The 461373-nt window shown below is 36.0% G+C and carries 441 protein-coding genes, 38 tRNA genes, 6 rRNA genes, 1 other RNA gene, 4 pseudogenes, 2 riboswitches and 2 other annotated features (2 of these 494 running past the window's edge); of the genes and pseudogenes, 381 read left to right on the top strand and 109 right to left on the bottom strand.

Annotation, left to right across the window (positions count from 1 at the left end; translation table 11 throughout):
- The 18 genes from mutL to trxA all read left to right on the top strand — a co-directional run.
- Positions 1 to 1921, top strand: partial view of a DNA mismatch repair endonuclease MutL gene (gene mutL, locus ABM34_RS04880; RefSeq protein ID WP_048703901.1) — the 3' portion only. Its footprint begins 8 nt before the window's first position; the window shows 1921 of its 1929 coding nt (coding positions 9–1929); its start codon lies beyond the left edge, outside the window; it ends in the stop codon at positions 1919 to 1921.
- Between the two features lie 2 nt (positions 1922 to 1923).
- Positions 1924 to 2520 (top strand): Holliday junction branch migration protein RuvA, encoded by a 597-nt coding sequence (gene ruvA, locus ABM34_RS04875; protein ID WP_048703900.1) that lies wholly within the window; start codon positions 1924 to 1926, stop codon positions 2518 to 2520.
- A gap of 12 nt (positions 2521 to 2532) precedes the next feature.
- Positions 2533 to 3549: a Holliday junction branch migration DNA helicase RuvB gene (gene ruvB / locus ABM34_RS04870; protein WP_048703897.1), complete on the top strand. Its 1017-nt coding sequence runs from the start codon at positions 2533 to 2535 to the stop codon at positions 3547 to 3549.
- Positions 3549 to 4583, top strand: coding sequence for a tRNA preQ1(34) S-adenosylmethionine ribosyltransferase-isomerase QueA (gene queA, locus ABM34_RS04865; RefSeq protein WP_048703891.1), 1035 nt, complete (start codon positions 3549 to 3551; stop codon positions 4581 to 4583). The genes ruvB and queA overlap by 1 nt, the downstream gene beginning before the upstream one ends.
- A 278-nt stretch (positions 4584 to 4861) precedes the next feature.
- Complete coding sequence (gene tgt, locus ABM34_RS04860; RefSeq protein ID WP_048703890.1) at positions 4862 to 6007, top strand: tRNA guanosine(34) transglycosylase Tgt; 1146 nt, start codon at positions 4862 to 4864, stop codon at positions 6005 to 6007.
- A 91-nt stretch (positions 6008 to 6098) separates the two neighbouring features.
- A complete protein-coding gene (gene yajC, locus ABM34_RS04855) occupies positions 6099 to 6563 on the top strand; it encodes a preprotein translocase subunit YajC (RefSeq protein WP_232298621.1) in 465 nt (154 codons plus the stop codon).
- A gap of 682 nt (positions 6564 to 7245) precedes the next feature.
- Entirely contained in the window at positions 7246 to 7734 is a 489-nt protein-coding gene (locus ABM34_RS04850; protein WP_048703888.1) for a hypothetical protein, read from the top strand.
- A gap of 151 nt (positions 7735 to 7885) precedes the next feature.
- A complete protein-coding gene (gene zwf / locus ABM34_RS04845; RefSeq protein WP_048703885.1) occupies positions 7886 to 9325 on the top strand; it encodes a glucose-6-phosphate dehydrogenase in 1440 nt (479 codons plus the stop codon).
- Between the two features lie 14 nt (positions 9326 to 9339).
- Positions 9340 to 10476 carry a DNA polymerase IV gene (gene dinB, locus ABM34_RS04840; protein ID WP_048703882.1) on the top strand — a complete coding sequence of 379 codons (1137 nt, stop codon included), beginning with the start codon at positions 9340 to 9342 and terminating at the stop codon, positions 10474 to 10476.
- Positions 10469 to 11425, top strand: coding sequence for a DHH family phosphoesterase (locus tag ABM34_RS04835; protein WP_048703879.1), 957 nt, complete (start codon positions 10469 to 10471; stop codon positions 11423 to 11425). The genes dinB and ABM34_RS04835 overlap by 8 nt, the downstream gene beginning before the upstream one ends.
- Positions 11426 to 12775 (top strand): DEAD/DEAH box helicase, encoded by a 1350-nt coding sequence (locus ABM34_RS04830; RefSeq protein WP_048703877.1) that lies wholly within the window; start codon positions 11426 to 11428, stop codon positions 12773 to 12775.
- Positions 12776 to 13021: 246 nt separating this feature from the next.
- A complete protein-coding gene (gene alaS, locus ABM34_RS04825; RefSeq protein ID WP_048703875.1) occupies positions 13022 to 15670 on the top strand; it encodes an alanine--tRNA ligase in 2649 nt (882 codons plus the stop codon).
- A gap of 62 nt (positions 15671 to 15732) precedes the next feature.
- Entirely contained in the window at positions 15733 to 15990 is a 258-nt protein-coding gene (locus tag ABM34_RS04820) for an IreB family regulatory phosphoprotein (RefSeq protein WP_048703872.1), read from the top strand.
- Positions 15990 to 16424: a Holliday junction resolvase RuvX gene (gene ruvX / locus ABM34_RS04815; RefSeq protein ID WP_048703870.1), complete on the top strand. Its 435-nt coding sequence runs from the start codon at positions 15990 to 15992 to the stop codon at positions 16422 to 16424. The genes ABM34_RS04820 and ruvX overlap by 1 nt, the downstream gene beginning before the upstream one ends.
- Before the next feature lie 9 nt (positions 16425 to 16433).
- On the top strand, positions 16434 to 16742 hold the full coding sequence (locus ABM34_RS04810; protein ID WP_048703867.1) for a DUF1292 domain-containing protein: 309 nt from the start codon (positions 16434 to 16436) through the stop codon (positions 16740 to 16742).
- A 142-nt stretch (positions 16743 to 16884) separates the two neighbouring features.
- Positions 16885 to 17427, top strand: a complete 543-nt coding sequence (locus tag ABM34_RS04805; RefSeq protein WP_048703864.1) for a CvpA family protein — start codon at positions 16885 to 16887, stop codon at positions 17425 to 17427.
- Positions 17428 to 17544: 117 nt separating this feature from the next.
- A complete protein-coding gene (locus ABM34_RS04800; protein ID WP_048703861.1) occupies positions 17545 to 19899 on the top strand; it encodes an endonuclease MutS2 in 2355 nt (784 codons plus the stop codon).
- 77 nt (positions 19900 to 19976) lie between these two features.
- Positions 19977 to 20288 (top strand): thioredoxin, encoded by a 312-nt coding sequence (gene trxA / locus ABM34_RS04795; RefSeq protein ID WP_048703858.1) that lies wholly within the window; start codon positions 19977 to 19979, stop codon positions 20286 to 20288.
- 56 nt (positions 20289 to 20344) lie between these two features.
- Here the strand turns inward: trxA and ABM34_RS04790 are convergent, their stop codons facing one another.
- Entirely contained in the window at positions 20345 to 20725 is a 381-nt protein-coding gene (locus ABM34_RS04790; protein WP_048703855.1) for a hypothetical protein, read from the bottom strand.
- 122 nt (positions 20726 to 20847) lie between these two features.
- Between ABM34_RS04790 and ABM34_RS04785 the strand changes: the two genes are divergently transcribed.
- Positions 20848 to 21657 (top strand): Cof-type HAD-IIB family hydrolase, encoded by an 810-nt coding sequence (locus ABM34_RS04785; RefSeq protein ID WP_048703849.1) that lies wholly within the window; start codon positions 20848 to 20850, stop codon positions 21655 to 21657.
- Between the two features lie 333 nt (positions 21658 to 21990).
- Here ABM34_RS04785 and ABM34_RS04780 read toward each other — a convergent pair whose 3' ends face one another.
- Positions 21991 to 22473 (bottom strand): DUF2507 domain-containing protein, encoded by a 483-nt coding sequence (locus tag ABM34_RS04780; RefSeq protein WP_048703847.1) that lies wholly within the window; start codon positions 22471 to 22473, stop codon positions 21991 to 21993.
- A gap of 105 nt (positions 22474 to 22578) precedes the next feature.
- Between ABM34_RS04780 and murI the strand changes: the two genes are divergently transcribed.
- The 4 genes from murI to ABM34_RS04760 all read left to right on the top strand — a co-directional run bounded on the left by murI (position 22579) and on the right by ABM34_RS04760 (position 24773).
- Entirely contained in the window at positions 22579 to 23385 is an 807-nt protein-coding gene (gene murI / locus ABM34_RS04775; RefSeq protein ID WP_048703844.1) for a glutamate racemase, read from the top strand.
- A gap of 1 nt (position 23386) precedes the next feature.
- Entirely contained in the window at positions 23387 to 23986 is a 600-nt protein-coding gene (locus ABM34_RS04770) for an XTP/dITP diphosphatase (RefSeq protein WP_048703842.1), read from the top strand.
- A 65-nt stretch (positions 23987 to 24051) separates the two neighbouring features.
- The gene (locus ABM34_RS04765) at positions 24052 to 24459 is read left to right on the top strand and encodes a DUF948 domain-containing protein (protein WP_048703840.1); all 408 of its coding nucleotides are present in this window, start codon (positions 24052 to 24054) and stop codon (positions 24457 to 24459) included.
- 2 nt (positions 24460 to 24461) lie between these two features.
- Positions 24462 to 24773 carry a hypothetical protein gene (locus ABM34_RS04760; RefSeq protein WP_048703838.1) on the top strand — a complete coding sequence of 104 codons (312 nt, stop codon included), beginning with the start codon at positions 24462 to 24464 and terminating at the stop codon, positions 24771 to 24773.
- A 260-nt stretch (positions 24774 to 25033) separates the two neighbouring features.
- On the opposite strand, the gene ABM34_RS04755 is transcribed toward ABM34_RS04760, so the two are convergent.
- A complete protein-coding gene (locus tag ABM34_RS04755) occupies positions 25034 to 26134 on the bottom strand; it encodes a M24 family metallopeptidase (RefSeq protein WP_048703835.1) in 1101 nt (366 codons plus the stop codon).
- Between the two features lie 144 nt (positions 26135 to 26278).
- Here ABM34_RS04755 and ccpA point away from each other — a divergent pair, with 144 nt between their 5' ends.
- Complete coding sequence (gene ccpA, locus ABM34_RS04750) at positions 26279 to 27298, top strand: catabolite control protein A (RefSeq protein ID WP_048703832.1); 1020 nt, start codon at positions 26279 to 26281, stop codon at positions 27296 to 27298.
- Positions 27299 to 27332: 34 nt separating this feature from the next.
- Here the strand turns inward: ccpA and ABM34_RS04745 are convergent, their stop codons facing one another.
- The 4 genes from ABM34_RS04745 to ABM34_RS04730 all read right to left on the bottom strand — a co-directional run bounded on the left by ABM34_RS04745 (position 27333) and on the right by ABM34_RS04730 (position 33467).
- Positions 27333 to 27629, bottom strand: a complete 297-nt coding sequence (locus ABM34_RS04745) for a hypothetical protein (protein WP_048703830.1) — start codon at positions 27627 to 27629, stop codon at positions 27333 to 27335.
- Between the two features lie 102 nt (positions 27630 to 27731).
- Complete coding sequence (locus ABM34_RS04740) at positions 27732 to 30470, bottom strand: transglycosylase domain-containing protein (RefSeq protein WP_048703827.1); 2739 nt, start codon at positions 30468 to 30470, stop codon at positions 27732 to 27734.
- Positions 30471 to 30583: 113 nt separating this feature from the next.
- Entirely contained in the window at positions 30584 to 31972 is a 1389-nt protein-coding gene (gene pepV / locus ABM34_RS04735; protein WP_048703825.1) for a dipeptidase PepV, read from the bottom strand.
- Between the two features lie 64 nt (positions 31973 to 32036).
- The gene (locus tag ABM34_RS04730; protein WP_048703823.1) at positions 32037 to 33467 is read right to left on the bottom strand and encodes a glycerophosphodiester phosphodiesterase; all 1431 of its coding nucleotides are present in this window, start codon (positions 33465 to 33467) and stop codon (positions 32037 to 32039) included.
- Between the two features lie 65 nt (positions 33468 to 33532).
- Between ABM34_RS04730 and ABM34_RS04725 the strand changes: the two genes are divergently transcribed.
- The 6 genes from ABM34_RS04725 to ABM34_RS04700 are packed head-to-tail and all read left to right on the top strand — an operon-like array spanning position 33533 to position 37879.
- Positions 33533 to 33856 carry a hypothetical protein gene (locus tag ABM34_RS04725; protein ID WP_048703820.1) on the top strand — a complete coding sequence of 108 codons (324 nt, stop codon included), beginning with the start codon at positions 33533 to 33535 and terminating at the stop codon, positions 33854 to 33856.
- A 9-nt stretch (positions 33857 to 33865) separates the two neighbouring features.
- A complete protein-coding gene (locus ABM34_RS04720) occupies positions 33866 to 34477 on the top strand; it encodes a metallophosphoesterase (RefSeq protein WP_048703819.1) in 612 nt (203 codons plus the stop codon).
- A 7-nt stretch (positions 34478 to 34484) separates the two neighbouring features.
- Positions 34485 to 35855, top strand: coding sequence for a bifunctional metallophosphatase/5'-nucleotidase (locus ABM34_RS04715; RefSeq protein ID WP_048703816.1), 1371 nt, complete (start codon positions 34485 to 34487; stop codon positions 35853 to 35855).
- 9 nt (positions 35856 to 35864) lie between these two features.
- The gene (locus ABM34_RS04710) at positions 35865 to 36500 is read left to right on the top strand and encodes a YutD family protein (protein WP_048703813.1); all 636 of its coding nucleotides are present in this window, start codon (positions 35865 to 35867) and stop codon (positions 36498 to 36500) included.
- 7 nt (positions 36501 to 36507) lie between these two features.
- The gene (locus tag ABM34_RS04705) at positions 36508 to 37287 is read left to right on the top strand and encodes a TIGR01457 family HAD-type hydrolase (RefSeq protein WP_048703811.1); all 780 of its coding nucleotides are present in this window, start codon (positions 36508 to 36510) and stop codon (positions 37285 to 37287) included.
- On the top strand, positions 37280 to 37879 hold the full coding sequence (locus ABM34_RS04700) for a TIGR01906 family membrane protein (protein WP_048703809.1): 600 nt from the start codon (positions 37280 to 37282) through the stop codon (positions 37877 to 37879). Before ABM34_RS04705 ends, ABM34_RS04700 begins: the two co-directional genes overlap by 8 nt.
- A gap of 40 nt (positions 37880 to 37919) precedes the next feature.
- On the opposite strand, the gene ABM34_RS04695 is transcribed toward ABM34_RS04700, so the two are convergent.
- On the bottom strand, positions 37920 to 38564 hold the full coding sequence (locus ABM34_RS04695; RefSeq protein ID WP_048706365.1) for a DedA family protein: 645 nt from the start codon (positions 38562 to 38564) through the stop codon (positions 37920 to 37922).
- Between the two features lie 99 nt (positions 38565 to 38663).
- Positions 38664 to 39653: an NAD(P)/FAD-dependent oxidoreductase gene (locus tag ABM34_RS04690; RefSeq protein ID WP_048703806.1), complete on the bottom strand. Its 990-nt coding sequence runs from the start codon at positions 39651 to 39653 to the stop codon at positions 38664 to 38666.
- Between the two features lie 79 nt (positions 39654 to 39732).
- Between ABM34_RS04690 and ABM34_RS04685 the strand changes: the two genes are divergently transcribed.
- The 33 genes from ABM34_RS04685 (at position 39733) to ABM34_RS04525 (ending at position 48163) form a co-directional block, all read left to right on the top strand.
- Positions 39733 to 40098 carry a CvfD/Ygs/GSP13 family RNA-binding post-transcriptional regulator gene (locus ABM34_RS04685; RefSeq protein WP_048703803.1) on the top strand — a complete coding sequence of 122 codons (366 nt, stop codon included), beginning with the start codon at positions 39733 to 39735 and terminating at the stop codon, positions 40096 to 40098.
- 451 nt (positions 40099 to 40549) lie between these two features.
- Positions 40550 to 42123 (top strand): 16S ribosomal RNA (locus ABM34_RS04680).
- 85 nt (positions 42124 to 42208) lie between these two features.
- Positions 42209 to 42283 (top strand) — tRNA-Ile (locus ABM34_RS04675).
- Between the two features lie 27 nt (positions 42284 to 42310).
- Positions 42311 to 42383 (top strand) — tRNA-Ala (locus tag ABM34_RS04670).
- A gap of 152 nt (positions 42384 to 42535) precedes the next feature.
- A 23S ribosomal RNA gene (locus ABM34_RS04665) occupies positions 42536 to 45454 on the top strand.
- A gap of 70 nt (positions 45455 to 45524) precedes the next feature.
- Positions 45525 to 45641 (top strand): 5S ribosomal RNA (gene rrf / locus ABM34_RS04660).
- The 16S, 23S and 5S rRNA genes sit together here with 29 tRNA genes alongside, the layout of an rRNA operon.
- A 15-nt stretch (positions 45642 to 45656) precedes the next feature.
- Positions 45657 to 45729: transfer RNA gene (locus ABM34_RS04655), tRNA-Val, on the top strand.
- An 8-nt stretch (positions 45730 to 45737) separates the two neighbouring features.
- Positions 45738 to 45810: transfer RNA gene (locus ABM34_RS04650), tRNA-Lys, on the top strand.
- 18 nt (positions 45811 to 45828) lie between these two features.
- Positions 45829 to 45911: transfer RNA gene (locus ABM34_RS04645), tRNA-Leu, on the top strand.
- 62 nt (positions 45912 to 45973) lie between these two features.
- A tRNA-Thr gene (locus ABM34_RS04640) sits at positions 45974 to 46046 on the top strand.
- 4 nt (positions 46047 to 46050) lie between these two features.
- Positions 46051 to 46122, top strand: a tRNA-Gly gene (locus tag ABM34_RS04635).
- A gap of 14 nt (positions 46123 to 46136) precedes the next feature.
- Positions 46137 to 46222: transfer RNA gene (locus ABM34_RS04630), tRNA-Leu, on the top strand.
- Between the two features lie 13 nt (positions 46223 to 46235).
- Positions 46236 to 46309 (top strand) — tRNA-Arg (locus ABM34_RS04625).
- Positions 46310 to 46320: 11 nt separating this feature from the next.
- Positions 46321 to 46394 (top strand) — tRNA-Pro (locus ABM34_RS04620).
- Positions 46395 to 46424: 30 nt separating this feature from the next.
- Positions 46425 to 46498, top strand: a tRNA-Met gene (locus tag ABM34_RS04615).
- A gap of 8 nt (positions 46499 to 46506) precedes the next feature.
- Positions 46507 to 46580 (top strand) — tRNA-Ile (locus ABM34_RS04610).
- 42 nt (positions 46581 to 46622) lie between these two features.
- A tRNA-Met gene (locus tag ABM34_RS04605) sits at positions 46623 to 46696 on the top strand.
- 19 nt (positions 46697 to 46715) lie between these two features.
- Positions 46716 to 46789 (top strand) — tRNA-Asp (locus ABM34_RS04600).
- A gap of 5 nt (positions 46790 to 46794) precedes the next feature.
- Positions 46795 to 46867 (top strand) — tRNA-Phe (locus ABM34_RS04595).
- Between the two features lie 11 nt (positions 46868 to 46878).
- Positions 46879 to 46949: transfer RNA gene (locus ABM34_RS04590), tRNA-Gly, on the top strand.
- Between the two features lie 14 nt (positions 46950 to 46963).
- Positions 46964 to 47038, top strand: a tRNA-Ile gene (locus ABM34_RS04585).
- An 8-nt stretch (positions 47039 to 47046) separates the two neighbouring features.
- Positions 47047 to 47134: transfer RNA gene (locus ABM34_RS04580), tRNA-Ser, on the top strand.
- A gap of 7 nt (positions 47135 to 47141) precedes the next feature.
- Positions 47142 to 47213 (top strand) — tRNA-Glu (locus ABM34_RS04575).
- A 50-nt stretch (positions 47214 to 47263) separates the two neighbouring features.
- Positions 47264 to 47353: transfer RNA gene (locus tag ABM34_RS04570), tRNA-Ser, on the top strand.
- Between the two features lie 25 nt (positions 47354 to 47378).
- Positions 47379 to 47452 (top strand) — tRNA-Met (locus tag ABM34_RS04565).
- Between the two features lie 16 nt (positions 47453 to 47468).
- Positions 47469 to 47542, top strand: a tRNA-Asp gene (locus ABM34_RS04560).
- Positions 47543 to 47547: 5 nt separating this feature from the next.
- Positions 47548 to 47620, top strand: a tRNA-Phe gene (locus tag ABM34_RS04555).
- A 5-nt stretch (positions 47621 to 47625) separates the two neighbouring features.
- A tRNA-Tyr gene (locus tag ABM34_RS04550) sits at positions 47626 to 47708 on the top strand.
- Positions 47709 to 47713: 5 nt separating this feature from the next.
- Positions 47714 to 47784 (top strand) — tRNA-Trp (locus ABM34_RS04545).
- A gap of 20 nt (positions 47785 to 47804) precedes the next feature.
- Positions 47805 to 47877 (top strand) — tRNA-His (locus ABM34_RS04540).
- A 6-nt stretch (positions 47878 to 47883) separates the two neighbouring features.
- Positions 47884 to 47955 (top strand) — tRNA-Gln (locus ABM34_RS04535).
- 19 nt (positions 47956 to 47974) lie between these two features.
- Positions 47975 to 48045 (top strand) — tRNA-Cys (locus ABM34_RS04530).
- Positions 48046 to 48078: 33 nt separating this feature from the next.
- Positions 48079 to 48163, top strand: a tRNA-Leu gene (locus ABM34_RS04525).
- Between the two features lie 175 nt (positions 48164 to 48338).
- Here ABM34_RS04525 and ABM34_RS04520 read toward each other — a convergent pair.
- From ABM34_RS04520 to ABM34_RS04505, 4 genes are all read right to left on the bottom strand, one after another.
- The gene (locus tag ABM34_RS04520; RefSeq protein ID WP_048703800.1) at positions 48339 to 49463 is read right to left on the bottom strand and encodes a tyrosine-type recombinase/integrase; all 1125 of its coding nucleotides are present in this window, start codon (positions 49461 to 49463) and stop codon (positions 48339 to 48341) included.
- Positions 49464 to 49532: 69 nt separating this feature from the next.
- On the bottom strand, positions 49533 to 50123 hold the full coding sequence (locus tag ABM34_RS04515) for a hypothetical protein (RefSeq protein WP_048703797.1): 591 nt from the start codon (positions 50121 to 50123) through the stop codon (positions 49533 to 49535).
- A 61-nt stretch (positions 50124 to 50184) separates the two neighbouring features.
- Complete coding sequence (locus ABM34_RS04510; RefSeq protein ID WP_048703794.1) at positions 50185 to 50583, bottom strand: M48 family metalloprotease; 399 nt, start codon at positions 50581 to 50583, stop codon at positions 50185 to 50187.
- Between the two features lie 3 nt (positions 50584 to 50586).
- Positions 50587 to 50922, bottom strand: a complete 336-nt coding sequence (locus tag ABM34_RS04505) for a helix-turn-helix domain-containing protein (protein WP_048702598.1) — start codon at positions 50920 to 50922, stop codon at positions 50587 to 50589.
- Between the two features lie 257 nt (positions 50923 to 51179).
- Between ABM34_RS04505 and ABM34_RS04500 the strand changes: the two genes are divergently transcribed.
- Positions 51180 to 51359 carry a hypothetical protein gene (locus ABM34_RS04500; RefSeq protein WP_048702599.1) on the top strand — a complete coding sequence of 60 codons (180 nt, stop codon included), beginning with the start codon at positions 51180 to 51182 and terminating at the stop codon, positions 51357 to 51359.
- Here the strand turns inward: ABM34_RS04500 and ABM34_RS04495 are convergent.
- Positions 51352 to 51792, bottom strand: a complete 441-nt coding sequence (locus ABM34_RS04495; RefSeq protein WP_048702600.1) for a hypothetical protein — start codon at positions 51790 to 51792, stop codon at positions 51352 to 51354. The genes ABM34_RS04500 and ABM34_RS04495 overlap by 8 nt on opposite strands.
- A 63-nt stretch (positions 51793 to 51855) precedes the next feature.
- Between ABM34_RS04495 and ABM34_RS04490 the strand changes: the two genes are divergently transcribed.
- The 48 genes from ABM34_RS04490 to ABM34_RS12910 all read left to right on the top strand — a co-directional run bounded on the left by ABM34_RS04490 (position 51856) and on the right by ABM34_RS12910 (position 87929).
- Positions 51856 to 52059: a helix-turn-helix domain-containing protein gene (locus tag ABM34_RS04490; protein ID WP_048702601.1), complete on the top strand. Its 204-nt coding sequence runs from the start codon at positions 51856 to 51858 to the stop codon at positions 52057 to 52059.
- A 33-nt stretch (positions 52060 to 52092) separates the two neighbouring features.
- Positions 52093 to 52824, top strand: a complete 732-nt coding sequence (locus ABM34_RS04485) for a phage antirepressor KilAC domain-containing protein (RefSeq protein ID WP_048702602.1) — start codon at positions 52093 to 52095, stop codon at positions 52822 to 52824.
- Between the two features lie 528 nt (positions 52825 to 53352).
- Positions 53353 to 53670: a DUF771 domain-containing protein gene (locus ABM34_RS04475; RefSeq protein WP_048703788.1), complete on the top strand. Its 318-nt coding sequence runs from the start codon at positions 53353 to 53355 to the stop codon at positions 53668 to 53670.
- A 139-nt stretch (positions 53671 to 53809) separates the two neighbouring features.
- Positions 53810 to 54115 carry a hypothetical protein gene (locus ABM34_RS04470; RefSeq protein WP_048703785.1) on the top strand — a complete coding sequence of 102 codons (306 nt, stop codon included), beginning with the start codon at positions 53810 to 53812 and terminating at the stop codon, positions 54113 to 54115.
- Positions 54099 to 54305, top strand: coding sequence for a helix-turn-helix transcriptional regulator (locus ABM34_RS04465; RefSeq protein WP_053084446.1), 207 nt, complete (start codon positions 54099 to 54101; stop codon positions 54303 to 54305). Before ABM34_RS04470 ends, ABM34_RS04465 begins: the two co-directional genes overlap by 17 nt.
- Complete coding sequence (locus tag ABM34_RS13165; RefSeq protein ID WP_157023219.1) at positions 54289 to 54465, top strand: hypothetical protein; 177 nt, start codon at positions 54289 to 54291, stop codon at positions 54463 to 54465. Before ABM34_RS04465 ends, ABM34_RS13165 begins: the two co-directional genes overlap by 17 nt.
- Positions 54450 to 54662 carry a hypothetical protein gene (locus tag ABM34_RS04460; RefSeq protein WP_048703782.1) on the top strand — a complete coding sequence of 71 codons (213 nt, stop codon included), beginning with the start codon at positions 54450 to 54452 and terminating at the stop codon, positions 54660 to 54662. Before ABM34_RS13165 ends, ABM34_RS04460 begins: the two co-directional genes overlap by 16 nt.
- Positions 54663 to 54664: 2 nt before the next feature.
- Complete coding sequence (locus ABM34_RS04455) at positions 54665 to 54859, top strand: hypothetical protein (RefSeq protein ID WP_048703779.1); 195 nt, start codon at positions 54665 to 54667, stop codon at positions 54857 to 54859.
- Complete coding sequence (locus ABM34_RS04450; RefSeq protein WP_048703775.1) at positions 54859 to 55338, top strand: siphovirus Gp157 family protein; 480 nt, start codon at positions 54859 to 54861, stop codon at positions 55336 to 55338. Before ABM34_RS04455 ends, ABM34_RS04450 begins: the two co-directional genes overlap by 1 nt.
- Entirely contained in the window at positions 55339 to 56079 is a 741-nt protein-coding gene (locus ABM34_RS04445) for an AAA family ATPase (RefSeq protein WP_048703773.1), read from the top strand.
- On the top strand, positions 56018 to 57337 hold the full coding sequence (locus tag ABM34_RS04440) for a DEAD/DEAH box helicase (protein ID WP_048703770.1): 1320 nt from the start codon (positions 56018 to 56020) through the stop codon (positions 57335 to 57337). Before ABM34_RS04445 ends, ABM34_RS04440 begins: the two co-directional genes overlap by 62 nt.
- A 2-nt stretch (positions 57338 to 57339) precedes the next feature.
- Positions 57340 to 57849 carry a DUF669 domain-containing protein gene (locus ABM34_RS04435; RefSeq protein WP_048703767.1) on the top strand — a complete coding sequence of 170 codons (510 nt, stop codon included), beginning with the start codon at positions 57340 to 57342 and terminating at the stop codon, positions 57847 to 57849.
- 3 nt (positions 57850 to 57852) lie between these two features.
- A complete protein-coding gene (locus ABM34_RS04430; RefSeq protein WP_048703764.1) occupies positions 57853 to 58647 on the top strand; it encodes a bifunctional DNA primase/polymerase in 795 nt (264 codons plus the stop codon).
- Positions 58631 to 59935 (top strand): virulence-associated E family protein, encoded by a 1305-nt coding sequence (locus ABM34_RS04425; RefSeq protein WP_064505399.1) that lies wholly within the window; start codon positions 58631 to 58633, stop codon positions 59933 to 59935. The genes ABM34_RS04430 and ABM34_RS04425 overlap by 17 nt, the downstream gene beginning before the upstream one ends.
- Positions 59936 to 60185: 250 nt before the next feature.
- Positions 60186 to 60524: a VRR-NUC domain-containing protein gene (locus tag ABM34_RS04420; protein ID WP_048703761.1), complete on the top strand. Its 339-nt coding sequence runs from the start codon at positions 60186 to 60188 to the stop codon at positions 60522 to 60524.
- The gene (locus tag ABM34_RS04415; RefSeq protein WP_048703758.1) at positions 60511 to 60741 is read left to right on the top strand and encodes a hypothetical protein; all 231 of its coding nucleotides are present in this window, start codon (positions 60511 to 60513) and stop codon (positions 60739 to 60741) included. The genes ABM34_RS04420 and ABM34_RS04415 overlap by 14 nt, the downstream gene beginning before the upstream one ends.
- A 183-nt stretch (positions 60742 to 60924) precedes the next feature.
- Complete coding sequence (locus ABM34_RS13540) at positions 60925 to 61101, top strand: DNA cytosine methyltransferase (RefSeq protein WP_157023217.1); 177 nt, start codon at positions 60925 to 60927, stop codon at positions 61099 to 61101.
- Positions 61102 to 61105: 4 nt separating this feature from the next.
- Positions 61106 to 61468, top strand: coding sequence for a hypothetical protein (locus ABM34_RS04405; protein ID WP_048703751.1), 363 nt, complete (start codon positions 61106 to 61108; stop codon positions 61466 to 61468).
- A gap of 70 nt (positions 61469 to 61538) precedes the next feature.
- A complete protein-coding gene (locus ABM34_RS04400) occupies positions 61539 to 61934 on the top strand; it encodes a hypothetical protein (protein ID WP_048703748.1) in 396 nt (131 codons plus the stop codon).
- A gap of 83 nt (positions 61935 to 62017) precedes the next feature.
- Positions 62018 to 62197 (top strand): hypothetical protein, encoded by a 180-nt coding sequence (locus tag ABM34_RS04395; RefSeq protein WP_048703746.1) that lies wholly within the window; start codon positions 62018 to 62020, stop codon positions 62195 to 62197.
- Positions 62197 to 62511 (top strand): MazG-like family protein, encoded by a 315-nt coding sequence (locus tag ABM34_RS04390; protein ID WP_048703744.1) that lies wholly within the window; start codon positions 62197 to 62199, stop codon positions 62509 to 62511. Before ABM34_RS04395 ends, ABM34_RS04390 begins: the two co-directional genes overlap by 1 nt.
- 26 nt (positions 62512 to 62537) lie before the next feature.
- Complete coding sequence (locus tag ABM34_RS04385; RefSeq protein WP_048703742.1) at positions 62538 to 62948, top strand: hypothetical protein; 411 nt, start codon at positions 62538 to 62540, stop codon at positions 62946 to 62948.
- 339 nt (positions 62949 to 63287) lie between these two features.
- The gene (locus tag ABM34_RS04380; protein ID WP_048706360.1) at positions 63288 to 64313 is read left to right on the top strand and encodes a DNA adenine methylase; all 1026 of its coding nucleotides are present in this window, start codon (positions 63288 to 63290) and stop codon (positions 64311 to 64313) included.
- Between the two features lie 266 nt (positions 64314 to 64579).
- Positions 64580 to 64649, top strand: a tRNA-OTHER gene (locus tag ABM34_RS13155).
- A gap of 42 nt (positions 64650 to 64691) precedes the next feature.
- The gene (locus ABM34_RS04375; protein WP_048703740.1) at positions 64692 to 65597 is read left to right on the top strand and encodes an HNH endonuclease; all 906 of its coding nucleotides are present in this window, start codon (positions 64692 to 64694) and stop codon (positions 65595 to 65597) included.
- A 268-nt stretch (positions 65598 to 65865) separates the two neighbouring features.
- Positions 65866 to 66318 carry a phage terminase small subunit P27 family gene (locus tag ABM34_RS04370; protein ID WP_048703738.1) on the top strand — a complete coding sequence of 151 codons (453 nt, stop codon included), beginning with the start codon at positions 65866 to 65868 and terminating at the stop codon, positions 66316 to 66318.
- A 12-nt stretch (positions 66319 to 66330) separates the two neighbouring features.
- A complete protein-coding gene (locus ABM34_RS04365; RefSeq protein WP_048703735.1) occupies positions 66331 to 68040 on the top strand; it encodes a terminase large subunit in 1710 nt (569 codons plus the stop codon).
- A 189-nt stretch (positions 68041 to 68229) separates the two neighbouring features.
- On the top strand, positions 68230 to 69480 hold the full coding sequence (locus ABM34_RS04360; RefSeq protein WP_048703732.1) for a phage portal protein: 1251 nt from the start codon (positions 68230 to 68232) through the stop codon (positions 69478 to 69480).
- A complete protein-coding gene (locus tag ABM34_RS04355) occupies positions 69443 to 70075 on the top strand; it encodes an HK97 family phage prohead protease (RefSeq protein WP_048703728.1) in 633 nt (210 codons plus the stop codon). Before ABM34_RS04360 ends, ABM34_RS04355 begins: the two co-directional genes overlap by 38 nt.
- Before the next feature lie 48 nt (positions 70076 to 70123).
- Entirely contained in the window at positions 70124 to 71284 is a 1161-nt protein-coding gene (locus ABM34_RS04350) for a phage major capsid protein (RefSeq protein ID WP_048703726.1), read from the top strand.
- A 148-nt stretch (positions 71285 to 71432) separates the two neighbouring features.
- On the top strand, positions 71433 to 71750 hold the full coding sequence (locus ABM34_RS04345) for a head-tail connector protein (RefSeq protein ID WP_048703724.1): 318 nt from the start codon (positions 71433 to 71435) through the stop codon (positions 71748 to 71750).
- Positions 71751 to 71761: 11 nt separating this feature from the next.
- Positions 71762 to 72079, top strand: a complete 318-nt coding sequence (locus ABM34_RS04340) for a phage head completion protein (protein WP_198141161.1) — start codon at positions 71762 to 71764, stop codon at positions 72077 to 72079.
- Positions 72079 to 72450: an HK97-gp10 family putative phage morphogenesis protein gene (locus tag ABM34_RS04335; protein ID WP_048703719.1), complete on the top strand. Its 372-nt coding sequence runs from the start codon at positions 72079 to 72081 to the stop codon at positions 72448 to 72450. The genes ABM34_RS04340 and ABM34_RS04335 overlap by 1 nt, the downstream gene beginning before the upstream one ends.
- A complete protein-coding gene (locus ABM34_RS12915) occupies positions 72447 to 72857 on the top strand; it encodes a hypothetical protein (RefSeq protein ID WP_053084445.1) in 411 nt (136 codons plus the stop codon). Before ABM34_RS04335 ends, ABM34_RS12915 begins: the two co-directional genes overlap by 4 nt.
- Before the next feature lie 53 nt (positions 72858 to 72910).
- Positions 72911 to 73504, top strand: a complete 594-nt coding sequence (locus tag ABM34_RS04325; RefSeq protein WP_083988263.1) for a major tail protein — start codon at positions 72911 to 72913, stop codon at positions 73502 to 73504.
- A 63-nt stretch (positions 73505 to 73567) separates the two neighbouring features.
- A complete protein-coding gene (locus ABM34_RS04320; protein WP_048703716.1) occupies positions 73568 to 75274 on the top strand; it encodes a CotH kinase family protein in 1707 nt (568 codons plus the stop codon).
- A gap of 95 nt (positions 75275 to 75369) precedes the next feature.
- Positions 75370 to 75705: a phage tail assembly chaperone G gene (gene gpG, locus ABM34_RS04315; RefSeq protein ID WP_048703714.1), complete on the top strand. Its 336-nt coding sequence runs from the start codon at positions 75370 to 75372 to the stop codon at positions 75703 to 75705.
- Between the two features lie 198 nt (positions 75706 to 75903).
- On the top strand, positions 75904 to 80856 hold the full coding sequence (locus ABM34_RS04310; protein ID WP_048703712.1) for a phage tail tape measure protein: 4953 nt from the start codon (positions 75904 to 75906) through the stop codon (positions 80854 to 80856).
- Positions 80853 to 81581, top strand: coding sequence for a phage tail domain-containing protein (locus tag ABM34_RS04305; RefSeq protein WP_048703711.1), 729 nt, complete (start codon positions 80853 to 80855; stop codon positions 81579 to 81581). Before ABM34_RS04310 ends, ABM34_RS04305 begins: the two co-directional genes overlap by 4 nt.
- Positions 81581 to 83389, top strand: coding sequence for a phage tail protein (locus tag ABM34_RS04300; RefSeq protein ID WP_048703709.1), 1809 nt, complete (start codon positions 81581 to 81583; stop codon positions 83387 to 83389). The genes ABM34_RS04305 and ABM34_RS04300 overlap by 1 nt, the downstream gene beginning before the upstream one ends.
- An 11-nt stretch (positions 83390 to 83400) precedes the next feature.
- Positions 83401 to 83628: a hypothetical protein gene (locus ABM34_RS04295; RefSeq protein WP_048703708.1), complete on the top strand. Its 228-nt coding sequence runs from the start codon at positions 83401 to 83403 to the stop codon at positions 83626 to 83628.
- Positions 83600 to 83824, top strand: a complete 225-nt coding sequence (locus tag ABM34_RS04290) for a hypothetical protein (protein WP_048703706.1) — start codon at positions 83600 to 83602, stop codon at positions 83822 to 83824. Before ABM34_RS04295 ends, ABM34_RS04290 begins: the two co-directional genes overlap by 29 nt.
- Positions 83814 to 85259: a BppU family phage baseplate upper protein gene (locus ABM34_RS04285; protein WP_048703704.1), complete on the top strand. Its 1446-nt coding sequence runs from the start codon at positions 83814 to 83816 to the stop codon at positions 85257 to 85259. Before ABM34_RS04290 ends, ABM34_RS04285 begins: the two co-directional genes overlap by 11 nt.
- Before the next feature lie 3 nt (positions 85260 to 85262).
- Positions 85263 to 85919 (top strand): hypothetical protein, encoded by a 657-nt coding sequence (locus ABM34_RS04280; RefSeq protein ID WP_048703703.1) that lies wholly within the window; start codon positions 85263 to 85265, stop codon positions 85917 to 85919.
- A gap of 14 nt (positions 85920 to 85933) precedes the next feature.
- Complete coding sequence (locus ABM34_RS04275) at positions 85934 to 86320, top strand: hypothetical protein (protein ID WP_048703701.1); 387 nt, start codon at positions 85934 to 85936, stop codon at positions 86318 to 86320.
- Positions 86317 to 86613, top strand: coding sequence for a hypothetical protein (locus tag ABM34_RS04270; protein WP_048703698.1), 297 nt, complete (start codon positions 86317 to 86319; stop codon positions 86611 to 86613). Before ABM34_RS04275 ends, ABM34_RS04270 begins: the two co-directional genes overlap by 4 nt.
- Positions 86613 to 86939, top strand: coding sequence for a hypothetical protein (locus ABM34_RS04265; RefSeq protein ID WP_048703696.1), 327 nt, complete (start codon positions 86613 to 86615; stop codon positions 86937 to 86939). Before ABM34_RS04270 ends, ABM34_RS04265 begins: the two co-directional genes overlap by 1 nt.
- Positions 86940 to 86942: 3 nt before the next feature.
- Positions 86943 to 87929, top strand: coding sequence for an N-acetylmuramoyl-L-alanine amidase (locus ABM34_RS12910; RefSeq protein ID WP_053084444.1), 987 nt, complete (start codon positions 86943 to 86945; stop codon positions 87927 to 87929).
- A gap of 46 nt (positions 87930 to 87975) precedes the next feature.
- Here the strand turns inward: ABM34_RS12910 and ABM34_RS13150 are convergent, their stop codons facing one another.
- The gene (locus ABM34_RS13150; RefSeq protein WP_157023215.1) at positions 87976 to 88128 is read right to left on the bottom strand and encodes a hypothetical protein; all 153 of its coding nucleotides are present in this window, start codon (positions 88126 to 88128) and stop codon (positions 87976 to 87978) included.
- Positions 88129 to 88482: 354 nt separating this feature from the next.
- Between ABM34_RS13150 and ABM34_RS04255 the strand changes: the two genes are divergently transcribed.
- The 12 genes from ABM34_RS04255 to ABM34_RS04200 all read left to right on the top strand — a co-directional run bounded on the left by ABM34_RS04255 (position 88483) and on the right by ABM34_RS04200 (position 103112).
- Positions 88483 to 90276 (top strand): DUF2207 domain-containing protein, encoded by a 1794-nt coding sequence (locus ABM34_RS04255; protein WP_048703694.1) that lies wholly within the window; start codon positions 88483 to 88485, stop codon positions 90274 to 90276.
- A gap of 331 nt (positions 90277 to 90607) precedes the next feature.
- Complete coding sequence (locus tag ABM34_RS04250) at positions 90608 to 91258, top strand: deoxynucleoside kinase (RefSeq protein WP_048706352.1); 651 nt, start codon at positions 90608 to 90610, stop codon at positions 91256 to 91258.
- Positions 91259 to 91424: 166 nt separating this feature from the next.
- Positions 91425 to 91919, top strand: coding sequence for a QueT transporter family protein (locus ABM34_RS04245; RefSeq protein ID WP_048703693.1), 495 nt, complete (start codon positions 91425 to 91427; stop codon positions 91917 to 91919).
- A 74-nt stretch (positions 91920 to 91993) separates the two neighbouring features.
- The gene (locus ABM34_RS04240) at positions 91994 to 93193 is read left to right on the top strand and encodes a glycosyltransferase family 4 protein (protein WP_048703691.1); all 1200 of its coding nucleotides are present in this window, start codon (positions 91994 to 91996) and stop codon (positions 93191 to 93193) included.
- Positions 93186 to 94220 carry a glycosyltransferase family 4 protein gene (locus ABM34_RS04235; protein ID WP_048703690.1) on the top strand — a complete coding sequence of 345 codons (1035 nt, stop codon included), beginning with the start codon at positions 93186 to 93188 and terminating at the stop codon, positions 94218 to 94220. Before ABM34_RS04240 ends, ABM34_RS04235 begins: the two co-directional genes overlap by 8 nt.
- Positions 94220 to 95242: a lysylphosphatidylglycerol synthase transmembrane domain-containing protein gene (locus ABM34_RS04230; protein ID WP_048703687.1), complete on the top strand. Its 1023-nt coding sequence runs from the start codon at positions 94220 to 94222 to the stop codon at positions 95240 to 95242. Before ABM34_RS04235 ends, ABM34_RS04230 begins: the two co-directional genes overlap by 1 nt.
- Positions 95243 to 95272: 30 nt before the next feature.
- On the top strand, positions 95273 to 97327 hold the full coding sequence (locus ABM34_RS04225) for an LTA synthase family protein (RefSeq protein ID WP_048703685.1): 2055 nt from the start codon (positions 95273 to 95275) through the stop codon (positions 97325 to 97327).
- Between the two features lie 733 nt (positions 97328 to 98060).
- Positions 98061 to 99634, top strand: a 16S ribosomal RNA gene (locus ABM34_RS04220).
- Between the two features lie 183 nt (positions 99635 to 99817).
- Positions 99818 to 102736, top strand: a 23S ribosomal RNA gene (locus tag ABM34_RS04215).
- Between the two features lie 70 nt (positions 102737 to 102806).
- Positions 102807 to 102923: ribosomal RNA gene (gene rrf / locus ABM34_RS04210) — 5S ribosomal RNA — on the top strand.
- 12 nt (positions 102924 to 102935) lie between these two features.
- Positions 102936 to 103008 (top strand) — tRNA-Asn (locus tag ABM34_RS04205).
- 14 nt (positions 103009 to 103022) lie between these two features.
- Positions 103023 to 103112: transfer RNA gene (locus ABM34_RS04200), tRNA-Ser, on the top strand.
- Between the two features lie 160 nt (positions 103113 to 103272).
- Here ABM34_RS04200 and dapF read toward each other — a convergent pair.
- Both dapF and ABM34_RS04190 read right to left on the bottom strand, forming a co-directional pair.
- Positions 103273 to 104253, bottom strand: a complete 981-nt coding sequence (dapF, locus tag ABM34_RS04195; protein WP_048703682.1) for a diaminopimelate epimerase — start codon at positions 104251 to 104253, stop codon at positions 103273 to 103275.
- Entirely contained in the window at positions 104254 to 105627 is a 1374-nt protein-coding gene (locus ABM34_RS04190; RefSeq protein WP_048703679.1) for an aspartate kinase, read from the bottom strand.
- Between the two features lie 162 nt (positions 105628 to 105789).
- A riboswitch (Lysine riboswitch) is annotated at positions 105790 to 105971 on the top strand.
- Between the two features lie 104 nt (positions 105972 to 106075).
- Between ABM34_RS04190 and lysA the strand changes: the two genes are divergently transcribed.
- The 11 genes and pseudogenes from lysA (at position 106076) to ABM34_RS04135 (ending at position 118725) form a co-directional block, all read left to right on the top strand.
- Positions 106076 to 107377, top strand: a complete 1302-nt coding sequence (gene lysA / locus ABM34_RS04185) for a diaminopimelate decarboxylase (protein ID WP_048703677.1) — start codon at positions 106076 to 106078, stop codon at positions 107375 to 107377.
- Positions 107378 to 107392: 15 nt separating this feature from the next.
- Positions 107393 to 108097, top strand: coding sequence for a 2,3,4,5-tetrahydropyridine-2,6-dicarboxylate N-acetyltransferase (dapD, locus tag ABM34_RS04180; protein WP_048703675.1), 705 nt, complete (start codon positions 107393 to 107395; stop codon positions 108095 to 108097).
- Positions 108097 to 109248 carry an N-acetyldiaminopimelate deacetylase gene (locus tag ABM34_RS04175; RefSeq protein WP_417924671.1) on the top strand — a complete coding sequence of 384 codons (1152 nt, stop codon included), beginning with the start codon at positions 108097 to 108099 and terminating at the stop codon, positions 109246 to 109248. The genes dapD and ABM34_RS04175 overlap by 1 nt, the downstream gene beginning before the upstream one ends.
- Before the next feature lie 11 nt (positions 109249 to 109259).
- The gene (gene dapA, locus ABM34_RS04170; RefSeq protein ID WP_048703671.1) at positions 109260 to 110147 is read left to right on the top strand and encodes a 4-hydroxy-tetrahydrodipicolinate synthase; all 888 of its coding nucleotides are present in this window, start codon (positions 109260 to 109262) and stop codon (positions 110145 to 110147) included.
- Entirely contained in the window at positions 110144 to 110920 is a 777-nt protein-coding gene (dapB, locus tag ABM34_RS04165; RefSeq protein ID WP_048703668.1) for a 4-hydroxy-tetrahydrodipicolinate reductase, read from the top strand. The genes dapA and dapB overlap by 4 nt, the downstream gene beginning before the upstream one ends.
- A 17-nt stretch (positions 110921 to 110937) precedes the next feature.
- A pseudogene (locus ABM34_RS04160) lies at positions 110938 to 112139 on the top strand (aminotransferase class I/II-fold pyridoxal phosphate-dependent enzyme).
- 17 nt (positions 112140 to 112156) lie between these two features.
- Positions 112157 to 113353, top strand: a complete 1197-nt coding sequence (locus tag ABM34_RS04155) for an aminotransferase class I/II-fold pyridoxal phosphate-dependent enzyme (RefSeq protein ID WP_048703666.1) — start codon at positions 112157 to 112159, stop codon at positions 113351 to 113353.
- Between the two features lie 31 nt (positions 113354 to 113384).
- A complete protein-coding gene (locus tag ABM34_RS04150; RefSeq protein WP_048703664.1) occupies positions 113385 to 114572 on the top strand; it encodes an aminotransferase class I/II-fold pyridoxal phosphate-dependent enzyme in 1188 nt (395 codons plus the stop codon).
- A gap of 47 nt (positions 114573 to 114619) precedes the next feature.
- Positions 114620 to 115684, top strand: coding sequence for an aspartate-semialdehyde dehydrogenase (locus tag ABM34_RS04145; RefSeq protein WP_048703661.1), 1065 nt, complete (start codon positions 114620 to 114622; stop codon positions 115682 to 115684).
- A gap of 440 nt (positions 115685 to 116124) precedes the next feature.
- A complete protein-coding gene (locus ABM34_RS04140; protein ID WP_048703659.1) occupies positions 116125 to 116835 on the top strand; it encodes a hypothetical protein in 711 nt (236 codons plus the stop codon).
- A gap of 90 nt (positions 116836 to 116925) precedes the next feature.
- The gene (locus tag ABM34_RS04135; protein ID WP_048703658.1) at positions 116926 to 118725 is read left to right on the top strand and encodes a heavy metal translocating P-type ATPase; all 1800 of its coding nucleotides are present in this window, start codon (positions 116926 to 116928) and stop codon (positions 118723 to 118725) included.
- On the opposite strand, the gene ABM34_RS04130 is transcribed toward ABM34_RS04135, so the two are convergent.
- On the bottom strand, positions 118726 to 119364 hold the full coding sequence (locus ABM34_RS04130; protein ID WP_083988262.1) for a DNA-3-methyladenine glycosylase: 639 nt from the start codon (positions 119362 to 119364) through the stop codon (positions 118726 to 118728).
- Between the two features lie 102 nt (positions 119365 to 119466).
- Between ABM34_RS04130 and ABM34_RS04125 the strand changes: the two genes are divergently transcribed.
- Positions 119467 to 119538 (top strand) — tRNA-Glu (locus tag ABM34_RS04125).
- 6 nt (positions 119539 to 119544) lie between these two features.
- Positions 119545 to 119617 (top strand) — tRNA-Val (locus ABM34_RS04120).
- A gap of 61 nt (positions 119618 to 119678) precedes the next feature.
- On the opposite strand, the gene ABM34_RS04115 is transcribed toward ABM34_RS04120, so the two are convergent.
- Entirely contained in the window at positions 119679 to 120353 is a 675-nt protein-coding gene (locus tag ABM34_RS04115; protein WP_048703656.1) for a hypothetical protein, read from the bottom strand.
- Positions 120354 to 120444: 91 nt separating this feature from the next.
- Positions 120445 to 120527: riboswitch (SMK box riboswitch) on the top strand.
- Between ABM34_RS04115 and metK the strand changes: the two genes are divergently transcribed.
- Both metK and ABM34_RS04105 read left to right on the top strand, forming a co-directional pair.
- Positions 120525 to 121730 carry a methionine adenosyltransferase gene (gene metK / locus ABM34_RS04110; RefSeq protein WP_048703654.1) on the top strand — a complete coding sequence of 402 codons (1206 nt, stop codon included), beginning with the start codon at positions 120525 to 120527 and terminating at the stop codon, positions 121728 to 121730. It overlaps the preceding riboswitch by 3 nt.
- Before the next feature lie 66 nt (positions 121731 to 121796).
- On the top strand, positions 121797 to 123275 hold the full coding sequence (locus tag ABM34_RS04105; RefSeq protein WP_048703651.1) for an MDR family MFS transporter: 1479 nt from the start codon (positions 121797 to 121799) through the stop codon (positions 123273 to 123275).
- Here the strand turns inward: ABM34_RS04105 and ABM34_RS04100 are convergent.
- Positions 123210 to 123875 carry a phosphatase PAP2 family protein gene (locus ABM34_RS04100; RefSeq protein ID WP_048703649.1) on the bottom strand — a complete coding sequence of 222 codons (666 nt, stop codon included), beginning with the start codon at positions 123873 to 123875 and terminating at the stop codon, positions 123210 to 123212. The genes ABM34_RS04105 and ABM34_RS04100 overlap by 66 nt on opposite strands.
- Positions 123876 to 123956: 81 nt before the next feature.
- Between ABM34_RS04100 and ABM34_RS04095 the strand changes: the two genes are divergently transcribed.
- The 5 genes and pseudogenes from ABM34_RS04095 (at position 123957) to ABM34_RS04075 (ending at position 130491) form a co-directional block, all read left to right on the top strand.
- Positions 123957 to 125294, top strand: a complete 1338-nt coding sequence (locus ABM34_RS04095) for a glucosaminidase domain-containing protein (protein WP_048703648.1) — start codon at positions 123957 to 123959, stop codon at positions 125292 to 125294.
- Positions 125295 to 125504: a binding site (T-box leader), on the top strand.
- Positions 125505 to 125545: 41 nt separating this feature from the next.
- Positions 125546 to 127969: a leucine--tRNA ligase gene (gene leuS / locus ABM34_RS04090; protein WP_048703646.1), complete on the top strand. Its 2424-nt coding sequence runs from the start codon at positions 125546 to 125548 to the stop codon at positions 127967 to 127969.
- 227 nt (positions 127970 to 128196) lie between these two features.
- Positions 128197 to 129792 (top strand): putative polysaccharide biosynthesis protein, encoded by a 1596-nt coding sequence (locus tag ABM34_RS04085; protein ID WP_048706348.1) that lies wholly within the window; start codon positions 128197 to 128199, stop codon positions 129790 to 129792.
- Between the two features lie 294 nt (positions 129793 to 130086).
- Positions 130087 to 130158 (top strand): annotated as a pseudogene (locus ABM34_RS13590) (hypothetical protein); the annotation flags it as partial.
- 48 nt (positions 130159 to 130206) lie between these two features.
- Positions 130207 to 130491, top strand: coding sequence for a pentapeptide repeat-containing protein (locus tag ABM34_RS04075; RefSeq protein WP_417924670.1), 285 nt, complete (start codon positions 130207 to 130209; stop codon positions 130489 to 130491).
- 41 nt (positions 130492 to 130532) lie between these two features.
- Here the strand turns inward: ABM34_RS04075 and ABM34_RS04070 are convergent, their stop codons facing one another.
- Positions 130533 to 131381, bottom strand: a complete 849-nt coding sequence (locus ABM34_RS04070) for an NAD(P)H-hydrate dehydratase (RefSeq protein WP_048703641.1) — start codon at positions 131379 to 131381, stop codon at positions 130533 to 130535.
- Positions 131382 to 131439: 58 nt separating this feature from the next.
- Between ABM34_RS04070 and ABM34_RS04065 the strand changes: the two genes are divergently transcribed.
- A tRNA-Leu gene (locus ABM34_RS04065) sits at positions 131440 to 131523 on the top strand.
- Between the two features lie 182 nt (positions 131524 to 131705).
- On the opposite strand, the gene ABM34_RS04060 is transcribed toward ABM34_RS04065, so the two are convergent.
- The 7 genes from ABM34_RS04060 to ABM34_RS04030 all read right to left on the bottom strand — a co-directional run bounded on the left by ABM34_RS04060 (position 131706) and on the right by ABM34_RS04030 (position 137818).
- Positions 131706 to 132257 (bottom strand): DUF5067 domain-containing protein, encoded by a 552-nt coding sequence (locus tag ABM34_RS04060; RefSeq protein ID WP_048703639.1) that lies wholly within the window; start codon positions 132255 to 132257, stop codon positions 131706 to 131708.
- Positions 132258 to 132324: 67 nt separating this feature from the next.
- On the bottom strand, positions 132325 to 133209 hold the full coding sequence (locus tag ABM34_RS12905) for an Ltp family lipoprotein (protein WP_083988260.1): 885 nt from the start codon (positions 133207 to 133209) through the stop codon (positions 132325 to 132327).
- Positions 133210 to 133224: 15 nt separating this feature from the next.
- Positions 133225 to 133656, bottom strand: coding sequence for a GNAT family N-acetyltransferase (locus ABM34_RS04050; RefSeq protein WP_048703638.1), 432 nt, complete (start codon positions 133654 to 133656; stop codon positions 133225 to 133227).
- Positions 133657 to 133953: 297 nt separating this feature from the next.
- Entirely contained in the window at positions 133954 to 135414 is a 1461-nt protein-coding gene (locus ABM34_RS04045) for a catalase (protein WP_048703636.1), read from the bottom strand.
- Between the two features lie 119 nt (positions 135415 to 135533).
- Positions 135534 to 136328: an SDR family NAD(P)-dependent oxidoreductase gene (locus ABM34_RS04040; RefSeq protein WP_048703635.1), complete on the bottom strand. Its 795-nt coding sequence runs from the start codon at positions 136326 to 136328 to the stop codon at positions 135534 to 135536.
- Positions 136329 to 136440: 112 nt separating this feature from the next.
- Complete coding sequence (locus tag ABM34_RS04035) at positions 136441 to 136749, bottom strand: hypothetical protein (RefSeq protein ID WP_048703634.1); 309 nt, start codon at positions 136747 to 136749, stop codon at positions 136441 to 136443.
- 139 nt (positions 136750 to 136888) lie between these two features.
- Positions 136889 to 137818 carry a DHH family phosphoesterase gene (locus tag ABM34_RS04030; protein ID WP_048703632.1) on the bottom strand — a complete coding sequence of 310 codons (930 nt, stop codon included), beginning with the start codon at positions 137816 to 137818 and terminating at the stop codon, positions 136889 to 136891.
- Between the two features lie 208 nt (positions 137819 to 138026).
- Here ABM34_RS04030 and ABM34_RS04025 point away from each other — a divergent pair, with 208 nt between their 5' ends.
- From ABM34_RS04025 to ABM34_RS04015, 3 genes are all read left to right on the top strand, one after another.
- Positions 138027 to 138251, top strand: a complete 225-nt coding sequence (locus tag ABM34_RS04025; RefSeq protein ID WP_048703631.1) for a P8 family protein — start codon at positions 138027 to 138029, stop codon at positions 138249 to 138251.
- A 183-nt stretch (positions 138252 to 138434) separates the two neighbouring features.
- Positions 138435 to 138938, top strand: coding sequence for a helix-turn-helix domain-containing protein (locus ABM34_RS12995; RefSeq protein ID WP_064505397.1), 504 nt, complete (start codon positions 138435 to 138437; stop codon positions 138936 to 138938).
- A gap of 74 nt (positions 138939 to 139012) precedes the next feature.
- Positions 139013 to 139942: an IS30 family transposase gene (locus ABM34_RS04015; RefSeq protein WP_048703591.1), complete on the top strand. Its 930-nt coding sequence runs from the start codon at positions 139013 to 139015 to the stop codon at positions 139940 to 139942.
- A gap of 165 nt (positions 139943 to 140107) precedes the next feature.
- On the opposite strand, the gene ABM34_RS04010 is transcribed toward ABM34_RS04015, so the two are convergent.
- Both ABM34_RS04010 and ABM34_RS13145 read right to left on the bottom strand, forming a co-directional pair.
- Positions 140108 to 140416 carry a hypothetical protein gene (locus ABM34_RS04010; protein ID WP_048703629.1) on the bottom strand — a complete coding sequence of 103 codons (309 nt, stop codon included), beginning with the start codon at positions 140414 to 140416 and terminating at the stop codon, positions 140108 to 140110.
- Positions 140417 to 140433: 17 nt separating this feature from the next.
- A complete protein-coding gene (locus ABM34_RS13145; RefSeq protein WP_157023213.1) occupies positions 140434 to 140607 on the bottom strand; it encodes a DUF6440 family protein in 174 nt (57 codons plus the stop codon).
- 262 nt (positions 140608 to 140869) lie between these two features.
- On the opposite strand from ABM34_RS13145, the gene ABM34_RS04005 reads away from it, so the two are divergent.
- From ABM34_RS04005 to ABM34_RS13335, 5 genes are all read left to right on the top strand, one after another.
- Positions 140870 to 141070: a cold-shock protein gene (locus ABM34_RS04005; protein WP_048703627.1), complete on the top strand. Its 201-nt coding sequence runs from the start codon at positions 140870 to 140872 to the stop codon at positions 141068 to 141070.
- Positions 141071 to 141273: 203 nt separating this feature from the next.
- Positions 141274 to 141666: a hypothetical protein gene (locus ABM34_RS04000; protein WP_048703626.1), complete on the top strand. Its 393-nt coding sequence runs from the start codon at positions 141274 to 141276 to the stop codon at positions 141664 to 141666.
- Positions 141650 to 142942 carry a Y-family DNA polymerase gene (locus ABM34_RS03995; RefSeq protein ID WP_048703624.1) on the top strand — a complete coding sequence of 431 codons (1293 nt, stop codon included), beginning with the start codon at positions 141650 to 141652 and terminating at the stop codon, positions 142940 to 142942. The genes ABM34_RS04000 and ABM34_RS03995 overlap by 17 nt, the downstream gene beginning before the upstream one ends.
- Positions 142943 to 142954: 12 nt before the next feature.
- Positions 142955 to 143308: a hypothetical protein gene (locus ABM34_RS03990; protein ID WP_048703622.1), complete on the top strand. Its 354-nt coding sequence runs from the start codon at positions 142955 to 142957 to the stop codon at positions 143306 to 143308.
- A gap of 265 nt (positions 143309 to 143573) precedes the next feature.
- Entirely contained in the window at positions 143574 to 143711 is a 138-nt protein-coding gene (locus ABM34_RS13335) for a hypothetical protein (RefSeq protein WP_198141160.1), read from the top strand.
- Positions 143712 to 143827: 116 nt separating this feature from the next.
- Here ABM34_RS13335 and ABM34_RS03985 read toward each other — a convergent pair whose 3' ends face one another.
- Positions 143828 to 144175 carry a hypothetical protein gene (locus ABM34_RS03985; RefSeq protein ID WP_048703620.1) on the bottom strand — a complete coding sequence of 116 codons (348 nt, stop codon included), beginning with the start codon at positions 144173 to 144175 and terminating at the stop codon, positions 143828 to 143830.
- A 211-nt stretch (positions 144176 to 144386) separates the two neighbouring features.
- Here ABM34_RS03985 and mscL point away from each other — a divergent pair, with 211 nt between their 5' ends.
- From mscL to pnuC, 5 genes are all read left to right on the top strand, one after another.
- Positions 144387 to 144782: a large-conductance mechanosensitive channel protein MscL gene (gene mscL / locus ABM34_RS03980; protein ID WP_048706343.1), complete on the top strand. Its 396-nt coding sequence runs from the start codon at positions 144387 to 144389 to the stop codon at positions 144780 to 144782.
- A gap of 160 nt (positions 144783 to 144942) precedes the next feature.
- Positions 144943 to 146169, top strand: coding sequence for an argininosuccinate synthase (locus tag ABM34_RS03975; RefSeq protein ID WP_048703618.1), 1227 nt, complete (start codon positions 144943 to 144945; stop codon positions 146167 to 146169).
- Positions 146169 to 147563 (top strand): argininosuccinate lyase, encoded by a 1395-nt coding sequence (gene argH / locus ABM34_RS03970; RefSeq protein ID WP_048703616.1) that lies wholly within the window; start codon positions 146169 to 146171, stop codon positions 147561 to 147563. Before ABM34_RS03975 ends, argH begins: the two co-directional genes overlap by 1 nt.
- A 145-nt stretch (positions 147564 to 147708) precedes the next feature.
- Complete coding sequence (locus tag ABM34_RS03965; protein ID WP_048703614.1) at positions 147709 to 148656, top strand: phosphatase PAP2 family protein; 948 nt, start codon at positions 147709 to 147711, stop codon at positions 148654 to 148656.
- Between the two features lie 125 nt (positions 148657 to 148781).
- Complete coding sequence (gene pnuC / locus ABM34_RS03960) at positions 148782 to 149504, top strand: nicotinamide riboside transporter PnuC (RefSeq protein ID WP_048703612.1); 723 nt, start codon at positions 148782 to 148784, stop codon at positions 149502 to 149504.
- Positions 149505 to 149545: 41 nt separating this feature from the next.
- Here pnuC and ABM34_RS03955 read toward each other — a convergent pair whose 3' ends face one another.
- The 4 genes from ABM34_RS03955 to ABM34_RS03940 all read right to left on the bottom strand — a co-directional run bounded on the left by ABM34_RS03955 (position 149546) and on the right by ABM34_RS03940 (position 157599).
- On the bottom strand, positions 149546 to 152323 hold the full coding sequence (locus tag ABM34_RS03955) for a hypothetical protein (protein WP_048703611.1): 2778 nt from the start codon (positions 152321 to 152323) through the stop codon (positions 149546 to 149548).
- A gap of 175 nt (positions 152324 to 152498) precedes the next feature.
- Entirely contained in the window at positions 152499 to 155417 is a 2919-nt protein-coding gene (locus tag ABM34_RS03950; RefSeq protein WP_048703609.1) for a hypothetical protein, read from the bottom strand.
- A 168-nt stretch (positions 155418 to 155585) separates the two neighbouring features.
- Positions 155586 to 156923, bottom strand: coding sequence for a sensor histidine kinase (locus tag ABM34_RS03945; protein WP_064505396.1), 1338 nt, complete (start codon positions 156921 to 156923; stop codon positions 155586 to 155588).
- Positions 156901 to 157599, bottom strand: coding sequence for a response regulator transcription factor (locus ABM34_RS03940; RefSeq protein WP_048703603.1), 699 nt, complete (start codon positions 157597 to 157599; stop codon positions 156901 to 156903). The genes ABM34_RS03945 and ABM34_RS03940 overlap by 23 nt, the downstream gene beginning before the upstream one ends.
- A 276-nt stretch (positions 157600 to 157875) precedes the next feature.
- Between ABM34_RS03940 and ABM34_RS03935 the strand changes: the two genes are divergently transcribed.
- The 3 genes from ABM34_RS03935 (at position 157876) to ABM34_RS03925 (ending at position 162322) form a co-directional block, all read left to right on the top strand.
- Positions 157876 to 160131 (top strand): glycosyltransferase family 39 protein, encoded by a 2256-nt coding sequence (locus tag ABM34_RS03935; protein ID WP_048703602.1) that lies wholly within the window; start codon positions 157876 to 157878, stop codon positions 160129 to 160131.
- A 39-nt stretch (positions 160132 to 160170) separates the two neighbouring features.
- Positions 160171 to 161205: a glycosyltransferase family 2 protein gene (locus tag ABM34_RS03930; protein ID WP_048703600.1), complete on the top strand. Its 1035-nt coding sequence runs from the start codon at positions 160171 to 160173 to the stop codon at positions 161203 to 161205.
- Between the two features lie 67 nt (positions 161206 to 161272).
- Entirely contained in the window at positions 161273 to 162322 is a 1050-nt protein-coding gene (locus ABM34_RS03925) for an IS30 family transposase (RefSeq protein ID WP_048703598.1), read from the top strand.
- Between the two features lie 951 nt (positions 162323 to 163273).
- Here the strand turns inward: ABM34_RS03925 and ABM34_RS03920 are convergent.
- Positions 163274 to 164245, bottom strand: coding sequence for a GMP reductase (locus ABM34_RS03920; RefSeq protein ID WP_048703596.1), 972 nt, complete (start codon positions 164243 to 164245; stop codon positions 163274 to 163276).
- A 298-nt stretch (positions 164246 to 164543) separates the two neighbouring features.
- Here ABM34_RS03920 and glnA point away from each other — a divergent pair, with 298 nt between their 5' ends.
- A complete protein-coding gene (gene glnA, locus ABM34_RS03915) occupies positions 164544 to 165872 on the top strand; it encodes a type I glutamate--ammonia ligase (RefSeq protein ID WP_157023357.1) in 1329 nt (442 codons plus the stop codon).
- A 119-nt stretch (positions 165873 to 165991) separates the two neighbouring features.
- Here glnA and ABM34_RS03910 read toward each other — a convergent pair whose 3' ends face one another.
- Positions 165992 to 166480, bottom strand: coding sequence for a hypothetical protein (locus ABM34_RS03910; RefSeq protein ID WP_048703592.1), 489 nt, complete (start codon positions 166478 to 166480; stop codon positions 165992 to 165994).
- Positions 166481 to 166649: 169 nt separating this feature from the next.
- On the opposite strand from ABM34_RS03910, the gene ABM34_RS03905 reads away from it, so the two are divergent.
- Positions 166650 to 166720 (top strand) — tRNA-Gly (locus ABM34_RS03905).
- Positions 166721 to 166998: 278 nt separating this feature from the next.
- Here the strand turns inward: ABM34_RS03905 and ABM34_RS03900 are convergent.
- The 6 genes from ABM34_RS03900 to ABM34_RS03880 all read right to left on the bottom strand — a co-directional run bounded on the left by ABM34_RS03900 (position 166999) and on the right by ABM34_RS03880 (position 170813).
- Positions 166999 to 167928 carry an IS30 family transposase gene (locus ABM34_RS03900; protein WP_048703591.1) on the bottom strand — a complete coding sequence of 310 codons (930 nt, stop codon included), beginning with the start codon at positions 167926 to 167928 and terminating at the stop codon, positions 166999 to 167001.
- Positions 167929 to 168201: 273 nt separating this feature from the next.
- A complete protein-coding gene (locus ABM34_RS03895) occupies positions 168202 to 168846 on the bottom strand; it encodes a DUF4190 domain-containing protein (RefSeq protein ID WP_048703588.1) in 645 nt (214 codons plus the stop codon).
- Positions 168847 to 168899: 53 nt separating this feature from the next.
- Positions 168900 to 169334: a hypothetical protein gene (locus tag ABM34_RS03890; protein WP_048703586.1), complete on the bottom strand. Its 435-nt coding sequence runs from the start codon at positions 169332 to 169334 to the stop codon at positions 168900 to 168902.
- Positions 169335 to 169412: 78 nt separating this feature from the next.
- Positions 169413 to 169682, bottom strand: a complete 270-nt coding sequence (locus tag ABM34_RS13585; RefSeq protein ID WP_417924662.1) for a S24 family peptidase — start codon at positions 169680 to 169682, stop codon at positions 169413 to 169415.
- Positions 169683 to 169830: 148 nt separating this feature from the next.
- Positions 169831 to 170340 (bottom strand): hypothetical protein, encoded by a 510-nt coding sequence (locus ABM34_RS03885; RefSeq protein WP_048703585.1) that lies wholly within the window; start codon positions 170338 to 170340, stop codon positions 169831 to 169833.
- Between the two features lie 158 nt (positions 170341 to 170498).
- Positions 170499 to 170813 carry a hypothetical protein gene (locus ABM34_RS03880; RefSeq protein WP_048703583.1) on the bottom strand — a complete coding sequence of 105 codons (315 nt, stop codon included), beginning with the start codon at positions 170811 to 170813 and terminating at the stop codon, positions 170499 to 170501.
- 453 nt (positions 170814 to 171266) lie between these two features.
- Between ABM34_RS03880 and argF the strand changes: the two genes are divergently transcribed.
- From argF to ABM34_RS03865, 3 genes are all read left to right on the top strand, one after another.
- On the top strand, positions 171267 to 172304 hold the full coding sequence (argF, locus tag ABM34_RS03875) for an ornithine carbamoyltransferase (RefSeq protein WP_048703581.1): 1038 nt from the start codon (positions 171267 to 171269) through the stop codon (positions 172302 to 172304).
- Positions 172305 to 172571: 267 nt separating this feature from the next.
- The gene (gene argS / locus ABM34_RS03870; protein ID WP_048703579.1) at positions 172572 to 174266 is read left to right on the top strand and encodes an arginine--tRNA ligase; all 1695 of its coding nucleotides are present in this window, start codon (positions 172572 to 172574) and stop codon (positions 174264 to 174266) included.
- 13 nt (positions 174267 to 174279) lie between these two features.
- Positions 174280 to 175200, top strand: coding sequence for a prenyltransferase (locus tag ABM34_RS03865; protein WP_048703576.1), 921 nt, complete (start codon positions 174280 to 174282; stop codon positions 175198 to 175200).
- Between the two features lie 284 nt (positions 175201 to 175484).
- Here ABM34_RS03865 and ABM34_RS03860 read toward each other — a convergent pair whose 3' ends face one another.
- Positions 175485 to 176387: an RluA family pseudouridine synthase gene (locus ABM34_RS03860; RefSeq protein ID WP_048703574.1), complete on the bottom strand. Its 903-nt coding sequence runs from the start codon at positions 176385 to 176387 to the stop codon at positions 175485 to 175487.
- Between the two features lie 90 nt (positions 176388 to 176477).
- Here ABM34_RS03860 and ABM34_RS03855 point away from each other — a divergent pair, with 90 nt between their 5' ends.
- The 5 genes from ABM34_RS03855 to ABM34_RS03835 all read left to right on the top strand — a co-directional run bounded on the left by ABM34_RS03855 (position 176478) and on the right by ABM34_RS03835 (position 183521).
- Positions 176478 to 178553, top strand: a complete 2076-nt coding sequence (locus ABM34_RS03855; protein ID WP_048703571.1) for a PBP1A family penicillin-binding protein — start codon at positions 176478 to 176480, stop codon at positions 178551 to 178553.
- Positions 178554 to 178562: 9 nt separating this feature from the next.
- A complete protein-coding gene (locus tag ABM34_RS03850; protein ID WP_048703568.1) occupies positions 178563 to 178901 on the top strand; it encodes a YlbF family regulator in 339 nt (112 codons plus the stop codon).
- Between the two features lie 63 nt (positions 178902 to 178964).
- Positions 178965 to 180137, top strand: a complete 1173-nt coding sequence (locus ABM34_RS03845; protein ID WP_048703565.1) for a metallophosphoesterase family protein — start codon at positions 178965 to 178967, stop codon at positions 180135 to 180137.
- On the top strand, positions 180134 to 182584 hold the full coding sequence (locus ABM34_RS03840) for an ATP-binding protein (RefSeq protein ID WP_048703564.1): 2451 nt from the start codon (positions 180134 to 180136) through the stop codon (positions 182582 to 182584). The genes ABM34_RS03845 and ABM34_RS03840 overlap by 4 nt, the downstream gene beginning before the upstream one ends.
- Complete coding sequence (locus tag ABM34_RS03835; protein ID WP_048703561.1) at positions 182577 to 183521, top strand: 3'-5' exoribonuclease YhaM family protein; 945 nt, start codon at positions 182577 to 182579, stop codon at positions 183519 to 183521. Before ABM34_RS03840 ends, ABM34_RS03835 begins: the two co-directional genes overlap by 8 nt.
- A 100-nt stretch (positions 183522 to 183621) precedes the next feature.
- Here the strand turns inward: ABM34_RS03835 and ABM34_RS03830 are convergent, their stop codons facing one another.
- The 5 genes from ABM34_RS03830 to ABM34_RS03810 all read right to left on the bottom strand — a co-directional run bounded on the left by ABM34_RS03830 (position 183622) and on the right by ABM34_RS03810 (position 186486).
- Positions 183622 to 184056, bottom strand: a complete 435-nt coding sequence (locus ABM34_RS03830) for a hypothetical protein (RefSeq protein ID WP_048703559.1) — start codon at positions 184054 to 184056, stop codon at positions 183622 to 183624.
- A gap of 10 nt (positions 184057 to 184066) precedes the next feature.
- Positions 184067 to 184288, bottom strand: coding sequence for a helix-turn-helix transcriptional regulator (locus tag ABM34_RS03825; protein ID WP_048703557.1), 222 nt, complete (start codon positions 184286 to 184288; stop codon positions 184067 to 184069).
- A gap of 449 nt (positions 184289 to 184737) precedes the next feature.
- A complete protein-coding gene (locus ABM34_RS03820) occupies positions 184738 to 185655 on the bottom strand; it encodes a peptidylprolyl isomerase (RefSeq protein WP_048703554.1) in 918 nt (305 codons plus the stop codon).
- 101 nt (positions 185656 to 185756) lie between these two features.
- Positions 185757 to 186056 carry a hypothetical protein gene (locus ABM34_RS03815; protein WP_048703551.1) on the bottom strand — a complete coding sequence of 100 codons (300 nt, stop codon included), beginning with the start codon at positions 186054 to 186056 and terminating at the stop codon, positions 185757 to 185759.
- Position 186057: 1 nt separating this feature from the next.
- A complete protein-coding gene (locus ABM34_RS03810) occupies positions 186058 to 186486 on the bottom strand; it encodes an HIT family protein (RefSeq protein WP_048703549.1) in 429 nt (142 codons plus the stop codon).
- An 85-nt stretch (positions 186487 to 186571) separates the two neighbouring features.
- Between ABM34_RS03810 and ABM34_RS03805 the strand changes: the two genes are divergently transcribed.
- Genes ABM34_RS03805 through trmB form a run of 3 tightly spaced genes read left to right on the top strand, consistent with a single transcriptional unit; the run spans position 186572 to position 189218 of the window.
- Positions 186572 to 187303 (top strand): ABC transporter ATP-binding protein, encoded by a 732-nt coding sequence (locus ABM34_RS03805; protein ID WP_048703547.1) that lies wholly within the window; start codon positions 186572 to 186574, stop codon positions 187301 to 187303.
- Positions 187303 to 188520 carry an ABC transporter permease gene (locus ABM34_RS03800; RefSeq protein WP_048703546.1) on the top strand — a complete coding sequence of 406 codons (1218 nt, stop codon included), beginning with the start codon at positions 187303 to 187305 and terminating at the stop codon, positions 188518 to 188520. Before ABM34_RS03805 ends, ABM34_RS03800 begins: the two co-directional genes overlap by 1 nt.
- Before the next feature lie 56 nt (positions 188521 to 188576).
- Positions 188577 to 189218 carry a tRNA (guanosine(46)-N7)-methyltransferase TrmB gene (gene trmB, locus ABM34_RS03795; RefSeq protein WP_048703544.1) on the top strand — a complete coding sequence of 214 codons (642 nt, stop codon included), beginning with the start codon at positions 188577 to 188579 and terminating at the stop codon, positions 189216 to 189218.
- Positions 189219 to 189227: 9 nt separating this feature from the next.
- Here trmB and ABM34_RS03790 read toward each other — a convergent pair whose 3' ends face one another.
- Positions 189228 to 189542 carry a hypothetical protein gene (locus ABM34_RS03790; protein ID WP_048703542.1) on the bottom strand — a complete coding sequence of 105 codons (315 nt, stop codon included), beginning with the start codon at positions 189540 to 189542 and terminating at the stop codon, positions 189228 to 189230.
- 131 nt (positions 189543 to 189673) lie between these two features.
- On the opposite strand from ABM34_RS03790, the gene ABM34_RS03785 reads away from it, so the two are divergent.
- From ABM34_RS03785 to ABM34_RS03660, 26 genes are all read left to right on the top strand, one after another.
- On the top strand, positions 189674 to 190000 hold the full coding sequence (locus tag ABM34_RS03785; protein ID WP_048703541.1) for a thioredoxin family protein: 327 nt from the start codon (positions 189674 to 189676) through the stop codon (positions 189998 to 190000).
- A gap of 20 nt (positions 190001 to 190020) precedes the next feature.
- Positions 190021 to 190653 carry a YtpR family tRNA-binding protein gene (gene ytpR / locus ABM34_RS03780; RefSeq protein WP_048703539.1) on the top strand — a complete coding sequence of 211 codons (633 nt, stop codon included), beginning with the start codon at positions 190021 to 190023 and terminating at the stop codon, positions 190651 to 190653.
- An 8-nt stretch (positions 190654 to 190661) separates the two neighbouring features.
- Entirely contained in the window at positions 190662 to 191993 is a 1332-nt protein-coding gene (murC, locus tag ABM34_RS03775) for a UDP-N-acetylmuramate--L-alanine ligase (RefSeq protein ID WP_048703537.1), read from the top strand.
- Positions 191994 to 192178: 185 nt separating this feature from the next.
- Positions 192179 to 194770 carry a DNA polymerase I gene (gene polA, locus ABM34_RS03770; protein WP_417924669.1) on the top strand — a complete coding sequence of 864 codons (2592 nt, stop codon included), beginning with the start codon at positions 192179 to 192181 and terminating at the stop codon, positions 194768 to 194770.
- A 13-nt stretch (positions 194771 to 194783) separates the two neighbouring features.
- The gene (mutM, locus tag ABM34_RS03765) at positions 194784 to 195611 is read left to right on the top strand and encodes a DNA-formamidopyrimidine glycosylase (protein ID WP_048703533.1); all 828 of its coding nucleotides are present in this window, start codon (positions 194784 to 194786) and stop codon (positions 195609 to 195611) included.
- Complete coding sequence (gene coaE / locus ABM34_RS03760) at positions 195608 to 196201, top strand: dephospho-CoA kinase (protein ID WP_048703531.1); 594 nt, start codon at positions 195608 to 195610, stop codon at positions 196199 to 196201. The genes mutM and coaE overlap by 4 nt, the downstream gene beginning before the upstream one ends.
- A gap of 20 nt (positions 196202 to 196221) precedes the next feature.
- The gene (nrdR, locus tag ABM34_RS03755) at positions 196222 to 196707 is read left to right on the top strand and encodes a transcriptional regulator NrdR (RefSeq protein ID WP_048703529.1); all 486 of its coding nucleotides are present in this window, start codon (positions 196222 to 196224) and stop codon (positions 196705 to 196707) included.
- Position 196708: 1 nt separating this feature from the next.
- A complete protein-coding gene (locus ABM34_RS03750) occupies positions 196709 to 198070 on the top strand; it encodes a DnaD domain protein (protein ID WP_048703528.1) in 1362 nt (453 codons plus the stop codon).
- A 2-nt stretch (positions 198071 to 198072) separates the two neighbouring features.
- Positions 198073 to 198984 (top strand): primosomal protein DnaI, encoded by a 912-nt coding sequence (gene dnaI, locus ABM34_RS03745; RefSeq protein ID WP_048703526.1) that lies wholly within the window; start codon positions 198073 to 198075, stop codon positions 198982 to 198984.
- 294 nt (positions 198985 to 199278) lie between these two features.
- Positions 199279 to 201228 (top strand): threonine--tRNA ligase, encoded by a 1950-nt coding sequence (gene thrS / locus ABM34_RS03740; RefSeq protein WP_048703523.1) that lies wholly within the window; start codon positions 199279 to 199281, stop codon positions 201226 to 201228.
- A 126-nt stretch (positions 201229 to 201354) separates the two neighbouring features.
- The gene (locus ABM34_RS03735; RefSeq protein WP_048703521.1) at positions 201355 to 202155 is read left to right on the top strand and encodes a Cof-type HAD-IIB family hydrolase; all 801 of its coding nucleotides are present in this window, start codon (positions 201355 to 201357) and stop codon (positions 202153 to 202155) included.
- Positions 202156 to 202362: 207 nt separating this feature from the next.
- Complete coding sequence (gene infC / locus ABM34_RS03730; RefSeq protein ID WP_048703520.1) at positions 202363 to 202896, top strand: translation initiation factor IF-3; 534 nt, start codon at positions 202363 to 202365, stop codon at positions 202894 to 202896.
- Between the two features lie 14 nt (positions 202897 to 202910).
- Positions 202911 to 203108: a 50S ribosomal protein L35 gene (rpmI, locus tag ABM34_RS03725; RefSeq protein ID WP_048703518.1), complete on the top strand. Its 198-nt coding sequence runs from the start codon at positions 202911 to 202913 to the stop codon at positions 203106 to 203108.
- A gap of 34 nt (positions 203109 to 203142) precedes the next feature.
- Positions 203143 to 203499, top strand: a complete 357-nt coding sequence (gene rplT / locus ABM34_RS03720; protein WP_048703517.1) for a 50S ribosomal protein L20 — start codon at positions 203143 to 203145, stop codon at positions 203497 to 203499.
- Positions 203500 to 203565: 66 nt separating this feature from the next.
- On the top strand, positions 203566 to 204093 hold the full coding sequence (locus ABM34_RS03715) for a YqeG family HAD IIIA-type phosphatase (protein ID WP_048703515.1): 528 nt from the start codon (positions 203566 to 203568) through the stop codon (positions 204091 to 204093).
- Complete coding sequence (gene yqeH, locus ABM34_RS03710) at positions 204080 to 205195, top strand: ribosome biogenesis GTPase YqeH (protein WP_048703514.1); 1116 nt, start codon at positions 204080 to 204082, stop codon at positions 205193 to 205195. Before ABM34_RS03715 ends, yqeH begins: the two co-directional genes overlap by 14 nt.
- A 9-nt stretch (positions 205196 to 205204) precedes the next feature.
- Positions 205205 to 205519, top strand: coding sequence for a YhbY family RNA-binding protein (locus ABM34_RS03705; RefSeq protein WP_048703512.1), 315 nt, complete (start codon positions 205205 to 205207; stop codon positions 205517 to 205519).
- Between the two features lie 19 nt (positions 205520 to 205538).
- The gene (locus tag ABM34_RS03700) at positions 205539 to 206171 is read left to right on the top strand and encodes a nicotinate-nucleotide adenylyltransferase (RefSeq protein ID WP_157023209.1); all 633 of its coding nucleotides are present in this window, start codon (positions 205539 to 205541) and stop codon (positions 206169 to 206171) included.
- The gene (gene yqeK / locus ABM34_RS03695) at positions 206168 to 206770 is read left to right on the top strand and encodes a bis(5'-nucleosyl)-tetraphosphatase (symmetrical) YqeK (protein ID WP_048703508.1); all 603 of its coding nucleotides are present in this window, start codon (positions 206168 to 206170) and stop codon (positions 206768 to 206770) included. The genes ABM34_RS03700 and yqeK overlap by 4 nt, the downstream gene beginning before the upstream one ends.
- 1 nt (position 206771) lies before the next feature.
- Entirely contained in the window at positions 206772 to 207137 is a 366-nt protein-coding gene (rsfS, locus tag ABM34_RS03690) for a ribosome silencing factor (protein ID WP_048703506.1), read from the top strand.
- Entirely contained in the window at positions 207127 to 207858 is a 732-nt protein-coding gene (locus ABM34_RS03685; protein ID WP_048703504.1) for a class I SAM-dependent DNA methyltransferase, read from the top strand. The genes rsfS and ABM34_RS03685 overlap by 11 nt, the downstream gene beginning before the upstream one ends.
- A gap of 8 nt (positions 207859 to 207866) precedes the next feature.
- The gene (locus tag ABM34_RS03680; RefSeq protein ID WP_048703502.1) at positions 207867 to 208976 is read left to right on the top strand and encodes a nucleotidyltransferase family protein; all 1110 of its coding nucleotides are present in this window, start codon (positions 207867 to 207869) and stop codon (positions 208974 to 208976) included.
- A complete protein-coding gene (locus tag ABM34_RS03675; protein WP_048703501.1) occupies positions 208976 to 209515 on the top strand; it encodes a YceD family protein in 540 nt (179 codons plus the stop codon). The genes ABM34_RS03680 and ABM34_RS03675 overlap by 1 nt, the downstream gene beginning before the upstream one ends.
- Positions 209516 to 209589: 74 nt before the next feature.
- Complete coding sequence (gene gndA / locus ABM34_RS03670; RefSeq protein WP_048703499.1) at positions 209590 to 211011, top strand: NADP-dependent phosphogluconate dehydrogenase; 1422 nt, start codon at positions 209590 to 209592, stop codon at positions 211009 to 211011.
- A 197-nt stretch (positions 211012 to 211208) separates the two neighbouring features.
- Complete coding sequence (locus tag ABM34_RS03665; protein WP_048703497.1) at positions 211209 to 211895, top strand: response regulator transcription factor; 687 nt, start codon at positions 211209 to 211211, stop codon at positions 211893 to 211895.
- Positions 211892 to 212971 carry a sensor histidine kinase gene (locus ABM34_RS03660; RefSeq protein WP_048703496.1) on the top strand — a complete coding sequence of 360 codons (1080 nt, stop codon included), beginning with the start codon at positions 211892 to 211894 and terminating at the stop codon, positions 212969 to 212971. The genes ABM34_RS03665 and ABM34_RS03660 overlap by 4 nt, the downstream gene beginning before the upstream one ends.
- Before the next feature lie 30 nt (positions 212972 to 213001).
- Here ABM34_RS03660 and yidC read toward each other — a convergent pair whose 3' ends face one another.
- Together yidC and ABM34_RS03650 are read right to left on the bottom strand one after the other, a co-directional pair.
- Positions 213002 to 213991 (bottom strand): membrane protein insertase YidC, encoded by a 990-nt coding sequence (gene yidC / locus ABM34_RS03655; protein WP_048703492.1) that lies wholly within the window; start codon positions 213989 to 213991, stop codon positions 213002 to 213004.
- Between the two features lie 57 nt (positions 213992 to 214048).
- The gene (locus tag ABM34_RS03650; protein ID WP_048703491.1) at positions 214049 to 214324 is read right to left on the bottom strand and encodes an acylphosphatase; all 276 of its coding nucleotides are present in this window, start codon (positions 214322 to 214324) and stop codon (positions 214049 to 214051) included.
- A gap of 63 nt (positions 214325 to 214387) precedes the next feature.
- Here ABM34_RS03650 and ABM34_RS03645 point away from each other — a divergent pair, with 63 nt between their 5' ends.
- The 14 genes from ABM34_RS03645 (at position 214388) to menC (ending at position 227508) form a co-directional block, all read left to right on the top strand.
- Entirely contained in the window at positions 214388 to 215149 is a 762-nt protein-coding gene (locus ABM34_RS03645; protein WP_048703489.1) for a TrmH family RNA methyltransferase, read from the top strand.
- A gap of 274 nt (positions 215150 to 215423) precedes the next feature.
- Positions 215424 to 216470 carry a phenylalanine--tRNA ligase subunit alpha gene (gene pheS / locus ABM34_RS03640; RefSeq protein WP_048703486.1) on the top strand — a complete coding sequence of 349 codons (1047 nt, stop codon included), beginning with the start codon at positions 215424 to 215426 and terminating at the stop codon, positions 216468 to 216470.
- Between the two features lies 1 nt (position 216471).
- Positions 216472 to 218880, top strand: coding sequence for a phenylalanine--tRNA ligase subunit beta (gene pheT, locus ABM34_RS03635; RefSeq protein WP_048703484.1), 2409 nt, complete (start codon positions 216472 to 216474; stop codon positions 218878 to 218880).
- 50 nt (positions 218881 to 218930) lie between these two features.
- Positions 218931 to 220094 carry an endolytic transglycosylase MltG gene (mltG, locus tag ABM34_RS03630; protein WP_083988255.1) on the top strand — a complete coding sequence of 388 codons (1164 nt, stop codon included), beginning with the start codon at positions 218931 to 218933 and terminating at the stop codon, positions 220092 to 220094.
- A 139-nt stretch (positions 220095 to 220233) separates the two neighbouring features.
- Complete coding sequence (greA, locus tag ABM34_RS03625) at positions 220234 to 220710, top strand: transcription elongation factor GreA (protein WP_048703479.1); 477 nt, start codon at positions 220234 to 220236, stop codon at positions 220708 to 220710.
- Between the two features lie 63 nt (positions 220711 to 220773).
- Entirely contained in the window at positions 220774 to 221070 is a 297-nt protein-coding gene (locus ABM34_RS03620) for a HesB/YadR/YfhF family protein (RefSeq protein ID WP_048703476.1), read from the top strand.
- Positions 221071 to 221108: 38 nt separating this feature from the next.
- Positions 221109 to 223208, top strand: a complete 2100-nt coding sequence (locus ABM34_RS03615) for a peptidoglycan D,D-transpeptidase FtsI family protein (RefSeq protein ID WP_083988330.1) — start codon at positions 221109 to 221111, stop codon at positions 223206 to 223208.
- 84 nt (positions 223209 to 223292) lie between these two features.
- Positions 223293 to 223442 (top strand): 50S ribosomal protein L33, encoded by a 150-nt coding sequence (gene rpmG / locus ABM34_RS13040; RefSeq protein ID WP_010623697.1) that lies wholly within the window; start codon positions 223293 to 223295, stop codon positions 223440 to 223442.
- Between the two features lie 46 nt (positions 223443 to 223488).
- Positions 223489 to 224046, top strand: coding sequence for a 5-formyltetrahydrofolate cyclo-ligase (locus ABM34_RS03610; RefSeq protein WP_048703473.1), 558 nt, complete (start codon positions 223489 to 223491; stop codon positions 224044 to 224046).
- A 1-nt stretch (position 224047) separates the two neighbouring features.
- Positions 224048 to 224719 carry a rhomboid family intramembrane serine protease gene (locus ABM34_RS03605; RefSeq protein WP_048703472.1) on the top strand — a complete coding sequence of 224 codons (672 nt, stop codon included), beginning with the start codon at positions 224048 to 224050 and terminating at the stop codon, positions 224717 to 224719.
- Positions 224712 to 224945 carry a YqgQ family protein gene (locus tag ABM34_RS03600; RefSeq protein ID WP_048703470.1) on the top strand — a complete coding sequence of 78 codons (234 nt, stop codon included), beginning with the start codon at positions 224712 to 224714 and terminating at the stop codon, positions 224943 to 224945. Before ABM34_RS03605 ends, ABM34_RS03600 begins: the two co-directional genes overlap by 8 nt.
- Complete coding sequence (locus tag ABM34_RS03595) at positions 224942 to 225904, top strand: ROK family glucokinase (RefSeq protein ID WP_048703469.1); 963 nt, start codon at positions 224942 to 224944, stop codon at positions 225902 to 225904. Before ABM34_RS03600 ends, ABM34_RS03595 begins: the two co-directional genes overlap by 4 nt.
- A gap of 13 nt (positions 225905 to 225917) precedes the next feature.
- The gene (locus tag ABM34_RS03590; protein ID WP_048703467.1) at positions 225918 to 226322 is read left to right on the top strand and encodes a rhodanese-like domain-containing protein; all 405 of its coding nucleotides are present in this window, start codon (positions 225918 to 225920) and stop codon (positions 226320 to 226322) included.
- A gap of 58 nt (positions 226323 to 226380) precedes the next feature.
- Positions 226381 to 227508, top strand: a complete 1128-nt coding sequence (gene menC, locus ABM34_RS03585; RefSeq protein ID WP_048703464.1) for an o-succinylbenzoate synthase — start codon at positions 226381 to 226383, stop codon at positions 227506 to 227508.
- A 55-nt stretch (positions 227509 to 227563) separates the two neighbouring features.
- Here menC and ABM34_RS03580 read toward each other — a convergent pair whose 3' ends face one another.
- Entirely contained in the window at positions 227564 to 227758 is a 195-nt protein-coding gene (locus ABM34_RS03580) for a DUF3042 family protein (protein WP_048703462.1), read from the bottom strand.
- A gap of 91 nt (positions 227759 to 227849) precedes the next feature.
- Here ABM34_RS03580 and miaA point away from each other — a divergent pair, with 91 nt between their 5' ends.
- The 3 genes from miaA to ABM34_RS03565 all read left to right on the top strand — a co-directional run bounded on the left by miaA (position 227850) and on the right by ABM34_RS03565 (position 229587).
- Positions 227850 to 228764, top strand: coding sequence for a tRNA (adenosine(37)-N6)-dimethylallyltransferase MiaA (gene miaA, locus ABM34_RS03575; protein WP_048703460.1), 915 nt, complete (start codon positions 227850 to 227852; stop codon positions 228762 to 228764).
- An 83-nt stretch (positions 228765 to 228847) separates the two neighbouring features.
- Positions 228848 to 228921 (top strand) — tRNA-Arg (locus tag ABM34_RS03570).
- A 75-nt stretch (positions 228922 to 228996) separates the two neighbouring features.
- The gene (locus ABM34_RS03565) at positions 228997 to 229587 is read left to right on the top strand and encodes a sugar O-acetyltransferase (protein ID WP_048703459.1); all 591 of its coding nucleotides are present in this window, start codon (positions 228997 to 228999) and stop codon (positions 229585 to 229587) included.
- Between the two features lie 66 nt (positions 229588 to 229653).
- On the opposite strand, the gene ABM34_RS03560 is transcribed toward ABM34_RS03565, so the two are convergent.
- The 3 genes from ABM34_RS03560 to ABM34_RS03550 form a co-directional block, all read right to left on the bottom strand.
- Positions 229654 to 230340 carry a hypothetical protein gene (locus tag ABM34_RS03560; RefSeq protein WP_048703456.1) on the bottom strand — a complete coding sequence of 229 codons (687 nt, stop codon included), beginning with the start codon at positions 230338 to 230340 and terminating at the stop codon, positions 229654 to 229656.
- A 15-nt stretch (positions 230341 to 230355) separates the two neighbouring features.
- Positions 230356 to 230736, bottom strand: a complete 381-nt coding sequence (locus ABM34_RS03555; protein WP_048703454.1) for a hypothetical protein — start codon at positions 230734 to 230736, stop codon at positions 230356 to 230358.
- Positions 230737 to 230860: 124 nt separating this feature from the next.
- Positions 230861 to 231043: a hypothetical protein gene (locus ABM34_RS03550; RefSeq protein ID WP_048703451.1), complete on the bottom strand. Its 183-nt coding sequence runs from the start codon at positions 231041 to 231043 to the stop codon at positions 230861 to 230863.
- Between the two features lie 295 nt (positions 231044 to 231338).
- On the opposite strand from ABM34_RS03550, the gene ABM34_RS03545 reads away from it, so the two are divergent.
- From ABM34_RS03545 to recN, 14 genes are all read left to right on the top strand, one after another.
- Positions 231339 to 231599 (top strand): hypothetical protein, encoded by a 261-nt coding sequence (locus ABM34_RS03545; protein ID WP_048703450.1) that lies wholly within the window; start codon positions 231339 to 231341, stop codon positions 231597 to 231599.
- An 89-nt stretch (positions 231600 to 231688) separates the two neighbouring features.
- Positions 231689 to 233377 carry a glycosyltransferase family protein gene (locus tag ABM34_RS03540; RefSeq protein WP_048703448.1) on the top strand — a complete coding sequence of 563 codons (1689 nt, stop codon included), beginning with the start codon at positions 231689 to 231691 and terminating at the stop codon, positions 233375 to 233377.
- A 44-nt stretch (positions 233378 to 233421) separates the two neighbouring features.
- Positions 233422 to 233490: a sequence feature (ribosomal protein L21 leader region), on the top strand.
- 9 nt (positions 233491 to 233499) lie between these two features.
- Positions 233500 to 233811, top strand: coding sequence for a 50S ribosomal protein L21 (gene rplU, locus ABM34_RS03535; RefSeq protein WP_048703446.1), 312 nt, complete (start codon positions 233500 to 233502; stop codon positions 233809 to 233811).
- A 5-nt stretch (positions 233812 to 233816) separates the two neighbouring features.
- Positions 233817 to 234158 (top strand): ribosomal-processing cysteine protease Prp, encoded by a 342-nt coding sequence (locus ABM34_RS03530; protein ID WP_048703444.1) that lies wholly within the window; start codon positions 233817 to 233819, stop codon positions 234156 to 234158.
- A gap of 16 nt (positions 234159 to 234174) precedes the next feature.
- Positions 234175 to 234447, top strand: coding sequence for a 50S ribosomal protein L27 (gene rpmA, locus ABM34_RS03525; protein WP_048703443.1), 273 nt, complete (start codon positions 234175 to 234177; stop codon positions 234445 to 234447).
- A 130-nt stretch (positions 234448 to 234577) separates the two neighbouring features.
- On the top strand, positions 234578 to 235141 hold the full coding sequence (gene efp / locus ABM34_RS03520) for an elongation factor P (protein ID WP_048703441.1): 564 nt from the start codon (positions 234578 to 234580) through the stop codon (positions 235139 to 235141).
- Between the two features lie 24 nt (positions 235142 to 235165).
- Positions 235166 to 235582, top strand: coding sequence for an Asp23/Gls24 family envelope stress response protein (locus ABM34_RS03515; protein WP_048703439.1), 417 nt, complete (start codon positions 235166 to 235168; stop codon positions 235580 to 235582).
- A 5-nt stretch (positions 235583 to 235587) separates the two neighbouring features.
- A complete protein-coding gene (gene nusB / locus ABM34_RS03510) occupies positions 235588 to 235995 on the top strand; it encodes a transcription antitermination factor NusB (RefSeq protein WP_064505395.1) in 408 nt (135 codons plus the stop codon).
- A gap of 36 nt (positions 235996 to 236031) precedes the next feature.
- A complete protein-coding gene (locus tag ABM34_RS03505; RefSeq protein ID WP_048706340.1) occupies positions 236032 to 236880 on the top strand; it encodes a bifunctional 5,10-methylenetetrahydrofolate dehydrogenase/5,10-methenyltetrahydrofolate cyclohydrolase in 849 nt (282 codons plus the stop codon).
- Complete coding sequence (gene xseA / locus ABM34_RS03500; RefSeq protein WP_048703435.1) at positions 236873 to 238225, top strand: exodeoxyribonuclease VII large subunit; 1353 nt, start codon at positions 236873 to 236875, stop codon at positions 238223 to 238225. The genes ABM34_RS03505 and xseA overlap by 8 nt, the downstream gene beginning before the upstream one ends.
- Complete coding sequence (locus ABM34_RS03495; protein WP_048703433.1) at positions 238218 to 238457, top strand: exodeoxyribonuclease VII small subunit; 240 nt, start codon at positions 238218 to 238220, stop codon at positions 238455 to 238457. The genes xseA and ABM34_RS03495 overlap by 8 nt, the downstream gene beginning before the upstream one ends.
- Positions 238458 to 238459: 2 nt before the next feature.
- Positions 238460 to 239308: a polyprenyl synthetase family protein gene (locus ABM34_RS03490; RefSeq protein ID WP_048703431.1), complete on the top strand. Its 849-nt coding sequence runs from the start codon at positions 238460 to 238462 to the stop codon at positions 239306 to 239308.
- Between the two features lie 9 nt (positions 239309 to 239317).
- Positions 239318 to 240145, top strand: coding sequence for a TlyA family RNA methyltransferase (locus ABM34_RS03485; protein ID WP_048703429.1), 828 nt, complete (start codon positions 239318 to 239320; stop codon positions 240143 to 240145).
- 11 nt (positions 240146 to 240156) lie between these two features.
- Entirely contained in the window at positions 240157 to 241854 is a 1698-nt protein-coding gene (recN, locus tag ABM34_RS03480) for a DNA repair protein RecN (RefSeq protein WP_048703427.1), read from the top strand.
- Here recN and ABM34_RS03475 read toward each other — a convergent pair.
- A complete protein-coding gene (locus ABM34_RS03475; protein ID WP_048703425.1) occupies positions 241846 to 242181 on the bottom strand; it encodes a hypothetical protein in 336 nt (111 codons plus the stop codon). The two genes, recN and ABM34_RS03475, sit on opposite strands and share 9 nt — an antisense overlap.
- A gap of 177 nt (positions 242182 to 242358) precedes the next feature.
- Between ABM34_RS03475 and gmk the strand changes: the two genes are divergently transcribed.
- The 10 genes from gmk (at position 242359) to ABM34_RS03425 (ending at position 252979) form a co-directional block, all read left to right on the top strand.
- Positions 242359 to 242973 (top strand): guanylate kinase, encoded by a 615-nt coding sequence (gmk, locus tag ABM34_RS03470; RefSeq protein ID WP_048703423.1) that lies wholly within the window; start codon positions 242359 to 242361, stop codon positions 242971 to 242973.
- Position 242974: 1 nt separating this feature from the next.
- A complete protein-coding gene (gene rpoZ / locus ABM34_RS03465) occupies positions 242975 to 243229 on the top strand; it encodes a DNA-directed RNA polymerase subunit omega (RefSeq protein WP_048703422.1) in 255 nt (84 codons plus the stop codon).
- A 71-nt stretch (positions 243230 to 243300) separates the two neighbouring features.
- Entirely contained in the window at positions 243301 to 245715 is a 2415-nt protein-coding gene (priA, locus tag ABM34_RS03460) for a primosomal protein N' (RefSeq protein ID WP_048703420.1), read from the top strand.
- 13 nt (positions 245716 to 245728) lie between these two features.
- Positions 245729 to 246682, top strand: coding sequence for a methionyl-tRNA formyltransferase (gene fmt / locus ABM34_RS03455; RefSeq protein WP_048703418.1), 954 nt, complete (start codon positions 245729 to 245731; stop codon positions 246680 to 246682).
- Positions 246675 to 248000, top strand: coding sequence for a 16S rRNA (cytosine(967)-C(5))-methyltransferase RsmB (gene rsmB, locus ABM34_RS03450; RefSeq protein WP_048703416.1), 1326 nt, complete (start codon positions 246675 to 246677; stop codon positions 247998 to 248000). The genes fmt and rsmB overlap by 8 nt, the downstream gene beginning before the upstream one ends.
- 19 nt (positions 248001 to 248019) lie before the next feature.
- Positions 248020 to 248763, top strand: a complete 744-nt coding sequence (locus ABM34_RS03445; protein WP_048703415.1) for a Stp1/IreP family PP2C-type Ser/Thr phosphatase — start codon at positions 248020 to 248022, stop codon at positions 248761 to 248763.
- The gene (gene pknB, locus ABM34_RS03440; protein WP_048703413.1) at positions 248764 to 250722 is read left to right on the top strand and encodes a Stk1 family PASTA domain-containing Ser/Thr kinase; all 1959 of its coding nucleotides are present in this window, start codon (positions 248764 to 248766) and stop codon (positions 250720 to 250722) included. It abuts the gene before it with no gap.
- A gap of 9 nt (positions 250723 to 250731) precedes the next feature.
- Positions 250732 to 251619, top strand: coding sequence for a ribosome small subunit-dependent GTPase A (rsgA, locus tag ABM34_RS03435; RefSeq protein WP_157023355.1), 888 nt, complete (start codon positions 250732 to 250734; stop codon positions 251617 to 251619).
- A 12-nt stretch (positions 251620 to 251631) separates the two neighbouring features.
- On the top strand, positions 251632 to 252303 hold the full coding sequence (gene rpe, locus ABM34_RS03430) for a ribulose-phosphate 3-epimerase (RefSeq protein ID WP_048703409.1): 672 nt from the start codon (positions 251632 to 251634) through the stop codon (positions 252301 to 252303).
- 1 nt (position 252304) lies between these two features.
- The gene (locus ABM34_RS03425; RefSeq protein WP_048703407.1) at positions 252305 to 252979 is read left to right on the top strand and encodes a thiamine diphosphokinase; all 675 of its coding nucleotides are present in this window, start codon (positions 252305 to 252307) and stop codon (positions 252977 to 252979) included.
- Positions 252980 to 253013: 34 nt separating this feature from the next.
- Here ABM34_RS03425 and rpmB read toward each other — a convergent pair whose 3' ends face one another.
- Positions 253014 to 253199, bottom strand: a complete 186-nt coding sequence (rpmB, locus tag ABM34_RS03420; protein WP_048703405.1) for a 50S ribosomal protein L28 — start codon at positions 253197 to 253199, stop codon at positions 253014 to 253016.
- Between the two features lie 173 nt (positions 253200 to 253372).
- Here rpmB and ABM34_RS03415 point away from each other — a divergent pair, with 173 nt between their 5' ends.
- From ABM34_RS03415 to rplS, 14 genes are all read left to right on the top strand, one after another.
- Positions 253373 to 253741, top strand: a complete 369-nt coding sequence (locus ABM34_RS03415) for an Asp23/Gls24 family envelope stress response protein (protein WP_048703404.1) — start codon at positions 253373 to 253375, stop codon at positions 253739 to 253741.
- 24 nt (positions 253742 to 253765) lie between these two features.
- Positions 253766 to 255460: a DAK2 domain-containing protein gene (locus ABM34_RS03410; protein ID WP_048703401.1), complete on the top strand. Its 1695-nt coding sequence runs from the start codon at positions 253766 to 253768 to the stop codon at positions 255458 to 255460.
- 70 nt (positions 255461 to 255530) lie between these two features.
- The gene (gene recG, locus ABM34_RS03405) at positions 255531 to 257570 is read left to right on the top strand and encodes an ATP-dependent DNA helicase RecG (RefSeq protein ID WP_048703398.1); all 2040 of its coding nucleotides are present in this window, start codon (positions 255531 to 255533) and stop codon (positions 257568 to 257570) included.
- A 12-nt stretch (positions 257571 to 257582) separates the two neighbouring features.
- On the top strand, positions 257583 to 258587 hold the full coding sequence (plsX, locus tag ABM34_RS03400) for a phosphate acyltransferase PlsX (protein ID WP_048703395.1): 1005 nt from the start codon (positions 257583 to 257585) through the stop codon (positions 258585 to 258587).
- Between the two features lie 20 nt (positions 258588 to 258607).
- Entirely contained in the window at positions 258608 to 258850 is a 243-nt protein-coding gene (gene acpP, locus ABM34_RS03395) for an acyl carrier protein (protein ID WP_048703393.1), read from the top strand.
- An 86-nt stretch (positions 258851 to 258936) separates the two neighbouring features.
- Positions 258937 to 259626 carry a ribonuclease III gene (gene rnc / locus ABM34_RS03390; protein ID WP_048703391.1) on the top strand — a complete coding sequence of 230 codons (690 nt, stop codon included), beginning with the start codon at positions 258937 to 258939 and terminating at the stop codon, positions 259624 to 259626.
- A gap of 10 nt (positions 259627 to 259636) precedes the next feature.
- Positions 259637 to 263182 (top strand): chromosome segregation protein SMC, encoded by a 3546-nt coding sequence (gene smc, locus ABM34_RS03385; protein WP_048703390.1) that lies wholly within the window; start codon positions 259637 to 259639, stop codon positions 263180 to 263182.
- 8 nt (positions 263183 to 263190) lie between these two features.
- Complete coding sequence (gene ftsY / locus ABM34_RS03380; RefSeq protein ID WP_048703388.1) at positions 263191 to 264618, top strand: signal recognition particle-docking protein FtsY; 1428 nt, start codon at positions 263191 to 263193, stop codon at positions 264616 to 264618.
- 1 nt (position 264619) lies between these two features.
- Positions 264620 to 264961, top strand: a complete 342-nt coding sequence (gene ylxM, locus ABM34_RS03375) for a YlxM family DNA-binding protein (protein ID WP_048703385.1) — start codon at positions 264620 to 264622, stop codon at positions 264959 to 264961.
- Positions 264962 to 264973: 12 nt separating this feature from the next.
- Positions 264974 to 266413, top strand: a complete 1440-nt coding sequence (gene ffh / locus ABM34_RS03370) for a signal recognition particle protein (RefSeq protein ID WP_048703382.1) — start codon at positions 264974 to 264976, stop codon at positions 266411 to 266413.
- A 90-nt stretch (positions 266414 to 266503) separates the two neighbouring features.
- Entirely contained in the window at positions 266504 to 266776 is a 273-nt protein-coding gene (gene rpsP / locus ABM34_RS03365) for a 30S ribosomal protein S16 (protein ID WP_048703379.1), read from the top strand.
- A gap of 69 nt (positions 266777 to 266845) precedes the next feature.
- Positions 266846 to 267361 carry a ribosome maturation factor RimM gene (rimM, locus tag ABM34_RS03360; protein ID WP_048703377.1) on the top strand — a complete coding sequence of 172 codons (516 nt, stop codon included), beginning with the start codon at positions 266846 to 266848 and terminating at the stop codon, positions 267359 to 267361.
- Positions 267361 to 268089, top strand: a complete 729-nt coding sequence (trmD, locus tag ABM34_RS03355) for a tRNA (guanosine(37)-N1)-methyltransferase TrmD (protein WP_048703376.1) — start codon at positions 267361 to 267363, stop codon at positions 268087 to 268089. The genes rimM and trmD overlap by 1 nt, the downstream gene beginning before the upstream one ends.
- 115 nt (positions 268090 to 268204) lie before the next feature.
- Positions 268205 to 268558 (top strand): 50S ribosomal protein L19, encoded by a 354-nt coding sequence (rplS, locus tag ABM34_RS03350; RefSeq protein WP_048703374.1) that lies wholly within the window; start codon positions 268205 to 268207, stop codon positions 268556 to 268558.
- 87 nt (positions 268559 to 268645) lie between these two features.
- Here the strand turns inward: rplS and lexA are convergent, their stop codons facing one another.
- Positions 268646 to 269269: a transcriptional repressor LexA gene (lexA, locus tag ABM34_RS03345; RefSeq protein WP_048703371.1), complete on the bottom strand. Its 624-nt coding sequence runs from the start codon at positions 269267 to 269269 to the stop codon at positions 268646 to 268648.
- Positions 269270 to 269357: 88 nt separating this feature from the next.
- Between lexA and ABM34_RS03340 the strand changes: the two genes are divergently transcribed.
- The 13 genes from ABM34_RS03340 to purD all read left to right on the top strand — a co-directional run bounded on the left by ABM34_RS03340 (position 269358) and on the right by purD (position 281450).
- Positions 269358 to 269600, top strand: a complete 243-nt coding sequence (locus tag ABM34_RS03340) for a DUF896 domain-containing protein (protein ID WP_048703368.1) — start codon at positions 269358 to 269360, stop codon at positions 269598 to 269600.
- Positions 269601 to 269660: 60 nt separating this feature from the next.
- A complete protein-coding gene (locus tag ABM34_RS03335) occupies positions 269661 to 269882 on the top strand; it encodes a YneF family protein (protein ID WP_048703366.1) in 222 nt (73 codons plus the stop codon).
- 232 nt (positions 269883 to 270114) lie between these two features.
- Positions 270115 to 270600: a 5-(carboxyamino)imidazole ribonucleotide mutase gene (gene purE, locus ABM34_RS03330; RefSeq protein ID WP_048703363.1), complete on the top strand. Its 486-nt coding sequence runs from the start codon at positions 270115 to 270117 to the stop codon at positions 270598 to 270600.
- Positions 270593 to 271720 carry a 5-(carboxyamino)imidazole ribonucleotide synthase gene (purK, locus tag ABM34_RS03325; RefSeq protein WP_048703360.1) on the top strand — a complete coding sequence of 376 codons (1128 nt, stop codon included), beginning with the start codon at positions 270593 to 270595 and terminating at the stop codon, positions 271718 to 271720. The genes purE and purK overlap by 8 nt, the downstream gene beginning before the upstream one ends.
- Positions 271721 to 271728: 8 nt before the next feature.
- The gene (gene purC / locus ABM34_RS03320; protein ID WP_048703357.1) at positions 271729 to 272436 is read left to right on the top strand and encodes a phosphoribosylaminoimidazolesuccinocarboxamide synthase; all 708 of its coding nucleotides are present in this window, start codon (positions 271729 to 271731) and stop codon (positions 272434 to 272436) included.
- Between the two features lie 2 nt (positions 272437 to 272438).
- Positions 272439 to 272693, top strand: coding sequence for a phosphoribosylformylglycinamidine synthase subunit PurS (gene purS / locus ABM34_RS03315; protein WP_048703354.1), 255 nt, complete (start codon positions 272439 to 272441; stop codon positions 272691 to 272693).
- Positions 272693 to 273370, top strand: a complete 678-nt coding sequence (gene purQ, locus ABM34_RS03310; RefSeq protein WP_048703350.1) for a phosphoribosylformylglycinamidine synthase subunit PurQ — start codon at positions 272693 to 272695, stop codon at positions 273368 to 273370. The genes purS and purQ overlap by 1 nt, the downstream gene beginning before the upstream one ends.
- Positions 273371 to 275584, top strand: coding sequence for a phosphoribosylformylglycinamidine synthase subunit PurL (gene purL, locus ABM34_RS03305; protein WP_048703348.1), 2214 nt, complete (start codon positions 273371 to 273373; stop codon positions 275582 to 275584). It begins immediately after the preceding gene.
- Positions 275569 to 276987 carry an amidophosphoribosyltransferase gene (gene purF, locus ABM34_RS03300; protein ID WP_048703344.1) on the top strand — a complete coding sequence of 473 codons (1419 nt, stop codon included), beginning with the start codon at positions 275569 to 275571 and terminating at the stop codon, positions 276985 to 276987. The genes purL and purF overlap by 16 nt, the downstream gene beginning before the upstream one ends.
- A gap of 23 nt (positions 276988 to 277010) precedes the next feature.
- Entirely contained in the window at positions 277011 to 278045 is a 1035-nt protein-coding gene (gene purM / locus ABM34_RS03295) for a phosphoribosylformylglycinamidine cyclo-ligase (protein WP_048703342.1), read from the top strand.
- Positions 278042 to 278605 (top strand): phosphoribosylglycinamide formyltransferase, encoded by a 564-nt coding sequence (gene purN, locus ABM34_RS03290; RefSeq protein ID WP_048703340.1) that lies wholly within the window; start codon positions 278042 to 278044, stop codon positions 278603 to 278605. Before purM ends, purN begins: the two co-directional genes overlap by 4 nt.
- An 18-nt stretch (positions 278606 to 278623) precedes the next feature.
- Complete coding sequence (gene purH, locus ABM34_RS03285; protein ID WP_048703338.1) at positions 278624 to 280171, top strand: bifunctional phosphoribosylaminoimidazolecarboxamide formyltransferase/IMP cyclohydrolase; 1548 nt, start codon at positions 278624 to 278626, stop codon at positions 280169 to 280171.
- 16 nt (positions 280172 to 280187) lie between these two features.
- The gene (gene purD / locus ABM34_RS03280; protein WP_048703335.1) at positions 280188 to 281450 is read left to right on the top strand and encodes a phosphoribosylamine--glycine ligase; all 1263 of its coding nucleotides are present in this window, start codon (positions 280188 to 280190) and stop codon (positions 281448 to 281450) included.
- Positions 281451 to 281467: 17 nt separating this feature from the next.
- On the opposite strand, the gene ABM34_RS03275 is transcribed toward purD, so the two are convergent.
- Positions 281468 to 282106: a lysophospholipid acyltransferase family protein gene (locus ABM34_RS03275; protein ID WP_048703332.1), complete on the bottom strand. Its 639-nt coding sequence runs from the start codon at positions 282104 to 282106 to the stop codon at positions 281468 to 281470.
- Between the two features lie 42 nt (positions 282107 to 282148).
- Here ABM34_RS03275 and ABM34_RS03270 point away from each other — a divergent pair, with 42 nt between their 5' ends.
- The 35 genes from ABM34_RS03270 (at position 282149) to ABM34_RS03100 (ending at position 322452) form a co-directional block, all read left to right on the top strand.
- Complete coding sequence (locus ABM34_RS03270; protein ID WP_048703330.1) at positions 282149 to 282871, top strand: tRNA1(Val) (adenine(37)-N6)-methyltransferase; 723 nt, start codon at positions 282149 to 282151, stop codon at positions 282869 to 282871.
- Positions 282864 to 283133: a GIY-YIG nuclease family protein gene (locus ABM34_RS03265; RefSeq protein ID WP_048703328.1), complete on the top strand. Its 270-nt coding sequence runs from the start codon at positions 282864 to 282866 to the stop codon at positions 283131 to 283133. Before ABM34_RS03270 ends, ABM34_RS03265 begins: the two co-directional genes overlap by 8 nt.
- A 141-nt stretch (positions 283134 to 283274) precedes the next feature.
- Positions 283275 to 284069, top strand: coding sequence for a 30S ribosomal protein S2 (gene rpsB / locus ABM34_RS03260; RefSeq protein ID WP_048703326.1), 795 nt, complete (start codon positions 283275 to 283277; stop codon positions 284067 to 284069).
- Between the two features lie 56 nt (positions 284070 to 284125).
- Positions 284126 to 285004 (top strand): translation elongation factor Ts, encoded by an 879-nt coding sequence (gene tsf / locus ABM34_RS03255; RefSeq protein ID WP_048703323.1) that lies wholly within the window; start codon positions 284126 to 284128, stop codon positions 285002 to 285004.
- A gap of 177 nt (positions 285005 to 285181) precedes the next feature.
- On the top strand, positions 285182 to 285910 hold the full coding sequence (gene pyrH, locus ABM34_RS03250; protein WP_048703321.1) for a UMP kinase: 729 nt from the start codon (positions 285182 to 285184) through the stop codon (positions 285908 to 285910).
- The gene (gene frr, locus ABM34_RS03245) at positions 285911 to 286471 is read left to right on the top strand and encodes a ribosome recycling factor (RefSeq protein ID WP_048703318.1); all 561 of its coding nucleotides are present in this window, start codon (positions 285911 to 285913) and stop codon (positions 286469 to 286471) included.
- A gap of 20 nt (positions 286472 to 286491) precedes the next feature.
- Positions 286492 to 287235, top strand: a complete 744-nt coding sequence (locus tag ABM34_RS03240) for an isoprenyl transferase (RefSeq protein WP_048703315.1) — start codon at positions 286492 to 286494, stop codon at positions 287233 to 287235.
- 17 nt (positions 287236 to 287252) lie between these two features.
- Positions 287253 to 288047: a phosphatidate cytidylyltransferase gene (locus ABM34_RS03235; RefSeq protein WP_048703313.1), complete on the top strand. Its 795-nt coding sequence runs from the start codon at positions 287253 to 287255 to the stop codon at positions 288045 to 288047.
- 19 nt (positions 288048 to 288066) lie between these two features.
- Positions 288067 to 289335 (top strand): RIP metalloprotease RseP, encoded by a 1269-nt coding sequence (rseP, locus tag ABM34_RS03230; protein WP_048703310.1) that lies wholly within the window; start codon positions 288067 to 288069, stop codon positions 289333 to 289335.
- Positions 289336 to 289351: 16 nt separating this feature from the next.
- Positions 289352 to 291064 (top strand): proline--tRNA ligase, encoded by a 1713-nt coding sequence (locus ABM34_RS03225; protein WP_048703309.1) that lies wholly within the window; start codon positions 289352 to 289354, stop codon positions 291062 to 291064.
- Between the two features lie 34 nt (positions 291065 to 291098).
- Complete coding sequence (locus ABM34_RS03220) at positions 291099 to 295400, top strand: PolC-type DNA polymerase III (protein ID WP_048703307.1); 4302 nt, start codon at positions 291099 to 291101, stop codon at positions 295398 to 295400.
- A 106-nt stretch (positions 295401 to 295506) separates the two neighbouring features.
- Positions 295507 to 295974: a ribosome maturation factor RimP gene (rimP, locus tag ABM34_RS03215; protein WP_048703305.1), complete on the top strand. Its 468-nt coding sequence runs from the start codon at positions 295507 to 295509 to the stop codon at positions 295972 to 295974.
- A gap of 10 nt (positions 295975 to 295984) precedes the next feature.
- The gene (gene nusA / locus ABM34_RS03210; RefSeq protein WP_048703304.1) at positions 295985 to 297133 is read left to right on the top strand and encodes a transcription termination factor NusA; all 1149 of its coding nucleotides are present in this window, start codon (positions 295985 to 295987) and stop codon (positions 297131 to 297133) included.
- 17 nt (positions 297134 to 297150) lie between these two features.
- A complete protein-coding gene (rnpM, locus tag ABM34_RS03205) occupies positions 297151 to 297459 on the top strand; it encodes an RNase P modulator RnpM (RefSeq protein WP_048703302.1) in 309 nt (102 codons plus the stop codon).
- Positions 297456 to 297755: a L7Ae/L30e/S12e/Gadd45 family ribosomal protein gene (locus ABM34_RS03200; RefSeq protein WP_048703301.1), complete on the top strand. Its 300-nt coding sequence runs from the start codon at positions 297456 to 297458 to the stop codon at positions 297753 to 297755. Before rnpM ends, ABM34_RS03200 begins: the two co-directional genes overlap by 4 nt.
- A 13-nt stretch (positions 297756 to 297768) precedes the next feature.
- Positions 297769 to 300609: a translation initiation factor IF-2 gene (gene infB / locus ABM34_RS03195; RefSeq protein ID WP_048703299.1), complete on the top strand. Its 2841-nt coding sequence runs from the start codon at positions 297769 to 297771 to the stop codon at positions 300607 to 300609.
- 11 nt (positions 300610 to 300620) lie between these two features.
- Positions 300621 to 300977, top strand: a complete 357-nt coding sequence (gene rbfA, locus ABM34_RS03190) for a 30S ribosome-binding factor RbfA (RefSeq protein WP_048703297.1) — start codon at positions 300621 to 300623, stop codon at positions 300975 to 300977.
- Positions 300978 to 301047: 70 nt separating this feature from the next.
- Positions 301048 to 301956, top strand: coding sequence for a tRNA pseudouridine(55) synthase TruB (gene truB / locus ABM34_RS03185; RefSeq protein ID WP_048703295.1), 909 nt, complete (start codon positions 301048 to 301050; stop codon positions 301954 to 301956).
- 12 nt (positions 301957 to 301968) lie between these two features.
- Complete coding sequence (ribF, locus tag ABM34_RS03180; protein WP_048706338.1) at positions 301969 to 302904, top strand: riboflavin biosynthesis protein RibF; 936 nt, start codon at positions 301969 to 301971, stop codon at positions 302902 to 302904.
- A gap of 177 nt (positions 302905 to 303081) precedes the next feature.
- On the top strand, positions 303082 to 304128 hold the full coding sequence (hrcA, locus tag ABM34_RS03175; protein ID WP_048703294.1) for a heat-inducible transcriptional repressor HrcA: 1047 nt from the start codon (positions 303082 to 303084) through the stop codon (positions 304126 to 304128).
- A gap of 18 nt (positions 304129 to 304146) precedes the next feature.
- The gene (gene grpE / locus ABM34_RS03170; protein ID WP_048703292.1) at positions 304147 to 304746 is read left to right on the top strand and encodes a nucleotide exchange factor GrpE; all 600 of its coding nucleotides are present in this window, start codon (positions 304147 to 304149) and stop codon (positions 304744 to 304746) included.
- A 38-nt stretch (positions 304747 to 304784) separates the two neighbouring features.
- Entirely contained in the window at positions 304785 to 306662 is a 1878-nt protein-coding gene (gene dnaK, locus ABM34_RS03165) for a molecular chaperone DnaK (protein ID WP_048703290.1), read from the top strand.
- Positions 306663 to 306772: 110 nt separating this feature from the next.
- Positions 306773 to 307909 (top strand): molecular chaperone DnaJ, encoded by a 1137-nt coding sequence (dnaJ, locus tag ABM34_RS03160; RefSeq protein WP_048703288.1) that lies wholly within the window; start codon positions 306773 to 306775, stop codon positions 307907 to 307909.
- Positions 307910 to 307976: 67 nt separating this feature from the next.
- Positions 307977 to 309824: a translation elongation factor 4 gene (gene lepA / locus ABM34_RS03155; RefSeq protein WP_048703286.1), complete on the top strand. Its 1848-nt coding sequence runs from the start codon at positions 307977 to 307979 to the stop codon at positions 309822 to 309824.
- A 70-nt stretch (positions 309825 to 309894) separates the two neighbouring features.
- The gene (locus tag ABM34_RS03150; protein ID WP_048703284.1) at positions 309895 to 310854 is read left to right on the top strand and encodes a quinone oxidoreductase family protein; all 960 of its coding nucleotides are present in this window, start codon (positions 309895 to 309897) and stop codon (positions 310852 to 310854) included.
- Positions 310855 to 311258: 404 nt separating this feature from the next.
- Positions 311259 to 312563 carry a RodZ family helix-turn-helix domain-containing protein gene (locus tag ABM34_RS03145; protein ID WP_048703282.1) on the top strand — a complete coding sequence of 435 codons (1305 nt, stop codon included), beginning with the start codon at positions 311259 to 311261 and terminating at the stop codon, positions 312561 to 312563.
- Between the two features lie 114 nt (positions 312564 to 312677).
- The gene (locus ABM34_RS03140) at positions 312678 to 314006 is read left to right on the top strand and encodes a dihydrolipoyl dehydrogenase family protein (RefSeq protein WP_048703280.1); all 1329 of its coding nucleotides are present in this window, start codon (positions 312678 to 312680) and stop codon (positions 314004 to 314006) included.
- Positions 314007 to 314185: 179 nt separating this feature from the next.
- Positions 314186 to 314848, top strand: coding sequence for a class A sortase (locus ABM34_RS03135; protein WP_048703278.1), 663 nt, complete (start codon positions 314186 to 314188; stop codon positions 314846 to 314848).
- Between the two features lie 64 nt (positions 314849 to 314912).
- Positions 314913 to 317225, top strand: coding sequence for a single-stranded-DNA-specific exonuclease RecJ (recJ, locus tag ABM34_RS03130; RefSeq protein WP_048703276.1), 2313 nt, complete (start codon positions 314913 to 314915; stop codon positions 317223 to 317225).
- A 19-nt stretch (positions 317226 to 317244) separates the two neighbouring features.
- On the top strand, positions 317245 to 317763 hold the full coding sequence (locus tag ABM34_RS03125) for an adenine phosphoribosyltransferase (protein WP_048703274.1): 519 nt from the start codon (positions 317245 to 317247) through the stop codon (positions 317761 to 317763).
- A gap of 43 nt (positions 317764 to 317806) precedes the next feature.
- A tRNA-Ser gene (locus tag ABM34_RS03120) sits at positions 317807 to 317894 on the top strand.
- A gap of 720 nt (positions 317895 to 318614) precedes the next feature.
- On the top strand, positions 318615 to 319133 hold the full coding sequence (locus ABM34_RS03115; RefSeq protein ID WP_048703271.1) for a hypothetical protein: 519 nt from the start codon (positions 318615 to 318617) through the stop codon (positions 319131 to 319133).
- Positions 319130 to 320428 carry a glycosyltransferase family 2 protein gene (locus tag ABM34_RS03110; RefSeq protein ID WP_048703269.1) on the top strand — a complete coding sequence of 433 codons (1299 nt, stop codon included), beginning with the start codon at positions 319130 to 319132 and terminating at the stop codon, positions 320426 to 320428. The genes ABM34_RS03115 and ABM34_RS03110 overlap by 4 nt, the downstream gene beginning before the upstream one ends.
- Before the next feature lie 171 nt (positions 320429 to 320599).
- Positions 320600 to 321115 (top strand): hypothetical protein, encoded by a 516-nt coding sequence (locus tag ABM34_RS03105; protein ID WP_048703266.1) that lies wholly within the window; start codon positions 320600 to 320602, stop codon positions 321113 to 321115.
- Positions 321115 to 322452 carry a glycosyltransferase family 2 protein gene (locus tag ABM34_RS03100; RefSeq protein WP_048703264.1) on the top strand — a complete coding sequence of 446 codons (1338 nt, stop codon included), beginning with the start codon at positions 321115 to 321117 and terminating at the stop codon, positions 322450 to 322452. The genes ABM34_RS03105 and ABM34_RS03100 overlap by 1 nt, the downstream gene beginning before the upstream one ends.
- An 81-nt stretch (positions 322453 to 322533) precedes the next feature.
- Here the strand turns inward: ABM34_RS03100 and ABM34_RS03095 are convergent, their stop codons facing one another.
- A complete protein-coding gene (locus tag ABM34_RS03095) occupies positions 322534 to 323637 on the bottom strand; it encodes a lactate oxidase (protein ID WP_048703261.1) in 1104 nt (367 codons plus the stop codon).
- Positions 323638 to 323786: 149 nt separating this feature from the next.
- Between ABM34_RS03095 and ABM34_RS03090 the strand changes: the two genes are divergently transcribed.
- From ABM34_RS03090 to ABM34_RS03050, 9 genes are all read left to right on the top strand, one after another.
- Positions 323787 to 324566 (top strand): hypothetical protein, encoded by a 780-nt coding sequence (locus tag ABM34_RS03090; protein ID WP_048703260.1) that lies wholly within the window; start codon positions 323787 to 323789, stop codon positions 324564 to 324566.
- Positions 324567 to 324654: 88 nt separating this feature from the next.
- Positions 324655 to 325152 (top strand): DoxX family protein, encoded by a 498-nt coding sequence (locus tag ABM34_RS03085; protein ID WP_048703259.1) that lies wholly within the window; start codon positions 324655 to 324657, stop codon positions 325150 to 325152.
- Between the two features lie 220 nt (positions 325153 to 325372).
- Positions 325373 to 326341: a LacI family DNA-binding transcriptional regulator gene (locus ABM34_RS03080; protein WP_048703257.1), complete on the top strand. Its 969-nt coding sequence runs from the start codon at positions 325373 to 325375 to the stop codon at positions 326339 to 326341.
- Between the two features lie 273 nt (positions 326342 to 326614).
- Positions 326615 to 327901: an SLC45 family MFS transporter gene (locus tag ABM34_RS03075; protein WP_157023353.1), complete on the top strand. Its 1287-nt coding sequence runs from the start codon at positions 326615 to 326617 to the stop codon at positions 327899 to 327901.
- 14 nt (positions 327902 to 327915) lie between these two features.
- Complete coding sequence (locus ABM34_RS03070) at positions 327916 to 330171, top strand: glycoside hydrolase family 65 protein (RefSeq protein ID WP_048703254.1); 2256 nt, start codon at positions 327916 to 327918, stop codon at positions 330169 to 330171.
- A gap of 58 nt (positions 330172 to 330229) precedes the next feature.
- Positions 330230 to 330919, top strand: coding sequence for a beta-phosphoglucomutase (gene pgmB / locus ABM34_RS03065; RefSeq protein WP_048703251.1), 690 nt, complete (start codon positions 330230 to 330232; stop codon positions 330917 to 330919).
- On the top strand, positions 330912 to 331913 hold the full coding sequence (locus tag ABM34_RS03060) for an aldose epimerase family protein (RefSeq protein ID WP_048703249.1): 1002 nt from the start codon (positions 330912 to 330914) through the stop codon (positions 331911 to 331913). Before pgmB ends, ABM34_RS03060 begins: the two co-directional genes overlap by 8 nt.
- Before the next feature lie 141 nt (positions 331914 to 332054).
- Complete coding sequence (locus ABM34_RS03055) at positions 332055 to 333983, top strand: elongation factor G (protein WP_048703247.1); 1929 nt, start codon at positions 332055 to 332057, stop codon at positions 333981 to 333983.
- A gap of 22 nt (positions 333984 to 334005) precedes the next feature.
- Complete coding sequence (locus ABM34_RS03050) at positions 334006 to 334827, top strand: Cof-type HAD-IIB family hydrolase (protein WP_048703245.1); 822 nt, start codon at positions 334006 to 334008, stop codon at positions 334825 to 334827.
- A gap of 88 nt (positions 334828 to 334915) precedes the next feature.
- On the opposite strand, the gene ABM34_RS03045 is transcribed toward ABM34_RS03050, so the two are convergent.
- Positions 334916 to 335911, bottom strand: a complete 996-nt coding sequence (locus ABM34_RS03045) for an aldo/keto reductase (protein WP_048703244.1) — start codon at positions 335909 to 335911, stop codon at positions 334916 to 334918.
- A gap of 150 nt (positions 335912 to 336061) precedes the next feature.
- Between ABM34_RS03045 and ABM34_RS13035 the strand changes: the two are divergent.
- Positions 336062 to 336361 (top strand): annotated as a pseudogene (locus ABM34_RS13035) (oxalate decarboxylase); the annotation flags it as partial.
- 63 nt (positions 336362 to 336424) lie between these two features.
- Here ABM34_RS13035 and ABM34_RS03040 read toward each other — a convergent pair.
- Together ABM34_RS03040 and ABM34_RS03035 are read right to left on the bottom strand one after the other, a co-directional pair.
- Positions 336425 to 337654, bottom strand: coding sequence for a M20/M25/M40 family metallo-hydrolase (locus tag ABM34_RS03040; RefSeq protein WP_048703242.1), 1230 nt, complete (start codon positions 337652 to 337654; stop codon positions 336425 to 336427).
- Between the two features lie 317 nt (positions 337655 to 337971).
- On the bottom strand, positions 337972 to 338166 hold the full coding sequence (locus ABM34_RS03035; protein ID WP_048703240.1) for a hypothetical protein: 195 nt from the start codon (positions 338164 to 338166) through the stop codon (positions 337972 to 337974).
- Between the two features lie 157 nt (positions 338167 to 338323).
- Here ABM34_RS03035 and ABM34_RS13475 point away from each other — a divergent pair, with 157 nt between their 5' ends.
- Entirely contained in the window at positions 338324 to 338455 is a 132-nt protein-coding gene (locus ABM34_RS13475) for a hypothetical protein (RefSeq protein WP_257719943.1), read from the top strand.
- A 41-nt stretch (positions 338456 to 338496) separates the two neighbouring features.
- On the opposite strand, the gene ABM34_RS03030 is transcribed toward ABM34_RS13475, so the two are convergent.
- Positions 338497 to 339009 carry an aminoacyl-tRNA deacylase gene (locus ABM34_RS03030; RefSeq protein ID WP_417924668.1) on the bottom strand — a complete coding sequence of 171 codons (513 nt, stop codon included), beginning with the start codon at positions 339007 to 339009 and terminating at the stop codon, positions 338497 to 338499.
- Between the two features lie 183 nt (positions 339010 to 339192).
- Between ABM34_RS03030 and ABM34_RS03025 the strand changes: the two genes are divergently transcribed.
- The 8 genes from ABM34_RS03025 to ABM34_RS02990 all read left to right on the top strand — a co-directional run bounded on the left by ABM34_RS03025 (position 339193) and on the right by ABM34_RS02990 (position 345359).
- Positions 339193 to 339372, top strand: a complete 180-nt coding sequence (locus ABM34_RS03025; RefSeq protein WP_048703234.1) for a hypothetical protein — start codon at positions 339193 to 339195, stop codon at positions 339370 to 339372.
- 81 nt (positions 339373 to 339453) lie between these two features.
- Positions 339454 to 339852, top strand: a complete 399-nt coding sequence (locus ABM34_RS03020; protein ID WP_048703231.1) for a hypothetical protein — start codon at positions 339454 to 339456, stop codon at positions 339850 to 339852.
- A gap of 70 nt (positions 339853 to 339922) precedes the next feature.
- Positions 339923 to 340882 carry a 50S ribosomal protein L11 methyltransferase gene (prmA, locus tag ABM34_RS03015; protein WP_048703229.1) on the top strand — a complete coding sequence of 320 codons (960 nt, stop codon included), beginning with the start codon at positions 339923 to 339925 and terminating at the stop codon, positions 340880 to 340882.
- Entirely contained in the window at positions 340863 to 341615 is a 753-nt protein-coding gene (locus ABM34_RS03010) for a 16S rRNA (uracil(1498)-N(3))-methyltransferase (protein ID WP_048703227.1), read from the top strand. Before prmA ends, ABM34_RS03010 begins: the two co-directional genes overlap by 20 nt.
- A gap of 3 nt (positions 341616 to 341618) precedes the next feature.
- Positions 341619 to 341951 carry a hypothetical protein gene (locus tag ABM34_RS03005; protein WP_232298619.1) on the top strand — a complete coding sequence of 111 codons (333 nt, stop codon included), beginning with the start codon at positions 341619 to 341621 and terminating at the stop codon, positions 341949 to 341951.
- A 95-nt stretch (positions 341952 to 342046) separates the two neighbouring features.
- Positions 342047 to 344284, top strand: coding sequence for a RelA/SpoT family protein (locus tag ABM34_RS03000; RefSeq protein WP_048703223.1), 2238 nt, complete (start codon positions 342047 to 342049; stop codon positions 344282 to 344284).
- A complete protein-coding gene (dtd, locus tag ABM34_RS02995) occupies positions 344284 to 344721 on the top strand; it encodes a D-aminoacyl-tRNA deacylase (protein WP_048703220.1) in 438 nt (145 codons plus the stop codon). The genes ABM34_RS03000 and dtd overlap by 1 nt, the downstream gene beginning before the upstream one ends.
- A 2-nt stretch (positions 344722 to 344723) precedes the next feature.
- Positions 344724 to 345359, top strand: coding sequence for an HAD hydrolase-like protein (locus tag ABM34_RS02990; protein WP_048703219.1), 636 nt, complete (start codon positions 344724 to 344726; stop codon positions 345357 to 345359).
- A gap of 76 nt (positions 345360 to 345435) precedes the next feature.
- Here ABM34_RS02990 and ABM34_RS02985 read toward each other — a convergent pair whose 3' ends face one another.
- The gene (locus ABM34_RS02985) at positions 345436 to 346749 is read right to left on the bottom strand and encodes an N-acetylmuramoyl-L-alanine amidase (RefSeq protein WP_048703217.1); all 1314 of its coding nucleotides are present in this window, start codon (positions 346747 to 346749) and stop codon (positions 345436 to 345438) included.
- A gap of 390 nt (positions 346750 to 347139) precedes the next feature.
- Between ABM34_RS02985 and hisS the strand changes: the two genes are divergently transcribed.
- The 6 genes from hisS (at position 347140) to ABM34_RS02955 (ending at position 353505) form a co-directional block, all read left to right on the top strand.
- Entirely contained in the window at positions 347140 to 348411 is a 1272-nt protein-coding gene (hisS, locus tag ABM34_RS02980; protein WP_048703215.1) for a histidine--tRNA ligase, read from the top strand.
- The gene (aspS, locus tag ABM34_RS02975; protein ID WP_048703214.1) at positions 348411 to 350180 is read left to right on the top strand and encodes an aspartate--tRNA ligase; all 1770 of its coding nucleotides are present in this window, start codon (positions 348411 to 348413) and stop codon (positions 350178 to 350180) included. The genes hisS and aspS overlap by 1 nt, the downstream gene beginning before the upstream one ends.
- 456 nt (positions 350181 to 350636) lie before the next feature.
- On the top strand, positions 350637 to 351077 hold the full coding sequence (gene msrB, locus ABM34_RS02970; protein ID WP_048703212.1) for a peptide-methionine (R)-S-oxide reductase MsrB: 441 nt from the start codon (positions 350637 to 350639) through the stop codon (positions 351075 to 351077).
- The gene (gene msrA / locus ABM34_RS02965) at positions 351077 to 351595 is read left to right on the top strand and encodes a peptide-methionine (S)-S-oxide reductase MsrA (protein ID WP_048703211.1); all 519 of its coding nucleotides are present in this window, start codon (positions 351077 to 351079) and stop codon (positions 351593 to 351595) included. Before msrB ends, msrA begins: the two co-directional genes overlap by 1 nt.
- 117 nt (positions 351596 to 351712) lie before the next feature.
- Positions 351713 to 352591: a YitT family protein gene (locus ABM34_RS02960; RefSeq protein ID WP_048703209.1), complete on the top strand. Its 879-nt coding sequence runs from the start codon at positions 351713 to 351715 to the stop codon at positions 352589 to 352591.
- Positions 352592 to 352608: 17 nt separating this feature from the next.
- Complete coding sequence (locus ABM34_RS02955) at positions 352609 to 353505, top strand: deoxyribonuclease IV (RefSeq protein WP_048703205.1); 897 nt, start codon at positions 352609 to 352611, stop codon at positions 353503 to 353505.
- A gap of 14 nt (positions 353506 to 353519) precedes the next feature.
- On the opposite strand, the gene ABM34_RS02950 is transcribed toward ABM34_RS02955, so the two are convergent.
- Positions 353520 to 354341, bottom strand: a complete 822-nt coding sequence (locus ABM34_RS02950; RefSeq protein ID WP_048703203.1) for a pyruvate, water dikinase regulatory protein — start codon at positions 354339 to 354341, stop codon at positions 353520 to 353522.
- 120 nt (positions 354342 to 354461) lie between these two features.
- Between ABM34_RS02950 and rpsU the strand changes: the two genes are divergently transcribed.
- From rpsU to ABM34_RS02875, 15 genes are all read left to right on the top strand, one after another.
- Complete coding sequence (gene rpsU, locus ABM34_RS02945; RefSeq protein WP_010623558.1) at positions 354462 to 354644, top strand: 30S ribosomal protein S21; 183 nt, start codon at positions 354462 to 354464, stop codon at positions 354642 to 354644.
- A 145-nt stretch (positions 354645 to 354789) separates the two neighbouring features.
- A complete protein-coding gene (locus ABM34_RS02940; RefSeq protein WP_048703198.1) occupies positions 354790 to 355770 on the top strand; it encodes a PhoH family protein in 981 nt (326 codons plus the stop codon).
- Positions 355771 to 355785: 15 nt separating this feature from the next.
- Positions 355786 to 356256, top strand: a complete 471-nt coding sequence (gene ybeY / locus ABM34_RS02935) for an rRNA maturation RNase YbeY (protein WP_048703195.1) — start codon at positions 355786 to 355788, stop codon at positions 356254 to 356256.
- A 12-nt stretch (positions 356257 to 356268) separates the two neighbouring features.
- On the top strand, positions 356269 to 356670 hold the full coding sequence (locus tag ABM34_RS02930; protein WP_157023203.1) for a cytidine deaminase: 402 nt from the start codon (positions 356269 to 356271) through the stop codon (positions 356668 to 356670).
- A 2-nt stretch (positions 356671 to 356672) separates the two neighbouring features.
- Entirely contained in the window at positions 356673 to 357581 is a 909-nt protein-coding gene (gene era, locus ABM34_RS02925; protein WP_048703193.1) for a GTPase Era, read from the top strand.
- Positions 357581 to 358339 (top strand): DNA repair protein RecO, encoded by a 759-nt coding sequence (gene recO / locus ABM34_RS02920; RefSeq protein ID WP_048703190.1) that lies wholly within the window; start codon positions 357581 to 357583, stop codon positions 358337 to 358339. The genes era and recO overlap by 1 nt, the downstream gene beginning before the upstream one ends.
- Before the next feature lie 230 nt (positions 358340 to 358569).
- Positions 358570 to 359481 carry a glycine--tRNA ligase subunit alpha gene (gene glyQ, locus ABM34_RS02915; RefSeq protein ID WP_048703187.1) on the top strand — a complete coding sequence of 304 codons (912 nt, stop codon included), beginning with the start codon at positions 358570 to 358572 and terminating at the stop codon, positions 359479 to 359481.
- Positions 359474 to 361543, top strand: coding sequence for a glycine--tRNA ligase subunit beta (gene glyS, locus ABM34_RS02910; RefSeq protein WP_048703184.1), 2070 nt, complete (start codon positions 359474 to 359476; stop codon positions 361541 to 361543). The genes glyQ and glyS overlap by 8 nt, the downstream gene beginning before the upstream one ends.
- Positions 361544 to 361625: 82 nt before the next feature.
- Complete coding sequence (gene dnaG, locus ABM34_RS02905; protein ID WP_048703182.1) at positions 361626 to 363455, top strand: DNA primase; 1830 nt, start codon at positions 361626 to 361628, stop codon at positions 363453 to 363455.
- Positions 363456 to 363477: 22 nt separating this feature from the next.
- Positions 363478 to 364626: an RNA polymerase sigma factor RpoD gene (gene rpoD / locus ABM34_RS02900; RefSeq protein ID WP_048703179.1), complete on the top strand. Its 1149-nt coding sequence runs from the start codon at positions 363478 to 363480 to the stop codon at positions 364624 to 364626.
- Positions 364627 to 364805: 179 nt separating this feature from the next.
- Positions 364806 to 366014, top strand: coding sequence for an SAM-dependent methyltransferase (locus ABM34_RS02895; protein ID WP_048703178.1), 1209 nt, complete (start codon positions 364806 to 364808; stop codon positions 366012 to 366014).
- Position 366015: 1 nt separating this feature from the next.
- Positions 366016 to 366705, top strand: coding sequence for a tRNA (adenine(22)-N(1))-methyltransferase (locus tag ABM34_RS02890; RefSeq protein WP_048703176.1), 690 nt, complete (start codon positions 366016 to 366018; stop codon positions 366703 to 366705).
- Entirely contained in the window at positions 366705 to 367508 is an 804-nt protein-coding gene (locus ABM34_RS02885; protein WP_048703173.1) for a Nif3-like dinuclear metal center hexameric protein, read from the top strand. The genes ABM34_RS02890 and ABM34_RS02885 overlap by 1 nt, the downstream gene beginning before the upstream one ends.
- A 14-nt stretch (positions 367509 to 367522) precedes the next feature.
- Positions 367523 to 368770: a peptidase T gene (gene pepT, locus ABM34_RS02880; protein ID WP_048703170.1), complete on the top strand. Its 1248-nt coding sequence runs from the start codon at positions 367523 to 367525 to the stop codon at positions 368768 to 368770.
- 15 nt (positions 368771 to 368785) lie between these two features.
- Positions 368786 to 368971 (top strand): 2-hydroxymuconate tautomerase, encoded by a 186-nt coding sequence (locus tag ABM34_RS02875; RefSeq protein WP_048703168.1) that lies wholly within the window; start codon positions 368786 to 368788, stop codon positions 368969 to 368971.
- 40 nt (positions 368972 to 369011) lie between these two features.
- On the opposite strand, the gene ABM34_RS02870 is transcribed toward ABM34_RS02875, so the two are convergent.
- From ABM34_RS02870 to lepB, 3 genes are all read right to left on the bottom strand, one after another.
- Positions 369012 to 369899, bottom strand: a complete 888-nt coding sequence (locus tag ABM34_RS02870) for a helix-turn-helix domain-containing protein (RefSeq protein WP_048703166.1) — start codon at positions 369897 to 369899, stop codon at positions 369012 to 369014.
- 164 nt (positions 369900 to 370063) lie between these two features.
- Positions 370064 to 370249: an LBP_cg2779 family protein gene (locus ABM34_RS02865; protein WP_048703164.1), complete on the bottom strand. Its 186-nt coding sequence runs from the start codon at positions 370247 to 370249 to the stop codon at positions 370064 to 370066.
- Between the two features lie 58 nt (positions 370250 to 370307).
- A complete protein-coding gene (gene lepB / locus ABM34_RS02860; RefSeq protein ID WP_048703161.1) occupies positions 370308 to 370967 on the bottom strand; it encodes a signal peptidase I in 660 nt (219 codons plus the stop codon).
- Between the two features lie 106 nt (positions 370968 to 371073).
- Here lepB and ABM34_RS02855 point away from each other — a divergent pair, with 106 nt between their 5' ends.
- The 3 genes from ABM34_RS02855 to ABM34_RS02845 are packed head-to-tail and all read left to right on the top strand — an operon-like array spanning position 371074 to position 374181.
- On the top strand, positions 371074 to 371835 hold the full coding sequence (locus ABM34_RS02855) for a hypothetical protein (RefSeq protein WP_048703157.1): 762 nt from the start codon (positions 371074 to 371076) through the stop codon (positions 371833 to 371835).
- A gap of 12 nt (positions 371836 to 371847) precedes the next feature.
- On the top strand, positions 371848 to 372825 hold the full coding sequence (locus ABM34_RS02850) for a hypothetical protein (RefSeq protein WP_048703155.1): 978 nt from the start codon (positions 371848 to 371850) through the stop codon (positions 372823 to 372825).
- Between the two features lie 3 nt (positions 372826 to 372828).
- Positions 372829 to 374181 carry an RsmF rRNA methyltransferase first C-terminal domain-containing protein gene (locus tag ABM34_RS02845; RefSeq protein ID WP_048703151.1) on the top strand — a complete coding sequence of 451 codons (1353 nt, stop codon included), beginning with the start codon at positions 372829 to 372831 and terminating at the stop codon, positions 374179 to 374181.
- Here the strand turns inward: ABM34_RS02845 and fni are convergent.
- The 4 genes from fni to mvk are packed head-to-tail and all read right to left on the bottom strand — an operon-like array spanning position 374170 to position 378224.
- On the bottom strand, positions 374170 to 375219 hold the full coding sequence (gene fni, locus ABM34_RS02840) for a type 2 isopentenyl-diphosphate Delta-isomerase (protein WP_048703150.1): 1050 nt from the start codon (positions 375217 to 375219) through the stop codon (positions 374170 to 374172). The two genes, ABM34_RS02845 and fni, sit on opposite strands and share 12 nt — an antisense overlap.
- Positions 375212 to 376291: a phosphomevalonate kinase gene (locus ABM34_RS02835; protein ID WP_048703147.1), complete on the bottom strand. Its 1080-nt coding sequence runs from the start codon at positions 376289 to 376291 to the stop codon at positions 375212 to 375214. The genes fni and ABM34_RS02835 overlap by 8 nt, the downstream gene beginning before the upstream one ends.
- 21 nt (positions 376292 to 376312) lie before the next feature.
- On the bottom strand, positions 376313 to 377278 hold the full coding sequence (gene mvaD, locus ABM34_RS02830; protein WP_048703144.1) for a diphosphomevalonate decarboxylase: 966 nt from the start codon (positions 377276 to 377278) through the stop codon (positions 376313 to 376315).
- Positions 377271 to 378224, bottom strand: a complete 954-nt coding sequence (mvk, locus tag ABM34_RS02825) for a mevalonate kinase (protein WP_157023351.1) — start codon at positions 378222 to 378224, stop codon at positions 377271 to 377273. Before mvk ends, mvaD begins: the two co-directional genes overlap by 8 nt.
- A 108-nt stretch (positions 378225 to 378332) precedes the next feature.
- On the opposite strand from mvk, the gene ABM34_RS02820 reads away from it, so the two are divergent.
- The 6 genes from ABM34_RS02820 to ABM34_RS02795 are packed head-to-tail and all read left to right on the top strand — an operon-like array spanning position 378333 to position 390194.
- Positions 378333 to 381860, top strand: a complete 3528-nt coding sequence (locus ABM34_RS02820) for a PD-(D/E)XK nuclease family protein (protein WP_048703141.1) — start codon at positions 378333 to 378335, stop codon at positions 381858 to 381860.
- Positions 381853 to 385533: a helicase-exonuclease AddAB subunit AddA gene (addA, locus tag ABM34_RS02815; RefSeq protein ID WP_048703139.1), complete on the top strand. Its 3681-nt coding sequence runs from the start codon at positions 381853 to 381855 to the stop codon at positions 385531 to 385533. Before ABM34_RS02820 ends, addA begins: the two co-directional genes overlap by 8 nt.
- Before the next feature lie 13 nt (positions 385534 to 385546).
- On the top strand, positions 385547 to 388351 hold the full coding sequence (locus ABM34_RS02810; protein ID WP_048703137.1) for a helicase C-terminal domain-containing protein: 2805 nt from the start codon (positions 385547 to 385549) through the stop codon (positions 388349 to 388351).
- 48 nt (positions 388352 to 388399) lie between these two features.
- Positions 388400 to 388879, top strand: a complete 480-nt coding sequence (locus ABM34_RS02805) for a hypothetical protein (RefSeq protein ID WP_048703135.1) — start codon at positions 388400 to 388402, stop codon at positions 388877 to 388879.
- Positions 388880 to 388923: 44 nt separating this feature from the next.
- Entirely contained in the window at positions 388924 to 389547 is a 624-nt protein-coding gene (locus tag ABM34_RS02800; RefSeq protein WP_048703132.1) for a DnaD domain protein, read from the top strand.
- Complete coding sequence (locus ABM34_RS02795) at positions 389547 to 390194, top strand: endonuclease III domain-containing protein (RefSeq protein ID WP_048703130.1); 648 nt, start codon at positions 389547 to 389549, stop codon at positions 390192 to 390194. The genes ABM34_RS02800 and ABM34_RS02795 overlap by 1 nt, the downstream gene beginning before the upstream one ends.
- A gap of 27 nt (positions 390195 to 390221) precedes the next feature.
- Here ABM34_RS02795 and ABM34_RS02790 read toward each other — a convergent pair whose 3' ends face one another.
- Both ABM34_RS02790 and recU read right to left on the bottom strand, forming a co-directional pair.
- Positions 390222 to 392663 carry a transglycosylase domain-containing protein gene (locus ABM34_RS02790; protein ID WP_048703127.1) on the bottom strand — a complete coding sequence of 814 codons (2442 nt, stop codon included), beginning with the start codon at positions 392661 to 392663 and terminating at the stop codon, positions 390222 to 390224.
- Positions 392663 to 393286: a Holliday junction resolvase RecU gene (gene recU / locus ABM34_RS02785; protein WP_048703124.1), complete on the bottom strand. Its 624-nt coding sequence runs from the start codon at positions 393284 to 393286 to the stop codon at positions 392663 to 392665. Before recU ends, ABM34_RS02790 begins: the two co-directional genes overlap by 1 nt.
- 65 nt (positions 393287 to 393351) lie before the next feature.
- Here recU and ABM34_RS02780 point away from each other — a divergent pair, with 65 nt between their 5' ends.
- The 4 genes and pseudogenes from ABM34_RS02780 (at position 393352) to ABM34_RS02770 (ending at position 396274) form a co-directional block, all read left to right on the top strand.
- Positions 393352 to 393903, top strand: a complete 552-nt coding sequence (locus ABM34_RS02780) for an SLOG family protein (protein ID WP_048703121.1) — start codon at positions 393352 to 393354, stop codon at positions 393901 to 393903.
- Between the two features lie 172 nt (positions 393904 to 394075).
- Positions 394076 to 394187, top strand: a pseudogene (locus ABM34_RS13580) (DivIVA domain-containing protein); the annotation flags it as partial.
- A 547-nt stretch (positions 394188 to 394734) separates the two neighbouring features.
- Positions 394735 to 395089, top strand: an RNA gene (gene rnpB, locus ABM34_RS12990) — RNase P RNA component class B.
- A 69-nt stretch (positions 395090 to 395158) separates the two neighbouring features.
- Complete coding sequence (locus ABM34_RS02770) at positions 395159 to 396274, top strand: THUMP domain-containing class I SAM-dependent RNA methyltransferase (RefSeq protein ID WP_048703115.1); 1116 nt, start codon at positions 395159 to 395161, stop codon at positions 396272 to 396274.
- On the opposite strand, the gene ABM34_RS02765 is transcribed toward ABM34_RS02770, so the two are convergent.
- The 4 genes from ABM34_RS02765 to ABM34_RS02750 form a co-directional block, all read right to left on the bottom strand.
- Positions 396275 to 397213, bottom strand: coding sequence for a magnesium transporter CorA family protein (locus ABM34_RS02765; RefSeq protein ID WP_048703112.1), 939 nt, complete (start codon positions 397211 to 397213; stop codon positions 396275 to 396277).
- A gap of 165 nt (positions 397214 to 397378) precedes the next feature.
- Positions 397379 to 398392 carry a lipoate--protein ligase gene (locus ABM34_RS02760; protein ID WP_048703109.1) on the bottom strand — a complete coding sequence of 338 codons (1014 nt, stop codon included), beginning with the start codon at positions 398390 to 398392 and terminating at the stop codon, positions 397379 to 397381.
- 68 nt (positions 398393 to 398460) lie between these two features.
- On the bottom strand, positions 398461 to 399474 hold the full coding sequence (locus ABM34_RS02755; RefSeq protein ID WP_048703107.1) for a lipoate--protein ligase: 1014 nt from the start codon (positions 399472 to 399474) through the stop codon (positions 398461 to 398463).
- Between the two features lie 87 nt (positions 399475 to 399561).
- Positions 399562 to 399957, bottom strand: coding sequence for an RNase H family protein (locus tag ABM34_RS02750; RefSeq protein ID WP_048703105.1), 396 nt, complete (start codon positions 399955 to 399957; stop codon positions 399562 to 399564).
- 28 nt (positions 399958 to 399985) lie between these two features.
- On the opposite strand from ABM34_RS02750, the gene ABM34_RS02745 reads away from it, so the two are divergent.
- The 7 genes from ABM34_RS02745 to ABM34_RS02715 all read left to right on the top strand — a co-directional run bounded on the left by ABM34_RS02745 (position 399986) and on the right by ABM34_RS02715 (position 407560).
- The gene (locus tag ABM34_RS02745; RefSeq protein WP_048703102.1) at positions 399986 to 400372 is read left to right on the top strand and encodes an EbsA family protein; all 387 of its coding nucleotides are present in this window, start codon (positions 399986 to 399988) and stop codon (positions 400370 to 400372) included.
- Positions 400372 to 402054: a formate--tetrahydrofolate ligase gene (locus ABM34_RS02740; RefSeq protein ID WP_048703100.1), complete on the top strand. Its 1683-nt coding sequence runs from the start codon at positions 400372 to 400374 to the stop codon at positions 402052 to 402054. Before ABM34_RS02745 ends, ABM34_RS02740 begins: the two co-directional genes overlap by 1 nt.
- A complete protein-coding gene (gene lspA / locus ABM34_RS02735; protein WP_048703097.1) occupies positions 402054 to 402518 on the top strand; it encodes a signal peptidase II in 465 nt (154 codons plus the stop codon). The genes ABM34_RS02740 and lspA overlap by 1 nt, the downstream gene beginning before the upstream one ends.
- Positions 402499 to 403413, top strand: a complete 915-nt coding sequence (locus ABM34_RS02730) for an RluA family pseudouridine synthase (RefSeq protein ID WP_157023202.1) — start codon at positions 402499 to 402501, stop codon at positions 403411 to 403413. The genes lspA and ABM34_RS02730 overlap by 20 nt, the downstream gene beginning before the upstream one ends.
- Positions 403414 to 403533: 120 nt before the next feature.
- Positions 403534 to 404061: a bifunctional pyr operon transcriptional regulator/uracil phosphoribosyltransferase PyrR gene (gene pyrR / locus ABM34_RS02725; protein ID WP_048703094.1), complete on the top strand. Its 528-nt coding sequence runs from the start codon at positions 403534 to 403536 to the stop codon at positions 404059 to 404061.
- 21 nt (positions 404062 to 404082) lie between these two features.
- Positions 404083 to 405159 (top strand): carbamoyl phosphate synthase small subunit, encoded by a 1077-nt coding sequence (locus tag ABM34_RS02720; protein ID WP_048703092.1) that lies wholly within the window; start codon positions 404083 to 404085, stop codon positions 405157 to 405159.
- Between the two features lies 1 nt (position 405160).
- Complete coding sequence (locus tag ABM34_RS02715) at positions 405161 to 407560, top strand: ATP-binding protein (RefSeq protein WP_048703090.1); 2400 nt, start codon at positions 405161 to 405163, stop codon at positions 407558 to 407560.
- Between the two features lie 35 nt (positions 407561 to 407595).
- On the opposite strand, the gene ABM34_RS02710 is transcribed toward ABM34_RS02715, so the two are convergent.
- Positions 407596 to 409272 (bottom strand): Rqc2 family fibronectin-binding protein, encoded by a 1677-nt coding sequence (locus ABM34_RS02710; RefSeq protein ID WP_048703088.1) that lies wholly within the window; start codon positions 409270 to 409272, stop codon positions 407596 to 407598.
- Positions 409273 to 409474: 202 nt separating this feature from the next.
- Between ABM34_RS02710 and ABM34_RS02705 the strand changes: the two genes are divergently transcribed.
- From ABM34_RS02705 to ABM34_RS02675, 6 genes are all read left to right on the top strand, one after another.
- Positions 409475 to 410341, top strand: a complete 867-nt coding sequence (locus tag ABM34_RS02705) for a DegV family protein (RefSeq protein ID WP_048703080.1) — start codon at positions 409475 to 409477, stop codon at positions 410339 to 410341.
- A gap of 51 nt (positions 410342 to 410392) precedes the next feature.
- The gene (locus tag ABM34_RS02700; protein WP_048703078.1) at positions 410393 to 411583 is read left to right on the top strand and encodes a CAP domain-containing protein; all 1191 of its coding nucleotides are present in this window, start codon (positions 410393 to 410395) and stop codon (positions 411581 to 411583) included.
- Positions 411584 to 413344: 1761 nt separating this feature from the next.
- A complete protein-coding gene (gene istA, locus ABM34_RS02695) occupies positions 413345 to 414586 on the top strand; it encodes an IS21 family transposase (RefSeq protein WP_048702647.1) in 1242 nt (413 codons plus the stop codon).
- Positions 414576 to 415325, top strand: coding sequence for an IS21-like element helper ATPase IstB (gene istB / locus ABM34_RS02690; protein WP_048702648.1), 750 nt, complete (start codon positions 414576 to 414578; stop codon positions 415323 to 415325). The genes istA and istB overlap by 11 nt, the downstream gene beginning before the upstream one ends.
- A 448-nt stretch (positions 415326 to 415773) precedes the next feature.
- Positions 415774 to 416325: a hypothetical protein gene (locus ABM34_RS02680; protein ID WP_048703071.1), complete on the top strand. Its 552-nt coding sequence runs from the start codon at positions 415774 to 415776 to the stop codon at positions 416323 to 416325.
- A gap of 437 nt (positions 416326 to 416762) precedes the next feature.
- Entirely contained in the window at positions 416763 to 418556 is a 1794-nt protein-coding gene (locus ABM34_RS02675; protein WP_048703068.1) for a DUF2207 domain-containing protein, read from the top strand.
- 48 nt (positions 418557 to 418604) lie between these two features.
- Here ABM34_RS02675 and ABM34_RS02670 read toward each other — a convergent pair whose 3' ends face one another.
- The 3 genes from ABM34_RS02670 to recQ form a co-directional block, all read right to left on the bottom strand.
- On the bottom strand, positions 418605 to 419786 hold the full coding sequence (locus ABM34_RS02670) for an amidohydrolase (protein WP_157023200.1): 1182 nt from the start codon (positions 419784 to 419786) through the stop codon (positions 418605 to 418607).
- Between the two features lie 773 nt (positions 419787 to 420559).
- On the bottom strand, positions 420560 to 421423 hold the full coding sequence (locus ABM34_RS02660; protein WP_048703063.1) for a metallophosphoesterase family protein: 864 nt from the start codon (positions 421421 to 421423) through the stop codon (positions 420560 to 420562).
- 81 nt (positions 421424 to 421504) lie between these two features.
- Positions 421505 to 423295, bottom strand: a complete 1791-nt coding sequence (recQ, locus tag ABM34_RS02655) for a DNA helicase RecQ (protein ID WP_048703062.1) — start codon at positions 423293 to 423295, stop codon at positions 421505 to 421507.
- A gap of 95 nt (positions 423296 to 423390) precedes the next feature.
- Between recQ and ABM34_RS02650 the strand changes: the two genes are divergently transcribed.
- Positions 423391 to 424485, top strand: coding sequence for an acyltransferase (locus ABM34_RS02650; RefSeq protein ID WP_048703060.1), 1095 nt, complete (start codon positions 423391 to 423393; stop codon positions 424483 to 424485).
- Here ABM34_RS02650 and ABM34_RS02645 read toward each other — a convergent pair.
- Positions 424471 to 425256 (bottom strand): HAD family hydrolase, encoded by a 786-nt coding sequence (locus ABM34_RS02645; protein WP_048703058.1) that lies wholly within the window; start codon positions 425254 to 425256, stop codon positions 424471 to 424473. The two genes, ABM34_RS02650 and ABM34_RS02645, sit on opposite strands and share 15 nt — an antisense overlap.
- Before the next feature lie 159 nt (positions 425257 to 425415).
- Between ABM34_RS02645 and ABM34_RS02640 the strand changes: the two genes are divergently transcribed.
- The 9 genes from ABM34_RS02640 to ABM34_RS02600 all read left to right on the top strand — a co-directional run bounded on the left by ABM34_RS02640 (position 425416) and on the right by ABM34_RS02600 (position 434197).
- Positions 425416 to 426321: an L-lactate dehydrogenase gene (locus tag ABM34_RS02640; RefSeq protein WP_048703057.1), complete on the top strand. Its 906-nt coding sequence runs from the start codon at positions 425416 to 425418 to the stop codon at positions 426319 to 426321.
- A 524-nt stretch (positions 426322 to 426845) separates the two neighbouring features.
- Positions 426846 to 427892, top strand: coding sequence for a MupG family TIM beta-alpha barrel fold protein (locus ABM34_RS02635; RefSeq protein ID WP_048703055.1), 1047 nt, complete (start codon positions 426846 to 426848; stop codon positions 427890 to 427892).
- The gene (gene murQ, locus ABM34_RS02630; protein WP_048703054.1) at positions 427892 to 428779 is read left to right on the top strand and encodes an N-acetylmuramic acid 6-phosphate etherase; all 888 of its coding nucleotides are present in this window, start codon (positions 427892 to 427894) and stop codon (positions 428777 to 428779) included. The genes ABM34_RS02635 and murQ overlap by 1 nt, the downstream gene beginning before the upstream one ends.
- A 12-nt stretch (positions 428780 to 428791) precedes the next feature.
- A complete protein-coding gene (locus tag ABM34_RS02625) occupies positions 428792 to 430270 on the top strand; it encodes a PTS transporter subunit EIIC (protein WP_048703052.1) in 1479 nt (492 codons plus the stop codon).
- A 14-nt stretch (positions 430271 to 430284) separates the two neighbouring features.
- On the top strand, positions 430285 to 431124 hold the full coding sequence (locus ABM34_RS02620; protein WP_232298618.1) for a MurR/RpiR family transcriptional regulator: 840 nt from the start codon (positions 430285 to 430287) through the stop codon (positions 431122 to 431124).
- Positions 431125 to 431127: 3 nt separating this feature from the next.
- Positions 431128 to 431613: a PTS sugar transporter subunit IIA gene (locus tag ABM34_RS02615; RefSeq protein ID WP_048703047.1), complete on the top strand. Its 486-nt coding sequence runs from the start codon at positions 431128 to 431130 to the stop codon at positions 431611 to 431613.
- A gap of 104 nt (positions 431614 to 431717) precedes the next feature.
- Complete coding sequence (locus ABM34_RS02610; protein ID WP_048703044.1) at positions 431718 to 432551, top strand: phage integrase N-terminal SAM-like domain-containing protein; 834 nt, start codon at positions 431718 to 431720, stop codon at positions 432549 to 432551.
- 103 nt (positions 432552 to 432654) lie between these two features.
- A complete protein-coding gene (locus tag ABM34_RS02605; RefSeq protein ID WP_048703042.1) occupies positions 432655 to 433533 on the top strand; it encodes a hypothetical protein in 879 nt (292 codons plus the stop codon).
- A gap of 91 nt (positions 433534 to 433624) precedes the next feature.
- A complete protein-coding gene (locus tag ABM34_RS02600; RefSeq protein WP_048703040.1) occupies positions 433625 to 434197 on the top strand; it encodes an LOG family protein in 573 nt (190 codons plus the stop codon).
- A 249-nt stretch (positions 434198 to 434446) separates the two neighbouring features.
- Here the strand turns inward: ABM34_RS02600 and rbsU are convergent, their stop codons facing one another.
- The 5 genes from rbsU to parE form a co-directional block, all read right to left on the bottom strand.
- A complete protein-coding gene (rbsU, locus tag ABM34_RS02595; RefSeq protein ID WP_048703039.1) occupies positions 434447 to 435337 on the bottom strand; it encodes a ribose/proton symporter RbsU in 891 nt (296 codons plus the stop codon).
- A 159-nt stretch (positions 435338 to 435496) separates the two neighbouring features.
- Positions 435497 to 436426 carry a manganese-dependent inorganic pyrophosphatase gene (locus ABM34_RS02590; RefSeq protein ID WP_048703037.1) on the bottom strand — a complete coding sequence of 310 codons (930 nt, stop codon included), beginning with the start codon at positions 436424 to 436426 and terminating at the stop codon, positions 435497 to 435499.
- A gap of 23 nt (positions 436427 to 436449) precedes the next feature.
- On the bottom strand, positions 436450 to 437403 hold the full coding sequence (locus ABM34_RS02585; protein WP_048703035.1) for a LysR family transcriptional regulator: 954 nt from the start codon (positions 437401 to 437403) through the stop codon (positions 436450 to 436452).
- A gap of 78 nt (positions 437404 to 437481) precedes the next feature.
- Positions 437482 to 439935, bottom strand: coding sequence for a DNA topoisomerase IV subunit A (gene parC / locus ABM34_RS02580; protein WP_083988251.1), 2454 nt, complete (start codon positions 439933 to 439935; stop codon positions 437482 to 437484).
- A gap of 10 nt (positions 439936 to 439945) precedes the next feature.
- Entirely contained in the window at positions 439946 to 441946 is a 2001-nt protein-coding gene (gene parE, locus ABM34_RS02575; RefSeq protein WP_048703034.1) for a DNA topoisomerase IV subunit B, read from the bottom strand.
- A gap of 222 nt (positions 441947 to 442168) precedes the next feature.
- Between parE and plsY the strand changes: the two genes are divergently transcribed.
- On the top strand, positions 442169 to 442813 hold the full coding sequence (plsY, locus tag ABM34_RS02570) for a glycerol-3-phosphate 1-O-acyltransferase PlsY (RefSeq protein ID WP_048703031.1): 645 nt from the start codon (positions 442169 to 442171) through the stop codon (positions 442811 to 442813).
- Between the two features lie 18 nt (positions 442814 to 442831).
- Here plsY and ABM34_RS02565 read toward each other — a convergent pair whose 3' ends face one another.
- From ABM34_RS02565 to ABM34_RS02510, 12 genes are all read right to left on the bottom strand, one after another.
- On the bottom strand, positions 442832 to 443707 hold the full coding sequence (locus ABM34_RS02565) for an aldose 1-epimerase family protein (RefSeq protein ID WP_048703028.1): 876 nt from the start codon (positions 443705 to 443707) through the stop codon (positions 442832 to 442834).
- An 11-nt stretch (positions 443708 to 443718) separates the two neighbouring features.
- The gene (gene hslU / locus ABM34_RS02560) at positions 443719 to 445158 is read right to left on the bottom strand and encodes an ATP-dependent protease ATPase subunit HslU (protein WP_048703026.1); all 1440 of its coding nucleotides are present in this window, start codon (positions 445156 to 445158) and stop codon (positions 443719 to 443721) included.
- A gap of 13 nt (positions 445159 to 445171) precedes the next feature.
- Entirely contained in the window at positions 445172 to 445696 is a 525-nt protein-coding gene (gene hslV / locus ABM34_RS02555; RefSeq protein ID WP_048703025.1) for an HslVU peptidase proteolytic subunit, read from the bottom strand.
- 15 nt (positions 445697 to 445711) lie between these two features.
- Entirely contained in the window at positions 445712 to 446611 is a 900-nt protein-coding gene (gene xerC / locus ABM34_RS02550; RefSeq protein WP_048703022.1) for a tyrosine recombinase XerC, read from the bottom strand.
- The gene (gene topA, locus ABM34_RS02545) at positions 446611 to 448692 is read right to left on the bottom strand and encodes a type I DNA topoisomerase (RefSeq protein ID WP_048703020.1); all 2082 of its coding nucleotides are present in this window, start codon (positions 448690 to 448692) and stop codon (positions 446611 to 446613) included. Before topA ends, xerC begins: the two co-directional genes overlap by 1 nt.
- Before the next feature lie 120 nt (positions 448693 to 448812).
- Positions 448813 to 449631 carry a DNA-processing protein DprA gene (gene dprA, locus ABM34_RS02540; RefSeq protein ID WP_048703017.1) on the bottom strand — a complete coding sequence of 273 codons (819 nt, stop codon included), beginning with the start codon at positions 449629 to 449631 and terminating at the stop codon, positions 448813 to 448815.
- A gap of 39 nt (positions 449632 to 449670) precedes the next feature.
- On the bottom strand, positions 449671 to 450441 hold the full coding sequence (locus tag ABM34_RS02535; protein ID WP_232298617.1) for a ribonuclease HII: 771 nt from the start codon (positions 450439 to 450441) through the stop codon (positions 449671 to 449673).
- Positions 450431 to 451282, bottom strand: a complete 852-nt coding sequence (gene ylqF / locus ABM34_RS02530; RefSeq protein ID WP_048703014.1) for a ribosome biogenesis GTPase YlqF — start codon at positions 451280 to 451282, stop codon at positions 450431 to 450433. Before ylqF ends, ABM34_RS02535 begins: the two co-directional genes overlap by 11 nt.
- A 9-nt stretch (positions 451283 to 451291) precedes the next feature.
- Positions 451292 to 451516 (bottom strand): YozE family protein, encoded by a 225-nt coding sequence (locus ABM34_RS02525; RefSeq protein ID WP_048703011.1) that lies wholly within the window; start codon positions 451514 to 451516, stop codon positions 451292 to 451294.
- A 9-nt stretch (positions 451517 to 451525) separates the two neighbouring features.
- Positions 451526 to 452128 carry a YpmS family protein gene (locus ABM34_RS02520; protein ID WP_048703010.1) on the bottom strand — a complete coding sequence of 201 codons (603 nt, stop codon included), beginning with the start codon at positions 452126 to 452128 and terminating at the stop codon, positions 451526 to 451528.
- Positions 452129 to 452131: 3 nt separating this feature from the next.
- Positions 452132 to 453004: a DUF459 domain-containing protein gene (locus ABM34_RS02515; RefSeq protein WP_048703008.1), complete on the bottom strand. Its 873-nt coding sequence runs from the start codon at positions 453002 to 453004 to the stop codon at positions 452132 to 452134.
- Between the two features lie 43 nt (positions 453005 to 453047).
- Entirely contained in the window at positions 453048 to 453890 is an 843-nt protein-coding gene (locus tag ABM34_RS02510; RefSeq protein ID WP_048703006.1) for a DegV family protein, read from the bottom strand.
- Between the two features lie 125 nt (positions 453891 to 454015).
- Between ABM34_RS02510 and trhA the strand changes: the two genes are divergently transcribed.
- Positions 454016 to 454693 (top strand): PAQR family membrane homeostasis protein TrhA, encoded by a 678-nt coding sequence (gene trhA / locus ABM34_RS02505; protein ID WP_048703003.1) that lies wholly within the window; start codon positions 454016 to 454018, stop codon positions 454691 to 454693.
- Here trhA and ABM34_RS02500 read toward each other — a convergent pair.
- From ABM34_RS02500 to ABM34_RS02470, 7 genes are all read right to left on the bottom strand, one after another.
- Positions 454679 to 455176, bottom strand: a complete 498-nt coding sequence (locus tag ABM34_RS02500; protein WP_048703001.1) for a dihydrofolate reductase — start codon at positions 455174 to 455176, stop codon at positions 454679 to 454681. The two genes, trhA and ABM34_RS02500, sit on opposite strands and share 15 nt — an antisense overlap.
- Positions 455177 to 455195: 19 nt before the next feature.
- Entirely contained in the window at positions 455196 to 456146 is a 951-nt protein-coding gene (locus tag ABM34_RS02495; protein WP_048702998.1) for a thymidylate synthase, read from the bottom strand.
- Positions 456147 to 456154: 8 nt separating this feature from the next.
- Complete coding sequence (locus ABM34_RS02490; protein WP_048702996.1) at positions 456155 to 458053, bottom strand: ABC-F family ATP-binding cassette domain-containing protein; 1899 nt, start codon at positions 458051 to 458053, stop codon at positions 456155 to 456157.
- A gap of 94 nt (positions 458054 to 458147) precedes the next feature.
- Positions 458148 to 458612: a hypothetical protein gene (locus ABM34_RS02485; protein ID WP_048702994.1), complete on the bottom strand. Its 465-nt coding sequence runs from the start codon at positions 458610 to 458612 to the stop codon at positions 458148 to 458150.
- 54 nt (positions 458613 to 458666) lie between these two features.
- On the bottom strand, positions 458667 to 459866 hold the full coding sequence (locus tag ABM34_RS02480) for a CCA tRNA nucleotidyltransferase (protein ID WP_048702993.1): 1200 nt from the start codon (positions 459864 to 459866) through the stop codon (positions 458667 to 458669).
- A 4-nt stretch (positions 459867 to 459870) separates the two neighbouring features.
- Positions 459871 to 461118 (bottom strand): tetratricopeptide repeat protein, encoded by a 1248-nt coding sequence (locus tag ABM34_RS02475; RefSeq protein ID WP_048702991.1) that lies wholly within the window; start codon positions 461116 to 461118, stop codon positions 459871 to 459873.
- A 70-nt stretch (positions 461119 to 461188) separates the two neighbouring features.
- Positions 461189 to 461373, bottom strand: partial view of an HU family DNA-binding protein gene (locus tag ABM34_RS02470; protein WP_048702990.1) — the 3' portion only. The gene runs 91 nt beyond the window's last position; only the last 185 of its 276 coding nucleotides appear in the window; its start codon lies off the right edge, out of view; the stop codon is at positions 461189 to 461191.

Genomic DNA, 461373 nt, shown 5'->3' with positions numbered 1-461373 from the left:
AATTCATGAATTACCAGTTGAACTAAGTAATCAGATTGCTGCTGGGGAAGTTATTGAACGTCCTGCTTCCGTTGTTAAGGAGTTGGTCGAAAATTCGATAGATGCCCATGCCAGCCAAGTTTTAATTCGTGTTGAACAATCCGGATTAAAATCAATCGAAGTAAATGATAATGGTGACGGAATTGCTGCAGAAGATGTTGAGGTCGCCTTTGCACCACATTCAACTAGTAAGATCGCCACCGATAGAGATCTATTCGCCATCAAAACTCTAGGTTTTCGTGGTGAAGCTTTGGCCAGTATTGCATCAGTGTCGAAACTGACCGTGTTAACTAGTACTGATGGGAAATCGGCAATTAAGGCTGATTTTGCTGGAAATACAATGTTAAGCAAGGAGACCTTTGCACGCTCAAAAGGAACCACTATGACCGTGCAAGATATCTTCTTCAACACGCCAGCACGTTTGAAATACGTCAAATCTCTTCACACAGAATTGAATCGAATTGTTGATATTGTAGACCGTTTAGCAATGGGCCATCCCGAGATTTCGTTTCGATTAATTCATGAAAAAAAGGATTTGGTCTGGACTTCTGGTAATGGCAACTTGCAACAAACAATTGCTGGTATTTATGGTCGGACGATTGCTAGTCACATGTTAAGTTTTGAAAACTCGGATACTGATTATGAGATTAAAGGTTACTTTTCAAAGCCAGACACAACGCGTTCGAATCGTTCATATATGTCGATGATTTTGAATGGTCGTTATATTAAGAACTATCAGCTATCGAGTGCTGTAGTCAGAGGGTATGGCAGTAAATTGATGATTGGTCGTTTTCCTGTAGCTGTGATTGATATTAAACTGGATCCAAATTTGGTTGATATTAATGTACATCCCACTAAGCAAGAAGTTAGGTTAGCCAACGAAAGTAGAATTGCTGACTTGATAAGCGAAGGAATAAGGAATCGATTATCAGATCAAAATTTGATTCCAAGTGCGGTTAAGAACTTGAATCGGAAGACGACGGTTGATGCTCCTGCATATAAACCTGAGCAAATTACCTTTGATGCGATTCCAACTTTGGATAAGATTGATGAAACGATTCATGAGCCTAAAGTTGCTAAGGATGAGTCGGCGGCAATTATTCCAGATGAGAATCCAATTTTGTCTGCGACTCCGATTTTTAAAGACCCGGTTCATTTGGAAAAATGGGATGAGCGTCTGAAAGAGGAATCTACCGAGAAAATTAATGTTGTCGATAATCATGAAAGCCAGACGTCGACTGATGAATTGATTCAACCTGAAGAGACTCGTCAAGAGTTTCCGGACTTGAGATATATTGGACAAATTCATGGGACTTATTTAGTTGCCGAGAGTCAGGATGGTTTTTATTTGATTGACCAGCACGCTGCTCAAGAACGTGTTAACTATGAGTATTATCGTGATGAGATTGGCAAGGTTTCGCGTGACCAACAGAGGTTGCTCGTACCAATCGTGTTAGATTACTCGAACACTGAAGCAATCATGATTAAGGATAAAAAGTACATACTGGAAGATATCGGACTACATGTCGAAGACTTTGGTCAGAACAGTTTTGTCATCAATACACATCCGACTTGGTTTGTGGAGGGGCAAGAAGAATCGACTATTCGTGAGATGATTGATTATGTTCTTAATGATTCGAAAATTAGTGTGGCAGCATTCCGTGAGAAGAATGCAATCATGATGAGTTGTAAACGAGCAATTAAAGCTAACCACCATTTGGATGATAGGGAAGCTATGCAGTTATTGCATAATTTGACCAAATGTGAGAATCCATACAACTGCCCACACGGTCGTCCTGTACTAGTTCAATTTAGTAATAAAGATCTAGAAAAAATGTTCAAGCGGATTCAAGATTCGCATGACACCAGAGAAAGTGAATAATTATGTTTGAATACTTAGATGGAAAAATTTCTTACATCGATCCTGCTTATATTGTGGTTGATGTAAATGGCGTTGGCTATAAGGTACAAGTTGCAAATCCGTACCGCTATGAACAAGATGAAAATACAAAAGTTTTCGTTGAACAAATCGTGCGTGATAACGAGCAATCCTTATACGGATTCTACGATTTAAACGAGAAAAAGATTTTCTTGAAACTTATTAGTGTTTCAGGCATCGGCCCAAAGAGTGCTTTGGCAATCTTAGCTGGACAAGATCATTCTGGATTAATTCACGCGATTGAAAATAATGATGTTAAATTCTTAACCAAGTTTCCAAAAATTGGTAAGAAGACCGCCCAACAAATTGTATTGGACTTGTCAGGTAAATTTACTGCAGAAGGTCAAATGATTTTAGGAGAGGCTCCAATTCCTTTGACAAACGGAACAGATTCTCCAGAATTACTAGATGGACTTGCAGCATTGCAATCATTAGGGTATTCTCCTAGAGAAATTGGCAAAATAAAAGATACACTAAAAGAACAAAATTTAGATTCAGCAGATGCTTATTTGCGTGCTGGTTTACAATTATTAACGAAGTAGAGGAGGTAGCTTTTGGATAATAATGACAGATTAACTGATGCTGATGCATTGAACGAAAAAGAAGATATGTCAGAAAAATCTTTACGTCCCCAAACGTTTGATGACTATTTAGGTCAAGAAAAAGCTAAGCATGAGTTGGATGTTTATATTCGTGCAGCCAAGCAACGTAAGCAAACTTTGGATCACGTCTTGTTATACGGACCACCAGGGTTAGGTAAAACAACTTTGGCGATGATTATTGCAAATGAAATGGGCGTTAACATTCACACGACAACTGGTCCCTCGATTGAAAAATCAGGTGACTTGGTAGCTGTTTTGGATGAACTTTCACCTGGTGACGTGTTATTCATTGATGAAATTCACCGTATGCCAAAAGCAGTTGAAGAAGTTCTCTATTCAGCGATGGAAGATTTCTACATCGATATCATTGTTGGACAAGGAACAGAATCGCGTTCACTTCACCATCAATTAGTTCCATATACATTGATTGGTGCAACTACAACTTCTGGTAAATTGTCAGCTCCATTGCGTGATCGTTTTGGAATTGTTGAACATATGGAATATTACAGTGAGGCAGAACTTTCAAAAATCGTCTTCCGTTCCGCTGACGTTTTGAATATTAAAATAGATGAAGACGGCGCACATGAATTAGCTAGACGGTCTCGTGGAACACCAAGAATTGCCAATAGACTATTAAAGCGAGTTCGTGATTTTGCGCAAGTTGGAAACAAAGACAAGATTGATTACGAAATTGCCAAATCTGCCTTAAATCAATTACAAGTTGATGACGCCGGATTAGATAGTTTAGATAGAAGAATTTTGAAAATGATGATTGACTTGTATGGTGGTGGACCACTTGGTATCAAAGTGATTGCTGCTAATATTGGTGAGGATCAAGAAACTATCGAATCTGTCTATGAACCATATTTAATGCAAATGGGATTTTTGAAGCGTACTGCTCGTGGTCGTATCGTGACGAAAAAGGGCTATGAACATTTAGGCTACCCATATCCCGAGGAGGAAAAATAATGACTTTAACGACTGAAGATTTTGATTACAATCTACCCGAAGAATTAATTGCACAAACTCCAATTAAAGATCGTGATCACTCGCGGCTATTAGTTTTGGACCACGAGTCTGGAAAATACGAAGACAAACATTTCTATGACATTTTGGATTATTTGAATCCTGGGGATGCGTTAGTTATGAACAATTCACGTGTTTTGCCAGCTAGATTGTATGGTACAAAAGAGGGTTCAGAAGGTCACGAAGAGGTATTGTTGTTGAATAATACAGAAGGTGACAAGTGGGAAGTATTAATGAAACCTGCTAAACGTGCACATCCAGGAACTGTTGTTACATTCGGTGATGGTCAATTAAAGGCAACAGTTCTAGAGGACTTGGAACATGGTGGAAAGATTATTGAATTCCATTATGATGGAATTTTCTTGGAAATTTTGGAAGCATTAGGTGAAATGCCATTACCTCCATACATCAAAGAGAAACTAGATGACCCAGATCGTTATCAAACCGTTTATGCAAAAGAAAATGGTTCAGCAGCAGCACCAACAGCAGGATTACACTGGACAAAGGATCTACTAGAAAAAGTTCAAGAAAAAGGCGTTAAATTAGTCTACTTAACACTTCATGTGGGACTAGGAACATTTAGACCAGTAACAGAATCAGACATCAGTAAACATGTCATGCATTCAGAATTTTACAGATTAGACGAAGACTCAGCCAAAACATTAAATGAAGTAAGAAAAAATGGTGGCAAAATAGTAGCCACCGGAACAACATCAATTAGAACCCTAGAAACAATCGGAACAAAGTTTAATGGAGAAATAAAACCAGACAGTGGTTGGACAGATATCTTCATCAAACCAGGATACCAATGGAAAGTAGTCGACGAATTCATCACAAACTTCCATTTACCAAAATCAACACTAGTCATGTTAGTCGCCGCATTTACAGGACGTGAGAATATTCTCAATGCTTATCAACACGCGATAGATGAGAAGTATCGGTTCTTTAGTTTCGGAGATGCAATGTTTATCAAGTAAGAGAGTGGAGGAGGTCGGTAGACTTCGAGCATTGCCTAGATAAGACGTTAATGCGCTTTTGGCATTCACGCCTTATCGTAGCAAGCGGAAAAGTCTGACCTCCGCAACTCGTTTCAGCAGTCAGAACCAGAACAGCATAAAAGTGTCTTGAACTGCAAGCACTTGACCCACCCGAAACTAACCAAAAATCAGAAAAAAGACATAGAGGGGAACCCCCCTCTATGTCTTTTAACCACAGCACTAAACCAAACTAAAATCCAAACCAGAAAGGCCCAAAAATGCCAAACCCAGCAGTAAAATACACACTACTAAAAAAAGAAAAGCATACCGGAGCCAGACTAGGCTTAATCGAAACTCCACATGGAACTTTCGAAACACCAATGTTCATGCCAGTAGGAACAGAAGCAACAGTTAAAAATATGGCCCCAGAAGATCTAGAAAAAATTGGTGCCACGATTATCCTTTCTAATACATATCATCTATGGTTAAGACCAGGTGAAGATATAGTTAAAGAAGCTGGTGGCCTGCACAAATTTATGAACTGGAACAAAGGTATTCTAACTGACTCAGGTGGTTTCCAAGTATTCTCATTGGCAAAAACAAGAGATATCACCGAAGCTGGTGTGCATTTCAGAAATCATTTGAACGGTAGAAGAGAGTTTCTCTCACCTGAAAAAGCCATTCAAATTGAAAATGATCTTGGTCCAGATATTATGATGAGTTTGGATGAATGCCCACCATTTTTCGAAAGTTATGATTACATCAAGGATTCAGTAGCCAGAACAAGTCGCTGGGCAGAGCGTGGATTACAAGCTCATAGAAATCCTGATTGGCAAGCACTGTTTGGAATTGTTCAAGGAGCTGGATATGAGGACTTACGTAAACAAAGTGCCCAAGATCTCGTCAGCATGGATTTCCCAGGATATTCAATTGGCGGATTATCTGTTGGAGAGTCTAAAGAGGAAATGAACCATGTCCTAGATTTCACTACACCAATGTTGCCAGAGAACAAACCTCGTTACTTAATGGGTGTTGGTTCAGCTGATGCATTGATAGATGGAGTAATTCGTGGAATCGACATGTTCGATTGCGTGCTACCAACCAGAATTGCCAGAAATGGTACATGTATGACAACTCATGGACGATTAGTCGTTAAAAATGCCAAGTACGCCCGTGATTTCAGACCAATTGATGAAGATTGTGACTGCTATGTATGTCGCAATTACACACGTGCATATATCAGACACTTAATTAATGCTAATGAATTATTTGGTACTCATCTAACTAGTTACCATAATTTATACTTCCTACTCAAGTTAATGGCAGATGTTCGTCAATCGATTAAAGATGATAATTTATTAGAATTCAGAGAACATGTCTTCGAACAATATGGCTTTAACAAGAAAAATGCAAAAAACTTCTAATAATATTAGATAAATGTTTTCGTTTTCTGGATAGAATGCATAATATTTGGTATTATTATGTTATGTGAAATAAATCAATGAGGTGAATAATTTGAATATATTAACACTAGGCGCTGCTGCTAATCCAATTGGAAGCTATGGAATGCTTATCTTCATCGTAATTTTATTTGTCGGTATGTACTTCATTTCAATTCGTCCACAAAAGAAGCAACAACAAAAACGTCAAGATATGCTTAAACAAATGGACAAGGGTGACAAAGTTGTTACTCTTGGTGGTATCAAAGGTACTGTTGAATCAATCGACCGTGAGGCTAAAGAAGTTGTAGTTGATTGTGATGGTATTTACTTAACATTTGATCTTAACTTTATTCGTTCAGCTAGTCCTGCAGATAACGTTAAAGATGCAACAAACAAAAATGCTAAAAAGGTTGAAGCATCAGATGACAAAGCTGATGAAAAACCAGCTGAAGAACCAAAAGAAGAAACTAAAGCAGAAGAAAAACCTGCTGAAGAAGCTAAATCAGACGATACAAAGTCAGACGACGCTGAAAAATAATCAAATTAAAAAGCTGAGATTAATTTCTCAGCTTTTTTTGTATATGTATTTATTTATGATGTTCCAGAAAATACAAAATAATTAAAATCACTGGAGATGTAACTAGAAAGATAATATTCCAGTTTAAGTTTCTTCGCTTATCATAATTCAAAAGTACAAGGGTAATTACCACTGCTACAATCAGCAAGGTGAATACTAGTAGCAACTCCAAAATATTTTTTCCCCCGGATTAAATTATATGGAACAGATGAAGAATAAGTGAAAATACATGTTGAAGTATAAAAAGGAATAGAAAAATGTCTGCAAATGAGAATCTACGAAGCAAGCTCCTTGTCTTAGGACTGAAGTTGTAAACAAGCCAAAAACATAATAGTAAAATACAACCAACTAGTAGGTAGCCAATCACTGTATGACTTGAAATCATCGTTTTTCTCCGAAGAATTAAGCTTATTTGATATATATCATATTATAGACTGATAGAACAATTAAAATAGGTTATTCGTGGATCATAACCAAATCTTGTCAAAATATTGTTTTATTTTATTTTTTTAAAATAAAAATGACGTTAGATATAATCTATATGATATTATAAATAAGTAGTAACAAACCTCATGTAATCGATAACTATTCAATGTTTTAAGCAAATAAATATGAGGTCACATAAGTAATAGAAAGGACAATTATGAAATTTAACCGAAAGTTTTACCGAACTTCGGATTTTTTCTTTGCCATTTTTGTTTTTATATTTGAACTGGCAATCTTAGGTAACCATAATTTTCATTATCTAAGAGTTGCCACAAACATGTCGAGTCTGCTGACTTGGTCAATTGTAGGACTGATGTTTTTACTTAAGTCATTATTTATTTCAAAAGATGGAGCGTCACAACGAAATCCAAAAATTAATAAACGTAACTATTTCATCACAATTATCTTAATGATAGTGTTAGATATTCTCATCTTTGGGTTGTGGACTGGGAACGTGATTACTTCAACTTCAGTGTTTATAGTTTCGATCATGGTCAATTTTTTTGGAATCTATTTTGCAAATTATTTTGGTGGTGGATTTCAAAAGCAAAACGATCCAACTATGAACAAATTTGTGATTATTGCCATAGTAGTTTTGATAGTTCTAATGGCAATTCCTGCAATATTGATGTTATTTATAAAATGATTGTAAAAAAAGTATTGCCTTCCAGTATACTCGAAGGTCTATCATGATTTTCATAATATTAATTACAATAATTAAGCGTAATCACAGATGTTTTTCAATGTAGTGATGTAAAATAAAAACGTATGATGCTTGGAGAAGGAGTAAGGGAAATATGGCAACTGAAAAATCAGCGGTGTTTATTATTTTTGGAGGTTCAGGGGACCTCGCCCACAGAAAACTTTATCCTGCCATGTACAGCCTATACAAGACAGGAGTATTAAAAGATCATTTTGCTGTAATCGGGACAGCAAGAAGACCTTGGAGTGACGATTATTACCGTTCAACAGTAATTGACTCATTGAAGGATTTTGACAATGATGAAAAAGCCATGGAAGACTTTTCAAAACACTTTTTCTATCAATCACATGATGTTAATGACTCCGACCATTACATAGCATTAAAGAAGTTAGCCAGCAAGTTGGATGACCAATTCGACACTGGTCACAATCGAGTTTATTACATGGCAATCGCACCAAGATTCTTTGGAACAGTTGCAGAGCATATTAATTCCGAAGGCTTGAAGACTGACGGCTATAATCGACTCGTTATCGAAAAACCTTTTGGCCGTTCATACGACAGTGCGCTTGAATTGAATAATTCATTAACAAAGACATTCTCAGAATCAGAAATTTATCGTATGGATCACTACTTAGGTAAATATATGGTTCAACAACTTACTCAAATTAGATTGAAGAACAAACAATTTGAGAAGTCTCTGAACAAAAAATATATTTCAAATATCCAGGTAACACTTTCCGAATCACTTGGTGTTGAAGACCGTGGTGGTTATTACGAAACAGCCGGCGTATTACGTGATATGGTTCAAAATCACATCATGCAAATTATCGGTGCTGTAGCAATGGATGAACCAGCAAAATTGGATTCAGAGTCAATCCACGAAGTTAAACGTGACGTTTTTGACAGTCTTCAAGACTTAACACCTGAGGAAGTTGATCAAAACTTTGTTCGTGGACAATACGATGAAGACATCACTGGTTCAAAAAAAGCTTATCGTGATGAGGATAATGTCGATCCTAAATCAAATATTGAGACATTTGTTGCTGGTAAAATTTTATTGGACAGTGAACGTTGGGAGAATGTTCCTTTCTATGTTCGTTCAGGTAAGAGAATGCCAGCTAAATCCTCTCGAATAGATATTGTCTACAATGACAGTGCGACTGAATTAGGATTGAATCCTAACACAACAGTGACATTTCTTATCGAACCAGAAAATGGTAGTTCAATTTTAGTTAATGGAATCGATTATCAAGAATCAAATCAATCCCTCATTAAGTTTCCAGAGAAGCCTAATTATTTCGATCATGAACGTGAAGCGTATGAAAGCCTTATGATTGATATTTTGGATGGCAACAAGATTCACTTTACACTTTGGGACGAGTTACAAAATGCTTGGAAATATGTTGATGTTATCCGCAATCAATGGGACAATGAAACTCCAGATTTTCCAAATTATATGAGTAATACTATGGGACCAGATGCAGCTTCTGAATTACTAGAAAGAGATGGTAATTCCTGGACCTGGGACGACTAAATTGGTGGTGCTAAATCATCGGATTTTTAAAAATTCCAATCATAGTTGAAGAAAACCGAAAAATCATCCATGTTGATATGGATGCTTTTTTTGCGTCTGTAGAAGAACGTGAACACCCGCAATATAAGAAAAAATGTTTGATAGTTGCACCTGATCCTCGTAAAAATAATCATCATGGTGTGGTCACCACAGCAAATTACAATGCTAGAAAATATGGTGCTCATTCTGCCATGCCAGCTCAACAAGCAATTGAATTAATTCCAAAAGAGAAATTAGTCATTGTTCCACCACATTTTGACTTGTACAAAAGTACTTCAGAATACATTCATAATATTTTTGGAGAGGTCACTGATACATATCAATCGGTTGCTTTGGATGAAGCGTATCTCGATGTCACAAAAAATAAACTTAATGAATCAAATATCATTAAAGTTGCAAATTATATTCAGCAAAGAATTGTCAAAGAAACTCATCTGACTTGTTCAGTGGGGATTTCGTATAACAAGTTTTTGGCGAAAATGGCATCTGATTATCGCAAGCCATTTGGTCGAACAATTATTTTAGGTGCATATGCTGAAGATTTTCTAAAACCAATTCCAATTGAAAAATTTAATGGGATAGGTAAGACCACTCAAAAGCGCCTTCATAACATGGATATTTATACCGGCCAAGATTTACAAAACTTGGAGCAGGATACTTTTATCGACACGTTTGGTAAAATGGGATATGTAATGTATAAAAGAGTGCATGGAATTGACGATTCTCCGGTTGAGAGCCAACGTGTCAGAAAATCGGTCGGCCGTGAACGAACTTATAATCGTAATATAGTGTATAGTGCAGATGTTCTGCAGGAACTAAAAAAATTAGCAAAAATGGTTAGTACTGATTTATCTAAACAACGCCAACACGGAAAAACAGTTGTCTTGAAACTCCGAGATTCAGATTTTGAAACAGTCACCAAGCGAATGACATTTCAGGATTACGTTCAAAATGAAGATCAGATTTACCAAATTGCTAGTGATATTTACACCAAGCTAAACATTAAAGATAAGAAGATTCGCTTGCTCGGAATTACCGTAACAAATCTTGATCCATTATCATATGAAGAGGTCAGATTAAATCTATTTTCAAATGAGGATAAATATGAATAAATTTTCTGAAATTATTGAAACAATTAAACAGTATGACAAAATTATTGTTCTGCGTCATACAAATCCAGATCCTGATGCATTAGGTTCTCAAAAGGGATTGGCAAATGCTATTGAAGAGGCATTTCCAAACAAGAAAGTCTTAATTGGTGGGAATAATACTGAGGGACTTAAATGGCTTTCGACAATGGACAAGCTAAGTGATGCCGACTTCAACGGTGCGTTAGTAATTGTCACTGACACTGCCAATACCGAACGAATTGACGATGAAAGATTTAATAGTGGAGATTTCTTGATTAAAATTGATCACCATCCAAATGATGATCCTTATGGAGATCAACTTTTTGTAAATACCGATGCTAGTTCATCCTCTGAAATTATTGCCGATATAATTGCTAGTTCTGATGAATTAAAATTAACTAAGACTGTTGCTTATTATTTATATGCTGGTATAGTTGGTGACACTGGTCGTTTCCTTTACCCAGCCACAACGCAACATACAATGAATGTTGCTGGTGAATTTATTGCACTTGGAATTGATGCTGCTGGCATTAATCAACATATGAACGAAGTTACTTTGGCACAAGCTAAACTCCAAGGTAAATTGTTTGATCGTTTGAAAATTGATGAATCTGGTGCTGCTGTTGCCGTGATTGATGATGCTTTGATGAATGAATTGGGCATTACACGCGAACAGGCAAACTCTGTTGTATCTGCTCCAGGACATCTAAAAGAGGTTCATTCATGGCTTGAAGCTACTGAAAAAGAAGACGGAACATTTAGAATGCATTTGCGTTCTCAAGGTCCTGTTATCAATGAACTTGCAAAGGAACACAATGGTGGTGGACATCCCCTAGCCAGTGGTGCGGACGCTAAGGACTTAGAAGAAGTAAATCAAATGTTCAACGAATTAATCGAGATAGTAAATAATTTTTACAAGAAAGGTGAATAGATGACAAAATTTTCGCAATACAACTTTAATGATGCAATTAACAAATCATTAGCTGAAATAAATTTTGAAGAGCCAACAGAAGTTCAAGAAGCTGTTATTCCGTTGGTTAATAAGAAAAAAGATGTAATTGTTCAATCTATGACTGGATCTGGTAAGACACATGCGTTCTTATTGCCAATCATGAATTCAATTACTAAGGAACCAACTGTTCAAGCATTAATTGCCACACCTAGTAGAGAGCTTGCCTACCAAATATATGAGGATACACAAGCTATTCTGAAAAACTATGATGAGGACTATAATGCCTTTATTTTCGTTGGTGGAACTGATAAGCAACGTCAACAGAGAAAACTGAATGCTCATCAACCTCAAATAGCTATCGGAACTCCTGGTAGACTTTGGGACTTAATCAAGGAAAATGATCTTCATGTTGAAAATGTTGAGCGTTTCGTAGTCGATGAAGCTGATATGACACTAGATATGGGATTCTTGGACGACGTAATCAACATTGCCGCCAAGATGCCGGAACACCACGAAACTGCTGTGTTCTCAGCAACCATCCCTCAAAAACTTGAACCATTCTTACAGAAATATCTGACTGGCCCTAAGAAAGTTGAAATTAAGAACAGCCATGTTATTTCAAAAAGTGTTGATAATTGGTTAATGTTCACCCACGGACGTGATAAGAAAGCTCTTATTTACAAGTTGATGACTATTGGTGAGCCTTACATGGTATTAGTTTTCGCCAATACTAAGAAGACTGTCGACGAGATTTATGACTACTTGAAGAATCAAGGACTTAAGGTTGCTCGTCTTCATGGTGGATTAACGCCTCGTGAGAGAAAACGTGTTATGAAGCAAATTGAAAACATGGATTATCAATTTGTCGTGGCAACTGATTTAGCTGCACGAGGAATTGATATCACTGGTGTCTCACATGTTATTAATGCAGAAATTCCAGATGACCTTGAATTCTTTATTCACCGTGTTGGTCGTACAGGTAGAAATGGTATGTCGGGTACTGCCATTACCTTGTATAACCCTGGTGAAGAAAATAAGATTGATGAAATCGAAAAGATGGGTATCAAATTTAACCCTAAAGAGTTGAAGAATGATGAAATTGTTGATGGATATGAACGTGACCGTCGTGGACAACGTCATGCATCAACCGAAAAGCTTGATCCAAAACTAGTTGGTTTTGTTAAAAAACAAAAGGTTAAGAAGAAGCCAGGATATAAGAAAAAGATCAAGTCTGCTATTTCAACTGAGAAGCGTCAACAAAAGAAAATTCAAAATCGTCAAGCTCAACGTGATTTGAGAAAAGCCCGTAAAAATAAGTCTAGCTACTAGTAACTATATTTATTGACTTTTAGGCGTTTTAAACTTAAAATTTTTACTGGATATAATAAATAGAACAAATCTTTCAGAGAAGGCTGATTGCTGGGAAAGCCTAGATATCGACTATTTATTGCTGCCAGTTAAATTAAATGAAAAATATATAATTTGTTGAGAGGCTAACGATAATCGTTGCAAACAAGGTGGTACCGCGCAGAGGCGTCCTTGAGTTTGCAGCGATTTTTGTTTCTAGGGAGAACAATGAAGAATTTATCAAGTTCAGAAATTAGACAAATGTTTTTAGACTTTTTTCAATCAAAAGGTCACACAATTGAACCTAGTGCATCACTAGTACCAAATGATGATCCAACTTTATTGTGGGTTAATTCTGGTGTTGCCACATTAAAGAAGTATTTTGATGGTTCAGTTATTCCAAAGAATCCAAGAATTACTAACGCACAAAAATGTATCAGAACTAATGATATCGAAAACGTTGGTAAAACAGCTCGTCACCAAACTTTTTTTGAAATGTTAGGTAACTTTTCTGTTGGTGATTATTTCAAGAAAGAAGTAATTCCTTGGGCATTTGAATTTCTAACAAGTCCTGAATGGATTGGTATGGATCCCGAAAAGCTTTATATCACAACTTATCCAAAAGATACTGACACTCAAAAATTATGGATTGAAACAGGTATTGATCCTAAACATATCTTTAAAGTAGAAGATAACTTCTGGGATATCGGTGAAGGCCCTTGTGGTCCTGATTCAGAGATTTTCTATGATCGTGGTCAATCCTTCAACAACCTTGCTGAAGATGACCCAGAGAGCTATCCAGGTGGAGAAAACGAAAGATGGCTTGAAGTTTGGAACATTGTTTTCTCAGAATTAAACCACTTACCTTCAGGTAAGTATGTTGAGCAACCACATAAAAACATTGATACGGGGATGGGTCTTGAAAGACTTGTTTCAGTAATTCAAGGCACTAAAACAAACTTTGAGACTGACTTATTCATGCCAATTATTGAACACGTTGAAAGTTTAAGCGACGGTCGCAAATACGATACAAATGAAGCTGACGATGTTTCATTTAAAATTATTGCTGATCACGCAAGAACTGTTTCATTCGCTGTCGGTGACGGTGCACTTCCTTCAAACGAAGGTCGCGGATATGTTATTCGTCGTTTGATCAGACGTGCCGTTCTAAATGGTAAAAAATTGGGCATTGATGGACCATTCTTATACAAACTAGTTCCAATTGTTGGTAAAATCATGGAAAGTTATTATCCAGAAGTTAGCCAACAACAAGACTTTATTGCCAAGACAATTGAAGTAGAAGAAAAGCGTTTCTCTGAAACATTGAACGATGGTCTTGGATTATTGAATGGTGTAATCGATGATCTTAAAAAGAAGAATGAAAAAGTTATCGATGGCGAGAGTGCTTTCAAGCTATTCGATACTTACGGCTTTCCTCTAGAATTGACAGTTGAGTATGCCCATGATGAAGGTCTATCTGTTGATGAGGATGGATTCAAGCACAACATGGAATTACAAAGAGAGCGTGCTCGTGGAGCTCGTGGCGATTTGCAATCAATGGGTATGCAAGATGAAACATTAATGGAAATCAAGACTCCAAGTGAATTCGTTGGATATGACAATGATGAAATTCAAGCAACACTAAAGGATATTATTGTAAACGATGAAATTGTCGATTCAGTTTCAATGACAGCACAAAAAGCTCAATTGATTTTTGACAAGACTCCTTTCTATGCTGAAATGGGTGGTCAAGTAGCCGATATTGGTAATATTTACGACAAAAATAATAATCAAGTTGCTGAAGTTATAGACGTTCAACACGCTCCAAACGGACAAAATATTCACTTGGTAAACGTTATTTCAGAACTAGATGTCAATGAAGAGTATACTTTGAAAATCAACGTTGATTTTCGTGAGAAAGTTCGTCACAATCACACTGCTACTCACTTGTTAGATCAAGCTTTACGTGACGTTGTCGGACCAAGAACACATCAAGCTGGTTCTTTAGTTGAACCTGGATATTTACGTTTTGATTTCAACAGTAATGAAAGTTTGAATCCTGAACAAATTGCTCAACTTGAAAAGATTGTAAATGAAAAGATTTGGGCTGCTATTCCAGTTGAAACTGAAGTATTACCAATTGAAGAAGCCAAGAAGAAAAAGGGTGCCATTGCCATGTTTAGTGAAAAATATGGTGACGTTGTCCGTGTTGTTGAAGTTGATGACTATTCAACAGAATTCTGTGGTGGTACTCATGTTAGAAATACTGCAGAAATTGGTCTATTCAAAATAACTTCAGAGTCAGCTGTTGGTTCAGGTGTACGTAGAATTGATGCAGTTACTGGCGAAGAAGCTTTTGAATACTTGAATGACCAACTAAATGAATTAAAAGCAACTGCTGTAAATATGAAAGTTAACCAACTTAAAGATGTTGCTGCACGTGCCGAACAATTAGTTGCTGAAAATAAGAAACTTGCCAGAGATAATCAGAACTTGAAAGTTCAACTTACTAGCCAAAAATCAGCTGAAGTATTCGATAAGGTTGAAGATATTAACGGATTGAAGGTTATTACAAATGTGATAGCTGCTGATGATATGTCAACTTTGAGACAATTAGCTGACAAATGGAAGAGTGAGAACAAATCTGATGTCCTAGTACTTGGTGCTGGTTCAGGTGATAAAGCTAATCTAGTTGTCTCAGTAAACAAAGATGGACAAGCTGCAGGTATTAAGGCTGGAGATTTGATCAAACAAATTGCTAAAGAGATTCAAGGTGGCGGTGGTGGCCGTCCAGATATGGCTCAAGCCGGCGGTAAAAACCCTGATGGTCTTACAAAAGCATTACAATTAGCTAAAGATATTATTAAAAATAATTAAAGTGTTCTATAATGGAACATGATTACTAACAGTCACGAATAATATGTATTGGAGGTTTTGCCATGAGTTCGCTTGATAAAACTATGAGTTTTGATTTTAATGAAAACAAAGGCAAAGATGTCAAAGAAACCTTACAAAGTGTGTACCAATCACTTGAAGAAAAAGGTTACAACCCAATTAATCAGATTGTTGGATATTTACTATCCGGTGATCCGGCTTATATTCCACGTCACAATGACGCCAGAAATTTGATTCTAAAACATGAACGAGACGAGATAATTGAAGAATTAGTAAAAAGTTATCTCAATCAAAATAAATAATGCGCCTTTTAGGTTTAGACGTAGGTTCTAGAACTGTTGGAGTGGCTGCCAGCGACTTATTAGGTTGGACTGCTCAAGGTGTTGAGATCATTCGAATTAATGAGAATGAAGAAGACTTTGGCTTAGACCGTCTTGGTGAAATTATCAAAGATAAGCAAGCCACGGGAATTGTAATTGGTTTACCCAAGAACATGAACAACACTGAAGGTCCAAGAGCTGATAAGTCTCGCGAATATGGCAAAATGGTCACTGAGAAGTTTTCACTTCCAGTTGATTTCATTGATGAACGTTTAACGACTGTTCAAGCAGAACGCATGTTAGTTGATGAGGCAAATGTCTCTCGCAAAAAGCGAAAAAAAGTTATCGACAAGATTGCTGCAGAAATGATCTTGCAAAACTATCTTGATGCTAAAGGAAAGTTAACGCGAAATTAGGTGAATTATATGAGTGAACAATCTGGATCAAACAAAGATTTAGACGAAGTTATTTTAAGTGATGACCAAGGTAACGAAGAAACATACAAAATTCTTTTTACTTTTGAGTCAGATGATTATGGAAAGTCTTATGTTTTCCTTTATCCAAAGGATGCAGAAGAATCCGATGAAATTGAAGTACAAGCTTTCTCATTCACACCCGACGAAAACGGTGACGTTGATGCTGGTGAACTAGATCCAATCGAGGATCCAGAAGAATGGGATATGGTTCAAGAAGTACTTAATACTTTTACAACCGACGATGAACAAGATATCTAAAAAAATTACGAATCATAAATTCTGCAGTATCGAATTTATGGTTCGTAATTTATTGTTTTAATGAGGATAAATTATCGATTATTTTGTTTGCCTAATTTGTGATAAAATTAAGCAATACATCGAACTAAATTAAGGGGATAAAATGTTAAGTCTTTTAATTGTTTTGTTTTTGGTCTATGGCTTTTACATGGGTGCTCGACGTGGTTTAACCATGCAAGCATTTTATACAATCGGGTATGCGCTATTTTTTGCCCTAGCTGTAGCAAGTTTTCGTTTCCTTGGCCCAAAATTTGAAATGATCGTTCCATATCCATCAGCAAACTTAGGTAGTGAATTTGCATTTTTCTCTACAAAAGTTGGAATGGGCTTGGATGATGCATTTTATCGTGCCTTCGCATTTATTTTTGTATGTTTCATTGGATGGGTTGTTATGAGATTTGCTGGTCTTTATTTCAGAAGACTAACTTACGTTCCAATGCCAAATGATATTAATTTATTAAGTGGAGGCATCCTGGGATTAATAGTCACATATGTGACTATTTTCATGATTTTATTAATCATGGCAATGGTTCCAGTTCCCGGAATTCAACATACACTTGATCACTCTTTTATTGCTTCAGCAATGATTGAAGCATCGCCATTCATTTCAAAATGGATTCCATCATTATGGATTGCAAGTGTTTAATTAAGAAAAGGTAAGTCAGGTTAATTCTGAGTTGATAATCGATATGATGTTTTACACGTATCTTTATTTGACGGGAATTAACCTTTTTTTGCCTAAGAAATATTAACGGAGAAAAATATGAATAATAAAGCGTTAAATGTTTTAGAGTTTGACAAGATCAAAGATGAAATTGCCAAATATCTAATAACATCACGTGGACAAGCTTTGCTTAAAAAGTTAATGCCCATGTCGGTTGAATCAATCGTTCATCGATTAATCGACCAAACAAAAGACGGAATGGATATTGTTCGTCTAAAAGGTGAGATTCCTGTTCGTAAGCTTGAAGATTTGCATGATCAAGCTAATCGTCTTAAAAAAGATGGTAATTTAAATGGTACAGAACTAGCTGCTATTGGACAGGTTTTGAAAAACACTGCCGAATTGAAAGCTTTCTTCGAACAACTTCATGATGATGAGGTTGCACTTCGTGAACTATTCAATTTGAGTAATGATTTAATTGATAATCCTGTTTTAACTAGAAGAATTGATAAATCTATTGATGAATCGGGTCGTGTACTTGATACTGCATCTGAAGATTTGCAATACATTCGCAATCAAATTAACAAATTAAATGAAACAATCAGACAATCGATGGAACAATATACTAGAGGGAAGAATACTAAGTATTTGACCGAGGCAATTGTTACTTTGCGTGACGATAGATTCGTTGTGCCTGTTAAAACGGAGTACAGGGCCAAATTTGGTGGTGTCGTCCACGATCAAAGTGCTAGTGGACAAACACTTTATATTGAGCCTCAAGCTGTTGTGGGCTTAAATAATCAACTACATGACGCCCAGACTTCTGAGAGATTGGAAGAAACTAGAATTCTAGCTGAACTATCTGATTTGGTTAGACCTGAAATTGATGACATTGTCAAAAACAATGAAGTTTTGGCCCAATTTGATTTGATCAATGCCAAAGCTAAGTATGCTAATCAAATTAAAGGAACTGAGCCATTAATTTCACGTGACAATATTGTCGATTTGAAAGAGGCCAAGCACCCATTGATTGATCCCGATAGAGTAGTGGCCAATGATATTAAAATTGGTGACGACTATCGAACTATGTTGATAACTGGTCCTAATACTGGTGGTAAAACAATTTCGATGAAGACATTGGGGTTGCTTCAAATCATGGCTCAAGCTGGTTTGTTTATCCCAGCTCACGAAGAAAGCCAAATTGGTGTATTTGACGAAGTGTTTGTTGATATTGGAGACGAACAGTCTATCGAGCAAAACTTAAGTACTTTCTCATCTCATATGGACAACATCATTAATATTATGAAAAACGTTTCAGAACGTAGTTTAGTGTTAATTGATGAGTTAGGTGCTGGTACTGATCCACAAGAAGGTGCAGCTATCGCGATTGCCATTTTGGAAAAGTTATCTGAGTCTAACTGCGAAATTGTTGCCACAACCCATTATCCTGAGTTGAAAATTTATGCATACAATGCTGAAAAAACAATTAACGCCAGCATGGAGTTTGATGACAAGTCACTTAAACCAACTTATCGATTGTTAATCGGTATTCCTGGAGCAAGTAACGCCTTGAATATTGCTGCCAGATTAGGCATGGACAATGAGGTCATTACTCGTGGAAGATCATTGATGAGTGGTGAAAGCCAAGACTTGAATAATATGATCAATGATTTGGAAAAACGTCGTAAAGAATTTGAAGCAAACAATATTGAATTAGAACAACAACTTGAGAAAAACAAGAAGGTTGAAGAAAGCTTCGAAACTGAACGCACAGCATTAGAGAATTCTAAAGACAGTGAGATTCAGGCTGCCAAAGTACGAGCCAATCAAATAGTTTCCAGCACCAAGAAGAAATCTGAGAAGATCATCGATCGTCTGAAAGAATTGGAACGTTCTGGGAATGCAGTTAAGGCTGATCAAATTATTTCAGCAAGAACTGATTTGAAGAATTTACATCAAGAAGATGTTTCTAAGAAAAATCGTGTTCTACGTCGAGCCAAGCGCCGTCAAGAACTCAAAGTGGGGGATGACGTCAAGGCTATCCCTTATGGTCAATTCGGTACAATTGTTCGAAAAGATAAGAATAATAAGTACGAAGTTCAGTTAGGTATTTTAAAAATGAAATTTGATGCCGCTGATTTGGAAAAAACACAATCTAAACCAGAAGAAAAAGAATCAAAACCAACGATGGTTAGAAGAACTAAGAGTACTTCACTTTCAAGCAAGCTAGATTTACGTGGTGAAAGATATGAAGAGGCCATGACTGATTTGGACAACTACATTGATGAAGCCTTATTAGCCGGCTATAATCAAGTAACCATTGTTCATGGATTTGGTACTGGTGTTATTAGGAATGGTGTTACTAAGTATTTGCAAGGGAATCCACGAGTTAAGTCATTTGGATATGCGCCAGCAAGTTCTGGTGGATCTGGAGCGACAATAGTTGACTTGTAGTATAAGTTGAATTAGTATTCTTAAAATAATAAAAGTGATAATATCTTTATTGAAAAGTTAAAAGGGAGTGTACACAAATGGTTGATGAAGTAACAGATACAAATTTTGATGATGAAACAAAAGATGGCGTTGTAATTACAGATTTCTGGGCAACTTGGTGTGGTCCATGTAAGATGCAATCACCAGTTCTAGACGAATTATCTGATGAAAATGATGCAGTTAAGTTCACAAAAATGGACGTAGATGCAAATCCTAAGACACCAGAATCATTTGGTATCATGGCAATTCCAACACTAGTTATCAAAAAAGATGGCCAAGTAGTTGATAAATTAACTGGATATCACAGCAAAGCTCAATTAGCTAAGATTCTTGATGGCTACACAGATTAATAGTCAAGTAAATGAATAGGAGACACAATCCGAGGAAGATTGTGTCTCCTATTTTTTTAGTTATGTACAGTAGAATAAAATACTTTTAGTGATTCAGGCTTGATATAGTAAACATACGGTCCAATATTTTTAAAGTTGACTATCACGCCAAGATCATGCTGAGAATTTAATGAACCAGATAAGTAACCTTGATGTTTATTATTGATGCCTTGAAAATCTGAGACATTGGTAATTTTCAATCGTGTGTGATGCTGTAAATATTTACTACTAAAATTATCCTTGGTCAAAATATAGCTATTTTTGGTAGCCAAGGTTTTGTTTATTTGAGATGTGGCAAGTTGAGTCATAAGCCAGCTGGGAATGATAAAGGTTAACATTACAATTATTAATGCTGTAAATATAAAACAAAATATAAATAGGGAATTAGCTTTCTTCATAGATTTTTTCCTCATCTTGATTATTTAGTATTTAAGATACTATTATTAGATCAAAATGCTATCTCGTTATTTTTATGACGGATTACTGAAAATATTATAAAATTATCACGAGGTGAGTAGACATGCCAGTGGGACTTGTATTAAGTGACATCGATGGAACAATTCTGGATGATAAAAATTTTATTGATCCAAAACTGCCAGCAAAACTATTACGACTGCGAAAAATGAAAATACCCTTTGTGTTGTCTTCAGCCAGATCACCAGAAGGGATGTACCCAATTGCGAAGAAATTAGGAATACTGGACAATCCAATAGCTTGCTACAATGGGGCATACGTCATTAACGGATTAAAAGAAAAAAACTCAACAGTAATTAGTAGTCACGAAGTCAAAATTTCGGAACTAACAGAGATATTTAAGATTCTTAATCAAGGTTATCCAACAGTTTCGGTTAATACATATTCCGAATGGAAATGGTATGTAAACCAGCCAGACAAGTGGACCGAATTAGAATCTGGAATAACCAATTTAGAACCAGCAGTGACAGATCTACACAAATTCATACAAAAGCACCCAGTGCATAAATTACTATTAATAGACAGCAAAAAAGTAATAGCAGACCTAAGAAATACGCTAGAAAACGTGAATTTTGCCCACACAAGCTTTATTCTATCCAAAGATAACTATCTGGAGGTAACTAACAAAAAGGCCTCCAAAAAGGAAGCATTAAAGGATTTAGCACAGTATTACAAAGTTCCAATAGAAAATACAATGACATTAGGAGACAATTTTAACGATGTGCCAATGTTTAAAGCCTCAGGATTAGGAGTAGCAATGGCAAATGCTCCCGAAAAAGTCCAGGGAATCGCTGATAAAGTTACACTGAGTAACAATGATAGTGGTGTGACAGCAGCATTAAGGGAGTACATTTAACTAGAAGTAACTTATTCAAAAAAAGGGACGAAAACCTTAGATGGTTTTCGTCCTTTGTTTAATACAATATAAGCTGATTAATGAAAAGAAGTATTTCTACAACTTGTTTAGATGGAGAAGAAAAATCGATTTGGGCTCAGTGGTGGCGTTATTCTTAGTGCGCGAAGCACACTTAGAATAAAATCGAGCTTGGAGATGATTGCGTACTTTGCAATTAGCTTCAAGTCGATTCACCACGTTCCAGCCTGAAAAATCGATTTTTCTTCGGAATCGGCAGTTATATTCTATTTTGCTACTTTGCCCAAACAATGATTTTGATGTATATTTAAGTTTCTAGTTCCGTTCAATTTGTATCAAAATGTTAACGATTTTATTTTTCAAATCCAATGAAAAACTTCCCATAGATGACAAACCAATAGAGTTTTGCACAGTCTCGCTAATAAAGCCAGACTCGAGTGAAAACTCAGGATTATCATTGTTAAGATTAAATCGTTGAATTACTTCAGGACCTGATAATGTATATTTGTAGCTAGTTTTTGATTGGTTAGTAATGGCTAATTCGCCAAATCCAGCGTTCTTGAAGACGTGGGGCAGGTCGTTCATGTCTTGAACGGCCAAGCGACGGCTTAAGTCTTTTCCAGCCCAATAGAGGAGTTCAGGAGTGTCCTTATCCAATAAATCAGGTAAAACGAAATCACGTAGTACTGACACCGCAAAATATTTCTCAGTTAAATCATTTTGGGTTTCACTGATTTCTGCTGTTTCAAGTGTTTCCTCGTTCTTTTCGTTTTCGTTCTCAATGTTTTTTTTGGCCATAGTTGTACTCCTTTTGCATAAAAATATTATATCATTAGTAAGTAATTTAGCGAACTATCAGGAAGATAAAATCGATTTCTATTCTATTTATAATGGGGTGTCGTTTTGAGTGATAAAAGACCAATTGGTTTATTAGATTCAGGTGTTGGTGGTTTGACTGTTGTCAAACAAGTTATCAAACAGCTTCCAAATGAGGATGTTGTATTTATTGGTGACGAAGCTCGTATGCCGTACGGAGTAAGACCTGCTTCTGAAATTGTTGAATTTACTCGTGAAATGGTAAAATTTTTGATTTCTGAAGACGTTAAAGCAATTATTTATGCCTGCAATACAGCCACTGCCAGGGCAATGGGTATCTTGCAAAAAGAATTTGATATTCCAATGTTTGGTGTGATTAAATCCGGTGCTATTTCAGCTATTAATGACAGTAAGTCAGATGATATCGGTGTTATCGCCACTAAATCAACCGTCGATTCGGGTAGTTACGAAGCTGCCATTCATGCGGTAAATGATCATGCAAAAGTTATTTCAGTTGCTGCTCAAAAATTTGTTGAAATTGTTGAAAATAGTACAGGTGATACAACTGAGGCTAAGGCAACGATTGCTGAAACTTTAGCTCCATTTAATAATTCTGACATCGATACATTAATTTTAGGATGTACACATTTTCCAATGTTGAGTTCACAGATCCACGATGTTTTGGGTGATGGAGTTCAATTAGTCGACCCTGGAATAGAAACTGCTCGTGTGACTAAACAATATTTAATTGATCATAATATGCTTTCTGATAACTCAGTAAAAGGCAAAGTTGAATTGCATACTTCTGCTGATCTTGACAGTTTTAAAAAGTTAGCCAAGGACTGGTTGGGTGACGGAATTACTGAAATTAATTTAGTTAAATTAGGAGATTAATATGCAAGAAATTATTATTGCTACTAAGAACCCAAATAAAGCCAAAGAGTTTAAACGAATCTTTGACACTGATAACTATGAAATAAAGACTCTTTTAGATTTTCCAGAATTCCCTGATATCAAAGAAGACGGAGCCACTTTTGAGGAGAATGCTACGCTGAAGGCCCACGCTGTCATGAATAAATTTCAGCTACCAACCATTGCTGATGATTCAGGATTACAAGTTGATGCCTTGTTTGGACAGCCAGGTGTTCTCTCAGCTCGTTACGCAGGTGATCACAATGATGCTGCCAACAACGCCAAGTTACTTTCAGAAATTGGTGGAACTCCAAAAGAGAAAAGAACTGCTAAATTTGTAACTGTGTTGGTATTTGCAAATCCTAAAAATTCTGAAGATTTAGTGGTACGCGGTGAAGTCAATGGATTGATCACAAATTTCCCAGAAGGTGATGATGGATTTGGTTATGATCCATTATTCTATGTTCCAGAATTAGGAAAGACGATGGCACAAGTTTCAATCGATGAGAAGAATAAAATCAGCCATCGCGGGAATGCAATCCGAAAATTAGAGTCAAAATGGAAGGATTGGATTGTATTGTAACCGTTGCCGTAAATATGCAATAATGCTAGTATAAGATTGCTAGTAAATTTTGAGGAGGAGTTATTATGACTGGTGGACAAATCGCAGGACTCATTGCAGCTATAGCTTTTGTTGTGTTAGTAATTTTCTTAGCAGTAGCATTAGTACAAACTGCAAAATTATTGAAGAAGTTACAAGATACTATTAAGGAAACAACTAAGATGTTGAACGTTATTACAAAAAATACTGATAGTATTCTTGATCAAAGTACTCATTTAGTTGATAAGACAAATTCATTGATGGACGATGTTAACAGTAAATCAAGTAAGCTTAATCCATTGTTTGATACTGTTGAAAACCTTGGTAATAAAGCAAAGAATGCTACTTCAGACAAGCCTAAAGAAGGATTCAGTTTCTCAAGTCTTTTAAGTCTTGCAAATGCAGCAACTGTTGCAAAAGCAGCATCAAAGTTTTTCCCTAGAAAGAAGAATTAGTCATGAAAAAAAGACGATTTATTGCAGGCGTTATATTAGGTAGTATTGCCGGATTCGTTGTTTCAAAGCTTCTAGTAAGTGAAGATGGCCAACGTATTCTTGAAAACGTCAAAACTATTCGTGGCGACTTCAACAATGGTGGTTTTGGTTTGGGAGACAAGGACAGATTGGTTAATGATTTTAATGAAAAAACTGAATCATTGAAGAAATCGCTTGTTGGAAAAACTGATGCACGTGATGATGAAGAAGCTACTGATATTGTCTTTGATGAAGATGATATTAAAGGTACTGGAAAAGATGGGGATCAAGCTTAGGCTTGGTTCTTTTTTTGTTGGAGCAGAGATTTTGGGCATGGAAAAAGACCAGGATGGTTTCGTCCTGGCCTTTTCTTTGATGTTCATAGGCGCGGTTCACTCTAGATGGAGTAGGGGCCGCATTTATGTTTTATAGTGGAAACGCTAAAAATGGAACTGGGCACTGCGTGTAAGCTGAACAAAGCTGCGGGGGTGTTACGCACCCCTCTTCGCTGTGTTACATCTTACACTCTGTGTCCAAGGGCGTTCCATTTTTGGCTCTATTCAATGTACTTAAGTTCTTTACTAGTATGTGTAAATGGTTCATTTCCATTTTCTGTTAGGTGGATGCAATCTTCAATTCTTACTCCGGCTACATCTGGGATGTAAATTCCGGGTTCGATTGAGAAGCACATGCCTGGCTTGAGGACCATGTCGTTTCCTTCCATGATTGATGGGAATTCGTGTTCTGATGTTCCCATTCCGTGTCCTAGTCTGTGAATGAAGTACTCACCATAACCGGCTTTGTCGATGATATCACGAGCTACTTTATCTAATTCTGCGGCTGTGATTCCTGGTTTTGCGGCGTCCATTGCAGCATATTGTGCTTCTAGATCAACTTTATAGATGTCTAATGACTTGTCATCTGGTTTACCGAAAGCTACTGTTCTTGAGGCGTCACTGATGTATCCATTGTGAACTGTACCTAAGTCGAAAAGAATTAGTTCATCTTTCTTCAAAAGGTTTTTCTCAGGTCCACCATGTGGATTGGCAGCATTTGCTCCTGCTTGGACGATGGTGTCAAAACTCATGTGCATGACACCTTTTTTCATCATTGCATATTCAATTTCGGCAACGACGTCTTGTTCCGTACGTCCTTCTTTGATGGCATCAAATGCTACTGAAAATGCATAGTCAGCTTCACGACCTGCAGCTTCAAGATTGGCAATTTCTTCAGGGGTTTTGATTAATCTAGCATTTTCCATGTAACGTGAGAGATTTCCTGGAAACTCAGCGTTAGGGAAGTGTTTTTTAACAATTTCAAATTTTTGTACTGTTAAATTATCTTTTTCAGTTGCCCAGTTTTTAGGGTCAGTTTTGACGTTTTTGATGTGGTCAGCAAGCATTCCCCAACCATCTTCATTGTCTAGATAGCCAAAGACATCCTTGTCCCACCCAGCTTTCTTAACTGAACCAACTTCAAGTGCGGGTGCAAAGATGAAGGGGTCTTGGTCAGGAAAAACAATTAATGCTAAAATTCGCTCTACCGGATCACTGTAAAAACCTGTAAAATAGTTAATATCGGTCGGATCAGAAATATAAGCGATATCATAATTGTTTTCGCTAAGATATTTTTGTAAATTTGTTAATTGTGTCTTCATGATAATCTCCTTTATATTTATCCAAAGTATAACACTGAAAATAGTTTTCTTATTGAAAAAATATGAAAACAAGTCAGATTAACCTCGTAAACGCTTGCAAATTACCTTATAGTTTGATAAATTAGGTATGACAAAAATGGAAAAATGAAAGAGTGTATTATTTATGGAAAAAAAGTGGTAACTATTTACGACGTTGCTGAAGCGGCAAATGTTTCAATGGCCACCATTTCTCGTGTTGTTAATGGGAATGCTAACGTCAAAGAAGAAACAAGAAAACGTGTACTTGAGGTTATTGATAGATTAAACTATCGTCCAAATGCTGTCGCCCGTGGTTTGGCAAGTAAGAAGAGTACTACTATCGGTGTTATATTACCAGATATCACTGACTTGTACTTTGCATCACTTGCAAAGGGTATTGATGACGTTGCCTCAATGTACAAATACAACATCATTTTGACTAGTTTACAAGAGTCAATTGGTGATGAGGAACAAATTTTGAACAACTTACTTTCAAAGCAAGTTGATGGTTTGATTTACATGGGTAAGCAACTTTCAAAGAAACTTAAACGTACACTTGGAAGTTCAAAAACTCCTATCGTCCTTGCAGGATCAGTTGATCGTAACAACGAGACAGCTAGTGTAAATATTGATTTTACCGATGCAGTTTACAATTCCGTTAGTCAACTTATTCAAAATGGACATAAGAAGGTTGCTTTCGTAGGTGGTAGTTTAGAAAACCCTATCGATGGTAAATTCAGACTTGATGGTTACAAGAAAGCCTTAAAGAAAGCTCATATCAATTTTTCATCCAATTTAGTCTTTGAAGCAGAATACTCAGTTCGTGCCGGGGAAGCAATCTGGGATGCTGTTAAGAATAGTGGTGCAACAGCTGCTTATGTTACAGAAGATCTATTAGCTGCAGGTATTTTGAACTCAGCTATGAAGTCTGGTGTGAAGGTTCCAGAAGACTTTGAAATATTTACAAGTAACAACACAGTGTTATGTGAAGTTACACGTCCAAAACTAAGTTCAATTGAAGAGCCACTTTATGATATTGGTGCGGTTGCAATGCGTCTTTTGACTAAGATGATGAATCAAGAACAAATTGATCAAAATACAATCAAGTTACCATACAGTATCGTTAAACGTGAATCTACAAAATAGTGTTCAATCAAAAAAACGGTTAATCCAATTAGGATTAGCCGTTTATTTTTTTGCGTTTTATAAATTCCCAAATGATGACAACTACATAGCCAAATGCAACTAATGTGAGTCCACCAGTGACAACTGCATTTAATTCATAAGGAAGGTTGAAATAATATGTCAGTATCGAATAAATTGTATTTAGCAGGACAACTGAGGCTAATGTCATAGACTTGTCCCATAGTTTTAATTGATGACGTTGTTTATAGATTGTGATTAATACCATGAATAATATTAAGATGATTGCTACAGTAAATAATGATGTTTGTAAAAATATTGGACTAAAGTACATAATTTATCTCCTTAAAATCTAACTTTATCATCTTATCATATAGTATCCAACAAAAAAACAGGTCATACCGTTGAGGTGTGACCTGTTATTAATTTCTACAAATTATTCTCCACCGAGAATGCCACCACCAGCGGCACCGCCGCCAGTAGCTCCACCAGTTTCACCTGTGGTACCTCCGCCGGCACCACCAGTTTCACCAGTGGAAGATCCACCACCGACGCTTGAACCGGAGCCTGTTCCAGCTCCAGCCCCAGCACCTGAACCAGTACCAGTTTCACTGTTACCGTTTGCCGTGGTTGAATTATTTGAATTTCTTGAACCACCAGTAGTGGTTGATCCTGTTGTCGTAGTTACATCAGATGAATCACTGTCATTAGCACTGTTACTAAATCCAGAAGTTCTTCCACTACCATTTTCAGAAGCAATCTCACTAGCTGACTTAGAACTACCATTAAGTCTCTTGACTACACCATAGCCGTTGTCACGACCGAAGTAGTTATTCCAGAATAGCTTGTAATTCTTAGCTTTACCACCAATGGCAAAGTTATCATAAGTCAAATTCTTAGGACTACCCTTGTAGTAGAGCGATTGTGTAGTATGTTGATTGACCTTTGAAGTCATACCATTGTATTCGATGGTACCAGTATTCGTACCAGTTTCTTTATCAACTTTATACGATTGAACGCCATCTGGGCGATTGAATTTCTTGTGAACGTTCATTACACCTGGATTCTCTTTGTAGACCGCGTTCGCCATACGCGACCATAGTTCCTGATTAATATCAGTAGAATTACTTGAGAGGTTAAAGTTATCATGATAGAAATTATCGTAACCAATCCATGAAGCAAGTGTTACACCGTCAGTACTTCCAAGGAACCAATTATCACGGTAGTTGTTTGATGTACCAGTTTTACCAAAGAGGTTCTTAGTACTGAAGTTTGATTCATAGGATAGGGCAGAAGCAGTACCTTTAGTAACAACGCCATGTAACATATTTTGAATGATATATGAAGTTTGTTTACTGAAGACTTTCTTCTTTGTGTGTTTGTGTTGGTAAAGAACTTTTCCAGTTGGATCAGTAATCTTACTTACAACATAAGGATTAACGTGTTGTCCTTTATTAGCAAAAGTCGAGAAGGCACTTGCTTGTTCAAGAACAGTGACACCTTGATCAGTACCACCTAAGGTAATACCTAATTGGTTGTACTCACTGTCTGTTAAATGAATTCCCATCTTAGACATGTATTTCTTGGAACTAACACCTTGTTGTCTAATGTAGTTGTACAAGTTAACAGAAGGGATATTATATGATTCTTCTAGAGTCTCACGAGCAGATATGAAACGGTTTTGAATTGTTTCACCGTAATCAGTAGGTGCATACTTGGCAAATTTCGTCTTGAAATCGGCAAGTTGCGTTTGTGAGCCAATCAGTCCATTTTCTATTGCCGGAGCAAATGTGATAAGCGGTTTGATCGATGAACCAGGAGAACGGTTGGTTGAGAATGCATGGTTAAGCTGTGACTTCTTGAAGTTAACACCACCAACGAAGGCAAGTACTTGACCAGTCTTATTATCAAGCAAGACAGAACCATTTTGAACTGGTTCAGAAACCTTAACAGTTTTACCAGTAGCAGGGTCAACACCGGAACCACTGTGCGTAGTCCCTAAATTGTCTTGGAAACTTTGAACTTGTGCGTTCATTTGTCTGTACAAGCTTTTATCAATAGTACTGTCGATACGATAGTTTTTATTATGTAATTCAGTGTCAGCTTGAAGGGCATACTTGTTGTAAAGGTTCTTGTCTTTCTTGAGATCTTTATAAGCTATTCCGTCATTCTTAGCTAAACGTTTGACGATGATAGTTTGAGCTTGTTGAGTTAATAAGTTATAAACATATCCATATTTAATTTTGTGAGTTGGGGCCTTTACTGGTTTCAAAAGATCATTCTTCAAATCATATGATTTAGCTTCATCATATTCTGATTGGGTAATCTTTTTATCACGCAGCATACGATATAAAACAACGTTTTTACGTTTCATACCAAGGCTCGTGTCACTCATGATTTTACCGTGATTATCATAAGGCGTATACACAGATGGACTTTGAGGCAAACCAGCGATGAAAGCAGACTCAGCTAAATTAAGATCAGCGGCGTTTTTACCGAATAATCCCTTAGCAGCTGCCTGAACACCTTGGATATTTTGCCCTTTATTATTTTTACCAAGGGTAACGGCATTTAAGTAGTCTTCAAGAATTTCATCTTTTGAGAAATACTTATCAACACGCATAGCTAGAAAAATCTCTACAGCTTTACGTTTCCAAGTGGTTTCAGATGAAAGTAATTGCATTTTAACAGTTTGTTGAGTCAACGTTGAACCACCAGTTTGGGCACCAATACCAGTGACGTCAGACAGAACAGCTCTGAACACTGACTTAGGTTCAACACCAGAATGTTTGTAAAAATCACTATCTTCAGTTGCGACAATGGCTTTTTTCAAATAGGGTGACATTTGTGATAATTGAACACGATTACCAACCAAGGTCTTTTGCAAGTCTTCAACTTTCTCATCGTTTGCGAAGTAAAGTGAAGTTGAATTGTTAACATCCTTTAGTTGTGAACGCATTTCTTGTTTATTAGGTACTTCAACTTGGTTAGTTAATGCTGAAACGTAACCAAATCCCAGTCCAATTGCCAAACTTAGCATAACGAAGAGTCCTGCGATAATGTATAAAACAATCCTACGAATAACTTCAATCGTAAGGTTTGCCTTTGTAGCAAAATCAGACCAGCTCTTAATTCCCTTTATGCTGTTGACAATACTATTCCATAAATTTTTCAAGTTAGATAAACCCCTTTAAAAAGTTACATGTCCTAATTATATAATAAAAAATCATTATACGCTCAAAAACAAAAAAGTTCCGTGAATTTTAAACTTCACGAAACAATTGATAGTTATTTTATAAGTCTGTAAATTGCGTCTGCATAAATGGCAGTTGCCTTTAATAATTTATCTAAATTGATGTACTCATTTGCTTGATGCATAACATTCTCATCACCAGGGAACATTGCACCAAAGGCAACACCATTTTTCAAAATACGTCCATAAGTTCCACCACCAACAGTGAAGGGCTCTGATTTTGTGTCGTCAGTGTGAGATTGATAGGCAGCCATTAATGATTGTACTAATGGATCATTAGCATCCACAAAGTGTGGCAATTGATTATGTCCATCTATCTTTGCTGTGACTTCTGAAGGAAGTGATGCATTAATTTTTTCTGTAAGTGTATCTCCAGTGTCACCCTTTGGATAACGGATGTTTAATAGGATGCTTGCATTATCAGCATCAAATTTCAAAATGTCAGGTGAAATTGTTAAATCACCCATAACATCATCATGATTGTTGATTGATAATGATTTTCCATAATGGTCTAAGAAAAGTTTGTCTGAAATAAATTCAAAATAAGTTTTCTCAGCGTTATTTAATTCTAGAGTTGAAATGAACTTAGCTAAGTACGTCGCGGCATTCACACCATTGTATGGTTCCATAGCGTGTGAGCCTTTTCCAACGACTTTAATTGAATACTTGTTGGAATTCATTGAAATCTCACCTGTAATGTCAGGATTGTCTTTCAAGAAATCATTGAATAAGTTATTTAAATTATCAGCTGACTCGATTACAGCAGTTGCATGTTGAGGAACCATGTTAGCGCGTAAGCCACTGTCAAATTCTTTCACAATTCCGTTGGCTGATTTCGGAAATTGGATGTCGAACGAAACAATACCTTTTTCACCATTGATAACCGGAAATTCAGCATCAGGAGAAAATCCAGTCTCGGGCATAGTTTCTTTTTCCATATAATGATTCATACCGACCCATTCGCTCTCTTCGTCGGTACCAAGAATCATGTGCACTGATTTACTAACTGGAAGTTTGAGTTCTTTGATGATTTTTAAAGCGTAGTATGCGGCGATTGCGGGTCCTTTGTCGTCTGATGTACCACGGGCGTATAAGTTTCTACCTTTAACAGTTGGTTCAAAAGCGTCAGTTTCCCAACCTGGACCTTCAGGAACTACATCGACATGGGCAAGTATTGCGATTGGATCATCACTTTCACCTAGCTCAATTCTTCCTGCTAAATTATCAACGTTCTTATTTTTAAAATTGTCACGTTCTGCGAAATGTAAAAATGTTTGTAGTGCCTTTGCTGGACCGGGTCCGAGTGGATAATCATTTGTTTTGTGTTCAACATCCCTTGAACTGTCGATGCTAAGTAATTCAGATAAATCATTTAAGAGCTCATCTGATCGATGTGCTACTTCTTTTTCCCAATCTATTGACATAATACTAACCTCCGAATGGAATTTCGTTTATTTTACCAAAGCAGTAAATGTATTGCTAATTATTCTAAATTTTATTCATCGAATTATTGTCTGATTTTGAATTTCTGACAAAGGGCAGATGATTAAACTGATTGAACAAATCTGTATGAATAAATTTTTCTTTGTTATTGCGTTTGATGTAATAAAAGTTTTGTAGCAGGTCAACATTTTGAAAACGCTGGTTGCTTGGTAAATCAAGATAGCTCTTTTTGCTATTATTGCCAAATGTTGGATCTGGATTAAGTTGAATTAATACATACTTAGCATTAATCCATCCTTCGTTAACCTTTAACCAAGTTTCAGAACCGAATTTTTGAATATTTTCTATTTTCTCGGACTTATTGGTAGGCATTCTACCGATAATACTGTCTGAATCTTGTGGATCACGATAAATAAAATTGTCTGGTTGCTGTCCGCGGTAGATTACACTTGCGCCAAAATATGGTCTTAATTGAGCAAGTTCAGCGTCAGAGTTAAATCCGTCAGCATTAGCAAAAGCGTTTTCACCCAACTGAACGTACCGCTTACCTTGGAAATTAATGATGTTGGTTACGTGGTATCCATCTAGAGGATTAACGTGTTTTTTTGTTTTGATAAGTTTATAGGGGTTCTCATAAATAGGGAGTTCTTTCAAACCAAAGTAGTAAGTATTTTGATCGTAATTGGTTTCTTTTGATTCGTTCTTCAAATTACGATATTCATTCCCAGTAGCAGGGAAGTTAGTCACAACACCATCTATTGGCATGTTAACCAAAGTATTCCACTTGCTGGGACTTTCGTTCATCTCATCCCAAACGTAAATTGACTTGTGCATGTAATGCATGTCGTTAATAATATCTGGAGTGACAATATTTGATGAAAGGTTGACACCAGTCACATATGAAAGTACGTCAAAATTTACTCGTTTGATGGTCCCCGCAATGAAAATCCGAGGGACACTAGGCATTAGTTCAGAAAGCTTTTTCAAGCTTTCGGCGGAGAAGGAATGGAACATTATGCGATCTTGCATGTGGTACTTTTCAATGCTAGCTTGCATCAGTTCTTCCATATTCTTAGGACTGCCTTTTTTCGTTTTCTTTGTTTCCAAAAGAAACTTAGCGTTAGGATTATCTTTGTAGTGAGCAAAGAGTTCGTCTAAACTATGTACAGGTTCTCCGTTTTTTTGATGTAAGCTACTTAGATAGGAAAAGTTTTGTTGAGAAACAATTGCAGGGACACCTGTGATTCGCTCAAGGTTACGATCATGTGAGATTACCAACACGTTATCCTTAGAAACATGTAAGTCCAGCTCAACGTAATCTGCTCCTTCGTTAAAAGCCGTATCAAAACTTTGGAACGTTTCTTCTGGAGCTTTTACTGGATCACCACGGTGTCCAATGACTGAGAAACCACTTGAAAAGATGAATATAATAAAAGCAAGTGCAATTTTTATAGAAATAAATTTTTTTGAATACATAAAAAGCTCCTAAATTAAATAAATGCTATAAACTTAATAATATAACTTACCGAGGTGGATTGAGAATGGATAATGAACAATCATTAAATTTGATCGAACAAATTACAAGAAACGATGGTACAACTTATTATGAGATTGCCAATGTTTTGATGAATGGGCGTGCTGAAAAAGCCGCCGAACTTGGCATGATTAAAGAAGTACGAATCTTGAAGCTAAATATCCCACATTCACATGCGGTTGGAATATATGAAGACTATGTTAACAAGAATTATACAGTTCCACCAATGGAGTTAAAAGAATGGGTTGAATATGAGAAGCCTGAGGGCCCCATTCGAGATGCATTTGAGGATATTTTGAAAGCTAACAAAATTATTTCGAAAGAAGATTAATCGGGGAAAATGAATTACTTTATATCAGATACACACTTCTACCACTATCAACTTTTAGAGCCAAATGATTTTGCACCACGACATTTTAAAGATGGGGATGCTATGAACCAAGCTATGATTGACGCTTGGAATGCGCGAGTTGATGATAATGATACAATTTATCACTTAGGTGACATCTCAATGCGTCCACAAGATACACCAACAGATGAAGAAACGTATGATATGTTAAAACAATTGAAGGGTCACATGATTTTGATTAAAGGTAATCATGATTACCGTTCGTTGTTTAAATATCTTGAAAAGAAAAATGAAATTATGTCAGATGGCATTCCACGTTTCCGATTTGAGGACGTCGGAGCGTTATTAAAGTTTGATCACATGCAATTTTATTGTACGCATTATCCTATGTTATTAGGAAGAGTTCAACAGATTCTGAATTTGCACGGCCATATTCACCATTATAGCGTGCCGGTTCCAGAGAATATAAACGTTGGTGTAGACGCCCCTGAACGTGAATACTTAAGTGAAGATTTGCCATGGGGTTCACCATTACGTGGAGAAGAAATTATTGAAATGTATGAAAAAAAGAAAGTTGACTTAGCAAATCAACAAAGAGGGTAGGGATTTCGTGGAAACTATAAAAATTGTCCATACGAATGATTTACATTCACATTTTGAAAATTTTCCAAAATTATCTCGTTTTATTAAGAAGTCGCGAAAGAATTCAACAGCCGACGAGTTTTTCTTGTTTGATATTGGGGATGCCGAAGATCGTGCTCATCCTCTGACAGAGGCAACCGACGGTCAAGCAAATATTAAGTGGATGAATGAGCAACACTATGATGCTGCCACAATTGGAAACAATGAGGGCTTAGGTAATAGTCACGACCAACTTAATCACCTGTATGACAAAGCTAATTTTCCAGTGATATTGGGAAACTTGTACGAGAAAGATGGAAAACTAGCTGAATTTGCGGACGAATACAAACAAATAACTACTAAGAAGGGCACCAAGATTGGTATTATAGGTTTCACGGCACCATATATTTTGACATACCCGCTAATGCACTGGGATATCCGCTTGATTCAAAATGAATTGCCAAAAGTTTTACAGAAGATGAAAGACTTACAATCTGATGTAATTATTTTATTATCACATTTGGGTGTCTCCATGGATCGTTTAATAGCTAAGCAATATCCAGAAATTGACGTCATTCTTGGTGCGCACACCCATCATCTTTTTCCAAAAGGTGAAATGGATAATGGAGTGCTGTTGACTGCCGCTGGAAAGTGGGGTCAAAATATTGGTACGATTGATTTGAAACTTGATGACAATGGAAAGGTTGTTGAGAAGTCTGCCTATACAACGGCTACTGCCGATTTGAAGGAAAAGAAAAAAGATCAGAAGTGGATTGCTGGTCAATTAAATACCGGTAATGAAATTTTGGAGGCTGAAAAGGTAGCCAAAATTCCAAACACACTCAGTACTAATTTAGAATCGGAACATCCATTCATTCAAGAAGCTTTGAAAGCAACTCAGGAATATGCAGGAGCAGATGCCGCTGTATTAAGTTCCGGACTATTTTTGCATGATTTGCCAAAAGGTGAAGTTACTGAAAAAGATTTACACGAAGCTTTGCCACACGCAATTCACGTCATGAAAACCACTTTATCTGGAGATAATGTTTGGCGTTTAGTCATGGAAATGGAAAAAAATCGTGCCTTCTTACGTCGACATTTACAAAAAGGAATGGGATTTCGTGGTAAAATATTTGGCGAACTAGTTTACCGTGGCATAACAGTCGACGGTAAAAGAAATGTTTACATTAATGGAGATCAATTAGAAATGGACAAACAATATAAGATTGCGCTATTGGATCACTATTTGTTTGTACCATTTTTCCCAACAATTGAAATTGTTGGGGATAATCAAATAATGTATCCCAAATTCATCAGAAATGTTTTTGGAGATTATTTAAGAAAGAAATATCCAATTTGAGGTGATCACTTGGAGGAAACAGAAGCAAAAGTCACCAAACAAGCAGATGTAATTATGCTTGAAGATGACTTAGTTGTTATTAACGATACTAAATATAAATTGATTGAAAACCACGATGGTGGTTTTGATAAAGATAAAATAGAAGAAAGATATAATAATGTTCTCGACAAATATGACTACATAGTCGGAGACTGGGGATATGATCAGTTACGTTTTAAGGGATTCTTTATCGATAAGCGAATTGAGAGTAATCTTGATAACAAAATTTCACATCTTGAAGACTATTTGATTGAATACTGTAACTTTGGATGTGCTTATTTCATACTCGAAAGAGTTGATAAGTTGCCGATGACTAAGCCAAAGCGCCATCACCAACAACCAAAGACTGCACGAAATAATCAACATTCTAACAATTCGAATGGTAAAAATCATCGTCCTACTAATAATCATGCCAATTCACACAAAAAGAATAATCATGGAAAAAAGGATGAAAAGGCAAAGCCTCATATTCGCAAACGTAAAACAGAAACTGCGAAGACTACTAACAAGTCAACAAATAATAGAAAACCAAGAAACCCTCGTGCAAAGAGTAACAGTACAAAGTCTGGAGCACGTACCTTTAAAATTAGAAAAATAGATAAGTGAGAGAATAATGACTAATTACCAAACCTACTTAATTGACCTTGATGGAACTATGTATCGAGGAAAAGAAAAAATCCCTGAAGCTCAAGACTTTGTTAACCGCCTGAATGCGAAGAATATTCAATATTATTTTTTAACTAATAATTCAACTAAGACTCCACAACAAGTCGCAGATAATCTAATGAACAATCATCAAATCACTGCGACCGCAGATCAAGTCATTACACCTTCACTTGCGACTGCAGGATATGTTGAAAATATGTTTGAAGATGATGTTTCCAATCACAGTGCATATGTAATTGGTGAGTTTGGATTGAAATCAGCTATTTTTGGAACTGGTATTAAATTGGATGAAGTAAATCCAGATGTCGTAATTGTTGGTCTAGATTATGATGTTACTTATCATAAATTTGAAATGGCTACTTTGGCCATTAAGCGCGGTGCATTCTTTATAGGAACAAATGCAGATACTAATTTGCCAAATGAGCGTGGATTAGTTCCAGGTGCGGGTTCAGTAATTTCTTTAGTGGAGACTGCTGTCCAGCATAAAGCCAAGTACATTGGAAAACCAGAAGCTGATATCGTCGATTTTGCTGCTGATATGAAGGGCTTTGATCCAAAATCAGCAATAATGGTCGGAGACAATTACAACACTGATATCAAATGTGCGTTAAATGCTGGGCTAGATAGTCTATTGGTTTACACAGGTGTAAGTACGCATGCTGACATCGATAAAGAGACGAGAAAACCCACTTATCAAGTTGAAAGTTTGACTGATTGGGATGTCTAATAGTCAAAAGGATGCATTTTATACATTTGTCTTGGCACTATTTATCTTCACTTTTTCCATAACAGTTACAATTATTGCAAGCTACGCAATTTTTAAGTTTGATATCCACCACTATTTTCTCGATCAAGAGGCCAATATGGGTGCCAGTAAACTGATGCATAATTATAATCAGATGATGAACTATTTACTGAATCCATTTAGTGGTGATTTTCATTTAGATGATTTTCGTTCATCTGTAAATGGTCGTGCACACTTTTCAGATTGTAAAAACTTGTTCATGTTAAATTTCACCGTTTTCATATTGTCTGGAATTTATGTGTTTTTCAGACGAAAGAGACGTGCGCATTTCAATAAAACTTTTCTATACATCACAATCTTTGGAATAGTTTTAGTTGCATTAATGGCAATTGATTTTGATGGATTCTTTGTAGTATTCCACAAAATTCTATTTAGAAACAACGATTGGTTATTTGATCCATCACTTGATCCAATTATCGATGTATTACCGGATGAGTTCTTCGTTCAATGTTTCGCACTGTTCTTCTTACTATTTGAAGGATTAAGCTTTTACAAATTTAAGCAAAAAAAATAAGATTGTCACTGGATCAAAATCCATTGGCAATCTTATTTTTTTATTCTACTGATTTCTTTTTGCGATTACGAAGTGCCGTTACTAAAATTGGAATAAGTGAAACAATAACGATTCCAATAATAATCATTGAGAAATGTTCTTGTACAGCTGGTATGTTACCAAATAAAAATCCAGCTAGTGAACACAAGAGCACCCAGAGGAATCCTCCAAGTAGATTGAACTTAAGAAATCTTCCATAATGCATCGTACCTGATCCGGCAACGAATGGAACGAAAGTTCTAATTAGTGGGATGAAACGTCCAATGGCGATAGTTTTACCACCATGTTTCTGGAAGAATGCATGAGCTTCATCTAAATGCTCTTTATTTATTAGTTTGCTGAGATATTTGTTCTGCGTCGCGAATTCACCGAAATGTTCTCCAATTTCGTAGTTAAGTGAATCACCCAGAACGGCTGCGACCAAGAATACGAAGAACAATATCCAAGGCGAAAGGCCGTAGCTAGGATTTGCAGCTAATGCCATAGCGGCGAATATTAGCGAGTCACCAGGAAGGAAAGGCAATATAACAACCCCGGTTTCGATAAATATTATTAGGAACAATATAAGATATGTCCAAAGACCGAAGTTATTCACAATATTCACCATATGGTGATCAATATGCAGAATAAAATCAACCAGACCCATTACGTAGCTCAATCAATCAACTCCATTTTTTCAAATTAATCTTAATTATAACAGGTTACCTTAAAATAACTTTAAATCCAGGTCTATTTTTGAAAGAATTTAATTAAACAGTGACGTACTGTGCTGGAAGTAGTCTTTATCAGGATAAATATTTCTTAGTGCACGGGTAACCGCCATCGGACCCTCAGAAAATGCAGTTGCCATTAATTGAAGCTTTCCAGGATAAGTAGAAATGTCTCCAATAGCGAATACATTAGGAAGATTAGTTTCCATTTGTTGATCAACTTTGATAAATGGACCTTCAAGATCCAGATTCCAGTCCCTTAAGATCTTAGAATCGGAAATGAAACCGTAGTTGACCAAAAGTTTATCCACCGTAATGGTTTTTTCGTCGTCAGACTTAATTTTCTTCAATAGTATATCTATCTTACTATGAACATCGGAATTAAAAGTCACATCTTTGATAATATAAGGGCTTAGTTGCTCAACTGTGGAAGCATTCAAATTTTCAACACTAGATTCCATGGCACGATATTTATTACGACGGTGTATTAATGAAGTGCTAGAAGATAACTGATTTAAATTAATGGCCCAGTCAACGGCAGCATCTCCACCACCAGCAACGGCTACATCTTTATTCTTAAATTCTTCCATGTCATTAACAAAGTAAGAAAGATTGTTTTCTTCTATAGAAGGGTCATAATCAAATGTTAGCTTTCTTGGCTTGAATGCACCATTACCGATGGCGATGATAATTGCGTGAGTTTTGATTGTTTCCTTATTAGTAGACAGAATCCAAAGATCATCTTCACGTTTGATGTCTGTTACCGAAGTACTTAAGTATTGGTCGCAAGGAAAAGCGTTCATTTGTTCAGCTAGTTGATCTACTAGTTGTGCGCCAGAGATCTTTGGAAATCCGGCCACATCATAAATGTTCTTTTGCGCATATAATGTTTGCGGTTGACCACCTAAATTAGGTAAACTCTCTATGAGTGCAACATCTAATTTGCGGAGGGATGCATAGTAGGAAGCAAACATACCCGCGGGGCCTCCTCCAATAATTGAAATGTCGTAAATTTTGTTGTCCATATTATATGTCACCATTTTCTTTTGAATTAATATATAACATTGTGACACAAATAGTAGTAAAAGATAAAGGAGATAGCAATTGAAAATAGGAGATAAGCTTTCAGGAAAAGTTTCAGGTATTCAGCCATATGGAGTATTTGTTAGTCTGGATAATGGTATTCAAGGCTTAGTTCACATATCAGAATTAAAGAATGGATTTGTAACAGGTATTGCAGATGAGTACAAAATTGGAGACAAGGTAAAAGTAGTTGTAATGGATATTGATGAATATAACGGAAAGGTTAGTTTATCATTAAGGGCATTACAGAATCGAAAACTTGGTAGACCAATATTGCATAAGCACTTCTGGACCAACTACAAAAATGAGATAGGGTACAGTTCTATAGCTAAGGTTAAACAAAGTTGGGTTGACGATGCAATGGATCGAATAGGCTCTGGAAAATAAAATCATATTTTTTCAAAAAAAGGGTTGCATGCTTTTAACTGTATTGGTAAGATATTATTTGTTGTCACGAGAGAGCAATCACATCAAGCGTAGCAAGCCTTGGCGAGCTAAGCGGATGAAAAATTATTTTAAAAAGTTGTTGACATGAGGTTGATGATTCGATAAGATAATTAAGTTGCTTTAACGAGTAACGACAGCGAAAGATGAATTAATTCATCAGGAGCTTGAATAAATTATTTTAAAAAGATGTTGACATTGAGTTGATATCATGATAAAATAATTAAGTCGCTTGTTAAGAGCAAATGCGATTAACAAGAAGTAGACCTTTGAAAACTGAACAAAGTTTTAACGCTAATTGTGTAGGCCTTATTATATAAGGTCAAAGAAACAATTATAACGAAGTCAGTTCGTTAGTAATAATAATTAATAACAAATGAGTCACAAACAATCAAAATATGAGAGTTTGATCCTGGCTCAGGATGAACGCTGGCGGCGTGCCTAATACATGCAAGTCGAGCGAACTCTGGTAAATGAATGAAGGTGCTTGCACCTGAGTGATTTTACATTTGAGTGAGCGGCGGATGGGTGAGTAACACGTGGGTAACCTGCCCTAAAGTGGGGGATAACATCTGGAAACAGGTGCTAATACCGCATAACAACAATTTCCACATGGTTATTGTTTGAAAGATGGTTCTGCTATCGCTTTAGGATGGACCCGCGGCGTATTAGTTAGTTGGTGAGGTAACGGCTCACCAAGACGATGATACGTAGCCGACCTGAGAGGGTAATCGGCCACATTGGGACTGAGACACGGCCCAAACTCCTACGGGAGGCAGCAGTAGGGAATCTTCCACAATGGACGAAAGTCTGATGGAGCAACGCCGCGTGAGTGAAGAAGGTTTTCGGATCGTAAAACTCTGTTGTTGAAGAAGAACATGCGTGAGAGTAACTGTTCATGTATTGACGGTATTCAACCAGAAAGCCACGGCTAACTACGTGCCAGCAGCCGCGGTAATACGTAGGTGGCAAGCGTTATCCGGATTTATTGGGCGTAAAGCGAGTGCAGGCGGTTTATTAGGTCTGATGTGAAAGCCCTCGGCTCAACCGAGGAAGTGCATCGGAAACCGGTAAACTTGAGTGCAGAAGAGGAGAGTGGAACTCCATGTGTAGCGGTGGAATGCGTAGATATATGGAAGAACACCAGTGGCGAAGGCGGCTCTCTGGTCTGTAACTGACGCTGAGGCTCGAAAGCGTGGGTAGCAAACAGGATTAGATACCCTGGTAGTCCACGCCGTAAACGATGAGTGCTAAGTGTTGGAGGGTTTCCGCCCTTCAGTGCTGCAGCTAACGCATTAAGCACTCCGCCTGGGGAGTACGACCGCAAGGTTGAAACTCAAAGGAATTGACGGGGGCCCGCACAAGCGGTGGAGCATGTGGTTTAATTCGAAGCAACGCGAAGAACCTTACCAGGTCTTGACATATCTTGAAACACTAAGAGATTAGTTTTTCCCTTCGGGGACAAGAATACAGGTGGTGCATGGTTGTCGTCAGCTCGTGTCGTGAGATGTTGGGTTAAGTCCCGCAACGAGCGCAACCCTTATTATCAGTTGCCAGCATTAAGTTGGGCACTCTGGTGAGACTGCCGGTGACAAACCGGAGGAAGGTGGGGACGACGTCAAATCATCATGCCCCTTATGACCTGGGCTACACACGTGCTACAATGGTCGGTACAACGTGTTGCGAACTCGCGAGGGCAAGCAAATCACTTAAAACCGATCTCAGTTCGGATTGTAGGCTGCAACTCGCCTACATGAAGCTGGAATCGCTAGTAATCGCGGATCAGCATGCCGCGGTGAATACGTTCCCGGGCCTTGTACACACCGCCCGTCACACCATGAGAGTTTGTAACACCCAAAGCCGGTGGGGTAACCTTTTAGGAGCTAGCCGTCTAAGGTGGGACAAATGATTAGGGTGAAGTCGTAACAAGGTAGCCGTAGGAGAACCTGCGGCTGGATCACCTCCTTTCTAAGGATAGGTACTTAGGTACCACGGAATACACAAGTTAAAACTTTGTTTAGTTTTGAGAGGTCTACTCTCGATCAGGCTTATTGGGCCTATAGCTCAGCTGGTTTAGAGCGCACGCCTGATAAGCGTGAGGTCGATGGTTCAAGTCCATTTAGGCCCATAAAAGTAGAATATAATAAAGCACCACGGGGGTTTAGCTCAGCTGGGAGAGCACCTGCTTTGCAAGCAGGAGGTCATCGGTTCGATCCCGTTAACCTCCATAGTCGCTTTAGGGAAATACATAGTATGACTCTAGAGAGACACTCGTACCTTGAAAACTGGATATTAAGAAATAATGAATTAAAGAAACACCGAAAACTGCGGGCGGAAGCAATTCCGCCAAAAAAGAAATAAGAATTACCTTTGTAATTTAGGTTAAGTTATAAAGGGCGCACGGTGGATGCCTAGGCACTAGGAGCCGAAGAAGGACGTAACTAACGACGATACGCCACGGGGAGATGTAAGTAATCTATGATCCGTGGATTTCCGAATGGGGGAACCCAATCATCGTAATGGATGATTACTTAAAAGTGAATACATAGCTTTTAAGAGGAAGACGCAATGAACTGAAACATCTAAGTAGTTGCAGGAATATAAAGAAAAATCGATTCCCTGAGTAGCGGCGAGCGAAACGGGAACAGCCCAAACCAGAGAGCTTGCTCTTTGGGGTTGTAGGACAGTCGACATGAGAAAAAAGGAAAAGATAGCAGAATCAGTTGGAAAGCTGAGCCAAAGAGAGTGAAAGCCTCGTAAGCGAAATCGGATCCACTCTAGACTGTATCCTGAGTACGGCGGGACACGAGAAACCCCGTCGGAATCTGGGAGGACCATCTCCCAAGGCTAAATACTCCCTAGTGACCGATAGTGAACCAGTACCGTGAGGGAAAGGTGAAAAGAACCCCGGAAGGGGAGTGAAATAGATCCTGAAACCGTGTGCCTACAAGTAGTCAAAGCCCGTTAATGGGTGATGGCGTGCCTTTTGTAGAATGAACCGGCGAGTTACGTTTGCATGCAAGGTTAAGTAGAAGATACGGAGCCGTAGCGAAAGCGAGTCTGAATAGGGCGACTAAGTATGTAGATGTAGACCCGAAACCAAGTGACCTACCCATGTCCAGGTTGAAGATGCGGTAAAACGCATTGGAGGACCGAACCCATGTATGTTGAAAAATGCTGGGATGAGGTGTGGGTAGCGGTGAAATTCCAAACGAACTTGGAGATAGCTGGTTCTCTCCGAAATAGCTTTAGGGTTAGCCTCGGGGAAAAGGATCGTGGAGGTAGAGCACTGTTTGGACTAGGGGCCCGTCTTGGGTTACTGAATTCAGATAAACTCCGAATGCCATAGATCTATACCCGGGAGTCAGACGGTGAGTGATAAGATCCATCGTCGAAAGGGAAACAGCCCAGATCACCAGTTAAGGTCCCAAAATTCATGCTAAGTGGAAAAGGATGTGGAAATGCACAGACAACTAGGATGTTGGCTTAGAAGCAGCCATTCATTCAAAGAGTGCGTAATAGCTCACTAGTCGAGTGATTCTGCGCCGAAAATGTACCGGGGCTAAGCATGATACCGAAACTGTGGATGTATCGTAAGATACGTGGTAGGAGAGCGTTGTAAGAGCATTGAAGCTGTACCGTGAGGAGCAGTGGAGTTCTTAGAAGTGAGAATGCCGGTATGAGTAGCGAAAGATCAGTGAGAATCTGATCGGCCGAAAGACTAAGGTTTCCTGGGGAAGGCTCGTCCTCCCAGGGTTAGTCGGGACCTAAGATGAGACCGAGAGGTGTAATCGATGGAAAACAGGTTGAGATTCCTGTACTAGTTTATTTTGTTTGAACGATGGAAGGACGCAGGAGGATGATGTGTGCACACAGCTGGAAAAGTGTGTTCAAGCAACAAGTCTTGATACGAGTCAAATGCTTGTAACTATAAGGACAAGTTGTGATGAGGAGCGAAATTTAAGTAGCGAAGCACAGTAACTCACACTGCCGAGAAAAGTTTCTAGTTAGAAATAAACTACCCGTACCGCAAACCGACACAGGTAGTCGAGGAGAGAATCCTAAGGTCAGCGAGTGAACTCTCGTTAAGGAACTCGGCAAAATGACCCCGTAACTTCGGGAGAAGGGGTGCTGGTGCAACAGCCAGCCGCAGTGAATAGGCCCAAACAACTGTTTATCAAAAACACAGGTCTATGCTAAATCGTAAGATGACGTATATGGGCTGACGCCTGCCCGGTGCTGGAAGGTTAAGAGGATCAGTTAGCATTTATGCGAAGCTGAGAATTGAAGCCCCAGTAAACGGCGGCCGTAACTATAACGGTCCTAAGGTAGCGAAATTCCTTGTCGGGTAAGTTCCGACCCGCACGAAAGGCGTAATGATTTGGGCACTGTCTCAACGAGAGACTCGGTGAAATTATAATACCCGTGAAGATGCGGGTTACCCGCGACAGGACGGAAAGACCCCATGGAGCTTTACTGTAGCTTGATATTGAGTTTTTGTGTGACATGTACAGGATAGGTAGGAGCCGTAGAGATCGGAACGCTAGTTTCGATGGAGGCATTGGTGGGATACTACCCTTGTTATATGAAAACTCTAACCTACGCCGATAATCGCGGCGAGGGACAGTGTCTGGTGGGCAGTTTGACTGGGGCGGTCGCCTCCTAAAAAGTAACGGAGGCGCTCAAAGGTTCTCTCAGAATGGTTGGAAATCATTCGTAGAGTGTAAACGTATAAGAGAGCTTGACTGCGAGACTGACAAGTCGAGCAGGGACGAAAGTCGGAGTTAGTGATCCGGTGGTACCGAATGGAAGGGCCATCGCTCAACGGATAAAAGCTACCCTGGGGATAACAGGCTTATCTCCCCCAAGAGTTCACATCGACGGGGAGGTTTGGCACCTCGATGTCGGCTCATCGCATCCTGGGGCTGTAGTCGGTCCCAAGGGTTGGGCTGTTCGCCCATTAAAGCGGTACGCGAGCTGGGTTCAGAACGTCGTGAGACAGTTCGGTCCCTATCCGTCGCGGGCGTAGGAAATTTGAGAGGAGCTGTCCTTAGTACGAGAGGACCGGGATGGACATACCTCTGGTGTACCAGTTGTTCTGCCAAGAGCATCGCTGGGTAGCTACGTATGGACGGGATAAACGCTGAAAGCATCTAAGTGTGAAGCCCCCCTCAAGATGAGATTTCCCATTCCGTTAAGGAAGTAAGATCCGTTAAAGAATATGACGTAGATAGGCTGCGGGTGGAAGAGTAGTGATACTTGGAGCTGAGCAGTACTAATAGATCGAGGACTTAACCGCGTCACGTAGTTTGAAGTGTGAAGAATTCATTATGATTAATATCTAGTTTTGAAGGTACGAGGAAACGAAGTGTGGTGGCGATAGCAAGAAGGATACACCTGTTCCCATGCCGAACACAGAAGTTAAGCTTCTTAACGCCGAAAGTAGTTGGTGGGAAACTGCCCGCGAGGATAGGTAGTTGCCACGCTTTGTTTTTTAATATGGAGGATTAGCTCAGCTGGGAGAGCATCTGCCTTACAAGCAGGAGGTCACAGGTTCGATCCCTGTATCCTCCATCCATATTGAGTCGTTAGCTCAGTCGGTAGAGCATCTGACTTTTAATCAGAGGGTCGACAGTTCGAACCTGTCACGACTCATTTGCAACAAATACCCATGCGGGTGTGGCGGAATTGGCAGACGCGCTAGATTTAGGTTCTAGTGTCCTTTGGACATGAAGGTTCAAGTCCTTTCACCCGTATTGCAATCAATGGTGTTGCGAATGTTTTAAAACTTAATATATTGCATAATTATAACAATTATGCCGACTTAGCTCAGTTGGCAGAGCATCTGTCTTGTAAACAGGGGGTCGGAAGTTCGAATCTTCTAGTCGGCATTTTGCGGAAGTAGTTCAGTGGTAGAACATCACCTTGCCATGGTGGGGGTCGCGGGTTCGAATCCCGTCTTCCGCTTTCACTATAATTATGCCGGGGTGGCGGAACTGGCAGACGCACAGGACTTAAAATCCTGCGGTAAGTGATTACCGTACCGGTTCGATTCCGGTCCTCGGCATTATAGTGAATATGCACCCATAGCGCAATTGGATAGAGTGTCTGACTACGAATCAGAAGGTTGTAGGTTCGACTCCTACTGGGTGCATTAGTTTTATTCGGGAAGTGGCTCAGCTTGGTAGAGCACCTGGTTTGGGACCAGGGGGTCGCAGGTTCGAATCCTGTCTTCCCGATTGCAATCATTATTAGATTGCCAGTTTTTTGGCGGTGTAGCTCAGCTGGCTAGAGCGTCCGGTTCATACCCGGGAGGTCGGGGGTTCGATCCCCTCCGCCGCTATTTATTCCGGACCTTTAGCTCAGCTGGTTAGAGCAAACGGCTCATAACCGTTCGGTCGTAGGTTCGAATCCTACAAGGTCCATACAGGACTAAAGGTCTTGAAATACTTTTCTTATAATATTATCGCGGGATGGAGCAGTCTGGTAGCTCGTCGGGCTCATAACCCGAAGGTCGTAGGTTCAAATCCTGCTCCCGCAATTGTTTTTTATATTAATATGGTTCCTTGGTCTAGTTGGTTAGGACGCCTGCCTGTCACGCAGGAGATCGCGGGTTCGATTCCCGCAGGGACCGTAATTGGCTCGGTAGCTCAGTTGGTAGAGCAATGGATTGAAGCTCCATGTGTCGGCGGTTCGATTCCGTCCCGCGCCATGTACTGTAATGCGGGTGTAGTTTAGTGGTAAAACGACAGCCTTCCAAGCTGTAGTCGCGAGTCCGATTCTCGTCACCCGCTTTGCCACTTGTTATGGGCCTATAGCTCAGCTGGTTTAGAGCGCACGCCTGATAAGCGTGAGGTCGATGGTTCGAGTCCATTTAGGCCCACTAAATTTGGAGAAGTACTCAAGTGGCTGAAGAGGCGCCCCTGCTAAGGGTGTAGGTCGTTTACGCGGCGCGAGGGTTCAAATCCCTCCTTCTCCGTTTATATGACCCGTTGGTCAAGTGGTTAAGACACCGCCCTTTCACGGCGGTAACATGGGTTCAAATCCCGTACGGGTCATTGATACTTAGGTATCAATATTGGTCATATAGTTTTTAATTTTTAAGCATGGAGGATTACCCAAGTCCGGCTTAAGGGAACGGTCTTGAAAACCGTCAGGTCGTGAAAACGGCGCGTGGGTTCGAATCCCACATCCTCCTTACAAATTAAATAGTTTTTTATTATCGCGGGATGGAGCAGTCTGGTAGCTCGTTGGGCTCATAACCCAAAGGTCGTAGGTTCAAATCCTGCTCCCGCAATTGGTTTTAAATATTTGGTTCCTTGGTCTAGTTGGTTAGGACGCCTGCCTGTCACGCAGGAGATCGCGGGTTCGATTCCCGCAGGGACCGTTAATGGCTCGGTAGCTCAGTTGGTAGAGCAATGGATTGAAGCTCCATGTGTCGGCGGTTCGATTCCGTCCCGCGCCATTTTTGGAGGGGTAGCGAAGTCTGGCTAAACGCGGCGGACTGTAAATCCGCTCCTTCGGGTTCGGTGGTTCGAATCCACTCCCCTCCATAGATAGGGATATAGTTTAAAGGTAGAACTATGGTCTCCAAAACCATCAGTGTGGGTTCAATTCCTACTATCCCTGTTTCTACCTTTTTTATCATGGCGGTATTGGTGAAGTGGTTAACACATCGGTTTGTGGTACCGACACACGTGGGTTCGATTCCCACATACCGCCCTTTAGTGGGTTATAGCCAAGCGGTAAGGCAATGGACTTTGACTCCATCATGCGCTGGTTCGAATCCAGCTAACCCAATAGTTTCATAATTGAATATGGCGGTATAGCCAAGTGGTAAGGCAGAGGTCTGCAAAACCTTCATCACCGGTTCAAATCCGGTTACCGCCTTTGGCTTATGCCAAGTACTCAATCTATTGAAATGCCGGTGTGGCGGAATTGGCAGACGCGCGGGATTCAAAATCCCGTTCCTGTATAAGGAGTATCGGTTCGACCCCGATCACCGGTATAGAAACTTTAATCAAACCGACTGTAAAGTTAAAACAGTGAAGCCTGTAAATGTTGTTAAATCAATGTTTACAGGCTTTTTTTGATGATTCAAACTATATGAAAATACGATTAAAAAATGGCACATTGTTGGCACATTTTTACAAGTTGGCACATCATGTGCACACTCTGGCACACTATAAATCATTCATTAATCGTACAGTTCTATCTTCATTTTCCTTACGAGTATCCTGCAACAAATGTACATATGTTTTGATCGTGATAGCCGTACTTGAATGTCCTAAACGTTCAGATACATAATCCAAAGATATGCCTTTAGCAATCAAAATTGATGCATGTGTATGACGTAAGCCATGCATGGTTATTTTATTTTTAGTCTTTAATTTTCTTTCATAATTTATCAGTACCTTATTCGCAGCATTGTCACTTGGAATATTGTACCTATTATTGATAAATACAAAATTATGTTTATTTTTAAATCCTTGCTTGAGAAATAGGGAACGCTGTTGTAATTGTAGTTTTTTTAAGAATTTAATTAGTTCAGCATCCACGGGTATCGTTCTCATGGATTGCTTATTTTTCGTTGGACCAAATCCAGAACGAGTTTTATAATCATAAGTTTTATTGATCGTGATAGTTCTGTTCTCAAAGTCTATGCAGTCGTATGTCATGCCTATAATTTCGGCAAATCTCGCACCAGTTGAGATTGCAAACACGATAATGGCTGATGAGATGTCGTACACAGAAGCGCGCTCATACGCTAGTTTTTTGAGCTGTGAAGCTTCCTCTGTTTCCAAAAACTTTAAATCGGGGTCTTTATTTGCTCCACCAGATAGCACAGCATTTCTAGTAAAATCACGAGTAATAATTTTTTCGTCCAGAGCATCTTGCAGGGAAGCACGTATGTAACCATTGATCCGTGATGTTGAATCTTTAGTGTGTGTTGATCCATAGTTATCCAAAAATTGTTGATATTGTATCTTAGTTACTTTTTTGAGAGGAGTATTTCCAAACTTCTCTTTAATGAGCTTAGTGGCGTATTTATATTTTTCGTCTGTTGATGTGGAGAAACGTCCGATCTTATAAGTGTTAGACCATTGTTCAAAGTAATCTCCAAAGGTTGCAGTTTCTAAATCAGAGATACCATAGTTATATTTTTTATTTTCTATTTCAGCTGCAGCAGCAACTGCATCTGATTTACGTTTAAATCCTTTTTTATTTATCGAATGACGTTTACCATTCGAATCACGGTAATACACCCTATATCCATAGTTACCAGTTTTGCCAGTTATTTGTGTCATGGTAACACCTCCTAATTTTGGTAAAAATAAATAAGCCTAGTTATAGACTTAGTTTATTTTTGTGATTAATTACTTGAAATTGATAACTCCACCTTCACTGAGCATAGTATCGTCATTTTCATTTTGTTGTCCTGTGTTAATTGAATATGATTTCAAGTTAGAAATAGGTTTAGTAGTTATCAAAATGAATTTATCTGACTCTGAGTTATTAGGTTGAAGATCCTCATAGGAACAATCGTTAAAGCCAAACGTTGTGTCAGAAGAATCAGTATATTTTTGACCGTCTCCATCTACAAATGACATATCAGAATATCCTAATCCTAGCTTTTTATTGCCGACATTCTTTAGAGTGTAATGAACAGTTGTTCTGTAATAATGCTTTGGCAGTGTTTTATATCCATCAAAATTATATTCGGCATCAGTTTTACTGTTTTCACTCTTAGTTACTTTTTCTTGAGTTATCTTAGTGGTAGTTATTTTCATAACACCAACCGTGTTACCGGTTATACTCTTAGATTGAATAGTTTTTATATTACTATCCTTCTTTTTGGCAATAGTTTCAGTTTTCGATGAATTTGAGCTTGATGAGCTAGAGCTTCCACAAGCGGATAAAAGAGTAACAGAAGCTAATAGTGTCATTCCAAGTGCTAGTTTTTTCATAATTTCCTCCATAAATATATATTTAATCAGTATAAGTGTATCAGAAGGGATGTATTAAAAATCACATTACAACCATTTTTCTTTTGGCAATGTATTCATATCTCAATGGAATACAGAATTGCTGTAGAAACATAATATAGCTATTGAAGTGGATATCATAATCTTTACAATATTGTAGTAGTAAATCTATGGCTACTTTATTAGCAGCACTTTCAGCATTAATTTTCCCCACACCAGACTTGTCATACATATAGCAAGAATCGCCATTAAGCATATGACCAATCTCATGAGCTACCACCATTGGTAGTTCCTCTTGCTTGTACCAATTCGTATTAATAAACATCATGTTACGTTCTGGTATAGCTAAGGAAGGCCAATCAGAATCTATTCCATTAAGTAATTCGAATCCTATGTGATTATCTAGTGCGTAATTCAGTAAGTAAGTTGTAACATCACTCATATATTATTTTCCCCCATCTAAGATACGTCTAATCATTTCTAATTCCTCCGGTGGTATTTCTCTACCACCATAGCTCATGATGGTGTAGTCATCTTGCATAGCATCTTTAATATCTACTTTTTTAGATTTAGCGTTAATATCCGGATCATCCGTTTTACCCAATAGGTAGTCTACAGATACGTGTAAAACATTAGCAACCTTAGATAGGCTTTCAGTACTAGGCGTTTTAGTTTTCCAATGATATATGGAATTTGTGCCTAAGCCAGCTTTGTCATTTAGTTTTGTTAGGGAATACCCCTGTTCTTTTGAAACTTTTTTAATTCGTTCAAACGTTGTCATAACAATGTTCTCCGTAAGTTTGACGAATTTAATTAGCACAAATGCGTAAATACACTTGTAAAATTAGCATTTGTGCGCAATAATTAATTCATCAAGTAATTGAGCAACAAAAACAGACAACCACCGATACAATACTTTGGCGAGAATTGCGGTAGTAGTAGGTCTTTCATTGCTTATTTAGTATGTCTTCATATTAGCACCTGTGCTAATTAAGGTCAACAACTTGATGAACAAATAACAAAGAGGAGGTGAAAGATATGAATGATGAAGAATTTACTTTAGAAAGTTCCATATATGGAAGAGCATCAATGGAAATTGCTTTACAAAATGGAAACGAATTTATGGATCTAATAAAAAAAGCTCAGCAAGATTCTGCTGAACTTCAAAAAGATTTAGAAAGACTACAACATCTGAATCCTATTTTTAAAACTAAATAATTCCAACCGGACGCATAGTGCCGAGATAATCATAAAACTTGAAAACGGTTTTAGGCATATCAAGGAATTCAATATTTGTCACAAAAGGATCGATTGAAGGGTCGTCTAATGTTTTTACCAAATTGTTTAACTTCTCAAAGACAACTGGATAATTCGCGGAAACATCATTAAAACCAAACGGATCAAAACTTTCCTTAAAGGACCTATTCAGTTCTGGAAAGTTACTGCTGTTAATATTTTTAATCCAATCTGCAACAAAAAGTTTTCCTTTAGTTTCATTCACTGCTTTTGAGTTTTCTCGATTCTCAAAGCCTTCTGAACAAAAGACAATTTTTCTCTGATCGAATTCTATATCGGATTTGGAATTTTTCTGAATCCATGAAAGACCATATATAAAAATCTGAGACTGTTTCTCAGTTAATATCTTATCCATATTATTTCACCTCTAATATTTTGGGATAACTAAAGTATAACAACAGAAAGGAGATGTTTTTTTATGCCAGAAGAACAATTCGCAAAGGTAGCATATGACATTGAACGATCAATCAAAGTTGAATTATTGAATCGAGATATGACTCAAAAAGAATTAGCCGAACTAATTCATGCTAATCCACAACAATTGAATAGAGCTATTAAAGGCGACATGACACCCAAGTCACGTGAGTTACGTGAGCAAATTGAAAAAGTCCTCGGTATATAGGCAGTACGAATATAAAAAAAGGAGATGAATGAAATGAACAACTTAGTAATTATGAAAGATCAGCAAGCAGTGACTAGCAGTTTACAAGTTGCGGAAACGTTTGATAAAAGCCACAAGCATGTATTAAAGGCGATCGACAACTTAAAAGAGGGGGTGGCCGAAAATTGGGCAGACCTATTTTATGAAGATACATATATTCATCCTCAAAATAGACAACCATACCGCGTAATTTACATGAGCCGAGATGGTTTTACATTGCTAGCAATGGGATTCACAGGCAAGAAAGCTCTTAAATTCAAAATGCGATATATTGAAGCTTTTAACAAGATGGAGGATCAAATAAAAACTGGCGGTTTTAAAGTTCCGTCAACAATGGCCGAAGCTTTACGGTTAGCAGCCGACCAACAAGAACAGCTTGAACTAATGAAACCCAAAGCGATATTTGCAGATTCGGTAGCAACATCACATACCACTATCTTAGTTGGTGATCTTGCCAAAATCATCAAAGGAAATGGCGTTGATACAGGTGCAAGACGTTTATTCCAATGGATGAGAGATAACGGGTACTTAATCAAGCGTAAAGGCGCAGATTATAATTCTCCAACTCAAAAATCGATGGAAATGGGATTGTTCAAGATCAAGGAATCGAGCCACGTTAACGGTGATGGGGTAACTGTCGTTACTAAAACACCTAAGGTTACCGGTAAAGGACAACAATACTTCGTAAATAAATTTCTTGCAGATCAGCAGTTAAAAATCTTATAGACGTTTGATGAACAAATTAATGGATGGAGCAGGTGACCTATCAGTGAAAAGATACGATTTCATTTACTTTTATAAAAATTTTTTCAACCAATGGATACCGCTGAGCGTCGGTCATACTAACGACTTGTCTTTGGTTTTATGGAAGAAGGACAACGTAAAAGAAGACCTACAACGAGCGGGATGTAAGCCTTCAAAAAAAGTATTCATATATATAGACGGCCGGGTGTTTCTAGTTAGGGATTACCCATTTGATATAACAATGAGGTGAAAAAATCACATAGCTTAATTATAACAACAGAAAGGAGTACCCACATCTCAGAACAACAAGTGGTAAATTATTTTACTAATTTATCGAATTAAATTAAAAAAGAGCTTTTAGACAGAAATATGTCTCAAAGAGAATTAGCCACATCATTGAATCTTAATCCACAGTAAATGAACAGTGCCATTAAGGGTGGAATGACACCTAAAGACAAATTGATTAGAGCAGAGATTAAGAAGATTCTCGAAATTAAGGAGGGTTAAGCCATGCAAGAAATGACATTGAATGTTCCAGATGAATTATTAACCACATTGATTAAACAGCAAATCAATAAAAAGCAGACGGAGTTAACCGAAATCAACTGGGATACAAAGACTGCAGCAAAACGAACCGGAATTAAAGAAGATCGTGTAAAAGCCATCTTCCGTAATCAGAAGTGGAAACACGAGCTCGATGCTGAGAACGGTGGATCAGTCTTATACCCCTATCAAGGGCAGGGATACCAAATCAATCCAAAACGATTTACCGAGTTTTGCGATAAACATTGGTTTGAAATCATGAATTTAAATCCAAGGAAGCGATGAAGATGATAAGAATACCAATGATCGTATGGTTACCGGTTTTTACTGGAGTATTGACTGGTCTGATCACGTACTTATTTACTAAATACAAAACGTGGGAAAACATTAAGAAACATATTTTTGGATTCTAGGAGGTGAAAATATGGATTCCGAAGATGAAATTAAGGAACTTATGAAAGAAGTAAGCCATTTAAAAATGTTACTGGCTTTTAGTCCAGAGATTATTGAATGTGGGGAATATCGCGATTGGGAACTAGTAAAAAAACACGGTGAACCAGTCAGCATGCCACATGAATATTCAGTAATTTTGTTAAAAAATAAACACCTAAAAATTATACCAAAGGATGTGATTATTATGCCAGGTTTTGATGAATGGCTACAAGATGAAACACGATACGGTTCACTAACTCAACCAGAGAGAGGTGATGGTGATGAACAACAGGATTAAAGAACTAAGGAAAGAAAAACATTGGACACAACAGAAACTTGCTGAATATTTTCATGTCAGTCCATCAACTATCCACAGCTGGGAGCGTGGAGATGTCCCAATGCTGATTGATGACTTCCACACACTGGCAATGATTTTTGGCGTATCAATGGAATATTTAGGAGGTTATAGAGATGAACGCAATAGATAAGTTGACGGATGCCTATTATGCAAAATGTCAATGGGAAGAATTTAGGGACAGGATTGTTAAGAAACAATTAACATACGGTGCTGTTGTCCACGATTATTTCAAACTTGTGGACGAGATGAACCGTACTAAGGAGGAGTTAAAGCAATGGAACATGAATTAGATGTATTGATCGATAAAGCTATTGAATTCTACAAAGCTAGACACGCTTATAACTGGATGCCCACTAAACGGAACAAAGCAGAGTACATTCAACAAGCTAACGAGTTACATATATATAAAAAGGCCCTCGCCACTGCAATGACGAAGACCGAAAACAAAAACATTTTACATTCAAATTATAACACGGAGGAACGTTAAATATGAAGGAAGAAAAATTAGTATTAGAAAAACAACCAAAGGCACAAGAAAATTCTTCAAAGTCTGTATTCATTGACAGTGATCTTTACAAAAAAATTGTCGTGTTGAAGGCCGAAACGGGTATGCCAATTCAGCAAATTATTAATCGCTTCGTTGAATATTCAATCGAACATGTTGAAATCAAGGAGGAAAAATAATGGCCACATTATATGAATTAACTGGTAATTACTTAAAATTACTAGAATACGCAGAAGATTCAGACCCAACACTATACCACGACACAATGGACAGTATCACTGATGCCATTGAAGACAAAGCTGTCGGATACGCAAAGGTAGATAAAGAACTAGCAAAAGACGAAGTTGCACTAAAAGAAGAAGCGCAGCGACTTACTGCACGGGCTCACGCTATTGCAAACAACCGTAAGCGACTAAAAGAGAACCTGCAAATTGCTATGGAAGAAACTTCCACACCTAAGATCAAAACTCCAGAATTTACTATTTACATTCAGAAAAACAATCCTTCAGTAAACATTGTGGATGAACATGATATTCCCGCTTATCTATTTGAAACCAAACAGGTTATAGATAAGAAAAGAATTTCGTCACTTTTAAAGGAAGGGAAAGACGTGCCAGGCGCTGAATTGAAAACTGGATCATCTTTAAGGATTAGATAAATGAAAGAGATTGACTTTAAAGATTTAGACAGAACTAAAAACTGGCGTGTCACTCTCTACGGCAAGCCTGGTGTGGGTAAGACAACGGCAATTAAATATCTAAAAGGTAAAACTTTAGAATTAGCATTTGATGATTCAGCAAAAGTACTGGCTGGTATGAATATAGACGGTAAAGTCCTTGTAATGGATGGTGAACAACCTACAAATGAAATCGTGGAAATGCTTAAAGTAGCTAAAGCAGAGCAAGGCAATTACGACAATTTAGTTCTGGATAATATTTCTGCCCTTGAGAAAAATTGGTTCATAGAGCAGGGAAGAAAATCTAAAAATGGTATTTCAAATGAAATCCAAAACTACAACACGTGGACGAACTATTTCATCAGAATGATCAATGCATTTTATAAGTTGGATTACAACATTCTAATCACGGCTTGGGAATTTCAAGTTCCTATTACTACAGAAAGTGGACAAACGTTTGAACAATATAGTCCACAAATCAGAGATAGCGTTCGTAACACTTTCATGGGATTAACTGATGTAGTTGGTCGAATGATTATAAAGCCTAGTACTGGTGAACGTGGTGTAATCCTTGAAGGCAATGATGGACTATTTGCAAAGAACAGACTGGATAACCGTAAGGGTTGCAAGATAGAAGACCTGTTTAAGTGGGGTGATGTAGATGTATCAACTCCACAAGTATCAACAGGAACTGGTGAACAAGGCAAGACAGCAACTAAGTAATGGTAAGAAGTCAGTACTAATTATTAGTCCTGCTGGTTCTGGTAAGTCGGTCGTGATAGCTGAAATTGCTCGTCTAACGCAATTAAAAGGTGGACAGGTAATGTTTACAGTCCATCGGAAAGAGTTAGTCGAACAGATAATACAGTCATTTAAAGCCAATGGAGTAAATACAGATAACTGCACAATTATGACGGTAGGAAAAATAGTCAACCGATTGGATAAGTTGCCAAAACCATCATTAATAATTACTGATGAAACTCATCACTCACTAGCTAAAACCTACAAGAAGATTTATGAATACTATTCGGACGTTCCTAGATTAGGTTTTACTGCAAGCCCATGGAGGCTATCTGGTAAAGGATTAGGAGATATATATGAATCAATGGTTGAAGGTCCAACTGTTGAATGGTTGATTGATAATCATTACTTAGCCCCGTACAACTATTATTCAGTCAAATTGATTAACGACAACGAGTTGAAGAAGTCATCGACTGGAGATTATACAAACAAGTCAATTGATGATGCTGTTGGAAAAACGATCTTCGGTGATGTTGTTAAAACTTACCAAGAAAAAATAAACGGTCAAAAAACTATTGTCTATGCACACAGTATTGAATATAGCAAACTAGTCGTTCAACAGTTCAATAATGCAGGAATCAAAGCGGCACATGCTGACAGTAAAACGCCTGCCAAAGAGCGTGAACATATAATGGAAGATTTCAGAACTGGAAAGATACAAGTTCTATCCAATGTTGATTTAATCAGTGAAGGATTTGATGTTCCAGATTGCACAGCAGTAATCATGTTAAGACCGACTGAATCACTAGTTTTAGATATTCAACAATCAATGCGTTGTATGAGATACAAGCCTAACAAGACAGCAACAATCATTGATCACGTTGCCAATTATTCAAGATTTGGTTTACCAGATTCAAAACGTTATTGGACGCTAAAAGATAGGAACAAAACTCGGAAGAAATCAAATACGGATTCAATAGCTATCAAGCAATGTCCCAAATGTTTCTTCGTTATGAAAGGGAGTCCTTCTATATGTCCCAACTGTGGAGAGTCAATTAAGCCGGATCCTGTAGAAATGGACGTAAAGAAAGACGTCAATCTACAAGTTATTACTAATTATATTGTTACCAAAAAAGTAAGCGAGCTTCATAGTTACAAAGAATTACAGGAATATGCGAAAGCAAAAAATTATAAAAATGGCTGGGTTTACTACCAAGCTAAAACGAGAGGACTTTTATAAATATGTCATTATTCAAAACAGATTACTCAAATACAGGAAATAACAACTACGATACTCTACCAACAGATAATTATGAGGTGATTATCGAAGACATAACAGAGAATGCAACACCAAGTGGAGCGGAAACCCTACAACTTAAATTACGTGTTCGTAAAGATTTAGACAAAGCATTACCAGAAACTAACGGAAAATATCATAACAGAATTGTATTCATGGATAACTGGAAACGTAAAGCTACTAAAGATTATGACTGGGAAAGTATTCAAGATATTTTTAAGGCTGTTGGTGTTCCCGAAGGCCAAGAATATAACTCAATTGATGATGTTAGAAATGCACTAATTAATAAGCCCGCAAATGTCTATGTTAAAGAAGAAGACAATGAATACAACGGCAAGACAACTAAAGTTAATCGTGTAGCACCCTGGAATTTCAGTAAGACTGCGTATCCAGTTGATCCATTAGCTAGTCAAACAAATACTGTAGAAGTTAATGAAGACGACCTTCCGTTTTAGCTTATGGATTGTTTAGTCAATTACGCGGTGGCCTATGCAAAAAAAGGTATGAGTGTCCTGCCAATGAAAGACAAACAACCCTTGATAAAATTTGCGGATAAACCACCGCTAACACCCGATGAAATACGTAAAATATGGAAACAATATCCATATGCACAAATAGCTTTGAGAACCGTTAATTTTTTCGTTGTTGATATTGATGAACACCAAGATGGTGCTGATGGTTTTAAATCGATAGAACAATTTAATCATAAAGAATTACTGAAGGATACCCTGTCACAAAAAACTGCTGGCGGAGGAAGACAACTATTTTATCTGAAACGTAAAGATATTGAAGTAAGACAAAATATAGGTTGGTTACCTGGCGTTGACGTTAAAGCACATCCAAATAACTATGTTGTTATTGCCCCAAGTGAACGAAACGGAAAGAAATATGAATGGGAAAATCACAATCCTATCGTTACTCCAGACAGACAGTTAATTGAATTAATAAATGCTCGTGAGAAGGGAACTACAATAACTTTCTCTAATTACGATTCTGGGAAAAAGACTGCAACTACAAATTTGTTTGAAACAATCGTCAATGGCTTAGGTGACGACGGGACTAGAAATAATAGTTTAACTTCTTTTGTAGGCGGCCTCCTGTATCGAAATGTCCCTGACAAAGTGGCTTATCAATTAGCACAATTAGCTAATGAAAATACGCCTGATCCTTTGCCAGAACAGGAATTTAATCGAACATTTACATCAATGCTTACTAAAGATATGAGACGGCGAGGAGGTGGAAAAACTGGATAAAGAAGTAGAAAAAGCTATTCAAGAACATGAGAAAGTTGTTAAGAATCAGGAAATCGCGAACTTTCCAATACCTTTTAGCCTTAATCAATATGGCAAGCCTAAGCAAAATAGCTTAAAAAATGCAATGTTAGCAATTCGTTGCGATCATCTCTTGTGTGACACATTTGCATACAATCAATTTACTTATGAAATTGAGTTGAGAAAGACGATACCACAACTATATATCAATGATACAAGGATGAAAGACGAGTACATATCTCTTGTATTGGCATATATAGAAGATGAGTACGAAGTATTATTTCCAAAATCCATATTGGAGAATGCGATAACTAATGAAGCAATTGCCAATAGTTTCAATCCAGTGAAAGATTACTTAGATCATTGTTTTTCAAAGTGGGATAACAAGCCTCGAGTAGATTCATTATTAAGTACTTTTCTTGGAGTAGAGGACAGTGAAGTAACTAAACTTCAAACAAGATTATTCTTGGTCGGTGCTGTATTAAAAGTCTATAAACCCGCTTCTAAATTTGACTTTGTTCTAGATCTTGTAGGTGGTCAAGGAGCCGGTAAAACAACTCTTTTAAAGAAATTGTCCAATGGTTGGTATACAGATCAATTCAGTGATTTCAAGGACAAAGACGGATATGTGAACATGCTCAGGGCGTGGATTGTTAATGACGACGAAATGACTGCAACAGCTAGAAGCAGCTTTGAAGACTTGAAGAAATTTGCCAGTGCGGAACGTCTTGAGTTTCGTAAGGCATATGGAAGAATCACAACCAATGAATACAAAAATTTTGTGTTAGCTCGAACCACTAATCAAGTTCAGTATTTGAAAGACAAAACGGGTTCTCGAAGGTTCTTACCCAACTTGGTAAACAAAAAGGATCAATTACTAAATCCAGTTGACCATTTAACGCAAGAAGAAATTGATCAAATCTGGGGCGAAGCAGTTGGCCTTTATCAGAACGGTTTTTCTTTTCAATTGACAGAAGAAGAAAATAAGATGCTCGAAAAACATCGAGACGAGTTCATTTATGTAGAGCCATTCGAAGAACAAATAGATGAATTTTTAGAAAACAGTGATGTTGAATTTACTACTAGTGCCGACATTGCAAGTGAAGCACTTAATGTTGACAACTTAGCAACCAATCCAAGGCTTGGTAAGAAGATAAAAAACATTATGGACAACAAGGCTGGTTGGAAGTATGAAAGGAAAATGATTAATGGAATAAGAAAAAGGGGCTACGCAAAAATTGCCCACGTTGCCCACCAATTGCCCACCTAAGTGGGCAATGGCATCCCTTTAGTATCAACGACTTTCGGCTGATTGCCCATTAGGACACTATATTTTAATAAAACTTTTTATGTGTATGGATTTGACACTATATATAGTTTGAAGCATTTCTAGTGTCCAGCGGGCAATTACCCTTGTAATCCAAGTGGCAGTAAGAAAAAAATTGCCCACGGCTAGTGGGCAATCAGTGGGCAATTTTGCATTGTCAAATATTTTTTTGTTTTATGACTATGGAGGATTAATGGAATCAGAACACAATATTCAGTCAAACATCATGGTTGAAGTAAGTAAAACTAACTGTACTATTTTCCGTACGAATGTGGGTAAGGTTCGAATGTTTGATGGAAGGTGGTTCGATACCGGATTGCCTAAGGGACATCCTGACTTATACGGATTTAAACATAGTAACGGAAAAGTATTTTATTTAGAAATTAAAAACAAAACTGGACGAGCACGTGAAGATCAGAAACAGTTTCATTACATGCTAACCAATCACGGTATTATTCACGGCATAGCACGCAGTCCAGAAGACGCTTTAAAAATAATTGATGAGGAGTTGGTGGGGTATGGATTCGAATAAGAAACAACGGTATGACGAGATGATTGAAGAATGGAAGTATGTGTATGATAGGTTACCTGATGGAAACACGTACGCAGTTTCTGCAGCAATTATTGTTGCTAATCAGAGTAAACCGTTTTTATTAAAAGTTAGTGAACCAAAATTTAATATGACACCACCGATTGATAAACAGCCCAAATCTATATTTGAAAAGTTTCGGGGTGGCAATCATGAATGATAAACACGTCTACAAAAACTATATGCAATACATGTTTGAATGCCACGGCAATTCAATTGAAAGCACGATCGTGTGGATGAGTAAACATTACGGCGAGACGCCACAAATATTTAAAACTGCCAAAAGAGAATTAACGGCAGAACAACGTAACGAAATTATACGGGAAATTTTAGGGGGTAGCGAATGTTAAAAACGGACACTATCAACGAACTAATAGGCGTTGATGATTCGTGGAAAGCACCAGAAAAATTGATTAGTAATAACGTAAGTATAAATTCACAACTTTATAAACAGGCTGGTAATTCTGTGACTGTACCAGTTATTTACGAAATTGCTAAAAGAATGAACCAGGAGGACTAATTAAATGGACAACGTAAGAATTTTAAAAGGATATAGCGAGCAAGAGCGCAAGGAGCTAGAAGAAGCCAAGGATAACGGATTTAATAGTGCCTTTGATGTAATTTACGGAATTATCAAATCGGAAGGAGATTTGGCCTTCATCGTTAAAAAATATGATGAAGGCAGTAGTTCGGACAATGATCAATTGGCCAAGGATATTGTAGATTACTACGCAGGCGTGGCCAAGTTTCCAGAGCCTAAAAAATATTATGTACAGTTGATTGCTGGAGATGAAGAGTCTTATCTAAACATCAATCCAATTGGTGGAGCACAATTAGATAGCAGGCGTGAGCTTAACGGCTGGAAAGTTAAGTTCACAAGTGATTAAGTTGTTGCTATTGATCCAAGATTTGTGCCATTTATGGAAGACGTAGAAGACGATAAAGTGGAGGAAGACGATGAAATATAAATTAAAATTAAATTACACGGAAGGCGAACTAAAGGAACTAAAAGAACTTGTAAAAGCTTACGATAGCCCTATACATGCAATAGGTAAGTTGCTCATGCCAGAAACTCACGGTATCGGGAGTTTACAAGCAAAGTACATGACAATGGAGCACACAAAAGAGTTTGATTTTATGGCCGACATTAATAACGTGGTAATGGGAACTGTTATTTTTCCCGATAAACTGTATATCATTCATGACACTAATACGAACTGTGTTATTTACCATGACTATACCAATAACAAATTAGATTGGGGACCATTAACCTTTTATAATCCGGTTAAAAATACCAAAGAGGACTGGTTAGCAATTAATCCGGCATACGAATCAATGCTAGAACGGTATTAGCATGGCAATCTTTTATTATGCAAAGGGAAAAGTTAGAGTGGGAACAATATAATTTCTGAAATTAATGATGATGAGGTGGAAGAATGAAAACATGTGCAGAATGTAGCCAATCAATTGGCTTAGGAGAAATGTATTACTCGATTGGTGATAACTTTTTACAATTCAATTATTTTGAAAGGGAAGATGGATCAGACAATATTTTTTGTTCACAACAATGCTTGATGGATTCATTGTCCGTTGAACAAGATGAGGTGGAAGACTAATGGACAACGATTTAATTAAAGCAGTACAAGAATGGTCAAAAGAACGTGGCTTAGATAATAATGACCCAGCGAAACAATTTAATAAGCTGCAAGAAGAGATTGATGAGTTAAAGGAAGCATATAAGAATCATGATTTCTCAAATGCTAACTCAGGTTTCCCGGATTCGATTGGTGATGTGATGGTTGTCATGATTATCCTCTGTCAACAAACAGGATTCGATTTAAAAGATTGCTTGGAACTTGCAGTTGATACGATCAAGAATCGTAAAGGGAAGACTTTAAATGGTGTGTTCATTAAGAACGAGGGGGAATAACCATTCAACAATTAAGTAAGAGTAGATTGCTTGAACTAGAAGAGGACTTTAAAGAGTATCAACAAGTTAATACCAACATTGCCATCAGGGTAGTTGCTATTGAACATCCTTGGACTGAAAGTAATGAAAATCCGGAGGGTAGTAGATCAAGTATCATCATAAAGCCACAAGAAATTTTGACAATAAAAAAAGACGAAGATAAAGAACTTCAACGTCTATTTAATTTAAAAGATGACTGTGAACGTGCTATCAGCAAGATGAGTGATGAACAGTTAATGATTTACAATATGCGATTTGTTAATAGCGATTATCTAGGGTGGAGAGAGATCGCTGATAGGTTAAATTATTCAGTAGCGGGGATTTACAAGAAAAGATATAGAATTTTAGAATTATTGGCCATTGAAAAAGGATTGATAAGTGTAGACAAAAATGTGTAGTTTTCTACCTTGTCAATGGGGTAAATTGATAGTATAGAAAAATTTGAAAGAAAATAATTTATAACACAAAGACAGCCTGTCTCTAACTGCAGAACGACCTTTAAAAAAAGACAAGTTTCACGCAGTGACTTATGATAACGGTCACTGTTTTTATTAGGCGAGTACTGGCGGTTTCCTCCCAAAAATACCAATACCTTTTTTCTTATCACATTTCTATGCTCGGGTTCGATTCCCGAGGCTCGCATAGGTCTTAATTGACCCTTTCAAATTATTTGTTGCATTAAGCATTCCGTTAATAACGGGGTGCTTTTTTTGTTGCATAAAAAAAGGATGGATTTAATGAAAAACATTGATAGGTGGAAACGAGGGCTTCCTTATACTGGCAATAAAAGTCAAGTAGCGGAAAAAATAATGAACATATTGCCTAACGGCAAACGCTTCGTTGACGTTTTTGGGGGTGGCGGCTCCATGTCATTACACGCTGCATCCTCCAATAAATATGATTTGGTTTTGTACAATGATCGTAGAAAATACGTTGTTGAGCTACTAAAAGACTTGCTCTTGGGGGATTCAAAGCTTAATTTTTTAGATTATGTTTATATCACACGAGATGATTTTTTAGATTGGCGCGATAATAAACCAATATCAGTAGAAAGGACGCTGATACTTATTTGTTATTCTTTTGGTAATAATATGCACGATTACCTTTGGAGTGAAAAAAATGAGGCCGAAAAATTGCAGGCTACCAAGGCACTATTTTTTGGTAACTCTGGGACTTTTTTAGATAACATATATGCAGAAGCCAAAGAACTTTCTACTATTCAAGAAAAATATGCTTATTTTCACAAGTGGATTAGACATCATAAAGACTCGTTGAAACATAATAATCAATTAGAACAACTAAAACAATTAGAACGACTACAACGACTACAGCACTTAGCACAACTAAAACAATTAGAACGACTACAACGACTACAGCACTTAGCACAACTAAAACAATTAGAACGACTACAACGACTACAGCACTTAGCACGACTACAACAATTAGAACAGCTACAACGACTACAACAATTAGAGCGAATAGAATACTCCTCGTGTGACTATCATGAATTGAATATCAAACCAGATGACATCGTGTATTGCGACCCGCCATATATTAATACTAAGCAATCATATGGCGAGTTTAATAATGATGATTTTGATAATTGGTTGAATCAGTTACCAACGAACCAAATATATATTTCAGAGTATACTGTCCTACCTAATACCGAGATAGCGTGTGAACTCGGTAAGAAACAGAATTTTATTTCAACTCCGGGCAATTCACGAAAAACAGAATTATTGCTAAAGTATATACACCATTAAACGCCACTCATATTATTGGGTGGCTATTTTGTTGCACAAAACAAAAATGAACGGAGGTGGTAAAAATTGAGTTTAAACAGACAACAACAAAAATTCGTAGATGAGTAAACACGTTAAAATCTAGCTCAACGCTATTAATGCCTGCTTATGATAACGGCGTGGCATTGTGGGGATACTGGCGTACGACAGTGGTTCGATTCCACTGATCCTCATTGGATATACATACCGGGAGTGTATCCATCCCTTATTCATATAATCCTCCTCGGTGGGATGTATCCAGTGGTGTGGATATACTATACGCTAGCAAGTATGCAGGTTCGATTCCTGCCATCCCAATATTAACTAAGTCACTCTAAACGGGGTGACTTTTTATTTTAGGTGGTGACCAGTATCAGCAAACCAAAGAAGCTAATATTTAAAAATGGAAAACGGGTACTGGTTGATTTTGATGAGGTGTCCCGTTCTGAATACGACAAGCAATATAATCGAAGGCGTGCCGTTGAGAAACCAGACTACCTTAAGTTTTACCATAGTACCCAGTGGCAAAAGGTGAGAGCTGAAGCCATGACCAGAGACCTTGACCTATGTGTGAGATGTGGCAATAAAGGTTATCTAGTTGATCATATTGTTCCATCAGAAGATGATTGGTCAAACAGATATGACGTTGACAACTTAGAAACATTATGTAAGAAGTGTCATCAACTCAAGACTAAAAGAGAATGGACTAAGAGACACAAAGGAGTACAACGAGCCATGAAGGTACACGTTATATCAGGATACCCTGGGAGCGGTATGGCTAGCTACGTAGCCAGTAAAGTGGATACTAGTCACGATCTAGTATTTGATTATGATTTGTTAATGAGTTCGTTAAATGGAAATTTAATTGAATCAATTTATTCAGACAATGACAATCAGTCAAACAATCAAGACAAACTATCCAACATCAAGTCTAGACTTCATCAGTCCAACGTAGACATCTATGAATATGTTGAACTCATTTACGAGATGATACTACGCAAGTTAAGGACAGAGCGTACGTTTAATAATGTGTGGATATTAAGAACCTTCCCAGACGAAAGACTGAAGAACTTGTTAGTCACAACTGGATATGATGTTGAGTACTTAAGACTTGATACAACAAGAGAAGAATGTACAAGAAGATTGAAGACAGTCGGACGGTACACGGACAGTATGTCTACTACTATGGACAAGATAGATAGATTAGATGATGAAGGATTGTTTGATGATTATAAATTGATAAAAACAAAAAAAAGAAAAAAATAAAAATAATTTATTGTTTGTGCAATGCAATTTCAGACAATTTTATTTTATTGATTTTTCAAACAGAAAAAAATATCGCCGTAAATCTCTGTACCCTATGGTAGAGTAGGTAGACCTACCCCCACCAAAAAAATCGGGGGTGAAGATCTGGGGCACGATTGAACACACGCTCCCTTTTTTGCGAGCGAAATTCTATTTAATAAGCTTTTAAAGTGGGGACTAAACCCCATATATTGCCAAAAGTGGGGACTAACAGAAAGGAGTGATGCTTATGGCTGGTAAAGGTGGAAGATATAGGCTATTAGAACAATCAAAAGCTAATCTAACTAAGCAACAACAAGAAGCCAAATACAATGCCGAAGTGTTGGCTTCCGATGGTTATAAGATGTTACAACCTACACCCCCAAAACGGCTATCTGGAGTTGCTAAAGCAGAATGGAAGAGAATCGTACCAGACCTGCGTAACCTTCCTATAAGAGCTGTGGATAGGGCTATGGTAGAACAATATTGTGTTTGGTATCAGCAGTTTGATGAGATCAATAGGGCACTTGATGGTGCGGATGACATGAAAGATCGTATCACGTTGATTAATGCACTAGATAAGATATCAAAAAACATTCGTTCCGCAGCGTCTGAAATTGGATTAACTATTGATTCTAGAATGAGATTGAACATACCAAAAGACACCAAGAAACAGAACAATTTGAAAGAAATATTTGGATAGGAGGGATGCCAGTTGGTAGAAACATTTGAAGATTATGTTGAACAAATACTAAACGGTGATATTCTCTCATGTAAGTCCGTATTAAATGCAGTTAAAAGGCATGAAAAAGACGTGAAAAAGTCCGAAAGTAGTGACTTCCCATACGTATTTGACAAGAAAAAAGCACAAAAAGCAGTCAGATTTATCGAAATGCTGCCCGACCCTAAGGGCGATAACCACAAACTAGCAGGTTTTCAGAAGTTTATTATCGAATCTATCTATGGCTGGGTACGTAAAGACAACCATGACTTGCGTAGATATCATAAGGTTTTTGTTTCCATGGCTAGAAAACAAGGTAAAACACTGCTAATTGCGGGTATTATCCTTTATGAATTCTTGTTTGGTAAGAATCCTGCACGTTCAAGACAAATATTCTGTACTGCTAACGACAAAGAACAAGCCAAAATTGCATTTGAGATGGCTCGTAAACAGTTAGATCAGTTACGTGCTAAGTATCCAGACGTCAAGAGTTCTACTAAGCGAGTTAGAGAGCTACTTGTTAACCTTGATGATGATTCTTATGTACGTCCGCTCTCTCGTGATACGGGGGCGACTGATGGTTTTGAACCATATCTGGGAGTACTAGACGAATACGGAGCAAGTAAAACATCAGAGATGATGGAACTGCTTGAATCTGGTCAAGGTCAGCTGGATAATCCGTTGATAGTGATTATATCTACAGCTAACTTTAATATGAACGCTCCTATGTTCACTGTGGAATATCCACGTGCTAAGGAAATCCTTAAAGGTGAGATAGAAGATGACCAGTATTTTGCATTTGTGGCTGAACAAGAATCTATTGATGAGATCGAAGACAAGTCCACGTGGATAAAAAGCAATCCACTGTTAGAAGTTAAGTCAGTCAGTGGCAAGCTTACAGAATACTTGAGTAAGCGTTGGGAAGTAGCCAAGCAAACTGGTGAAAAGAATGCCGTTCTGGTCAAGAATTTCAACATGTGGAGGCAAGCAGAAGAGAATTCATATATTGATATTGAAAGTTGGAAAAACGCCGCAGCGGACGAAATGCCACCTATTAATGGCCAGCGTGTTTGGTTTGGTGTAGACGTTGGTAAGAGTTCTGACTTGTATGCCATCTCGTGGATGTATCCAGTTGAGGGCGTTTGGTATTCTGACAACTATTCATTTGTTGGAACGAAGTACGGACTTGATGCAAAAATCAAACGTGACCGTATGGACTACAGACGTGTGGAAGAAAAAGGTGAATGCGAGATCACCACACTTGAATCTGGTGTAATCGATAACGAACGTGTTTACGAATGGTTGGATAACTTCATTGAAAGTAACGATATTCAAGTACAAGGTATCATGTATGACCCTTACCAATATGGACCACTGTTAACACTTATCGAAAAGAACCACCCCGAATGGGAACAGATAACGATTAGGCAGGGGACAATGACACTCTCAATGCCAACAAAGCAATTCAGAGATGACGTTCTGGAAGGCAAGATAAAACATTCTGGCAATGAGATTTTAACGAATGCTGCCAACAACGCTGTTACCATGACTGACAACAATGGTGTAAGAATCGACAAGAATAAGTACAGTAATAAAATTGATGCGCTTGATGCATTGCTTGATGCTTACGCTATCTGTTTTACCGAGAATATTGAGAACTTTTTAACGGATGATTATATTATGTCTGATGATTTTGGATTTTAGGTGATTATATGAAAAATATATTATCGGTCATATTTGACTGGTTAATAATAAACGTGCCACAGATATTGCTAATCTGTGGTTTTTTGTTGCTTGCTGTTGCAGGTTTCAAGATCAATACGATTGCCGGTTTGATAGTATCCGGCATTGAACTAATCGTAATTGCATACCTATCAGATAGGAGGTAAATAAATGGCCTTTTTTAGAAGTTTAAACACCAACCCAGATGACTGGGCAGGTCAGTACTTAAGTGATGGGATATTACCAAGTATCTCACGTGGAAGCACTGTAGGTATTGGGGCTTTAAAGAATTCTGACGTTCTAACAGCTGTATCAATTATTGCTGGTGACGTTGCTCGCTTTCCAATACTGGAATTCGAAGACAAAGATGATACATTTGTGGAAGATGATGAAGTTACTTATTTATTGAATAAGAAGAGTAGTGAAATCATTTCTGCTTACACGTGGAAGTTTGCCATGGTCGCTAATGCAATTCTTACTGGTAATGCTTATTCACGTATCAAACGTGACCCACGCAAGCGAGGACCACAAGCACATAAGCCACTTGAGTTTGAATTCTTTGCTCCATCTCAAACAAACATCAATCAGATCAATACTACATCTGGTGCTAAATATGTTTATCAATTTACTCCAGATGATGGAAGGAAAATGATTGAGTGCAAGCCAGAAGACGTAATACATATGAAATTTTTCTCAACTGATACTATTTTAGGTCGCTCCCCACTCTTATCGTTGGAGGATGAGATGAATCTTCAAAGTTCTGGAGTTAATACGTTATCCAAGTTCTTTAAGAGTGGATTGAAGAGTGCCGTCCTTGAAGTACCTGGTTCGAGATTGAACAAGAAAGCTCGTAAGAAGATTCGTGAAGACTTTGAATATGCACAGTCTACTGGTGGCAATGCTCCAGTAATCATTGATTCCACAATGAAGTACACGCCTATTGAAGTTGATACCAACGTTTTGAATTTAATCAATTCAAATAACTGGACAACCAATCAGCTTGCTAAGGCGTTGCGTATTCCCGCATTCAAGCTTGCCATTAACTCGCCTAACCAATCAGTAAAGCAGTTGCAAGAAGGATATGTTAAGTACGATCTACCGTTTTATTTAACACCTATTAAGCAAGAATTAATGCTCAAGCTGCTGTCTGATGAGGATAGGCACAATAGATACTTTGATTTTGATATATCTAAGGAAATCGGCATGACTGTTGCGGATATTGCCACCCTTCAGCAAAATGGTATTTACTCAAACAACGAAGGTAGACGTGAGTTAGGCAAGAAACCTATTGATGACCCTAATATGAATCGTTATCAATCTTCATTGAATACCGTATTCCTTGATAAGAAAGAACAATATCAAGACCAGAAAGGGGGTGAGGGAAATGAATCAAACACGGGAATTAAGAACGATACAATCTAAGGTTGAGTTACGAAGTGATGAAGAAACAAACAGCAATGTGATTGAAGGCTATGCGTTGAAATTCGATAAACGCTCCAATCCATTGGGATTTGGTAATGTTTTTGTGGAAACTCTAGATAAACGTTGTTTAGATAACACAGACATGTCTAACGTAGTTGCTACTTTTAACCACGATCAATCTCAAGTGTTAGGGCGGTCGGGCGTTAATCTTGAAATGAATGTTGATGACGTTGGATTAAGGTTTAAAGTCACACTCCCAGATACAACACTTGCTCATGATGTACTAGAAAACATTAGATCGGGTATTATCAATCAATGCTCATTTGCATTTGATATGCCAGATGACGACACAGCCGACACCTGGAAGCGTAGTGATATCGAAGGTGTGGATTATGAACGCCGTATCAATAACATTGCACACTTGTATGATGTGTCAGTAGTTACCACACCTGCATATTCAGATACGAATGTATCCGTTGGTGCAAGGTCACTTGAGAAAGTTAAGGCTATCAGAGAATTGCCACTACTCAAGAAACGTGATGAATTATTACGTGAGTTAAAAATTTCAGAAATTAAAGAAGCTATCCAAGATTAATGGGATGGCTATTTTTATTGCCTAAAAGTAGGCGGAAAGGGGTCATATATGACACTCGACGAAAAAATTCGTTCATTGCAATCAAATATTGAAAACATGCAAGAACGTAAAACAAAATTAGTACAAGAAACAAGAGCATTGTTAGATGCTGAAAAACCATCAGATGATGATATTAAAAACGCTGATGCAAAAGCTAAAGAAGTAAAAGATTTGAATATTGAAATCAAGTCTGGAAACGAAACACTTGCATCATACAAGGCTGTTGCAAACGACAAGCCAGAAGATGCACCAAAGCCAGACGAAGAACAAGGACCAGAACGTTCACTCAAGCGTGGAAACACAGAACTCCGTTCAGCATTGAATACATATCTACATACTAAAGGTGCTGTCCGTGATGGCTTAACAAGTCCAGATGCTGACGTAACTATTCCAGAGGACATTGTTTACAATCCAGAATCAGAAGTTAAATCAGTTACTGACTTATCAAAATTAGTACAACACTTTAAAGCCAATACTGCTTCTGGTAAATATCCTATTTTGAAGCGTGCTACTACTGGACTTGTATCAGTTGATGAACTTGCTAAGAATCCAGAGTTAGCAAAACCACAATTCGAAACAGTGAACTGGGAAGTTAAGACATATCGTGGTGCTATTCCTGTATCAAACGAATCTATTGCTGATTCAGCTGTTGACTTGCTTGGTATCGTGTCACAAAACGCACAGGAACAAAAAATCAACACAACAAATTCTGTTATCGCTACTGCACTACAAAGCTTTACAGCTAAAGACGTTGCAGGTGAATCAGTTGATGATATCAAACACATTATCAACGTTGATCTTGACCCTGCATATCAAAAGGTAATTATTGCCAGTCAATCGTTCTATAACTACTTGGATACATTGAAAGACGGCAACGGACAATACTTATTACAACAACCAATCGTAGACGGCTCACCAGTTAGATTGCTAGGTATCCCAGTTACTGTTGTGGAAGATACAGCACTTGGTAAAGCCGGAGAAGCACATGCTTGGGTCGGTGATATCAAGCGTGCAATCATCATGGCTGATAGATTAGATATCCAAGTACGTTGGGTTGACAATGAGATTTTTGGTCAATACTTGCAAGCTGCAACACGTTTTGACGTTAAAGTTGCTGATGAAAAAGCTGGTTACTTCTTAACACAAAAAGCTTCAACTCCCAGCGTCTAGCCCAGAAAAAACGGTAGAACCAACTACAAGGGCGGTTGATGAGAACTCTACTGTTGCCGAGATAAAAGCATATTTAGATAGTCAAGGTATTAAGTATGCTAGTGGCGATACTAAAGCCATATTGCTTTCAAAGATTGGGGGCTAGCTTATGACAGACCTACTTAATGAAGAGCAATTTGCAACGTTAAAAAACTACTGCAAAATTGACCAATCATTTGATGATGATGTTTTAAAACAGTTAGTTGATTCTGGCTCAATGGAGATTGCACGAGCTATTGACACTGATCTCACTCCCGCTGAACTCATTAAGGATAGCCGTTTTTTCGTGGCACTGATGAAGTACGTGGAAGAAGATTACTACTATCGTGGTACGGGTTCAGAAGTCATGCGGTTTCCGTTGCAAAATACAACGGTCGTTAATGTTATTAATCAGCTCCGTACCGAATTGGGGAGTGATGAACAATGAGATTGACACACATGACTGAACGTATTGAATTCATCTCTAAAAAGCCAGGTGTTACAGAATTTGGCGTACCTACCGAAGAAGAGAAAACCACGGAATATTCCTGCTGGGCGGAGCTGTTAAACACACCAATGCGGGAATTTCGTGACCCGTCTACTAAAGTTGGGATACGTAAAGAATCGCCTAATTTTGCTATCAAGTTTGAGATTGGTATTCCTATTGATTCCATGTGGCACGTTATTTGGCGTGGCAAAGAGTATGGGATAGATAGTATTGATCCAGACTATGACAAACGAAATGTCACAAAGATAGCTTGTAAGGCGGTGGAATAATGCCAGTCACAGGTATTGAAGAGATGTTGAATAACGTTAAAACATTAGAAGCTGGATTTGATAGGAAAGCTAGAAAGTCAGTACGTGAAGGCGCTAGATTTTTTGGCGAGCAACTGGCAGAAAACACCCCAGTTTCACCAATTGACCACAGTGGTAAAGGACACCTTAAACAACATATGAAAGTTGGTAGCGTGTCCATTAAGACTGGTGAATATCAAGCACCAGTTGGTTATGACAAGGTCAAAGGTCCAATTGCTCACTTTCCTAACTCGGGCACATCTAAGCAAGAGCCACAGCATTTTATTGAGGAAACTCAAGAACAGACACGTGGTCAAGTACTACAAATTTTTAAGGATAATTTACAAGTATGACAATTTCAGAATATGACGTATATAAGTTTTTAAACCAAAGCACTTCATTGACTGATTTTATGAATGATGTAAGAGGTAAGCGACTATCTAATAATCCAATATTTGTGGGTACACCAGTCAATTCGTTTGTTCAGAATAAGAATGCACCGTGGATAAGAATTACATCTATCCCAGGTGACTTGGCTGACTATGCTGATGATGAACGAATTATCGAATATCCACGTTTTCAAATAGATTTCTGGATAGTTAAAACTAAAGCTCAAGAATCAGTTGATATGGAACGGTTGATATATAAGTTAATGCGTTCATTTGGATTTGAACGCTACTACAAATATCGTGCTACCGATCCAGACATGACGGACCTACTTATGGTCCAAAGTAATTATGAATTTCAAGGACTTGCTTAATCAGTAAGTCCTTTTTTTATGCAAAAAAAATATTAAATAAAGAGGTATTAACAATGGGAAAAGTTAAATTTGGTGCATCACATTTCAGTTATGGATTAGTTGAAGATGATTTTGTACCTGGTGAAGAGAAAGCACTTCCAGGCTTAACAGAAGTTAAGATGGACCTAAAAAATGAATTGAAATCGATCGCAGCTGATGATGGTCCTTACGTTGTTTTATCTGGTGGTATTTCAGAAGCAACGCTAGACGTAAAAATTTACGATATTACATCAGATGCACGTAAAGATTGGTTTGGTATCAATGTTAAGAAAGGCGTTGAATTGTACAACAAGAACCTTGTACCTAATGATATCGCCGTAGTATTCAAGACTAAGATGGAAGATGGAAAAGGTGTTTGGGTTGGTATGCTCAAAGGTAAGTTCTCACTTCCAGGTATCGATACTAAGACTGTTGACGGAACACCAGATCCACAAGCAGATGAATCAACTGGTACGTTTGCACCACGTGGAGATGCTGATGATGGCATGATGGTTATTATCGGTCGTGAAGACAGTGAAGAGTTTGATCTTGCTTCATTCAAACAATACGTATTTGCTAAGAGTGAAGATGATTTGAAGGCCTTAGACGAAATTCCCAGTAAAGCCTAAAAAGGCGTCAATTAAAGCAAATGATAGTCAAATAACTATTAACGTACTTGGAGGTGATGATTAATGTCTAAGAAATTGATTATTAAAAAAGATGGAAAAATCATCGCTCAATCTGAAAGTGACTCGGTGTCTTTTACGAGTGACATTCAAGCAGGTACAAAAATAGAGAATGGTGATTTTAAAGCATCATACAAAAATAGTGCCGGAGAAAGTCCGGAAATTGATGTGCCAGAAACATATGTCACTCAATCAACAATGACTCTCCCGCTAGTGGAATTTTTTGGAGACGTGTCAGGTATGTCGAAAGACGATAAGAAAGAGCTTTCTGTGAAATATACTGATCCTTCAAATAAATATAACTTTGAAGGATTTGTTAAAGTTGGTTGGCAAGGTATGAGTTCAATCAATTATTCAAAGAAAAATTACTCTATGAAAATCTATACTGATGACACATATTCCACAAAGAAACCAGTACAGGTTTCTGATGAGTGGTATGCCACAAATAAATATGTATTGAAAGCTGACTACGTTGATTCAACGCATGTTAGAAATATTGTGGGAGCAAAACTGTGGAAGCAGGTAATGGCGGACCCAAGTACGGTTGATATTTTGGGACAAGACGACGTGTATAAAAAACTGGCTTCAAACGGAATGTACGGTTCAATCGACGGTTTTCCATGTGAAGTACGTATAAATGATGAATTCATGGGACTTTATACATTTAATCTTGATAACACTACCGAAATGACTAATGTACAAGACACAGATATAAAGGCAATTCAGATGAATGCCAAAGGCTGGGGTAATGTCACAATGGGTTGGGACGTCAATGCTAAGCTTGATGGTTCATCTGGTGATTTCAAACTTGAAACTCCAGATGAAGGTGATCGTCTAACTACTGCTCAACAAGCAGTTTATAATTGGATCGCGTTTACTCAATTTTATGGTTTTGACTCGTTTAAACAAAATTATGGCGAGCGATATAACATTTACAATGTCATTGATTATGGTTTACTAATGAACTTCATGAATGCACAAGACAATGTTTGTAACAATGTTGGGTATTTGTCTCTAAATGGAGAAATGTTTTTCATGCTCCCATATGATATGGATGGAGCGTTTGATCTAACTTTCGGTGGATTAACTGATTATTCAAGAAAAGGCTGGGTAGTTGGAAACAAGTTGTTAAAACTTGCGTTCCTTAGTTATCCGGACGTCGCTGTTAAACGTTGGAATGACTTGCGCAAAAATGTGTTTACAAAGGAAAACATCGTAAAAATTCTAGATGACTTTAAAACCAAGGTTGGGGAATATGGCTATACATTGGATAAAAACGTATGGCCAGATATTCCAAGTCGCAAGTACGCCACCTATGAACAAATTGAGCAAGGCATTGATGACGGTCTTAACTTTATGGATCAGCAAGCTAAAGATGGTTTTAAAATTGTTGCAAGACAATATGCAAATGGATTTCCTGGAGGATATGAAAACTCTAATAAAAATATCTTGCCACCGGATAAGGTTTCCGTTGAGTCAGATGAGCAAGGGGTTCATATCAAAGATGGAGAACAATATGCTAATAGAGATAATGAGTCTTTGATATTGTTTGATAAATCTGGAAATCAAGTGTCAAAATCTGATGCTTCAAAAGAGATAACAATCACTGGACTAACGTCTGGTACAAAAGTAAATACGGGTGATTACTATTTGATTTATAGAGAAGAAAATATAGACAGTCCGAAAGTAGACGTACCTGAATTTACAGTTTAAGAAATACAGCATACTCCCTGTCTGGTAGCGGTGGCGGTCGGAATAAACTAATTAAGTCGAGATGAAATGTCTCGGCTTTTTTATAGGAGAAATCAATGGTATATAAAATTAAATTGCGAATTGATGGCAAGTTAGAAGAATTTAAACGAACAGAGCCACCATATTTGAAGGAAATCACAAGAGCATTGATCTTACAGCAACATCAAGTGGCTATGTATCAAGATGATGATGGTCCAACCGATAAACAATTTTTAAAGAATTCAGAAGAAGTAGCCGATTTTGCTGTTAATTTCTGGAACAACCAGTTCTCACGTCAAGATGTTTTAAACGGTGCTGATGGAAAGGCTATGACAGAAGTTTCCAAAGCTATTGATGATGCACTGGGAACACCTAACGATGATGAAGTTGACGAAGGTAAAGCAAAAAAATAACAAAGCAATCACTTACGGATTCGCTCGATAATATCGATAGTTTTTACAAAAGTATGATGCAACAGGATTACAAGTTGTCTGATTTAGACAAAATGACTATGGACGATGTCCACAGGTTGAACCATATTTACGAAGAGAAAGAAACTACTATCGATAGAGCGTTCCCGTTCTTGTTTGCTTAAAGAGAGGGGTTAGAATATGGCAGGAAGCTTAGGACATTTAGCTGCAACGGTCACGTTAAACATTGACCCGTTTAAACAATCTTCTGCTGCACTAACTTCCACGATCAAAAATACAAACGCTGCTTTAAAAACTCAAGATGCTGCCGCTAAAGCATACGGCAATAGTTTAAATGGCTTGAAAGCTAACTATTCCACAATGCAACAGCAAATGCGAAACTATCAAGCACGATTAAAAGAGCAAGAAGCAACTTACGCTAGATTGTCCAAACAAACAGCCTCGACGTCCGGGGAACAAGAGAAGCTAACACGTAGACAACAAAACGCCGCTGCTCAAGTCAATAAGACAAAGGCAAACATGATGCAGTTGGACGCTGCAATGGGCAAAACAAATAAACAGATTGCGTTGCAGGAAAATGGCTTTTACAAGGTTGGAACTAGGCTAACTGAAGTCAGTGGCAAGATGGGTAGATTTAGTGACAAGATGGGTTCCATTGGTAATACCATGACTACACGAGTTACTGCACCAATTGTAGCAGGTTTTGGTTATGCTGCTAAATCAGCTATTGATTTTAATTCACAGATCGCTAATATTGCACCACTTCTGAAAGCTAATGGTGAGAGTGCATCTCAAGTTAAATCAGAGATGACACAAATGTCTGATGCAAGTAAGAAATGGGCAACAGAGTATGGTGTTTCAACTGATAAAATCAATGCTGGTATGACAGAGCTTGTAAAGCGTGGATATTCAGCTAACCAAACAATGGGAGCAATGCCTTCCATATTGAATGCTGCCAAAGCTTCTGGTGACGACTTCAATGATGTTATGACTGTTTCAACTTCAACACTTGAACAATTTGGCTTGAAGTCTAACAGCACTGCAGGAATGCTTAAAAACACTGAACGTGTTACTGATAGTTTGACTTATACAGCTAATGCAACTGCTGCAGGATTTACTGACATGGGTGATGCCATGACTTACGTTGGTCCTACTGCTCATTCTGCTGGTATCTCGCTTGAAGAGACTGCAGCAGCAATTGGTTTGATGAGTAATCAAGGTATTGAAGGTTCAGTTGCTGGTACTGCATTGCGTTCAGCATTGACACGTTTGATGAAGCCAAGTAGACAGAACGTTCAAGGATTTAAAGAACTTGGCATTAATGTGGAAGACTTTAAAAATCACTCTCTCACACTTCCCGAAATATTGGACAAGATCAAAACCAATACGCAGGGTTGGACGAAAGAGCAAAAAGCCAGTGCCGTTGCTATGGCATTTGGTACAGAAGCACAAGCAGGTATGAATGCACTTATCAATGAAGGTGGTGGTGCTTTAACCGACTTGACCAAGAAGACTAAAGAAGCCAGTGGTTCGACTAAAGAGATTGCTGACACCATGAACAATACATCAGCTTCCAAAATTGCAAGATTTAAAGAATCATTGCATGTCTTAGCTATCACAGTTGGTGAGAAATTGACACCTACACTTATGCCACTGGTCAAAGATTTGACTAATGTGGTAAAGAAATTTGCTGAATTAGACGATTCTCAACAACAAACAATATTGAAATCAGTAGCGTTAGTTGCTGCAATTGGACCTGTTGCAAAAACAATGCAAGGAATAGGGACGATTAGTAAAGTAACTACAGGTTCGGTAGGACTATTGGCCAAGGGAATTGGAAATACAATGGTGGCTTTTAATCGGACATCAAGTGCAGGAACAAAACTGTTGTCTATGTTTAGTTCAGGAGCTGAAGGTGCTACTCTATTTGCAGGTAAAACTGCAACTGCTGCTAAAGCAGCTACTACAGTTGGCAGCGCAGCAGTCGAAGGTGCAAGTGGCGCAGCAACATTAGCGGGAGGCATGGAAGGTGCCGCAGGTGCAGCAAGTGGATTTGCTTTAATGTCTGGACCGGTTGCATTAGGAATTGCAGGAGTAGTTGCTGCAGTCGCTGGTGGTGTTTGGGCTTGGAATTCGTGGGGTAAACAAGCTTGGGAATCAAGCGTTGAAACCAGCAAGTGGGGAACTACGGTTGGTAAGAAAGCCGATACAGCACTCACCCACATGAAAGATTTTAATGGCCAAGCAAGTCAAGCATTAAAAGAATTTGATGATAATGCCAGTGAGAGCGCAAGTTCTATTGGTAAGTCATTTAAAGGCATGTCTGACCAAATTAGTCAAACAGCTGATGACGCTAATAAGAAACTTACCGAAGGCCTAAAAGGATTGCCAGATGATGTTGCTGAAATAGTTGGTAAAGCTGCGGAAAAGCAAAAGAAAAACAATGAGAAAATTAAAAAGAACGCTAAGCAAACTAGTGACAACGTTAATGACATTGTTAAAAATGCTGCAAAAAAACACCGTGGGTACACTGATGACGAAAATCAATACATTCTAAATTCCAAGAAAAAAATGAATGATGATGAGATCAAACTTCTTGGAATATCCGGTAAAAAGAAAACAGAAGTTGAAAAAGCTCTGAATTCTGATGTGGAGAAACTAACCACAATTCAAGCTGGACAGCGTGTAAAAACATTACAGGGTGCTTTTAAGAAAGAACAGTCAGAGTATAAAAAGCAAAGTTCAATGATCAAAAACCTTAGAAAACAGGGATTGATCAGTGAAAAAGATTATCAAAAAGCTATGAGTAAGTTGAGTGACGAACATAGTACTTCTATGGACAAGCAAGGTAAGAAATACGTTGAGCTTGCAAAACAAGCTGGCCATAGTGTTGCTGATATTAAGGCTACTTTAAAAGAATATGGCATATCCTATGATGAGGTAACTAAGAAGTCAAAAAAGAATGCTGACACAATTTCCACATCAAATTCACGTATTGCTGATACAGCTTCTAAGATGTCTAAGGTCACGAAGTCAGCGGGCGAGCAATGGAATAAAATGGTCCTTGACCCTAAGACTGGACGAATCAAGACTGATGCACAAAAAACTATCAACGATACAGCCAAGACTGGTATGGGTTGGGCACAACTTCAATTCGAGCTTAAACATGCAAAAATCACATCAAATGCTAAGTCAATGATTGGTGAAGCAGCAATACAGTCTGGACGTTGGAATGACCTTCCTTGGAAAGAAAAGGAAACAATGATTCGTGTACAAGGTGATGAAGATCTAACTAAGGTTGTAAAGCATATTGACAACTGGGATAAACTCACACCAAAACAACAAACTGCAATTGTACGTGCCAAAGGTCAAAAAGAATTGTCTATCGCTATGATCAATGCGGGCGAGTGGAACGATATGTCCATGAAAGACAAGCAAGCATTGGTTAATACTTCTGGTGAGAAAGATTTAGTAGATTTACTTACTCAAACAGGCACGTGGAATGGGTTAAGCATGCACGCCAAGGAAGCTGTTATTACTGGTAAAGGTAATGCAGAAGTTGTTGACCAATTGAAGAATATTGGTAAATGGAACGATCTTACTCCCAACCAAAAAGATTTAATCATTAATAACAAGGCCAGCCGTAAAATTGTGGATGCATTGATTGATGCAGGACAATGGGATGGCTTAACGCTTGATGAAAAGAACGCAGTTATAAATGATGATGCAACTGGTAAATTGATTGGAGCTATGGTTCAAGCAGGAGTATGGCAAGGATTGAGTTTGGACGATAAGGATGCAATCGTGAATGATAAGGCAACTGCCAAGCTTGTTCAGCCACTTTATCAAGCAGGATTGTGGAACGGGTTAGATGTTAAGGCTCATGATGCAATTATCCAAGATAAAGCTTCAGCACCAGTTGTTGCAGCAATGGTAAAGGCTGGCACGTGGGATGGCTTAACTCTGGATGAAAAAGATGCAATTATTAATACTGACAATTCTGCCAAAGATTTGGGTAACTTAGTTGGCTCATACGTATCGTTCAATGACATGCCAGAGAAGCAAAAGAACATCATTGTTAATTCAGATGATGCAATGGCTAAATTTTTTGATGCAGGCAATACACTTACTCGCTGGAACATGAAAAAAGCAGATAGAAAGAAACTAGTTGCGGAGAATCAAGATATTCTTGATAAAACCAAAAATGGTGAAAAAGCTGTTGTGGATTACAATGGCAAAAAAGTTATTGTTAAGAAGCTTGGCGGTAATGATGTTGAACTTGAAGGTGCTGTAAATGATGCCAAGGATGCTATTAATCGGCACAACAAAAAGAAAGCTAATAAGAAGAACCTTAAAGGTGATGCTGAAGACGTTAAAAAGAAGTCCAAGGAAAGTACGGATGCCGTCCAAAGACACAACGATAAAAAAGTAGACCGCAAGGACTACAAAGGTGATGCTTCAAATAACAAACAAGCTTCTAAAGAATCACAAAATGCCACCCAAAGACACAATGACAAAAAAGAAAAAGACAAGTACTATAAAGGTCATGATAAATCTTCTGGACCAGCAAGTTCAGCTATTAGGGCTATTTTAAGATGGAATGGACAAAGTCCAGTAGTTCACTCGTTCGTCACAGTTGTTTCTAGAATATTCCGACACGCCAAAGGTACTAACGATTCTGGTGAAGAAATTGCAATGGTCAATGATGAACGTGGTTCAATGTTCCGTGAGTTGATCAAACTTCCAACTGGCGAACAATTTATTCCACAAGGACGTAATATCATGGTTGCACTTCCAAAGCATTCGCAAGTTGTCCCTGCTCGTGAAACTAGCAGAATGTTTAGCGGTATCAAGCAATATGCAAACGGAACACCAGGATATTCCAAGGTGGTCAACGACTTTACCACATTGAATTCTGGACTGACTGACTACTCGAACAGTACGACAAATACCAATAATTCTGATAACAGTAAGTTAGTAAACAATCAGAATATCAAAGTTAACGTAACTGTTAACGGTTCTGGTGGAGATGGTCAGCAAATAGGTCAACAAACTGCTGACATCATTGAACAAAAATTCAGGGAGATGTTTAATAATCAAAGTACTGCATTTGGAGGTGGTTCAATAGCATGATTTTAAAAAAAGGTAACTTTTATATTAATGGTAAAAATGGTATTGAAGATCTACACGCAATACTTGAGAACTACCCAACCATCAATATCCCAAAACGAAAAAAATCCCTCATATCTATTGAGGGTGGAAACGAACAAATCATTCTAGATGAAGGTGCTTATGATAATCGAGAGATAGATCTCAATATAATTGTTCGTGCCTATGATGAAGAAGACCGCACATTGCGTTTGTCAGCACTGTATTCAGCATTTGACACTGATAAATATATCAGCTTCATGCATTACGGCGAACCTAACTATGAGTATTTAATTTCTAACGCAGAAGTTGTTACATCTAGTAGATTAACAAGAACAAGTTATTATTCAGAAGTTAAGATAAAACTCACAGCCAAAGCATTCAAGCAGTACCGTCCAGATGAATCAGTAACTGTGAAGGGTACTACTAAAACGTTTAATCGCTTTAATTATGCTTCCCGTCCATTGATCCACATTCTTAATTCTGGAGTATCCACGATTGCTATTAATGGCAAGCCTTACACGTTTGGTCCACTGCCTTCTGGTGGTGCTTGGGTCGATTGCGAAGAATCACAGCAAGACGTGTACAACGGTAATACTATTGTTGAGAATGCTTTCAACGTGGGTCAAGAATTCCCAAGCCTGCCACCTGGTATCGTAACCATTACAGCGGGTAACGCAGTCGTATATCCTAGATGGAGGACGATTTAATGAAACCTATTTTATATCGAGATTACAAAGCAAAGGACGTTGTTGGATCAATCTCTGATGCATATAATCAGTCAGTTCATGAGGTGCTTAATGGTGAGTACACGGCAACATTTACTATTACTAGAAATTCAAAATACTTTAAATTAGTAAAACCAGAAATGTTTGTTCGTATCGCCGTCAATGCTAACGACAGCGATATTTTTATTATCACTAAAACAGACACAAAGAACCCTGGAACAATGACTGTGACGTGTAACCAAATCACTATGATGACGAACGACAATTATATGCGTGGAGATCTAACCACAGATTATAAAACGGCGAGCGCCATTATATCAGAGATGAGAGATAAGTTAGACTTGCCATCACAGTCGTTTACGTACAGTACTGACATCAGTAAGAATGCTGGTAAGACTGACGTCACTTATTCTAACCAGAACCCAGGACAAATTATGGTAGGTGCTAACAATTCGTTAGCCTCTATTTTTAATGGTCGTATCGTCCGCAAGGGCAATAACATGAAGTTAACAAGTTATAACACTGGTAATTCAATTGACTTGCGTAGGGGTAAAAATATCTCTGGCGTGTCTATCGAAAAGAATATCGATAAGCTAACTACTTCTATAGTAGGCTGGTTCACCATGAAGGATACCGAAGGAACGACTGGAGATGAAACGCATGTAACACAGAACCACAAACAATATGCTCCAGAAGTTAATTCACCGTACAAGGAAAAATATAATCTTCCACACCGTAAGTATATTGACTACTCAAGTCGTGTGGAGAATATCCCAGACTTGATTGATATATCAGAACGATATTTTGAAGAGAACCCTGGCATTGATTTACCGACCTACACGATAACTATCGATAGTGCGGGTAGTAACAGCAAGCGTGCCAAGATTGCCGAAGTTGGTGATACAGCCCGTATCTATGACCCCGATTACGATTTGACTACAGAACAGACTGTGACTGAACGGACGTTTGATCCCGACAAGATGATAAACACGAGTTTGAAAGCCGGAACAGTGCAGCAGACTATTTTTAGATATCTAGACAAGCGTATATCTGACGCCAACAAAAAAGCTGACGATAACAAAGCACGATCTGATGATGCACTTGCTAACCAAAAGGATGACATCAATAAAATATTTGATGAAACAAACGACAAGATTGATGATGTCAACGACCTTACCAGACAGCAAAAAGAAATGCTTGAGAACTACCAGAAAGCAGTCACAGAAAAAGTTCAGTCAACGCAGAGAGATATAACTAACTTCATGAATTCCGGTGGTAACAACAAAATTCGCTGGATTCCCACGCTTGCCGAAGCTACACAAATGGAGATTACCACGCCGTACGGTTACCTGTTGATTGATGACCATGGCATGGGTTTCCACAAGAATAACGGTACAGTCATTACTGGTATGAGTGCTGATGGTAGATTTTACGCCGACAAAATTAGTACTCAAGCACTCACGTCTGTAACTATCACAGGTGCAACAATTAATGGTGGACAGATGAATGGTGTGAATATTGGTTCGGCCGGTTCTATCTATACGACACGTAACAGCGAAGGACATCAGACGGTTATTAATAGTGCGTATGGAATTAGTACACCAGGATTAAATATGGGTACTGACCACGGAAACATCAACAACGTAGGAACATTAACTGTACATGATGAAATTAGATTTGGAAATTCTGGAGTTAGTTTATTTTGGAACGGTAGTTACCTAGTTGCCAGAATTATTAATTCATCTGTATCTGGTGACTGGCGAATTGCTGGTAAGGGAATAGATGGATAGGAGCGTAAACAATGGAATTAAATTTAGAAGCACTACACAGTATCACGCTAGAAGATGTATTGAAAAATGTTCAATACGAGAACATGCGACTGATCAAAGATAAAGCAATGATGCAGGCACAATTGGATAAGGACGAAGAACTACTAAAAATCCTATTCAACAAGTTTCCTGATGCTTTCCCAGAATCATTAAGAAAGGAAGATGATGACAATGGCTCTAGAAACTCACAAGACGATTAATTTCAATGGAACATCCACTCTAGGTGGCGTGATGTTAGCACAATTCTACGGGACAATTAACTCGGATGGCTCTGTTAATGTCAATGAATCACAAATGGACAAACTATCAGCTAGTGAACAAGAAGCAGAGCAAAAAGACTTTGATGCGTTCCGTACAATGGTAAAAGAATTGGCTGGTGAAGACCATGGCGAATAGATATCCAATAACTCTGGACGTAAATAAGGCTAAATATACTATCAATTCACCAATTGGATTGCGTGAAGGGGATAGTGGCACTGCTACTATCGTGGCTACCATTTTGGACAATGGTGCAGATTATTCTGGTATGACATCAGCACAGTTTTTTGCACAAAAGCCTGACGGTACAGCAGTGGCTACTGACCCTGCTACAGTAAGTGGCAACACTATCACTTACAAGGTCAACGATAATTTAACCACCGCCAGCGGGCATGTGGTCAATGCTTATTTTTTGATTAATAAATCAGTGTCCACAGAAAGTTTTGAAATTAACATTCATCCAAGTATCACGCTCCATGGTCCTTCCACGGACTATATTCCAGGTCTCAACGATTTAACTCGAGTTTGGCAACAGACTATTAATGAATGGCAGGGGAAGTTTGATGAACTCAAGGCACAGATTGAAAACACTGATTACGCTCAAGTTATTAAAGATTCCTTGAATAGTACATTAGATGAAGCTAAAGAAGCATATCAAGGTGAATTTAATTCAGCAGTTGCGGATGTCAATAAAACAGTAAAAACGTTGCAAGAAAAAGGTGTGGAAGCTGACACAGAGATAGCCAAGTTAAAGACTAAGCAAGACAATGCCGAGACTGTCGCCGATAGCTTGCAAGCTACTGTTGACCAGTTAAATAAGAAGATACTTGATATCGACAAGTGGCTAGACAGCTTACATGATGAATTCACTGCTAAGAATGAAACTTACATGAAGTCTATGCAGGCTGAATTGACCAAGAAGCTAGCCGATATGAAAGCCAGTTCTGACAGTGCTTTAAATACTGTTAAGGGTAATATTTCCACAGCGCAAAGTGACATTGATGGAATAGATAATAAAATTGTTAGTTTGAATCAGACACTGGCTGATGTATCTAAGAGTGTAGCAGACATCAACGTCCCACAAATTAAAGCTGATGTTGACACAGCTAATGCCACAGCTAATAAGGCACTGACAGCTGTGGAAAGTAAAGCCGACAAGACAGCATTGACCGCTTACGTTCCACTTACTAAGCTAACCGAATACATGACCAGCGTGAATATCGACAATAATTATATTAAGAAGACTGACGTTGATGCTAACTATATTAAGAAGACTGATGTGGCAACTAACTATGTAAAAAAAACCGAGCTTAATAGCTTGATTGACTTGAGTAAATACACTACCACCGTGGATATGAATAAAGCTATTTCCACAGCAGTGGCGGGAACGCTTAAGTCAGCAGACGTTAATGCATTGATTGCTACAGCACTCAAGGATTACCTTAAGACCGCCGACCTTAAGCAAGCTAACTACGATGCAGGATTCCACAGCGATTGGTTTGGTACAGAAGCACAATACAGCAGTACATCTCATGATGCTAACGTTAACTACCACACTAAGGAAGAGGGCTAATATATGGCGATTTACAACAACGGCGTTAAGTACAATGTAGCTGGATATGGCAAGGAATATGTTGGTAGCGATTTAGTGTGGCAAAATGAATTAACAAAAGGTGAAATAATACAAGCTAACGACATTTTAAGTACTGATAATAGTTCAACTGCACCTGCAGTTACGTACAGATTTAAGCAAGTAAGATCAGATTTGAGTAATGTGCCAAATGGGATTATTATTCATTTGAAAGCACATACTCCCATTGCAATAGGAAGAAAATCTGACAGTGGCTACGTAGAGTTCGTTTTGGATAGTTCCAATGCTTTAATATTCGACACTCCAAACATCGGAATTGGTCCGTACTTTTTTGATACAATTGAACGATTTTCATTAACATATAAGTTGGAAAAGCAAAATGTTATAAGTATTTATCCTCCTCTGATTAATAGAAATAGTGAAATTCTCCTATCAATTTATAATGATGGAAAACTGGTAAAGGATACCGACATCTATCTACTTGCTACTGAAAACAACGCGGCTTCAATATTGGTTCGTAGTGATGAAAATGGAAGCCTTGCTCTTCAAACATCAGGAACGAAAGAGTCTGTTGGTATGCAATCACAAGCAATAGCTTTAGGTTATCCGATACCTCTTATTGATTCAATCGAAGTCTACTAAAAGAAGGTGACGACATGAAATACGTGCGAGAGAACAGGTTTTGGACTATAACAGGATTGGAGACTTTTATCCTAGGAATGTTCTTCGGGTTAGATAATAATTTTGTTGATCAACCCCTGCACATGCCCGTATTCGTCAAAGTCGTGGATGACCCACCGTTTGCTATCGTATTAATGATTGTGGGATTCTACGTTACACTGATATCAGTATCCAAACATTTTACGGAAGCAAATAAGGCGGTTGTTACATTTACACTCTTATTCATTTGGACCTTCTATTTCATAATCTTTTTACTACATGATATAGTTGGTCCTTTTACTATCCCCAGATACACAACAATCATCACAGGTTTCATTGTGTTGCGTGTGATGGTTGAATCGATTTGGGGCATACCACGTTGAACGATACGCTGAAAATTATTATCTCGGCTATTGGTGGTGCTATTGTATCGGGCATGTTTGGCGTTTGGGGACAGAAGTTAAAGAACACAAGTTCAAATGAATCTGTATACGCTGAACACACTGATATCATGTGGGATAGATTAGATAAGATAACTAATGAACGGGACGAGTTGAAAGAACAAGTTATAAAACTAAATGTGAAAATTGATGAACAAAGTAAAATCATTGATCAATTAACAAGGCAAATGAGTGCCTTGAATAGTAAATTTCAAGATTGGGAGAGTGAAAATTAATGGATTATATTATGGGAATGAACTTGATTAATTCAGCGGAGTTAGTCATTATGGCGGTGATTGTTTACGCAATTACTCAAGCATTAAAACAAACTAAAATTAAAAATGCCTACATGCCATTTATCGCAATGGCTGTGGGTATTTTTTCTGGATTGATTATTGGATTGATTTTCCACGAGCAGGAACTAGGTAAGGCTTGCCTTGCTGGTTTCCTAGTTGGTGCTTCCACAGCTGGATTATTCACTGGTATCAAAGGTATTGCCGGTGGATATTCGACGGAGTGGAAACCAACCAAAGAACAAAAAAATCTGGATATGAAAGGATAGAATATGTTTAATCCTAATATCATTAATAAGACATACACACTAGGCGATTACAAAGGTGATACACGGCTAGCTTCTAACCGTTTTATTATTCTCCACGAATCTGGAAACGATAACGACAAGCGAGATTCACAAGCGTTACTACATGAAGTACAGTTCATGCACAATAACTACGGCAACGCTTACGTTCAGTTTTTCGTAGGATACATGGACGGTAAGGCACAAGTTTACCAAATCGGTGAACCAGGCTACGTATCGTGGGGAGCATTAACAGCTAACCCTTATGCCCCCGTACAAATCGAGTTTGCAAGAACAGGCGACAAGCAACGATTTCGAGAAGCCTATCGTTTGTATGTGGAAGTAGCTCGCTACTACGCTAATGCTTACGGTATCCCACTTGTTCTAGATGGTAGGGGCAACGGAATCAAGACACACCAATGGGTAACTAATAATTTTGGCGGCGACCATGTTGACCCTTATCCTTATTTTGCAAGCATGGGTATCACTAAATCACAGCTAGCATATGACCTTGCAAACGGATTTGATGACGAGCCCGAACCAGAGAAGAAAGCCACTATTAATAATGTGGTGACTGTGACAGCTGACTACTTCAAAGCATTTACCACAACAAATAGCAAAGGCGTTCCCCATATTGGGACTGATATCCTTAGTGGCACGGCATGGCAATCAGCTGATATTCTAGTACGTGACAAAAAAGCATACTTTAAAATCGGCAATGATACTTACATTCCACAATCAGTGACTGACAAGGCAGGTAAGATCGTTATCAATTATTTAGACGGCTATGGAGTTAATGCATACAATTCTAAAGGTCAAAGTATCAAGGACAGCAACCAAGTATTTAAAGGTGGCACTTCATGGGCAACTGGTGAAGAACTATTTAAAGTACCTAATGTAGGCTGGTGCTATCAAGTTTCCACAGATGAATATATCCCAGTTAAATTCCAGCAAGGTTCTGGATTCAAGGGATAAAAGATACAATAATACCCACATCTATTAATTTAGGTGTGGGCTTTTTTTATTGTATTAATGTGAGTGCTGCAAACATATCTCTATCGTGAATTAAATAGTATCCATCTTCATTCCACGTGCTACGATCAATTAGAAATTCTTTTAAGAAATCGGGTAAGTCTATCAAGTAGCTTTCATGTACTAAAATTAAATCATTCATGTTGTTTCCTCCTAGTTTTGGTTCTTAATAAATTACGAGAAAAGTGGTGGGAATTACCGTGGAAAAATAAAGTGCATAAAATAAACACTATATAATGGTAGAGATTAGAACGCACATTAGCACATAGGTGGCACACTAAATAGCTTGAATGCTTGATGTATCAACTGTTTCGACCCCGATCACCGGTATAATTGATTAACGCAATTATCCAAAAGACAATCATCATTTGATGGTTGTCTTTTTTTTGCTGAATTTCGACACAAGATATTTAACAATAAACATCAAGTTGGTTGTTCTTTTTGTTCTTGTTTTTCTTACTACTAATGTATAATTAAAGCAATTCAGGGGGTTAAAATGAAAAAAATTGGGATAGTTTTTTCTGCGTTAATCATGGCATTTCTTATTGTTATTCAGTTTAATGTTTCAACTGCTAGGGCAGATGACTCATATAAGATCTCTAAATATGACGTTAATGTTGATGTGCAGAAGAATGGAGATGCAGATGTTACACAGAAGATGAAATATAAATTTGCGGGAAACTTTCATGGTGTTTACTACAATCAGGATCTTGTGGGTATTAAATCGTTAGAGAATCCACGTGTAGAGATCAAAGGTAATGACGGAACAATTTCTTTAAAGCCTTCTGAAAGTCAGAAGGACAATACTTTTAAGGTAAACAATTCCTCTGATAACATGAAGATAACTGTTTATCACAATATTACTAATGATTCCGCAACCTATATTTATCGATATAAATTGTTAGGTGTAATTACGAATTACAAAGATACGGCTGAGCTCAATTGGAAAGTGATCGGATCGGGTTGGGATGAGCCACTTAACAATGTGAATATTGTAATTAATCTTCCTTCTAATAATGTTTCAGAGTTACAGGCATGGTCTCACGGTCCATTAGATGGTTTTACTGATGTAAATAGAGATAAAGGTGCTGTCACGATGTCTGTAAAACATGTTGATGCTAATCAATTTGTTGAGAGCCATATCATTTTTCCTACGTCTGTTACATCTTTGAACACTAAGTTTGTTAATAAAAATGCAAAATCTAATATTTTGAAAAAAGAAAAATCGTTAGCAATTGAAGCCAATAAACAACGTGCTATACCGAGACGGATATTTTATGTTTCCTTATTAGTATATGTATTGGTAATTATTGGAATCTTTATCAATATTTTTTATCAACTAAGGAAAAATCCAGTAAACAAACATGAAATGCCAATACCTCTTCATCATTGGTTCGAGGTTCCGGCGGTATCTCCAAGTATGGCACAAATAGTGATCGATAAAGCTGATACTGCCAATAGTGCATCACTTACTGCAGACATGTTAGTTGAAGTTAACAAGCGTAATTTAGAAATAATTAAATTAGATAAAACTTTTGAAATCAAAGCTAACAAGTTGCCTGATGACAAAATTTTTCAATATCTAATTAATGACATTGGTGATGGTGAGAAGGTCACAATCAAACAAATCAATAAGAGCTCAAAGAGTAAGTTATCAAAGAGGTTTAGTGCATGGAGCAAACGTGCAGCACGTGGACGTGAACAATTCTTTGATAAGAAGAATACAGATAGAATAAGTTCATTTTCAATGGGAGCTATATTAACTAGTGTATTGTCTGTCATAATGGCAGGTATTGGAATGGTTACTTATTCGGATAAGTGGATATTATTAGTCTGTGTACTTCTGATTGGATTAGTATTTTCATGGACCACCTATTTTCAAGTTAAAAAGAGGATATCAGTATACACAGAAAAAGGTGAGATACTAGCTAATGAATTACGTGGATTTAAACAAATGCTGAAGGATATCGATGATATCAAATTGGCAGACGTAGGAGATTTAATCCTTTGGGAACAAATTCTTCCCTATGCAGTTGCGTTTGGAGTTTCAGACAAAGTCATAAAAGCACTGAAGGTTGAATTTAGTGATCAAGTGCTCAACGATCCAAGCTTCGTTTATTATTACTGGGCAGTTGCTGGATTGTCCAACAATTTTGATTTTACTTCTTCAATTTCTAGTGCAATTAATGCCGGAAATGGCTCCAATTCTAGTATAGGTGGTAGTTCTGGAGGATTTTCTGGTGGAAGTTCAGGTGGATTTGGAGGAGGTTCCGGTGGTGGAGCCTTTTAGAGAACATGAAACAAACAAAATGTTAACTTTTTCTTATCGTCTTAATACTTTTTTAATTGCGATTAAAAAAGTTATAAAGAAACAAGTTTGTAACCCCAATGTTATATTGAATTGGTATTATATTCACTGGAACGAAAAAGGGAATTGACGAGAAGGGTCCTCACAGTGTGTGAGGATCTTTTTTTTTGACTAAAATATTGATATATCAGCGTTTATAAATCATCAAAAGACACCATATATAGAATATTCAAAATATTTATATACAACATATAGTTCTGAGTGGTAAGATATTAGCTATTGATTTTTTTGGACCAGATGGAGGAATATAATGATGATCGTATTAAGTGGCACAATTGGTGCTGGTAAAAGTACGTTAGCAACAATTTTGTCAGAACATTTAGGAACAGAGGCTTTTTATGAACAAGTAGATGATAATCCAGTTTTGCCATTGTTCTATAAAGACCCTAAGCAATATGCTTTCCTACTACAAATTTACTTTTTAAATAAACGTTTTGAATCAATTAAAAAAGCTTTGGCTGATGATAATAACGTGTTAGACCGTTCAATTTATGAAGATGCTTTGTTCTTCCACATGAACGCCGACATGGGTCGTGCAACACAACAAGAAGTGAAGGTCTATGACGAGCTTCTTGATAATATGATGCAAGAACTTCCATATGCAGCCGCTAAAAAAGCACCAGACTTGTTAATTCATATTGATATCTCATATGACACAATGATCAAGCGCATTGAGAAACGTGGACGTGACTATGAACAGCCAGAACAGGATCCAACTTTGGTTGATTATTATCACAATTTACTTGGTCGTTATGATGACTGGTATGATGAATATGATTACAGTCCAAAAATGAAAATTAATGGTGATCAATTGGATTATGTTGAAAACAAGGACGATTTACAAATTGTTTTAAATCAAATTGATACTAAATTAAATGAACGTGATTTATTGCCTAAGTTGTAAAATTATTATCCTGTAATATCCGAGTGGATGTTACAGGATTTTTTTGTATGGTGGACAGTATTACATTTTTGTAAGTTGCTTATCAGTGTCAAAAAAGTTAACATTATTAATTGGCAGTTTGCACTGGTAACCTGTCCTAACAAAACAGTGAAAGGATTTTTTTATTATGCGCAATTTAAAAGTAAGAGATATTACTAGATTAGCAATTGTAGCTGCATTATATGTAGCTTTGACATTGGCACCCGGATTATCGGCTTTCGCCTATGGAGCAATACAATTTAGAGTATCTGAAATATTAATGTTATTGGTTTTCTTCAATCCTAAATATAGTTGGTCATTGATAATTGGATGTTTTATTACTAACATTTTTAGCAGTCAACTAGGGTTACCAGATTTAATATTTGGAACAATGGCAACTGCAATTTCTTGTTTACTAATCGTTTTGATTTCTAACAAGATGAAACTAATTTGGTTAGTGCCAGTATTTTGTGCTGTTGTAAATGGCCTTATTGTTGGAGCAGAATTGTTCTATGTCATTCATGTACCATTCTGGTTAACAGTGGGAACCGTAGCAATTGGTGAATTTGCGGTAGTTGCAGTAGGAACTGTTGTATTTTACTTCCTTATGAATAACCGTAATTTTGTTAGAATAATCAAATAACGCCTGGATTGGGAGAAATCAATCTCCCTTTTTTGTTATAATCTTCAATATAAAGTTATGAGGAGATGCTGTTTATGAATATCGGAATATTTACCGATACTTATTTCCCTCAAGTTAGTGGTGTTGCCACTTCAATTCAAACCTTAAAAAACGATCTAGAACGAAAGGGTCATTCAGTGTATATTTTTACAACTACTGATCCTAGTGTTTCTAAAACAACTATTGAGCCTAATATTTTTCGATTAGGTAGTGTACCATTCATTTCCTTTACTGATAGAAGAATTGCCATTAGAGGGATGTTTCATGCTGTTGATCTAGCTAAGGAATTAAAACTTGATATAATTCATACCCAAACTGAATTTTCATTGGGTCTAATTGGAAAATTTGTCGCAAAACAATTAAAAATACCGTTCGTACATACTTATCACACCATGTATGAGGATTATTTGCATTATGTACTAAATGGCCATTTACTCAAGCCATATCACGTAAAGCAAATGTCTCGTATGTTTATTAATAATGCATCAGGTGTGGTAGCGCCAAGTAAGCAAGTTAAAGCAACTTTGGATAGATATAAAATTGAAGCGCCAATCTCAATTATTCCAACAGGTGTTGATTTGTCTGAATACACTAAACCAGTGGATTCAACAATTGTTCGTGAAAAATTGGGCATTGCTGAAGACCAGCCAGTAATTTTAATGTTAAGTCGTATAGCGTTGGAGAAAAAAATTGATCATGTATTAAGATCAATGCCGGAATTAATTAAATACAATCCTAAATTAATGCTTGTGATTGTTGGTGGTGGTCCAGACATGGATGAATTAGTCCAGATGTCAAAAGACTTGCATATTACAGATAATGTTATTTTCACTGGTGAAGTTGAGCATGACAAGATTTCGCCTTATTATCACATGGCAAATATATTTGTTTCTTCGAGTGATACTGAATCACAAGGTTTAACTTATATTGAAGCAATCGCATCTGGATTAAAGATTGTTGTTAGAAGTGCACCATACACGGATCAGCTATTAACAGATCCGTCTGTGGGTGTGACATTTAATCAAGATGATCAACTGATTCCTAAGATAATTGCCTACTTAGATCATCCAAACTCGTTTGATGATAGGGATGCTAGACAGAGAATTCTTTACAACATTTCTTCAGATAAGTTTGGTGATTCTGTACTTAGTTTTTACCACAGCGCTCAAGAGTATTTTGTTCGAGAAAAATTGTCGAACTCATCAATAGATCCAGAGGAGTATTCGAATGATTAAAATCACCATGTTTTCAACTGCTGATAAAGTGGCAGGACAGGGTGTTGGTAGTGCTTATATTGAGTTAGTGAACTTATTGAAGAGTCGCTTCAGTAAGGATTTTGATATTAAAATTAACAAGTATTCTCGTGCTGATTTAAGTCATTATCACACTATTAATCCAACATTTTATTTATCAACATTTTCAAAGAAGCGTGGTCGAAAAATTGGCTACGTACATTTCTTGCCCGAAACTTTAGAGGGGAGCATCAAACTTCCTAAGTTATTCAGAAATATCTTTTATAAATATGTGATTAGCTTTTATAAGAGGATGGATCAGATTGTTGTAGTTAATCCAACTTTTATTGATAAGTTAGTCGCACATGGGTTAAAACGCGAAAAAATTAAATATATTCCTAATTTCGTCTCAACTGAGACTTTTTATGAGAAGTCAGACGAAGAGAAATCTGCTTTCAGAAAGAAAATGAACATTCCTGAAGACAAGTTTGTTGTTTTCGGGGATGGACAGGTTCAAGAACGTAAGGGAATTGACGACTTTTACAAATTAGCACAAGAAAACCCAGACATTCAATTTATTTGGGCAGGTGGATTTTCATTTGGCAAGATAACTGACGGGTATGATCGTTATAAAAAGATGTTGGAAGATGCACCTGAAAATATGAAATTCACAGGTATTGTTGATAGAAATGATTTAGTGAACTACTATAACATTTGTGATATTTTCTTGTTGCCATCTTATGATGAACTATTTCCAATGTCAGTTTTAGAAGCATTTAGTTGTGGAGCCCCTGTATTACTTCGTAATCTCGAACTCTATCAAGCAATTATTGACGGATATTATGAACCAGCGGAAAATAGAGCCGAAATGAGTGACTTCATTAACCGGGCTAATAATAATCGTGGAATTTTGGCTGATTTTAAAAAGAAATCTAAAGAAGCTTCAAGTTACTATTCTCCAGATCACTTAAGTGAGATTTGGTATAAGTTTTATAATGACCAATACAAAATATATAAACAGGATAAATGATGAGTAGAAAAAACATTTTTGCATTGTTAGTAATGTTGGGCCTTGGTGCCGGTATTTTTTGGTGGGAAGCTAAAGATATCAATTTTGAATCACTAGTTAATATTTTTAAAGGGCTCAACTTTTTTTGGTTAGTTATTGCTTTTGTATCCATGTTACTTTCATATGCCGTGGAAGCTTGGGTGCTGCACACATTACTAAAGAAAAAAGAAGACCGTAAGTTTGGCTGGTGGGAAATGTATCGTATTCCACTCATCCAGGCTTTATTCAATGCAATTACTCCGTTTTCTTCGGGTGGTCAGCCTGCACAATTAGTTGGTTTGATGCAATCAAAAATTGATGGAGGAAGAGCTAGTTCCGTTTTGCTAATGAAGTTTGTCATCTATCAAGGGATGGTGCTAATCAATTTCGTAGTTGCAATGTTAGTTAGCTTTCAGAGCGTTGCAAGACATTTTGGCGGACTAGCCTTGCTAATTTTATTTGGATTAGTAATACACGTAGTAACCATTTCTTTCTTGTTAATGATTATGTACTATTACAACTTCACTAAGAGAATGGTTCAAGTTGTCTTAAAACCAGTATTATTTTTCCTTAAAGATGAAAAACGTGATAAAATTTTAGAGTCAGCTGACCGTAGTATTGATAGTTTCTACAATGAAAGTCTGGTATTAAAAAAAGAACGTAAGAAAGTAATTAAGGCAGCGGTATTAACAGTGTTGCAGCTCTTTTTATACTATTTCGTTGTTTACTTCGTACTGTTGGCTCTAAACGTTCATCATATTAATTTACTTGATGTAATTGTTATGCAAATTATGATTGTGATGATTACATCCATTTTTCCAGTTCCAGGTGGTACTGGTGGGGCAGAAGTTAGTTTTAAAGCCTTATTTGCAGGCTTTATTCCATCAGCTTCCGGATTGATTTTAGCTATGTTTTTGTGGAGATTTATTACATACTTCTTTGGTATGTTCTTGGGGATGATTGGGGTTTCGAAGAAGCCCAACTTAAATAAAAATAAAGCATAATGCTAAAGTAAGATTATGGAGCGAAAACACATGAAGCGTATTATCAAAGGTTTCTCAAATTTTTTAAATACTAGATTGGGTTTTGTCATCTTAGCAGTAGTTCTATATACTATCAAAACAGTTTATGCATATACCACGAAATTCAACCTTGGTGTCAAGGGATCACTTCAAACGTTTTTAATGGTGATTAATCCTATTCCGGTTATGCTACTGTTATTTGGTTTGGCACTGTATATGAAGGGTAGAAAATCGTATATTTTCTTATTGATTATAGATTTTCTAGACTCTGTTTGGCTATTCTCAAACATCTTGTATTATCGTGAATTCTCAGACTTTTTAACAATGATACTTATCAAAGGTTCTGGATCGGTTTCGAACAACCTTGGTAAGAGTATTGCAGGAATTGTTCAACCAACTGACTTTTTAGTATTTATTGATGTCCTTATTTTAATATTATTATTGGCATTTAAGGTAATCAGGATGGATGTTAAACGACTTAAGTGGCGTATTCCAATTTTGATTACATCATTAGCAGTATTGCTATTTGGAGCTAATTTAACTTTGGCAGAAAGTGATCGTTCAGGATTGCTTACTAGAACTTTCGATAATAACTACATTGTTAAGTATTTAGGTCTAAACGCATTTAATGTATACGATGTCGTGAAAACTACAAAGACAAGTGCTGTTAAGGCACAATCAAAGAGTTCAGATTTAGATTCGATTCAAAAGTATATGAAAGACAATTACGCTGCGCCCAATGTGGAATACTCCGGTGTAGCAAAAGGCAAGAATGTCTTCATAATCCACTTGGAAAGTTTTCAACAATATTTAATTGATTATAAGTGGGATGATCAGGAAGTTACTCCTAACTTAAATAAGATATACCACCAGAATGATACCCTTAGTTTCGACAATTTCTTTAACCAAGTTGGACAGGGTAAAACTGCTGATGCTGAGTTGATGCTTGAAAACTCGTTATTTGGTTTACCTCAAGGTGCGGCAATGGTTACCGACGGAACAACAAATACATTCCAAGCTGCTCCTGCAATTATGGATCAACAGGGATACACAACAGCATCGTTCCATGGGGATGTTCCAAGTTTCTGGAATCGTGATAACACATATAAGTCATGGGGTTATGATTACTTCTTTAGTTCCAACTACTATAAGCAAAAGAAGAGCTATAACGTCGGTTATGGTATGAAGGATAAAATTTTCCTTAGAGACTCTGCTCAATATATTCAACAATTACCACAACCGTTCTATGCAAAACTCATTACAGTTACTAACCATTATCCATATTCACTGGATAAGAAGAACCAAAGTATTAGTAAGACGGATACAGGGGACAGCACTGTAAATGGTTATGTTCAAACTGCACGTTATTTGGATCAATCAATTGGTGAGTTTATGGATTGGCTTAAAGCCACTGGACTCGATAAAACTAGTATGGTTGTGTTCTACGGCGATCACTATGGTATTTCTGATAACCATAAAAAAGCTATGTCTAAGATTACTGGAATCAAGAATTTCAATGATTTTGATAATGCACAGTATCAGCGTGTACCATTCATGATTCATATGGATGGATTAAAGGGTGGTGTGAACCATACTTATGGTGGAGAAATAGATGTTCTACCTACATTATTGAATTTGCTTGGAGTCAATGATAAAAACATGATTCAATTTGGTAGTGACTTACTATCACCACAACACTCGCAAATAGTCGCATTTAGAAATGGAGATTTTGTATCTCCAGATGTAACTAAGGTGGGAAGTACGTATTACAATACTAAGAATGGTAAAGTAGATAAAAGTCTTTCTGCGACTCAGAAGGCACAAATGTCTAACAGAGTGACAACCGAACTATCTCTATCTGATCGTGTTATCAATGGTGATTTGTTAAGGTTCTATAAACCAGAAGGATTCGCTACTGTTGATAAGAAGGATTACTCTTATAAGAAGAGTACTGCTTTAAAAGAATTGAAAAAGGCACGTACCAAGAATGGTACAAGCATATTAGCCCAGAATGACAATAAGTCGTTAATGAATCTATATCAAACAGATGCACCAGAACTCAAATAGATAAAAGGGTAATGAAGATTAACTTCATTACCCTTTTTATGTATAATGAGTACTACTTTCATGAAAGAAGAAAGACTTATCTCAATGAAAATTACTTAGTTTGTTTTGAAATTGGCTAATATCAAATAAGCAAAATGGCGTTTTAACGCGATTAAATAGGAATGTCGAACTATAAAAACAGCGAAGTGAAAATAAATTGAAAAATATGTAAAAAAACACTTGCATGCATGGAAGTGAATTGGTAAGATATTATTTGTTGTTGCGAGACATGAACAACATCAAGGCTATCAAGCGAAAGCGAGATAGCTAAATAATAATTATAAAAAAGTTGTTGACTTATGGTTATCAGCTTGGTATAATTATAAAGTTACTCGATAGGAAATATTCTTAGCAAGTAAACGAGTTGAGATATTAATTAATCAAAATAATTGTTGACATGAAGTTGATAATTAGATATGATAATTAAGTTGCTTATCGAAGTAACAATTCATATAAATCACAATGATTTATATGAAACAAAAGTTAAATTAATCCTTGACATTAGATTGTCAGATTGATAAACTAATATAGCACTGGTGAGCGTAAGCGCTTACTAGAGTGATAGACCTTTGAAAACTGAACAAAGTTTTAACGCTAATTGTGTAGGCCTTATTATATAAGGTCAAAGAAACAATTATAACGAAGTCAGTTCGTTAGTAATAATAATTAATAACAAATGAGTCACAAACAATCAAAATATGAGAGTTTGATCCTGGCTCAGGATGAACGCTGGCGGCGTGCCTAATACATGCAAGTCGAGCGAACTCTGGTAAATGAATGAAGGTGCTTGCACCTGATTGATTTTACATTTGAGTGAGCGGCGGATGGGTGAGTAACACGTGGGTAACCTGCCCTAAAGTGGGGGATAACATCTGGAAACAGGTGCTAATACCGCATAACAACAATTTCCACATGGTTATTGTTTGAAAGATGGTTCTGCTATCGCTTTAGGATGGACCCGCGGCGTATTAGTTAGTTGGTGAGGTAACGGCTCACCAAGACGATGATACGTAGCCGACCTGAGAGGGTAATCGGTCACATTGGGACTGAGACACGGCCCAAACTCCTACGGGAGGCAGCAGTAGGGAATCTTCCACAATGGACGAAAGTCTGATGGAGCAACGCCGCGTGAGTGAAGAAGGTTTTCGGATCGTAAAACTCTGTTGTTGAAGAAGAACATGCGTGAGAGTAACTGTTCATGTATTGACGGTATTCAACCAGAAAGCCACGGCTAACTACGTGCCAGCAGCCGCGGTAATACGTAGGTGGCAAGCGTTATCCGGATTTATTGGGCGTAAAGCGAGTGCAGGCGGTTTATTAGGTCTGATGTGAAAGCCCTCGGCTCAACCGAGGAAGTGCATCGGAAACCGGTAAACTTGAGTGCAGAAGAGGAGAGTGGAACTCCATGTGTAGCGGTGGAATGCGTAGATATATGGAAGAACACCAGTGGCGAAGGCGGCTCTCTGGTCTGTAACTGACGCTGAGGCTCGAAAGCGTGGGTAGCAAACAGGATTAGATACCCTGGTAGTCCACGCCGTAAACGATGAGTGCTAAGTGTTGGAGGGTTTCCGCCCTTCAGTGCTGCAGCTAACGCATTAAGCACTCCGCCTGGGGAGTACGACCGCAAGGTTGAAACTCAAAGGAATTGACGGGGGCCCGCACAAGCGGTGGAGCATGTGGTTTAATTCGAAGCAACGCGAAGAACCTTACCAGGTCTTGACATATCTTGAAACACTAAGAGATTAGTTTTTCCCTTCGGGGACAAGAATACAGGTGGTGCATGGTTGTCGTCAGCTCGTGTCGTGAGATGTTGGGTTAAGTCCCGCAACGAGCGCAACCCTTATTATCAGTTGCCAGCATTAAGTTGGGCACTCTGGTGAGACTGCCGGTGACAAACCGGAGGAAGGTGGGGACGACGTCAAATCATCATGCCCCTTATGACCTGGGCTACACACGTGCTACAATGGTCGGTACAACGTGTTGCGAACTCGCGAGGGCAAGCAAATCACTTAAAACCGATCTCAGTTCGGATTGTAGGCTGCAACTCGCCTACATGAAGCTGGAATCGCTAGTAATCGCGGATCAGCATGCCGCGGTGAATACGTTCCCGGGCCTTGTACACACCGCCCGTCACACCATGAGAGTTTGTAACACCCAAAGCCGGTGGGGTAACCTTTTAGGAGCTAGCCGTCTAAGGTGGGACAAATGATTAGGGTGAAGTCGTAACAAGGTAGCCGTAGGAGAACCTGCGGCTGGATCACCTCCTTTCTAAGGATAGGTACTTAGGTACCACGGAATACACAAGTTAAAACTTTGTTTAGTTTTGAGAGGTCTACTCTCACTCGTACCTTGAAAACTGGATATTAAGAAATAATGAATTAAAGAAACACCGAAAACTGCGGGCGGAAGCAATTCCGCCAAAAAAGAAATAAGAATTACCTTTGTAATTTAGGTTAAGTTATAAAGGGCGCACGGTGGATGCCTAGGCACTAGGAGCCGAAGAAGGACGTAACTAACGACGATACGCCACGGGGAGATGTAAGTAATCTATGATCCGTGGATTTCCGAATGGGGGAACCCAATCATCGTAATGGATGATTACTTAAAAGTGAATACATAGCTTTTAAGAGGAAGACGCAATGAACTGAAACATCTAAGTAGTTGCAGGAATATAAAGAAAAATCGATTCCCTGAGTAGCGGCGAGCGAAACGGGAACAGCCCAAACCAGAGAGCTTGCTCTTTGGGGTTGTAGGACAGTCGACATGAGAAAAAAGGAAAAGATAGCAGAATCAGTTGGAAAGCTGAGCCAAAGAGAGTGAAAGCCTCGTAAGCGAAATCGGATCCACTCTAGACTGTATCCTGAGTACGGCGGGACACGAGAAACCCCGTCGGAATCTGGGAGGACCATCTCCCAAGGCTAAATACTCCCTAGTGACCGATAGTGAACCAGTACCGTGAGGGAAAGGTGAAAAGAACCCCGGAAGGGGAGTGAAATAGATCCTGAAACCGTGTGCCTACAAGTAGTCAAAGCCCGTTAATGGGTGATGGCGTGCCTTTTGTAGAATGAACCGGCGAGTTACGTTTGCATGCAAGGTTAAGTAGAAGATACGGAGCCGTAGCGAAAGCGAGTCTGAATAGGGCGACTAAGTATGTAGATGTAGACCCGAAACCAAGTGACCTACCCATGTCCAGGTTGAAGATGCGGTAAAACGCATTGGAGGACCGAACCCATGTATGTTGAAAAATGCTGGGATGAGGTGTGGGTAGCGGTGAAATTCCAAACGAACTTGGAGATAGCTGGTTCTCTCCGAAATAGCTTTAGGGTTAGCCTCGGGGAAAAGGATCGTGGAGGTAGAGCACTGTTTGGACTAGGGGCCCGTCTTGGGTTACTGAATTCAGATAAACTCCGAATGCCATAGATCTATACCCGGGAGTCAGACGGTGAGTGATAAGATCCATCGTCGAAAGGGAAACAGCCCAGATCACCAGTTAAGGTCCCAAAATTCATGCTAAGTGGAAAAGGATGTGGAAATGCACAGACAACTAGGATGTTGGCTTAGAAGCAGCCATTCATTCAAAGAGTGCGTAATAGCTCACTAGTCGAGTGATTCTGCGCCGAAAATGTACCGGGGCTAAGCATGATACCGAAACTGTGGATGTATCGTAAGATACGTGGTAGGAGAGCGTTGTAAGAGCATTGAAGCTGTACCGTGAGGAGCAGTGGAGTTCTTAGAAGTGAGAATGCCGGTATGAGTAGCGAAAGATCAGTGAGAATCTGATCGGCCGAAAGACTAAGGTTTCCTGGGGAAGGCTCGTCCTCCCAGGGTTAGTCGGGACCTAAGATGAGACCGAGAGGTGTAATCGATGGAAAACAGGTTGAGATTCCTGTACTAGTTTATTTTGTTTGAACGATGGAAGGACGCAGGAGGATGATGTGTGCACACAGCTGGAAAAGTGTGTTCAAGCAACAAGTCTTGATACGAGTCAAATGCTTGTAACTATAAGGACAAGTTGTGATGAGGAGCGAAATTTAAGTAGCGAAGCACAGTAACTCACACTGCCGAGAAAAGTTTCTAGTTAGAAATAAACTACCCGTACCGCAAACCGACACAGGTAGTCGAGGAGAGAATCCTAAGGTCAGCGAGTGAACTCTCGTTAAGGAACTCGGCAAAATGACCCCGTAACTTCGGGAGAAGGGGTGCTGGTGCAACAGCCAGCCGCAGTGAATAGGCCCAAACAACTGTTTATCAAAAACACAGGTCTATGCTAAATCGTAAGATGACGTATATGGGCTGACGCCTGCCCGGTGCTGGAAGGTTAAGAGGATCAGTTAGCATTTATGCGAAGCTGAGAATTGAAGCCCCAGTAAACGGCGGCCGTAACTATAACGGTCCTAAGGTAGCGAAATTCCTTGTCGGGTAAGTTCCGACCCGCACGAAAGGCGTAATGATTTGGGCACTGTCTCAACGAGAGACTCGGTGAAATTATAATACCCGTGAAGATGCGGGTTACCCGCGACAGGACGGAAAGACCCCATGGAGCTTTACTGTAGCTTGATATTGAGTTTTTGTGTGACATGTACAGGATAGGTAGGAGCCGTAGAGATCGGAACGCTAGTTTCGATGGAGGCATTGGTGGGATACTACCCTTGTTATATGAAAACTCTAACCTACGCCGATAATCGCGGCGAGGGACAGTGTCTGGTGGGCAGTTTGACTGGGGCGGTCGCCTCCTAAAAAGTAACGGAGGCGCTCAAAGGTTCTCTCAGAATGGTTGGAAATCATTCGTAGAGTGTAAACGTATAAGAGAGCTTGACTGCGAGACTGACAAGTCGAGCAGGGACGAAAGTCGGAGTTAGTGATCCGGTGGTACCGAATGGAAGGGCCATCGCTCAACGGATAAAAGCTACCCTGGGGATAACAGGCTTATCTCCCCCAAGAGTTCACATCGACGGGGAGGTTTGGCACCTCGATGTCGGCTCATCGCATCCTGGGGCTGTAGTCGGTCCCAAGGGTTGGGCTGTTCGCCCATTAAAGCGGTACGCGAGCTGGGTTCAGAACGTCGTGAGACAGTTCGGTCCCTATCCGTCGCGGGCGTAGGAAATTTGAGAGGAGCTGTCCTTAGTACGAGAGGACCGGGATGGACATACCTCTGGTGTACCAGTTGTTCTGCCAAGAGCATCGCTGGGTAGCTACGTATGGACGGGATAAACGCTGAAAGCATCTAAGTGTGAAGCCCCCCTCAAGATGAGATTTCCCATTCCGTTAAGGAAGTAAGATCCGTTAAAGAATATGACGTAGATAGGCTGCGGGTGGAAGAGTAGTGATACTTGGAGCTGAGCAGTACTAATAGATCGAGGACTTAACCGCGTCACGTAGTTTGAAGTGTGAAGAATTCATTATGATTAATATCTAGTTTTGAAGGTACGAGGAAACGAAGTGTGGTGGCGATAGCAAGAAGGATACACCTGTTCCCATGCCGAACACAGAAGTTAAGCTTCTTAACGCCGAAAGTAGTTGGTGGGAAACTGCCCGCGAGGATAGGTAGTTGCCACGCTTTGTTTTTTATTCCGGTTTAGCTCAGTTGGTAGAGCACCTGACTGTTAATCAGGTTGTCGTCAGTTCGAGTCTGACAACCGGAGTTTTTTTTTGCCCTGGAGAATTGTCCGAGTGGTTGAAGGAGCATGATTGGAAATCATGTATACGGGTATTGCCTGTATCAAGGGTTCAAATCCCTTATTCTCCGCTTAGTAGTATACATTATACTGGATTATTCATTCCAATATTATTGAAGTCATACAGTAAAGTTGCTGTATGACTTTTTTTTGTTACCAGAAATCTCAAAAGCTTTTGATTAGTTTCTTCGAGACATAAAAAAACACCGTCAAATTAATGACAGTGTTAGATTATTTTACAATTTCACTTACAAAATCTTGATACAAACTTTCTTCACCAGTTGACTTAATATCAAATTTATTTAAATTCAAACTGTGTAGATCAGCTTCATCAATATCTAGTGTATGAGTAAATGTAGCATTTCCAATTAGGTGAATATCACTTTGTTCCTTTGTATTACCAAGTGTTATATGTGTTTTAACCATTCCACCTGGATTATAAACTGAGATATCGTCACTTTCAGTGAATTTATCTTTGTGTAGCAACGCAAAGGCTAAACTTGTTGCAGACATTCCTGTACCGCAGGCATTAGTAAAGCCAACACCACGTTCATATGTTTGAACAAACAGCTCATTGTCGCCTCTAATTTCTGCAAAGCTTACGTTAACACCTTCAGGGAAATATTCATTGGGTGAGTTGAGTGTCTTACCTAATATACCAAGTTCTTTTTCATTAATATGTCCGACAAAGCTTATCAAGTGTGGATTTGGAACTGCAATTGATGTAAAAGTTTGTCCCATGATGAATTCTGGTACTTCTTCGTTAATCATTTCATTCATACCTTTGTATGAGAAAGGTAAGTCTTTAGCTTCAAATGAGATTGGTTTTATTTGAACGCTAAAGGCGGGGACCCCGATGGCTAAATCTGCAGATTTTTTAACGTCTAAATTTGCTTCTAATGTTTCAATTTTAAAAGAGGGTTCATTGTATTTTTCTGATAGATAGCGACTAACAGTTCTTAAACCATTCCCACACATCTTTGCTTCTGAACCGTCTGCATTGATGACTCTCATTTGAGCTAACGCTTCTGAGTTAGTTGATGTATTAACGACTAGAACACCGTCGGCACCATCTAAAATACCATTTTCTGGGTTGCAAAGCTGTATTCCCAATTGACTTAACTCTGTATCAGTCAATTGTGTATCAAGTTGCGTTTGATCTAGGATAAAAAATTGGTTCTCTGAACCATGAACTTTGAGTAATTGGACCATTTATTCCACCTCGTCATCATTATTAAAGAAAGTATCATAAATATGACGAACCGCTCTGTCAGCATCCTTCATTCGAGTTCCAATCATTATTGAAATTCGTGAAGCACCTTGGTTAATCATATGAATAGCGATGTTGTTTTGAGTTAGCGAATCAATGATTTTACCCATTGTGTCCACTGTGTGGGCAATTCCTTCACCAACGACCATAATAATTGCGTAATCATCTATCCATTCCATATAATCCGGATTAAGCGATTCTTTAATATCGTTACATAAATTCTTTATTGTTGTCTTAGATAATTTACTCCTATCGAAGATAATTGTTAAGTCATCAATACCGGAGGGCATATGTTCATATGAAATTCCGTAGCGATAAAATATTTTTAGAAGTTGTAATGTGAATCCTACTTCCTTATTTAATAGGTATCTGTGCAAATATAAGGCTGAAAAACGTTTTGAACTTGCGATACCTGTGATGGGATTTGCAGGATTGAATAAAAATTGTTCTGGAACAATCAGAGTACCAGGGGCACTTGGGTTATTAGTGTTTTTAACATTAACAGGAACTTGTCCTTGAACGGCAGGAATAATTGCTTCATCCTGGAAAACGGAGAATCCGGCGTACGATAATTCTCGCATTTCTCGATATGACATTTTTTGAATCGCAGCTGGGTCTTTAACAACATGGTTATTAGCAACATAAATTGCATCCACATCGGTAAAGTTTTCATAGAGATCAGCTTTAAATCCACGGCTTAAGATAGCTCCAGTAATATCTGAACCACCACGTGTAAATGTGTAAATAGAGCCATCTTCACTGTATCCGAAGAATCCAGGAAAAACGATACGTTCTGAACCGAATTTGTATTTACTTAAATTAAGATAAGTATCTTCTAATACATCAGCATTATTAGGTTCACCGCCAACTAAGAATCCAGCATCTTTTGGATCAAGAAATTTGGCAGGAATTCCTTCACTATTTAATACAGCAGCTAGTAAAATCGCATTCATGTATTCGCCGTGTGCCTTGAATGCAGCCATGAGATGATCGTTGTCAGAAAATTTAGTGGTGGCAAGAGTCTCTAATTTTTGTTTTATAGTGTTAATGGTGCTATCTTCAAGTTCAAAGTAATCGCTAATTTCTTGATATCGGTCGACAATTTTTTCGACAGTTTCTTTGAAATCCTTTTTCTCTAAAACGAGATTAGCGTATTCGATCAATAGATCGGTTACTTTTACGTCGCCATCAAACCTTTTTCCAGGCGCCGATGTTACGACAACTTTCCTATCTGAGTCATCATCTATGATGCTGACAACCTTATTAAACTGTTCACCTGTAGCAAGTGAACTACCACCAAATTTAACTACTTTCACTAAAATCACCTCAAAATTAATTAGAAAATTAATATAGTTTTAATAAAACTCTAGCATTATTATGTATTAAATCAAGTAAATCATATTAAATGTTAGAAAACTAGGAGAATATCGTGATTTAGACTTGACGAATTATTAGACTTGTTATAATGTTTTAACCAACAAATGAATAGAGGTCGCAACAGACATGAGTATGCAAGGGAGTTCCTGTATGAACTAAGAACTTGTTAAAAGGGAATGTTGCCGAAGCGCTAGGCTATGCAGAACTTAGTGTGCTGGGACGTGTCAATAAGATGACATGGACTGTCGTAGCAAAAAAGTCGGCTACGGTGCGCTTACGACAATTATGATGCAGAATAAATCAATGATTCTTGGATCTCTTTGTTTAAGTAAGCAAAGGGGTCTTTTTTTATCCCTTTATCTTAAAAATGAAAGGTAGATTAAATATATGATTAGTAGTGAATTGAATTCAGATAACAATGGTCATTTGATACTTGGAGGCGTTGATTCAGTTGAATTGGCACACAAGTATGGAACTCCATTAGTAGTTTACGATGTGGAGGAGATTCGCAAGACAATCAATAGTTTTAAATCAAGCCTTGATAGTACTTGTTTGAAATATGAAATTAGTTACGCAAGTAAAGCTTTTGCTACAGTGGCAATGTATCAAGTATTGAAACAAGAAAAACTTCATACAGATGTTGTTTCTGGTGGAGAGTTGTATACAGCTTTGAAAGCAGGGTTTCCTGCTAATAAAATTAGTTTCCACGGTAACAATAAATCTAGAGAAGAATTGGAAATGGCCGTTGATAACAAAATTGGTGTCATTATCCTAGATAACTTTTTAGAAATTAAGTTGCTTAAAGAAATATTGGAAGAAAAAGATACTAGCATCAATGTTATGTTGAGATTAACACCTGGTATTTCAGCTCATACACATGAGTATATTCAAACAGGACAAGTTGATAGTAAATTTGGATTTGATGTTCAATCGGATCAAGATAAAGAAGCACTTCAGCAAGTTCTCGCAATTCCTCAGATGAAATTGATTGGGATTCACGCGCATATCGGTTCACAAATCTTTGGAGTTGATGGATTTGTCGGGTTAGCCAACAAAATGGTTGAAATTGCAGCTGATTGGAAAAAAGAATTTGATTATACACCTCAAATTTTTAATTTAGGTGGTGGTTTTGGAATTAGCTATACTGATGAAGATGAACCGATTGGAGCAAACGTTTTTATTGATAAAATTGTTTCTACTATAAAGGAACAAACTAAATCAGCTGGTCTTCCACTACCTGAGGTATGGATTGAACCAGGACGCTCAATAGTTGGCCCTGCTGGATTTAATTTATATACCGTGGGTTCTCGTAAAGATATTCCTGATATGCTCTCATACGTCAATGTTGACGGTGGTATGGGTGATAACATCCGACCAGCATTGTATCAAGCAAAATATGAGGCGGTTGTCGCCAATAAAATGAATGCTGATATTGATGAAGAAGTTCATATAGCTGGTAAGTATTGTGAGTCAGGTGACATCTTGATTGATAAACAAGCTTTACCTAAAACTGAGCCTGGGGATGTTATCGCAATGCTTGATACTGGAGCCTATGGATATTCGATGGCTTCAAACTACAATCGCAATCCAAGACCAGCAGTTGTATTTGTTGAAAATGGAAAAGATAAGTTAGTTGTGAAGAGAGAAACATTTGAAGATTTAACTAGACTTGATGAAGATTACATTTAATGTGGGGGATTTAGCATGACTAAGATGGATGCAGAAGAAATTATTAATTACATTGGTAACGCCAAGAAGGCAACGCCAGTAAAAGCTTATATTAAAGGGAATGTTTCAAAATTAAACATTCCTTCAGGAGTACAAGATTTCTCAACAGATTCTTTCGGAATTTTGTTCGGAGATTATAAGGAAATTGAACCTCTATTAAAAGATTCAGCGGTTGAAGACTATTATGTTGAAACTTCTGCACAAAATTCGGCTGTACCAATGCTTGATATTAAACATATTAATGCCAGAATTGAACCAGGTGCTATTATCCGTGATCAAGTGGAAATTGGTGACAATGCAGTTATTATGATGGGTGCCGTAATTAATATTGGTGCTGAAATTGGTAACGGAACAATGATTGATATGGGAGCTGTCCTTGGTGGTCGTGCAATGGTTGGTGAAAATTCACATATCGGCGCTAATGCAGTTTTAGCTGGTGTGATTGAACCAGCTTCAGCTGATCCAGTTCGAATTGGAAACAACGTAACTGTTGGTGCAAATGCTGTTGTCCTTGAAGGTGTTCAAGTTGGGGATAACGCGGTTGTTGGTGCCGGAGCAATTGTTACAAAAGACGTTGAGCCTAATGCAGTTGTCGCAGGTGTTCCAGCAAAGGTTTTGAAGATAAAAGATCAACAAACTACCGATAAAACACACATTGAAGATACATTGAGGAAACTATAATTATGAGTTTAGCAGGCGAGGATTTAATTAATATTCGTCGTGATTTACATAAAATTCCCGAACTAGCTTTGAAGGAAAATAAAACACACGAATATTTGAAAAAAGCTATTAATGATTTTCCACAAGAATTTTTGGAAGTAAAAGAATTCCCAGAATTGCCCACAGCATTATTTGTTCATATAAATGGTTCTAATCCTAAACGTACAATTGGATATCGTGCTGATATGGATGCACTTCCTGTCACAGAGACTAACGATTTATACTACCGTTCAGTTCATCCAGGGGTAATGCATGCATGCGGTCATGACCTGCATATGACTGTAGCATTAGGACTGATTAGTTATTTCGCTGAGAATCAGCCAACTGACAATCTGATGTTCTTTTTCCAACCCGCAGAGGAATCTGAAAGTGGTGGTAAGCAGGCTTATGATTTAGGCCTTTTCTCTGGTAAATATAAACCAGATGAATTTTATGGATTGCATGACAATGCAGATTTAGGTACCGGAATTATTGGCTGTCGAAACGGTACATTATTCGCAGGTACAACGGAAGTAAATGTAACGATTCATGGTATGAGTGGTCATGCTGCTTATCCACATAAGGCTAACGATGCAGTTGTTATTGCTGCTAACTTTATCGAACAGGTTCAAACAATTATTTCTAGAAGTATTGATCCAGTGAAATGTGGAGTTATTACTTTCGGAAAGCTTGAAGCTGGTACTATTAGAAATGTTATTGCTGGTAAAGCAAGAATTGAAGGTACCGTCCGTGGATTGAATCAACAGATGATTGAGTACATCAGACAACGTATCGTCGATGTTGCTAAGGGACTGGAAGTTTCATTCAACTGCACGATTGATGTCGAATTTAACCAAGGTGGATATTATCCAGTTGAAAATAATCCTGAATTAACAAAGAATTTTATCGATTATATGTCAAATGCAAAAGACGTTAAATTCCAAGAAACTGAACCCGCTATGACAGGTGAAGATTTCGGATATTTACTATCGAAGTTCCCTGGAACAATGTTTTGGCTAGGAGTTGCTAGCCCAGGTGCATTACACTCAGTCGATTTCTTGCCTCACGAAGAAGCAATCATTGATGGTGTGAACGCTATTGAAGGATTTTTAAAATATCGAATGAGTATGTAAAGGAGAATATTATGTTTGAAAATGTAGATTTAATGACAGCAATTATTACTCCGTTTAATGACGAAGGAACCGAAATTAATTACGATGCATTAGAAAATTTAACTAACCACTTGATTGAAACTGGATCAGAAGGTTTTGTAATCGGTGGTACAACTGGTGAAACACCAACGTTGTCAGAAGATGAGAAATTAGCTCTTTATACTAAATTTGCTCAAATCGTAAATGGTCGAGTTCCCATTATTGCTGGAGCTGGAAGCAACAATACTCAAGGAACAATTGATTTCGTTAATAAGCTTTCACAAATTGATGGAATTGATATGGCACTTGTTGTTGTTCCTTATTACAACAAGCCTAACCAGAGAGGGATGAAGGCTCACTTCGAGGCAGTTGCTGATGCATCTGGAATTCCAGTTATCATGTACAACATTCCTGGACGTACCGGCGTTTTGATGGATAAGGAGACGGTGGTTGAATTGTCGAACTATCCTAATATTGCTGGGGTAAAGCAATGCAATACTATGGAAGATCTTCAATATATTGTTGAAAATTCTGCTGAAGGATTTTTAGTATATAGTGGCGAGGATGCACAAGCTTTATTTGCCAAAGTTATTGGTGCTAATGGAGTTATTTCTGTTGCAGCTCATATTTATGGCAAAGAAATGACAGACATGTATGCAAAACTTGAAGCTGGAGACTATCTTGGTGCCGGAGCAATTCAAAGATTTTTGACACCAAAGATGGCAGCATTATTTATGTATCCATCACCTTCACCAGTGAAGGCAGTATTAAATGATCAAGGATACAACGTTGGAACTTGCCGTTTGCCAATTTTGCCACTTAACAAAGATGAAAAGGCAAAATTATATAGTGCATTAGATTTGGAGGGAGCAAAGTCGTGATAAAAGCAATCGTCTCAGGATTTACAGGTTCTATGGGTCAAAAAGTTTTAGCCATGATCAACGGGGAGAGTGACCTTCAATTAGTCGGAGCGTTCAACCCAATCATCAAGAGCTTAGACCCAGCAGATTACGATTTGGATGATAGCGTCAAAGTATTCAATGACTTATCTCAAATTGATATTGCCGCTGATATTTGGATTGATTTCAGTATTCCTAGTGCAGTTTTTGAAAATACAAAATTTGCAATTGAACACGGAATTCGTCCAGTTATCGGAACAAGTGGTATGAGTGAAGAACAAGTTTCTGAATTGAAAGAGTTAGCTGATAGTAAAAAAGTTGGTGGCATTATTGCCTCCAACTTTGGAGTATCTGCAGTTTTGATGATGAAGTTTGCTCAAGTGGCAGCGAAGTATTTTGACCACTCGGAAGTTTTGGAATTCCATCACGAAGATAAATTAGATGCACCATCAGGTACAGCTATGAATACTGCTAAATTAATTCATGAAGTTCAAGGCAAAGATCAAGAATCAAATCCAAACGAGCAGGACAAGATTGGTGCTCGTGGTGGTGATTATCATGGAATTAAAATTCATGCAGTTCGACTACCAGGATTTGTGGCTGATGAAGAAGTTATTTTTGGTGGACAAGGTGAAACACTTACGATTAAACAGAGTACTACCGATCGTGCTTCATTTATGAAGGGCGTTCGCATAGCCATTTCTGAAGTCATGAAACGTGACGAATTAATCATTGGCTTAGAAAAAATTATATAATAAGCAGGTGTAGCCAAATGCCAGAATTATCAAAGAGTTTGCAAAATGTCGAAAATAAATATTTAAAAACAATTGGAAATAATAAAATTCGTCTCTTTAATGAGGAATTTTCCAAATATCCGGGGACAATCAAATTGGTTGTTGGAGAACCAGACTTTAATACTCCGGAGCATGTAAAAAAGCTGCTATGAAGAGTATTGAAGATAATTATTCCCATTATTCACCACAAAAGGGTTTTGATGGTTTGAGAAAAGCCATCAGTAATTACTTAAATTCACGTTACAATTTGAAATATGATCCAGAATCAGAAATTATTGTGACTGTCGGTGCGACTGAGGCAATTTATGTTTCCGTTGCGTCAATTATTAATGTCGGTGACAAAGTTATAATTCCAACACCAGCGTTTTCGTTTTATGCATCGACTGTCAAAGCACTTGGTGGAATTCCTATCGAAGTTGATGTAACCGACAATGACTTCAAACTTAATAGCGAACGACTTAAAAAAGTTATTGCTGATGAGGGGGAAGACAGTATCAAGGCGATTATTCTGAACTTTCCTAGTAATCCGACAGGTGTTGCCTATGACAAAGCCGAAATTGAAGATTTGGCGAATGTTGTTCGTGGAAAGAGCATGTTTGTAATTTGTGATGAGATTTATAGTGAATTAGTTTATGACGTAAATCATGTCTCATTTGCAAATGTTCTTCCAGAACAAACCGTTTTAATTAATGGTCTTTCGAAGTCACATTCAATGACTGGTTATCGTATTGGATATATTGCCGCACCGGCAGCCTTCGTTGCTGAAGCAGACAAGTTGCATGCTTTTACTACCACAGCCGCAACCAATGCTGCCCAGTTTGCTGCACAAGAGGCATTAGAAAACGGATTAAATGATCCAATCGAAACTCGTAAAATATATAAACAAAGACGAGACTATTTAGTCAAAGAATTAAATGATATTGGTTATAAAACTTTGAATCCACAAGGAGCTTTTTACGTGTTTCCAAGAATTCCAGATGAATTTGGTTTGGATTCAGAAAGTTTTGCAAGAAAACTTGCTAAAGATGCCAGAGTTGGGGTAATTCCTGGTAGTATTTTTGGTAAGGGTGGCGACAAATATTTTAGAATATCATATGCTGTGCCACTAGATGATTTAAAAGAAGCTGTAAGTCGGATTCGAAAATTCACTGAAGACTTCGAGCCAGAATCTGTAAAATAAAAATAGGGGTGAATGTAATGCCAGAACTATCAAAGAGTGTTGCGAATATTGAGAATAAATTAGTTAAACCAATTGGTGACGATAAAATTTTAATGTTTAATTCAGAAATCGCCGGAATTCCAGGAATTGTTAAATTAACTTTAGGGGAACCAGATTTCAACGTGCCTGACCATGTTAAAGAGGCTGCAGTTAAGAGTATTGAGGACAATGACTCTCACTACACACCCCAAAAAGGTATTCCTGGTTTGAGAAAAGCGATTAGTAATTATCTTGCTACTGACTATGGTGTAAATTATGATCCAGCCACTGAAGTTATTGTAACTATCGGTGCAACTGAAGCTATTTATACTTCACTTTATACAATCATCAATCATGGCGACAAGATCATTGTTCCTACACCAACTTTCTCTATCTATATGGATGATATTGAAATTCTAGGTGGAGAACCTGTTGAAGTTGATACTTCAAATGATGACTTTAAGTTGACTCCTGACAAGTTAAAAGATGTTTTAGCTCATGAAGGTAAAGGTGCCAAAGCTATCATTATCAACTATCCTGGAAACCCAACTGGGGTTGTTTATTCAAAAGCAGAACTCGAGGCTTTGGCAGATGTCATTCGTGACACTCCATTATTGGTAATTTCAGATGAAATTTATAGTCAATTAGTTTATGGAGAAAAACATACTTCATTTGCCTCTGTTTTACCTGGACAAACAATTTTGATTAATGGATTATCAAAATCGCATGCTATGACAGGATATAGAATTGGTTATATTGCTGCTCCAAAAGGCTTTGTTGACGAAGCTGCCAAGGTTCACTCATTTACTGTTACTTGTCCTTCAAACCCTGCACAATATGCTGCTCAAGAAGCCTTGGAAAATGGATTGGATGATCCAATTGATATGCGTCAGACTTATCAAGAACGTCGTGACTATATTGTTAAGGCACTCAATGATTTGGGCTATGAGACTGTTGAACCTGATGGAGCATTCTATGTATTTCCTAAGATTCCAGTTAAATTCAATTTGGATTCAGAAACTTTCTGCCGTCGTTTAGCTAAAGAAGCACTTGTTGGGGTTGTACCAGGGGATGCTTTCGGTGATGCCGGAGAAGGATACTTCAGAATTTCATACGCTACTTCAATGGATAATATTAAAGAAGGTATCAACCGTTTAGCTAAATTTACAGATTCATTACTAGAAAAAATTAACTAATATTAGATTATTAATGAGGAGATAAAATTACATGCCAAAGTTAGACCCAAGTGTAAAAAATGTAGTAAACGAAACTATTGCCCCTATGGGTATCTCACAGATTAGATATTTTGCTGTAAAATTTGCTAAAATTCCTGGAATTATCAAATTGACTTTAGGTGAACCAGACTTCAATGTTCCTGAACATGTTAAAAAAGCAGCTATCAAGAGTATTGAAGAAAATAAATCTCATTATTCAGAACAACGTGGAATTATTGGTTTACGTAAGGCCATTTCTGGATATTTGAATACTCGTTACGATGTTAATTATGATCCTGAATCAGAAGTCATCGTTACAATCGGTGGAACTGAAGCAATTTTCGTTTCACTAGCAGCAATCATTAACCCTGGTGACAAAGTCATCGTTCCAACACCAACTTTTGCATTATATATTCCGATCATCAAAGTGTTGGGAGGAATTCCTGTCCAAGTTGATACAACTCCAGATGGTTTTCAATTGACTGGTAAAAAACTACAAGAAGTTATTGACCGTGAGGGTGAAGACAAAGTTAAGGCAATGATTCTCAACTTCCCTGGAAACCCAACTGGTTTTGAATATAGTAAGGATCAACTACAAGAAATTGTTGACGTTGTTAAAGACAAGCCAATGTATGTAATTACAGATGAAATTTATGCTGAATTAACATATGGTGTAAAACATACTTCAATGACTCAATTGATGCCTGAAAAAACTATTTTAGTAAATGGTTTGTCAAAATCACATGCTATGACTGGATACAGAATTGGATATGTTGCTGGTCCTGCTGACTTTGTTGAAAATGCTGGAAAAATGCACGCATACACTGTTACATGTCCATCAAACCCAGCACAATATGCTGCTCAAGAAGCTTTGACAAATGGGATTGACGATGCTGTTGAAATGCGTGACATCTATAAAGAACGTCGCGACTACATCGTTGATCAACTTAATGACATTGGTTATGAAACAATCATGCCAAAGGGTGCATTCTACACATTCTCAAAGATTCCTGCTGAGTTTGGTTTAAGTTCAGTTGAATTTGCTGAAAAATTGGCTGAAGAGGGCAAGGTTGGTGTTACACCTGGTGTTGCCTTTGGTGAAGGTGGCGAAGGTCACTTTAGAATGTCATACGCATCATCAATGGAAGATATTAAAGAAGCAATGAAACGTTTAAGAGAATTTACTGCCACATTAAAATAAAAATAAATACCACATTGGTTTTTAAATAAAATAAGGGATGAAATAATATGAGTGAAGGTTTTGAGGTCGCAATTTTAGGTGCTACAGGTGCCGTAGGTACACGTTTAATACAACAATTGGAACAATCAACAATTCCAGTTTCAAAGGTAAGATTATTAGCTTCAAGTCGTTCAGCTGGTAAGACATTACAATTTAAAGGTCAAGATGTAACAGTTGAAGAAGCTAAGCCAGAATCATTTGAAGGAGTGGATATCGTTTTAGCATCTGCTGGTGGTGGGGTTTCAAAGAAACTTCTTCCAGAAGCTGTGAAACGTGGTGCTGTATGTGTTGATAACACTAGTGCTTTCAGAATGGATCCAGATGTTCCATTGGTAGTGCCTGAAGTTAACGAGAAAGCTCTCTATAACCATCATGGTATTATCGCTAATCCTAACTGTTCAACAATTCAAATGATGGTTGCCTTGGAACCAATCCGTAAGGAATTTGGTTTGAAGCAAATTATCGTTTCAACTTATCAGGCTGCTTCAGGTGCTGGTCAATCAGCCTTGAACGAATTGAAGCAAGAAGCACAAGATTTTCTTGATGGCAAGGAAATGAAAGCTGACATCTTCCCTACAAAGGGTGATAAGAAACACTATCCACTAGCATTTAACTTGTTACCACAAATTGACGTTTTGGAAGATAACTTGTACTCACATGAAGAGTGGAAGATGATTCATGAAACAAAGAAGATTATGCTAGACGACATGGATTCAACTGATATCAAAGTAACTGCTACTTGTGTCCGTGTTCCTGTTCCAATTAGTCATGGTGAATCAATTTGGATCGATACCGTTGATCATGACGCAGCTTCTGTTGAAAAAATTCGTGAAGCTGTTAAGAATTTCCCAGGTGCTGTTTTGGAAGATGATCCTGAGCATCAAGTATATCCACAACCAATTAATGCTACTGGTAAGCGTGAAACTTTCGTTGGTCGTATTCGTCCTGATTTGGAAAACAAGGGTGCATTTAATCTTTGGGTTGTTTCTGACAATCTTTTGAAGGGTGCTGCTTGGAATACTGTTCAGATTGCCGAGCATTTGGTTAAGGATGATTTGGTTCATGTGAACTAGGCTTCCGATTCCGGAAGAAAATCGATTTTTGGGCTGGAACATGGCTGGCGCATTTGAAGCCTTTCCACAGTACGAAAAGTCTTCAAACTGCACCTTATTCTAAGTCGAGAAGTTCGCTCGACTAAGAATAATTTAGCCATTTAGCCCAAATCGATTTTCTTCCTCCATCTAGTCTTGTGTAATATGAAAAATTAGTTTGATTTATATGGATACTTTTTAGTGTCTCATGTTTTATGTTGATGACGTCTTGCAGTATGGACGTTGAAAAATGAGATCAAACATTAATTGTGTAAATTTGTTTATAAACTCATAAAAAAATGACTGAAAACTTTTGTTTTTGGTCATTTTTTATTTTGAGCCATTTTTGGCTTGTCTGGGTTTTAAGATTGGTATAATGGAATTATGTTAATGAATAAAAATAATTTTATGTGAGGTTATTTATGACTAAATCTGAGTATTTTGGTGTGCAAGTTGTTGATGATATTTCTAAAGACAATCAAATGGATCCTTATATGGCTATGGATTTGGAATTTACTTTTGGTGTTATGGAAACTGAGAAGGGTTATGAGACTTTTCGTAAGGAATATGATGCCGTTGAAGACGAGCGTTTTAAGGGTATGGTTTCGGATTCTATGACAGTCCCTATGAAATCTTTGGGTTTGAATGAATGGTTTGATGATTATTTGATTACTTTTAAGGATCAAGCTACTTTGGATAACTTTAAAAAGAATCTTGAACAAATTTTGAAATCTAAATATGACGAAGCTACTAAATTGGTTGGTGAACAATTGATGGTGGCTATTGTTGAAGGCTTGCCTAGTGTCGGACATGATGATTATTTGAAGACTAAAAATGCTATGGCTAATCGCTCGGTGAAAAAAGTTTATCGGGTTCAAGGTGTTGGCACGGTTGGATTTATTTTTAGTGATGAAGATATAGCAATGCAGGTTGCTGAAAAAATGTATCAAAAAGCAGCGGTCAAGTTGAATGAAATGGATCCTGAATTTGGTATTAAGTCAGATATGATTCTTGATTACCCCACACATTTGATTACTTACTCATTGAATGAGAAGGGCGTTTATGTTGCTGATTCTCAAATGAAGAGATTAGTCCCTAGTAAAAATCCTTCTGAAATTGAGGATTATAAATAAGGATAATTACTAAAAAAATCTCAATTTGTATTAAGTCTATTTAAAAAAATGACTATTGTGATAATCTTAACTTGTAAGGGGGTGTGTCGTATGAACTCAAATAAGATAAAGTTATACGGTACGCTAACAATTGGTGTTATTGCATTTATTCTGCAATTCGCATTTCATCAGGCGTTTGCTGCACAGTTAATTATCAGTGTTCTTGGAACAATTTTAGCTCTGATTATGTTTGTCGATATGATTAAGGTTTTACGATCAGGTAATTTTGGTGTTGATTTATTGGCCATTACTGCGATTGTTGCAACTATTGCCTTAGGCGAATATTGGGCTGGATGGATTGTCCTACTCATGCTTACAGGTGGCGATACTCTTGAAGAATATGCTGCGAATAAGGCAAAGAGTGAATTGAAGTCTTTACTCGATAATTCTCCCTCTAAAGCTCATGTCATGAAGGGTGAGAACGTTCAAGATATAGACATTGATGAAGTAAAAGTTGGGGATGACCTTTTGATCAGACCTAAAGAGCAAGTCCCTGTTGATGGAGTTGTTTTTGAGGGGAAATCAAATGTTGATGAGTCATCATTAACTGGTGAGTCAGTTCCAGTTGATGTCTCTGAAGGTTCACATGTTATGTCAGGATCAATCAATGGCGAATTTCCATTTCAGATGAAGGCTGAGAAAGTGGCTTCTGAAAGTGAATATCAAGCTATTGTAAAATTAGTTAAGGAGTCCGAATCGCATCCAGCACACTTTGTGCGTTTGGCGGACAGGTATGCAGTTCCGTTCACGATTATTGCTTATATTATTGCTGGACTTGCATGGTATATTTCTAAGGATCCGATTAGAATTGCACAGGTTTTAGTCGTTGCCTCACCATGTCCTCTAATATTGGCAGCTCCAATTGCATTCGTATCCGGTATGAGTAGAAGTTCTCGTAACGGAATCATCGTAAAATCCGGTACAGCTTTAGAAAAAATTTCTGCTGCAAAGACTATGGCATTTGATAAAACTGGTACCATCACTCGTGGTAAATTAGTTGTTCAAAATGTAAAGACAGCTGATGGTTTTAAACCAGAAGATGTTTATGCATATGCTGCATCATTGGAACAAAGCTCTAGCCATGTTATGGCGCAAACTATTGTTGATTTTGCTGTTAATAGAAATATTCGAATGAAAGATGTTGAAAATGCCCAAGAGGTTACCGCAGAAGGTATCAAGGGAATTATTGATAATCACGAAATAAGAGTTGGTAACCCAGAATTTGTTACGAAAGATAATGTCGAAAAAATTAATAGTTCAACAGTTTATGTATCTGTTGATGGCAAATATGCCGGTGTTTACACACTAGTTGACCAAATACGTCCTGAGGCAAAAGAGACTATTTCACGTCTTAAAACTTTTGGATTCAAAAATATTTTAATGATTTCTGGAGACAAAAAAGAGACAACCGATGCGGTCGCCTCACAAGTAGGAATTACTAAAGCATATCCCTCAAGCTTGCCTGCTGACAAAGTTAAAATAATTCAAAATTTACCAAAAGATTATCATCCAACAATTATGGTTGGGGATGGTGTTAATGATGCACCAGCATTGGCTTTAGCAGATGTCGGTATCGCAATGGGTTACAAAGGTGCTAACGCTGCTAGTGAATCTGCTGATGCTGTTGTTCTAAAAGATGATCTTAGTAAAGTAGGGGATGTCGCCAAAATTTCTGACGACACTCTCAGAGTTGCTAAGCAAGCTGTTATGATTGGTATTTTAATATGTATTATTTTGATGATTGTTGCTGGTTTTGGATTAATTCCAACAATAATTGGTGCCATGCTTCAAGAAGTAGTTGATACTGTAACAATTTTGTATGCGTTACGTGCTAAAAGTGACAAATTGTAGTTATTTCCAACCAAATGAGTCAAGATTCATATCACGTTTGTACATTTTAGAAACGTAAGGATTTCCTTCAACAATAAAACGCATTTTTTTATCAGTCCATTCACCTTTGTTAGGCACTCCGATTCTTGGAGTAGCCAAAACATGATTAGGTGTTTTGGACTTTTTTAATTCAAATTGGAATTTTCCAGCGTTAAGCATTGTTCCAGAAAAAGTTTTATCCATGATGCCAAAAGCTCTGATCCATTTTGCTGGGCCATTAGTAGTATCGAAACCAGTTTTTTTACGGTTTTCATCCATAATATCTTTTCCAGTCAATGGTTCCACTCCTCGAATCAATACACCATTGGGGATTCCAGACTTTTGTATACTTATATCCATATCGAGCCAACTATGAATAGAATAAATATAAATTGTGCCACCTTGTTGGTAGAGTGGGTCGTTTGCAGCTGAGTGGCGTCCACCGTAGCTGTGGGCAGCCATGTCATCAGGTCCCAAGTATGCCTCTGTTTCAACGATTATGCCAGAAAGTTTTCCTTGTGGTGAATCATATGTTAGGATGTGACCTAACATTTCTTCTGCGATTTCTGTGGTTGATTTAGACTCAAAAAACTTATTGGTTTCAGTGATTGAATAGCTCAAATGAAAAACTCCTAACTTTTTTTGATAATATAGTAAAAATTGCTTGCGTTGAATTATATACTTAATATATAATACTCTTTGTGCTTACGAAAGAAAGCAAATGACCCGTTGGTCAAGTGGTTAAGACACCGCCCTTTCACGGCGGTAACATGGGTTCAAATCCCGTACGGGTCACTATTTGGAGGATTAGCTCAGCTGGGAGAGCATCTGCCTTACAAGCAGGAGGTCACAGGTTCGATCCCTGTATCCTCCACTAAATAGAATACTTAAAAAGCTAAATGTCATCTGACATTTAGCTTTTTTTGTGGTTTGATTTAAATTATAAGAAGTACATTTCCAATACAACGATTAACTACGTCGTCTGCAGAAAATTTATCAAAGATTTTTAGAAGCACCATTGCTAGTGCATAAGCAATAATAGCGATTGTCGAAAGAATATTTATATATCCCAAGAAGAATAAGATAACTGTAGCTATTGCGACGACAATTATTTGAACATAAGATGTGATTTCACCATCAAAATAGGTAATCATTATCGCAGTTAAATTAACTAGAAGTAGAGGAACAACGAAATTGATTGAGATGAAGTGGGTGTAGTAAAAGAAAATTCCGATTGAGATAAAACTTGGAACTACGAAATCGCGAAGCACCATTGCTACGACACCATACTTCTGTGGAATATATCTTGTTACGAAGAGAAATGCTAGTTGTGAGAAAACCAAAATCATAACGAAGACATTCATTGATTTAAAACCAACTGCACAAATAATTATGAATATTACTGAATAAGTGATTGTGAAGTTCATATTGGGTTTGAGAGGCAATATGAATTCTTTGAATAGAACAATCATGATTATCATTGCCAATAAATAGTAGTTAATAGGATTGTTTGGTAATTTGTGAGTCAAAATAAAACCGATAGCGAATATGTGAAAACTGATCAATTCTATCAAAGATTTTATTAGGTTTTTGCTTCTAGTCTGATCCATGTGAAACTCCTTTACATATAGATTTATACTAATTGACTTAAAGACAGTCGTCAATTTAATATTTACATGAAAATACTATTTTTTTGTGGTAGTCTAGTAAAAGGTTCCTGATGGGATCCTTTTTTGTTTAACAAAGGAGAGGCCCTGTAACCGAAAGGTGGAAAGTTTATTATGTCAAAGAATTACTTATTTACATCCGAATCAGTTTCAGAAGGACATCCCGATAAAATTGCTGACCAAATCAGTGATTCAATCTTAGATGCACTTTTGGAACAAGATAAGGACGCACGTGTTGCCTGTGAGACGACCGTTACCACTGGTTTGGTACTCGTAGTTGGTGAAATTTCAACATCAGCTTACGTTGATATTCAAAGCGTAGTACGTAACACAATTAAGGAAATTGGTTACGATGGTTCAAATCCAGGTTTCGATGGTGGTAGTTGTGCCGTCTTAGTTGCATTAGACGAACAATCTCCAGATATCGCACAAGGTGTCGATGATGCCCTTGAAAAAAGAGAATCAGCTAAAGATTCAGATCCATTGGACCAAATTGGTGCCGGTGATCAAGGATTTGTTTTTGGTTTTGCGACTGATGAGACAAAAGAATTCATGCCACTACCAATTTCTTTAGCACACAAACTTATGCGTAAAACCGCTGAAGTGAGAAAGAATGGAACTATCAATTACTTGATGCCAGATGCAAAGTCACAAGTAACTGTTGAATACGACGAGAACGATAAACCCGTTCGTATCGATACCATTGTTTTGAGTACTCAGCATAAAGAAGAAGCAACACTTGAACAAGTTCAAAAAGACATTAAAAAATATGTCATTGATGAAGTGGTTCCATCTAACATGGTTGATGAAAACACTAAATACTTGATCAATCCAACTGGTCGATTTGTTATTGGTGGACCAGAAGGAGATTCAGGACTTACTGGTAGAAAAGTTATCGTTGATACCTATGGCGGTTTTGCTCGTCATGGTGGTGGTGCTTTCTCTGGTAAAGATGCTACAAAAGTTGACCGTTCAGCTAGTTATGCTGCCAGATATATTGCAAAAAACCTTGTTGCAGCTGGTATTGCTAAAAAAGCTGAAATTCAAATTGCTTATGCAATCGGTGTAGCACGTCCAGTTTCAATTCACGTAGATACATTTGGAACTAGTGAATTCACTGAGGAACAAATTGTTGATTGTATCAACAAGAACTTCGATTTGAGACCACTAGGTATCATTCAAATGTTGGATCTACAAAGACCTATTTACAAACAAACAGCGGCTTATGGCCACTTCGGACGTACAGATATTGATTTGCCTTGGGAACATTTAGATAAGGTTGATGCTATTAAATCAACATTGTCAAAAGTTAAAGACTAATCAACGACAACAGAGGCGTTCTTTAAAGTTAATACTTTAAAGAACGTCTTTTTTTATGGGGGAAATATGGAACAAAAGCAAAAACAGTCACATTTAATTATCGTGACTATCGCAATTTTTATTGCAACATTTATGACAGCAATCGAGGGAACCATCGTTTCTACAGCGATGCCAACAATTATCGGAAGTCTCCATGGTGTTAGTTTAATGAACTGGGTCTTCTCAATTTATTTGTTAATGACTGCAGTTTCAACACCAATTTACGGTAAACTCTCAGATTTAGTTGGTAGAAAACCAGTCTTCCTATTTGGATTAGGATTGTTCGTTGTTGGTTCGGTTTTATGTAGTGCCTCAAATTCAATGTTAACTTTAATTTTAGCCAGAGTCGTTCAAGGGTTAGGTTCTGGTGCTATTCAGCCTTTGACATTTACTATTATTGCTGACATCTATTCATTGGACAAACGTGCAAAAATTTTAGGATTAAACGGTTCAGCCTGGGGTGTCGCAGCGGTTATCGCACCACTATTAGGTGGATTCATTGTAGAAAAATTAAGTTGGCATTGGGTATTTTTGATCAATTTACCCGTTGGTATTATCACGATGCTACTAGTTTGGATATTCTTTGAAGAGAAGCAAGAAAAAACCGGCAAGGTCAAAATTGACTATGTCGGCACAGTTTTATTGGTATTTGTCTTGTTGCCAATTATGTTGGCATTACAATATATCGGTACGACTACTGCCTGGCTTCCAATTGGTTTGGTTGCAGTGTCAGTAATTTCGTTATTTATCTTTATTCATTTTGAACGTAGAGTTGATGATCCGATTTTGCCTTTAAATTTATTTAAGAATAAAACTTTTGTTATTCAAAATATGATTGCATTATTAATTAGTGGATTCTTGATTGGTTTTGAGGCTTATATTCCAACTTGGATGCAAGGTATTTTGGGGTTGAGTCCATCAATGGGTGGATTCGCTGTTACGCCAAGTTCAATCATTTGGATTTTTGGGTCATTCTGGGCAGGTTCATTGCTCAAAAAATATGCTCCAAATAGAATTATTTATATTAGTTTGATTTTCTTAGCAATTGCTAACGCAGCTTTATTATTTGCCAATGTGGGAACTTCATTTGTATACTTCCTGTTGCTTGCTGCTGTTGCTGGACTTGGTTTTGGATTGACGATTACCACAACTACAGTAACTACTCAAACTGTTGTGCCACCAGAAAATGTTGGTGTTGCTACCAGTTTTAATACTTTACTGAGGACTATCGGTCAATCAATGATGGTTTCTGTCTACGGGATTGTTTTGAATACTGCTTTAGCAAACGGTGCTGCTCAGAACAAAAAAATAACTGTCGATATGATGAACAAATTAATTGATCCTCAAACCGCCAGTCAGTTGCCTGTTGAATTGATGCCGAAGATGCGTCAAATTCTGTTCTCAGGCTTGCATAATATTTATGTTGCTTCAGCTGTATTATTAATTATCGCTTTGCTTCTTAATGCCCTTGAAATCAAGAACAAAAATATTCTTACTTCTAAATAGGATGATAAGTGTTGTCAAAGTTGCTCCTGCCAGTAAGTATGCTCCCATGATGTCGCTAGGATAGTGGACACCAAGGTATACACGGCTGTAACCAATAATTATTACTAACAGTATGGCGATTGTCGACATTAAAATTCTCGTACTAATCTTTTTGAAAATAAAAAATCCAATTATTAATAATGGTATATAAAGGCTTAATGCTGACGAACTATGTCCACTAGGATAACTGAAACTACCTTCGTACATGTAGTGATGGTGACTAGGGCGAGGGCGTCTAATTAAGTCTTTTAATATTGTATTTATAATGACAACGACTATTTTATTTGCTGCTAGAAAAATTGCTGCGTAATAATATTTGTTAATTGAGAACAAAATCAGTAATAGTAGCGTAATTATAATTGTTGAGACTGTTCCACCAATTTCAGATAAGGTTCGAAGCAATGTCATTGAGATACCGTAGTGGTGATGATAAATTAACCCGATGAAGTGATTATCGAATACAGTTATGAAATTGGCCTGCATCGCAACAGCAATTGACCAGAGTATAAAGACTATTATTAAAATTATATTTAGAGTATGGAAATATTTAGAACTTTTCATTTATTTTTACCTTTCTTGTATTGTTTAAAACTTTCTTAAGAAATATAATAGTGACATGAGTATTAAAGGGGTGTTATATATATGACAATTTCGCGTCAACAACGCAGAGCCGAAGAGAATGGCTTGCATCGTTATAATTCAAAAAAACAAGCCAATGCTAACTTAAAGAAGAACGTTACTATTTTAGGCGCTGGCTTATTTTTCGGTGGTGTAGCTGCACAAGCAACAACATCAATTGTTTCTCATCAAGCTTTCGCTGATACATTTTCAAATTCAAAGAATGACCAAGCAGCTGACGACGTCAGTGCTGTAAACAATACCGTTGTGGGGATGTTTACGCCACGTGGTGTTGGTGATCAAAACTTTATCGAATACATTGGCAATTCGGCACGTAAATTGGCTGAAAACAATGATTTATATGCTTCAGTTATGATTGCTCAAGCCATGATTGAAAGTGGTTGGGGAACTAGTGGGCTAGCTAGTGCTCCAAACTACAATTTATTTGGTATCAAGGGAACATATAACGGCACAGCTGTTAACATGCCAACACAAGAAGATGATGGAACAGGAAGTCTTTATTCAATTAATTCTGACTTCAAAAAGTATCCTTCATATAAAGAATCACTCGAAGATTACGTCTCATTATTGAGAGGTGGCGTTTCTGGAAATCCACAAATGTATGCTGGAACTTGGAAGAGTAATACTAGCTCTTACAAGGATGCTACAGCCTTTTTGACGGGTAAGTATGCCACTGATACCACTTACGCCGATAAATTAAATAATATCATAGAAAAATATAATTTATCACGTTTTGATCAAGGAACTGACGGCAGTGGTCAAAGTGAGAATTATGTATTTGCCCAAGGGGATACACTTCAATCAGTTGCAGATAAATTCAATATTTCTTTGAGTACCTTGATGAATCTCAATGGATTAAAGACATCTAGTTACGTTTATCCGGGCAAGAATTTGATTGTTAATCAACTAGTTGGTCAAGATGGACAAGCGGTTAATGATCCAGTGACAGTAAGTAACACTAGCGTTGCAATCAATAGTTCAGACGATGATGTTTATGGCAATCAACAAGCACCTGTAATTGTTCAAGATGAAACAAATGGTGTAAAAAAATATGATGCATCTAAGTCAACTGATCAAGTTGGTGTCAATGTTTCAAATGATACATCATCAACTCAGTCGGCAAGTAATGCCGATTCAACACCATCAAACAGTACAGCTGGAACGACTGATAATTCTGCCAACACACAAGCAGCAAGTTCATCTGACAACACTGTCACCGTTAAGTCTGGCGATACTTTGGATAGTATTGCCAACCAAGCTGGAACATCGATTAGTCAGTTGAAACAAATTAATAGTTTGAATTCGGATTTATTAGTTGTCGGACAGACATTAAAGTTGTAATATGTAACTCAAAGGAAATAGTAGATTTACATTAGTTTTTCAGAAAATGCATGGTTAATGAGAATGCTAAACTAATCAAATTGAACTCGTCCACTAAGTTTAATCGCTGAACTAACAGTAAGTGATTGCGTCTTATCCATGTTACGGATATCGAGAGTCATGCAGCTAATGTGTGGAACTTAGGTGGTACCGCGATAATTCGTCCTATGATTAATTTTTAATCATAGGACTTTTTTTATGGAGGAAATTATATGACTTATAATCACAATAAAGTTGAAAAGAAATGGCAAGCTTATTGGAAGGAAAACAAAACTTTCAAAACAGGCACAGATCCCAAAAAAGATAATTATTATGCTCTAGATATGTTCCCTTATCCATCAGGACAAGGTTTGCACGTTGGACATCCAGAAGGATATACAGCTACAGATATCGTTGCACGTATGAAACGTATGCAAGGATTCAACGTTTTACATCCAATGGGATTTGATGCCTTTGGTTTACCTGCTGAACAATATGCTTTGGATACAGGTCACAATCCAGCTGACTTCACTGAAAAAAATATTAACAACTTCAAGCGTCAAATTAATTCACTTGGTTTTTCTTATGATTGGGATCGTGAAGTTCAAACAACTGATCCTAAGTTCTATAAATGGACACAATGGATTTTTGAACAAATGTATAAGAAGGGCTTAGCTTATGAAGCTGAGGTTCCCGTTAACTGGAGTCCTGATTTAGGAACAGTTGTTGCTAATGAGGAAGTTATTGACGGAAAAACTGAACGTGGTGGTTATCCTGTCGTTAGAAAGCCAATGCGTCAATGGATGTTGAAGATCACGGCTTACGCTGACCGTTTGCTGGATGATTTGGATGATATTGACTGGCCAGAAAGTATCAAGGAAATGCAACGTAACTGGATTGGTCGTTCAATTGGTGCTCACGTCGATTTCAAGATTGATGGATACGATAAAGAAAAGATTACGGTATTTACAACTCGTGCTGATACCATTTTTGGAGTTTCATATTTAGTACTTGCCCCAGAATTGGATTTAGTTAATGAGATTACAACTCCTGAACAAAAAGCTGCAGTTGAAGCATATAAGGAACAAGCTTCACGTAAATCAGATTTGGACAGAACTGATTTGAATCATGATAAGACTGGTGCTTTTACTGGTGCTTATGCTATTAACCCTGTTAATGGTGAACGTTTACCAATCTGGATTGCTGACTATGTTTTGGCTACATACGGTACTGGTGAAGTTATGGCTGTCCCAGCACATGATGGCCGTGACTATGATTTTGCCAAAAAATTTAAATTGCCTATTGTACCAGTTATCGAAGGTGGAAACATTGAAAAAGAAGTATACACCGGCGACGGCAAGCATATCAATTCTGATTTCTTAAATGGTATGGACACAGAAACTGCCAAGACTAAGATGCTTGATTACCTTGAAGATAAGGGTATTGGTAAAAAATTTGTTAACTACAAGCTTCGTGACTGGTTATTCTCACGTCAACGCTACTGGGGTGAACCAATTCCCGTTATTCACTGGGAAGATGGCGAAACAACCTTAGTTCCTGAAGATCAACTCCCACTAGAATTACCAGCTGACAGTGATATTGCACCATCAGGTACTGGTGAAAGCCCATTGGCTAACTTGGATGACTGGGTAAATGTCGTTGATGAAAACGGTCGTAAAGGTCGACGTGAAACAAACACAATGCCACAGTGGGCAGGTAGTTCATGGTATTACTTGAGATATATCGATCCAAATAATGATGCCAAGATTGCTGACTATGATTTATTGAAACAATGGTTACCAGTTGATTTATACATTGGTGGAGCAGAGCATGCCGTACTTCACTTACTCTATGCAAGATTTTGGCACAAAGTACTTTATGATTTGGGTGTTGTACCAACTAAAGAGCCATTCCAAAAGTTATATAATCAAGGAATGATTTTAGGTGATAATCACGAAAAGATGTCTAAATCAAAAGGTAATGTTGTAAATCCTGATGATGTTGTTGAATCATACGGTGCAGATACTTTGAGACTTTATGAAATGTTCATGGGTCCTTTGGATGCCTCAATTTCATGGTCAGAAGATGGATTGTCAGGTGCTAACAAGTTCTTGGAACGTGTTTGGAGGTTATTCATCAATAATGATGATGACAATACGGTTCGTGATGACTTCTTGTCTGATAAAAATGATGGAAAATTAGATAAAGTCTATAACGAAACTGTTAAAAAAGTTACTGAAGATTTCGATTCACTTCACTTCAACACTGCCATTTCTCAAATTATGGTATTTGTTAATGAAGCTAATAAAGTTGATTCTATGCCTAAAGAATATGCTGAAGGCTTGGTTAAGTTGCTTGCTCCAATTGCACCACATATGATGGAAGAATTATGGAGTAAATTTGGTAACGATGGCTCAATCACCTATGCAAAATGGCCAACTTATGATGAAGCTAAATTGGTTTCAGATACCGTTGATATGATCATTCAGGTTAATGGACGCTTACGTGATAAATTAAGTTTGCCTGTTGATACTGACAAAGAGAAAGTTAAGGAACTTGCATTGAGTGATGAGAAAGTTCAAAAATTCCTTGATGGAAAAGATGTCGTAAAAGTTATTGTTGTACCAAACAAAATTGTTAATATCGTAGTAAAATAGTTATAAATAACGTTTCGTCTGGTTGACGAGACGTTTTTTATTGGAATTGTTATAAACGACAATTGATTTTTTCAACAATTAAGTGTAATTTAAAGTTTCATGGATTACAATTTTGTTATAATTGAAGAGTTAGTTTTTTAAGGTGGTGCTAGTATTTGAGCAAGGATAAGCAAGGTACAGAAGAAGCTATTCCTAGGTTAAATCCAGAGTCTTCCAGCCAAGACACAATGCTGAAGGGTTCAGTTTGGATGACCGCCGGTAGTATTTTTTCACGAGTACTTGGTGCTATTTATATTATTCCTTGGATGGCTTGGATGGGTTCTTATTATCCTTCGGCCAATGCGTTGTTTGCCAAAGGTTACAATATTTATAGCTTGTTTTTAATCATATCAACTGCCGGAATTCCCGGTGCAATTTCCAAACAAATTTCCCATTATAATGCTTTAGACGAGTATTCAACAGGTAATCGTCTATTTAAGCAGGGACTAAAAATAATGGCACTAATGGGTATTATCTTTGGTGCAATCATGTTTTTTGGAGCGTCTGGTATTGCCTTCCTATTTACGGATGGTGATCCTAATAGTATTCCTGTTATTAAATCACTTGGTGTTGCTGTCCTAGTAATTCCAATCCTTAGTATTTTAAGAGGATATATGCAAGGATACTCAGACATGGCTCCGTCAGCAATTTCTCAACTAGTGGAACAAATTGCCCGTGTTATTTATTTGTTATTAGCAACTTATATTATTATGAAAGTTCAAAAGGGTAGTTATGTTGATGCTGTTACTCAATCAACATTTGCTGCATTTATCGGTGCAATTTTTGCCATTGGGATTTTGATGATTTATATTTTTCGAAAGCTTCCTAAGCTAAGGGCTCTGTCTAGAAATGGTAAGCCAGCTTCCACCATTGATAAAAATTTTGCCAAAGAAATATTTGATCAAGCATTGCCATTTATTATCATGGATGCTGGGATTACTTTCTTCAATCTATTCGATCAGTCGACGTTCCAACAATTTATGTTGATGTTCGTCAATGCTTCGAAAGTTCAATTAGATAATTATTATTCATTATTTGGTTTCCAAGCTAACAAATTAATTATGATAATTGTTTCCTTATCAGCTGCGATGGCAGTTACCGCTGTTCCAATTTTGTCGGGACTATATGCTAAGGGTGATAAGAAAGATATTGAAAACCAGATTGGCAACACATTAGAACTATTTTTCTTCATTATGATTCCCAGTGCGTTAGGGATGTACGCAGTATCACAACCATTGTGGACAACTTTTTATCGCTACGATGCATTAGGAATTTCAATGCTACAGTTCTCATCAGTTATGTCGATTCTTCTAGGGTTGTTTACAGTATTGGCAGCTGTATTACAGGCTTTATATCGAAATAGATTAGCAATTAAATACCTAGTTATTGGATTTATTGCCAAAGTATTATTGCAAGTTCCAATGATCTGGATGTTCCACGAATTCGGACCACTTGTGGCTACAAGTATTAGTATGGCGTTAATTTGTTGGCTAATGCTTAGAAAACTTTATGAAATTTATCCGTTCAATATTGAGCGCACAGAAAACAGAATTAGTGGAATAATCATTTTCTCAGTAGTAATGTTCATTGTGGTCATTGCCATTAACTGGATTGTCTATCGTTTCGTTGGAAACTCAGACAGAATCGTCAGTTTGTTCGTTCTTTTCGCAGAGGCATTTATTGGTGCTGCGATTTTTGGTTACTTAGTTTTGAAAACTAAGTTAGCTGATAAAATTTTGGGATCAAGAGTTGATAGAATTAGACGATTAGTTAAAATTAAATAGTTAGTAGAACAAAGCATTCGGTAGGTGGATGCTTTGTTTTTGTGTGATAAGATTACTTTTATTAAAAATTTATGGAGCGTGGGTAAATATTAAATGAACGTACCGATTGAAACAGTGTCCGATAAGACTTTAAATTTGAATCAAGTTGAAAATGGTTATTATTATGAGCGTTGTCATTTTGAATCTTATAGTGATTCACATGATTATTCAGACATAGTCTTTGATCACTGTGATTTCGAGCAAACCGATTTCAGTCGAGTTAGTTTTAGCAATGTTGAGTGACATCATAGCCAGTTGGCAGGAAGTGATTTTAGCCAGAGCGATTTTTACAATTGCAAAATTAGTAGTCTCCAATTGTCAGGTTCTGACTTTAATAACTCTTACATGAAAAATACAAGTTTCAAAGATTGTAAAATGCCATATGTTAATTTTACAGAGAGTCGTTTTGAAAATATCTCGTTTCTAAATTGTGATTTGACAGGTGGATTTTTCCAAGCTTTACAAGTTAAGAAGGATATTTCATTTGTTGGATCAATTTTAACTGAATCTAACTTTAGTGAAACAAAACTAAAGGGATTTGATTTTAAGGATTCTGAGTTTGAAACGATGGTCATAAGTCCCGAACTTGCACGTGGATTAGTAGTTAATCAATATCAAGCTGCAATTTTAATAGGGATGTTTGGAATAAAAGTAGAGTAAAAAAGACAAGTTTGAATTTTTAATTTCAAACTTGTCTTTTATTATTTGGATGATTTTGTAGTTATCTTTTTCATCGTTGAAGGAATTTCATTTATTAATTCTTCAGGCAATACAACATAGTTTTTCTTATATATTTTATCTGCGATAAAGCTATGAAGGAAGAGGGCAGCTGAAACAGTGTTTTTTGAGAATCCGAATTGGCCTACGAATGCGGCAATAATCCCGGTTAATGTATCGCCCATCCCTCCAGTGGCCATTCCAGGATTACCCGCTGAAATTTGTTCAACTTTATTATTGTAGTATATCTCCGAAAGATGTTTTTTAACTATTAATAGTGAATCCGGTGCGATTTCTTGGATAGATTGGAGATTATTCTCTGTGGATTGATCAGCTATTTCTAATTTAGAAAGTCGTTGCCATTCACCTTGATGTGGAGTCAAAATTACGTGTGCAGAAATTTGCGTTAAACTAATATTTTTTTCGGCAATCTCAGTTAGTGCAGATGCATCAAAGATGATTGTTTGATCTTTAGTGGTATTTTCAGTAACCATATTAATCAACGATTGAGTCAGTTCTGAGGTACCCAGACCTGGTCCAATTACGATAACGTTTGATTGTCTGATTGAATTGAGGGTTTCCATGATATTGTGGTAATCGATTGTCATCGCTTCAGGAATCCTAGTATTTAAGGATACAAATTTTTCTGGAGTGGTGGCAACTGTAACTAGACCAGCTCCAGAATAAACAGCTGCAGATGAAGACAATATTGCTGCTCCACCAAAATGGAGTGATCCAGCAATAATAAGAATACGACCATAATTACCCTTATATGAAATTGGATTACGTGGTTTAATAACTTTTGACAAGATAGATTTATCGATTTTTTGCATTACATATCCTCTAATTTATGGTATCGTTTTAAGGTAAGCATATCACAAAGCTTGCTTTGCCGCTGTGGCGGAATTGGCAGACGCGCAGCGTTCAGGTCGCTGTATGGGTTTCCATGTGCAAGTTCGACTCTTGTCAGCGGCACTATTTTCCACTTAAATGGTTTATGGAAATATAGCTAAAGAGCCACAAACACTGTAAATATAGTGTTTGTGGCTCTTTTTTATTTAGAAAAATTTAACTTAAAATACAAGACTGTACATAATTTTTGCGCACTTTTATGCTATGGATAGTTTATCTTGCAGTCATAGTTATATAATTTTTTGTTACTTCAATTTGTAAGTCATTGTTCCGAGCTTAGAACCACCAATGCCCTTTGTTGCAGTCAGTTTAACAGGGGTGGTAGTATCATCTAAGTCATATGCGATTGCACTTTCGGCAGTCCCGTTTTTCTTGATATTTTCGGATTGAGTGTCCAAGAAGCGATCATCAGGCAAATTCCCAATATCTAATTCGTTTACTTGGTTCTTATTGTTATCTTGTACTGCAGTAAATGCCGCAATCCATGCAGTATTTGGATTGATTTCTTTGTTACTCTTATTTGTAGTTGTAAACCAGAATGCAATAACAGGCTTTTCACCGTATTCATTTCCAATTTCACCAACAGGAATAACTTTTGTTTTTGTAATTGTAATAGAAATATCACTCATTACAAGCTTATTATTTTTGAAATAATATTTGGCTTGTTTTTTTGTTGTCTTTACAGTTCTAGTGTTATTAGAACTACTTGATTTGTCACTGCCGTTTGAACATCCAACCAATGTTGTTGATAGTAGTACAGTGGCAGCCATTCCAATCAGTACATTTCTTTTTTTCATAACTCATAATCCTCCCCAGGAAAAATCAGCTTTTTAAGTCTTTCAGAATCTGGACTATATAGGAGGGTTATTTATCTAGATGATTCATAGCATAATCAGCTTGGCTATCGGTGAACTGTTCACCAGATTTAGAAGTCAATCGGTCACGAATACTGTCGTCAGACATATGATAATTTTCTTTGAAATTCTTGGCCATTTGTAAAGCGTTATTGTCGTAGTCTGCATTTAAGTTATCAACAGCAAATTGTGCAGCAGCGGTGGAGTAGTTAGTTCCATATCCACTAGTCAAATGTGAATAGATGCCAGCTTTTGACATGTGCATTTGATTCGAGAATTTTTCTGCCGCTTTATAAGCAGATTTGTAGTTTTTAGGAATATTCTTCAAGTCAACATTTGGTGCTTTGTCCAACGCAGTATCTCCATGGTCATTCATACTTGCGTTAATTGCACTTTGACTGACTTGCAGAGGATTAATTTTGAATTCCACAGATTTGCTCTGATTGTTTTTAGAAACAGTAAGTTGGAATTTTCCTGATTGGTGAAGCGTGATAGTTTTCTGAGTACCCTTCACAGTACCATGTGTGACAGCTTGGTTCTTATTAATATCATTCACATAATATTTGTTATTTTTATTAGTTTGGAAAGTTATTTTTGCATTGAAATTTTTGTCCAGCCTTACTTCATCTTTATTTAATTCAACAAAAAGGCTAGGATGTCGCTGTCTATTACATTGAGCTAGTAGGGCAATCAGAATAATGATTAATAACCAAAACCACCATTGTTTGTAAAAGTTAAATTTTTGATTGGATCCGTTATTTGAATTGCTTCGGGTATTGCCACTATTGCTGGATCGACTAGTACGATTGTTCAAGTTGCTTCGATTACTGCGACTATTGTCATTACCACGATTGCTACGTGTGCTTCTAGTTCTTCGACTCCGAGTTTCCATCATTTCCCCCTGAAAATATTACTTCGACCAAGTCATTTCGATTTCTTCCTCATTAGTTTCAGGGTCAATGTTCTCACTGACTTTCGAAAAACCTTGTGCCAAATAAAATTCAATTGCATTTTGATTTTTTACATAGACGGATAAATTGAGATTTGGATAATTATTTTTAGCTTCACAAATTAGTGCTTTACCTAACCCATGATGCATGTTGATATCTTCAATAAAAATTCCAGCAACATAATTATCTTGCATCCCCATAAAACCAGCAATTTTCTCATTATCATAAGCCAAGTAAATAGTGGCTGACTTAAATTGTTGTTTCACAGAATCAAAATTGTTATTCCAATATTTAGCTGGAATAAAATCATGAGCTGAAGTGTTGGATCTTAACCAAATATTAGAGATTGTTTGTAATTCAATTTCGGTAAGGTGATCAGCTTTTGTAATCATTTATACTTTCCTCTAACTAGAATTATATTCGAAAATCACTTAATAATATATTAAATCTTGATATCAAGAAAAAAAGTTCTCTTTATTCAAGAGGACTTTTCTGCAAGGGGGAGGATCATATTAATTCCTTCGTCGTAAGGAAGAAACATACCAAATAAGTTAAGTTGACATTGTAGGGGGATATCAACAATTGATTGAATGAGCACAACCATACTTATTAGGTATCTTTATAGTAAAACGATTGTTGATATAGTTGGTTCTAGTTTTAAATAAATATATTTATCGTATCTGGAATTTCTAATTATTTAGTTGCAAAACTTCATTAATGTCTAGATTAAGAGCTTTTGCGACTCGTTTTCCGTATTCTTTATCGGCAGCATACATCTGATTGACTTCCAAAGTTTTAATTTCCATACTGTCAACTTGTCCAAGTCCACCAGCGATAGTGTTAATTAATCTATCTTTTTCATCATCTGACATTAGACGATATAAATCACCGGCTTGAGCGCTGTAATCCACATTGTGTGCATAAGGCTGATTACCAGCTGTACCTTCTACAGAATATCCAGAGACAGATGCTGACAAATCCTCCTTGGGACCATTTTGACCATTTGGCTCATAATTTACTTCTGAACCTTGATTATCTGATTTCATGTAGCCATCTCGTTGATAATTATGGACCTCATTCAAAGGTTTATTGATAGGTAAATCTTCAAAATTTACGCCTAGACGATATCTTTGAGTATCTTTATATGAGAACAAGCGGCCTTGTAATAGTTTGTCAGGAGAGGGCTCAATACCAGGTACAAAGTTAGCAGGCGAGAAGGCAGCTTCTTCAACATCAGTAAAGTTGTTGGTTGGATTTTCATTTAACGTATATTTACCAACCTTGATTAGAGGATAGTCTTTATGAGAAACAACTTTAGTAACATCAAAAATATCCCACTTATAATTTAATCCATCTTCGTACGGAATAATTTGAACGTAGACATTCCATGAAGGGTAGTTCTTTGACTCAATGGCATCAAATAAATCATCTTGCAAAAAGTCGGGATTCTCACCAGCAAGTTTTCCAGCTTGAGCCTCTGACATATTTTTAACACCTTGGTTTGAAATAAAGTGATATTTAACCCAGAACTGTTCACCATCTTTATTCACCCATTTGTAAGTATGTGATCCATAACCATTCATTTCACGGTATGAAGCAGGTAGACCACGATCACCCATCAAATAAGTTACTTGATGAATTGATTCAGGTGAGTGAGCCCAAAAGTCCCATTGCATCTCTTGTGTGCGACGATTAGTTTTTGGATCACGCTTTTGAGAATGGATGAAATCAGGGAATTTCAATGGATCATTTACGAAGAAAACGGGGGTGTTGTTACCAACGATGTCATAATTACCTTCCTGTGTATAGAACTTCAATGCATACCCACGAACATCTCGTACTGTATCGGGATATCCTTTTTCTCCAGCAACTTGTGAGAAACGAATGATGATAGGTGTAGTTTTGCCGACACCGTTGAATAAATCAGCTTTAGTATATTTACTCATATCATTTTCAAGTACAAATTCACCTTTTGCACCAGCACCTTTAGCATGAACCACACGTTCAGGGATGCGCTCGCGATCAAAATGAGCCAATTTTTCCATGAGATCATAGTCTTGCATTAAAACGGGTCCACGAGGTCCAGCAGTTTGTGAATGTTGATTATCGGCCCAAGGTTGACCAGTTGAAGTTGTTAATTTTTTTGACATAAGTATTCTCCAATCAATTGTTTATTAAGTGATAAATGAGCTACGTACGCACACATGATTAAACAATTTATAAAAAAAATCAACAATTCTGTTTGAGAATTGTTGATCATATTTAGTTATTAAAAAATAGTTGGTACTAGTCCACCGTCAAGACGTAGTGCTTCTCCAGAAAATGAAGAGGCGTCAGGGCTTGAAACGAAGGCAACAAAACGTCCTATTTCAGCAGGGCGGATTAGTCTTTGAATTTGTGAACGAGATCGGTGATTCTTCATAAAATCTGCTTCCCAGTCAGATTTTGGAATATCAGAATCTTTGTACATTTCAGAAATCATATCCGATACACCTTCAGTAAGAGTCGAACCGGGCATTATGGTGTTTACTGTAACATGAGTAGCTACTGTGAGCTTAGATAAACTCTTTGCTAATGATAGATTCATGGATTTGGTCATACTATATTGGGGCATTTCACCTGATGGCATAACTGCTTCCTCACTAGCAATAAAAATAATTCGACCAAAGTCTTGATCTAACATTTTAGGTAAATAGAATTTTGCCAATGAGTTTCCAGCAAGGACATTTATTTCGAAAAATTTTTCCCAAGTTTTGTCTGATATATCGAAGTATTCCATTGGTTGGAAAATCCCCATGTTATTCACTAAAATATCTACTTTAGGGAATTTATCGAACAAATCCTTTCGGCCTGATTCTTCAGAAATATCGGCCGGAGCGCCTTGTGGATTAGTAGTTGGAAAATTACTCTTGATTTCATTGACAACATTATCAACGTCAACTTGTTTACGTCCATTTATAATGACATCCGCACCTTCACGAGCCATTTCAAAAGCGATTGCCTTGCCGATACCCTTAGTAGATCCCGTAATTAAAGCTAATTTGTGAGTTAAGTGTAAATCCATTCTGCACCTCCGAGGTATGTTTTCTTCAGTACTAATATATACCGTTTGAGAGGAAAAAATAGTAGGTACTTGAAAGTAACTAAAAAAGAATCCTGAGGGATCAGAATTCTTTCTAGTTGTATGATAAATGTCGCTCGTTTTCGTGTTCAAACTTTTCGTTATAAAATTCATTGGTGTCAACATCTACCAAGGTAATAATATCTGCTTGATAGGATGTTGGAATAATATAATTTGAGCGGGGAATATTTTTTCCATTTTCAGCAAGCATATCAATTTCGTCAACAATTCTATGTCTTGCTGCTTGCATTCCTGAATATGGATCCTCAGCATGAAGTGAAATATCAAAGTCTGGTATATCTATAAAGTATGGATAATAATTTCTTTTGCAATTTCGCATTATAATTGGGTATACGGCTTTCATAAGTGAGCCTCCAGTGGTTCATAATATTATTTCTATAGTGTAATAATAATACGTTAGAGGGTTGTGAAAATATTCATTTATATAATAATAAATTTGCTTTTTTGAGTAAAAAAAAGATTTAACAGGAATCTGTTAAATCTTAATGAGTAATTTTATCCATTTCATCTAGTAATTTTTGGACGTTATCCATGCTGTGAACATAAACTCCACTTGCTAGGGGATGTCCACCGCCACCAAACTTCACAGCAATTGAATTAATAGGGATTTCTTTTGAACGCAAATTACAACGGAATTTATTAGTTTCCTTTTCACTAATAATTGCCCAAGTGTTAACCTCATCAATTTTTCCGATAAGTGGTACAGCATAATCAAGCTCACCAGGATTTAGGTGGAAAATTTCGAGCAAATCTTTTTCTAGAATAATGTAGGCAAATCCTGAGTCAGTAATGGTAAAGTTTTCCAAAATATAAGCTTCTAAACGGGCAATTTCCATAGTCATTTGATCTTCTTGATGGCTAATCTCAGAAATATCGATACCGGTTTTAGCCAATTGTGCGGCAATATTTAGAGTTCGATAAGTGGCATCTGCGTAAAGGAATCGATTGGTATCACCGATGACGCCTGAATAAAGTAGCCTGGCGCTCTCTTTTTCGACGGGGAGGCCTAATTCATCAGCCAAGGTATAAATCATCTCAGCACAGCTAGAAAAGCTGTCGTCGACCCAGTTGATATTTCCAAATGGATCATCGTTAGGATGGTGGTCAATTTTAATGATTAATTCAGCATCCTTAAAGTGCGGATCATCATCAACCCTAATTTCATTGGCAGTATCAACTGCAATAACTAAGGAATCCTTATACTTGTTTGAAGGAACTTGCTGCATTTTTCCTAACCAGTCGAATACTTCGAGTTCAGTACCCGGTGTCAAAATGTTTTTTTGCGGAAAGGCATTACGGAGAATATTAGCTAATCCTAGCTGACTTCCAATCGCATCAGGGTCAGGATTTTGGTGTCTAATTATGATGATATCGTTGTACTTCTGGATTTCATGAAGAATTTTATCAAACATATGCACACCTCCTTATAGTTATTGTACTAGATAACTTTTAATAAAAGAAAATTATTATTCGTTAAGAAAAATATTCCATTTAATTAGTCACTGGCTAATTTATAGAATTTTATAACTTAATTTATTTTCCTGAAAAATTAAGGGGTTATTTGTGTCACTTTCTGAAAAATGACCTACAATGAGGTTGTAGCTAAGGAGGCTTCAAAATATGGCAGAATCAGATATTGCAACAGAACCTGAAGTTTTGAACATTAAGATGAGTGAGGCTTTTGACTGGAGCGACGACAAGACAATTGTCCGTGACGCAATCTGGAATCATATTATGGAAAGTAACGAACATAATACTGATGAAACTGAAAAAGCCATGATGCCATTTCTAAGTGACACTGATGACAACGTTAGAGCTTATGTTGAAAAGAACCTCAAAAAATAAATAAATTTTCCTCTAAACTTAAAAGTTTAGAGGATTTTTTTGTAAAAAATTTGAAACATTAGTTTAATATCGCCGTTATATTTTTAACATATTTATCTATGAGATCGTGTGCTTAGATTCTTTGCTAGTCATTACTACTGATACATAATATATTTAATGTACCAGTTAGGGAGGTTGACCAATATGCGTTTTGGTGAAAGGCTTAAGCAAGCTAGAAAAGAATCAGGGATTACACAGCAGCAATTGTCCAATAAATTGAATTTATCTAGACAAACGATTTCTAGTTGGGAAACAGGGAATAGCTATCCAGACATCGAATCTTTAATTCAATTAAGCAATTATTTTGATATATCGTTAGACGTTTTGATTAAAGACGATACGAATGTATCCGACGCGCTTAGTAGAAACGACATCTCAAAAAGATTACGATTATTCATTATCTTGCTGACTGTAGTAAATTTGATGTTTTTTGTTGTTAGGATAATAAATTCTGTTGGGTCGTTGCACGTTAGTGATGAAATGATCATTTCTGCTTTTGTAATATTTAATTCAGCTGTTTTGATTATGGCATCAATCTTTCAAATGAATTTAATGAAAATGAATTTTAAATGGTTGTCAAATAAGAACTTGGGAATTGCAATTTTAGTTTTTGTTATCTTAAATTGTAAGATTAATCCGAACACCTAAATAAAATAAAAAAACCCATAGTAAATGTTCTACAATGGTTAGCGACTAAACAGACCAGAAAGAAGACATTTACTATGAGCATATCTACTTTATCACAGTTTGAGCGCGGAGCCATATATCAATTATTAAAAGATGGTAATTCTCACAATGAAATTGCAAGAAGGATGAAGTTGTCCAAATCTACAATTAGTAATGAACTCAGCCGTGTCGATCCGTATGACCCTGTTCTGGCACAAGAGCACGCTGATAAAATGAGGCGCCATTGCGGAAGACAATCAATACTGTCAAAGGATAATGCCATTCTGATTAAGCAACACCTTGAGCTAACTTGGTCACCTGAACAAATAGCTAGTGAATTAAACCTGTGTTTTAAATCCATCTACAACTGGATTTATCAGGGGTTGATCGATTTTGATTCAGAACTATTATCAGATAAATCTCGTCGTAAAAAGCATAAACATGAGACACGTGGGACTTTCAAAGTTGATGAAACCATAGAGACGAGACCCGAAGAAATTAATACTCGTAAGACCTTTGGACATTGGGAAGCTGATACTGTCCTATCTTCACGTGGACAATCAAAGGCTTGCTTAGCAACGTTTGTAGAACGTAAGACAAGATTCGTCTGGGCGATTAAGATCAATGATCGTACTAAGGAATCAATGAATTCAGCGATAAAAAAGATGAAATCAATCTTTGGTGAAAACATTAAATCTATAACAGTGGATCATGGAAAAGAGTTCTCAGGATTCAACGACTTGGCCGATTATTACAATCTTCCAGTCTATTTCTGTCATCCATATTCACCATGGGAACGTGGAACTAATGAGTACTTCAATCGAAAACTACGTTGGTTCTTTCCAAAGAAAACAGACTTCAACAGTGTTTCTGAAGATGAGTTGCTGGAATCATTAGAATTGATCAATAATCGACCATTAAAAATACTTGGCTGGAACACGGCCATTGAGACGTTTAGGGATTGTGTATTGAAGTGTTCGGATTAAACTTGCAATCTCTCTTATTCTATCCATAGCATCTTATTTTATTAATTTTGTTGTCAGTGGATTTTTTGGTGGACTCTCAGGTGGTACTATCTTAATAATGATTTTCAAAAATATGAAAATAATGAATCCAAATAAAAAATGAGGCATATGCCTCATTTTTTTCATCTATACATTAAATCCACGGTTAGACAAAATACCCTTATCGCCGTCATCAGCAGGGACATAACCCTTCTTCAACAAATCATTAATATATAATCTGTTATAGAAGAAAGAGAAAATAATTCCTACAACTGAGAAACCGAATCCCATAGTAGGGATGCTTGCGATAATTTCAATTGCAAGGATAATCAAAAACCATTTTAGATCCCATCTGAAAACAGCAGGGATGAACCCAAAGAAAAATGTAGTCCAAGAAAATCCTACTTTTACTTGTTTTGTATCCCTTGTTGCATTATTAATTAAATTTACCTTCATAAAATTTCCCCCAAGAATTATTTTTTACGATATTCTTCGTTAACCTTTAAAGATCCGTCGGCATTGTATAATGGAGAAACGACGTCACCGTTTATAGCAGAATTCATTGCATATTCAACACCTGTTTCAGGATCAACGAAGATTGTAATGTATGAGCTACTGGTTAATTTAACGAATTTTTCTCTTTTCATGTGCCACGTCCTTATTTATTATTTGATAATTTAATATTAACATATCGGGAATTACCGGTATTTAAGTAAGTAATATGTCATATAAAAAAATAAATAGTATTAAATGTGCCAAATTAGTTCCCTTTTTGGGAAAAAGAAGGTATACTATCACTATTGTATTAAGAGTTGGTTAGAGATTTAATTTTTCGTACGAATGGTTACTTTCTGAAATTGGCTTAACAATGCAAAAAATTTGCGCAAAAAGCGCTGGAGGTTCTCATTCATGGAACAAGGTACAGTTAAATGGTTTAACCCTGATAAAGGTTTTGGTTTTATTACTCGCGAAGATGGTAGTGACGTATTTGCTCACTTCTCAGCTATCCAAGGAGACGGATTCAAGACTTTGGACGAAGGTCAACACGTAACATTCGACGTAGAAGACGGCGAACGTGGACCACAAGCTGCTAACATCGTTAAAGACTAATTAGCAGTCTATAAAGAAAGTCACAGAAATGTGGCTTTTTTTTGTGCCCAAAATTTGTAATTTAATGCAATAAAAAAATAAATATCTGTTTCTAACTTGCGAAATGGTGGGGTTTTACCTAATCAATATGGATCACTACTAATAGTTTTCTTGAAAATACGAACAAGTGTTCGTATAATGTTCATTAAAGGTTGGTGATTCAGATGGAACAAATTGTCCCACGTGAGAAATGGTTATATAACGATCGCGGCATGATGAAATGGATGGGCTGGTTACTATCTGATCATAGTGCATTCATGGAGGGTGAAAAAGTAAAGGAAAGACTTACACCCGTTAAACCTGAAATGGAAGTTGAAATTATTAGTGAACAGTTAAAGGATGCTTGGGAAAATTCTAAATCAGTATCTGTGCAGATTAATGTTTTAGAAAATGATGAATACGTTCCTGAAATAGAAGGCGTAGTCGTCGGATTTGATACTGGACGAATTTATTTGCAGCTAGATAGTGGAGAAACAAGATTACTTCATCTTGAAGAAATTCGCTGTGTAAACATACAAAAGAACGATAAGTGGTGGACGGATGGCTACGCCCTTTGATGATCCCAGTCGTTTACCATATAGGGATATCATGTGTATCGACTGTAAATCATTTTATGCAAGCACAGAGGCAATTCGTCGAGCTGAGTATCCGTTGGCTTCAAAAATTGCGGTCTTGTCTAGGGCAGAATCGAATGGTGGATTGATTTTGGCAGCGTCACCAGATACTAAAAAAGACTATGGGGTAAAGTTAGGCACCCGTAAATACGAGATTACTCCTGATATGGATATTCAGCTAGTAGCTCCACATATGAAGGACTATATAAAACTCAACTATCGAGTCAATCAAGTATTTAGACAGTTTACTGACGATCAACATTGGTTTGTTTACAGTGTTGATGAATCCTTTATTGACGTTACTCATAGTCACAAGTTATTTGGCAGTAATGATGAGATTGCTGCAAAAATCCAGGATAAAGTTTTTAAAGAAACTGGAATTGTTACCACAGTAGGAATTGGGCCAAATCCATTAATGGCAAAGCTGGCGTTGGACAATGCTGCCAAAGTTGAGGCACCATGGCGGGCTGAGTGGACTTATAAAGAAGTTTCTGACACGATATGGAAGATTCCTTCACTTACGGACTTCTGGTCCATAGGGGTGAAAACAGCTGGTAAATTAGAGCGAATGGGCATAACTTCCATTTATGATTTAGCACATACAGACAGAAAAAAATTAAACAAAAAATTTGGCGTACTTGGTGATGCGTTATATTTTCACAGCTGGGGTATTGATTATTCCGACTTAGCTAAAAGATATGTCCCACGAGCAGATAATAAAGGTTATGGAAACAGTCAGGTGCTAATGCGTGACTATACAACAAGAGATGATACTGAGACGGTTTTATTCGAAATTGCAGATCAAGTTGCAACTAGATTGAGGAAGCACAACGTTTTGGGTGAAGTTATTGGGATATCAGTTGGGTTTGCAGAACCAAATGAAAATAATCAACGAGGTTGGGGTGCACAGACCAAAGTGGATCCCACTAATCGCACAGATGATTTAATTCGTGCAGTAAAATATTTATTCGAGAAAAAATGGCAAGGTGAAGCTTTGCGGAGTCTGGGTGTCCGAGTAAATCGAGTAAGCAGACCTAGTACGCTTCAACTGTCATTGTTTGAAGGCAATGACCAGTATGATGCTAATTTAAGATTGGAACATACAATTGATCAAATCAGAGATAGATATGGTTATAAATCAATTGTTCGAGGGTACAGTAAGAAATCAGCAGGTACTGCAATCGATAGATCTAAGTTAGTTGGTGGCCATCAAGCATAGGTGGTGATTTATTTGTTAAAAGAATCGAGAGTTTTAATCGAAAACTTTGATAAACATTTTTTGAGAAAGTATAAATGGCGCTATCATTTAATGATAGTCGATAACCATTATTTCCATTGTTATAGCTTTTTCTTACAAGCGTATCGGGAGAAAGAAAAGGTTAGACATAGTTATGATTTGTTAGAAATTCCCCATAAAGATGAATTATATAAGCAAGTATTAGCAGATTTAAAAAATCATACACAATTATGGATTGAATATCGCGATACTAATCATTTAGTTCACCCTGGATTTGATATTGTTCATGACTTGTCTCACGGACATTATGGGTCAACAAAATATCATGCAAAAAATGATGAAAAGTAAGAATTGATGTGATGAATCATCTTGCTTATTAATCAAGAAAGAAAATGCTTACAAAAAAGTTAATTATTTTGAAAAAAGATGGAAATTCACTAAGAATACTGATGGAATGGGCTTTTATGCAACCGCAATCAACCGCATGAATATAGCAATACCAGCAGATTTTGAAAAAAATCGCAAATTGAGTTTGACAAAATTATCACAAACACATAAAATGAAATGTATTCGCTACCAGAATAATAATTATTATGAAAAATGGAGGTAAACAATGATTATGAAATATCGTGTATATTTAGATACTGACTCACAATTGTTTACTGTCGTAGATAAGAACAACACTAATGTTTCTGCCAACGGTACAACAATTGAAGAAGCTGTAACTAACTTAAAAGCTAAAGTTGCTTAAATAAAATAGCCGTGAAAATCAGTTCAATGATTTTCACGGCTTTTGTGTGTATAAATGAAAATGCTAATTAAATATTTGGTAACAAAAAGCACATCTCAATTGAGATGTGCTTTCGTTTATTTTTGAAGTTTGCCGTGATTTGTATAAAGAACTCCCCAAATTCCAGGAATTAGGTAGAGCTTAGGACCAACAAATCCAAGTGCAATTAAAATAATGGGATAGACATATGAGTTGTCACGATGAATATATTTAACCATAAAAAATGCTAGGACTTGTTCTAGTGCAAAGAAAAATGTGAGCAAAAGCCAAATTACAAATGAGAATGCTTTATCTTGCATGCTGAATGTTGAATCGCTAATAACATTGACAAGACCAATGAAGATTGACGAGCCGATGATGTATACGACAGTTTCAATCCACCATACTATCCAGCCAGATCTTTGAACTCCGGTAGTTGCTTTCATAAAAAAATTCCCCCTCTAATGGAATATTCTATTAATTGTAACATTTTGATAATTATACTATATACAATATTTCGATTTTTTTAATTTGAAGCTTGGTTTATTGAAAATTCACTCGAAAAAATTGCATAATCGAATTAAGCATATATCAGTCAAATTTGAAATAATTTAAAACTAATTATGCTGGAGATTAAATGTGATTGGAGTTTTGAACATGTTAAAAGAATTTAAGGATTTTATTGCTCGAGGGAATGTAATGGATTTAGCAGTTGGAGTAATTATGGGGGCTGCATTCACAGCAATTGTTACTTCATTAGTATCAAACCTTATTAATCCTTTGATTGGTTTAGTTTTGGGGAAAATTGATTTATCCAATATGGTATTCAAAGTTGCTGGAGCAAACTTTAAATATGGAAGTTTCATTGAATCAATTATTAATTTTCTGATTATCGCTGTAGTTGTGTTCTTTATTGTTAAAGGCGTAAATAGATTAATGAAAAAGTCTGAATCTGAAGAGGAAGATGATGATAAGCCAGATAAAGATGATGAGATGATCAAGTATTTAAAGAAAATCTCAGAGTCTGTCGATAAATCAAATTCTGAAAATTAGCTGTATCTTTCTGAAAATTAGAAACGTTCAAATACGCTTAATAATACAAATAAGACTATTAAATAAGTCTTTTAACTATAATCCCTTGTAATAAATGTAAATACGCGTTACTATTATTAACACAAAATTAATTTTTTTCTAATCAGTGGAGGGAACAGATATGACAGATACAAAGAAAGTAGTACTAGCTTATTCAGGAGGTTTGGATACTTCCGTAGCGATTCCATGGCTAAAAAATAAAGGATACGATGTTATTGCATGTTGTATTGATGTTGGCGAAGGAAAAGATCACGACTTTATCGAAAAGAAAGCTCTTAAAGTCGGTGCCGTTGACGCAGTTACAATTGATGCAGAAGACGAATATGCTGACAATTATGCATTAGTATCATTACAAGGTAACACTCTTTATGAGGGTAGTTATCCATTACTCTCTGCTCTATCTCGACCACTGATAGTTAAAAAGTTAGTAGAAGTTGCACAACAAAAAGGTGCCGTAGCAATTGCTCACGGATGTACTGGTAAAGGTAATGACCAAGTTCGTTTCGAAGTTGGTATTCACGCTTTAGCACCAGACTTGGAAGTTCTAAGTCCAGTTAGAGATTGGCACTGGTCACGTGAAGAAGAAATTGACTATGCTAAGAAGCATGATATTCCAGTTCCTATCGATTTGGACTCACCATACTCAATCGATGCAAATATTTGGGGACGTGCTAACGAATGTGGTGTTCTTGAAGACCCTTGGGTTGAAGCACCAGAAGATGCCTTTGGATTAACAAATCCTATTGAAAAGACACCAGATCAACCAACAACTTTGACAATTAAATTTAACCAAGGTGTTCCAGTTTCAATTAATGATGAAGAGATGAAATTCTCAGAAATTATTGAAAAATTGAACAAGATCGCCGGCGAAAATGGTGTTGGTAGAATTGACCACATCGAAAACAGATTAGTTGGTATTAAGTCACGTGAAATTTATGAATGTCCAGCAGCTATGGTATTAATCAAAGCTCACAAGGAACTCGAAGATTTGACTACAGAACGTGATTTGGGACACTTCAAACCAGTCATTGAAAAAGAATTAACAGAAATTATTTATAACGGACTATGGTTCTCACCATTAATGGAATCATTATTGGCATTCTTGAAAGAAAGTCAAAAAGATGTTACAGGTGTTATCAGATTGAACCTATTCAAAGGTAATATCTGGATTCTTGGACGTAAAGCTGACAAGTCATTGTACGATTTGGACCTTGCTACATACACATCAGCTGATTCATTCGATCAAGAGGCTGCTAAAGGATTTATCAAACTATGGGGTCTTCCAACACAAGTTAAGGCTCAAGTAGACCAAAAGAACGCAAAGAAACCAGTTAACGAGGGCAAATAATGAGTACCAAAAAATTATGGGGTGGTCGTTTTCAAGCTCAAGCTGAAACTTGGGTAGATGAATTCGGCGCATCAATAAGTTTTGATCAACTCATGGCCGATGAAGATATTGAAGGATCTTTGGCACATGTAAAAATGTTGAAGAAAACTAAAATATTGAATGAATCAGATAGCAATCAAATCATTGCTGGACTTGAGAATGTTCGTAAAGAATTACACGAAGGAAAACTAGAGTTCACAGTTGAAAACGAAGATATTCATATGAATATTGAAAGTATTTTAACTGATGAAATTGGTCCGGTAGCGGGTAAATTGCATACTGGACGTTCACGTAATGATCAAGTTGCGACTGACTTTCATTTGTATGTCAAAAATCGTTTACCAAAAATAGTTGAAGAAATTCAAACTATCCAGAAAACACTAGTAGAGTTAGCTGAGAATAATGTCGAAACAATTATGCCAGGGTATACACATCTTCAACATGCCCAGCCAATTTCGTACGGACATTATTTGATGGCTTACTATTCAATGTTTAAACGTGATGTTGAACGATTCCAGTTTAATATGAAACACGCAGACATCTCACCACTTGGTGCTGCAGCATTAGCAGGAACAACTTTCCCAATCGATCGTGAGTTTACTGCGAAAGAATTAGGGTTCGCTGACGTCTATAGTAATTCTTTGGATGCAGTGTCTGACCGTGATTTTGCATTGGAATTCTTGAGTAATGCATCTATCTTAATGATGCACTTATCACGTTTCTGTGAAGAAATTAGTATGTGGGTTAGTTATGAGTTCAATTATCTTGAACTTAGTGACAAATACACTACTGGTAGTTCAATCATGCCTCAGAAGAAAAATCCCGATATGGCAGAATTGATACGTGGTAAGAGTGGTCGTGTTTATGGTCACTTACTTGGATTGCTCTCAACTATGAAGTCATTGCCATTAGCTTATAATAAGGATCTTCAAGAAGATAAAGAAGGTACCTTTGATACAGTTAAGACCTTGTTGCCAGCACTTCGTGTGTTCAATGGGATGATTTCAACCTTAAATGTTAAAAAAGATAATATGCGTCATGCAACCGAAAATGATTTTTCTAATGCAACTGAACTTGCAGACTATTTAGCTACTAAGGGTATTCCATTTAGAGAAGCCCACGGTATTGTTGGTCAACTTGTTCTTAAAGGATTAGAAAACCATCAGAACCTTCAAGATATTACGATGGACGAATTTAAAAAGATTTCTCCATTAATTGAAGATGACGTTTATGAAGTATTAAAACCTGAGATTGCTGTTGAGAGAAGAAACTCTCTTGGTGGTACAGGATTTGCTTCAGTTAGAAAACAAATTAAAGATGCTAAGGCTGAATTAAACGCAGTAGTATCTGAATAACAATTAGCTTTTGGACTTAATAGTTCAAAAGCTTTTTTATTGCCTAAATATTTAAACATTTTTTAAATTGATAAATGAATTAATGAATTTATTCACATAAATGCTAATATGTAAGCGTATTAAATATGTATAGGGGAGAAGTACAATGGGAGTAAAAGTAAGCAAATTTATGTCCTCACCAAGTAAGGTGTTTTACACCGCAGCAATCACAATTATTGCGATTATGTTAATTGGTACAGGATTTGACTGGCAAATTTCTCAAGCAATCATGGATCAAAATTCATGGTTCTCGACAATTTTCCAAGATTTCGGTCTATGGCCAATTCCATTTATCATCATGCTAAGTTGTATGGTAATCATTAATTATGGTTATCGTGCAAAGGATAAGCCTTGGTTTGTTCGCTGCAGTATGATTATTGGTGGATTTGTTCTATCAGGTTGGCAACTATGGGCCAACTATTTAAAGACAACTGTCTATTACGCCTTAACATTAAATGACAATGTTAAAAAAGGATTGCCAGTTGGACAAGCAAATAGTGATGGTGGAAACTTACACTTATCATTTTTAGGTAACTTTACTATTTGGATTATTATTTATTTAGTATTCTTTTTCATTGCACAAATTTGGTTATCACGTAAATCTGATGAGCAAATGACTTATTTAGTTAAAGTTGCCGTTGTAGCAACACTTGCAAGTATTGTTGCAAATGATATGAACGCTGCAATGAAGACTTATTGGGGAAGATGGAGACCTTATGAATTAGCAGGTAACCATGCACACTTCACAAATTGGTTCCAACCAAATGGAGCTAACAATCACATGAGTTTCCCATCTGGTCACACAACTGCCGCAGCCGGAATTATGTTATTACCAATGTTCGTTGATCGTGCCAATGTTAAATTACAAAAAATCGCATTTTGGTGTGGATTAGCATATTGCATCTTGATGTGGTCAACTCGTGTTAGAGTTGGTGCTCACTTCTTAACAGATGCTACTTCTGGTCTTTGGACTGTATGGTTTGTATTCTTTGTTGTATTGAGCATTACGGGAATGCATCTGGTTGAATGGAAAAAGGATCCAATATTGAAGTAACACCATATATGGTGTTTAACCAATTCGTTTATCACAATATATATGTAAAAATACTAGAATTTATATTTTGAGAATGATATGCTAATAGACGTTGTTTTAAAAAATGTTTAGAGGGTGTATTCAAAATGATGGTTATCAACGATTTTAAAGGATGGAGTAAATCAAGTTATGGATTGTTAGCATTAGGTATTATCATGCAAGCAATTATCTTGGTTAGTGCAGGTGATTATTCACCGTTAACTTTAATTACTACATTAGGTGCGATATTAGGTGTTACATGTGTACTAATGATTAGTAATCGTAAAGCAAGTAACGGAATTTTTGGAATCGTTTCGGCAATCATCATTATCTTTAATGCGATTATCAATAAAGTATATGCTGATGCATTATTGCAGTTTGCATATATTTTTGTATTAGATATTCCAGTTTTGGTAGCATGGACAAAACATGAAGATGATACAGGTAGTGCGGAAGTTTCAAAACCACTTCACGGATTTGCACAATGGACATATGCCATTGTTGGTATGTTAGCAATTTGGGGAGTATCATATTTAATTCTTAAACAATTTGGTGATACTCAACCCGTTGTTGATGCATTAGGATTCTCAATTGGTATGATTGCATCAATTTTATGTGTTAAAAGAATTAAGACACAATTTATTTTCTGGTTTGTCCAAGGAATCGTGTCAATGGTTCTATGGATTCGTGCATCAATGATTGCCGGAAATGGACTAATGAGTCCACTTGGTTTCATGTATGTAATCTACATGCTAAATGATTTGGTAGGTTGGATTACTTGGTCACGTGCCGAACATAAAGAAAAAGTTACTGCTAACGCAGAAGCTTAATATACAAAAACAGAGGTATCCATGCGGATGCCTCTGTTTTTTTACAATGAATTGGTTATTGACCATTCCCAATTGCTTGAATATTCGCCAGATTCAGCTTTAGGAGAATTATTGATTTCCATTTGTAAGTGTTGTTTTAGTAAGTGTGTTAATTCATATTTTTTGTACCATTGATCTTTGTCAGGCAAGATATCCGTAAAAATAGGATGTGCATTATCAGAAATTAGATGTTTATTTTGCCAAGTGACGGTTGTTGAAATTTTTTCGTTGGCTGGTTTTGCATTTCCAAATAATTTATCTAACTGCGATCCATGATCAATATTCCTGGAGAATTCTCTAATATGCAATGTTAGCGTGAGGGGGATGGCTGATTTTTCACGATAATCTTTTATAGTTAAATCACCAGTATATTTTGGATTAAGTTTTTCAGTCCCATTATTTGCTAAGCTAACACGACCAAAACTTATTTTTGAAGGAACGATTAATTCAACATCTTCAGGCTGATGCTTGAAGTAAAAAGTTTGCTGATTAGAATTACCTTCCGAATCAGTTATTGTAAAAGCCAATTGATGTGTTTTAACATCATTTAACTGTTCAATCGAATAATTTGGTAGCTTCCATTTGGTTGATTCGCCTGGAGTGGGATTATCTTCGTGTAATAATAATGTTTTTGATGCTGCTTTTTTATTCTCTTTAGGATCCAATTCATAATAAATTGAAACAGATTTACTGTCAGAATCAGACCAAGACCCGGAGATATTTAACATTTCGTTCTTTGTGAAATACGGATTATCATCCGATGAAATTCGAGATGGAGAGTCGATCTCCAATTGTGGAATTTTACTAGATGTATTATTTATTTTAATAATTGATGTCTCAATGCCAGAAAGTATACCAGTTTCACTTTTTGCGAAAACACGGATTATATGAAATCCCGAAGTTAATTCAGATAATTCAATAGGTAATTCGAATTCGTGTGGGATTCCGTCTTTAATTTCTTCCGGTGTCTGTTCTTTTGAAGCACTGGTTATTTTTTTACCGTGTGTCGTGTTTTTGTCGTCAATAGTATAAAATACATCAACTTTTTTGTTAAAATAATCAAACCAATTTCCGGTTATTGTCATATTTTCATCTTTACGATTTAAGTTAATAGGAGAATCTTCGGTTCCAGGATGGTGTAGTTCGATATGTGGTTTTCTTTTTACCTCAATATCCAATCTAGTATTGTAGCTCATCGAGACTGAGTCGCCTATATTTAAGCGTTGATTTTTGGTATGCATTGAAATTCCAGAATCCCAATTTTTATTAATAAATGGTTTTCCAGCTGGAATGTTTTCAAATTTGTCACCAGTATCATCGATATCTTTGAAACTGTCGTGTAGTCCACCAAGCTCATTACTTTTTTCTATCCAAGGAAATTTGGAGTCCTTGCCATCAAAAAATGTTGATTTTGTACCACGGATTGCCCATGCATAAGGAGAATCTTTGTAATCATTTAACCTAACTTGATATCTTCCCACGAAATTTTCATTTGTTGCATAAACGCCTTGGTTTTTACCAAGTGATCGTAGCTTGTTATCTTGTCCATGGGATGGGGGCGTATTATTTTTCATGAAAGTGATGTCTCTGAAATTATAGCCAGTGAAGTTGTTGATATCTGAATGTCCAACGTTTTTAAAAGAAATAGTAACTTTAACTCGATTGTTTTTATTGAATTTTTGAGTAGTAGACACTTTGATTTTTTTATTGTCATAAATCTGACAATAAGTTAAACGTTGTTCTTGTATGTGAGTGATTGGATCCATTCTTATGTATAATTTTACTGAGCTTGTATCCATACCAATGTTTGATAGTGGACCGAAAATAGGTTTGAAGTCGGGTCCAACAATTCTAGGCTTTTTGACGTTATGTCCCCAAATTGAGGCGTATTCAGCCAAGTTGGTAGTCGTGAAATTACGTTGTGATCCTCTATATTTTTTCTCAACCAGACCATCTCCATACGTTGCTGTATAGAAGTTATTTCTCGAATATTGTTGCTCCTCATAGGGATTCGTATCTTTAGGAACCTCAATCATAGTTGAATTTGCGGCTGTCACATTGTTAATGCGACCATTTCCGTCAGGATGATTAACAGCTACTGATTCTGAAACATACATTCTACTAAGTGCATAGTTTAATGATCCAAAGTATATGGCAGGATAAATTGAGCTACCGTCCGATTGAGGTATCGGGTTACCAAGGGTTATCATCATTCGCGTAGCCCTAATCCAATGGGAATCCGGATCTTCTTCATTGTCATTACTAGTTTTAGAAGCCTTTTTCTCAGAAGGAGAGTCGTACTTCATTTCTTGTTCAGAATCTGGACTTTCAAATTCTTCTTGGTTGTTAAATGATTCATCAGCCAAAACGTTTTTATCTAAATCGGAAAATTGTATTTCAATTTTATTTTGATTAATTGTTTCTATTTCAAATTCACCATTACTGTCAAAATCAATATTTTCTTTGAGGTTAATAATGAACCTATCATTTTCAGTATCAACACCGATATTATCCTTACCGAAAGTCTTTTGAAGGGCTTCCAAATTAATATTTCTAAATTGTGGACTTGTCAAAATAAGGATTGGTTCATTTTGAGGCATTTGGTAATTCACTTTTATTTTAGTTTTGTTTTCATGGATAGAGACTTCACCAAATTTGACGATTTTCTCAATTGATGAGTCTTCAGCATATGAAGGGGATTGTGGTGAACACAAAATAAAAATGCCGGTTAGTACTGACATTGTCAGCGCCAAGAAGGCGATTGTTTGTTTTCTTATCACTTTTTTCTCCTTAATTTAATTAATAGCTTACAATAATATCACGCGGTGAGATGTTATTCGTTTTCAAAACGCGGAAGAATTCCTGGTGGGAATTGGACAGTATTACAACAATATTTTTCTAAAAAAAATATCGGGAACATATTCAAAATTAAATATGTTTCCGATAAATTTTTAATTAAAGCGATTCAACTGCCGTCCAAGTCCATTTACTTTTGAACTTACCTGAATTAATTTCAGGTATTTTTTGTATCTTCATTTTTAAATTATCAGTAATTTTACTAGTTAGATCAGTTGATGTTAACCACTGATCGGTTGATTCAATTCCATCTGCAATAACGAAATCGTTACTACGAAAAGCGTATTGTTCGTTCCAATAGAAAGATGTTTCAAGCTCGATATTTGCTTGAGGATCATTTTCATCAGAACCGTTTCCACCTGGGATTGAGTTAGTAACCAGTTTAAATTTCTCAATATTCAACATAACTTTTAACGGTTTGGAGTTACCACGTCGATAGTCATTAACTTTTAAAAGTCCACTTGTCGATGGGACAGCATGAATAGTTTTACCAGGAACTAATTGTTTCATACCGAATTCAATGTTTTGGGGAGCTGTAATATCGAAGTCACCGACTGCATGTCTAAAGTAGAGAGTGTCAGTATCTTGATATTCACCGTCGTCAATCGTTACGGTGATCGAATGAGTTTTGACATCGTTGAAATCTTTAATTGAAAAATCTTCGATGCCCCAATTGATATTCTTTCCTGGACTTGAATTATTTGCATCCTTTTCAATGATGTGGGGATGTTCCACGTCTCCATCAAACACATAAGACAGGGTGACCTTTTCACTATCTGAGTCGGTCCAAACACCTTTTAGATCAAACATTTCAAATTTTGGTATATGTGGATTACTCATTGATGTTCCACGTTCTGGTGACATGATCATCAATTTAGGGACTGAAGTTGCTTCAATTGGAATGAAGATTACATTTGTCTTTAAATAAGAAAATTGCTTTTCTATATTTGGGTCGGACGGTTTTTGTTTGGTTGTATCATTTTCAGCAAAAACCCGAATCGTATGATAACCAGGTTTCAAATTTCTCAACTTGATGTCTTTTGAAAATTCATGTGATTGGCCAACATATTTTTCATCTTCTGTTTGTGATTCGTATCCAGGTTTACCATTCTTATCGCGTGTTAAAATTTTACCATTTTCCATATTTTCATCGTCTAGGGTGTAGGTAACTTTTACACGATCATTCTTGTAGTCGTACCAATATCCAGCAAGATTATATGACGTTGCATCTTTTTCAATCATGATGGGTTTTTCTTTTGTACCCTCATCGTATAAATCAACATTGGGATGTGATTTGACCGAAATGTCCAAATTCGTTGCATAAGTCATTGAAACGGATTGTCCCACTTCGAGAGATTGGTCTTCAGTATGCATTGAAACTCCAGAATCCCAGCCTTTGGATTGTATCCATCTTTTACCAGCACCAGGTTCGTGGGTTTTGTCACCAACATCGTTGATATCTCTAAATGCGTTTGGTAGATTGTCGTATTCTGATTCACCCTTTAGATTGAAGGGGAAACCAGTTTCCTTACCAGTAAAGAATGATGAAGCGGTACCACGACCAGACCAGGCATAAGGAGAATCAGGGAATCGATTAAGGTAAAATTCTGCTCTTCCTTCGAACTTTTTGTTATTAGTGTAAATCCCTTGATGACTTCCCAAAGAGTATAGGGGAGCAGCACGCATAGCGTCACTACTTTTGTGATTCTTCATAAACGAGACATCTCGGAAAGTATATCCAGTAAAATGGTCAAGATTATCACGACCAACATTTTTAAACTCAGTTCTAATAGTAACGGTATTTTCGGCATCAAAACTCTGAGTCGTTTTGATAAGTACGGATTTACTTTTGAATTGTTGAACAAATGTTAGTCTTTGTTGAGTCAGACCAGTTCTTGGGTCAGTTCGAGAATAAAGCTTTGGAGATTCCTCATACATTGAAACTCTAGAGCCGTCACCTTTATAGTCAGGACCAACAATATTTGGCTTCCAATAGTTTTCAGCAGGGCGCTTAAAATTGTAAAGATTAGTCGTGATGAAATTTCTTTGCGAGCCCCAATAATGACCCTTACCAGTCATTCCATCACCATATGTCATTGTATAAAAAGTATTTTTCTCTTTGTTTTTCTTAGATTGGTGTTCGTACAAGTCTCCATTTTTGGGAACTATAATGACTGCCGAGTTAGCAGCCGTGATATTGTTTTTACGTCCGTCACCCAGTTCTGAAAAAATTTCTGGATGAATTGGACGTCCACCAATCGCATCACCAACGCTAATTCCTTCAATCGCGTAGTTTAGCGCCCCAAAATATAGAACTGGAGTAACGCTATTTCCTTTGTCATCTTTGGTGATATTTCCTGTTGATAGCAACATGTGTTTTGACTGTGTCCAACCACTTTTTGCATCAGTCTCGTCGTCTGTAAGTTCAAGCTTCCCTGCATCTGAATCGGAATTTGTGTCATCATCTTGAGCTTCTTGGTCATTTTGATTTGAAGATTCATCGTCTTGAGTCGCAGTCTCATCGGGTTTTTCTGAATCGGGTTCGGCAGGTGAGGGGATAAGTGAACTCTCGTCAAAATTGAATACTTTGAAAGCTAGAGTAGTATTCTCAATACCTTCAATTAACAATCTGAACTCACCGTCGGTTGTAGTTTTTAAAATGAATTCGCCAGCATTTTTCTTATCCATGTGGTCTTTTAAATTAATAGTGATAGCTTCATCTTCCGAATTTAAACCAACATGTTCCTTGCCAAATTCTTTTTGCAAATCATCCAAGTCAATTTTTGTAATTTGAGGTGACTTCAATGTTATGACAGGTTTACTAGTTTTAAACTTGTATTTGATTTTAATTGATAAAGTGTCACTGTCATTTTTTTCTTTTTCTAACGTTACTTCTGAATCAACGTCTGGGGAAATATTTGATTGTATTTTTTCCAGCGGAGAGAATCCCATCAAGACGGAAAAAAATCCCAGAGAAAATATGAATATTAGTGATATGAGAAGTTTTTTTGATCGCATGCAATGTCTCCTTTAATAGTTATTAAATTCACAGACATGAATCATATCATCTATCCATTAGTGGAGGCTGTTAAAAAAGATAAGAAATCCTATTGTGAAACATGCTACTTTCAATCAGTAAATTCATTGAAAATACAAAAATACCACTCATAAAATGAGTGGTATTTTTTATACTTTATGTTTGATAGGCAATTCTACAACAAATTTACTGCCTTGAGGTTTGTTATCTTCAATGTAGATTTTCCCGTGGTGTGTATGAACAATTTGTTGGGCAATAGAAAGTCCTAATCCATGACCACCGGTAGCTTTAGTTCTTGATTTATCGACACGATAAAATCGGCCAAAAATTTTAGGCTTGTCTGCATCAGAAATGCCGACTCCAGTATCGGACACTGTAATGTAATATTTATTGCCATCAGCACGATCAGAAATTTTTATTGTCCCATTTTTTGGTGTGTACTTAGTAGCATTGTCTAAAAGAATAATTAGAAGTTGCTTTATTTTATCTCGATCAACTTTTAAATTTACATCCTTATTAACATCTATTTCAAAGTGTTTACCTTGAGACTCTATTATTTCTGTAAATGGTTTTATCGGATCTGACATAAAAAATTCTGGTTTAGTTATTTTAAAATCAACTTTATTAGTTGCGGAATCTGCACGAGCAAGTTCCAACAAACTGTTTGTTAATGAATTCAACCGATTGACCTCATCTAATGAAACGGAAATGGATTCGGCCTCGTCAAGAATTGTATTATTTGGTTTAGTTAGCAAGTATTCCATCTTACCTTGGATAATTGCTAGTGGTGTTCTTAATTCATGAGCCGCATCGTTAACAAATTCACTCTGTTGCTTCCATGATTTGATAATTGGACGCATTGTGAGTCGTGTGAGCAAGTATGAAAGTATTAACGAAATAATCCAGAATGCGCCGAATGAAATAATCAATATTCTCTCAAAATTTTGCAAAGAGGTCATTTGTCCATCGATATTTTGAACGACTGTTACGTAATTTCCGGCGTACATTGGATTGGAATTGTTTTTCGACACTTTGATAACTTGAATGCGAAAGTTCATATCGTTGATGTTAATGTTTTGCTTTTTATTCAAATCACTTTTTTTAAGTGGAAGATGTTTTAAAACTGTATATCTGTTACCAAGGCTGGCTTTGTTCAAAAGTTTTCCTTTAGTTGTGTAAACCAGGATTGAACTTTGGAATGGGGCCTTATTGTCGGGATCATTTTTTTTATTATTGTTGGGATGAATATCTCGATCAGGGGCATGTATTTCGTCTTCTATTTTAGGTGTTGGAGGGTTTTTGATCATTTTAACTTGATTATTAATGCCGTGATCAATACCCGAATAGGTCGTATTCTCAAAAGTATTATAGATAATCATGCCTAATGAAATAAACAATATGGCAAAGGTTGCCATCAATAGTAAAAACTGTTGATTAGTTTGTCTTCGGGTTATTCGGTTTAACCTAGTTTTTCGCTTTTTTTTCATTTTGGAAGATGTACCCAACATTTCTGATTGTCTTAATTAGATAATCATTATTTGAAGCACGGAGTTTCTTACGCAAGTTGCTCATATAGACTTCGACGACTGTGATTGAAGTGTCTGAATCAAAACCCCAGATACGTTCAAAAATCTGATCCTTTGTCAAAATCGTATTTTTGTTTTGAACCAGATAAACGAGTAAGTCATATTCTTTACCATTGAGCGAAATTGGTGTTCCTTCAACGATGACCTCATGATTATTTAGGTTAATTTCAATATCATTGATCTTCAAGATAGAATCGTCAGCCATGGCACCACTTCTTTTAAGTAGGGCTTTAACCCTGACTTGAAGTTCTTCACGATGGAACGGTTTGGTTAAGTAGTCATCAGCTCCTAAATCAAATCCTCGTAATTTGTCATCAAGTTCGGCTTTAGCTGTCAAGATCAATACTGGCGTCGTAATTTTTTCATTTCGGATATTTTTCAAGATGTCGTATCCATTCATCCCTGGAAGCATGAGATCCAAAATAATCAGATCATAGACGCCTTCAACGGCATCAAATTTCCCGGAAAGGCCGTCATTTTCAACGTCTACATTTGCAAAGTCTGACAAGAATGACTCAATGTTTTTTGCTAAATCTACATCGTCTTCAACGACCAAAATTTTAATATTGTTGTCCATGTAAAACTCCTATCTCTATCAAATGTTTATTTCATTATAGATTGTCGCGGTAAATATTATATTGTTTTTTGAGAAAAATCAAATTTTTCTATATTTAATATTATTTAAGCTAAGTTTAAGCTCACTCGATTATTCTGTATTCAACGTTGAAAAAGGGAGTGAGACAAATGAGGAAGTATTTAAAGAAATCAACACCAATTTATATTTCGATGGTGCTATACGCTGCAATTTGTTTCCTAGTAAACATCGCCCTTTAAGTTAGGAGAATAATAATACATGGAATCAAATGAACCACGTAATACAAAAAGGCAAGGTGGATTCATTGCCAAATTGAAAAACGTCAAATGGGATTATTGGTTAATTGCAATTTTGATTTTAGCCGCATTCTTATACGCGTGGAATATTTGGGAATCTACCGAGGCCAATAATTTCTATACGTCAGCTATCGTAAGTATGACGCAAAGCTTTAAGAATTTCTGGTATGCCAGTTTTGACCCGGCAGGGTACATAACGGTTGATAAACCACCTGTAGCTTTATGGTTTATGGCAATTAGTGCCAAGATATTTGGAGTTCATGGATGGAGTGTTGTTCTTCCATCAATTCTGTTTGCAATAGGATCGGTATATTTAATTTATGCATTGATTAAAAATAGATTTGGACGCATTCCAGCTAGGATTGCTGCATTAATTATGACAATTACACCGATTGCGGTCGCTGACTCAAGAACAAATAATATGGATGCAACATTGATTTTCTTCCTGTTGCTGTCAGTCTGGTTTGTACAAAAAGCAGTTTTCAAAGGTCAACAAAGATACCTCTGGATTGGTTTTTCTTTAATGGGTATCGCATTTAACGTAAAAATGCTTCAAGCATTTATGATTTTGCCAGCCTTATATTTCTACTACTGGATTGCTACAAAAATCAACTGGAAGAAAAAGTTGGCACATTTGGGAATAGCTTCATTATTTCTAATCGTGTTTACATTAATTTGGCCATTATCGGTTGACATGACAAATCCCAATAATCGTCCATACGAGGGTGGATCCGAAACCAATTCAGCTCTCGAATTAGCTTTTGGATACAACGGTACGCAACGTCTAATGGGGCAAACTACTGGTACTGGTGGAGCATTTCCCGGTATGGGCAATAACAAGAAGAGCTCAAAAACTAGTATGGGAACCCCTCCAGGTGGAACGTCATCAAAGAAGGGTTCACAAGGTACACCTCCAGCAATGCCTGGTGGATCAAAGAGTAGTAAGAATTCTCAAGGCGGACCTGGTGGTCCTGGTAACAGTAAAAAAGGTGGCGGAGGTGGTGCCTTTAACACTGGTAACAAAGGCCCATTCCGTTTATTTGGACAAGAACTTGGTCCACAAATTAGTTGGTTATTAATCGTCGCAATACTCGGTTTCTTCTCAAGTTTCTTCTATTATAGAGGCTCGAAAATGAAACGCTGGTATTCACTAACACCACAAAGAAAAGAATTATGGTTGTGGGCAGGTTGGTTAGTTCCAGTCTTTGGATTCTTCTCAGTTGCTGGATTCTTCCATCCTTATTACACGATCATGTTGGCACCAGCCATTGCTACACTCGGTGGTGTCGGAATTTATTCAATGTTCAAGCAGTGGCGTCATAAGTCAGTCTGGTCATTAATGTTACCAACCGCAATACTCTCAACAAGTTTGTTGCAGGCATGGTACATGTATGAGTATTATCCAGTGCTTTCTTGGATATTAGCAGGATTGGGTACATTAGCATCAATCGCAATGTATGTAATTCCATGGATGTCTAAAAAATTGATTGAGAACAAAACTTTACCAATAGCTGGTGTGATTCTAATCATGCTCGCACCAACTTGGTGGTCTTTAACACCAACAATTTCAGGTGAGAGCTCAGGTATGCCGACAGCTGGTCCAGACTTACTTTCTAACCCTGGTTCATCCGGCGGAGGTATTGGTTCAGGTTCAACTAATAGTAAATTACTAAGTTATCTTGAAAAACACCAAGGTAATGCAAAATACCTATTTGCTACAGATGATTCAAGTACTGCTGCTCCATACATTATCAAAACTGGAAAAGCAGTCATGGCAATGGGTGGATTTAATGGTACTGATCAAGCAATCACATTGGCTCAATTTAAGAAAATGGTTAAATCTGGTGAAGTTAAGTATTACTACTCAGGCGGTAAAACAGGTAGTGCGAATACAAAAATTGTTAACTGGATTAAGAAAAATGCTAAGAAAGTGACTATCAAGGGGCTTTCAACAACATCAGTAACATCGTCTTCAAGTGAGACATCGCAAATGGGTGGAGCACCTGGACAAGGCGGACAGGGTGGACCTGGTCAAGGTGGAACACCACCAACTGGTACCAAACCAAGTGGGGTAAAACCATCTGGAACAAAGGCACCAAGTTCATCAACAATTAAGAAACCTTCAAACTCAAAAGGTGGAATGCCTGGTGGCGGAATGGGTGGCCCTGGTGGATCGTCATCTGGAACACTTTATGATTTATCAAGTATTTATAAATAGATAAAAGCTAATCAAGTAATTAGGAAAGGAAGCTATTATATGACAGAAAAAATTTCAATCGTATTGCCTGTCTTCAATGAAGAAGCTGGTATTAAAACAACAATTGATACTCTTGAAACATACGTTGATAAACAAAAAGAAGACTATGAATTAGTTTTCGTCGATGATGGATCTAAGGACAAGTCAGTTGAGATTATTAAATCTGAATTGGAAAATCATGACAATATTAAAATTGTCGAGTTCTCAAGGAACTTCGGACATCAATTAGCGATTACTGCTGGGCTGCAATACACCTCAGGTGACGCTGTAGTGGTCATGGATGCTGATTTGCAAGATCCACCTGAAGTTATACCTAGAATGATTGAAAAGTGGCATGAAGGCTACGATATCGTTTATGGTAAGAGAAAGCAGAGAGATGGTGAGACTGTATTTAAGAAATTGACCGCGGCTATGTTTTATCGAACGTTCAAGTCTCTAGCAACCATTGACATGCCGCTTGATACTGGTGATTTTAGACTGATGAATCGCAAGGCAGTTAACCAAATGCAAAGGTTGCGTGAACAAGATCCCTTTGTTCGTGGTCAAGTAACTTGGATTGGGTTCAAACAGACAAGTGTCGAATATCATCGGCACGAACGAATTGCTGGTGAAACGAAGTATCCACTTTCAAAAATGATTAAGCTTGCGCTTGATGGTATTACTTCATTTTCAATGAAACCACTTCAATTAGCTAACGTGTTTGCAGGATTGCCATTAGTCGGTGGATTAATATATTTGATCTATCTAATTGCTACCGGCGGATTCACTGCAGCCACCGTTGGGATAACATTAATGTTATTCAGTGTCGGTTTCGTCTTTCTTTCATTAGGAATTTTTGGTGGATATTTGGGAAGGGTTCTAGATCAAGTTAACGACCGTCCACGGTTTATTGTTAGAGATACAGTGGGTTTTGAAAAAAGAGCCAAAAGTATTCACCATCTTGATACTAGACAACAGGTTTCAAGATGGTTGCAAATCTTTATGATAATACTTAGTTTTCTAATGGCAAATTTTATAATCAAGTTAGCCACTTAAAAAAAAACTGAATAAAAAAAACACCAAGACGAAAAAATCAGGTATCATTGGAGTTCCGACACTAACAATGAAAGAGGTTTTCGCCTTGGCGCAAGAACAGATTACCATAAAAAGAAATAAGGGTCACCACTTAACTGAAGTTGAGCGTGGAAAAATAGCTGCTCTACATAAATTGGGACAATCCAATCGTAAGATCGCGATTGCTATCGGTGTTTGCCCACAGACTATTAATAACGAGTTGAAACGTGGTGAAGCTACTCAAGTTAAGAAAATTAACGGTAAAGAGTACTATCATCAAGAATATATACCTGAACTTGCCCATAGTCGTTATGTCGATAAACGCAAAGCGTGTCATCGACCTTATAAACTGTCACAGGTTTTTAACTTCTTATCATTCTTTGTGGAGCACTTTAAAAAAGACGGTTGGTCACCTGACGCGACTGTTGGTCGTGCCAAGGCGTTGAACCTTTTTCTACCAGAAGAAATGGTATGTACTAAAACCCTTTATAGTTATATCGATGCCCAATTATTAGAAGTTAGAAATATTGATCTTATCAATAAGATGTCTCGTCGATTACCAAAATACGTGGCTCGTAAGAACCATCGTATCTTGGGGTTAAGTATAGAAGAACGCCCAACCGAAGTGGATAATCGGGAAGAATTTGGCCATTTTGAAATAGATACTATTGTTGGCCTTAGAAACGGTCAGGAGAGCGTGATTCTTACTATGATTGAACGCAAGACACGTTTCCAAATTATCCGTTTAATTGACAGTAAGGACGCTGATTCAGTGGCTTATACAATGAGAAGTATTAATAAAGAGTATGGATCAATAATCAAGTCCATTACTGCCGACAATAGTCTTGAATTCAGTACCCTGACAGAAGTAATGGATAAAATAGCACCTGTCTACTTCACTCATCCATATACATCCAGTGAACGAGGAACCAATGAGGTTCACAACCGTATGGTACGAAGAGATTTTCCAAAGGGAATCTCTCTTGATTTGGCAACCCCTTTGGAGGTTGCACAAACAGAAAATAAACTAAACAATATGCCTCGTAAACATACTGGTTATCAAACACCGACTGAGCTATTCAATGAGGAATGTGCTTAATTACTTAGCTCCATTACCTGAAACCCTCTTGGTATCAGTCTTTTAAAAATGGCTAACTTGTTCTTGCAATTTGCGTTAGTTTTCTAATCTTAATCGGCTTATTATTTTTACCGAACGAAACCAACACTATACGGCATCAAAAGAAAACAGAATTGATTAAAAAAAGAGTACATACAAGGAGGTGACGTTTGATTCTCTCCTAAGTTTTAAAGGCACAAAGTGAGTTATGGTAGGATATAACTCATGATAAATATCCTGAATGAGAAAGTTAAAAATTTGAGAGAATTTACTATTTTATTTAACGTTTCTATGTTACAGTAATGTTAAATTTGATAGGAGGGGTATCTGGTCTGCTGAGCTACGGTCAGCGTTCCTCATACTTGTTTGTCAAATTGAACAATGAACTATCCCATTCATTATAAAAGCTGATGATTACCCAGTCGTCAGCTTTTTTTATATGCTTTTGAGCTTGGATGCCGTCTCCGGAGCTGAGAATATTTTTCCTGCTGTGCGGGACGGACGGAGCCAAAGGGCGGTCTCTGTCCTCGGTTTGGAGCCTTTCGAAGTTCGCGAAAGTCTTCAAACTCGCCCGGTGATGTTATGGCTGGCGCCATAGCATCACTTTCACAGCTGGGAAAATATTCTCAGCTCCTGCGACTGGATTGGGGGTTAAACCTTTAAAAATACTTGTGGGTATTATGATTTTGGATTTTTATTATTTTTGAATGTAAAAAGAGTTGTATTTCACCTGGTTTGTTTGGTGGGATACAACTCTTTTATTGTTGATATTCAATTTTGTGGTTTTGGTTCACTCTGGGTTGGTGGAAACGCGTAAAAACACACTGAATACTGCACATAAGTCGCCCAAAGCTGCGGGGGTGTTACGCACCCCTCTCCGCGTTGGGCGTCTTATGTTCCGTATTCAAGATCGTGTGTTTTTACGCTCTTTGTTTAGTCCCCATTAAATATTGAATTTCTAACTATTACATAATCTACTCTTGTTAGGGATGCTAAATCTTTTCCTCCAGCATATGAGATGGAGGATTGTAGGTCTTCTTGCATTTCTCTTAGTGTGTCGGCTATGTTCCCTCGACACTTGATTAACATTTTTTTACCTTCGACGTTTTTGTATACGCCTTTTTGGTATTGGGAGGCTGATCCGAAGTATTCTTTGTATTTGACTCCGTCTCTTATTACTGTTTCACCGGGTGATTCTTCGTGACCTGCTAATAGGGAACCTATCATTACCATGCTGGCTCCAAAACGGATTGATTTGGCTATGTCGCCGTCGTTTCTGATTCCACCGTCAGCTATGATGGGTTTGTTTGCAGCTTTGGCACAGAGTCTGATGGCGGCTAATTGCCAGCCTCCTGTACCGAAACCTGTTTTGATTTTTGTAATACATGCTCTTCCGGGTCCGATTCCTACTTTTGTAGCATCGGCGCCGGCATTTTCTAGTTCGCGCACACCTTCGGGTGTACCGACATTTCCTGCAATTAGGAAGGTCTCTGGTAGGTAGTTTTTAACATATTTGATCATTTCGATTACTCGATCACTGTGACCGTGGGCAACATCGATTGTGATGTAATCAGGTTTGAGATTTTCATCTGCTAGGGAATTGATGAATGCAAACTCTTCATCTTTGATTCCTAAACTAATAGATGTGAAAAGTTGTTTTTCGTTCATTTTTTTGATGAAGTCAATTCTTTTCTCTGGTTCAAATCGATGCATAATATAGAAGAAACCATTTTTTGCTAGATATTCTGCTAAACTTTCATCAACAACTGTTTGCATGTTGGCGGGGACAACAGGAATTTTAAATGTTCTTGGTCCAAATTTGATACTTGTGTCACATTCAGAACGGCTGTTAACAATACATTTATTCGGAACTAGTTGGATATCTTCATAATCAAAAACTTCCATAATTTTTATACACTCCAGAATGCGAACTATTATTGAAATAAACACGTATTTCGTTCGCATATATAATTTACCTTGTATATGTAGTTAAGTCAATCGATTTAGTTAAATAATTTTTTCTAAAATTATGTAAAAATCAATTGGTATTCGTGGTAAATTAAGAATGGTTAAAAATATTAGTATATTGGTTTGACAGTTATATGCGAAATTGGTATTATCGTTTTATTGTTAAAAATAGTTATTGGATTAACGGTTTTTAGTAACATAACAAGATTGGTATATACAAAGAAGGAGCAATATGATGAACAAGTATTCTGCTGAAGATATAAAAGAAATGGCAAGTGAAGAAAATGTTGAATTCATTTGTTTAATGTTTACTGATATTAATGGGATGATCAAGAACGTTGAAGTTCCTGTTTCACAAATTGATAAGGTACTTGCCAACAAGATAACTTTCGATGGTTCTTCAATTGATGGATTCACTCGAATTGAAGAAAGTGATATGTTATTGCACCCAGATTTAAGCACATGGTTAATTTTCCCATGGGGTTCAGAACACGGAAAAGTTGCTCGTTTAATTTGTGACATTTACGAAACAGACGGAACACCATTTACTGGTGACCCAAGATATAACTTGAACCGTATCCTTAAGAAAATGAAAGATTTGGGATATTCAAGTTTCAATATTGGACCAGAACCTGAATTCTTCTTATTTAATACCGACGAAAAGGGTCGTCCAACATTACAATTAAATGATGATGGTAGCTATTTTGATTTCTCACCTGTAGATATGGGTGAAAATTGCCGTCGTGATATTGTTATGATTCTTGAAAAGATGGGCTTTGAAATTGAAGCCAGTCACCACGAAGTTGCTCCTGGACAACAAGAAATTGATTTCAAGTATGAGGATGCTTTGTCAGCAGCTGACAGTATTCAAACTTTCAAATTAGTTGTTAAAACTGTTGCCAAACGTCATGGTCTCTATGCAACATTTATGCCAAAACCATTACAAGGTATCAATGGTTCAGGTATGCATATCAATATGTCACTATTTAAAGGTGACGATAACGTCTTTGATGATGATCAAGATATGCTTTCAAATACAGCAAAACAATTCTTGAGTGGTTTAATCGTCCACTCACGTGCGCTAACTGCCGTTAATAATCCAACAATCAATTCATACAAGCGATTAGTACCTGGATATGAAGCTCCAACATACATCGCTTGGTCAAGTAAAAATAGATCACCATTAGTTCGTGTACCTGCTGCTAAAGGTAAATCAAAACGTCTCGAAATGAGAAGTGTTGATCCTACAACAAATCCATATCTTGCTATTGCATGTATCCTGGATGCAGGACTTGATGGACTACAAAGTGATTACAAGTTGATGCCTGAAGTCAAAGAAAACATTTACGCTATGACTGAAGAACGTCGTGAAGAATTAGGAATCGACGATTTACCATCAACATTGCACAATGCACTTAAAGCTTTACGCAAAGATAAATTTGTTCAAGAATCACTCGGTAAGTCATTGACAAACAGCTTGTTTGCTGCCAAGAACGCCGAATGGGACAAGTATTGTCAAACAGTTTCCCAATGGGAAAGAGATACTTATATGCCTCTATACTAATTTTTTAGTAGTCATCCGAAAGGGTGGCTATTTTTTGTATATGGTATAGTGCATACAATTAAGACATAAAAAAAGTCATCGTATACTCAATGTACACGATGACTTTTGCTATTATTTAACTATTTTGTAGCTGATTTCTTAACATGGTTAACAACTTTACTTTGGTTACCATTGTATAGCTTCCATTTCTTGTTGTCAGGTGATTGAATAGTTGTTTTACCAACCTTCTTGAATGGATCTTTGTAGTTGAAGTCAGGTTCTGAGATAACACTGTATCCATCAATCTTGAACTTCTTGGCGTCTTTCTTGTTGATTTCTAGCTTAGGCTTCTTCATGAAGTAAGTGATAGTCTTCTTTGAACCATCTTTACTTACACGAACGTGAGTAACGTCTTTTCCGTCTTTACCAGTGAAGAATGAAAGGTATTGGTCCTTGTTGTTTTTACTTACACCAACATAGTATTTACCAACGATTTCATCCTTAGTAATCTTACTTGCAGAATGTGTTTCTGTTTGTTCTGTTTTAGTATTGTTAGAACAAGCGGTAGTAACAGCTGCTGTACCCATAATGGTAACAGCTGCTAACAAAGTAACAATTTTTTTATTCATTTTCTTCTCCTCAATGAAGATCATATTGATAGAAATCTATCATTAATTACGATTTTAGGTTACACGCGATTAAAAATCAATTTTTATTGGAAGAAGAGTTGAGAATTTTAATTTAATTTATCAAATTGAACATTTTTAAGGTATAATATTTAGTTGTGGAGTAATACATGCGAACTTAGTTTAATGGTAAAATACCAGCTTCCCAAGCTAGTGTCGCGAGTTCGATTCTCGTAGTTCGCTTTTTTAAAAACATTATAGTGTCGTTTTACAAATTACAAACCGTTGTATACATTGGTATATGGCGGTTTTATTTTTTTGCTTTTCGTGCAAGACTCAATTTTTAAGTTTGTGCGACAAGAAAGATACAGATTAACCTGTCATAGGTAATGCGTCCATAGAATTTTCAACCTGTTCTAATCAACTTGTTTTTCAATTGATGAGAGCTAACAAATAGTGTGAAGGTAATATTATTATGGCTAAATCTTTAAGAGATATAATTGATATGAGAGATTGCAAGTTTAATCCGAACACTTCAATACACAATCCCTAAACGTCTCAATGGCCGTGTTCCAGCCAAGTATTTTTAATGGTCGATTATTGATCAATTCTAATGATTCCAGCAACTCATCTTCAGAAACACTGTTGAAGTCTGTTTTCTTTGGAAAGAACCAACGTAGTTTTCGATTGAAGTACTCATTAGTTCCACGTTCCCATGGTGAATATGGATGACAGAAATAGACTGGAAGATTGTAATAATCGGCCAAGTCGTTGAATCCTGAGAACTCTTTTCCATGATCCACTGTTATAGATTTAATGTTTTCACCAAAGATTGATTTCATCTTTTTTATCGCTGAATTCATTGATTCCTTAGTACGATCATTGATCTTAATCGCCCAGACGAATCTTGTCTTACGTTCTACAAACGTTGCTAAGCAAGCCTTTGATTGTCCACGTGAAGATAGGACAGTATCAGCTTCCCAATGTCCAAAGGTCTTACGAGTATTAATTTCTTCGGGTCTCGTCTCTATGGTTTCATCAACTTTGAAAGTCCCACGTGTCTCATGTTTATGCTTTTTACGACGAGATTTATCTGATAATAGTTCTGAATCAAAATCGATCAACCCCTGATAAATCCAGTTGTAGATGGATTTAAAACACAGGTTTAATTCACTAGCTATTTGTTCAGGTGACCAAGTTAGCTCAAGGTGTTGCTTAATCAGAATGGCATTATCCTTTGACAGTATTGATTGTCTTCCGCAATGGCGCCTCATTTTATCAGCGTGCTCTTGTGCCAGAACAGGGTCATACGGATCGACACGGCTGAGTTCATTACTAATTGTAGATTTGGACAACTTCATCCTTCTTGCAATTTCATTGTGAGAATTACCATCTTTTAATAATTGATATATGGCTCCGCGCTCAAACTGTGATAAAGTAGATATGCTCATAGTAAATGTCTTCTTTCTGGTCTGTTTAGTCGCTAACCATTGTAGAACATTTACTATGGGTTTTTTTATTTTATTTAGGTGTTCGGATTAATCTTACAATTTAAGATATCTAAACAATTTGACATCATAATTGAAGCACGTCTATGTTGGAGCCCATGAAAGGTAATGATAGTTCTTGAACCGATAGTTTGTAATGTTTGTTTTGAAGCTTTATTCACAGTATTATCACTAGTGATTTAAATAAAAATAAATAAGCCTACATGAGGCTTAAAATTATTTTATTAAATTATATGAATCAGTTACATTATCATCTAATGTAGTCATTGTATCTGAAAAACTATTATAGCTGCCGGTTGGATAGGAAACAAAATCGTGAAATTTACCAATTCGTTTGTATGCAGTTTTATATTTTTTTAGGTTATACTTTCCAGTATCGTTATCAGACATTATTTTTAGTTTTTTCTCTAAATTTTTGATATCTTTGTCTGATTGTTCAATTGAAGTGGAGTTGTCTGTGACAATATCAGTGACAGCGACGTCTACATCAAAGTCCTCATCGGAGTTATCTATTTTATCTCCCCAAGCCTTGTATTCGTTTGTTCCTATTGTTTCCAAATTACTTCCGACAATCAGAAATTTATTCTTGAATTCCTTAGATGCGGTTTTAAATCTTTTATCTTGTGTTTTTGTTATCTGCTCCTTTACTGCCTCCTGTTGAACAAGATGATATGTTCCAACGGCCGATCCTGCAAAACTTGTTATCAGGAAGACAGTAGTAATAGACATTCCGATTTTACCAGTGGTTTTAGGCCCTTTTCTTTTAATGATAACTCCAACTATCCAAGTGATAAAAAATCCTATGATAGTTAAGATAGAAATAATCAATACAAATGAGCTTATTGCTAGTAATAAGTCCATAATTCCCCCCTATAACATTTCAGCTTTTAATGTCTTCAGTATTTAGACGAAGATTAAAACACAAATAGTAATAAAAATACAATTATCAAAATAGGTATGGTAATCCACAATGTCATTGTGTTGCCTGCTTTTGAAATATTACGGCCAGCTCTGGTCAAGTTATCTCCTGCAGTTGAGAAACCTTGTGATGCCTTAAACCAACCGTTGTTCTGTAGTATATAGTTGTTTTGCTGCTTATTAAGTTCCTCGGGAGAAATTTGAATTGTAATTCCACATTGAGGGCAGGTGGATTCCTCGTGAAGAAGGGGATAACCACATCTGATGCAATGAGGATGGAATCCTTGCAGAGCTTGATCCCTTTTTTGCTGTGGAGTTAATATTCTAACGTTTGTGGACGAAGTATCACGAAGACTACCTGAATACTTAATAACCAGCGTAGCAAGTAGTAGAACTCCAATCAGTATGATAAATAAAAGTAATCCGCTCATAATATTTTCTCCTATAATTCAGTATAAGATGGAATACTTTGCCTATAATTCGTGCAGAGTTATCCTCAACAACAATAATTAGATTAAAGCTGTTTTGTCTGGTATGAGCAAAATCGTTTTTCCTTGATGCTTAATTCTGTTCAAAATACAATCCATATCAGCGTTAATCAGTGGGGTCCATCCGCCATCTTGAAATGACTGCTCACGAATTAATACTTTGGTCCCGTCTGGGATTGTTGGTTTCATGGACTTCCTCTTTGTTTGGGGATAAAATACATTTTCGCTTGCTAAGGATTCCCAAGATTCTTCTAATAATATCAATATTTTAGCAACAATAATTGGAATCACACAGGCAATTATTTCAATGGAAGGGACCAAGTCTGTCGGGTGACATAGAAGTTCGATTAAGTGATTACAGTCGCATACAATTTAAAAATGAAGTGCCAGTGTTTATTAATTAAGCTGGACTTCCTTTTTTGTTACAAGATAGGTTATATTACTTGTGTTTGTGTCGACGCATTTCAGTTCTAGACATTGGTCTTTGGTTCGAATTTTGATTGTTTGTTTGACCGTAATAATTTTGTTGATTTGGCTCCTGATAGTTATTTTGATTATATTGTTGGCGAATTCGTGGTGGTTGATTGTTGGATTGTTTTCTATTGATTAGTATATGCCAAGTCAAAAATCCTGTGCCGATTATGAATCCGAGCCAAATCCATATTGTTAAATCCCCAAAGTTTTTATCGGCACTAGCAAGACTGATAAGTCCAAACAATATTAGTATTGCAGCGGTAGCTATATCTCCACCGATACTTTTCATTTTTTGGGTAGCAAGATATAAGATTCCACATAATAAATATGCAAAAGACATTATTACGCCTGCAGATCCACTAGTGTGACCATTATTTTCAACAGAATTTACGAATCCTGCTGCCATACTTTGAATAAGAATTAAAATTGAAATTAATATCATGAGAATTCCAACAGTTATTTTGGTTGCCTTCATATTTCTCCCCTGGAACATTTCAGCTTTTAATGTCTTCAGAATCTGGACAAAAGAAAGGTATATGTAACTAATTACCTTACGACCACTGCAAATTGAATATATATTTATTTAATTATATCAAAAAACCGTCGCATAAATATTTACGCAACGGTTACAAATTAAAATCCTAATCTTTCACCGAGAAAATCAGACCAAGCGGAATGTCTCATATCTTGCCAGTTATCAAAATTTGTTGATTCTTGAACTCTTTTGTTGAGTACCTCGGTAGGAATCTGGTCGAATTCTTCACTAGTTGTGATGTTTAGCGGTGCGAGAAATTCTTCGACATTATCCAAACTTGTATGAATCTTCATAAAATTTTCAGGGAATAAATCATCGAATGTGATTTCTGTTGAATCCGATAACTTTGATGCATTGTTGCAGATTAATGAAAGCTTTCTATCTAAGCTAATACTATTTTTCTTAAAACCCATAATCTTACCTCCCATAATTGTGTGTGCCTTTGAACATGACAATGAATTATACAACTAATATTATCTTATTACTACATATTTACATTTAATAAAACTATATTTTTTATTTACCGAGTTAAAGTGAAAATATTGCTGATGTAAGCACAATGTAATTGCTTTCATTAAGGATTATGTTTACAATATATTTGTTAAGTTATATTAGGTTGAAGGAGTGACATATATGTTTAAAGTAGCTACAAAATTAGGTTCATTTATCGGATCATTTGGTGGCGATGTGCTTGGCGGCGCATTCAAAATCTATGACAAAATCACAGAAAAGAAATAACAAAGGTTTGGCTTAGGAGTGATCCTAAGCTTTTTTTGTAGAAATTATTTTCAATTAATTGTGGTAATAATGAAATATTAATTTATAATTAGACTATTATTAGAAAAATTAAAGAGGAGGAACAAAATTTGGCATATCAAGGAAAAGAACAATCGGTGTTGCAAGGACGCAGTTTCTTAAAAGAAAAAGATTTCACACCAGAAGAATTTGAATATTTTATTGATTTGGGACTACATCTCAAAGCATTGAAAAAACAAAATATTCCTCATCATTATTTAGAGGGCAAGAACATTGCACTTCTATTTGAAAAGACATCTACACGTACACGTTCAGCTTTTACAACAGCTGCAGTTGACCTAGGTGCTCACCCAGAATTTTTGGGTAAGGATGATATTCAGCTTAATAAGAAGGAAAGTGTCGAAGATACTGCTAAAGTTCTTGGTAGCATGTTTGACGGTATTGAGTTCCGTGGATTCAAACAACAAACTGTTGAGGACTTGGCAAAATATTCTGGTGTTCCAGTTTGGAACGGTCTAACAGATGAATGGCATCCAACACAAATGATTGCTGATTTCATGACAGCCAAAGAAACTTTTGGTCACCTCAAAGGCTTAACATTATCATTTGTTGGTGATGGTCGTAATAATATGGCAAATAGTTTTCTAGTTGCTGGATCAATGTTGGGAGTTAATATTCATATCGTTGCACCAAAAGAACTTTTCCCAGCCAAAGAAATTGTTGACATCGCTCAAAGTTATGCTGATAAATCTGGTAGTAAAATTGTTATTACGGATGATATTGATGCAGGTGTCAAGGGTTCAAACATTGTTTATACTGATGTTTGGGTTTCAATGGGTGAAGAAGATCAATGGGCTGAACGTATCAAGCTACTTCAACCATATCAAGTAAATATGGAATTATTGCACAAGACTCAAATGCCTGATGACGAATTAATTTTCATGCACTGTTTACCTGCTTTCCATGATGTTTCAACTGAATATGCTGAGAATATTAAGGAACAATATGGTTTGACAGAAATGGAAGTTACTGACGAAGTATTTAGAAGTAAATATGCTCGTCAATTTGAAGAAGCTGAAAACAGACAGCATTCGATTAAAGCAATTATGGCCGCAACACTTGGAAATCTCTTCATGCCCAAAGCATAAACCATGAAAAAGGTTGAGTGAACTGCCCTTATGTGCTAATATTTTAATGCAGAAAAGAAGAATTAATTAATTACAGAATTTTAAGCGAGATCAGGACTGGTGAAAGCTGATCAATTCAATGATTAAGTCGCACTCTTCTTTACATTTTAATAATTAGTAATGAGTGGATATTAATCAACTAGAGTGGTACCGCGGGAAAATCTCGTCTCTTTCAATATGTATAATTATATATATGTATTGGAAGAGACTTTTTTATTGGAGGAAATTATGGACTCAAAGAAATTAGTCGTAGAAACGTTAAACAAAGTTTTACCAGAAGATATTTCAAACGAACAAATTGAAAAGTTGGTTGAAAAGCCAAAGTCATCAGATCTTGGTGATTTTGCATTTCCAACATTTATTTTAGCTAAATCATTGCATAAGGCACCTAATTTGATTGCTCAAGATTTAGTTTCAGAAATCGACACTGATGGTTTTGAAAAAGTTGTAAATACAGGGGCTTATGTAAACTTTTTCTTAGACAAGAGCAGTTTCTCAAACGATATCTTGCACACAGTTTTGAATGAAAAAGATGATTACGGTAATCAAAATCAAGGTGATGCTGGAAATGTTCCTATTGATATGTCTTCACCTAATATCGCAAAGCCTATGTCAATGGGTCACTTGCGTTCAACTGTTATTGGTAATTCAATTGCCAAAATTATTACAAAGTTAGGTTATCAACCAATCAAAATTAATCACTTGGGTGATTGGGGAACACAATTTGGTAAATTAATTGTTGGTTATAAGATGTGGGGTTCAGAAGCAGAAGTTGAAGCTGACCCAATCAATAATTTGCTAAAATATTATGTTCGATTCCACAAGGAAGCTGAAGAAAAACCAGAGCTAGATGACGAAGCTAGAGCTTGGTTTAAGAGAATGGAAGACGGCGATGAAGAAGCACTTAAACTATGGACATGGTTTAGAAAACTATCACTTGCTGAATTCCAAAAAGTATATGACCGCTTAGGTGTTGAATTTGATTCATACAACGGTGAAGCTTTCTACAACGATAAGATGAATGCCGTTATTAAAACTATCCAAGATAAAGGTTTACTACAAGAATCTCGTGGTGCAGAAATCGTTGATTTATCAGGCCAAGACCTCTCACCAGCTTTAATTAGAAAAACCGATGGTGCTACACTTTACATCACTCGTGACTTGGCAGCTGCTATTTATCGTAAAAACACATATGATTTTGTTAAATCACTTTATGTGGTTGGTAGTGAACAATCAGAGCATTTCAAGAAGCTTAAAGCTGTTTTGAAAAAGATGGGCTACGATTGGTCAGATGATATTCACCACATTGAATTTGGTCTGATTACAAATAATGGTAAGAAACTTTCGACTCGTAAGGGTAGAGTTATCTTGCTTGAAAACGTATTAAATGATGCTGTTGATTTAGCTAAGAAACAAATTGAAGAAAAGAATCCTAATTTGAAGAACAAAGACGAAGTTGCCGAATCTGTTGGTGTGGGAGCTGTTGTATTCCATGACCTTAAGAACGAAAGACGTGATAACTTTGACTTTAATCTTGAAGAAGTTGTTCGTTTTGAAGGAGAGACTGGCCCATATGTTCAATATACAAATGCGCGTGCATTAAGTATTTTGAGAAAAGCCGATAATGATGATTATCTAAAGGCTAATGATCTTACAGTTTCGGATCCAGAAGCTTGGGATACTATTAAATTGATTCAACAATTCCCAGAAGTTATTAGCCGTGCAGGTGAGAAATACGAGCCATCTGTAATTGCTAAATATTCATTGAAACTTGCCAAGAGTTTCAATCAATATTATGCTCATAGTAAGATTTTGACAGACGACTCGGGATTAAATGCACGTTTGGCATTGGTTAAATCAGTGTCAATCGTTCTACAAATGTCTCTAGCGTTATTAGGTGTGAAAGCACCAGAGGAAATGTAGTAGGTGTAAAAATTTGGATTGGAAACTTTTTAGAGAACTTTCTAATGTAAAATCAACATTGCTTGATGTGTTCCTAATGGTTTTGGTTATAAGTTATTCTTATGCAAAGTTCATGACTTTTGACTTTGTAAATGGATTGTTAGGACTATTAGCAGTTGTTATTTTTCATATGATCATTAATTTCCACAACAACTACAATATTTATCGATCAGCTGACAAGAACGTACTAAGAAATAAAATTAATGACATGGGAATAAATCGTGAATCGCTTTCACATGCAAAACGAATGGTATATGTTTTAGCATTTATTCCAATAGTCATTACTGCATACTTAGTTTATATGACAGGTTGGTTTATCTTAGTTGTAGCAATTTTAGGAATTGTTTTAGGACTTTTGTACACATCTGGTCCTAAGCCACTGAACAAAACAGTTGTAGGTGAAGTTGTTATGGCCATTGCCACGACAGTTATTGTTCCAATGGCATTTATTTATTTAGGTTTAGCAAATTCAGGAAAGATTGATTCAAGTACAATTATTGATATCATCGTTATTTGTTTGCCAAATACATTTGCCGTTTTCTCGACGATTATTGCTCAAAATGTCAGCGAGTTGGAAACGGGCTCAACTTCATCAAATACACTTGTTGAAAAAATTGGTCAACATAATTCTTTGAGTTTATTCAAAGCTAGTTGGGCATTAGCTTTCTTGCTAGTACCAATCATGGCATTGATGCATGTGATTCCATATGTAACCTTGTTATTGATCCTATTTTATCCAGGTATTTGGGATAACTTTAGACCATTTTTGAAGGAACCTTCCGCTAAAAATTTGAATTCGGTTTTATTGGCTACGATTCGATTGTCGGTTTCTTACGTGGGGTTGCTTGCAGTTGGTGCAGTTATCACCGTTATAATTGGTTTGATAAGCAAGTAGTATTGGGGTTCACTGCCGCTTCCGGTAGGAATTAGATAACGCTGGAACGCACTGGACGCCAATTTGAGTAAGTCGGGACAATTCCCCGACTAACACAAATTTCAGTGCTGAGCATTATCTAATTCCTACCTCCAGCTAGTACTCTACTTATTTATTTTTGTTGGTGGGTATCGTGTTCTATCAAAATGGATAATACGTAAATCGAACAAGAAAAAATTTGATATTAACAAATAAGGACTGATCTCTTCGCTGAGGTCGGTCCTTTTAGTTATGCTTTTTATTTGTTATTTATCCAGTTCCGATAAATCATGTTCTAACAGAAAATTTTTAATATCTTCCGATGGTTCAATTTCTACTGTTTTGAAATCATCTGAAAAGGGGATTTTGTATTGTAGTTTATTTGCTGATAGTAACATGTTTCCTGTGGCTTGTTCGGGATTGTACAGGATGTCGTTTACTATTGGCCAGCCTTTGCTGGAGAGATGAACTCGAATTTGGTGGGTTCTGCCGGTCTGTAAATTTAATTTTAGGAGAGCGTATTCGGAATTTTTGCGTAATATCTTATAGTCAGTTGTAGCTGACTGACCGTTAGGTATTACTTTTCTTTTACGTTTATCATTTTCATCGAAGCCAATTGGTGAGTTGATTTGCCCATCATGTTTGATAGGTTTAATTAATCTGACAACTGCTAAGTACTGTCGTTTCAATGTCTTTGTCGTGAGCTCTCGATTGAAGATTGGTACCAAATAGGGGTTCTTTGCAATCAATACTAATCCTGATGTCAGCATGTCAATTCTGTGCACCATGTAGGGATGGTTCGGTTGTAAGTAAGCTTCTGCATCATTAAAAAGTGAATCTGTCTCAATGGGTAGATTAGGGTGAGTTTTAATGTTTGCTGATTTATTGACAATTAAAACGTCATCGTCCTCGTAAGCAATATCTAATTTTCTGCTACCTGGCAAATAATGCTGTTCAATTGTTCTAGGAGGGAAATTGAAATTTAAAGTAACAATATCTTCAGATTGAACCTCGTTGTTGAATGATTTGTATTTCCCATTTATTAAGATATTTTGTTCTATCCTCAAAAAATGTTGCCACTTTTTTGGAATTAACCACTTTTGTAGAAGTTGGCGGATTGTTAATTTTTCGTCGTTGTCGTTGTGATAAATTATAGTTCGCTGATACATAATATTTTACGTACTCCTTAAAGATTTGATTGATTTGGAGAAATGATTCGATAATATGGTAAAATTTGTTCTTACAGAGGTAGACGAAATATGAAAAATAATCGAGGATTTTGGGATTGGTTTAAACCAAAACTAAAAGTTGCTTGGTCATACATTAAAAGATTTTGGAAAAGGTTTCAAATTACACGATGGATAATATTATTAGTTTTAACTTTAATTTTAGTTCTGAGTGGATTTTGGACTTACAAGGCAAAAACTTCAAACATTGATGATTTAAAAGCTTCATTACAAACTAAAACGACAGTTATGGACAAAGACGGCGATGATGCTGGGGCTCTTTATTCCCGCAAGGGTACTTATGTTGGATTAGATAAAATTTCACCGAATATTCAAAACGCTGTTATTTCTACTGAGGATCGGACTTTTTGGACTAATCCTGGTTTCAGTGTCAAAGGATACGCTAGAGCTGCAGTAGGATACGTGTTGCACCATGGTGTTACTGGTGGTGGTAGTACGTTGACTCAACAACTTGCTAAGAACTCACTATTAACACAGAAGCAAACTTTATCTAGAAAGGGAGAAGAACTGTTTCTTTCGATTGAGATAAATAAAGTATATTCGAAAAAGTCAATTTTGGCGATGTACTTGAATAATGCATACTTTGGGAATGGTGTCTGGGGAGTCCAGGATGCCTCAGAAAAATATTTTGGTAAAAATGCTAGCGAACTAGATCCAGGTGAGGGGGCCGTTTTGGCAGCCATTTTGAAGAGCCCTAATTCTTACAATCCAATTGACAGCATGACTAATTCGAAGGCACGCCGAAATTTAGTATTAAGTTTAATGGTTCAAAACAATAAACTGAGTGCTTCTCAAGAAAAGTTCTATCAAAATTCACCAATAGATTTGACTGATAATTATTCTGAATCAAGTTCTTACAAGTATCCTTATTTCTTTGATGCTGTTATCGATGAGGCTGTTAACAAATACGGTCTTAAAGAAGATGACGTTTTAAATAAAGGGTACAAGATTTATACAACTTTGGATCAGAGTATGCAAAGTTCGATGGAACAATCTTTTGACAATAACTATTTATTCCCACCAAATGCTTCAGATGGTAAGCAGATTCAAGGCGCCTCAATCGCAGTTGATCCTAAATCTGGTGGTGTACTAGCTGTTGTAGGTGGTCGTGGTGAACATACATTTAGAGGCTTTAACTATGCCACTCAGATGAAACGTCAACCGGGTTCAACAATTAAACCATTAGCGGTATACACTCCGGCAATTCAAAGTGGATATAGTTATGATTCTAATTTACCTGATCAAGTCACAAGTTTTGGTAAGAATAAATATACTCCAACTAACGCTGACGGATTGTATCAAGATGAGATTCCAATGTACAAAGCTTTAGCACAAAGTGAGAATGTTCCTGCTGTTGCCTTACTGGATAAAATTGGTGTGAAAAAGGGAGTGGCATCGGTCGAAAACTTTGGTATCAAAGTTGACAAGAGTGATCAGAACTTGGCCCTCGCACTTGGTGGTCTTTCCACTGGTGTATCACCAATTCAAATGGCCAAGGCTTATACAGCGTTTGCTAATGAAGGTAAAATGGCTGATACTCACTTTATTACTAAGATTGTTGATGCTACAGGAACAGTTATTGTTGATAACAGCAATAACAACACAAAACAGATTATCAATAAAGACACAGCTAAAGAAATGACTAGTATGATGCTGGGAGTTTATAACGAAGGAACCGGTGCAGCAGCAAAGCCTTCAGGATACAAAATTGCTGGTAAAACTGGTAGTACTGAAGTTCCTAAGTCCTGGGGTGCCAATGGTACCAGAGATCAATGGATGGTTGGTTATACACCAGACGTAGTTGTAACTAGTTGGATTGGATTTGATCCAAATAATTCGACTCACTTTATTCAAGGTGCTAATGAAAATGGTATTGCTCCGCTATTCAAAAATGAAATGAGTAACATCTTACCAGATACCGCTGGTACTGCATTTAATACTAAGGATGCCGCTACAATTGCGAGTGAAAACTCAAATTCCAGTGATAACGATAATGATGTTCTAAAATCTTTTGAAGATGGAGTAAACGGTGTAAAAGATAAGGCTAGTGAATGGTATAATGAAATTAAGAACTTTTTTGGTCAATAGGAGGACTATATGAACATTTATGACAGTGCCAACAAATTGGAACAAGATTTAAGAGAATCTTCAGAAGTTGCTGACTTGAAATTAGCTTTCGAAGCAGTTAAAGCTAATGATTTAGCATACAAACTTTTTGACAAGGTTCAAAACGAACAATTTGCTCTTCAACAAAAACAAATGCAGGGTCAAGAGATTACTGATGATGATATTGAAGAAATGCACAAGTTGACAGATCAACTCTCAAGCTACACTGAAATCACAAATTTGATGGAAAAAGAAAAGAAAGTTGATTCAATGATGCAAGAACTAAACAAAATTATTTCAAAGCCTATCGCAGAAATTTATCAAGGCTAATCTTTACTAATTAAGGTCTGGGCGAATTATTTTGCCTAGGCCTTTTTTTTCAGGAGGAAATTCATGAAATTCATCCACGCTGCAGATTTACATTTAGATACTCCATTTGGTAGTATCAAAAATTTTTCCAAACAATTACAAAATAGCCTCCGTAAATCAACGTACACTGCTGCAACAAAGGTATTTGACACCGCTATCCGAGAAAAAGTAGATTTTGTTATTTTAGCTGGAGATACATACGACAATACCGATCGTTCACTTAACGCCCAAGATTTCTTGAAAAATCAATTCACGCGTTTAAAAGAAAATAACATTCAAGTGTATTTGATATATGGAAATCATGATTACTACAGAAATGACTTCTCCTCGATTGAATTTCCTGAGAATGTTCATATTTTTCAAAAGGATGTTGAAACAAAGGTACTAACTTCCCATGATGAATTGAGAGTGGGACTCACTGGTTTTAGCTATTATTCACAACATATAGATGCAAATATGGCTGAAAATTATCCATCACGTGGAGATTTTGACTATCAAATTGGGATACTGCATGGTGGAGTTGGAGATGGAAATTATGCTCCATTTACAGTAAGCAAGCTTATTGCAAAAGGTTATGATTATTGGGCATTAGGACATATTCATAAAAGACAAGTGTTAAATGAAAATCCTTACGTAATTTATTCAGGTGACACCCAAGGACGTAATCAAAATGAAACCGGTGAAAAAGGCTTTTATTTGGTAACAGTTCTAAACAAGAATACTAGTATTGATTTCATTGGAAGTTCAACTTACGTATGGATTAAATCAAAAATTGAGGCTTCAGATGAGGATAATATTAATAGTTTAAATGCAAAAATCTCAAAAAAACTGTTATCGGATGACTTAAGACTTCTTACATTGACAATTGATGATGCACAAAAATTAAATAGTGATGTAGTACGCGCGATAGACCGTGGCGAAATACTACTTCACTTCAGTCAAAGTGACACTAACACAGCCTTGTATAAAATTGAACTTCAGTACAAGGACGTTCAGCATTTTCAACAAATTGATCAGAAATATTGGGACCAGAGTTCGGATGCTGTCTTTAACATCGAAGATATAAAGGATCTCGACAAGAAGTTATTTAATATTGATGTTATTAGAGATCATATTCAAGATCCTGATTTTATCGAAGCAATTAAGCAATCCACGCAAAGTTTGATCAATAAGAAATTTATCGGAGAAAAACATTGAAACTAATTAAAGCTAAAATTTATGGTTTTGGTAAATGGATTGATCAAGAATTCAATATTAACCAGGACTATCAAATTATCTTTGGAAATAATGAAGCTGGTAAAACAACATTTCTAACATTTGTAAAAAGTATTTTGTTTGGATTTGCATCTGCACGTGGTACCAGCAAATATGAACAATACAAGCCTAAGAATGGATCTAGTTATGGCGGAGAACTGGAATTCCTGAGTGAAAATGGAAACCATTGGATCGTTCGCCGTGTTGACGGCAAAAGTGAAAGTGAGCTGACGTTATTTAGGGATGATCAAGAGGTTCCTGCAACATTGATGACTGAAATTACTAAAGGATTTACCAAAGATGATTTTGAAAATACACATGTCTTAAATGAACAAACGATTCGTTCAGTATATGATCTTGACGAAACAAGACTAGAAACTGAAATTTTAGCTTTGGGTGCAACTGGAAGTAAACAATGGTTGCAGACGGCAGATGATCTCGAGAATGACAGTGGGGATATTTATAAACCTCGCGGTCAAAAACAACCACTTACTCAATCAATTAAAAGGTATGACGAATTGCACGTTCAAAGATCCGAGTATGAGAATCAACAACAGCAATATCAGAAGATAAGTCGTGATTTACAGTCAGTTAATTCGCAATATGAACAACTAGAATTACAATATCAGCAACAAATTTCTCGACAAAAATATTTACATGCTTTAAATCAAAAATTACCAAAATATCGGGAATTGTTACAGCTAAAATCCAAAACGAACATCAATCAAAATATTATTAGTTCAGAAGATTGGGAAAACTTCTTGAAATTAAATCAACAAGTGGATACTCTCAGCAAAACCAATATCCAACAAATTGATAATGAGATTACTCCTCAAGAAGATGCTTTTATGGATAATTACTATTCAAATCAAGCTGATATTGATTATATTCAAAATAAGAAAAATGATATTCAGAATATTATTTTCCAAAATGAACAAAACCAAAATCAATTACGAAAATCTAATTATCAGTCTGATCAATTGTTGAATGACAACCCTGGATTGCACGATAATATGAGTTTGCTAAGCAACGAGGAGATTTCAAAACTTAACAAAACGGATTCAACATCCAATGTTAGTTTGCCGATCATTGTTGGAGTAGTTTGTCTAATCCTATTATTGTTTGTTCCAAATCTTTTAAAAGTTGTGGTCGGTATTGGGATTCTTGGATCAATTGGATGGTGGTTTTACCTTAACCAACAGTCAAAAGATGAGAGTGTCAAGCAAGAGCAAATGAAGAATGAAATATTAGCTCAACACAATTCGGCTGGGTCCAGTGTTCAACAAGTCATAGAATTGCAGCCAAAGATTTTACAATTGAATAATCTTAGGGATGAGCAGCATGCTTTGGAAAACAAGATTTCTCGAAGTATCGCTGAGTTGAATAAATGGAATGATTTGTTTATTAAAGTTGGAATTCTTGAGAAGGAGACGGATCCGAATAACTATATTCCTGAGATGGATGCTTTTTACAATCAATTGAATGCGACAAAAGCCAAGTTTGATTTAATTGAACAAAATAAGAAACGACAGTCTCAAATATTGAATTCAAGTAACCGGGATATAAATAGTCTTCGACAATCGATTTTTGATATCGTGAAAAAATACGATGTTGCTAATACTCAAGCGTTTATTGATTTGCATCAACAACAGATAAATAATCAGATGCAAATTGACAAGCTGAAAGCTGATAGGGAGTATATTGGAGCAGATATTTCTCATTTTGAAACGGTTTCTGACTTAAATTCGATTCCTAATGAGTTGAATGAACTCAATAACCAAATTAAAGATACCGAAAGTCAACGTAACGAATTTTTAACTAAAAAAGGTTATCTTGAAAGTCAATTGAAGCAAGTCTTTGATGATAAGGCGTACCAATCGTTGGTTGAGGAATTGGCTCAATGTAAACAAGATATGCTCGATCAATATGACGAGTGGCTTTCTGACAAATTGGCTAGCAGGTGGATTCATGAGATGTTAAATTTGGCTAGTGAGAGTCGTTATCCTAAAATGTTAAGTAGGGCTAAACAGTATTTTGCGATTCTTACTAATGGAAATTATGTTGATATTAGTATGAATAAACAAAAAAGGTTATCATTAACTAGAAGTGACAAGATTAAATTTGATGTGCATGAGTTATCGAAAGCTACGACAGTTCAGTTATATATTTCATTGAGATTAGCTTTTGTAGTGGAAATTTCTGATATTGTTGACTTACCAATTTTGATCGACGATGCATTCGTTGATTTTGATAAGGCCAGGTCTGAAAGTGTATTTAAATTAATTAGGAATGTCGCAAAAGATAACCAAATAATATTTGTTACAGCAAACTTGAATCCAAATCTACAACAAAGTCACATATTGAATCTTGAGGGGGCAAATAATGGATAAAAGGATTACCGATTACAAAAATGGTGAGAGTATGAGCCTAGAAGCAATCATAAAAATGTCTGACTATCGTCTAGCCAAGAATGGGAAAAATTTTCTCTCTTTAGTTTTTGAAGATAAGTCAGGGCAGATTCCCGGTAAATACTGGGATGCAAGTGAACAAGATAAGCAGAATTTCAAAGTCGGTGCTGTCGTCCAATTAGACGGGAAGCGTGACTTGTATCAAGGTAAACCACAAGTGACGATTAATCGCCTTGGTGTGATTGATCCTGCCACAATTGATATGTCTAAGTTTATTCAAACTGCTCCTGAGAAGCGTGCTGATATGGAGGCTGACTTTGAAGATGTGTTCTTACAAATTACCAATGGATCATGGAATCGAATCGTAAGATATTTATTCAAGAAATTCCACGACAAATTTTTTACAAGCCCAGCTGCCAAATCCAATCATCATGATTTTCAAGGTGGATTGGCATACCATACACTAAGTATGGTCAGATTGGCAGAAAAAATTTCTGATCAATATCCGCAAATTAACCGAGCACTGTTAATAGCCGGCGCATGTATCCATGACCTAGGAAAAGTAATCGAATTAAATGGGACTCTAGGAATCGAATACACCTTTGAAGGCAACATGATTGGTCACATAACGATTGTTGACGAAGAAATAGTACTAGCAGCCAATGATTTAGAAATCAAATTAGACTCCGAAGACATGATTCTATTAAGACACATGGTACTATCACACCACGGCTTACTAGAATACGGTTCACCAGAACGTCCAAAATTACTCGAAGCCGAAGTATTACACGACATAGATGTACTTGATGCATCAATCAATATGATCTCTAAGGCGTTAGATAAGACCGACCCAGGAGAATTTTCCGAACGCATCTTCGGAATGGACAACAGATCATTTTATAAACACTCAGAAAATTAATGTAATAATACAAAAAGCCAGCATAATTTCGGATATTTGCCGAAATTATGCTGGCTTTTGTTTATGTAAAATACATAAAATTCACATGTCCATGGGAAAATTAATCCTTACTATGTTCAAACGTATCGTTTCTCAATAACAAGGCGAAAGATAATATAGCAGTAATAATGGCCAAGATGATAGATGAGAATAAACTTTCGTGATTATGAAATAGGCTAAGCAAAAATACTACAATTCCGACAAGTACACATATACCCAAAATTTTCCAGGAAGAAGTTCGTGGACCTTTTTTCTTCGTTAAGTGTAAGTTAATTAGAATTGCAATTGCAATTATCCATGCTGCACCAATAGTAAATAGCACAATAATCCCAACAGTTTCGCCAGAAACCTTGAAATAAAAATTGCTTAATATAGCTAGAACGGAAACTAGAGAAGTGATGGCAAAAAGATAAGTCATTATTTTACCAACTAAACTTTCAACGTATTCGTCGACTGTTTCTACTCCTAATAATCTTTTTATTATCCATTTATACATGATTTCACCCTCAGTCTTTATTTGTAATAGAGAATAATTCGTTGATGTCAACATCCAATACTTTAGCAATTTTTAAAGATAGAAGAATGCTTGGATTAAATTTGTTTTTCTCAATCATTAATATTGATTGGCGAGTCACATCAACAGCATCGGCCAAATCCTGTTGTGACATTTTCTTTTCTTTTCTAAAGTATTTAAGATTGTTGGTTAATTCGAAATTTTGATCAGTCATTTCAACACAACCTTCATGATTTTAATATAAACCTATTCATATAAAATGTAAACTATACTGTACATTCTTTGAACTGTTTTTATTGACATTTTTAGGCGACAATAATTTGTTAACCGCCAATTAACGTTAGAAGTGGGAGTTAGCTATCATGAATATACATCCAATGACCGTGGCATATCATAAACCCCATCAAGTTAAAAATTGACCGATATCCCAGATGGAGGAAGGAAAAAGATTTTGGCTCAGTGGTGGGGTTATTCTTGGTGCGCGAAGCACACTTAGAATAAAATCGAGCTTGGAGATGATTGCGTACCGTGCAATTAGCTTCAAGTCGATTCACCACGTTCCAGCCAAAAAATCTTTTTCCTTCCGGAATCGGAAGTGAACAACCACACTAAAATTTTAAGCAAAAAAAATAGCCCTTACGGACTATTTTTAACAACTTCACACTATTTAGCGTTAGTTGCTGGTTTTGATGAGTTTGACTTTGTAACATATCCTGCAAGGACATCCTTCAAGTCATCATCTTTAATTGAAACATCAGCACGTTTCAAGACTTTAGAAATAACTGATTGCATAACAGTTGAATCTTGCATCCAACTAGCATAAATCTTAGTCTTAAGTTCGGCCTTGTGATCGCTCATCTTACCTTTACTTGGTTTCTTATCAAGTTTGATTACACTGTAACCAACTGAAGTCTTAACGGGTTCTGATGAGTAGTCACCAACTTTATCAAGTTTGAAGGCGGCTGTCTTCAAAGCTGCATCAACGGCAGTATCGTCGTTGTTGAATGGGGTCATCTTTCCACCCTTATTCTTTGTAGCTGAGTCAGTTGAGTTTTCTTTAGCTAATTTACTAAAGTCTTCACCGTTATTTAATTTATCGATAACACTTTGTGCATCGGCTTTCTTAGATACGGTAATTTGTGAAACAGTAATCTTTGGTGTATATGACTTCCATTGTTTCTTGTAGTCACTATCTGAAATCTTTTTGTTCTTTTCAAGAGCTACTTTTGTAAGTAGGTTAGTACGAATGTTTTTCTTGAATTGAGCAGTTGTCATACCATTTTGTTGAAGAATAGAACTGAATGAAGAACCATATTGACTCTTGTACTTGTTGTATTCTTTATCAACTTGCTTGCTTGTAACATCTTTACCATATTGATTCTCAAGAGCTTTTGAGATGATCATTGTTTGAAGTTGTTGCTTACCAGCAGAAGAACTCTTAAGTTCCTTGTAGTAATCATTTTGGGTGATTCTACCACCTTTTAATGTAGCAACCGTTTTATTACCGGAACAACCAGCAACAACTGTTACTAATAATAGACCCGCAATAGCTAAGATCCATTTAGTCCATTTCTTGTTCATCTTTACACATCCTTATTTAATATGTCTACAATTGAAGAGAATACCATAAAATTGCTTGGGTTGATTAGTAATTAGCAAAAAAAACACAAAAAGTTCACAATTTACTTGTTTAAATTCTGCATCTTTTCAATGTTTCCTTGAAGTTCTGAAACTGATTTTTTAAGTTCTGATACATCAGGCTGTATATCTTTAGTATAATTTACAACATCGTTCTTAATATCAGTAACTGTTGACATGGCGTCTTTTGATTGATGAGCAAGGTCGACAAAATCATTCTTTAAATCTTTTATATTCTTCACGATGTTGTTATTATAATGTTTAGGTGTTGCATATGTTGATTGGTAGTATTCAGCTGCCACTCCAGACATTGAGCCTAAAACAAAGCCTACTATAAAACTCATATTATGCCTCCAAATTTTTCTTGATGTTATTTGCGCGTTCTTGAAGTTGTTCATTAGTTGCTTTACCGGTGTTGTCTCCCCAAGTCATTGAGAAGTCGTCATCCTTACCATAACGAGGAACTAAATGAATATGTGAGTGCATAACACTTTGGTAGGCAATTTCACCATTATTTAGGCAAATGTTCATGCCAATGATATTTTTGTTAGAAGCCTTAATAGCTCTCGCAATCATTGGTACCTTTTTGAAAACTTTTTGTGCTAAATCTTCATCATATTCGAAAATATTTTGAACATGTTTCTTTGGCACAACTAACGTATGGCCGGGTGTTACTTGTGAGATATCGAAGAAAGCCTTAATATCATCATCTTCATAAACAGTGATATTAGGTATCTCGTTTCTAATTATTTTACAAAAAATACAGTCGTCCATATAAATTCCCCTTTCAAAACAGCAATAAAATTAACTTCATGCTATCATATTCAGTACTATAAAAACAGATACTGGTGGTTTTTCTATGACTTTGGAAATTAAAGATTTAACAGGTGGCTATGGTCAAGTAGCTGTCTTAAAAAAGGAATCATTCAACGTTAATAATGGCCAAGTGGTCGGATTAATTGGATTAAATGGTGCAGGTAAATCAACTACGATTAAGCATATTATCGGATTACTTACACCTAGAAGTGGTCAAATTTTAATTGATGGAATGAGCTTGAACCAGGATGTTGAGACTTATCGCAAAAAAATTGCGTATGTGCCAGAAATGCCAATCTTGTATCCTGAACTTACTTTAAAGGAACACATTGATTTATCGATAATGGCTTATGGACTTGATCATGATGAAACGTGGAATAATGCCACAAGACTTTTGAAAATGTTCCGTTTAGATAACAAGTTAGACTGGTTTCCACAGAATTTTTCAAAAGGTATGAAGCAAAAAGTTATGATTGTTTGTGCATTTATGACAAATGCCAGATTGTTTATTATTGATGAACCGTTCACTGGGCTTGATCCATTAGCCGTAAATGATTTATTAAACTTAGTAGAAGAAAAGAAACAAGCAGGTTGTTCAGTTTTGATGTCGACTCATATTTTAGCAACTGTTCAAGACCATGCCGATAAATTTATTCTTCTAAACCATGGACAAGTCAGAGCTGACGGAACTCTTGATGAATTGAAAGCTAAATTTGACATGCAGGATGCAAATTTGGATGATATTTATATCAAGATGTCACACGAGGACTTATAATGTTAGAACTTTGGAAAGAACGATTAAGAAGACATCAACTTGATCAATTTAAATATTTAAGATTAATTTTTAATGATACCTTTGTTATAGCGTTCATGGTATTGCTGGGCGCACTTGGATTTTGGTATTCAAACGTTTTAGATACTATTCATTCTGAGTTGTGGTTTGGAAAAATTGTTATTGCATTAATATTATTTATAGCTGTGCAGACTGGGCACATTGCATCTCTTATGGAAGACCCAGATAGTACATTTTTACTTGTTAGAGAAAAAGAGTTTTATCAGTACTTTAGATCCGCACAAAACTATAGCCGATATTTACCAATCTTTTTCATCGTAGTAGTAACATTTTTAATTTCACCATTTGCATTTAAAGCGGCAAATATTTCTATTTTGAATTTAGTCCTTTTAGGTGTTTCTGCGGCTGCATATAAGATGTTACTTTTGGACGTGGAACTCTTAGGCCTATATAAAAAAAATAAAGTCTGGGGTATCGACTCCAAACTATTTGCTAATATAGCGTATTTAATTGTGCTTTTGATATCAGTCTATACATTGCTAATGATTGCTCCATTAGTAACAGTTGTCGTATGGTTTGCAGTTGCAACTCGTACTAAAAAGCTAATTGAATCTGGACAACTTCAGTGGCAAAAAGCTATTGCTGATGAAAATCAAAGAATGTTTAGAGTTAAAAGATTTTATAACTTATTTACTGATGTTCCTGGTGTATCAAGTAAAATTAAGCGACGTAAGTGGCTCGATTTCTTATTTAGTGGTATAAAGAATGAACATAAAAATACCTATTTTTATCTATTTGCACGTGGAGTAGTTAGAAATAATGAATACATGGGTCTATTTTTACGATTAACAATTATTCAAGCAATCCTATTATGTCTGATTGATAACTTCTATATTTCATTAATAGTGGAAATGCTATTCATCTATTTAGTTGGTTTCCAGTTAAAACCTTGCTTTAAAGAAGTTATGCAAAATCTTATGCAGAGATTATATCCGGTATCAGGAAAGAGTAAAATTGCTGATTTTACAAAAATTAGTAATATTTTATTATTAATTCAGTGGTTTGTAAGTATTTTTGCTGTATTATATAAATTCGGATTTAGTATTAACAGTTTGATAATTATCGTTGCAGGATTATTGGTAATTGGTTTTGTAAATTACTTCTACATGCCTCGTCAACTAAAAAAGTATTTAAATTAATTACTTAGAAGGGCTCGCAAATTGAGAGCTCTTTTATAATGAAACGGAGAAATTTAATGCGATTAAGAAATAAACCTTGGGCAAAAGATATGATCAATGAGAATCTTGATTTAATCTCAATCCAACCAGAAGGGATGCAAGGTAAGTGGAAAAGTAAATTTGAAAAAGAACAACCTTTATTTTTAGAAGTTGGTTCAGGTAAGGGAAGATTCATCACAGATTTAGCCAAAGCAAACCCACAAAATAATTACATTGCCATGGAAGTTCAAGAGGGTGCAATTGCTTTACTACTCAAAAAGCAAGTTGAGATGAGATTACCTAATTTGCAGTTACTTTTAGACAACGGTTCAAAGTTAACAGAATTGTTTGGTGAGAACGAGATTGATGGACTGTATTTAAACTTTTCGGATCCATGGCCAAAAACTAGGCACGAAAAAAGAAGGCTTACTTATAAAGCCTTCTTACAACAATACAAAGCTATTATCAAAGATGATGGATATCTTAGATTCAAAACTGATAATCAAGGATTATTTGAATACTCACTTATCAGTATGAATAATTTTGGAATGAAATTCGATGAGATATCACTTGATCTACATAACAATGAAGCACTTAATCAGAACAATATTCAAACTGAATATGAAGAAAAGTTCTCAAAAAAAGGCTTCAGGATTAATTACCTGAAAGCCCATTTTTAAAGTTTGCAATTATTGTACTTTTTTGATGTTAAGTAGTTCGCCTGATACTGCATCAGCAATGAAGTGATATTGTGAAACATCGAAGTCGTCCATAGTTGTTACACCGCCGACGATTCCCCATGAAGTTTGACCATTAACATCAACACGTTGATAAAATGGTTCAACCCATGATCCGATGACTTTACTGTCTTCTCCGAGAACTGACTTTACTTTATCAATAATCTTTTCACTATCTAAATGATGTTTTACTAGAACAGTAGCAGCTGCACCCGCAGCTAAAATAGTACCAGCAAAAATAACGGAACCAATACCTTTTTTACTCATATCTAAATCACTCCTTGATGTTTTTATAAGTTTATATTAACACTATTATGTATCTACAAGCTAGATAAGAGCTGTTTAATTGACCGTTTTGATTGAAAAAAGTATATTCAAAATATGAGGTGAAGAAAACCATGAAAAAATTTGAAGATTTTGGTGTAAACGATTACAAAGAGGTTACAAAAAACGGAAAGTTTATTTTGTTCTTCTACGCAGATTGGTGCCCAGATTGTAAATTTATCGAACCTAAGCTACCTGAACTGGAAGACGAGTATTCTGATTTCCAATGGATCAGTTTTAATCGTGACAATAACATGGATATGGCCCGTGATTTGGGAATTATGGGAATTCCAAGCTTTGTTATTATTGAAAATGGTCAAGAAATTGGTAGACTAGTAAATAAAGACCGTAAGACAAAAGAAGAAGTAGAGAATTTTGTTAACTCGGTAATCAACAAATAAATTTGAGTGAGGGTACTAACTTGTTACTAAGCTTTTATAATCCAAGCGTCTTAGGTGACGTTTTAATAGTAGAGTTGGCAGATGATACTGATGTGAAGCAATCATCTGATAAGAAAGACAATGTAGTTCGAATTTTTAATACTGAAACTAATGAAACCATTGGTTTCAATTTTTTTGGTCTAGCAGAAGAGTTGAATTTGACTGAAAATGGTCAACTTCATCTGGATGCTGGACAAGTTGATATTTTAAACTCAGTCATTCTGGATGCCGGTTTTGATGACACGTTATCAGAAGACGTTTCACCAAAATTTGTCATTGGTCATGTTGACGAAATGACAGAACATCCTGATTCTGATCATTTACATATCACACAAACTGATGTTGGCTTGGATAAGCCAGTCCAAATTGTTTGTGGTGCACCTAACATTGACCAGGGACAATTGGTTGTAGTTGCCTTGCCAGGAGCAGTTATGCCGACTGGTATGGAGATTTGGCCAGGAGCACTTCGTGGTGTTGATAGCTACGGAATGATTTGTTCAGCTAAAGAATTAGGTATTCCTAATGCTCCTAAAGCACGTGGAATCTTAGTTCTAAATGATGGAAAAGCCGGCGACGCTTTTGACTTTGTTGCCGCTGAGAAAATGTTCGCATAGGAGTAATTATGGAAAAGACTGTTTATCATTTTGTTGGAATAAAAGGTACTGGTATGAGTGCCTTAGCATTGATTTTAAAAGACTTAGGATATGAAGTTCAAGGATCAGATATAGATAAATATACCTTTACACAAAGAGGACTTGAACAAGCTGGAATTAAGATTCTTCCATTTGACGAGAAAAACATTCACGAAGGCTTAACTATCGTTAAAGGAAATGCTTTTGATGATGATCAAGTGGAGATTAAAAAAGCCAACGATATGCATTTGCCAGTTGTAACTTATCCACAAATGGTTGGTAAGTTAGTTTCTGATTACACTTCAATCGGAATTGCTGGTTCTCATGGTAAAACAAGTACAACTGGACTATTAGCACATACTCTAAGTGGTATTGCCAGGACTTCTTACCTAATTGGTGATGGTACTGGTAAAGGTGAAAAAGATGCAAAGTTCTTTGTTTTCGAAGCCGATGAATATCGTCGTCACTTCCTCGATTATTCACCTGATTATTTAGTAATTACAAATATCGACTTTGATCACCCAGATTACTTCTTTGGTGGTATCAACGATGTTGTTGATGCTTTTGAGTCCGAATCTCGTAAGACTAAGAAGGGAATTTTCATCTGGGGTGAAGATAAGCATGCTAAAGAAATTAAAGCTGATGCTCCAATCTATTACTACGGTTTAGATGAATCAGATGATATTCGTGCAACTAATATTAAACGTACAGTCAAAGGTTCATCTTTTGATGTATCGATTGACGGCAAAGATATTGGTAATTTCCAAGTTCCACTTTATGGTGAACACAATGTACTCAACTCACTAGCCGTTATTGGTGTTGGTCATATGGAAAATCTTGACCACGCACTAATTAATCGTGAATTGCAAACATTTAGTGGTGTTAAACGTCGTTTCAGTGAAAAGAAAGTTGCTGATATGGTTATCATTGATGACTATGCTCACCATCCTCAAGAAATCAAAGCTACAATTGATGCTGCAAGACAAAAATATCCTGATAAAGAAGTAATTGCTGTCTTCCAACCACATACCTATACCAGAACACTAGCTTTAATGGACGATTTTGCTAAGTCACTTGATTTGGCTGATAAAGTTTATTTGACTAATATCTTTGGTTCAATCCGTGAAAAACACGGTGACATTACAAGTAAAGACTTAGGCGACAAGATTCATAAAGGTGGAGAAGTATTAACACTTGAAGATATGTCTGCACTTTTGGACTATCACAATGCTGTCATGATATTCATGGGTGCAGGTGATGTTCAAAAATATGAAACAGCCTATGAACAAATATTAAGTACATTAAATCCTAATCAACAATAAAAAAAGTTCGGAATCGTTCCGAACTTTTTTTATTTCCCTTGATATGGCCGAAAACTGTTACAAGGGTCGTGTTTTTGGTAAGATAGATAATGATTAACTGCGGTTTAATGGGAGAAAATATGTCAAAAAATAAAAAATTATTACTAATTGATGGAAATAGTGTTTCCTTTAGAGCATTTTTTGCGATGCACAACGTTCTTGACAAGTTTGTGACTGGTGATGGTGTTCATACCAACGCTCTTTATGCATTTAATAATATGTTAGATATTATTTTAAAAGAGGAAAAACCAACTAGTGCTTTAGTTGCTTTTGATGCTGGAAAGACTACTTTCAGAACTGAAATGTTTTCTGATTATAAAGGAACTCGTGCCAAGACTCCACCAGAATTAATGGAACAATTGCCTTTGATTAAAGAGATGCTCAATCTTCGTGGCATCAAAACCTATGAGTTAAAAAATTACGAGGCTGATGATATTATCGGGACTATGTCACGTTTAGGTGATGAAGGTGATATGGACGTAACCATCATTACCGGTGATCGTGATTTAACTCAATTAACTACGGATAAAGTAACCGTTCGTGTAAATGTGAAAGGTGTTACTGAGACTGAGGCATATACACCGGCACATGTTAAGGAAAAATTAGGGATTACTCCTGACCAAATTATTGATATGAAGGGATTAATGGGTGATAACTCAGACCATTATCCTGGTGTTGAAAAAGTTGGTGAGAAGACTGCTATCAAATTAATCAACGAATATGGAAATATGGAAGGCTTGTATGAGCACGTTGATGAAATGAAAAAGAGCAAGTTAAAAGAGCATCTGATTCATGACAAGGATCAAGCTTTTTTGAGTAAGAAATTAGCAACCATCAATAAAGATGCTCCAATTGAAATTGGATTGACGGACTTGGAATATGTCGGCGACAATCAAGAGCAATTAATCAAGTTTTATCAAAAGATGGGATTTAATTCATTTCTTGAAAAGATGAATATTGATACGTCTGAAACGGTTGAAAAACTTGCTACAATTGATTTTCTCGAATTAAATGATGATACTGTTAAAACAATCATCTCAGACAAAAGTCCGCAAACTATCGTCGTAGAAAACTTAGATGAGAATTACCATGTTGAGCCTATTATAGGATTGGCAATCGAAAGCGCTGGTAAATATTATGCAACTGATGATGTTTCAATCTTAGAGAATATTGAATTACAAAACTGGTTGAATGACGCTACTAAAGAAAAATATGTTTTTGATTATAAACGTACGATTGCTTTGTTGAATCGCTATGGCGCAAAGATTTCTGGAGTTAGTTTCGATATGTTGCTTGTAGCTTACTTACTTGATACTAATGACAACAAAACTGATATTGGATTAGTTGCCCAAAACTATGGTCATCAATTACCAACTGAAGATGAATTTTATGGAAAAGGTGTTAAAAAGGCAGTTCCGGAAGATTCAAAGGATTTGAGTAATTACCTTTGCCAACAAGCTCAAGTAATCAACACACTTCATGATCAAATGTTAAAAGAACTCAAGGACAACGATCAAGATAGTTTATATGATGAAATTGAGTTACCTCTAACAATTGTTTTGTCAGATATGGAACTTCAAGGTGTAACTGTCAATGTTTCTCAATTAAAGGAAATGGAAAATTCATTTGCTGAGAGATTGGCAGAAATTGAAAAGAATATCTATAAAGAAGCTGGCCAAGAATTTAATATTAATTCTCCTAAACAGCTTGGTGTTGTCTTATTTGAAGATTTGAAACTTCCTGTAATTAAGAAAACTAAGACCGGTTACTCAACAGCTGTTGATGTTTTGGAGAAGTTAAAAGATAAGTCACCAGTTGTTCAAGATATTTTAGATTATCGTCAAATTTCAAAGATCAACTCAACTTATGCGGTTGGTCTGCAAAAATTTATTCAACCTGACAACAAGATTCACACAATCTATCAACAAACGTTGACACAAACGGGCCGTTTGTCATCAATTGAACCTAATTTACAAAATATTCCCATTCGTATCGATGAAGGTAGACAAATTAGGAAGGCTTTTGTTCCTCAACATGAAGATTGGGAAATGTTTTCTGCTGATTATTCTCAAGTTGAATTACGTGTACTCGCACATATTTCAGGTGATGAGAACATGCAAGAAGCATTTAAGGAAGACTATGATATCCATGCGCACACAGCTATGCGTATTTTCGGGTTGAATAGTACTGATGAAGTTACACCCGATATGAGACGAAAAGCAAAAGCTACTAACTTCGGTATTGTTTATGGAATTAGTGATTATGGTCTTTCCCAAAATATTGGAATTACTCGTAAGGAAGCTGCTCAATTCATCGAAAATTATTTTGAACAGTATCCTGGAGTTAAAAAGTATATGGATGATATCGTGAAATTTGCTCGTGAAAATGGTTATGTCGAGACAATTATGCATCGCCGCCGTTACTTGCCAGACATTCATGCTAAGAATTTTGCATTACGTAATTTTGCTCAAAGAACAGCTATGAATACGCCAATACAGGGTAGTGCGGCAGACATCATCAAAGTAGCTATGATTAATATGCAAAAGAAATTACAAGAACTTGATTTAAAAGCTAATTTATTATTACAAGTACATGATGAAATGATTTTTGAAGCACCAAAATCAGAAATTGAAACATTAGAAAAATTAGTTCCGAGTGTCATGGATTCCGCTGTGAAACTAGATGTTCCTTTGAAAGTTGAATCAGCACATGGTAAAACATGGTACGAGGCAAAATAGTAGGTGAATAAATATGCCCGAAATGCCCGAGGTAGAAACTGTTCGTCGAGGGTTAGTCGAACAAGTTAAAAATAAAAAGATAGTTAATGTTGAGATTTTGTATCAAAATCTGATTACAGGAAATGTTGACGAATTTATCGAGACTGTTACGAACGCTCGTATCACTAATATTGGACGTCGTGCGAAATTTCTCTTAATTTATTTAGACAATGGCTATACGATTATTAGTCATTTGAGAATGGAGGGGAAGTATCGTGTATCATCAGATGAATCCGCGATTGATAAGCATTCTCATGCAATATTCACATTAGATGATGGACAGATGTTGATCTATAACGATGTTAGAAAGTTTGGTCGGATGCAACTTTGGCCAACAGCAACATTAGATTCAAACAAGTCATTGGTGAAATTAGGCCCTGAGCCTCTTTCAGACAGTTTCACTTTTGAAAATATCAAACCGCGAATAGTTAAACATCGCAAGGATATTAAGACGGTCTTATTGGATCAGTCAGTAATGAGTGGACTGGGTAATATTTATGTTGATGAAGTTTTGTGGCAAGCAAAAATTCATCCTGAGACCCCAGCCAATCATTTGACTGATGAAGACATCAAAATTATTATCGATTGCTCTAATAAAGAAATTCAGACAGCAATTATTTCTGGCGGTTCAACAGTCCGGTCATATTTGGATGCCAATGGTCATAAAGGAACTATGCAGGACCGATTGAAAGTGTATGGCAAAGAAGGCGAGCCTTGTGCACGTTGTGGTACAACTATCGAAAAAATTAAAGTCGGTGGTCGTGGAACTCACTTCTGTCCCAAGTGTCAGGTAGTCAAATGAGTAAGGTATATGGACTAACAGGTGGAATTGCTGCTGGGAAAACTACAGTACTCGAAATTTTTAAAGAGTTGGGTTGTAATATTTATGATGCAGATCAAGTAGCGAGGGATGTCGTTAAACCAGGTTCAATTGGATTAAAAAAAATCACCAAACAATTCAGTAAAAATGTTTTGCTTGAGGATGGCCAACTGAATCGAAAGAAGTTGGGTCGAATTGTTTTTTCAGATGCGCGACAGTTGAAAATACTAAATAGTATTACTGGACCTATAATTAGAAAACAAATAGTTGACATGATTGATAAAATGAAACAAGATTCAAGCAACACGATTAATATTTTTGAAATCCAACTTTTGTTCGAAAGTAGCTATGAAAAGTATTTCAATGCTACAATAGCGGTATATATAGAACCAGAAGTACAATTAACGAGATTAATAAAACGAAATAATTTGAGTAAACAAGCAGCCCAGGATAAAATCGATGCACAAATGCCAATGGAAGGAAAAAAGAGATTGGCAGATTATGTTATCGATAATTCTCAAGATATTGATAGTTTAAAAGTGCAGATCTCAAAACTTTTAAAACAACTCTAGTTTAGAAAAGAGGAACGCTTATGATATGTCCACATTGTCATCACGACTCATCTAAAGTTGTTGATAGTCGTCCAAGCGATGAAGGTCGCGCAATCCGTAGAAGAAGAGAGTGCGAATACTGTGGTACAAGATTTACTACCTTTGAGAGGATCGAGAAATCGCCATTACTAGTTGTAAAGAAAAACGGTAATCGTGAAGAATTTCGACGTGATAAATTACTTAGAGGTCTAGTTCGCGCCGCTGAAAAGCGTCCAGTTACAATGGATCAGATGAATGCCATCGTTGATAAAGTAGAAAATGAAATTAGAGCAACTGGTGAAAATGAAGTTAAATCACAAGATATTGGTGAGCACCTGATGAAGGAGCTTGCTGATGTTGATGATGTTACTTACATCAGATTTGCTAGTGTTTATCGTGAATTCAAGGATATGAGTGGATTTATGAATGAAGTTCAAGAAATGATGGCAAACGATAAAAAGGATAATAAAGATAGCAAGGAGGACTAGTGTGTCAGACTTTAATGATAATAAGTTAACTCCTTTAACAGGCTTTTGGTGTCTACCAAATGGACAATTTAACGATCAAGACCGTCAGGTTTTGACTGACTTATATTTACCATTGATAGGACCAGAGGCTTTTAGTATTTATCAGTTACTTTGGGCAAAAGTTCCCAACAAAGAAATGATTACAAATCGACAGTCTCATTCGATTCTATTTGCGTTGCTAGATATGGGTGTGAATAGTTTTATTGCTGGACGCCAAAGGCTAGAAGCTCTTGGGTTAATTAAGTCATTCAGTAAAAGTGATGATATGGGATCATTTCTAATTTACCAACTATTTACTCCGTCAACTCCAAAGAAATTTTTCACGGATGACATAATGAGTATTTTTCTGTTGGAAAAAATAGGTGAATCTGAATATTCCAGATTGGCCGATAAATACTATAAATCAGCTGATATTTTAAAAAATACTGAGGATATTTCTAAAAAGTTTCTAGAAGTATTCAGACTTAACGATGATGATTTAAGAAACCGTCCTAGTCTTGTTGAAGAAAAAAGAGAAGATTTTGAGAACTCTAAATCAGATAAGGTTCCTTCAATAAGTGTTGAGGAGACCTCTGATTTTGATTGGACTCTAGTTGAGGACCGCATTGGCCAACTCTTCAAGATTACTCATGCTGATTTACTGGAGAACCAACAATTAATTTTGAGTCTCCATGAGTTTTATGGGATTTCCGAAGTTACGATGATTGATCTAATTGGGGAAACAACAGATATTGTAAACAATAAAATTGATCCCAATGCTTTAAAACGACTCGCTCAAAAGCGGTTTGAGAATAAGACTAATATTACGGCGAGAGTTGCTCAGCCTGAGATAGATCCAAATATTAAAGTGTCAAATGCGAATAAACCAGAGAGTATTCTATTAAACCGTGCAAAGAATACAGCACCAGCAGACTTTTTAGCAGATGAGAAGGCTCAAAAGGATGGTTATGTTGGAACAACGGAAGCACGAGCTTTGCGGACCTTGTCGTCACGGTCAATACTTCCTAATTCAGTTCTAAATATTATGGTCCATTATATATTGCAGTCATCACCAACACTGGCGTTGCCATTGATGGAGACAATTTCAAATGATTGGAAACAAAATGGTGTCAAGACGCCTGAAGATGCTCTAAAGAGATTGAATGATTTTCAAAATCGTTCTAAAAATCCTCGAAAACGTCGATATTCTAAAAATTCTGGCAAGGTTGAACAAGCTACTGACTGGAGCAAGGTACAAAGCAAATCTGCTAATAATACTGATGAGATAAAAGCAGAACAGCATAGACAAGAAATGCTGAAAAAATTAAGAAATAGGAAAAATTAGTCATGGAAAAATTTAGTGATGTTTTAGCAGAGGGATTAAGTAATTATCATTTTAAAAATATTGATTATCACAAATTGATGGAAGAAGCATTAAATGATCCTGATGTAAAAAAATTTCTACTTGAAAATCAAGACCAAATTACTAAGGACTCAATCGATGTGAGTGCTGCAGCAATTTATGAATTCTACAATCAAAAGAAGAATCATAGTGAATATTCAAAAGATTACTATCCTCAGCTCATTGTTAGTAACCACAATATTGAAGTTGCTTATATCCCAAACAAGCGTAAATTGGCATCCGATGAAAAGAAAGCATACGAGGCTGGATTTGCACTGTTGGACATGCCGAAAGATGTTAGAAACGCTAGTTTAAATGACTATACAGGTGCTGGTAGGCAAGAAGCATTTGATGCTGCAATAAACTTTTTAGACAATTACGATCGTGAAGGTAAATTTGTTCCTGGAATCTATTTGGCTGGTGATTTTGGAGTTGGAAAAACGTATCTTTTGGGCGCAATTGCCAACGAGTTGTATGCTAGGCACGTAAAAACAACTATCATGCATTTTCCAACGTTCGCGGTTGATATCAAAAATTCAATCAAGAGTAATAGCGTATTGGATAAAGTTAATAAAATTAAAGATGCCGAAATATTAATGTTGGATGATATTGGAGCCGACTCAATGTCTAGTTGGATCAGGGATGAAGTGCTTGGTGTTATCCTTCAATATCGTATGCAAGAAAATCTTGCAACATTTTTTTCATCTAACTTTTCAATGAAGGAACTAGAGGCACACCTATCAATTAATTCCAACGGAGACCGTGAGCCAGTTAAGGCCGCAAGAATTATGGAACGTGTAAAATACCTTTCTCGTGAAGTAATTGTCACTGGTGAAAACAGAAGAAATAAAGGCTAGACCTTGCAAATATGAAAAATAAATGTTTCAATAAACACATGAAAGACAACACTTCGGTTCTATCAGGGAGGGTACGTTAACTGAAAGCTTACCCATTACTGGAGTTACCACTTCCATGTTAAGCTGTATTATTAGTTGGTTACTTTATAACCATAGAGTGAAAGCTGTATTACTACAGTTTTAATTTGGGTGGAACCGCGCAGAATGCGTCCCTGAAATATGAGTACAATTTATGTATTTATATTTCAAGGACGCATTTTTTTGTTGTCTAAATTTTAGGAGGTTACGAAGAACATGTCAGAAATCAAATTAACATTCCCAGATGGAACAGTTAAGGAGTTTGATCAAGGCACAACAACTCTCGATGTTGCAAAATCAATTAGTACATCATTGGGTAAAAATGCTATTGCAGGTAAACTCAACGATACATTGGTTGACTTAGAAAGACCTATTAATCAAGATGGTAAAATCGAGATTATTAGTGGCAAAGATGATGAAGATTCATTAAAGGTATTGAGAAACACAGCTAGTCTTGTTTTCAGTGCAGCTGCAAAGCAATTTAAAGCTGATTTACATTTTGGTGAAAAACAAGCTAACGATGATGGTTTCTACGTTGACACAGATGATAAAGAACAAATCACTGTTGACGAACTTGATACTATTGCAGAATCAATGAATAAGATTATCAAGAAGAATGACAAAGTTGAAAGAACATTAATGGACAAATCAGAATTAGTTGAAATGTTCAAGGATGATCCTTACAAGTCATCACTATTGGGTGCTATCGAATCTGTTCAAATTCCAGTTTATAAATTAGATGGATTTGTTGATTTTGGCTATGATGCAGTTCTTCCTAACATCAAAAACTTGAAACACTTCAAGTTGCTTTCAGTTGCTGGTGCATATTGGCAAGGTAAATCAAGTAATCCTATGCTTCAAAGAATTTATGGTACAGCATTCTTTAAGCAAGATGACCTTGACGCTGATATGAAACGTCGTGCTGACATTAAAGAACGTGATCACAGAACAATTGGCCGTGACCTTGACTTGTTCTTCGTTGATCCAGAAGTTGGCGCCGGACTTCCTTACTGGATGCCAAATGGTGCAACTATCCGTCGTGTTATTGAAAGATATATCATCGATAAGGAAGTTGCCTGGGGTTACCAACATGTTTACACACCTATCTTGATGAACTTGAACGCATATAAGACTTCAGGCCACTGGGAACACTACCGTGAAGACATGTTCCCACCAATGGACATGGGTGATGGTGAAATGCTTGAACTACGTCCAATGAACTGTCCTTCACATATTCAAATTTACAAGCATCACACACGCTCATATCGTGAATTACCAGTTCGTATTGCTGAATTAGGTATGATGCACAGATATGAAAAGTCAGGTGCCTTAAGTGGTTTGCAACGTGTTCGTGAAATGACATTGAATGATGGACACACATTTGTTGCTCTTGACCAAATCCAAGAAGAATTCAAACGTACACTTCAATTAATGGTTGAAGTTTATAAAGATTTCGATATCACAGATTACTCATTTAGATTAAGTTATCGTGACCCTGCAAATACTGAAAAGTATTTCGATGATGACGAAATGTGGAACAGATCACAATCAATGCTTAAAGCTGCTATGGATGATCTTGGCTTGAAGTACTATGAAGCTGAAGGTGAAGCAGCATTCTATGGTCCAAAGCTTGATGTTCAAACAAAGACTGCTCTAGGTAATGACGAAACACTATCAACAATTCAATTAGACTTTATGCAACCAGAGAAGTTCAAGTTGACATATGTTGGTTCAGATGGTGAAGATCACAGACCTGTTATGATTCACCGTGGTATCGTTTCAACTATGGAAAGATTTATTGCATACTTGATTGAAATTTATAAGGGTGCATTCCCAACATGGTTAGCACCTACACAAGTAAGAATTATTCCTGTTAACTCTAAATATCACCAAAACTACGCAGAAAACTTGCTTTCAGAATTACGTAAGAAGAATATTCGTGCCGTAATTGATGATCGTGATGAAAAGATGGGTTACAAGATCCGTGACGCACAAACAATGAAGATTCCATATACAGCAGTTGTCGGTGATGACGAAATGGCTGACGCCACAGTTTCTGTTAGAAAATATGGTGAAGACGAATCTGCATCAGAGTACGTCGGAATGTTTGTTGATTCTGTTTCTGCAGATATTAGCAACTTCAGTCGTAAAGGTGAAGATAAGTAATAAGAATTAAGATATCTCGAATTCGAGATATCTTTTTTTTTGATAATATTTTAAATTTTTAAAAGTAATGTGAATCTAGTATTATAGAAGGAGTGAGAAAAACATATAAAATGAGGCAACATTAAAATGATTAAACTTATCGCTACGGATATTGACGGAACATTCTTTGATGATGATCATCAATACAATCATGAGAGATTCAACAAGCAACTCGAAATGCTGCACAAGAAGGATGTTAAGTTTGCTATTGCAAGTGGGAATTATTTGGGACATCTTCAAAAGGTAGTGAAGTATTCTCCAGTGGATGCATTTATTGCGGAGAATGGCGCCCATATTGAGGCTGATGGGAAAGAAGTTTTTGCATCATATCTGAAAGATTCAACTATTAGTGAAATTATTGATAGTCTTCAAACACTGGGTGATAATTTACAGGCATTCATTTTTTCAGGTGAGAAGGCCACTTATGTTGACCGTAATTTTTTAAATACGATTGATAAATATTACATTTCTAACTTTCAACCATATGATGACATTAATTCAATTGATGACAACATTTTCAAAGTTAATATCAGTTTGAACAATGACCAGCTCCAAGAAGTTGAAGATTATCTAAATGATAAATTCAAAGGTGAGATTCATGCTACCGCCAGTGGTTTCGGTAGTATTGATGTTATTTCTTATGAAATAAATAAGAGTGTTGGGCTTGAGAAAGTTGCTAGTTTCGATAATATTGCACTTGAGGATATGGTTGTTTTCGGTGATAATAGCAATGATAATGAAATGTTAAAAGAATCAGGTATCGGATACGCAATGAAAAATGCAACAGATATCACCAAGAATTCTGCGGACCGTATCACAACTTTAGATAACAATCATGAGGGCGTCTTGGAAACGATTGACGAACTATTTGGTTGGAATACTAAGTAACATTTATATCAAATTATTTTAGTGGTTCATGTTGACAATAGGGCAGACCACTGGTAGTATTAATACCTGTTGAGATTAAGCAGAAGCGCCCGCTTCTCACCTATGCGTTAGCCTCTAGGTAAATATACTGTATATAACAATTATATTAGTGGGCGTGCGTATGCACCCCACTTTTTTAGTGGGAACATAATTCGGAGGTGACTACTCATAGCTAGAGATTTATTAGTAAACGATGAAATTCGTGCAAAAGAAGTTCGCTTGATTACAGAAAAAGGTGATCAAGTTGGTGTTAAACCTACGGCAGAAGCCAAACGTCTTGCCGACGCGGCTAGTATGGACTTAGTCCTTATGTCACCAGGTGCAAAGCCACCTGTTGCGAGAATAATGGACTATGGAAAATATAAGTTCGAACTTCAGAAAAAGAATCGTGAAGCTCGTAAAAAGCAAAAGGTCGTTAGCATCAAAGAAGTTAGACTTAGCCCAACTATTGAGCAAAACGATTTTAATACAAAGCTTAACAATGCCCGTAAGTTCCTGAGTAAGGGCGATAAGGTCAAAGTTTCTCTTCGCTTTAAGGGTAGAGCCATAACTCATAAAGAGATTGGAAAAGAAGTTTTAGATCGTGTAGCTGACCAGACAAAAGATATTGCCAACGTCACTACAAAACCTAAGATGGACGGCCGAAGCATGTTCTTAATGCTTGATCCAATTAGTAGTGCAAAAGACAATAAGAAAAAATAGTGGAGGGATTTTAAATGCCTAAACAAAAAACACACCGCGCATCAGCCAAGAGATTCAAGAAAACAGCTAATGGTGGTTGGAAAAGAAGTCATGCTTACACAAGTCACCGTTTCCACGGAAAGACAAAGAAGCAACGTCGTCAATTGGCAAAACCAGGCATGGTTTCATCAAGTGATATGAAACGTATCAAACAAATGCTAGCAACATACTAATTTATAGTAAGTGTAATTCAAAGGAGGAGTCATTATGCCACGTGTAAAAGGTGGAACAGTAACTCGCAAACGTCGTAAGAAAGTTTTAAAATTAGCTAAAGGATATCGTGGATCAAAACATATCACTTTTAAAGCAGCACATACACAAATCATGGTTTCATACCGTTATGCATTCCGTGATCGTCGTCAAGTTAAGCGTGATTTCCGTAAGTTATGGATCGCAAGAATTAACGCAGCTGCAAGAATGAATGAAATCAGTTACAGCAAATTGATGCATGGTTTGAAACTAGCAAACGTTGATATCAACCGTAAGATGTTGGCTCAAATTGCTATTGAAGATCCTAAAGCATTTACAAGTTTAGCAGATACAGCTAAGAAAGCTTTAGCTTAATTATTAAAACGTAATTTGGACATTCCAAATTACGTTTTTTTACTAGATAATAATGGAGACAAAAACATGTTTAAACCAAATGTTATGTTAAATAAAATTACTGACATCGATGCCGATGACTTAATCAAGGAAAATATAACTACTATTATGACAGATCTTGATAACACGATTTTGCCATGGAATAGTAGTGAATATAGCTTGTCATTGAGAAAATGGCTTAATATAATGAAAATGGCAAATATTGAGGTTCTAGTTGTTTCTAATAATAGTTACAAACGAATTGAAAAAGCTGTTGATGATTTAAATATTGGAATAGTGGCTCGGGCTAAAAAGCCACTTCCATTTGAGATAATTAAGTTTTTAAAAGAAAATAATCTTCGTAAAGAGGAAGTATTGTTTGTAGGCGATCAAGTTTTGACGGATGTCTTAGCTGGATCATTGTCGGGCGTAAAAACTGTGTTGGTTAAACCAATTGTAGATACAGATGCTAAGAAGACTCGAGTTAATAGATTTTTTGAACGACCAATTTTAAAATATTTGCAATCACGAGATAAAAATTTGTATTGGAAGGATTCATTACATGACAGAAACTGAAGAAGTATTAAATTGCATTGGCTGTGGTGCTCAAATTCAAACAGAGGATAAAGACGCCCCTGGCTATGTGCAACCATCTACGTTGAAAAAATATTTAGAAGATGATTCTAAAGAACTTTTGTGTAAACGTTGCTTCAGATTGAGAAATTATAATGAAATCACCGATGTTAATATTGATGATGACGAATTTTTAAAATTATTGGATTCAATCTCATCCAAAAAAGGTCTAATTGTCAATGTAATTGATATTTTTGATTACGAAGGTAGTGTTATCCCTGGATTACAGCGTTTTGTTGGGGATAAGAACATCTTAGTTGTTGGTAATAAACTCGATTTATTGCCACATTCAGTTAATCAGAATAAACTATTAAATTGGATACAACAAAAAAGTAAAGAAAATGGGATTAAGTCCGTTGATCAAATCATGGTTTCTGCCGAAAAGGGAACTAATATTGATAAATTAATGGAATTAATCGAAAAATATCGACATGGACAAGATGTATACGTTGTTGGAACAACAAACACAGGTAAATCAACTTTGATCAACAAGATTATTAGTGAAAACTCTGATATTAAGGATTTAATCACTACATCGCGTTTTCCAGGAACAACTTTAGACAGAATTGATATACCTTTGGATGATGGTCATTTCTTGATAGATACACCAGGTATTATTCACAAGTATCAATTGGCGCATTATTTAAATGAACAAGAACTCAAAGCAGTTACACCTAAGAAGCAATTACATCCTTCAACTTTCCAACTTCGAGATGGTCAGACTATCTTTGTTGCTGGACTAGCTAGATTCGATTTCTTAGATGAGAAATCAAATGTTATTTTTTATGTCAATCAAGGATTATTGTTACATCGTACTAAGACTATTAATGCAGATGAATTTTATCAAAAGCATTTAGGTGAATTATTGAATCCGCCATATGATGTGACTGAATTTCCTAAGTTGAAAAAAGAAGAATTCACTTCTCATCAGAAATCAGATATCGTAATTTATGGATTAGGTTGGGTTACTATCCCCGCCAACTGTAAAGTTCGAGTATTTGTACCAGAAGGTGTTAGTGTATCAATTAGAGACGCCATTATTTAAGGAGAAAATATGATTATTAGAGGTAAACAAAACCGTTACTTAAGAAGCCAAGCAGCAACTATGAAACCCGTAGTGCAAGTTGGACGCGACGGAATTAGTGACAATCTTTTGAAACAAATTTTACAACTGTTGAACAAAGACGAGTTAATTAAAGTGTCCTTGCTTCAAAATACATTAGTTGATGCCGACCAATTAACAGAAGCGTTAACAGAATTGGACGGTGGAGTTTCACTTGTTCAATCAATTGGTTCAAAAGTGATTTTATATAAGAAATCATCAAAAATTAAAAATCGCAAATATTCTTTAGAACTTGAAAAAATTTAGTATTAAGTGAAGATGAATAATGAGAACAAAAAAACAAATTTTGACCAAAGTAAAAGCAGAAATACGTTCGAGCCGGCCCAAACGCCATGTAGGTATTTTGGGTGGGACTTTTAATCCTGTTCACACAGGACATTTAGTAATTGCTGAACAAGTTTTTCAGCAACTACATTTGAACAAAATTTTATTTTTACCGGATAAAATTCCGCCTCACCGCGGAGTTGAAAAAGCTCGACCTATTAGTAGTGATGATCGAATCAAGATGATTAAGCTGGCAATTGAAGACAACATGCATTTTGATTTGGATTTAACTGATGTTAATCGTGGTGGTGTCAGTTATACTTATGAGACAATCAAGATTCTCAAAGAATGTAATCCGGACACTGAATACTACTTTATAATAGGTGGAGATATGGTTGAGAATTTGCCAAAATGGGCTCATATCGATGAATTAATGCAGATGGTTCACTTTGTTGGAGTATGTCGAAAGGGTTTTGAAAAAAGCTCCAAGTACCCTATACTTTGGGTAAATACTCCTGAATTAGAAATAAGTTCAAGTATGATTCGAGAATCTGTTAGAACTGGACGCTCAGTAAAATATCTAGTTCCCGACAGTGTCGAAAGTTATATTAAGGATAAGAGGCTTTATCAATGACGGAATTTAACTACGATACTATTGTGCCAGGGTTTGACCGTGATGCCGTGGTTAGTAATATGAAACAACAACTTAGTGACTTCAGGTATAGTCATTGTTTAAGAGTGGAAAAAGGAGCTAGGGGATTAGCAGCTGAAAACAACATCGATGTTGAACGCGCGGGCCTTGCTGGACTTTTACACGACTATGCTAAGGAACGACCTGATGATGAATTCATTGGCGTAATTAAGGAAAAGAATCTCAATAAAGATTTGTTGAAGTATAACAATGCAATCTGGCATGGAATTGTTGGAGCTGAGATTATCAAAGATGAATTACATGTGTATGATGAGGACGTTTTAAATGCCATTAGAAGACACACAGTTGGTTCTATCAAGATGACAGGTGTCGACAAGTGCGTATTCATCGCTGACTTTATTGAGCCAGCTAGAGATTTTCCTGGAATTGATGAAGCTCGGAAATATGCAGAACAATCATTGAACTCAGGTGTCGCATTTGAATTGAAACATTCAATTGCACATTTGATTGACAAAAACAGACAGATTTACCCAGCAACATTTGAAAGTTATAATTACTGGATAAATAAGGGAGAATTGTAATTTGAATTCAAAAGAAATTATGGAAATTGCTGTGAAAGCAGCCGATAGCAAACACGCTAATGACATTAAAGTATTAGATATTAGTAAAGTAAGCATTATGACAGATTATTTCGTAATCATGGATGCCAACTCTCAAAGACAAGTGGGAGCAATTGTTCAAGAGATTCTTGACCAAGCTGGCGAAAATGATATTAAAGTCGGTCATGTGGAAGGTAAAAGAGATTCCGAATGGATTCTAATTGACCTTCATGATGTTGTTATTCATGTATTTACAACAGAACAACGTGACTTCTACAACCTTGAAAAACTATGGTCAGACGCTCCAGAAGTAGATGTATCAAGTTTGGTAACGGCAAATGATCTATAATTCATTTGCTAGAGTATATAGTGAATTGATGGATGACTCACTGTATCAAGAATGGGCTAATTATGTAAAATCACACGCGCCATCTGAAGCAAAAAATTTGTTGGATGTTGCCTGTGGAACAGGTGATTTAACAATTTTATTAGCTAATGATTTTGATGTTACAGGGACTGATTTGTCCGAAGAGATGCTTAATATTGCTGATGAAAAGGCTAAAGAGGCAAAAGTGAATATTCCGTTTGAACAAAGTAATATGATGGATCTTTATACTTTTGATAACTATGATGTTATCACTTGTTTTGATGATTCAATTTGTTATCTTGGTGATGAGGATGAATTATACATTACTTTCAAGCAAGCTTTTGATCATCTCAATGGAGGTGGAAAGTATTTGTTTGATGCTCATTCACTATACCAAATGGATGAAGTGTTCCCTGGCTATATGTTCAATCATAAAGCTGAAGATTCTGCGTTCATGTGGAGTAGTTATGAAGGTGAATTTCCACACAGCATTGAACATGAATTAACATTTTTCAATTGGAATGAAGAAATCGGCGGATACTCAGTAAACACTGAAATCCATCATGAGAGAACTTATCCAATTCAAACATTTTTAGATATTTTGAAGGATGTTGGATTCAAAAATATCAAAGTGACTGCAGATTTTGGTAAGAATGAGCCTCAAAGTGATTCTACTCGATGGTTTTTTGAATCAGAGAAATAGGAGATCAAATGACGAAAGTTTTTGGATTTGTTGCGGAGTTCAATCCATTTCATAATGGACACAAAATATTTATTGATGAAATCAGAAAAAAATATCACCCTGATGTATTAATTGCCATTATGTCTGGTAATTATGTTCAGCGGGGTGATTTTGCTGTTTTGGATAAGTGGAAAAGATCAGCTATAGCTGTTGATATGGGTGTAGATCTCGTCGTTGAATTACCGTTTTATGGTGCTGTTCAACCTGCAAATATCTTTGCTGAGACATCAATCGAATTATTGCATCATTTGGGTGTGACTGATTTAGTTTTTGGAACTGAAGAACGGATAGATATGAACATGCTATCTCACCAGTTGATTGCAGATAAAATTGAATTTAAACAAAACTTTAATCAATCATACGCCGATAATTTGAATCAAGAGTTGGAGTCTCAAGGTATTTCTTTGAGAGAAAAGCCTAATAAATTATTGGGTGTGCAGTATATAACGTCAATCATAAGCCGTTCATATATGATTGATGTTCATCAAATAATACGAAATCCGTCAAGATTTAGTGCAACTTATATACGGAAAAATATTGGTTCAGAAAATGGTTTATCAATAGATAAATTAGTTCCAGAAAAGACTCTTTTATCTTTGATGAACACGCCAATATTAACTTGGAATGATTTTTATTTTTTTTTGAGATATAAAATTTTGACGAACTCTACTAATGATTTACAATTAGTGTATCAAATGGTGGAGGGACTAGAATATAAGATCAAGAAGGAAATGCCGACTTCGAAAACTTTTGATGAATTTTTGATGTCAGTGAAATCAAAGCGATACACATTGGCCAGACTTAGACGATTGGCAATGTACACATTGATGAATGTTAATGATAAAGAAATAACTGATTCACAAGCCGATTTATATATCCATGTGTTAGCATTCAATATTACTGGTCAGCGATATTTGAACAAATATAAAAAGAATATAGAAATTCCATTAATTACTAAGGTCGGGAAAACTGAATCGGATTTGATGAAAATTGAATTGAAAGCCGATGCAGTTCGAAAATTAGTTAATGGACAAGAACAAAATTTTGGAGTAATTCCTTATATTAAGGGGGACAACTAATGCTTAACTGGGATGTTCAAGAAGTACGAAAGTACAAGGATAAACCCTTTGATTTTAAAGAAACACTTGATTTACAGGATGAATTGAAAACGAGATATCCAGATATTATTGAATCAAAAGCTGTTGAAGTAAATGGTAATTTATTCAATGATCGAGGTTTGGTTATTTCAGATGTTAAAGTAAGTACAAAGCTCACTGTTCCTTCAACTCGCAGTTTACAACCAGTTGATTTGAACTTACAGTTTAGAATTAATGAAGCATACAACATTGATGGTATAGATACAGAAGAAATTAATGAATATGCGATTATTATTCCGATTGATGAAGAAAATACTACAATTAACGTCTATGAGTCTGTTATTGATAACATACTATTAAACATTCCTACTCAAGTTTTGACTGAAAAAGAGAAAAAAGACGATGTAATGCCATCTGGAAAAGATTGGACTGTTATATCAGAAGATGAGTTTAAAAAGAAGAATGAAGAGGAGCATGTTAACCCTGAATTTGCCAAATTGAAGAATTTGTTCAAAGAATAGGGTTATATATGCGCCTCTTTTCTTTATTTTTGTTAATATAGAATATGAAATAAATTATTATCGGAGGTATAGGTATGAGCAAACCAACAATCGGTGTTATTGGAATGGCAGTCATGGGTAAGAACTTGGCTTTGAATATTGAAAGCCGCGGTTACACTGTCGCCATTTTTAATAGAACTGGCTCAAAAACTGAAAATGTTGCAAAAGAACATGCTGATAAAAATTTGGTACCGAGCTACACAATCGAGGATTTCGTAAATTCTCTTGAAAAACCACGTCGTATAATCATGATGGTTAAAGCTGGAGCTGGTACAGATGCTGTTATCAACGAGTTAATTCCACTTCTTGACAAAGGGGACGTCTTGATTGATGGTGGTAACACATTCTTTGAAGACACAATCGAAAGAAACCAACGTCTTGATAAATCAGGAATTAACTTTATTGGAATGGGTGTTTCTGGTGGTGAATTGGGTGCTCTTCAAGGTCCTTCACTTATGCCAGGTGGACAAAAAGAAGCTTATGATCTAGTTGCTCCAATTTTGGAACAAATTTCAGCTAAAGCCGATGAAGATGGGAAGCCATGTGTTACATATATTGGTGCTAATGGTGCAGGTCACTATGTCAAAATGGTTCACAATGGTATCGAATATGGTGATATGGAATTAATTTCTGAAAGCTACAACTTGCTTTCACACTTGTATAACAACGACTTGAATAAAGTCGCTGATACATTTAAAGACTGGAACAAGGGTGAATTATCCAGTTATTTGATTGATATTACTGCTAATATTTTGACAAGAAAAGACGATCAAGGTTCTGATGACTTTATCGTCAACAAGATTATGGATAAAGCCGGTAACAAGGGTACTGGTAAATGGAGTTCACAAAGTGCTTTGGAACTTGGTGTTCCACAATCACTAATTACTTCAGCTGTGTATGGCCGTTATATTTCTGCATACAAAGATGAACGTGTTAAAGCAAGCAAGGTCCTTGATGGTCCTAAGGCCGCTCCTGACATTAATGTCGATGAGTTTGTTGAAAAAATCCGTAAGGCCTTGTACTTCAGTAAAATCATGAGTTATGCTCAAGGATTTGCTCAAATGAAGGCTGCCGGTGAACACTATGATTGGGATCTTGATTTTGGTAAGATTGCCCAGATCTGGCGTGCTGGTTGTATCATTAGAGCCCAATTCTTGCAAAAGATTACTGATGCGTATGACAAAGATGCCAATTTGGATAACTTGTTACTTGATGACTACTTTGAAAATATTGTTGAAAACTATCAAGATGCTATTCGTGATGTTGTTAGTTATGCTGTTAAAGCTGGAATTCCAGTTTCAGGATTTATGTCAGCAGTTTCATATTACGATCAATATCGTTCCGAAGTATTGCCTGCTAACTTGATTCAAGCACAAAGAGATTTCTTTGGTGCACACACATACGAGAGAAATGATAAGCCAGGTATTTTCCACTATTCTTGGTATGAAGAACAATAATTATTTCTGTCAAAAGTTCCAATGTCCACTTGCTGGATATTGGAACTTTTTTGTTTTCTAATATAAAATAATTCACTTTAACTATTTTTAATATTTGTAATATGTTAAAATCTTTATTGCATTGCCTTGCAAAAGGTGAGATAACGGTTAATAATTAAGGTTAATTAAATTTTATTTAATATACGGGAGAAAAAGGTATGGCTAAGATATTAGTTATTGAAGATGAAGAGAACATGGCCAAGTTTGTTCAACTTGAACTTCAACATGAGAATTATGAAGTAAAAGTTGCTACAGATGGACGTACAGGTCTTGAAGCAGCACTGAATGAAGATTGGGATTTGATTTTACTCGATCTTATGTTGCCTGAACTAAACGGTATCGAAGTATGCCGTCGAGTTCGACAAGAAAAAAATACACCCATCATCATGATGACTGCCAGAGATTCTATTATTGATAGAGTATCCGGCTTGGATCACGGTGCTGATGATTACATCGTAAAACCATTTGCAATTGAGGAGTTGCTTGCAAGAATCCGGGCTTTGCTCAGACGTATTGATTTGGATATCGATGTTACTAGAAATAATGATCAAGTTTTGAAGTATAAGAACTTAGTCATTGATAAAACAACACAAACATTAAAACGTAATGGTGAAGTTATTGATTTAACTAGAAGAGAATACGATCTACTCAGTGCCCTTATGGAAAACGTTGGCACTGTTTTAGGTCGTGACGACTTGCTCGAACGTGTTTGGGGAACAGGTTCAAGTACTGAAACAAACGTTGTTGACGTTTATATTAAGTACCTCAGAAATAAGATTGACCGTGGTGGAGCACCAAGTTACATTTCAACTGTTCGTGGAAAAGGTTATGTGATGAGACGATGAGAATCTCGATCAGATTCAAATGGACTTTCTTCATATCCATAATTATTCTTGCAGCGTATTTGATTGTTGCGTATGTTGCGTACAACACAGTTGATAATGTTGCGAGTGCTACGGTCACCCATGATTTTTTTATTAAATTGGTTTGGATTGGAATCATTGTTGTTCTGGCTGGTATTGTAATCAGCTTCTTTGCTTCAACGGCTGTATTGCGGTATTTGAAAGTCGTCAATAATACAATTGATGATTTGAATAAGAAACCTGATTCTGATTCACGTATTAAAGTTAGAAAAAGTAATGATGAATTATATGATTTAACGGTTAATATCAATAAGATGCTTGATAGAATGCAAGCTTATACCAATCAACAAAAAGAATTTGTTGAGGATGTCTCTCATGAATTGAGAACTCCAGTTGCTGTGCTTGAAGGACATTTAAGTATGCTACAACGATGGGGAAAAGATGATCCTGAAGTTTTGGCAGATTCCATAACATCATCACTACAAGAATTAAAACGTATGCAGTCGTTAATTCAAGAGATGCTGGATCTTACTCGTGTAGAGCAAATTGATAGTGAGTATTTGGAACAAGAAACAGAAGTTGAGCCACTATTTACCCAAGTTTATAATGACTTCAAAATGTTGCATCCTGATTTTGCTGTCAATTTTGATGATGATATTGAACCTGGTAGCAAAGTTAAAATTTATCGCAATCATTTAGAACAAGTATTGGTAATTTTGCTGGATAATGCATTCAAGTATTCAGGTGATAGAAAAGAAATTAATCTAGCTGCTTCGACTAATGAAGCACTGCTTGAAGTGGTTGTTCAAGACTATGGTGTAGGAATCGCTAAAAAGGACCTTAAACAAGTTTTCAACCGTTTTTACAGAGTTGATAAGGCTCGGTCGAGAAAACGCGGAGGAAATGGTCTAGGGCTTTCTATCGCCAAACGATTGATTGAAATCTATCAAGGTACGATAACAGTTGAAAGTGTAGTCGGTTCTGGAACTGTATTTAGAATTGAATTGCCAATTGTTAATTCGGAACTTGATAAAAATATGGCAAACAAAAATGACTAAATCAATTTGATTTAGTCATTTTTTCTGTGGTTATTCTTTAGGCTTGTTTTGTTTGCCTTTGTTAAGTTCACGTGCACTCTTATGTGCTTTGCTTTCACTAGAACCACCATTTGAACTGCCCGATGAATTGCTTGAACTTGATGGACCACCAGCCATAATTTTGGCAATTGATTCTTCAGTAACAACAATCTTAACAGGATGGTCTTTTAAGTTTGCATCCGCTTGTTTACGGATTTTTGGAGTCATGATGTAGTTTGTAATTAATTGTTGAATTAAAAGAACCACACCACCAGCTAGGAAGTAAAGTGCAAGTGCAGCAGATGAAATCATTGAAATGAAGAATGTCATAACAGGATTCATCCATAGCATTGTTTGCATTTGCTTTCTTTGTTCTTGTGGAACGACTTGTAGTGACAACCATGATTGAATAATGTAGAAGACCGTTGCTACAATAGTAATTACTAAACTTGGTTGACCAAGAGGAATATTCATAAATGTGGCAACACCAATTTCTTGTGAATATTGCACAGCTTGGTAAATAGCAATCAAAATAGGGAATTGAAGTAATAATGGCAAACAACCAATTCCACCAGTCAAGCTGATGTTGTTTTGTTTATAAACATCCATCATAAGTGCACTGATTTTTTGTTGTGTTGCTGGATCCTTAGCTTCTTTTTGTTTTGCCTGAATCAACTTCAATTGTGGTTGAACAGCACGCATTTTTTCTTGTTGTGCTGTTGATTTGTATTGTTGGTTCAATGAAAGTGGAAGTAATAGCAATCTAACTACAAAGGAAATGATAACAATTCCCCATGCGTAGGCATCACGACCACCAACATGTTTAGCTGTAGCAAGTATCAAGTTTTGGAAGGGAGTTCCTAACCACTTGTATACAAATCCGTAAGGACCGCTTGTAGGTGCGTGTTGAACACCGGTTCTAGCAGTACAGCCAGTAAGAACAACTGCGAAAATCACGATAAGTGATAACACAGAAATGTACTTCATTATTTTTTTATTCAATTGTAAACCACCTTTTAAAAAATCATATAAACAATATACGTTAACTTAATAAGCGTTTCAACCGGTCACACTAAACTTTTTGTAATTTTTAAGGTTGTCTGAAAAATCATAGTCAACAGTTTTAACTCTAGCAAATGGAGAAGGTGATTCCCTGATCTTTTGTAAAAAAGTATATAGCTTCATTTCTTCGCCTTCAGCTTCAATTGTGACTGAGCCATCCATTTCATTTTGGACGGTACCAGTGATATCCAATTCCACTGCAACCTGCAGAACAGAATATCTAAATCCAACTCCTTGAACAAGTCCATAAACTTGCATTGAAAGATGCTTCATCTAAATCACTCCAACTTCGTGAATATGTTACTCTTATAAGTATAAAACAAGAAGGAAGAACATATGAAATATATTGAATCTAAGAAAAATGAAGAGATCAAACAGATTAATAAATTAAATAAGACAAAAGAAATTAAGAAGACCGGCACTTATTTGATTGAAGGCTTCCATCTTGTGCGCGAAGCCGATGAAAATAACCAAAAAATTCTAACTATAATTGTTACGGAGAAAAATGAAGAAGATCAATTGGTTAAAAAATATTATGATAATGCACTTGTAGTTTCAGATGATATTGCCAAAGGTTTGTCAGATACAACAACACTGCAAGGTATTTTTGCAGTCATTAAGATTAATGAGCCAGAAGAAATACCAACTTTAAACGGACAATGGGTAATTCTAGCAAACGTTCAAGATCCTGGTAATGTCGGAACTATCGTTAGGACTGCCGATGCTGCAGGTTACGATGGTGTAATTACAAGCTTGGATTCAGCAGATATTTATCAACCAAAGGTTCAACGTTCGATGCAAGGAAGCCAATTCCATTTACCAATCTACAGATTGGATTTACAAGACGCTATTTCGCGTGCAAAGGATGCTGGATTAACAGTTTATGGATCTGAAGTTAATGATCAAGCAGTTCCTTATAATACTTTGAACAAAGTTGATAATTTTGCTTTGATAATGGGTAATGAGGCTCATGGTTTAAGCGAAGATGCTTTACAAATGACTGATCAAAATATCTATATTCCTATTCTTGGAAAAGCAGAATCGCTAAATGTTGCAGTTGCTGCAGGTGTATTAATGTACGGATTAAAAGACTTCTAAAACTTGCAAAACTATTTTCATTTTGTATAATTGTTTCATACGAATAGTTTAGATGTTGAAGAAAAGTAGTAGTTGAATTTGTTTATGACAGGAAGAGCCTTATAACTGGAAGCGGCTTGATAAACTAATCAATGAATTCACTTTTGGAGTCTAACAGTCAAGTTACTATATAACTTTTGAGTGCACACATGACGTGTGAACTAGGGTGGTACCGCGAGTCCTCGTCCCTTTTTTGGGAGAGGACTTTTTTATTGCTTAATATTAGGAGGCAGACATGTCATTAAATGATCGACTAAAAGAACTTCGTGAAAGCGGAATTAACGATGCTAAACGAGCTGAGAGATTACAAGAATTAAATGATTTACGTGTCCAATTACTTGGTAAAAAGGGACCAATTACACAAGCTTTACGTGGAATGAAAGATGTTCCAAAGGAAGAAAGACCTGAAATTGGAACATTAGCGAATAATGTTAAAAACGACATTCAAGCTGCGATTGAAAGCAGAATGGCTGAAGTTAACCAGCATATTATCGAACAAAAATTAAAACAGGAAACACTTGATGTTACACTTCCTGCACAATCTCATGAAATAGGAACAAGGCATATTCTCAATCAAACAATTGAAGATATCGAACAATTCTTCATTGGATTAGGCTATGAGGTTGCTCCTGGATATGAAGTTGAAGAGGATCATTATAACTTCGAAAGACTAAACATTCCCAAGAATCACCCCGCACGTGATATGCAAGATACTTTTTATATTACCAATGAATTATTAATGCGTACTCAAACTTCTGCGCAAGAAGGTCGTGATATGGATGCCCATGATTTCTCAAAGGGTCCTTTGAAAATGATCTCACCAGGTGTTGTTTATCGTCGTGATGATGATGACGCAACTCACTCACATCAATTCCATCAACTAGAAGGATTGGTTGTTGATAAGAATATTAGTATGGCAGATTTGAAGGGAACTCTTGAAGCCCTTTGCCGCCATGTCTTTGGTCCTGATCGTAATATTCGTTTCAGACCAAGTTTCTTCCCATTCACCGAACCATCTGTTGAAGTTGATGTTTCTTGTTTCAATTGTGGTGGAGAAGGTTGTCGCATTTGTAAGTATACCGGCTGGATTGAAGTTCTAGGTGCCGGATTGACTCATCCTAACGTATTAGAGATGTCAGGCATTGACTCTAAAGTGTACAGTGCATTCGCATTTGGATTGGGACCTGAGAGATTTGCCATGCTCAAATATGGTGTTGATGATATACGTGATTTCTATACAAACGATATTAGATTCTTAAATCAATTCAAAGGAGTAAATTAATATGAAAATTTCATTAGATTGGTTAAAGGAATATATTCCCGTCAATCATACTGTTGAAGAAATAGCTAATAAAGTTTCCTTAACTGGTATTGAGTCTGCTCCTGTAAAATTGGGTGAGGATTTATCAAATCTTGTAGTGGGTCATATCACTGATATCAAGCCACATCCAGATTCAGATCATCTTAACTTATGTCAGGTCGACATTGGTGAATCGGAAGATGTTCAAATTGTCTGTGGAGCTCCTAATGTTGCTAAAGACCAATATGTAATTGTTGCTTTAGATGGTGCTGACCTTCCTGCTGGTAAAAAAATTAAGCGCGGAGAAATCCGTGGTCAAGAGTCAAATGGTATGATTTGTGGCTTAGATGAGTTAGGCGTTAAGGAGAACTTAGTACCTGTTAAATATCAAAAGGGAATTTTTGTTTTCCCTGAAGCTGAGAAGCCTGGATCTGATGCAAAGGAACTTTTAGGCTTAAATGACCAGATGGTTGATCTTGATATCACGCCTAACCGTGCTGATACATTGGGTATGCGTGGAGCTGCCTGGGAAATTGGAGCTACATACGATGAGAAACCATCATTTACAAATCCTGAAATTGCTGAATCAAAAGTTAAAAATGTTTCTGATGTGAACATTGATGTTAAAGCGTCAGATTTGGTTATTGATTATCTTGCTAGAACGATGACTAATGTAACTATTGGTGAAAGTCCACTTTGGATTCAAAGACGTCTTTGGAATCAAGGGATTCAACCAGTTAATAATGTTGTTGATGCAGCCAATTATGTCATGATTGAGTTTGGAGAGCCTATTCAAGTTTATGATTTGGATAAATTGGATAATAAGTCTATTACAGTTGAGATGGCAAAAGAAGGTCATAAATTAGTTTTAGATTCTAAGAATACTAAAGATTTGAGTAATAAAGATTTAGTGATCAATACTGGGGATACAACAATTGGATTAGCCGGTGTTGCTGGTGGAACAGAAGCTGCAGTAACTTCTGATACTAAAAATATTTTGATTGAAAGTGCCGCATTTGATGGTGCATCGATTAGAAAAGCTGCCCAAAGACATGATTTACGTGGGGATGCTTCAAACAGATTTGAAAAAGGCGTCGACAACGGTGCAGTAGAAATTTCATTAAATCGTACAGTTCAATTGATTGATTCAATTGCTGATGCCTCATCAATTTCTCAAGTGTTGGTGGGAAAAGAGACTCCAGCAAAACCAACCGTAATTAAAGCATCAGTTTCACACGTCAATAGACTCATGGGTATTGAATTAAGTACACCGGAAATGATTAAAATTTTAGATAGACTCGGATTTTTGGTAGAACAAGACAATGATGAATTGACTGTTACAATTCCCACACGTCGCTGGGATATGTCCATTGAAGCCGATTTAATTGAAGAAATAATGCGTATTTATGGATATGACAATCTTAAAGGAACATTACCATCTGGAAATGAGACTAATGGTGGTTATACTCCACAACGTACATTCATCAACAAACTTAAAGATGTCTTATTAAGTGAAGGAATGGATGAAGCAATTAACTTTGCGTTGGTAAGTAAAAAAGAAGTTAACGATTTTAACGTAATCAAAACAAATTTAACTCGTGTATTGCATCCGATGACTGAGGATCACGAATATTTAAGAACTAGTTTAATTCCTGGCTTGATTAAAAATATTGCTTACAATAAAGCTCGTAATAATTCCGATATTAGTCTTTTTGAAGAAGGACGTATTTTCGATCGTGATGAGGGTACTGATCGTCCAAACGAAGTTGAATATATTGCTGGAGCGATTAGTGGAAACGCTGGTTCCGATTCATGGAACACGAAAGCAAAACCATTTGATTTTTATGATATTAAAGGAATTGTTGAAGAATTACTTGAATTTATCAACGTTGAAGGTACATTTGAATTTTCACCAAATTCAGACATTGAAAATATGCATCCTGGACAAACAGCAATGATTATGATGGATGATAGAGCAATGGGATTCGTTGGAAAAATTCATCCTGCATATCAAGCTGATCACAATATTGATGATACCTATGTTTTTGAATTGAACGTTGATGATTTGCTTGCATTGGGTAAGAAGAACGTTAAAGCACAAAGTGCACCTAAATATCCAAGTGTGAGTCGTGATCTTGCTATTCTTGTTAGCAAAGACATTGCAAGTGGGGATATTGTTAAGGATATTTTCGCCAATGGTGGAGAATATCTTAAAGATGTTAATATCTTTGATGTTTATCAAGGTAAAAATATTGAAATTGGCCACAAATCTCTTGGATATCATTTGATTTTCCAGAACCCAAATGATACATTGACAGACGATACTGTTGAACAAGCATTCACTCAAGTTAAAACTGGTTTAATTAATAAATTTGACGTAGAAGTTAGATAATTGAATGAAAAGTAATGGTATAATTTTAATAAATCAAACCGGGAGGCTGCATCTTGAGCCAAAAAGATGAAAAAAAAGATGCACTAAAACGTGAATCCGAAGAAAAAATAACAACGCGTGCTAAAGAACGTTCAGTTGCTAATCATATTGCATACTGGATTGTTGGTGTTATTGCTGTTTTAGCCATAATTGTTGCAATCATTGGATTTAATTACGTTAATAGTTCACTTCAACCTTATGATTCAAAGAATGATGCTGATATTGTAGTTAAAGTTCCAATCGGATCTTCAAGTAAAGATATTGCTAAGCAATTGGAATCTGAAAAAGTTATTAAGAGTGCCAGTGTGTTTAATTTCTACATTAAAGCTCACAACTTTACTGATTTTCAAGCAGGATACTATGCGTTCAAACAATCAATGCCAATGAGTGGCGTTGTGAACAAGCTGAATAAAGGTGGTAGCGCAGAAGTGCCTGTCAGTGCTAAGAACAAGGTAATTGTGCGTGAAGGTATCACAATTGACCAAGTTGGGGATGCTATTCAAAGCGGAACCAAAAATAGTGTTAAATTCAAAAAGTCTGACTTTATGAAATTAATGAAAGATCAAAGTTATTTGAATTCATTGGCTAAAAAGTATCCAGAACTTCTAAGTTCATCTATGAAACAAAAGAATGTAAGATATCACTTGGAAGGATATTTAGCTCCAGCAACTTATGCTGTGTACAAAGGAATTACTCTCAAACAACTGGTAAACTCAATGGTTTCAAATGAAAATACCGTTCTTCAACCTTATTATTCAACAATTAAAGAGAAGGACATGACTGTTCACCAAGTTCTTACATTAGCATCTCTAGTTGAACGTGAAGGTGTTACATCTGAAGACCGTGCTAAAATTGCCGGTGTATTCTTCAATCGTTTTGATGTAAACATGCCAATACAATCTGACATTTCAGTTATGTATGCATTGAATACACATAAAACAAAGTTGTCGAATAAAGATACTAGTGTTAAATCTCCATATAACTTGTATAAACATACAGGATATGGTCCTGGTCCATTTAACACACCAAGTAGAGATTCTATTCAAGCTGTCTTGAATCCAACGGATAGAAGTGCTAATTACTTATACTTCTTCGCTGATTTGAAGACGGGTAAGATTACATATTCTAAGACATTCAAGGAACACCAAAGTAGATATGATTCACTAGATCAATAGTGTAGAATAGCTATCATACAAAATGTCATCTAATCATATTTGGTTAGATGACTTTTGAAGTTGTACGATGTTCAAGGTTTGGAAAGCCTAATATTTCCAAAATATTAATTTGAATCATTGATTCATGGAGGAATTTAAAATGGCAGAAAAAAGCTATCCAATGACAGCTGAAGGTAAGAAAAAACTCGAGGAGGAATTAGAAAACCTCAAGAAAGTTAAACGTCCCGAAGTTATCAAACGTATAAAAATTGCCAGAGGATTTGGTGATTTGTCAGAAAATTCTGAATACTCATCAGCCAAAGATGAGCAAAGTGTTGTAGAATCACGAATTTCACAAGTTATTGAAATGATCCAATATGCAAATGTTGTTGATACTGACGATGTTGCACATGATGAAGTTTCTGTTGGTAAAAAGGTTACTGTTCAAGAAGATGATGATGAGCCAGAAGAATATATTATTGTTGGTTCAGCTGAATCAGATCCAGATTCAGGTAAAATCTCAAATAATTCTCCAATTGCCAAAGCTTTAATTGGTAGACACGTTGGTGATGATGTCGAGGTTCAAACACCTGCTGGGAGTTACACTTTAACAATCAAAGCCGTTGATGTTGCCTAAAGAAAACGTTTTCTGGTAAGCTTACTGCATGTGGTTTATTATATAAACGATGAGGTGAGTCAAATGAAGATTGAAATTAGTGATAAAGCAGCAAAATGGTATGAAGAAAACGTAGGAATCAAGGCTGGAGACGGTATCAGATTCTACGGTAAAGTTTACGGAAAAACTATGGTTCATGAGGGATTTTCAATCGCATTTAGAAAAGAAACACCGGTTAAACCGGAGTCTAGCACAGTGGTAAATGACATTACTTATTTCATCACTGATAATGACACATGGTTCTTCGAAAGATACGATTTGGATGTCGAATACGATCCTGAAATTGATGGTCCAAAGTATATTTTTAAATCAAATGAATAAGGATATAGTATTTTGAAGGGAAACCTATGAAGAGAATACTGGAAATAATAAGAAAAAGAACAGGTAGTCAAGCGAAGTCTACTATTCCGTTTCGTTTAAACCTGCTTTTTTTTATTGTCTTTGCATTGTTCGCACTTTTAGTCGGACAATTAGCTTACCTCCAGATTGTGTATGGAGGTAAGTTTCAAGCAGAGGTCGATAGAACTGACAAAACAGTAATGCAGGGCAATGTACCTCGTGGAATGATTTATGACTCTAAAGGTAGACTACTAGTTGGTAACTCTACTGAGAGTGCAATTACTTATACAAAGAGTGCCAGTGTCAAGAGTGAGGATATTTATCAAATAGTTGATCGACTAACTAAATATGTCACTGTGAAAAAAGGCAAACTTTCAGAACGAGATAAGGCAGATTATATTTTGGCCCAAAAGGGTCGTTCGGCTGCAATTGCAAAGTCGATGCCAAAATCTTATCGTCAAGATTCCGATGGCAACGCATATTCTGCTAACAAACTATATGCAAATGAAGTTAAATATGTTCAGGAACAAGGTATCCATCTTTCTCAATCTCAATTAGAGAAAGCAACCATATTCAAAACAATGAGTTCTGCATATGCGCTTTCTACTGTTTTTGTTAAAGATCAAGGTCTGACTTCAAAGGAAATTGCTGAAGTAAGTGAACATTTAACAGAGTTGCCAGGGGTTAGTGTTGGAACCAATTGGAATCGTGAATATCCACAAGGTAAGTCCATCGCAAGTATCATTGGTGGAGTGTCGACTGAACAACAAGGTATTCCAGATGATGAACTTAATATCATGTTAGCTTCTGGATACTCTCGTAATGATCGTGTTGGTACAAGTTATCTTGAAAAGAGTTATGAATCCATCCTTGCTGGTACGAAGAGCCAAAGACAAGTTGAAATTGGTTCGAATAATCAAATTAATAGCAGTAAAGAGATTTATGCAGGTCAAAAAGGTGGAAATTTGAATCTTACAATAGATTCGGAATTCCAAAAGAAAGTTCAAGATACTTTGAACTCTGAATTCGCTGCAGCAAAGGGTGCCGGTATTACACAATATTCAGATGGTGCTTATGCAGTTGCAATGAACCCACAGACTGGTGCGATTCTAGCAATGGCTGGTGTTCGAAATAATACCAAAACTGGAAAAACGACTGAGGATGCACTTGGTGTAATCAATAGAACCTTTGTTATGGGTTCTGCTGTTAAAGGTGCTACAGTGCTTGGAGCGTTGATGGATGGTGTAATTACACCTGAAAACAATACGTTGCCTGATAATCCAATTTATTTGCCAGGTACTCCAGTTAAGAAGTCTGTTTATCCAATTGGAACGTATAGTTCATTAACTGCACAAAAAGCTCTAGAAGTTTCTTCCAACGAATATATGATGGCGTTGGCTTTAAAAGAAGCCAAGGCTACATATGTTCCAAGTAGACAAATTAAGATGGATCCAAACATCTTCCAAACAATGAGAGGATACTTCAATCAGTTTGGACTCGGGGTTAAAACGGGAATTGATATTTCCGGAGAAACAAAGGGAATTGAAGGTGCAACAAAGAATAGCGCAGGACAACTGAAGACCGGTTCAGCTCTTGATTTGTCTTACGGTAACTATGATGCCTATACATTGATTGAAATGGCTCAATACATATCTACCATTGCTAATGGTGGATATCGTTTGAAGCCATATATCGTTCAGTCAATCCAGAAGACCCGTAATGATGGTAAGAAGGGTGCTGTTGAATCCGTTACTAAACCATCTGTATTAAATAGGGTTGGTTTTACCAATGATGAATTGCAAGTTGTTAAAACTGGTATGTACAACGTTGTTCATGGGACAGATGGATGGACAACTGGTACCAGGTTAAAGGATATTTCTCCATCAGTATCAGCAAAAACTGGTACTGCACAATCCTTCTACTATAATCCAGATGATCCTAACAACCCCGATCCACCATCAACAATTACAACTAGTTTGGTATCATTTGGACCATCCGATAACCCTAACATTGCTATGGCTATTGTTTTCCCTAATCTTTCTTCGGAGAATGGTAACTATCCACAATTGGTGGCTCATCAGATGTATGAGGATTACTACAAATTGACTGGACAGAAGTAAAATTCGCCCTTTTAATATGTTTGAAAAAATGATATATTTAATTAGTTGAATTTAGTTAAGTATTTATGAAAGGATGTTCCAGTAATGAGAGTAAATATAACAATGGAATGTACTTCATGTCATGAACGTACATATCTTACAAGCAAAAGCAAACGTAATAGCCCTGATCGTTTAGAGCTTAAGAAATATTGCCCACGCGAACGCACTGTTACATTGCATCGCGAAACAAAATAAACAACAGGTATAATTCCTGTTGTTTTTTTTTACTGGAGGTGGCTTTTTGGATAAAGTAAGTTTTAGAAAACAGCAAATTGATACTGTAAACAAATTTATGAAAACTGAACAAGCACAAAAAGAAATTAACGAAATTTATCTTCAGTTATTTTCCAATTTAGATTTTCGAAATGCTAAATCTATTGGAATAACCCTAAGTATTGATAAAGAAATTCCAACCTTTCCAATAATCAACAAATGTTGGGAAGATGGTAAAAAAGTATATATTCCTAAAACATTTAGTGATTATTCAATGACCTTTGTTAATTATGAGAAGGATACTGAACTTGAAACTAGCAGTTTTGGAGTAAGAGAACCAAAAGAGTATCAATCTAATGTTATGAATCCACCAGAATTGATCATTGTTCCTGGCGTTGCCTTTTCAAAAGAAGGCAATAATCGTTTAGGGTTTGGGGCAGGCTATTATGATCGTTACCTTGCACAGCATCCAACAAAGACAATTGCGCTTGCTGTTTCTAGACAATTTTTTGTTCAAGCACCATGGCCAATCTACACATTGGATAAGCCAGTAGACCAAATCATTTCAGTCGCAGAGGAAGAATAATATGTCATTCAGACGAGATAGTCCTTATGTTACTTGGATTTTATTGATTGGTATCGCAGTCGTATTTTTACTTGAATCATTGTCTGGCGGTTCTCAGAATGTTGATACTTTAATTTATTTCGGTGCAAAAATTAATTCACTGGTTCAAGGTGGTGATTGGTGGAGATTGATTACTCCTATTTTTATTCATATTGGAGTTATTCACATTTTGACTAATGGTTTTACACTTTATTTTGTTGGTCGAATTCTGGAACCGTTAATTGGACACACAAGATTTTTCTTAATATTCATGTTAAGTGGGATCACTGGTAACCTTGCAAGTTTTGCATTTGGAGCAAACAATACAATTGCTGCTGGTGCAAGTACTTCTTTATTTGGATTATTTGCTGCTTTCTTGGCACTTGCAATGATATATCGTGAAAATCATTTTCTTGGAGAATTGGGTAAGACATTTTTAGCTCTAATTCTTATTAACTTAGCGTTAGATTTTTCGATGACCGGAATTGATATTTGGGGACACATTGGTGGTGCAGTCGGAGGATTCCTACTTGGAATTGCTTTTGGGTTACCAGGTATTAAGCGTCCAAATATTTTCATCAGGATTATTGCATTTGTTGCATGTCTAGCTGTGTCATATTTCATGTACACAAAGGGAATGGTCGTTTATGGATAATAAACAAAGTTTTAGGACTCTATACGACGTTCAACAATTGTTGAAGAAGTTCGGTACTTATGTTCATCTTGGTAAACGAATATGGGATATTGAATTAATGTCCATAGAGTTGAAAAATATTTATAATAATGAAATGATAGATAAACAAACTTTTATTAAAGCTCAAATGATTTTAAAATCGGAGCATCGTAAAGAAGAAAAAAAGGAAGAGGAACGATCAAAGTGACTGATAAAAAACTAATCGGTGTTGACCTTGGTGGTACAACAATTAAATTTGCCATCCTTACAGTTAAGGGTGAAATCCAACAAAAATGGAGTATTGAAACTAATATTCTATCTGATGGTCAATTAATCATACCTGACATTATTGATTCAATTAATCATCACTTGAAGATGTATAGTATGGAAGCTGATCAATTTGTTGGAATTGGTTTAGGCTCACCAGGTACAATTAATTTTAAAGATGGTACTATCAAGGGTGCATATAACTTAAACTGGCAAAACTCAGTTTATCCAGTAAGAGATATTGAAAAAGGTACTGGTATTCCTGTTACTATCGAAAATGACGCCAATGTTGCCGCATTAGGTGAAAGATGGATGGGTGCTGGTAACAATGCTGATGATGTTGTATTCGTTACATTAGGAACTGGTGTTGGTGGTGGAATTATCGCCAATGGTCAAATTCTTCATGGTGCCGGTGGTGCTGCTGGAGAAATTGGACATGTTACAGTTGATCCTGATGGCTTCATGTGTACATGTGGCAAACGTGGTTGTTTGGAAACAATTGCTTCAGCTACTGGTGTTGTTCGTGTTGCACGTGATCGTGCTTCAGAATATGCTGGTAAGTCAGAATTGAAAGCTACTTTAGATGATGGACAAGATATTTCTGCCAAGGATGTCTTTGATTTAGCTAAAGAAAACGATGACCTTGCAATGATCGTTGTTGACTATGTTTGTGAGTCACTAGGATTTGCATTAGCAAATATTGCAAACTCACTCAATCCTAAATATGTAATTATCGGTGGCGGTGTTTCTGCTGCAGGTAAGTTCCTAAGTGATAAAGTTGATGCTGCCATGAGAAAATATGAATTTGCCACAATAAAAGCATCAACTTCACTTAAGCTAGCTAGTTTAGGTAACGAAGCTGGAGTTATCGGTGCTGCTTCACTGATTAAAGTTGATTAGAGGGATTTTTTAAATGCAAGTTGTAAATATTATTTTATATGTCATTGTTATCGCAGTTTTACTATATTGGGGTGGTTCTTGGCTTTACTATCGTTATCAAGGTAAAAAACTTGGTGGTGAGATTAGTCAAAAAGAATTTGAATCAAGTATGCGTAAAGCTCAAATTGTTGATTTGAGAGAAAAAAGTAATTTTGACTCAAAACACATTTTAGGTGCAAGAAATTTACCATATTCGCAGCTCAAGTATGTTGAAGGTGACTTACGCCCTGATTTGCCAGTTTATTTATATGACGAACGTAAAAACACATGTATCCGTGCCGCATTGAAGTTTAAAAAATGGGGATTTACAGATGTTAAGTGGATGGAAGATCGTTTTACTGACTGGACTGGAAAGACAAAGAAAACAACAAAGATATAGAATTTAATGAAAGAGCTGAGACAATTAGTGTCCCAGCTCTTTATTTATAGGTGAATATATGCAAATAATAGAATACAAAATGCATCAATTTTTCATGAAGTTAAAAACTCCCTATCGGTTTGCTGAATCGACTTATCGAGTTCGCCCAATAAACATTTTGGCAATTAAGGACGAACTTGGTAATGTTGGACTTGGAGAAGTCGAGGCTTTCCAATTTCCAAACTATATTGATGAGATTCAGTCAGAATGCGTCCGAAGTTTAAATAAGCGCATCATGCCATTATTGGGCTCGAAAGATTATGATACACCGTTTGAATTCAGCCGTTTTATCAATTCAACTAATGGACCATTCATGGGCAGAGCAGCTGCTGAGATGGCTATCTGGGATTTATTTGCAAAGCGGAATAATATTTCTGTACAGAAGTTGATGTCGTTGGCAGTAGGTGATTCTGGAAAATTGAAGACCAGTGTTCCAGTTGGCGTCGCAATTGGCATTAAGAGCAATTCACAGCAGATAATCGATGAAATCCATTCTCAATTAAACAAAGGTTATACTCGAATCAAGTTGAAAATAAATCATTCTTATACTTTGAAAATGTTAGAAGAAGTTAGAACTGAATTTCCTCACGTTTTGATGATGTTAGATGCTAATTCGCAATTTGGTTTGAAAGACAGTTCATTTTTTAAAAATATCGATGGGTTAAATTTTGCAATGATTGAACAACCATTGGGTAAAAAAGATTTACGCGATCATGCGAAATTGCAAGAGAGAATTAATACACCCATTTGTTTAGATGAAAATATATTCACCAGTGAGGATATTTGGAAAGTTATCAATAGTGGTGCTGGCAAAATTATCAATATGAAACTTGCTAGGGTTGGTGGAATCGCGAATGCATTAGCTATGTCTTCATTGTCAGAAAGCCATGGACTGAAAGTCTGGTGTGGAGGCATGTTGGAAACTGGTATAGGTCGCGCATTTAATTTGGCACTTGCAAGTCAAAAGTTCTATAGTTTTCCAGGTGATATTTCAGCTTCGGATAGATATTATGAAAATGATTTGATAAATGAGACGTTTACACTGAACAATGGAAAAATTGATGTACCAACTAGTCCAGGCCTAGGTGTCACATTGAATGAGTCTAGTCAAAATGCTTTTAACGGTGATGAGTGGATTAAGATATAAAAAAAGAAGCTTGAATGAAAATTCAAAGCTTCTGTAAATATTATATTTATCTGTATTAACCTTGGTGAGCTTGTAGGCTCTTTCTGTTTGCACGACGACGGTTAGCTTCAATTCGTTCATTTTCAGCATCTTCAGGTTCAATTACTGTTTTCTTGAAAGCATGTAATGCACCATAAACTGCTGTAGCCGTTGTTAGTGATCCAAACAGGAAGCCTTTAACAAAGCGAAATCTTTTTTCTTTTTTTGCCATATTAATTCCTCCAATCTTCAAATACCATTATGACTTACTTTGTTAAAAATTTCTATAAATTACCAAGATTATTCAATACGAGGTGTTCTTTTTGAAAAAAGTTGTAGCAATTGTTGGACCAACTGCGGTTGGGAAAAGCGCATTAGGACTAAAATTAGCTAAGGAGTTTGATGGAGAGATTATTTCCGGAGATTCAATGCAAATATATCGTGGTTTGGACATTGGCACTGCGAAGGATTCTAAAGCTGAGCTTACTGAAGTACCGCATCATCTGGTCGATATTTGTAATGTTGAGGAAAGATATACCGTCAAGGATTTTCAAAAGCATGCCATTAAATCGCTTGATGAAATATCGAGTAGAAGTAAAGTTCCATTTATTGTTGGAGGAACTGGTTTTTATTTAAATTCATTATTACGTAATCTTGATTTGGGTGGAGATTCGGATACTACACCAGAGTTACGTTCTAAACTTTTAGAGCTTGAAAAAAGTAATGGAATCGATGGATTGAAAAAAAGGTTGGTATCTGAAGATCCCGAGTCTGTTAAAACCATAGATATGAACAATCCAAGGCGATTGATCCGTGCTATTGAGGTGTTTGAAACGACTGGAAAATCAATTGTGCAACAGGAGAATGGTTCGGAAATTGCAGAATTTCTACTTATTGGATTAACGGATGATCGTCAAACGTTATACAATCGAATCAACGACAGGGTGGATAAAATGGTTGAATTAGGGCTAATTAACGAGGCCAGGACTGTTTTTGAACAGAGAAGTGTAATTCCTCAGGCAAAGAATGGAATTGGTTACAAGGAATTATTTCCATATTTTGAGAAACAAGTATCGTTGGATGATAGTTTGACTGAAATCAAGAAGAATTCGCGTCATTTTGCCAAAAGACAACTCACTTATTTTCGAAATCAAATGGATGTTAATTGGTATAATATCACCGCAGATAAAGATTATCTTGAAAAAATCAATAAAAAAGTATCAGATTTTCTTAGATAATATTGGAATACAAAAATCTTTAAAAAAAATGAATTCAATCGTTGACAGACAAAGGTCTGTTTCTCTATAATAGTAAAAGTGATGTCACAGTGGCTCAGTTGGATAGAGCAACGGTCTTCTAAACCGTAGGTCGTGAGTTCGAATCTCACCTGTGACATAAGTCTTACAGTTTACAAGGACTGTCACAACTTTCGAGTTGTTGACTAGTCCTTTTTTGTTTGGAGTGAAGGATATGGATATGTTTGAAATTATGCAAAGTGATAAAAGTTATGTTTCCAATCAAAGAGACATGCCGACTGATTTACAAGATAAAGCGAAGGATTTATGTTGGCAAATCAATCAAACTCGCCCAAATGAAAAGAAGAGGCGTTCTGAATTAATCAAAGATTTATTTGGAACATCAACTGAATTAACTTTTGTGGAACCAACATTCCATTGTGATTATGGGTTTAATATCCATTCGCATGGGCTTGCGGTAATTAATTATAATTGTTCTATATTGGACACGTCCCCAGTAGATATTGGTGCAGGTGCGTTTATTGCACCTGGAGTTGTCCTAGCTTGCTCTGATCATTCCTTGAATGGTGAGGAGAGGATAAGTGGTGTTGGTACAAGTTCGCCAATAAAACTAGGTAAAAATGTCTGGATCGGTGCAAATTCGGTCGTACTTGGCGATGTTACAATTGGTGATAATAGTGTGATTGGCGCTGGTAGTGTAGTAAATAAGGATATTCCTTCAAACGTAGTTGCAGTTGGCAGTCCATGTAAAGTCATCCGAAAAATTACAGAGGATGATAAAATTAAAAAGAGAATCTCCAACTAAAAGTTGAGATTCTCTTTTCCTTTATTAAAATAAGAATATGTTAGAAAGGTAATAAGTATTTTACAATTATTGCTGATTAGTAAGTGCTAATGACTTTTCTATAATTTCTGTTGATTTGGTTGCAGGTAACTTGGAAAGTGTTTTATTTCCGGTAATAAATTGATTACGAAGGTAATAAGCATCAGCATTTTTAAATAGTGAATCGTAATTACCATTTGAAATATAATCTGAATAACCACTATTTAAGGAGCTGATTGAATCTTGCTTAAAATAGACAGCAAAAGAAGTTTGCTCAACTTGTTGTCCTTGCTCGTTTTTGTACGGATCAGATCCGTAGAAAATAACTCCATTTTTAGCAGCATCGTAGGAACCAACTGATAATAACTCGTCAGCTAATTGACTAAATGAATTTGATGAACTGCTGTTAGTTGAAGCATCGACGTTATCAACTTTAACAATCAAAATTTTTGATTGATTCGATTTGGTTATTGTATCGATTGACGATGCATTGTTATCGGCAAATTTAGCTTGCTCGTAAGTTTGTATTTTCGAAATTGAAGCGTTACTTGCTGGCTTTTGTGGAATTGAATTGCGGTCACATGATGCGAACGATACTACGATTGCAATAATGATTATGGCTAGGGTGATAACTAGCGCTCCTGCAGTTCTATAAGCCATACGTTTATTGATTTTCTTTTGAGCTTCAATTTGGGATTTATCCCATTTTGGTAAATTATCTTTGTTATCATTCATGCGGAATCATCTCGTTTATAAATTTTGCAGTGAAAATTTTTGATCATAAAGCTTCTGATTACGTGTGTCAAAATACTTTATTTCAAGGGACTTACTTTGCTTCTCTTCATTAGGAATAGCAATATTGATTGCTTGGCCTGGTGCAAAGGAGATATCATTTAATGCTTCGAAGTACTTTGATTCTGGGCTTAAAAATATGTCTACTATTTTTGATTCAGTTTTTCCAGTATTTTGAATTGCCAGTTTTCCGTCCAGAGTTTTAGTTATGGTGAAAAATGGCCGGTTAGACTGTTTTACATATTTCAAAAGACGGTAGAGTGGGATAGGTATGAGAATTGTACCTGACATAACCACTACAGTAAGAATTATTAAGACAACTAAATTTGCAATTTCCAAAATATGACACCTCCTATTAATATTTAATATCATATTCATTTTACATCTTGATAAGATAATTATTTAACTATATATAAAAATGACAATAAAAAAACGCAGATCCAGATGGATTTGCGCATAAATTTTAGTTATCTAATTCATTTCTACGGTTTTTGATGATCTTTTCAAGTTCATCCAGGTCAGTTATTGTAGACTTTTTTCTGATAAAACTACGAGCAGATGACCTCATCGCAATATAGTTGGCTCGTTTTCTGTTTTTCCGATGCCATTTTTCGTTGGCTCTTTTCTGTGCTTCTGTTAAAACCATAATTACTCCCCTATACATGCTAATGAAAAGATTATAAACAGTAATAAGGTATTAAAGCAAGGAATTATAAAAATAATTATGCAAAACCCTAAAAAACTTCGAAATATTCAAAATAAATATCAATAAAATTGACCAGAAAAACAATATTTGGTAACTTTTTAGAAATTATTTGTGATATTAATTTTTATTTAATGAAATTGTATTGCAATGTGCAAAAAATAATTTTAATATGTATCTGAAATGTGTATAATTAAATAGTTGCAGTATATTTTATGGAATTTTCGAGGTGGGGTACTTGAAAAGAAAGTATTCGTACGTATTTACAATAGCATTTATAATTGTTGATTTGTTTTTTGCTATTCTTACAAAGATTGGAAAAATAGACGACATCGTTGGTATAATTGCTGGAGTAATATTAATCATTGCTTTATATATCATCACAAGATTGTTTGCTCGTATTAACACTCAAAGGGGAAGATTTACATTATCTCTTTTTAGTGCAGTATTTATATTTTTATCAGTAGTTCCACTCGCAGCAACTTCAATTGTTGCTTAATTTTGAATTCAAAGTGGATTAAGACAATTCATTATTTGCCTTAGTCCTTTTTTTATACAGTTTTTCCTTATGAAGAGGGTGAAAAGAAGATGAAAAAGCGAACCTCTAGAACCGTTATTTTAGCAATAATATACATTATTTTAAGTGTTTTATATACTTGGTTGTTTGCACCTCATGGGTATATTCGCTTGATGGATAGTTATGATATTTTATTTCACATGAATCGTGTGAGCAGTTTAGGTAATATTGTTTCTTCGCCTGTGAATTTCCAATATTGGGGACATGTGGGTAATATGACAAGCGAATTTTATCCGTGGCTGACAATTCTCCCAGGATATTTTATTTTCCAACTTGCGGGGAACCCTGTGACGGGATTCTTGATTAGTTTAACTTTAGTGACATTTCTAACTTTTGTTAGTTCGTATTATTTCATGAAGAAATTTTCTAGTAATACTTTACAATCATTTTTGTTCTCAATTATTTATACATTGGCATTTTTCAGAATGGCAAGTGTGTTTTATCGTGCCGGAGTAGCTGAATATATTTGCTATATATTTGTTCCGATGTTGTTCTATGAGTTTTCAGAGTTGTTATCTGGAAAATTCTCAAAGTGGCCACTATTTGCACTTAGTTTCAGCTTGATCGTTCTGACACACCCGCTGACTGCTTTTACCACAGTTATAATAATGATTCCACTAGTGTTTTTAATATTATTTTCAAAAGTATCTCACAGCTGGAATTATTGGTATCACTTACTTTTGAGTGGAATTGAATCGATTATATTTGTTGGTATAACGACATTAGGGTTCACTTTGCCGATGTTCCAACAACAAAAATATATTCCAGTAAATCGACCTGGACTATTAGATTTAGCATCATCGGCAAAAGACCCGGTTAAAATGTTTCAACTGGCAACAAGTACCGATCTTCGAAATTATTCGTTTGGGATAATTATGATTTTGGCAGTCATATTCGTAGTCATTTTCATTTGGAAAGATAAGTTGGCGTATAAACTTGTTGGTATTGAAATGTTACTTGCTTTAATTCTTTCAACATCAATTATTCCGTGGGAAAATCTACAGGATACATTTTTTAATTATCTTCAGTTCCCATGGAGATTCCTGAACCTATTTGTATTCTTTGCTGCTATTTATATGAGTCATATTCTCACAAAGTTAGTGGATAAACGTTCACCGTTGTTAAAATTGGCTGTGATGTTACTTGTTTTAGTTGGCTGTGGTTCACAAGTTTATGCTAGTGGAGATCGACTTAACCATCAGATTACGCTAGTCAAACCTGTTTCAAAATTGACTACTCACAACAGTAGTGGTTACGTGCATGAATTTACACAAGTTGATTATTATCCTCAACGAAGCTTGCCACATAAACTTAAGATTAGACAGCATGTGGCAATTGTAGATGGCAAACGCACTAAATTACATGCGAGAGTGACAACTAGTTCATTCATTGCCAAGTACTACAATGTGGAATCATCAACAATAGATTTACCTGTATTGGTATATAAAGGAGTCAATGTTTCAATTAATAATGAGACAGCTCCCTATACAGTTTCAGACCGTGGAACGGTTCAAATCAAAACTAAACCTGGTCAAAATCAAATTGAAGTTAGTTATCATTATTCAACCGTTGCTAAAGCATCGATTGGAATTAGTATTGTTGGGTTTATTGCCTTAATTTGGCTGTGCATTAATCAGGGAAAGATTTTGCCAGTTTCTGAAAGAAAGAATAAACAAGCCAAAAAAGCTGAAAACAGTTGAAAAATATATTAATCTTTGATATATTTTATTAGTTGCAATCACTATTGCATCTACAACCGCTCAATATTAGGTTTAAGCCTTTTGGCACCTAACTGGCGAGTCTTAGAAGGGAGCATACATATATGTACGCAGTAATCAAAACAGGTGGTAAGCAATATAAGGTTGAAGAAAAAGATTCAATCTTTATTGAAAAACTTGATGTTCAAGCAGGAGACACAGTTACATTTGACGATGTAATCTTAGTTTCTGACGGAGATAACATCAAAGTGGGAGATCCAGTAGTTAAAGGAGCTTCAGTTACAGGTAAAGTTGAGAAACAAGGTAAGGAAAAGAAAGTCGTTACTTACAAATACAAACCTAAGAAGCACTCACACAAAAAGACTGGTCACCGCCAACCTTATACTAAAGTAACTATTGACGCTATCAAGGGTTAATAATTATGATTAGGGCAAGTTTTCATCGGAATAGCGATGCAAGAATTGATTCATTTCTGATATTAGGACATGCTGATTCAGGGCCTTATGGTCAAGATTTGGTTTGTGCTGCGGTATCGGCCGTGACAATTGGAACCATCAACAATCTGGAGAAGCTTACAAAGATCCAACCTCAAATTGTATTAGATGAGGTCAATGGTGGTCATCTTGGCTGCCGAGTAACTCAAGCTGTTTCGCATGATACAGCGTTATTACTTGATAATCTATTTGAAATATTGAAAGATATTGAAGGTAGTTACCCTGATAATATAAAAGTTATGTCACAAAAAAATACAATTGAATTTTAAATAGGAGGTAAACTTCATGCTTAAAATGAATTTACAATTTTTCTCTCACCATAAAGGTGGAGGTTCAACAACTAACGGTCGTAACTCAGCTGGTCGTAGATTAGGCGCAAAACGTGCTGATGGACAAGCTATTACAGCCGGAGCTATCATTTACAGACAACGTGGTACAAAGATTCACCCTGGTGCTAATGTTGGACGTGGTGGCGACGATACATTGTTCGCTCTTACAGACGGTGTTGTTAAGTTTGAAAGACTTGGCAAAGACAAGAAAAAAGTTTCAGTATACTAAGATATACCGTAAAAGAGGACATGGTCCTCTTTTTTTTTATAAACACTCACATAATATTGCCATAAAGCTATTAGTATTGGTAAAATAAAGGGAACGTGTAATTTAACCATTAAAGATTGAGGAGATAAATATGTCAATTTCAGTAAATGAATTTAAGAACGGTTTGACAATTGAAGTAAAAGACGGCATTTGGCGTGTCATTGAGTTCCAACACGTTAAGCCAGGTAAGGGTAGTGCCTTTGTTCGTTCAAAGTTAAAGAACCTTAGAACTGGTGCTGTTCAAGAAATGACTTTTAGATCAACAGCTAAAGTTGAAAAAGCAACAATTGAAAATAAAAAAATGCAATATCTTTATGCAGATGGTGACAATCATGTTTTCATGGATACTACAACATATGAACAATTGACAATTCCTGCAGAGCAAATCAAAGATGAACTTAAGTATCTTAAAGAAAATATGGAAGTCAACATCATGATGTACGGTGGTGAAACACTAGGTGTCGATGTTCCTAATACAGTTGATCTTGAAGTTACAGCCACAGAAGCTGGTATCAAGGGTGATACGCAATCAGGTGGTTCAAAACCAGCAACTATGGAAACTGGATTAGTTGTTCAAGTTCCTTTCTTCGTTAAAGAAGGGGACAAATTAACAATCAACACACAAGATGGTACATACATTTCACGTGCAAATTAATTCTAGTTATTGGAGATAAAGTTTATGGCTGATCAAAAATACGTAACATTACATGATGATGGAAGAGTTAACGGAAACGTTGAAATCTCTCATCAAGTCATAGAAATCCTTCTTGGCATTGCTACAAGCCAAGTTGAGGGTGTTTATGAAATGCGCGGTACAATATCTAATCGCATTAATTCATTATTTGGTAGAATGAATCATGGAAAAGGTGTAGACGTTGCCTTCGAAGACGACAATGTTACTGCTGATGTATTTGTTTATCTTGAATACGGTGTTTCAATTCCTAAGGTATCCTTAGAAATTCAAAGATCAGCTATTGAACAGCTTAAATTCATGACAGATATTAATCTATCACAAATTAATGTGCATGTTGTCGGACTCATTGCTAAGAAACCAAATGGTGATGTTGAACGAGTAACAACGGACAAAAAGGAATAATACTAGTGACTATAAACAGACACGAAATCAGAGAATTAGCAGTACAATCACTTTTTTCCATAGATACAACAAAAGATGATGCTGAGACAGCTATCAAGTCAACATTAGAATTGGCTGATAAGCCGGATATGGTAGTCCCAGATTATTTAACTTTTCTTGTTTCGGGAACTCTTGAAAAAGAGAGTGAAATTGATTCAGAAATTTCAAAACAATTAAAGGACAAATGGACAATTGCCCGTTTGTCTAGAATTGATCGTGCCATACTTCGTATGGGACTATTTGAAATGCAAAATAGTTTAGAAGTTCCAAAAAAAGTTGCTATTGATGAAGCAATTGAGCTTGCCGGAGATTTTGGCGACAAGGACTCAAAGTCATTTGTTAATGGTATCTTATCTAACTTTGTTGAAGGGTAGGCTGGTACAATGTACCAGCCTTTTTGGGTAAAAAATATGATTAAATTAGATGGAAAAAAAGTAGCTGGAGCTCTTGATGAAAAAATGAGCCAACGTGTAGCTACGCTTGAAGAAAAAGGTATAACTCCTGGTATTGCTGTTGTTTTGGTAGGCGATAATAGTGCCAGTGCCGTATACGTAAGAAATAAACAACGTCGTGCTGAAAAGCTGGGAATGAGATCAGATCTCATTAAGTTTGATGCTGATGTTACTGAAGACACCCTTTTGAAAAAAATTGAAGAGCTGAATAATGATCCAGCTATTGATGGATTTTTAGTTCAGTTGCCATTACCTGATCATATCGATGAAGATCGAGTAATCAATGCTATTGATCCTAAGAAGGATGTTGATGGTTTTGCTCCTGATAATGTTGGTCATTTGTGGATTGGTGAGCCTCAAACAAAGCCAGCTACTGCTGCAGGTATTTTAATGATGCTTGATTTCTATGATGTTGATTTAGATGGTAAGAATGTAGTTATCATTGGTAGAAGTAATATTGTTGGTAAACCAGTCGCTGCAATGATGTTAGCTAAAAATGCAACTGTCACTGTTGCTCATTCTCATACTAAAAATTTGAAAGAACTTGCTAAAACGGCCGATGTATTAGTAGTCGCAATTGGTCGTGCAAAGTTTGTAAATAAAGATTATGTCAAAGATGGCGCCATTGTTGTTGATGTTGGTATGGATAGAGACGAAAATGGTAAGCTTTGTGGCGATGTAGATTTTGATGACGTTCAAGATACTGCTGCAATGATGACTCCTGTACCTGGCGGTGTAGGGCCTATGACTATAACAGCCTTGATGGATCAAGTGATTGAGCTCGCAGAGGAAAGGGCAAATGGATAATTCAGAACAATATTTGACGGTTACTGCTTTAACACAATATATCAAAAGAAAATTTGACGTGGACCCATATTTGGGCCACGTTTATTTGACTGGCGAAATTTCTAACTTTAGGCTGCGTCCTAATGCACATCAATATTTTTCTTTGAAAGATGATAAAGCTAAGATTTCCGCAATAATGTTCAAATCCGCCTTTAGCAAAGTTAAGTTCAAACCTGAAGAAGGAATGAAGGTCCGAGTTAAGGGCAGGATTTCGCTGTATGAACAAACTGGTGCATATCAGATATATGTAGAGTCAATGGAGCCAGACGGGTTAGGTGCACTATATTTAGCATTTGAGCAATTGAAGAAAAAACTTCAAAAGCTAGGTGTTTTTGATATGCCTAAGAAACCAATTCCACAGTTTCCAAAAAAAATTGCTATTGTTACTAGTGAATCTGGAGCAGTTATTCATGATATTATGACGACTGTTTCGAGAAGATTTCCAATTGTTCAGTTAGTTTTATTCCCTGCACAAGTGCAAGGTGATTCTGCTGCAGCAACAATTGTGGAGAGATTGAAACAAATTAATGACATTGGTGATTTCGATACGATAATTATCGGTCGTGGTGGTGGATCAATCGAAGATCTATGGCCATTTAACGAGGAAATTGTTGCTGAAGTAATCGTGAATAGTAAGATTCCGGTTATTTCATCTGTCGGTCATGAAACCGATACAACAATTGCTGATCTAGTGGCTGATCTACGAGCTGCAACTCCAACTGCTGCTGCTGAATTAGCAACACCAGTTTTACGTGATATCCTGCAATACATACAGGATTTGAATGCGCGGATGTTGGTTGCTCAGAACAAGCTTCTTGATGATTATCGAAAGCAAGTGAAAAATTATTCTGAAAATGTATTTTTACAACATCCAGAAAGAATATATGAAGTTTACTTGCAAAAAGTTGATAATTACAAAACAAGGTTGATGCAGGTGACGACGAATCACTTGAATAGAATGAAGGAGCAACTCTGGAATTCTGAAAATCAATTAGTTTCTGTTTCACCACGTGATCAAATTAATAAGTACAACACACGTTTATCAAACGATGTTCAAACAATGACGTTGAAGGTAAACAGATTAATCAATACTCAACGTAATTATTATAGTAAGCAAGTTGCTGCACTAGATTCATTGAGTCCGTTGAAGACACTTAGTCGTGGATATGCGATTGCGACAGATGCATCTGGTAAGCTTTTGAAACAAGCTAGTGATTATAAAGTGGATGAGAAGTTAAATTTAAGAGTCCTTAACGGAACTGTTGAGGTCGTTACGAAGAATATTAGCGAGGAAAATGATGGCTGAAAAAAAGAAAAGTTTTGAAGATAATTTAGCAGATTTAGAAAAAATTGTTACCGACCTTGAAGCTGGTAATGTACCTCTAGAAGAAGCAATGGAAAAATTCAAAACAGGTGTTACGTTGAGTAAAAACCTGGAGAAAACACTTGCTGATGCTGAAACTACGGTAACCAAGATCATGTCGAAAGATGGTAGTGAATCGACATTTAAAGAAAATAACAATGAGGATGCTAAATAGTTTTGGATATTAAAAGCTTTACAGAATTTCATGAGAAACTACTACCTGAGTTCAATGAATTTCTAACCGAGAAAATAACAAAAGAAATTAAACAACCTATTTTACGTGATTCAATACTGTATTCACTTGATTCCGGTGGGAAGCGTGTTCGACCCATGCTAATGCTGGCAACAGCTTATTCATCTGGTGTAAAATACGATGACCTTCCAAAGTATTTTGATATCGCTGGTGCAATTGAACTGATTCACACTTATTCGTTGATTCATGATGATTTGCCAGAGATGGATAATGATGATTACCGTCGTGGTGAATTAACCAATCACAAAAAATTCGGTACTGGTCCTGCAGTTTTGGCTGGTGATGGATTATTAACACAAGCATTTTATTGGATCGCGAAATCCGAGTTAGATACCAGTAAACGTATGGCTGCTGTTCGAATTCTCGCACATAATGCCGGTCCAATGGGTATGGTCGCTGGTCAAATGACAGATATAACTAAAGAGGACCGAAAACTCACTGAAGAGGAATTGACGCAGTTGCACAAACAAAAGACAGCTGACTTGATTTCGGCCGCTATTACAATTGGTGCTTCAAGTGCTGATCATAGGATATCTAAAGAATTGGTAATGTACGCTGAAAAAGTTGGTTTAGCATTTCAACTTAAAGATGACCTTGATGATGCTGATGATGGGGAAGATGCACACAAAAATACTTTCCCTAATTTAATTGGTAAAGAAGCAACTGAAGAAAAGTTGCGTAATTTGGTTAAAGATGCACTTAATGCAGTATTAAAAGAAAATAAGTTTGATAAAAACTTATTGGTAAGCTTTTTAGATTATTTTAGAAAATAGGAGATAAAATTGGCCAAAAAACGTGTTGATGTTCTCTTAGTAGAACAAAATTTATTTGAGTCACGTGAACAAGCTAAGCGTTCAGTCATGGCTGGTGAGGTATATAACCAAGATAATTTGCGTTTCGACAAGGCGGGAGAAAAAGTTGATCCTGAAACTATTTTTCATGTTGTCGAAGGTGCCCATAGTAAATATGTAAGTCGTGGTGGATACAAACTGGAGAAGGCGGTCAAATCATTTGATATTGATTTGGCTGACAAGACTTGCCTAGATATTGGCTCGTCCACTGGTGGGTTTACTGATGTTGCCTTACAAAATGGTGCAAAATTAGTTTATGCACTTGATGTTGGTTACAATCAATTAGCTTGGAAATTGAGAAGTGATGATCGTGTTGTTGTTATGGAGAGAGTTAACTTTAGATATAGCAAACCTGAAGACTTTCACGATGGACTCCCTCAATTTGCCATGACCGACGTTTCTTTTATTTCTCTAGAATTGATCTTGCCTCCAATGTTTAACATTATCATTCCGGGATCAGATGCAGTTTGTTTAATCAAACCCCAGTTTGAAGCAGGTCCAGAAAATGTTGGTAAACACGGAATTGTTAGAGATCATAAGGTTCATAAAATGGTTTTGGATAAAATTCTTAACTTTGCAGCAAATGCTGGATTTGATGTTACCGGATTGGATTATTCACCCATTAAGGGTGGAGAGGGTAATATTGAATTTTTAATGCATATTCAAAAACCTATTGATCCAAAACAAGAAGGTAAGATTGAGGAAAATGTTTCAATCGACCAAACAATGGAAGCAGCGTACGCAAATCTGAATAAGTAACAGGTGATTCAATGTTAAAAAAACTTATTATCAATAATTTTGCTATCATTAGTCAGCTTCAATTAGATTTTAAAAGTGGGATGACAACTTTAACTGGTGAAACAGGTGCTGGTAAATCAATTATCATTGATGCATTGGGACTTTTAGTAGGGAGTAGATCATCAATTGACTTTGTTCGTACAGGTCAAAATAGTTTAACTGTGCAGGGATTATTTGAAGTTTCAAAAAATAGTCCTGTTTTTGTCATTTTGGACAAGTATGGCATAAAACACGAAGACAACACCATCATTATTAAACGTGAGATCAATCGAAAAGGTAGAAATGTTTGTCGATTGAATAACGAATTGGTTAAGACCAATGTATTAAAAGAAGTTGGACGTTTTCTCGTTGAAATACATGGTCAAAATCAGTCACAAGAATTATTGGATGAAGACAATCACATAGATATTTTAGACAGGTATGCTAGTGATGAATTTGTGTCATTATTAGCTGATTATCAAATTAAATATCAAGATTTCCAAGCCAAAAAAAGTCGTTTACGAATGATTCAAAAGGATTCCCAGAACATTGCCCAACGTATAGATATGCTTAAGTTTCAGATTGAAGAAATTGACAGTGCCCAACTAGAACCAGGGGAAGATGATTCTCTGGAAGAAGAGAAGAATCATCTTGAAAATTTCGAAAAAATCAGTTCGTCTCTTCAAGCAAGTTATGAAATATTATCTGAGAATAATTCTGGAGTTGTTGATGCTTTAGGAAATGTACGTCAGCAGTTGGATGCCATTAAAGAGTTTGATTCAGCGTATCAAGAACTATATGAGTCAATCGATGGCGCATATTATCAAGTTCAGGATGATATGGCAACTATCTCGGATGAGATTGATGGATTGGATTTTGATGAAAATCGTTTGGATAACATTCAAAAAAGATTAATAGTTTTAGACAATTTGAAAAAGAAGTATGGACCTACTCTTGATGAGGTAATTCAATTTGGAATTGATGCTCATGATGAACTTTCAAAAATTGATATGGATGATTCCTCAGAAGAGAATCTTAAAAAACAAATTGATGCTCAACAATCACAATTAATGGACATGGTTGAGAAAATATCTAAGGAACGTCATGTTACAGCAAAATCTTTAATAAAATCAATCAACCACGAGTTGAAAGATCTGTACATGAAAAATGCTCGATTTGACGTCGATTTCAGCGTACTTTCAGCCGACAGTATGACTGCCAAAGGAATTGATCAGATTCGATTTACACTAAAAACAAACATTGGTGAAGACTATAAACCGTTAGTCAAAGTTGCATCGGGTGGTGAACTTTCTCGTGTGATTCTAGCATTTGAATCCATCATTGCAGAGAAAATGAATGTTGAGACCATTGTTTTCGATGAGATTGATACTGGTGTTAGTGGTCGTGTCGCTCAATCTATTGGTGATAAAATCTATCGAGTGGCTCAATCTTTACAAGTTCTTTGTATTTCTCATCTGCCACAGGTGGCAGCTATGAGTGACCAACAATTTCAGATAACAAAAAAGACCGCCAATAATAAAACCGAAACAGAAGTTTCGTTATTGGACAGTCAAGAAAGAATTGAAGCTATTTCATTGATGTTGGCAGGTACTAAAATTACTGATTTAACACGTGAACATGCAAAAGAACTATTGGAATTAGCGCAAGGTGAGCAGGAAAAATTAGAGTGATTGAGATTGGTTAATTGATTTTACTTGATTAAGTTCGACAATTTTGTAAAAACCAGTTGTGATTTTCATAATGTATTTATTGTCATTTACGGACTTGATTAACTTGCCTTGAAACTGCTCTTCGTTTAACATAGTTACTACAACTAAATATTTGTTTCGTAGGCTTTGTTGAGCAAAAAGGCTAATTTGATTGATTGGCATTTGCATGAGGTTGGATGGATTCTTGTCACCGAAGTTAATGTCAAATGTACGATCGATAAAGTCAGTAGTAGTTTGAATAATGTTCTTTGTGAATTGATTTCTGTTGATATGAGTTTGAAGTTGCATTTTGATTCCCCCGAACGTTTGTTTGTATTTACAGTATACGAACATTTGTTCGAGTAAACAAGATAACTTTAAAGATTCTTAATTAATTTGTTTTGTTATGCGCTCAAAGCCTTGAAATGAATACAATTCTATTGCAAGATAGATAACAATATATATTTAGAATAGTAGGGATAGTTAATGTCAGCTAAAGGAATGTTAATTGTATTATCTGGCCCATCTGGCGTGGGTAAAGGAACCGTCAGAAAGGCAATGTTAGAAAAATCATCAATTAGATTTGATTACTCAGTGTCAATGACCACTAGAGATATGCGTCCAGGGGAAGAAGACGGAGTGGATTATTATTTCAGAACAAATGAAGAATTTGAAGATGAAATAAAGAATGACGGCATGTTGGAATATGCCAAATATGTTGATCATTATTACGGGACTCCGCTAAAGTATGTAAATCAAAAACTTGAAGCTGGTACAGATGTTTTACTTGAAATTGAAGTCAATGGTGCAATGCAAGTTCGAGAAAAAATGCCTAATGGCGTCTTTATTTTCTTAACACCACCTGATCTTCCCAGTTTGAGACGTCGTATTACTCACCGTGGGACCGATGATAAGAAGACAATTGACAAGCGCATGGAACAGGCTAAAAAAGAAATTGCAATGATGTCCAACTATGATTATGCTGTCGTAAATGATAAAATACCTAACGCAGTTAAGAAAATTGAAGGTATAATAAGAAGCGAACACTTAAGTGTGCCTCGAGTAATTGATAAATATAGAAAAATAATAGGAGAAGATTAATATGATTAGTTATCCATCAATCGATAAACTCTTAGACAGAGTTGATTCAAGATATTCACTTGCAGTTTTAGCTGCTAAAAGAGCTCACGAACTAGAAGCTGGTGACATCGAGTTATTAAATCACTATGAGTCACCAAGAACTATCGGAAAAGCATTTGAAGAAATTGCCGATGGTAAAATTGAAATTGATCCAGATTCAATTCTTCTCGAAAAAGATGCTAAAAAATTGGAAGATCAGAAAAACGAAGCAAATTAACATTATTCCTTCACGGATTGTCTAGTAGATGATTGTGAAGGTTTTTTTATTAATGGAAGGTAGGTAGTAAAATGTCAGTTGCTGCAGTAATTGTTGATGTCCCCACAATGCAGACCAACCGTCCGTTTGAGTACGAAATACCTGAGGCTCTGAATGATGTTGTAGTGCCTGGTGTTCGAGTTGAGGTTGGTTTTGGTCGAGGAAAAAGAAAAATTCAAGGATTTGTAATGGAAGTAAAAGACTCCAGTGATTTTTCTGGGAAACTGAAACCGATAATTCGGGTCATTGATGTAAAACCGGTCCTTTCGAAAGAAATGATAGATTTATCTTATTGGCTTGCAGATAGGACATATTCATTCCAAATATCGTGTCTACAGACTATGTTACCTAATGTTATGAGAGCTAAATATAAACAGTTTATTGAAGCTGCTCCAGGTTTCGAAGATGATTCACAAGTCCAAGCATTATTGCAAAATCATTTATTTGTTGAGTTAACTAACGATACAACAGATGAAAAAATAAAAGAGATTGCACAATTAAAGAGACAAAATAAAATTAATATTGAATATGTGGTTGAAAATCAAGCTAACTCATTAACTCGTCAGGCAATTACGACTGATTTAAATGTTAATGAAATATCTGAAAAAAAGTCTCAACTAAGAAGTAACGCGAAAGCTCAACTTAAACTATATGATTTTTTAATTGTACATCATGATGAACTCCCAATTGAATCCAGTGAAATTGAGAAGAAATTCAATATTACTCGTCCAACGTTAAAGACGGCTGAGAAAAATAATATTTTAAAATTTATTGAGATAACTAAAAGGCGAACTCCAGTTGGCATTCATCCAGAACAAACTAACGCTCCGGTCCTAACTGATGAACAAAGCCAGGCTGTAAGTACAATTAATGACTCAATAGACAATCATCAGGATAAAACTTTCTTAATTGAGGGAGTTACTGGTAGTGGTAAGACTGAAGTCTATTTACAAACTATTTCTAGAGCCATTGCTCAGGATGAGACGGCATTGATGCTGGTTCCTGAAATTTCGTTGACTCCTCAGATGGTTAATCGTGTTATTGGTAGATTTGGTAACCAAGTTGCGGTTCTTCATAGTGGTCTTTCTAGTGGTGAGCGTTACGATGAGTGGACTCGAATTGAAGATGGAGTTGCGAAGGTGGTTGTTGGCGCAAGAAGTGCCGTATTCGCTCCCTTGAAAAATATTGGTGTCATCATTATTGATGAGGAACATGAGGGTAGTTATAAGCAAGATGATAATCCCAGATATCATGCTAGGGATGTAGCAACCTGGCGAGCAAAGTTTCATAAATGTCCTTTAGTTCTAGGTAGTGCTACTCCAAGTCTTGAGTCAAGAGCGCGGGCTGAAAAAGGTGTTTATCAGATGATAAATATGACCAAACGAATAAATGATCATCCATTGCCTCATGTTCAGATTGTTGATATGAGAAATTCGGAGAATTCCGCCGTAAAGGGTGACTTTTCGCCTTTGCTGCAAGATAATTTATGGAGAGTTTTGAAACGAAAAGAACAAGCAATTGTTTTGTTAAATCGTCGTGGTTACTCGTCATTTATCATGTGCCGTGAGTGTGGATTTGTTCTTAAATGCCCAAATTGTGATGTTTCATTGACTTATCACAAAAATCTTGGTCGAATGAAGTGCCATTATTGTGGTCATGAAGAACCAGTTCCACACGTTTGTCCAAATTGTAAGAGTAAGAAAATTGGTTTTTATGGTACCGGAACTGAAAATATTGAAAAACAGTTAAATGAACAATTTCCTGATGCTCGGGTTTTAAGAATGGACGTTGACACCACTCGTAAGAAGGGTGCACACGCAGCCATCATTGAAAAATTTGGTAATCATGAAGCTGATATTTTGTTGGGAACACAGATGATTGCAAAAGGTTTGGATTTTCCAGATGTGACTCTTGTTGGGGTCGTTAATGCTGATACGACTCTAAGTATCTCTGATTATCGTGCCAGTGAAAGGACTTTTCAGTTGCTGACACAAGTTAGTGGTCGCGCAGGAAGAGCTGATAAAGAAGGACATGTCATCATCCAGACTTATAATCCTGATCACTATGCAATTAAAGATGCTGCCAAACAGGACTATGAGACATTTTTTAAACAAGAAATGTATTTGAGACATCAATCAGGTTATACTCCATACTATTTCACAACACTAATTAGTGTTTCGCACCAAGATGAAGGTCAAGCGTTAAAACAAAGTTATTGGTTAAAGAAACAATTACAAAGCGTGTTATCAGATAATTCGGTTTTATTAGGACCTAGTCCAACCATGATTTCACGAAAACAAAACAAATATTTTTATCAAATTATTGTAAAATATAAGCAAGAGCCAAATTTGCATCAAAAACTTTTAGAAATTTTGTCAGATACTCAAGCTGAGACAAAAAAAGGTTTTACAATAGCAATAGACAATGAACCACAACATATAGATTAACGGAGGTAGTTATATGACAAGTGTTATTTTTCTAGGTACACCCGAGTTCTCTGCAACAGTTTTGAAAGGTTTATTAGCAGCTGATTATGATGTCGCTGCGGTAGTAACTCAACCAGACAAACCTGTGGGTAGAAAGCAAAAATTGCAAGAGAGTCCAGTTAAAGTTTTAGCAAGGGATCAGAATATTGAAGTTTATCAACCTGCAAAACTTCCAGGTAGTGATGAGATTGAAGTATTGAAAAAAATTCATGCTGATTTAATCATCACCGCTGCATATGGGCAATTTCTGCCAAATTCATTTTTAGAATCAGCTAAGGTTGCCGCGATTAATGTACACGGATCATTACTTCCTAAGTATCGTGGAGGAGCACCAATCCAATGGTCACTTCTTAATGGTGATAAAGAGACTGGTATTTCAATTATGTATATGATTAAAGGCATGGATGCAGGGGATGTTATCAGTCAAGCAACTCTCCAAATTGAACCAGATGATGATAATGGATCACTTTTTGAAAAATTAGCTGTCGTTGGTCGTGATTTATTACTTGAAACTATTCCTAATATTTTGAGTAATGATATTAATCCGTTGAAACAGGATGAATCAAAAGTTGTCTTTTCACCAAATATAAGTAAAGAACAAGAGCATCTTGATTTTAGTCAATCCGCTGAACAAATTTTTAATCATATTCGAGCTCTCAGTCCAGAACCTGGTGCATGGGTAAATATTGATGGTAAGCGCACAAAGCTTTACAAGAGCTCTGTAGTTAAACTTGATAATGATGTAAAGCCTGGGACTGTTGTAGAGGTAACACGTAAAAAACTTGTTATTGCCGCTGGTGATGGAAACGGATTATCAATTTTGAAAATTCAACCTGCCGGTAAAAAAATTATGGATGTCGCCAATTACTTAAATGGAATTGGTAAAAATTTAACAGAAGGACAAACAGTGGTCGACATTAATGAATAATTCCCGCGCGTTAGCCGTAGAAGTTTTAATTAGAGTATTAAAAAATGGAGCCTATTCCAACATTGAAATAAATAATGTTTTGAAACGTTCGGATCTGTCAGATGCAGATTCACGTCTAATGACAAATATTGTTTATGGAGTTTTACAACATAAATATGTTTTGGAATATCAACTCAAACCTTATATTAAGGACAAACAAGTTGATCAATGGGTTGAAATTTTATTAATGACGGCCATTTATCAAATGCAATATTTGGATAAGGTTCCTGAACATGCCATTTTCAATGAATCTGTTGAAATTGCCAAAGCTAATGGAAAAAATGATGGTGTGGGAAACTTTGTAAATGCTGTTTTAAGAAATTATCAGCGTCATGGTTTCCAAGATATGCCAAAGGGTAATTCTACGCATTCATTGAGCTTAAGATACAGTATGCCTGAGTGGTTGGTAGACTTGTTGATCAAACAACAAGGTGTAAACAAAACTGTTAAGGTTTTGGAATCAATTAATCAAGCTTCAGATATATCGATCCGAGTAAATACTAATAAGGCGACAGTGGATGAAGTTTCAGAAAAACTTTCCAAACAAGGTTTTGAAATGCACCCTAGTAAAATTTCTGAAGTGGGTCTAATTTGTCGTCATGGAAATTTAGTTGATACCGAAGAATTTAGAGATGGACTATTTACTATTCAGGATGAAAGTTCAATGATGGTCGCACCAGCAATGGACCTACAACCTAACGATGAAGTTCTTGATAGTTGTGCTGCTCCTGGTGGTAAGACTACTCATATTGCCAGTTTTTTGAAGGACGGTTCAGTTACAGCATTAGATATTCATAAACCTAAGACTAGATTGATTCAAGAAAATAGCCATAGGATGGGTTATCAAGATATAATCAAGACAAAGGCATTAGATGCTCGAAAAGCAAAAGATGCTTTTGAGCCTGATAGTTTTGACAAGATTCTGGTTGATGCTCCTTGTTCAGGACTAGGTTTAATTAGACGTAAACCTGAACTTAGATATTTCAGAAAGCCAGAGGATCTTCTGGACCTTCAAAAAATTCAATTGCAAATTCTCAACAGTCTGACTGATTTGGTGAAACCAAATGGAACGATTGTATTTAGTACTTGTACATTTGATGCTGAAGAAAATGAAGATGTTGTAATGAAATTTTTACAAGATAATGATAATTTTGAAGTTGTACCAGTTAAACACGATTCTAGATTGGATAAAAATGTCCATGATGGAATTCTAAAATTATTGCCAGACGATTATTTCACAGACGGATTTTTCGTTGCCGCCTTTAGAAGAAAAAAATAATGAGGTAAGGTCAATATATATGGATTATGCATTGCTGACAGATGTCGGAAAACTTAGGGAAAATAACCAAGACTATGTGAATGTTTTTAAAAATCAAAATGGTGTGATTTTTGGAATTGTTGCCGATGGAATGGGTGGCCATCGAGGTGGGGACGTTGCCTCAGATATGGCAGTTTCTCATTTGGGACACACCTTTGAAGAAACAAGGATTGCCGATGCTGATGACTTACGTGAGTGGGTCTTAAAAGAAATAAGCAAAGAAAATGACCGAATCATTTCCGTTTCAAATCAATTTGATGATTTGAATGGGATGGGTACAACTATGGTTGGTGTCTTTTTTACCAAGGATCAAATGATAGTTGTAAATGTTGGTGACTCTCGTTGTTATATTTATCGTGGAGGCAAACTGGAACAATTAAGTGTGGATCATTCACTTGTTCACGAATTGGTGGAAACTGGACAAATTAGTCCGGAGGAAGCTGAAAACCATCCTCAAAAAAATATCATTACTCAAACATTAGGGGTTTCTCAAACCGTGCAACCACGGATCAAGAATTTCGACTTGTTTGAGGATGCAATCGTATTACTCTGTTCTGATGGATTAACAAATATGGTTAGCGAAGCAAGCATAGCTGATGTACTATCTCGCGATATTAGCTTAGATGCAAAATGTCATATTTTAATTGACAAAGCTAATGAAGCAGGTGGTCGTGACAATATCACTGCGCTACTTTTTGCTCCGGAAGACGGAGGTAAAAAGTAGATGGATAAAGGTTACCTAGTTGGAAATCGTTATGAGATTATTCGAACTCTTGGTGAAGGTGGAATGGCCAATGTTTATTTGGCGAATGACACTAAGACAAACGAGAAGGTAGCCGTTAAAGCTTTACGTTATGATTTACAAGATGATGAATCAGTTAAAAGAAGATTTGAACGTGAGGCAAAGGCTACTGGGACTCTGTCACATCCTAATATCGTTAATGTCTTGGACGTTTGTAATGATAATGGTAATCAGTACATTATTATTGAGTACGTTCATGGACCCAATTTAAAAAAATATATTCGTGACAATTTTCCGATTCCATATCATGAAGTCGTTTCAATCATGGAACAAATCTGTTCTGCGGTTGCCGAGGCTCATGCTCATGGAATTATTCACAGAGATTTAAAACCAGAAAATATTTTGGTTGATGATTCAAAGCATCCAATTCAAGTTAAAGTATCTGACTTTGGTATTGCACTTGCCTTAAGTGATCGTTCTATTACTAGGACCAATTCGCTGCTGGGTTCAGTACACTATATGTCGCCCGAGCAAATTCGTGGGGGTTCAGCAACTGAACTTTCCGATATTTATGCGTTGGGAATTATTTTATTTGAATTGTTAGCTAAAACTGTACCGTTTAAGGGTGATACCGCTGTAGCTGTTGCAATGAAGCATTCTCAAGAGGAGATTCCGGATTTACAAAAAATAGATCCCAATATTCCTCAATCCTTAGAAAATGTTGTTTTAAAAGCAACAGCAAAGGATGCGAAACAACGTTATCAGTCCGTAAAGGATATGTATCAAGACCTTAAAACTGTTCTGCTTCCAGAAAGAGCCAATGAGCCTAAATTTGTACCTAATCCAATGGCTGGCAACGATTTGGATGCAACACGTGTAATGACACCAATTCATCCAGATAAGACTCAACAACGCTCTAAAGAGCCGGTGAAGAAGAATCATAAACCCCGCAACATAATCATTGGATCGATTATTGCCGCCATAGCCCTGTTCTTTATGATTTTTATGATAGTTAAAGGGAATCAAGAGACAACCGTTCCAGATCTGAGTAATTTGACACTCAAGCAAGCTAAAGTAATGTTAAAGGGTTCAAATTTACAAGTAGGAAATGTTTCTAAAGAAAATGATGATGATGTTGAAGCGGGGCATGTTATTAGATCTATTCCAAACAAGGGATTAAAGCTAAAAAATAATGCTGATGTCAATTTAGTTGTTAGTATAGGGGCAACGTACTATAAGATGCCAAACTTGGTTGGGAAACAATATGATGATGTTCAAGACAATCTTGATAAGCGTGGATTTAAGGTGAAACTTAAATATTCAGCAAATAATAATTACACAACCGGAACAATTTTGAAACAAAGCATTGCTGTTGGTGATCGTGTCATTGCCAAGAAGAAGACCTTGACGTTGACACTGGCAAAACCACAAACAGCGAAGAAGAAAGTTACTCGTGTAAGAGATTTAACTGGTTATAACTTGAAGAGTATCCAAGATTATGCCAAAGAAATTGATGTGACACTTGATGTTTCATACGCTTATTCTGATTCTATTGATGAAGGTATTTTGATTAGTCAAAACCCTTCTGCAAATAGTGTGATTAATAACGGTGCAACACTTTCAGTCACAATGTCAAAAGGTTCGGATCCTTCGGACAATTCGAAGGACAATGATTCAAATAATAATAATAGTAATTCAGGTACCAAAACCGTAACAAGAAATATTACAATTCCATATTCAAATGATGGCACTGGGTCTCCGAATAAAGTAACCATTTATCTCGGGGATGCAAACCATAATATTTCGTCACCTTACAGAACTATGAGTATTTCTCAAGACACACCAGTAACATTGAGTTTTAACGTCAAAGATGGACAGACAGGGAACTACACTGTTGAAAGCAATAATTCAACAATCTTAAGTGGTTCAGTTAGTGGGTAGAATCCAATGATCAAACACGGAAGAATTATTAAATCAATAAGTGGTTTCTATGACGTTATTGATAATGAAAGTGAAAAATTAGTTCGTACAAGAGCAAGAGGTAATTTCAGAAAACGGGGCATTAAGCCGATTGTTGGAGACATGGTTGCCTATGATGATAGTGGTGATTTGGGCTACATCTTGGAACTTTTGCCTAGAAATAACAGTTTGGTGAGACCACCAATTGCAAATGTCGATCAAGCAATCGTCGTGACGTCTGCTGTTGAGCCAAAGTTTTCAAGTAATTTACTTGATAAAATCTTAGTGAATATTGAGCACAATGATATCGAACCATTAATTTATCTCACTAAAACGGACATGATTGATGAAGATGCTTATGCGAAAATAAGTGAGCAGTTGGAAGGATACTATGAAGCTGACTATGTCATTTTTGATGACAAAGACAACTACAATCCACAACAAGTTCAAAGATTACAAGAGCACTTTGCGGATAAGGTCACAGTATTCACTGGACAATCTGGTGCTGGTAAGTCAACACTTTTGAACCATATCGATCCGGAACTAGCAATTGCCACAGCGGCAATCTCACAAACTTTGAATCGTGGTAAACATACAACTAGACAAGTTTCACTATTTGAAATTTCAGGCGGTTTAGTTGCTGATACACCAGGATTTTCATCACTTGAACTAATTGATATTGATAAAGATGAGTTACCAACTCTTTTCCCTGAATTTGTTAAATATAGTTCTGAGTGTCAATTTAGAGGTTGCCGACACGTTAATGAACCAGGTTGTAAAGTTAAAGAGATGGTTGATTCTGGTAAGATTATGAAGAGTAGATACGATAATTATTTATACTTTTTGAATGAAATCAATTCATACAAAAAACGATATTAAGGAGCGAATAATATGACAAAGAAGATTGCACCATCTATACTATCTGCAGACATTATGAACCTTGAAAGAGATGTTAAAATCGCCGAAAAGGCTGGAGCAGATTTGTTCCACATTGATATCATGGACGGACATTTTGTTCCTAACATGTCATTTAGCCCCAGCGTTGTTGCTGGTATGAGAAGTATTACTGATAAGCCATTGGATGTACACATGATGGTTGATAATCCAGATCAATACATTAAACCAGTTGTTGATGCAGGTGCCGACACAGTATTAATTCATACTGAGAGCACGAATCATATTTATCGTTCAATTGAATTGGTAAAAAGTCTAGGAGCAAAGGCCGGAGTTGTTGTTAATCCTGGTACTCCATTAGAGAATGTAAAATATTTATTCCCAATCATCGATCAAATTTTAGTTATGACTGTTAATCCTGGATTTGGTGGACAGAAATTCATGCCAGGTATGCTCAAAAAGATTGAAAGATTAGATCAATTGCGTCAAACAACTGAAGACGATAATTTTACAATCGAGGTTGATGGTGGAATTAATGATGAGACTATTCAACAATGTTCTGAAGCAGGGGCAGATATCTTTGTTGCCGGCTCATATCTATTTGGTGGAGAAGGAGAGTCTGAATTTTCAGATAAAATCCAAAATCTTAGGAAACTAGCGGAAGATTAGAATGAAGAGAGTAAATATCCTATTAGGAGGCCCTACCAGCGAGTATCCCAACGAATTACTAAACAATGCATCAATTATACCCGGTAAGTGGGTGGGCGCTGACAGAGGTAATTTATACTTAATTTCACATGGCATTATGCCAGAGATTGCAATCGGTGATTTCGATTCAATTAATCAAAAGGAACAAAAGCTTTTAAAAAAGAACATTCCTGATTTTAGAAAGTATCCTCCTGAAAAGGATGATACCGATGCCCAATTAACAATTTTAGCGGCACATGAAAAATTTAATCCTGAACAATATTATGTTTATGGCGCAACAGGTGGTCGGATAGACCATTTCTTAGCAAATTTATATTTGCCATTTGATAGTCGTTTTAAAGATTTCTATGACAAGATGTATTTCAAGTCAGCCACTAACACGATTCGCTTTTTCAGACCTGGTAATTACACTGTTTACCATGAAAGTGGGATGAAGTATGTAGCATTCGTTCATCTTGGTCCAGTGGCCAATTTGAATATTGTAGATGCGAAATATACTTTGAAAAATTTCAATGCCACACATGCGATTAGTTGGGCCTCAAATGAATTTGTAGAGGACACAATAGATTTTAACTTTGAAAGTGGCATTATTGCCGTCATTCAAAGTCGAGATAAGCGAAGCACAAAAAAAGACTAACATTAAAAATGTTAGTCTTTTTTAGATGATTAAATTATACACGAGTAACTTTTCCTGATTTCAAAGCTCTTGCTGAAACCCAAACGCGTTTAGGTTTACCATCAACTAAAATACGAACTTTTTGCAAATTTGGCTTCCAAGAACGTTTTGATTGATTAAGAGCATGTGAACGTTTGTTACCGAACACAGTCTTACGGCCTGTAATAATATCTTTTGCCATGGGACCGACCTCCTTTGGCTACATGTTTTTCTTTAAAATATCACCTAAATAACTTACCATAACGAGAACCTCAAATCAATAGTATAATTAATGTGAACTTATTTCTTTAATTAAAAATCTGGCTATGATAAAATTTTAATGTTTATAGCACGGTCCAGTTAGGAGGATCAATGATGGCAATTACAATTAATACAAAGCATGGTCAAATCGATATTTCGAATAGTACGGTCTCATCGATTGTCGGAGGTGCTGCTTCAGATATCTATGGAATAGTAGGTATGGCAAGCAAGAATCAACTACGTGATGGTATGAATACTATTTTAAACCGAGAAGACTTTTCACGCGGAGTTGTTATTCATCAAGAGGATGATAAGCTTGCCGTTGATGTCTATATAATTGTTGGATATGGTATTAAAATATCAGAAGTTGCAAAGAACTTAAAAGAAAAAGTTAAATATAATTTAGAAACAATGCTTGGAACACCAGCTGGCACTGTGAATGTTTATGTACAAGGAATTAAAGTTTTAGACGATATTAAATAGGAATCGCTGGTTGGAGGAGAAATTTTGACTATAGATACAATTACCAAGAAAGAATTTTCTGACATGATCCGTGTTGCGGCTCATCGACTAGAAAAAAATGCTAAATTTGTTAACTCACTAAATGTTTTCCCTGTTCCTGACGGAGATACAGGTACAAATATGAGCTTAACCGTTCAGAGTGGTTTTAAATCAGTTAATGAATCAGAAGCTGATACTGTTGGTCGACTTGGAAAAGCTTTAGCAAAAGGTTTGTTAATGGGAGCTCGTGGTAACTCAGGTGTTATCACTTCACAATTATTCAGAGGATTCTCAAAAAGTATAGAAGCCAAAGATGATTTGACTGCTGCTGATTTGGCAAAAGCCTTTGATGACGGTGTTAAGACTGCTTATAAAGCAGTTATGAAGCCAGTTGAAGGGACAATTTTAACAGTTGCAAAGTATGGTGCAAATTCTGCAATGGATGCTACTAAATCATCTGAAGATGTTGCAGTCATCATGCAAGCTGCTGTAAAGGGTGCAAAAGTTGGTCTTGCTAAGACACCTTCACTTTTGCCTGTCCTAAAAGAAGTTGGCGTTGTTGATTCTGGTGGACAAGGACTTGTGTTTATTTACGAGGGATTCCTTGAAGCCTTAACTGGTGAAGTTTCATCTGAGAGCGAAGAATATACTCCTGATGAAGGTGAAATGGATGAAATGGTTAATGCCACTCATCATCAATCTGTTCAAGGTCAATTTACTAACGAAGATATTAAAAATGGATATTGTACCGAAATGATGGTTGAACTTGGTCAAAATCCTACATCTGACGAAACTTTTGACAATGACACTATGAGAGACTATTTGGATACAATTGGTGATTCATTAATTGTTGTTTCTGACGATGAAGTTGTTAAGGTTCATGTTCACACCAATTACCCTAGAAAAGTTTGGGAAGAGGGACGTAAGTTCGGATCACTTGTTAAAGTAAAAATTGATAATATGAGAATTCAACACGAAACAATTGTTGATGGTGATGAAACCGCTCCTGCAGCTACTGCGGTTGCAACTAAGAGTAGTGAACCTGTTGACTATGCAGTTATCGCAGTTTCATCAGGTGAAGGATTGTCAGATTTATACAAGAGTTTGGGTGTAACTAATATTATTAGTGGTGGTCAAACAATGAATCCTTCTACTAACGACATTGTTGATGCAATTAATTCTTCAAATGCTAAACGTGCCATCGTGTTGCCAAATAACGGTAATATTGTCATGGCAGCGAAGCAAGCAGCCGGATTAGTTGATATTCCGGTAGCAATTGTTCCTACAAAGACAATTTCTCAAGGTATGACAGCTATGCTTTCGTTCAATCCAGAAGCTGATATTGATGAAAATCAAGAAAACATGGAAGATTCACTTGATACCGTTAAGAGTGGACAAGTAACTCAAGCAATTCGTAACACTTCAATCGACGGTTTAGAAATTACTAAGGGACATTTCATGGGAATAGTTGATGGTAAAATCGAAGTCGATGATAAAGATATTGTTAAAACTACTGAAGAAATGCTTGATAAGATGATTGATGAAGATAGTGAAGTTATCACTATTCTCGTTGGTAAAGATGGTAATGACCAAGATGCTCAAACAATTTCAGATTACTTATCAGATAAGTATGAAGATCTTGAAACGGAAATACATCAAGGTGACCAACCTGTTTACCCATATTTAGTTGCTGTTGAATAATCTTTAAATTAAGCTAAGACTATAGTCTTAGCTTTTTTAGATTAAATCTTGTAATGCTGAGGAGGATAAAATGAAATTACAGGAAATACCAGTATCTGTGCTTCCTGGGGTGGGACCCAAGCGTTTAACTGCCATTGAATCACTAGGTATTAAATCAATTTACGATTTGTTATTTTATTTTCCTTTTCGGTATGAGGACATGGAAGTAAAAAGTCTAGAAGACGCAGTCGATCAAGAGAAAATTTTGTTAAAGGGAATTGTCGCGAGTGACCCAGTTGTGGCGCACTTCGGTTACAAAAAAAACCGTCTAAATGTTCGAATCTTAGTAGAAAATGAGTCAATTATGGTGACGTTTTTCAATCAACCATGGCTTAAAGATAAATTTGAAACTGGTAATGAAGTCGCAGTTTATGGAAAATGGGATCAAAATCGTCGTGCATTGACAGGCATGAAAGTAATTGGCGATAGTCATTCAGAGGGCGCAATTGATTCGGTTTATTCAGTAAATAAAAGTATTCATCAGAAAACCTTGGTTAATTTAATTAAACAAGCATTTGATACTTATCACCAAGACATAGTAAGTGTGATTCCGATAGAAATTAGAACAAAATATCAATTACTGGAAGATGAACAAATAGTAAAAGGGATGCATTTTCCCAAGGACGAGCAAGAGAGTGAAGTTGCACGTAGGAGTGCAAAGTTTCGCGAATTCTTTTTGTTTGAATGCGGTATTCAAAGCGTAAAAGCAAAGGACAGACAAGATAATGATGGATTGGTAGAGGACTATAATCGAGAGTTTGTCCAAGAATTCTTGAATGATCTTCCTTTTGATTTGACGAATGCTCAAACTAAAGTTGTGGACGAAATTTTATCAGATATGTCTTCCAAGCATCACATGAATCGATTGCTACAAGGTGATGTCGGCTCCGGTAAAACAATTGTTGCCGTGATTGCAATGCTAGCATCTGTTACTGCAGGTTTTCAGGCAGCAATTATGGCTCCAACTGAAATATTAGCCCAACAACATTTTGAGAAAATTAGTAATTTGTTGACGCCTTTGAAACTAAGAGTTGGTATTTTAACTGGTTCTCAAACCAAAAAGGAGCACGACACAATTGCTCAAAACATTGCCGATGGCAAGATCAATGTTATTGTTGGGACACATGCTTTAATTCAAGATAGTGTTAATTTTAAAAATTTAGGATTTATTGTTATTGATGAACAACACCGATTTGGAGTTAATCAGCGTAAAGCTTTAAGAGAAAAAGGTCCAAATCCGGATGTGCTCGCAATGACGGCGACTCCAATTCCAAGAACACTGGCTATTACAACTTATGGAGATATGGATGTTTCTCGTATAGATGAACTTCCATCTGGACGAAAACCAATTCAAACATATTGGATACGTAGTCAAAAAGTTGAACAGATGTATCGTTTTGTTAAAAAGCAGCTTGAGGACCATGCACAAGTTTATGTGGTAACTCCATTAATTTCAGAATCTGAAAAAATTGATTTAAAGAATGCTGAATTAATTTTTGATAAGTTCAATGAATTGTTTGCACCCAAATATAAAATTGGACTTTTACACGGTCAAATGCCCAATGATGAAAAAGAATCAGTTATGGATGATTTTAGTGCTCAAAAAATTGATGTCTTGGTTTCCACGACCGTTATTGAAGTTGGAGTGGATGTTCCAAATGCAACTGTCATGGTGATTTATGATGCGAATCGATTCGGTTTATCACAATTACATCAATTGAGAGGGCGTGTTGGTCGTGGAGATAAGCAGTCATATTGTATTTTGATTGCAGATCCTAAAAATGAAATTGCACTTGAACGTATGAAAATACTTACGACGACAACTGATGGATTTGTGTTAGCAGAAGAAGATTTAAAGATGCGTGGCTCTGGTGATTTGTTAGGCAGTAAGCAATCTGGATTACCTGATTTTAAAGTAGGAAATCCGATAGTTGATTTTAATATTCTTGAAACGGCTCAGCAGGAAGCTGAACAATTATTTAAGGATGACGATGCAATCGAAAAACCAGAAAATAAAGTGTTAAAATTGTTTTTAAGTGTTGAATTTGAACAACTAAATAATTTCGATTAGTGAGGAATAAAAATGAAAATAGCTGTAGACGCAATGGGTGGAGACAATGCACCTCAGGTAGTAGTTGAGGGTATTGAAAAGGCTCGTGACGAATGGTCAGACTTAGAGTTTGTCCTTTATGGCGATGAAACTAAGATAAAAGAAGTATTACAGAACAATAAAAACATTACAATTGTTCATACAGATGAAGAAATTCTAGGAACAGATGAACCTGTTAAAGCTATTCGTTCTAAAAAGAATTCCTCAATGGTTCGTGCAGCGAGATCAGTTAAAGATGGGGAAAACGATGCTATGTTCTCACTTGGGAACACTGGAGCACTTCTTGCAGCAGGTATTTTTATTATCGGAAGAATCAAACAAGTTGATCGACCAGCATTAATGCCAACATTACCAGTAACAAATTCACCACTAGGTGTAAATATGCTTGATGTGGGTGCAAATGCTGAGGCAAAAGCAACTTATTTACAGCAGTGGGCTGTGATGGGTTCAATTTATGCTCAAGATGTAAAACAAATTAAAGAACCAAGAATTGGTCTTTTGAACAATGGTAGTGAAGCTGACAAAGGCGATACCTTACATAAAGAAGCTTATGAACTTCTAAAAAATACGGAAGAAATTAACTTTATTGGTAATGTTGAATCAAACGATATCCTTGCTGGTGTGGCTGATGTAATTGTTACAGATGGATTCACTGGAAACGCTGCACTGAAGGCCACGGAAGGAACTGCAAGAATAATTTTGCATGAGTTAAAAAAAGCCTTGATGAATAACGGATTTTTCACTAAAATGGGTGCTGCTATTGTTGCACCTTCGCTAAAAGGCATTAAAGATACGTTTGACACCTCACGTGCAGGTGGAGCTGTGTTATTAGGATTGAAATCTCCAGTTGTTAAAGCGCATGGTGCTGCAGATGTTGATACAATTTTTTACACAGTCAAGCAAATTTATGATATGTTACTAAACGATACAGTAAACAAAGCAAATACATATTTTGAAAAAATGCAAAGCGACAAATAGTCGTATATAGGAGTAAGCATATGTCTGAACAAGAAATTTTTGATAAAATTACAGCTCTTTTGGCTGATAAATTTGAAGTAGAACAAAGCTCATTAACTAGAGGAACATCATTCACTAAAGATCTTGACGGTGACTCAATTGATTATGTGGAATTTGTACTTGAACTTGAAGAAGAGTTTGGTGCAGAAATCCCTGATGAGGATGCTGAAAAAATTGCAACCGTCGGTGATGCAGTAGACTATATCAAAAATAATCAAAAATAAGACCAAATGGTCTTATTTTTTTTACTTATGCAATTATTCAGCGTAAAAATTTAGTATAATGAGAAGTATTTGAAGGGAGTCGAACTATGTTAGATCCTAAATTTTTTGATTTATTAAAAGAAGATTACGGTATTTCGTTTAACGATAAGAAATTGGTTGAGCGTGCAATGACACATTCATCTTATGATAATGAACACCGAGACCTTAACATTGGAGACTACGAACGTTTAGAGTTTTTAGGGGATGCTGTACTGGAAATTAATATTTCAGAGTATCTTTTCACACATTTTCCAGAATTACCTGAGGGGAAATTGACGCGTTTGAGGTCAGACATTGTTAGAACAGATAGTTTTGCTCGATTTGCAAAGCAAATTCACATCGACAAGTATTTACAAATTGGCCGAGGTGAAGAAAAACAAGGTGCTCGTCAAAGACATACATTGCTTGAAGATATTTTTGAGGCTTTCAACGGTGCTCTTTATCTTGATCAAGGTAATGAAGTAGTTGAACAATTCTTAACACAAGTTGTTTATCCACATATTGCTTCTGGTGAATTTTCTGAAGACACAGATTTCAAGACACATCTTCAAGAGAAACTGCAACAGGCTGGAGAAGTCGATATTAATTATCAGGTGATAGATGAAGAAGGACCTGACCATGACAAAAAATTTGAAATTGAACTCGTTGTAAATAAGAAGGTTCTATCAAAAGGCTATGGTTATAGTAAAAAACACGCGGAACAAATGGCTGCAAAACGTGCACTAGAAGAGTTATAGGAGTTAATTTATGCCATTAAAATCATTGACGATCAACGGGTTTAAGTCATTTGCTGACAAAACCAAGATCGATTTTACTTCCGGAATAACCGGAATTGTTGGACCTAACGGTAGTGGAAAATCAAATATTACAGAAGCTATCCGCTGGGTCATGGGGGAACAATCAGCACGCAGTTTGCGTGGTGACAAAATGGTTGACGTAATATTCGCCGGTAGTGATACTCGGCCACAAATGAATCGTGCTGAGGTTACTTTACAATTTGATAATTCAAATCACGAATTAAAGTCACAACAAGAAAACGTTACTATTAAAAGAAAGCTATTCCGAAATGGGGATAGTGAATTTTCGATTAACAATAAAAATTGTCGTCTAAAAGATATCAATGAAATTTTTATGGATTCAGGAATGGGAAAACAGTCATTTTCAATTATTTCTCAGGGTAGAGTTGAAGAAATCTTTAATAGCAAGCCAGTCGAACGTAGAAGTATTATTGAAGAATCTGCTGGTGTCTCGTTGTTCAAACAAAAGAAACAACAGGCTGAGAACAAGCTTGAGGAAACAACTGATAACTTACATCGAGTTTCGGATATTGTTTCAGAATTATCTCAACGGGTTGAACCTTTGAAGAAACAAGCTAGTATTGCACGTGATTATCAGGAACAAAAGGGTAAATATGATGCTTTGTATCAACAAATCCTTGCTCTTGAAATTAAGGATTTGGCCGATCAAAAGTCTGGAATTCAAAAAGAAATTGATGAGGTCAAAGCCAGCCTTAAAAATATTGATAATCAAGTTAAACAATCAAATCTTCAAGTTAATCGAAATCGTGAAGACGTTAATCGAATAGTATCTAGCATTGATACAAAACAAGATCAGTTAGTATCAACAACCAGAGAATTAGAAAAATTGAATGGACAGATTGCTGTTTCGGATGAGCGAAATGGATTTAATGCATCAAGTAAGAATTCCATCAGCGAAAGAATCTCCAATTTATCAACTGATAATCAAGAAAAGAAATCTGATTTGGAAGATAGACAAAAAAAACTCTCTGATTATCGGTCACAGATTAATTTGCTTTCAAAGCAAATTTCTGAAATTAAACAAATCCAAGATAAAACTCCAGAAGAATTAAATAAGAGTATTTCGGATGCAAGGGATAATTATGTAAATTCACTTCAAGAGCAAGTCTCCAATTCTAATGAACAAAAATTTTCTAATAAGCAATTGACCAGAATTGCCTCACAATCAGCTGACCAAGAAAAACGTTTGGCTGAGGTAGTCCGCTATTTGAATAATTCAAATGTCAAAATTACTCAAGTACGAGAGGAAATAAAAAAGTTAGATAATGAAAATGAGGATTTGGTTAGTAAAAGTCAAAAGCTCGAACATTCCATGCAAAAGATTACCGAAGAAGGTCAAAGTGAGAATTCGGTTTATCTGAAGCTGTTGGAAAATGTTCAAGAAACTAAGGCAAGAAAAAATGTTCTGGAAAATATGGAACACGAACATGCCGGATTTTACGATGGTGCAAAGAACGTTTTGAATAACAGTACAGAAATTGGCGGTATCGTTGGTGCCATTGCTGAATTAATCGAGGTTCCGCAGCAATATCAAGTTGCTATTGAAACTATAGCTGGGAATCAACTTCAATCCATTGTTACTAAAAATGAGGAATCCGCAAAAAAAGGTATTAATTATTTACGTACAAATCGAGGGGGACGTGCGACTTTTCTGCCTCTAAGTATTATCAAGCCAAGAAATATTTATTCCACAGATTTAGACAAAGTAAAAAATGTTGATGGCTATATTGGGATAGCTGCTGATTTAATTAATTTCAAATCAGAAGTTAGTAATGTTATAAAAAGTATTTTAGGCAATGTTATCGTCGCTAGAGATATTAATGCCGCCACCAGGGCATCCGCCGCGGTTGGTAGAAAATATCGAGTTGTAACTATTGATGGTAACGTCGTAAATGCTGGTGGATCTATGACTGGTGGTCAACAACGTAGATTCAATAGTAGCATTTTAACGCGTAAAGAAGAGTTAGATAGTTTAACTGAAAAGCTTTCAAAGCAAGAACACGATATTGATGAGAAACAAAGAAGCGTTCAAAGGTTACGTGAACAACTAATTCAATTGCGTAAAGAAAATGAATCAATTAGTGATGAGTTGAAGAAATATACGGAATCAAAGAACCAACTTGAGAATCAGCTTTCTAGCCATAAAAATGAACAAAAGCATTTGCAAGAGCAACAGGAAGCATTGCAATACAACCAGAAACGTACTCAATCAGAACGTACAGATATCGAAAATGAATTGCAAAATCAAGTTGAAGCTTCAAAAACACTTAAACAGTCAATTGCTGATTTGCAAGTAGATATTGAACACAAACAAAAAGTACTTAATGACTTTGATTCTGAACAAGAAAAAACCAATAAACAGATGCAAGAGTTACAGACTCAACTTGTAGTTGTCAAAAGTAACTTTAAAAATGAATCAGATCAGATTAAACGACTAAAATCTGAAATAAGCGAAAACAATGAACAATCTGAAAGTTTACAATCTCAATTGGAAGCATTGAATTCAGAACGACAAAAGCTTGATACAAACAATTCGGCAATTAAGGAGCGAGTCCAGTCATTAGACAAACAGATTCAAACCATTAAGTTGGATTTGCAAAAGCTCCAAACTGAGAGAAAAACCAAGTATGATGAATCAGAACGACTGAATCAGGAAGCACAAAGAAATTTCGATTTGCAAAAATCAGCTTCTGATCAACAAGAGAATTTGGCTATTAAGTCCACGAAGCTTTCAAATGATATGAACGGCAGACTTGATGTATTATCAGAGCAGTACCAAATAACTTATGAGGCAGCGATTGCTGAAATAAAAGAAGACAATATTGACACTAAACAGCTTAAACATGATGCACATCTTTTGAAGATGGGTATTAAAGAGCTTGGAAATGTTAATATTTCCGCAATTGACGAATACGATGCAGTCAAAGATAGGTATGAGTTCTTAACTTCACAACAAGATGATTTGGTTAAAGCTAGGAAGCAATTGCTTGATACAATGTCTGAGATGGATAATGAAGTTATTACCAGATTCAAAAAAACATTTGATGATGTGGCAGCGGCATTTGAGGTTATTTTCCCAGAAATGTTTGCTGGTGGTCGTGCTAAACTAGTACTAACTGAGCCAAACGATATGTTGGCGACGGGAATCGAGATTATTGCACAGCCACCCGGGAAGAAATTCCAACGTTTAAGCTTATTATCTGGTGGTGAAAAGGCATTAACGGCAATCACATTACTTTTTGCAATTATTAAAGTTAATCCAGTGCCATTTTGTATTCTTGATGAAGTTGAAGCTTCGTTAGATGATGCAAATGTTTATCGTTTTGCTAATTATTTAAATCGTTATGATGACAATACTGAATTTATCGTAATAACCCACCGTAAGGGGACGATGATGAATGTTAATCGGCTATACGGGGTTACAATGGAAGAATCTGGTGTATCCAGGGTTCTAACTGTTGAGATAAAGGAATAGGAGTAAACATGGGACTTTTTGATAGGATTAAAAAAGCCTTTTCTGGCAATGATAAAGAAGATGAGAAGAAACAAAATGAAGAAGTGAATGAGGAACAAACTGATCAACAGTCCAGTGATCAAGTTAGTCCAGATGATACTTCTGTGGTTGAAGAAAAGCCACAAGCAACTTCAAAGTCTGAAGATGATAAAGACGAGGACGCTAATGCAAAAAAATCCGAATCTGAAATTTCTTCAGAATCGAATGAAGAAACTGAATCAGATTCAAGTGTAGAAAAGTCTAACGACTCAACAAAGCTTGAGGAGGAATCAACTGATTCAGAAGTTTCAACTTCGGATTCATCATCAACCGAATCTGTAGAAGATAAGTCTACTGAAACACAACCTGAAGAAACCGAAACAAATGTTTTAGAAGAAAATGATACGCAAACAACTGAAGATGCCACTGATGGATCTGTACAAGAATCTGAAACTAATTCAGATGAAAAAGATGATGTCAAAGAATATGACGAAGGATTGAAAAAAAGCCGTACATCTTTTAGTGCTCGTTTCAACAAATTCCTAGCTAACTTCAGAAGTGTCGATGAAGAGTTCTTTGATGACCTTGAAGAGCTACTCATTGAATCTGATGTTGGATACGAAACTGCGATGAGAATTTCGGATGAACTTCGTGAAGAAGTGAAACTGAAGAACGTAAAGAAGCGTGCTGATGTTTCTGATGTCATTGTCGAAAAATTAGTTGATATGTATGATGAAGAAGGTAAAGAAGAAGATAACACTTTACACTTCAGTCAAGATAAGAATCCTACAGTGTTCTTATTTGTCGGGGTTAACGGTGCCGGAAAGACAACTACCATCGGAAAATTGGCTCATAGGTTCCAGTCTCAAGGTAAGAAAGTTCTATTAGCTGCGGGTGATACATTTAGAGCTGGAGCGATTGAACAACTTCAGGTTTGGGGAAAAAGAGTCAATGTTCCTGTTGAGGCCAAAGCTGCTCAAACAGATCCGGCGTCAGTTGTTTATGATGCTGTTCAACGTGCAATTAATGAGGACTTTGATATACTGTTGGTTGACACTGCCGGACGTCTCCAGAATAAGCAAAACTTGATGCGTGAACTTGAAAAAATCAAACGTGTCATTACTAAAGAGTTGCCAGATGCACCGCAGGAGGTCTTACTGGTACTAGATGGTTCAACCGGTCAAAACGCATTAAGCCAGGCTAAACAATTTAATGAGACTACCAACGTTACTGGAATTGTTTTAACTAAGTTAGATGGAAGTTCCCAAGGTGGGATTGTACTGCCAATTCGAAATGAATTGCATTTACCAGTTAAATTAGTAGGATTAGGCGAGCAAATGGACGATCTGCGTGATTTTGACGCTGAGAAATTCATTTATGGATTGTTTAAGGACTTGATTGTCGATTCAGGTGAATAAAATGGATATGAAAAAGACGAATGAGATAAATTTGTTGTACAATTTTTACCATACGTTACTTACGAGTAAACAAGACAAATATATGAACTTATATTATGTTGAAGATTTTTCATTAGGTGAAATTGCCGAACAGTTGCATGTCTCAAGACAAGCCGTGTTAGACAATATTCACCGGTCCGTTTCTTCGTTGGAAAGATTTGAGAAAGAACTTAATTTAATTGATAAAACTCAAGAAATTGATGATATTGCAAATGAATTAAGTAATCTAGTATCAAATAAATATTCGAATGACAAAGAATTACTTGCTTTAGTCACTCGTATTTCAAAAATAAATGAGATGTAATAGGAGTTAAATATGGCTTTTGAAGGTTTAAGCGAAAGACTTAATAAAGTTTTTTCTTCTTTAAGAGGAAAGGGTAAATTATCTGAAGACGACGTCCGTACTGTGATGCGCGAAGTTAGAATGGCTTTGTTAGAAGCTGATGTTAACTTTGATGTTGTTAAAGACTTTATTAAACAAGTTAGAGAGCGTTCATTAGGCGCTGAAGTTATGGATAGCTTAACTCCATCACAACAAGTCGTAAAAATTGTTGATGATGAGTTAACTAAACTCATGGGAACTGAAGCTGTTCCGTTAAATAAAGCTCCCCATATTCCAACAATCATCATGATGGTTGGTCTCCAAGGTGCTGGTAAAACTACTACAGCTGGTAAACTTGCAAAATATTTAATGGCTAATGATAAAGCTCGTCCATTATTTATTGCAGGGGATGTTTATCGTCCAGCTGCAATTGAACAATTGAAGACTGTTGCTGAACAAGTCGGTGCACCTGTGTATGAAGAAGGTACTGACAAGAACCCAGTTGATATTGTTCGAAATGGATTGGCTAAGGCTGCTGAAAATAAAAATGATTATGTAATTATTGATACTGCCGGACGTTTGGAAATCGATGAGAAATTGATGGACGAATTAAAGCAAATCAAAGAATTAGCGCAACCAAATGAAATTTTATTTGTTGCTGATTCAATGACAGGTCAAGTTGCAGCCAAAGTTGCTGCTGGTTTTGATGAGCAACTCGATATCACCGGTGTTGTACTTACAAAACTTGATGGTGACACTCGTGGTGGTGCAGCGCTATCAATTCGTGCTGTAACTGGAAAACCAATCAAGTTTATTGGTCAAGGAGAAAAACTTGACCAACTAGACGTTTTCCATCCTGATAGAATGGCGAATAGAATTCTTGGTATGGGTGATATGCTTACCTTGATTGAAAAAACTCAAAAAGAGTATGATCAGAAGCAAGCAGAAGACATGGCTGAAAAAATTAAGGCGAATAGCTTTGATTTTAACGACTTTATTGATCAAATGGATCAAATTCAAAAAATGGGTCCACTCGATGAAATTATGAAAATGATTCCAGGTATGGCAAATAACCCAGCCTTGGCAAATGTTAATATTGATGAAAAAGATATTTCTCACCTGAAGGCCATTGTTTATTCGATGACTCCGAAGGAACGAGAAGATCCAAAACTTCTAAACCCTTCTAGAAGACGTAGAATTGCTGCTGGATCAGGTCGTTCTGTTCAAGAAGTTAACCGTATGATTAAGCAATTCAAACAGTCTCAAGATATGATGAAACAAATGAGTAAGGGTAACATGAACGGTATGGATCAACTTATGGGGAATGGTGTCCAAGGGCGTCTCGGTAAGATGGCAATGCACTCCATGGTACGTAAGCAGAAGAAAAATAAGAAGAAACGTTTAAAGAAAATTAAGCGATTCAAGAGTAATTAAAAAAAACGGATGGGTGTAAAGTTTTTTCCTTTACATGCTATCTATTTTTGTGTATACTAACAAAGTTAAGAAATTTCAGGAGGACATACAATGTCAGTTAAAATTAGAATGAAACGTATGGGTAGTAAATTAAGACCTTTCTATAGAATCGTTGTTGCAGATTCACGTGCTCCACGTGATGGCCGCTTCATCGAACAAGTTGGTTACTACAACCCAATCTCACAACCAGAAGAACTTAAGTTAGATGATGACAAGATCATGGACTGGTTACAAAAAGGTGCACAACCTTCAGATACAGTACATAACTTACTTAAGAAACATGGTTTGATGCAAAAGTATCATGAAAGCAAGTATACAAAATAATTAAGACGATTAGGATCAGATAAAACTTGCTTTTATCATGGTCCTATTTTCTTTTAAATGGAGAATTAAATGTCAGATAAACTATTTCGTGTTGGCAAAATAGTCAATACTCATGGTATCAAGGGTGAAGTAAGAGTTATTTCTATCACTGATTTTCCTGAGGAACGATTTAAATCTGGTTCCAAATTGATTATGAAATCAAAAGCTGGAAACAAAGAATTTACTATTGAGTCGTCTCGTAAGCATAAGAATTTTATTCTATTGAAATTCAAAGGATTCGATAATATTAATGACGTTGAACAATACAAAGGTAACGAGTTGTTTACTTCTAATGAAATAAAGCCTGAGTTGGCTGAAGGTGAATTTTTATATAGTCAGATTGTTGGCTTGCCGGTTGTTGATGAAAAGCTAGGCGAAATTGGTAAGGTGACAGAGATTATGGAATTGGGTCCTAACGACGTTTGGGTGGTTAAAGGTCCAAAGTATGATGAAGTACTTATTCCGTATATCGAAGATGTAGTAAAAAAAGTCGATATTGATAACAAAGTTATCAATGTTGATCTTCCGGATGGATTGATAGACTAATGGATATTTCAATATTAAGTATATTTCCAAGAATGTTTGATGCTTTGAATGAATCTGTAATTGGCAAAGCTCAAGAAAAAGGGTTGCTCAATTTACAAGTAATTGATTTCCGTGACTTTACAACTAATAAGCAGCATCATGTTGACGATACCCCTTATGGTGGTGGAGCGGGGATGCTTTTACAAGCTCAACCAATTTATGATGCGATGAGTTATTTGGAAACGGAGAATCCTGGTAAAAAAAGGGTCGTTCTTTTAGATCCTGCAGGTAAAACATTTGATACAAAAATGGCCCAATCATTTGCAAAAGAAGAGCAGTTAGTATTCATTTGCGGACACTACGAGGGCTTTGACGAGCGTATTAAAGATTTAGTTACTGATGAGGTGTCGATTGGGGACTACATTCTCACAGGTGGAGAATTACCTACAATGAGTATGATTGACGCTACGATGCGATTTGTTCCCGGTGTTCTCGGTAATAATTTTTCAGCAGAGGAAGAGTCGTTCTCGCATGGATTACTTGAATATCCACAATATACCCGTCCAGCCGATTTTCGTGGTAAAGAAGTACCAGAGGTATTAACAAGTGGTAATCATGAAAAAATTAGAATTTGGCGTTTAAAAGAGTCGTTGAGAAAAACTTTAATAAGACGTCCTGATTTGCTCGAAACTATTGATCTGACAAAGGAAGAAGAGAAGTTACTTCGTGAAATTCGTTCAGAAATGTAGTTTACAAGTAATCACAAATAATGTAGTATATTAGAAGTGTTTAAACACAATTAACGATATTCCGCTGTGTATTAGATAAAGATATGTATGAGTGTCGGATAGGGAGAAAAAATTAATGAAGCCATTAATTCAAGCAATTACAAAAGAACAATTACGTTCTGACATTCCAGAATTCCGCGCTGGTGACACAGTTCGTGTCCATGCTAAGGTTGTTGAAGGAACTCGTGAACGTATTCAGTTATTCGAAGGTGTCGTAATCAAGAAACACGGTACAGGTATCAGCGAAACTTATACAGTTCGTAAGATGTCAAGTGGTGTTGGTGTTGAAAGAACATTCCCACTTAACACACCTCGTGTTGATAAAGTCGATGTTGTTAGATATGGTCGTGTACGTCGTAGTAAACTATACTTTCTTCGTGATCGTACAGGTAAAGCTGCACGTATTAAAGAACGTCGTCGTGACATCTAGTCATGACAATTTAAAAGACTTGCATACGCAAGTCTTTTTTTTGTGTCCAATTGTCAAAAAAAATCACACCAGATGGTGTGATAACGTTTAGAATATTTGAGGTCTATAAAGACCAACGACTTTACCGACGATTTCAACATTTTCTAAGATAATAGGATCCATGGTATCATTTTCCGGTTGAAGTCTATAGTGCCCATTCTCTGCGTAAAATCTCTTACATGTGGCTTCAATGTCTTCAGTCATTGCAATGACGATTTCACCATTGTTTGCGGTATTTTGTTCATGGACAATAACTTGATCACCATCTAGGATACCAACGTTGATCATACTTTCGCCATGAATTTTGAGCATGAATAATTCACCAGAATCACGTGATAAGTCAGGTGGGATAGGGAAAGTACCTTCAAAATCCTGTTCTGCGGAAATTGGTTGTCCAGCTGCAACTGTACCAATAATAGGAATCTCTTTTGATTTTATACCTATTAAATTAAGCCCTGAAATTGTCAATTCAAGTGCACGTGGTTTAGTTGGATCTCTTTGAATATATCCTTTTTTCTCTAAGCGAGATAAATGACCGTGGACAGTAGAAGTTGAAGAAAGATCAACTGCTTCACAAATTTCACGAACCGTTGGCGGATAACCATGTTCGTCTAAGTAGTCGTGGATGCACTCAAGTATTTGAGTTTGTTTTGATCCTTCGTTTTTTGACATTAGAACACCTCATTGTTAATATCTTAAATAGATTGTATCAAAGTAAAAGGTATAATTCAAACAAGTGTTCGGTTATGGGGTGACAAATATGACAAAGAATGAAACTTTAGTTGAAAAGCTAAATGATTTAGCTCATAAAGCCAAAGATAGAACAATTACCAAAGAAGAAGAAGAGGAGCAACGTGCCCTTCGTAAAGAGTATTTGGAAAACTTTAGAGCAGGTTTCAAATCCCAAATTGAAATGATGAGAGTATTCGATAAAGAGGGAAAAGAAGTTACACCTGAAAAAGTTCGTAAAATTCAAAGAGAAAAGGGTCTAAGAGACGATTAGACTTTAAATTAGACGTAAATTTATGTAGTATTAGATAAGTATGGAAAGGGTGAGAAGAATATGTGGCCAATAGTTATCGCTGCGATCATCGGTGTGTTAGCCGGAGTCGTAATCGGATTTTTCGTTGCCAGATGGTATATGAAAAAGTATTTTCAAGACAATCCGCCAATCAGTGCTGATATGATCAAACAAATGATGGCACAAATGGGACAAAAGCCTTCACAGAAGAAACTTAACCAAGTTATGGCATCAATGAAAGCACAACAAAAGAAAGAAAAATAATTAATAACTTATTTTATATCCCGATACGAATTTATCGTATCGGGATTTTTTTATATTCATGATAAAATAACAGTAAAATACGAACAATTATTATATTATTTTTTTTATATGAATTTATAAGTCAAAATAAACGAACAATAATAAAAAAATAAACAATAATATACGTCAATTTCTTGATAATGAAAATTAATCTTGTTACACTTTATATATGCTTAAAGGAAGAAGATGGCTTATGACAGATGTAGCAGTAATTATGGGTTCAATTTCAGACTTATCGACTATGCAAAACACAATTGATGTTTTGAAAGAACTCAACGTTAAATATTCCGTACATGTTATCTCAGCACACAGGATGCCTCAAGAAATGATTGATTTTGGTACGAATGCTGAAAATGCCGGATACAAAGTTATTATTGCGGGTGCCGGCGGTGCCGCACACTTACCTGGTATGGTTGCTGCAACAACGAACATACCGGTTATTGGTGTGCCTGTAGAATCCCATGCACTTAAAGGTATGGACTCTCTATTATCAATCGTTCAAATGCCGGGTGGAGTTCCAGTTGCAACCATGGCAATAGGCAAGGCTGGAGCAACCAATGCTGCATTAATGGCCACAAAGATATGTGCTTTAAATAATTCTTCGTATTTAGAATCTCTGAAGCAATATAAGGAAACGATGCGAAATAATTCATTAGAAAGTGGGAAACAATTTGGATAAAATTCATTTTCCAGGGGAGACAATTGGAATTATCGGCGGTGGCCAATTGGGACAAATGATGGCTCAGTCTGCCAAAGAGAAAGGATTCAAAGTCATAGTTCTAGATCCAACTTCAAATAGTCCAGCGGGACAAGTTTCTGATGAACAAATAATTGCTGATTATGGTGACTTGGGAGCAATTTTGAAATTAGCTAAAGATTGCGATCTGATCACTTATGAATTCGAAAATGTTGATGCAGAGACTATTGGAAAAGCCAAATATTACTGTGACATACCACAGGGTACGAAAGCTTTGATTGTTACACAGAATAGAATTAGGGAAAAAACGTTTTTAGCTGAAAATGATTTTCCTGTTGCCAATCATGCAATTGTTCATTCTGTAAAAGACCTTGAAACAGCAATTGATAAAGTTGGCTACCCGTCCATTTTGAAAACAGTTGAAGGTGGGTACGATGGCAAAGGTCAAATGATTCTTAACAGCAATTCTTTTGATGAAGATGATGCTGAAGAATTGCTGTCGTATGGCCCATGTATTTTAGAAGAAAAAATTGATTTGTGGAAGGAAGTATCGGTTGTAATTTCCGCAAATGTTAACGGTGAACATTCAGTGTTCCCTGTCATTGAAAATGAACATCGCGATAATATTCTTCATACAAGTAGTTGTCCCGCAGATATTCGACCTGAAACAGATGCGGAATGTATTTCTATAGCAAGAAAAATTGCCAGTGACTTGGAACTTGTCGGTACGATGTGCATTGAATTCTTTATTTCAAAAGACCACCAAGTTTTCGTTAATGAAATTGCTCCGCGTCCTCATAATTCAGGACATTTAACAATAGAGGCATGTAATGTTTCTCAATTTGATACTCATATCCTTGGTATTTGTGGATGGCCAATGCCACAAGTGGTTCAATTCAAGCCGGCAATCATGGTCAATTTATTGGGCCAACATTTGGGAAATGCAAAAAAACAAATTATTACTCATTCAGAATGGTATTTCCATGATTATGGTAAGGAAGAAGCACTCTTTAATCGGAAGATGGGACATATTACAATCCTGTCAGACGACGTTAAATATGCAAAACAACAAATTAAAGAAAATTCCCTTTGGGACATATAGGAGAAACGATGTCAGATAAACTTATTTATTCAGGAAAAGCTAAAGACGTGTTTGCAACTGATAATGATTCAGAATTACTCATTGTTTACAAAGATCAAGCAACAGCATTTAACGGAGTTCGAAAAGAACAAATTCCTGGAAAAGGAAAGTTAAATTGCCAAATATCCTCTTATATTTTTGAATATTTAATTGAAAACGGAATTACCACCCACTTGGTAAAAAATGTTTCAGATCACGAACAATTGGTCTTAAAAACAGAGTTAATTCCAGTCGAGGTTGTTTTGAGAAACAAAATTGCTGGTAGTTTTGCAAAAAAATTTGATTTGGAAGCTGGCAAGAACTTAGCTAAACCTATCATAGAATTTTATTACAAGAGTGATGCTTTAAATGATCCATTCATCAACGACGATCAGATTGAATCTTTGGAAATTGCGAGTGGGGATGAACTTGATTACATCAAGAAACAAACTCTTAAAATTAATGATTTGCTAGTTGCGTTATTCAATAAGGATGATTTAGATTTAGTCGATTTCAAACTTGAATTTGGACGAGTAGATGGCCAGATTATTCTTATTGACGAATTCTCACCAGATAATTGCCGTCTCTGGGATAAATCTACGCATCAATCGCTCGACAAGGATGTTTTTCGTAAAGACGAAGCCGACTTAGTTGAAACCTATAAAAAAGTACTTAACCGATTAGAAGGAGCCAAATAATAATGACTTTAGTAAAGGTATATGTAACCTATAAGAAATCAATTCTAGATCCTCAAGGTGAAGCCGTTAAAAAAGCTGTCCACGGTATGGGATTCAGTGACGTTCACGAAATTCGTATGGGTAAGTATTTTGAAATCACAGTCGATGAGAATTCTCCAAAAGTAAAAGACGATATTGAAAAGATTTGTGATGGATTACTAGCAAATCCCAATATGGAGACTTATAGATATGAGTTTGTCGAATCGGAGGCAATTTAATGAAATTTGCAGTTATTGTTTTTCCTGGATCAAACTGTGATAAAGACCTTTATTATGCGATAAAAGACGGGATTGGAACAGAGGTCGAAATGGTGAACTTTCAAAGTGAGTCACTCGAAGGTTTCGATGCTGTTCTTATCCCTGGTGGCTTCTCGTATGGCGATTATTTGAGAAGTGGTGCAATTGCTGCACATGCACCAATAATTCCTGAAATCAAACGTATGGCGTCTGAAGGGAAACCAGTTTTAGGAATTTGTAATGGATTTCAGATACTTACAGAAATTGGTTTGTTACCAGGGGCATTGATTAAAAATAATCATAATAGATTTATTTGTGAAACTGTACAACTTGTCGTTGAAAATAATCAGACTATTTTCACAACAGAATATGCAAAAGATGAAGTTATCGATATTCCCGTTGCCCATGGTGAAGGAAATTACTACTGTGATCAGTCTACATTGAAAGATTTGAAACAAAATAATCAAATCGTTTTTCGATATGAAGAAGACATTAATGGAAGTGTTGATCAAATCGCGGGTATTACAAACAAAGAGAAGAATGTCCTCGGAATGATGCCGCATCCTGAACGTGCTTTGGAAAAATTAGTAGGATCAGATGACGGAATCAAGATGTTTCAATCGATATTAAAAAATCATATGGATAGGGTGAATCTATAAATGACAGAACCAACAGCCACAATGATAAGTGAAGAAAAACTATATCGTGCATGGGGATTGAGCGAATCAGAATTTAAAATAATTACTGATGAAATTCTTCATCGACTTCCTAATTACACTGAAGCTGGCTTGTTTTCAGTTATGTGGAGTGAACATTGCTCATATAAGAATTCTAAAAATGTTCTTCGAAAATTTCCAAATAAGGGCAAACGTGTTCTAGCAGGCCCTGGTGAAGATGCTGGAATTATTGACATTGATGATAATCAAGCAGTTGTATTTAAGGCTGAAAGTCATAACCATCCCTCAGCAGTTGAACCATATCAAGGCGCTGCCACAGGTGTTGGTGGAATCATTCGTGATATTTTTTCCATGGGTGCAACTCCAATTGCGATGCTAAATAGTTTGAAGTTTGGCAATATTGACAATGAGCATACTAAATATTTGGCAAATGAGATTGTAGCCGGTATCGGCGGTTATGGTAATTGTATTGGTATTCCAACTGTCGGTGGTGAAATTTCGTTCCAAGCTCGTTATAAAAATAATCCAGTTGTCAATGCAATGTGTGTTGGATTAATTAATAATTCTGACATTAAGTATGGTAAAGCCTCAGGTGAAGATAATTTAATCATATATGTTGGTGCTAAAACCGGTCGTGATGGTATTCATGGTGCAACTTTTGCATCAGACGAATTTACTGACGACAGTATGTCACAGAGATCAGCAGTTCAAGTTGGAGATCCGTTTATGGAAAAACTCTTGATGGATGCGTGTATCGAATTGGTTCAAGAACATTCTGATTGGATCATGGGTATTCAAGATATGGGTGCTGCTGGACTAGTTTCTTCAACTGCTGAAATGGCTTCTAAAGCTGAAAGTGGACTCATTTTGGAGCTTGATCAAGTTCCTCAACGTGAAGAAAATATGACTCCTTATGAAATAATGCTCTCAGAATCTCAAGAACGAATGGTACTTTGTGCAAAACCGGAACATAAAGATAATATTTTGAAGTTTTTCAAGGATGCTGGATTAGACGCGGTAGTTATTGGAAAAGTTACTACTGATCGACAATATAAAATTTATCAACATGGAGAATTGGTGACAGATATTCCTGTTGCAGGATTAGTCGATGATTCACCAGAGTATGTTCGTGATGGAGAAACTCCAAAACGATTAATGACAGAAAATTATAAAAGCCAGTATGTTCCCGTAATCAAATCATTAGAGAGCACTTGGATGGATATGTTGAAACAACCGAATATCGCCTCCAAGGAGTATTTCTATAGTACATATGATTCTCAAATTAAAGCTAACACCGTTGTTAAGCCTGGAAGTGATGCAGCTGTGGTACGCGTTCGTGGTACAAAAAAAGCTTTAGCTATGACTAATGATGGAAATTCCAAATTGGTTTTTGTGGATCCTTATATTGGCGGACAAATCGCTATCATCGAAGCATCGGCTAATTTGATTGCATCTGGATCAGAACCATTAGGAATTACTGATTGTCTGAATTATGGTAACCCCGAAAAACCAGAAATTTTCTGGGAATTCAATCGTAGTGTTGAAGGAATGTCTTCAGTATGTGAATTACTTGGATTACCGGTGATTTCAGGAAATGTTTCACTTTATAACGAATTTAATGAAGAAGCCATTTATCCTAGTCCAATGATTGGAATGGTTGGTTTGGTGAAGGATATTTCCAATATTCGGACCCAATGTTTTACAAATATTAATGATGCAATTTATGTTATTGGAAGTACCAATGATGACTTTAATGGATCTGAACTTCAAAACCTTCAAACAGGCGATGTAACCGGTGCGTTGAATCCAATTGATTTGGAAAATATTAAATCAATTCAAGAAAATGTACTGAAATCTATTCAAGCTGGATTTATTAATAGTTGTCATGATATTTCTGAAGGCGGATTGGCAATTGCATTAGCAGAAGCATCATTTGAAAATCAGCTTGGATTTAACGTGGAAACTAATTTAACCACAAGTCAAGTTTTCTCAGAAACACCAGGAAGATTTTTAGTGTCAGTCTCAGAAGAGAATAAAAATGAATTCGAAAAAGTATTTAATGGGAATTGTGAGTATTTGGGCCTAGTCTCCGACAGCCGCGAATTACAACTTAAAACAATTGATTCGAGTGCTGCATTGAATTTGGAAGATGCACTTAAGAATTGGAAAGAGGCCATACCTTGCTTAATGAAGTAAAAGGATTAAATGAAGAATGTGGAGTTTTTGGAGTTTGGGGTGCTAAAAACGCTAACTATCTCACATACTTGGGTTTACATAGTTTGCAGCATCGTGGTCAAGAAGGTGCGGGAATTGTAACAAATGACAATGGCAAACTTAATTCATATCGTAACCTAGGATTATTAACGCAGGTTTTTTATAAACCATCGCTTTTGGAATCGTTAAAAGGCGATTCAGCCATTGGTCATGTGCGTTATTCCACAGCGGGTAGCAACAAGATTGAAAATGTTCAACCACTATTGTTTGATTTTACAGATCAACAATTTGCTCTAGCACATAATGGTAATTTAACCAATGCTCTGACTTTGAAAAAAGAGTTGGAACAAAAGGGAGATATTTTTAAATCTAGTTCAGATTCAGAAGTTTTGATGCACCTTATTCGTCATTCCGATAAACCAACTGAAATAGAGCGTATTAAGGAATCCCTTAATCAAATTAAGGGTGGCTTTGCCTATTTAATGTTGACGCCTGATTCATTGATTCTTGCATTAGACTCACATGGATTTAGACCCTTATCAATTGGTAGATTACCCGAAGGTGGCTATGTAGTCGCTAGTGAGACATGTGCATTGGATGCAGTGGAAGCTGAGTTTATTCGAGACATTAAACCAGGTGAATTAACAATTATCAATGACGAAGGCATTACGGTTGACGCTTGGACCACTGACACAAAGATGGCCATTTGTTCAATGGAATATATTTACTTTGCCCGTCCTGATTCTAATATCTTGGGTATCAATGTTCATACAGCTAGAAAGCATATGGGTAAAATTTTGGCTAGGGAACAACCAGTTGATGCAGACATCGTTGTTGGTGTACCAAATTCGTCACTTTCAGCTGCGAGTGGATATGCTGAAGGAATTGATTTGCCATATGAAATGGGATTAATCAAAAATCAATACATGGGTCGTGAATTTATTCAACCTAGTCAAGAGTTACGGGAAAAAGCTGTCCGTCAAAAATTGGCAGCCGTTAAAGGAGTCGTTGATGGTAAGAGAGTTGTCCTTGTTGACGATTCAATTGTTCGTGGGACAACTTGTGCATTTATCGTCAAACTCCTTAAAGATGCTGGTGCTACGGAAGTTCATTTAAGAATTGCATCACCGCAGTTCAAATATCCAAGTTTTTACGGAATCGATATTCAAGATCGTAAGGAATTGATTGCAGCACACAAAAGTAATGAGGAAATGCGTCAACAATTTGGTGCAGATTCTCTTGAATTTTTAAGCCAAGAAGGTTTAATTGAAGCCATTGGATTGAAATACGATGCTCCTTATAGTGGATTAGATCTTTCATACTTCAACGGTGATTATCCAACGCCACTATATGACTACGAAAAAAATCTTTCTGAAGACTTTTAATTGATACTTTAAAGGAGAAATTTATGACCAATCCGTATGAAAAAGCTGGGGTTGATGTTAATTCAGGATATGAAGTATCCAACTTCGTTAAGCAAAACTTAGCTAAACAAAAAGCCAACTCTGCTAATATTGGAAACTTTGGTGGAGTTTATGAGATACCTGAGGGATATAAACATCCAGTCTTAATTTCCGGAAATGATGGTGTCGGCACAAAATTAATGCTTTCAATTGAAGGTAAAAAATATGACACAGTCGGGATTGATTGTGTCGCAATGTGTGTGAATGATTTATTAGCTCAAGGTGCAACTCCACAATATTTTATGGATTACATCGCTACTGGTAAGGTCGACGGAAAGATCAAGGAAGTACTCAAGGGAATTATTTCTGGCTGTGAAATTGGACAAGTTGACCTCGTTGGTGGGGAAACCGCCGAAATGCCAGGGATGTATCGTGAGAAAGATTATGATCTTGCAGGTTTTGCAGTTGGAATTGTTGAAAAGGAAAACATTTTAACTAAAGCAAATGTTAAAAAGGGCGATAAACTTATTGGAATTAAATCAAGCGGACTTCATTCCAATGGATTTTCACTGATCCGAAAAATATTCTTCAAAGATAATGAATTTAATTATGTGACACATTTACCGGAAATGCCGACTGAAAATCTTGGAGATGTCTTATTGACTCCGACTAGAATTTATACAAATGAGATTGTTCCACTTCTTGAGAAGCATTTGGTACATGGAATTGCTCATATAACTGGTGGAGGTTTCTATGAGAATGTTCCTCGAGCGTTACCAGATAATCTAGCGGCACGGATAGATATTAATACTTGGGAAAAACCGGATATCTATGATGTTGTGAAAAAATATGGTGGCTTAAAACTTGACGATATGTATCACATTTTCAATATGGGAATTGGTATGGTCCTTGCAGTTAGTGAAGACCAAGTTGAAATTGTTTTGGATTCACTTAATCAATGTTGTGAACAGGCTAGCGTGATTGGCGTCGTGGTTGACAAAACCGAAGATTCAGTCGAATTAAAGGGAGATAAATTATGAGAGTAGCGGTATTTGCATCTGGAAACGGAACAAATTTTGAAGCTCTGGCAGATGATGAAGCTCTCAAGACTGCTGGGTTGGATATTGTCATCTTAGTATGTGATAAACCGAATGCTCCCGTGCTAGACAAAGCTAGACAACGAGGTATACCGGTTTTTGTTAATCAATTGAAGAATTATTCAGATCGACATGAGTATGAACAGGCAATCGTTGATAAATTATCGGCCTTAGACATCGAATATATTTTATTAGCAGGATATATGAAAGTAATTACTTCGACGCTTCTTTCAAAATATCAATCTAAAATAATTAATATTCATCCATCAATTTTGCCAAAATACTCAGGATTAGAGTCAATTGAAAGAGCATTTAATGCAGGTGAAAAAGAAACAGGAGTCACTGTTCACTACATAGATGATGGAGTAGATACGGGTCCAATCATAAGGCAAGCAACAGTGCCAATTTATGAAGACGACACTGTTGATACTTTGGAAGCAAGGGTGCATGAAACTGAGCACAAGATCTATCCAGAAGTTGTACTTGAATTATTAAAAAAATAATAAAACGGGTGAAAAATTATGAAAAATGCTCTTATCAGCGTTTCAGACAAAACTGGAATTGTAGAATTTGCTAAAGGATTAATTGAAGAAGGTTATTCAATTATTTCAACTGGTGGAACTTATAAAAAGTTACAAGAGTCTGGAATTGATGTAACTGAAATTGATGAAGTTACAGGATTTCCAGAAATTCTTGATGGACGTGTTAAAACGTTACATCCTAAGGTTCATGCAGGTTTGCTTGCTAAACGCTCAAATAAAGAACATATGGATACTTTGAAAAAACTTGGAATCAATACAATTGATCTAGTATGTGTGAACTTATATCCATTCAAAGAAACAATTTCTAAAGGGGATGTCGAGTTACCAGATGCAATTGAACAAATTGATATCGGTGGTCCTTCAATGTTACGTTCAGCATCAAAAAACTTTGCAAGTGTATATGTAGTTGTTGACAAAGACGATTACAGTTCAGTACTTGAAGAAATAAAAAAAGATGATGATACACAAGTTGAATTTAGACAAAAACTTGCTGCTAAAGCATTTAGACATACTGCAGAATATGATGGAATTATTTCTGGTTATTTAACTGATATTTCAGGAATTGAATTTCCTGAAACAAAGACAATCCCATTAGAATTTAAGCAATCATTACGTTATGGTGAGAACTCACATCAAGCTGCAGCATTCTATAAGAATTCAATGTCGACAGACTATTCAATTGCGTCTGCAAAGCAATTACACGGTAAGGAACTTTCATACAACAACATTCGTGATGCTGATGCCGCTATTAAAATTGTTTCTGACTTCGACACACCATGTGTTGTAGCACTTAAACATATGAATCCTTGTGGCGTTGGTGTTGATGATCATGATATTTATGCAGCTTGGCAAAAAGCTTATGCCGCTGATACAATGTCAATCTTTGGTGGAATTGTCGTTGTAAATCGCGAGGTTGATGAAAAAATTGCTACTGAAATGCATAATATTTTCTTGGAAATTGTAATTGCACCAAGCTTCTCAGCTAAAGCATTAGAGATACTTGAAAGTAAGAAGAATATTCGTTTAATGACCTTAGACTTTAGCAAAGTCAAAGAATCTGACAAGTATGAATTCTTATCAGTGCTTGGCGGTGCTTTGGTTCAAGAACGAGATACAGTAGTTGATAGCTTCGATGATTTTGAAGTTGTGACTGAAAAGCAACCTACTGATGAAGAGAAAAAAGCGTTGTTATTTGCTCAAAAAGTTGTTAAACACGTCAAAAGTAATGCAATTACCGTTACAACTACTGATATGACACTGGGCATTGGTGCAGGACAAATGAACCGTATTGGTTCAGCAAAAATTGCCATCCAGGAAGCAGAAGATAATGATAATGTTAAAACTCCGTTTGTTATGGGTTCTGATGCATTCTTCCCAATGGATGACTGTGTTGAATTTGCGGCAGAACATGGAATTACAGCAATTATTCAACCAGGTGGATCAATTCACGATCAAGATTCGATTGATATGGCTAACAAATATGGAATCGCAATGGTTACAACAGGAAGAAGACACTTCAAGCACTAATCCTTAGGAGGAAAAGATGAAAATATTAGTAGTTGGATCAGGCGCAAGAGAAGATGCCATTTGTCAATCGCTGCAAAAGTCTGATCGATACAACGATGTGTATTGCGCACCAGGAAATGCGGGAATGAAGCTTTCTGGGATACAGACTGTTGGAATTAATGAAATGGAATTTACTAAATTAGCAGATTTTGCGATTGAAAATGACGTTAACTACACTGTCGTCGGTCCAGAACAGCCTTTAGTTGAAGGTATTGTTGATTATTTTCATGAACGAGGGTTAAGAATCTTTGGACCTGATAAGAAAGCGGCTCAAATTGAGGGTTCAAAAACGTTTACGAAGAATTTGATGAAGAATGCAAATGTCCCAACGGCGTTCTTTCAAGAGTTTACTGACTTTGGACTTGCAATCGAATATGTTGAAAAAACTGATAAATTTCCAATAGTTATTAAGGCAAATGGATTAGCTAGTGGTAAAGGTGTTTTTATCGTTGAGAGTCTAGATGCTGCGATTGATGTTCTCCATGATTTGTTAAAAGATCATCAATTTGGTACAGAAAAGGTAGTTATTGAAGAATATCTTCAAGGTGAAGAATTTTCTTTAATGGCATTTGTAAATGGATCCAACTTTTATCCAATGCCTATTGCGCAAGACTACAAACGTGCTTTGGATGGCGATCAAGGATTAAACACGGGTGGAATGGGTGCTGTTTGTCCAGTTGAAAACATTTCAAGCGATGTCGTCTATTCTGCATACAAACACGTTCTGAAGCCTTTTGTTAGACAAATGGAAGCTGAAGAAGTTAGTTATACTGGCGTTCTTTACGCAGGTCTAATCATGACTGCAAATGGACTACGTGTAATTGAGTTTAATGTTCGATTTGGTGATCCTGAGACAGAAGTAGTACTACCAAGGTTGAAATCAGATTTATCAAAAGTAATCGATAATTTGCTTTTAAATGAAGATGTTGATGATATTACTTGGCGAGATCACGGATTGGATCTGGGGGTTTTTGTTGCAAGTAATGGATATCCAACTAATCCTGAAATGGGCAAGTCAATCGGAACCAAGGAACAGTTCACAGACACTCAGCTTGAAATAAATTTTGCTGGGGTAAATGAAAATGATGGTGAACTTATTACTGACGGTGGGCGATTGTATCTGGTTCATACACATGCACACACATTATTAAATGCTCAAGATAAGGTTTATTCATATTTGGAAAATGTTGACACAACGAATGTTTTCTACAGGAAAGACATTGGACATAATTCAAACTAAAAAAGGAATTTGAAGAGTTAATCTTCAAATTCCTTTTTTTGTGGATCTGGAATATATTTAAAGTCTGGATTAATGTTTGTATCAATTTGCTTCCAAGCAATTTCCATATCTTGGTTAACTTTTTGGGTTTGTTCATCAGTTAGTTTTGCTTTAAAATTAAAGTCGATTTCAGGACCAACCCCAATAGTTACGTTTTTGTGTTTTAACAAATCAGAGAATTTAAGTGGTCCTTGATATACCATTGGAACCAATGGTGCTTTTGATAATTTAGCAATTAACGAGGCACCTCCACGTAATTCTTCTGAATATCTAGTTCCGGATGGGAACATTATTAGTACTTGGCCCTTGTTCTTCAGAGCCTTGACAGGAGTCTTGATTACAGATGGTCCTGGATGTTTGCGGTCTACCGGGAAAGCATGAGCGTGGACCAGAATATATCGTAAAATTGGATTTTTGAATAATTCAATTTTTGCCATAAAGGTTGCTTCTTTAGGTGAGATTGCCAGAGCAAAGAAGATTGGTTCCCACCAGGTTCTATGAGGTGCAACAATTATATATGGTTTGTCTGGAAGGTTTTCTTTTCCAATAATTTTGAATCGACCGTTCACTACGAAAACGACAAAACGTGCAACTTGTCGAATAAACTTATAGAACATGTACTATTTTCCCCCAATTATTAATTATTAAGTAGGTGTAGCATGACTAAAATCTCAAAAGATATTATAGCAAATAGTGGAATTGTAATAAACCAAGATAAAGATCTGTATTCATTCAATCTCGATACAATTCTACTCTATAATTTTGTAAATCCTACAAAAAAAGGTAAGTTGGTTGATCTTTGTTCTGGAAATGGTGCAATTGGATTAACACTGGCTTCAGAAACACCAGTTCAAATCTACCTGGTTGAAATACAAAAGCAATTAGCGGACTTGGCAAAACTTAGCATCAAGGAAAACAATCTTTCTGAACAAGTTTATTCCATTAATGATGACTTGAAAAACATTCAAAAATATATTGACCACGATACTGTTGATACTATTGTTTGTAACCCACCATATTTCAAGTCTAAATCTGATACCAAATTAAAAGATAACCCTGTTTTGGCGATTGCAAGGCACGAGCTCAAAACTGATTTGAATGAAATACTACATAATTCAATGATTTTATTAAAGCAAAATGCTCATATTTTTATGGTTTATCGTCCGGATAGACTTTCTGATTTGTTGACTGCAATGAACAATAACATGATACAGCCCAAGAGAATAAGATTTGTTAGAACACAAACTGACAGCATAGCCAATTTAGTGTTGGTAGATGCTATCAAAACTATTAAATCGGCTGCACTAGAGGTCTTGCCAGATTTAGTAATGTATGACGGTGACAAGCTGACAAAGGAGGCCAAAGATATATTAAATGAATGATAAAGGGTATTTCGTGTATATATTATTATGCGCAGATGGAACTTTCTATACAGGTACATCAAATGATGTTGATAAGAGAGTTAAAACTCACAATAGCGGTAAAGGTGCAAAATATACAAAAACAAGGCGTCCAGTTAAACTTCTTTATACTGAAAAATTAACTGATAAATCGGCAGCTTTGAAAAGAGAAATCGAAATAAAAAAATTAAGCCGTATGAAAAAAGAAAAGCTATTGGATATGAATGGAATAAATTGGCGGTAACTATTGATTTCCGTGACTTTATAATCTATAATGTTTGTTTGTATTGCAAATACACACACTTGATGATTTGGCTATTGGTGCGTTTATACGTGTTAGCTGAAAGTGAATTAAGTGGAGGAAAAAACCAGGAGGACATAAAATATGTCAGTTATTTCAATGAAACAACTTCTTGAAGCCGGTGTACATTTCGGTCACCAAACAAGACGTTGGAACCCTAAGATGAAGCCTTTCATCTTTACACAAAGAAATGGTATTTATATCATTGATTTGCAAAAAACAGTACGCATGATTGATGATGCATACAACTATATGAAAGCCGTTGCTGGTGATGACGGTATCTTCTTGTTTGTTGGTACTAAGAAACAAGCACAAGATGCTATTGAAGAAGAAGCAACACGTGCTGGTCAATACTATGTTAACCACCGTTGGTTAGGTGGTACTTTGACTAACTGGAACACAATCCAAAAACGTATTAAGAGATTAAAGGAAATCAAAGCAATGTCAGAAGACGGTACATTTGAACGTCTTCCTAAGAAAGAAGTTGCTTTGTTAGAAAAACAAGAAGCAAAACTTGAAAAATTCCTTGGTGGTATCGAAGATATGCCAAGAATTCCTGATGTTATGTTTATTGTTGATTCACATAAAGAAAACATTGCTGTTAACGAAGCTAAGAAACTTAACATTCCTATCGTTGCTATGGTTGATACAAATACTGACCCTGACGATATTGATGTTATCATCCCATCAAACGATGACGCTATCCGTGCCGTACGTTTGATTGTTTCAAAGATGGCTGATGCTATCGTTGAAGGTAAACAAGGTGAAGATTCAGTATCTAGCGAAGTTTTTGCTAAAGATGGTGCAAAAAATGAAGGCGAATCAATTGAAAATGTAGCCGAAAACGCTGATAATGAAACTGCTAACGATAATAAATAATTTAGATTTGTTAGTCATCTGAAAAGGTGACTTTCTTTCTGACTGGAGGATATTTAATGGCTGCTAAAATTACTGCTGCTCAAGTTAAAGAATTACGTGATAAGACAAGTGTTGGTATGATGGATGCTAAAAAAGCTTTAGTATCTACTGACGGAGATATGCAAAAAGCTATCGACGAACTTCGTGAAAAGGGTATCGCTAAAGCTGCCAAGAAGGGTGATCGTATTGCTGCTGAAGGTTTGGCACATATCGAAATCTCTGGCAACAAGGCTGCCGTTATTGAAGTTAACTCTGAAACTGACTTCGTTTCATCAAACGATAAGTTCAAAAATCTTGTAAACGAGATTGGTAAAGCTATCGTTGAAAATGAACCAAAGAATATGGACGAAGCACTTGCACTTAAAGTTTCAGAAGGAACTATCAATGATGCTGTAACTGGTCTTACTGCTGTTATTGGTGAGAAGATTACTTTGAGACGTTTCAAAGTTCTCGACAAGACAGATTCACAAGTATTCGGTTCATACCTACATAATGGTGGTTTAATTGCTGCTGTTACAATTCTTGAAGGTTCAGATGAAGAAGCTGCTAAAGACGTTGCTATGCACGTTGCAGCCGTAAATCCTAGTTACATTGATCGTGACAGTGTTCCTAGTGATGTACTTGAACATGAAAAGAAGATCTTCACTGAAGAAACAAAAGCTGAAGGCAAACCTGAAAAGATTATCCCTCGTATCGTTGAGGGTCGTGTAAACAAGTTCCTTTCAGAAATTAGTTTGGCTGATCAAGAGTTTGTTAAGGACTCTGACATGACAGTTCAACAATTTGTTGAATCAAAGAACAGCAAGCTTGTTGATTACGTTCGCTATGAAGTTGGCGAAGGTATCGAAAAGCCTAAGGAAGATTTTGCTGAAGAAGTTAAAAATCAAATGAAATAGTTTTTATTTTGGGGACTGCTTAATTCTGGTGAATTAGGTGGTCTTTTCTTTTACAGTTTTTTAGCTATATTCTTTTATACAAAGCAGTTTTCGTGTATCATTAAAGATTGGTAAACTTAAAAATTTCATATGATTATATGGTAAAATGTTTAATAGCAAAATTAAAGGAGCGCACTTATGCCTGAAATTAAATACAATCGAGTAATTCTTAAAGTATCTGGCGAAGCATTGGCCGGAGATAAAGGGTTTGGAATCAATCCGCCCGTAATAAAACAAGTAGCAGAGCAAATTAAAAGTATCCACGATCTAGGTGTTCAAATTGCCATTGTTTGTGGTGGTGGAAATATTTGGCGTGGTGAAACTGGTGCTGAAATGGGAATGGATCGTGCCCAAGCAGATTATATGGGTATGATGGCAACTGTAATGAATGGTCTAGCATTACAAGATGGACTTGAGCAGTTAGACGTTCCAACTCGCGTTCAGACTTCAATTGAGATGCGTCAGGTAGCTGAGCCATACATTCGAAGAAAAGCTGTTAGACACTTAGAGAAAGGCCGTGTAGTGATTTTTGCTGGTGGTACTGGTAATCCATACTTCTCTACAGATACAACAGCCGTATTACGAGCCGCAGAAATTGAAGCAGATGTAATCTTAATGGCTAAGAATAATGTTGACGGTGTTTATTCAGCTGATCCTCAAAAAGATCCTAATGCTAAGAAGTATGATGAATTAACGCAATTGGAACTTATCAACAAAAATCTTGGAGTTATGGACTCAACAGCTTCATCATTGTCAATGGATAACAACATACCATTGATTGTATTTAACTTGAACAAGCCAGAAAATATTAGAAAGGTTGTACAAGGTGATAACATCGGTACAATCATTAAGGGTGGTACAAAATAAATGAGTGAGAATATTGCTATTTCAACTTCAAAAGAAAAAATGAATAACTCTATTGATGTATTAAATAGAGAATTGGCCAACATCCGTGCAGGAAAAGCTAATGCATCAATCTTGAGTAATGTAAAAGTTCAGTATTATGGAACAGAAGTACCTCTTAACCAAGTTGCTTCTATTAACATTCCTGAAGCTCGTGTCCTATTGATTACACCTTACGATAAAACTGCACTTGATGATATTGAACATGGTATCAATTCCTCTGATTTGGGATTGAACCCAGCAAATGATGGGGACGTTATTCGTTTAGTAATTCCTCAACTAACTGGTGAACGTAGACAAGAAATTGCCAAGAAGGTTGGTAAAGAAGCAGAAGACGCACGTGTTGCTGTTAGAAATGTCCGTCGTGAAGGTATGGATTCTATCAAAAAGCAATTGAAGAAAACGGATATTTCTGAAGATGACTACCATGATATTGAAAAACTAATTCAAAAAGTCACTGATGATGCTGTTGATCGTATTAACAAACTTGCAGAAGCAAAAGAAAAGGAAATCACCGAAGGATAAGCCTTTGGAACGATTTAACTATGACAGAAAAGAATATTGATGGGCAGAAAACAGATTTAAGAGTGCCAAATCATATTGCAATAATCATGGATGGAAATGGCCGTTGGGCAAAGAGAAGTGGCCAACCACGTATTGCTGGTCATAAAGAAGGCATGAACAATGTCAAACGTATCGCTACCACAGCTAGTCATCTAGGAGTAAAGGTATTGAGCTTATACGCTTTTTCTACTGAAAACTGGGATAGACCAAGTACCGAAGTCAACTTTTTAATGAAATTACCAGTTGATTTTTTTGGTATTTTTATGCCGGATTTGATTAAAGAAAACATTCGTGTCGTCATAACAGGATTCAAAGATAATTTACCATTCAAAACGCGAAAAGTTGTTGATAAGGCAATGAATGATACTAAAGATAATACTGGTATGATTTTGAACTTTGCCTTTAATTATGGTGGTAGAGCTGAGATCCTTAACGCTACTAAGTTAATTGCTGAAAAAGCCGCTGCAGGTGAAATTGATCCAGCCACTATTACTGAAGAGACCTTTTCAAAAGAATTATTTACAAGTGTGCTTGGACAATATGCAGATCCTGATTTGTTAATTAGAACTAGTGGTGAGGAGCGCATTTCTAACTTCTTATTGTGGCAAATGGCGTATACTGAGATGGTGTTTAATGATGCCTATTGGCCGGATTACACATCTGATGATTTGGTTAATGATATAAAGATTTTCAATGACAGAGACCGAAGGTTTGGTTCTGTTTAACAATTTGGGGGAAAATTATGAGACAACGTGTTATAACAGCAGTTATTGCACTTGCAATTTTTATCCCAATTCTGCTTGCGGGTGGAATTTGGCTTGAAATTGCTGCAGCTGCTTTATCGATGGTTGGTGTATTTGAGATATACATTATGCGTAAGCGTATAATCGTTTCAATTGATTTTGTGATTACAATATTAGGTACACTTGCACTTGCAGTTCCCATTAATTTTTATAAAGGATGGATGCCAGATAGTTTTAATAGGTTAGATCTTTTGTATGTTTTTGTGGTTCTACTTCTTATGGTTACAGTTTTCTCGAAGAATAAATTTAATTTTGAAGATGCTGCAATTTCAGCTATTACCATGGTTTATGTTGGAATTGGTTTCCACTACTTAGCATCAGTAAGAAATTCAAAAGCTGGCCTTGGACTGTTGTTATTTGCTTTAATAGTTGTATGGTCAACTGATATTTTTGCATATACATTTGGTAGAAAGATTGGAAAACACAAGTTATGGCCCGCAATCAGTCCCAATAAAACCTGGGAAGGTACAATTGCTGGAGTGATTTGTGCACTTATTTTTTCCGGAATTTATATGATTTTTGTACCTCAAAAGTATCCAATGGTTAATATGTTGATGATTGCATTTGTCCTTTCTGCATTTGGTCAAATCGGAGATTTAATAGAGTCAGCATATAAACGATTCTATAAAGTCAAAGATTCAGGTAACATTTTGCCAGGCCACGGTGGTATTTTGGACAGATTTGATAGTATGCTAATTGTTTTGCCAATGTTACACATTTTTGGTTTAGTCTAATCGCTTCGTGGAGGTTAAAATGACCGCGATAATAACATTTATAATAGTTTTTGGTATTCTGGTGATTGTTCATGAGTTTGGACATTACTACGCTGCCAAAAAATCAGGAATTTTAGTACGTGAATTTTCAGTCGGAATGGGTCCGAAAATTGTGGCGTACAGAAAAAATAGTACGACATATACCTTAAGATTGTTACCTCTCGGAGGTTACGTCCGAATGGCTGGAGCTCAAGACGATGATTCTGAGATAAAGCCAGGTACCATGTCTTCTTTAGTTGTGGGCGAAAATAATAAGGTCACGAAGATAATTATCTCTAGCAAGGTTTATGAGGCCAATGCTGTTCCGGTACAAATTTCCAAGGCCGATTTAGTCGATGAATTATTCATTGAAGGTTTTGAAAATGGTGATGAATCTGAAACAAAGAGATTTGATGTTGATCACGATGCAACGATTGTCGAAGACGACGGTACAGAAGTTCAAATTGCGCCACGTGATGTTCAACTTCAATCTGTTTCCGTCTGGAAGAGAATGATAACTAACTTTGCTGGTCCATTTAATAATTTTGTGCTAGCAATCCTTTGTTCAATCCTTGCTGCTTTTATGATGGGATCAGTTTCTACTAATTCTAATCAATTAGGTGTGATACAAAAAGACAGTGTTGCTCAACAAGCAGGGCTGAAAGAAAATGATATTATCACTAAAGTTAATGGGAATAAAACCAGCAACTGGATGGAACTTGCTACAGCAATTCAAAAGAATCCAGGAAAGAAAATAGATCTTACTGTAAAATCTCATGGGAATACGAGATCTGTATCTGTTGTCCCTAAAACTCAAAAAAGTAATGGGCAAAAATATGGAATGCTTGGTGTTCAGAGTCAGAGAGATTACAGTTTAGGTGCAAAATTCAAATTTGGTTTCACATCTAGTATTCAAACCACTCAAGCCATTTTTTCTCAATTAGGTAAAATGCTTACGGGTGGATTTAACATCAATCAATTGGCTGGACCGGTTGGTATTTATTCCATGACATCCCAAGCTGCATCGATGGGAGTTATTACGGTAATTCAGTTTATGGCAATGTTGTCGCTGAATCTAGGTATTGTTAACTTGATTCCGATTCCAGCACTTGATGGTGGGAAAATTGTTATGAACATAATCGAGGCAATCAGAAGAAAGCCAATTCCAGAGCAATATGAGACTGTTGTATCATTAATCGGGGTAGGTATTTTAGTAGTATTAATGGTCGCAGTTACGTGGAACGATATTCAAAGATTCTTTATAAAATAGGGGGATTTTACCAATAATGAAACAATCTCGTATGTATATTCCAACACTTAAGCAGACACCGTCTGACGCTGAGGCAATTAGTCATCAGTTAATGTTGCGTGCAGGATACATTAGACAAGTGGCAGCAGGAGCCTATACTTTCTTACCTTTAGCATGGAGTGTTATTAGAAAAATTGAAGCCAAAATGCGTAAGGAAATGGAAAATGTAGATGCTGTTGAAATGAGAATGCCAGCTATCTTGCCAGCAGATTTGTGGAAGGAAAGCGGACGTTACGAGACTTATGGTGATAACTTATTTAAGTTCAAGGATCGTCATGATCGTGAATTTATTTTAGGACCTACACATGAAGAAACTTTTACGAGCGTCGTAAAAGAAAATTTGAACAGTTACAAGAAATTGCCAATCGTTCTTTATCAAATGCAAGCTAAGTATCGTGATGAAGATCGTCCACGTAATGGTCTGCTTCGTGGAAGAGAATTTTACATGAAGGACGCTTATTCATTTACCGCTAACAAAGAACAGCTCGATGTTATTTTCAATAAAATGGAAGTTGCATATCGTAATATCTTTGATGCTTTCGGTTTAAATTATCGTGTAATTATCGGTGATGCTGGAGCAATGGGTGGTACAGATTCAAAAGAATTCTCTGCTATTGCTGGTATAGGTGAAGATACAATAGCTTATTCTGATGCAAGTGATTATTCAGCTAACTTAGAAATGGCTGCAAGTAAAATTGAAAAATTACCTGCTGAAGAGCATAAACAAATTGAAGAAGTGGATACTCCAAATGTTCATACCATTGATGCATTGTCACAGCTTCTTGACGTGAACTCTTCAAGAATTATGAAGGCTGTTGCATATATGGCCGATGAAAAGCCAGTGTTGGTCATGATTCGTGGCGACTACCAAGTAAATGATATTAAGCTTAAAAATATTTTAGGTGCTGATTTCTTAAATGAAGCCACAGCTGAAGAGGTTACCGATGTATTCCATAGTGTACCTGGTTTCATTAGTCCTAAGGGTATGGATACGACTGATATCACCGTCATTTATGATAGTTCTCTTGAAGGATTAGATAACTTTGTATTAGGTACAAACAAAGCTGATAGTCACTTCATCAATGCAAACTTTGAAGACCTTGGTGATGAAAAGCCAGAATTTAAAGATGTTCGTACTGTTAAAGAAGGAGAGCAATCTCCTGATGGTAAAGGAACGATTAAATTTACCAGAGGTATTGAGATTGGACATATCTTTAAATTAGGAACAAAATTCTCAAACGCCTTGGGTGCCAATTTCTTGGATGAAAATGGTAAATCTCAGCCTATTATTATGGGTAGTTATGGTATTGGTATTTCGAGATTGTTATCAGCTATCATTGAACAACACAATGATGAAAATGGTATCGTTTGGCCAGTTAACTTAGCACCTTATCAAGTACACGTTGTACCTATTAAATATAAGGATGACGTACAAAAGAAACTTAGTGATGAAATTGTAGACTTGTTGAAAAACGAAGGTTATGATGTCTTACTAGATGACAGAAACGAACGTGCGGGTGTTAAATTTGCTGACTCAGATCTTATTGGTATGCCAATTAGAATTACAGTTGGTAAAAAAGCAGCTGATTCAATTGTTGAACTTAAACTCAGAAAAACTGGCGAAACAATTGAAGTAAATAAAGATGAATTAATAAATTCAGTAAAAATCTTGCTTAAGAATCAGGAATGAGGCTTAAGCCTTTTTTATTTATGAAGGGTGAAATATGTCAGATAATCAAGATTTATTCAAAATTCTGATAAAACAAATTAAATTAGAAAACGTATTACCGGACAGTGATTTGTTTGATAATGCCAAACTCAAAAAAGTGGAAGTCCATAAGCAATCAAAAAGATGGACTTTCTTTTTTGAGTTTAATAGCATATTGCCATTTAATGATTTTCAAATATTTAATGAAGCTTTGAACAACGGGTTTAAAGATATTGCCAATGTTGATTTTGAAATATCAGTTCCAAATGCAACTCTTGATGAAAATTTAGTACATGAATATTGGAAATATGTACTTAGTCACGCAGAGCTTAATTCTCCAGTTGTTTCAAAACTTATGACCGAGAATCCACCACACTTTGAAAACGGACAAGTTTTCCTAACTGTATCTAATGGTTTCCTTGTCGATTTTATGAATGGCGAGATAATCTCTGGTATCCAAAATGAATATAGTAATTTGGGATTTCCAAGTTTTAAGATTCGTTGCAATGTTGATGAGGCAAAATCACAAGAGAAAATTGAAGAACTTAAAACAGCAAATGCGGAAAAGGAAAAAGTTTTTCAGACCAAGGCTAAGGAAGTTAGTGAGAAAAAAGCTAAAAAACCCGCTAGTGCCAATGTAAAACGTGTTGGTAAAAAAATACCGGATGATGCCCCAATTGCTCAGATGGTTGATATTGTTGAAGAAGACAGAAACAAAGTTGTTGAGGGATATATTTTTGATTTAGATGTCCGCAAACTAAAGTCTGGTCGTTCCCTTTTAATTCTAAAAGTTACAGATTATACTTCATCATTCAGTATCAAGAAGTTTTCTAACGGGGAAGATGATGAATTATTCTTCGAGGGACTAGATAAGGGTGCTTGGATTAGAGTTCGTGGTAATGTTCAGGAAGATAACTTCTCACGTGAATTAGTTATTATGGCTAATGATATCAATATCATTAAACATGAGGGTAGACACGATACCGCCGAAGAGGGCCACAAGCGAATTGAATTACATGCTCATACAAATATGAGTCAAATGGATGCAATCCCTAGTGCAACCGCACTTGTTAAACGTGCAAGTGAATGGGGGCAACCTGCGATTGCAATTACTGACCATCGTGCACTACAAGCATTTCCAGAGGCTTATGCTGCTGGGCAGAAATTTGGGGTTAAAATTGCTTATGGCGTTGAAGTTGACTTAGTTGATGAAGGTAATCCGATTGCTTATAACTTAAAAGATCAAGCATTAGAAGGCTCAGAGTATGTTATTTTCGATACTGAAACAACTGGTCTTTCAGCTGTCTATGATTCCATGATTGAAATTGGTGCTACCAAAATGAAAGATGGGGAGGTCGTTGACAGATTTGACGAGTTCATCAACCCTGGTCATCCTTTATCAGAAATAACTACTAATTTGACAAGTATCACAACTGAGATGGTTGAAAATGCACCTGATGAGAAAGCAATTATTGATAAATTTATGGATTTCGTTGGTGATGATATTTTAGTCGGTCACAACGTAACTTTTGATATGGGATTTATGAATGCTGCCTTAACTCGTCAAGGTCATCCACGTTTATCGATGCCAGTTGTTGACACATTGGAGCTTTCAAGAACTCTTCATTCTGAATATCGAAATCACAAACTTGATTCATTAGCGAAGAAATACAACATTGTTTTGGAACATCATCACCGTGCGGATTCTGATGCTGAGACCACAGGTTACTTGATGTATAAGTTGTTTGAGGAACTAGAAAATAAATTTGGCACTAATAACGTTTCTCAACTGAATGATAATGTTGGTGGTGAAGAAGCATATAAACAAGCTAGACCTAGTCATGCCATTTTATTGGCCAAGACGCAAGCAGGTTTGAAAAATATGTTTAAAATCGTGTCGTATGGAATGACACAATATTTCTACCGCACTGCTAGAGTTCCAAGACGATTGTTAAATAAGTACCGTGAGGGAATTATTGTTGGTTCTGCATGTAAAGATGGTGAAGTTTTTAATACCATGATGCAAAAAGGTTATGACGAGACCCGTGAGGTTGCTCAATATTATGATTACTTGGAAGTCATGCCAAAACCTGTTTATCAACATCTGATCGATTCAAAAATTGTTAAAGATGAACAATCACTGGAAGAAATAGTTTCAAACATAGTTAAATTGGGAAAAGAAATTGATAAACCTGTTGTTGCTACGGGAGATGTGCATTATTTGGACCCATCAGACAAAGTTTATCGTGAAATCGTCGTTAAAGCTGTCAAAGGAAATCCGCTTGCAAGACAAGCATTACCTGATGTTCAATTTAGAACAACTAACGAAATGTTTGATGAATTCTCGTTTTTAGACGATGATATCGAAAATGAAATTATTGTTGATAATCCGCAAAAAATAATTGATTCACTTGATGATCTTTCACCTGTGAAGGATCGTTTGTACACTCCTAAAATGGAGGGTGCTGAGGATGAAATTAAGAATCTTACCTTGAATAAAGCCCATGAATTGTATGGTGATCCGTTACCTGAAATTGTCCAGGAACGTATGGATAAAGAATTAAAAAGTATTATTGGTAACGGATTCTCAGTTATTTATTTAATCTCACAACGTTTGGTTTTTAAATCAAATAAAGATGGGTACTTGGTTGGTTCTCGTGGTTCGGTCGGATCAAGTTTCGTTGCAACAATGACAGGTATTACTGAGGTCAATCCTCTGGCACCACATTATCGTTGTCCTAAATGTAAATATTCGGAATTTTTCACAAAAGGTGAAGTTGGTTCTGGATTTGATTTACCCGATAAGAAGTGTCCTAAATGTGGTACTGATCTATTAAAAGATGGACAAGATATTCCCTTCGAAACTTTCTTAGGTTTCAAAGGTGATAAGGTTCCTGATATCGATTTAAACTTCTCAGGTGATTACCAACCAGTTGCCCATAACTATACAAAAGTATTGTTTGGGGAAGATCACGTGTTCCGTGCCGGAACCATTGGTACTATTGCTGATAGAACAGCATTTGGATATGTTAAAAACTATGAGGAAACAACCGGCTTACAAATTAGGAAAGCTGAAGAGGAAAGGCTAGCAATGGGTTCGACTGGTGTTAAACGTACAACTGGTCAACATCCTGCCGGAATTATTGTTGTTCCTGATTACATGGACATCTTTGATTTCACTCCAATTCAGTTCCCTGCTGATGATCAAAATGCAGCCTGGAAGACGACTCATTTTGACTTCCATTCGATTCATGATAATATTTTGAAACTTGATATTCTTGGACATGATGATCCTACGATGATTCGTACACTTCAAGATTTGTCAGGAATTGATCCTTTGACCATTCCAGTCGATGATAAAGAAGTTATGTCATTGTTCTCTGGTACCGAAGCTCTTGGTGTTACGCCAGAACAAATATTTTCAAAGACTGGTACTCTTGGAGTTCCAGAATTTGGTACTCGTTTTGTTCGTGGAATGTTGGAGAAAACTCATCCAACCACATTCGCTGAACTCCTCCAAATTTCTGGGTTGTCACATGGTACTGATGTTTGGTTAGGGAACGCCGAAGAATTAATTGACAAAGGCGTCGTAACTTTGAAAGATGTTATCGGTTGTCGTGATAACATTATGATGGATTTAATCCACTACGGTATGGATTCACAAATTGCATTCCAAATAATGGAGCATGTTCGTAAAGGGCGTGGTATTCCAGATGAATGGAAACAAGCAATGAAAGACGCCGATGTGCCTGATTGGTACATTGAATCATGTCTTAAGATTAAATACATGTTCCCTAAAGCCCATGCTACAGCTTATATTTTAATGGCTCTAAGAATTGCTTACTTTAAAGTTCATTACCCACTTTATTACTACAGTGCGTACATGTCAGTACGTGCTGATGATTATGATTTGGTAGCAATGACTTCGGGTAAAGAAGCAGTCAAAAATGCCATGCAAGAAATTAATAGTAAGGGTATGGAAGCTTCAACTAAGGAAAAGAATTTGTTAACAGTACTTGAGATTGCTAATGAATGTATTGAACGTGGATTTAGAATAAAAATGGTTGATTTGGAAAAATCGGACGCATTTGAGTTCAAAATTATTGATGATCATACTTTACTAGCGCCATTTAATGCTATTCCAGGATTGGGTGACAATGTTGCTAAGCAAATTGTTGCTGCTAGGGAAGAACAACCATTCTTGTCTAAAGAGGATCTTTCAATTAGAGGAAAGGTCTCAAAAACAGTAATTGAATATATGTCAGACAATCATGCACTTGATGGAATGCCTGATGAAAACCAATTATCGTTGTTCTAGTTGCTTTTATTAGTAAATTATGGTAAATTATATTTCAGTTAATAACCGTGAATGAGTGAGCAGAAATGCTCGCTCTTTTTATTGCCGAATACTATGGAGGGTTGATTTGAACACACAAACTGATGAATTGAAAGCCATTTTACAACCAATTTTGGAAAAACATGACTTTTTTCTAGTAGATTTAGAACTTGTTCATGAACGTGGAGACTGGTATTTACGTGTCTATGCGGATAAAAAGGGTGGCATCACTATCGATGACTGTGCTTTGATCAGTGAAGAGTATGGTGAAAAACTTGACGAGCTAGATCCAATTGATCCAGCTTATTATTTAGAAGTTTCATCACCTGGGGCTGAACGTCCGCTCAAAAATGATGAAGATTTAAGTAACTATCAAGGTGCTTATGTTAATGTTTCTCTTTATCAAAAAATTGATAATGAGAAGATTTATGAAGGTTCTTTGGATGAAGTTACTGATGATCAAATTACAATGACTTACAAAGTTAAAAATATTAAAAAGCAAGTAATTATTAAAAGAGACAAAATTGCAAAAATTCGACTTGCGATAGAATTCTAAGGAGAATAGCATGACAAAAGAAATGGTTGATGCATTGGATGCATTGGAAACTGAAAAAGGTATTAAGAAAGAATATGTTATTGAATCGCTTGAAGCTGCATTAGTTGCCGCCTATAAACGTAACTACAACCAAGCACAAAACGTTGAAGTTGAGTTTGATGCAAAAAAAGGTAACATTCATGTATATTCTGTTAAAGAAGTGGTTGAAGAAGTTGCTGATGATCGTTTAGAAATCTCATTAACAGATGCTCAGAAGAAGAGCAAGGGTTATGAGATTGGTGATCATATTCGTGATGAGGTTACTCCAAAAGATTTCGGACGTATTGCTGCTCAAACAGCAAAACAAGTAATTATGCAACGAGTTCGTGAAGCTGAACGCGATATCATTTATAATGAATATAGTCAGTACGAACACGAGATTATTCAAGGTATCGTAGAACGTAGTGATAGCAGATTTGTTTATATTAGCTTTGGTAAAATTGAAGCTGTTATGGCTAAGTCAGATCAAATGCCTAATGAAACATACAATCCACGTGACCGTGTTCGTGTGTATGTTACAAAAGTTGAAAATGCTACTAAAGGACCTCAAGTGTTTGTTTCAAGAACAGATCCAAGTTTAGTTAAGAGATTATTCGAACAAGAGGTTCCTGAAATTTATGATGGAACAGTAGAAATTGTTTCAATTGCCCGTGAAGCTGGTGATAGAACAAAGATTGCTGTAAAATCTGATAATCCTGATATCGATCCAGTCGGTACATGTGTTGGACCAAAGGGTTCACGTGTTCAAGCAGTTGTTGATGAATTAAATGGTGAAAACATCGATGTTGTTCCTTATGTTGATGATCCAGTTGACTACATTGCAAACGCACTTAATCCTGCAGAAGTAATCGCAGTTCAATTCGACGATGACGATAAACAACAATGCATGGTAATTGTTCCTGACTATCACTTGTCATTGGCAATTGGTAAAAAGGGTCAAAATGCACGTCTTGCTGCTAAACTAACTGGTTACAAGATTGATATTAAGCCAGAATCACAAGTTGAGTTTGTTGATGACAATGATCAAGATGTTGATATAGATGATATCGATTCAACTGATACTAATGATTCAAGCGATAATGATTCTGATACACAAGCAAATTCTGACTCAGAAGAATAAAAAAGGGGGAGATGGAAATGGCAACTCGAAAAGTTCCAATGCGCAAAGATATTCTCACCGATAAAATGTTTCCAAAACGTGAAATGGTAAGAATAGTGAGAGATAAAGAAGGTAATATCTCCATCGACCCTACTGGGAAAAAATCTGGTAGAGGCGCATACGTTGGTTTAGATCCAGATGCAATTAAAGAAGCAAAATCAAAAAAAGTTTTAGAAAAGGTTTTCTCAAAGAAAGTTTCACCTGATTTTTACGATGAACTGTTTGACTTTGTTGATCACCAAAAGGCCAGAATGGACTTGTTCGGCGATTTAGGTAAGAAACATTGAAAAATGAATTCTTAAATTTCCTAGGAATTGCCGTTAGGGCTGGTAAAATAGTAACTGGAACAGATTTTACTTTACAAGGAGTTCGTGACAATACTGTAAAATTGGTTATAATGGCTAGTGACTGTAGTGCTCGAACAAAAAAGACTTTAACAGATAAAACTGATTTTTATAATGTGGTTTTAATTGAGAGTTTTACAAGCGAAGAATTAAAAAAATCAATTGGTAAGGATAGGAAAGTTATGGGTATAACTGATACTGGAATTGCTAGAAGGTTAAAAGAAATTATGCAAAAATAAGGAGTGTGATAGGATGGCCAAAAAAAGAATCTATACTATTGCGAAAGAAAATAGTGTCGAGAATCAAGCTGTATTAGATGTTGCCGCTAAATTAGGTCTAGATGTTAAGAACCATATGGCATCTGTTGACGAAAGTACTGAAAAGAAGATTGTTGCTTCACTCAAAGGTGGAAAGCCCGCTGCTAAACCTGCAAATGCAAATAAACCAGCCGCTAAGCCTGCACAAGCAAAACCTCAACCAAAAGCTCAAGCTAAGCCTGAAACAAAGCATGTTTCAAACGCCAAGCCTGAATCTAAGGAAAAGACAGGTTCTGCTGATGGTAGTCACAAGACTAAGATTAAGATTACTGCTGTAAGAAGAGATCCTGGCAAGAATAACCGTGGACACTTTGAACACAATAATCACAATAACAATAATCAAAGTCATAACAACAACAATCACAACGGAAATGCAAATAATCGTCCAACGAATAATGCACGTCCAAATAGTAACAACAGTAATAACAGACCTAATAATAATCAAAACCGTTCAAACAATAACGGCTCGAACAATAATAACAGCAATAACAACAGACCAAACAACAATAGAAGTTTCCAATCACGTGACCGTCGTAACAACAATGTTAGACGTGATCAAACTACGTCACAAGCTCCAAGACCTAGACAAAGTGCCGGAAACAAATATCTAGATAAGTACAAGACAAACATCCAAGATGCTAGTCGTGTAACTAACCGTCCTTCAACAAATAGACGTAATAATAACACGAACGGAAGCAATAACCGTTCAAACAATAACCGTCCTAATAATCGTCCAAACGATAACAGACGTAACAACAATAACAATTCAAGGCCTAATACAAATAATACGGCTGCAAAGGCAACTACAACCGCTAAAGCTACTCCAACTAAAAAGGTAGAAGTTCCAAAGGCAGAATACAAGAAGCCAGCAGCAACACCAAACCGTAACTTTGGTCACAAGACGAATCTCGCAAATCCATTCGGTTCTCGTAAGAAGAAGAAGGAAAGAAAGAGACAACAACGTCAACGTAGCAATGAACCAAAGAAGGTTATGCCAGCTAGAAAAGAACGTCCATTACCAGAAACACTTGTTTATACAGTTGGTATGAATGCTCAAGACTTAGGTAAGATTTTGCATCGTGAACCAGCTGAAATCGTTAAGAAACTATTTATGCTTGGTATCATGATCAACCAAAACCAATCTCTCGATAAGGATACTATCGAACTTTTGGCAACTGATTACGGTATTGAATCAGATGAGAAGATTGAAGAAGATATCGCTGATATTGATCAATACTTTGAAGCTGAAACTAAGAATCAAGAGAATCTTATTCCTAGACCTCCAGTTGTTACTATCATGGGACACGTTGATCATGGTAAAACTACATTACTAGATCATTTGAGACATACACACGTTACAGCTGGTGAAGCTGGTGGTATTACTCAACATATCGGTGCTTATCAAGTAAGACTTCAAGATAAGTTAATTACATTCTTGGATACTCCAGGACATGCTGCATTTACAAACATGCGTGCTCGTGGTGCTGATATTACCGATATCGTTGTCCTAGTTGTTGCGGCTGACGATGGTGTTATGCCACAGACTATTGAAGCTATCAACCACGCCAAAGCTGCAAATGATCCTATTATCGTTGCTGTTAATAAGATTGATAAGCCAGGTGCAAATCCACAACATGTTACAGAACAATTGATGGAATATGATTTAATTCCAGAAGATTATGGTGGAGATACAATCTTTGTTAATATTTCTGCTAAACAAGGTACAAACATTGACCAATTACTAGAAATGATCAACCTTGAAGCTGATGTTTTGGAATTGAAAGCTAACCCTGATCAAAAAGCTGTTGGTACTGTTATCGAAGCTAAGTTGGATAAGGGACGTGGACCTGTTGCTTCACTATTAGTACAACAAGGAACTCTACATGTTGGAGATCCAGTTGTTGTAGGTAATACATTTGGTCGTGTCAGAACTATGACAAATGACCATGGTAAAGAAGTTAAAAAGGCTTTACCATCACAACCAGTCGAAATTACAGGTTTGAATGATGTTCCTGAATCAGCTGATAAGTTCGTTGTCTTTGATGATGAAAAGACAGCTCGTGCAGCTGGTGAAGAACGTGCTAGTCGTGCTCTTCAAAAAGAACGTCAAAACACAAATCCTGTTACATTAGATAACTTGTTTGAAACAATGAAAGAAGGGGAACTTAAGACTGTCGACATTATTATTAAAGCCGATGTTCAAGGTTCTGCTGAAGCCATTGCCGGAAGTTTGAAGAAGATTGATGTTGAAGGTGTTAGAGTTAACATCATTCATCAAGCTGTAGGTGCCATTACTGAAAGTGATGTTAACTTGGCTTCTGCTTCAAACGCAATCATTATTGGATTTAACGTTCGTCCTACAGCTCAAGCTAGAACTCAAGCTAAGGAAGAAAACGTTGATATCAGATTGCATCGAGTTATCTATCAAGCAATTGACGAAGTTACAGCTGCTATGAAGGGTATGCTTGAACCTGTTTACGAAGAAAAAGTTACTGGTAATCTTACAGTTCGTGAAACATACAATGTTTCTAAGATTGGTACAATTGCCGGATGTATCGTGAATAGTGGTAGTATCACATGTGATAGTGGTGTAAGACTTATCAGAGATGGTATTGTTGTCTATGAAGGCAAACTTGCTTCACTTAAACGATTCAAAGATGACGTTAAAGAAGTTAAGTCAGGCTTTGAGTGTGGTGTAACAATCGAAAATTACAACGACATCAAGATTGGCGACGAAATCGAAGCCTATGTGATGGAAGAAGTTCCTGTCAAATAGGAGATGAAATTATGAAACATCGTATTGGTAGAGTTGAACAAGAAATTCAAAAAGAAGTAAATGATATTTTACTTAAACGTGTTCGTGATCCTAGAGTTCAAGGAGTCACCGTAACTGGTGTTGAAATGACTGGTGACTTACAACAGGCCACTATTTATTACAGCATTCTGTCTGAAAAGGCTAGTGATGTCGAAAAAACTCAAATGGTTCTCGATAAAGCTAAGGGATTAATTCGTGGAGAATTAGGTTCAAGACTTACTTTGTACAAAGTTCCTGAACTTGAGTTTAAACAAGACCAATCAATTCGCTATGGTGAAAAGATTGATAAATTAATTGCTAAGTTACATCAAGACGAACAAAATCGTTAATTAAATATTATAAAATTACATCTAATTGCAAATGCTGATTAGGTGTAATTTTTGTATGTGGAGATAAATTATGAATGGTGTAGTTCCTTTAAACAAAGAAATTGGAAAAACTAGTTCCGATTACGTATATGTTCTGCGAAAAGTTTTAAAGACTAAAAAAATCGGTCATACTGGGACCTTGGATCCACTTGTAGACGGAGTTTTGCCGATTTGCGTTGGTCAGGCAACAAAATTAGTAAACCGATTAACTAATTCACCCAAAGAATATGAGGGTGAAATTACTTTAGGCAGATCTACCACTACTGAAGATCGTGAAGGTGAAACCGTAAAAACAACCAAATTGGATGCGCCAGTTTCAATTGAAGAATTGAATAAGACTTTCAAGAGCATGACAGGAGAAATTACGCAAATTCCTCCAATGTTTTCTGCGGTAAAAGTAAATGGTAAAAAATTGTATGAGTATGCACGTGCGGGCATTGAGGTTGAACGGCCTGAACGGACCATTACGATATATGATTTTTATTTGTTAGGTGATCCAGAGTTTGACGAAAAGCTTGGTCAACAGAAAGTCCGTTTTCACGTAAGATGTTCAAAAGGGACATATGTCAGAACTTTAGCCGTTGAATTTGGTGAACAATTAGGTTTCCCAGCTTTTATGTCACAACTAACAAGAACGAAAAGTGCAGGATATGAATTGAGCCAAACTTTTAAATTGTCTGAAATTGAATCAATGGTAGAATCGAATAGTACAGATTTTATTAGAAGTATCGATGACGTTTTATCTAACATTCCAACTCATTCGTTAACAAAAGATGAATGGGAAATCGGTGTTTTGCATGGTGGATTCCTTGATTTGCCTGATGCAGATGAGTCACAAGACCTTCGTGTTCAAAAAGATAGCGTTACTAAAGCAATTTATAAGTTTGACAAAGTTCGTAAAACTTGGGTTCCAGATATTATGTTATTAAAGAATGAGTAAAAGAAGATGGCCATGCAGACATTACACGTAACACATCCACTTAAAAATAATGAAATTCCACAGCAAAATACAGTTTTGATCATGGGTTTTTTTGATGGTGTACATAAGGGACATCAGCAAGTTATCAAAACTGGGGTTGATTTAGCCAAAAAGAATGGTCTTAAATCTGTCCTGATTACATTTGATAGATCGCCAAGAGTCGTTTACCAACATGTACAAAATTTTAAATATCTATCAACTGAGGCTCGTAAGCAGGAGCTAATACAACAACTTGGTGTTGACTATTTGTACTTCGTTGAATTCACTGAAGATTTTGCGACATTGAAGCCACAAGAATTCGTAGACGAGTACATGATAGGAATGCACGCAAAATTCGTCGTGGCTGGGTTTGATTACACTTATGGTAAAAGAGATATAGCAAATATGGATACTCTTCCAAAGTATTCAAAAAATAAGTTTCAAATTGTAACTGTTCCAAAACAAACTTTTGATGAAGAAAAAATTGGATCAAGCTCCATTAAAGAAATGATTGAAGATAACAATATTGATGAAGCTAATGAACTGCTAGGCTATGATTATCAAAATTCCGGTACAGTTGTCCATGGATTACAGAGAGGAAGAACACTCGGATTTCCGACTGCAAATTTATCTGTGGGGAAGGGTGAACTAATTCCATCCATTGGTGTCTATGCAACCAGAATCTTGGTGAATGGCAAATGGTATGATTCAATGACATCAGTTGGGTACAATATCACCTTTGCTGAGAATACTGGAGTAACCGTCGAATGTAACATTTTTGACTTTGATGAAGATATCTATGGCAACGAAGTTACACTCCAATGGGTTCACTATTTACGAGGCGAAATCAAGTTTAGTGGCGCTGATGAGTTGATTGATCAGCTTAAAAAAGATCGTGAAAATTCAAAATCATTTTTATTTGATAAATAAAATCACTCTTAATCTCGACAACTTTTGTCGGGATTTTTTTTATCATGAAAGTTAATAAATATTTTTCTGTAAAAATCCAATTTTTTAAGCGCCAATACTTGACACTCATAGGCTGAATTGTTATATTTTACATTGTTAGCACTCCAATATGAATAGTGCTAAAAGGAGGACGGTATAATGTTATCGGAACGTCAAGATGCAATCTTGAGAGAAGTCGTGCGCATTTTTACAGATACCGGCCAGCCGGTTGGATCAAAAACATTAGAGAACGCATTACCATTTCATGTAAGTTCAGCAACCATTAGGAATGAGATGGCAACTCTTGAAGAAATAGGTTATCTCGAGAAGACCCATTTATCTTCTGGACGAATACCTTCTGCTAATGGATATCGTTACTACTTAGATTATCTGGTTCAACCTACTATTGTGCCAAAAGATATTGCAAATCAGATTGATGAGGATTTCGGACAAACTTATCACCAACTTGATGACATAATCGAACGGTCAGCTAAAATACTTTCACATTTAACCAGCTACACAGCAATTACTTTAGGCCCAGAAAGCACAAAAACACGCTTAACGGGATTTAGAATTGTTCCACTTAATTCTCATCAGATAATGGCAATTATCGTTACAAGTGATAATAACGTGGAAAGTAACATCTACACAGTTGATGCGGAATTAGATAGTTCACTGATTGAGAAATTTGTTCGGATAGTAAATGATAAGTTGGTTGGTCAACCTTTACCAAGGGTAATTGAGATGTTGCATGACGACATTCCAATAATCTTGTCAGAATATATGTATTCTACTAATGGTTTGCTAGATATGGTAGATCAATTATTCAGAAAAGCTGATTCTGAAAAATATTTTGTTGACGGTCAATTAAATCTTTTAAATTACGCAAATAATAGTGATCTAGAAGGAGTGCAATCACTTCTTTCTACTATTAACCAGAGTAATGATTTGAAGAAACTGCTTAATCCTAATTCCGAGGATGATGGAATTAAAGTTCGTCTCGGTAGTGAATTGGGATCCGATGCGTTAAAGAATTATAGTATTATTACCGCTAATTATGATGTTGGACATCACGGTAAGGGCGTTATTGCACTTCTTGGACCAACATCAATGCATTATTCACAACTTATCGGATTGTTAGGCGAGTTTAGAACCGAATTAGCAAAAAGATTGATTGATTATTATTCAAGGTATGATGATTCATGATATTTATAGGAGGCAGCAATGGCAGATAAAGAAAAAGACCAAAAAGCGAAAACTTCTCAAGAAGATGTGGAAACTAAAGAAGCTCCTAAAAAAGAGGATGTTTCAAAAGATTCTAAAAAGGAATCGAAAAAAACTAGTAAGGCTGGATCTGAAGCTGAACAATTAATTAAAGAAGTTGCAGATCTCAAGAAAAAGAACGACGAATTGGAAGATAAATATATTCGTAGTCAAGCTGAAATTCAAAATATGGCAAACCGTCAAAAGAAAGAAATTGCTGGTTTGATTAAATATGATGGTCAAAAGCTGGCTAAGGAAATTCTTCCTGTTCTTGACAATCTGGAACGCGCTTTGCAAGTTGATGTTACCGATGAAACTGGTAAGCAACTTAAAAAGGGTGTTGAGATGGTTCAACAACATATGGTTAAGGCAGTTGAGGATAATAACGTAACGGCCGTCGATAATGTTGGCGAAAAATTTGATCCTGCCGATAGTCAAGCAGTTCAAACTGTTCCTGCAGATAAAGATCATCCTGCTGATACAGTTGTTCAAGTTTTACAAAAGGGATATAAACTCAATGATCGAGTTTTACGTCCTGCAATGGTAGTAGTTGCAAAATAAAATTTTAAATTATAAAAATAAAAAAGAGGTATTTGTATATGTCTAAAGTTATTGGTATTGATTTGGGTACTACAAACTCAGCTGTTGCTGTTCTTGAAGGTGGTTCTCCAAAAATTATTGCTAACCCTGAGGGTGCAAGAACAACTCCTTCTGTTGTTGCTTTTAAAGATGGTGAAATTCAAGTTGGTGAAGTAGCTAAAAGACAAGCTATCACAAACCCTGATACAGTTGCATCAATCAAAAGACACATGGGTGAAGCAGGTTACAAAGTAACTGTTGCTGGTAAGTCATACACACCACAAGAAATTTCAGCCATGATTCTTCAATATATCAAGAAGTTTTCTGAAGATTATTTGGGTGAAGATGTTACAGATGCTGTTGTTACAGTTCCTGCATACTTCAATGATTCACAAAGACAAGCTACAAAAGATGCTGGTAAAATTGCTGGTTTAAACGTTAAACGAATTGTTAACGAACCAACAGCTTCAGCACTTGCTTATGGCCTTGATAATGACAAAGGTGATGAAAAGATCCTTGTTTATGACCTTGGTGGTGGTACATTTGATGTTTCTATTCTTGAATTAGGAGACGGAGTTTTCGAAGTACTTTCAACAAATGGTGATACAAAACTTGGTGGTGATGACTTTGATAAGCACATCATGGATTGGTTAGTTTCACAGTTCAAAGCTAAGAATGGCGTTGACTTGTCACAAGACAAGATGGCTCTTCAAAGATTAAAGGATGCTGCTGAAAAAGCTAAGAAAGATTTGTCTGGTGTAAGCCAAACTTCAATCAGCTTGCCATTTATTTCTTCAGGTGATAATGGTCCACTTCACTTGGAAGAAACATTAACACGTGCCAAGTTTGATGAATTAACAGCTGACCTTGTTGAAAGAACTAAGGCTCCTGTTGACAATGCTCTTAAAGATGCTGGATTAACAACAGCTGATATTGATAAAGTTATCTTGAATGGTGGTTCAACACGTACACCAGCTGTTCAAGCTGCTGTTGAAAAATGGACAGGAAAGACACCTGACCACTCAATCAACCCTGATGAAGCTGTTGCTTTAGGTGCTGCTATTCAAGGTGGTGTTATCTCTGGTGATGTTAAGGATGTTGTTTTACTTGATGTTACTCCATTGTCACTTGGTATCGAAACAATGGGTGGTGTATTCACTAAGTTAATCGATAGAAATACAACTATTCCAACAAGCAAGTCACAAACATTCTCAACTGCTGCTGATAATCAAAGTGCTGTAGATATTCACGTTATGCAAGGTGAACGTCCAATGGCCGCTGATAACAAGACATTAGGTCGTTTCCAATTAACTGACATTCCTGCTGCACCAAGAGGTGTACCTCAGATTGAAGTTAAATTTGATATCGATAAAAATGGTATCGTAAATGTTTCCGCTAAAGATCTTGGTACTAACAAGGAACAAAAGATTACTATCAAGAGTTCATCAGGTTTGAGTGATGAAGAAATCGATCAAATGATGAAAGAAGCTAAGGAACACGAATCTGAAGATAATAAACGTAAGGAAGAAGTCGACGTTAAGAACGATGTTGAACAAGCATTATTCTCATCAGAAAAGACTCTTAAAGACGTTAAGGGTAAAGTTTCAGACGAAGAGATCAAGAAGGCTGAAGATGCTCGTGATGCTTTAAAGAAAGCTCAAGATTCTGGCGACATCGAAGAAATGAAGTCAAAACGTGATGATTTGAATAAGGTTATCCAAGATCTTTCTGTTAAACTTTATCAACAAGCACAAGAAGCTCAAGGTGGAGCCCAAGGTGCCGGTGCTCAAGGTGGTGCTGGAGCAACAGGTGCTGAAGGTACAGACAAGAAATCAGACGACGGCAAAACCGTTGATGGTGATTTCAAAGAAGTAGATCCTGACAAAGATAAAAAATAAGACAATTAAAAGATAATATTTACTGAAACTGGTATAATTCTTTTAGTTCAATAATACTGAAAGTTGGGACAAAGTGATTTGTCCCAACTTTTATATAAAGGTGATTTTTAATGGCTGACAGAGATCCATATGATGTTCTGGGTGTCGACAAAGACGCTTCGCAAGATGATATAAAACATGCATTTAGAGGACTTTCAAAAAAATATCATCCAGATATTAATAAAGCTCCAGATGCTGAAGCAAAGTTTAAAGAAATTAATGATGCATACGAAACTCTAAAGGATCCTCAAAAACGTGCACAGTATGATCAATATGGATCTGCTGGTATGAATGGTAGTCAAGGATTCGGCGGTGGTGGTTTCGGTGGCGCCGGCGGTGAAGGATTTGGCGGATTTGAAGATATCTTTAGTCAATTCTTCGGTGGCGGAACTGCTAGACAAAACCCTAATTCTCCAAGACAAGGTTCTGACCTGCAATACAGAATGGACCTAACTTTTGAGGAAGGTGTTTTTGGTAAAGAAACAACTATCTCATATAATCGTGAAGAAAAATGTGCAACTTGTGGCGGTAACGGTGCTAAGCCAGGCACTGAACCAGTTACTTGTAGCAAATGTCATGGTTCAGGATACATGGAAGTAGACCGTCAAACACCACTTGGGCGTATGCGTACACGTGTTGTCTGTGATGTCTGTGGTGGTACAGGTAAGGAAATCAAAGAAAAATGTGATACTTGCCATGGTAAGGGTAAAGTTAATGAAAAACATACTCTTAAAGTTACTGTTCCTGCGGGTGTTGAAGATGGCCAACAAATGCGATTAGATGGCCAAGGTGAAGCCGGTGAAAACGGTGGACCATACGGTGATCTATACATCGTATTTAGAGTGTCAACGAGTCGAGAGTTTACTCGTGATGGATCGACTATTTTTACTTCAGTAAATATTAGTTTCCCACAAGCTGCTTTAGGTGATGAAATCGATGTTAATACTGTTCATGGTCCAGTCAAATTGACTGTTCCAAGTGGTACCCAAACAGGAACTTCATTTAGATTAAAGGGTAAGGGTGCGCCAGTTCTTAACAGTAAGAATATTGGTGATGAAAAAGTCACAGTAAACATTGTTACACCAAGAAAACTTTCTGGTGAACAAAAAGATGCCTTGAAGAAATTCTCTGAAGCGGGTGGAAATAAAATCCGTGAAAAGGATAGTAACTTCTTCAATAAAGTTAAAGATGCATTTAAAGGTGAATAAACAATTGGTTGAGGGCGAAACCTCAACCTTTTTTTGTTATAATAGTCTGGTTAAAGGAGATTCCTAAATGGACTTAGATAAATTAAGAGAAAGACAAAAAAATATCCGTAACTTTTCAATTGTTGCGCATATTGACCATGGTAAATCAACGATTGCTGATCGTATTCTAGAACGCACAAAAACCATTGCCAAACGTGATATGAAGGCTCAGGTTCTGGACGACATGGATTTGGAACGTGAGCGTGGAATTACAATTAAATTGAATGCAGTTGAACTTGAGTATGAAGCAAAAGATGGTGAAACTTATATTTTCCATTTGATCGATACTCCTGGACATGTCGATTTTTCATACGAAGTTTCTAGATCATTAGCTGCCTGTGAAGGTGCGCTACTAATTGTTGATGCTGCTCAAGGTGTTGAGGCACAAACATTGGCTAACACTTATTTGGCGATTGATAATGACCTTGAGATCGTTCCAGTTATCAATAAAATTGATCTTCCTTCCGCTGAGCCTGACAAGGTAAAAGAAGAGATTGAAGAAATGATAGGTATTGATGCGGATGACGCTGTTTTAACCAGTGCAAAGACTGGTGTTGGTATCGATGAGTTAATCGAAAGAATCGTCACTGATGTACCAGCTCCAGAAGGCGAAATCGATGCACCATTGAAAGCCTTAATTTTTGATTCGGTTTACGATAGTTATCGCGGTGTTGTTTTAAATGTTCGCTTATTTGAGGGTGTTGTTAAGCCTGGTGACGAAATTGAAATTATGAACAACGGTAAGAAGTTTGAAGTAACAGAAGTTGGTGTAATGTCACCTAAAGCTGTTAAACGTGAGTACTTAATGGCTGGGGATGTTGGCTATATTACTGCCAGTATCAAATCAGTTAAAGACACTCAAGTTGGTGATACCGTTACTTTAGCTGATAATCCAACTGCAGAACCATTAGCAGGATATCGTCAAAGTACGCCAATGGTTTATGCAGGTATGTATCCCGTTGATAATGGAAAATACGAAGATTTGCGTGAAGCACTTGAAAAATTACAATTAAATGATGCTGCTTTGGAATATGAACCAGAGTCATCTCAAGCATTAGGCTTCGGGTTCCGTTGTGGATTCTTAGGCTTGTTGCATATGGATGTTATTCAAGAGCGGCTTGAACGTGAGTTTGATTTGGACTTGATTATTACATCTCCATCAGTTGATTATCATGTTACCAAAACTGATGGCGAAGAAATTGTCGTCGATAATCCTGCTGAGTTGCCTGAGACTTCGGAAATTCAAGAAATTCGCGAACCATATGTACGTGCGGAAATTATGGTTCCAGAAGATTACGTTGGCCCTGTAATGGAGTTATGTCAGCGTAAACGTGGTGAGTTTGTAACCATGGATTATTTGGATAAATATCGTGTGAATGTTATTTATAAATTGCCATTGCTAGAAATCATTTTCGATTTCTTTGATGATTTGAAGTCAAACACAAAAGGATATGCATCCTTAGATTATCAAGTCGAAGATTACGAAGGCAGTGAACTTGTTAAAATGGATATTTTGCTGAATGGTGAGCCAGTTGATGCCTTGAGTTTCATTGTCCACAAAGATTTTGCTTTCCAAAGAGGACGAGACATCGTTTCTAAGCTTAAAGAAGTTATTCCAAGACAAATGTTTGAGATTCCAATTCAAGCAGCCATTGGTAATAAGATCGTAGCTCGTGCAACCGTTAAGGCCTATCGTAAGGATGTTACGGCTAAACTCTATGGTGGTGACAGAACTAGACGTGACAAGCTGTTGAACAAACAAAAAGCTGGTAAGAAGCGTATGAAGGAAGTTGGAAAAGTTTCAATTCCTCAAGAAGCGTTTATGTCGGTTCTTAACCTGAACAGAGGAAAAGAAACAGACACAAATTCTAAATAGTTCCAAATTAACGCTATTGAATGATTGTATTCAATGGTGTTTTTTAATTTCCAAAATGAGGAGAATTTTTATGAAAGCAGCATATATTGAAAAAACAGGATCACCGGAGAATATAATAATTGGCGACTTATTAAATCCAGTAGTTAATCCCGAGGAAGTATTAGTAAAAGTGGAAGCAGTTTCTGTTAATCACGCGGATACATTTGTTAGATCAGGAGCATTTAAGACTGGTATGAACTTTCCATTTGTTTTAGGAAGAGATGCTGTAGGGACCGTGGAACAACTGGGCAAAAAGGTAACAGACTTCCAAATTGGTGATAAAGTTTGGACGAATAGCATGGGCTATGATGGACGACAAGGAACAACAAGTGAATTAATTTCGGTTCCAATCAACCGATTGTATAAGATTCCTACAGGTGTGGATATGTTAAAGCTCGTTGCTACAGTTCACTCATCAGCTACGGCAGTAATTCTTTTAAATGATGTTCTCCAGGTCGAATCAGGCAAAAATTTATTGATTGAGGGTGCTGCTGGTCATGTTGGAACTAAACTTGCATCATTGGGAATTTTGATGGGATTAAATATAACAACGACTAGTAGTCCGGATTATTTCCAAAAAATTCAAAACTTGGGGGTTACCGATTGTCGTGATTATCATGAGAATATTAGTGATATTCATAGTACCTTCGACTACATAGTCGATACCTCTGGGCGGGTATCACTTGAAGATAACTTAGATAATTTGAAGCTTGGAGGGAAGATTGGACTTATAACAGCACCGTCGTCAAATAAGTTCACTTTTTCTGTTAGAGATTTTTACATGAATTTGAAAGCAATTCAAGGTTTTGTTATCAGTCATGCAACTGTAGATCAACTTTACGGTGCAGCACAATTGATAAATAAATACGTGAAAAACCAATTTTTACTAGACGATGATATTTTGACTTTACCTTTTTCTGAAGCAGCACAAGCACACAAAATGTTGGAGGGCAATACAAATCACAAACAACGAATTATATTAACTTTTTAGTGCAAGCGTATTCTTGAAGAAATATGATTATAAAAGTGCACGTTTAGTTAAAATTACTAAATAATGAGTAAATTTTGGTTAATGATTTCTTGTGAAATGAAAATTCAAATTTATGGCTAATTATCAAATTTTATGAATCAATTTTAAAACGCAATATAGCAGTCAAAACTAGGTTAATGGCAAGATTAGAAATGTACACGTTTACATTAGAATGATACCGATTACATTTCATTGATTTGTGAAATGTTGGAAAAATTGTGATATTTAGTTTATTCATGGATAAAAATTTAATGTATTTTCTGAATAATAATTCATAAAAGCGTTTACATTTTAATATTATGGGTATATAATAAATTTATTCATTAATAAAACGAATATATGAATATTTTCTTGGGGGAATGATTATGAAGAAATACAATTTGCTTTATGCTTCAGCATTAGCAATTCCGATTGCCTTACTTAGTGCTGGTAATGCACAAGCTGCTGACACTACTACAAGTAGTAGTTCTCAACCAGCCGTTGAAAATGTGCAAGCTGCTAACCAAACAGCCACATCAACAACTGCCGAAACTAAAGATGCCGTAGTAGCATCAACACAAGCATCAAATTCACCATTGACAGTCACAAATGACCCAACTGCTAATGCTGAATCTGAAAAGACTGCACCAACTGCAGATCCGATTGTGTACACAGATAGCTCTGCATCAACACAAGCTTCTGCTACTTCAGAACCAACAAATGTAAGTACACCAGCTCCAAATCGTGGTAATTATACAGAAGGACGTGCATATTGGATTGAAAACCCTGATTACTTTATTTGGGACACTCCATATGAAAAGACTTCAAATGTTGTAGCTAATGCCTCAGACTACACACACACTGTATTTAAGGGCTTGAATCAAACACAAAATTCAGAAGGTAACTTGTACGAAAAAATTACTAACAATGACAATGTTACTGGTTGGATTTATCTTCCAGCCTTAACTACAACAGAGCCAGAAGCATTAGTTGAAAAACCTGCTGAAACTGCAGCACCAGCTGCAGCTGCCGCAGCAAAATCTGATGCAAAAGCACCTGATATTCTTGGTACAATCAAGGATACTGCAACAAAACTTGGTGATACAGCTTCAGCTATCACAGGTGCAATTGATAATACTCAAAAGCTTATTCAAGAACCTGGAAATGTAATTACTAATGCAATTACACATCCACTTGATAATCTTGGAAAAATTAACACAAGTGTAACTGGACTTAACACAAGCTTATCTGGCTTACATGATTCAGCAAAAACAGTTTTAACAGCTCCATTAAATGATGCTAAGGATGCCGTAGATGGCGTATTCTCAGCTGGAAAATCAGCATTCAACAATGTTAAAGGTGTTGCTGATGACGTAAGAACTGGTGTTAAAGATGCTGCAGGAGATGCTCAAAATGCATTTAACACAGCCAAAGGTGCTGCTGATGATGTAAGAACTGGCGTTAAAGATGCTGTTGGTGACGTTAAAGGCGTTGTTGGTGGTGTTAAGGATGCAGTAAGTGGTGTTAAAAATGCTGCTAGTTCATTAACTGATGGCCTCAAAGGTATTGGTTCAACAATTAGTGATGCAACAACTGGAATTAAAAAATTCGTTGACACAGTGAGCGGTTTAGGTTCAGGTGTTACAAACGCTATTAAGACTATTACTGGTCTACTAGGTGGTAAAGCTTAATATATAAATATCAAAGTTTCAAAGGCGAAATGCTTTTGGAGCTTTTTTTCTGTCTAAAATTTGAAACTAGTCTACAATTAAATTAATTAATCATTTTTGAGGAGGAATGTTTGTATGAAAAACTACGATGTAATTGTTATTGGTGGTGGACCTGCTGGTTTGGCAGCAGCATATAATGTGAAATCTGCCGGCAAATCTGTTGCTATATTTGAAAATGACTTATGGGGTGGGACTTGTCCCAACCGTGGTTGTGATCCTAAAAAGATGCTCCTCAGCGGCGTAGAAGCTCGTGACAGAATTGCACAATTGAAGGGTAATGGATTTTCGGATGTTCCATTTATGAACTGGTCAGAGATTGAGGCATTTAAAGAATCGTATACTAGTAAGATTCCTGCTGGAAGCAAGGGTGGCTTAGATTCAGCTGGCATTGATAATTATCATGGAAAAGTTGAGTTTACTTCGAAAAATGAGCTTAAATTCGAAGATGAAATTTTTACTGCTGATAAATTCATTTTAGCGACTGGTCAACATCCAAGTATTCTAAATATCCCCGGTTCGGATAATATGATTACTAGCAATGAGTTCTTGTCACTGAAACAAATGCCTAAGAAAATAACATTTATTGGGGCTGGATATATTGCGTTTGAATTGGCTAATATAGCGAATGCAACAGGGGCAGAAGTTCATTTAGTTCATCACAATGATCGTCCATTAAAAGCATTTGATGGTGAATTTGTAAATGATATGGTCGAACAAATGAAATCACGTGGAATTAAATTTCATTTCAATATTGATACTAAAGAGATAAAGAAATCTGAGGCTGGATTTGAACTTATCTCTGATAGTTATAAATTAAATTCTGATTTGATTGTTTGTGCTACCGGAAGAATACCAAGCGTCGAGGGATTGAATTTAAGTGCAGCAGGAGTGGAGTATTCAAGAAAAGGAATCAAAGTTAACGGACATCTTCAGACAACAAATCAAAATGTTTTTGCTATCGGTGATGTGGTAGATAGACCTCAGCCAAAACTCACACCAGTCGCCGGTTTTGATGCAAACTATGTTACTGACTATATTGATAAAAAAACAACTGATCCAATTCAATATCCATCAATTCCGACTTTAGTTTATGGTAGTCCAAAAATGGCGCGTGTTGGAATTACAACTTCAGAGGCAGAAGCCAATCCAGACCAATACCGAATCGTCTCATCAAACTTGACTAGTTGGTATACGTATTATCGTATTCACGAGCCAATTGCTAAGGCAAAAATTATTTTTGATAAAACTAACCAGGTGGTCGGTGCGACCGTTTTAACTGAGCAAGCAGATGAGTTGATAAACTTGTTAACGTTAGTAATCGACAAAAAAATTGCTAATGCTGAATATTCAAAATTAATCATGGGATATCCAACTGTTGCCAGTGATTTAGAATATTTGATTTAAACTCCGTTGAGGAGTTTTTTTGTTGACTATTTTTACAGATTCAATTTTGTTATACTTTAGATTATTAATTCAAAAATTTTTGTATGATTCAGTCTCAATAATTTAACTTTTATAATAAATTGGATTATTATGACAAAGAATTCAGATAAATAATTATTAATAGGAATGTGAAGGATACCATGAAAAAATTTTTCTCGATTAGTGGAATAGTTGTATTGTTCCTGATTGCATTAGGATTAATATTTAATGAGCCTATCAAAGAATTTGCAGTTGATCATATGTCTAATAGATTTCTTTCTTCATTAACTGCTGATCAGGTTAAGAAAAATGAAAATAAGAAAGCAAGCTATGACTTCAAGAAAGTCAAGCCTATAAGTGCTAGTCAAGTTGCAAAGGCATCGGTAAACAATGGTGCCGCTGTAATAGGGAAGATGTCGGTTCCTTCAGTTGGTTTGTATCTTCCTATTTTGAAAGGCCTAAGCAATGACGCATTGTCAACTGGTGGTGGAACAATGAAGCCAAATGAGAAGATGGGTAAAGGTAATTACGCCCTGGCTGGACATTACATGACTGATCAAGGTGTTCTTTTCTCAAAGCTTCAAAATGTTCAACTAGGTGATTTGGCCCACATTACTAACATGAAACATGTTTACACTTATAAGGTTTATTACAAAAAAGTCGTTCCACCAACTGCTGTTTATTTAATTGATGATTCACCTGGGAAAAAACTTTTAACGTTAATTACTTGTGCTGATGGTGGTACAAATCGTTGGGCAATTCAAGGTTCATTAGTTAAAACTCAAAAAGCAAATAGTAAAACATTAGCTGTGTTTTCAAAATAAGCCCGTCGGCTTATTTTTTTTGAACGGATAATTGTTTATAATTGATAGGTTAGTAGGTGATGTATTGGTTTCAATTAAATGGACAAAACGTCAAAGTCCAACTCAAGATGAAATTTCAAAATTTTCAAGTGAAAATAATTTAAGCAATACAGTATCGGAATTGTTATTGGAACGAAATTTTTCTGATAAAGAAGAAATAACAGAGTTCTTGAATCCTAATATTACTGGATTACAAGACCCATTTGCATTGCATGATATGGATAAAGCACTGGAAACCTTGGATGAAGTAATTCAAAGTGAAGGCAAAATTGCTATTTATGGTGATTATGATGCTGATGGTGTTACTAGTGCATCAATTATGAGATTAACGCTCAAAAAAATGGGAGTTAATCCAATCGTATTTATTCCTAATAGATTCAAAGATGGATATGGTCCTAATTTAGATGAGTATAAGAAACTAGTTGAAGAAAAACATATTAACTTATTAATCACTGTTGATAATGGTGTGAGTGGTAAAGAGCAAGTTAAGTATTTGAAGGATAATGGGGTAAAGGTTATTATTACTGATCACCATGATTTGCCCGCAGAGTTACCTGAAGCAGATGCTATTGTTCATCCATCAATTCCAGGGTCAGAGTACTTCTGTCCTTATTTATCTGGTGCAGGGGTAGCATTTAAATTTGCTGATGCACTCTTAGGTGACGATGCCCTAAATTTTGTAGATTTGGCTGCAATTGGTACAGTTGCTGATTCAGTAAAATTAGTGGGTGAAAACCGTGTAATTGTCACTGAAGGATTAAAACGTATGAGTAAAAACCAGAATGTCGGTCTCATGGCGTTAGCGAAAAAGACTAAATTGGATTTAAACAAGGTTAATGAGGAGGACATTGGGTTCAAAATTGCCCCAAGGCTTAATGCTATTGGTCGTTTAGACGATGCCACTTCCGCTATGGAATTATTGACAACTAGTGATGCTGGACTGGCAGCAGACATAGTAGATGAAACTGAAGAAATTAATGCCAAACGCCAACAACTGGTTGCGGATGCGTTTGCTGATTCGCAAGAACAAATTCAACAACAAAGTGAAAACGGAGTCCTCGTATTAACTAGCGATACGTGGCATCAAGGAATTCTTGGTATTGTCGCAAGTCGTGTTGTTGAACAAGAACACAAACCAACACTTGTTCTTTGTTATGACAAGGATTCAGAATTATACAAAGGATCGGGCCGTAGTCCAGAAGGGTTTAACTTATTTGATGCATTAAATGCACACAATGAATTATTTGCTGGGTTTGGTGGTCATGCTCAAGCATGCGGTTTCTCTCTTGCTGAACCACAATTAAATGAACTAATACCTTTGCTTCAAGAAGAACCAGCTAAACAAGGATTTGATCCTCACAGCTCTGTTGAAAAATTGTTTGATTTGAATTTCCAAATAAGTGATTTTTCTACGGATTTAATTAACGAAATCAATCAGCTGGCACCTTTTGGTATGGGAAATCCTAAACCGGTTATAAAATTATCAGACGTTCATTTAACCAACAGCACTGGTGTTGGTAAAGACAAATCTCATTTGAAGACGACAATTGCTGATAGTCAAAATCAAATTCCAGGAATTGGATTCAGTTTGTTTTCCAAATCACTGGAAATTAAAGATAATCTCTGTGATGTGTATGGCCAGTTAGGCGTAAATGAGTGGGCAGGTCGTTCGATACTTCAGATGCTGATTAATGACATTGAATTTGCTCCTGAAGCACAAGAAGAAAATAAGCTTGAATCTATCTATATCGATTATCGTCAAAAACAACTTTCAAAAGCATTGATGGATAGATTTGATAGTATTGTTTGCTTCAATGCTGGATACTATCAAATGTTACAAAGACATGATTTGAATGCAAAAGTGGAAATGTTTGATGCTGACTTTAATCATCAAAACATTTTAATATATGACCGTCCTCATGATATTAAGGTTTTTGAGCAATTCTTACAGTCTAATAAGACTGCACATACGGCACTATATTTGCACACAAGTATCAAGAGTGGGTACTTATCACCTGACATGAATAAAATGAAAATTTTGTTAAAATATTTGTATGCACATGATAATATCAAGCCAGATGACATGGAGGTAGTGGCTAAATTCTTGAATATAGATAAAAATGACGCAGATTTCTATTTAAAAGTGTTTTTTGAGCTAAATTTTGTTAAAATGGTAAATGGCTTTGTTAAAAAAGCAGAAGTATCAGAACAACGCGAATTAATCGAATCTCCAACTTATTTGAAACGATTACAACGCAATGATGTTGAAAAAATACTAATTGAATCTAATTTTGATGATCTGCTAAATTGGATCAGTGATTATGACTGTCATAACTAGATTGAACGGAGAATGAAAGATGGATATTGATTTTAAGAAATATGTTGCTGATGTTCCAGATTTTCCAGAACCTGGCATATTATTTCGAGACATTTCACCATTAATGTTGGATGGCAAGGCATACGGTGCTGCAACTGACAAAATTGTTGATTATGCAAAGAGTCGTGGTGCAGAAATGATTGCCGGACCGGAAGCACGTGGATTCATCGTGGGATGTCCAGTTGCCTATAAATTAGGTGTAGGTTTTGCACCTGCACGTAAGAAGGGTAAACTTCCTCGTGAAACTGTTTCAGTAACATATGATCTTGAATATGGTCAAGGTTCTTTATGGATGCAAAAAGATGCCGTGAAACCTGGACAAAAAGTCTTAGTCGTTGATGATTTAATGGCAACAGGTGGGACATTAGCTGCAACAATCAAATTAGTTGAAAAACTAGGTGGTATTGTTGTGGGTACAGCATTCTTAATTGAATTGAAAGACCTCCATGGTCGCGACAAGATTAGTGGATATGATATGTTTACATTAATGCAGTATTAATTTAAGATAAATAAAAAGGCCTGGTTATTCCAAGCCTTATGATGGTGAGTTGGCAGAGTGGTAATGCACCGGACTCGAAATCCGGCGAACCGGCTAATACCGGCGCGCAGGTTCAATTCCTGTACTCACCTTAAGCTAGCTTTAAGTAGAACTCCTTGCGAGTTCTACTTTTTTTGTCGAAATTTTAAAAACTCAGATAAGTTTGTTCATTTTGCTTGTCGTCTCCAGAACTGAGAATATTTTGCTGCTGTGCGGGACGTCTTGAGCCAAAAATCGGTCTCAAGACTCGGTTTGAAGCCTTACCAAAGTTCGGTAAGTCTCCAAACTCGCCCGGTGGTATAAGAGCTAAAGCTCTAACACCACTTTCACTGCTGGAAAATATTCTCAGTCCTTGCGACTAAATTTGTTTCTTATATTAATTTAACAAAAATGGGTAATATTACACTTAAATATGTAAGTGTGTCGTTATTCTTTTTTTAGTTTAAACTAATACAAAAAAACCAAAAAATGCTGTTGTATATTCAATTAGTTAGTAAATATCCAGATACATAATGTTTTATTGAGAAGGAATTTGTATCAAGGTATTGGTAAATCGTTATTCTTGCATTTATTATAAATCCCATTAACATAAGGGTGAATTAAACGGGATGTAGTAGGATTCCTGTGTCTAGATATTGGGATTTATTAATATTGATTATTATTTAATATGTTTTCAAAATTGCGTGAAGTAAGTAATAGATGCTTGTTTTAAAGTGATTTTGTAAAATGTTTCTCACCTTCAGACTTAAGACTATAAAAAAAACTGTGTCTGAAAATAACTTATATAGGTAAAAAAGTTATGGGTGATAATAATGAGAGCAAGAAGATCAAAAAAGAGTGATTCTCCAGTTAATGGCTATATTCACGATGCCTTCTTTGAAAAAGGTCATTGGTTTTTAAAAACTCGGCAAGTTCTGATGACAATTCTATCTTGGGTAATCATGATTATTCCAATTTATTGGACAATTTCCATCACACTTGGTAGTAAGCATTGGAAGGGACAACCTTTTTCAATTCCAGAAGGTAAAGATTTATTTTATTTCTTCACGAAATTTTTTGCATATGCGTTTGTTATTTTGGCAATCATTACTATTGGTTTCACCTTATACAACAATTGGTATACCAAATATCATGTAAAGCGCCATGCAATTTATGATGAGAAACGGTTGTTAGCAAGACGTGAGGCTATTAAGGATTTTTATACTTCAAAATTTGGGGAAAGATATTATCGACGCAACAATGTTAGATATTATGTTGTAACCCCCGAAAATAATTTGGAAATTAAATCTATTGATAAAATCTATAGTAAGTTTGAGGCAACAAAATTATGATTAATACAGGAATCACGACTTTTGATTCTGTGGCTAACATTCTTTTGTTGATATTGATCGCATATCCAATTCTAGGATCATTTTGCTGGTTAATCGGAATTGTTTGTTATCAATTTTTGTATTCTCACAGAATTACTAAGTTTAAGAAGATAGATAAAAGTGCTGAACCTTTTGTTACAATCATGATTCCTGCTCACAATGAGGAAATCATGATTGAACATACCATAAATTATTTGATGAATGACTTAAATTATTCACATTATGAAGTTTTGGTAATTGATGATGGTTCAACTGACCATACTCCATTGATACTCAAAAGATTAATGGATAAATATGATAATCTCAAGGTTATCAAAATTGAAAAAAACCAGGGTAAAGCACATGCTTTCAATATTGGTGTAGCTTTTGCCAAAGGTGAGTTTATTTTAAGCAATGACGCAGATACTATCCCTGAACCGGACGCACTTTGGAAATACATGAATTACTTTAATACCTCTGATGGACAAAATATTGCGGCAGTTACAGCAAATATGGATGTTCAAAATCGTGATACTATCATTTCAAAGTCGCAAACTGTTGAATTTGCAAGTATTATCGGAATTATCAAACGAAGCCAAATTGGTGTTTTTGGTAACATGTACGCCTACAGTGGAGCAAACACGATGTACCGTCGAGATGCTTTGATTGATGTTGGATTGTTTAGACAGGATCGTGCTACTGAAGATATCAGTATTGCTTGGGATCACCAAACAAGTGGTTGGTCAACTGTCTTTGCTCCAAATATTGTGTTCTATATGAATGTTCCTGACAATCTTAAAGGATTGTACAAGCAAAGAAAACGTTGGGCAAAAGGTGGAGCAGAAGTGTGGCTCACAAATTTTTGGAAAATTGTTTTACATCCGATCCACTTTACGAGACAGGTTGCATTTATGATTGATCAAACATTTAGTATTACTTGGTCATTTTTCTACTTTATCAGTTTGTTATTGTTTGTTGGTTCAATATTTAGATTTGCATTTACAGGCGATCTAAAACAAGTGATATATTTGTTCGCGATGTCGTTTGTATTCATTACTTTTGAAATGTTCGCAGGCTTTTTACAACTTGGAGCGGCCTTGATTGTTGATGGAAGTGGCCAAAAATTAAAATATCTACTATTTATGCCGTTTTATACCTTGGTTTATTGGCAAGTAAATTCCGTAGCAGTAGTCACGACTTTTATACCGGCAATTAGATCGATTATGGGCCATGGTTCTGGTACATGGGAAAGTCCTAAACGGCATATGCATAGTTAGTAATAGCTTTTATTGAATCCCTTTGGGTTTGATGAAAGCTTTTTTTATGTTTTCAGAAAAAACTCAAAAGGTTAAATGATTTTATCAATATATTGATTTTGATAAACGAATCCATTCAGATTATAATAATATTGGTTTTTAAATATTAATATCTGATATTGGGGGAATTATATGGATCAACAAACAGAGGATGAAAGTATTGAAGATCTAGAGAAGTATTCTCATGATGCTTTCTTTGAAAAAGGACATTTTTGGTTGAAAGCGAGACAAATTCTGATCACTTTGATTTCATGGATATTCGTTGTCGTTCCGATTTGGTGGACATTTTCAGCTACAATTTTCGTCAATAAGAATTTTATGAAGACTGTTTGGTCATACGCTGAAGGTCGAGAAATATTTTATTCATACGGAAAATTCTTTATTATTGCCTTTATAGTTTTGGCGGTCATAACTGTGTTATTCACTTTGCACAATAACCACTATACAAAACAGCATGTTAAGAAAATTACAAATTATGATGAGAAACGTTTGTTATCAAGACGTAATGCCATCAAAGATTTTTATACTGAAGAATTTGGAGAACCTGAGATTAGAAGAAATGAAGTTAGATACTATTCAGTGACTCCAGAACAAAATTTGGAAGTAGATACGATTGATAAAATTTATAAGAAATTCGAGGACGAATAATGAATGTACATACTGGTATAACAACATTTGATGCTGTCGTGAATTTCTTATTACTTATTCTTGTTTCTTATCCAATTTTGGGTGCATTTTGTTGGTTCATCGGTGTTATTTGTTACCAACTTATTTATAGACACAGAATTACGGAATATGAAGAAATTGATAAAAGTATTCAACCTTTCGTTACTATTATGATTCCTGCACACAACGAAGAAGTCATGATTGAAACGACGATTACATATTTGATGGACGATTTAAATTATACGAACTACGAAATATTAGTTACTGATGATGGTTCAACTGATACAACTCCTGAGATTCTTGCACGATTAATGAAGAAATATGATAATTTAAAAGTTGTTAGAATTGAAAAGAATCAAGGTAAAGCACATGCATTTAACGTGGGTGTTGCATTTGCTAAAGGTGAATTTATTTTAAGTAATGACGCCGATTCAATTCCAGAACCAGATGCTTTATGGAAATATATGAATTATTTCTATAAAGAAGACGGTAAGAATATTGCTGCTGTAACTGCAAATATGGATGTTCAAAACCGTGATACCATGATTGCAAAATCTCAGACTGTGGAATTTTCAAGTATTGTCGGTGTTATTAAGCGTAGTCAAATTGGTGTATTTGGTAATATGTACGCTTACAGTGGTGCTAATACTATGTATCGTCGTGATGCGTTGATCGATGTTGGGTTATTCAGACAAGACCGTGCTACTGAAGATATTAGTATCGCCTGGGACCACCAAATTAGTGGATGGGCTACTGTTTTTGCTCCAAATATTATGTTTTATATGAACGTACCTGAAACATTGAAGAGTTTATATCATCAAAGAAAACGTTGGGCCAAGGGTGGTACAGAAGTTTGGTTGACTAACTTCTGGAAGATTGTTTTGCATCCTTTTAAATATACGAAACAATTAGCGTTCATCGTTGATCAGACATTAAGTATTATTTGGTCACATTTCTATTTCTTAACGGTAATATTATTTTTGATATCACTAGTTCAGTTCCTATTTGTCGGAAACTTTGAACGAGTGTTCCACATGTTTGCAATGTCATTTATTTTTGTAACATTTGAAATGTTCGCTGGACTATTACAATTAGGCTCTGCTTTGATTGTTGATGATCGAGGAAGAAAATTTAAATATCTAATGTTTATGCCACTTTATACATTGGTTTACTGGCAAGTAAATGCACTATCAGTTGTCACAACATTTATTCCTGCAATTAAAACTATTATGGGATATGGACAAGGTACTTGGGTAAGTCCGACTCGTAATGTGAAAAATCAAAATGAAGTACCAACTGAACATCAGCAACAACAATAAAATAAGAGTATTTCTGAAATTAATAAGAAATACTCTTATTTATTTTGATAAGTAACTAATGTATTTTTAATAGTTAAGAAATTATTTTTTGATTAGCTTAGCATGTTTAACATCATCAATTGTCTTAGTTCCTGCTAATTGCATAACTGTCTTAAATTCGTTATTTAGATGTTCAATAACCGAATAAACACCATCAGCACCACCCAAGGCAAGTCCGTAGATAATCGGTCTAGCTAGGGCAACAATATCAGCTCCGCTTGCTAAAGCCTTGAAGACGTGTGATCCACGACGGATACCACTATCAAAGATAACTGGAACTTTATGATTTACGGCTTTGGCAACATCAGCTAGAACATCAAAGGATGCAGGTCCACCGTTTAGTTGTCTACCACCATGATTTGAAACGTAAACACCATCAGCACCAGCGCCAATAGCGATTAAAGCGTCTTCAGGTGACTGTACACCTTTAACAACGACAGGTAGTCCAGTAATATCTTTAATACGTTGAACGTCATCAGGACTGATTTTTTGAGCAGCTGCGGCGTAAATCTCGCCAATCCCTTTACCTTTACCAGCACCAGAGCTAAATTTCTCAAGATTTGCCATTGGGAGTGGGAATTGGAAGTTGTTGATAATATCAGATTCACGATATCCATCAACGGTTGCATCGGCAGTAAGTAGGATAGCCTTTGCGCCCACGCGCTTTGCTTCATTCAACAAACTTTCGTTAAAAGTCCAATCTTTGCTCATATATAATTGGAAAAATTGTGGTGCTCCATTACCAGCCTCAGCAGTGTCAGCAATTGATGTTGAAGCATAAGTGCTCTGAGACATAATTGTTCCGGCTTTAGCAATTCCACGAGCTGTATCCTTTTCAGCTTGGGAGTGGGCCAAGCCTTGAGCAGCAGAAGGTGAAGTTATAATTGGCATTGTTAAATCAATACCAAAAATTGATGTATCAGTTTGTGGATCATCGATATCACTTAATACACGAGGAACAATCTGCACATTATTGAACGCCTTTGTGTTTTCATTTAGAGTCCATTCATCCTCTGAACCGCCACTGATGTATCCAAAGCCACCAGTTGGAATGATTTTCTTTGCTTCTGCTTCAAGACTAGGTAAATTTAAAATATGTAACTCTTTTTCATTATCACTTTGTGTGTAGCCATTAATTTCTGTCATAATTGTTCCCTCCAGTAATTTTAACGTGATCAATTTAGCATTAGAAAATTTATTAATCAAATGATTGTTCTCGTAAAACGGAAATAATTAATTTAATTTTAGATAAAATAGTGAGAAAATTATCTTAATAACAATTAAGAGATGATTAGATGTCCAATCAAAGAACTAATTTAGCAAAAAAAGTAGGTCAACGAATATGGTTTAGTGCCACTGTTGGAGAATTTACGCACAAAAGAACCAAAGGTGGGGGCAAAGGACCAGTATTGCTGTTAAAGGATATTGATGAAACCGATAAAAAAGGACGAGTGATTAATCCAGATGTGACTGATCATGTGTGGGTCAATGCTAATAAATCTGTGTTTTCACTTGGCAAAGAAATATTACCAAACGACGTTTTACTTTTTACAGCTGTAGTAAGACCATACGGAATTGTTCGAGACGACGTGATAAATAAACGTGATGCAGTAATTGCTGAAGCAAAGGAGAAAAATCAAGATATGTTTAGCGATTATCGCGAGGACTATTTGGATTGGAAAGATAGCTGGCAAGATGTGCTCCAAGAAAACAAAGATGCAAGGCAACAAATGCAACAAGGCGTAATCGATCGAAAGACATATCAGCAAATAGAGAAAAATAATATTGAGTCCTATAAAAAGTCTCAACCAAATGGTGTTGCTGTCAAAGAAAATGAGACTAAAATTGTACAATCTGCTCAAAATCAAAGAAAGTCAATGAAGTTGGTTGATTATGAGCTTGAAGATTTACAAGATGTTAAATTTTTAAAAGAGAAGCGATTGTATCATGGTTGGACTAGATTAAAAATTTCAAAAGATGATATGAATAGAATAAAGTTTACAAAGTATCTTGCAGCTAGAAGTTTCGCATACCGTGATGGTGTACCATTTGATGCATTTGATAATAAGAAATAAATATATTTGAAAACCGAGAAAGATTATTTGATATTGAAAATCACTTAGCTATAATGAAAACGTTATCTTAAAAAAGGGAGGATACATTATGGTTAAGTTTTTGAGAAATAGCAAAGTAGCGTCAGTTATTTTGACAATCATAAGAGTTTATTTGGGAATCAAATGGACAATATCAGGTTGGGAGAAAATTACAGGTGGAGCTGCAGATGCCACAAAAGGGATGTTAGCAGCAGCCGTTAAAGCTCCAGTGACAGGTCCAACTGGCAAAACCGTTTATCCATGGTTCAATGATATGATCAGCGGAATATTGCCACATGCGCAAGGCATGAGCGTCTTGATCTCATGGGGAGAATTCCTAGTTGGGTTAGGCTTAATATTTGGATGTTTAACAACTGCAGCAGCATTCTTCGCATTACTAATGAACTTCTCATACCTATTGGCGGGTGCGATTTCAGTAAATCCAATGTACATTTTCCTGGAATATTTCATTTTAATCGCAGGATTCAATGCCGGAAAAATAGGTTTGGATTACTGGGTAATGCCTTGGGTCAGAAAACACATATTTAGAAGAAAATCAGTAGCTTAAAAAAAGTATTAAAAAAGTCATCAACACTTGATTGATAAAGTGTGATGACTTTTTTTGAATCAAGAATACATAATTATTTTAACTTTATTTATTCCAATAACCGGATCGAAGGCTGCAGTGTTCATCCCTCATCAAATAAGTTTTATTTATCAAATGCTTAACTAAATACAAAATATAAAGTAAGATTAAATGAATAACACAATAATTTGGAGTGGTGAACGTGGTAACAATTAGAGACATAGCCAAAGAAGCAGGAGTTTCTCCATCGACAGCATCGCGTGCGCTAAATAAAAATCCGCACATTAGTCGAGAGACAATTGAAAAAATAACAAAAATAGCTGACAAGTTAGGATATATGCCAGATTATAATGCCAAGAATTTAACCACCGGAGAGGCAAGCGCCGTTGGTGTAATTTTCCCCGTGGGCGGAAATGGAACTCCAGCGAATCCTTTCTATGTCAATGTTCTAAGTGGTGTGAATGATGAATTAATTAAACGTGGATATGCATTGTCTGTTGCCATAACCAAGTCTATTGATGACTTAAAAAAGAATGTTAAATCGATGGTTTATCAAAGTAAAATCAAACGATTTATTTTACTTTATTCACAAAAAAATGATCCTATTGCAAAATTTCTAAGAGATAATAACTTGCGATTTGTCGTAATTGGTCAACCAATGAATAAAAACGATTATTATGTTGATAATAATAATGTGGATGCAGGTGCTGCTGCAACGAGATATTTGATTGAAACCAATGATGTTTACAAGATTGCATTTATCCATTCACGAAATAATTGGATTTTTGAACAACAAAGATTTGAAGGATTTCAAAAGGCAATTGGCGATGCAAACTTAAAATTTGTTGATGTACCTGTAGATGAAACTAATAACGACAATGTGAAGAATATTATTCGACTTAATTCTGACCTTGATGGTGGGGTAGCAACAGATGATCTTAATGCGATGAATTTTATTGACAGTTTTAATCAAGTTTATCCTAACCTAGATTTTCACATGATTGGATTCAACAACTCGTTGCCACATGTGTTGTTGGAGAAAAACTATAAAACAATGGATCTATTTCCAGAGGAAATGGGTGTGAAAGCCGCTCTGTTGCTATTTAGCGATCGCGAAAACAAAGATATCGATAAGAAACAGCATTTGATAGTGGGATATCAAATAATATAAAATTGACTAAAAATTTTTAGTCAATTTTTTTTTGGCTAAAAAAGTGATTAAATCAGCAAAAACAAGGAATATTTTATTCGATAAATGCATACGAAATTGTACAATTTTTCACATTAATTTAATGCAAACGGTTGCATAAAAATGAAAACGGTTTTATAATTCAAACCATAGATTAGAAATCAAACGAAATGAGGGGGAATCATCGTGTCAGATAAAAAACCACAAACACAAGATGGTGCAGGTTTACCTAAACTATCTTCTAACACAATTTGGATGCTTAGTCTTGGATTTTTAGGCGTTCAAATGGCATTTACGCTACAAAGTTCTCAAATGAGTCGTATTTTCCAGACTATCGGAGCAGATCCAAATAATTTAGGTTGGTTCTTCATTTTGCCTCCATTGGCTGGGTTAATTGTTCAACCAATTGTTGGATATTATTCAGATAGAACCTGGGCACCAAAACTTGGTGGTAGAAGATTACCATACTTAATCTTAGGTACTGTTGTTGCCGCCATCGTAATGTTTTTACTTCCAAACTCAGGATCACTTGGATTTGGCTATGGTTCTATGGCAGCTTTATTGTTTGGTGCTATCACAGTTGCTTTTCTTGATTTATCTTCTAACATTGCAATGCAACCATTTAAAATGATGGTTGGTGACATGGTCAATGATGATCAAAAGAGTTATGCATATGGAATTCAAAGTTTCTTGTCAAATACCGGTGCAGTTATTGCAGCTATTTTCCCATTTGTATTAACAGCATTTGGTCTAGCAAATACTGCTAAAAAAGGTGTTGTACCACAGTCAGTTATTTGGTCATTCTATCTTGGTGCAGTTATCTTAGTTATTTCTACAGTAATCACAATTATGAGAGTTAAAGAGTATGATCCTGCTACATATGCCAAGTATCATGGTATTTCTGAAGATGCCAATAAAACTGGCGGTAACTGGTTGGCACTTTTGAAGAAAGCACCTAAGGTATTCTGGACGGTTACATTAGTGCAATTCTTCTGTTGGATGGCTTTCCAATATCTATGGACTTATTCAGCTGGAGCAATCTCAGTTAACGTTTGGAATACTGCCAATGCAAGTTCATCTGGTTATCAAGCAGCTGGTAACTGGTATGGTGTTCTAGCAGCCGTACAATCTATCGCTGCAGTTGTCTGGTCATATGTTTTAGCAAAAGTTCCTAACAATCACCACAAATTGGGTTATGCGCTTAGTTTGATTTTAGGAGCAATTGGTTTCGTATCAGTATTCTTCATACACAGTCAATACTTATTAATTGGTTCATTTGTTTTAGTAGGTATGGCTTGGGCTTCAATGAATACATATCCACTAACCATGATTACCAATGCTTTATCAGGTGAACATATGGGTACATATTTAGGCTTATTCAATGGATCAATTTGTTTGCCACAAATCGTTGCTTCACTATTAAGTTTCGCATTATTCCCATTGCTAGGTAATTCACAACCACACATGTTCTTATTAGGTGGAATTATCATGGCAATCGGTGCATTATCAGTCGGATTTATTAAAGAAACATACAAAGCTTAAGGAGATTAGATAAGATGAAAAGAATTTTTGAAGTTCAACCTTGGAATGTAGAAACACACGAGTTCAAAGCTGAAAACAAAAGATTGCAGGAATCTATGACCAGCTTAGGTAATGGATATATGGGTATGCGTGGTTTCTTCGATGAAGATTATTCTGGAGATAGTTTACCAGGAATTTATTTAGGAGGTGTTTGGTACCCAGATAAGACTAGAGTAGGCTGGTGGAAGAATGGTTATCCTAAGTATTTTGGTAAAGTTATCAATGCGGTAAACTTCATCAAAATGAATTTTGAGATCAATGGTTCAAAATTGGATTTAGCCAAGGATACAATCTCAGATTTTGACCTTAATCTCGATTTAAAAAATGCTGTTCTAACTCGTTCATTTGTTGTTACAAAGGGTGATAGCAAAATTCAATTTGATTTTGAAAGATTTTTAAGTGTTGCGCAAAAGGAATTATCTGTTCAAAAAGTTATTTTCAAGAACCTATCTTCGAACCCCGTCGATATTAAAGTAATTTCCTCAATTGATGCTAACGTTAAGAATGAGGATGCTAACTACGATGAACATTTCTGGGAAGTTCGCCATATTGATGAAAATAGCTTAGTAGCTGAAACAACAGCAAATGATTTTGGTACTCCAAGATTTACATCAGGAATGCAAGCGACATACGTTACAAGTTTTGAACAAGTTAATAATGAAGTTACTGATTTGGAAACAGCCACTACTTTCTCAGGTAAGTTGAACGAAAATGAAGTTGGTACAATTGAGAAGAGAGTTATAGTTGTCACATCCCGTGATTATGATTCAACAGCCGATTTGACAGCTTCTATGAATAATCTTTCATCAACAATTTCTGATAGCTCATACGATCAATTGTTAACTGCACATAGTAATGTTTGGGCAGAACGTTGGCAACAATCCGATATTCAAATTATGGGTGACGACGAAGCACAACAAGGAATCCGCTTTAACTTGTTTGGATTGTTCACTACTTATTATGGTGATGACGCAAGATTGAATATTGGTCCAAAAGGATTTACTGGTGAAAAATATGGTGGAGCAACTTATTGGGACACTGAGGCCTTTGCTGTCCCTGTTTATCTAGGAATTACTAAGCCAGAAGTTACTAAGAATCTGTTGATGTATAGATATAAACAGTTAGATGGTGCCTATGTAAATGCCCAAGAGCAGGGCTTAAAGGGTGCACTTTATCCAATGGTTACCTTTAACGGTATTGAGTGCCACAACGAATGGGAAATTACTTTTGAGGAAATTCATCGTAATGGTGATATTGCTTTTGCAATTTATAATTACACCCGTTATACCGGTGACAAATCATATGTTTTACATGAAGGTTCAAAAGTATTAACCGAGATTTCTAGATTCTGGGCTGATCGTGTTCACTTTAGTCAACGAAATAATCAATACATGATTCATGGTGTCACTGGCCCTGATGAGTATGAAAATAACGTTGATAATAACTGGAATACTAATTATTTGGCTCGTTGGACACTTGAATATACCTTGAAGGTTCTTAACGAAGTTGCACCAGAACAAGCTAAACAGCTTAATGTTTCAGATGAAGAAAAAGCTAAGTGGCAAGACATTGTTGATAGGATGTATCTTCCATATGACAAAGATTTGGATATTTTCGTTCAACACGATGGTTTCTTGGACAAGGATTTACAACCTGTAAGTTCAATTCCTGCAGATCAATTGCCAATTAATCAGCACTGGTCATGGGATAAAATTTTACGTTCACCATACATCAAACAAGGTGATGTACTTCAAGTTATGTATGACTTCATTGATAGTTTTACTGAAGAGGAGAAGAAACACAATTTTGATTTCTACGAACCATTGACTGTTCATGAGTCAAGTCTATCTGCAGCAATTTATTCTGTAGTCGCAGCAGACCTTCATTACGAAAAGAAAGCGGTTGAATTATATGAGAGAACAGCTAGACTAGACTTAGATAACTATAATAATGACACCGTTGATGGTTTGCATATTACTTCAATGACTGGTGGCTGGATTTCAATTGTTCAAGGTTTTGCTGGAATGAGAGTTCACGACGATACTTTAAGCTATAAACCATTCTTACCACAAAAATGGAATAGCTATTCATTTAGACAAGTATTTAGAGGACGAGTAATTGAAGTTGCCGTTGATAATAAAGGTAGTCACTTCAAATTAATCTCAGGAGAACCACTAAACATTGAGGTTGATGGAAAGCCTCTTTCATTAGAATCACTACAAACTAATTAATGATTGGGTGTCTGAGTTATCTATAATTCAGGCACTTTTTTTGAAGGGAGAATGAAGAATGGTTGATTTTAAAAACATTAAAGGATTCGTATTTGATTTAGATGGTGTTATCGCAGATACTTCTGTTTATCATTCAAAAGCTTGGCACCAATTAGCTGATGAATTGGGTGTTCAATGGAGTGAAGATTTGGCTAATAATCTTAAAGGTGTTAGCCGTATGGATTCACTTGAATTAATTCTCAAAACTGGTGGTAAGGAAAACGACTATACACAAGAAGAAAAAGAAAAATATGCTGCGAAGAAAAATACTAACTACTTGGAACTTTTGAAGGGTATGAATGCTTCAGCAATTTTACCAGGAATTTCAGACTTTTTAACATCTCTAGAAGAGCATGATTACAAACTTTCATTAGCTTCTGCTTCAAAGAATTCCCCACTAGTCCTTGAACAATTAGGATTGGCACAATACTTCAAGGAGAAAGTTGATCCATCAACATTGAAACATGGTAAACCAGATCCTGAAATCTTCGCACGTGGTGCTGAAGTATTGGGCTTAAAGCCTGAAGAATGTATTGGTATTGAAGATGCAAAAGTCGGTGTGGAATCAATTAATTCTGCTGGAGAGACTTCTATCGGTATTGGTGATCCTAATATCTTGAACGAAGCGGATATCAATTTTACTAGTACAACAGATTTAACATTAAATAATATTCAAAAAGCGATGGAAGTAGGACAATTGAATGATTAGCAAGAAAAACTTTGGCCAAGTAAACGGTGAAAACGTCGAACTTTATACTATTGAAAATGATAATAAAACGAAAATTAGCGTGATGAGTTACGCTGCTACTTGGCAAAACTTCGAAGTTGTTGAAGATGGAGTTAGTCACTCATTGATTGAACATTATGATGACTTAGATGGATACTTAAATGATGGTTATCAAGTCGGAAGGAATGTTGGTCGTGTTGCTGGAAGAATCGGTAATGCGAAATTTACGATTAATGGTAACCAATTTCATTTACCAGCAAATGAAGGGGATAACTTACTTCATGGTGGTAACAATGGAATTCAAACTCATAATTTCAGTAGTGAAATGGATGAGAAGAACAAAAGTGTTACCTTCAAGACAACTATGAAGAGCTCTGAAGACAATTTTCCTGGTGATTTGGATTTAACTATTACATATAAGTTGACAAAAAATGATGAAGTTGAAATTTCATATACTGGCGTCAGCACTGAAGATACGTTGTTTAATCCAACCTGTCACGTGTACTTCAATTTGTTAAATGATCAGTCAGACGTAAGTGACATGTCACTACAAATTAATGCCGACAAGTCATTAGCAGTATACGGTGACAAGGTTCCTACTGGTGGCATGCTTCCGATGACATCCGGCTACGACTTTAGAAAGCCAAGAACAATTGCTCAAGGTTTAAAAGACCTATATGATGAAAATCAAAAGATTGAATTTGATGATTGTTATGTAATCGGCAATACCAAATCATCTGTTGCTACATTAAGTGGTGATGGACGTTCAGTCGATTTATATTCTGATCGCAATGGCATGGTTATTTTCACTGCTAATCCCAAAGATTCCGATAAAGCTGAAAAGCATGAATACAGCAGTTTAGCAACTGAATTACAATATTTACCAGATGCAATTAACCACAAAGACTTTGGTGATATTGTTTTACCAAAAGGGAAGACAGTTAAGTTTACAAACAAATACAAATATACAAGATAGGAAAAAGCCACGATTGATTTTCGTGGTTTTTTTATTGCAAAATTCTTTATAATCAATTTAATTAATCATTTAGATGATAGAATTATTAAATATAGGTAATTTGATAAATTAGATATTTTCAAAATAGAGGGTGCTAATTCAATGAAGGATATTATCACTGGTATCGTCGCACACGTTGATGCTGGTAAAACCACACTTTCTGAGTCCATGTTATTTGATTCAGGGGAAATACGTAATTTAGGTCGAGTCGATAATGGTGATGCATTTTTAGATTCTGATGCGCTCGAAAAAAAGCGCGGGATTACAATTTTTTCACATCAGGCCGAGTTTCAATATAAAGACATGAATGTGACATTACTAGACACACCAGGTCATATTGATTTCGTTAGTCAAACTGAGCAAGTACTTCAAGTATTGGACTATGCGATTTTGGTTGTATCTGCTACTGATGGGATTCAAGGTCATACTCGGACACTTTGGCGTTTATTGGACAAATATCAAGTACCAACTTTTATTTTTATTAATAAAGCGGATGCCAATACAGCAGAACTCTCGAATGTAATGGATCAACTTCAAAATGAGTTCTCAACTGGTTGTATAGCGTTTGCTTCTGTTGACCATGATGTCCAAGAAGAAATTTCCTTACAAGATGATGCAATGGTGGAACAGTTTTTAGAAAACGATGGACTGTCTGACACGGACATTCAAACATTGATTAATCAGCGTAAAATATTTCCTTGCTTTACAGGATCAGCATTAAAAAACACTGGAATCACAGAATTTTTAGATGGACTAAATCAATGGACTACGGAAAATGAGATTCTTCCTGACTTTGCCGCAAAGGTTTTTAAAGTTACCCATGATCATGGAGAAAGACTTAGCTGGATCAGAGTTTACGGCGGTTCTGTTAAGACTAAATCCCTGATTTATAAAGATGAAAAGGTTAACCAAATTAGAATTTATAATGGTGAAAAATATAATACGACTTCAGAATTGAAATCAAATCAAGTAGGTGCGGTAACAGGTTTAACAAAAACTTTTCCGGGTTTGGCGCTAGGAAACATATCGGGTCAGGCTGGATCAATGATACAACCGGTTTTGAGTTATCAACTTAATTCAATGGATAATGAAATTAACACCTGTTTAACAGCTTTGAATCAATTGAATGATGAAAACCCCCAATTAAATGTTAAGTGGAATAATGATTCTAAAATTATTACTATTTCGGTCATGGGCGTAATCCAATTAGAGATTTTGAAACAAATTATGCTTGAACGTTTTGATTTGAGTATTGACTTCGATCAGGGAAGAATTCTTTACAAAGAGACAATTTCCAAATCAGTCGAAGCTGTTGGCCACTTTGAACCACTGCGTCATTATGCAGAGGTACATTTATTGCTTGAACCGGGAGAACGTGGCTCAGGAATCACTATAGCCTCTAGTTGCAGTCAAGATGTGCTCCCTAGTAATTGGCAACATCAAGTGTTAAGTAATTTGTCAGCAAAACAACACTTAGGTGTTTTAGTGGGTGCTCCATTAACTGACATCAAAATTACGTTGATTAATGGACGTGGTAGCAATGTACATTCAGTGGGTGGTGATTTTCGACAGGCCACCTGGAGAGCTGTTAGACAAGGATTAATGATGCTTCAAGAGCAAAGCGGCAATGTTTTATTAGAACCTTGGTACAGATTCAAGTTGATCATCAATCAAAATGAAGTTGGTCGAGCAATGAATGATATTCAAAAGATGCATGGTGAATTGGATCCGTTAAATAACGTTTCTACTTATGCGACCACAACACTTACCGGTCGAGCACCGGTTTCTGAAATGGCAGATTATGCCCAAGAGGTTAGAGAATATACACACGGACAAGGTGATCTGGAATGTATCATTGACGGTTTCTTTGAATGTCATGATACCGAAAAAGTAGTTCAAGAAATAAATTACAATCCGGTCAGTGATTTAGAAAACACACCTGACTCAGTATTTTGCGCTCATGGTGCTGGTTATCCTGTTCCTTGGAATGAAGTTCCAGAAATGGCGCATGTTCCATATCAAAAAGTATAGTTATATGCGGAGGTAAAACTTAATGTATAAAATGATTGTTTGCGATTTAGATGAGACTTTGTTGAAAGACGATGGAGAATTAAGTGAGAAAAATATTGGCGCAATTAAAACAGCAGTAGAAAAGGGAGTTTACTTTGTACCGAATTCTGGACGCAGTTACTTGTCATTTGAAAACGTACTTAAAGAAACTAATCTTTCAGGTTTACCTGATCAATATTCAATATCCTATAATGGCGGATTGATTTTAGAAAATGAAGATAATCGGACTATTCAGGTAAATTCAATGGATTATGAAATTGCCAAAACCATTTTTGAAATTGGAATTTCCGATGCCAATGCAGATGTCCACGTCTATTTGCAAGATGACTTGTTCATATATGGATTAAAGGATGACGATGCAAACTATCTCACAAGTAGAGGAGTTGAATTCAATCAAATGGACTCAAATGATTTCTCTATTTTTAAAAATAAAAACATTATGAAGATAATCATGGATTTGCCAACAATGGAATTGAGAAAAGAAATGCAGCAAAAGGTGGAAAGTAAGGTTAATGCTTCTGCATTGGCAACTACCTTTTCATCTGATAGATATGTGGAATTCAATCCAGCGGGAGTCGACAAAGGTAGTGCCGCGATTCAATTAGGTGAAAAGTTGAATATTAAGTCTGATGAAATCATTGCTGTTGGAGACAATGGAAATGACTTATCAATGCTCAAAGTTGTAGGATTACCAATTAGTGTCGCAAATGGTTTGGATTCAGTAAAGCAAGCAGCAAAATACATTACAAAATCTGACAATAACCATGATGCACTTGCAGAAATTATTAATAAATTCATCCTATAGTAGAATTAAAAAAACCTCCCAACTAGAAATAGCTGGGAGGTTTTAGTTTTTCTTTAAGCTGATAAGTTTGAATTTGATTCTATTCAACTTAGTTGATTAGATTGTTGATATCGTTTATTTCTGTGTTTGAAAAGCTTAAATTATCAAGTGCTTTCAAGTTGTCATCTAAATGTTCATCGTTAGTCGTACCAATAATGACACTAGCTACGACTGGATCTTTCAACAGCCAAGCTAAAGACATTTGGCTCAAAGTTTGTTCACGAGATTTTGCAATATCATTAAGCTGATTGAGCTTTTTGACAAGTGTGTCTGGTCCATCTTTTAATAAGTCTGAATTTGTACGATGGATATTGAATGAGTCGGTAATTCCATTCAAGTATCGATCACTTAGTAGACCTTCACAAAGTGGCCCATATGCAATTGCTGCTGCACCACTATTTTTGAGTTCGTCGAGCAGACCGGATTTTTCAACTTGATTGTTTAATAAGTTCATGCTCATTTGATCAAGTACAAAGGGAGTTCCAAGTTGTTTAAAGAGTGACACAGCTTTTCTAAGTTCGGGAACTTCGTAATTCGACACTCCAACATAAAGTGCTTTGCCAGAACGAACAATATCGTCTAAAGCTCTGACAGTTTCTTCGATTGGGGTAGTGTCATCATAGCGATGGGCGTAAAAAATATCGACATAATCTAAGTTAAGTCTCTCTAATGAATCATTGATACCTTGGATCAGTGATTTTCTGGAAGTTCCAACTCCGAAAGGACCGTCATGAATTTCATATCCGACTTTAGTCGCAATTACTAATTCATCACGATAAGCGCTCAAATCATCTTTGATAACTTGACCAAGCAACTTTTCAGTGCTTCCAAACTCAGTTTGTCCGTTTCCGTAATGGTTTGCTACATCGAAATGGAAGACACCTCGGTCAAACGCGTGTAAAATCACATCTCTTCGATCTTTGTAGGGATCAGCACTTCCAAAGTGGCGCCACAATCCTAGTGAGATAGGTGGTAACATCAATCCACTATTACCGGCATGGCGTACGGAACTATTATCGTAACGATTATCTTTTGCATGGTACATATATATCAACCTCCAAAGTTAATACTAAATAATTATCTTTCATAAATTAATATTCTATATAGTCAAATATTCAGCAACTTAAAGTTTATTATTTTATGAAAACAATTCCAACTAGACCTAATATTCAAAAAATGTGATTTGACCAAATTTATGATAAAACAAAATATTACTTTTAGAGAAAGTGATGGTAAATGATGGAATGATTACGGCCCAAGAAATATTAATCGTGATCAAGAAAATCCTGACATTCTAGTACCACCAGTGACTGATAACGGAACGATTAGTAATATGAGATTTAGCCGCTCAGATACTCACCAAAGACTAGAAGAATCAGGGTGGGCTAGAGAAGTAACTAGCCGTAAACTTCCAATTTCCCAAGATGTTGCAGGAGTTAACATGGCACTGGAACCCGGAGTATATCGTGAATTACACTGGCACAAAGAGGCCAAAAAATAAAAAAATCACTTATGCTGATGAGAAATCATCACGCATCAGTGATTTTGTATTTATAAGTTAAGCAAGATATTTTTTAGCGATTTCTTTATATATAGTGATGTATTGGAGGTAATCGTCTTCAAATACGAATTCATTTACTTGGTGGGCACTTTCATTACCGGGTCCAGCAACAATGACATCCAAATCGTGGTTTGCTGCAACAAATTGAGAGGCATCCGTACCACCTGGGGCACCAACGACGACATTTTTTTGACCCCAAACTTTTTCGTAGACATCACGTCCAATTGTAACTAATTTAGAATTCAAATCAGTTTTAACTGGCCAATTACTACTATCAACAACCATTTCCAAGTTCATTTTAGGATCAGCTTCATTCATTTTTTTGATTAAAGCTTGAACTTGTTCAATAATTTTATCATTGTTAAATTCGGGGATAGTTCTCAGTTTAACGCCCATTTCAGCGTAATCAGGAATAGTATTTGGTTGGTCACCAGCTTTAAATACTGTGACTGCTGGAATAGTTTTTCCTAACATATCGTCGACTGCATTAGTAAGCGTATTAAAATATTCTTTTTGTTGATTGTAGGATTCAACCAGGTTATCCAGAGCATTAATACCAGCTTGTGGCATTGAACTATGGGCAGCTTTTCCATGTGAAATCACTCGGTAGTCAACTGAACCTTTGTGTGCTGCAAAAAATGAGTGACGACCAAACTTATCTGGATTTGGTTGAGCAATGTTTAACATTCCGCTTCCAACAAGTTTATCGATAACCATTTGTGACGATCCATTACTTGGTTCACCGACAATAAGGGCATTAAGATCATTAGCATAGCCTTGCGATGCCAATTGTTTGGCACCAGTTTCACCTTTTTCTTCACCAACAGTGGCAATGAATTTAATCTTACCGTTGAATTCAGAATCATCATTTAATTCAATAAGTGCAATCGCAAGTGCAGACAGGCCACTCTTCATATCGGAGGCACCACGACCAATGATTTTTCCATCAATGTGTTTTGGGTTGAAGGCACCGTAATTCCATTGACTTTCGTCAACAGGATCAACAACATCCTCATGCCCTGTGAATCCCAAGATAGGACCTTGGGCATCTTTGTTAATAGTTGCAATAAGATTTACACGATTTTCTTCAACTTCATTTAATTCTGTTTCAATCCCGTGTTGATCAAATAACTCTTTCAAATAATCAGCAACTAATTTTTCATGTCCATTAACAGTTTGTAATTTAATAATGTCGTCCAATATCGATAATCTTTCTTGCTTATCCATATATGACACCTCCAAATTTAATGTATAATTGTATATATATTTAGTATAATATTTTTTAGTTAAAAAGGTACCATTCCAACGCATAAACGACAATATCTGAAAACGTGGTGATTTTTTGAATTTATTAATGAGAATTGATCGATGGCTTGGTGGAATATTAGTAGTGGCTAGTGTTTTTAGTTACATATTTAAATGGTTTTCAAATCAAGCAAGCTTAACATTTCTAATTGTTGGTCTTTTATTAATAGTTCTTTCTGTAACTAGTGATAAAGGAAAACGCACAAAAAAATGACACTCAGAAGAGTGTCATTTATACGTTAGTTTACTTTTTTACGACCTTCAGGTGTATATCTAGCACGTTGATGAGCTAAACGTGTTCTTTTGTACAAATAATAAATCAATCCAGCACCAATAGCTGTAATGATGAGTGGAATTCCTACGTAAATGAATAGGGCAATTGATACTGCGACAATCAGGAACAATTTAAATATTCCTAAGAATGTATCTATCAATAAAATATCTCCTTTATCTTTTCGATGTGCCTATATAATTGAATATTTATAGTGGAATGTCAAGAAAAATGTTTGCAATTTTATAAATAAGATAGTATAATGAATCTCAGTCGCTACCTCTTAAGAGATACGGAACATAAAGGAGGTGTGAATAATTATGAAGTATAGAATTCAATTAGATACAAATGATCAATTATTCACAGCAGTAGATGTACATGATAGCAACATTTATGGTAATGGTACTACCATTGAACAAGCAATCGATAATTTAAAACTACACGCTGCATAAATAAATAAGGTTCGCAATCCTCTCAGGATGCGAACCTTTTTTTATGCTTCTGGTTCTTCAACACCAAAGTCGCCAAATTTTGCATTAACTGATTTAGCCAAATCATGTGGATCAATGATAACTGAATAGCCAACTTTACCTGCAGAGACAATAATTTTTTTTGATTGTTCCGCCTCTGTGTCAAAGAAGATAGGGTAGTTATGAAGTGAACGGATACCAACAGGGCTGTTTGCTCCATGTTCAAAGCCGCTTGTTTTTACAAGATCCTTTAGAGGTACCATACCAATTTTCTTGTTTCCGGACAGCTTCGCTAATTTTTTGTAGCTAATATGCTTATCTAGAGCAACCATTCCAACTAGTGGTCCAGTTTTATTTCCGGTCAAAACTAGTGTTTTGTAAATTTTGATGCCATCACGCATGCTTTTGTCAGTAACGAGTTCTTGCGTATCACCATCAGCTTGTGTTGCAAAGGTGATACCCTCATATGGAATCTTTTGCTTGTCCAAAATTTTTTCAACTAAAGTTTTTATTATTTTATTTTTCTTACTCAAAATTAATCACCAAGCATTTCTTTGTATTGAATTGTAATTCTTATCAATATAATCATATCAAACTTGTAAAGTTTTTAAAGAAACATGCCTTTATGAAAACGAATGAAAATACGATTTTTTTACAAGTTATTTTTGTTTGAATGATATATAATATAGCATTGTAAATAGTGAAAGGACGAGATAAAAATGGGTCTTTTTGGAAAAAATAAAAAGGAAAATGATCCGTCTGCGAATGACTTTACTAAGATTTCTCAAGAAATAAAAAAAAGTCCGGCCAAGTTAAGTGAAGCACAAAGACTTTTTAAGAATGATAAATCCAGACGAACACAGGTAACAAAGTTAGCTAAGGATAAAGATGATAAATAATATAATAAGGCAAAAATTATCTTTTTAATAAGAATATACTATGTTAAAATTATAACAACGATTTGGAGAGGGGTAATTATTATGATTACGACTGGAAAAACCGCAGTTTTAGACACTAGTGTATTTTTTGAGAGATTTTTAACTTATCGAGTAGTTTTTAATGAGTATTTCAAAACTATGGAATTAATTGAACGCGGTGAAACTTTGAAACACGAAACATATTCGCGTTTAGCAGACAACTTTTTGCTTAACGTTAAAAAGTATAATTTGTTTTGTCAGTCATTTATAAAAAAATATAAATTAACAAATACCAAGATTGAAGAAAAACTCGACAATTATTTTTCGGAGCTGATTTCTAGTTTGAAATGTATTGACGAGAACACAAATCAATTAAACAAATCTCAAATGAGGCTTGCACAACAACGTATTCAAAGTACAGAAAATGAATTCGTTAATTCTATGAAATTAAAATTTAACTAGAGGACGTTTAATTACGTCTTTTTTTTATCTCAGAAATTTAGTAATCTTAGTATAACTATGGAGGCATTTAATGAAGTGGATAAAGGTAAGTGTAGAAATACCAAATAATTTTGATGAAGAAATAATTTCTGATGTATTAATGAATGTTGGTGCACAAGGAACTGAGATCATCGACAACGACGAATCTTCAGTTCATAGTAAATATGGTGAAGTATACGATAATCACGAGCAATTACCATTTGTAACCGTGAATGCGTATTTTGATGAAGATAATTTTTCGGACAAAATTGTTGATAATTTGACTGAGGAAATCAATAATCTTACTAACTTCGGATTTGATGTCACAAATATTTCTGTTAAACAAACATTGATGGATGATGCAGACTGGGAAAACAACTGGAAGGAATATTACCATCCAATTCATATCAGCCGCTACTTAACGGTTGTCCCACAATGGGTTAATTACGAGACACAAAACAATGAGACTACTATAATAATGGATCCGGGAAAATCATTTGGAACTGGTACACATCCAACTACATTCACATGTATGCAGGCCTTGGAATTAATTTTAGGTGATGCAGAGTCAATGTATGATGTTGGAACTGGATCAGGTATTCTTTCTATTCAAGCAAGGAAATTGGGTGTTAAAGACATTACAGCTTTTGATTTGGATCCAGAAGCGGTTGAAGCTGCCAAAGAAAATCTTAAATTGAACTCTGATTGTACAGACATCCCTGTATATGAAAATTCGCTATTAGATGGTGTGAAGGGAAAAGTTGATGTGATTGTCGCCAACATTTTAGCAGATATCATTATGAAATTTGTTCCTGATATTGAATCACATCTGAATCCAGACGGATTTGTAATCCTTTCTGGGATCATAAATGAAAAAGAACAACAAATTACCGAATCAATGGAAGAACATGGATTTGGCGTTATCGAAGTTTTCCACTTAAAAGGTTGGTCAACTTTAATTTGTAAACGTATAGAAAATATTGAGGCACAAAATGGAGCAATACTTCGTTAATAAGAAAATTGATAGTAATGAATTTAATCTTGATGACAAAGAGCAATTTAAGCATATAATTACAGTACTGCGGCACAAAATTGGTGACACAATTTTTTTGGTTGATACCGAAAACGATTTGTTCAAGGCTACTTTGGAATCAATTGAAGATAAAAATGCTATTTTTAATGTCGAGAAAAGTAATTTACCAACAACCGAATTACCGGTTGAGGTTACAATTGCATGTTCATTGTCAAAAAAAGATAAAATTGAATGGATAACTCAAAAGGCAACTGAACTTGGCGCCAACAAAATTATCTTTTTCAATTCAAGATATTCAATTATGACTTGGAAAGACAATGTAGTTGAGAAGAAATTAGATCGATTAAGAGAAATTGCTAAAAATGCAGCACAACAGTCTAAACGTTTAATCATTCCAGAAGTAAAGTTTTTGAAAAAGTTCAGTCAATTAAATGATTTGAACGTTAATGTTAAATTGGTTGCTTATGAAGAATCGGCGAAACATGGCGAAACTAGTGCATTGGCAAATGCACTATCAAACAACCAAAATGGCTCCATTGTTGGTGTATTTGGGCCAGAGGGTGGATTTTCACCAGATGAAATTAGTGAGCTTACACAAAATGGATATCAATCAATTGGATTAGGACCAAGAATTCTTCGTGCCGAAACTGCACCCATGTACTTGTTATCAGTGATATCCTATAAATATGAATTACGAATGAATGAGGAATAAATTTTGAAGAATCTTTGGACTGAAGTAAAAAAATCTAAGACTATCTACATAACGCTTATATCAATTGTGCTGGTATTCTTGTTACCAATACTATTTAATTTGTTTCACTTAGGTAGAAGCAATCGAATCATTTTCTTGTTCTTTATCATCAATGTTGTTTTTTCTGGTTTCATTGGTTGGTTTGCAAAAAGATATTCGTTGTCATTTTATAACCTAGTAATTTTCCCAGTATTATTTGTAGTAAGTGTTTTTGCCAAGTATGGACGTTATGGTTATTTCTTAGCCGGAATTTACCTTGTCATTAGTATTTTAATTTATTTCCTATTTGATGATTAAATTAATTGAATTTTAATAATTAATACATGATAATAATAAATAAGAAAAAAGCACTCATAGAGTGCTTTTTATTGTAAGAAAGAGGGAGTGATAGGATGAAAAAAAGAGAAGATTATACTCCTGAAGAAGTTCTGGATATTTGTCGGGAATACATGAATGAAGAGCATGTTGAATTTGTCAACAAAGCCTATAATTTTGCTGCATATGTACACAAAGAACAGAAACGTGCTACTGGAGAGCCATATATTATTCATCCTACTCAAGTTGCACAGATCCTAGCCTCGTTACATATGGACCCTTATACTGTAGCTGCTGGATATTTACATGATGTTGTCGAAGACACCAATATTACCTTAGGCGATGTTCAAGAACTATTTGGCGAGCAAGTTGCAACAATTGTTGATGGTGTTACAAAAATTAGTAAGTATAAGTATCATTCACATCAAGAATTGTTGGCTGAAAATCATCGTAAGATGTTAATTGCTACGGCAAAAGATTTGCGTGTCATTATGGTCAAATTGGCAGATAGATTACACAATATGCGCACTTTAAAGGCATTAAGACCGGATAAGCAACGTCGAATTGCTAATGAGACTTTGGAAATCTATGCACCACTTGCTGATCGATTAGGTATCAGTAAAATCAAGTGGGAGCTGGAAGATCTTTCCTTGCAATACATTAATCCACAACAGTATTACAGAATTGTTCATTTGATGAATAGCAAGCGTGAAGAGCGTGAAGGCTATATCTCTGAAGCTATCAAGTACATTAAAACCAGTGTTGATTCACTTGATATCAAGTATGAGATATATGGACGTCCAAAACATATTTATTCAATCTATAAAAAAATGCGTGACAAGCATAAACAATTTTCTGAGTTATATGATTTATTAGCAATTAGAATTGTTGTTGATACCGTCAAAGATTGTTATGCAGTTCTGGGTTCAATTCACTCAAAGTGGAAACCAATTCCAGGACGCTTTAAAGATTATATTGCCGTTCCTAAAACCAATGGTTATCAATCATTGCACACAACTATCATCGGTCCTGGTGGTCAACCACTTGAAGTTCAAATCAGAACCTACAAGATGCATGATGTTGCTGAATATGGTGTTGCTGCTCACTGGGCATATAAAGAAGGTAACTTCAAAGGTGTTCACCTCGATGATGATGAACAAAAGATTGATGTCTTTAGAGAAATCCTTGAATTACAAGAAAGTTCAGATAACGCTGCTGATTTCATGAAGTCTGTCAAAGGTGAAATTTTCAATGACAGAGTATATGTCTTTACACCTCAAGGGGAAGTTATTGAATTACCAAAGGGTTCAGTACCACTAGATTTCGCCTATCAAGTTCATACTGAAGTTGGTAGTCACTCAATTGGTGCAAAAGTTAATGGTCGTATGGTTCCGTTAAATTACCAACTTAAAAATGGTGACATTGTTGAAATGTTGACTTCTTCGAATGCAAAACCAAGCCGTGATTGGGTTAAATTAGTTTATACGACTCGTGCAAGAAACAAGATTAAACGTTATTTCAGAGTGAAAGACCGTCAAGAGAATATTGTTTTGGGTCGCGAATTGGTTGAAGCAGAACTGAAGAACCAATCACTGTCTGCAAAAAAATTCTTGGATAAGTCTCACATTGAGAGTGTTGTTGAAATTTTCAATTACCAAGACGCTGAGGAATTGTTTAATTCAGTCGGTTATGGTGAGTTATCGCCTAAAAATGTTGTCCATAAGTTAATTAACGAAGATCCTGAAAATAAAAAAGAAACTGAACGTAAAGAACTAGAAGAAAAAGTTATCACAAATACTGATAGCAATGCTCCAAAAGTTCCAAACGAACATGTACAAAACAAGATTCAAAAAGAACGTAGTAATGCTAACTCAAGTATTTCCGTTGCAGGAATCGACAATTTGCTAATTCGTTTAGCTAAGTGTTGTAATCCTATTCCAGGGGATGAAATTGTTGGATACATTACTAAAGGACGTGGACTTACAATTCATCGTGCCGATTGTCCTAATGTTCAAAGTGAAGAAGCTAAGAAACGTTTTATTGAAGTAAGTTGGGATAATGTCACCTCTGAAAAACGTTACATGGCCGAATTGGATATTTATGGATTCAACAGAAATGGTATGTTGAATGATATTTTACAAGTAATAAACTCAACCACTAATGCATTGAATAATGTCAATGGAAGTCTTGATAAAGACAAAATGGCAATCATTCATGTCAGTGTCGGAGTAAATAATAAAGCACATTTGGATCAAATTATTTCAAAATTGAATAGTGTTCCAGATGTCTATGAAGTTAAGAGGACAATTGAATAATGAAAATGGTTATCCAACGTGTCTCCCAGGCAAAAGTTTCAGTCGATAAAAAAGTCCTTGGTCAAATTGATCAAGGATTTTGTTTGTTAGTTGCTTTTGCTGATGAGGACACTGATGAAACACTTGAATACATGGCACGAAAAGTAGCAAATATGCGGATATTTTCAGATGAGAACGATAAAATGAATTTATCCATTAAAGATATACAAGGTAAAATTCTTTCTATTTCTCAATTTACACTCTATGCTGATACCAAACATGGTAATAGACCGAGTTTCACTGGTGCTGGTAATTTCGAGGATTCTAAGAAAAAGTATGATCGATTCAATGCAGCATTAGTTGAACATGGATTAGAAGTTGAAACAGGCGAGTTTGGTGCAGATATGCAAATTGATTTAACTAACGACGGACCTGTAACAATAATAATGGAGCGATAAATATGACAAGTATAGTATGGGATTTCGACGGAACGCTCGCAAACAGCTATCCGGGGATGGTAATTGCAGTTCAGCAGTCTTTAAAAGATAACTTCCAAATAGAATTATCCAAAGACACCATCTATAAAGACATTAAGGACACTTCAATTAGACAATACATCACAGACCTCTTTAGTGAAAAAAGGGAATCCGGTGAAAATGTTGATCGTGATGTCAAGATTTTCTATCATGATTATAAATTGTTAGAAAAACAGTATCAAAATAAAATTAGATTAATTCCACATGCTCTAAATACTTTAAAATTATTAAATGAGCAGGGTGTACAACAATTTGTCGTTACCCATCGTGATGAGTCAATTTACGAACTCACGAAATCACTGGAAATTGAGGATATATTTACCGAAGTGGTAAGCGTTGAAAAAGATTTTAAGCGTAAACCAGATTCAAATATGCTTGATTATCTAATTAAGAAGTATTCACTTAATACATCTGATTTATGGGTAATTGGTGACCGTAAAATCGATATTGATTTTGGCAAGTCTGTTGGTGCCAATACGATGTTATTGGCAGAGAACAACAGTGATTTTGGTCAAGACGAGACAGTTACAGATTTATCACAAATACCTGGAAAATTGTAAAGATTAAAATTTAACGATGCCTAAACACAAAAAACAGGCACATCAATCAAATGATGTGACTGTTTTTGTATTTGAATCATTGAAAATAGTTTTTCAATCCCGCTGTAACAGCTTTAGCAACTTGTTGTTGGTATGCTTGAGAGTTAATGTGTTTGTAATCTGATTTTGAATTAATGTAACCTAGCTCCAGCAGTATCGATGGTTGACTATTGTAGTGCAAAACGTATAAATCTTTTTGTTGAGTACCACGATTGTTAATCTTGATACCTTTAAGTTGATTATTAATGTCCGTAGCAAGTTTTCCATCTTTATTTGATGTGTAGTAATAGGTTGTTATTCCTGACCCTGCATTTGCGGAAGTACTTGAATCAAAATGAAGACTTATAAATGCATCGGCCTCAATTTTTGAAGATAATCTGGCACGTGACCCTAATGATTTAGTTTGATCACCATTTCTAGTCATAATTACACGTGCACCAGTTTTCTCTAACTCTTGTTTAATTGCCTGAGCGTAGATTAAGGTGAATTTCTTTTCATAAGTATCTTTCTTGGACTCGGCGCCGACATCGTCACCACCATGACCGGGATCTAATACGATTGTAGCTTCTGAAATATTAGTTGCGGCTGATTTAATCGGATCCATAGTTCCTGATACCGTAACAACCCAGCTAGCAACATAACCAACTGAACCGTCTTTATCACGAACTTCGTACCATTTACCATTTTTGCCAAGATAGTCGTATGTTTTTCCAACATTGACAGTTTTAATAATTCTTGAATTAGAATCTGGTTCAATTCTGAATTTCGTGCTAGGTTGTGTTACTGTGACAGTTTTAACATCATTACTATTTGATTTATCTTGGCTTTGTTTTGATGAATTTTCACCGGATGTTTCTTGTGTGCTTTGAATGAAGTCACTCTTTACCCAGCCGGCAGATCCTTTGTAAAGGATTTGGGTCCAATCATTTTCTTGATACATGATTGAAACTTTTTGTGACTGAGAAACGGTTCCAAGAACGGCAGAAGTTGCATCAGCATTTTTGAAAACTGTAGTGTTTTGAACTTTTATAATGCCGACTTTATTAGTGGTTGAACTAACGGTCGTATTATCCAACAACCAACTTGCTACCCAACCAATTTTGTCACCAGCAAGCCTGACCTCATACCACTTATTTTTTTCACTAATAATTGAAAGTTTGTCGCCTTTTTTTACTTGACCCATATTAGCGTAGGAGAGTCCAGGACCAACACGCACGTTAACTGAATCGGATTTAACAGTAATTGAATTTGCATTTGCTAGAGCGACAGTAGATACGCTTGAAATGCAAAGTAAAAAGATTAAGGCGACAATTATTTTATATTTACGCAAGAACTCTAGAATTTTCTTCATATAAAAGATTCCTTTTTTATGTCGCAATTTTTTTGTGTTTTTACTCATATGTATATATTACTAAAAATATTTCAATATATCTCAAACAATCTTAACTTTTATAGAAAACTTGACAATTTTAACACATAATATGGATTGAGAAAAATCAGTTTTGACAATATGAAACTTGACAACTCGGCATTATTTGATTAGTTTATAACTATGTTATTTAATCAAATATCATTTACTTCACAGAGAGTCTGAAAGCTGAGAACAGACAGTAAACATTTGAGTGACGTATCACAAACGTATGGCAGGCGTTAACTGTAGAACAAAACTAGGTGGTACCGTGCCAAAAGCACCCTTGTCTTATGACAGGGATGCTTTTTTTATTTGAAAAGGAGTATATAAATGCGCTATCAAAAGCCAAAGGGTACGATGGATATTTTGCCCGGAGAATCTAGCAAATGGCAATATGTTGAAGATGTTGCTAAAAATGTTTTTAATCGTTACCGTTTTTTTGAAATTAGAACACCAATTTTTGAATCTTATGAGGTATTTGAACGTTCATCAGGAGACACTTCGGATATTGTTTCAAAGGAAATGTATGATTTCAAAGATAAAGGTGACCGTCATTTAGCACTTCGTCCAGAAGGAACTGCTGGCGTTGTTCGGGCTTATGTTGAGAATAAATTATATGGTCCTGAACACATCAAGCCTTATAAAGTTTGGTACAAAGGACCGATGTTTAGATATGAACGTCCACAATCTGGTCGCCAACGTCAATTCCATCAAATTGGTGTCGAAGCATTTGGATCAAATTCTCCAGAACTTGATGTCGAAATTATTACGATGGGATTAGAGTTTCTAAATGAACTCGGAATTAAAAATCTCAAAGTGGCAATTAATACACTTGGAGATCCTGAATCAAGAGAGAATTATCACAGGGCATTGGTTGACTATTTCACACCATTTAAAGAACAACTTAGTGACGATTCTAAAGTGCGTTTAGATAAAAATCCTTTACGTATTCTTGATAGTAAAGATAAGAATGATCAAAAAATAGTTGAGAATGCGCCGTCAATCTTAGATTATTTGAACGAGGAATCAAAAGATCGTTTCGAATATTTAAAGACATTGCTTGATGATTTAAATATTAACTATGTTGTTGATTCGACTATGGTTCGTGGATTGGACTACTACAATCACACTATTTTTGAATTTATGGTTACAGATCCAGCATTCAATAATAAAGAAATTACTGTTCTTGCGGGTGGCCGTTATAATGGCTTGGTTGAAGAACTCGGAGGTCCAGAAACTCCTGGTATTGGATTTGGACTTGGAGTGGAGAGATTGCTCTTATTGCTAAATGATAAATTAAATCTTACAACCGATTTAAACATCTATTTAGTAACAATCGGTGAGAAAGCCGAAAAGGCATCTGTGAAAATTTTGTCATCATTACGTAAAGCAGGTTTTTCTGCCGATAAAGATTATCTTCAACGTAAAACAAAGGCTCAATTTAAAACTGCCAATAATTTAAACGCCAAATATTCTGTAACGATTGGTGATCATGAGCTGGAAAATGATACTGCCAATGTTAAAAACATGGCAACAGGTGACGAGCATGCTGTTTCACTTGAAAACTTATCAGATGAGCTAAAAAGAATCGAGGATAAATAATGGAAAAAAGAACAAATTATTGCGGAGACGTCAATGAACAATTTGTTGGTAAAACTGTTTCATTAGATGGTTGGGTACAACGACGTCGTGATCTAGGTGGATTGATTTTTGTTGATTTACGTGATTACCGAGGAATCGTTCAACTTGTTTTCAATAACGATGATAGTGAAATTTTTGCTCAAGCAGAGACTTTACGTTCAGAATATGTAATTAATGCTATTGGTACCGTCAGATTACGTGGTGACAAGGCCATCAATCCTAACATGAAGACTGGTAAGGTTGAAGTTGTTGTTGAAAAACTTGAGATTTTGAACAAATCAAAAACTCCACCATTTGAAATTGCTGATGATATTGATACAACCGAGGAGACTAAACTTAAGTATCGTTATTTAGATTTCCGTCGTCCGGTTATGCAAAAAGCATTGAGAACTCGCGCCCAAATAAAGCATTCTGTTAACGAATATTTGTATGACAATGGATTTATTGATATCGAAACACCTAACTTAGGTAAATCATCACCAGAAGGTGCTCGTGATTACTTAGTTCCATCAAGAGTTTATCCAGGAAGCTTTTATGCGTTACCTCAATCACCACAGTTGTTCAAACAATTGTTAATGGTTGGTGGGTTTGATCGTTACTTCCAATTGGCTCATTGTTTTAGAGATGAAGATCTTCGAGGAGATCGTCAACCAGAGTTTACTCAAATTGATATTGAAACTAGTTTTATGTCAACTGAAGAAATTCAAGAAGTCACTGAAGGCCTAATCGCTCGAGTAATGAAAGATGAAAAGGGCATCGATGTTAAATTACCATTCCCAAGACTTGAATGGGACGATGCTATGGACCGTTACGGTTCAGATAAACCTGATATTCGTTTCGGTATGGAATTACAGAACTTAAATGATATTTTTGCGGATTCAGAATTCAAAGTGTTTAAGGGTGCCATTGATAATGGTGGTCAAGTTAAGGCAATTGTTGTTAAAGATGCAGCCGATAAATATTCACGTAAGAATATCGATGCCTACACTGAATATATCAAACGTTTTGGTGCTAAAGGTTTGGCATGGGTTAAATATAACGATGACAAGCTTACTGGACCAGTAGCTAAATTTATTACTTCTCACGAAGATGATTTGGTTAAACGTCTAGGATTAACAAACAATGACTTGGTACTATTCGTTGCCGATCAGAAGAAAGTTGTTGCTGATGCACTCGGTTACTTGAGAACTGACATTGCCAAGAACTTACATCTTTATGATCCAAACGAATTTGCTTACGTCTGGGTTGTTAACTGGCCATTATTCGAATACGATGAAGGAATTCAAAGATGGACTGCAGCTCACCATCCATTCACTATGCCAAATGAAGAAGATGTTCATTATCTTAACGATGGTGAAGATCCTCATAAAGCATATGCACAAAGTTATGACATTGTCCTTAATGGATATGAACTTGGTGGTGGATCAATTCGTATTCACAACCGTGAAATTCAAGAGAAGATGCTTAAGGCATTAGACTTCACTCCTGAAAGAGCAAATGCCGAATTCGGTTACCTAATGGATGCTTTGACATACGGTTGTCCACCACATGGTGGTTTGGCAATTGGTCTTGATCGTTTCGCCATGCTTCTTTCCGGTAAGGAAAACATTCGTGACGTAATTGCATTCCCTAAGAATTCCAACGCTACTGAACCAATGACACACGCGCCTGCACGTGTTTCTAAGGAACAATTGGATGAACTTGGCATTCAAGTTGAAGATGAGAAATAGATATTACTGATTAGAATCCCTTTTGGGATTCTTTTTTTGTTTTTGCGGGCTTTAGTTACGGTTCACTGTTATGTAGGGGAAACGCGTAAAATCAAATTGAGACCTACGACATAAGATATGAGTTGTTCCGGGGGCCAAGTATTTATTCGAAACTTTAAGGACTTTTGTGCTGTTATGCAGTGGAAACGCGTAAAATATCACTGAACACTCCGACATAAGGCAAATAAAACTGCGGGGGCCGGACGGGCCCAAATTGTGGAAACGCGTAAAATCAAATTGAGACCTACGACATAAGATATGAGTTGTTCCGGGGGCCAACGGGCCCCACTCCGCAACTTATATCTTATGCTCCGGTCCCAAGAGCATTTGATTTTACGCTCTTGCTCATTTTGTTTATACTGTTTAAATACGAACCAATTAGTTCGAGTGGTTAGTTCTATATGAGGAGTGGTTTTTATGGCTAAGGAATTTAAGAAGGATTTAGATAATTTGGATGAGATGGAGTATATGGTTACTCAACATGCTACGACTGAGCGTCCTTTTAGTGGTAAATATGATGATTTTTATCAAAAGGGCATCTATGTTGATATTGCTAGTGGTGAACCTCTGTTTTCATCAGCTCATAAATATGATGCTGGCTGTGGTTGGCCTTCATTTAGTCAGCCTATTGCTCAATTGAAAGAAAATAAAGATACTTCGCTTGCTCGTGAACGTACTGAAGTACGTAGTGAGGATGCTAATTCTCACTTGGGTCATGTGTTCAATGATGGGCCTGAAGAAATGGGTGGCTTGAGATATTGCATTAATTCAGCCGCTTTAAAATTTATCCCATACGAAGAAATGGATGAAAAGGGTTATTCTGATTATAAAAAGTATGTAGAAGAAGGCGACAAGTAATGAAAGAGGAAACTGCTATATTTGCTGGGGGATGTTTCTGGTGCATGGTTCATCCTTTTGACCAACACCCTGGAATTATTTCCGTAATTTCTGGTTATACTGGTGGACATGTTCCTAATCCAACCTATGAACAAGTTTGTTCTGAAACAACAGGACATACTGAGGCTGTTAAAATCACTTTTGATGCCGATGTGATTTCATATAAAGAATTAGTTGAAATCTATTGGACCGTTGCAGACCCAACTGATGCTACAGGTCAATTCCAAGATCGTGGTGATAGTTATCGTCCCGTTATTTATTATTCTGGAGACGAACAAAAGGCTATTGCAGAACAGTCTAGACAGGATTTGGTTGAGTCAAACAGATTTGATGATCCAATCGTTACTCAAATTCAGCCAGCAAAAGAATTTTATGTTGCTGAAGATTATCATCAAGATTTTTATAAGAAAAATCCAGAAAGATTTGAAATGGAAGAACGTGGTGGACGTGCTGCATATATGGAAAAACATCAGAAGTAATATCCACACAAAACGCCTATGTGTCGCATATTAAACAATCAAGAGGGTTATGTCACAACCCTCCTTTTTTGTGCTATGATTACTTAGTAAAAATTTTTCTTAGGAGACTTTTTAGATATGGATGAACTCGATAAGTTGATTGAAAGACATCAAAGCTTATCAAAATTGTCAGTGGCGTTTTTATATTCTATTACTGTATCAATAGCCGTTAACATGTTTTGGACACCAGGTGGAATCTATGGTTCTGGTATCACTGGTGCTGCCCAGCTGATTTCTACAATTAGTCAACGGTGGTTACCATTTCATGTTTCAACGGCTATTATGCTGGTTGTCTTGAATGCACCACTTTTTGTATTATCTTGGTTAAAAATTGAACATAAATTTACCATGTTTACGTTTGTGGCGGTCATTCTATCATCATTTATGATGCATTGGATTCCACCACTAAAAGTAACAGCTGATCCATTAGTTTGCGCAATATTTGGTGCTGTAGTTAATGGATTTGGTACTGGTATGGCTTTAAGAAATGGAATCTCAACAGGTGGTATCGATATTGTTGGTATCATTCTGAGGAAGAAAACTGGTAAAAGTGTTGGTACAATAAATATCATATTTAATTTATTTATTATTGCCTGTGCTGGATTCCTATTTGGCTGGGTGCACGCTCTGTATTCTGCCGTCAGTATTTTTATAAATGGTCAAGTAATCGACATGATTTATAACAAGGATCAAAAATTACAAGTCATGATTGTTACTTCAAAACCTAAAAGTGTCATCACTGAAATTCAAAATGAAATGCGTCGTGGTATTACAATTGTTCATGATGCAGAAGGTGCCTACAAGCATCAGCAAAAAACTATTTTGTTCACAGTAATATCTCGTGCAGAACAACACGAACTTGAAAATGCAATGTATGACTCCGATCCTCACGCGTTTGTCAGTGTAACTGATACCGTTAAGGTTCTGGGAAGATTCTACCAAAAACATATTTACTAATATTTGGAGGTTAACTGATGATTATTGGATCACATGTCGCAATGAAAGCACCAAAAATGTTGGTCGGTTCCGCAGAGGAAGCACATAGTTATGATGCAAATGCTATGATGATTTTTACTGGTGCTCCTCAAAATACACGTCGAAAAGACGTATCTGAGATGCGAATCGATGAAGGTAAAAAATTATTAAAAGAATATGGCATTGATCATATTATTGGCCATGCTCCATACATTATTAATCTTGGAAATACTGTCAAACCTCAAAATTTACCTTTTGCTATTGAGTTTATGCAAGGAGAAATGAAGCGCAGTGATGCTTTGGGCATTGAAGCCATCAGCTTCCATCCCGGTGCACATTTAGGACAAGGTCCAGATGTTGCATTAAAACAGATTGCAGAAGCATTGGATGAAATTATTACTCCTGAACAAAAAGTTTCTATTGCCATCGAAACAATGGCAGGTAAGGGTACTGAAGTAGGTATTACATTTGAACAAATTGCTCAAATCTTTGATCATTGTCAAAAAAATGACAAGTTATCCGTTACAATGGACACTTGTCATATGAGTGATGCCGGTTATGATATTAAAAATGACTTTGACGGCGTTCTGAATGAATTTGACCATATTTTAGGAATTGATAAAATATCTGTCATTCATCTGAATGATTCTAAAAACGAACAGGGATCTCACAAAGATCGTCACGATGATATCGGATTTGGAACGATTGGCTTCGATGCATTAAACTATGTTGCCCATCACTCGCAACTTGAAAATGTTCCTAAGATTATGGAAACTCCTTATGTCAAGAAAGATGAAAATGATAAGAAGGGCGTACCGGCATTTAAAGAAGAAATACAAATGTTACGTACAGAAACCTTCGATCCTGATATGAAAAATAAATTAATGCAAAAATAAAAGCTAGCCGAAGGCTAGCTTTTTTGATATCCGTTAATGTTAAGTTGTTCCATAATAAGTGCAGCTGTTTCTTCAATTGATCGATCAGCAGTATTAATCACCAAACATCCAAGTTTGTTATATATGTTATTTGAATAGTCTAATTCTTTTTGAATTTCGCCCTCAGCTGAATAAGCTGTATCTGGGTCCAAACCATAGGCAATCATTCTTTGACGACGAATTTTAAGTAGAACATTCATGTCGTTGGTGAGGCCAACAATCTTTTTGGGGTCAACTTTCCAAAGTTCATCAGGAATACTTGCTGTAGGTACAAGTGGCAAGTTTGCAACTTTGATGTTTTTATTTGCTAAGTATAGTGATAATGGCGTTTTTGAGGTTCTAGAAATTCCTAGTAATACTAAGTCGGCATCAAGGAAACCTTTAGGGTTCTTGCCATCATCGTTAGTTAGAGTAAATTCCATTGCTGAAATCATGTCAAAATATTCAGAATCAAGGTTATGCGTTAATCCTTTCTTTCTGAGTGGGTTAACACCTTTCATTTGAGAAAAAGTTCCAATAATGGGATTAAGAATGTCATAATAAGTAACATCATTATTTTGACAAAAATCTTCAACGGCATTGATTGTTTCTTTGGAGACTAAAGTATGAATAATTACAGCATCTTTCTCTTTTGCTAGCTTCAAAATATTTTCAAGTTGAGAATCATTTTTAACAAATGGGAACTTTGAATATTCAATATCTAACATTGGAAATTGTGAAAAGGCTGCTCTAGCAACACGTTGAGCCGTTTCACCAGCTGCATCAGATAAGACAAAGACATCTTGTTTTTGTGTCATAAAAACTCCTCCTAAAAAAATTAAAAAATAGTTTGAACATTAAGCTCTTTTTGTTATAATAACATATGAACTGTGAAAGAAATAGGCAGTTACGTTCAATATCGGAAGGAGGGATATCATATGGCAAAAACTATCGTTCATGAAAATGAGTCGCTCGATGATGCTCTTCGTCGCTTTAAACGTTCTGTCTCAAAAAGTGGAACACTTCAAGAATACAGAAAACGTGAGTTCTACGAAAAACCTAGTGTTAAAAGAAAGCTAAAATCAGAGGCTGCTCGTAAGCGTAATAAGAAGCGTCGTTAATAATTTAACCATATCCTAACGGATATGGTTTTTTTACGCTCTCATTTTTTAAAATAATTGATATTTCTGTGCAATTATTAAACCTTTTCCATTAGATTTTCCTATGCGTATGGTATCATTTCAGTAACGACAGGGGTGTGATTTATTGGCTGATAATAAGGAACAGACAAAAAAGAGTATTCAAATTAACAATCCGCAAGATGCGGTCAATATTTTTGGAGTCAACGACAGCAATCTCAATCTGATTGAAGAAGGTTTGAACGTTGAAGTTCATGCCTTTGGAGAACAAATTGACATTGTTGGAGAGTCCAGTGATGTTGATAAAGCAATTGCTTTAATTAACAAATTGATTAAGCTTTCCACATCTGGGATCACTTTTGGTTCAGCAGATATTGTCAGCGGATTGAAAATGGCCGAACGAGGAACACTTGATTATTTTGACGATCTTTATAAGGAAGAATTGTTAAAAGATTTCAGTGGCAAGCCGGTTAGAGTTAGAAATTTCGGTCAACGACAATACGTTAATGCAATTCGACATAACGATATTACCTTTGGTATTGGACCAGCTGGTACCGGTAAGACTTATGTGGCAGTCGTAATGGCAGTTGCAGCTCTTAAACAAGGTACGGTTCAGAGAATTGTCCTTACAAGACCAGCAGTTGAGGCTGGAGAGAGTTTAGGCTTCCTTCCAGGTGATTTAAAGGAAAAAGTTGATCCATACCTTAGACCTATCTACGATGCCTTGTATGCAATTATGGGTGCTGACCACACTAATCGTCTCTTGGAACGTGGAGTGATTGAGGTTGCTCCACTTGCATATATGAGGGGACGTACACTAGATGAGTCATTCGTTATTTTGGATGAAGCACAAAATACTACTCGTGAACAAATGAAAATGTTTTTGACTCGTCTAGGTTTTGATTCAAAAATGATTGTAAATGGTGACGCTACCCAAATCGATTTGCCAGGACATGGACGAAGTGGTTTGGTTCAAGCTGAAAAAATTTTACAAAATCTTCCACACATTGAATTCGTTAATTTCACATCTGCTGATGTTGTTCGTCACCCAGTTGTTGCTGAAATCATTGATGCGTACGATGATGGGGCAGACGACAAAGAAAAATAAAAACGGAGTTAGTAAATGGACTTAGAAATTTATAATGATGATAATTTAATTGATGAAACAAGACAAAAATGGGTTGAAGATTTAGTAGACTTTGCAGCAAATGACTTGGAATTAGATGAGAACACTCAATTATCAATCCATTTTGTGACTAAAGATAAGATTCATGAAATCAATAAGAAATATCGTGATACTGACCGTGCGACAGATGTTATTAGTTTTGCTATTAATGATGGTGAAGATTCACTAGATTACATTGAACAACAAATCCCTGATTTACCTGTCGACCTGGGTGATTTATTCATAAGTGTCGAGATTGTTAAAGAGCATGCAGATGAATATGAGCATTCATTCGATCGCGAATTAGGATATACAATTGTTCACGGAATTTTGCACTTGAATGGTTATGATCATATCAAGCCAGAAGACGAGAAAGTCATGATTGGCTTGCAAGAAAAGATACTAAGCGCCTACGGCTTAAAAAAATAAGAGGTAATCAAATTGACAATTGATGAACAGACACTTTTTTCAAAAGCAATATCTGCCATGAAAAATGCTTATGCGCCATATTCAAACTATTCAGTTGGTGCAGCATTAGTCACTGAAGATGACACTGTTTATACCGGAGTTAATATTGAAAATGCATCATATGGTCTTACAAATTGTGCCGAAAGGACAGCTATCTTCAAGGCTGTTTCTGAAGGTCATACACATTTCAAAGCGATTTTGATTGTGAATGGCACCAAAGAAATGTCGAAACCATGTGGCGCTTGTAGACAGGTTATGAGTGAGTTCATGGGACCAGATGATATTGTATATTTAACTAACAAAGATAATTTGAATAAAGAATATAGATTTACGGAAATACTACCTCTAGCATTCAGTGATAAGGACATGGAATAATTATGGATAATAAATTTCGCTCAGGATTCGTTGCAATAGTTGGTCGTCCCAATGTTGGTAAGTCAACATTTATGAATCGAATCATTAAAGAACAAGTTGCAATTACCTCACCAAAGGCGCAAACAACTAGAAACAAAATTCAAGGTATCTATACGGACGATGAACGTCAAATCGTATTTCTTGATACACCTGGAATCCACAAGCCTCACAATGATTTGGACCAATACATGGATAAAGCTGCACTTTCAGCATTAAAAGAAGTCGACGCTGTTTTATTTATGACAGAAGCAGGCCAATCAGCTGGACCTGGTGACAAATTCATTATGGATGAAATCTCAAATGTAAAAGCTCCTGTTTTTTTGATTTTAAATAAAATTGACTTGGTCAACCCCGATGATATTGCACCACAAATCGATGAATACAAGGACCTGTTAGACTTTGCTGAGGTTATTCCGATTTCGGCTACGAATGGTAATAATGTTGAAGATCTGATTGATTCACTCACTAAACATTTACCAATTGGTCCCAAGTATTATGATGAGGATCAAATTACTGATCACCCAGAGTATTTCATCGTGGGTGAACTTATCAGAGAAAAGATTCTTGATGATACTCGTGATGAAATTCCACATTCAGTTGCAGTAATTGTTGAATCAATGAATCAAAGGACAGAAGCAGGTAAATTGCAAGTTGAAGCTACAATTTATGTTGAACGCGATAGTCAAAAGGCAATTGTTATTGGTAAAGGCGGTAGCATGTTAAAAAACATTGGTATCGGTTCAAGAATTAAGATTGAACATTTGCTTGGCGAGAAGATCAACTTAAAGCTTTGGGTTAAGGTTAAGAAAAATTGGCGAGATGATCCATTATTCTTATCCAAGGCCGGCTATTCAGTTAAGGACCTTAGATAATGAATCGTAACACGACAAACTTTTTCGGTATTGTCGTTAAAAGAACTCGCTATCGTGAACGTGATGCACTCGTAACAATATTGACTAAAGAGTACGGATATCGAACTTTTTTAGTTCGTGGAACTCAGACAGGTAAATCCAAAATTTCTGGAGCAGTAATTCCATTTTCCTATGGTGATTATTCTGGATTAGTTAAGAGTGAAGGATTGTCCTATCTGAACTCAGCAACGAACATCAAACAATTTGATCAGATTATTCAAGATATCGAATTGAATGCATATACAACTTTTTTATTTGATATCGTTCAGAACGCCTTCATGGATGAAAAGCTTCCGGAAGATTGGTATAAGACGGTATTTAAGGCGCTGATGTACATTGACAATGGTGCCGACGCACAAATATTGGTAAATATTATTCAAATGCACTTATTACAAGTGTATGGAGTGGCTCCCAATATGCATCAATGTGTGGTTGGTGGTGAAACTGAGGGCAGTTTTGATTTTTCCGTAGTTTTGGGTGGAATTATTTGTTCCAAACATTATTCGTCTGATCCTCACAGACTACATCTACCACCGAGAATTTTGTATTTTCTTCAGTTATTCAGTGATATTCAGATTGATCAAGTTCGTAGCGTTGAGATAAAAAATTCCAACAAGGACTTGATTCAAAAGGCAATTGATTCAATCTATATGGGCACGGTAGGATTTTATCCGAAGAGTAAAACATTTATCGATAAGATGAAAAGTTGGCATCTATAGCAATTGACAAGTAGTCTGAAAGTGATTATCATTAATGTTATGAAAAAAGCGATGTGGATCTGGTGAAAGCCACAATGAGTTATGGCGTAATTTTAATATAAATATTAAAGAGCAGAATTGATTTTAATTCTGAATAAGGGTGGAACCGCGAGAAATCGTCCCTTGCAGTATGCACAAGTGTACGCTGCAAGGGACGATTTTTGTGTTGTATACATCTGAAGGGGGAAATTATGACAAAGAAGTTAAATATTCAAAATATGATTTTGACGCTTCAACATTTTTGGGGTGAAAAAGGCTGCATGTTAATGCAAGCATATGATACTGAAAAGGGTGCCGGTACAATGAGTCCATATACCTTTTTACGTGCCATAGGACCTGAGCCCTGGAATGCAGCGTATGTTGAACCTTCAAGAAGACCTGCAGATGGACGTTATGGTGAAAATCCTAACCGTTTATATCAACACCACCAATTCCAAGTTGTAATGAAACCAGCTCCAGAGAACATTCAAGAATATTATCTTGACTCATTACGTGCACTAGGAATTGAACCATTGGAACACGATATTCGATTCGTTGAAGACAATTGGGAAAACCCTTCAATGGGTTGTGCCGGTGTTGGTTGGGAAGTTTGGCTTGATGGAATGGAAGTTAGTCAATTTACATACTTCCAACAAGTTGGTGGACTTCAATGCCATCCTGTTACAAGTGAAATCACTTATGGTGTCGAAAGATTGGCATCATATATTCAAGATGTTAATTCTGTTTATGATCTTGAATGGGGCGATGGTGTTTTATACGGAGATATTTTTAAAGAACCAGAATATGAACACTCAAAATATTCTTTCGAAGAAAGTAATCAAGACATGCTTTTCAAGTTCTTTGATGAGTATGAAAAAGAAGCTAATCGTTTGATGGACTTAGGTTTGGTTCACCCGGCATATGATTACATCTTGAAATGTTCACACACATTTAACTTATTGGACGCTCGTGGTGCTGTTTCAGTTACTGAACGTGCAGCGTTCTTGTCAAGGATTAGAAAAATGGCACATAAAGTTGCCAAAGCATTTGTTGAGGAACGTAAGAAGTTAGGTTTCCCATTATTAGCAAACAGCGATTTAGCAAAGGAGAAAGCAAATGACTAAAAATTATCTATTGGAAATTGGGCTTGAAGAAATGCCAGCACATGTCGTTACTCCAAGTATCAATCAACTAGCTCAAAAAACTGCAAAGTTTTTAAAAGATAACCGTATTTCTTTCTCTGAAATTGATAAATATTCAACTCCTAGAAGACTAGCCATTATCATCAAAGACATTGCCGAAAAGCAAGATGACATCGATGTTAAAGCTAAAGGTCCATCAAAGAAAATTGCTCAAGATGATGAGGGTAATTGGAGTAAAGCCGCTCAAGGATTTGCAAGAGGACAGGGAATGACTCCTGATGACATCTTTTTTGAAGAATTAAAGGGTGTTGAATACGCCTACATTCAAAAACATGAATCAGGAAAAGATGTTTCTGAAGTACTTAAAGGAATGACTGAAGTAATTAAATCTTTAACATTTCCAACACGTATGCGTTGGGGAAACTATGACTTCGAATATATCCGTCCAATTCACTGGCTAGTTTCACTATTGGACGATGAAGAAATTTCACTTAAAATTCTTGATGTCGAATCTGGACGCATGACTCGTGGCCATCGCTTTTTAGGTGAGGACGTTGAGATTGACAGCGTAAGAGATTATGTTGAAAAACTTAGAAGTCAATTTGTTATTGTTGATGCAAAGGAACGTAAGGATTTAATTAGAGATCAAATTCAAACAATTGCTGATGACAATGATTGGGTAGTAGATATAGACGAGGATTTACTTGAAGAAGTAAATAACCTAGTTGAATTTCCAACAACATTCCACGGTACATTTGATAGTAAATATTTGGAAATTCCTGAAGAAGTATTGATTACTTCGATGAAGGATAATCAAAGATATTTCTATGCACGTAGTCATGATGGAAAACTTGAACCAGACTTTATTGGTGTTAGAAATGGTAATTCGGAACACATTGAAAATGTTATCCAAGGTAATGAGAAGGTTCTAGTTGCTAGACTTGAAGATGCCGATTTCTTCTTTAAGGAAGATCAAAAGAAATCAATTTCTGATTATGTTGCTAAACTTAAAACTGTTAATTTCCACGTTAAAATTGGAACAATGTATGAAAAAATGCAACGTGTACATCAAATTTCTGAACATCTAGCGGGATTGTTTGGATTAAGTGAATCTGAGAAAACGGATCTACTCCGTGCAAGCGATATTTACAAATTTGATCTTGTTACTAATATGGTTGACGAATTTCCGGAATTACAAGGTGTGATGGGAGAAAAATATGCCAGCATAATGGGTGAGAGTGATGGTGTTGCAAAAGCTATTCGTGAACACTACATGCCAATTTCTTCTGACGGAGAACTTCCAGCAACTTCTGTTGGTGCAACCTTAGCAATCGCTGATAAAATTGATTCTCTTGTAACATTTTATGCAGTCGGTTTAATTCCAAGTGGCTCAAATGATCCATATGCGTTGAGACGTCAAGCTTACGGAATTATTAGAATTCTTGATGCAAATAACTGGTCAATGAATTTAAATGATTTACAAAAATTCGTTGTTGAAAACTTAAACGTTCCAGCAAAACTTGATTTACAGGCTAATGCTAATGATTTAAATGACTTCTTAATTGATCGTGTCAAGCAATTGTTGAATACAACTTCAGTTAGAAACGATATTGTTGATGCCGTCACTTCAGGATCAAATATCGACCCAATTTCTATGATAAATACAGCTAAAGTATTACAAAAGCATGTCGCCGACGTAGATTTTAAATCTATCATGGAAGCACTTGGACGTGTTGTTAACTTGGCGGCCAAAGCAGATTTCAAGTATAGTGCTGATTTGAAGATGGCCGATTCGTTATTTGAAAATCCATCAGAGAAAGAATTGGACAAACAAGTTCAAGCAATCTATAATTCTCAATCAAAAGATGCAACTAATTTGTATGATCAACTTGCTTCATTGAAAGAAGTAATTAATTCTTATTTCGAAGAAAATATGATTATGGATAAAAATGAGGATATTAAAAAGAATCGTCTAACTCAATTAGTAATTACAAACCATTTAATTGCAAAATTAGGAGATTTGTCTAAAATAGTAGTTAAATAAAAAAATACTTGTAAAGAACAGTGAATCGTGATACACTATAGTTCACTGTTTTTTATCATTATTCTTTGAGGGGGTGACGGCCATGGCAACGAGAATTCCACAAGAATTTATTGATGAAGTTACCTCAAAAACCAACATCGTTGATGTTGTAAGTAGATATGTACAATTAAATAAAAAGGGTAAGAACCTGTTTGGATTGTGTCCTTTTCATGAAGAAAGGACACCTTCGTTTTCTGTTCAAGAAAATAAACAAATATTCCATTGCTTCAGTTGTGGTCGTGGGGGAAATGTTTTTAAATTTATCATGGAAATTCAAGATAAATCATTCCCTGAAGCTGTGGTTGAAGTTGCCCAAATGAGCAACATTCCTGTGCCAGAACAATTTGAGTCTGCTGGAAACCAGCAATATCAAAGTTCTGATAGCCGAGTTTTACTTCAAATGCAAGCAGATGCATCCAAGCTTTATAGCCATATTTTGACAAAAACTGACGGTGGCACAGTACCTTTGAAGTATCTTTCAGATAGAAATATTACAACCAATCTCATTGATACATTTGATATTGGCTATGCACCAAATAATTCGAATTTATTGTTGGAGTTTTTCAAAAATAAAAATATTTCTGAAGATATTTTACGAAAATCGGGATTATTCGCCGAAAACGAGGATGGTGATTTGTTCGACCGTTTTCGTGATCGTATCATGATTCCAATTAAGGATGAGAACGGCAAAATTATTGCGTTTTCTGGACGAATTCTTAATAAAGAACAAGGTGTTGCAAAATACTTAAATAGTCCAGAAACAACAATTTTTAACAAAGGTAAAACTTTGTTCAACTTGAACCTTGCTAAGCGTGGTATTCGAGAACAAAAGAACGTAATTCTTTTTGAAGGATTTATGGATGTGATGAGTGCCTATGCAGCAGGTGTTACTAACGGTGTAGCATCAATGGGAACGAGTCTCACTGATCAACAATTATATGTTCTAAATCGATCAACCAATCAGATTAATGTTTGTTATGATGGAGATGATCCCGGAGTTGAAGCTACTTACCGTGCATTGACTCAACTTAATGACGAGCGATTCACTTATGGCGTCATTAGTATTCCTAACAAACAAGATCCTGATGAATTTATCCGTAGTTCTGGAGCGGATAAGTTTAAACAACTGACTGAGAATTCGGTTCAAACACCAATTTCATTCATTCTAAGTTATTTCCGCAGGAGATATAATTTAAATAATGAGCACGATCAGTTGGAATTTTTAAAACAGTCTTTGCAGGAAATAGTAAAACTCAAATCTCCTGTTGAGATTGATATGTATGTTGGTAGAGTGGCTGAAGAACTGCAAGTATCCAAAGAATCAATTAACAAAGAACTGGATAATTTGCGGCGGAAAAATGCTATTGAGAAACCTGCCAATAATTACAAGAATGTCCAGAAAGCTAAACTCGAAGAGGTTACCGCAGCTGTTCCTGAAAAATTTGATCGGATTGAAAAATCTGAACGTAATCTTATTTTTTGGGCAATCAGTTTCCCCGAAATTCGAGTCCGGTTGAAGGGAAATGATTTCAAATTTGTTCATCAAAGTTATCAAAAGATTTTTAACAGTTTAATTTCTTATACTGAAAAAGAAGGATATGATGACGATGTCAATGTTTCAGATTTTATGAATGTATTGGATGATGATTGTAAAAATGTCTTGGCAGACGTTGAGATGATGCAAATGCCTTCTGAATATAATGATGATGAGATTCAAGATTACATATCAAATATTCAAAATTCCGATTTGGAGTTCAAGATGACCGATATCAATCGGCAATTGAAAAAGGCAGCAATGGTAGGGGATAATAAATTACAGTTAGAACTTACTCAAGAGTTGATCAATGTCAGAAGATTGTTAACAAGCAATTAAAGCATACTGGAGGAATATATTTATGGCAGCAAAGAAAACAACAGTATCAAAGACAAGAACAAAAAAAGTTGTTAAATCAAGTAAAGAATTAGAGTCAGCAATTAAGGCTCTTATTAAAGATAAGAAGAAAAAGGGTTCAGTAACAGAAGCTGAACTTACAGAGCAACTCATCAAACCTTTCTCTTTAAAAGATAAAACTCTTGATGACACTCTAGAACAATTGCAAGACAAGGGTATTGCTGTTACTGATGATGATGGTAATCCAAGTAAAATGGCTTTATTAAGTGAAAAGAAGAGAGAAAAAGCTCCTAGTTCTAAAGATACCGCCGCACCAACTGACATTAAGGTTAATGATCCAGTTCGTATGTATCTTAAGGAAATTGGTCGTGTTCCTCTTCTTAATGCTCAACAAGAAGTCGATTTGGCTTTGAAGATTGAACAAGGTGATGAAGAAGCTAAGCAACGATTGGCTGAAGCCAATTTACGTTTGGTTGTTTCAATTGCCAAAAGATATGTCGGACGTGGAATGCAATTCTTGGATTTGATTCAAGAAGGTAATATGGGCCTAATGAAAGCCGTTGAAAAATTCGACTATCGACTTGGTTTCAAGTTTTCTACATATGCAACCTGGTGGATTAGACAGGCTATTACGCGTGCCATTGCTGACCAAGCAAGAACAATTCGTATCCCTGTACATATGGTTGAAACTATCAACAAGTTAATCAGAATTCAACGCCAATTACTTCAAGACCTTGGTCGTGAGCCATTGCCAGAAGAAATTGGTGCTGAAATGGATATGCCAACTACAAAAGTTCGTGATATCCTAAAGATTGCTCAAGAACCAGTTTCACTAGAAACACCTATTGGTGAAGAGGACGATTCTCATCTTGGTGACTTCATCGAGGATTCTGATGCTACTAGTCCTGAGGACCATGCATCTTATGAGTTATTGAAGGAACAATTAGAGAATGTTCTTGATACATTGACAGATCGTGAAGAAAACGTTCTACGTTTACGTTTCGGTCTCGATGACGGAAGAACGAGAACACTAGAAGAGGTAGGTAAGGTCTTCGGTGTTACTCGTGAAAGAATTCGTCAAATCGAAGCTAAAGCACTACGTAAACTGCGTCACCCTTCAAGATCAAAGCAACTTAAAGATTTTCTTGAGTAATATATAGATTTAAACTCTGATAATTAGACTAAAATTTCGCAATGTCCAAATCGAGGATGTTGTGATTTTTTTTGCTTTTTTTTTCAAAGTTTTGCCTTTTTTATTGAAAAAACTGATAAAAGTTTTGTTTTTTCAAGATTTGATTTACAATTAATTATATTCAATTTTTGGAGGATTTTATGTTAGACAAAACAATTTACGATCAAATATTCAAGCATTCATTTACTATTCCCATCAAAGTAGTTTTCTGGGATGGCAAGGAAAAAACATACGGCCCAGAGGGAAAATCTGACATAACAATCACATTTAACAAAGAGGTTCCAATATCAGAAGTACGTAAGCATGCAACTTTGACATTGGGAGAAGCTTATATGAACAAGGACATCGAAATTGATGGTTCCATTCAAAAGCTCATTACCTCAGCGTACACACAATCTGAAAGTTTTATGTCAAATCCGAAACTTAAAAAGATTGTTCCTAAGTTTAGTCATTCAGAGGATAAGAATAAAGAAGAAATTCAAAATCACTACGATATCGGAAATAATTTTTATAAATTATGGTTGGATGATACGATGACTTATTCTTGTGCTTACTTTAGAACACCAGAAGATGATTTGGAGACAGCTCAATTAAATAAAGTTCATCATATTTTAAATAAACTAAATACAAAACCTGGCGAAACAATTATTGATATTGGTTGTGGATGGGGTACCATGATGTTCACCGCAGCTAAAGAATATGGTTTGAAAGCCAAAGGTGTTACTCTTAGTCAAGAACAATATGACTACGTAAACAACAAGATTCAAGAAGAGAATTTAACTGATCAAATGGAGGTTATCTTAGAAGATTACCGCGAAATCAATGAAAAATTTGATCACGTTGTTTCTGTCGGAATGTTCGAACACGTTGGAGAGACTCACCTTGAAGGTTATTTCAACACAGTTAAAAAGATGCTCAAGCCACAAGGAACTGCATTAATACACGGTATTACTGGTCAACATGAAGGTGCAGGTGTTGATGCTTGGCTTGTTAAGTATATTTTCCCAGGTGGCTACATTCCTGATCTTAAGGAAAATATTGGTCACATTATGGATGCAAAATTACAAATTGACGATATTGAACCGCTCAGAAGACATTATCAGAAAACTGTCGAAATTTGGCACAGAAACTTTGTTAAAGTTGAAGACCAAGTTGAAGACATGTTTGATGAAAAATTTGTACGTATGTGGGACTTGTACCTACAAGCTTGTGCAGCTTCATTTGAAAGTGGAAACATTGATGTAATACAATATCTACTTACAAATGGACCAAGTGGTAGCAGCCTTCCTATGACACGTGAATACATGACTGACAAGGATCGTGAAACTGTAGAACAGGTGACTGAATAGATTGACACTTTTATCAAAGCGTTTAAACGCTGTTTCAAAAATGGTTGATGGAAACGTTCGATTAGCAGATATTGGTTCTGATCATGCGTACCTACCAGTCGAACTTATTGACGACCATATAATAGATTACGCAATTGCTGGCGAAGTTGCTCCCGGACCTCGAAATAGATCTCTGGAAGATGTAAAAAAATTTGGATTAGATAATAAAATTGATGTTCGACTAGGCGATGGCTTAGCCGTTATTAAGGATGCAGATCAAATTGATACAGTTGTCATTGCGGGAATGGGCGGAATCTTGATTAGTGATATTCTTGAGCGTGCAACTGATGAACAACTTTCAAATGTTAAAACGTTGATATTGCAACCAAATATTGGAGAGCCATTGGTAAGACAATGGGTAACTGATAATAATTTTGAAATCATTGATGAAGACATCATCCAAGAAGATAATCATGTTTACGAGATCATTAAAGCTAAACGTACAAATAAGACTCAGAAGCTAACTGCTGCTGAGTTTTTAATGGGTCCAGTTTTGATTAAAAAAAGGACCCCTACTTTTGTCGCCAAATGGACTCATAAATTATCCAGCTATCAAAAAGCCGTTAGAAACATGGGAAATGCTAAAAAAATCGATGAAACAAAAATTGCTCAAATGAACGATAATATTAAGTACATTGAGGAGATTTTGTAATGGTTAAAGTTCAAGATATTTTAAATAAGATTGAAGAGTTTGCTCCATTAAGTATCAAAATGGATGGTGACCCCACTGGATTTCAAATCGGTGACCGTCAGCAATCTGTTAAGAAAGTAATGACCACATTGGATGTGCGTCCTAAGGTGGTTCAAGAGGCCATCGATAATAATGTTGATTTGATTTTGGCTCACCATCCAATTATGTTTCATGCACCAAGAAATTTGGATTTGTCATCTCCACAGAATAAAATGTATGCCGACTTAATGACGCACAATATTTCAGTGAATGCTTCACACACCAATTTAGATAAAGCTCATGGTGGTATGAATGACTGGCTGATGGAGAAATTACGTGAGCATGTTGAAATAAAATCATCAGGTTACATTGATCCAGACGATGATTATTCAATTGGTAGAGTGGGCGAGTTGGCTGAAGAAATGGATTTAGTTGAATTTGCTAAAAGAGTTCGTGATGCATATGATTTACCAAATTTGCGTTATGTTAAATCTGAGTTGGGTCAAAAAGTTAGACGGGTTGCTATTATTGGTGGAGATGCAGGTAAATTCTATCCAGAGGTGTTAAAATCTGGTGCCGATACATTTATTACGGGAGACGTATACTACCACACAGCTCACGATATGATGTCAAATGGATTGAATGTCGTCGATCCTGGTCACCATATAGAAGCTATATTCATCGAAAAAATGGCTCACAAAGTTCAAGATTGGGCCAATGACTATCATTGGGATATTGATATTATCAAATCAAAAGTTAACACGGAACCATACAACTTTCTATAGGGGAGAATCTGAGAATGACAGTAAAATATGAAAAATTGATTCCACGTTTTTTGGGATATGTAAAACAAAATACAAGGTCAGACGAAAATTCAACTACAGTTCCTTCAACCAATCGTGAATTAGTGTTTCTAAAAAAGCTTGAAACTGAGTTAAAAGAAATCGGTATGCAGAATGTTCGAATTCATCCTGTAAACTCGTATTTACTTGCTGAATTACCATCAAACTTGGATTACGATGTCCCAGTTTTAGGATTAATCTCACACGTTGATACTGCAGATTTTAATTCAGAAAATATCAAACCAAAAATTGTTGAAAATTATGATGGTAAAAGTGTAATTAAGCTTGATGAAGCTGGGGAATTTACTTTGGATCCAAAGGTATTTCCATCATTGTTAAATTATGCCGACCAGACGTTGATTACAACGAGTGGTGATACTTTACTTGGTTCAGATGATAAATCCGGTGTGAGTGAAGTTATTACGTCTATGGAATACTTGATTAACCATCCGGAAGTAAAACACGGAAAAATTGTTATCGGCTTAGGTCCTGATGAAGAAATTGGTACTGGAGCAGATAAATTTGACGTTCAAGATTTTGGCGCAGATTTTGCCTATACTGTCGACGGTGGCCCTGTTGGCCAATTGGAATATGAAACATTTTGTGCTGCTGGATTAAAAGTTCACATTACAGGTAAAGATGTCCATCCAGGTTCAGCAAAGGATATTATGATTAACGCATTGCGTGTGGCAAATGATTTTCAAAATGATTTACCTGAAGACGAGGTACCTGAAAAAACAGACGGCAGAGATGGGTTCTTCCATCTATTATCATTGAGCGGAACTGTTGATGAAGCTGAAATGTCGTATATTATCCGTGATTTTGAACGTCAAGGATTGGAAGATAGAAAGACTAAAATCAATAACATCGTTTCTAAATTGAATAGTAAATATGGCGATGGGACTGTTACCATTGATATGAATGATCAATATTACAATATGATTGATATCATGAAAGACCACATGGATGTTGTTAAAATTGCCGAAAAAGCAATGGCAAATCTCAACATTAAACCTGATGAGGCTCCGGTTCGTGGCGGTACAGATGGATCAAAAATTTCATTTATGGGTCTTCCAACTCCTAATTTATTTGCTGGTGGAGAAAATATGCACGGACGTTACGAATATGTAGCAGAAGAGTCCATGGAATTGGCAACTGATGTTATACTAGAGATTGTTAAATTAAATAACGATCGTAAAAAATAACAAGGAGTGATTAGTATGCCATTAGTACATATTGATTTAATCGCTGGACGCAGTCCAGAACAACTAAAAGGTATGGTTAAAGACGTTACAGACGCTATTGTTAAAAATACAGGTGCACCTGCAGAACATGTTCATGTCGTTTTGAATGAAATGGCGAAGGAACACTATGCTGTTGGTGGAGTTCTTAAGAGTGACGAATAATCATATAACAAAAATACCCTACAATTTGTAGGGTATTTTTTTATGGTTTGATTTTTAATTCACGGATATTGTATTGCTGCATTAGCTGATTAATTTTATCTAGCAAAAATTGATTCTTATTATAGTCCGCAAAAGCAATTGCCATAGTCAAATCGTGACTAAGTGTTGTTTTATCTGCCTCTGGATTTTGTAAGGCTGTGCTAGCGGATAAATAGTAGAGATTATCAGTAAATTTAGCGGATAAATAGCCGTTATGTGGTTTCAAACCAATTTGAATCAGAGCTGAACATTTATCAAAATTCTTCTCATTAAAGTAGAACTGCGCCAAAGAGTTTATCGCCTCAAGAAAATAAAAGTATAGAATATCTTGCTTTGAATCAATTTCATTGATGTATTTATACGCCAGTTGATAATAATATGCGACTTTATCATGAGCTTGTTTAGATTCATAAATATTAGCAAGTCCAATATATGATAAGAACTTCCAAAAAACAATGGTTCGGTTATTAATTACTTGAAGTGAGTAATTATACTGGAAAATCGCTTCATCGAAATTGTGATTCAATGCCGCTACTTTGCCCAACTGAAAGTGTAGGTGAGCAATTTGTTCACCGCTGAGATTATCTTGATCAATCGAACTAATGATTTCAGTAATCGAGGAAAAATCTTTTGACTGAATTTTTTGATCCATTTCATCAATTTTGTCAGAAATAAGGTTTTTAGAAGGTAACTTTGAAAATTCTGAATAAACATCGTTTAGAGTTAATTGTAATCTCTGACAAAGTTGTATAAGGATATCGATTGATGGTGGGGTATTCTGATTTTCCAGTTTACTTATTACCGCCTGCGTGCAAATACCCTTTGATAAATCAGATTGATTCATATTTAATTTTATTCTTGTACTTTTAAATTTTGAGCCAATAAACATTAGCTTACCCTCCAAAATATTTCAATATGTAATAATATCACATTCAATAATGCAATTATATTACAATATAGAATATTATTGAACATAAAGACATAAAAAAAGGACCGAACTTAATCGGACCTTTTTTAAAATCTAATTCTTATTTTATAACTTACAATTGGTTATTAACTGTGCAATTTAATGTATTCAAGTACTGTTTTTATTTCATCAGGTGAAGCTTCATATTCACCAGACTTGAGGTTATGAACTCGTTCGACCGAAAGGTGACTTTCAAATGCAAACTGTGTGTCATTCATATTCTTGTCTTTTTCGTATTGAATAATAGCTTCTGAAATATTAGTTTTATCCATCAATCATGACCTCCAATAACTTCATCATAGCATTAAGAATTAACTCTGAACAAAACTTTTAAAAGATTGTCCACTTGTTCATTGGCCAATAACGCCATTTGACTTCGCCCACAATGCTGCTCTTCTTGATGAATCCAATCAATCGACTGTCTTTTGAAACAGTTCTGTGATCACCCATTACGAAGTATGTGCCTGAGGGAACTTCATTTGTTTTCTTAACTTTATTCAAATAGCTCTTGCTGTAAATTTGTTGATATTCAGGTGATTGAGCTAAACGACTAAGAGTGAAATCATATGTCCAGCTGTAAGCGCGGCCGGCAAATATATTTCCATCTCCTTCTTTTAGCTTAGAACCTGCATCAAGAAATGATTCTTTATACAGCTTTCCGTTAATGTACATTTTGTTGTTCTTTGAAACAATTTTGTCACCAGGCATACCGATTACACGTTTGATGTAAAATGCACCAGGCTCATCTGGAGCCTTTAGAATAATTACATCACCACGTTGAATATTAGTATGCTTAACAGCTAATAGCTTTTCGCCGTTTTCAAACGTTGGTTGCATTGAAGGTCCAGAAACACGCTCATTAGCAAGCGTGAATTTAAAGGCCAACATAATGACTGCATAAAGAGCAATCGTTAGCGCGATTGTTTGCAGCCAGAACTTCCACCCGGATTCTTCCTTCTCTGCCTTTTGCTTCTTATTATTTTTTGCCATATTTCACCTCAAACTTGTACTAACTAGAATATTACACTTTTTGGCAATTATTTGAAATAAAATGTAGTATAAGGGAATGATTAAATTACCAGAAGGACTATAAATTATGGATTACATTAACAACTTGCGAGAAATAGTCTCAACTTTACCTCAGCCAAAGGTTTTCAATGCTCGAATTAATTTTATGCAGCATGTTGTTGAAGCACTCAAGGCAGGAGAGTTACCAAAATACAGATTTCCTCAATTTGAATTGACAACAAAAGATATTGAAAGATATCTTCAGAGCAATATGATTCTTGATCAAGATAAATTTCAACAAATGGTCGATACATTACAACTGTTTGATAAACAGTTAAGCGAATTCAGAACATATTTACAAAGCAGATTTGGCTATTGGGCAACAATTACACAGTCACTAATGAAGGAATGGTCACTTGAATTTCCTGATGGATCATACCTTGAACTTATGGGTGGAAATGGCTACATTACACGTGGATTCAATGATAATGGCATTGAATCTGTTTGTACTGACAATTTGAGTTGGTCAAATCAAAGTCAAACTGGGCATCAAATGATGTCGAAAGTTGAAAAAATGGATGCCTTATCCGCTTTGGATATATATGGTCCAGAAGTTAATTCCGTAGTTTTAGCGTGGAGCCCTGATCGAAACGAAATTGACTATGAGATACTTCAGAAAATAAGAAAGACTAATCTAAACTTCTTTGTAATTGGTGAAAAATATGGCGCAACAAACAGTCGAAGATTTTGGGAAAATGCCGAAGAAGTCAATGATGAAAGAATTAATCGGCTAAATGATGTTTATTCCACATATGACTTAGTTCATGATAAAATTTTCTTAATACATTAATAGGTGATTTCAATGAAAAAAATTATTTCCAGCATCATTATCTTTTTTATAGTTCTTCTGGCAGCCGTTGCAATTTCTAAAAACGACTCAATTAAATATAACAATACGATGAATCGCCTTGGCATGAGTGAAGATGCAACGGTTTTAAAGACAAATTCTAAAAAGAATGTCACAAATGTCGTCAAAAAGCTCAGTGAATCCGATGTTGGACATTATCAAATTATTTTCTTTGATAAAAACAATAATAGTTTTGGTTACATATATAGCAATCATACTTTAAAGAAGATACCCACTATTTCGGGACGTTATTTTTCTCAAACCGATTTTAAATCTCAAATTCCGTTTGCCGTACAAGGGCAACAATCAGATATTTCAAGTTATAAACCACAAAGTCAAGCTTATATAAAGTCTGGCAATAGGTATATTTCGGTGATTGGAAACATCGGGTTCAATAATGCCGATATTTTAAATGAGCAAACACTGGTATCACTTTCACCAACTCAGCCAAAAATCAAGAAAACCTTGAAGGATGTCATTCCTGTAATTGATGGTAGGGCAGTTTCTTCTAAACAAGATTTAGGCAAGATTAAAAAAATAATGCGGGTTACTTCAACACATAAATATAACCCAACCAGTGATGACTTTAGTGCGGTCCAAACAAGTAACAATGGGAACCTCTATATAGTCTCATTACTATTTACATTTATCGCCGCAATTGCTGTTGAAATATACATATTATTACCTCTGAGATTTGACATTAAGAAAACTCAGTTGACCGGTGACTTGAAAAACAACTATCGTAATGGTTTGTTGATTAGATACTTATTGTTCACGATGATCCCTTATATAGCCGCATTCTTATGGAGTCAATGGAAAATAGTAATCATTTCTCATTCAACTTTTGATACGTATGTTATTTTATCAATGCTGACGGCATTGGCTGTTGGAATTTATCAAATTTATTTTGTAAAAAAACGGAGTGATAATTAATTTATGAATGTCGAACTAAGTACAGACTTTAAAGACAAATATTCTGAATTATTGGGTGATCGAGCAGACAAGCTTTTCGAAGCAATTGAATCAACCAGTGAGAATTCGTTCAGACTTAATCCACTTAAACCTGATTTTCGAAACGTTTCAGTGAGCCTTGATCGTCCAATTCCATATTCGAAAATTGGATACTATGGAGATATTGATGGCAATAGTATTGACCATATTTCTGGTTACTTATACAGTCAAGAACCAAGTGCAATGTATGTTTCCGAGTTGTTGAATCCAACGAAATCAGATGTTGTATTGGATCTTTGTGCGGCACCGGGTAGTAAAACAACTTATTTAGCCAATATAATGTGCTCTAAGGGACTTTTAGTCAGTAATGAAATAAATTATAAGCGTGCCAAGGTTCTGTCCTCTAATATCGAAAGAATGGGTATTACAAATACTATCGTTACTAATAATTCACCAAAAGATATGGAAAAAACCTTTGAAGGATATTTTGACAAAATATTAGTCGATGCACCATGTTCTGGTGAAGGCATGTTTAGAAAGGATCCGGAATCAGTTAAATATTGGTCTCAAGATTATGTGGAGCAGTGTGCTAATCGTCAAAAGCATATTTTGGAGTCAGCTTACAAGATGCTTAAACCAGGGGGGACATTAGTTTATTCCACTTGCACTTTTTCGCCTGAAGAAAATGAGCAAAATATTGATTTCTTTCTTAATTCCCATCCTGATATTTCCTTGCAAAATGTCGAAAAATATCCTGGTATGGAAAATGGAATGCCAGCATGGGGTAATAACAATCCCGAATTAACTAAGGCGTTGCGCATGTTTCCTGATCAGTTCAATGGTGAAGGGCACTTTATGTGTAAACTTGAGAAATCAGGTACACCATCAGAGATCCGCGTGAAACCAATCAATTCTGGTGTTAAAAAAGAAGATAGCAAACTAATAGATAAGTTCTCAGATGAAAACTTGACCTACACTCCTCATACAAATTTATTAAAGATAAATGATTTTCTCTTTCAAGCAGCATCATTGGATAATAAATTCAAAAAGTTACATGTTTTGAGAAATGGCTTAAAATTAGGAGAATTCAAAAAAAATAGACTTGAGCCAGATATCGCCATGATATTAGCTGCCAAGCCTGATGATTTAAAGGGTATTTATGAATTAGATGATTCTGAATACAAAAAGTATTTACATGGTGAGACCGTCATGGTTGCCGATCAACCAAGTTTTTCAAATAAATGGATTGGCGTCAGTTTCCAAGGAAAATTATTCAGCTGGGGAAGATACAGCAATAAGCAAATAAAAAACGTCTATCCAAAAGGATTAAGACGTTAAGTTAATATTGCGTTGTTTTGCGTAATTTATTAAGTCCGTGTCAAAAACGACAGGGGCTTTTTGAATCTCTGAAATATTTTTTGCACCAATTGCGGCCATGATGATTTTGATTTCAAGTGCCATTGTTTCAAAAAATATTCTAGTTTCATCCAAAGAGTACTTTTGTAAATGATGAAGTGCTAATCCTGAGATACCCACTGCGTGTGCACCCATTCGAAGTGATTTTACAACGTCAAATGCAGACCGGATACCGCCTGAAGCAAAAATATTTAATTTGGATTGAACAGCTTTGCTTTCGATTAAAGACTCAACCGTAGAAAGTGAGGTTAAATCAAGGTTTGTTAAATCTAAATCATGATTTCTGGCACTTTCAATCTCAGCAAAATCAGTTCCACCAAAACCTGATATATCAACATTTTTAACACCTAAGTTTGATATTTTTTCTAGCGTGTCCTTTGAAATACCAAATCCAACTTCCTTTACAACAACGGGTACAGATAATCCAGCAACTATTTGTTTAATATTATCTGACCAGTTAAAGTCTCTGTCACCTTCTGGCATTGCTAGTTCTTGAATAACATTCAAATGGATTTGCAATGCATTAGCTGAAACCAAATCCACTGCAGCTTGTGCCTGCTCTAAGTTTGCTTTTCCTGAAACATTAGCAAAAACAAATCCATCTGGATTTTTTTCTCTCAAAACTGTGAAACTAGACTTGGTTTGTGGGAGGCGAAAGTATACGCCCATAGATCCACTAGAAACAGGAATATTAAATTCGTGTGCAAGGATCGCCAATTCTGAATTGAATTTCTTTGACTGTTCAGAACCACCGGTAATAGCGTTGAAATAAAATGGAAAGTCAGCTTTATAACCAAAGAAATCTGTAGATAGGTCTATCTCGGATGTTTTCAACTCGGGTAGGGCATCGTGAATAAGTCTTACTTGGTCAAAGCCCGTGTAAGATTCATCTGAGAAATATTTTTCTGCTAGAAATAGATGCTCAACCTTACGTTGAATTTGTTCATCCTGTTTAGGCATGGTCTATAATATCTCCAATTTTTAGTTTAAGAGGAGTGATTCCCACTTTTTTCCATTCTTTTTTAAGGTTATCAACATTAACATTTTTATCGCCAATGACGATTCCACAATCACCACCACCAGCTCCTGATGTTTTGGCCGCTCCACCGAGTTTTTCGGCGATATCACAAAGCTTCGTAAGTAGTTTCGTTTCAATGTGGACATTACTAAACTTAGCTAAATCAGTAAGTAACTGACGATTATTACTAATCATAGCTTTAATTTTGTCAGCATCACTATCTTTAAATCCGTCAATAAGTTTTTCAACACTCTTACGACTTGATTTAAGAAAATGTTGGTACTTTTCAACTTTTTGAGCCTTAGTCAATGCAATTCTGTCGACAAGAATAGAAGTTGATGCAGGTGATCCTGTCCAACCAACGACCATTTCAAGTTCTTTAGGTAATTTTAGTGGTTCGATTTTTAGATTAGGCCAGTCGAGTTTGAGAAGCTTACCCAAACTATGGTTTCTAACCATATTGAAAACCCAGTTACGATCTGGTGATTTGTAGGCAATGATTCCACCAAAAGCGCTGGCAGCAATATCGCCAAGACTACCATTTCCTTGAACAGATAAATGGGCAATGGAAGATAGCTTGTAGACATCCATTTTTGACAAATCAAGGTCATAAAAGGAGCCTAGTGCTTTAACAACTGCTACAGTAACAGCTGCTGAGCTACCTAGACCAAATTTTTTACCATCCCTTGAATCAAGCTCACTTGTAACGTGTAAATCGTAGTAGGCAAGTTTTTTATGTTTTTCTAATGCGTATCGTTCAACAAACTTGATAGCAGTTAATATATAGGCTAATTGGCTTTCTGTATCATCGAAGACTAATTCTGTTCCTTGACGGTTCCAGTGAATTAATTCTTTATTTAAGTTTTTTGATTGAATAGTCCCGCTATCTTTTGCCTCTGTGACAGTTACTGTTACGTATTGATTTACAGATGCAATCACGGCAGGGAAGCCAGTCTCAACGACTGCATATTCTCCTGCTAAGTATAGTTTTCCAGGTGCTTTTCCAGTGGACAAAAATATCATACCTTTCCAATATCAGATGTATTGTATACCTTTTCCAATATGTGCTTCAAATGTGGAGACCTTTGGTAATTGTTCATTAATATAATTTTTAACTTTATTAACAGATTCATTACTACAAATTATTTTAACATTTGGACCGGCATCTATGGTGACATATGCCAAAATTCCCTTTTGACGTAATGCCTTTACTATCTGAATGATTTTGATTGTTTCTGGTGCGAAATATGTGAATGGCGGATTAGCTGAGAGCGTTAATGCATGCATGGACAGAGCATTATGCTCAGAGATCTCACCAATTTTTTGCAAATCATTTTGAGCAATTGCTTGCTTAATTTCGATTATCTCTGAAGCCACTAGTGTACTCCAATTTGTATAAAAAGGGGAAGTATTTACTGATAATTCCATGCCGTTTGTTGAAGAGATAGTTTTTTCAGCTTCAGAAATCACAACTGAGAGCAAAACAATATCAGTTTTAGGATTTTCATCAATAGGTTCAGAGTATGAACTGTCATTGTCATTTCCAGCATGCCATTCAACAAAACCACCATAAATGGATCGTGAAGCGGAACCAGAGCCATTCCTAGCAAGCGTTGAAATCTGTCGGTTGGTAAGATTAAGTTTCATAGTTGAATTTATTGATGCAGCTAAAGCAGCAAATCCTGAAGCAGAAGAGGCGAATCCAGCTGACAAAGGTACATGATTTACAGACTCGATTTTTAGATGTTCATCGAAATCGTACATTTTCCTGACTACATCAAGGTATCGTTTTATCCTTAAACTTTTCTTAAAGTCCAGTATTTCACCGTTTAGCGACACAATATCCTCATCATTATCAATCACAGAACTTTTTGTGTCGGTATAAAACTTATCTAATGTCAGAGAAAGACTATTTGTATAGGGGAGTTTTAACTTTTTGTTTTTCTTACCCCAATACTTGATTAATGCAATGTTTGTATATGCTCTTGCAGTCTTAGTCAATATCAGTCTCCTCGTTTTCATAAATAGCTAGTGGTTGAATCCATGTTTGTTCGGCACCATTTTTTAAAAGTGCTTTTTGGATCATTTGAGCACTAGTCAAGTTTCTTGCCACACAAATAATACAGCCACCACGTCCGCCACCAGTAATTTTACTACCAAGTGATCCTGCACTATTAGCCGCGTCAATGAGTTGATCGACTTTGGGAACAGATAGATTTAACTTGCTTAAAATACTATTTGCGTCTGTAAAGACTTCACCAAGTCTTTTGAGATTGTTAGTTTTTAGTGCGGTGACGGCTACATCTGTGTGTGTACCCAAATCTTTTAATTCTTGGCCAACGGTATCTTTGTCTGAATCATACATTTTTCTCACGTCACCAACGGTTTGCTTTGTTTTTCCCTTTATACCCGAATCAGCAATTACAATAAATCCGTCAGATTTGAATGAAAAGTGTTCTGCTGAATTTCCCTTACTAAATTTAATAGGGAAGTCGGAAATTACCGTTTGTGCATCCAAACCACTGGCTTTTCCATGTGTTACAGTTTCTGATTTGTTGATATGTTCTAATAACTTAGATTCATTAAGTGGACGTTTAAAAAAATCGAAGAATGCTTTTGTTATCGCCGCGCCGATGGCAGCTGATGATCCTAAGCCTCTTTCAATGGGTAATCCACTATCTATAGAGATAGAATAATTGATCTTGTGTTGGTTCATTTCATTGTCTAGAACGTCGATCAAGTACTTAACGCCTGACAACGATTCTGGTAATTCAGAAATCTTACCAACGAAATAATTGGATGAAAGTGTTTTTTCTTTACTTTCCTTAATCCTAACGATTGCTGGAATACTAACAAGGGGCAGTGCAATTGCTGGATAACCATACACTACAGCATGTTCGCCCATCATTATCATTTTCCCATGACTTTTCCCAATACCTGTAATCACGGCATTCACCTCAGTTTCTCTAAGACTTTATTTTAAACATACTTGAGACTTATTTCCACTCTATACCGTTTTGACTATGATAAAATTTCAATAATAGGAGAATAAAATATGACACTTAATTTTATTTTAGGTAAAAACCAATTTGATCATCATGCAAAAATGATGGAATTATTTGAAAAAGACTTCAAAAATGATAAAAATGGAGAATTCTTTTTTATTGTTCCTAACCACATCAAATTTGAATCTGAAATCAGAACTCTGACCGATTTTGGAAAAATTCAAGGTGACGATGAGCTAGTAGCAAGTAGTAAAGTTCAATGTTTTTCATTGTCACGTTTGGCCTGGTATTTTTTACGTGGCACAGATGTCTTCAATATTGAAACTCTCACAGATACAAAATCAGCGATGATTATTCGTCGTATTATTTCTCAACATAAATCTGAATTGAAGATTCTAGCTGGAATGGCTGACAAATCAGGATTTATTGAACAGCTACGAGGTCAATTTACTGAATTTCAAAATGGTAAAGTTGCCCCTGAAGATGTCGATGAAGTAATCAAAAAGAATAATAATGATATTTTTGCAGGCAAAATTGAAGAATTGAACTTGATTTATAAAAATTATTCAGAGGAAATTTCTAAATTTGCTACAAACAGTTTTAAGCTAGATGCCTTGGCAGAATTTTTTGATCAAAAAATCAACACTTCACACTATTATTTCTACATTGAAGGATTTTCAACTTTTACCGCTGCAGAATTAAATGTCGTTCAATCTATTCTATTGAATTGTGGTGGGATAAATATTTCCTTATCACTCGATAAACCACTAACTAAACCGCTGGAAAAAACAGATTTTTACGCAAGACCAGCAGGAACATTCACGCAGTTATCAAATATTGCTCACGATAATCAAATTTCATTTCACAGCATATTAGCAGATAGACCACGTGTTTCTGACGATATTGCTGTCCTAGAAAATTATTGGATTCAGTCAAGTGGAAATGATGCAATTCAACCAAGTAAATTGAATTCAAGAAATTCAGTTCAAATTTGGAAGAGTACCAACAAACAAGCAGAAGTATCAGCTGTAAGCACCTATATTCGCCAATTGGTTGCCAATCAAGGTTATCGTTATAAAGATTTTCTTATTCTTGCTCGAGATTTAAATCAATATAGTTCCTTCATCGAAGCATTTATGGACGAAAATGAAATTCCATATTTTGTTGATCTACAACGGAAGATGTCTGACCATCCGTTTAAAAAGTTGGTTGATCTTCTTTTTGATCTTCGAAATCATGGATTGAGAAGTGAAGATGCAATTGCCTTGCTCAGGACAGAATTGTTGATACCAGAAAAATATCAAGACAGAGATATTTCAGAATTCCGTTCTGCAGTGGATTTATTGGAAAACTATGTACTGGCAAACGGAGTAACACGCAAACGATGGCTAGGGAACGACTTCGAAAGTGATGCTGCACTTGATCCGGAAACCGACAGTACTATCATAAATAATTATCAACTGATAAACGAGATGAAAAACTACATCAAAGATATCTATTTAACTTTGGATGAATATTTTAAAAATGATCAAAAGGCAATTGATGCTGCCAGCTTTTTGTATAATTTTATGGACTCTAGGGGAGTATTCAATGTTCTATCAAAGTGGCAAGTACGTGCTGTTGAACAAAATGATTTAACAAGTGCTGATCAACCTCAACAGGTGGTTGATAAATTTAATACGATTCTTGATGAATATGTGAGTGTATTTGGTAATGAGATATTTAATAGTCAAGATTTTATCGAAATTTTGGATTCTGCATTTGAGAGTGCAGAATATTCTCAAATTCCATCAACCCTTGATGCAGTTAATATTTCTGAAATTGGAATGGTTCAACCAAATAACAGAAAAATCACTTTGATTTTGGGTGCTACGGTTAATAACATGCCTGGTACATCAGTTTCTACTAGTATTATTGCTGACAACGAACGTGAGTTAATTTCTGATAATTTGGAAAGCGGAAAATATTTGAACGCCTCAGACGAAGTGATGAATAATTCTGAACCATACTTGCATGACCTGACGTTCACGACCCCATCACAGCGCTTGATTTTCACTTATCCAAATTACACTGAAGACAATAAACAACAAGAAATTTCCAGTTATGTTAGTCGAATAGAAAATAATTTTGATATTGAAGAACAAGATATTCTCCTGAATCCAACACCAAATGAAAATAGGGAAAATGAGGTTCTTCGTTATATTGGTTCACCCGAATCAAGTTTGAATTACATTATTCGAGTGTCTCGTGCTGCCCTTGATAACAAAGATAAACTTTCAAATCAGTGGAAGTACATCAGATCAAAATTACTAACCGACGATAATGAACAAGCTACAAAAGTTTTAAACTCTTTGGAATATAAAAATATTCCGATGGATTTAAAACCTGAGACCGTTGAAAAATTATACGGTGATAATATCAACGTTTCTATTTCAAGATTGGAAACTTTTTATCAAAACGAATACGAGTATTTCTTAAAGTACGGCTTGAAGTTACAGCCACGAAAGGTATTTGAAGTCACACCTGCACAAACGGGATCACTTTATCATGCAGTGTTAGATGGCTTAGTCAAAATGTTGAATAATCAAGGTGTTGATATTCGCAATTTAAATGATCAGCAGTTGACTGACTTCGTTCATGATATTTTCCAGCAACAAATAAAACTTCCTGAGAATAAAATCTTTTTATCTTCGGATCGGATGGGCTTTATTTCGAAGAAAGCTGAACAAACTCTTTTACAATTAGTGAAGGCTATTAAACAACAACTCTCGCGTAATAAATTTGTACCCAGAGCGACAGAAGTTGCCTTTGGGAAAATGAATAATACCAAACAAGACTTGCCCGGACTTTCTTATCAAATTGCTGGAAATCACACGATTAATGTTCGTGGAAAGATTGATCGTATCGATGAAATGTCGATTGATAATACAGACTATTTAGCTGTTATCGATTATAAATCGAGTGCAAGATCATTTGACTTCGACAACTTCTTAGCCGGTCTAACTATGCAAATGCCAACATATTTGGAAAACCTTGTTTCCAATAAAAATATGTTTTCTTCAAATAACGATGTGAAAATTGCTGGTGCCTTTTATGCCCATATTTCTAATCCCAAGATTCAACTCAAAAAGGGCATCAACGTTGAGCAAGAATTACTTAAAAAATTTAAACTTGACGGATTAATAGTTGATGATGACGAGTTACTGGAAAACCTTGATAGTTTGATGGGTAGGACTTCTTTGATATTGCCAATAGGACAAACTAAATCAAAGGGAATATCAATCAATTCTAAGAGCGCTTTGAGCCAAGAAGATTTAGCCAGAATTTTAAACTATAATCAGCATTTAATTAAACAAGCTGGTGAGAAAATTTATTCTGGAAAACTTCAAATAAATCCATTTAGGGATAGCAATAATCGAACAGGATTACAATTTAGTGACTATAAATCAATACTTCAATTTGATGCAATGCTACCTGAAAATGAGTATCACGAAATCATAAATCATGGTCGCAATGCTAAAAAAGAAGTCTTGAAACGAATTCAATTGATTTTAGAGGATGGTAATAGAAATGCCTGAGTGGACAGAAAATCAAAAAAAAGCCATCTTTCATCATGGACATGACATACTAGTTTCTGCTGCTGCAGGATCTGGTAAAACTACTATTCTGATAGAAAGAATAATTGAGCTATTAAAGAACAACGAAAATGTTGATAATCTTTTAGTTGCTACATTTACTGACGCAGCAGCAAAGGAAATGAAGGATCGCTTGGTCACCAGGATTAAAGAATTAGTAGCAAGTGACGAGCTGGATCCTGACCAAAAACAACATATGCAGTCACAGATTTATAAAGTTGCAGTCGCTAATATTTCTACACTACACGCTTTTTGTCTGAGCGTTATTAAAAACTACTATTACGTGATAAACCTTGATCCAAATTTCAGACTATTAAGTGACGATACTGAAACTTCAATGTTAAAAGAACAAGCTTTTGATGCGGTTCGTGGAGAATATTATGCTAAAGCCGACGTAGACTTTCTTAACCTGACGGACAATTTTTCGAATGACAAAAATGATGACGGACTAGAAGACACGATTTTTAGACTGTATGATTTTGCCATTACTAATGAAGATACGGATGGTTGGCTCGATAGATTAGTTGACTCATATGATTTTGGCGCTTCGATTACAGATTCAAGGTTCTTTGTCGAATCTGTGAAACCTCAAGTAATCAATGATTTTAAAAATATTGCAAATGAAATGGAGAGTCTCAAGGAAATCGCTGAAAACGATACTTTGAGTAAAAACTATGTCACTGTCTTGAACAATGCAATTGTTTCAATTGGTGAAATTATCGACGAAATCAGTATTAATGAATCTTTTGACCAAATTAGGGAGACAATTGGAAACTTCAGTTATGATCGTGTTAAACCCTTATCAAAAGTCGATAAGGAATCTGCCGGAGATGACAATAGTATTGTTGAAACAGTCAAAAAGCAAAAAACAGATTTGAAAAAACAAATCGAGGATATTTACAACAGCTATTTCGTTCAAGATGAAGAACAAACTTTAGATGCCATCAAGCGTTCTAAAAAGGTGATTGAAAAGCTCGTTGAAGTGCAACATGCATTTATTAAAGAATTTAATAAAATCAAAACAAACAATCACACGCTTGATTTTAATGATTTGGAACACAAAGCTGTCCAAATTTTATCGACTGAAGTCGATGGCAAAAAAATTGCGTTGGAATTTTATCAAAATAGATTTCATGAAATTATGATTGATGAATATCAAGATGTTAATGCCATGCAAGAGAATATTATTCAGTTACTTTCAAATGACGAAAATCATATTTTTATGGTTGGTGATATCAAGCAATCCATTTACGGATTTAGACAAGCCGCACCATATATTTTTACGGGTAAATATCAAAAGTTCCAGAAAGATGATAATCCGGATGAATTGATTCAATTATCTAAGAATTTCCGTTCATCCGTTGGTGTTGATGATTTTGTAAATTCAATTTTTGAGCGAATCTTTGATGAAAATATTGGCGATATAAACTATGACAAGAGTGTCCAATTAATTCCTGGAACGAATTTTCCTGAAGACATTGATTCTCGAAATGAAATGTACATTCTTAGTGGCGATTCTGAAGAGGATGCTGATAAAGATACCTCTAAACCACAACTAGAAACTGCAAATGTTGATAAACGGGTTAATAAAATTGGTTTCGTGGCTGAAAAAATTCAAAAGCTAATCGACTCAAATTTTCAAATTTATGATGCCAAGAAGGGTATAACAAGATCTCTGAAATATTCCGATATTGCTATTTTAATGAGAAACAAAAATAGTAATACAGATTTAATTTCATATTTTTCTAAGGCAGAAATTCCTGTCATGGTAACGGATGCTCAAAATTATTTTCAGACAACTGAACTACAAATAATGATGGCAATGCTTAATATTATTGATAACCCTAGACAAGACATCCCCTTAGTAGCAGTACTACGTTCACCAATCGTTGGTTTGAACGAGGAAGAGCTTGCAGAAATAAAAATTGTCGGTAACTCTACTGATTATTACACTGCCATGCTTCAATATGTTGCTTCTGAAGGTACGAAAGACGATATTTCCAAGAAGATAATTTCATTCTTGGAACGAATTGAAGGCTACCGTGACTTTTCAAATAAAAACAGCTTAGTAAAATTGATTTGGAAGATTTATCAAGATACCGGTATTTTGGAATACGTTGCTGGTATGCCTGGTGGTAAACAGCGTGCAGCAAATTTACATGCACTTTATCAGCGTGCGAACACCTACGAGAAAAACAATTTTATGGGACTTCATAAATTCATCGATTTTATTAAGCGCATGCAAGATATGGATCGTGATTTATCACAACCAAACAGCATTGAAACCACAGATGATAGTGTCAAAGTTATGACAATTCATGCCAGCAAAGGTTTGGAATTTCCAATTGTATTTCTTGTGAATACTGATGATGAATTCAATAAAAAAGATTACACGGCCGAAACCCTTTATGACGTAAAATCAGGTATTGGTATAACGATACTCGATCAAATTACTCGAGCAAATGCAAGAACAATGCAACGAGCACTAATTAGTGATAGAAAACAAGTTTCAAGCGTTTCAGAAGAAATGCGACTATTGTACGTTGCACTTACGCGCGCAAAACAAAAGTTAATCTTAGTTGGTTTTAATAAGGAACCTGAAAAGATGCTGAGTAATTGGGAACATGTTCATAAAAATCAAAAGGGTGTAATAACAGAAGGCGCTAGATTAGCTGCCAAAAGTTATCAGAATTTAATCGGAATGAGTATTATTCCTGAAAATGACACAAAAAATGACATAGAATTAAAACACTTCTCTAATGAAACCAGTCAGTTTAATTTAAATATTGTCAATCAATCCTCATTTACCCCAGAAACTAGAGGAGTTTCCACCAATCAAGGCGAAAGTATTCCTGCAAGTGATATCTTCAAAAAATCTGTTAATAATATTCTTGACTTTAAATACGGCTTTGAAGATTTAACCAAAACAACAGCATACCAATCAGTTTCAGAGATAAAGGGATTATTCTCAGATCCGGATGACAATGAGATGGCTCGTGCGGATGTTCTGAACCCGTCTGGTAAATATACTGCTCAAACATTTGGAAAGCCTCGTTTCTTGGCCCAAAATAAAAAAGTTAATGCTACAGATGTTGGTAGTGCTACGCATTTGGTATTACAAAAAATATCTATAGACAAGCAGCCACAAGATTCGGATTTCAAGAATTTAATTGAAAAACTGGTAAAAGACAATGTGGTCGATTCTGAAGTAGCTAAAAAAATTGATATTAATAGTCTAGTTAAGTTTTATGAAAGTGATTTGGGACACAAGATTATTGAAAATAAAGATTCAGTATCAAGGGAATATCCATTTTCCGTGTTAATGAACGCTGATAATTTGTTTAATTCTTCAAAAGATATTCAGTCTACTGACGATAAAATACTGGTTCATGGTATTATTGACGGAGTGATTGAATTAGCTGACAAAATAATAATTTTTGATTATAAAACTGATAACGTCAATTCTGACAACATCGAAGAAAAAATTGAGAATTATTCAGGTCAATTAAACTTATATGCTAAAGCTATTTCCGTAATTAAGAACCAACCAAATGTCGGAAAATATCTTTATTTCTTAAAAATCAATCAAATGAAGGAATTAAAGAAAAAAGATTAGTGGTGATTTAACATTGAAAAACTCTTACGCTGTTGTTGATCTTGAGACAACCAATGCCAATTGGCATGACAACGGACGTATTATTCAATTCGGCTGTGCTTTAATTGAAAATGGGGAGATTACTAAAGTCTTCAACCAAAAAGTTAATCCTGAGGTTCCAATTCCCAGCAGAATTACAGCCCTTACTGGTTTAAGTGATAAGGATGTTAAGGACTCTCCAACATTCAAACAAGTCGCACCAGATATTTTTAAACTTTTGAAAAATAGGGTATTTATTGCCCACAACGTCAACTTTGATTTACCTTTCTTAAATCGAGAACTTAACCGTGTTGGTCTTAACGAGCTTAACGTCAAAGCCATTGATACGGTTGAGTTGTCACAAATAATGTTTCCAACTGTAAGTAGTTATAAGCTTCAGGATCTAACTAGCTATTTAAGTATTGAGCATGATAATCCTCATTCAGCCGATAGCGATGCTTTGGTAACCGCTAAACTATTCCTAGTCATCGAAAGTCAAGTAAGGGATTTACCTATCACTACTTTAAAAAGTTTGGTCAATTTAGGTACAGAAACAATTCGTGAATCAAATATTGCTTTTAAAAACATATATAACGAACGACAAAATTCAAACAAGGTTTTGCCGGACTATTTGTATGAAAAGAATGGTCTAGTATTACGCAAGAAAAACTTTCATATTAGTGAGCAAATTGATAAAACTACTACGTTTCCGACTACTGACAAGAAGAAAAAAGATTTATTGAAAAACAAACTAGAATTTCGCCGCAACCAAGCAGATTTGATGGATCATATCTTTACTACAGCTAACAATCGTAAGAAAAATAAGAAGTGGAATTTGATTGAAGCCCCAACTGGTTCGGGAAAAACTCTAGGATATTTATTGCCTCTTTCATATTTGGTCAATTCTCAGCAAAAACTGGTAATTGCTACGACTACTAAAGTTTTGCAACAACAAATAGTTGATCAATCGATTCCTTTATTAAATCAAGTTTCTCAGAATAACTATCATGCTGAGGTGGTCAAGAGTAGTTATAATTTCATCGATATTGATAGATTCTATGAGTCAATCGAGAATTATCAGGGACACCGTCACACGGCACTCTTGAAGATGAAAATAATCGTCTGGTTGACAATTACGACGACTGGCGACTTGAATGAGCTTCATCTAACTAATTACAATAATCCATTGTTTACAATTATTCGCCATCGTGGTGAGGATAAGGACAGTAGTTTATTTGCTGATGATGATTTTTGGAAATATCAAACCAATAAGTATCACGAGTCATTAATCTTGGTCTCAAACCAGGCTTATTTAGCTCGTAACTTAGACAGTCCCATTTGGGGTGAAAATTCTTATTTAGTCGTCGATGAAGCCAATCATCTTGCCGATAATTTGAGAGATGTCGCATCACCAACAATCGACTTTTTCAGATTGAATGAATATGTTAAAAAATTGAGCGATATCTTATATCAAAATCGTGTCACTCTGCGATATGCGTTCACAGAAGTAACAACACAACTTTGGAATTATCAAGACTTGCAGGATATGGAAACGCATTTTCAAGCCATCGATGAATTAATGGAACGACTTGAATTCAACATTTTTGAAAATGATGTTCAAGACTTTGTTAGCTTAAAGGATCGTAATGGGTTAGTTAATTTGCTACTTAATCAGTCAGATTTCAAAAAAGACAATACTGATTTAGTTGATTTATTATCAGATTTGATTGTTGAACTTTCAATGGTCGTCAATCGAATCGATGTTTTATTTGATCAATATAACTTTCAAAAAAATTTTATTTCAGTTGAACTCTCAAAAATTATTTCTAGTCTGATTATCGAAAATGCCAAGATTAGAAATGTGCTATCTGCCATGGATGAACTGCTACAAGTTATTCAGAAAAAAGATTCTGATTTTGGTATTCAAATCGATATGCGCGATTATTATGAGCCAAATACAATGAAATTGAGTTGGCGTCAATATGATATTCGTGAATTAGTTAAAGATACGACGGATGAATTTAGTCAAATATTTGCCATTGGAGCTGCAATTACTGTTCAAAAAGATTTTTCTCATTTTATTCTTGATATGCAACTTGATAGCGAACAAATAAACGAAATGTTAATATTGCCAGATTCCAATGACATGATTCACAATAGCAAGATTTATGTCCCTGAAGATGTACCCGATATTACCAAGTTGAATAATGATCAATATTATGCGATGGTTACAAAACACATTGTTCAAATTTTGGACGACATGGACTATCAAACAATGATATTATTTAATTCGTTGACTACTCTTGAGGCAGTATACAAATTGTTGATGGAGACAGATGTCAAAGAAAAATGGGAGATATTAGCCCAAGGAATTACTGGAACAAACGAAAAGATCAAAAAACGATTTGCAATCGGAAATCGCTCCGTTTTACTTGGTGCAAATTCATTCTGGGAAGGTGTCGACTTTCCTAATAAGATGTTGGAGATTTTGATTGTAACTAGAATCCCATTTGAATCGCCTGAGATGCTTGACGTCAAAGTCAGACAAGAGGTTATGGCAAAAAATGGTTTCAATATTTTTCAAGCAGATACCTTACCTCGGGCTATTTTACAATTGAGGCAAGGTCTTGGTCGATTAGTCAGAACAACAGGTGACCGTGGTGTGATCTTGTTACTCGACAATCGAATTTTGACAAAAAGTTATGGGAAAAAGATTTTAGATTCATTGCCAGACGGATTGCCAGTTATTCAAGACAATATGAAGTATATTAAAAAGGATATAAATAAGTTTTTGAAATAAACAAAAGTTGCTATACTATGTTTGTTGACTAACCTAAAGGACAAATTTATGAATAGAAGTACAAAAATTTTACTAGCGATTTCATTGGTTACATTAGTCATTGTTTCTGCATTGACTTACATTAACCTCTCTTTTGCGCCGTACTCGAGTGCAAAATCACAGTCAAATAGTATTGCAAAGGATAATGCCGGAATCGTTGATCCTGATTATTTTGGTGACTATACAAGAGCCGATAGATATTATTCAGTTGGTGGTTTAACAAAGAACAGACAGTATCGATACATTATTATCAATGCAAAATCTGGTAAAACGCAAACTATTAACAAGGGCAATGCACCACTTAGAGAATCTGTGTTAAATGGTGTGGCGGAACGTTATAATCCAACCAAAATATTGCATATCAATCTCGGTGTTTACAAAAAACAACCCACCTGGGAAGTCGCATTTAAAAACAAAAATGGCACGATAGGGTATAACTTGATTGATTTCAAGACTGGCAAAAGTATTGAAGTATTAAATAACATTTAGGTATTGGCAGTAATGCCTTTACCTTTTTTATTTGGAGATATCGAATGGAAGATAAATTTTTTAACCGCTTTTTAAATAGTGGTAGTACCAATATAAGCAACTTGATAGTTCAAAATTATCGTAAACTAGGGATGACTGAAAAGGATTTAGTCATTTATTTGAATTTACAAATGTTTGCTCAACAAGGAAACCAATTCCCGCCTGTCGTTAATATTGCCAATAATACTGGATTTGAAGAGAATGATATTTTTAATGGTATTCAAACTTTGATTAAATTAGGTATTATCGAATTAAAAACGATTGTAGAAAATCACCAACAACGTGATATTTACTCACTGACGCCCATTTTCAATCGTTTGAATGCGTTATTTATTCAAGAAAACGATTCAAACGCAGAAAAAAAATTAATGTCGGATACTGAGCAATTATTTAAAAAAATTGAAGTTGAATTTGGCCGACCAATTTCACCTATTGAGCAAGAACAAGTTCATCAATGGATCGATGATGATCATTATGGAATCAAACTAATCGATTTAGCTTTACGAGAAGCTGTATTAAATCAGGCGTATTCACTAAAATATATGGACAGAATTTTAATTAGTTGGGAAAAAAGTAATATTAAAACTCCAGAGCAATTACAAGAACGTCGAAAGAAGTTGGGATACTAATGCTTAATGATAAACAAATCGCATGGGCAATTCATGAAATGGAAAATGACATTGGAACTGTTGAACCATCATTAGATTCGAGAACACCATTTCAATATTTGGTTTCAGTGATACTCAGCGCCCAAGCCACTGATGTGTCAGTTAACAAGGTGACACCAGAATTATTTGCAAAATATCCAGATCCAAAGGATTTAATGTCAGCTAATTTAGAGGATGTCGAGCGGATTATTAAAAGCGTTGGTTTATTTCATAATAAGGCTAAAAATATCATTAAAACTGCAGAAGTGCTTCATTTGCAATATAATGACGTTGTACCAGAGGTTAGGTCAGAAATAATGAAGTTGCCAGGGGCAGGGAGAAAAACAGCCAACGTCGTATTAAGTGACGTTTTCAATCAACCAACTTTTGCCGTTGACACACATGTTTCAGCTATAGCCAAAAGATTACATTTTATCGATCAAAAAGCTAATCCACTTCAAGTTGAGAAGAAGATTGTTGGTGCTTTGAAACCAGAAGAGTTACATCAAGCTCATCATACGATGATTGAATATGGTCGAAAGTACTCAATGAAACTTCCTGTAGAAAAAGAAACTAATCAGTTAATTATCGAGTGCGACAAACTTAACAGTGCAAATGAAAAGGCTTAGAACATAATTGTTCTAAGCCTTTTTAATCTATTCATTTTCATTTTCCGGTTCTGTATCGATTGTGTTACCGCCTTGAGTATTGCTACCTTGGGTGCCACCACCGCTTGGGGGAGTAGTTCCTCCATTGTTATCGCCAGTATTACCACCACCAGCGTTGTTGCCATTATTACCTGAATTATTACCACCATTATTGGAGGAATTGTTGTTTCCACCAGTTGATGGAGGATTAGTTGTGGTGTTTCCATTGTTATTTTGGTTATTGCCGTCAGTACCATCACCAGTTTGTGTATTACCATTTGGCTCGTTCTCATCGGAATTCTCATTTTCTTGATTATTTTCAGAATTTTGAGAACGGTTTGGAATTACTTCCTCACTACTTGATGAGCTGCTTGAACTTGATGAGGAACTTGAGTAATTCTTGTAAGGATTTGTTGGTGCGTGTCCTCGAACGAATAACTCGTTAGTATAAGTTCCACTTGGTGATCTTGGTGATGCAACGATAGGTGATTCAGAACCACCGGTTCTAATCTTCATTGAAACAACCGAGCTTGGTTTCTTCCAATCTGGATTCGTGGATTCTCTTGCTAGATACTCCATTTCTGCCTTGTAAATCTTTCCTGCAACACTTTGGTAAGTAGGGGATACACCTTTGGTGTTTTGTGCATCGTATCCAGTCCAAACACTCATTGAATAGTTACGAGTGTATCCGTTGTACCAGGCATCTTTTGAAGTTCCACTTAGCTCTGGATTTCCTTCAACTGATTTATCATCATAATTTGTTGTACCAGTTTTACCAGCTTGATGTAATCCGGCAATTTGAGCATAGTCCGCAAATCCTTGACTAGTTGGAACACCTTTCAACATGTCAGTAATCATATAAGCTGTCGATGCTTTCATAACTCTTTTTGGTTCTGAGTGGTAAGAATGAGTAATTCCATCCGCTTTTTCAATCTTTGAGACATATGTGGGTTTGTAATAATTACCACCATTCGAGAATGCTGCATACGCTGATGCTCCTTGCAGACTTGAGGCATCGGTACCAATACCAGCAGAAAGACCAGTATCTTCACCAGTTACAGGGACACCAAGTTTCTTAGAAAACGATTTAGCTTGTTCAAAACCAACTTCTTGCAAAGTCTTGATGGCAGGCACGTTTCGTGATGTCACCAATGCTTCACGCATGCTCATTTGACCCTTATATGTTTGATCCCAATCTTTTAGAACTATATCAGTTCCTGGATAAGTATATTTTTCATCGTCCAATTGATGATATGTTGACCAATTTAGATATTCAATAGCTGGACCATAATCCAAGATTGGTTTCATGGTAGAACCATTACTACGAGATGTTTGAACCGCACGATTCAGTCCAAATTGGATATTAGTTAAGTTACGTCCACCAATCATAGCAACAACTTTTCCGTTGTTAGGGTCGACAATTGATGCACCAACCTGCATTTTTGAATCAGGGAATTGCACGTAATTTGATGAATTTACAATGTTATACAAACGTTTTTGAGCATTATAGTCCATATTGACCGTGATTTTTAAATTATCTCGATATGGATCAAATCCTTTGGCTTGCACTTCGGAAATTGCTTCCTTGATGTAAGGATCAGTAATCATTTTATCAGTATCGTTTCCAGTCGTTACTTCTTTATATGGTTCAAGTCCAGAATCAATTGGAGTTGCAATAGCTGACTCTTCTTGAGATTTAGTGATTTTTTCATTGTTATACATTGCACTGAGAACTAGGTCTCGACGTTGTTTTGCTTGTTCTGGATGTTTATATGGATCGTAATCACTAGGTGCGTTTGGCAATCCAGCTAGGAAAGCCATTTGAGGAAGTGATAATTGATCCAAAGATTTACCAAAATAATAGTTCGAGGCGGTTTCAATACCGTAAATACCATTATTCATATAAACTTTGTTGACATAAAATTCGAGAACTTGCTGTTTAGAGTAATCATGGCTGACTTTAATTGCTAACCATGCCTCTTGCATCTTACGTTTAAAGGTTTGATCTTTTGCATCAGTAGAGAAGACTGTTAACTTCACTAATTGCTGAGTTAAAGTACTTCCACCTTGTAATGTTCCTTGTGTCGCATTATTAAATGCTGACTTCACAATTCTGATTGGATCAATACCAAAAGTTTCGTTGTAGAAATTTTTGTCTTCAATAGATACGACGGCATCCTGCATTTGTTGAGGTACTTTATCAATTGTTACGTAATTTCTTTTATTGGACCCTAAAGATCCAATTTGATTACCTTCAGAATCAACAATCGATGAGCTGCCGCCACTTTGCAAAGTTTCTTGACTAATTGCAGGGGCTTTAAAAGCATAAAAAATAAAAACTGCTAAGAATAAAACAATTACTGTTCCTAGTGCAATTCCAATCCACTTCATAAATTTCTTAAAAGGCGAGACTGAAGTGTTATTGTGTCTATTGCTAGGTTTATTATTCATTATTGCTCCTTTCTACTCTCGATTAATTTATTTATAATTTCAATATAGGGCAAAGTTGGGTTGTAATTTGCCGTGATTTCATAAGAATCTCTTTCGACTTCTGACAATTGAATAGACTTGGGACCATCATCTTTTTGACCTTCCCAATACTTAAAAAGTTTGGAAGCCGGCATGATAAAATATTTATTAAGAGTAACGTACTTAATAATCACGAAACAAATTCCACCTTGCTTTAAACAGGCACGTAAATGATCAATTTGATGCTGATGAAAGTTTTTTAATGGAAACGTGTTTTTATTAGTTGTTTCCTTAGCTTCAAAGTCGACATAATGCCCTTGATAAATGCCATTATAATCAGTAGTTGATGCCTGTCTGAAGTATGCTTCTTTAATTACAGCACGGCTTCTTTTGGGGTAGTCAACTTTTACGATTTGAATAGGCGTTGGTTTTTTGTATATTACTGCTATTTCATGTGCGCGATAATATTTGTTGCTTTCATTGATCTCATCTTCAAGTCGCATACCACGGTCACCAAAGATTAATTTTTTAGCACCTGTCGTATTTAGTTTTGAAGGTTTGGATTCTTGTTGAAATTTCCGTCCATCTGGATAGTTAAAATTCAATATATCAACTCCTACTTTCAGAATTATACCATGTTAAGTGATTTTTAATTATTGGAGGGATTTATATGATAAAGAACTTGTGGGTAACTGGCTATAGATCCTATGAGTTAGGAATTTTTAAACCAGATGACCCAAAGATTAAAGTAATTCAAAAATTATTTGAAGAAAGATTTGTTAACTATGCTGAAGATGGTATGGAATGGGTATTATCTGGAGCTCAGCTTGGTACTGAACAAATTATCGGTCCAGCAGTACAAGAAGTGAAGAATAAAGGTTATAATATCAAACATGCAGTTATGTTACCATTCGCGAATTTTGGTGATCAGTGGAATGATAACAATAAGTCATTACTAAATATTTTTTTAAGAAATGCCGACTATGTCAATAAACTCACTAGTTTGGGTTATCATTCAGGTATACAACTCAGAACATGGCAGAATTTTATGCTTCAACATACCGATGGGGCGCTAATTTTTTATGATCCGGATAGTGGAGGGAAGCCTAAATATGACTATTCGGCAATGGAAAGTTATGTTGACCGAGGGAACGATTACTCAATTGAGTTAATCGACTTTGATGAAATGCAAGATTTTGCTAATAGTTTGTCAGAAGAGTAATTTTACTACATTTTAGTAAGAACATTAAACAATTGGGGTGCAAATAATGAATAACATGAACCAAATGAATGGAAATGGATTCAATCCACAACAAGGTAACAACAATAATAATGGTAAATTCTTTTTAAATTTCCAACCAAATGATATTTTACAAAAAGAATTCAAAACAAAGATGCGTGGATATGACCAAGCCGAAGTTGACCAATTCTTGGATGGAATCATTAAGGATTACGAAGCATACTCAAACGAGTTAAACAGATTAAAGGCAGAAAATAACCGTCTTCAAACTCAATTGAACTCAATGCCACAAGACAATGCCAATAATACTAATCAAAACCAAGGACCTGTTTCTCGTCAAAGAACCAACAGAACTATTCCTGTCCAACCAAAGCCTAATATGGGTGGCATGAATACTACAAATGCTGCTCCTAAAGCTGACGCCGCTACAAACTACGATATCTTGAGAAGAATTTCAAATCTTGAAAAACACGTATTTGGACATGATTTTGCAAACGGAATTCCTAATCAAGATAATGCTACTGATCAAAATAAAAATAATGATTCAATCAAACAATTTGCATCAGCTGCTGTTCCCAATAATATGAACAATAACAACAATCGTAACAATCCTTTTGAAAGTGGTCATAATGAAATAAATCCTGACCCTATGCAAAATATGAATAACAATAATAACAATATGAATCAAAATAATAACCAAGATGTAAATCCAAATCATTTTGATTCTAATCGTCAAAATATGAACGGATTTAACCCAAATCTAAATAATAATGGAAATATGGGTCAATTTTAGGTATAATATTCGCATTGGTAAATTTTGAGTAATCGCGGCCTAGTTATCTAGGCTGAGGAAAGTCCACGCCAGCACGAGCTGAGATGCTTGTAGTGTTCGCGCTTAGCCCAATAAGCTAAGGTACCTTTTGGTAACGGCAGTGAAAGCACTAAGGTTTTACTATGTGTTAATAGCTTGAAAGTGCCACAGAGACGTAGTATCAAGGGAAATCTTGATAGTGGAACGAGGTAAACCCCACGAGCTGGCAACCCAAACTTTGGTAGGGGCGCTTCATAACGAGAAATGAATCTACTGTGAAGGCTTAATTGTAGATAGATGATTACTAATTGTATCGGAAGACCGAGCCGATACATGAACAGAACGTGGCTTATAGAAATTTACTTGGTAAGGGACGACTTGCTCGTCCTTTTTTTGTACAACAATTTGATTTAAAAAGAGGAAAATATGAAATTAATTGCAACTATGTCTAGTGGCTTCGAAGCTGTTACTAAAAAAGAATTGCAAGATTTAGGCTATGACGTTCAAACTGAAAATGGAAAAGTGTATTTTGATGGTGACTACGAAGATATAGCTAAGGCAAATTTGTGGCTAAGAAGTGCTGACAGAATAAAAATTCTAATTTCTACTTTTGAAGCCAAAACTTTCGAAGAACTTTTTGATAAAGTTAACGATATTGCCTGGGATGACTGGTTGCCATTAAATGCTGCCTTTCCAATTAAAGCAAGAACTGTAAAGTCAAAATTGTTCTCTGAACGTGATATTCAAGCAATTACCAAAAAAGCAATCGTTAATAAAATGGCTGACATCTATAAACGTCGTGGACGTTTACCTGAATCAGGCGCTAAATTCCAAATTGAAACCAGAATACATAATGATATTGTTGAGATCACCCTCGATACAACAGGAGATTCTCTATATAAACGTGGATACCGTACAGAACACGGTGTTGCTCCAATGAAGGAAAACTTTGCTGCCGCATTGATTATGCTAACTAACTGGCACGCAGATATGCCGTTTGTTGATCCAACCACTGGATCAGGAACTATTGCCATTGAAGCTGCATTATTAGCTAAAAATGTCGCACCTGGAATTCTTAGAAAATTTTCTTTTGAAGATTTCGACTGGTTCGATCCAATGATTTTGGAAAAAGAAAAAGAAGCAGCCAAAGAATTACAGGTTGCTCCCGAATTAAATATTTTTGCTAGCGATATTGATGGTTCAATGATCGATGTTGCTAAATTAAATGCTCATGGTGCTGGCGTATTGCACGATATTAATTTCAAACAAGTTGCTGTGAAGGATTTGAAGATTGAAGGGGAAGATGGAGTAATCATCTCTAACCCTCCTTACGGTCAACGTATGAGCGATATGGACAGTGTTCATACACTTTACAAGCAAATGGGAGATGTCTTTGAACCACATGCATCATGGAGTAAGTACATTGTTACTTCAGACCTCGAGTTTGAAAAGTTTTATGGTAAGCGTGCTACAAAGAAACGTAAACTATATAACGGTGCAATTAGAACAGATTATTACCAATTTTGGGCAACTGAGAGATAGTTATAAACTATTTCGACGATGTAAATCCCATAAAACAAAAATTATCATTGCAATCGTAATGACTATAGAAAAAATCCATGACCACTGCTTATCAGCGACTGGAAGTTTCATATTCATTCCGTAAAATCCAGAAATAATCGTTGGTACACTTAAAACAATCGTATAAATAGTCAAAACTTTCATGGTATTGTTCATTTGATTATTCAAGATATTGTTACTTGTGTTTGCCACTCGATCAATAATATCTGACGCCAGATCGGCTTCATCTTTTAGTTGTTCAATCTCAACAACTGAATCATGGAGCCGTTCTTTTGTTCTAGCGGTTAAATTGACTGTCTCAACTTTGCTGTTAGCAATTGTGTCAATTTGTCTGGCAACACTGTAATCGCTGTTGATTGCAGTACTTGCATAAATCATCATATCTTGTAAATTTGAGAGGCTAATAATTTGTTTATAGGAAGTCTTTCTTTTTTCGATGTGTTCTTGGATTTTGTTTCGTTTAACATTAATTTCATTGATCGTATCGCTGAAATCATCGGATATGCTGTCAAACGCATAAAAGATCAATGTCCAAATTCGATCCTTAATATTAGTGCCATAGTGAGTGTCAGCATTTTTTATATAATCATATACATAATGAGTATATTTATTTGTGAATAGGAACAAATTATCATCCTTAATTACCAATGCAATTGGTCGAGTACTTTCTGAAGGGGATGACTTAATTTCATTTTGGACATAATAAACTACTAGCCAAATTTGATTATCTTCATCAAACTCAAGTCTGGCACGCTCATTGACGTCATCAGCATAATCAAGTACTTCGTTCGTAAGTTCGAAGTTTTCAATTAAGTTTGTTCGATCATCATCATTTAAATTGGTTTTTGATGCTATGTCGACTAGTTTGAAATTTTGTTGCAGTTGCTCTGTTTTAATCATTTTTGATAAATACCTCGTTGAAAATATTTTATCATAGTGAGGTTGTAGCGATAATTTTAATTTTATTGATGGTTCACTGTCGTCTTCCGGTCAGGTTCAATAATATCAATTAAAAAGCGAGTCCCTAAAAAATGTGGGCTCGCCTGTTTTGTATTAATTTCTTAATTATTTTGTGAAAAGGGTGAAGAGTTCATTCTCTGATACTCCACTGAAGTAATTATCTAAATCAAATGTTTTTAGAACTTTTGTGATTTGTTCTGAATCGTAATCTATTCCGATTAATTTTTGCTTAATGTCGTTAGAATCTTTTTTTCCAAAATAATCACCATAGATTTCGAGGGACTTTATTTTACCTTCAGACACTTCATATCTGACATCAATTGTTCCCATGTTGAAATGTTTGCGATTTTTAACTGTGAAGTCAGGAGACTTTCCATAGACCCAGTCCCAGTTGTAATAGTAGTCATCATTTAATTTTTGGATTGCAGTTTTGTCTGCCTCTGTTAATTTATATTCCTTATTTGCAATAGAATTTAGATTGTCAGTATGGAATAACTCCATTATTAATCGGTCACGGAATTCTTCAGTCGTTAGCTTCTGATATTCTGGTTTCAAATATGGCTTAACATTTGTAACTCTAGACTTAACTGATTTTATTCCTTTGGATTCGATCTTATCTTTTGGAACATTTAATGCTTTGCTGAGGACAGTAAGATCTACATCGTAGGCTAGGGTACCGTGAGAAAACATTTTCCCATTTTTGGTATACATAGCATTACCAGAGAATTTCTTACCATCAACCATTAAGTCATTTCTACCCGACACTTCAGCGGTAGTTGCACCCATATCTTTTAATGCATCAATAATTGGTTTCGTAAGTTTTTTAAAATTACCAAAATTGTCACTATCAGAGTTTACAACGAAACTAAAACTGATATTTCCTAGATCATCATATACTGCGCCACCACCAGAAAATCTTCTTGTAATAGTAATATTGTGTTTCTTAACATAATCGGAGTTGATTTCCTCAAGCGTATTTTGGTGACGGCCGACAATTATGCAGGGTTTTTGGATATAAAATAAAACTAGTGGCACATCGAACTCGACGTTATTCATCAAATATTGTTCAGTTGCTAGGTTATCTCGAATATCTGTTGATCTCATTCTGTAAAAATACATTTTGTCCTCCTCAAGAAAAAAAGCCTGAGTTTGAAAAAACTCAAGCCAAAATTATTCGTAATTATATATTAGGGTGTAAATAGTTTTGAAAGTTCGTCTTGTGGAATTCCATGGAAATAGTAATCCAAATTAAATGAATCTAATACTTTTAAAATGTCATCACGGTCAAACACTGTTCCAGTTAATTTATTTTTGATATCTGTAGAATCCTTCATACCAAAGTAATCTCCGTAAATTTCAACATGGTCAATTTTACCATCAGCAACATTATATCTAACATCAACAGTTCCCATATCAAAATGTTTACGTTGTTTGGCAGTGAATTCAGGTGATTTACCGTAAACCCAATCCCAGTTGTAGTAATAATCTTCTTTAATCTTATCGATTTCTTTTTGTTGTTCTGGGGAAACAATATATTCTTTATCTTTGATTTCGTCGACTGAGTTAGCATGGAATAATTCAAGAAGTAAACGATCTCTAAATTCTTCAGTACTCAAGTTTTGATATTTTTCATCAAGATAAGGTTTTAAGTTAGTAACACGACTTCTGATTGATTTAATACCTTTGGACGCAATCTTGTCTTTAGCAACTTTTAATGCGTCTGTAAGGACGTTTAAATCAACGTCAAGTGATAATGTTCCATGTGAGAAAGTTTTTCCGTTTCTTGAATACATGGCATTACCAGAGAATTTCTTACCATCAACTAATAAATCATTTCTACCTGAAACTTCGGCAGTAGTTGCACCCATATCATGAAGCGCATCAATAATAGGTTGAGTAAATGATTTGAAATCACCAAAATTCTTGTCGTCAGAATTGACAACGAAACTAAAACATAAGTTACCAAGATCTTGATAAACTGCACCACCACCAGAAATACGACGAGTAACAGTAATATTGTTGTCTTTTACGTAGTCACTGTTAATTTCTTCAAGTGTGTTTTGGTTTCTTCCTACAATGATACATGGTTTTTCAATGTAAAAAAGAACTAATGGTTCATCAAATTCAACGTTGTTCATGAGATATTGTTCAGTTGCAAGATTGTCACGAATATCTCGATCTTTCATTAGAACGTAATACATCAGCAAAATCCTCCTAGCTTAAATTTGTAAGCGATTTAATCGTATCACAATCTCAAGTCAATTTATAATTAGAATACTTATGTTTTTTTATGATTTTCGTAGGTGGATTAGTTCCTGATGAATTAGGGCGTGTGCTGCTCCATTTTCTTTGTCAGAAATATGTTTTACAAAGTAAGTTGGAAATTTATCAAGTAATGGCATAATGACGTCTACCATCTCCTGATAATGCTTAGAATAATTTTTACCAATGCTGTCGACAACTATTTGACTATCACAGTTCAGTTGTAGAATGTCATCGTTCAATTTTTGATCAATTAGATCGGTTAATGCAGCTTGGACAGCCAAAAATTCTAGATAATGATTGTCCTGTTCTTTTTGTGGTTCAACAAAGCTTTTTGAAGTTTTTTCAGTGTGATAAACAAATGAGATTGCGGCTAAGTTTTGATTAGTATTTAAACCGGCGTCGGTGTACAATTTAATCATGTCAATTTGACCTTTCGGAGGGTATTTTATGTCGAAGAAGTATTACATTCAGCCCACAGGTGCTTGGGGTATTATTCTGTGGTCTTTTGCTCTAATTATTATCTTCCTGGGCGTTGTTTTGCAATTGGAAATTTTCAGCTTAAGTGTTATTCCTATTATTATATGGATAATTGGATTAGTTTATATTTTGTATATACTCAAAAGTTCATGGGTTAAAATTTCAGATTCAAAAGTTGTAATCAAAGAACCAAATTATCACAAAACCAGAACGTTTAATCGTTCAGATGTGACTGTTAAAAGTAATAATCAATGGCAATTAGAATTTGATTTCGAAAACCATGATTATTTTCCTGTAAAGATTACTTCTACAAAGAAAATTCTAAGAGAAATTAAAAAAAGAGTGGGTGATCAATAATGGCTTTTCCAAGTGATATTGAAATTGCACAAATTAATGAACACGATAAGATGAAGAATATTAGTGAGATTGCTAATAAGGTGGGATTAGATGACGCTGATATTGAACCATATGGTCATTACAAGGCCAAGATTAGTGGTTCCGGTATTAACAAAGCCATGAAGAATGACGATGGTAAGTTGATTTTAGTTACATCTATCAATCCAACTCCAGCGGGTGAGGGAAAATCGACCGTTGCTATTGGTTTAGCTGATGCCTTACAAGCTTTAGGCAAGAAAACTGTCTTGGCTCTTCGTGAACCTTCATTAGGACCTGTCATGGGAATGAAGGGTGGAGCTACTGGTGGTGGGTATGCTCAAGTCGTTCCTATGGAAGATATTAATCTTCATTTCACTGGAGATATGCACGCACTGACCAGTGCGGTTAACACTTTGGCAGCTTTGATTGATAATCATTTGCACCAAGGTAATGAATTAAATATCGATCCAAGACGTATTATTTGGAAACGTGCCTTAGATATTAATGATCGTTCTTTAAGGAATGCTGTAATTGGATTAGGTGGACCGATCAATTCAATTCCCCGTGAAGAACATTTTGAAATTACGGTTGCTAGTGAGCTGATGGCTATCTTATGTTTAGCTCAAGACATTGACGATTTGAAAGAACGTATTGCAAGCATCTTAATTGCTTACACTTATGACCGCAAACCAGTTTTTGTCAGAGATTTGAAGGTCCAGGGAGCAATTACTATGTTGCTTAAGGACGCTTTGAAACCAAACTTAGTTCAAACACTTGAAAATACACCAGCCATCATTCACGGTGGGCCATTCGCTAATATTGCCCATGGATGTAACAGCATTCTTGCTACTGAATTAGCGATGAAATTAGGTGATTACACCGTGACTGAAGGTGGCTTTGGTGCTGACCTCGGTGGTGAAAAGTTTATGGATATTGTTACGCCTAAACTAAATCACGCACCAAATGCAGTTGTAATTGTTGCAACAATCAGAGCTTTAAAATACAACGGTGGCCAAAAATTAGCTGATCTTCAAAATGAAGATTTAAATGCCTTGACACTAGGATTTAAAAATCTTAAACGTCATATTCACAACATGCGTTATTACAATGTTCCAGTCGTTGTTTCGATTAATGAATTCGCGACTGATACTGATAATGAAATCAAACTATTGACTAGTTTATGTGATGAGGTCGGTGTTGATGTTCAATTAACTGAAATTCATCACAAGGGTAGTAAAGGTGGTCTAAACCTTGCAAAGGCTGTAATTAAAGCCACTGAAAAAGAAGCCAATTACACTCGCTTATATGAGGATGAACAAACAACCGAAGAAAAAATTGCTACAATTGCTTCAGAAATTTATGGTGCCAACAACGTTGAGTATTCAGCTCAAGCATTGAAACAACTCCAGACTCTAAAAGATAATGTCTGGGATGATTTACCAGTATGTATTGCGAAAACTCAATATTCATTGAGCGATGATCCTAAGAAGTTGGGAAGTCCCAAAGATTTTACGCTTCATGTTCAAAGCTTAATTCCAAAGTTAGGCGCAGGTTTTATTGTTGTGTTAACTGGTAGTGTTCTTACAATGCCTGGATTACCAAGTAAACCAGCCGCTTTAAATATGGATGTTGACAATACAGGAAAGATAAGTGGACTCTTCTAATGCCTTTTGTTTATTTATTAGTTTTAATTGGTTTGATCTTTGGTGACCAAGCCTTGAAGTTTTATGTGTTTAACAATGTACCTTCACTTGGTGACCAGCAGTTGATTCCTGGATTAATCTCGTTAACTAATGTCAGAAATACCGGCGCAGCATGGAGTATGTTGGAAGGTAAGATGTATTTCTTCTACATAATTACCGCAATAGCCGTAATTGTTTTAATATATTTATTTGTAAAAGCTGATAAGACAGATTATTTATACAGATTCTCATTATTGTTCTTATTTGCCGGTACATTGGGTAATGCGATTGACAGGTTTACTCGTCAATTTGTGATTGATATGTTTAATTTAGATTTCATTAATTTTCCAATATTTAATTTAGCAGACACTTATATAACTGTTGGTGTCATCTTACTAATTATTTATTTATTCCGATCGACAGCAGGTGAAAAAAATAGCAAATAATTTAATTACTCTTAAATTTGAAGAAACTACAAAAGCACGACTAGATAAGTTCGTTGATGAATCAGTCGACGAGGTTAGCCGCTCACAGATTACAAAATTTATTAAAGATGGCGAAATCAGTGTGAACGATCAAATCATAAAAAAAGCCGGATACAAGTTATCTCAAGGGGATGTTGTGGAATTTACTATTCCTGAAGAAAAACCTATCGAGGCAATTCCTCAAAATATCCCTCTGGATGTTATTTACGAAGATGAAGATGTTCTGGTTGTTAATAAGCCACAAGGGATGGTTGTTCACCCAGCAGCTGGTCATCCAGATGGTACCTTGGTAAATGCAATCTTGTATCATAGCAAAATTAATGATGATGACATGATTAGACCAGGAATCGTACACCGAATTGATAAAGATACCTCAGGTTTATTAATGATTGCAAAAAATAATTTAGCTAAACAATCACTAATGGAACAATTGAAAAACAAAACTAATTTGCGCGAATATGTTGCGATTGTTCATGGTAACTTTAAAGAGAAGAAGGGTGTTATCAATGCACCTTTAGGTAGGTCTAAAAGTGATCGCAAAAAACAAGCAATTGTTGACGATGGTCGCCATGCTGTTACTCACTTTGAAGTGATTGAACAATTTGAAGGTTACTCACTAGTCAAACTTCGACTTGAAACTGGTAGAACTCATCAAATCAGGGTTCACATGCAATATATTGGTCATCCAGTTGCTGGAGATCCTCTTTACGGACCAAAAAATACACTACTCGGTAATGGTCAATTTCTACATGCAAAGACATTGGGGTTTGAACATCCACGAACTCATGAGTGGATGGAATTTTCAGTTGAGCCTCCAAAGATATTTAATGATACCGTAAACAAATTGCGTGGTTGACACGACTAAAGCAATATTTTATTCTGAATAATGAATTGAAAGACATTTTTGTATTAAATTACTAATTAAATCGAAGCTAGGGCGATCGTCCTGGCTTTTCTTTAGGATAAGGAGCTTTCTATGGCAAAAGAAATCATCGACGGTCAAACAATGACTCGTGCATTAACTCGAATAACATATGAAATTATTGAACGAAATAAAGGAATTGAGGATTTGGTTTTGGTCGGAATCAAAACTAGAGGAGTCTTTGTTGCTCATCGTATTGAATCAAGATTAAAACAACTTGAGAATATCAGTATCCCGGTTGCTGAACTTGACATCACTCCCTATCGTGACGATGTACAGTCTGATGAAAAGGAAGTCGAAGAATACAAAGCAGAGCCATTGGACTTTGATATCACAAATAAACACGTCATTTTAACCGATGATGTTCTTTATACTGGAAGAACAATTCGTGCTGCCATGGATGCGCTCATGAGTTCAGGACGTCCAAAGAAAATTTCTCTTGCCGTGCTCGTTGACAGGGGACACCGCGAATTACCAATTAGAGCGGATTTTGTCGGTAAAAACATTCCAACTTCACAACGAGAAAAGATTAAAGTATTTATGAAAGAAATCGACGGGGAAGACAAAGTCGAGATTGAATAAACAGTTAATTGGAGTGGGCAGATGAAACGTTATTTAATATTAGAAGACGGAACAGTTTTTCCAGGTGAGGGATTTGGTTCTTCAGTGATTACTACTGGTCAACTTGTTGTTTCTAATAATAGAACTGGTATCGAACAGTCAGTCACTGACCCTGATGCTGAGGGACAAATCTTGGCTTTTACAACTCCGGGAATCGGCAGTTCGGGAATTAACCGCGATTTTTATGAATCTATTAATTATCAATGTAAGGGAATCGTAATTGGCTCCAGTAGTTCTGACAGTGTCGATGGATCAATTCCATTTGAAGAGTGGATTACTAGCATGAAAATTCCTGGAATTAAAAATGTTGATATTCGCGCTCTTTCAAAACATATTTACGAGCATGGTGAAATGAAGGCAAGTATCATGGATACTCATGATGAACATGCCATGGATCAAATCAAAGCATTGGTTTTACCTAGTGATTTAGTCAAACAAGTTTCAACTAAACAATCATATCCAAATCCAAATATTGGCTTAAAAATGGTTATTGTTGATTTAGGACTAAAGTATTCGATATTGAGACAATTGTCATATCGTGATTGCAATTCAGTCATTGTTAATTACAACTCAACTCCAGAGGAGATTGCTAGTCTCCATCCTGACGGGGTCATCTTTTCGAATGGACCTGGAGATCCTAAAGATTTACCAAAAACCATTGAGAACATTAAAGTGATACAAAAGCAATTTCCGACAATGGGAATCGGATTAGGTAGTTTACTCGTGGCTTTAGCAAACGATTGCCAAATCACCAGATTAGAGCACCCGCACCACGAATCATCATTGGCAGTGAAAGAAGTCGCCAGTGGAAAAATTGATTTTGTTAATCATAATCATTCATACACAATCGACCAAAAATCAATTGGATCATCTGATTTCATTGTGACAAATATTTGTGTTTCCGATGGTAGTATCGAGGGAATTAGACATGAATACTTACCAATTATTAGTGTGCTCTTTGAACCTGAAGCAGCTCCTGGTCCAACAGATGGATATTACGTGTTTGATGAATTTATCGATTTAATCGATTCAATTAAGAATCAAGATTGGAGTAGATAGTTTGGTTACTAGTGGAATTCATAACATTTTAATAATTGGCCCAACTAACAGTGACAAAAATGTTGACCTGTCTACTGCGTTGTATGATACAGCCGAAATTCTACATCAGTTGGGTTACAAAACTACCATCATGGTAGAAAATCCAACAGCATTGTTATCATCCAGTGAATTCTTTGATAAAGTCGTTGTAGAAAAGGTTAATGGTGAAAATATTCTTGACTACGTTGACAATTTTCATCCTGATGCAATTTTGCCGACGGTTGGGGACAAGAATGCTCTCGGAATTATATCCGGACTTAACGGTAAGATTTCATCAACCAATGTGTTAGGTACTGATTACTTTGCATCTCTAGCTACTTTTAAACGAGAAATGTTTATCAGCAAACTTAACGAAAATGATTTGCCAGTTATTAACTTCATCTCTTCAGATGATGAAAAAGAATTGTACGATTTCATTCGGTCAATTGGTTTTCCAATTATCGCACGTCGCCGATTCTCCAATCGTCATTCAAGCGGTTGGACAAATATTAATAACTTGTTTGAACTCGATAATTTTATGGCACTAGAGGATTCACAAAGTGCCAAAATAGAGATTGAACGTAGTATTCGTGGTTTTAGTGAATACTCATTTACTGTTGTGAGAGATCGATTCGATAACTCAGCTCTAATTGGAACAATTGAAGACGTTGAACCCATTGGTATTCATCACTTGGATTCAAATCTTGTCTCACCAGCAATTTCATTAAATGATTCAAAACTTCAAAAGTTGCGTAATTTTGCAATGAAACTAGCTCGTGTATTTGATGTTGTTGGAGCTTGTACGGTGCATTTCGCCTATAATCATAAAACCAACGAATGTTACATTACTGAATTCATTCCACGTTTAAGTGAAGAAACCAAATTTCTTGAATATGCTACGAGTTATCCATTAGCCACCGTATCAGTTGAACTTAATCTTGGATATCAACTAGATAAATTACAGCTCGATTCAGGTAGTAGTTTCAATGGCGCTAGTGAGCCTTTTATGGATCATATAACATCACGTTTTCCTCAATGGAATACTACTGATCAACGTTATATTGGGCCAAGCAAGACTTCGGACTCAAGCATTATCGTAAGTGGATTCAGTATTGAAGAAGTATTCAATAAAGGTGCTTTAAATGACAAATTAAACGACACTTTAAATCGATATGAAAAACTTCACCAGATGGATGACGATCAACTATTTGAAAAAATTATTCATCCAACAAATTGGATGCTGGATGTTTTGATTGAAGCTATCAGACGTGACTTCGAACTTTCTGTCTTATCTGAGGTTACCGGTATCAATATTCCTTATCTAGTTGCACTCAAAAATATTAAAGAAAATAGTGCAATCATTCGCGATGATGAGATCGATGAAAATAATATCGAAAATGTAGTGGGTATGGGTGTCAAAGGAATAGGGTACAGCAAGGTTTTGCTCGACCGTGATGATGTCGTTACCAGAACTGTTGTTAAAAGTAAGAAATCCGTATCCGTTAATATGGATAAACTTCAACAACAAAATTACTTTCTAACTAGTGGAATTAGTAATGATTTGGAGTTTACCGATCGCAACAAAATTATTGTGCGCTCACCAATAATCACATCTAAAAAGAATATTATGGTTCGTCAGTTTGTCCTAATGCAACTAGTTAAATCCATAAATCAAAATGGATTAGAAGCTGTAATTCTTGGACGTGAACCATGGAATTCTCCACTTGAAATTAGAAATGTTGCTGTAGAAATTGCTGATCCGCATATGGAATTACAACATCTCAATTTAATTCAAGAAAAAACAATTTTTAAAATCATTGATTTTTCTCAAACACTTAGTGATGAAGATACCGAGAACAATAGAGTTTTCCAAATCAGTACCCAACCTATCAAATCGGTTGATCTGAAAGCTGATACCACAATGAGAATTATCGTTGTATCTGATGGAACATCTTTCAGCATTCCGTCTGTAATCTTCCGCAAAATGGTTGGCGAAAGAAGCTATGAGATTAGCGCATTCAATAACTTTTTGACCGATACTGATAAGTCAGAAATCACTAATATCGTCAAAAATGAGTTAGAAGATTCCCATCAGATCAATACTTACAATTTTGAATTTGCCTATTCACATGATCATTGGATGGTTACAAAGATTACATCAGGTATGAATCAAGATATTATTAGGCATGAACTTGCAAGCTCCGTTCATGTAATAGACACACTGGTGAAATTGATTTTAGGCAATAATTTCCAAGCTGATATGACTGTTGACCAAATTTTTAAAAACGATGATGAGGATTTCTTGGTTACGACGAATGATCAAAAATTCAACAGTTACGATGCTAAGGGAATTCAGAAGATTATTTCAGATAAATTTAAATAGGGGTTAGACCAAATGGCCTAACTCCTATTTTTTACTTATTTTTTCTTTACATCTCGAAGTTTTTCAACTAGGTTCCTATCTGGATCAACCAGGATAGTTGTTTGACCTTCGAAAATTACAAAACCAGGTTTAGCTCCATTGGGTTTGCGAATATTTCTAACCTGTAAATAATCTACAGGTACTTTAGCAGATTCACGAGCTTTAGAATAGTAAGATGCGATGGTTGCTGCTTCGACAATAGACTGTTCATCTGGATCGCTCGATTCCAAAATTACATGAGAACCAGGGATATCCTTAACGTGGAACCAATAATGATTTTTTTGAGCTAATTTCATAGTCAATTTATCATTTTCGATATTATTTTTTCCAACAATTACTGGAATTCCCGTTGAGGTTACAAAGTGTTCACCAACGGTCTTTTTCTTCTTACGGCGAGGTCCCTTTTTCTTCTTCTTGATATAACCAGATTCTTCAAGTTCTTCAATAATTCCATCAACATCTTCGATATCAACATATTCCAGTGAGGCCAAAACTGATTCAAGATAATTGACTTCAGAAGTAGTGATTTCTAGCTGTTCGTTAATATGTGGTATTGAATTTTGGAGTTTCCGGTAACGTTTGTAATAACTCTGTGCATTATCTGAAGGAGAAAATTCAGGATTAAGTGGAATCGTAACTTCTTCGTCATTGTAATAATTGGTCAATTTAATTGATTTTGAGCCACGCTCTATTTTTGACATATAAGTTGTCAAAAGCTCGCCATACAAATTATATTCATCCATTATCTTTGTTTGTTTAAGTTGTTTGTTCAACTTTTTAATTTTGGATTTATCCTTCTTCAAAACAATGGATAAACGATGAGTAATACTCTTAGTTTGTTGCTCAATCCGATCAATTCTTGCTCGATCAAGATAGTAATTATCTAACAATTCACCTAGAGTAGGGTAATAGCCAATAACATTGGTCGTATTCTTAAACTCGACAGGGAAAAAGCCTAATTTGTTGTTCTTTTCCTGCTTGGCAGTGTTAGGTGAGACGACATCATTATAATTAGAAATGAATTCAACTGGATCGGCACCACCTATAATGATTGACGCCAATTCCGCGGAAGTGTCAATTCCAATACCTTCAAACTTCTCACGAATATCAGACGCGGTTTTCAAATCTTTAAAATCGTCAGTTGTTGCTTCAAAAGGATTCATCTTATTTTGTGCAGGTGGTAGCTGATATGTATCACCAGGAAGTAATCCACGGAAAGAATTATCTTCAGGGTAGACACGTTTTACTAAATCAACAATTTTCCCAGTATCATTATTAATTAGGAAAATATTGCTATGACGACTCATTATTTCAATAGTCATCGTATATGAATGAATATCACCAAGTTCGTTTTTTGCTGACAAATCGATATTCACGACACGATCATTATTTAATTGTCGAAAATCTTGTACGATAGCACTTGTTATGTACTTACGAAGTGACATAACAAATGTAGCAGGCTTAGCCGGGTTTTCGAACGGTTGGTCAGTTATTTGAATTCTCGCATAACTGGGGTGAGCTGATAATAACAATTGGCGGTTTTTGCGTTCACTGCGAATTGTCAAGATGAGTTCATTTGCGAAAGGTTGTTGTATTTTTGAAATCCGACCACCCTTCAGAGTTCTATTTAGTTCGTTTACCATTGCATGGGTAAACATTCCATCAAATGACATTAATTGTGACCTCTTAGTTTACTTCTTTTTTTATATTAATTTATCCAAATTTTGAGCTATCTAACTAAAAATTATTCCTATATACTTTATTTTTAGAAAGGCATTGATTTTAGAGCGCGATAAATATAATATGCCTTTAATATGATATAATCAAATGGTTATACATTCATTATACGTGACTAAACGAGGAATAGATAAATTTATGAAAATTGCCATTGTTACTGATAGCACATCATACCTACCTCAAGAAATTGTTGAGCGATATAACATTACTGTTGTACCGATAGAGGTCGTGTTTGATACAAAATCATATCGTGAAGATATAGATATTACTACATCTGAATTTTACGATTTATTGCAAAAATCACCAGAATTACCATCAACTGCCCAACCTCCAATCGGAGAAATGCTTACTCTTTATGAAAAGTTAGCGAAAGAAGGCTATGACGCAGTTATTTCAATCCATTTAGCATCTTCAATCTCAGGGTTTGTAAACAACTTGAAAAGTGCTGCAGATTCTTTAGATGACATTAACGTGGTTGTCTATGATTCATGGATCACTGTTAGACTTATGGGCTATTTAGTTCAAGAAGCAGCTGAAATGGCTCAGGATGGTAAAGCTTTAAATGAAATCATTAAACGCCTTAATATTTTAAGAAACACAATTGATGAATCATTCGTAGTTAATGACCTTAAAAACTTGGTTAAGGGTGGTCGTTTATCCAATGCTTCCGCTGTTATTGGGACAATGTTAAATATCAAGCCATTGTTAGAGTTTGACTCAGTCAGTCATCACATTGTTGCCTATGATAAAGTTCGTTCACTTAAAAAAGCAAAAGCAAAGGCTGAGGACAAGTTGAAACGTGGAGTGAAAGAATCAGAATACCCACTTCGTTTATTGGTTATTGATGCTGATAATAAAGAGGCAGGGGACGAGTGGGCAGATCATCTTCGTCAAAAATACCCAGATCTAACTCTTGACCGATCATATTTTGGCCCGGTAATTGGAGCCCATCTTGGTCGAAATGCATTAGCTATTGCTTGGATGCGTGACTTCGAGAAATCATAAGACTTTAAACAAATTCTATCCATATTTTCATATCGAGGACGGGGGATTTTTATGAAAATTAACAAGAAAAATATTGCGGTATTATTTTCAACTGCTCTATTAATGGCAACTTCGCTTGGCAACGCTGCAACGAGTTTTGCCGATACAACTACTGCAGATACAAATGTACAAACAACGGATACTACTGCAAATAACGATTCAGCAAACATTCAGACAAAATCAACTGATTCTGCCACAACACCAAATGTTCAAGCAAATTCACAAGTTGACGTTGCTGCAATTAAGGCCGCAATGTTAAATGCAATCAATGACTTGCGTGCACAAAATGGTTTAAATTCTTTGACTAGTGTTGAAGTACTGAACAATTATGCACAACAACGAAGTGATTCCTTTAACAGTAACGGTACAGGTATTGACAAACATGTTGGCTGGAATTCAGCACTAATGGCACCATATAACCATAATGCTGAAGAAAACATAGGTCAGATTCCAATAACAATGGTGCCAAACGATTCCGTTGGAGTTGCTAATGCTATTACACAAGAATTTTATATTGAAAAGAACGATAGACTACCTGATTACGGCCACAGGAAAAATATGTTAAATCCGTATGTTGGATATATCGGATTTGGGATTACTTTTGGTGAAAATGGAATGTTATATTTCAGCCAAGAAATAGGTAATGACAGTGAATATGCTGCTAGAAGTACATATGAAGAAAAAAATAATTATTATTACACGACTAAAAATGATTATTCTAATGTGTCAAAAAATGAAGTGCTTGATTCAACTCGCCGATCAGCCGATTATACTCAAAATGGGAATAAGTATATTTTTGGTGATATACGTGGTGGTGTAAGCACAAGGGATACTTACGTACACATGTATGACCGAGATGGGAATATCTATAATAATTTGAGACTAGCTCCAAATACAGATTGGTCATCAGATATTGTCTCAATTATCAACGGAATTTATTTTCTTCATGTATCTACAAATGGATTTGTAAAGGCCGTCGATGTTTTACCTTGGGCAACTTTCTTAGCTGGAATTACCGTGACGACAAATACTGACGCCCCCATATATGACGATTTTGGAATACCAAGTGGCAGATACGCACCAGCTGGGACCACTTGGGTTACTGACAGAAGGTCAATAGATTTTGGTAACAATACAAAATATTGCCGTATTGGCACTAACGCTTGGCTATCATCAGATGACATCAATACTATAAAAGGTTAAATCATGTCAATAAATTCGATTAAGAGATTAGTAGATTTCTTTCTTTGAAACTTTAATTCACAAGGCGAGTATGATATCGGAAAAACAACTCATCATCAACAGAACAGTGTAGATAAACTGAACCACTCGAAATGGACTCCTCCAATTCAAGTGGTTTTTCTATGGCTAAATATAATATCGAAACGAAGATTTAAACAATTGTACTCTATTGAAAAGGACTGGTCGCAACTACAATTACCAGAACAAAAAATTGGCCAACCACAAGGAATCATAGTCCTTAGACTGCATATCATTTTGACATTTCCAATGCATGTAGTGTTTTGAAATAGAAATATCTATAAGATCACAGCCGAAATCATGCATTCACAGTTCACGAAAACGAGTCATCTCCATGTTTGAAAATAAAAAGTAACTCCATAATTAGGAAATATTGATCTGGAAAAACGCATTGCATACTTAAAATAAAGAGGATCGGATGGATCTATTAACATAAGATTGTCAATGCGTTGTAGCATACGTGTGATGAAGCACCCGTAAATAACATAATGATTTACAAAGCTGTTTACATTTGTAAAATAAAAAAGCCGAATATTTGCGTTAAAAAATTTTTAAAGGGGAAGAGCGCAAGATAATATCAATCAAAAATTTCTGACAAAAAGTCCTTTACAGAAGTTTGGAACTGTTATAACTGATGCAAATGGGGCTATGGAACGTCAGATGAAGAACTACATTCTAAATTTTTGACGAGTTTTGCTTTGTGAAAATACTTACTAACAGTCTCCGACTGCATAAAAAATATAAATAATCGAAACGTTCTCCCATTTCATAAAATGACACACGATACCGGTTACTTAGCAACGATATATTCTAATTAACACACTCATTTTAATTTCAATCTAGAAGATATCAAAAGAAATTGAGGAAAAATTGAATTCAATAAAACTTGTCTTGAAAATTGTCGCCTCACGAATACCTCATAGTACCGGATTATTAATCAACTAAAAGTTGACACCATTTGGAATTACAAATACGAAAATCAATAACATCTAGCACAAGTAATTTCAAAGTGGATTAATTACTATAATTGCAGTGAGTTTAGTCAATTACATCAATAACTAGCATCTAACTAAATGAGGATCAAATTATGTCTAATTGCGGAAGCTTGAATAGACATACTAATGAAATTCATCTTAATATTGCATAAAAACTCATCGTTTGTGTATTTCCATAGAATAACAGTATCGAACTCATTTAATAGTTCACTTTTCAATTAGTTTCATCTTCTTTTAATGAAAATGAATAGAAATTATTTTTACTAATTGTATTTAATTTTTAGACTAAGATTTTTAAATACGTTATTATGTAAGCGTAATCATTTTATATTAAGTGTTTATTTGTAGTGATAAAATGATTTCAATAAGCGTTGTAGAGTGGTATTTATTCGGATCATAGAAAATCTTTAAGTACAATTAATTTGAATTACTTTTATTAAATATTGGTCATTTGTAATTCGATTTAGTATGATATTTACAAAGAAAATGACAATTGACAGAAAGGTGGGCTTTATGAAAAAGGCATTTATTATAACAATTTGTATTATTACTTTAGGAATTATTGGAACCGAACCTGCTACAGTTTTTGCGAACAACGATATAGATGTTAATAGCGGTAATAAAATGTAGGTAATCGCCGGTTTAAAACTGTCGGTTTACCTACATTTTTTAGTATCATTTTCTTATCAAGATCCTGGAGGTCAATTTGATGAGAAATGATATTCGCGAAAGGATGGAGTTCTACGTGAATGAAAATATTAAACCTAACTTCACTGCTTTAGGCCGTACTTACAATGCCGATTATCGAACAATAAAAAAAGCTTACCTCGAGGCTTCTAATCCACCAAACAAAATGGTAAAGAAGCGAAAAAGTAAGTTAGATCCATACACTGCAATAATTGATGACAAATTAGAACTTGGATGTAGTGCGATGGCAATCTTCAAATTTATACAAACTCAAGGTTATCCCGGTAAATACACTTTGGTTAAGGATTATTGTCATGACTTCAAAAGGAAGAGATCAAAGAAAGCCACGATTCGTGTGACACATTCCCCTGCATTATCCGCTCAGGTTGATTGGAAAGAAAATATGGTTCTCTATGATAAATTTGGAAAGCCACACAAGTTTAATATCTTTCTATATGTTCTTCCCTTCTCAAAGATGAAATTCATGACGCTCACTTTTGAACGTAATCAGGATACTTTGTTCGAATGTCTTAATGAAGCTTTTAAATACACTGGAGGCATTCCAAAAGAAATATGGTTCGACAATATGAAGATTGTTGTGGACCATTCTAAGAGTCAGTATCATAAAACCATCTTCAATTCTAGATTTCTTGCTTTTACCAAAGACGCAGGCTTCAAGCCAATTGCTTGTCGACCATTCAGACCTCAAACTAAAGGATGTGTCGAGGCACTAGCTAGAACAACTGAGAGATTACGTGCTTTTAATTATGAGTTTGAAACTGATGATGACGTTATCAAGTTAGTTGATGAAACTATGAATAGTTTGAACAATGACATCTCACAAGCGACAGATATTAAACCGATAGATCTATGGAATGACAAAGAAAAAGAATACTTACATAAACTACCATCAGACCTACTTAATCCATACTTCGAAGACGATATTACCCGTATCGTATCTTCTGAATCAATGGTCCAATTTCGTAAATGTAAGTATTCCGTTAGCACCCAATATATCGGTAAGACAGTCGAAGTTCGCTTATCCGATAATGGGGATCAATTACAAATATATTATAACGGAGCATTAATAAAATCGCACTTGATAACCTCAAACAAATTCAACTATACACAAGAAGATACAATTGAGATTCTTCAATCTGACCTTAAGAAAAACAAATCTGAAGATGAGATAAGAAACTACATCGAGAATAACTTGGTTCAATATGATGCAATTGAATTTGGAGGTAACAACAATGCGCGATAACTACCATGAATTAATGAATAATCTACAAGAACTTGGTTTGAACAATATGTGTAACTACCTGCCAGAGTACCTCGATGAAACTGGCCATAAAACTGTACCACTAACAGAATCACTATTGAAGCTAACTGACGAAGAGATACATGCCAATGAAAGAAAGCATATCGATTCGATTATCAAGAAAGCACGTTTTCCCGTCAAAAAGTCCATTGAAGAATTTGATTTTGGATTTCAAACAAGCATCAATGAAGTTCAAATTAGAGAGTTTCAAAATATGGGCTTCATGGAGCGACATGATAATTTGATATTTCTCGGTTCTCCGGGTGTTGGGAAAACTCATCTAGCAACTGCCATTGGGGTATCTGCATGTAGACAGGATATAAGAACTTTATTCATCAATTGTAATGACCTCTTGTTGAAACTAAAAAAAGCCTATGACAAGGGAACCTTGGATAGACAAATAAGAAGATATTCAAATTATGAGCTTTTAATAATTGATGAACTTGGTTACTTACCAATTGAAAAGCAAGAAGCCAATTTACTCTTTCAGCTCATCAACAATAGATATGAACGACATTCTACAATTATTACTAGCAATGCCAGCTTGTCTAGTTGGGGGGATATTCTCCAAGATACAGTAACTGCTTCGGCAATTCTTGATAGATTAGTGCATCATGCACAAATCATCAAGATTACAGGTAAATCATATCGTCTTAGAAACAACGATTTAATCAAGAAATAAAAACCGCTAAAAACCTACATTTTTAACCGCTATAAACCTGCATTTTTATTCCGCTATTGACAATAGAGTCTATTGATATTAACAATGCGACTATATTTAGAGATGGAATGCTTTATTCTGGTTCAATATTGAAAAGTTCCGAAATCCAGCCAGTATATCGTATTTCAAATGGTAGGTTAATTCAAACATCTCTATCTGTTGCTAAGGACTCCGAATGGATTATTGGATCAACTGTACAATCTAGTTCAGGAGATGTTTTTTTTCAAATATCTACTAATGAATATGTGTTAAAAAATAACTACACAAACTTGATTACCATATTTGAGTTACATTAACTATTAATCTTGAATTATTGATTAGAGGTTACTAACAGTCTATGTGGATAATCAATTATTTTCTTGTTTTGTTGTTACCACTCTTACAACGTAATGATATGGGGGATTATCTAATGCATAATTTGAAAAAAATTTTTGAGGGCTTAGCCACCGCATTGGTGCTAGGAATTATCTCATTTGGAATTGATTTAAATTCATCATCAGCTTCGACAAGTTCAAACTTGCAAAATAATTTTGCTCTAACACAATCTTCTTCAACCCAATCGAAGAAGCTGTTGGTAAGCAGGACAATTAGAATAGATCAGCGGTTAGAAAATAAATCTGGAGGAGGAAATATACAAGGTGCTTCATCTATAATTGCCGGTTATTCACTTATTGATCTTCAAGTATACTCTGTGGGAAATGATATGCTTGAATATGACCTAGATGTACCATATACAACCTTACCAATGGCAATGAGTTGTGATATTTACCTTAATAGTACGAGACTCGATAGTTTTAGTCGTAATTCCACAACCGGTCGAATCGGATATAGCAAACAATTCAAAGCGGGTGGTAAGGGAACATATTCTGCAACTTTGAGTGGGAACGGATGGGCACTTGCACCAGGCGCCGTTGCAAAATCATTCAGTTCTTACATTTATCCAATTTATGTCACTGATTAAAAATAGGCGAATTAATATTCATTTGTGTTGTTCATTCTAAATTAAAACTCTCTGGTTTAGACATGAGAGTTTTTTTTATTTCCAACAAGCCAAGTGTTGTATTAATAAATGTCCATTGGTTTTTGAAATGGTCATAACTCACTTGAATTAGAGTCAATATATATGCATCTATTTGTCTTCAAAACCGCAAGTAAATCTGAAATCAATCAAAAAACTGACATATTCTGAACAAAGTTATTCTGCAAATTGATGTTTGTTAAAGTTCTTTCGTCTAAAATTTCTAGCAGCTGAGAATGGGGACTTGAACTAAATTATGTTGTTCGTATATATTCTTAAGTGATGATTTTTGATAATATTTACGAGTTTTGAATACCAGAAATCATGCAAGCGATAAACAACAAAATCAAATGATTTTCTCATTGTTAAAAAGGTGAAAAATGAAAAAAATATTTACCGTAATTATATTTACAATATTTCCATTGATATTAACTTCGCAAGTTACACAGCAACAGGTTAATGCTGGTTCCAAATATTCTATTACTGATTACGACACTTCCATTAAAGTAAAAAAAGATGGTTCAGCAGATATTGTCCAAAAAGTTACATACAAATTCACTGGAAAATTTCATGTCATCCAATATTCACAACAGATGAATGGACATGCTGATGCATCATTGCCTAGAGTCCAGCTATTTGAGGACGGGAACGAGATTCCGCTCAAATATGGAAATGGAAATAATAGTTATCAAACTTTTGGATTGTCCGGAGTGACTACAGATGAGTCACCAGACCAAATAAATGCGACTATTCGGCATGAATCATCTGATGCTAAAGTAACTGCAGTTTATAAATATAACATTGTTGATTTGGTAACTAATTACAACGATATTGCTGAAATTAATTGGAAGGTCATTAGTAGTGATTGGGATTCGTCAATGAAACATGTTCACATTAAATATCAGTTACCTGAAAGTAATATTTCCAATTTACACTCTTGGGTTAAAGTGCAACAAGGTTTTAAAAACAGAGTTAACGCAAAGTCTGGAGTTGTAGACATTAACATTAATAACTACAGTAATCACCAGTCCTTATCCAGTAGATTAATATTCCCAACTTCAGTCACACCAAATAATCAAAATATTACCCGTAAAAATATGAAATCTAAAATTTTAGCAAGTGAGACACAAATAGAAAGAAAGCAGAAAGTTCTAGATGTTTCCTATTTTGTCATCATTGGAATTTTTGCTCTAATTATAATTTTATTATTTGTGATAATTCATAAACGTATTAACACCAATAAATATCAAGACAAATATAAAATTAACAATTTGGACGATTGGTTTGATATTCCCGAAGTATCTCCTAGTATGGCAAAAATCATTCTAACTCAAAATGAAACTGCCGATTTACCCAGTTTCATCGGAGAATTATTAGTACAGGTTAATAAGAATAATATCAAGATATCTAAAATTGATAATACTTATGAGATTGAATTAATGCACATTCCGGAAGATGATTTTTTCACTTTTTTGGTGACAAAAATTGGCGCAAATAACAAAGTAACTACCCAACAAATCTCCGATTATCAAGGTGTAGATCTCTACTACGAATTCCAAAAATGGAAAAATAGGGCTGCACAGGGTAGGGCAAGATATATTGATGTTAAGAATACTAATGCAAAAAGTGGTTTGGCTAACGTTGCGTCCCTATCAAGTATCTTTGCAGCAATTGTATTAATTGCGACTCCATTCTTATTCGGAAAATTCATCTGGATCTCAACAGCTTTTGCTGCTTTAGCAATCGTTGTTCCATGGATCATTTATTATATTGGTAAACATAAAATCACTTCTTACACTCCTCTTGGTGAGCAAACAGCGGCCAAGTTAATTGCTTTTAAGAAGATGCTAGGACAAATTGATGATCTTGGAACAGCCAAAGTCGGTGACTTAGTTCTATGGGAAAAAATATTACCATATGCGGTTGCATTTGAAGTTTCTCAAAATGTCTTACAACAATTGCGAGTTGACTTTGGTGACAGTATTTCCGACGATTCCAATTTGGCCTTATATTATGCACTTGGAGCTGGCACTCAGGTTGGCTTCTTAGGAAGTTTAGCTGGTGCTATGTATCCGGGTGACAATGCTGGATTTGGAAATATAGATGGATTAGGAAATCTAGGTGATGGTGGATTTGGCGGAAATGGTGGTGGATCCAGCGGTGGCGCATATTAAATAATTAAAAACGACTTATCCAAATTTTTGGATAGGCATTTTGTTTTATCAATTCAAATAGGATAATACTGCTGCTCCCATAGCTTTAGCAGCAATAATCAAACAATCCTCATTCATCAAAAAATCAGGACTGTGGTGTGGATGATTTGCTCCATCAGCAGTTTGGCAACCAATATAAAAGAAACAACTAGGCCGATTTTGTGCAAAATATGCGAAATCTTCAGAGGGATCTTGTGGCCCACAATCAAATATCTTATTAATTTCGGGTATATTAGCATTCTCAACGCTTTTAATTACTTGATTTGTTAAATCTGGATCATTAAAAAGTACTGGATAATTGTCATCGTAATCTATCTCATATTTAACATCGAACATGTCACAAATGCCATTAGCAATTTTTTCGATACGCTGACGGATTATTCTTCGTGTGGACTCCTTCATAATTCGAACATCGCCTTTGAGCTCAACACTTTCTTTGATTGCATTAAATGAACCTGTACCATCAAACGAACCAATAGTGACACTGGCAGTATCAAAAGGATCGATATTCCTAGATACTACAGTTTGTAATGCTGTCACAAAATAACTTCCAGCGACAATTGCATCTTTTGATAAATGTGGCATTGACGCGTGTCCACCTTTGCCAATGAATTTGATGGTGAAATTAGCGCGACCAGTCTGTGTTTCAGCACGATGATAACCAATTGATCCCGTGGGCATTGAAGACATCACATGAGCTCCGATTACATGATCAAGTCCATCTAATACGCCGGCATCGATCATAGATTGAGCACCACCTGGAGAAACTTCTTCAGCTGGTTGGTGAATAATTCTAATTTTTCCATGAAGCTTATGTTTTATTTGATACAAAGTTTTTGCTAAAACCATCATATATGCAGTGTGACCATCATGTCCGCAGGCATGCATGACAACAGCATTTTGCGATTTGAATGGCAAATCGTTTTTCTCTTGAATAGACAGTGCGTCAAAGTCAGCACGCAGACCAATTGTTTTACCAGGATTTCCAGAGTCAATATCCACTACGAACCCATATCCAGAGCCAAAATTCTTAGTTTCAATGCCCAAATCATGATAGTAGTTTTTAATATATTCAGATGTTCTTTTCTCGTGAAATGAAGTCTCTGGATGCTGATGCAAGTACCTACGTAAATTAATGATTTCAACTGAAGAATCATTTAGTTTTGACATTAAATCAGTTTCTAAGGTCACAATTTTCATCCTCCTAAAAATAAATATCTCTACTCAATTTAACACTAATTAGGGTAGGGTAAGCTACCATATTGTCAAAATTGATATGCTAAATCAATCGAGTACAGTATACTTAAAGTAAGGTTTAAGATATAAATTATGAAGCCTACCATCAGGATATTTAGGGAGTATCAAAATGACCAAATCATTAAAATTCTTACTTTTTATTATTTATGTGTGTCGTACAATTATTCAAATTCCGATTAGTTGTGTTAATTGGATTTCTGAATGCATTCAACAATTATTTTCGAAACAAACATTAAAAACGTCAAAATTCAGTATAAAATCAATTTTGAAATATTTTATCGAATTTCTACAGTTAGCAGGTTTGATCTGCTTGCTATTAGTGTTGATACCGATATATATCATTGGTTTTTTATTTTTCTGTTTACTTCAATATGAATTAATAAGTTTAATGCGGAAATTTATATTTTTTGCTATTTTTCCATTATTATTTGTATTTCCGGCTGTAGCTGCGATTTGCTTTTTTATTTGGATTATATTATGTATCATCTCAATATTGCATTATCTGTTTACCGATAATGATGATGACGATTGTGATGTTTTCTTTTTCTTTTAATGATTTTCAATAAAGTTGATTTTTAACTACAAAGGATGAGGTAAGAGAGACGTAAAATCGTTTTGCTTGTTCAAGGTTACATAATATATATTATACGAAGTAAGGCTAAATCAGTAAAAAAGCCAACCCATTATTGAGTTGACTAAATTATCGATTAAAAATGTTTTTTCCTAATTCGTTTAAAATATTCACGTACATCTTTCTTATAACCGTATTGATCATTATATTTTTTCAATGAATCAATATCATGTGTACTTGCTTGTCCTGTATGCAATAATTTGTCGTATTGTTCAATGTATGGTAACTTCATTGACTTTGCCAATTCAAGCTCTGCATTGACGTCGTATGCCGCGCGTTTAAAGGACACGTTCGAGTATCCAGACGAATCAATGTCCAACACGGCGTATTCTGCACGAAAGTCATTGCTAAACTTTTTCCAGTCAGTATACGGATCTCCAATTGAACCGGGATTAATAATCATCTGATCGTCAGACGTTGTACGCATTAGTTGATGATGTGTATGTCCATAGAATGCTAAATCGATCTTAGAATCTTCGACAAGTTCATCAAAATTGCCTTGAATCTCATAAGGAAGTAATTCATGCCCAAAATTCTTGAGTGTTAAGTTATGTGACACTTGAATATTAAGTCCATTGATGGAAAACTTTTTAAAAGTTGGAGCATCTCTAAGTTGTTTAAAGTTTGCTGCTGTGATGGTTTCTGATAAATATTCAACCATGCGCGCAACGTGAACATAGCCATCATTATCAAAATCTAGGTACTGTTCATCATCAGAAAGAATTTTGATGACTAGATCGTCCCAATTCCCACGAATAAATACAGTCGTATTGAGTGAGTTGAGCATATCAAAAATCTCATTAACGCCTGGTCCAGGAGTCATTAGATCGCCCAGAAACCAGTATTCGGTAATGTTTTCAGTTTGCAACTGTTTGAGAACTGTTTTAAGTGCTGTTACATTACCATGTATGTCTGACAAAATTCCAATTCTGTGATCCATGGGTTATTCCTCCTGAATAACTGGGTATTTTTGTTTGAGATGTTTTCGTAAAACATTTATTATCACAAATAAACAAAAAAACTATTCAGTTTGATATTCTTTAATTTCGTGAATAAATTTATCGCCGTATCTTTCCAATTTTGCATGTCCAACACCTGATACACTCAAAAATTCTTGACTTGTTTTGGGCATAACCTTACACATATCACGTAAAGTTTTATCAGAAAAAATTACAAATGGCGGTACATCTGCAGCATGTGCCAACGAAAGTCTTAGTTTACGAAGCTTTTCGAACAACTTTGTATCAAAATTACCATCGTCAACGATCGATCTGCTTGCTTGAGTAATTCTTGTCTCACGTCTTTCAACTGACAACTTACTCTTTAAAACCAATACTCCCTTTTCAGTTAATTGAAGAACCGGATAAGGCCCATCGGATGTACGCAAATAATCATTAGCAGTTAGAAAATCAATAAATTCTTCAATAAATTTCAAAGTTTCATTATGCATTAAACCAAATGTACTTAATTCACCAAAGTTGCGCCAGTCGTTAGCCACATCAGGCTTTCCAGCAAGCACACGTGAGACAGTTTTCTTACCATACTTTTGATTCATTCTAACAACACAACTTAAAGCTTTTTGTGTATCGCCAGTAACATCATGTGCTGGTCTCTCGTCAAGACAATTAGAACAATGCCCACAAGGCTCAGTTTTTGTTTCACCAAAATACTTTAAAATATAGTTCATTAAACAAAGCTCAGTCTTAGCATACTGGTTCATTTCTCTGAGTTTTTCCATCAGACTTTGTTTATACTCATCGTCTGCATCTGATTGTTCAATAAAGAAACGGTGTAACTGTAAATCACCTGGTGAATACAGCAAAATGGCTTCGGCAGCCAATCCATCACGCCCTGCCCTACCTACTTCTTGATAATAACTTTCAATAGTACCCGGAATTGAATAATGAATAACATATCTAACGTTAGTCGTATTTATTCCCATTCCAAAAGCATTTGTTGCAACCATGACATCGATTTCATCGAAAAGAAAGGCTTCTTGCATTTCATGACGCATATCATCACTCAAGCCGGCGTGGTACTTTCCAACTTTGATGCCTTTCTCTTTTAGGTGATCGTAAATTTTTTCAACGTCTTTACGTTTTCCAGCATAGATAATCCCTGATTGATCTTGATGCGATTGAACGTATTCCAAGACATATCTTGGTTTATTGACACCACGTTCAATTTTCAAAGCTAAATTTGTTCTCTCAAATCCAGTTTTAATAACATTCGCATCGTCAATATCCAAAATGCTCGTGATATCTTCCTGTACACGATTAGTAGCAGTGGCAGTTAAGGCCAAAACAGGTGGGTTGCCTGGCAGTTCATTTAATGGTTGGACAACATTCAAATAACTAGGTCTAAAATCGTGACCCCAAGATGACAACACATGAGCTTCATCAACAGCAATTAAATCAATTGGCAAATGCGTTAACCAATTATAAAAATCAGGGTTCTCAATTCGCTCTGGAGCCACGTATAGAAGTTTAACGGCACCGGACTCAATATATCTCATCCGTTCATTTGCTTCAGAATAATTAAGTGTACTATTGATAAATGTTGCAGGAATATTCATTTCATTTAAACTATCGACTTGATCTTTCATCAATGAAATCAATGGTGAAACGACTAATGTCACACCAGAAAACATTAATGCTGGTATTTGGTAACAAATGGATTTGCCACCGCCAGTCGGCATAATTCCAAGAGTTCTTTTTCCTTGAAGAACGTCTTGAATAATTTGCAATTGGCCAGGACGAAAGTCGTCGTATCCAAATGTATCTTTTAAAATTTCGTTAGGACTACTAAGCATGAAAACTCCTTTAAATATCTGTACTTCTAGAATATCATTTACCATGAAAATTAGTTGAGTTGAAAACTTATTTTTTTAAAATTGGAGGAAAATATATGAAAAATAGTCCATCACAAAAAACAGATGTAGGTGACTTTATGAAGATAATCGCCTGTACTGCAGTTATTCTGCAATCAGTTTTGTCATTTGCTATGACTAAACATCCCTCAATCAATAATCAAATTGCAATCGGCATTATCTATAATTTCATTAAATTCACAGCACCAGTTTTTATCTTTGGAATCTTGTATTCAACAATCAGAACCACCCCATATTCATCAGCAGCTGACTATCCAAATTACGCAAAAAAACAATACTCAGCCTTAATTGTTCCCACTTTTTGGTGGACCTTAATATATCTAATTTTTCTTCCAATGGTTCAACAGGTCAATCACTACACCGACTGGAAATCATTTTTGTGGCAATTCATAAATGGCAATGCCGCACCTCACCTGTGGTATAACACCATGATGTTACAGTTTATTTTACTAATGCCAATCTTTTGGTATATCTCTAATTTAAGCAAACGTTCGGGAAAATTAGCATTTACACTATTAGTAATTTCACTTGTTATTTATATAATCTGGATCGAGTTTTATTATCACAATGTTTTTATCGACCAAATGAAACACCAATGGTATTTGCTTGATCGGGTATTTTTAAGCTTCTTTATTTATGGATTATTGGGAGTGTTATTCGTAAATTACCGCTGGAACATCAAACTTTTATTACATAAATACCGGTGGATACTAATTATAGCTGCATTGCTATCCGTCATACTTATTAACTACGAACTATTCCAATTTGGCACCCCAATACACTTATCGAACGCACCATATTACAAATTATCCATGGTCGCATATGATACTTGTATAATTCTCTTGATTGCTACGTTAGCATTCCACTTAATAAAGGCAGACAATAAGATATTACCGAAAATTCATTTTTTAAGTGTCTATGCATATCGAGCATATTTATCCAATGTCTTTTGGCTCGTAATAGTCTGGAAAACTTTAAACTTTCAAACATCTAACGTAAACTTATGGATAATAATTATTGTAACGTACTTAACAACTTCCTTATTATCCTTCACTTCAGCTCTGCTTCTTAGCAACTTTTGGTCTACCTGTAAAAAGTTACTCAGAAACTAACTCTAACTTCTGTATAGCATTTAAGATTCCATTGTTATCAACGTTAGTCGTTACAAAATCTGCAACTTGCTTAACCTTAGGATTTGCATTTCCCATTGCTACGGAATAGCCAACTTTTTCAAACATTTCGATGTCGTTTTCTTCATCACCAAAAGCTATCACCTGAGAAGATTCAACATTTGCAATATTCAAATATTTTTCAATTCCAACTGCTTTGTTAGATTTATCAGCAGTAACATCATAAACTGTCGGTCCAACTTTAACTGCTTTTATACCAGGAACATTAAGATCTATTTCAGTATCTGAATCATCCGCTCTAAATATCATCTGAATAACTTGTTGAGGAATCTCACCATCCGGTATATTGCGGATTTCCATAGAGCTATCAGAATGAAAGCGAGAACTATCATTTTTATACAGTACGTTGGCCGTTTCATAACAAAATTCAATGTTATTCGTCAACAAATAATCCACAATATCATTAACTTGCTGATCACTAAAATATTCGTGTGCTATTACTTTCCCGTTGTAAAGTACAAAACGACCGTTGTTGGCAACCACATTATCAATCCCAAGTGCATCAATAAGATCCTTAATCATCCCATGATTTCTTCCGGTAGCAATGACAGGACGGATCCCAGAAGATTTTAATTGATCAATGGCAAATTTTGTACTCTCAGGTACTCGCTCCAAAATTGACAATTCATCAGCACCAGTATTGGTGGCTAACGTCCCATCAACATCAAAGAAAGCAATTTTATATTTTCCCATATTAAGTTCCTCTTCAATACGACTATTTAATTATATCTAAAATTAACATCATTTTTTGCAAAATAAGATTAGTTTTTCCCTAATGATGTTGACATTGTATTAAAATAAGACCACTATATTTTTATCGTTTTATAATAAATATGTTTGAGGGGTGCTTTTATGAGTAAAGTTGCAATTATCGGATTAGGTCACGTTGGTAGTACAACAGCCTATACTCTAGTAAGTCGAGATTTAGTAGATGAATTAGTTTTATTTGATAAACATGAGAAAATCGTTACAGCCCAGTATAAAGATTTAAAAGATGGCCAAGTTGGACTGAATTCACACGTAGAAATTATCCGTCCAGATTTATCTGAATTGAAAGATACTGATATTATTATTTTCTCAGCGGGAAAAATTGCTGTGCAACAAGGTAGTGGAAACCGTTTTGATGAATTGAATTACACCAAAAAAGTTGCCGAAGAATGGGGTCCAAAGATTAAAGAATCCGGCTTCAATGGAATCTTAATTAACATCACTAATCCTTGTGACGTAATTGCTAGACATCTACAAGAGTTATCAGGATTACCAAAGAATCATGTGTTTGGAACAGGTACATCACTCGATACAGCTAGAATGAAACAAGCTGTCAGCGATAAGTTAGGTGTACATGCAAACAGCGTTCATGGTTACGTCTTTGGAGAACACGGAATGACACAATTCGTTCCATGGACAAAAGTAAGAATTGGTAACACATTAATGAGCGAAACTCTTGATCAAAAAGAACAAGATGACCTCGAAAACCAAGCAAAACAAAACGGAGTAGACATCTTCTTTGGGAAAGGCTTTACTTGCTACGGAATAGCCAATCAAGCTGCTCTAATCGTACAAACAGTCCTCAGTGACAGTAAGAAAGTAATGCCAGTTTCCTGCTTCAACAAAAAAGAAGGCATATACATCGGTGAACCTGCCCTAATCGGTGCCGACGGAGTAGAAGATATTCTACCCCTTGACCTAACAAGCCACGAACAAGAAAAATGGGACGCTTCAGTAGCTTCAATCAAAGAAATGTATGCAGCAATTTAATATACTAAATGCAAAATGCTAAAACGTAACTAAGACGAGAATAAATAATGTTTTCGTCTTTTTTTTGTGGGTTATATAGATTATTTTCTATTAAACACACCCTAACTTCTCAACTTATAGACTTAAAAGCTCGAATACTTAATTGTAAAAATAAACCTCAATAATCTCTACCAGTAAAAATAGTCAGACAATCCAGCCCATACAATTTGTATAGTTGCTTAGATGGAGAAAGAAAAGCGATTTGGTCTCAGTAGCTATATTTTACTTAGCCGAGTGAACTTCTCAGCTTAGTAAAAGGTCCAGCTTTAAGACTTTTCGCCCTTGTAAAAGCATTAAAGTGGGCCAGCTACGTTCCAGACCAAAAATCGCTTTTCTTTCGGAATCGGGAAGCTACCTCCACAAACCCACCCTCCACCAAAAACTTTGTTTCACAACTTAACACATTTTTAACCAATCATTGAAATAATATTTCCAAGGGTATATTCTATTTTTGTTAAATCGCTTACATGGGGGTGTTAATAGTTATGTTGGGGTTTTCATATTACTTAAATGACCCAATAGATTCCGAAACCGAAAAGTACTTCAAAAGCATGTCAGAGCATACTTTTAGAGAAGTATTTACTTCATTACATATACCCGAGGATGATCCAAGAATTAAAACAACTCGGATGAAAGATTTGATGAAGTTGTCAGAATACTATGGATTAAGTGTTGTTGTTGATGTTGATAAGTCGTCTCTGAGTTACCTGCCACAGAATATATCATCAAAATTGACTTTGCGCCTTGACGATGGATTCACTCCAGAGGACATCAAAAATATTAGTACCGAAATGCCAGTTGCGTTAAATGCATCAACCATTGATAAAACATTATATCAGCAGCTTCAAGAATCAAATGTTGAAATTAACAATATCGAGGCATGGCATAACTTTTACCCACGCCCTGAAACCGGACTAGATGACAACTGGTTTAAAAGTAAAAATCAGTGGTTAAAATCCTTAGGATTTAAGACTCAAGCATTTATACCTGGAGACAAACATTTACGAGGTCCCATCCATTCTGGCTTACCTACCCTAGAATCGCAGCGAGATAAAAATCTGTTAGCGAGTTCTATTGAATTGGATAAACTAGGAATTGATAAGGTAATTATCGGTGACCCATACTTATCAGTGGATTATCGTAAAAAGTTTAAAGAATATTATATTCAAAAAACATTGTCTCTTAACTATTGCCCAATCGATGATTCAAATCGTGAACGCTTGGAACGTATGACATACAGCAATCGTCCGGATCCGGCAAGAGATGTAGTCAGGATCAAAGAATCTCGTATGCTAAAACTTGCCTCAATCACTCCGCAAAATACAGTAGAGCGTACAAAAGGCAGTATTACTACTGATAATAAAAGATACGGTCGGTACATGGGTGAAATTCAAATTGCAAAAAGAAATCTACCTAATGACGATCGTATAAATGTCCTGGGACATATTTCAAAAAGCGATTTGGATTTAATTGATCTAATTGGTCCCAACCAAAAAATCAAATTTAACTATTTTGAGAGGATGGAAAATTAATGGATCTACAGAAATTAACTACTGAGCAGCGAAATCCCAAATCAATGAATCTGGATTTGATGACTTCTACTGAGATACTTCAACTAATGAATCAAGAAGACCATCGTGTTCCTCAACAAATACGGAAATCAATTCCTCAAATAGATGCGGCTGTGAAACAAATAATCCATAGTTTTAAGCTTGGTGGAAGACTGATTTATCTTGGTGCTGGGACAAGTGGCCGTCTTGGCGTGTTAGATGCTGCAGAATGTGTACCCACTTTTGGAACAAAACCAGAAATGGTTCAAGGAATGATAGCTGGTGGTCCTTCTGCGATGACAGTTGCAGTTGAAGGCGCTGAAGACTCACTAACACTTGCACAAGAAGATTTAGAAAATATCAATCTAAATAGTAAAGATACTGTTGTCGGTATTGCCGCAAGCGGTAGAACACCATATGTAATCGGTGGTTTGAAGTACGCTAATGAAATTTTAGCTTCCACTGTTAGTATCGCGTGCAACGAGAATTCAGAAATCGGAAAAGTTGCTAAATATCCAATCGAAGTCGTTTCCGGTCCAGAGATCCTTACCGGTTCAACACGGTTAAAAGCTGGTACTACACAAAAATTGATTTTAAATATGCTTTCAACAACTGCCATGATCAAAACTGGAAAAGCATATGAAAACTTGATGATTGATGTTAAGCCTACAAATGAAAAACTAATTGAACGTGCAAAAAGAATTATCATTGCTGCAACTGAATGTGATTATGATACGGCATCAGAGACACTAAAAATTGCTCGAAATGATGTAAAAGTTTCAATTATCATGATTTTAACGGGATTAGATGTTGAGAAAGCCAAAGAACAACTACAAAAGAATCAAGGATTTGTTAGAAAATCAATTTAGGGGGAATAAATCATGTCAGAACCGAAAGAACAAAGATTAGCACGAGAAATTTATGCTGCTGTTGGTGGACCCAACAATGTCAAAAAGTTAATTCATTGTATGACAAGAGTTAGAATGACCATTCGTGACTATAATCAGGTCAATATGGACCAATTAAAGGCCATTGATGGAGTTTTGGGCGTTGTAGAGGAAGATACCCTTCAAGTCGTAATTGGACCTGGTATCGTTAATAAAGTAGCTCAGGTTATGGTCGATCAAGTGGGTGTTAAATTTGGTGAAGATTTTCCAGAAAACATCCCTGATACATCAAATTCTGAAACTGAGAAATCAGAGCATCAAAAGGCCAAACAGGAAGTTTATGAAAAGGCCGCTGAGGTAAAAGCTGAACATAAAAAGAATATCAAGCCTTCAAAAACCAAAGAAGTTCTAAAATCAATTTCAAATATCTTTGTCCCATTGATTCCAGCCTTCGTTGGTGCCGGTTTAATTGGTGGTATTGCAGCTGTTCTTTCTAACTTAATGGTTGCAGGTACTATTGGTAATAACTGGAGCGAATTTATTACGGTGCTAAACGTTATCAAAAATGGACTATTTCTTTATTTATCAGTCTATGTTGGTACTAATACTGCCCAGGAATTTGGTGCAACTCCAGGTTTAGGTGGAATTATTGGTGCTGTCACACTACTTGGTGGTGTGGATCCAAAAGTTCCATTGCAAAATATTTTTGATGGGAAAGCCTTAGTTTCAGGACAAGGTGGTATCATCGGTGTAATTTTTGCTGTTTGGGTTTTGTCGATTGTCGAAAAACGTTTACACAAAATTATTCCTGACTCAATTGATATTATCGTAACCCCATTTTTGACATTACTAGTCGTTGGTGTATTTACAATCTTTATCGTCATGCCAATAGCCGGTGTGGTTTCCAACTCGTTAGTTGGTGCAATCATGTGGGTTCTAAAAGTTGGTGGCGCATTCTCCGGATTTATCCTAGGACTCTTCTTCCTGCCAATGGTTATGTTAGGTCTTCACCAGATTCTTACGCCTATCCATATTGAAATGATCGATAAAACCGGTTCAACACTTCTGCTACCAATTCTTGCTATGGCAGGTGCCGGCCAAGTTGGTGCAGCTCTTGCATTATGGGTTCGTTGCCGTAAAAATAAAAAACTTACCAATATGATCAAAGGTGCATTGCCTGTTGGATTCTTAGGTATTGGTGAACCATTGATTTATGGTGTTACCCTACCTCTTGGACGTCCATTTATTACTGCCTGTATCGGTGGTGGTATTGGTGGTGCAGTTGTTGGAGCATTTGGAAACGTTGGTGCCATTGCTATTGGACCTTCAGGACTAGCACTTATTCCATTGATTACAAATGGACATATCATGGGTTACATCTTCGGACTATTAGCTGCTTATGCTGGTGGATTTATCGTCACATACTTCTTTGGTGTTCCAAAGGATGCTAGAAAGGCAACTGCATTAGATTAATGGAAAGTTTGATTTTGAATATAAAGCAATCACAAAACTCATTTACAAAAACTGAGCAAAACATTGCAGATTATATTTTAAATTATCCTCATTATGTCATTAAAGATAGTGTCCAAGAATTAGCAACAAAGATACCCACTAGTCCGGCATCAATAGTTCGCTTCAGTCAAAAATTTTGTGGAGATGGCGGATTCTCACAGCTCAAGCTGCAACTTTCGGCAGAATCTGGGATCGAATCGAACCTTTACAAAGAATTAGCTCCAGATGACACTATTGATAGTCTAAAAAGAAAATTATCATTCAGAATAAATCAAAGTTTGAACAACACGGGTAAATCGTTATCTGAAGACTCAATCAAAAAGTCAGTCTCAATTTTTGAAAGAACAGATAAGATTGTCGTCTTTGGAATTGGTGCTTCAATGATTGCGGCTGAAGATCTGCAGCAGAAATTTATGAGAATTGGAAAAACTGTTATTTTATCAGAAAATCCACACTTATTAACTACTCTTCTGTTGTCGAAATCTGAAAATACTGCAGTAATATTAATTTCAAATTCTGGTGAGACACAAGAAGTTTTAAAAATTGCCAAATTAACTAACGAAATTAATATCCCGCTGATATCTATCACTCAAGATAGGCCAAGCTCACTTTCTAAATTATCAACAATCGTTTTGGCGACTGACGGCAATACTGAAAATATTCATTTGCGAAGTGCCGCAACTACATCACTCATCTCGCAACTTTATACGATTGATTTACTCTATTACAATTATTTCTCGATAAACTACCAAGAAAACGCTAAAGCTATTAAAACATCACAAGAATATATTCACGAAAAATTCGGAAAGGGATAAATTATGGGATTATTTTCAAGAAAGAATAAGCAGGAAAACTTGTTTGCACCAATTGATGGTCAACTAATTCCTCTCGATCAAGTAAAAGACGATGTCTTTTCTAAAAAAATGATGGGAGATGGTTTTGCAGTCGAGCCTAATGATGGAACAGTTGTCTCTCCTGTTGAGGGAACCGTATCATCCGTCTTTCCTACTAAACATGCAATGATGATTGAATCCAAAGAAGGATTGGAAATCATGCTTCATCTTGGTTTGGATACAGTTGAATTGAATGGTGAACCTTTCGATGTTACCGTGAAAGAAGGTCAATCACTTACGGCTGGTCAACAAATTGCCAGTATGGATTTGGACAAAATAACTCAGTCAAACAAAGAAACAACTGTTATTGTAATTGTTTCAAACATGGACAAAGTAAAAAGTTTATCTGATGTTAGACAAAAAAATGTTTCTGCCGGTGACGTAGTCCAAACCGCTGAAATTCAAAAATAATAACTTATATTGCAATATCCATTAGGATATTGCTTTTTTATTAATTTGAAGAAATATGTCTAGTTCTCTAAAATATAACTATTAAATCATAGTTAGGAAAGATTATGAAAAAAATACCATACTACGAAGGATTCAAAGCATATTTGAATACCCGTCGAATATCTGCGCGTGCCAAAGAAGAATACAATAAATCTCTCGATGACTTCTTTAATTATCTTGTTGAAAATAATTCTGACTTTAAATTGTCAGAAAAAGTTTCTGATATCCATTCTGCTGATGTAACCGAATATAAGGATTTTCTGATTAATTCACTACACCTTAGTCCCAGTACCATCAATAAAATTCTTAGCAATCTAAATATCTACTTCAAGTATTTATTTTCCATTGGTAAAAACAAAGAATTTCCAACAATGGAAATTAATAGTTTAACTGTCCCAACACAAGAAAGTTTTCCAGTAGAAGTATTTTTAAATTTAGAATCATACATAAATAATATTGGACTTCACATTTATACCAGATTATTAATATTGATTATCTCTAAAGGCTTCACCTACCAGGATGCATTAAGTGAAAACTTTTATCTCACGTTCAACAAACTTAATTTCGACGATAATGAAAAAAAGTTTTTGGATGAATACCACGAATTTATTTTACCTTGGCAAACGTATTGGAATACCAAGGACTTATTCTTGAGTCGAAATAAAGGAGCAAAGTCACCGCTGTTGAGTGTGTCTGCCCTACATCGAGATATCAAATCCGATAGTGATTGCACGAAATTAGATTTGTCCCCCAAAAAACTTTACACGACTTATATTTTATTATTGTTGACTAACAAATCACCCTCGAAGTCGCAATTGAATTTTATAAACAACATGGACTCTGCTTCATTACTCTATTATCGTCGTCTCCTTCGTGAAACAAATTTCACAGGAGAATAATACATTTGTATTTCAAAACAATAAGATTTGTTTACAGACAAAGAAATTTCGTTTCGATTGAATTATAATAATATTATTAATTACCCAAAAGGAGTACGTCCGAATGTTCAAAAATAAACTACTCAAAAAACTTGTCTTAGCAGTTGGTATTTCATTAATTGCAATTGGCTCAATTTCTGTTTCAAATTCAAAAGCTGCAACAGTTTCTGATACTTCCGACACTAATCAAATGTTACCAATGGATTATGTTAATAACTACCTCGATGGAATTCAAACTAATTTAACAATCCAAAGTTATGACCTACCTTCAGAGACAGACGGATACTGGCGTACTTATGATCAATTCTTATCAAAAGATATGACGACTTGGCTAGGTTCATCTAACCTCGCTTATGCATATTCTGCCCGAAATAACTATTTGACTAAATATTTCGAATATCGTTTAAGCCCAGCCGATGATAATTTTGCAGCATTTGCATCTACAGTTGTTCCTGACTTGAAAGCCAATGGTGGTACTGCAAATCTTAAATTACAAGTATTAAATATTTATAATAGTGGTCAAGTATTAAAAGAATTACCAATCACTGTTAATGTTCCTGCACCAATGAGCGAACTTGACGTTGATTACAACGATTCTACAACTTACTTATCATCTGTAACACCAAGTATCTTTCAAAATACCTTTGCCCTACCAACTTTTAGTATTACGGACAAAGATACAGGAGCAACATACAAAGCTACAAAAATTTCTCCAGTAAGTAATGTTTATATTGATGGTAAAAAAACAGAGATCAATACCCTTCCACACACACTCAAAGCAGGCACATACACTCAAAGTATTTTCTTTACAGTTGACGGTATGAGTCAAGCTCAATTAAGTCAATTAGCATCTAGCAGTAAAATCATTGGAAATAATGGTAACGCAAAAATTAGATATTCCAATGGTCAACTTATTGCTTCTAGAACAACAATTGTTCAATAACCTTTAGACAATATCCTCGGATATTGTTTTTTTTATACCGTTTTATTTTAAAAGTATTATGATTGACAATAACAAGAGAGTGAGTGAACTTATGGAAAATATTGCTGTATACTGCGGTGCTTCATCAGGTAACAAACATATTTATACTGATGCTGCAGTTGAATTAGGACATTGGATTGTTAAACATGGTTATGGATTAACTTACGGTGGTGGTCGCCTTGGCTTGATGGGTACGATTGCTAATACTGTCCTTGATGATGGTGGCTATGTGCATGGCATCATTACTAAAGACCTTGCTGGACGAGAACTCACGCATCAGAAAATAAATAAAGTTGATATTGTAGACACAATCGATATTCGAAAAGAATTGATGCTCAAAAACTCAATAGCAAGCATTGCACTTCCAGGTGGTCCCGGAACATTGGAAGAGATGTCAGATGCGTTCTCATGGACACGAATAGGTGAAAACGACAATCCTTGTATATACTTCAATGTGAATCATTACTACGATCCGCTTCTTATGATGTATAACCAAATGGTAAATGATGGTTTTTTAGATGAAAAGTCTAAAAACAACCTCTTATTCACTAATTCACTTGAAAACATTAATAACTATATTAATAATTATATTGTTCCAAAGCGTCGCCAATATAAAGATAAATAAATATGCATAAAGTTTAACAACATTTAAACTACGAATTACTATAAAGATGTCAGATAGGTATTGGTGATTTCCCTATTTGACACTCCTTAGATCTCTTATTCTTTAAAAATATTAGACTCATCACTAATATTTGATGTTGAGATCCCCCACATTATTGGATAGAAGTAAAGAGCCAACAGATTGCGTAATCTGCTGGCTTTTTTGATAGCAAAAAAGACATCTTTCGATGTCTTTGATTTATGTTCATGTTTATAGAGTTGCTGTTATAACACCAGCAATTACAACTAATGCAAGACCACTAAGGACTGCAAACATTTCTTTGCTTGTTTTTCTTTCATGTAGAACATAAATTCCACCAAGAGTTGCTAGAATAACGTTCATTTGTGAAAGTGTAAATCCAGTAGCTAAACCATTAACTGATTTTTGAGCTGAGATTAAATATGTCAGTGCGGCAAATGCAAAGAAGAAACCAGCAATGATATTAGTATAAGAACTTCTAGTTCTGTATGGACGCGATGCACGATTACTCTTTGTTGCTAGCGCAAAAATTGTAGCAACAGTCGCCATACCTAATGCTTGAGGTAGAAATGCTTCAAATCCACTAACTTGTGGAACAGCTTGAGGAAATGCTGAATATGCTAAGTAACCAGATTCAGCAACTAAAACAAGCAAAACACCCTTCAACGCAGTTGATCCACCGGCTGATTTTGATTTGTGTTGAGTATAAGTTGTTAAATATACACCCAAGATAATCAAGAAAATAGCGAAGAATCCAAGCATTTTTGCATGAGGTGAAGCCCATTCACCAAGGACGAACACGCCCCAAAGTGAGGCACCAATCAACTGGAAACCAGTTGAAACGGGCATAGTTCTTGAAACACCCATTTCGGTAAATGCATAAAAAACGAAAATTTGTCCAAATGCCCAACCGGCACCTGATAAGAACGTAAATAGAAATTCCTTTCCACCTACGATCGGTGTTCTCATCACTAAGGCAACAACAATCGCACCAATTAAAGTTCCGTAAGTAGCACCTATTATTTGATTTACTGGTTTACCACCAAAGTAACCAGTAAGCACTGGGAAAACTCCCCAACCAATCATTGGACATAAGCCAATCAATAAGTTTGTAATGCTCATAGTATATCCCCTTTATTCGATAAAAGTCATAAAAAAATTAAAACTGCTGGGGTTTCAAAAAACCACCAGCAGTTTTAATGATATATAGATTATACTAAACAGATTTCTCAAATTCAATGTAAACGTTTAACAATTTAGTAAAACTTTCGACTGGTTTTACTAAAACTTTTCGTTCAATGGAGGAACGATTTGCTTCTTACGTGAAACGACACCAGGCAATGCTGCCTTGTTGTCTGAAACCTTAGTATTTAAGGCACTTTCAAAAGTTGCAATAGCGTCGTCATCACCAATGATGATACCTGTTGTGTCACTAGTCATGATGTTAGTAATTAACAAGACAAACAAATTGTAGCCATTACTACTATTCTCGTTAGTAATATCTTTTACAAAATCAGCTTCTCTTTCGAGAGTGTGATCAACATCAACAGTATTTACTTGAGCAATACGAACTGATTTACCATTCATATCAAAACTCTTGGCATCCATGTCAATCAAGTCTTGTGTTGACTTATCATCCAAGTCAGTACCAGCCTTAAGCATTTCCATGCCCCATGATTGGTAATCAATTCCAGCTGTTTCTGATAGGCTCTTCAAAGCAGCCTTATCTTCATCAGTAGTAGTTGGTGATTTAAGTAATAATGTATCAGAGATAATTGCTGAGGCCATTAATCCGGCAATGTTACCAGGAACTTCAACTTTCTCTTCGTTATACATTTTCCACAAAATTGTACTTGTGCAGCCAAGTGGTTCTGCACGGTAGTACAATGGCAAGTTTGTGTTAAAGTTAGCAATTCTGTGGTGATCGATCACATAAGTTACTTCAACATCATGAATGTTGTCGAAACTTTGTTGATCCTCGTTGTGATCTACTAACATAACCTTGTCTGTGTCGGCAACAGTAGTAATTCTAGGATATTTGTAATCAAATTTATCGAATACAAACTTTGTTTCTTTGTTGGGTTCACCTTGAGCAACGGGTTCAGTGTTCATACCCATCTCATTTTGAAAGTGTGAAAATGCAATTGCTGCAACAACAGCATCTGTATCAGGATTTTTGTGTCCAACTACTAATTGTTTTTCTTGTGCCATTACTTAAATACTCCTTTTCCAAATTAAGATTTTAGTCTATCGGTATAGCTCTTCTTATCAATGAAACTATCCCACTCGTTGAAAAATTGTTTGATTCGAGGAATTTTATCCTTATCATCACGATATACAAAAGTTAATTCACTTGAAATTACAGGTTCCAGTGGAGTTTGATAAAATTTGAAAATATCTTCATGGGCAATACAGAAACTCATTGGTAGTCCTGTATTGACACCTTCAGAATCTTGAACAAACTTCAACAACTGATATGGTGATGAGAATCGTGCAACAACTTTTGGCGCATCGACCAACGAATTTTTGAATTTTTCAATCATCAAATCGGTGAAGTAATATCCACGCAAATATGAAACCCATGGATTTACAATAGCTTCTTTATAAGTTGCTTTACCCTTTTTGGCAATTTTTTCATCATTATGTACCAACATTATCGTATCATTAATAATCTTCTTTGACTTATAAGATTTCCAATTTTTGATAATGTTATCGGGCAAATACATGATGGCAATATCTATTTTATTATTTTGAATTTCATCCCATATCTCACTTCGCGTCAAAAGCATCAAATCAATTTCGACGTTAGGATTAATACGATTAAACTCAACTATAAAATCTTCAATAACCTTTGATTCAACCGCAGCCAAAATCCCGATACTAATAGTTCCAGTACTATCGGAAGATTTTTGTTGGATTTGGTCGGTGACGGTATTAATTGCATCAAAAATTTGATGAGTTGCATCAAGTAGAATTGTTCCAGCATCCGTCAAATAAATTTTTTTACCAACGCTATAAAACAGCGGTGCTCCGACGACCTTCTCAATTTTTTTAATCTGCTGAGTTAATGCAGGTTGAGTTATACCCAACGATTGGGCCGTCTTCGTATAACTCATATTTTTTGAAAGCTCATCAAAATAATTTAGTGCTTTTGAACTAAATACTCGTCTTGCATCTTCATCTAACATAAAGATCACTCCCTTTACCAATCAAAACTAACCATTGAAGTAATAATACTATATATAATAAAAAAATTATAGCTTTCCTTAATTATTAATATTGATTATTTCAAATCTGATTGGGTTTCCATCAGTTGAAGGGTCTAAAATAAATGATCCATTTGAATATCTATCCGCGTCATTATGAGCGGAGAAATCAATTGAAATATCATTATTTTGATCAGTGATTACATGCAATTCAGTTGATGCATTGGTCTTAGTTACTAACAAAATACGGTGTGGCTCCCGTTTAAGTTCACGTAGAGTTAACACTCCACGTCTTGCACGGCTTGTTGCTGGTATCTCAGATAATTTCATTTGCTTATATGATCCACGTTGAGTCAAAATTGCAATTTTATCTGATTTACTATCCTTGTCAGCAATAAAGTATCCAGCTATTTTATCATCAGCCTTTAAACTTACAAATTTAACACCGACAGCCTTACTACCAACGACTGGCACTTCACTAATCGGAAATGCTGAAGCATATGAATGTTCTGTAAAGACATAAACTAATTTATTATCAGCCTCTTCAGGTGAAATATAAGCTACGTCTAATACAGTTGTATCATCATCCTTAAGTTTGATAAATCGGCTGGCTCTGGACTTGTACGTACGTCCAGGAAGCAAATCTTGAAAATCAATCTGCTTAACATAGTTACCATTGGTTCCGGTTAAGAATGTTCCAGTTTGCTTTAAATCTTCAAAGATAAAGGCTTTTAAGACTGATTCATCGGTTCCTAAACCAACTTCTTGAGATAAATGAGAACCAGTATCTTTCCATCGACTATCTTCCAATTCAAAAATCTGACGATAAATCAGATTTCCTTTATCGGTAAAGATAAATAAGTGGTTTAAAGTATTAGCTTCAACATCAAGAATCGGATAATCTTCATCCTTAAGTCCGTTGTCACCTGGATCAGAAGCGGCAAAAGATCTTTGACTACTTCTCTTAACATATCCATCATGACTGACTAACACATGAACATCTTCACTGGCAACCATAACTTTAGTATCGACTTTGATGTCATCAACCTTTGCTTCAATTTTAGTTCTACGAGCATCAGAATAGTTTTTTTGCACTTCTTGAAGCTCTTTTTTAATTACACTCATCAAAGTTGAATGATTATTGATAATCTTATTCAACTTGCTGATTAATGCAGTTAATTCGCTGTTTTCTTTTTCTAATTCTGTTACATCGGTATTAGTCAAACGATAAAGTTGTAACGAGACGATAGCTTCAGCTTGAGGCTCAGTGAATTGATATTCTTTAACCAAATTATTTTTAGCATCAGATTTGTTCTTACTTGCACGGATAGTTTTGATAACCTTATCAAGTATTGATAAAGCTTTGATTAAACCTTCAACAATGTGCAGGCGCTTCTTAGCTTTATCCAAATCAAATTTTGAACGACGTAAAACAACATCTTCTTGATGTTTTACATATTCAGTCAACATTTTAACTAAACCAACTTGTTGTGGACGCATGTCTGCAATAGCAACCATGTTAAAGTTATAAGAAATTTGAAGATCGGTATTTTTAAGTAAGTAATTCAAAATACCTTGAGCATCAACATCTCGCTTTAACTCAACAACAATTGACAATCCTTGACGATCACTTTCGTCACGAACTTCAGCGATACCATCAACTTTTTTAAGAACACGAACGTCATCCATCTTTTTAACTAAAACAGCTTTATTAACTTCGTAGGGAATTTCCGTAATAACGATTTGCTGTTTGTGTCCACGAAGCTCTTGAATAGAAGTCTTTGATTTAACAAAAACTTTCCCACGACCGGTTTCATAAGCTTCACGAATGCCACTCGCACCTTGAAGAATTCCACCAGTTGGAAAATCAGGACCCTTAACGATTTTCATTAAATCATCAAGTGTTGCATCTGGATCATCAATCAATTTAATGGTTGCTTCAATAACTTCACCCAAATTATGTGGTGGAATCTCGGTAGCATACCCCGCAGAAATACCTGTAGCACCATTGACTAACAAATTTGGAAATCTAGCTGGTAATACCTTAGGTTCTTTTTCAGTATCATCAAAGTTCCATTCTTCGTCGACAGTGTCCTTGTTAATATCACGCAACATTTCAGCGGAAATTTTACTTAGACGAGCTTCAGTATAACGCATGGCAGCTGGGGGATCCCCATCCATTGAACCATTGTTACCGTGCATTTCAATTAAAGGTGCACGCAATTTCCAATCTTGAGAAAGTCTGACCATAGCTTCATAAATTGATGAGTCACCGTGCGGATGGAAGTTACCCATGACATTACCGACACCTTTAGCCGATTTTCTGAATCCCTTGTCATAAGTATTTCCATCTAAGTACATTGAATATAAAATTCTTCGCTGTACAGGTTTTAATCCGTCACGTATATCAGGTAGAGCTCTTTCCTGAATAATAGACTTTGAATATCTCTCAAAACGATCACCCATAATTTTTTCTAATGGGATGTCTTGAATTTTAGGAGAATTTTTAGCCAATATTTATCACCTATTCCTTATTCAATAAATCATCAACAATTTTGCTGTCCATATGATCAGTATCATCGACTTTTTCCAAAATGTTGTCGCCCTCTTCAGTACCATTGAAGCGGACATTTTTTTCAATCCAGTCACGTCTAGGCTTAACTTTATCACCCATCAGTGTTGTAACACGACGTTCTGCAAGAGCAGCATCATCAATATTTACACGAATTAAAATTCTTGTTTCTGGATCCATAGTTGTTTGCCATAATTGATCAGCATTCATTTCACCAAGACCTTTAAAACGTTGCAAGTCGTAACCCTTACCAACTTTTTTGATAGTCTTTGCCAATTCATCAGGAGTCCAACAATATTCAATTTTGGTTTTAGCACCACGTCCCTTTTGAACTTTGTAAAGTGGTGGTAAAGCAATATAAACATGTCCAGATTCCACCAATGGACGCATATATCTGTAGAAAAATGTTAATAGCAAGATTTGGATATGCGATCCATCATCATCAGCATCGGTCATAATAATAACTTTGTCATAATTCCGGTCTTCCAATTTAAAATCAGCACCGACACCGGCACCAATTGTATAGATCATTGTATTAATTTCTTCGTTTTTATAAATATCTTCTAGTTTAGCTTTTTGAGTATTTAATACTTTACCACGCAATGGAAGAATTGCTTGGAACTTACGATCTCGTCCTTGCTTTGCTGAACCACCGGCAGAATCACCCTCGACTAAGAAAATTTCATTTTTCTTGGCGTCTTTTGATTGAGCTGGCGTTAGTTTACCAGATAGTAGGCCATCTGTTTTCTTGTTTTTCTTACCATTACGAGTAGATTCTCTAGCTTTACGTGCTGCATTACGTGCCTCACGCGCCTTTAGAGCCTTTTTAACTAATGTTTGGGCCTGTTCCCCATTCTCCATCAAATAAAAGCTCATCTGCTCATATACAAGCTGATCAACAGCCGCACGTGCTTGAGGAGTGCCAAGTTTACCCTTCGTCTGACCTTCAAATTGAAGTATCTCCTCAGGTATCCGAACTGAAATGATCGCAGAAAGTCCCTCTCGGACATCGCTACCTTCAAGATTCTTACTATTTTCCTTTAAAAGACCAACTTTACGAGCATAATCATTGAAAGCCTTAGTCAATCCAGACTTCATTCCGGCTTCATGAGTACCACCATCAGCAGTACGAACATTATTAACGAACGAGATAATATTCTCAGAATATCCATCATTGTATTGACCAGAAAATTCAATCTCAATTTGAGAATTGTCACCCTCAATGTAAAAAATATTTCCAAGAGTATCTTTATCCTCATTCAAGTACTTAACGAATGACTGAATACCATCTTCATAATGGAATATTTCTTCACGAGGTTCTTCTCCTCGCTTGTCAGTAATTGTGAATTTAACTCCCTTGAGTAAGAAAGCTGACTCACGTAATCTTTCAGCAAGTGTGTCAAAATTGAATTTTGTAGTTTGAAAAATTGTTGAATCAGGCTTGAAACTAATAGTAGTACCACTAGATTCTTTAGTCTTTCCAGTCATCTTAAGTGTTCCAACTGGATGGCCACCTTTTTCAAATCTTTCTTCGTAAACTTTTCCATCACGAACAACACGGACAGTCATCCATTCGGATAAAGCATTTACAACTGAAGAACCAACACCATGTAGTCCACCAGATGTCTTGTAACTATTTTCGGAGAATTTACCACCAGCGTGAAGTACAGTTAAGATAACTTCAATCGTTGGTTTTCCAGATGAATGCATCCCCGTTGGCATACCACGACCGTGGTCGACAACAGTAATACTTCCATCATGATTAATTGATACATTTATTTCCTTACCAAATCCAGATAGAGCTTCATCGACAGCATTGTCGACAATTTCATAAACCAAGTGGTGTAGTCCACGAGTATCGGTTGAACCAATGTACATACCTGGACGTTTACGAACAGCTTCTAATCCTTCAAGGATTTGAATCGAAGAATCATCATATGATGATTTAGGCATTTAAATCATTCCTTTTTTAAATTAGCTTGATAACAGTTGTTAATTATATCATGGATATTCAAAAGTAAAGCAAACATATGTTCAAAAAGAAATCTAATTTTTGGTAATGATTCACAATTATCTAAATTTTTAATCAAAAAACAGTTATTATTAACAATAGTAATGGTTAAAATAGTTCAAAGGACCTATACTTAGATAAAATTAGAATGAGAGCGTGATCATATGTTTTTAGCTAAACTCTTCATCTGTATAATTCTAGCATACCTGATTGGTTCATTCCCTACGGCATACATTGTGGGAAAAGTTTTCTTCCGCAAAAATATTTTTGACTTCGGTAGTGGTAATGTTGGTACAACCAATGCCTATCGAGTTTTTGGACCAATCGCTGGTACTGGAGTACTATTTGCGGATATTCTTAAGGGAACATTAGGAGCATTCTTACCGATATTCATTGGTTTAGATCGTCCTTGGATGTTGTTTGTAGGTTTATTCGCAGTCATTGGGCATGTATTTTCTATCTTTCTAAAATTCAAAGGTGGAAAAGCAGTTGCAACTAGTGCCGGAATTTTATTAGCTTACAGTCCAATACTTTTCTTAGTTTGCTTTGCTTGTTTTGCACTTATAGTTTATCTAACCAGTATGGTCAGTGTCGCAAGTTTAATAACCATAGTTGTCTTTACACTTGCTTCACTCTTCTTACATGATTGGATATTAACGTCAGTTGCCTGTGTGGTAACAATAATTATTTATGTCAAACACATCCCTAATATCAAACGATTACTGAAGGGTAAAGAGAATTTGGTTTCAATTGGTTTGGCATATCAGCGTCAACAGAAAAATAAATCTCAAAATAAAAACGACCATTAAGGTCGTTTTTTTATTTTGCTATTTAAATGAAATACTGTAGTAAGCTTCAAACTTATCTTCAGGATCAAGTGTATTGATTCCGTATTTAGTAGTTAATTGATGGTCAGTATCGATTTTGTCCGCAATACCCCACCAGGGCTCAATACAAACAAAATCGCCTTGAGTAGGATACTGAGACCAGATACCAACAAACTTTGCGTTACCCGTATCTAAATTGATCTTATGATCAGTTTTATCGCTACTGATAGTGATGACTGTTGGTTCACTAAGACTGTAAATAATCGCATCGTCCACAAATTCTTCATGGGTTAAATTAAAATCTTGATTATCCACCCTTTTTTCTTGGCTCAGATCAATATTAGCATCTTTTAAACTAATTCTAGAGCGAGCAGCTTTAGGAGTTAGACTAACTTTAAAATCTTCGTAAGACAGTCCCTTTACAAAAGGAACTGCAAATCCAGGATGAGCACCAACAGCAAAATACATTGTCTGCTCCGAATCTTTATTTTTAACAATATAACTAACTTGTAATGTATCCTTCACCAATTGATAAATTACCTGAAGTTTGAAGTGAAATGGATAAACTGAGTATGACTCTTGATCATCTTCTAAACTCAAAATGAGTTTACTATCAGTTTGAGACTCAATTTCAAAGTCTTTATCACGAGCAAATCCGTGTTGAGACATTTGAAATTTTTGATCATTGTAATAATAATGATCTCCATTAAGTCTACCCACAATTGGAAAGAGTACTGGTGCGTGTCGATTCCACACTTCAGGATCAGCTTGCCAAATAAGTTCTTGATTAGCTTGATTCTGAATACTAATAATCTCTGCACCGGATGATTTTACTTTTATACTTAAAAAATCATTCTGAATCGAATAGACTTCCATGTTTTTCACCTCTATAGGATATAGCGTGAAAGATCAGTATCAGAAACAATCTTACCGACTTGTTCCTTAACATATTCACGTGTAATTGTAATGTCTCCCATTTGCATATCTGGACCTTCAAATAAAATATCGGCTAAGAGTTTTTCTAGTACTGTTGATAGTCTTCTTGCACCAATATTTTGATTAGTATTATTCAAATCAAATGCCACTTTAGCAATTTCTTCAACGGCTTCTTTAGTAAATACTAAGTTAATGCCATCAGCCTTAGTTAAAGCCACGTATTGTTTAGTTAAAGCATTATCAGGTTTTGTAAGGATTTGAATAAAGTCATCTTCAGTTAAGTCCTTAAGTTCAACTCGAATTGGGAAACGACCTTGAAGTTCAGCAATCAAATCACTTGGTTTACTCTCAGCGAAAGCACCAGAACCAATGAATAGAATATGGTCTGTACGAACAGCACCATATTTAGTATTGATCTGAGAACCTTCAACAATAGGCAAAATGTCACGTTGAACACCTTCACGTGAAACCTCACCAGATGTCTTCTTATCACCAGCAGTAATTTTATCAAACTCATCAATAAAGATAATTCCTTTATTTTCAGTCTTTTCGATAGCTGCTTGATAAATTTCATCATGATCAACACGTTTAGCTGATTCTTCTTGAATCAATGCTTCACGAGCGTCTTTAACAGGAAGTGTTCGAGAAATCATTTTCTTTGGAATGATTGAATCCATCATACTACTCATATCAATACCCATGTTTGCCATTTGGTCATTCATAGGATTAGCTTTGCGTGATTCCTCAACTTGGATAGTAACTTCCTTGTCTTCAAGAAGTCCTTGATCAAGTTGTTCTTTAACACTTAATCGTTTATTGGCAACATCATCAGTAACGTCACGACCTTCATCAGGGTCATCATTACCAGCTTGTGTACCAGGTCTTAACATGTCACCCAAATTACTTGAGTTACCCATGTTGGTTAACATTGACATAAAATCGTTCATGCCATTTTCTTGTTTTTGTTCTTTTTTAATTGCGGGAACAAGTAATTTAACTAATTTTTTGTCAACTTTACGGCTAACCTCTGGTCTGATTTCGTCAAATTTTTCCTTTTCTTCCATGGTTACAGCAACATCAACCAAGTCACGAACCATTGACTCAACATCACGGCCTACATAACCAACTTCTGTAAATTTAGTAGCTTCAACTTTTACAAAAGGTGCCTTAACGATTTTTGCTAATCTTCTGGCAATTTCAGTTTTACCAACACCAGTAGGTCCAATCATTAATAGGTTTTTAGGAGTGATTTCTTGTTGCATCTTATCAGGAACTTGCATACGACGATAGCGGTTGTACAAAGCAATCGCAACAGATTTTTTAGCCTCGTCTTGTCCAATAATAAATTTGTCTAATTGTTCAACTATTTGTTTTGGAGTTAAGTTATCCATCTATGAATCTCCTCTAGAATTTGTCTGTAATGATATTTTGGTTTGTAAAAATATCGATTCCTGAAGCAATACTTACACCCTCACGTGCAATTTCTTCAGCAGTCATATCCTTAGCATGTCTTTGCATAGCAACTGCAGCTGCTTGAGCAAAGTTACCACCTGAACCGATTGAAATAACATCTTCATCAGGTTCGATAACTTCACCACTACCTGAAATTAACAAAACATTATCTTTATCCAAGGCAATTAACATTGCTTCAAGTTTTTGAAGTTGTGGATCTTTTCTCCAATCTTGCGCCAATTCAACAGCAGCACGCTTCAAATTACCTGAATAAGCTTTTAACTTCTTTTCAAGCCAATCTTGAAGTGTCATAGCATCAGCGACACCACCAGCGAATCCGATAATGACTTGATCATCAAAGATACGTCTGATTTTGTGAGCAGAACCCTTCATAATGAATTTTTCACTAAGAGTGACTTGTCCGTCACCAGCAATTGCAGTCTTTCCGTTATGCTTTACAGCTAAAATAGTTGTCATAAAAGTATATCCTCTCTATCTTGGAAAATATTTTTTATAGTCTTTTTGTAAATGTTCCATTGTTACATGCGTATAGATTTGTGTTGTCGATAAACTTGAGTGACCTAACATTTCTTGTACAGTTCTCAAATCAGCTCCATTATCCAACAAATGAGTGGCAAAAGTATGTCGAATCATATGCGGATGAATATCGGCTGTCAGACTAGTTTTCTTAATAATCTTGTCCAGAATATATTCAATCCCACGACTGGTAATTTGCTTACCATGATTATTAATAAATACAAAGTCATGTTGTTCTTCATACTTTGTCATTATTTTCATCCTAGCGTCATCTAAGTACTTGCGTAGAGCCGATTGTGAATACTCTCCAAACGGAACGTAGCGGTCCTTATCACCTTTACCGTGAATCAAAACAATTCCATTATTAAAGTCCAATTGCGAAATTGTCAGATTTGCACATTCACTGACACGCATCCCTGTCGCATATAACAATTCTAACAAAGCTGAGTTCCTTTGTGAAAGGAGATCATCGCCTTTTACAGCTTCAAATAGTTGTTCCATCTCTTTTTCATAAAAGAATCGTGGTAGTTTTCTTCCTTTTCGTCTCAATTGAACTAGTTCGAATGGATTATTTTTTACAAAATTATTTCTCACTAGAAAATTATAAAACGAACGTAATGATGAAATACGTCGAGCAATCGTATCATCAGAATATTTTTTTTCATCCATAAATGTTAAGTAAGTCTCAACATCAAATCGGTCTACAGGAGTAAAACCTTGGAACCCGCCATTTTCATTCAGGGATTCGATGAAATTCTTTATATCCTCTAAATATGATTTCTTTGTATCATCAGAATAATGCCGATTAACAACTAAATAATCGACAAACTTGTCTACCAAATCTTGTTCAATCATTATTTTTGAACTGCTTCTTCGTAGTCTCCATTAGGACAGATGACTTGACGGCCACCCTTGACCTTCTTTTCAACCAAATAATGTTGGTCCTTAGGACAATTTCTGCCAATTGGCTTATCCCATGATACAAAGTCACAGTCAGGATATCTAGAACAACCATAGAAGATACGATTCTTCTTTGATTTTCTTTCGATAACTTGGCCTTTTTTACATACGGGACATGTAACACCAATTTCCTTAACGATTGGCTTAGTATTACGACAATCTGGGAAACGTGAACATGCATAAAATTTACCATATCTACCAAGCTTGATTACCATTGGTGCCCCACAAATATCACAATCGATTCCCGCAGGTTCATCTTTAATTTGGACTTTTTCAATGGTATCTTCAGCAGACTTGAGTTCTTTTTCAAATGGACGATAGTAGCGATCAACAACTTTGACCCAGTCTTCTTTACCCTCTTCGATATGATCAAGTTCATCCTCAAGATTGGCCGTGAAATCAACGTTAACGATATCAGGGAAGTAGTCTTGAATTAGATTATCAACAATTCCACCGAGTTCAGTTGGCTCAAAACTTTTACCATTCAATTTGACGTAATAACGTCTTTGAATTGTATCAATTGTTGGTGCATAAGTTGATGGACGGCCAACACCGTTTTCTTCCAAAGCTTTAACTAATGAAGCTTCAGTGTAACGTGCTGGTGGCTGAGTGAAATGTTGTGATGGATCATTTGATTGAAGTTGAACCTTATCACCCTCGTTAATGTCAGGTAAAATATTATCCTTCTTGCCATTTTCAGCAGTACTTTGATAAACCTTTTGATAACCTTCAAACTTCAATTTTGATCCGTTAGCACGGAACATTACATTATTTTGAGTAATATCAACTGTCATAGTGTCGAACACAGCAGGTGTCATTTGACTTGCTGTGAATCTTGACCATATCAAGTCATACAAACGATATTGATCACGACTCAAAATCTCTTTCAATGATTTAGGAGTGCGGTAAACAGAAGATGGACGGATAGCTTCATGGGCATCTTGTGCACCTTCTTGGTTCTTATCGTTTCTCATCTTTACAGCTGCAAATGGTTCGCCATATTCTTCATGGATGAACTTAGATGCTTCTGCTTGTGCAATTTTTGAAATACGTTTTGAATCAGTACGCATATAAGTGATTAAACCAACAGTTCCTTCTTTACGACCAAGGTTAATTCCTTCATATAACTGTTGGGCAATCATCATAGTTTTTCTAGTTTTAAAATTAAGCTTACGGTTGGCTTCTTGTTGTAATGAACTAGTTGTAAAAGGTGCAGCAGGGAATCTTTTACGTTCCTTCTTAGTAACTTTCTCGACATCGAAATCATCTTTCTTATCGATCTGTCCTAAGATCTCTTGAACTTTATCATTATTTTTGAGCTCAACCTTTTTATGATTTACACCATAAAAGTTGGCCTTAAACTTACTCTTCTTATGTTTGAATGTTGATTCAATCGTCCAATATTCTTCTGGAACGAATTTCTTAATTGAATTCTCACGTTCGATAACTAACTTCAAAGCGATTGATTGCACACGACCAGCACTCAATCCCTTTTTAACTTTTGCCCATAAAATAGGAGAAATTGAATAACCAACTAATCTGTCCAATACACGTCTTGCTTGTTGTGCATCGACAAGGTTCATATCAATACTTCTTGGACTCTTAAAAGCTTGTTTTACAGTATCTTTAGTAATTTCGTTAAAGACAACTCGGTTCTTTCCATCTACATCTAATCCAAGTAAATGGGAAACATGCCAGGCAATTGCCTCGCCTTCACGATCCGGATCGGCTGCGAGATAAACTCTTTTAGCTTTCTTTGCTTCTTTTTTTAAATCTTTAATAACAGGGCCTTTACCACGAATTGAAATATATTTTGGTTCATAATTGTGGTCAACATCGACACCCATTTGACTCTTTGGTAGATCACGCACGTGACCTAAACTTGCGACAACGTGATAATTTCTACCAAGATATTTCTCGATAGTTTTTGCTTTAGATGGTGACTCAACAATCACCAGATTTTTTGATGTTGGCACGTAGACGTGCTCCTTTCTGAATAACTAAAGTTCAATTAAAAAACTGAACTAATATTAAATATGAATTTTTGTTTTGTCAATCAAATAATACATTTAATTTGATATTTTCGAAAGCGTTTGCTAAATTTCATTAAAATTAATTAACGGAATTGCACCTTCTTGTATGAGTTTATTACATCCAGCAGACGGACTTGAATCAATTCGACCAGGAATAGCATAAACGTCACGATTGGAATCCAGTGCTAATTCAGCAGTAATTAACGCACCACTACGTAACTTAGCCTCAGTAACAACAACTTTCTGACAAAGTCCAGCAATTATACGATTCCTCTGTGGAAAATGCCAACGATTAATTTTACTCCCGGGCGGATATTCACTCAGAAGCAATCCTTGTTGGCCAATCGTATTCTGTAATTGCTGATTTTCTTTAGGATAAGAAATTTCCAATGAGCTACCAATTACAGCAATTGTTTTACCTGAATTATTTAAGGCTGCCATATGAGCCCATGAATCGACTCCTCTGGCTAAACCACTCACGATTGTGTATCGGTCTACTAACTTTGGAACTAGTCCTTGAACACAGCCATGACTATAACTAGTTGCATTCCTAGAACCAACAATAGCCAAACATGAAGTTAAAAGCAAATTTTTATTTCCACGATAAAACAGAATTGCCGGCGGATTATAAATATTTCGCAATTGTTCTGGGTAATAATCATCCAAATAATTTATTGCTAAAATGTTTGAGCTATCTGCTTTGCTTAATAATAGAAGAAACTGGTTAAATTTCTCTGGTTCCAGCTCTCGATGCAAATATGCTAGTCCTGCAGATTCTATATTTGGGCTCGAAAAAGAAAGCTTAATAATATGTAATAAGTGTTTATTTGAAACCATCTGTGTCATCCGACAACGAATCAAAAAGTCATGCATTTTTCCCATAAAAAAACCACCTCGTAAAATAAATTACGCAAGTGGTAGTTAATATGACTTTAAAATATCTTTCACTGGTGAAAAGCTTTCACGATGAATCGGTGTTTTTCCAAATTTTTCTAATGCTTGTAAGTGTTCCTTCGTACCATATCCATCATTATGTGCAAACCCAAATTCTGGATATAACCGATCATACTCCATCATCAACCTATCTCTGGCAACTTTAGCAACAATACTAGCTGCCCCAATTGACAAAGATTTTGAATCACCTTTAATCAATTTAGTTTGAGGAATATCAACTGGTATAGTCATTGCATCAACTAAAATATGATCTGGTTTCAGGTACAAATTATTAATTGCATCGCCCATTACTAATTCAGTTGCATGATAAATATTTTCTTTATCAATTAGGTGTGGAGATCCAACAGCAACACTGATATCAATAGCTTGAGAACAAATTTGGCGATACAATTCACTGCGTTTTTGACTGCTGAGTTTTTTTGAATCATCCACCTCATACAACGTATTATCATGGGGCAAAACCACAGCTGCTGTGACAACTGGACCTGCTAATGGTCCACGTCCGACCTCGTCGACACCTGCAACAAATAAATTGCGATCCCAGAAAGGCAATTCAAGACGTTCCTTAAGTTCAAATTTTTCAAGCAACAAGGCTTGTTTTTCTTTAGCTTTGTAATATTGTCCAAGTAACTTTTGGACACCTTTTCTCGAATCGCTTTTCAAAGATTCCAACTCTGATTCTGAGGGATGAGATCTCAAAATATCTTTGACATCATTAACAGTCAAACTATTCTTCATAAAACTCTCCAGGAATATCAAAGGTAATTCTTCCAAATTTCAAATTACGTACATCCATGATTACGCGTCGTGCAGCGCGATCATAGTCTTCTTTATATCCAAATTTTTTAGTCAAATTCATCAACAATTCTGCAGTTGTATGATTATTTACATCCGACTTATCCAGATCATAGACAGACATAATTCTGTCCAAATAATTCGTCTGTAAAAAGTTCAATGCAAAAATTGCCACATCATCTGGCGGATAAATTTTATCTTTGATTGCACCTGACAATGCTAATTTCATTCCTACCTTGGGATCAGTGATTTTTGGCCATAAAATACCGGGAGTATCGAGTAAATCAATACCATAGTTAGTCTTTAACCAATTTTGATTTTTAGTAACTCCTGGTTTGTTACCAGTAACAGCAACATTCTTACCAACCATTTTATTTAAAATTGTTGATTTACCGACATTAGGAATTCCAACACACATTGCTTTAATTTGATAATTTTTCACGCCATTACGTTCATATTTATCAATTTTATCAGCAAGCTCAGATCTGATTAGTGAATTCAACTTTGCCAATTTATTATGTTTGGCATCGGATTCAATTGATGCGGTACCTTCTTGCTTATAGTTCAAGATCCAATCATTGGTCAGCTTAGGATCAGCCAAATCAGCTTTATTCAAAATAATAATATGTTTTTTCTGATTAATAATTTGTTCCAAAATTGGATTTCTTGATGAATATGGTAGCCTTGCATCGACGATTTCTAGCACGATGTCGACTACTTTCAAACGTTCTTGAACTTGGTTTTTGGCCTTGTTCATATGACCGGGATACCATTGTAGGACCATACTTATCACCTATTTTCTGTCTGTGTCTTTATATTTAGCATACGCTTCGTCAAAAATTGTCATCGCTGGCAAGTATCCAGCATTTAATTCTAAGTATTCTGATAATTTTTCGTAATCCTCTTCTTGCTTTGGAAATGATTGATCACGAAAGGCGTTATTAGCAAACTCTGCCTCGGGTTCTACACTTTCAGGATTTCGAAGTGTCATCAGAAATTGGTAAAAGCTCCTTCTCATTTCGTACCTCTATTTATCTTCATTATCCGTCATTTTCTTGTTCATGACATCAAAAACTAATTTATCGTGCTTCAAATCTAATTGTCTAGCTCTGATACTATATCCTTCTTTGGTTGTAAACTTTGTAAACTTCAAGAGGATTGTTTTATCCTTACTGTTTACGTCAACCCAAGTAGGAATTTTAAAACTATTTTTAGCATAGTTCATTACAAATTTGATTGGTAGCGATAAAGCTCCAACTTTAATTTTTTTTGCTTTTAAAAGTACATCCCCATTGGTTTTTGCATAAGGTTCCATTTCCAGATCAAAATGAATCTTTGATCCTAAAAATCCAATTTGACCAGACAAAACCGCGTCCTTTTTCAAATTAAATTGATATTCAGCTTTACCATTATTTAAGGTGTGTTCCAAATAGTAGGCAGACATTTCATTTGCCTGCTTCTTATTCATGTTAACAGTGAATACCTTTTGATCTTTATCCTCAATTTTAGAAGTGACTTTATAAGTCTCATTTGGTGCAGAGAATATTTTGGCACCGATAAAACCAGTAAAAACAATAATTAATGCAAATAAAACAATAAAAGCGTACATCCAATAATTTTTCTTTTTCATATATTACTTATATAACCATTCTTTCTTGGTATTTTGTATCTCATCAAAAACTTTAGCAGTCATCATATCATAACCCTTTGCATTTGGGTGAAAATGGTCATCATTTGATAGGTAGGGATTGATACCCGTCTTTTGTGCCTTTTTATCTGCATAATTAGTTTGATATAGGTTATTAATGTCAACATAGTAAGTATCATTGACGGAACTGGCAACTTGAGCAGAGCCCTTCCCCCAATTGACAAAGGCAGTTTGAGCATCTTTGACATTAGATAAATAAATACTAAAGGGATTATATATTCCAATTAAATAAATTGGTGCTGAAGCATTATAATGTCTGATATCTGCTAATAAGACTCCGAGTCTTTGATCAAAAGCTTGTTGTTCTGTAGCAATATCTTTTCCTGTTAAATCCATGCCTTTTTTCTTTAGCAGATGCATAAAATCATTTCCACCGACGGTAACGGTAATAATGTCTGCATCGGGCAAGGCTTTATGGATTTTTTGATCAAAAGATATTCGGTCAATAATTTGGCTACTTGTATTTCCAGAAACACCAAAATTTGCTGAGGTTGCCTTAACTTTATATTTTGAACCAACTTCTTTTTTTAGTCGAGTAACATAACCTCCACCAACTGACTTGGAATCGCCAATACCTTCCGTTAATGAATCACCAATGGCGACGATGCTAATATCTTTTTTCTTGGGTACAACTTTCTTTTTAATGCTGATTTTCTTAACTTTTTTTGTGGTAGTGTCTTTTTCTTGGGTGGTTTGGACAGATTCACTGTGGGTTTTTACAAAATAGTAACCTCCCCCGGCAACTACCAACAATAAAATAACTATCGTTGAAATGATCCAAACTGTTTTCTTCTTCATAATTAATCCAACTTTCAAAAAAAGCTGATGTTAAACATCAGCTTTATGCGGTATAAAATTCAATGGCAAATGCACCCGAACCAGCGTGAGTAGCAATAACCGGACTTGTCACTCTAATGAGTAGTGGAACATCAGGTACAATTTCTTCAAGTTGAGCCTTCAATTCATTAACATAATCCATATTATCAACATACGAGATGCCAATTGCTTTAATGTTTTTTAATTCTTTAACCTCAGCCATAACGTTCTTCATATATTTTTCGATTGTTTTACGACCACGGCCACGTTTTACTACGTCTAAACTGTTGTTTTTCAAAACCAAAACTAAATTTAAATTCAGAAGTGTTGATAATGTTCCGGCAAATCGACTCAAGCGACCGCCACGCAAAATATTTTCAATACTCGTCACTCCCATATACAAATAGGTGTGATCACGAATATTATTAATTGCTGACTTAATTTCGTCAACTGATTTGCCCTCTTTTGCTAACTTAGCTGCTTCAAGCACTTGAAATGCTAATGCACGATCAGTATATTCGGTATCAATTGCTTCAAAATTTCTATCAGTCATGTCACTAATTTGGCGTGCAGCATTTATCGTCCCACTAATTGCCTCAGTCATGTTTAATGACAAAATATCTGTGTAGTCATCAGGAACAGCATCAACAACTTCCATAAACGTACCAATTGATGGTTGGGAAGTCTTAGGTAATTCTTTGGAACTGTCCATCTTCTTAACGAATTCTTCTCTTGAAATATCAACACCATCAGTGTATGTATTACCATCGATCTCGATAGTCAAAGGAACAATACCAATATTGTTTTCTTTAATTTCCTCTTCAGTTAACTGAACTGAAGAATCAGTGATAATTTTAACCTTGCTCATATTCTCCCTCTTTCATAGGGTTTCCTTAATCTAATTGTTTAAATTATACCAGATTTAGTAATAATGTATTAACTTTACGATAAGTATTATACTGTACTTAAACAATTTGAAAGTTGGTTTACATTTTGAGCAAAAATGAAGTAACAAAAAATTCGCAAACCACAAAGTTTTCGCGGACGTATTTAATACTGAATGAAATATTCAGCGCCGTTACTCATGGTATTGGAATAATCCTGGCAGTATTCGCTGCAGTATTTCTATTAATTAAGGGTGCTAAAACTGGTGACCCCTTAACAATTACAGCATTCTCCATTTATGCATTTACATTGTTTTTCTTATATTTAAGTTCAACCTTATTTCATAGCTTATATTTTACAAAAGCAAAAGGCGTTTTCCAAATATTTGATCATAGTTCCATTTTCTTAATGATTGCTGGAACTTATACACCATATTGCCTAGTCGCACTCAAAAGCACACCATTTGCGATTACATTATTATCAATCATCTGGGCGTTAGCAATTGGTGGAATTCTTTATAAAATCTTCAATGTGGGTCGTTTCAAATATTTTGAAACATTGCTTTATGTCTTAATGGGTTGGGCAATCATTATTGCAATGAAGCCTTTATTTCACGCCATTGGCGCAGTCGGAACTTGGCTGCTTATCTTTGGTGGTATTGCTTTTACTCTTGGAGCATGTGTCTACTTAGTAAAAAACATGCGATTTGTTCACGTAATATGGCATATCTTTGTCATGTTAGGAACAGCACTCATGTTTTTCTCAGTATATTTATACGTTGGTTAAACGTTTGAAAGTTTCGAAGGTATATGGATAGATATTCTTATCGTCCATAATGCCTTCTTTTTTTTCGATTAATTTAAATTCATTATAGTTTATCTCAATCATTTTGGTGTCACCGTCAAAGCTATGATGAATTTTGGTGACAAACAAAGTATCAACATTATCTTTGAACATTTCAAAAATAGTTTTACCGCCAATTATCATAACTTGTTCATCAGGTGTAATCATATCAAGCAACTGTTGTTTAGTATTCACCAATAATGCAGGCTTTTGAACTCGGTAGCTTGAATCACGTGATATAACAATATTCTTACGATTTGGCAAAGGACCATTTGGAAAACTCTCATAGGTTTTTCTTCCCATAACAATAGTATTTCCAGTGGTGACGTCTTTAAATCGTTTCATATCGTTGGGAAGTTTCCATGGTAAGTGACCATTTATACCAATATTTCCTAAATCATCTTCCGCCCAAACAAATCCAATCATCTAAATTACCTCATTTATTTTAAACTGCCACAGGAGCCTTAATGGCGGGTTTTGGATCATATCCTTCTAGAGTTATATCTTTAACGTCTAGGTCAAAAATGCTTTTATCTGTATTTATTTTCAGCTGTGGACCTTCATTTGGGATTCTTGATAATTGTTCTTTTACTTGATCCAAATGGTTTAAGTAAATATGTGCATCTCCAAATGTATGAACAAATTCACCGACTTCTAGTCCAGTTTCTCTAGCAATTAAATGTGTCAATAATGCGTAACTAGCAATATTAAACGGAACGCCTAAAAACAAATCAGCACTTCTTTGGTAAAGCTGACATGATAATTTGCCATCATTTACGTAAAATTGAAACATTGTATGACAAGGAGGTAGCGCCATTGTTGGTACATCTTCAGGATTCCAGGCACTAACAATCATTCGTCTTGAATCAGGTGTATTTTTGATTTGATCGATCACGTTTTTGATTTGATCGATAAATCCACCTTCACGGGTCTGCCAGTGTCTCCATTGTGCTCCATAAACAAACCCTAGGTCACCATATTGCTTTGAAAATTTATCATCAGTCAAAATCAAATCGTCAAACTTCGATTTTTCTTCTTTATATTGCTTATTAAACTCTTCATCTACAAGACTTCGACGACCAAAATCTGTCATATCTGGGCCTGAATAGTCGCTGCTTTCAATATACTTTTTGAATGCCCACTCATCCCAAATATGATTTTTATGTTGTAACAAGAAACGGATGTTGGTGTCACCATGCAAGAACCACAATAATTCACTTTTAATGAGCCCAAACGGAACTTTTTTGGTTGTTAATAGTGGAAAGGACTTAGCAAGGTTAAATCTTGCCTGATAGCCAAATACACTAATTGTTCCCGTTCCAGTACGATCGTCCTTTTTATGACCATTATCTAAAACATATTTTAATAAATCTAAATATTGTTGTTCGTTATTCATTTTTTCTCCTAAACGAATTGGCTTAAATATTCCCAGCGTTCCATCAACTCGTCACCTTTTTTGTTAGCTTCGTCAAGTTGCTTTTGGAAATCCATTAGCTTCGTATAATCGTTGCTGTCATCATTTACTTGTGCTTCTAATTTGGAAATTTCATCATCAAGCTTCTCAATTTGAGGCTCTAATTTTTTTAATTCCATTTGTTCCGCATAAGTAAGTTTAGTTTTTTCGGAACTATTTTCAGATTTAGCTTCAGCAGCATTCTCTGATTTGCGTTCCTTTGTTTGTTGATGTCTTTCTTGCTCTTTTTTATTCATTTCTTCAAGATAGCCAGAATATGAATCATAACTCTCAACAATTTTCCCATTACCTTGGAATATTAATAACTTGCCAGCAACTTTATCAAGGAAATATCTATCATGAGAAACTGCCAAAACTGTTCCTTTAAAGTCCTCAAGATAATTTTCTAAAATTGTTAATGTTTCAATATCCAAATTGTTAGTTGGCTCATCAAGAAGCAACACATTAGGCTGCGTAATTAATATTGCCAATAAGTACAATCGTCTTTTTTCCCCACCAGATAATTCTCTGATAAAGGCACCTTGCATTTGGTGATCAAACTTGAAGGTATCCAGCAATTGTGAGGCTGACATTTTCTCTCCATCATTATTGTGTACATTTTGTCCAATGCCTTCTAGATAACGAATGACACGTTTATCAGAATCCATATTCTGAGTGTACTGTGTATAATAACCAAGTTTAACAGTTTGACCAGTCTTAATAGTACCTGAATCAAGTGGAACTTCTCCAGCAATTGCATTTAAAAAGGTTGTTTTACCTGATCCATTTGAACCAGTTATTCCAATTCGATCCCCGCGACTAACAAGATAACTAAAATCATCAATAATATCTTTATCATCAAATTTTAAATTGGCATTATCAATTTTGAACACATCATTTCCCAATCGTTGTTGAGCAATATCAATTGACATTTCACCTTGCTCTTCTCGCTTATCAGAAAGATCGTCTTTCAAATCATTGAAACGGTCAATTCTTGCTTGTTGTTTAGTACCACGGGCTTTAACGCCAGCACGCATCCAATCAAGTTCTTTTTTATACATCTGGGTCTTATGATGTTGGACCGCAGCCATGGTTGCTTCATTTGCTGCCTTTTGAGAAAGATATTTTTCGTAATTACCATCATATTCAGTTACATTTTGATGTTCTAATTCAAATATACGATTAGCAACCTTATTCAAAAAATAACGATCATGGGTAACAAACATTACAGAACCCTTGAACTTGTTCAAATAGCCCTCAAGCCAGTCAATTGCTTGATAATCCAAATGGTTGGTTGGCTCATCCAAAATTAAGAGATCAGCATCAGAAATCAACGTTTGTGCTAATGCAACACGTCTTTGTTGTCCACCGGATAAGTCGGCAACTTTCTTATCTAATTCAGTAATTCCTAATTTGTTCAGAATTGATTTGACATCAGATTCCATTTGCCAAGCATCAGCAGCATTCATTTTTTCCTGTAAATCAAAAAAACGTGACTGAATCTTTTTATCATCAGAATGAGTATTGAACTCATTCAATGATGCTTCGTATTTTCGGATCAATTTGAATTGCGCACTTTCGCCCGCAAATACAGCATCGGTAACGGATAGATTTTCATCAAGTTCTGGCTGCTGCTTCAAATAATTGATCTTGTAATCCTTTGGCTTCTCGATATCGATGGTATTCAAATCCTCTTGATTAACCATTCCATCAAGTAAAGTTGTTTTACCAACACCATTTAAACCCAGTAGTCCAATTCGATCATTTTCATTAATGGTAAAAGTAACGTTTTTAAAAAGTGTTCTTTCACCGAAATTCTTTGATGCATTCGATACATTTAATGTTTTCAAATAATTCACCACGTATTTCCAAAGTTACTTAATATTTTAGTCGAAATCAGGCAAAGAAAAAAGCCTCTTCTTACGAAGAGACTTAATTTAAAGATTAAAGTTCATCTTTATAGATATCATAAACAGTTGAATCTTTATTTACAGTTAGATACAACTTACCATTTTTCTTTGAAATAGCTGATGATTGATAGGCATTATCCAATCCAGCAGCATCCTTTTGTTTAAATGGTAAATAAATTTGCATTGGTTCTTTATCTTCATCTTCGCCGAAAATAATATCAAATTTTTCAATATCTTGATATTTCATTAAACGGTTAAACATACCATCAGCCATTGCAGCTGTTGATACATCTGTATCTTTAATATAGTCAGCTTCAGGAAGAATCTCAATTCTAAAACTCTTACATGGGTGAATTTCTTGCATACGTCCACCACTGATACGACCAAAACTAGTTGTAACACGTGAGATCCAGACATCACTCATTTCACCATGGTTTACTGTCCATGTATCTTCATTTCTAAAATAGAACTTTAGCTCTTTAAATACGTGTTTGCTCATGTTACCACCCTTTCGAATACTAAAATACTTAACACAGTTATGATACCACGGTTGTTACAATATTAACAAATATCTTTGTAAATCTTTATAGGTATTTGTAACCGTTTGCGTAACGACGGCTTTTTCAAGTATATCCATGTATTCACCGATTTGAGGGCCTGGTTTGATATCTAAGATATCAATGACATCTTTTCCTGTAATTTTCATAGAATGTGAATTTTTTATCGGAATTTCTGAAACTATATTATCAATTTGCTCAATATTTATTTTGACATTGAATAGCTCACAAAGAGCCTCAACACGGGGTATGTTAGTAATTCCAAGTTTATATATTTTCCATACATCAAAATCTTTATTCTTGAAATTAATTAATTGATTTTCTGTTAATAGACAATCTTCCCTGATTTTGTTTGAAACTTTCCACTGACGTAAGAAATGATTAAGCTCTTCCCCATGAAGGTCCAAAACATATCCGATTGCTGTCCAAATCATGGTTTCATCAATCATTTTGACGTTTGGTGCTTTAACTAGTTTTGAAAGTTCATGTAAATTATCTTTAAATCCAGGACAGTATTCATATAAGTTTAATCTCAAGAAATCTGACAATCCATTTTTCCAAGACTGTCCAAAAAACATTTTTACAAACTCTTCATGAACACGTTCGACCGCAATTTTTGATAGCAAATGTGCGTTATCAGCAATAGCACGTTCTGTCTTATCTTCAATCGAGAAATTCAATTGTGATTGAAACCTAACTGCACGCATCATTCTTAAAGCATCTTCATGAAATCTTTCATCCGCAACCCCAACTGCTTTTATCAAATGATTCTTCAAATCAGTAAGCCCATCAAATTTGTCCACAACATTACCATTATGGTCAACTGCTAAAGCATTAATCGTGAAGTCACGTCGTTTCAAATCATCCGTAAGCGACCTTACAAAAGTTACTTTGTCTGGCCTTCTATAATCCTGATAACCAGACTCTGTTCTGAATGTTGTAATTTCATATGAATTATCCCCCATCAAAACAGTTACGGTTCCATGTTTAATACCTGTATCGATCGTGTGTTTAAATATTGACTTAATTTCCTCTGGATAGGCACTAGTGGCGATATCAACATCGTGGATTGGGAGACCTAAAATGTGGTCTCTAACACTACCACCTACGAAGTACGCTTCGTAGCCAGCATCCTCAATCATTTTTAAGATAGGCAGTGCCTGTTGAAAGTCTAAAGGAAGTTCTTTAAGTCGCATTTAATTACCCCATTTGATCTAATAGATTTTGCATATCTTCGTCATCAGGATTTTGACGTAAGTATAGTTTTAATGCTGCTTTTAGTGCTGGCTTATCACCGGTGCTTCTCAAAATATCGATCATATCATTCAAAAAGTCCAGGTTATCTTTATACTCGTCAAAGACCAAACCAATATTTTCTTGAGCCTTGGACAAATCATCAGTTTCATAATATGACTTTGCTAAATTCCAAATTAGCTTTGGATTATTGTTAATATCAACACTCTCTAACAAATCAAGATTATTTTTATATTGACCATGAGTAATATAGAAATCACTCAATCTGATAATTAAAGTTAAGGGATGTTCAACTGATTTAATACCTTTGTTAATAATGTTGAGTGCCTCTTCGGGATTCTCAGAAACACCCGCATCAAAAGCGGTCTCATACAATCTTTCGTCTAGTTCATTTAGGTTTAATCCTAATTGTGCATACTTGAAAGCTTGTTCATTATTTTTAATATTTAAATAATCATCAGCCAAAACAACATAAGCAGTTGGATAATCGCGGTTAACATCCAAGAGTTTCTCAAGAGTTGCAATAGATTTATTATAGTTCTTAACTTGATTATACAAAAATCCTAATTGATATTGGGCATCTTCGTTTAATTCAATTGCATTCAATTGTTCAAATTCAGTAATTGCCTCTTCATACTTGCCCATTCCCGCTAACGAACTGGATTTACGCAACTTCAGAGAAATACCTGAATATTCTTCAATTCCATCATCCAATAAGAAATTGTAGAATACGATGGCTTTAGCAAATTTATTTTCATCAAAATACAATTCAGCAATCGCAAATCTAAAAACATCTTCTTCAGGATACTTACGTACGCCCTCTAACAGCTTTTGTTCACTAACCTCGTACATTCCTTGAGATTGATAAATATCAGCTGAGACTAGCAAATTTTCAGCATATGAAGGAGAATCAGGCTCAATCTCCGAAATATAATTAAGTGCTTGATCAGAATTTCCATCTGAAACTGCAATTTCTGCCAATCTTGATAAAATTTGTCCTTCATCAGGATATAGTTCTAATAAATGCTGATATACCACTTTGGCCTGAACAGACAACCCTCGGCTCAATAATGTTTCAGCTAATGAGAATTTTGTTTGATCATCATCTTGTTCAAGTGATTCTTGGATTAATCCATCCACATCTGTAAAATCACCGGCGTCAATTGTTTCAATAACTTCATCTGCTTTGCTCATTTTGTCTCCTCCAAAATAAAAAAGTTTTCAATAAAAAAAGCGGTCATACGACCGCCCCCAAGAAATAATACTATTTAACTGAATCCTTCAATGCTTTACCTGGTTTGAATGCAGGTACTTTGCTTGCAGGAATCTTAATTTCTTCACCTGTTTGTGGGTTACGTCCTTTACGTGCAGCACGTTGACGAACTTCGAAGTTACCAAAGCCAATTAATTGTACTTTGTTTCCTTCTGATAAGTTTTCTTGAATTGATT

This window comes from Companilactobacillus ginsenosidimutans, from assembly GCF_001050475.1.
Classification (GTDB): domain Bacteria; phylum Bacillota; class Bacilli; order Lactobacillales; family Lactobacillaceae; genus Companilactobacillus; species Companilactobacillus ginsenosidimutans.
This window is presented reverse-complemented; position numbering and strand designations above follow the sequence as displayed.

Coding starts and splice junctions, on each gene's coding strand:
- ruvA (WP_048703900.1), top strand. CDS start 1,924: ATGTTTGAATACTTAGATGGAAAAATTTCTTACATCGATCCTGCTTAT.
- queA (WP_048703891.1), top strand. CDS start 3,549: ATGACTTTAACGACTGAAGATTTTGATTACAATCTACCCGAAGAATTA.
- tgt (WP_048703890.1), top strand. CDS start 4,862: ATGCCAAACCCAGCAGTAAAATACACACTACTAAAAAAAGAAAAGCAT.
- ABM34_RS04850 (WP_048703888.1), top strand. CDS start 7,246: ATGAAATTTAACCGAAAGTTTTACCGAACTTCGGATTTTTTCTTTGCC.
- zwf (WP_048703885.1), top strand. CDS start 7,886: ATGGCAACTGAAAAATCAGCGGTGTTTATTATTTTTGGAGGTTCAGGG.
- ABM34_RS04835 (WP_048703879.1), top strand. CDS start 10,469: ATGAATAAATTTTCTGAAATTATTGAAACAATTAAACAGTATGACAAA.
- ABM34_RS04830 (WP_048703877.1), top strand. CDS start 11,426: ATGACAAAATTTTCGCAATACAACTTTAATGATGCAATTAACAAATCA.
- alaS (WP_048703875.1), top strand. CDS start 13,022: ATGAAGAATTTATCAAGTTCAGAAATTAGACAAATGTTTTTAGACTTT.
- ABM34_RS04820 (WP_048703872.1), top strand. CDS start 15,733: ATGAGTTCGCTTGATAAAACTATGAGTTTTGATTTTAATGAAAACAAA.
- ruvX (WP_048703870.1), top strand. CDS start 15,990: ATGCGCCTTTTAGGTTTAGACGTAGGTTCTAGAACTGTTGGAGTGGCT.
- ABM34_RS04810 (WP_048703867.1), top strand. CDS start 16,434: ATGAGTGAACAATCTGGATCAAACAAAGATTTAGACGAAGTTATTTTA.
- ABM34_RS04805 (WP_048703864.1), top strand. CDS start 16,885: ATGTTAAGTCTTTTAATTGTTTTGTTTTTGGTCTATGGCTTTTACATG.
- ABM34_RS04800 (WP_048703861.1), top strand. CDS start 17,545: ATGAATAATAAAGCGTTAAATGTTTTAGAGTTTGACAAGATCAAAGAT.
- trxA (WP_048703858.1), top strand. CDS start 19,977: ATGGTTGATGAAGTAACAGATACAAATTTTGATGATGAAACAAAAGAT.
- ABM34_RS04790 (WP_048703855.1), bottom strand. CDS start 20,725: ATGAAGAAAGCTAATTCCCTATTTATATTTTGTTTTATATTTACAGCA.
- ABM34_RS04785 (WP_048703849.1), top strand. CDS start 20,848: ATGCCAGTGGGACTTGTATTAAGTGACATCGATGGAACAATTCTGGAT.
- ABM34_RS04780 (WP_048703847.1), bottom strand. CDS start 22,473: ATGGCCAAAAAAAACATTGAGAACGAAAACGAAAAGAACGAGGAAACA.
- ABM34_RS04770 (WP_048703842.1), top strand. CDS start 23,387: ATGCAAGAAATTATTATTGCTACTAAGAACCCAAATAAAGCCAAAGAG.
- ABM34_RS04765 (WP_048703840.1), top strand. CDS start 24,052: ATGACTGGTGGACAAATCGCAGGACTCATTGCAGCTATAGCTTTTGTT.
- ABM34_RS04760 (WP_048703838.1), top strand. CDS start 24,462: ATGAAAAAAAGACGATTTATTGCAGGCGTTATATTAGGTAGTATTGCC.
- ABM34_RS04755 (WP_048703835.1), bottom strand. CDS start 26,134: ATGAAGACACAATTAACAAATTTACAAAAATATCTTAGCGAAAACAAT.
- ccpA (WP_048703832.1), top strand. CDS start 26,279: ATGAAAGAGTGTATTATTTATGGAAAAAAAGTGGTAACTATTTACGAC.
- ABM34_RS04745 (WP_048703830.1), bottom strand. CDS start 27,629: ATGTACTTTAGTCCAATATTTTTACAAACATCATTATTTACTGTAGCA.
- pepV (WP_048703825.1), bottom strand. CDS start 31,972: ATGTCAATAGATTGGGAAAAAGAAGTAGCACATCGATCAGATGAGCTC.
- ABM34_RS04730 (WP_048703823.1), bottom strand. CDS start 33,467: ATGTATTCAAAAAAATTTATTTCTATAAAAATTGCACTTGCTTTTATT.
- ABM34_RS04725 (WP_048703820.1), top strand. CDS start 33,533: ATGGATAATGAACAATCATTAAATTTGATCGAACAAATTACAAGAAAC.
- ABM34_RS04720 (WP_048703819.1), top strand. CDS start 33,866: ATGAATTACTTTATATCAGATACACACTTCTACCACTATCAACTTTTA.
- ABM34_RS04705 (WP_048703811.1), top strand. CDS start 36,508: ATGACTAATTACCAAACCTACTTAATTGACCTTGATGGAACTATGTAT.
- ABM34_RS04700 (WP_048703809.1), top strand. CDS start 37,280: ATGTCTAATAGTCAAAAGGATGCATTTTATACATTTGTCTTGGCACTA.
- ABM34_RS04695 (WP_048706365.1), bottom strand. CDS start 38,564: ATGGGTCTGGTTGATTTTATTCTGCATATTGATCACCATATGGTGAAT.
- ABM34_RS04690 (WP_048703806.1), bottom strand. CDS start 39,653: ATGGACAACAAAATTTACGACATTTCAATTATTGGAGGAGGCCCCGCG.
- ABM34_RS04520 (WP_048703800.1), bottom strand. CDS start 49,463: ATGACACAAATAACTGGCAAAACTGGTAACTATGGATATAGGGTGTAT.
- ABM34_RS04515 (WP_048703797.1), bottom strand. CDS start 50,123: ATGAAAAAACTAGCACTTGGAATGACACTATTAGCTTCTGTTACTCTT.
- ABM34_RS04510 (WP_048703794.1), bottom strand. CDS start 50,583: ATGAGTGATGTTACAACTTACTTACTGAATTACGCACTAGATAATCAC.
- ABM34_RS04505 (WP_048702598.1), bottom strand. CDS start 50,922: ATGACAACGTTTGAACGAATTAAAAAAGTTTCAAAAGAACAGGGGTAT.
- ABM34_RS04500 (WP_048702599.1), top strand. CDS start 51,180: ATGAATGATGAAGAATTTACTTTAGAAAGTTCCATATATGGAAGAGCA.
- ABM34_RS04495 (WP_048702600.1), bottom strand. CDS start 51,792: ATGGATAAGATATTAACTGAGAAACAGTCTCAGATTTTTATATATGGT.
- ABM34_RS04490 (WP_048702601.1), top strand. CDS start 51,856: ATGCCAGAAGAACAATTCGCAAAGGTAGCATATGACATTGAACGATCA.
- ABM34_RS04485 (WP_048702602.1), top strand. CDS start 52,093: ATGAACAACTTAGTAATTATGAAAGATCAGCAAGCAGTGACTAGCAGT.
- ABM34_RS04475 (WP_048703788.1), top strand. CDS start 53,353: ATGCAAGAAATGACATTGAATGTTCCAGATGAATTATTAACCACATTG.
- ABM34_RS04470 (WP_048703785.1), top strand. CDS start 53,810: ATGGATTCCGAAGATGAAATTAAGGAACTTATGAAAGAAGTAAGCCAT.
- ABM34_RS04465 (WP_053084446.1), top strand. CDS start 54,099: ATGAACAACAGGATTAAAGAACTAAGGAAAGAAAAACATTGGACACAA.
- ABM34_RS13165 (WP_157023219.1), top strand. CDS start 54,289: ATGAACGCAATAGATAAGTTGACGGATGCCTATTATGCAAAATGTCAA.
- ABM34_RS04460 (WP_048703782.1), top strand. CDS start 54,450: ATGGAACATGAATTAGATGTATTGATCGATAAAGCTATTGAATTCTAC.
- ABM34_RS04455 (WP_048703779.1), top strand. CDS start 54,665: ATGAAGGAAGAAAAATTAGTATTAGAAAAACAACCAAAGGCACAAGAA.
- ABM34_RS04450 (WP_048703775.1), top strand. CDS start 54,859: ATGGCCACATTATATGAATTAACTGGTAATTACTTAAAATTACTAGAA.
- ABM34_RS04445 (WP_048703773.1), top strand. CDS start 55,339: ATGAAAGAGATTGACTTTAAAGATTTAGACAGAACTAAAAACTGGCGT.
- ABM34_RS04440 (WP_048703770.1), top strand. CDS start 56,018: ATGTATCAACTCCACAAGTATCAACAGGAACTGGTGAACAAGGCAAGA.
- ABM34_RS04435 (WP_048703767.1), top strand. CDS start 57,340: ATGTCATTATTCAAAACAGATTACTCAAATACAGGAAATAACAACTAC.
- ABM34_RS04430 (WP_048703764.1), top strand. CDS start 57,853: ATGGATTGTTTAGTCAATTACGCGGTGGCCTATGCAAAAAAAGGTATG.
- ABM34_RS04420 (WP_048703761.1), top strand. CDS start 60,186: ATGGAATCAGAACACAATATTCAGTCAAACATCATGGTTGAAGTAAGT.
- ABM34_RS04415 (WP_048703758.1), top strand. CDS start 60,511: ATGGATTCGAATAAGAAACAACGGTATGACGAGATGATTGAAGAATGG.
- ABM34_RS13540 (WP_157023217.1), top strand. CDS start 60,925: ATGTTAAAAACGGACACTATCAACGAACTAATAGGCGTTGATGATTCG.
- ABM34_RS04405 (WP_048703751.1), top strand. CDS start 61,106: ATGGACAACGTAAGAATTTTAAAAGGATATAGCGAGCAAGAGCGCAAG.
- ABM34_RS04400 (WP_048703748.1), top strand. CDS start 61,539: ATGAAATATAAATTAAAATTAAATTACACGGAAGGCGAACTAAAGGAA.
- ABM34_RS04395 (WP_048703746.1), top strand. CDS start 62,018: ATGAAAACATGTGCAGAATGTAGCCAATCAATTGGCTTAGGAGAAATG.
- ABM34_RS04390 (WP_048703744.1), top strand. CDS start 62,197: ATGGACAACGATTTAATTAAAGCAGTACAAGAATGGTCAAAAGAACGT.
- ABM34_RS04380 (WP_048706360.1), top strand. CDS start 63,288: ATGAAAAACATTGATAGGTGGAAACGAGGGCTTCCTTATACTGGCAAT.
- ABM34_RS04370 (WP_048703738.1), top strand. CDS start 65,866: ATGGCTGGTAAAGGTGGAAGATATAGGCTATTAGAACAATCAAAAGCT.
- ABM34_RS04360 (WP_048703732.1), top strand. CDS start 68,230: ATGGCCTTTTTTAGAAGTTTAAACACCAACCCAGATGACTGGGCAGGT.
- ABM34_RS04355 (WP_048703728.1), top strand. CDS start 69,443: ATGAATCAAACACGGGAATTAAGAACGATACAATCTAAGGTTGAGTTA.
- ABM34_RS04350 (WP_048703726.1), top strand. CDS start 70,124: ATGACACTCGACGAAAAAATTCGTTCATTGCAATCAAATATTGAAAAC.
- ABM34_RS04345 (WP_048703724.1), top strand. CDS start 71,433: ATGACAGACCTACTTAATGAAGAGCAATTTGCAACGTTAAAAAACTAC.
- ABM34_RS04340 (WP_198141161.1), top strand. CDS start 71,762: ATGACTGAACGTATTGAATTCATCTCTAAAAAGCCAGGTGTTACAGAA.
- ABM34_RS04335 (WP_048703719.1), top strand. CDS start 72,079: ATGCCAGTCACAGGTATTGAAGAGATGTTGAATAACGTTAAAACATTA.
- ABM34_RS12915 (WP_053084445.1), top strand. CDS start 72,447: ATGACAATTTCAGAATATGACGTATATAAGTTTTTAAACCAAAGCACT.
- ABM34_RS04325 (WP_083988263.1), top strand. CDS start 72,911: ATGGGAAAAGTTAAATTTGGTGCATCACATTTCAGTTATGGATTAGTT.
- ABM34_RS04320 (WP_048703716.1), top strand. CDS start 73,568: ATGTCTAAGAAATTGATTATTAAAAAAGATGGAAAAATCATCGCTCAA.
- gpG (WP_048703714.1), top strand. CDS start 75,370: ATGGTATATAAAATTAAATTGCGAATTGATGGCAAGTTAGAAGAATTT.
- ABM34_RS04310 (WP_048703712.1), top strand. CDS start 75,904: ATGGCAGGAAGCTTAGGACATTTAGCTGCAACGGTCACGTTAAACATT.
- ABM34_RS04305 (WP_048703711.1), top strand. CDS start 80,853: ATGATTTTAAAAAAAGGTAACTTTTATATTAATGGTAAAAATGGTATT.
- ABM34_RS04300 (WP_048703709.1), top strand. CDS start 81,581: ATGAAACCTATTTTATATCGAGATTACAAAGCAAAGGACGTTGTTGGA.
- ABM34_RS04295 (WP_048703708.1), top strand. CDS start 83,401: ATGGAATTAAATTTAGAAGCACTACACAGTATCACGCTAGAAGATGTA.
- ABM34_RS04290 (WP_048703706.1), top strand. CDS start 83,600: ATGGCTCTAGAAACTCACAAGACGATTAATTTCAATGGAACATCCACT.
- ABM34_RS04285 (WP_048703704.1), top strand. CDS start 83,814: ATGGCGAATAGATATCCAATAACTCTGGACGTAAATAAGGCTAAATAT.
- ABM34_RS04280 (WP_048703703.1), top strand. CDS start 85,263: ATGGCGATTTACAACAACGGCGTTAAGTACAATGTAGCTGGATATGGC.
- ABM34_RS04275 (WP_048703701.1), top strand. CDS start 85,934: ATGAAATACGTGCGAGAGAACAGGTTTTGGACTATAACAGGATTGGAG.
- ABM34_RS04265 (WP_048703696.1), top strand. CDS start 86,613: ATGGATTATATTATGGGAATGAACTTGATTAATTCAGCGGAGTTAGTC.
- ABM34_RS12910 (WP_053084444.1), top strand. CDS start 86,943: ATGTTTAATCCTAATATCATTAATAAGACATACACACTAGGCGATTAC.
- ABM34_RS13150 (WP_157023215.1), bottom strand. CDS start 88,128: ATGAATGATTTAATTTTAGTACATGAAAGCTACTTGATAGACTTACCC.
- ABM34_RS04255 (WP_048703694.1), top strand. CDS start 88,483: ATGAAAAAAATTGGGATAGTTTTTTCTGCGTTAATCATGGCATTTCTT.
- ABM34_RS04250 (WP_048706352.1), top strand. CDS start 90,608: ATGATCGTATTAAGTGGCACAATTGGTGCTGGTAAAAGTACGTTAGCA.
- ABM34_RS04245 (WP_048703693.1), top strand. CDS start 91,425: ATGCGCAATTTAAAAGTAAGAGATATTACTAGATTAGCAATTGTAGCT.
- ABM34_RS04240 (WP_048703691.1), top strand. CDS start 91,994: ATGAATATCGGAATATTTACCGATACTTATTTCCCTCAAGTTAGTGGT.
- ABM34_RS04235 (WP_048703690.1), top strand. CDS start 93,186: ATGATTAAAATCACCATGTTTTCAACTGCTGATAAAGTGGCAGGACAG.
- ABM34_RS04230 (WP_048703687.1), top strand. CDS start 94,220: ATGAGTAGAAAAAACATTTTTGCATTGTTAGTAATGTTGGGCCTTGGT.
- ABM34_RS04225 (WP_048703685.1), top strand. CDS start 95,273: ATGAAGCGTATTATCAAAGGTTTCTCAAATTTTTTAAATACTAGATTG.
- dapF (WP_048703682.1), bottom strand. CDS start 104,253: ATGGTCCAATTACTCAAAGTTCATGGTTCAGAGAACCAATTTTTTATC.
- lysA (WP_048703677.1), top strand. CDS start 106,076: ATGATTAGTAGTGAATTGAATTCAGATAACAATGGTCATTTGATACTT.
- dapD (WP_048703675.1), top strand. CDS start 107,393: ATGACTAAGATGGATGCAGAAGAAATTATTAATTACATTGGTAACGCC.
- dapA (WP_048703671.1), top strand. CDS start 109,260: ATGTTTGAAAATGTAGATTTAATGACAGCAATTATTACTCCGTTTAAT.
- ABM34_RS04155 (WP_048703666.1), top strand. CDS start 112,157: ATGCCAGAACTATCAAAGAGTGTTGCGAATATTGAGAATAAATTAGTT.
- ABM34_RS04150 (WP_048703664.1), top strand. CDS start 113,385: ATGCCAAAGTTAGACCCAAGTGTAAAAAATGTAGTAAACGAAACTATT.
- ABM34_RS04145 (WP_048703661.1), top strand. CDS start 114,620: ATGAGTGAAGGTTTTGAGGTCGCAATTTTAGGTGCTACAGGTGCCGTA.
- ABM34_RS04140 (WP_048703659.1), top strand. CDS start 116,125: ATGACTAAATCTGAGTATTTTGGTGTGCAAGTTGTTGATGATATTTCT.
- ABM34_RS04135 (WP_048703658.1), top strand. CDS start 116,926: ATGAACTCAAATAAGATAAAGTTATACGGTACGCTAACAATTGGTGTT.
- ABM34_RS04115 (WP_048703656.1), bottom strand. CDS start 120,353: ATGGATCAGACTAGAAGCAAAAACCTAATAAAATCTTTGATAGAATTG.
- metK (WP_048703654.1), top strand. CDS start 120,525: ATGTCAAAGAATTACTTATTTACATCCGAATCAGTTTCAGAAGGACAT.
- ABM34_RS04105 (WP_048703651.1), top strand. CDS start 121,797: ATGGAACAAAAGCAAAAACAGTCACATTTAATTATCGTGACTATCGCA.
- ABM34_RS04100 (WP_048703649.1), bottom strand. CDS start 123,875: ATGAAAAGTTCTAAATATTTCCATACTCTAAATATAATTTTAATAATA.
- ABM34_RS04095 (WP_048703648.1), top strand. CDS start 123,957: ATGACAATTTCGCGTCAACAACGCAGAGCCGAAGAGAATGGCTTGCAT.
- leuS (WP_048703646.1), top strand. CDS start 125,546: ATGACTTATAATCACAATAAAGTTGAAAAGAAATGGCAAGCTTATTGG.
- ABM34_RS04085 (WP_048706348.1), top strand. CDS start 128,197: ATGCTGAAGGGTTCAGTTTGGATGACCGCCGGTAGTATTTTTTCACGA.
- ABM34_RS04075 (WP_417924670.1), top strand. CDS start 130,207: ATGCCATATGTTAATTTTACAGAGAGTCGTTTTGAAAATATCTCGTTT.
- ABM34_RS04070 (WP_048703641.1), bottom strand. CDS start 131,381: ATGCAAAAAATCGATAAATCTATCTTGTCAAAAGTTATTAAACCACGT.
- ABM34_RS04060 (WP_048703639.1), bottom strand. CDS start 132,257: ATGAAAAAAAGAAATGTACTGATTGGAATGGCTGCCACTGTACTACTA.
- ABM34_RS12905 (WP_083988260.1), bottom strand. CDS start 133,209: ATGATGGAAACTCGGAGTCGAAGAACTAGAAGCACACGTAGCAATCGT.
- ABM34_RS04050 (WP_048703638.1), bottom strand. CDS start 133,656: ATGATTACAAAAGCTGATCACCTTACCGAAATTGAATTACAAACAATC.
- ABM34_RS04045 (WP_048703636.1), bottom strand. CDS start 135,414: ATGTCAAAAAAATTAACAACTTCAACTGGTCAACCTTGGGCCGATAAT.
- ABM34_RS04040 (WP_048703635.1), bottom strand. CDS start 136,328: ATGGATTTACACTTAACTCACAAATTAGCTTTAATTACGGGATCTACT.
- ABM34_RS04035 (WP_048703634.1), bottom strand. CDS start 136,749: ATGAAAGCCGTATACCCAATTATAATGCGAAATTGCAAAAGAAATTAT.
- ABM34_RS04030 (WP_048703632.1), bottom strand. CDS start 137,818: ATGTTTGATAAAATTCTTCATGAAATCCAGAAGTACAACGATATCATC.
- ABM34_RS04025 (WP_048703631.1), top strand. CDS start 138,027: ATGGCAGAATCAGATATTGCAACAGAACCTGAAGTTTTGAACATTAAG.
- ABM34_RS12995 (WP_064505397.1), top strand. CDS start 138,435: ATGCGTTTTGGTGAAAGGCTTAAGCAAGCTAGAAAAGAATCAGGGATT.
- ABM34_RS04015 (WP_048703591.1), top strand. CDS start 139,013: ATGAGCATATCTACTTTATCACAGTTTGAGCGCGGAGCCATATATCAA.
- ABM34_RS04010 (WP_048703629.1), bottom strand. CDS start 140,416: ATGAAGGTAAATTTAATTAATAATGCAACAAGGGATACAAAACAAGTA.
- ABM34_RS13145 (WP_157023213.1), bottom strand. CDS start 140,607: ATGAAAAGAGAAAAATTCGTTAAATTAACCAGTAGCTCATACATTACA.
- ABM34_RS04005 (WP_048703627.1), top strand. CDS start 140,870: ATGGAACAAGGTACAGTTAAATGGTTTAACCCTGATAAAGGTTTTGGT.
- ABM34_RS04000 (WP_048703626.1), top strand. CDS start 141,274: ATGGAACAAATTGTCCCACGTGAGAAATGGTTATATAACGATCGCGGC.
- ABM34_RS03995 (WP_048703624.1), top strand. CDS start 141,650: ATGGCTACGCCCTTTGATGATCCCAGTCGTTTACCATATAGGGATATC.
- ABM34_RS13335 (WP_198141160.1), top strand. CDS start 143,574: ATGATTATGAAATATCGTGTATATTTAGATACTGACTCACAATTGTTT.
- ABM34_RS03985 (WP_048703620.1), bottom strand. CDS start 144,175: ATGAAAGCAACTACCGGAGTTCAAAGATCTGGCTGGATAGTATGGTGG.
- mscL (WP_048706343.1), top strand. CDS start 144,387: ATGTTAAAAGAATTTAAGGATTTTATTGCTCGAGGGAATGTAATGGAT.
- ABM34_RS03975 (WP_048703618.1), top strand. CDS start 144,943: ATGACAGATACAAAGAAAGTAGTACTAGCTTATTCAGGAGGTTTGGAT.
- argH (WP_048703616.1), top strand. CDS start 146,169: ATGAGTACCAAAAAATTATGGGGTGGTCGTTTTCAAGCTCAAGCTGAA.
- ABM34_RS03965 (WP_048703614.1), top strand. CDS start 147,709: ATGGGAGTAAAAGTAAGCAAATTTATGTCCTCACCAAGTAAGGTGTTT.
- pnuC (WP_048703612.1), top strand. CDS start 148,782: ATGATGGTTATCAACGATTTTAAAGGATGGAGTAAATCAAGTTATGGA.
- ABM34_RS03950 (WP_048703609.1), bottom strand. CDS start 155,417: ATGCGATCAAAAAAACTTCTCATATCACTAATATTCATATTTTCTCTG.
- ABM34_RS03945 (WP_064505396.1), bottom strand. CDS start 156,923: ATGAAAAAAAAGCGAAAAACTAGGTTAAACCGAATAACCCGAAGACAA.
- ABM34_RS03940 (WP_048703603.1), bottom strand. CDS start 157,599: ATGGACAACAATATTAAAATTTTGGTCGTTGAAGACGATGTAGATTTA.
- ABM34_RS03935 (WP_048703602.1), top strand. CDS start 157,876: ATGGAATCAAATGAACCACGTAATACAAAAAGGCAAGGTGGATTCATT.
- ABM34_RS03930 (WP_048703600.1), top strand. CDS start 160,171: ATGACAGAAAAAATTTCAATCGTATTGCCTGTCTTCAATGAAGAAGCT.
- ABM34_RS03925 (WP_048703598.1), top strand. CDS start 161,273: ATGAAAGAGGTTTTCGCCTTGGCGCAAGAACAGATTACCATAAAAAGA.
- ABM34_RS03920 (WP_048703596.1), bottom strand. CDS start 164,245: ATGGAAGTTTTTGATTATGAAGATATCCAACTAGTTCCGAATAAATGT.
- glnA (WP_157023357.1), top strand. CDS start 164,544: ATGAACAAGTATTCTGCTGAAGATATAAAAGAAATGGCAAGTGAAGAA.
- ABM34_RS03910 (WP_048703592.1), bottom strand. CDS start 166,480: ATGAATAAAAAAATTGTTACTTTGTTAGCAGCTGTTACCATTATGGGT.
- ABM34_RS03900 (WP_048703591.1), bottom strand. CDS start 167,928: ATGAGCATATCTACTTTATCACAGTTTGAGCGCGGAGCCATATATCAA.
- ABM34_RS03895 (WP_048703588.1), bottom strand. CDS start 168,846: ATGGACTTATTACTAGCAATAAGCTCATTTGTATTGATTATTTCTATC.
- ABM34_RS03890 (WP_048703586.1), bottom strand. CDS start 169,334: ATGAGCGGATTACTTTTATTTATCATACTGATTGGAGTTCTACTACTT.
- ABM34_RS03885 (WP_048703585.1), bottom strand. CDS start 170,340: ATGAAGGCAACCAAAATAACTGTTGGAATTCTCATGATATTAATTTCA.
- ABM34_RS03880 (WP_048703583.1), bottom strand. CDS start 170,813: ATGGGTTTTAAGAAAAATAGTATTAGCTTAGATAGAAAGCTTTCATTA.
- argS (WP_048703579.1), top strand. CDS start 172,572: ATGGACTCAAAGAAATTAGTCGTAGAAACGTTAAACAAAGTTTTACCA.
- ABM34_RS03860 (WP_048703574.1), bottom strand. CDS start 176,387: ATGTATCAGCGAACTATAATTTATCACAACGACAACGACGAAAAATTA.
- ABM34_RS03855 (WP_048703571.1), top strand. CDS start 176,478: ATGAAAAATAATCGAGGATTTTGGGATTGGTTTAAACCAAAACTAAAA.
- ABM34_RS03850 (WP_048703568.1), top strand. CDS start 178,563: ATGAACATTTATGACAGTGCCAACAAATTGGAACAAGATTTAAGAGAA.
- ABM34_RS03845 (WP_048703565.1), top strand. CDS start 178,965: ATGAAATTCATCCACGCTGCAGATTTACATTTAGATACTCCATTTGGT.
- ABM34_RS03835 (WP_048703561.1), top strand. CDS start 182,577: ATGGATAAAAGGATTACCGATTACAAAAATGGTGAGAGTATGAGCCTA.
- ABM34_RS03830 (WP_048703559.1), bottom strand. CDS start 184,056: ATGTATAAATGGATAATAAAAAGATTATTAGGAGTAGAAACAGTCGAC.
- ABM34_RS03825 (WP_048703557.1), bottom strand. CDS start 184,288: ATGACTGATCAAAATTTCGAATTAACCAACAATCTTAAATACTTTAGA.
- ABM34_RS03820 (WP_048703554.1), bottom strand. CDS start 185,655: ATGAACAAGAAATGGACTAAATGGATCTTAGCTATTGCGGGTCTATTA.
- ABM34_RS03815 (WP_048703551.1), bottom strand. CDS start 186,056: ATGAGTTTTATAGTAGGCTTTGTTTTAGGCTCAATGTCTGGAGTGGCA.
- ABM34_RS03810 (WP_048703549.1), bottom strand. CDS start 186,486: ATGGACGACTGTATTTTTTGTAAAATAATTAGAAACGAGATACCTAAT.
- ABM34_RS03805 (WP_048703547.1), top strand. CDS start 186,572: ATGACTTTGGAAATTAAAGATTTAACAGGTGGCTATGGTCAAGTAGCT.
- ABM34_RS03800 (WP_048703546.1), top strand. CDS start 187,303: ATGTTAGAACTTTGGAAAGAACGATTAAGAAGACATCAACTTGATCAA.
- trmB (WP_048703544.1), top strand. CDS start 188,577: ATGCGATTAAGAAATAAACCTTGGGCAAAAGATATGATCAATGAGAAT.
- ABM34_RS03790 (WP_048703542.1), bottom strand. CDS start 189,542: ATGAGTAAAAAAGGTATTGGTTCCGTTATTTTTGCTGGTACTATTTTA.
- ABM34_RS03785 (WP_048703541.1), top strand. CDS start 189,674: ATGAAAAAATTTGAAGATTTTGGTGTAAACGATTACAAAGAGGTTACA.
- murC (WP_048703537.1), top strand. CDS start 190,662: ATGGAAAAGACTGTTTATCATTTTGTTGGAATAAAAGGTACTGGTATG.
- polA (WP_417924669.1), top strand. CDS start 192,179: ATGCACAACGTTCTTGACAAGTTTGTGACTGGTGATGGTGTTCATACC.
- mutM (WP_048703533.1), top strand. CDS start 194,784: ATGCCCGAAATGCCCGAGGTAGAAACTGTTCGTCGAGGGTTAGTCGAA.
- coaE (WP_048703531.1), top strand. CDS start 195,608: ATGAGTAAGGTATATGGACTAACAGGTGGAATTGCTGCTGGGAAAACT.
- nrdR (WP_048703529.1), top strand. CDS start 196,222: ATGATATGTCCACATTGTCATCACGACTCATCTAAAGTTGTTGATAGT.
- dnaI (WP_048703526.1), top strand. CDS start 198,073: ATGGAAAAATTTAGTGATGTTTTAGCAGAGGGATTAAGTAATTATCAT.
- thrS (WP_048703523.1), top strand. CDS start 199,279: ATGTCAGAAATCAAATTAACATTCCCAGATGGAACAGTTAAGGAGTTT.
- ABM34_RS03735 (WP_048703521.1), top strand. CDS start 201,355: ATGATTAAACTTATCGCTACGGATATTGACGGAACATTCTTTGATGAT.
- rpmI (WP_048703518.1), top strand. CDS start 202,911: ATGCCTAAACAAAAAACACACCGCGCATCAGCCAAGAGATTCAAGAAA.
- rplT (WP_048703517.1), top strand. CDS start 203,143: ATGCCACGTGTAAAAGGTGGAACAGTAACTCGCAAACGTCGTAAGAAA.
- ABM34_RS03715 (WP_048703515.1), top strand. CDS start 203,566: ATGTTTAAACCAAATGTTATGTTAAATAAAATTACTGACATCGATGCC.
- yqeH (WP_048703514.1), top strand. CDS start 204,080: ATGACAGAAACTGAAGAAGTATTAAATTGCATTGGCTGTGGTGCTCAA.
- ABM34_RS03705 (WP_048703512.1), top strand. CDS start 205,205: ATGATTATTAGAGGTAAACAAAACCGTTACTTAAGAAGCCAAGCAGCA.
- ABM34_RS03700 (WP_157023209.1), top strand. CDS start 205,539: ATGAGAACAAAAAAACAAATTTTGACCAAAGTAAAAGCAGAAATACGT.
- yqeK (WP_048703508.1), top strand. CDS start 206,168: ATGACGGAATTTAACTACGATACTATTGTGCCAGGGTTTGACCGTGAT.
- ABM34_RS03685 (WP_048703504.1), top strand. CDS start 207,127: ATGATCTATAATTCATTTGCTAGAGTATATAGTGAATTGATGGATGAC.
- ABM34_RS03680 (WP_048703502.1), top strand. CDS start 207,867: ATGACGAAAGTTTTTGGATTTGTTGCGGAGTTCAATCCATTTCATAAT.
- ABM34_RS03675 (WP_048703501.1), top strand. CDS start 208,976: ATGCTTAACTGGGATGTTCAAGAAGTACGAAAGTACAAGGATAAACCC.
- gndA (WP_048703499.1), top strand. CDS start 209,590: ATGAGCAAACCAACAATCGGTGTTATTGGAATGGCAGTCATGGGTAAG.
- ABM34_RS03665 (WP_048703497.1), top strand. CDS start 211,209: ATGGCTAAGATATTAGTTATTGAAGATGAAGAGAACATGGCCAAGTTT.
- ABM34_RS03660 (WP_048703496.1), top strand. CDS start 211,892: ATGAGAATCTCGATCAGATTCAAATGGACTTTCTTCATATCCATAATT.
- ABM34_RS03650 (WP_048703491.1), bottom strand. CDS start 214,324: ATGAAGCATCTTTCAATGCAAGTTTATGGACTTGTTCAAGGAGTTGGA.
- ABM34_RS03645 (WP_048703489.1), top strand. CDS start 214,388: ATGAAATATATTGAATCTAAGAAAAATGAAGAGATCAAACAGATTAAT.
- pheS (WP_048703486.1), top strand. CDS start 215,424: ATGTCATTAAATGATCGACTAAAAGAACTTCGTGAAAGCGGAATTAAC.
- pheT (WP_048703484.1), top strand. CDS start 216,472: ATGAAAATTTCATTAGATTGGTTAAAGGAATATATTCCCGTCAATCAT.
- greA (WP_048703479.1), top strand. CDS start 220,234: ATGGCAGAAAAAAGCTATCCAATGACAGCTGAAGGTAAGAAAAAACTC.
- ABM34_RS03620 (WP_048703476.1), top strand. CDS start 220,774: ATGAAGATTGAAATTAGTGATAAAGCAGCAAAATGGTATGAAGAAAAC.
- rpmG (WP_010623697.1), top strand. CDS start 223,293: ATGAGAGTAAATATAACAATGGAATGTACTTCATGTCATGAACGTACA.
- ABM34_RS03605 (WP_048703472.1), top strand. CDS start 224,048: ATGTCATTCAGACGAGATAGTCCTTATGTTACTTGGATTTTATTGATT.
- ABM34_RS03600 (WP_048703470.1), top strand. CDS start 224,712: ATGGATAATAAACAAAGTTTTAGGACTCTATACGACGTTCAACAATTG.
- ABM34_RS03590 (WP_048703467.1), top strand. CDS start 225,918: ATGCAAGTTGTAAATATTATTTTATATGTCATTGTTATCGCAGTTTTA.
- menC (WP_048703464.1), top strand. CDS start 226,381: ATGCAAATAATAGAATACAAAATGCATCAATTTTTCATGAAGTTAAAA.
- ABM34_RS03580 (WP_048703462.1), bottom strand. CDS start 227,758: ATGGCAAAAAAAGAAAAAAGATTTCGCTTTGTTAAAGGCTTCCTGTTT.
- ABM34_RS03565 (WP_048703459.1), top strand. CDS start 228,997: ATGGATATGTTTGAAATTATGCAAAGTGATAAAAGTTATGTTTCCAAT.
- ABM34_RS03560 (WP_048703456.1), bottom strand. CDS start 230,340: ATGAATGATAACAAAGATAATTTACCAAAATGGGATAAATCCCAAATT.
- ABM34_RS03550 (WP_048703451.1), bottom strand. CDS start 231,043: ATGGTTTTAACAGAAGCACAGAAAAGAGCCAACGAAAAATGGCATCGG.
- ABM34_RS03540 (WP_048703448.1), top strand. CDS start 231,689: ATGAAAAAGCGAACCTCTAGAACCGTTATTTTAGCAATAATATACATT.
- rplU (WP_048703446.1), top strand. CDS start 233,500: ATGTACGCAGTAATCAAAACAGGTGGTAAGCAATATAAGGTTGAAGAA.
- ABM34_RS03530 (WP_048703444.1), top strand. CDS start 233,817: ATGATTAGGGCAAGTTTTCATCGGAATAGCGATGCAAGAATTGATTCA.
- rpmA (WP_048703443.1), top strand. CDS start 234,175: ATGCTTAAAATGAATTTACAATTTTTCTCTCACCATAAAGGTGGAGGT.
- efp (WP_048703441.1), top strand. CDS start 234,578: ATGTCAATTTCAGTAAATGAATTTAAGAACGGTTTGACAATTGAAGTA.
- ABM34_RS03515 (WP_048703439.1), top strand. CDS start 235,166: ATGGCTGATCAAAAATACGTAACATTACATGATGATGGAAGAGTTAAC.
- ABM34_RS03505 (WP_048706340.1), top strand. CDS start 236,032: ATGATTAAATTAGATGGAAAAAAAGTAGCTGGAGCTCTTGATGAAAAA.
- xseA (WP_048703435.1), top strand. CDS start 236,873: ATGGATAATTCAGAACAATATTTGACGGTTACTGCTTTAACACAATAT.
- ABM34_RS03495 (WP_048703433.1), top strand. CDS start 238,218: ATGGCTGAAAAAAAGAAAAGTTTTGAAGATAATTTAGCAGATTTAGAA.
- recN (WP_048703427.1), top strand. CDS start 240,157: ATGTTAAAAAAACTTATTATCAATAATTTTGCTATCATTAGTCAGCTT.
- ABM34_RS03475 (WP_048703425.1), bottom strand. CDS start 242,181: ATGCAACTTCAAACTCATATCAACAGAAATCAATTCACAAAGAACATT.
- gmk (WP_048703423.1), top strand. CDS start 242,359: ATGTCAGCTAAAGGAATGTTAATTGTATTATCTGGCCCATCTGGCGTG.
- rpoZ (WP_048703422.1), top strand. CDS start 242,975: ATGATTAGTTATCCATCAATCGATAAACTCTTAGACAGAGTTGATTCA.
- priA (WP_048703420.1), top strand. CDS start 243,301: ATGTCAGTTGCTGCAGTAATTGTTGATGTCCCCACAATGCAGACCAAC.
- fmt (WP_048703418.1), top strand. CDS start 245,729: ATGACAAGTGTTATTTTTCTAGGTACACCCGAGTTCTCTGCAACAGTT.
- rsmB (WP_048703416.1), top strand. CDS start 246,675: ATGAATAATTCCCGCGCGTTAGCCGTAGAAGTTTTAATTAGAGTATTA.
- ABM34_RS03445 (WP_048703415.1), top strand. CDS start 248,020: ATGGATTATGCATTGCTGACAGATGTCGGAAAACTTAGGGAAAATAAC.
- pknB (WP_048703413.1), top strand. CDS start 248,764: ATGGATAAAGGTTACCTAGTTGGAAATCGTTATGAGATTATTCGAACT.
- rpe (WP_048703409.1), top strand. CDS start 251,632: ATGACAAAGAAGATTGCACCATCTATACTATCTGCAGACATTATGAAC.
- ABM34_RS03425 (WP_048703407.1), top strand. CDS start 252,305: ATGAAGAGAGTAAATATCCTATTAGGAGGCCCTACCAGCGAGTATCCC.
- rpmB (WP_048703405.1), bottom strand. CDS start 253,199: ATGGCAAAAGATATTATTACAGGCCGTAAGACTGTGTTCGGTAACAAA.
- ABM34_RS03415 (WP_048703404.1), top strand. CDS start 253,373: ATGGCAATTACAATTAATACAAAGCATGGTCAAATCGATATTTCGAAT.
- recG (WP_048703398.1), top strand. CDS start 255,531: ATGAAATTACAGGAAATACCAGTATCTGTGCTTCCTGGGGTGGGACCC.
- plsX (WP_048703395.1), top strand. CDS start 257,583: ATGAAAATAGCTGTAGACGCAATGGGTGGAGACAATGCACCTCAGGTA.
- acpP (WP_048703393.1), top strand. CDS start 258,608: ATGTCTGAACAAGAAATTTTTGATAAAATTACAGCTCTTTTGGCTGAT.
- rnc (WP_048703391.1), top strand. CDS start 258,937: ATGTTAGATCCTAAATTTTTTGATTTATTAAAAGAAGATTACGGTATT.
- smc (WP_048703390.1), top strand. CDS start 259,637: ATGCCATTAAAATCATTGACGATCAACGGGTTTAAGTCATTTGCTGAC.
- ftsY (WP_048703388.1), top strand. CDS start 263,191: ATGGGACTTTTTGATAGGATTAAAAAAGCCTTTTCTGGCAATGATAAA.
- ylxM (WP_048703385.1), top strand. CDS start 264,620: ATGGATATGAAAAAGACGAATGAGATAAATTTGTTGTACAATTTTTAC.
- ffh (WP_048703382.1), top strand. CDS start 264,974: ATGGCTTTTGAAGGTTTAAGCGAAAGACTTAATAAAGTTTTTTCTTCT.
- rpsP (WP_048703379.1), top strand. CDS start 266,504: ATGTCAGTTAAAATTAGAATGAAACGTATGGGTAGTAAATTAAGACCT.
- rimM (WP_048703377.1), top strand. CDS start 266,846: ATGTCAGATAAACTATTTCGTGTTGGCAAAATAGTCAATACTCATGGT.
- trmD (WP_048703376.1), top strand. CDS start 267,361: ATGGATATTTCAATATTAAGTATATTTCCAAGAATGTTTGATGCTTTG.
- rplS (WP_048703374.1), top strand. CDS start 268,205: ATGAAGCCATTAATTCAAGCAATTACAAAAGAACAATTACGTTCTGAC.
- lexA (WP_048703371.1), bottom strand. CDS start 269,269: ATGTCAAAAAACGAAGGATCAAAACAAACTCAAATACTTGAGTGCATC.
- ABM34_RS03340 (WP_048703368.1), top strand. CDS start 269,358: ATGACAAAGAATGAAACTTTAGTTGAAAAGCTAAATGATTTAGCTCAT.
- ABM34_RS03335 (WP_048703366.1), top strand. CDS start 269,661: ATGTGGCCAATAGTTATCGCTGCGATCATCGGTGTGTTAGCCGGAGTC.
- purE (WP_048703363.1), top strand. CDS start 270,115: ATGACAGATGTAGCAGTAATTATGGGTTCAATTTCAGACTTATCGACT.
- purC (WP_048703357.1), top strand. CDS start 271,729: ATGTCAGATAAACTTATTTATTCAGGAAAAGCTAAAGACGTGTTTGCA.
- purS (WP_048703354.1), top strand. CDS start 272,439: ATGACTTTAGTAAAGGTATATGTAACCTATAAGAAATCAATTCTAGAT.
- purQ (WP_048703350.1), top strand. CDS start 272,693: ATGAAATTTGCAGTTATTGTTTTTCCTGGATCAAACTGTGATAAAGAC.
- purL (WP_048703348.1), top strand. CDS start 273,371: ATGACAGAACCAACAGCCACAATGATAAGTGAAGAAAAACTATATCGT.
- purM (WP_048703342.1), top strand. CDS start 277,011: ATGACCAATCCGTATGAAAAAGCTGGGGTTGATGTTAATTCAGGATAT.
- purN (WP_048703340.1), top strand. CDS start 278,042: ATGAGAGTAGCGGTATTTGCATCTGGAAACGGAACAAATTTTGAAGCT.
- purH (WP_048703338.1), top strand. CDS start 278,624: ATGAAAAATGCTCTTATCAGCGTTTCAGACAAAACTGGAATTGTAGAA.
- purD (WP_048703335.1), top strand. CDS start 280,188: ATGAAAATATTAGTAGTTGGATCAGGCGCAAGAGAAGATGCCATTTGT.
- ABM34_RS03275 (WP_048703332.1), bottom strand. CDS start 282,106: ATGTTCTATAAGTTTATTCGACAAGTTGCACGTTTTGTCGTTTTCGTA.
- ABM34_RS03270 (WP_048703330.1), top strand. CDS start 282,149: ATGACTAAAATCTCAAAAGATATTATAGCAAATAGTGGAATTGTAATA.
- ABM34_RS03265 (WP_048703328.1), top strand. CDS start 282,864: ATGAATGATAAAGGGTATTTCGTGTATATATTATTATGCGCAGATGGA.
- rpsB (WP_048703326.1), top strand. CDS start 283,275: ATGTCAGTTATTTCAATGAAACAACTTCTTGAAGCCGGTGTACATTTC.
- tsf (WP_048703323.1), top strand. CDS start 284,126: ATGGCTGCTAAAATTACTGCTGCTCAAGTTAAAGAATTACGTGATAAG.
- pyrH (WP_048703321.1), top strand. CDS start 285,182: ATGCCTGAAATTAAATACAATCGAGTAATTCTTAAAGTATCTGGCGAA.
- frr (WP_048703318.1), top strand. CDS start 285,911: ATGAGTGAGAATATTGCTATTTCAACTTCAAAAGAAAAAATGAATAAC.
- ABM34_RS03240 (WP_048703315.1), top strand. CDS start 286,492: ATGACAGAAAAGAATATTGATGGGCAGAAAACAGATTTAAGAGTGCCA.
- ABM34_RS03235 (WP_048703313.1), top strand. CDS start 287,253: ATGAGACAACGTGTTATAACAGCAGTTATTGCACTTGCAATTTTTATC.
- rseP (WP_048703310.1), top strand. CDS start 288,067: ATGACCGCGATAATAACATTTATAATAGTTTTTGGTATTCTGGTGATT.
- ABM34_RS03225 (WP_048703309.1), top strand. CDS start 289,352: ATGAAACAATCTCGTATGTATATTCCAACACTTAAGCAGACACCGTCT.
- ABM34_RS03220 (WP_048703307.1), top strand. CDS start 291,099: ATGTCAGATAATCAAGATTTATTCAAAATTCTGATAAAACAAATTAAA.
- nusA (WP_048703304.1), top strand. CDS start 295,985: ATGACAAAAGAAATGGTTGATGCATTGGATGCATTGGAAACTGAAAAA.
- rnpM (WP_048703302.1), top strand. CDS start 297,151: ATGGCAACTCGAAAAGTTCCAATGCGCAAAGATATTCTCACCGATAAA.
- infB (WP_048703299.1), top strand. CDS start 297,769: ATGGCCAAAAAAAGAATCTATACTATTGCGAAAGAAAATAGTGTCGAG.
- rbfA (WP_048703297.1), top strand. CDS start 300,621: ATGAAACATCGTATTGGTAGAGTTGAACAAGAAATTCAAAAAGAAGTA.
- truB (WP_048703295.1), top strand. CDS start 301,048: ATGAATGGTGTAGTTCCTTTAAACAAAGAAATTGGAAAAACTAGTTCC.
- ribF (WP_048706338.1), top strand. CDS start 301,969: ATGCAGACATTACACGTAACACATCCACTTAAAAATAATGAAATTCCA.
- hrcA (WP_048703294.1), top strand. CDS start 303,082: ATGTTATCGGAACGTCAAGATGCAATCTTGAGAGAAGTCGTGCGCATT.
- grpE (WP_048703292.1), top strand. CDS start 304,147: ATGGCAGATAAAGAAAAAGACCAAAAAGCGAAAACTTCTCAAGAAGAT.
- dnaK (WP_048703290.1), top strand. CDS start 304,785: ATGTCTAAAGTTATTGGTATTGATTTGGGTACTACAAACTCAGCTGTT.
- dnaJ (WP_048703288.1), top strand. CDS start 306,773: ATGGCTGACAGAGATCCATATGATGTTCTGGGTGTCGACAAAGACGCT.
- lepA (WP_048703286.1), top strand. CDS start 307,977: ATGGACTTAGATAAATTAAGAGAAAGACAAAAAAATATCCGTAACTTT.
- ABM34_RS03150 (WP_048703284.1), top strand. CDS start 309,895: ATGAAAGCAGCATATATTGAAAAAACAGGATCACCGGAGAATATAATA.
- ABM34_RS03145 (WP_048703282.1), top strand. CDS start 311,259: ATGAAGAAATACAATTTGCTTTATGCTTCAGCATTAGCAATTCCGATT.
- ABM34_RS03140 (WP_048703280.1), top strand. CDS start 312,678: ATGAAAAACTACGATGTAATTGTTATTGGTGGTGGACCTGCTGGTTTG.
- ABM34_RS03135 (WP_048703278.1), top strand. CDS start 314,186: ATGAAAAAATTTTTCTCGATTAGTGGAATAGTTGTATTGTTCCTGATT.
- ABM34_RS03125 (WP_048703274.1), top strand. CDS start 317,245: ATGGATATTGATTTTAAGAAATATGTTGCTGATGTTCCAGATTTTCCA.
- ABM34_RS03115 (WP_048703271.1), top strand. CDS start 318,615: ATGAGAGCAAGAAGATCAAAAAAGAGTGATTCTCCAGTTAATGGCTAT.
- ABM34_RS03110 (WP_048703269.1), top strand. CDS start 319,130: ATGATTAATACAGGAATCACGACTTTTGATTCTGTGGCTAACATTCTT.
- ABM34_RS03105 (WP_048703266.1), top strand. CDS start 320,600: ATGGATCAACAAACAGAGGATGAAAGTATTGAAGATCTAGAGAAGTAT.
- ABM34_RS03100 (WP_048703264.1), top strand. CDS start 321,115: ATGAATGTACATACTGGTATAACAACATTTGATGCTGTCGTGAATTTC.
- ABM34_RS03095 (WP_048703261.1), bottom strand. CDS start 323,637: ATGACAGAAATTAATGGCTACACACAAAGTGATAATGAAAAAGAGTTA.
- ABM34_RS03090 (WP_048703260.1), top strand. CDS start 323,787: ATGTCCAATCAAAGAACTAATTTAGCAAAAAAAGTAGGTCAACGAATA.
- ABM34_RS03085 (WP_048703259.1), top strand. CDS start 324,655: ATGGTTAAGTTTTTGAGAAATAGCAAAGTAGCGTCAGTTATTTTGACA.
- ABM34_RS03075 (WP_157023353.1), top strand. CDS start 326,615: ATGCTTAGTCTTGGATTTTTAGGCGTTCAAATGGCATTTACGCTACAA.
- ABM34_RS03070 (WP_048703254.1), top strand. CDS start 327,916: ATGAAAAGAATTTTTGAAGTTCAACCTTGGAATGTAGAAACACACGAG.
- pgmB (WP_048703251.1), top strand. CDS start 330,230: ATGGTTGATTTTAAAAACATTAAAGGATTCGTATTTGATTTAGATGGT.
- ABM34_RS03060 (WP_048703249.1), top strand. CDS start 330,912: ATGATTAGCAAGAAAAACTTTGGCCAAGTAAACGGTGAAAACGTCGAA.
- ABM34_RS03055 (WP_048703247.1), top strand. CDS start 332,055: ATGAAGGATATTATCACTGGTATCGTCGCACACGTTGATGCTGGTAAA.
- ABM34_RS03050 (WP_048703245.1), top strand. CDS start 334,006: ATGTATAAAATGATTGTTTGCGATTTAGATGAGACTTTGTTGAAAGAC.
- ABM34_RS03045 (WP_048703244.1), bottom strand. CDS start 335,911: ATGTACCATGCAAAAGATAATCGTTACGATAATAGTTCCGTACGCCAT.
- ABM34_RS03040 (WP_048703242.1), bottom strand. CDS start 337,654: ATGGATAAGCAAGAAAGATTATCGATATTGGACGACATTATTAAATTA.
- ABM34_RS13475 (WP_257719943.1), top strand. CDS start 338,324: ATGAAGTATAGAATTCAATTAGATACAAATGATCAATTATTCACAGCA.
- ABM34_RS03025 (WP_048703234.1), top strand. CDS start 339,193: ATGGGTCTTTTTGGAAAAAATAAAAAGGAAAATGATCCGTCTGCGAAT.
- ABM34_RS03020 (WP_048703231.1), top strand. CDS start 339,454: ATGATTACGACTGGAAAAACCGCAGTTTTAGACACTAGTGTATTTTTT.
- prmA (WP_048703229.1), top strand. CDS start 339,923: ATGAAGTGGATAAAGGTAAGTGTAGAAATACCAAATAATTTTGATGAA.
- ABM34_RS03010 (WP_048703227.1), top strand. CDS start 340,863: ATGGAGCAATACTTCGTTAATAAGAAAATTGATAGTAATGAATTTAAT.
- ABM34_RS03000 (WP_048703223.1), top strand. CDS start 342,047: ATGAAAAAAAGAGAAGATTATACTCCTGAAGAAGTTCTGGATATTTGT.
- dtd (WP_048703220.1), top strand. CDS start 344,284: ATGAAAATGGTTATCCAACGTGTCTCCCAGGCAAAAGTTTCAGTCGAT.
- ABM34_RS02990 (WP_048703219.1), top strand. CDS start 344,724: ATGACAAGTATAGTATGGGATTTCGACGGAACGCTCGCAAACAGCTAT.
- ABM34_RS02985 (WP_048703217.1), bottom strand. CDS start 346,749: ATGAAGAAAATTCTAGAGTTCTTGCGTAAATATAAAATAATTGTCGCC.
- hisS (WP_048703215.1), top strand. CDS start 347,140: ATGCGCTATCAAAAGCCAAAGGGTACGATGGATATTTTGCCCGGAGAA.
- aspS (WP_048703214.1), top strand. CDS start 348,411: ATGGAAAAAAGAACAAATTATTGCGGAGACGTCAATGAACAATTTGTT.
- msrB (WP_048703212.1), top strand. CDS start 350,637: ATGGCTAAGGAATTTAAGAAGGATTTAGATAATTTGGATGAGATGGAG.
- msrA (WP_048703211.1), top strand. CDS start 351,077: ATGAAAGAGGAAACTGCTATATTTGCTGGGGGATGTTTCTGGTGCATG.
- ABM34_RS02960 (WP_048703209.1), top strand. CDS start 351,713: ATGGATGAACTCGATAAGTTGATTGAAAGACATCAAAGCTTATCAAAA.
- ABM34_RS02955 (WP_048703205.1), top strand. CDS start 352,609: ATGATTATTGGATCACATGTCGCAATGAAAGCACCAAAAATGTTGGTC.
- ABM34_RS02950 (WP_048703203.1), bottom strand. CDS start 354,341: ATGACACAAAAACAAGATGTCTTTGTCTTATCTGATGCAGCTGGTGAA.
- rpsU (WP_010623558.1), top strand. CDS start 354,462: ATGGCAAAAACTATCGTTCATGAAAATGAGTCGCTCGATGATGCTCTT.
- ybeY (WP_048703195.1), top strand. CDS start 355,786: ATGGACTTAGAAATTTATAATGATGATAATTTAATTGATGAAACAAGA.
- era (WP_048703193.1), top strand. CDS start 356,673: ATGGATAATAAATTTCGCTCAGGATTCGTTGCAATAGTTGGTCGTCCC.
- recO (WP_048703190.1), top strand. CDS start 357,581: ATGAATCGTAACACGACAAACTTTTTCGGTATTGTCGTTAAAAGAACT.
- glyQ (WP_048703187.1), top strand. CDS start 358,570: ATGACAAAGAAGTTAAATATTCAAAATATGATTTTGACGCTTCAACAT.
- glyS (WP_048703184.1), top strand. CDS start 359,474: ATGACTAAAAATTATCTATTGGAAATTGGGCTTGAAGAAATGCCAGCA.
- dnaG (WP_048703182.1), top strand. CDS start 361,626: ATGGCAACGAGAATTCCACAAGAATTTATTGATGAAGTTACCTCAAAA.
- rpoD (WP_048703179.1), top strand. CDS start 363,478: ATGGCAGCAAAGAAAACAACAGTATCAAAGACAAGAACAAAAAAAGTT.
- ABM34_RS02895 (WP_048703178.1), top strand. CDS start 364,806: ATGTTAGACAAAACAATTTACGATCAAATATTCAAGCATTCATTTACT.
- ABM34_RS02885 (WP_048703173.1), top strand. CDS start 366,705: ATGGTTAAAGTTCAAGATATTTTAAATAAGATTGAAGAGTTTGCTCCA.
- pepT (WP_048703170.1), top strand. CDS start 367,523: ATGACAGTAAAATATGAAAAATTGATTCCACGTTTTTTGGGATATGTA.
- ABM34_RS02875 (WP_048703168.1), top strand. CDS start 368,786: ATGCCATTAGTACATATTGATTTAATCGCTGGACGCAGTCCAGAACAA.
- ABM34_RS02870 (WP_048703166.1), bottom strand. CDS start 369,899: ATGTTTATTGGCTCAAAATTTAAAAGTACAAGAATAAAATTAAATATG.
- ABM34_RS02865 (WP_048703164.1), bottom strand. CDS start 370,249: ATGGATAAAACTAATATTTCAGAAGCTATTATTCAATACGAAAAAGAC.
- lepB (WP_048703161.1), bottom strand. CDS start 370,967: ATGGCAAAAAATAATAAGAAGCAAAAGGCAGAGAAGGAAGAATCCGGG.
- ABM34_RS02855 (WP_048703157.1), top strand. CDS start 371,074: ATGGATTACATTAACAACTTGCGAGAAATAGTCTCAACTTTACCTCAG.
- ABM34_RS02850 (WP_048703155.1), top strand. CDS start 371,848: ATGAAAAAAATTATTTCCAGCATCATTATCTTTTTTATAGTTCTTCTG.
- ABM34_RS02845 (WP_048703151.1), top strand. CDS start 372,829: ATGAATGTCGAACTAAGTACAGACTTTAAAGACAAATATTCTGAATTA.
- fni (WP_048703150.1), bottom strand. CDS start 375,219: ATGCCTAAACAGGATGAACAAATTCAACGTAAGGTTGAGCATCTATTT.
- ABM34_RS02820 (WP_048703141.1), top strand. CDS start 378,333: ATGACACTTAATTTTATTTTAGGTAAAAACCAATTTGATCATCATGCA.
- addA (WP_048703139.1), top strand. CDS start 381,853: ATGCCTGAGTGGACAGAAAATCAAAAAAAAGCCATCTTTCATCATGGA.
- ABM34_RS02805 (WP_048703135.1), top strand. CDS start 388,400: ATGAATAGAAGTACAAAAATTTTACTAGCGATTTCATTGGTTACATTA.
- ABM34_RS02800 (WP_048703132.1), top strand. CDS start 388,924: ATGGAAGATAAATTTTTTAACCGCTTTTTAAATAGTGGTAGTACCAAT.
- ABM34_RS02795 (WP_048703130.1), top strand. CDS start 389,547: ATGCTTAATGATAAACAAATCGCATGGGCAATTCATGAAATGGAAAAT.
- ABM34_RS02790 (WP_048703127.1), bottom strand. CDS start 392,663: ATGAATAATAAACCTAGCAATAGACACAATAACACTTCAGTCTCGCCT.
- ABM34_RS02780 (WP_048703121.1), top strand. CDS start 393,352: ATGATAAAGAACTTGTGGGTAACTGGCTATAGATCCTATGAGTTAGGA.
- ABM34_RS02770 (WP_048703115.1), top strand. CDS start 395,159: ATGAAATTAATTGCAACTATGTCTAGTGGCTTCGAAGCTGTTACTAAA.
- ABM34_RS02765 (WP_048703112.1), bottom strand. CDS start 397,213: ATGATTAAAACAGAGCAACTGCAACAAAATTTCAAACTAGTCGACATA.
- ABM34_RS02760 (WP_048703109.1), bottom strand. CDS start 398,392: ATGTATTTTTACAGAATGAGATCAACAGATATTCGAGATAACCTAGCA.
- ABM34_RS02755 (WP_048703107.1), bottom strand. CDS start 399,474: ATGTATTACGTTCTAATGAAAGATCGAGATATTCGTGACAATCTTGCA.
- ABM34_RS02750 (WP_048703105.1), bottom strand. CDS start 399,957: ATGATTAAATTGTACACCGACGCCGGTTTAAATACTAATCAAAACTTA.
- ABM34_RS02745 (WP_048703102.1), top strand. CDS start 399,986: ATGTCGAAGAAGTATTACATTCAGCCCACAGGTGCTTGGGGTATTATT.
- ABM34_RS02740 (WP_048703100.1), top strand. CDS start 400,372: ATGGCTTTTCCAAGTGATATTGAAATTGCACAAATTAATGAACACGAT.
- lspA (WP_048703097.1), top strand. CDS start 402,054: ATGCCTTTTGTTTATTTATTAGTTTTAATTGGTTTGATCTTTGGTGAC.
- pyrR (WP_048703094.1), top strand. CDS start 403,534: ATGGCAAAAGAAATCATCGACGGTCAAACAATGACTCGTGCATTAACT.
- ABM34_RS02720 (WP_048703092.1), top strand. CDS start 404,083: ATGAAACGTTATTTAATATTAGAAGACGGAACAGTTTTTCCAGGTGAG.
- ABM34_RS02710 (WP_048703088.1), bottom strand. CDS start 409,272: ATGTCATTTGATGGAATGTTTACCCATGCAATGGTAAACGAACTAAAT.
- ABM34_RS02705 (WP_048703080.1), top strand. CDS start 409,475: ATGAAAATTGCCATTGTTACTGATAGCACATCATACCTACCTCAAGAA.
- ABM34_RS02700 (WP_048703078.1), top strand. CDS start 410,393: ATGAAAATTAACAAGAAAAATATTGCGGTATTATTTTCAACTGCTCTA.
- istA (WP_048702647.1), top strand. CDS start 413,345: ATGAGAAATGATATTCGCGAAAGGATGGAGTTCTACGTGAATGAAAAT.
- istB (WP_048702648.1), top strand. CDS start 414,576: ATGCGCGATAACTACCATGAATTAATGAATAATCTACAAGAACTTGGT.
- ABM34_RS02680 (WP_048703071.1), top strand. CDS start 415,774: ATGCATAATTTGAAAAAAATTTTTGAGGGCTTAGCCACCGCATTGGTG.
- ABM34_RS02675 (WP_048703068.1), top strand. CDS start 416,763: ATGAAAAAAATATTTACCGTAATTATATTTACAATATTTCCATTGATA.
- ABM34_RS02660 (WP_048703063.1), bottom strand. CDS start 421,423: ATGGATCACAGAATTGGAATTTTGTCAGACATACATGGTAATGTAACA.
- recQ (WP_048703062.1), bottom strand. CDS start 423,295: ATGCTTAGTAGTCCTAACGAAATTTTAAAAGATACATTTGGATACGAC.
- ABM34_RS02650 (WP_048703060.1), top strand. CDS start 423,391: ATGAAAAATAGTCCATCACAAAAAACAGATGTAGGTGACTTTATGAAG.
- ABM34_RS02645 (WP_048703058.1), bottom strand. CDS start 425,256: ATGGGAAAATATAAAATTGCTTTCTTTGATGTTGATGGGACGTTAGCC.
- ABM34_RS02640 (WP_048703057.1), top strand. CDS start 425,416: ATGAGTAAAGTTGCAATTATCGGATTAGGTCACGTTGGTAGTACAACA.
- ABM34_RS02635 (WP_048703055.1), top strand. CDS start 426,846: ATGTTGGGGTTTTCATATTACTTAAATGACCCAATAGATTCCGAAACC.
- murQ (WP_048703054.1), top strand. CDS start 427,892: ATGGATCTACAGAAATTAACTACTGAGCAGCGAAATCCCAAATCAATG.
- ABM34_RS02625 (WP_048703052.1), top strand. CDS start 428,792: ATGTCAGAACCGAAAGAACAAAGATTAGCACGAGAAATTTATGCTGCT.
- ABM34_RS02615 (WP_048703047.1), top strand. CDS start 431,128: ATGGGATTATTTTCAAGAAAGAATAAGCAGGAAAACTTGTTTGCACCA.
- ABM34_RS02610 (WP_048703044.1), top strand. CDS start 431,718: ATGAAAAAAATACCATACTACGAAGGATTCAAAGCATATTTGAATACC.
- ABM34_RS02605 (WP_048703042.1), top strand. CDS start 432,655: ATGTTCAAAAATAAACTACTCAAAAAACTTGTCTTAGCAGTTGGTATT.
- ABM34_RS02600 (WP_048703040.1), top strand. CDS start 433,625: ATGGAAAATATTGCTGTATACTGCGGTGCTTCATCAGGTAACAAACAT.
- rbsU (WP_048703039.1), bottom strand. CDS start 435,337: ATGAGCATTACAAACTTATTGATTGGCTTATGTCCAATGATTGGTTGG.
- ABM34_RS02590 (WP_048703037.1), bottom strand. CDS start 436,426: ATGGCACAAGAAAAACAATTAGTAGTTGGACACAAAAATCCTGATACA.
- ABM34_RS02585 (WP_048703035.1), bottom strand. CDS start 437,403: ATGTTAGATGAAGATGCAAGACGAGTATTTAGTTCAAAAGCACTAAAT.
- parE (WP_048703034.1), bottom strand. CDS start 441,946: ATGCCTAAATCATCATATGATGATTCTTCGATTCAAATCCTTGAAGGA.
- plsY (WP_048703031.1), top strand. CDS start 442,169: ATGTTTTTAGCTAAACTCTTCATCTGTATAATTCTAGCATACCTGATT.
- ABM34_RS02565 (WP_048703028.1), bottom strand. CDS start 443,707: ATGGAAGTCTATTCGATTCAGAATGATTTTTTAAGTATAAAAGTAAAA.
- hslU (WP_048703026.1), bottom strand. CDS start 445,158: ATGGATAACTTAACTCCAAAACAAATAGTTGAACAATTAGACAAATTT.
- hslV (WP_048703025.1), bottom strand. CDS start 445,696: ATGACAACTATTTTAGCTGTAAAGCATAACGGAAAGACTGCAATTGCT.
- xerC (WP_048703022.1), bottom strand. CDS start 446,611: ATGATTGAACAAGATTTGGTAGACAAGTTTGTCGATTATTTAGTTGTT.
- dprA (WP_048703017.1), bottom strand. CDS start 449,631: ATGGGAAAAATGCATGACTTTTTGATTCGTTGTCGGATGACACAGATG.
- ABM34_RS02535 (WP_232298617.1), bottom strand. CDS start 450,441: ATGAAGAATAGTTTGACTGTTAATGATGTCAAAGATATTTTGAGATCT.
- ylqF (WP_048703014.1), bottom strand. CDS start 451,282: ATGGTCCTACAATGGTATCCCGGTCATATGAACAAGGCCAAAAACCAA.
- ABM34_RS02525 (WP_048703011.1), bottom strand. CDS start 451,516: ATGAGAAGGAGCTTTTACCAATTTCTGATGACACTTCGAAATCCTGAA.
- ABM34_RS02520 (WP_048703010.1), bottom strand. CDS start 452,128: ATGAAAAAGAAAAATTATTGGATGTACGCTTTTATTGTTTTATTTGCA.
- ABM34_RS02515 (WP_048703008.1), bottom strand. CDS start 453,004: ATGAAGAAGAAAACAGTTTGGATCATTTCAACGATAGTTATTTTATTG.
- ABM34_RS02510 (WP_048703006.1), bottom strand. CDS start 453,890: ATGAGCAAGGTTAAAATTATCACTGATTCTTCAGTTCAGTTAACTGAA.
- ABM34_RS02500 (WP_048703001.1), bottom strand. CDS start 455,176: ATGATTGGATTTGTTTGGGCGGAAGATGATTTAGGAAATATTGGTATA.
- ABM34_RS02495 (WP_048702998.1), bottom strand. CDS start 456,146: ATGAATAACGAACAACAATATTTAGATTTATTAAAATATGTTTTAGAT.
- ABM34_RS02485 (WP_048702994.1), bottom strand. CDS start 458,612: ATGAGCAAACACGTATTTAAAGAGCTAAAGTTCTATTTTAGAAATGAA.
- ABM34_RS02480 (WP_048702993.1), bottom strand. CDS start 459,866: ATGCGACTTAAAGAACTTCCTTTAGACTTTCAACAGGCACTGCCTATC.
- ABM34_RS02475 (WP_048702991.1), bottom strand. CDS start 461,118: ATGAGCAAAGCAGATGAAGTTATTGAAACAATTGACGCCGGTGATTTT.